The sequence below is a fragment of the Archangium lipolyticum genome, from assembly GCF_024623785.1.
GTDB lineage: Bacteria > Myxococcota > Myxococcia > Myxococcales > Myxococcaceae > Archangium > Archangium lipolyticum.
The window spans coordinates 403,700-865,072 of the sequence record NZ_JANKBZ010000001.1; the positions used below are offsets into that span (position 1 = coordinate 403,700).

General features: G+C 68.4%; 359 protein-coding genes, 5 pseudogenes and 2 riboswitches (1 of these 366 running past the window's edge). Of the genes and pseudogenes, 151 read left to right on the top strand and 213 right to left on the bottom strand.

The features are described from left to right. Positions 1 to 15: 15 nt before the first annotated feature. From NR810_RS01355 to NR810_RS01370, 4 genes are all read left to right on the top strand, one after another. Entirely contained in the window at positions 16 to 1,704 is a 1,689-nt protein-coding gene (locus NR810_RS01355; protein WP_257446540.1) for a polysaccharide deacetylase family protein, read from the top strand. Positions 1,705 to 1,962: 258 nt separating this feature from the next. Next, complete coding sequence (locus NR810_RS01360) at positions 1,963 to 3,534, top strand: ELWxxDGT repeat protein (protein ID WP_257446543.1); 1,572 nt, start codon at positions 1,963 to 1,965, stop codon at positions 3,532 to 3,534. Positions 3,535 to 3,678: 144 nt separating this feature from the next. Further along, a complete protein-coding gene (locus tag NR810_RS01365; protein WP_257446546.1) occupies positions 3,679 to 7,518 on the top strand; it encodes a CARDB domain-containing protein in 3,840 nt (1,279 codons plus the stop codon). Between the two features lie 157 nt (positions 7,519 to 7,675). Beyond that, positions 7,676 to 7,981 carry a hypothetical protein gene (locus NR810_RS01370; protein WP_257446548.1) on the top strand — a complete coding sequence of 102 codons (306 nt, stop codon included), beginning with the start codon at positions 7,676 to 7,678 and terminating at the stop codon, positions 7,979 to 7,981. 43 nt (positions 7,982 to 8,024) lie between these two features. Here the strand turns inward: NR810_RS01370 and NR810_RS01375 are convergent, their stop codons facing one another. Next, the gene (locus NR810_RS01375) at positions 8,025 to 9,014 is read right to left on the bottom strand and encodes a cation diffusion facilitator family transporter (RefSeq protein ID WP_257446551.1); all 990 of its coding nucleotides are present in this window, start codon (positions 9,012 to 9,014) and stop codon (positions 8,025 to 8,027) included. 114 nt (positions 9,015 to 9,128) lie between these two features. On the opposite strand from NR810_RS01375, the gene NR810_RS01380 reads away from it, so the two are divergent. The 4 genes from NR810_RS01380 (at position 9,129) to NR810_RS01395 (ending at position 14,245) form a co-directional block, all read left to right on the top strand. Then, positions 9,129 to 10,712: a sigma 54-interacting transcriptional regulator gene (locus NR810_RS01380; RefSeq protein ID WP_257447740.1), complete on the top strand. Its 1,584-nt coding sequence runs from the start codon at positions 9,129 to 9,131 to the stop codon at positions 10,710 to 10,712. A gap of 4 nt (positions 10,713 to 10,716) precedes the next feature. Then, positions 10,717 to 11,655, top strand: coding sequence for an alpha/beta fold hydrolase (locus NR810_RS01385; RefSeq protein WP_257446553.1), 939 nt, complete (start codon positions 10,717 to 10,719; stop codon positions 11,653 to 11,655). Positions 11,656 to 11,850: 195 nt separating this feature from the next. After that, on the top strand, positions 11,851 to 13,692 hold the full coding sequence (gene typA, locus NR810_RS01390; protein ID WP_257446555.1) for a translational GTPase TypA: 1,842 nt from the start codon (positions 11,851 to 11,853) through the stop codon (positions 13,690 to 13,692). Positions 13,693 to 13,840: 148 nt separating this feature from the next. Next, positions 13,841 to 14,245 (top strand): DUF2721 domain-containing protein, encoded by a 405-nt coding sequence (locus tag NR810_RS01395; protein WP_257446557.1) that lies wholly within the window; start codon positions 13,841 to 13,843, stop codon positions 14,243 to 14,245. A gap of 18 nt (positions 14,246 to 14,263) precedes the next feature. Here the strand turns inward: NR810_RS01395 and NR810_RS01400 are convergent, their stop codons facing one another. After that, entirely contained in the window at positions 14,264 to 15,691 is a 1,428-nt protein-coding gene (locus NR810_RS01400) for a hypothetical protein (protein ID WP_257446559.1), read from the bottom strand. Between the two features lie 231 nt (positions 15,692 to 15,922). Between NR810_RS01400 and NR810_RS01405 the strand changes: the two genes are divergently transcribed. After that, positions 15,923 to 17,197, top strand: coding sequence for a hypothetical protein (locus NR810_RS01405; protein WP_257446560.1), 1,275 nt, complete (start codon positions 15,923 to 15,925; stop codon positions 17,195 to 17,197). Between the two features lie 19 nt (positions 17,198 to 17,216). Here the strand turns inward: NR810_RS01405 and NR810_RS01410 are convergent, their stop codons facing one another. Next, positions 17,217 to 17,642 carry a MarR family winged helix-turn-helix transcriptional regulator gene (locus tag NR810_RS01410; RefSeq protein WP_257446562.1) on the bottom strand — a complete coding sequence of 142 codons (426 nt, stop codon included), beginning with the start codon at positions 17,640 to 17,642 and terminating at the stop codon, positions 17,217 to 17,219. Positions 17,643 to 17,792: 150 nt separating this feature from the next. On the opposite strand from NR810_RS01410, the gene NR810_RS01415 reads away from it, so the two are divergent. Genes NR810_RS01415 through NR810_RS01425 form a run of 3 tightly spaced genes read left to right on the top strand, consistent with a single transcriptional unit; the run spans position 17,793 to position 23,517 of the window. Next, positions 17,793 to 19,184, top strand: coding sequence for a TolC family protein (locus NR810_RS01415; RefSeq protein WP_257446565.1), 1,392 nt, complete (start codon positions 17,793 to 17,795; stop codon positions 19,182 to 19,184). Positions 19,185 to 19,213: 29 nt separating this feature from the next. Further along, positions 19,214 to 20,335 (top strand): efflux RND transporter periplasmic adaptor subunit, encoded by a 1,122-nt coding sequence (locus NR810_RS01420; protein ID WP_257447741.1) that lies wholly within the window; start codon positions 19,214 to 19,216, stop codon positions 20,333 to 20,335. A gap of 32 nt (positions 20,336 to 20,367) precedes the next feature. Then, positions 20,368 to 23,517: an efflux RND transporter permease subunit gene (locus NR810_RS01425; RefSeq protein WP_257446566.1), complete on the top strand. Its 3,150-nt coding sequence runs from the start codon at positions 20,368 to 20,370 to the stop codon at positions 23,515 to 23,517. A gap of 22 nt (positions 23,518 to 23,539) precedes the next feature. Here the strand turns inward: NR810_RS01425 and NR810_RS01430 are convergent, their stop codons facing one another. From NR810_RS01430 to NR810_RS01440, 3 genes are read right to left on the bottom strand one after another with little or no spacing between them, the layout of a single operon-like run. After that, on the bottom strand, positions 23,540 to 25,087 hold the full coding sequence (locus NR810_RS01430) for an FAD-dependent oxidoreductase (RefSeq protein ID WP_306817761.1): 1,548 nt from the start codon (positions 25,085 to 25,087) through the stop codon (positions 23,540 to 23,542). Between the two features lie 11 nt (positions 25,088 to 25,098). Next, positions 25,099 to 26,553 (bottom strand): FAD-dependent oxidoreductase, encoded by a 1,455-nt coding sequence (locus tag NR810_RS01435; RefSeq protein WP_257446568.1) that lies wholly within the window; start codon positions 26,551 to 26,553, stop codon positions 25,099 to 25,101. A gap of 9 nt (positions 26,554 to 26,562) precedes the next feature. Continuing rightward, positions 26,563 to 27,855, bottom strand: a complete 1,293-nt coding sequence (locus NR810_RS01440) for an ABC1 kinase family protein (protein WP_257446571.1) — start codon at positions 27,853 to 27,855, stop codon at positions 26,563 to 26,565. Positions 27,856 to 27,928: 73 nt separating this feature from the next. Here NR810_RS01440 and NR810_RS01445 point away from each other — a divergent pair, with 73 nt between their 5' ends. Further along, the gene (locus NR810_RS01445) at positions 27,929 to 29,119 is read left to right on the top strand and encodes a metallophosphoesterase (RefSeq protein ID WP_257446574.1); all 1,191 of its coding nucleotides are present in this window, start codon (positions 27,929 to 27,931) and stop codon (positions 29,117 to 29,119) included. A gap of 6 nt (positions 29,120 to 29,125) precedes the next feature. On the opposite strand, the gene NR810_RS01450 is transcribed toward NR810_RS01445, so the two are convergent. Both NR810_RS01450 and NR810_RS01455 read right to left on the bottom strand, forming a co-directional pair. Next, complete coding sequence (locus NR810_RS01450) at positions 29,126 to 30,265, bottom strand: B-box zinc finger protein (RefSeq protein WP_257446577.1); 1,140 nt, start codon at positions 30,263 to 30,265, stop codon at positions 29,126 to 29,128. Continuing rightward, positions 30,262 to 31,194, bottom strand: coding sequence for a glutathione S-transferase family protein (locus tag NR810_RS01455; RefSeq protein ID WP_257446588.1), 933 nt, complete (start codon positions 31,192 to 31,194; stop codon positions 30,262 to 30,264). Before NR810_RS01455 ends, NR810_RS01450 begins: the two co-directional genes overlap by 4 nt. 254 nt (positions 31,195 to 31,448) lie before the next feature. On the opposite strand from NR810_RS01455, the gene NR810_RS01460 reads away from it, so the two are divergent. Beyond that, positions 31,449 to 34,625, top strand: a complete 3,177-nt coding sequence (locus NR810_RS01460) for a PAS domain S-box protein (protein WP_257446590.1) — start codon at positions 31,449 to 31,451, stop codon at positions 34,623 to 34,625. A gap of 43 nt (positions 34,626 to 34,668) precedes the next feature. On the opposite strand, the gene cglE is transcribed toward NR810_RS01460, so the two are convergent. From cglE to NR810_RS01500, 8 genes are all read right to left on the bottom strand, one after another. Then, positions 34,669 to 35,265 carry an adventurous gliding motility protein CglE gene (gene cglE / locus NR810_RS01465; RefSeq protein ID WP_257446607.1) on the bottom strand — a complete coding sequence of 199 codons (597 nt, stop codon included), beginning with the start codon at positions 35,263 to 35,265 and terminating at the stop codon, positions 34,669 to 34,671. Between the two features lie 83 nt (positions 35,266 to 35,348). Then, the gene (locus tag NR810_RS01470) at positions 35,349 to 37,241 is read right to left on the bottom strand and encodes an AgmX/PglI C-terminal domain-containing protein (protein WP_257446622.1); all 1,893 of its coding nucleotides are present in this window, start codon (positions 37,239 to 37,241) and stop codon (positions 35,349 to 35,351) included. Between the two features lie 45 nt (positions 37,242 to 37,286). Then, the gene (locus tag NR810_RS01475; RefSeq protein WP_257446624.1) at positions 37,287 to 37,571 is read right to left on the bottom strand and encodes a hypothetical protein; all 285 of its coding nucleotides are present in this window, start codon (positions 37,569 to 37,571) and stop codon (positions 37,287 to 37,289) included. A 181-nt stretch (positions 37,572 to 37,752) separates the two neighbouring features. Then, the gene (locus NR810_RS01480; protein WP_257446626.1) at positions 37,753 to 39,174 is read right to left on the bottom strand and encodes a tetratricopeptide repeat protein; all 1,422 of its coding nucleotides are present in this window, start codon (positions 39,172 to 39,174) and stop codon (positions 37,753 to 37,755) included. 44 nt (positions 39,175 to 39,218) lie between these two features. Beyond that, on the bottom strand, positions 39,219 to 42,908 hold the full coding sequence (locus tag NR810_RS01485; protein WP_257446627.1) for a tetratricopeptide repeat protein: 3,690 nt from the start codon (positions 42,906 to 42,908) through the stop codon (positions 39,219 to 39,221). 279 nt (positions 42,909 to 43,187) lie between these two features. Further along, positions 43,188 to 44,723, bottom strand: coding sequence for a tetratricopeptide repeat protein (locus NR810_RS01490; RefSeq protein WP_257446631.1), 1,536 nt, complete (start codon positions 44,721 to 44,723; stop codon positions 43,188 to 43,190). 9 nt (positions 44,724 to 44,732) lie between these two features. Continuing rightward, positions 44,733 to 45,833: an outer membrane beta-barrel domain-containing protein gene (locus NR810_RS01495; RefSeq protein ID WP_257446633.1), complete on the bottom strand. Its 1,101-nt coding sequence runs from the start codon at positions 45,831 to 45,833 to the stop codon at positions 44,733 to 44,735. A 12-nt stretch (positions 45,834 to 45,845) separates the two neighbouring features. Next, complete coding sequence (locus NR810_RS01500) at positions 45,846 to 46,661, bottom strand: outer membrane beta-barrel domain-containing protein (RefSeq protein WP_257446637.1); 816 nt, start codon at positions 46,659 to 46,661, stop codon at positions 45,846 to 45,848. A 265-nt stretch (positions 46,662 to 46,926) separates the two neighbouring features. Between NR810_RS01500 and NR810_RS01505 the strand changes: the two genes are divergently transcribed. Then, positions 46,927 to 47,139, top strand: a complete 213-nt coding sequence (locus NR810_RS01505) for a hypothetical protein (RefSeq protein ID WP_407653754.1) — start codon at positions 46,927 to 46,929, stop codon at positions 47,137 to 47,139. 67 nt (positions 47,140 to 47,206) lie between these two features. On the opposite strand, the gene NR810_RS01510 is transcribed toward NR810_RS01505, so the two are convergent. Together NR810_RS01510 and NR810_RS01515 are read right to left on the bottom strand one after the other, a co-directional pair. Continuing rightward, complete coding sequence (locus NR810_RS01510; RefSeq protein WP_257446640.1) at positions 47,207 to 48,136, bottom strand: NADP-dependent oxidoreductase; 930 nt, start codon at positions 48,134 to 48,136, stop codon at positions 47,207 to 47,209. Next, positions 48,133 to 48,612: an ester cyclase gene (locus NR810_RS01515; RefSeq protein WP_257446642.1), complete on the bottom strand. Its 480-nt coding sequence runs from the start codon at positions 48,610 to 48,612 to the stop codon at positions 48,133 to 48,135. Before NR810_RS01515 ends, NR810_RS01510 begins: the two co-directional genes overlap by 4 nt. Positions 48,613 to 48,705: 93 nt before the next feature. Between NR810_RS01515 and NR810_RS01520 the strand changes: the two genes are divergently transcribed. Next, a complete protein-coding gene (locus NR810_RS01520; protein WP_257446644.1) occupies positions 48,706 to 49,698 on the top strand; it encodes a LysR family transcriptional regulator in 993 nt (330 codons plus the stop codon). 230 nt (positions 49,699 to 49,928) lie between these two features. Next, positions 49,929 to 50,129 (top strand): annotated as a pseudogene (locus NR810_RS53005) (IS701 family transposase); the annotation flags it as partial. A gap of 73 nt (positions 50,130 to 50,202) precedes the next feature. Here NR810_RS53005 and NR810_RS01525 read toward each other — a convergent pair. After that, complete coding sequence (locus NR810_RS01525) at positions 50,203 to 50,700, bottom strand: hypothetical protein (RefSeq protein WP_257446647.1); 498 nt, start codon at positions 50,698 to 50,700, stop codon at positions 50,203 to 50,205. Between the two features lie 517 nt (positions 50,701 to 51,217). On the opposite strand from NR810_RS01525, the gene NR810_RS01530 reads away from it, so the two are divergent. Continuing rightward, positions 51,218 to 51,442: a hypothetical protein gene (locus NR810_RS01530; RefSeq protein WP_257446648.1), complete on the top strand. Its 225-nt coding sequence runs from the start codon at positions 51,218 to 51,220 to the stop codon at positions 51,440 to 51,442. Here NR810_RS01530 and NR810_RS01535 read toward each other — a convergent pair. The 4 genes and pseudogenes from NR810_RS01535 to NR810_RS01550 form a co-directional block, all read right to left on the bottom strand. Continuing rightward, positions 51,439 to 52,233, bottom strand: coding sequence for a hypothetical protein (locus tag NR810_RS01535; RefSeq protein WP_257446650.1), 795 nt, complete (start codon positions 52,231 to 52,233; stop codon positions 51,439 to 51,441). The genes NR810_RS01530 and NR810_RS01535 overlap by 4 nt on opposite strands. Positions 52,234 to 52,603: 370 nt before the next feature. Further along, positions 52,604 to 53,082, bottom strand: a pseudogene (locus NR810_RS01540) (IS66 family transposase); the annotation flags it as partial. Positions 53,083 to 53,731: 649 nt separating this feature from the next. Further along, positions 53,732 to 54,475 (bottom strand): hypothetical protein, encoded by a 744-nt coding sequence (locus NR810_RS01545; RefSeq protein WP_257446652.1) that lies wholly within the window; start codon positions 54,473 to 54,475, stop codon positions 53,732 to 53,734. Between the two features lie 59 nt (positions 54,476 to 54,534). After that, positions 54,535 to 54,819 (bottom strand): hypothetical protein, encoded by a 285-nt coding sequence (locus NR810_RS01550; protein WP_257446654.1) that lies wholly within the window; start codon positions 54,817 to 54,819, stop codon positions 54,535 to 54,537. Positions 54,820 to 55,047: 228 nt separating this feature from the next. On the opposite strand from NR810_RS01550, the gene NR810_RS01555 reads away from it, so the two are divergent. Next, positions 55,048 to 55,311, top strand: coding sequence for a M20/M25/M40 family metallo-hydrolase (locus NR810_RS01555; RefSeq protein WP_257446656.1), 264 nt, complete (start codon positions 55,048 to 55,050; stop codon positions 55,309 to 55,311). A gap of 161 nt (positions 55,312 to 55,472) precedes the next feature. On the opposite strand, the pseudogene NR810_RS53010 reads toward NR810_RS01555, so the two are convergent. Both NR810_RS53010 and NR810_RS01560 read right to left on the bottom strand, forming a co-directional pair. Continuing rightward, positions 55,473 to 55,658: pseudogene (locus NR810_RS53010) on the bottom strand (transposase); the annotation flags it as partial. 213 nt (positions 55,659 to 55,871) lie between these two features. Then, a complete protein-coding gene (locus tag NR810_RS01560; protein WP_257446658.1) occupies positions 55,872 to 56,744 on the bottom strand; it encodes an SDR family oxidoreductase in 873 nt (290 codons plus the stop codon). 124 nt (positions 56,745 to 56,868) lie between these two features. On the opposite strand from NR810_RS01560, the gene NR810_RS01565 reads away from it, so the two are divergent. Together NR810_RS01565 and NR810_RS01575 are read left to right on the top strand one after the other, a co-directional pair. Continuing rightward, complete coding sequence (locus NR810_RS01565; RefSeq protein ID WP_257446661.1) at positions 56,869 to 57,591, top strand: TetR/AcrR family transcriptional regulator; 723 nt, start codon at positions 56,869 to 56,871, stop codon at positions 57,589 to 57,591. A gap of 445 nt (positions 57,592 to 58,036) precedes the next feature. After that, the gene (locus tag NR810_RS01575) at positions 58,037 to 59,209 is read left to right on the top strand and encodes a M23 family metallopeptidase (protein WP_257446668.1); all 1,173 of its coding nucleotides are present in this window, start codon (positions 58,037 to 58,039) and stop codon (positions 59,207 to 59,209) included. A 47-nt stretch (positions 59,210 to 59,256) separates the two neighbouring features. Here the strand turns inward: NR810_RS01575 and NR810_RS01580 are convergent, their stop codons facing one another. Both NR810_RS01580 and NR810_RS01585 read right to left on the bottom strand, forming a co-directional pair. Further along, on the bottom strand, positions 59,257 to 60,156 hold the full coding sequence (locus NR810_RS01580) for a hypothetical protein (RefSeq protein WP_257446670.1): 900 nt from the start codon (positions 60,154 to 60,156) through the stop codon (positions 59,257 to 59,259). Positions 60,157 to 60,253: 97 nt separating this feature from the next. After that, entirely contained in the window at positions 60,254 to 61,036 is a 783-nt protein-coding gene (locus NR810_RS01585; RefSeq protein WP_257446672.1) for a Uma2 family endonuclease, read from the bottom strand. Between the two features lie 257 nt (positions 61,037 to 61,293). Here NR810_RS01585 and NR810_RS01590 point away from each other — a divergent pair, with 257 nt between their 5' ends. Next, a complete protein-coding gene (locus NR810_RS01590; RefSeq protein ID WP_257446673.1) occupies positions 61,294 to 62,616 on the top strand; it encodes an Ig-like domain-containing protein in 1,323 nt (440 codons plus the stop codon). Positions 62,617 to 62,661: 45 nt separating this feature from the next. Here NR810_RS01590 and NR810_RS01595 read toward each other — a convergent pair whose 3' ends face one another. Next, positions 62,662 to 63,654, bottom strand: a complete 993-nt coding sequence (locus tag NR810_RS01595) for an extracellular catalytic domain type 1 short-chain-length polyhydroxyalkanoate depolymerase (protein ID WP_257446675.1) — start codon at positions 63,652 to 63,654, stop codon at positions 62,662 to 62,664. 203 nt (positions 63,655 to 63,857) lie between these two features. On the opposite strand from NR810_RS01595, the gene NR810_RS01600 reads away from it, so the two are divergent. Continuing rightward, positions 63,858 to 64,691, top strand: a complete 834-nt coding sequence (locus tag NR810_RS01600) for an alpha/beta fold hydrolase (protein WP_257446677.1) — start codon at positions 63,858 to 63,860, stop codon at positions 64,689 to 64,691. A 28-nt stretch (positions 64,692 to 64,719) separates the two neighbouring features. Here NR810_RS01600 and NR810_RS01605 read toward each other — a convergent pair whose 3' ends face one another. Both NR810_RS01605 and NR810_RS01610 read right to left on the bottom strand, forming a co-directional pair. Continuing rightward, positions 64,720 to 65,214 carry a YciI family protein gene (locus tag NR810_RS01605; protein WP_257446679.1) on the bottom strand — a complete coding sequence of 165 codons (495 nt, stop codon included), beginning with the start codon at positions 65,212 to 65,214 and terminating at the stop codon, positions 64,720 to 64,722. A 63-nt stretch (positions 65,215 to 65,277) separates the two neighbouring features. Beyond that, positions 65,278 to 66,165 carry a LysR family transcriptional regulator gene (locus tag NR810_RS01610; RefSeq protein ID WP_257446681.1) on the bottom strand — a complete coding sequence of 296 codons (888 nt, stop codon included), beginning with the start codon at positions 66,163 to 66,165 and terminating at the stop codon, positions 65,278 to 65,280. Between the two features lie 123 nt (positions 66,166 to 66,288). On the opposite strand from NR810_RS01610, the gene NR810_RS01615 reads away from it, so the two are divergent. Beyond that, on the top strand, positions 66,289 to 67,338 hold the full coding sequence (locus tag NR810_RS01615; protein ID WP_257446683.1) for an SDR family oxidoreductase: 1,050 nt from the start codon (positions 66,289 to 66,291) through the stop codon (positions 67,336 to 67,338). Positions 67,339 to 67,388: 50 nt separating this feature from the next. Here the strand turns inward: NR810_RS01615 and NR810_RS01620 are convergent, their stop codons facing one another. Further along, entirely contained in the window at positions 67,389 to 75,452 is an 8,064-nt protein-coding gene (locus NR810_RS01620) for an Ig-like domain-containing protein (protein WP_257446686.1), read from the bottom strand. A 331-nt stretch (positions 75,453 to 75,783) separates the two neighbouring features. Between NR810_RS01620 and NR810_RS01625 the strand changes: the two genes are divergently transcribed. Both NR810_RS01625 and NR810_RS01630 read left to right on the top strand, forming a co-directional pair. Further along, positions 75,784 to 76,344, top strand: a complete 561-nt coding sequence (locus NR810_RS01625) for an EF-hand domain-containing protein (RefSeq protein ID WP_257446689.1) — start codon at positions 75,784 to 75,786, stop codon at positions 76,342 to 76,344. Between the two features lie 90 nt (positions 76,345 to 76,434). Then, a complete protein-coding gene (locus NR810_RS01630; protein WP_257446693.1) occupies positions 76,435 to 79,428 on the top strand; it encodes a polyprenyl synthetase family protein in 2,994 nt (997 codons plus the stop codon). Here the strand turns inward: NR810_RS01630 and NR810_RS01635 are convergent. Further along, positions 79,400 to 79,975, bottom strand: coding sequence for a transporter (locus NR810_RS01635; protein ID WP_257446696.1), 576 nt, complete (start codon positions 79,973 to 79,975; stop codon positions 79,400 to 79,402). The two genes, NR810_RS01630 and NR810_RS01635, sit on opposite strands and share 29 nt — an antisense overlap. A gap of 347 nt (positions 79,976 to 80,322) precedes the next feature. On the opposite strand from NR810_RS01635, the gene NR810_RS01640 reads away from it, so the two are divergent. Continuing rightward, entirely contained in the window at positions 80,323 to 81,207 is an 885-nt protein-coding gene (locus NR810_RS01640) for an alpha/beta hydrolase (RefSeq protein ID WP_257446699.1), read from the top strand. Between the two features lie 194 nt (positions 81,208 to 81,401). Next, a complete protein-coding gene (locus NR810_RS01645) occupies positions 81,402 to 82,253 on the top strand; it encodes an IclR family transcriptional regulator (RefSeq protein WP_257446701.1) in 852 nt (283 codons plus the stop codon). Positions 82,254 to 82,296: 43 nt separating this feature from the next. On the opposite strand, the gene NR810_RS01650 is transcribed toward NR810_RS01645, so the two are convergent. Continuing rightward, positions 82,297 to 83,235: a hemerythrin domain-containing protein gene (locus tag NR810_RS01650; RefSeq protein ID WP_257446703.1), complete on the bottom strand. Its 939-nt coding sequence runs from the start codon at positions 83,233 to 83,235 to the stop codon at positions 82,297 to 82,299. Between the two features lie 189 nt (positions 83,236 to 83,424). On the opposite strand from NR810_RS01650, the gene NR810_RS01655 reads away from it, so the two are divergent. Next, the gene (locus NR810_RS01655; protein ID WP_257446705.1) at positions 83,425 to 84,639 is read left to right on the top strand and encodes an SAM-dependent methyltransferase; all 1,215 of its coding nucleotides are present in this window, start codon (positions 83,425 to 83,427) and stop codon (positions 84,637 to 84,639) included. Between the two features lie 259 nt (positions 84,640 to 84,898). Continuing rightward, positions 84,899 to 85,747, top strand: a complete 849-nt coding sequence (locus NR810_RS01660) for a hypothetical protein (RefSeq protein WP_257446707.1) — start codon at positions 84,899 to 84,901, stop codon at positions 85,745 to 85,747. 286 nt (positions 85,748 to 86,033) lie between these two features. Here NR810_RS01660 and NR810_RS01665 read toward each other — a convergent pair whose 3' ends face one another. Then, positions 86,034 to 86,264, bottom strand: a complete 231-nt coding sequence (locus NR810_RS01665) for a hypothetical protein (RefSeq protein WP_257446709.1) — start codon at positions 86,262 to 86,264, stop codon at positions 86,034 to 86,036. A 271-nt stretch (positions 86,265 to 86,535) separates the two neighbouring features. Between NR810_RS01665 and NR810_RS01670 the strand changes: the two genes are divergently transcribed. Next, positions 86,536 to 86,808 carry a hypothetical protein gene (locus NR810_RS01670; protein WP_257446711.1) on the top strand — a complete coding sequence of 91 codons (273 nt, stop codon included), beginning with the start codon at positions 86,536 to 86,538 and terminating at the stop codon, positions 86,806 to 86,808. Between the two features lie 45 nt (positions 86,809 to 86,853). On the opposite strand, the gene NR810_RS01675 is transcribed toward NR810_RS01670, so the two are convergent. Then, the gene (locus NR810_RS01675; protein ID WP_257446713.1) at positions 86,854 to 87,063 is read right to left on the bottom strand and encodes a hypothetical protein; all 210 of its coding nucleotides are present in this window, start codon (positions 87,061 to 87,063) and stop codon (positions 86,854 to 86,856) included. A gap of 431 nt (positions 87,064 to 87,494) precedes the next feature. Between NR810_RS01675 and NR810_RS01680 the strand changes: the two genes are divergently transcribed. Both NR810_RS01680 and NR810_RS01685 read left to right on the top strand, forming a co-directional pair. After that, positions 87,495 to 88,337 (top strand): phosphatase PAP2 family protein, encoded by an 843-nt coding sequence (locus tag NR810_RS01680; protein WP_257446715.1) that lies wholly within the window; start codon positions 87,495 to 87,497, stop codon positions 88,335 to 88,337. A gap of 30 nt (positions 88,338 to 88,367) precedes the next feature. Then, the gene (locus NR810_RS01685) at positions 88,368 to 88,760 is read left to right on the top strand and encodes a VOC family protein (RefSeq protein WP_257446717.1); all 393 of its coding nucleotides are present in this window, start codon (positions 88,368 to 88,370) and stop codon (positions 88,758 to 88,760) included. 32 nt (positions 88,761 to 88,792) lie between these two features. Here the strand turns inward: NR810_RS01685 and NR810_RS01690 are convergent, their stop codons facing one another. Next, positions 88,793 to 89,755 carry an alpha/beta hydrolase gene (locus NR810_RS01690; RefSeq protein ID WP_257446719.1) on the bottom strand — a complete coding sequence of 321 codons (963 nt, stop codon included), beginning with the start codon at positions 89,753 to 89,755 and terminating at the stop codon, positions 88,793 to 88,795. 162 nt (positions 89,756 to 89,917) lie between these two features. Here NR810_RS01690 and NR810_RS01695 point away from each other — a divergent pair, with 162 nt between their 5' ends. Beyond that, positions 89,918 to 93,367 carry a GMC family oxidoreductase N-terminal domain-containing protein gene (locus NR810_RS01695; RefSeq protein WP_257446721.1) on the top strand — a complete coding sequence of 1,150 codons (3,450 nt, stop codon included), beginning with the start codon at positions 89,918 to 89,920 and terminating at the stop codon, positions 93,365 to 93,367. 48 nt (positions 93,368 to 93,415) lie between these two features. On the opposite strand, the gene NR810_RS51990 is transcribed toward NR810_RS01695, so the two are convergent. Next, positions 93,416 to 93,814: a cytochrome P450 gene (locus NR810_RS51990; RefSeq protein WP_326522482.1), complete on the bottom strand. Its 399-nt coding sequence runs from the start codon at positions 93,812 to 93,814 to the stop codon at positions 93,416 to 93,418. A 39-nt stretch (positions 93,815 to 93,853) separates the two neighbouring features. Here NR810_RS51990 and NR810_RS01705 point away from each other — a divergent pair, with 39 nt between their 5' ends. The 5 genes from NR810_RS01705 to NR810_RS01725 all read left to right on the top strand — a co-directional run bounded on the left by NR810_RS01705 (position 93,854) and on the right by NR810_RS01725 (position 98,141). Further along, positions 93,854 to 94,486, top strand: coding sequence for a TetR/AcrR family transcriptional regulator (locus tag NR810_RS01705; protein WP_257446725.1), 633 nt, complete (start codon positions 93,854 to 93,856; stop codon positions 94,484 to 94,486). A 56-nt stretch (positions 94,487 to 94,542) separates the two neighbouring features. Continuing rightward, positions 94,543 to 96,000, top strand: a complete 1,458-nt coding sequence (locus tag NR810_RS01710) for a M48 family metallopeptidase (RefSeq protein ID WP_257446727.1) — start codon at positions 94,543 to 94,545, stop codon at positions 95,998 to 96,000. A 32-nt stretch (positions 96,001 to 96,032) separates the two neighbouring features. Beyond that, on the top strand, positions 96,033 to 96,701 hold the full coding sequence (locus tag NR810_RS01715) for a hypothetical protein (RefSeq protein WP_257446730.1): 669 nt from the start codon (positions 96,033 to 96,035) through the stop codon (positions 96,699 to 96,701). Positions 96,702 to 96,882: 181 nt separating this feature from the next. Beyond that, on the top strand, positions 96,883 to 97,740 hold the full coding sequence (locus tag NR810_RS01720; RefSeq protein WP_257446733.1) for a hypothetical protein: 858 nt from the start codon (positions 96,883 to 96,885) through the stop codon (positions 97,738 to 97,740). A gap of 149 nt (positions 97,741 to 97,889) precedes the next feature. Beyond that, positions 97,890 to 98,141 (top strand): hypothetical protein, encoded by a 252-nt coding sequence (locus NR810_RS01725; protein ID WP_257446734.1) that lies wholly within the window; start codon positions 97,890 to 97,892, stop codon positions 98,139 to 98,141. 58 nt (positions 98,142 to 98,199) lie between these two features. On the opposite strand, the gene NR810_RS01730 is transcribed toward NR810_RS01725, so the two are convergent. Beyond that, positions 98,200 to 98,832, bottom strand: a complete 633-nt coding sequence (locus tag NR810_RS01730; protein WP_257446735.1) for a TetR/AcrR family transcriptional regulator — start codon at positions 98,830 to 98,832, stop codon at positions 98,200 to 98,202. 66 nt (positions 98,833 to 98,898) lie between these two features. On the opposite strand from NR810_RS01730, the gene NR810_RS01735 reads away from it, so the two are divergent. Continuing rightward, positions 98,899 to 99,639 (top strand): SDR family NAD(P)-dependent oxidoreductase, encoded by a 741-nt coding sequence (locus NR810_RS01735; RefSeq protein ID WP_257446736.1) that lies wholly within the window; start codon positions 98,899 to 98,901, stop codon positions 99,637 to 99,639. 150 nt (positions 99,640 to 99,789) lie between these two features. On the opposite strand, the gene rplC is transcribed toward NR810_RS01735, so the two are convergent. From rplC to NR810_RS01765, 6 genes are all read right to left on the bottom strand, one after another. Continuing rightward, entirely contained in the window at positions 99,790 to 100,473 is a 684-nt protein-coding gene (rplC, locus tag NR810_RS01740; protein WP_257446737.1) for a 50S ribosomal protein L3, read from the bottom strand. A 143-nt stretch (positions 100,474 to 100,616) separates the two neighbouring features. Next, the gene (locus NR810_RS01745) at positions 100,617 to 101,390 is read right to left on the bottom strand and encodes a hypothetical protein (RefSeq protein WP_257446739.1); all 774 of its coding nucleotides are present in this window, start codon (positions 101,388 to 101,390) and stop codon (positions 100,617 to 100,619) included. 33 nt (positions 101,391 to 101,423) lie between these two features. Then, positions 101,424 to 101,825 (bottom strand): hypothetical protein, encoded by a 402-nt coding sequence (locus tag NR810_RS01750; protein ID WP_257446742.1) that lies wholly within the window; start codon positions 101,823 to 101,825, stop codon positions 101,424 to 101,426. A 145-nt stretch (positions 101,826 to 101,970) separates the two neighbouring features. Further along, on the bottom strand, positions 101,971 to 103,047 hold the full coding sequence (locus NR810_RS01755; RefSeq protein WP_257446744.1) for a HupE/UreJ family protein: 1,077 nt from the start codon (positions 103,045 to 103,047) through the stop codon (positions 101,971 to 101,973). 34 nt (positions 103,048 to 103,081) lie between these two features. Continuing rightward, positions 103,082 to 103,642: a hypothetical protein gene (locus NR810_RS01760; RefSeq protein WP_257446747.1), complete on the bottom strand. Its 561-nt coding sequence runs from the start codon at positions 103,640 to 103,642 to the stop codon at positions 103,082 to 103,084. Next, a complete protein-coding gene (locus NR810_RS01765; protein ID WP_257446749.1) occupies positions 103,639 to 103,794 on the bottom strand; it encodes a lmo0937 family membrane protein in 156 nt (51 codons plus the stop codon). Before NR810_RS01765 ends, NR810_RS01760 begins: the two co-directional genes overlap by 4 nt. 286 nt (positions 103,795 to 104,080) lie before the next feature. Here NR810_RS01765 and NR810_RS01770 point away from each other — a divergent pair, with 286 nt between their 5' ends. The 8 genes from NR810_RS01770 (at position 104,081) to NR810_RS01805 (ending at position 115,496) form a co-directional block, all read left to right on the top strand. After that, positions 104,081 to 104,794: a lytic transglycosylase domain-containing protein gene (locus NR810_RS01770; RefSeq protein ID WP_257446752.1), complete on the top strand. Its 714-nt coding sequence runs from the start codon at positions 104,081 to 104,083 to the stop codon at positions 104,792 to 104,794. A 243-nt stretch (positions 104,795 to 105,037) separates the two neighbouring features. After that, a complete protein-coding gene (locus tag NR810_RS01775; RefSeq protein WP_306817765.1) occupies positions 105,038 to 105,319 on the top strand; it encodes an STAS domain-containing protein in 282 nt (93 codons plus the stop codon). A 191-nt stretch (positions 105,320 to 105,510) separates the two neighbouring features. After that, positions 105,511 to 107,421: a sensor histidine kinase gene (locus tag NR810_RS01780; protein ID WP_257446758.1), complete on the top strand. Its 1,911-nt coding sequence runs from the start codon at positions 105,511 to 105,513 to the stop codon at positions 107,419 to 107,421. A 90-nt stretch (positions 107,422 to 107,511) separates the two neighbouring features. Further along, positions 107,512 to 108,492, top strand: a complete 981-nt coding sequence (locus tag NR810_RS01785; RefSeq protein ID WP_257446761.1) for an AAA family ATPase — start codon at positions 107,512 to 107,514, stop codon at positions 108,490 to 108,492. A 74-nt stretch (positions 108,493 to 108,566) separates the two neighbouring features. Then, the gene (locus tag NR810_RS01790) at positions 108,567 to 109,451 is read left to right on the top strand and encodes a DUF58 domain-containing protein (RefSeq protein ID WP_257447743.1); all 885 of its coding nucleotides are present in this window, start codon (positions 108,567 to 108,569) and stop codon (positions 109,449 to 109,451) included. Continuing rightward, positions 109,448 to 111,481 (top strand): transglutaminase TgpA family protein, encoded by a 2,034-nt coding sequence (locus NR810_RS01795; protein ID WP_257446764.1) that lies wholly within the window; start codon positions 109,448 to 109,450, stop codon positions 111,479 to 111,481. The genes NR810_RS01790 and NR810_RS01795 overlap by 4 nt, the downstream gene beginning before the upstream one ends. Before the next feature lie 482 nt (positions 111,482 to 111,963). Further along, positions 111,964 to 112,854 (top strand): RNA polymerase factor sigma-32, encoded by an 891-nt coding sequence (locus tag NR810_RS01800; RefSeq protein ID WP_204219158.1) that lies wholly within the window; start codon positions 111,964 to 111,966, stop codon positions 112,852 to 112,854. A 176-nt stretch (positions 112,855 to 113,030) separates the two neighbouring features. Next, positions 113,031 to 115,496: an OPT family oligopeptide transporter gene (locus NR810_RS01805; protein ID WP_257446773.1), complete on the top strand. Its 2,466-nt coding sequence runs from the start codon at positions 113,031 to 113,033 to the stop codon at positions 115,494 to 115,496. A 161-nt stretch (positions 115,497 to 115,657) separates the two neighbouring features. On the opposite strand, the gene NR810_RS01810 is transcribed toward NR810_RS01805, so the two are convergent. After that, positions 115,658 to 115,945 (bottom strand): hypothetical protein, encoded by a 288-nt coding sequence (locus tag NR810_RS01810; RefSeq protein ID WP_257446776.1) that lies wholly within the window; start codon positions 115,943 to 115,945, stop codon positions 115,658 to 115,660. 167 nt (positions 115,946 to 116,112) lie between these two features. Between NR810_RS01810 and NR810_RS01815 the strand changes: the two genes are divergently transcribed. From NR810_RS01815 to NR810_RS01830, 4 genes are all read left to right on the top strand, one after another. Beyond that, positions 116,113 to 117,870, top strand: a complete 1,758-nt coding sequence (locus NR810_RS01815) for a HEAT repeat domain-containing protein (RefSeq protein WP_257446778.1) — start codon at positions 116,113 to 116,115, stop codon at positions 117,868 to 117,870. 7 nt (positions 117,871 to 117,877) lie between these two features. Next, positions 117,878 to 119,191 (top strand): HD-GYP domain-containing protein, encoded by a 1,314-nt coding sequence (locus NR810_RS01820; protein WP_306817818.1) that lies wholly within the window; start codon positions 117,878 to 117,880, stop codon positions 119,189 to 119,191. Between the two features lie 103 nt (positions 119,192 to 119,294). Beyond that, complete coding sequence (locus NR810_RS01825) at positions 119,295 to 119,915, top strand: TetR/AcrR family transcriptional regulator (protein WP_257446783.1); 621 nt, start codon at positions 119,295 to 119,297, stop codon at positions 119,913 to 119,915. 29 nt (positions 119,916 to 119,944) lie between these two features. Continuing rightward, on the top strand, positions 119,945 to 121,333 hold the full coding sequence (locus NR810_RS01830) for a hypothetical protein (RefSeq protein WP_257446786.1): 1,389 nt from the start codon (positions 119,945 to 119,947) through the stop codon (positions 121,331 to 121,333). A gap of 17 nt (positions 121,334 to 121,350) precedes the next feature. Here the strand turns inward: NR810_RS01830 and sugE are convergent, their stop codons facing one another. The 9 genes from sugE to NR810_RS01875 all read right to left on the bottom strand — a co-directional run bounded on the left by sugE (position 121,351) and on the right by NR810_RS01875 (position 131,871). After that, positions 121,351 to 121,677: a quaternary ammonium compound efflux SMR transporter SugE gene (sugE, locus tag NR810_RS01835; RefSeq protein WP_257446789.1), complete on the bottom strand. Its 327-nt coding sequence runs from the start codon at positions 121,675 to 121,677 to the stop codon at positions 121,351 to 121,353. A 16-nt stretch (positions 121,678 to 121,693) separates the two neighbouring features. Next, positions 121,694 to 121,754: riboswitch (guanidine-III (ykkC-III) riboswitch) on the bottom strand. A gap of 140 nt (positions 121,755 to 121,894) precedes the next feature. Next, positions 121,895 to 122,869, bottom strand: coding sequence for an RluA family pseudouridine synthase (locus NR810_RS01840; protein ID WP_257446792.1), 975 nt, complete (start codon positions 122,867 to 122,869; stop codon positions 121,895 to 121,897). Next, a complete protein-coding gene (locus NR810_RS01845; protein WP_203405347.1) occupies positions 122,863 to 123,126 on the bottom strand; it encodes a hypothetical protein in 264 nt (87 codons plus the stop codon). Before NR810_RS01845 ends, NR810_RS01840 begins: the two co-directional genes overlap by 7 nt. 79 nt (positions 123,127 to 123,205) lie before the next feature. Next, complete coding sequence (locus tag NR810_RS01850; RefSeq protein WP_257446801.1) at positions 123,206 to 124,444, bottom strand: helix-turn-helix domain-containing protein; 1,239 nt, start codon at positions 124,442 to 124,444, stop codon at positions 123,206 to 123,208. Then, positions 124,444 to 125,337, bottom strand: coding sequence for a P-loop NTPase (locus NR810_RS01855; protein WP_257447744.1), 894 nt, complete (start codon positions 125,335 to 125,337; stop codon positions 124,444 to 124,446). Before NR810_RS01855 ends, NR810_RS01850 begins: the two co-directional genes overlap by 1 nt. A 182-nt stretch (positions 125,338 to 125,519) precedes the next feature. Further along, a complete protein-coding gene (locus NR810_RS01860) occupies positions 125,520 to 127,283 on the bottom strand; it encodes a hypothetical protein (RefSeq protein ID WP_257446804.1) in 1,764 nt (587 codons plus the stop codon). A 137-nt stretch (positions 127,284 to 127,420) separates the two neighbouring features. Continuing rightward, positions 127,421 to 128,020, bottom strand: coding sequence for an HNH endonuclease (locus tag NR810_RS01865; RefSeq protein ID WP_257446807.1), 600 nt, complete (start codon positions 128,018 to 128,020; stop codon positions 127,421 to 127,423). Next, complete coding sequence (gene selA, locus NR810_RS01870; RefSeq protein WP_257446811.1) at positions 128,014 to 129,411, bottom strand: L-seryl-tRNA(Sec) selenium transferase; 1,398 nt, start codon at positions 129,409 to 129,411, stop codon at positions 128,014 to 128,016. The genes NR810_RS01865 and selA overlap by 7 nt, the downstream gene beginning before the upstream one ends. A 69-nt stretch (positions 129,412 to 129,480) precedes the next feature. Then, positions 129,481 to 131,871, bottom strand: coding sequence for a transglycosylase SLT domain-containing protein (locus tag NR810_RS01875; protein ID WP_257446813.1), 2,391 nt, complete (start codon positions 131,869 to 131,871; stop codon positions 129,481 to 129,483). A gap of 102 nt (positions 131,872 to 131,973) precedes the next feature. Here NR810_RS01875 and NR810_RS01880 point away from each other — a divergent pair, with 102 nt between their 5' ends. The 5 genes from NR810_RS01880 to NR810_RS01900 all read left to right on the top strand — a co-directional run bounded on the left by NR810_RS01880 (position 131,974) and on the right by NR810_RS01900 (position 140,327). Continuing rightward, positions 131,974 to 134,220 carry a sensor histidine kinase gene (locus NR810_RS01880; protein WP_257446816.1) on the top strand — a complete coding sequence of 749 codons (2,247 nt, stop codon included), beginning with the start codon at positions 131,974 to 131,976 and terminating at the stop codon, positions 134,218 to 134,220. Between the two features lie 105 nt (positions 134,221 to 134,325). After that, a complete protein-coding gene (locus NR810_RS01885; protein ID WP_257446819.1) occupies positions 134,326 to 136,155 on the top strand; it encodes a DUF1549 domain-containing protein in 1,830 nt (609 codons plus the stop codon). After that, positions 136,155 to 137,168, top strand: a complete 1,014-nt coding sequence (locus tag NR810_RS01890; protein WP_257446822.1) for a hypothetical protein — start codon at positions 136,155 to 136,157, stop codon at positions 137,166 to 137,168. Before NR810_RS01885 ends, NR810_RS01890 begins: the two co-directional genes overlap by 1 nt. Positions 137,169 to 137,180: 12 nt before the next feature. After that, positions 137,181 to 138,761: a DUF1501 domain-containing protein gene (locus tag NR810_RS01895; RefSeq protein ID WP_257446825.1), complete on the top strand. Its 1,581-nt coding sequence runs from the start codon at positions 137,181 to 137,183 to the stop codon at positions 138,759 to 138,761. Positions 138,762 to 139,844: 1,083 nt separating this feature from the next. Next, entirely contained in the window at positions 139,845 to 140,327 is a 483-nt protein-coding gene (locus tag NR810_RS01900) for an anthrone oxygenase family protein (RefSeq protein ID WP_257446829.1), read from the top strand. Here the strand turns inward: NR810_RS01900 and sitI6 are convergent. Both sitI6 and sitA6 read right to left on the bottom strand, forming a co-directional pair. Next, a complete protein-coding gene (gene sitI6, locus NR810_RS01905; RefSeq protein ID WP_257446831.1) occupies positions 140,305 to 141,066 on the bottom strand; it encodes a SitI6 family double-CXXCG motif immunity protein in 762 nt (253 codons plus the stop codon). The genes NR810_RS01900 and sitI6 overlap by 23 nt on opposite strands. A gap of 25 nt (positions 141,067 to 141,091) precedes the next feature. Continuing rightward, positions 141,092 to 141,796 carry a SitA6 family polymorphic toxin lipoprotein gene (gene sitA6 / locus NR810_RS01910; RefSeq protein ID WP_456062026.1) on the bottom strand — a complete coding sequence of 235 codons (705 nt, stop codon included), beginning with the start codon at positions 141,794 to 141,796 and terminating at the stop codon, positions 141,092 to 141,094. Between the two features lie 105 nt (positions 141,797 to 141,901). On the opposite strand from sitA6, the gene NR810_RS01915 reads away from it, so the two are divergent. Next, positions 141,902 to 142,612 carry a zf-TFIIB domain-containing protein gene (locus NR810_RS01915; protein ID WP_257446837.1) on the top strand — a complete coding sequence of 237 codons (711 nt, stop codon included), beginning with the start codon at positions 141,902 to 141,904 and terminating at the stop codon, positions 142,610 to 142,612. A 28-nt stretch (positions 142,613 to 142,640) separates the two neighbouring features. Next, a complete protein-coding gene (locus tag NR810_RS01920) occupies positions 142,641 to 143,402 on the top strand; it encodes an AAA family ATPase (protein ID WP_257446839.1) in 762 nt (253 codons plus the stop codon). A gap of 9 nt (positions 143,403 to 143,411) precedes the next feature. Here NR810_RS01920 and NR810_RS01925 read toward each other — a convergent pair whose 3' ends face one another. Continuing rightward, entirely contained in the window at positions 143,412 to 144,317 is a 906-nt protein-coding gene (locus NR810_RS01925) for a hypothetical protein (RefSeq protein ID WP_257446842.1), read from the bottom strand. A gap of 66 nt (positions 144,318 to 144,383) precedes the next feature. Between NR810_RS01925 and NR810_RS01930 the strand changes: the two genes are divergently transcribed. Continuing rightward, positions 144,384 to 145,028: a hypothetical protein gene (locus NR810_RS01930; protein WP_257446845.1), complete on the top strand. Its 645-nt coding sequence runs from the start codon at positions 144,384 to 144,386 to the stop codon at positions 145,026 to 145,028. Next, the gene (gene lnt / locus NR810_RS01935; protein ID WP_257446848.1) at positions 145,025 to 146,656 is read left to right on the top strand and encodes an apolipoprotein N-acyltransferase; all 1,632 of its coding nucleotides are present in this window, start codon (positions 145,025 to 145,027) and stop codon (positions 146,654 to 146,656) included. The genes NR810_RS01930 and lnt overlap by 4 nt, the downstream gene beginning before the upstream one ends. A 69-nt stretch (positions 146,657 to 146,725) precedes the next feature. On the opposite strand, the gene NR810_RS01940 is transcribed toward lnt, so the two are convergent. Both NR810_RS01940 and NR810_RS01945 read right to left on the bottom strand, forming a co-directional pair. After that, a complete protein-coding gene (locus NR810_RS01940; protein ID WP_257446849.1) occupies positions 146,726 to 147,964 on the bottom strand; it encodes a hypothetical protein in 1,239 nt (412 codons plus the stop codon). Between the two features lie 97 nt (positions 147,965 to 148,061). Next, the gene (locus NR810_RS01945) at positions 148,062 to 150,023 is read right to left on the bottom strand and encodes an ABC-F family ATP-binding cassette domain-containing protein (protein ID WP_257446852.1); all 1,962 of its coding nucleotides are present in this window, start codon (positions 150,021 to 150,023) and stop codon (positions 148,062 to 148,064) included. A gap of 208 nt (positions 150,024 to 150,231) precedes the next feature. On the opposite strand from NR810_RS01945, the gene NR810_RS01950 reads away from it, so the two are divergent. Together NR810_RS01950 and NR810_RS01955 are read left to right on the top strand one after the other, a co-directional pair. Then, positions 150,232 to 151,902: a serine/threonine protein kinase gene (locus NR810_RS01950; protein ID WP_257446856.1), complete on the top strand. Its 1,671-nt coding sequence runs from the start codon at positions 150,232 to 150,234 to the stop codon at positions 151,900 to 151,902. A 105-nt stretch (positions 151,903 to 152,007) separates the two neighbouring features. After that, entirely contained in the window at positions 152,008 to 152,499 is a 492-nt protein-coding gene (locus tag NR810_RS01955) for a GAF domain-containing protein (RefSeq protein ID WP_257446858.1), read from the top strand. Positions 152,500 to 152,588: 89 nt separating this feature from the next. Here the strand turns inward: NR810_RS01955 and cmk are convergent, their stop codons facing one another. The 3 genes from cmk to NR810_RS01970 are packed head-to-tail and all read right to left on the bottom strand — an operon-like array spanning position 152,589 to position 155,366. Beyond that, the gene (gene cmk, locus NR810_RS01960) at positions 152,589 to 153,278 is read right to left on the bottom strand and encodes a (d)CMP kinase (RefSeq protein ID WP_257446861.1); all 690 of its coding nucleotides are present in this window, start codon (positions 153,276 to 153,278) and stop codon (positions 152,589 to 152,591) included. Continuing rightward, positions 153,275 to 154,369, bottom strand: a complete 1,095-nt coding sequence (gene hisC / locus NR810_RS01965) for a histidinol-phosphate transaminase (protein ID WP_257446864.1) — start codon at positions 154,367 to 154,369, stop codon at positions 153,275 to 153,277. The genes cmk and hisC overlap by 4 nt, the downstream gene beginning before the upstream one ends. Positions 154,370 to 154,397: 28 nt before the next feature. Continuing rightward, on the bottom strand, positions 154,398 to 155,366 hold the full coding sequence (locus NR810_RS01970; protein WP_257446867.1) for an acetyl-CoA carboxylase carboxyltransferase subunit alpha: 969 nt from the start codon (positions 155,364 to 155,366) through the stop codon (positions 154,398 to 154,400). Between the two features lie 97 nt (positions 155,367 to 155,463). On the opposite strand from NR810_RS01970, the gene NR810_RS01975 reads away from it, so the two are divergent. Together NR810_RS01975 and NR810_RS01980 are read left to right on the top strand one after the other, a co-directional pair. Continuing rightward, a complete protein-coding gene (locus tag NR810_RS01975; protein ID WP_257446869.1) occupies positions 155,464 to 156,153 on the top strand; it encodes a tetratricopeptide repeat protein in 690 nt (229 codons plus the stop codon). Between the two features lie 74 nt (positions 156,154 to 156,227). Further along, positions 156,228 to 156,689 carry a hypothetical protein gene (locus tag NR810_RS01980; RefSeq protein ID WP_257446872.1) on the top strand — a complete coding sequence of 154 codons (462 nt, stop codon included), beginning with the start codon at positions 156,228 to 156,230 and terminating at the stop codon, positions 156,687 to 156,689. A 106-nt stretch (positions 156,690 to 156,795) separates the two neighbouring features. Here NR810_RS01980 and NR810_RS01985 read toward each other — a convergent pair whose 3' ends face one another. From NR810_RS01985 to NR810_RS02010, 6 genes are all read right to left on the bottom strand, one after another. After that, positions 156,796 to 158,820, bottom strand: a complete 2,025-nt coding sequence (locus NR810_RS01985; RefSeq protein ID WP_257446874.1) for an ArsA family ATPase — start codon at positions 158,818 to 158,820, stop codon at positions 156,796 to 156,798. A 354-nt stretch (positions 158,821 to 159,174) separates the two neighbouring features. Further along, complete coding sequence (nla6, locus tag NR810_RS01990; protein ID WP_257446877.1) at positions 159,175 to 160,611, bottom strand: enhancer binding protein Nla6; 1,437 nt, start codon at positions 160,609 to 160,611, stop codon at positions 159,175 to 159,177. A 67-nt stretch (positions 160,612 to 160,678) separates the two neighbouring features. Continuing rightward, entirely contained in the window at positions 160,679 to 161,359 is a 681-nt protein-coding gene (locus NR810_RS01995) for a histidine kinase dimerization/phospho-acceptor domain-containing protein (RefSeq protein ID WP_257446880.1), read from the bottom strand. 240 nt (positions 161,360 to 161,599) lie between these two features. After that, positions 161,600 to 162,061, bottom strand: coding sequence for a deoxycytidylate deaminase (locus tag NR810_RS02000; protein WP_257446883.1), 462 nt, complete (start codon positions 162,059 to 162,061; stop codon positions 161,600 to 161,602). 63 nt (positions 162,062 to 162,124) lie between these two features. Beyond that, a complete protein-coding gene (locus NR810_RS02005) occupies positions 162,125 to 163,021 on the bottom strand; it encodes a S1 family peptidase (protein ID WP_257446885.1) in 897 nt (298 codons plus the stop codon). Positions 163,022 to 163,152: 131 nt separating this feature from the next. After that, positions 163,153 to 165,432 (bottom strand): PrkA family serine protein kinase, encoded by a 2,280-nt coding sequence (locus tag NR810_RS02010; protein WP_257446888.1) that lies wholly within the window; start codon positions 165,430 to 165,432, stop codon positions 163,153 to 163,155. A gap of 238 nt (positions 165,433 to 165,670) precedes the next feature. Here NR810_RS02010 and NR810_RS02015 point away from each other — a divergent pair, with 238 nt between their 5' ends. Next, on the top strand, positions 165,671 to 168,259 hold the full coding sequence (locus NR810_RS02015) for a hypothetical protein (protein WP_257446891.1): 2,589 nt from the start codon (positions 165,671 to 165,673) through the stop codon (positions 168,257 to 168,259). A gap of 79 nt (positions 168,260 to 168,338) precedes the next feature. Next, on the top strand, positions 168,339 to 169,856 hold the full coding sequence (locus NR810_RS02020; protein ID WP_257446893.1) for an Hsp70 family protein: 1,518 nt from the start codon (positions 168,339 to 168,341) through the stop codon (positions 169,854 to 169,856). 53 nt (positions 169,857 to 169,909) lie between these two features. Here the strand turns inward: NR810_RS02020 and NR810_RS02025 are convergent, their stop codons facing one another. From NR810_RS02025 to NR810_RS02040, 4 genes are all read right to left on the bottom strand, one after another. Beyond that, entirely contained in the window at positions 169,910 to 170,299 is a 390-nt protein-coding gene (locus NR810_RS02025; RefSeq protein ID WP_257446895.1) for an endonuclease domain-containing protein, read from the bottom strand. A 92-nt stretch (positions 170,300 to 170,391) separates the two neighbouring features. After that, positions 170,392 to 171,669: an ATP-dependent Clp protease ATP-binding subunit ClpX gene (gene clpX, locus NR810_RS02030; RefSeq protein WP_043395463.1), complete on the bottom strand. Its 1,278-nt coding sequence runs from the start codon at positions 171,667 to 171,669 to the stop codon at positions 170,392 to 170,394. Positions 171,670 to 171,870: 201 nt separating this feature from the next. After that, positions 171,871 to 172,503 carry a hypothetical protein gene (locus NR810_RS02035; protein ID WP_257446899.1) on the bottom strand — a complete coding sequence of 211 codons (633 nt, stop codon included), beginning with the start codon at positions 172,501 to 172,503 and terminating at the stop codon, positions 171,871 to 171,873. A 68-nt stretch (positions 172,504 to 172,571) separates the two neighbouring features. Next, positions 172,572 to 173,516: an AgmX/PglI C-terminal domain-containing protein gene (locus NR810_RS02040; RefSeq protein WP_257446900.1), complete on the bottom strand. Its 945-nt coding sequence runs from the start codon at positions 173,514 to 173,516 to the stop codon at positions 172,572 to 172,574. Positions 173,517 to 173,581: 65 nt separating this feature from the next. Here NR810_RS02040 and NR810_RS02045 point away from each other — a divergent pair, with 65 nt between their 5' ends. Further along, the gene (locus tag NR810_RS02045) at positions 173,582 to 174,442 is read left to right on the top strand and encodes a tRNA pseudouridine synthase A (protein ID WP_257446901.1); all 861 of its coding nucleotides are present in this window, start codon (positions 173,582 to 173,584) and stop codon (positions 174,440 to 174,442) included. Here the strand turns inward: NR810_RS02045 and NR810_RS02050 are convergent. From NR810_RS02050 to NR810_RS02075, 6 genes are all read right to left on the bottom strand, one after another. Continuing rightward, entirely contained in the window at positions 174,439 to 174,603 is a 165-nt protein-coding gene (locus tag NR810_RS02050; protein WP_073562486.1) for a ribbon-helix-helix domain-containing protein, read from the bottom strand. The two genes, NR810_RS02045 and NR810_RS02050, sit on opposite strands and share 4 nt — an antisense overlap. A gap of 119 nt (positions 174,604 to 174,722) precedes the next feature. Then, positions 174,723 to 175,226 (bottom strand): hypothetical protein, encoded by a 504-nt coding sequence (locus tag NR810_RS02055; protein ID WP_257446904.1) that lies wholly within the window; start codon positions 175,224 to 175,226, stop codon positions 174,723 to 174,725. Between the two features lie 84 nt (positions 175,227 to 175,310). Beyond that, on the bottom strand, positions 175,311 to 176,195 hold the full coding sequence (larE, locus tag NR810_RS02060) for an ATP-dependent sacrificial sulfur transferase LarE (RefSeq protein WP_257446907.1): 885 nt from the start codon (positions 176,193 to 176,195) through the stop codon (positions 175,311 to 175,313). Between the two features lie 107 nt (positions 176,196 to 176,302). Further along, positions 176,303 to 177,043: an adenylyl-sulfate kinase gene (cysC, locus tag NR810_RS02065; protein ID WP_257446909.1), complete on the bottom strand. Its 741-nt coding sequence runs from the start codon at positions 177,041 to 177,043 to the stop codon at positions 176,303 to 176,305. 166 nt (positions 177,044 to 177,209) lie between these two features. Further along, on the bottom strand, positions 177,210 to 177,659 hold the full coding sequence (locus tag NR810_RS02070) for a Mov34/MPN/PAD-1 family protein (protein ID WP_407653751.1): 450 nt from the start codon (positions 177,657 to 177,659) through the stop codon (positions 177,210 to 177,212). 20 nt (positions 177,660 to 177,679) lie between these two features. Then, the gene (locus NR810_RS02075; RefSeq protein WP_257446914.1) at positions 177,680 to 177,952 is read right to left on the bottom strand and encodes a ubiquitin-like small modifier protein 1; all 273 of its coding nucleotides are present in this window, start codon (positions 177,950 to 177,952) and stop codon (positions 177,680 to 177,682) included. A 158-nt stretch (positions 177,953 to 178,110) separates the two neighbouring features. Between NR810_RS02075 and NR810_RS02080 the strand changes: the two genes are divergently transcribed. The 3 genes from NR810_RS02080 (at position 178,111) to NR810_RS02090 (ending at position 180,656) form a co-directional block, all read left to right on the top strand. Further along, entirely contained in the window at positions 178,111 to 178,518 is a 408-nt protein-coding gene (locus NR810_RS02080) for a hypothetical protein (RefSeq protein ID WP_257446917.1), read from the top strand. 102 nt (positions 178,519 to 178,620) lie between these two features. Next, positions 178,621 to 179,901 (top strand): sensor histidine kinase, encoded by a 1,281-nt coding sequence (locus NR810_RS02085; RefSeq protein WP_257446920.1) that lies wholly within the window; start codon positions 178,621 to 178,623, stop codon positions 179,899 to 179,901. Then, the gene (locus NR810_RS02090; RefSeq protein ID WP_257446922.1) at positions 179,898 to 180,656 is read left to right on the top strand and encodes a response regulator; all 759 of its coding nucleotides are present in this window, start codon (positions 179,898 to 179,900) and stop codon (positions 180,654 to 180,656) included. Before NR810_RS02085 ends, NR810_RS02090 begins: the two co-directional genes overlap by 4 nt. 15 nt (positions 180,657 to 180,671) lie before the next feature. Here NR810_RS02090 and NR810_RS02095 read toward each other — a convergent pair whose 3' ends face one another. Further along, on the bottom strand, positions 180,672 to 181,637 hold the full coding sequence (locus NR810_RS02095; protein ID WP_257446925.1) for a hypothetical protein: 966 nt from the start codon (positions 181,635 to 181,637) through the stop codon (positions 180,672 to 180,674). 47 nt (positions 181,638 to 181,684) lie between these two features. Next, positions 181,685 to 182,827, bottom strand: coding sequence for an AI-2E family transporter (locus NR810_RS02100; protein WP_257446928.1), 1,143 nt, complete (start codon positions 182,825 to 182,827; stop codon positions 181,685 to 181,687). 102 nt (positions 182,828 to 182,929) lie between these two features. Between NR810_RS02100 and NR810_RS02105 the strand changes: the two genes are divergently transcribed. Continuing rightward, complete coding sequence (locus NR810_RS02105) at positions 182,930 to 183,424, top strand: hypothetical protein (RefSeq protein ID WP_257446930.1); 495 nt, start codon at positions 182,930 to 182,932, stop codon at positions 183,422 to 183,424. A 39-nt stretch (positions 183,425 to 183,463) separates the two neighbouring features. Here NR810_RS02105 and NR810_RS02110 read toward each other — a convergent pair whose 3' ends face one another. Genes NR810_RS02110 through NR810_RS02120 form a run of 3 tightly spaced genes read right to left on the bottom strand, consistent with a single transcriptional unit; the run spans position 183,464 to position 185,599 of the window. Further along, a complete protein-coding gene (locus NR810_RS02110; RefSeq protein WP_257446933.1) occupies positions 183,464 to 183,577 on the bottom strand; it encodes an aminopeptidase in 114 nt (37 codons plus the stop codon). A 40-nt stretch (positions 183,578 to 183,617) separates the two neighbouring features. Continuing rightward, positions 183,618 to 184,952, bottom strand: coding sequence for a DmpA family aminopeptidase (locus NR810_RS02115; protein WP_257446935.1), 1,335 nt, complete (start codon positions 184,950 to 184,952; stop codon positions 183,618 to 183,620). A gap of 11 nt (positions 184,953 to 184,963) precedes the next feature. Beyond that, the gene (locus NR810_RS02120; RefSeq protein ID WP_257446938.1) at positions 184,964 to 185,599 is read right to left on the bottom strand and encodes a TetR/AcrR family transcriptional regulator; all 636 of its coding nucleotides are present in this window, start codon (positions 185,597 to 185,599) and stop codon (positions 184,964 to 184,966) included. A gap of 142 nt (positions 185,600 to 185,741) precedes the next feature. On the opposite strand from NR810_RS02120, the gene NR810_RS02125 reads away from it, so the two are divergent. Further along, a complete protein-coding gene (locus tag NR810_RS02125; RefSeq protein ID WP_257446940.1) occupies positions 185,742 to 187,175 on the top strand; it encodes a carotenoid oxygenase family protein in 1,434 nt (477 codons plus the stop codon). Between the two features lie 212 nt (positions 187,176 to 187,387). Further along, complete coding sequence (locus NR810_RS02130; RefSeq protein WP_257446942.1) at positions 187,388 to 188,767, top strand: type VI secretion system contractile sheath domain-containing protein; 1,380 nt, start codon at positions 187,388 to 187,390, stop codon at positions 188,765 to 188,767. 18 nt (positions 188,768 to 188,785) lie between these two features. On the opposite strand, the gene NR810_RS02135 is transcribed toward NR810_RS02130, so the two are convergent. After that, entirely contained in the window at positions 188,786 to 189,502 is a 717-nt protein-coding gene (locus NR810_RS02135; protein WP_257446944.1) for a hypothetical protein, read from the bottom strand. Between the two features lie 207 nt (positions 189,503 to 189,709). On the opposite strand from NR810_RS02135, the gene NR810_RS02140 reads away from it, so the two are divergent. After that, complete coding sequence (locus NR810_RS02140; RefSeq protein ID WP_257446947.1) at positions 189,710 to 190,975, top strand: SH3 domain-containing protein; 1,266 nt, start codon at positions 189,710 to 189,712, stop codon at positions 190,973 to 190,975. A 177-nt stretch (positions 190,976 to 191,152) separates the two neighbouring features. Here the strand turns inward: NR810_RS02140 and NR810_RS02145 are convergent, their stop codons facing one another. Continuing rightward, positions 191,153 to 194,665: a serine/threonine-protein kinase gene (locus NR810_RS02145; protein ID WP_257446950.1), complete on the bottom strand. Its 3,513-nt coding sequence runs from the start codon at positions 194,663 to 194,665 to the stop codon at positions 191,153 to 191,155. A 168-nt stretch (positions 194,666 to 194,833) separates the two neighbouring features. Between NR810_RS02145 and NR810_RS02150 the strand changes: the two genes are divergently transcribed. From NR810_RS02150 to NR810_RS02160, 3 genes are read left to right on the top strand one after another with little or no spacing between them, the layout of a single operon-like run. Then, complete coding sequence (locus NR810_RS02150) at positions 194,834 to 196,765, top strand: hypothetical protein (RefSeq protein ID WP_257446953.1); 1,932 nt, start codon at positions 194,834 to 194,836, stop codon at positions 196,763 to 196,765. 28 nt (positions 196,766 to 196,793) lie between these two features. Further along, positions 196,794 to 197,018, top strand: a complete 225-nt coding sequence (locus NR810_RS02155; protein WP_257446956.1) for a hypothetical protein — start codon at positions 196,794 to 196,796, stop codon at positions 197,016 to 197,018. After that, a complete protein-coding gene (locus NR810_RS02160) occupies positions 197,019 to 199,271 on the top strand; it encodes a coiled-coil domain-containing protein (protein ID WP_257446959.1) in 2,253 nt (750 codons plus the stop codon). Between the two features lies 1 nt (position 199,272). Here NR810_RS02160 and NR810_RS02165 read toward each other — a convergent pair whose 3' ends face one another. From NR810_RS02165 to NR810_RS02245, 17 genes are all read right to left on the bottom strand, one after another. Then, positions 199,273 to 199,809, bottom strand: a complete 537-nt coding sequence (locus NR810_RS02165; protein ID WP_257446961.1) for a hypothetical protein — start codon at positions 199,807 to 199,809, stop codon at positions 199,273 to 199,275. Further along, positions 199,806 to 203,645, bottom strand: coding sequence for a type VI secretion protein IcmF/TssM N-terminal domain-containing protein (locus NR810_RS02170; protein WP_257446964.1), 3,840 nt, complete (start codon positions 203,643 to 203,645; stop codon positions 199,806 to 199,808). The genes NR810_RS02165 and NR810_RS02170 overlap by 4 nt, the downstream gene beginning before the upstream one ends. A gap of 3 nt (positions 203,646 to 203,648) precedes the next feature. After that, on the bottom strand, positions 203,649 to 203,960 hold the full coding sequence (locus tag NR810_RS02175) for a hypothetical protein (protein ID WP_257446967.1): 312 nt from the start codon (positions 203,958 to 203,960) through the stop codon (positions 203,649 to 203,651). Then, on the bottom strand, positions 203,957 to 204,595 hold the full coding sequence (locus tag NR810_RS02180; RefSeq protein ID WP_257446969.1) for a DotU family type IV/VI secretion system protein: 639 nt from the start codon (positions 204,593 to 204,595) through the stop codon (positions 203,957 to 203,959). The genes NR810_RS02175 and NR810_RS02180 overlap by 4 nt, the downstream gene beginning before the upstream one ends. After that, a complete protein-coding gene (locus tag NR810_RS02185) occupies positions 204,592 to 206,241 on the bottom strand; it encodes a type VI secretion system baseplate subunit TssF (protein WP_257446978.1) in 1,650 nt (549 codons plus the stop codon). The genes NR810_RS02180 and NR810_RS02185 overlap by 4 nt, the downstream gene beginning before the upstream one ends. A 7-nt stretch (positions 206,242 to 206,248) precedes the next feature. Continuing rightward, a complete protein-coding gene (locus NR810_RS02190; protein WP_257446980.1) occupies positions 206,249 to 206,851 on the bottom strand; it encodes a hypothetical protein in 603 nt (200 codons plus the stop codon). Positions 206,852 to 206,894: 43 nt separating this feature from the next. Continuing rightward, the gene (locus NR810_RS02195) at positions 206,895 to 208,550 is read right to left on the bottom strand and encodes a hypothetical protein (protein ID WP_257446982.1); all 1,656 of its coding nucleotides are present in this window, start codon (positions 208,548 to 208,550) and stop codon (positions 206,895 to 206,897) included. Beyond that, positions 208,547 to 208,939 carry a GPW/gp25 family protein gene (locus NR810_RS02200; protein WP_257446985.1) on the bottom strand — a complete coding sequence of 131 codons (393 nt, stop codon included), beginning with the start codon at positions 208,937 to 208,939 and terminating at the stop codon, positions 208,547 to 208,549. The genes NR810_RS02195 and NR810_RS02200 overlap by 4 nt, the downstream gene beginning before the upstream one ends. A gap of 1 nt (position 208,940) precedes the next feature. Then, positions 208,941 to 210,194, bottom strand: coding sequence for a type VI secretion system baseplate subunit TssK (gene tssK, locus NR810_RS02205; protein ID WP_257446989.1), 1,254 nt, complete (start codon positions 210,192 to 210,194; stop codon positions 208,941 to 208,943). 24 nt (positions 210,195 to 210,218) lie between these two features. Beyond that, a complete protein-coding gene (locus NR810_RS02210) occupies positions 210,219 to 210,794 on the bottom strand; it encodes a hypothetical protein (protein WP_257446994.1) in 576 nt (191 codons plus the stop codon). Positions 210,795 to 210,845: 51 nt separating this feature from the next. Beyond that, positions 210,846 to 212,339 carry a type VI secretion system contractile sheath large subunit gene (gene tssC / locus NR810_RS02215; protein WP_257446996.1) on the bottom strand — a complete coding sequence of 498 codons (1,494 nt, stop codon included), beginning with the start codon at positions 212,337 to 212,339 and terminating at the stop codon, positions 210,846 to 210,848. A gap of 42 nt (positions 212,340 to 212,381) precedes the next feature. After that, positions 212,382 to 212,957: a type VI secretion system contractile sheath small subunit gene (tssB, locus tag NR810_RS02220; RefSeq protein ID WP_257446999.1), complete on the bottom strand. Its 576-nt coding sequence runs from the start codon at positions 212,955 to 212,957 to the stop codon at positions 212,382 to 212,384. A gap of 140 nt (positions 212,958 to 213,097) precedes the next feature. Then, complete coding sequence (locus tag NR810_RS02225; RefSeq protein WP_257447002.1) at positions 213,098 to 213,967, bottom strand: hypothetical protein; 870 nt, start codon at positions 213,965 to 213,967, stop codon at positions 213,098 to 213,100. Positions 213,968 to 213,973: 6 nt separating this feature from the next. Then, entirely contained in the window at positions 213,974 to 214,993 is a 1,020-nt protein-coding gene (locus NR810_RS02230; protein ID WP_257447005.1) for a type VI secretion system protein IglI family protein, read from the bottom strand. Then, complete coding sequence (locus tag NR810_RS02235) at positions 214,986 to 215,372, bottom strand: DUF4280 domain-containing protein (protein WP_257447008.1); 387 nt, start codon at positions 215,370 to 215,372, stop codon at positions 214,986 to 214,988. The genes NR810_RS02230 and NR810_RS02235 overlap by 8 nt, the downstream gene beginning before the upstream one ends. A gap of 39 nt (positions 215,373 to 215,411) precedes the next feature. Continuing rightward, positions 215,412 to 217,091, bottom strand: coding sequence for a class I adenylate-forming enzyme family protein (locus NR810_RS02240; RefSeq protein WP_257447010.1), 1,680 nt, complete (start codon positions 217,089 to 217,091; stop codon positions 215,412 to 215,414). Between the two features lie 4 nt (positions 217,092 to 217,095). Further along, positions 217,096 to 221,997, bottom strand: a complete 4,902-nt coding sequence (locus NR810_RS02245) for a choice-of-anchor D domain-containing protein (protein WP_257447012.1) — start codon at positions 221,995 to 221,997, stop codon at positions 217,096 to 217,098. A 557-nt stretch (positions 221,998 to 222,554) separates the two neighbouring features. On the opposite strand from NR810_RS02245, the gene NR810_RS02250 reads away from it, so the two are divergent. Together NR810_RS02250 and NR810_RS02255 are read left to right on the top strand one after the other, a co-directional pair. Continuing rightward, complete coding sequence (locus NR810_RS02250; RefSeq protein WP_257447014.1) at positions 222,555 to 224,609, top strand: Ig-like domain-containing protein; 2,055 nt, start codon at positions 222,555 to 222,557, stop codon at positions 224,607 to 224,609. Between the two features lie 180 nt (positions 224,610 to 224,789). Next, a complete protein-coding gene (locus NR810_RS02255; protein ID WP_257447016.1) occupies positions 224,790 to 226,262 on the top strand; it encodes an OmpA family protein in 1,473 nt (490 codons plus the stop codon). Between the two features lie 70 nt (positions 226,263 to 226,332). Here the strand turns inward: NR810_RS02255 and NR810_RS02260 are convergent, their stop codons facing one another. After that, the gene (locus tag NR810_RS02260; RefSeq protein ID WP_257447019.1) at positions 226,333 to 227,331 is read right to left on the bottom strand and encodes a hypothetical protein; all 999 of its coding nucleotides are present in this window, start codon (positions 227,329 to 227,331) and stop codon (positions 226,333 to 226,335) included. Between the two features lie 371 nt (positions 227,332 to 227,702). On the opposite strand from NR810_RS02260, the gene NR810_RS02265 reads away from it, so the two are divergent. Continuing rightward, positions 227,703 to 230,798 carry an RCC1 domain-containing protein gene (locus NR810_RS02265; RefSeq protein WP_257447022.1) on the top strand — a complete coding sequence of 1,032 codons (3,096 nt, stop codon included), beginning with the start codon at positions 227,703 to 227,705 and terminating at the stop codon, positions 230,796 to 230,798. A gap of 190 nt (positions 230,799 to 230,988) precedes the next feature. Here NR810_RS02265 and NR810_RS02270 read toward each other — a convergent pair whose 3' ends face one another. From NR810_RS02270 to NR810_RS02290, 5 genes are all read right to left on the bottom strand, one after another. Beyond that, positions 230,989 to 233,187: a D-alanine--D-alanine ligase family protein gene (locus NR810_RS02270; RefSeq protein WP_257447025.1), complete on the bottom strand. Its 2,199-nt coding sequence runs from the start codon at positions 233,185 to 233,187 to the stop codon at positions 230,989 to 230,991. Next, on the bottom strand, positions 233,172 to 233,759 hold the full coding sequence (locus NR810_RS02275) for an RDD family protein (protein WP_257447745.1): 588 nt from the start codon (positions 233,757 to 233,759) through the stop codon (positions 233,172 to 233,174). Before NR810_RS02275 ends, NR810_RS02270 begins: the two co-directional genes overlap by 16 nt. Positions 233,760 to 233,800: 41 nt before the next feature. Next, on the bottom strand, positions 233,801 to 234,349 hold the full coding sequence (locus NR810_RS02280; RefSeq protein WP_257447028.1) for a hypothetical protein: 549 nt from the start codon (positions 234,347 to 234,349) through the stop codon (positions 233,801 to 233,803). Between the two features lie 81 nt (positions 234,350 to 234,430). Continuing rightward, positions 234,431 to 235,402: a porphobilinogen synthase gene (gene hemB, locus NR810_RS02285; protein ID WP_257447031.1), complete on the bottom strand. Its 972-nt coding sequence runs from the start codon at positions 235,400 to 235,402 to the stop codon at positions 234,431 to 234,433. 58 nt (positions 235,403 to 235,460) lie between these two features. Continuing rightward, complete coding sequence (locus NR810_RS02290; protein ID WP_257447034.1) at positions 235,461 to 235,670, bottom strand: hypothetical protein; 210 nt, start codon at positions 235,668 to 235,670, stop codon at positions 235,461 to 235,463. Between the two features lie 240 nt (positions 235,671 to 235,910). On the opposite strand from NR810_RS02290, the gene NR810_RS02295 reads away from it, so the two are divergent. The 3 genes from NR810_RS02295 to NR810_RS02305 are packed head-to-tail and all read left to right on the top strand — an operon-like array spanning position 235,911 to position 238,770. Next, positions 235,911 to 236,822, top strand: coding sequence for an ABC transporter ATP-binding protein (locus NR810_RS02295; RefSeq protein WP_257447037.1), 912 nt, complete (start codon positions 235,911 to 235,913; stop codon positions 236,820 to 236,822). Next, positions 236,819 to 237,655: a hypothetical protein gene (locus NR810_RS02300; protein WP_257447040.1), complete on the top strand. Its 837-nt coding sequence runs from the start codon at positions 236,819 to 236,821 to the stop codon at positions 237,653 to 237,655. The genes NR810_RS02295 and NR810_RS02300 overlap by 4 nt, the downstream gene beginning before the upstream one ends. Continuing rightward, positions 237,655 to 238,770, top strand: a complete 1,116-nt coding sequence (locus NR810_RS02305; RefSeq protein WP_257447042.1) for a hypothetical protein — start codon at positions 237,655 to 237,657, stop codon at positions 238,768 to 238,770. The genes NR810_RS02300 and NR810_RS02305 overlap by 1 nt, the downstream gene beginning before the upstream one ends. Here NR810_RS02305 and NR810_RS02310 read toward each other — a convergent pair. The 3 genes from NR810_RS02310 to NR810_RS02320 all read right to left on the bottom strand — a co-directional run bounded on the left by NR810_RS02310 (position 238,751) and on the right by NR810_RS02320 (position 241,818). Further along, on the bottom strand, positions 238,751 to 239,548 hold the full coding sequence (locus NR810_RS02310; protein ID WP_257447046.1) for a tRNA1(Val) (adenine(37)-N6)-methyltransferase: 798 nt from the start codon (positions 239,546 to 239,548) through the stop codon (positions 238,751 to 238,753). The genes NR810_RS02305 and NR810_RS02310 overlap by 20 nt on opposite strands. 8 nt (positions 239,549 to 239,556) lie before the next feature. After that, positions 239,557 to 240,702 carry a DUF1015 family protein gene (locus NR810_RS02315; RefSeq protein ID WP_257447746.1) on the bottom strand — a complete coding sequence of 382 codons (1,146 nt, stop codon included), beginning with the start codon at positions 240,700 to 240,702 and terminating at the stop codon, positions 239,557 to 239,559. A 66-nt stretch (positions 240,703 to 240,768) separates the two neighbouring features. Then, positions 240,769 to 241,818 (bottom strand): hypothetical protein, encoded by a 1,050-nt coding sequence (locus NR810_RS02320; RefSeq protein WP_257447051.1) that lies wholly within the window; start codon positions 241,816 to 241,818, stop codon positions 240,769 to 240,771. Between the two features lie 177 nt (positions 241,819 to 241,995). Here NR810_RS02320 and NR810_RS02325 point away from each other — a divergent pair, with 177 nt between their 5' ends. Further along, complete coding sequence (locus NR810_RS02325) at positions 241,996 to 242,316, top strand: polyhydroxyalkanoic acid system family protein (protein ID WP_257447054.1); 321 nt, start codon at positions 241,996 to 241,998, stop codon at positions 242,314 to 242,316. Here the strand turns inward: NR810_RS02325 and NR810_RS02330 are convergent, their stop codons facing one another. Genes NR810_RS02330 through NR810_RS02355 form a run of 6 tightly spaced genes read right to left on the bottom strand, consistent with a single transcriptional unit; the run spans position 242,317 to position 249,568 of the window. Next, entirely contained in the window at positions 242,317 to 244,047 is a 1,731-nt protein-coding gene (locus tag NR810_RS02330) for a protein-glutamate O-methyltransferase (protein ID WP_257447058.1), read from the bottom strand. After that, positions 244,041 to 245,051 carry a chemotaxis protein CheB gene (locus NR810_RS02335; RefSeq protein ID WP_257447061.1) on the bottom strand — a complete coding sequence of 337 codons (1,011 nt, stop codon included), beginning with the start codon at positions 245,049 to 245,051 and terminating at the stop codon, positions 244,041 to 244,043. Before NR810_RS02335 ends, NR810_RS02330 begins: the two co-directional genes overlap by 7 nt. Positions 245,052 to 245,070: 19 nt before the next feature. Next, positions 245,071 to 247,389, bottom strand: a complete 2,319-nt coding sequence (locus NR810_RS02340) for a hybrid sensor histidine kinase/response regulator (protein ID WP_257447064.1) — start codon at positions 247,387 to 247,389, stop codon at positions 245,071 to 245,073. 57 nt (positions 247,390 to 247,446) lie between these two features. After that, positions 247,447 to 248,670 carry a methyl-accepting chemotaxis protein gene (locus NR810_RS02345; RefSeq protein WP_257447067.1) on the bottom strand — a complete coding sequence of 408 codons (1,224 nt, stop codon included), beginning with the start codon at positions 248,668 to 248,670 and terminating at the stop codon, positions 247,447 to 247,449. Positions 248,671 to 248,675: 5 nt separating this feature from the next. After that, on the bottom strand, positions 248,676 to 249,056 hold the full coding sequence (locus NR810_RS02350) for a Frizzy aggregation protein FrzB (protein ID WP_257447069.1): 381 nt from the start codon (positions 249,054 to 249,056) through the stop codon (positions 248,676 to 248,678). Next, a complete protein-coding gene (locus tag NR810_RS02355) occupies positions 249,053 to 249,568 on the bottom strand; it encodes a chemotaxis protein CheW (protein ID WP_257447072.1) in 516 nt (171 codons plus the stop codon). The genes NR810_RS02350 and NR810_RS02355 overlap by 4 nt, the downstream gene beginning before the upstream one ends. Positions 249,569 to 249,676: 108 nt before the next feature. On the opposite strand from NR810_RS02355, the pseudogene NR810_RS02360 reads away from it, so the two are divergent. Together NR810_RS02360 and NR810_RS02370 are read left to right on the top strand one after the other, a co-directional pair. Beyond that, a pseudogene (locus NR810_RS02360) lies at positions 249,677 to 250,231 on the top strand (response regulator); the annotation flags it as partial. 474 nt (positions 250,232 to 250,705) lie between these two features. Then, a pseudogene (locus tag NR810_RS02370) lies at positions 250,706 to 251,236 on the top strand (response regulator); the annotation flags it as partial. A 39-nt stretch (positions 251,237 to 251,275) separates the two neighbouring features. Here NR810_RS02370 and NR810_RS02375 read toward each other — a convergent pair. Continuing rightward, positions 251,276 to 252,583, bottom strand: a complete 1,308-nt coding sequence (locus NR810_RS02375; protein WP_257447075.1) for a radical SAM protein — start codon at positions 252,581 to 252,583, stop codon at positions 251,276 to 251,278. A gap of 161 nt (positions 252,584 to 252,744) precedes the next feature. On the opposite strand from NR810_RS02375, the gene ald reads away from it, so the two are divergent. From ald to NR810_RS02395, 4 genes are all read left to right on the top strand, one after another. Next, the gene (ald, locus tag NR810_RS02380; RefSeq protein ID WP_257447077.1) at positions 252,745 to 253,875 is read left to right on the top strand and encodes an alanine dehydrogenase; all 1,131 of its coding nucleotides are present in this window, start codon (positions 252,745 to 252,747) and stop codon (positions 253,873 to 253,875) included. Between the two features lie 205 nt (positions 253,876 to 254,080). Then, positions 254,081 to 254,740 carry a sigma-70 family RNA polymerase sigma factor gene (locus NR810_RS02385; protein WP_257447080.1) on the top strand — a complete coding sequence of 220 codons (660 nt, stop codon included), beginning with the start codon at positions 254,081 to 254,083 and terminating at the stop codon, positions 254,738 to 254,740. A gap of 66 nt (positions 254,741 to 254,806) precedes the next feature. Further along, a complete protein-coding gene (locus NR810_RS02390) occupies positions 254,807 to 255,634 on the top strand; it encodes an anti-sigma factor family protein (protein WP_257447083.1) in 828 nt (275 codons plus the stop codon). A 179-nt stretch (positions 255,635 to 255,813) separates the two neighbouring features. Further along, on the top strand, positions 255,814 to 257,529 hold the full coding sequence (locus NR810_RS02395; RefSeq protein WP_257447086.1) for a response regulator: 1,716 nt from the start codon (positions 255,814 to 255,816) through the stop codon (positions 257,527 to 257,529). A 73-nt stretch (positions 257,530 to 257,602) separates the two neighbouring features. On the opposite strand, the gene NR810_RS02400 is transcribed toward NR810_RS02395, so the two are convergent. From NR810_RS02400 to NR810_RS02430, 7 genes are all read right to left on the bottom strand, one after another. Then, positions 257,603 to 258,748 carry a hypothetical protein gene (locus tag NR810_RS02400; protein ID WP_257447088.1) on the bottom strand — a complete coding sequence of 382 codons (1,146 nt, stop codon included), beginning with the start codon at positions 258,746 to 258,748 and terminating at the stop codon, positions 257,603 to 257,605. Then, positions 258,745 to 259,515, bottom strand: coding sequence for a type III pantothenate kinase (locus NR810_RS02405; protein WP_204219266.1), 771 nt, complete (start codon positions 259,513 to 259,515; stop codon positions 258,745 to 258,747). Before NR810_RS02405 ends, NR810_RS02400 begins: the two co-directional genes overlap by 4 nt. 15 nt (positions 259,516 to 259,530) lie before the next feature. Further along, positions 259,531 to 260,535: a biotin--[acetyl-CoA-carboxylase] ligase gene (locus NR810_RS02410; RefSeq protein ID WP_257447094.1), complete on the bottom strand. Its 1,005-nt coding sequence runs from the start codon at positions 260,533 to 260,535 to the stop codon at positions 259,531 to 259,533. Positions 260,536 to 260,650: 115 nt separating this feature from the next. After that, positions 260,651 to 261,967 carry a homoserine dehydrogenase gene (locus tag NR810_RS02415; RefSeq protein ID WP_257447097.1) on the bottom strand — a complete coding sequence of 439 codons (1,317 nt, stop codon included), beginning with the start codon at positions 261,965 to 261,967 and terminating at the stop codon, positions 260,651 to 260,653. A gap of 17 nt (positions 261,968 to 261,984) precedes the next feature. Then, positions 261,985 to 262,584 (bottom strand): hypothetical protein, encoded by a 600-nt coding sequence (locus tag NR810_RS02420; RefSeq protein WP_257447100.1) that lies wholly within the window; start codon positions 262,582 to 262,584, stop codon positions 261,985 to 261,987. A 3-nt stretch (positions 262,585 to 262,587) separates the two neighbouring features. Next, a complete protein-coding gene (locus NR810_RS02425; protein WP_257447103.1) occupies positions 262,588 to 263,499 on the bottom strand; it encodes a HEAT repeat domain-containing protein in 912 nt (303 codons plus the stop codon). 64 nt (positions 263,500 to 263,563) lie between these two features. Beyond that, the gene (locus tag NR810_RS02430; protein WP_257447105.1) at positions 263,564 to 265,777 is read right to left on the bottom strand and encodes an HTH domain-containing protein; all 2,214 of its coding nucleotides are present in this window, start codon (positions 265,775 to 265,777) and stop codon (positions 263,564 to 263,566) included. 102 nt (positions 265,778 to 265,879) lie between these two features. On the opposite strand from NR810_RS02430, the gene NR810_RS02435 reads away from it, so the two are divergent. Then, positions 265,880 to 268,066 (top strand): PQQ-binding-like beta-propeller repeat protein, encoded by a 2,187-nt coding sequence (locus tag NR810_RS02435; RefSeq protein WP_257447108.1) that lies wholly within the window; start codon positions 265,880 to 265,882, stop codon positions 268,064 to 268,066. 141 nt (positions 268,067 to 268,207) lie between these two features. On the opposite strand, the gene NR810_RS02440 is transcribed toward NR810_RS02435, so the two are convergent. Then, positions 268,208 to 269,470 carry a metallophosphoesterase family protein gene (locus NR810_RS02440; protein ID WP_257447111.1) on the bottom strand — a complete coding sequence of 421 codons (1,263 nt, stop codon included), beginning with the start codon at positions 269,468 to 269,470 and terminating at the stop codon, positions 268,208 to 268,210. A 36-nt stretch (positions 269,471 to 269,506) separates the two neighbouring features. Then, entirely contained in the window at positions 269,507 to 270,412 is a 906-nt protein-coding gene (locus NR810_RS02445) for a hypothetical protein (protein ID WP_257447114.1), read from the bottom strand. Positions 270,413 to 270,468: 56 nt separating this feature from the next. Here NR810_RS02445 and NR810_RS02450 point away from each other — a divergent pair, with 56 nt between their 5' ends. Further along, on the top strand, positions 270,469 to 271,503 hold the full coding sequence (locus NR810_RS02450; protein WP_257447117.1) for an alpha/beta fold hydrolase: 1,035 nt from the start codon (positions 270,469 to 270,471) through the stop codon (positions 271,501 to 271,503). 134 nt (positions 271,504 to 271,637) lie between these two features. Further along, on the top strand, positions 271,638 to 274,037 hold the full coding sequence (locus NR810_RS02455) for a hypothetical protein (protein WP_257447119.1): 2,400 nt from the start codon (positions 271,638 to 271,640) through the stop codon (positions 274,035 to 274,037). 32 nt (positions 274,038 to 274,069) lie between these two features. Here NR810_RS02455 and udk read toward each other — a convergent pair whose 3' ends face one another. Beyond that, positions 274,070 to 274,708: a uridine kinase gene (gene udk, locus NR810_RS02460; protein ID WP_257447132.1), complete on the bottom strand. Its 639-nt coding sequence runs from the start codon at positions 274,706 to 274,708 to the stop codon at positions 274,070 to 274,072. Between the two features lie 374 nt (positions 274,709 to 275,082). On the opposite strand from udk, the gene NR810_RS02465 reads away from it, so the two are divergent. Further along, complete coding sequence (locus tag NR810_RS02465; protein ID WP_257447135.1) at positions 275,083 to 275,985, top strand: hypothetical protein; 903 nt, start codon at positions 275,083 to 275,085, stop codon at positions 275,983 to 275,985. A 3-nt stretch (positions 275,986 to 275,988) separates the two neighbouring features. Here the strand turns inward: NR810_RS02465 and NR810_RS02470 are convergent, their stop codons facing one another. Beyond that, on the bottom strand, positions 275,989 to 277,635 hold the full coding sequence (locus NR810_RS02470) for a DUF692 domain-containing protein (RefSeq protein ID WP_257447137.1): 1,647 nt from the start codon (positions 277,633 to 277,635) through the stop codon (positions 275,989 to 275,991). A 95-nt stretch (positions 277,636 to 277,730) separates the two neighbouring features. Here NR810_RS02470 and NR810_RS02475 point away from each other — a divergent pair, with 95 nt between their 5' ends. Both NR810_RS02475 and NR810_RS02480 read left to right on the top strand, forming a co-directional pair. Then, positions 277,731 to 278,960 (top strand): dipeptidase, encoded by a 1,230-nt coding sequence (locus NR810_RS02475; RefSeq protein WP_257447139.1) that lies wholly within the window; start codon positions 277,731 to 277,733, stop codon positions 278,958 to 278,960. A gap of 119 nt (positions 278,961 to 279,079) precedes the next feature. Continuing rightward, complete coding sequence (locus tag NR810_RS02480) at positions 279,080 to 279,526, top strand: hypothetical protein (protein ID WP_257447141.1); 447 nt, start codon at positions 279,080 to 279,082, stop codon at positions 279,524 to 279,526. Positions 279,527 to 279,542: 16 nt separating this feature from the next. On the opposite strand, the gene NR810_RS02485 is transcribed toward NR810_RS02480, so the two are convergent. The 7 genes from NR810_RS02485 to mtgA form a co-directional block, all read right to left on the bottom strand. Continuing rightward, positions 279,543 to 281,771, bottom strand: coding sequence for a hypothetical protein (locus NR810_RS02485; protein WP_257447143.1), 2,229 nt, complete (start codon positions 281,769 to 281,771; stop codon positions 279,543 to 279,545). Between the two features lie 7 nt (positions 281,772 to 281,778). Continuing rightward, positions 281,779 to 286,497, bottom strand: a complete 4,719-nt coding sequence (locus NR810_RS02490) for an alpha-2-macroglobulin family protein (protein WP_257447145.1) — start codon at positions 286,495 to 286,497, stop codon at positions 281,779 to 281,781. After that, on the bottom strand, positions 286,494 to 288,101 hold the full coding sequence (locus NR810_RS02495) for a hypothetical protein (RefSeq protein ID WP_257447147.1): 1,608 nt from the start codon (positions 288,099 to 288,101) through the stop codon (positions 286,494 to 286,496). The genes NR810_RS02490 and NR810_RS02495 overlap by 4 nt, the downstream gene beginning before the upstream one ends. Continuing rightward, complete coding sequence (locus NR810_RS02500; protein WP_257447149.1) at positions 288,098 to 288,676, bottom strand: DUF1175 domain-containing protein; 579 nt, start codon at positions 288,674 to 288,676, stop codon at positions 288,098 to 288,100. The genes NR810_RS02495 and NR810_RS02500 overlap by 4 nt, the downstream gene beginning before the upstream one ends. A gap of 15 nt (positions 288,677 to 288,691) precedes the next feature. Then, positions 288,692 to 289,603 carry a DUF2135 domain-containing protein gene (locus NR810_RS02505; protein WP_257447151.1) on the bottom strand — a complete coding sequence of 304 codons (912 nt, stop codon included), beginning with the start codon at positions 289,601 to 289,603 and terminating at the stop codon, positions 288,692 to 288,694. 86 nt (positions 289,604 to 289,689) lie between these two features. Beyond that, positions 289,690 to 290,100 (bottom strand): SET domain-containing protein, encoded by a 411-nt coding sequence (locus NR810_RS02510; RefSeq protein ID WP_257447153.1) that lies wholly within the window; start codon positions 290,098 to 290,100, stop codon positions 289,690 to 289,692. A gap of 121 nt (positions 290,101 to 290,221) precedes the next feature. Then, entirely contained in the window at positions 290,222 to 291,121 is a 900-nt protein-coding gene (mtgA, locus tag NR810_RS02515; protein WP_407653752.1) for a monofunctional biosynthetic peptidoglycan transglycosylase, read from the bottom strand. Between the two features lie 166 nt (positions 291,122 to 291,287). Here mtgA and NR810_RS02520 point away from each other — a divergent pair, with 166 nt between their 5' ends. Next, a complete protein-coding gene (locus NR810_RS02520) occupies positions 291,288 to 291,668 on the top strand; it encodes a hypothetical protein (protein ID WP_257447155.1) in 381 nt (126 codons plus the stop codon). Between the two features lie 602 nt (positions 291,669 to 292,270). Here the strand turns inward: NR810_RS02520 and NR810_RS02530 are convergent. Continuing rightward, complete coding sequence (locus NR810_RS02530; protein ID WP_306817768.1) at positions 292,271 to 293,218, bottom strand: DUF2381 family protein; 948 nt, start codon at positions 293,216 to 293,218, stop codon at positions 292,271 to 292,273. 570 nt (positions 293,219 to 293,788) lie between these two features. Here NR810_RS02530 and NR810_RS02535 point away from each other — a divergent pair. Then, on the top strand, positions 293,789 to 294,577 hold the full coding sequence (locus tag NR810_RS02535; RefSeq protein WP_257447160.1) for a DUSAM domain-containing protein: 789 nt from the start codon (positions 293,789 to 293,791) through the stop codon (positions 294,575 to 294,577). A gap of 30 nt (positions 294,578 to 294,607) precedes the next feature. On the opposite strand, the gene NR810_RS02540 is transcribed toward NR810_RS02535, so the two are convergent. Continuing rightward, positions 294,608 to 296,560 (bottom strand): lysyl oxidase family protein, encoded by a 1,953-nt coding sequence (locus NR810_RS02540; RefSeq protein WP_257447163.1) that lies wholly within the window; start codon positions 296,558 to 296,560, stop codon positions 294,608 to 294,610. A gap of 146 nt (positions 296,561 to 296,706) precedes the next feature. Between NR810_RS02540 and NR810_RS02545 the strand changes: the two genes are divergently transcribed. Continuing rightward, positions 296,707 to 298,254: a GspE/PulE family protein gene (locus tag NR810_RS02545; protein ID WP_257447165.1), complete on the top strand. Its 1,548-nt coding sequence runs from the start codon at positions 296,707 to 296,709 to the stop codon at positions 298,252 to 298,254. 21 nt (positions 298,255 to 298,275) lie between these two features. Here the strand turns inward: NR810_RS02545 and NR810_RS02550 are convergent, their stop codons facing one another. Continuing rightward, positions 298,276 to 298,569, bottom strand: a complete 294-nt coding sequence (locus tag NR810_RS02550) for a hypothetical protein (RefSeq protein ID WP_257447167.1) — start codon at positions 298,567 to 298,569, stop codon at positions 298,276 to 298,278. Positions 298,570 to 298,726: 157 nt separating this feature from the next. On the opposite strand from NR810_RS02550, the gene msrA reads away from it, so the two are divergent. Continuing rightward, positions 298,727 to 299,386: a peptide-methionine (S)-S-oxide reductase MsrA gene (msrA, locus tag NR810_RS02555; RefSeq protein WP_257447170.1), complete on the top strand. Its 660-nt coding sequence runs from the start codon at positions 298,727 to 298,729 to the stop codon at positions 299,384 to 299,386. Here the strand turns inward: msrA and NR810_RS02560 are convergent. Genes NR810_RS02560 through NR810_RS02585 form a run of 6 tightly spaced genes read right to left on the bottom strand, consistent with a single transcriptional unit; the run spans position 299,383 to position 305,950 of the window. Then, positions 299,383 to 300,612 (bottom strand): ABC transporter permease, encoded by a 1,230-nt coding sequence (locus NR810_RS02560; RefSeq protein WP_257447753.1) that lies wholly within the window; start codon positions 300,610 to 300,612, stop codon positions 299,383 to 299,385. The genes msrA and NR810_RS02560 overlap by 4 nt on opposite strands. A gap of 32 nt (positions 300,613 to 300,644) precedes the next feature. Continuing rightward, positions 300,645 to 301,877, bottom strand: coding sequence for an ABC transporter permease (locus NR810_RS02565; RefSeq protein ID WP_257447173.1), 1,233 nt, complete (start codon positions 301,875 to 301,877; stop codon positions 300,645 to 300,647). Further along, the gene (locus tag NR810_RS02570; protein ID WP_326522483.1) at positions 301,874 to 302,638 is read right to left on the bottom strand and encodes an ABC transporter ATP-binding protein; all 765 of its coding nucleotides are present in this window, start codon (positions 302,636 to 302,638) and stop codon (positions 301,874 to 301,876) included. The genes NR810_RS02565 and NR810_RS02570 overlap by 4 nt, the downstream gene beginning before the upstream one ends. Then, the gene (locus NR810_RS02575) at positions 302,635 to 303,891 is read right to left on the bottom strand and encodes an efflux RND transporter periplasmic adaptor subunit (RefSeq protein ID WP_257447176.1); all 1,257 of its coding nucleotides are present in this window, start codon (positions 303,889 to 303,891) and stop codon (positions 302,635 to 302,637) included. The genes NR810_RS02570 and NR810_RS02575 overlap by 4 nt, the downstream gene beginning before the upstream one ends. Further along, positions 303,888 to 305,210 carry a TolC family protein gene (locus NR810_RS02580; protein WP_257447178.1) on the bottom strand — a complete coding sequence of 441 codons (1,323 nt, stop codon included), beginning with the start codon at positions 305,208 to 305,210 and terminating at the stop codon, positions 303,888 to 303,890. Before NR810_RS02580 ends, NR810_RS02575 begins: the two co-directional genes overlap by 4 nt. Further along, entirely contained in the window at positions 305,207 to 305,950 is a 744-nt protein-coding gene (locus NR810_RS02585; protein WP_257447181.1) for a YIP1 family protein, read from the bottom strand. Before NR810_RS02585 ends, NR810_RS02580 begins: the two co-directional genes overlap by 4 nt. Positions 305,951 to 306,159: 209 nt before the next feature. Between NR810_RS02585 and NR810_RS02590 the strand changes: the two genes are divergently transcribed. From NR810_RS02590 to NR810_RS02600, 3 genes are read left to right on the top strand one after another with little or no spacing between them, the layout of a single operon-like run. Beyond that, positions 306,160 to 308,703, top strand: coding sequence for an AAA family ATPase (locus NR810_RS02590; RefSeq protein ID WP_257447183.1), 2,544 nt, complete (start codon positions 306,160 to 306,162; stop codon positions 308,701 to 308,703). A 12-nt stretch (positions 308,704 to 308,715) separates the two neighbouring features. Continuing rightward, the gene (locus NR810_RS02595) at positions 308,716 to 309,567 is read left to right on the top strand and encodes a Rossmann-like and DUF2520 domain-containing protein (RefSeq protein WP_257447185.1); all 852 of its coding nucleotides are present in this window, start codon (positions 308,716 to 308,718) and stop codon (positions 309,565 to 309,567) included. Continuing rightward, positions 309,564 to 310,772 (top strand): nucleotidyl cyclase domain-containing protein, encoded by a 1,209-nt coding sequence (locus NR810_RS02600; RefSeq protein ID WP_257447188.1) that lies wholly within the window; start codon positions 309,564 to 309,566, stop codon positions 310,770 to 310,772. The genes NR810_RS02595 and NR810_RS02600 overlap by 4 nt, the downstream gene beginning before the upstream one ends. 35 nt (positions 310,773 to 310,807) lie before the next feature. Here the strand turns inward: NR810_RS02600 and NR810_RS02605 are convergent, their stop codons facing one another. From NR810_RS02605 to NR810_RS02615, 3 genes are all read right to left on the bottom strand, one after another. Next, on the bottom strand, positions 310,808 to 311,371 hold the full coding sequence (locus NR810_RS02605) for a hypothetical protein (protein WP_257447191.1): 564 nt from the start codon (positions 311,369 to 311,371) through the stop codon (positions 310,808 to 310,810). Positions 311,372 to 311,375: 4 nt separating this feature from the next. Continuing rightward, the gene (locus NR810_RS02610; RefSeq protein ID WP_257447193.1) at positions 311,376 to 311,870 is read right to left on the bottom strand and encodes a hypothetical protein; all 495 of its coding nucleotides are present in this window, start codon (positions 311,868 to 311,870) and stop codon (positions 311,376 to 311,378) included. A 147-nt stretch (positions 311,871 to 312,017) separates the two neighbouring features. Further along, complete coding sequence (locus NR810_RS02615) at positions 312,018 to 313,313, bottom strand: hypothetical protein (RefSeq protein WP_257447197.1); 1,296 nt, start codon at positions 313,311 to 313,313, stop codon at positions 312,018 to 312,020. Positions 313,314 to 313,421: 108 nt separating this feature from the next. On the opposite strand from NR810_RS02615, the gene NR810_RS02620 reads away from it, so the two are divergent. Next, a complete protein-coding gene (locus NR810_RS02620; RefSeq protein WP_257447200.1) occupies positions 313,422 to 316,361 on the top strand; it encodes a TolB family protein in 2,940 nt (979 codons plus the stop codon). Between the two features lie 219 nt (positions 316,362 to 316,580). Further along, complete coding sequence (locus tag NR810_RS02625; protein ID WP_257447202.1) at positions 316,581 to 317,807, top strand: sensor histidine kinase; 1,227 nt, start codon at positions 316,581 to 316,583, stop codon at positions 317,805 to 317,807. Between the two features lie 6 nt (positions 317,808 to 317,813). On the opposite strand, the gene NR810_RS02630 is transcribed toward NR810_RS02625, so the two are convergent. From NR810_RS02630 to NR810_RS02660, 7 genes are all read right to left on the bottom strand, one after another. Then, the gene (locus NR810_RS02630) at positions 317,814 to 318,476 is read right to left on the bottom strand and encodes a hypothetical protein (RefSeq protein WP_257447204.1); all 663 of its coding nucleotides are present in this window, start codon (positions 318,474 to 318,476) and stop codon (positions 317,814 to 317,816) included. Next, entirely contained in the window at positions 318,470 to 319,564 is a 1,095-nt protein-coding gene (locus NR810_RS02635) for a COG1470 family protein (RefSeq protein WP_257447207.1), read from the bottom strand. Before NR810_RS02635 ends, NR810_RS02630 begins: the two co-directional genes overlap by 7 nt. Next, a complete protein-coding gene (locus NR810_RS02640) occupies positions 319,551 to 321,494 on the bottom strand; it encodes a hypothetical protein (protein ID WP_257447209.1) in 1,944 nt (647 codons plus the stop codon). The genes NR810_RS02635 and NR810_RS02640 overlap by 14 nt, the downstream gene beginning before the upstream one ends. Positions 321,495 to 321,498: 4 nt before the next feature. Then, positions 321,499 to 322,461 (bottom strand): FecR domain-containing protein, encoded by a 963-nt coding sequence (locus NR810_RS02645; protein ID WP_257447212.1) that lies wholly within the window; start codon positions 322,459 to 322,461, stop codon positions 321,499 to 321,501. Positions 322,462 to 322,526: 65 nt separating this feature from the next. Continuing rightward, positions 322,527 to 324,368: an ATP-binding protein gene (locus tag NR810_RS02650; RefSeq protein ID WP_257447757.1), complete on the bottom strand. Its 1,842-nt coding sequence runs from the start codon at positions 324,366 to 324,368 to the stop codon at positions 322,527 to 322,529. Between the two features lie 167 nt (positions 324,369 to 324,535). Then, positions 324,536 to 325,513 carry a hypothetical protein gene (locus tag NR810_RS02655; protein ID WP_257447214.1) on the bottom strand — a complete coding sequence of 326 codons (978 nt, stop codon included), beginning with the start codon at positions 325,511 to 325,513 and terminating at the stop codon, positions 324,536 to 324,538. 29 nt (positions 325,514 to 325,542) lie between these two features. Further along, positions 325,543 to 326,064, bottom strand: a complete 522-nt coding sequence (locus tag NR810_RS02660; protein ID WP_257447217.1) for a hypothetical protein — start codon at positions 326,062 to 326,064, stop codon at positions 325,543 to 325,545. Positions 326,065 to 326,547: 483 nt separating this feature from the next. Between NR810_RS02660 and NR810_RS02665 the strand changes: the two genes are divergently transcribed. Further along, on the top strand, positions 326,548 to 329,583 hold the full coding sequence (locus NR810_RS02665; protein WP_257447219.1) for a cyclic nucleotide-binding domain-containing protein: 3,036 nt from the start codon (positions 326,548 to 326,550) through the stop codon (positions 329,581 to 329,583). Here NR810_RS02665 and NR810_RS02670 read toward each other — a convergent pair. Then, positions 329,513 to 330,454, bottom strand: a complete 942-nt coding sequence (locus tag NR810_RS02670; protein WP_257447222.1) for a hypothetical protein — start codon at positions 330,452 to 330,454, stop codon at positions 329,513 to 329,515. The two genes, NR810_RS02665 and NR810_RS02670, sit on opposite strands and share 71 nt — an antisense overlap. A 202-nt stretch (positions 330,455 to 330,656) precedes the next feature. On the opposite strand from NR810_RS02670, the gene NR810_RS02675 reads away from it, so the two are divergent. After that, a complete protein-coding gene (locus NR810_RS02675) occupies positions 330,657 to 332,267 on the top strand; it encodes a bifunctional metallophosphatase/5'-nucleotidase (protein ID WP_257447225.1) in 1,611 nt (536 codons plus the stop codon). A 109-nt stretch (positions 332,268 to 332,376) separates the two neighbouring features. On the opposite strand, the gene NR810_RS02680 is transcribed toward NR810_RS02675, so the two are convergent. After that, positions 332,377 to 333,147 (bottom strand): SIR2 family NAD-dependent protein deacylase, encoded by a 771-nt coding sequence (locus tag NR810_RS02680; protein WP_257447228.1) that lies wholly within the window; start codon positions 333,145 to 333,147, stop codon positions 332,377 to 332,379. A 65-nt stretch (positions 333,148 to 333,212) separates the two neighbouring features. On the opposite strand from NR810_RS02680, the gene NR810_RS02685 reads away from it, so the two are divergent. Further along, entirely contained in the window at positions 333,213 to 333,713 is a 501-nt protein-coding gene (locus tag NR810_RS02685; RefSeq protein ID WP_257447231.1) for a PIN domain-containing protein, read from the top strand. Between the two features lie 15 nt (positions 333,714 to 333,728). Here the strand turns inward: NR810_RS02685 and NR810_RS02690 are convergent, their stop codons facing one another. From NR810_RS02690 to gcvA, 4 genes are all read right to left on the bottom strand, one after another. After that, on the bottom strand, positions 333,729 to 334,064 hold the full coding sequence (locus NR810_RS02690; RefSeq protein ID WP_257447759.1) for a Carotenogenesis protein CarS: 336 nt from the start codon (positions 334,062 to 334,064) through the stop codon (positions 333,729 to 333,731). Beyond that, entirely contained in the window at positions 334,064 to 334,723 is a 660-nt protein-coding gene (locus NR810_RS02695; RefSeq protein WP_257447234.1) for a DUF1109 domain-containing protein, read from the bottom strand. Before NR810_RS02695 ends, NR810_RS02690 begins: the two co-directional genes overlap by 1 nt. Continuing rightward, positions 334,723 to 335,262, bottom strand: coding sequence for an RNA polymerase sigma factor (locus NR810_RS02700; protein WP_257447761.1), 540 nt, complete (start codon positions 335,260 to 335,262; stop codon positions 334,723 to 334,725). Before NR810_RS02700 ends, NR810_RS02695 begins: the two co-directional genes overlap by 1 nt. 104 nt (positions 335,263 to 335,366) lie before the next feature. Continuing rightward, entirely contained in the window at positions 335,367 to 336,257 is an 891-nt protein-coding gene (gene gcvA, locus NR810_RS02705; RefSeq protein ID WP_257447237.1) for a transcriptional regulator GcvA, read from the bottom strand. Between the two features lie 111 nt (positions 336,258 to 336,368). Between gcvA and NR810_RS02710 the strand changes: the two genes are divergently transcribed. Then, positions 336,369 to 337,586 carry an MFS transporter gene (locus tag NR810_RS02710; RefSeq protein WP_257447239.1) on the top strand — a complete coding sequence of 406 codons (1,218 nt, stop codon included), beginning with the start codon at positions 336,369 to 336,371 and terminating at the stop codon, positions 337,584 to 337,586. A gap of 79 nt (positions 337,587 to 337,665) precedes the next feature. Further along, on the top strand, positions 337,666 to 338,601 hold the full coding sequence (locus tag NR810_RS02715; protein WP_257447242.1) for an alpha/beta fold hydrolase: 936 nt from the start codon (positions 337,666 to 337,668) through the stop codon (positions 338,599 to 338,601). Here the strand turns inward: NR810_RS02715 and NR810_RS02720 are convergent. The 7 genes from NR810_RS02720 to NR810_RS02750 form a co-directional block, all read right to left on the bottom strand. After that, entirely contained in the window at positions 338,558 to 342,646 is a 4,089-nt protein-coding gene (locus NR810_RS02720; protein ID WP_257447245.1) for a protein kinase domain-containing protein, read from the bottom strand. The genes NR810_RS02715 and NR810_RS02720 overlap by 44 nt on opposite strands. A 78-nt stretch (positions 342,647 to 342,724) precedes the next feature. Next, on the bottom strand, positions 342,725 to 345,529 hold the full coding sequence (locus tag NR810_RS02725) for a cation-translocating P-type ATPase (protein WP_257447247.1): 2,805 nt from the start codon (positions 345,527 to 345,529) through the stop codon (positions 342,725 to 342,727). 123 nt (positions 345,530 to 345,652) lie between these two features. Beyond that, the gene (nadD, locus tag NR810_RS02730) at positions 345,653 to 346,237 is read right to left on the bottom strand and encodes a nicotinate (nicotinamide) nucleotide adenylyltransferase (RefSeq protein ID WP_257447249.1); all 585 of its coding nucleotides are present in this window, start codon (positions 346,235 to 346,237) and stop codon (positions 345,653 to 345,655) included. Further along, on the bottom strand, positions 346,234 to 346,917 hold the full coding sequence (locus NR810_RS02735; RefSeq protein WP_257447251.1) for a hypothetical protein: 684 nt from the start codon (positions 346,915 to 346,917) through the stop codon (positions 346,234 to 346,236). Before NR810_RS02735 ends, nadD begins: the two co-directional genes overlap by 4 nt. Further along, entirely contained in the window at positions 346,914 to 348,107 is a 1,194-nt protein-coding gene (locus NR810_RS02740; protein ID WP_257447254.1) for an exo-beta-N-acetylmuramidase NamZ family protein, read from the bottom strand. The genes NR810_RS02735 and NR810_RS02740 overlap by 4 nt, the downstream gene beginning before the upstream one ends. A gap of 14 nt (positions 348,108 to 348,121) precedes the next feature. Beyond that, positions 348,122 to 349,342, bottom strand: coding sequence for an adenylate/guanylate cyclase domain-containing protein (locus NR810_RS02745; RefSeq protein WP_257447257.1), 1,221 nt, complete (start codon positions 349,340 to 349,342; stop codon positions 348,122 to 348,124). A 60-nt stretch (positions 349,343 to 349,402) separates the two neighbouring features. Continuing rightward, positions 349,403 to 350,101, bottom strand: coding sequence for a tetratricopeptide repeat protein (locus tag NR810_RS02750; RefSeq protein WP_257447260.1), 699 nt, complete (start codon positions 350,099 to 350,101; stop codon positions 349,403 to 349,405). A 78-nt stretch (positions 350,102 to 350,179) separates the two neighbouring features. On the opposite strand from NR810_RS02750, the gene NR810_RS02755 reads away from it, so the two are divergent. Together NR810_RS02755 and NR810_RS02760 are read left to right on the top strand one after the other, a co-directional pair. Then, on the top strand, positions 350,180 to 352,582 hold the full coding sequence (locus NR810_RS02755) for an endonuclease MutS2 (protein WP_257447263.1): 2,403 nt from the start codon (positions 350,180 to 350,182) through the stop codon (positions 352,580 to 352,582). Between the two features lie 31 nt (positions 352,583 to 352,613). Then, positions 352,614 to 353,849 (top strand): MFS transporter, encoded by a 1,236-nt coding sequence (locus NR810_RS02760; RefSeq protein ID WP_257447266.1) that lies wholly within the window; start codon positions 352,614 to 352,616, stop codon positions 353,847 to 353,849. A gap of 47 nt (positions 353,850 to 353,896) precedes the next feature. Here NR810_RS02760 and NR810_RS02765 read toward each other — a convergent pair whose 3' ends face one another. The 3 genes from NR810_RS02765 to NR810_RS02775 are packed head-to-tail and all read right to left on the bottom strand — an operon-like array spanning position 353,897 to position 358,643. Beyond that, positions 353,897 to 357,031 (bottom strand): efflux RND transporter permease subunit, encoded by a 3,135-nt coding sequence (locus NR810_RS02765; protein ID WP_257447269.1) that lies wholly within the window; start codon positions 357,029 to 357,031, stop codon positions 353,897 to 353,899. After that, on the bottom strand, positions 357,028 to 358,134 hold the full coding sequence (locus tag NR810_RS02770) for an efflux RND transporter periplasmic adaptor subunit (RefSeq protein WP_257447271.1): 1,107 nt from the start codon (positions 358,132 to 358,134) through the stop codon (positions 357,028 to 357,030). Before NR810_RS02770 ends, NR810_RS02765 begins: the two co-directional genes overlap by 4 nt. A 38-nt stretch (positions 358,135 to 358,172) precedes the next feature. Then, positions 358,173 to 358,643: a MarR family winged helix-turn-helix transcriptional regulator gene (locus NR810_RS02775; protein ID WP_257447274.1), complete on the bottom strand. Its 471-nt coding sequence runs from the start codon at positions 358,641 to 358,643 to the stop codon at positions 358,173 to 358,175. Positions 358,644 to 358,997: 354 nt separating this feature from the next. Between NR810_RS02775 and NR810_RS02780 the strand changes: the two genes are divergently transcribed. The 3 genes from NR810_RS02780 to NR810_RS02790 are packed head-to-tail and all read left to right on the top strand — an operon-like array spanning position 358,998 to position 362,597. Next, complete coding sequence (locus tag NR810_RS02780; protein WP_257447276.1) at positions 358,998 to 360,359, top strand: hypothetical protein; 1,362 nt, start codon at positions 358,998 to 359,000, stop codon at positions 360,357 to 360,359. After that, complete coding sequence (locus tag NR810_RS02785) at positions 360,349 to 361,038, top strand: hypothetical protein (protein WP_257447278.1); 690 nt, start codon at positions 360,349 to 360,351, stop codon at positions 361,036 to 361,038. The genes NR810_RS02780 and NR810_RS02785 overlap by 11 nt, the downstream gene beginning before the upstream one ends. An 11-nt stretch (positions 361,039 to 361,049) precedes the next feature. Then, positions 361,050 to 362,597 carry a hypothetical protein gene (locus tag NR810_RS02790; RefSeq protein WP_257447281.1) on the top strand — a complete coding sequence of 516 codons (1,548 nt, stop codon included), beginning with the start codon at positions 361,050 to 361,052 and terminating at the stop codon, positions 362,595 to 362,597. 96 nt (positions 362,598 to 362,693) lie between these two features. Here the strand turns inward: NR810_RS02790 and NR810_RS02795 are convergent, their stop codons facing one another. The 7 genes from NR810_RS02795 to NR810_RS02825 all read right to left on the bottom strand — a co-directional run bounded on the left by NR810_RS02795 (position 362,694) and on the right by NR810_RS02825 (position 374,651). Then, the gene (locus tag NR810_RS02795; RefSeq protein ID WP_257447283.1) at positions 362,694 to 364,007 is read right to left on the bottom strand and encodes a lytic polysaccharide monooxygenase; all 1,314 of its coding nucleotides are present in this window, start codon (positions 364,005 to 364,007) and stop codon (positions 362,694 to 362,696) included. A gap of 20 nt (positions 364,008 to 364,027) precedes the next feature. Next, complete coding sequence (locus NR810_RS02800; RefSeq protein WP_257447285.1) at positions 364,028 to 367,030, bottom strand: glycoside hydrolase family 9 protein; 3,003 nt, start codon at positions 367,028 to 367,030, stop codon at positions 364,028 to 364,030. A 133-nt stretch (positions 367,031 to 367,163) separates the two neighbouring features. Then, positions 367,164 to 369,812: a glycoside hydrolase family 48 protein gene (locus NR810_RS02805; RefSeq protein ID WP_257447763.1), complete on the bottom strand. Its 2,649-nt coding sequence runs from the start codon at positions 369,810 to 369,812 to the stop codon at positions 367,164 to 367,166. Between the two features lie 622 nt (positions 369,813 to 370,434). Then, positions 370,435 to 371,520 carry an ABC transporter ATP-binding protein gene (locus NR810_RS02810; protein WP_257447287.1) on the bottom strand — a complete coding sequence of 362 codons (1,086 nt, stop codon included), beginning with the start codon at positions 371,518 to 371,520 and terminating at the stop codon, positions 370,435 to 370,437. A gap of 10 nt (positions 371,521 to 371,530) precedes the next feature. Then, on the bottom strand, positions 371,531 to 372,376 hold the full coding sequence (locus NR810_RS02815; protein WP_257447290.1) for a carbohydrate ABC transporter permease: 846 nt from the start codon (positions 372,374 to 372,376) through the stop codon (positions 371,531 to 371,533). Beyond that, complete coding sequence (locus NR810_RS02820; protein ID WP_257447292.1) at positions 372,376 to 373,323, bottom strand: carbohydrate ABC transporter permease; 948 nt, start codon at positions 373,321 to 373,323, stop codon at positions 372,376 to 372,378. Before NR810_RS02820 ends, NR810_RS02815 begins: the two co-directional genes overlap by 1 nt. A gap of 86 nt (positions 373,324 to 373,409) precedes the next feature. Continuing rightward, complete coding sequence (locus NR810_RS02825; RefSeq protein WP_257447294.1) at positions 373,410 to 374,651, bottom strand: ABC transporter substrate-binding protein; 1,242 nt, start codon at positions 374,649 to 374,651, stop codon at positions 373,410 to 373,412. A gap of 225 nt (positions 374,652 to 374,876) precedes the next feature. Here NR810_RS02825 and NR810_RS02830 point away from each other — a divergent pair, with 225 nt between their 5' ends. The 3 genes from NR810_RS02830 to NR810_RS02840 all read left to right on the top strand — a co-directional run bounded on the left by NR810_RS02830 (position 374,877) and on the right by NR810_RS02840 (position 378,412). Further along, positions 374,877 to 376,214: a GH1 family beta-glucosidase gene (locus NR810_RS02830; RefSeq protein ID WP_257447297.1), complete on the top strand. Its 1,338-nt coding sequence runs from the start codon at positions 374,877 to 374,879 to the stop codon at positions 376,212 to 376,214. 17 nt (positions 376,215 to 376,231) lie between these two features. Then, positions 376,232 to 377,347, top strand: coding sequence for a LacI family DNA-binding transcriptional regulator (locus tag NR810_RS02835; RefSeq protein ID WP_257447300.1), 1,116 nt, complete (start codon positions 376,232 to 376,234; stop codon positions 377,345 to 377,347). Positions 377,348 to 377,425: 78 nt separating this feature from the next. Further along, positions 377,426 to 378,412, top strand: coding sequence for a lytic polysaccharide monooxygenase (locus NR810_RS02840; protein WP_257447303.1), 987 nt, complete (start codon positions 377,426 to 377,428; stop codon positions 378,410 to 378,412). Between the two features lie 15 nt (positions 378,413 to 378,427). Here NR810_RS02840 and NR810_RS02845 read toward each other — a convergent pair whose 3' ends face one another. Beyond that, the gene (locus NR810_RS02845; RefSeq protein WP_257447305.1) at positions 378,428 to 380,605 is read right to left on the bottom strand and encodes an RCC1 domain-containing protein; all 2,178 of its coding nucleotides are present in this window, start codon (positions 380,603 to 380,605) and stop codon (positions 378,428 to 378,430) included. Positions 380,606 to 380,912: 307 nt separating this feature from the next. Between NR810_RS02845 and NR810_RS02850 the strand changes: the two genes are divergently transcribed. After that, a complete protein-coding gene (locus NR810_RS02850) occupies positions 380,913 to 381,332 on the top strand; it encodes a TPM domain-containing protein (RefSeq protein WP_257447307.1) in 420 nt (139 codons plus the stop codon). 9 nt (positions 381,333 to 381,341) lie between these two features. After that, a complete protein-coding gene (locus tag NR810_RS02855) occupies positions 381,342 to 382,250 on the top strand; it encodes a helix-turn-helix transcriptional regulator (RefSeq protein WP_257447309.1) in 909 nt (302 codons plus the stop codon). Positions 382,251 to 382,280: 30 nt separating this feature from the next. On the opposite strand, the gene NR810_RS02860 is transcribed toward NR810_RS02855, so the two are convergent. The 3 genes from NR810_RS02860 to NR810_RS02870 form a co-directional block, all read right to left on the bottom strand. Further along, complete coding sequence (locus NR810_RS02860) at positions 382,281 to 383,939, bottom strand: M14 family metallopeptidase (protein WP_257447312.1); 1,659 nt, start codon at positions 383,937 to 383,939, stop codon at positions 382,281 to 382,283. Between the two features lie 125 nt (positions 383,940 to 384,064). Then, entirely contained in the window at positions 384,065 to 384,778 is a 714-nt protein-coding gene (locus NR810_RS02865) for a hypothetical protein (protein ID WP_257447314.1), read from the bottom strand. A 32-nt stretch (positions 384,779 to 384,810) separates the two neighbouring features. After that, positions 384,811 to 385,965 (bottom strand): Kelch repeat-containing protein, encoded by a 1,155-nt coding sequence (locus NR810_RS02870; protein ID WP_257447317.1) that lies wholly within the window; start codon positions 385,963 to 385,965, stop codon positions 384,811 to 384,813. A 147-nt stretch (positions 385,966 to 386,112) separates the two neighbouring features. Here NR810_RS02870 and NR810_RS02875 point away from each other — a divergent pair, with 147 nt between their 5' ends. Both NR810_RS02875 and NR810_RS02880 read left to right on the top strand, forming a co-directional pair. Beyond that, the gene (locus NR810_RS02875) at positions 386,113 to 387,135 is read left to right on the top strand and encodes a hypothetical protein (protein WP_257447319.1); all 1,023 of its coding nucleotides are present in this window, start codon (positions 386,113 to 386,115) and stop codon (positions 387,133 to 387,135) included. 31 nt (positions 387,136 to 387,166) lie between these two features. Continuing rightward, complete coding sequence (locus NR810_RS02880; RefSeq protein ID WP_257447321.1) at positions 387,167 to 388,612, top strand: RluA family pseudouridine synthase; 1,446 nt, start codon at positions 387,167 to 387,169, stop codon at positions 388,610 to 388,612. A gap of 52 nt (positions 388,613 to 388,664) precedes the next feature. Here the strand turns inward: NR810_RS02880 and rnr are convergent, their stop codons facing one another. Continuing rightward, on the bottom strand, positions 388,665 to 392,057 hold the full coding sequence (gene rnr / locus NR810_RS02885) for a ribonuclease R (protein WP_257447324.1): 3,393 nt from the start codon (positions 392,055 to 392,057) through the stop codon (positions 388,665 to 388,667). A 117-nt stretch (positions 392,058 to 392,174) separates the two neighbouring features. Beyond that, the gene (locus NR810_RS02890; protein ID WP_257447326.1) at positions 392,175 to 393,506 is read right to left on the bottom strand and encodes a protease inhibitor I42 family protein; all 1,332 of its coding nucleotides are present in this window, start codon (positions 393,504 to 393,506) and stop codon (positions 392,175 to 392,177) included. A gap of 237 nt (positions 393,507 to 393,743) precedes the next feature. Here NR810_RS02890 and NR810_RS02895 point away from each other — a divergent pair, with 237 nt between their 5' ends. From NR810_RS02895 to NR810_RS02905, 3 genes are all read left to right on the top strand, one after another. Further along, entirely contained in the window at positions 393,744 to 394,970 is a 1,227-nt protein-coding gene (locus NR810_RS02895; RefSeq protein ID WP_257447329.1) for a molybdopterin molybdotransferase MoeA, read from the top strand. 66 nt (positions 394,971 to 395,036) lie between these two features. Further along, on the top strand, positions 395,037 to 395,711 hold the full coding sequence (gene ribA, locus NR810_RS02900; protein ID WP_257447332.1) for a GTP cyclohydrolase II: 675 nt from the start codon (positions 395,037 to 395,039) through the stop codon (positions 395,709 to 395,711). Then, positions 395,704 to 396,579, top strand: coding sequence for an MBL fold metallo-hydrolase (locus NR810_RS02905; protein ID WP_306817773.1), 876 nt, complete (start codon positions 395,704 to 395,706; stop codon positions 396,577 to 396,579). The genes ribA and NR810_RS02905 overlap by 8 nt, the downstream gene beginning before the upstream one ends. A 24-nt stretch (positions 396,580 to 396,603) precedes the next feature. On the opposite strand, the gene lipB is transcribed toward NR810_RS02905, so the two are convergent. From lipB to lipA, 4 genes are all read right to left on the bottom strand, one after another. Continuing rightward, the gene (gene lipB / locus NR810_RS02910) at positions 396,604 to 397,689 is read right to left on the bottom strand and encodes a lipoyl(octanoyl) transferase LipB (RefSeq protein ID WP_257447335.1); all 1,086 of its coding nucleotides are present in this window, start codon (positions 397,687 to 397,689) and stop codon (positions 396,604 to 396,606) included. Beyond that, positions 397,686 to 399,110 (bottom strand): ClpX C4-type zinc finger protein, encoded by a 1,425-nt coding sequence (locus NR810_RS02915; protein WP_257447352.1) that lies wholly within the window; start codon positions 399,108 to 399,110, stop codon positions 397,686 to 397,688. Before NR810_RS02915 ends, lipB begins: the two co-directional genes overlap by 4 nt. An 87-nt stretch (positions 399,111 to 399,197) precedes the next feature. Further along, positions 399,198 to 400,454, bottom strand: coding sequence for a dihydrolipoamide acetyltransferase family protein (locus tag NR810_RS02920; protein ID WP_257447355.1), 1,257 nt, complete (start codon positions 400,452 to 400,454; stop codon positions 399,198 to 399,200). 36 nt (positions 400,455 to 400,490) lie between these two features. Further along, positions 400,491 to 401,426, bottom strand: coding sequence for a lipoyl synthase (gene lipA, locus NR810_RS02925; RefSeq protein WP_257447358.1), 936 nt, complete (start codon positions 401,424 to 401,426; stop codon positions 400,491 to 400,493). A 249-nt stretch (positions 401,427 to 401,675) separates the two neighbouring features. Between lipA and NR810_RS02930 the strand changes: the two genes are divergently transcribed. Next, positions 401,676 to 402,464 (top strand): DUF72 domain-containing protein, encoded by a 789-nt coding sequence (locus tag NR810_RS02930; RefSeq protein WP_257447361.1) that lies wholly within the window; start codon positions 401,676 to 401,678, stop codon positions 402,462 to 402,464. A gap of 76 nt (positions 402,465 to 402,540) precedes the next feature. Here the strand turns inward: NR810_RS02930 and lpdA are convergent, their stop codons facing one another. After that, positions 402,541 to 403,938: a dihydrolipoyl dehydrogenase gene (gene lpdA, locus NR810_RS02935; protein ID WP_257447365.1), complete on the bottom strand. Its 1,398-nt coding sequence runs from the start codon at positions 403,936 to 403,938 to the stop codon at positions 402,541 to 402,543. Between the two features lie 75 nt (positions 403,939 to 404,013). On the opposite strand from lpdA, the gene NR810_RS02940 reads away from it, so the two are divergent. The 3 genes from NR810_RS02940 to NR810_RS02950 are packed head-to-tail and all read left to right on the top strand — an operon-like array spanning position 404,014 to position 407,935. After that, entirely contained in the window at positions 404,014 to 405,165 is a 1,152-nt protein-coding gene (locus NR810_RS02940; protein ID WP_257447368.1) for a hypothetical protein, read from the top strand. Between the two features lie 45 nt (positions 405,166 to 405,210). Beyond that, positions 405,211 to 406,020, top strand: a complete 810-nt coding sequence (locus tag NR810_RS02945) for a cupredoxin domain-containing protein (RefSeq protein WP_257447371.1) — start codon at positions 405,211 to 405,213, stop codon at positions 406,018 to 406,020. 19 nt (positions 406,021 to 406,039) lie between these two features. Next, the gene (locus tag NR810_RS02950) at positions 406,040 to 407,935 is read left to right on the top strand and encodes a ribonuclease R family protein (RefSeq protein ID WP_257447374.1); all 1,896 of its coding nucleotides are present in this window, start codon (positions 406,040 to 406,042) and stop codon (positions 407,933 to 407,935) included. A gap of 2 nt (positions 407,936 to 407,937) precedes the next feature. Here the strand turns inward: NR810_RS02950 and NR810_RS02955 are convergent, their stop codons facing one another. From NR810_RS02955 to hisG, 10 genes are read right to left on the bottom strand one after another with little or no spacing between them, the layout of a single operon-like run. Further along, positions 407,938 to 409,470 (bottom strand): Ca2+-dependent phosphoinositide-specific phospholipase C, encoded by a 1,533-nt coding sequence (locus NR810_RS02955; RefSeq protein ID WP_257447378.1) that lies wholly within the window; start codon positions 409,468 to 409,470, stop codon positions 407,938 to 407,940. Between the two features lie 24 nt (positions 409,471 to 409,494). After that, entirely contained in the window at positions 409,495 to 410,109 is a 615-nt protein-coding gene (gene hisIE, locus NR810_RS02960; protein ID WP_257447768.1) for a bifunctional phosphoribosyl-AMP cyclohydrolase/phosphoribosyl-ATP diphosphatase HisIE, read from the bottom strand. Next, positions 410,109 to 410,885, bottom strand: coding sequence for a histidinol-phosphatase (hisN, locus tag NR810_RS02965; RefSeq protein WP_257447380.1), 777 nt, complete (start codon positions 410,883 to 410,885; stop codon positions 410,109 to 410,111). The genes hisIE and hisN overlap by 1 nt, the downstream gene beginning before the upstream one ends. After that, positions 410,886 to 411,644 (bottom strand): imidazole glycerol phosphate synthase subunit HisF, encoded by a 759-nt coding sequence (hisF, locus tag NR810_RS02970; RefSeq protein WP_257447382.1) that lies wholly within the window; start codon positions 411,642 to 411,644, stop codon positions 410,886 to 410,888. It lies immediately after the preceding gene. A 1-nt stretch (position 411,645) separates the two neighbouring features. Further along, complete coding sequence (locus NR810_RS02975; protein ID WP_257447385.1) at positions 411,646 to 412,182, bottom strand: imidazoleglycerol-phosphate dehydratase; 537 nt, start codon at positions 412,180 to 412,182, stop codon at positions 411,646 to 411,648. Further along, entirely contained in the window at positions 412,179 to 412,892 is a 714-nt protein-coding gene (locus NR810_RS02980; RefSeq protein WP_257447388.1) for a 1-(5-phosphoribosyl)-5-[(5-phosphoribosylamino)methylideneamino]imidazole-4-carboxamide isomerase, read from the bottom strand. Before NR810_RS02980 ends, NR810_RS02975 begins: the two co-directional genes overlap by 4 nt. Then, positions 412,889 to 413,482 (bottom strand): imidazole glycerol phosphate synthase subunit HisH, encoded by a 594-nt coding sequence (hisH, locus tag NR810_RS02985; protein ID WP_257447390.1) that lies wholly within the window; start codon positions 413,480 to 413,482, stop codon positions 412,889 to 412,891. Before hisH ends, NR810_RS02980 begins: the two co-directional genes overlap by 4 nt. Further along, positions 413,479 to 414,519, bottom strand: coding sequence for a pyridoxal phosphate-dependent aminotransferase (locus tag NR810_RS02990; RefSeq protein WP_257447393.1), 1,041 nt, complete (start codon positions 414,517 to 414,519; stop codon positions 413,479 to 413,481). The genes hisH and NR810_RS02990 overlap by 4 nt, the downstream gene beginning before the upstream one ends. Beyond that, positions 414,516 to 415,817: a histidinol dehydrogenase gene (gene hisD, locus NR810_RS02995; RefSeq protein ID WP_257447396.1), complete on the bottom strand. Its 1,302-nt coding sequence runs from the start codon at positions 415,815 to 415,817 to the stop codon at positions 414,516 to 414,518. The genes NR810_RS02990 and hisD overlap by 4 nt, the downstream gene beginning before the upstream one ends. Beyond that, positions 415,814 to 416,668 carry an ATP phosphoribosyltransferase gene (hisG, locus tag NR810_RS03000; RefSeq protein ID WP_257447399.1) on the bottom strand — a complete coding sequence of 285 codons (855 nt, stop codon included), beginning with the start codon at positions 416,666 to 416,668 and terminating at the stop codon, positions 415,814 to 415,816. The genes hisD and hisG overlap by 4 nt, the downstream gene beginning before the upstream one ends. Positions 416,669 to 417,036: 368 nt before the next feature. On the opposite strand from hisG, the gene NR810_RS03005 reads away from it, so the two are divergent. Together NR810_RS03005 and moaA are read left to right on the top strand one after the other, a co-directional pair. After that, positions 417,037 to 418,380, top strand: a complete 1,344-nt coding sequence (locus NR810_RS03005; RefSeq protein ID WP_257447402.1) for an HD-GYP domain-containing protein — start codon at positions 417,037 to 417,039, stop codon at positions 418,378 to 418,380. Positions 418,381 to 418,485: 105 nt separating this feature from the next. Then, positions 418,486 to 419,487, top strand: coding sequence for a GTP 3',8-cyclase MoaA (gene moaA, locus NR810_RS03010; RefSeq protein ID WP_257447405.1), 1,002 nt, complete (start codon positions 418,486 to 418,488; stop codon positions 419,485 to 419,487). Positions 419,488 to 419,550: 63 nt separating this feature from the next. Here moaA and NR810_RS03015 read toward each other — a convergent pair whose 3' ends face one another. Beyond that, positions 419,551 to 419,931 carry a DUF4870 domain-containing protein gene (locus NR810_RS03015; RefSeq protein WP_257447408.1) on the bottom strand — a complete coding sequence of 127 codons (381 nt, stop codon included), beginning with the start codon at positions 419,929 to 419,931 and terminating at the stop codon, positions 419,551 to 419,553. Positions 419,932 to 420,067: 136 nt separating this feature from the next. Next, on the bottom strand, positions 420,068 to 421,951 hold the full coding sequence (gene thiC / locus NR810_RS03020; protein WP_326522484.1) for a phosphomethylpyrimidine synthase ThiC: 1,884 nt from the start codon (positions 421,949 to 421,951) through the stop codon (positions 420,068 to 420,070). A 32-nt stretch (positions 421,952 to 421,983) separates the two neighbouring features. After that, a riboswitch (TPP riboswitch) is annotated at positions 421,984 to 422,091 on the bottom strand. Positions 422,092 to 422,355: 264 nt separating this feature from the next. On the opposite strand from thiC, the gene NR810_RS03025 reads away from it, so the two are divergent. The 4 genes from NR810_RS03025 to NR810_RS03040 all read left to right on the top strand — a co-directional run bounded on the left by NR810_RS03025 (position 422,356) and on the right by NR810_RS03040 (position 426,236). Beyond that, positions 422,356 to 422,769 (top strand): CBS domain-containing protein, encoded by a 414-nt coding sequence (locus NR810_RS03025; protein WP_306817775.1) that lies wholly within the window; start codon positions 422,356 to 422,358, stop codon positions 422,767 to 422,769. Positions 422,770 to 422,790: 21 nt separating this feature from the next. Further along, positions 422,791 to 424,131, top strand: a complete 1,341-nt coding sequence (locus NR810_RS03030) for a universal stress protein (protein ID WP_257447413.1) — start codon at positions 422,791 to 422,793, stop codon at positions 424,129 to 424,131. A gap of 78 nt (positions 424,132 to 424,209) precedes the next feature. Then, a complete protein-coding gene (locus tag NR810_RS03035; RefSeq protein WP_257447416.1) occupies positions 424,210 to 424,737 on the top strand; it encodes a hypothetical protein in 528 nt (175 codons plus the stop codon). A gap of 77 nt (positions 424,738 to 424,814) precedes the next feature. Then, positions 424,815 to 426,236 carry a sigma-54-dependent transcriptional regulator gene (locus NR810_RS03040; RefSeq protein ID WP_257447419.1) on the top strand — a complete coding sequence of 474 codons (1,422 nt, stop codon included), beginning with the start codon at positions 424,815 to 424,817 and terminating at the stop codon, positions 426,234 to 426,236. 8 nt (positions 426,237 to 426,244) lie between these two features. Here the strand turns inward: NR810_RS03040 and NR810_RS03045 are convergent, their stop codons facing one another. From NR810_RS03045 to NR810_RS03055, 3 genes are read right to left on the bottom strand one after another with little or no spacing between them, the layout of a single operon-like run. Beyond that, complete coding sequence (locus tag NR810_RS03045; RefSeq protein WP_257447420.1) at positions 426,245 to 427,351, bottom strand: sensor histidine kinase; 1,107 nt, start codon at positions 427,349 to 427,351, stop codon at positions 426,245 to 426,247. Continuing rightward, positions 427,348 to 428,064, bottom strand: coding sequence for a response regulator (locus NR810_RS03050; RefSeq protein ID WP_257447423.1), 717 nt, complete (start codon positions 428,062 to 428,064; stop codon positions 427,348 to 427,350). The genes NR810_RS03045 and NR810_RS03050 overlap by 4 nt, the downstream gene beginning before the upstream one ends. Before the next feature lie 8 nt (positions 428,065 to 428,072). Further along, positions 428,073 to 429,227 carry a protoglobin domain-containing protein gene (locus NR810_RS03055; RefSeq protein WP_257447426.1) on the bottom strand — a complete coding sequence of 385 codons (1,155 nt, stop codon included), beginning with the start codon at positions 429,225 to 429,227 and terminating at the stop codon, positions 428,073 to 428,075. Positions 429,228 to 429,516: 289 nt separating this feature from the next. Between NR810_RS03055 and NR810_RS03060 the strand changes: the two genes are divergently transcribed. The 3 genes from NR810_RS03060 to NR810_RS03070 all read left to right on the top strand — a co-directional run bounded on the left by NR810_RS03060 (position 429,517) and on the right by NR810_RS03070 (position 431,204). Continuing rightward, complete coding sequence (locus tag NR810_RS03060) at positions 429,517 to 430,032, top strand: OmpA family protein (protein WP_257447429.1); 516 nt, start codon at positions 429,517 to 429,519, stop codon at positions 430,030 to 430,032. Between the two features lie 157 nt (positions 430,033 to 430,189). Further along, positions 430,190 to 430,879: a TVP38/TMEM64 family protein gene (locus NR810_RS03065; RefSeq protein WP_257447432.1), complete on the top strand. Its 690-nt coding sequence runs from the start codon at positions 430,190 to 430,192 to the stop codon at positions 430,877 to 430,879. A 157-nt stretch (positions 430,880 to 431,036) separates the two neighbouring features. Then, positions 431,037 to 431,204: a hypothetical protein gene (locus NR810_RS03070; RefSeq protein ID WP_257447450.1), complete on the top strand. Its 168-nt coding sequence runs from the start codon at positions 431,037 to 431,039 to the stop codon at positions 431,202 to 431,204. Between the two features lie 70 nt (positions 431,205 to 431,274). On the opposite strand, the gene NR810_RS03075 is transcribed toward NR810_RS03070, so the two are convergent. Further along, positions 431,275 to 432,483: a hypothetical protein gene (locus NR810_RS03075; RefSeq protein WP_257447453.1), complete on the bottom strand. Its 1,209-nt coding sequence runs from the start codon at positions 432,481 to 432,483 to the stop codon at positions 431,275 to 431,277. 133 nt (positions 432,484 to 432,616) lie between these two features. On the opposite strand from NR810_RS03075, the gene NR810_RS03080 reads away from it, so the two are divergent. Next, complete coding sequence (locus tag NR810_RS03080; RefSeq protein ID WP_257447455.1) at positions 432,617 to 435,772, top strand: lantibiotic dehydratase; 3,156 nt, start codon at positions 432,617 to 432,619, stop codon at positions 435,770 to 435,772. A gap of 26 nt (positions 435,773 to 435,798) precedes the next feature. Here NR810_RS03080 and NR810_RS03085 read toward each other — a convergent pair whose 3' ends face one another. The 5 genes from NR810_RS03085 to NR810_RS03105 form a co-directional block, all read right to left on the bottom strand. Next, the gene (locus tag NR810_RS03085; RefSeq protein WP_257447458.1) at positions 435,799 to 437,892 is read right to left on the bottom strand and encodes a WD40 repeat domain-containing protein; all 2,094 of its coding nucleotides are present in this window, start codon (positions 437,890 to 437,892) and stop codon (positions 435,799 to 435,801) included. Then, entirely contained in the window at positions 437,889 to 439,064 is a 1,176-nt protein-coding gene (locus NR810_RS03090) for a hypothetical protein (RefSeq protein ID WP_257447461.1), read from the bottom strand. The genes NR810_RS03085 and NR810_RS03090 overlap by 4 nt, the downstream gene beginning before the upstream one ends. A gap of 28 nt (positions 439,065 to 439,092) precedes the next feature. Next, entirely contained in the window at positions 439,093 to 440,304 is a 1,212-nt protein-coding gene (locus NR810_RS03095; protein ID WP_257447464.1) for a cupin domain-containing protein, read from the bottom strand. Positions 440,305 to 441,926: 1,622 nt separating this feature from the next. Continuing rightward, positions 441,927 to 442,529: a DUF6445 family protein gene (locus NR810_RS03100; RefSeq protein WP_257447467.1), complete on the bottom strand. Its 603-nt coding sequence runs from the start codon at positions 442,527 to 442,529 to the stop codon at positions 441,927 to 441,929. A gap of 223 nt (positions 442,530 to 442,752) precedes the next feature. After that, positions 442,753 to 443,445: a ubiquinone biosynthesis protein COQ4 gene (locus NR810_RS03105; protein WP_257447469.1), complete on the bottom strand. Its 693-nt coding sequence runs from the start codon at positions 443,443 to 443,445 to the stop codon at positions 442,753 to 442,755. A gap of 95 nt (positions 443,446 to 443,540) precedes the next feature. Between NR810_RS03105 and NR810_RS03110 the strand changes: the two genes are divergently transcribed. From NR810_RS03110 to NR810_RS03120, 3 genes are all read left to right on the top strand, one after another. Next, a complete protein-coding gene (locus tag NR810_RS03110; protein ID WP_257447472.1) occupies positions 443,541 to 444,125 on the top strand; it encodes a TetR/AcrR family transcriptional regulator in 585 nt (194 codons plus the stop codon). A 27-nt stretch (positions 444,126 to 444,152) separates the two neighbouring features. Further along, positions 444,153 to 445,133, top strand: a complete 981-nt coding sequence (locus tag NR810_RS03115; RefSeq protein ID WP_257447475.1) for an alpha/beta hydrolase — start codon at positions 444,153 to 444,155, stop codon at positions 445,131 to 445,133. A 72-nt stretch (positions 445,134 to 445,205) separates the two neighbouring features. Continuing rightward, on the top strand, positions 445,206 to 446,030 hold the full coding sequence (locus tag NR810_RS03120; protein WP_257447478.1) for an SDR family oxidoreductase: 825 nt from the start codon (positions 445,206 to 445,208) through the stop codon (positions 446,028 to 446,030). Here NR810_RS03120 and NR810_RS03125 read toward each other — a convergent pair. After that, positions 446,015 to 448,000, bottom strand: coding sequence for a glycoside hydrolase family 3 protein (locus NR810_RS03125; protein WP_257447480.1), 1,986 nt, complete (start codon positions 447,998 to 448,000; stop codon positions 446,015 to 446,017). The two genes, NR810_RS03120 and NR810_RS03125, sit on opposite strands and share 16 nt — an antisense overlap. Before the next feature lie 209 nt (positions 448,001 to 448,209). Here NR810_RS03125 and NR810_RS03130 point away from each other — a divergent pair, with 209 nt between their 5' ends. Genes NR810_RS03130 through NR810_RS03140 form a run of 3 tightly spaced genes read left to right on the top strand, consistent with a single transcriptional unit; the run spans position 448,210 to position 450,829 of the window. Then, complete coding sequence (locus NR810_RS03130) at positions 448,210 to 449,145, top strand: ATP-grasp domain-containing protein (RefSeq protein WP_257447482.1); 936 nt, start codon at positions 448,210 to 448,212, stop codon at positions 449,143 to 449,145. After that, positions 449,142 to 450,176: an LLM class flavin-dependent oxidoreductase gene (locus NR810_RS03135; RefSeq protein WP_257447484.1), complete on the top strand. Its 1,035-nt coding sequence runs from the start codon at positions 449,142 to 449,144 to the stop codon at positions 450,174 to 450,176. Before NR810_RS03130 ends, NR810_RS03135 begins: the two co-directional genes overlap by 4 nt. 50 nt (positions 450,177 to 450,226) lie before the next feature. Continuing rightward, complete coding sequence (locus tag NR810_RS03140) at positions 450,227 to 450,829, top strand: malonic semialdehyde reductase (RefSeq protein ID WP_257447773.1); 603 nt, start codon at positions 450,227 to 450,229, stop codon at positions 450,827 to 450,829. A gap of 9 nt (positions 450,830 to 450,838) precedes the next feature. Here NR810_RS03140 and map read toward each other — a convergent pair whose 3' ends face one another. Then, the gene (gene map / locus NR810_RS03145; RefSeq protein WP_257447487.1) at positions 450,839 to 451,825 is read right to left on the bottom strand and encodes a type I methionyl aminopeptidase; all 987 of its coding nucleotides are present in this window, start codon (positions 451,823 to 451,825) and stop codon (positions 450,839 to 450,841) included. Between the two features lie 163 nt (positions 451,826 to 451,988). Here map and NR810_RS03150 point away from each other — a divergent pair, with 163 nt between their 5' ends. Then, on the top strand, positions 451,989 to 452,720 hold the full coding sequence (locus tag NR810_RS03150) for a class I SAM-dependent methyltransferase (protein WP_257447490.1): 732 nt from the start codon (positions 451,989 to 451,991) through the stop codon (positions 452,718 to 452,720). A gap of 17 nt (positions 452,721 to 452,737) precedes the next feature. Here the strand turns inward: NR810_RS03150 and NR810_RS03155 are convergent, their stop codons facing one another. Continuing rightward, positions 452,738 to 453,289, bottom strand: a complete 552-nt coding sequence (locus NR810_RS03155; protein WP_257447493.1) for a glutathione peroxidase — start codon at positions 453,287 to 453,289, stop codon at positions 452,738 to 452,740. 111 nt (positions 453,290 to 453,400) lie between these two features. Here NR810_RS03155 and NR810_RS03160 point away from each other — a divergent pair, with 111 nt between their 5' ends. From NR810_RS03160 to NR810_RS03175, 4 genes are all read left to right on the top strand, one after another. Next, entirely contained in the window at positions 453,401 to 453,982 is a 582-nt protein-coding gene (locus NR810_RS03160; protein ID WP_257447496.1) for a GNAT family N-acetyltransferase, read from the top strand. 225 nt (positions 453,983 to 454,207) lie between these two features. Beyond that, positions 454,208 to 455,140 carry a hypothetical protein gene (locus NR810_RS03165; RefSeq protein ID WP_257447498.1) on the top strand — a complete coding sequence of 311 codons (933 nt, stop codon included), beginning with the start codon at positions 454,208 to 454,210 and terminating at the stop codon, positions 455,138 to 455,140. A gap of 208 nt (positions 455,141 to 455,348) precedes the next feature. Then, on the top strand, positions 455,349 to 456,419 hold the full coding sequence (locus NR810_RS52570) for an SMP-30/gluconolactonase/LRE family protein (RefSeq protein WP_257447501.1): 1,071 nt from the start codon (positions 455,349 to 455,351) through the stop codon (positions 456,417 to 456,419). Positions 456,420 to 456,632: 213 nt separating this feature from the next. Next, positions 456,633 to 461,373, top strand: partial view of a trifunctional serine/threonine-protein kinase/ATP-binding protein/sensor histidine kinase gene (locus NR810_RS03175; RefSeq protein WP_257447504.1) — the 5' portion only. The gene runs 536 nt beyond the window's last position; the window shows 4,741 of its 5,277 coding nt (coding positions 1–4,741); its start codon is at positions 456,633 to 456,635; its stop codon lies beyond the right edge, outside the window.

Consider the following 461,373-nt stretch of genomic DNA (forward strand, 5'->3'; position numbering starts at 1 on the left):
ACAGAGGGGAAACCCATGGGCAGATCAAATGTCGTGAAGGATTTCATGCGGAGTCTGGCGGTACTGGGCCTGGCGCTGGTGGCGGTTCCCACCCAGGCCGCGACTCCCTTCCAGGAAGGAATGGTGAGCATCACGCTGGATGACGGGTGGCCCTCGCAGTACACGGCGGCGCGCCCGGTGCTGAACCAGCACGGCATCCGCGCCACCTACTTCCTCGTCACCGAGGGCATCCGCAACGGGTGGACGGGCTTCATGACGGTGCCCCAGGTCCAGACCGTCATCGCCGAGGGCAACGAGATCGGCTCCCACACGATGACCCACTCGGATCTCACCACCCTGACCCCGGCGCAGGTGCAGTCCGAGCTGAGCGGCTCGCAAGCGTGGCTGAAGTCGCAGTTCGGTCTGGCGTCGGTGCCGGCCTTCTCCACCCCCTACGGGGCGTACAACGACAGCGTGCTGGCCTCCGTCAAGCAGTACTACGGCAGCCACCGCACGGTGAACGGTGGTCAGAACTTCCGGGACACCAACATCCTCCAGCTCCGGGCCTATGACGTGAATACCAGCGTCACCCTGGACGACGTGCGCACGTGGCTCGACAGGGCCGCCGCCGACAAGAGCTGGGTCATCCTCACCTTCCACCAGTTCGTGGCCGGCACGCCCACCCAGCCGACGGAGATCAACATCACCCAGTTCTCCCAGATCCTCGACTACATCCAGGCCAAGAACCTGCGCACCGTCTCCATCTCCGAGGGCGTGGCGCTCACCGAGGGGCGCACGGAAGATCCCGTGGGTGACACGCCCGTCTATGACGACGGCATGGGCAATGGCTTCACGGACTGGAGCTGGGCCACGCACAACCTCGATGAGCGCACCGTGGTGCACAACGGGCTGGCGTCCATGTCCGTCCAGCTCGGTGGCTGGAATGCCCTCTACTTCCACCACACCTCGGGACTCGATGCGACCCAGTATCAGGCCATCGAGCTGTGGGTGAACGGTGGCACCAGCGGCGGCCAGGGCGTGCGGCTGGCGTTCTATGACGGCTCCCAGTACATCGGCTCGGCGCGGCTCGACACGGTGCTGGGTCACCCCATCCTGGCGGGCACCTGGCAGCGCGTCGTCATCCCGCTCGCCTCCGTGGGACTGGGCTCCGGCACCGTGCGCGACATCTACATCCAGGACGATACCGGCGGCAGCCAGGGCACCCTCTACCTCGACGACATCCGGCTGCTCCGCTCCAGCACCCCGCCCCCGCAGAACCCGCCCTTCGCCCTCTACGAGGATGTGCTCGGCGCCGGGTTCCGGGATTGGAGCTGGGCGGTGCACGACCTGGATCAGCGCTCCATCGTCCACTCGGGCACGTCGTCCATCTCCGTCGAGCTGGACCAGTGGTCGGCCCTCTTCTTCCACGGCGACAGCCCCATCGACCTGAGCCGGTACAAGTCCATCGAGCTGTGGGTGCACGGCGGCACCTCCGGCGGGCAGATCGCGCGGCTGGTGTTCAACGGCGACTCCGGCCTGCTCGGGGAGATCCGCCTGGACGAGGCGCTGGGCCAGGCCATCCAGCCGGGCACCTGGCAGCGGATCTCCGTCCCGTTCAGCGTGCTGGGCGTGAGCTCGGGCTCGCTCCGGGAGATCTACATCCAGGATCAGTCGGGCGCGGACCAGGGGACCCTCTACCTCGACGACATCCGGCTGCTCCCTTGAAGTGACAAGTCCTCCCGCCTGAGATTGGCCCCCCAGCGGCCGAGCATGGGCCCCGGCATCACCGCCGGGGCCCGTTGCGCTCCAGCCTGTCCAGGAGGACACATTGTATTCCTGCGTGAAGTCTTCACCCGTCAACGACGAGTGAATCCCCCCACTACGACGGGAATGTGAGCAGGAATTTCTCGCTGGCGGACACTGGACGGATTCAATCCCTCTCCTCACCCTCATGTCTCAACTCCAGGCATGCGAGGTAGAGGAATGGGTTCATGGCGAGGCGTGGTACTGCTCTGCTCGCTGGTGGTGGGCTGCGGTGGAGCCGAGACCGGTACGGGTGGAAGCGGTGACAGCGGCCAGGAGAACGAGCTTCCCCCCGAGAGCGCTCCCTCTGGGGGAGACGGAGAGCGGACCGGGGCGCCTCCCGCTCCCACTCCACCGCCGGCACCCGCCACGCCCCCGGGCGCTCCAACACTGGGAACGGCCCACCTCGTCAAGGACCTCTTCCCGCCCTCGAGCGCTTCTCCCTGGACCGGATTCGGTCCGGGGCTCCTGGTGGATTTCCAGGGCCGGCTCTTCTTCGGGGCCTTCTTCGAGGACGGGCGGACCGGCTTGTGGACGAGCGATGGGACCGCGGCGGGCACCGTGCAGGTGAAGGACTTCCCCGCGTTCCAGGACACCGGCGTGAAGGAGCTGACGCCCCTGGGCCAGCAGCTCTTCTTCGCTTCGGGTGACACGGCCCATGGCCAGGAGTTGTGGGTCAGCGACGGCACCCCGGGCGGCACGCGACAGGTGAAGGACATCGCGCCGGGCGCGGCGAGCGCGTCTCCCTATGCGCTCACGCCCCTGAATGGCTCCCTGCTCTTCTTCTGCTTCCGTGCCGATCCCGCGACGTCGTCCGGACGCACCGAGCTGTGGAAGAGCGATGGCACCGAGGCCGGCACGGTGCTCGTGCGCGACATGGGGAACGACTCGTCCCTGAGCTTCTCGCGGGTGCGCGTGGGCAACACGCTCTTCTTCTCCTTCACGGACCCGGCCCATGGCACCGAGCTGTGGAAGACGGATGGCACCGGCGCCGGCACGGTGCTCGTCAAGGACATCCAACCCGGCACCGCCCACTCCTACCCGACTCAACCCCAGGCCCTGGGCACGTCGGTCTTCTTCCTCACCTCGACGCCCTCCCAGGGCCGCGAGCTGTGGCGCACGGATGGCACCGAGGCCGGCACGACGCGCGTCCGGGAGATCGCCGCCGACCCGCAGGGCCCCACCGCCACCCTCCTGCCGGGAAGCACGGACAACCAGCTGTTCCTCGCGCTCGCCGACCCGTCGGATCAGCTCATGCGCCTGTACTCGCTGGAGCTGGACGGCGCCGGCGCCGTCCAGGAGCGGCTCGTCACGACCCTGCCCAATACCTATGCCCAGCAGCCCGACGCGCTTCCCTACATCACCACCGCCACCCGCGCGGGCGGCAAGCTCTTCTTCGGCCAGGCCCTCTCCTCGCCAGGCCCCAGTCCCCGGGACGTGCAACTCTGGGTGACGGATGGAACGGCCGCGGGCACCCGGATGCTGTCCCGGCCCCTGAGCAGGTCGGATGAATTCACCACCGGGCTCTACGCCCTGGATGACCGCATCCTCTACAGCAACACGAGCGACGCGGAGGGCCTGGAGCCCTGGGTGACGGATGGGACGGCCGCGGGCACGCGCCTGGTGCAGGACATCGCCTCCAGTTCCTCCTCGTACCCCCACGGCTTCACCCGCGTGGGCTCCTCCGTCTTCTTCGTCGCCACGGACAGCCTCCATGGCAGCGAGCTCTGGCGGCTCCCTCTGGAGGACTGACCCCGTCGATCCGCGCCCCGAGCTGGATTCACCCGGGGCGCAAAATTCCGGCAATTCTCCTTGCTCTCTCAAATGGGTGTCGGCAATCCTGTGAAAGCTCGAATTCACCAGGATTCATCGAGCGACCATTTGAGGGGGTCATTCATGAGAAGAGCGGCAAGAGCCAGCGCCGTCATCGGAGCGCTGGCGTTGATGGCCACGGCATGCGGAAAGCCGGGGGCGCAGCAGGACGAGGCCCGGGGAGTCGCGGGCCAGGCCCTGGAGTCGGGTCCGGACTTCGTGGTGACGGTGGTGAGCGGCCCGGCCAGTGCGAGGCTGGGGCAGCCCATCATCGCTTCGGTGACGGTGTGCAACCAGGGCACCCAGCCCGATAGCACGGAGGTGGAACTGTACCTGTCCTCCGACGCGGTCATCACCCCGCCGGTGCCCCCCGCTCCGTCCGACGACATGCCCCTGGGGCGCGTGGTCACCGACTACCTCCAGCCGGGCCAATGCCAGACGCTGTCACAGGAGGTCCATGCCATGGCGCCCTCGCATGGCGCCTGGTACCTGGGCGCCGTGGCCGATCCGGACAACCAGCGTCCCGAGACCCTCGAGGACAACAACAACCGGGTGGGCAACCGCATCGGCATCGGTGACGAGGCGGACTTCGTGGTGAAGGCGGTGAACGGCCCGGCCAGTGCGAGGTCGGGGCAGTCCTTCACCGCTTCGGTGACGGTGTGCAACCAGGGCACCAGGCCCGACAGCACGGACGTGGAGCTGTACCTGTCCTCCGACACGGTCATCACCCCCCAGGAGACCCCCCCTCCGTCCGGCGACCTGCCCCTGGGGCGCGTGTCCACCGGCTACCTCCATCCGGAGCAGTGCCAGACGCTGTCGCTGCCGGGCCCTATCTCGACTCCGTCGAACGGCGTCTGGTACCTGGGCGCCGTGGCCGACCCGGACAGCCAGCGCACCGAGCTCTTCGAGGACAACAACACCGGGGTGAGCGGCCGCATCGGCATCGGTGACGCGGCGGACTTCGTGGTGACGGCGGTCAAGGGTCCCGCGAGCACACGGACGTGGGAGCCCTTCACCACTTCGGTGACCGTGTGCAACCAGGGCACCCAGACCGATTACACGGAGGTGGAGCTGTACCTGTCCTCCGACGCGGTCATCACCCCGCCGGTGCCCCCCACTCCGTCCGACGACCAGCCCCTGGGGCGCGTGTCCACCGGCGACCTCTACCCGGGTCAGTGCCAGACGCTGTCGCTGGAGACCTCGACTTCTTCTGATGGCACCTGGTACCTGGGCGCCGTGGCCGACCCGGACAGCCAGCGCACCGAGCTCTTCGAGGACAACAACACCCGGGCGGGTGACCGCATCGGCATGGGTGACAAGCCGGACTTCGTGGTGACGGCGGTCACAGCCCCCCCGAGCGCACGGCGGTGGGACTCCTTCACTGCATCGGTGACGGTGTGCAACCAGGGCACCCGGATCGATTACACGGAGGTGGAGCTGTACCTGTCCTCCGACGACATCCTCTCCCCGCGGACCCCCTCCTCTCCTCCCGGCGACAGGTTCGTGGGCGGCGAGTACACCGGCGACCTCTTCCCGGGGCAGTGCCGGGTGCTGTCCATTCCCGTGTCGGCCTCGTTGCCAACGGATGGCACGTACTACCTGGGCGCGGTGGTGGACCCGATGAACAACCGTCCCGAGTTCATCGAGGACAACAACACCCGGGTGGGTAGCCGCATCGGCATTGGTGACAAGCCGGACTTCGTGGTGTCCGCGATCACCGCCCCCCCGAGCACCCAGCCGTGGGGCTCCTTCACCACCTCGGTGACGGTGTGCAACCAGGGCACGCAGGAGGCCAGCACGGAGGTGGAGCTGTACCTGTCCTCCGACGCCAGCCTCTCCCCGCGCACGCCCCACTCCCCTCCGGGCGACATGCCCGTGGGCGGCGATTACACCGACTACCTCGTTCCGGGGCAATGCCAGACACTGTCCATCCCCATCCAGACCTCGGTGCCAACGGACGGCGTGTACTACCTGGGCGCGGTGGTGGACCCGATGAACAACCGTCTCGAGCTCATCGAGGACAACAACATCCGGGTGGGCAGCCGCATCGGCTTTGGAAACAAGCCGGACTTCGTGGTGTCCGAGGTGACAGGCCCCACGAGCACCCGGAGGTGGGACTCCTTCACCGCCTCGGTGACGGTGTGCAACCAGGGCACGCAGGAGTCCAGCACGGAGGTGGAGCTGTACCTGTCCTCCGACGACATCCTCACCCCGCGCACGCCCTACTCTCCTCCCGTCGACAGGTTCGTGGGCGGCGAGTCCACCCAATACCTCTTCCCGGGGCAATGCCAGGTGCTGTCCATTCCCGTGTCGGCCTCGTTGCCAACGGATGGCACGTACTACCTGGGAGCGGTGGTGGACCCGATGGACAACCGTCCCGAGTTCTTCGAGGACAACAACACCCGGGTGGGCGGCCGCATCGGCCTCGGTGAGAGGCCGGACTTCGTGGTGTCCGAGGTGACGGGTCCCGCGAGCTCGCTGCCGTGGGATTCCTTCACCGCCTCGGTGACGGTGTGCAACCAGGGCACGCAGGAGTCCAGCACGGAGGTGGAGCTGTACCTGTCCTCCGACGACATCCTCACCCCGCGCACGCCCTACTCCCCTCCCGTCGACATGCCCGTGGGCGGTGATCACACCGATTACCTCGCCCCGGGAGAGTGCCAGACGCTGTTCATCCCCGTGTCGCCCTGGGTGCCGATGGAAGGCCCGTACTACCTGGGCGCGGTGGTGGACCCGATGAACAACCGTCCCGAGTTCATCGAGGACAACAACACCCGGGTGGGCAGCCGCATCGGCATCGGCGAGAGGCCTGACTTCGTGGTGTCCGAGGTGACGGGCCCCACGAGCGCGCTCCAGGGGGACTCCATCGACATCTCGGTGACGGTGTGCAACCAGGGCACGTATGAGTCCAGCACGGAGGTGGAGCTGTACCTGTCCCCGGACGACGTCATCACCCCGCGCACGCCCTACTGGCCTTCTGGCGACAGGCCCGTGGGCGGCATGCCCACCGACAACCTCTACCCAGGGCAATGCCAGACGCTGACCATCCCCATCCAGGCCTCGGTGCCGATGGATGGCGCGTACTACCTGGGCGCGGCGGTGGACCCGATGAACAACCGTCCCGAGTTCATCGAGGACAACAACACCCGGGTGGACAGCCGCATCGGCATCGGCGAGAGGCCTGACTTCGTGGTGTCCACGGTGAAGGGCCCCGCGAGCGCGCGGAATGGCAACTCCATCAACGTCTCCGTGACGGTGTGCAACCAGGGCACGTATGAGTCCAGCACGGAGGTGGAGCTGTACCTGTCCTCCGATGCGATCATCAACCCGCGCACGCCCTACTCCCCGATCGGCGACAGGCCCGTGGGCGGCACGTGGACCCAGTCCATCGCGCCGGGCCAATGCCAGACGCTGTCCATTCCCGCCCAGGCCTCGGTGCCAATGGATGGCGCGTACTACCTGGGCGCGGCGGTGGACCCGATGAACAACCGCCTCGAGTTCATCGAGGACAACAACATCCGGGTGGGCAGCCGCATCGGCATCGGCGAGAGGCCGGACTTCGTGGTGTCCACGGTGGCGGCGCCCACGCGCCTCCGGCTGAGCCAGCAGTTCACGGCCTCGGTGAAGGTGTGCAACCAGGGCACGCAGGGGGCCAGCACGGTGGTGGAGCTGTACCTGTCCCCCGATGCGGTCATTACCCCGCGCACGCCCTACGGTCCCTCCCCGGAGCAACCCCTGGGGACCGTCCCGAGCGCCTTCCTCAACCCGGGCCAATGCCAGACGCTGTCGCTGGGGGTCCAGGCCTCGGCCCCCTACACGGGAGCCTGGTACCTGGGCGCCGCGGCCGATCCGGACGACTCCCGGACCGAGTTCTTCGAGGACAACAACACCCGGGCCAGCGCGGTCATCTCCATCACGCCGTGAGCCTGTGATGAAGGGAGGGGCCCTCGGCCGGGGGCCCCTCCACCCCTCCCCCAGGGGTGCCATCTCCAGGGATGTCGGAGGTTGTACCTGAAGCAGGGGGACGGCGCGCCACGTGGTGTTGTTCAGCACGTGGCCAGCCATGTTAAGAGAGCCGGACATGAAGTCCGCCGAAGTGATCATCTTCGAAGGAGCGGATCCACGGGAGTTCTCGCGCGTGGATGCCGTCGCCAGGGAACCCGCCCTGGAGGGACTGGCCGACTACCCCGGCTTCGAGAGCATGTCCGTCTTCGAGGATCCCTCGCTCGGCACGATCCACCTCTTCATGGCGTTCGCGACGGAGCGTGATCGTTTGGGTGCCAACCAGGCGCTCGAGCAGCTCTCGCGCGTCCTGGCCCTCGCCACGGGAGCGAAGAAGGTGCGCCGGGTCGTCTGCAACGTCTTCAGGGCTCGCAAGCGCGTCTGATGAGCTCGCATCGCGAGGAGACGCGGATTCCTGAGAGACGGCTTCAGTGAACCTCGCCCAGATGGGCGAAGGACTCACTCTCGATCTGGATGGTGATGTGATCGATCCCGAACCGCTCGAAGAGCGCGTGCTTCACCGCGGTGAGGATCTCATCGTTGTTGCACACCATCGGATCCGCCACCACCAGGTGCGCCGAGAGCGCGTAGATGCCACTGGCGATGGTCCACGCATGCAGGTCGTGCACGTCGCGCACCCCCTGCACCTTGAGCAGCAGCTCCTTCACCACCGACATGTCCACGTGCGCGGGCACCGCCTCGAGCAGCACGTCCACCGCGTCGCGCACCAGCCGCAATGAGCCCACCACGATCACCACCGAGATGAGCACGGAGATGAGCGGGTCCACCACGTACCAGCCCGTCAGCCACATCACCCCGGCGCCCACCAGCACGCCCACGCTGGAGAGCGCATCACCCAGCACGTGCAGGAAGGCCCCGCGCACGTTCATCGAGTGCGTGTTGTGCAGGAAGGCCAGCGCCCCCAGGTTGGACAACAGGCCGATCAGCGCCACCACCGCCATGGGCCCCAGCCGCACCTCGGCCGGCGAGCGGAAGCGCTCCCAGGCCTCCACCAGGATGACGACGGTGATCCCCAACAGCAGCACGCCGTTGAGCAGCGCGCTGAGGATCTCCATCCGGTAGTACCCGTACGTCTTCTTCTGATCCGCCGGCTTGCTCGAGAACCACAGCGCCAGCAGGCTCAGCCCCAGCGCGCTGATGTCCGTGAACATATGGCCCGCATCGGACATGAGGGCCAGGGAGTTGGTGATGTAGCCGCCCACCGCCTCGGCCACCGCGATGGTGCCCGTCAGCGCCAGGGCGAAGAGCAGCCGGTTGCGATCCTTCCTCCGCTCCTCCGTCCTGGAAGGCGGCAGACGTTTCGCGGGTTTGCCATGTCCATGCCCCCCGTGCGCTTCGTCGTGCGCGTGGTCATGGTCATGGTCATGCCCGCCATGGGTGTGAGGAGAGGTAGTCACGAGCGGGTGGTGTGCGAACACTCCTCCACGGAGAAACGCCGAGCAGCTAGAGTCCAGATACCTCAGTATGTTTCAAGGTTCACCCCCCCGTTGAACATCCCCAGGGCCCGGCAGATGGACATGGAGAGGCACCAGAACCTGCACACCATCATCATGCTGCGAGAAGTCATTCGCAAGTGGTGGCGTGCGGAGTTGCACCTCGTGGACCGCAACGGGGTGGTGCTGGAATGGCAGAAGGGCGGAGATATTCCCCCGACCCCCAACGCGTGCTGCCGGCTCTCGCTCACCTCGCGGGAGGGCCTGCGGCGCTGCAACCAGTCGGTGCGCCAGCTCCACGAGCAGTTCCGGGCGAACCGGCGCCTGCGCCGCGCGCTCGTCCACGCGTGCCACCTCCAGTTCAGCCTGGTGGGCGCGCCCCTCTACATCCATGACGAGTACCAGGGTTTCCTGTTCGTGGAGGGCTTCTTGCGCGAGCCGCCCACGGGGAGGGACCTGGAGCTGCTCAAGGCGCGCGTGCGCGAGCTGCAGCCGGGAGCACCGGACGTGGAGCGCGCGGTGGAGCGCCTGCCCGTGCTGGGCGACGCCAACCTGGAGAAGCTCTCGGACCTGCTCGAGTACGGCGCCAGCGAGATCGCCGCCTACGAGGCCGAGCGCGCCCGCAAGGAGGATCGCTCCATCCAGGCGCTCTCGCAGGGCACCGGCGAGAACTACCGCTTCGAGGACATCATCGGCCGCTCCGGCGCGATGCAGGAGATCTTCAAGCTGCTCGAGAAGGTGTCCAACTCGGAGGCCACCGTCCTCATCAACGGCGAGTCGGGCACGGGCAAGGAGCTGGTGGCGCGCGCCATCCACTACAACGGCCCCCGGCGGCAGGGCCCCTTCGTGGTGCAGAACTGCTCGGCCTTCAACGACAACCTCCTTGAAAGCGCCCTCTTCGGCCACATGCGCGGCGCCTTCACCGGCGCCATGCGCGACAAGAAGGGCCTCTTCGAGGTCGCCGACGGCGGCACCTTCTTCCTCGACGAGGTGGGTGACATGTCCCCCGCGCTCCAGGTGAAGCTGCTGCGCGTGCTTCAGGAGGGCACCTTCCTGCCCGTGGGTGGCACCCACTCGCGGGAGGTGGACGTGCGCGTCATCGCCGCCACGCACAAGGATCTGGGCGAGATGGTCAAGCGCGGCGAGTTCCGCGAGGACCTCTACTACCGCATCAACGTCATCCGGGTGCACCTGCCCCCACTGCGCGAGCGCCGGGACGATCTGCCCCTGCTGGTGGACCACTTCCTGCGCAAGCACCACCGTGAGGGCCAGCGCGCCCGGGGCCTGTCCTCCGACGCCATGGCCCTGCTCGGCACCTACGCATGGCCGGGCAACGTGCGCGAGCTGGAGAACGAAATCGAACGGTTGCTGGTGCTCGGCGGCGACCTGGAGTTGCTGCCAGCCGAGCTCATCTCCAGCCGCATCCGCGACGCGGTGACACCCGGAGGCTCGTCCTTCCTCACCGCCCGTGCCACGGGCAGGCTGCACGAGGCGGTGGAGACGCTGGAGCGCGAGATGATCCACCAGGGACTGTTGCGCACCGGGAACAACAAGAGCCGCCTGGCACGCGAGCTTGGCATCAGCCGTTCCAACCTTATCTTGAAGATCGCCAAGTACGGCCTCGACAAGGGTCTCCCGCCCGATGCCGAGGCAGACGCCTGAGCCCATGAGCCATTACTTCCGGCAGGACTACCTCACCGTGCCCGATGGGGCCTCGCTGTACTACCGGGTGCAGGGCGAGGGCGAGCCGGGAATGGTGCTGTGCGACGGCCTGGGGTGTGATGGCTTCGTCTGGAAGTACCTGGCGCCCTACCTGGAGCAGCGCTACCGCGTCCTGCGCTGGCACTACCGGGGCCACGGCCGCTCGGGCCTGCCCCGCCAGCGCGAGCGCATCGGCATGCTCTACACCTGTGATGATCTCAACCGGGTGATGGATGCCGCGGGCATCGACCAGGCCGTCCTCTTCGCCCACTCCATGGGCGTGCAGGTGGCGCTCGAGTTCCACCGGCGCTACGCCGAGCGCGTGCGCGGGCTCGTCCTCCTCTGCGGCAGCTACGGCACCCCGCTGGACACCTTCCACGACGGCAACTGGCTCAAGCGGCTCTTCCCCCTCATCCGCCTCACCGTGGAGAGCTTCCCCCAGCCCGTGGCCCGGATGACCCGCGCCCTGCTCAGCACCGAGCTGGCCATGCAGGTGGCCCTCTCCGTGGAGCTCAACCGATCCCTGCTCGCCAGGAGCGACCTCGTCCCCTACTTCACCCACCTGGCCAACATGGACCCGGTGGTCTTCGTCCGCACCCTGGAGTCCGCCTCCCACCACAGCGCGTGGGATCACCTGCCCCACGTGGACGTGCCCACCCTCATCATCGCGGGTGAGCGGGACAAGTTCACCCCGGCCTGGCTCTCGCGCCGGATGGCCGCCCACATCCCCGACGCCGAGTTCATGATGGTGCCCCAGGGCACCCACGCCGCTCCCCTGGAGCACAAGGAGCTGGTGGAGCTCCGGGTGGAGCGCTTCCTGCGCGAGCACCTGCCCGCGGCCCCTCCGGCTCCGCTCGGAACGGAAAAGCCGGGCCTGGATGTCGCCTCTCTGCCTACCCGGTAGGCGGAGAAGTCAGGGGTGAGCGCCCCTGTCCGCGCGCCTTTCTTCCAGCCACGTTGCAGGTGGAAGACCCACGGCATATAAGCGCCCGCCCTCCGCGTTCCTGTGGGGTTCACACAGGGTCCCCTACGCGGGGCCTGGGCGCCTTCGCCCTTCACGATTTCCTCCGCCGGGAGTGCGCTCCGGCCCGCCTCGCTCATGATTGCCCGAGAGAACATCCGCAACGTCGCCATCGTCGCCCACGTCGACCACGGCAAGACCACCCTCGTCGACCACATGCTCCGCCAGGCGGGCATCTTCCGCAGCAACGAAGCCGTCACCGAACGGGTGATGGACTCCAACGACCTCGAGCGCGAGAAGGGCATCACCATTCTCGCGAAGAACACGGCCGTCACCTACAAGGGAAAGCAGATCAACATCATCGACACCCCGGGTCACGCGGACTTCGGTGGTGAGGTGGAGCGTGGTCTGCGCCTGGTGGATGGCGTCATCCTCCTGGTGGACGCGGCCGAGGGTCCCCTGCCCCAGACGCGCTTCGTGCTCAGCAAGGCGCTGGGCATGGGCCTGAAGACGGTGCTCGTCATCAACAAGATCGACCGCCAGGACGCCCGCCCCAAGGAGATCCTGGATCAGGTCTACTCGCTCTACATCGACCTGGGAGCGGACGATCAGCAGCTCGAGTTCCCGGTCCTCTACACGATCGCCCGCCAGGGCCAGAGCTCGCCCTCGCTGGAGCAGCCGGGCAAGAGCCTGGAGCCGCTGTTCGAGGCGATCCTCTCGCACATCTCGCCCCCGCCGGCGCCGACCCAGGAGCCGCTGCAGCTGCTGGTGGCCAACCTGGACTACGACGACTACGTGGGCCGCCTCGCGGTGGGCCGCGTGCAGGCCGGCCGCCTGACGCCGAACATGTCCGTGGCGGTGATGCGGGACGGCGGCAAGGTGGAGCAGGGCAAGATCGTCAAGCTGTACGGCTTCCAGGGCCTGAAGCGGACGGAGATCCAGGACGCGGGTCCGGGAGAGATCGTCTCCATCGCGGGCATCGAGGCCATCTCCATCGGTGACACCATCGCCGACGTGGAGAAGCCGGTGGCCCTGCCGCGCATCACCGTGGACGAGCCCACGATGATGATGATCTTCAAGGTGAACGACGGGCCGCTGGCGGGCAAGGAAGGCAAGTACGTCACCAGCCGCAACCTGCGCGAGCGCCTGTACCGCGAGGCCTACCGTAACGTGTCCATCCGAGTGGAGGACACGGAGACGCCGGACGCGTTCCGCGTGGTGGGCCGTGGCGAGCTCCAGCTGGCGGTCATCATCGAGACGATGCGCCGCGAGGGCTACGAGCTGACGGCGTCGAACCCGGAGCCGGTGACGAAGACGATCGACGGCCAGGTGCACGAGCCGATGGAGCTGATCTTCTGCGACGTGCCCGAGGGCAGCGTGGGAGCGGTGACGGAGCGGCTGGGGCCCCGCAAGGGCCGCATGACGGACATGGCGCAGCTGGGCGGTGGGCGTACGCGCCTGCAGTTCCGGATTCCGGCGCGTGGCCTCATCGGGTTCCGCTCGGAGTTCCTCACCATCACGCGCGGTGAGGGCATCATGAGCAGCCAGTTCGACGGGTACGAGCCGTGGTTCGGCTACATCCCGAAGCGGGCCAACGGGGCGATCGTGTCCGACCGCCTGGGCGAGACGGTGCCCTACGCACTGTTCAGCATCCAGGAGCGTGGGCAGCTCTTCGTGGGAGCGGGCGTGACGGTGTACGAGGGGATGATCATCGGCGAGCACGCGCACCCCTCGGAGCTGAACGTGAACGCCTGCCGCGAGAAGAAGCTGACGAACATCCGCGCGGCGGGCCGTGACGAGAACGTCATCCTGACGCCGCCGCGCGAGATGGGGCTGGAGAAGGCGCTGGAGTGGATCGCGGACGACGAGCTGGTGGAGGTGACGCCGAAGTCGGTGCGCATGCGCAAGAAGGCGCTGAGCTCGGGCGAGCGTTACCGTGCGGATCGTGACCGCAAGCGCGAGGAGCGCGGCGAGGCATGAACCACCCCTCTCCCACCGGGAGAGGGCCGGGGTGAGGGTACCGGGCCCACTCGGGTTCCGGTCTCCCTCTCCCTCTGGGAGAGGGCCGGGGTGAGGGTCTACGGGCCCCTACCCGCGGCCCTCTTGGCGTTTCAGGACAGGAGAAGAGATGGAACTGACGCTCACCACGCCCGGGCTGCTCTTTCCAACGGTGTCGTTGCTCCTGCTCGCCTTCACCAACCGGTTCCTGGCGATCGCGGCGCTGATCCGGAACATGTACGCGCAATACAAAGCGAATCCGGATCCACTGCTGCTGCCGCAGATCGAGAACCTGAAGATCCGGGTGCGGCTCATCCGAGACATGCAGTTCCTGGGGGTCTCCAGCCTTTTCCTCTGCGTGGTGTGCATGCTCCTGCTCTTCGCGGGGATGCAGCGAGCAGGAGAGTATGTCTTCGGCGGCAGCCTGCTGCTGATGCTCGCTTCACTGGCCCTCTCCATCTGGGAGATCCAGATCTCCATCCGGGCGCTACAGATCCAGTTGGGGGACTTGCAGGAGGAGAAGCGGAGGAAGTGAGGCGAGAGCCCATCGCTCTCAGCGCGCGGAGCCCCCATACCGCCGCAGGTTCTCCCGCCACAGCTCGGAGGTCCACCCATCGCGCTCCATGCGCTCGCGGCGCGCCAGGGGAATCTCCTCCCAACGAAGCCGCTGCTCCTGCTCGGGCAGGGGCCCGAAGAGCGTGCCGTTCTCCGTCGAGGCGACGTCCCGAGCGCGCTCGAGCCGCGCGCCCTGCATGCCGAAGCCCACTCCCAGCTTCACCTCCCCGTCCTCGCCCAGCTTCCGCCCGAAGCTCACGCCGCCTCCGAACGTGCCCTCCTTCTGGTTGAACTCGGAGTAAGCGCCGAAGCCGCCGCCCGCCGGCAGCTCCATGCGCACGCTGCCCTCCGAATCCGCGCTGATCCCCACCGACATCGGGTCCTTCTTCCCCAGCGACCCCGGCGCGTGCTCCAGCCCCACCGACCACTTGGGCTCGCCCGACTCCGAGAACTCGGTGCCCACCTTGACGACGCCCCTGGTCACCTCCGCGCCGCCCTTCGGGGCCCACTTCATCTGGCCATCCTGGGTCAGGGTCATCTCCGCGCCGGCCTTGAAACCCACGCCCGCGAGCTCGGCCTTGAGCTCCACCTCGGCCTTGAACCAGAAGGAGCCCGGCCGCATCCGTCCAGTGAGATCCGCCATGCGCCTGGAGACGGCCTCGTAGGCGACGTTGCGCATGTCGTTCCCGGGCACACGGCTCCAGCTCTCCCGGAAGCGCTCGGAGTCCGGGTGGGGATGGACCAGGCCGTCACCGACCTTGAAGTGCTCCACGGGCTCACCGAGCGAACGAATCTCGAGCAGACTCTTCGCCCGCATGACCTGCTCGGCGTACCGCTTCACGTACGCTTCATGAGCGTCGTGATGGGTCCTCTTGGCCATCCGGTTCGACTCATGGACGAGCTCTCGAACGCACGCGGGCAGCCGCGCCTCGTTCCTGTAGATGGCGGGAACACCCGGCGGCTCGAGCGGAGCCGGGGGCGCCTTCCTTCCAGGCTCGCTCGTGATGTAGCCCTTGCGCTCGGCCTGGCCCAGGAACTCCTTCCGCGCCTCCGGGCTCATGCGCTCCACGTACTTCGCGAGCAGCCCGTCCTTGTCCATCCGCTCCAGCATCCGGGCGTAGTCACCCGCGGGCAGCTTCTCCAGCTGCGCGTGCACCCCGCGCACGTCCGCGTCCGTGATGGCCCAGTCCTTCCAGTCCGTGTGCAGGCGGGTCCGGATGTCCGCGTACGCCGCCGTCGGCCCTTCCGCCCGGGGACGCGGCTGTTCCACCGGTCCTCGATACGTCTCGACCTGATTGCCCTGGACCGCACCGGCCGGGGTCTTCTGCGTCCCCGATACCCGGGATGAAGCACCCTCGGACTCCGGGTGTGGGACCGTCAGGTCCGTGGCCAGCGGGTGGGACTCGCGCCGCGATACCGAGCTCATTCTTCCTCCTCCGAGAGACATGCAGGCGCGAGCCCTGTGCAATGCCGGCTCCACCGCCTCTTCCCTCGGAGCGCACGGTGACCGCGCCCGCGTGCCCATCCTTCGAAGGGGATACCTGTCTCACCGGGTGGACAGACCCCCTACCCCGGATTCCGCGCGCCCAGAGCGCCAGGTGGACCCCCGGCATCTACCTCCCGGGTGTCGCACTCTGTTAGAACGTAAGGGGCCCCCATGGACGACACCTGGATCAACTGCCCCCACTGCGGACTCAAGCACCGGCCGAGGGCCCAGGGCCTCTGCCCCCGCTGTGGCCGGACCTCGAGCGCCTCCCGCGCGTCCGCCACGTCCATCCCGGCCATTCCCGTGGCCCCGAGCATTCCCGTGGCCCGGGTCGCTCCGGCCAGTCCGTCCGTGTCCATGCCCCGCGCGCCGGCCCTGGAGCACGTGCCCACGGTGGAGCACATCCCACCGATTCCGCTGGAGCACCACCCCCTCCGGGAGCACCTCCCCGCGCTGGAGCGCGCCCCGGCCCAGGAGCGCGCCCAGCCCCAGGCCGATTCATCCGGAACGGGCGTGCTCCAGCTCGGCGGCGGCATCCTGCTGCTCAACGCGGTGCTCCACCTGTTCGAGTTCCTCTTCCTGCCCTCGGTGTCGACGGATGCGTCGCTCCGGGCGGCCCAGCTCGCGGGGACGCTCATCGGCGTGGGACTCGATCTGCTGCTCGGCGTCAGCTTCCTCCGGGGAAAGGACCAGCTGCGCACCCTGGCGCTGATCCGGCTGGTGGTGGGCATGTTCCTGTTCGGAGGCATGAGCCTCTACCAGGCCCAGTACCTCTTCACGCTCGTCGTGGTCGCCTTCTCCTGCGGCGTCCTGGTGCTCGTCTGGGGCAAACCCTCCGCCCTCCTCGCCGGTGTCGGCCTCACCGCCGTGCTGCTCGGCGTGGTCGTCGAGCTCTTCGGCTTCCACCGGCTCGCCGAGACCCAGCCCCTGGCCGATCGGGCCAGGATCGCCCTGCGACCGGATCTCGAGGGACGCCGGTTCGGTGAGGACATGTCGATCGTCGGCGACCGCCACGCCTACAAGCTGCGCGTCCCCTCCGACGGCTGGTACCGCCGCAAGGCGGAGGTGGCCCGCGTCTCGGACTCCCACATCGACCTGTGGCTGACCCAGCCGGATGGAAATGCCCACCTCTCGGTGGCCGTGCGCGACTGGAGCGACGCGAACGCGACGGACCTGCGCGAGGCCCGGGATCAGGCGCTCGAGGAGCTCAAGCGCCAGTACCCCGGCTTCCAGGTGAGTGAGACCTCGGACAACGGCACCCGGATCGAGGATCCCAGCATCGCCACCCTCAACGGCGGCGCGACCCGGAGCGGCCAGCCCTTCCTCTTCGAGGTGTCGCTCCACAAGGTGGGCAACACGCTCCTGCGGGTCACCGCCTTCGCCCCGAACGGCAGCTTCGAGACGCTCCACCTCCACGGAGCCACCCTGGGGCTGCGGGCCAACTAGCGCCCGCTCCCTCGCCAGGTCAGTTCGAGGAGTTGCTCGCCTCGACGGGGCAGTGCCCCTGCGTCAGCGCCACCTGGAGCTTCTCCAGCAGGCGCTTGAGCTCCTGCATCTCCGCGGACGTGAGGTGCTGGCTCGCCTCCTCATCCAGCCAATGCCCCGCCTCTCGCAGCACCGAGATGTCCGCATGGCTGGCCTCGGTCACCTCCAGGCGGACGCAGCGGCGATCCTCCCCCGCGCAGCGCTTGACCAGCCCCTCCTCTTCCAACCGATCCACCATCCGGCTCACCGCCGGTGCATCCATCAACAACCGCTCGGCCAGCGCCGCCTGGGTGCGCACCCCCTCCTGGATGACCTTCAGGGCCACCAGTTGCTGGAAGGGCCGACGTGTCCGCCCACTCACCCGGCGAGAAATCAGCCGGTGGATGGTGCGTCGCACGGATGCCATTTGCTCCGCGAGCGTCATTTGTCGTAACAATGCTTGTTGTTGACAACAATTGTCAACAGCATCATTACACCGAATAAATCCGTGCGCTGACCGTTCAGGGGGGCAATCGATCAGCACACTTGAGGCTCAAAGTTTCTGGTTCACACCTGTATGCTCCTCAGACCCACATACCTCCTCGCGGTGCTCCTCGCGGCCCCGGCCCTGGCACAACAGCAGGAGCCGCTCGTGCCGCCGCCGCCCCTGTTCCAGCCGCAGGTGGATGATCCGATGCTCGTCCCCGCCCCTCCCGCCGCCAAGCTGGTGGGGACCTGGGAGGAGGCGCTCGGGTTGGTGCGCGAGCGCTCCACGGACCTGCGCACCGCCCAGGCCAACGTCGAGCGCGCCGAGGGCCGCTGGCGCCAAGCGCTGTCGCTGCTGTTGCCCAACGCCCGCGTGTCGGCGGGGGTCGCCATCGACGTGCTCAACCCCAACAACCCCGTGGGGCTCACGGGCGCGCCGGTCATCACGCCGCCCGGAACCGAGCGCCAACCCACCGTGCCGCTCGGCAGCGGAACGGTGTCCTTGACGCAGTCGGTGGTGGACTTCAGCGCCTGGCGCGGGCTGGCGTCGGCCGACAAGGCCGAGGACAGCGCCCGGGCTAACCTCCAGGACGTGCAGCGCCGCCTCACCCTGGGGCTGGCGCGCACCCTGGTGGCCACCGTGGCCGCCGAGCGCACCGCGGAGATCAACCGCGTGGGCCTGCGCCGGGCCATCGAGCGCGCCGCGCTCACCCAGCGCTCCTTCGAGCTGGGCGCGGGCACCCAGCTGGACGTGGTGCGCGTGCGCCAGGACGTGGAGGTGGCGCGGCAGGCGCTCATCTCCGGTGACGAGCAGCTGCGCCGCGCCCGGGAGGCGCTCGGCCTGTCCCTGGGCTTCCCCCAGGAGGTGGGCGTGAGCACGTCCTTCAACCTCCAGGGGCTGGTGGAGCAGACCCGCGCCACCTGCGCGCCGCTGAAGGCCCTGAGCGAGCGGCCCGACCTGGAGGCCGCGCGCACCAACCTGGAGTCGACGCGCGAGAGCAGGCGCCAGGCTTCCGCCGGGTACCTCCCCTCGCTCGGCCTCACCAGCGGCCTGAATGCGCTCACCACGGATCCCGGCCCCGGACGGGTGGCCACCTGGAGCATCGCCGCCGTGCTGTCGGTGCCCATCTGGGAAGGCGGTCTGCGGGGCGGGCTGGTGCGTGAGCGCGCGGGCCTCGAGCAGCAGGCGGCCGAGTCGCTCGAGCGCACCCGGCGCGAGGTGGACGTGGAGGTGGCGCGCGCCCGGCGGAACGTGGAGGTGGCCGAGTCGCTGGTGAAGACGGCGACCGAGTCCCGGGAGCTGGCCGCGAAGACGGACCAGCTCACCCGCCGTGCTTATGAGGTAGGCCGCGGCAGCAGCCTGGAGCTGGTGCAAAGCGGTGCGGCCCTGCGACAGGCGGAGCTGTCGCTGGCCCTGCGTGAATTCGAACTCGTCCAGGCGCGCCTGGACGCATTCTTGACGGAGGCCCGGTGCGACTGGTGAGAAGGGTACGCCCCCTGAAGGCGATCGTGATGGGAGTGTGGGGTGCCGCGCTGGTGGTGGGCGCCTCGGGTTGTGGCAACAAGCCGGCGGCCAAGGCGCCGCCCCCCGCGCGTGAGATCGAGGTGGTACAGCTCGCGCCCAGCGAGGTGCGGGATACCGGCGAGTACCTGGGCACGCTGATGTCGCGCCAGAGCGTCAACGTGCTGCCCCAGGTGGCCGGCTACGTGCGCCGCATCCACGTGCGCCCGGGCCAGAAGGTGGAGGCAGGTGCGCCCCTCATCGACGTGGATGCGCGCGAGGAGACGGCGGCGCTCGAGACGGCCCGCGCCCAGCGCACCTCCTCCGAGGTGAACCTGGAGCAGGCCCGCCGCACGCGCGCCCGCATCGAGTCCCTCTACAAGGAAGGGCTGGCGAGCGCCCAGGAGCTGGAGCAGGCCCGGGCCCAGGTGGACGCGCTGGAGGCCAACACGCGCGCCGCCGCCGCCACGGAGGCCCAGCGCGAGGTGCAGCTCGGGTTCAACACCGTGCGCGCTCCCTTCGCCGGCACGGTGGGCGACGTGCTGGTGCGCGTGGGCGACTTCGTGAGCGCCACCACGCCGCTGACCAGCGTGGCCCAGGCGGACGTGCTCGAGGTGAGCGTGGCGGTGCCGTCCGAGCGGGCCCGCTCGCTGCGGCCCGAGACGCCGCTCGAGGTGCTCGACTCGAACGGGAAGGTGCTGCTCACCAGCACCGTCTTCTTCGTCGCGCCCCAGGCGGATCCCCGCACCCAGCTGGTGGAGGTGAAGGCCGCCTTCCGCAACACCGTGGGCCTGCGTCCCAGCGAGCTGGTGCGCGCGCGCCTCGTCTACTCCACGCGCAACGCCCTGCAGCTGCCGGCGCTCGCGGTGGTGCGCCAGAGCGGCCAGCCGTTCGCCCTGGTGGTGACGGACAAGGGAGGCCAGAAGGTGGTGGAGCGCCGCCCCATCAAGCTCGGAGCGCTCGGGGAGCTGGCCTACGTGGTGGAGAGTGGATTGAAGGAGGGCGAGCAGGTGGCCGTCACCTCGTTGCAGGCGCTGCGTGATGGGGCGCCTGTGAAGGTGAAGGGCACGGTCGCCCAGGCCGGAACGCAAGCAGCGACCGCTGGCGGTGGAGCCGCCGGGGGCAGCCGGTAGGCAACAGCAGAGAGAATGAGGGCGCCAACGCCGTGTTCGTCGACTTTTTCATCCGCAGGCCCGTCTTCGCCGCCGTCTGCTCCATCCTGCTGACGCTGGTGGGGCTGATCGCCATTCCCACCCTCCCCATTGCCCAGTACCCGGATCTCGCCCCACCCCAGGTGACCGTCACCAGCACCTACGTGGGCGCGAGCGCCGAGGTGGTGGAGAGCGCCGTCACCATCCCGCTGGAGCAGGAGATCAACGGCGTGGAGGGCATGCGGTACATCACCTCCACCAGCAGCAACGACGGCACGAGCCAGATCACCGTCACCTTCGAGCCCACGCGTGACATCGAAGTGGCCGCCGTGGACGTGCAGAACCGCGTGAGCCGTGCCGCCGCGCGCCTGCCCGCCCAGGTGAACCAGACGGGCATCGTCGTCAACAAGGCCTCCAGCCAGATGTTGCTGACGATCGGCCTGTCCAGCCCCGACAACCGCTACGACGCGCAGTTCCTCAGCAACTACGCGGACGTGAACCTCAAGGACGCCGTCAAGCGCGTGCGCGGCGTGGGCGACGTGCGCATCTTCGGCGAGCGCAAGTTCTCCATGCGCCTGTGGCTCAACCCCACCGCGCTCGCCAGCCGCGGCCTCACCCCCCAGGACGTGGTGCGGGTGCTCCAGGAGCAGAACCTCCAGGTGGCCGCGGGCCAGGTGGGCCAGCCTCCCTCCAGCACCGAGCAGCCCTACCAGATCGCCGTGCGGGCGCGCGGACGGCTCGTCGAGCCCGAGGAGTTCGGGGAGATCGTCCTGATGCGCAACACGGACGGGAAGCTCGTGCGCGTGAAGGACGTGGGCCGCGTGGAGCTCGGCGCGGAGAGCTACGGAACGCTCCTGCGCTTCAATGGGAAGACGGGCGTGGGCATGGCCATCATGCAGCTGCCCACCGCCAACGCGCTGGACGTGCGTGACGGCGTCCTCAAGGAGATGGACCGGCTGGCCCAGCAATTCCCTCCGGGGCTCGAGTACGCGCTGGGCAACGACACCACGCTCGCGGTGCGCGCCTCCGTCAACGAGGTGGTGCGGACGCTCATCGAGGCCATCGCGCTGGTCATCCTCGTCATCTTCCTGTTCCTGCACGGCTGGCGCAGCGTGCTCATCACCGCCATCACCCTGCCCGTCTCGCTGGTGGGAACCTTCGCGTTCGTCTACCTGATGGGCTTCTCCATCAACACGCTCACCCTGTTCGGCCTGACCCTGGCCACGGGCCTCGTGGTGGACGACGCCATCGTGGTCATCGAGAACATCGAACGGTTGATGGCCGAGCGGGGCCTGTCGGCCTTCGAGGCGGCGCGAGAGGGCATGAAGGAAGTGTCGGGCGCGGTGGTGGCCATCTCCATCGTGCTGGTGGCGGTGTTCATCCCCGTGGCGCTCTTCCCTGGCACCACGGGCTCCATCTACCGCCAGTTCGCGCTGACCATCGCCGCGTCGGTGGGCCTGTCCACCTTCTGCGCCCTCACCCTCACGCCGGCCCTGAGCGCGCGGCTGCTCAAGCACCACCACGGGGAGAAGTGGGTCTTCTTCCGCATGATGGACCGGGCGCTCGACTGGACGAAGGACACCTATGGCCGGGGGCTGCGCCGCGTGCTGAAGCACCCCTGGATCATCTTCGCGGTGTTCCTCCTGTGCCTGGCCGGCACGGTGCTGCTCTTCCGTGCGGCGCCCACCGGCTTCATCCCCGACGAGGACCAGGGCTACCTCATCATCTCCGTGCAGGGCCCCGAGGGCATGTCGCTCACGCAGACGGAGAAGGTGCTGGCCCAGGTGGAGAAGGTGCTGAAGGCCCAGCCGGAGATCGTGACGATGTTCGCCATCGGCGGGTTCTCCTTCCAGGGAACCGGGCCCAACTACGCCACCATCTTCACCCCGCTCAAGCCCTGGGAGGAGCGGCGCCAGCCGGGGCAGTCCGTGGCCGCGCTGGTGGAGCGGCTGCGAGGACCCCTGGCCGGCATTGGTGGCGCACGCGTGATGCCGCTGCAGCCCCCCGCCATCCGCGGCGTGGGCAGCGTGGGCGGCTTCCAGTTCATCGTCGAGGACGTGGCGGGTGGCCGCTCCCTGGATGAGCTGGCCTCGGCCGTCCAGGAGGTGGTGGCGAACGCCAACCAGGAGAGCCAGCTGCGCGGCGTCTACACCTCTTTCAACGCGGACACGCCCCTGCTGGACGTCGAGGTGGATCGCCAGAAGGCCAAGGCGCTCGGTGTGCCCATCGAGCAGGTGTTCGGCACGATGCAGCTCTACATGGGCAGCCAGTACGTCAACGACTTCAACTACGCGAACCGCACCTACCGCGTCTATGTGCAGGCCGAGCAGCAGTTCCGCGACAGCCCGCAGGACATCGGCGCCTTCTACGTGCGCACCGAGGGCGGGTCGATGATCCCCCTGGAGTCGCTGGTGAAGGTCAATCCCACCTCCTCCGCCCAGGTCATCCGCCACTACAACCTCTTCCGCGCCGCGGAGATCAACGGACAGGCCGCTCCGGGCGTCTCCTCGGGTCAGGCGCTGGCGGCCATGGAACAGCTGGCCGCGCAGGCGCTCCCCCAGGGCATGAGCTCGGAATGGACGGGCATCAGCCTCGAGCAGAAGGAGAGCGGCGGTCAGACGATGATCATCTTCGCGCTGGGCCTGCTGTTCGTCTTCCTGGTGCTCGCGGCCCAGTACGAGAGCTTCAGCCTGCCCTTCGTCATCATCCTCTCGGTGCCGCTGGCCGTCATGGGCGCCCTGGCGCTTCAGTTGGCGCGTGGCTTCGCCAATGACGTCTTCTGCCAGGTCGGACTGGTGATGCTGGTGGGTCTGGCCAGCAAGAACGCCATCCTCATCGTGGAGTTCGCCGAGCAGCTGCGCGAGGGTGGCAAGAACACCGTGGATGCGGTGGTGACGGCCGCCGAGGTGCGCCTGCGGCCCATCCTCATGACCTCCATCGCCTTCCTGCTGGGCGTGGTGCCGCTGATGACGGCGTCTGGCGCCGGCGCCGCCGCGCGCAACTCGCTGGGGACGGCCGTCTTCGGAGGAATGCTGGTGTCCACCGTGGTCAACTTCCTCTTCATCCCCGGCCTGTACGTGCTGATGCAGCGGCTGCGGGGTGAGGCGAAGCGGACGCACGCGGAGCACGGGGAGCAGCCCATCGCCCCCGCCCCCGCGCCGTGAGCCCCAGGCCCCTCTCCCCGGCTCACACGCCGGGGAGGGGCAGGCCGGCCAGCAGCCCGGTCCTGGGCACGGACCAGATCTCCTCGCCCTGAGTGCCCCAACCCGCCAGCAGGTGGTTGGCCGCCATGAAGCCCGAGGTGGTGGCCCGCTCCATCAGCGCGGTGGGAATGGGCAGGCGGACGAAGTCTCCAGCGAGCGCCACCCGTGGCGATGCCGTCTCCACCGTGGGACGCTCCTGGAAGGAGCCCGGCGCGAACGCGGGGCAATCCTGGCGCAGCAGGAATCGCTCCTCGAGAACGCGTGCGCCGGCGAGCTCCGGATAGAGCTGATGCAGGGCCCCGAGGAGCTCGCGCCTCACCTCCTCCTCGTCGGCTCCCGGTGGCAGGCCATAGGCATGGAGCTCGACCACCGAGCCCCCGGTCCGCGCCGCCCAGCGCCGACTCTCGCCCTCGAAGAGATGGTAGAGCGAGATGTTGTCGATCATCCCCATCCCCGTGGTGCCCACGAAGGGATGACGGCCCGGCACCGTCGGCCGATCCATCCACAACCGCCAGACCGCGAACGGCGAGGTCAGCGCGAGCGCCCTCACCTTCGCGCGCCACTTCTTGTCGAGCAGCTCCGGTGAGTCCGCGACGATCCGCTGGAGCGCGGGCACGGGAGTGGCGAGCACCACCGCGTCCGCCTCGACGGGCTCGCCTCCTTCCACCCGGAGCCGGAACCCGCCGTCCACGCACGGGGTCACCGCGGTGACCGAACGGCCGAGTTGGAACCGGACGTGCCGCTCCTCCAGGTAACGCCTCAGCGGGAGCCAGAGCGCCGAGGCGAACGACTCGTCGAGCACGTCGAAGACGAGGCCCTCCGGATTCCCCATGAAGTAGAAGTGGAACATCATCAGCAGCTCGGCCGCCGACATCTCCTCCTCCGGGTTGAAGAAGGAGTGGGAGAAGACATCGAAGAGCATGCGCCGGGCGTGCGGCGGGAAACGGAGCGAGTCCAGGTACTCGCGCGCATTGCGGTGATCGAACGTGGCGTACGTCCGCTCCATGTCGAACGCCAGCATCGCCAGGCCGGACCGGACATCGATGTGGCGCAGCTCCGTCAGCTTCAACGAGGAGGTGCGGCGGACGAGACCGATGAGATTGAAGGGCGGGAGCGCGGGGAGGTTGGAGAAAGACTCCACGCTGCCCCCAGGACCGAGGATGGGGTAGTCCTCCAACCTGCGCAGACGCTCCAGCCGGGGATCCACCCGGCGCAGCAGCGCCCGCAGGTTGTAGTACTGGCGGAAGAAGGCGTGGAAGCCGCGCTCCATGTCGAAGGGCTCGCCGTCCGACAGGCGATCCCTCCAGCCCCCTACCCGGCCCCCGAGGAAGGGCTCGCGCTCGATGACGGTGACGTGGACGCCGCGCTCGGCCAGGACGGTGGCGGCCGCCATGCCCGCCAACCCGCCGCCCACGATCGCCGCACGGCGGCCTTCTGGCGCACGCGGGAGCCGGGCCCGGGAAGAGGAAGCAAGCCGCTCGGGAGAGAGGCGCCCGATGGACAGCTTCGGCAGTTCGAGCGGAAGGCGCATGGGAGCTCCGGTCAGGGTGGGAGGGGCCGAAGGAGCAACACGCGGGAGAGCCCCTCCAACCATCGGACGACGGCGAGCGGACCGAAGCCCGCGAGCGTGAGGGCATCCCTGTAGACCCGGGGCCGCTTCCACGCGATGTGCTGGAGGAAGCGCACGAAATCGGGCCCGGGCATCTGGTCTTTGAGCAGTGACGCGTAGACGTCATTGCCCATCTCGTGGAGCGCGGCGAAGGCGGTATCCAGGAGCCGGTTCACCTCGTCGCGGCGCTCCGGCTCGCGCGGAGGCACGGCCATGAAGAGCGCCAGCGCCCCGGTCACCGAGTGCAGCGGCGTGTCGTGGACGATCGACCCCAATGGGAAACGGTCGCTCGCGAGCGCGGCGGCGATGGCCCTCGACCCGGGGAGGAACGAGCGCATCATCGCGCCGAAGCCGCAGTAGGTGAGCGGCGAATGGCGCGCGGCCGCATCGCCCACCAGCACCACGCGGCGCCCCGGGGCACTCGGAGGCGGCACCAGCCGCGACCAGCCCGGGATGTAGCCGAACGTCGGCCGGAGGAGACGCGGCGCTCCCCGCTTGTACCCTCCGAGCCGCTCGAAGAACCGCCCGTAGAGCTGGAGCAGCGCATGCTGCCGGATCTTCCGTGCCCGCGCGTAATAGAACAGGTAGACCGTCGCCTCGCCCGGGCGCCCGGGAAACCCCTCCCAGATGTGCTGGCGCCCCTCCTCCACGCCCTCGGTCGTCACCAGGATGTCGCCCACCCGGGGATCCAGCTCGTCGGGAGCGGTGCCTTCCTTCAGTCCGGCGAGCACGCCTCCCACGGTGGGACAGAGGAGATCCGCGGTCGCATGGGGACTGGAGATGCCCCGCGCATCGAGCACCACGCGGGCGGTCACCTCGGCTCGTCCGCCTCCGGTCCGCTCGAACAGCAGGCGCACCGCCTCGGAACCCTCGCCCATGCCCACCAGGGAATGCCCATCGTGGAAGGCGACGCCGCGCCGCTCGGCACGGCGGCGGATCTCCGAGAGGAGCCGGCCGGCATCGACGGCGTGGTCGAGCACGCCCTGGACCGGATACTCACCACCACCATGCCAGCGGCAGACGCCCCGCTCGTAGCGGGCGACGATGAGCGACTCCACCTCCTCTGGCCGGAAGAGGCCGCTCGCCGTCAGGGGCGCGAGCTCGGGACGGCTGATGTTCCACTCGCGATGAGCCACCGCCGCCCGGGCCCGCTCGAACACCCCGACCTTCAGGCCCAGGCTGGCCAGCACGGGCGCGAACAGCAGCGACAGGCCGCCGCCCACGAGCACCACGTCGAAGTCCGGGCGGGTGCCCCTTCCGGGTGCGCGCACGAAGCGCGCCTCGACAGGCGGCCGGACGCGCTCCGCATCGAGCCGCTCCAGACGTTCGAGCAACTCGGGCCCTCCCGCCTCGCGAACCCGGGCCTTGATCTCCTCGAGTTCCAGCACGGTCCCTCCTCAGCCACGCTCGAGCACCCGCAGGTAGACGGACCGGAAATCGCCTCGGGCGCCCAGGGCTCGCAGGTTCTGCGCGCAGCCGCCCACCGCGCGCCCGAGCATCACCGCCTCCGCTGGCGGACGGACGCGCAGGAAGTCACCGGCCCGGCGCAGGCCCAGCGCCCGCATGTCCGGCACCGAGGTGTCCCGCGCGTAGTCGTAGACATTCGTGCGCAGGGGCCGGGTGGCGATCTCCAGGATCTCCGAGAGCAGACTCCGGGCGGTGGCCTCGTCGGTGTCCACCTCGAAGCCCGCGGCGCGGACGCCGGCCAGAGGGTCGTAGGGCAACCCGAGCACCTCGGACCGCATGAAGGCACGAATGGCCTCGACGAACTCGGGGCGGAACGTCTTCACGCACCCGAAGTCGAGCAGGGCCAGCCGGCCCTCCTCGGTGACGAGGAAGTTGCCAGGGTGCGGATCCGCGTGGAGCAGCGCCGCGGAGAAGAAGGGGCCGTGCACGGCGCGGATGAGCAGCTCGCTCACCCGCCAACGTGCGCTCGCGTCAGGCGCGGAGTCGATGAACTGCTGGAGCGTCCTGCCGCGCACCCGGGTCAGACAAAGCACATGACCTGACGAACGTTCCGGTACCGGCAGGGGAACGACCAGCTCCGGTTCGGACGAGAGGACCTCCGCGAAACGGCGGGCCCGCTCCGCCTCGAGCAGGTAATCCGTCTCCCGCACCACTTCGCTCCGGAGCTCATCCACGTAGCGGCGGCCATCGAGCAGCTTCGTGGTCAGACCCGCCGCGCGGGCCAGGGTGGAGAGGTTGTCGAAGTCGGACTCGACCGCTTCGGCGATGCCGGGATACTGGACCTTGACCACCACCTCGCGGCCATCTTCCAGGCGGGCGGCATGAACCTGCCCGAGCGAGGCGGCGGCCAGGGGCTCACGCGAGAACTCGGCGAACAGCCGCTCGGGCGGAGCGCCCAGCTCCGCCTCGATGATCTCCGCGATCTCCTCCACTGGGATGGGCGGTGCCTCGCTCTGCAGGCGGGCGATGATCTGCCGCAGCTCTGGAGGGAGTGCATCCACGTCCATCGAGAGCGCCTGGCCGAGCTTCATCGCGGCGCCCTTCATCTCACCCAGCACGTGGGCGAAATGACCGAGGGTGGAGCGGTCAATCGCCTCCGTCTCCGCGCCCGCCAGCTTGCGGACGGCTCGCCAGGCCAGTCCCGCCGAGCCCCGAGCGGAGAGCGCGGCCACCTTGCCGATTCGGGCCAGGCGGCCACGGGGCGGGTTCCGGGACTTGGACATGGAGCTCAAGATAGGAGCGCGCGATCGACGCGGCCAGCGAGGCACGACCGAGCGAGCGTGATATCCCTGGGCCATGCCGTTCCGCTTGTTCTCCTTCTCGCTCTTCATCGCGCTCGGCGCCTTGCTGGGACACCTGTACCTGTACCGGAGACTGGTGCGAGGCCTGCTGCGTGGACGCGTGGCCCGGCTCCTGGCGATGGCCTTCCTCTTCCTGATGACGCTCCTGCTGATGCTCCGGCGGACGCTGCAGCGCGAGCTGCCCGTGGAGCTCGCCGATGGGGTCGCGGTGGTGTCGTACACCTGGATGGGCCTGGCGCTCCTGCTGGTGATCTCACTCCTCGTCGCGGACCTCGCCCGGGGGCTCCTCGCGCTGGGACAACGGCTCCGCGCGCCCGCCACCGCGCACGTCTCCCCTGCCCCGTCCGTGGACGAAGGACGGAGGCTCTTCCTCGCGCAGGCGATGACCGGGAGCGCCGCCATCGCCGGTGGCTCCGTGGCCGCCTACGGCCGCTGGCGCGCCTTCGCGCCACCGGTGGTGACCGAGCTCGCGGTGAAGATTCCCAAGCTGCCACGGGCGCTGGAGGGCCTCAGCATCGTCCAGCTCACGGACATCCACGTGGGCCCCTTCATCCGGCGCGAGTTCATGGACGAGCTGGTCCACCGCGCCAATGCGCTCCGGCCGGACCTCATCGCCGTCACGGGGGACCTCGTGGACGGGGACGTGCCCACGCTCGGCGGGTCCGTGGCGGCGCTCGGGAACCTGAAGGCGCGCTTCGGCAGCTTCTTCGTCACCGGCAACCACGACTACTACTCGGGCGACGAGGAGTGGACGGCGTTCCTCCAGACGCTCGGCCTCCAGGTGCTGCGCAACCGCCACGTGCGCATCGGCGACGCGGGCGGCTCGCTGGACCTGGTGGGCGTGGATGATTGGAGCGGAGGAAAGCGGCGCGGCAGGAAGGGCTACGACCTCGACCAGGCGCTCGCGGGGCGGGACCCGGACCGGGCCGCGGTGCTGCTCGCGCACCAGCCCGCGAACTTCAAGGTGGCGGCGGAGCGGGGCGTGGACCTCCAGATCTCCGGCCACACCCACGGCGGGCAGATCTTCCCCATGACCCTCCTCATCGGACTGGGCTGGGAGCACTCCGCCGGGCTCTACCGGCACGGCGACTCACACATCTACGTGAGCCGCGGCTGCGGCTTCTGGGGCCCGCCCATGCGCGTGGGCAGCCCGCCGGAGATCGTCAAGCTCGTGCTGACGGCCTGACGCCCCTCAAGGCGCCCAGCGGAGGGCCGCCGCCGTGGCGGGCCCCACGCGCACTTCGTCCAGGGACTCGGGCAGCCGCCCCTGCCCTTCTCCCAGCGGGACCTCGCCCACCATGACCTCGGCGGCGGGCTGCGGGTAGAGGGGCTGACGCTCGGGCTCCACCAGCCCCTCGGGGACGCGCGCATGGCCCTGCTCGTCGTAGGCATCCGCCGCGCCGAGACAGTGGAAGAGCTCGTGGGCCACGGCCGTCAGCTCCAGGGTGAGCTCGGTGTCCTCCAGCACCCCGCGCACCAGACCCACCGAGCCACCCGCCTCGGCCATGCCCTCCACGAGGCGCTCGCCTCCCTCGCCCGCGGGCTCCAACACCACGTAGATGCGAGCATCCAGCCCGAGCGAGCCCAGACCGGCGGCCTCATCCACTGCGGCCAGGCCGCGGGACAGCGCCCAGGCATGACGGGCCCGCGCCACCAGCGACTCCCCGGGCGAGGACAGCTCCAGCCCGGCGGCGGACTGGGGCCCGGCCAGGACGAACCGGACTGGCGGATCCACGCCCACGCCGTGGCGGCGGGCCTCGCGCGCGAGCCACGTCTCCAGCTGACCGACCCCATCCCGCCAGGCCTGGTGCACCCCGGGCTTCACATCGCCTCGAGAGAGCAGCACCACCGCCACGCTCAAGGATCGATCCCACTCCAGGCGGGTCTCCCGGAGGCGGTTGCGAGAGGTGCCCCAGAACACCACGAGCACCAGGACGACGAGCAACACGGACACACGCAGCCACTTGGCCCGCGTCCGGCGCGCTCGGAGGGCGGCACACCGGGCACAGAGCGCCTCGCCCTCCGGGCTCCTGCACAGCACGCACACCAGCTCGCGGCAGTCCGCGCACGGTGACTCGGGAGCCAGGGACGGATGGGCGCTGCACACGGCGCTGCCATGGCCGGCCACCGCCACCGGCTCACAGCTCACCCCGTGCTTCCGGAGCGCCTCCACCAGCCGCTGTGCCTCGGCCGCCTCCAGGTCCCGAGGCAGGACGCGCTCCTCGGACAACAGCTGGCGAGCCGCCTCCAGGGGAACCTGGAAGGCGCGCGCCAGCACCATCGCGGCCCCTCGGGAGTCGGAGGCAACCACCCTGACACGGACTCCGCTCACCCCTGTCTCTGGAGCCGGAAGCCGATGCGGGGGAAGTGCACCACGACCTCGCCCGCGCGCGGATCCACCCGGCGGATCGCGATCTCATTCGGGCGCGACAACACGAGCTCGCCCTCCACGGGATCGACGCCGTAGTCCGTCGCCGCGACCGTGACGCGCTCGCCTCGCGCGATGCCATGCAGATCCAGGAACGCCTCTCCTTCCGTGGAGGAGGGCTTGCTCGCGGCCGCGAGCGCGATGGCCTCCCCGCTCTCCATCTTCTCGGACGTGCCATTCCCCAGGGCCTGGACACGCTCCATCCAGGCCAGCACGTGCCGGTACGGCTCGAGGATGCCCGCGACCGGGGGCACCCGCCGCACGAACCAGAGCGAGTGGTAGACGGAGAAATCCGCGATGCTCGTGGCCTTTCCGAGCAGCCAGGGCCGGCCATCCGCGAGCTGCGCCTCGAACTGCTCGAGGTACAGCCGCAGCGCTCCGGTGGATTCCGGAACCTGCATGATCGGCGCGTTGCCCCGGAAGGCGGCGCGGTCGGCCATGAACGCCTTGAGCTGCTCCGGCGTCATCCCGGAGAGGCTGTGCTGGAACGCCGCCGGCTGGAGGGTGTACGGGATCGCCGTCCAGAACAGGGTCGAATCCGCCCACTGCGCCACGATGCGTGCCATTCCGGCCGATTCAGCCGGATACAGGGTCGGCGTGGGCGCGAGCCGCTCCAGCACGTCCGCGATCAATGCCGAGTCACAGTAGATGTCCGCGCCGATCTGCAGCAGGGGCGTCTTGCGGTAACCGCCCGTCAGCGCGATCACGTCCGGCTTGGGCATGATCATCGGGATGTGGACCGAGGTCCATCGCAGGCCCTTGAAGCCGAAGATCGCCCGGATCTTCTCGGCGAAAGGGGAGCTTGGATAGTGATGGAAGATGAGCTGGGTCACGAGGGCTCCTGTTGGAATCGCGAGGCAGGAGATACCTCATCGAGGAGAGAAAGGCGCTCCCATTTCCCCTCCGCCATCCTCTGCCCCATCCTCCGACTGGGCCGGAGGCGCCTGGCGAGCAACCCGACGCCGAGCATGTCTGCTGGAACGCGGGCCCGGCGCTTGCGGATCCATTCGTGCACCTGAAGCTTCAGTCGAGGGTCCTCACGTGTCCGTCGGGATACTGGAACCACCGGATTCGAGAGGGGCAACCAATGATAGACGCGCAAACCGGTGCACACTCGGCCGAGGGCCTGATTGACGAGCTACTACAGAACCTTCACGGGGCCATCATCTGGGAGGCGCATGCCGCGACGGCCCGGCTCTCGTTCATCAGTGAGTCGGCCGCGGAGATGTTCGGTCATCCCGGCGAGCAGTGGGCGGCCGATGCGGATTTCCTGAAAAAGCACGTCCTCTCCGAGGACTGGGGCCGTTTCCTGGAGATGCTGTATCAGGTGGCCGCCGAAGGCGGCGTGCAGACGTGCGAGCACCGGATGCGCAGGTCGGATGGCTCGATCCTCTGGGTCCAGACCACCCTGCAGCGCAGCAGCCGCTCGAATGGTGCGCTTCTCCTCTCCGGGCTGACCGTCGACATCTCCAGGGTCAAGGAGCGGGAGGTCGCCCTCGGCGAAGCCGAAGCACATTTCCGGTTGCTCGTCGAAAACCTCCGCGACTACGGCGTGTTCATGCTGTCGCACGACGGGACCGTGGCGAGCTGGACCCCTGGTGCGCAACGACTCAAGGGTTATCGGGCCGATGAGGTCCTCGGTGCGCCGCTCTCGTATTTCTTCCCTCCCGAGGAGAACGCGAAAGGGACTCCCCAGCGGCTCCTGGACAAGGCCGAGTTGGAGCGTGAGGCTGAGTACGTGGGCTGGATGCTCCGGAAAGGCGGCACGCCCTTCTGGGCGAGCTTGACCCTGAGCGCCATCACCGACGAGCGAGGACGCCTTCGAGGCTTCTCGAACGTGGCGAAGGATCTGACCCAGAGCAAGATGACCGAGCAGGCGCTGAAAGAGAGCGAGGAGCACTTCCGGCTGCTCGTCGAGAGTCAGGACTACGGCGTGTTCATGGTGTCTCCCACGGGAGCCGTCGAGACATGGAACCGCGGCGCCCAACGGCTCGAAGGCTATCGAGCCCACGAAGTCATCGGGTCCCCGGTATCCGTGCTCTTTCCTCCCGACGTGACCGGGAACGGCCTGCCCGAGCGTCTCCTCATGGAGGCCGCGCGGGTAGGCCGTGCCGAATACGAGGGCTGGCTCGTCCGCAAGGGCGGAGAGCTCTTCTGGGGGCTCCTCACGGTCAGCGCGGTGGAGGATGAAAGTGGCCACCTCCGGGGCTTCTCCATGCTCGCGAGGGATGTCACCCAGCGAAAGCGCACGGAGCAGGAGCTTCGACGGAGCGAGGAGTACTTCCGGCTGCTCGTGGGGAGCGTTCAGGATTACGGCGTGTTCATGCTGTCCACGCAGGGAACCATCGAGACCTGGAATCAAGGTGCGCAGCGGCTCAAGGGTTACCGCGCCCAGGAGATCATCGGCTCGCCCATCTCACGCTTCTTCCCTCCCGAGGAGCTCGAGAAGCGCACGCCGGAGCGGCTCGTCGAGCAGGCGCTCTTGAATGGCAGTGCGACCTACGAGGGGTGGATGGTGCGAAAGGGCGGTGCCCGCTTCTGGGCGCTCGCCACCCTCAGCGCGGTGGAAGACGCGGAGGGCAACCTCCAGGGCATCTCCAATGTCGCCAGGGATCTGACCGAGCGCAAGAGGGCCGAGGACACGCTGCGCGAGAGCGAGGAACGGCTCCGGCTGCTGCTCGACAGCCTTCAGGACTACGGTGTCTTCATGCTGTCCCCGGACGGGCATATCGCGAGCTGGAACCCAGGGGCGGAACGGATGAAGAGGTACAAGGCGGAGGAGATCATCGGAGCGCATGTGTCCCGTTTCTTCCGCCCCGAGGAGTTGCAGAAGGGGCTCCCCCAGAGCCTGCTGCGGCGTGCGGAGGCGGAGGGGCGCGCCGAATTCGAGGGTTGGATGGTCCGCAAGGGTGGGAGCACCTTCTGGGCCAGCCTCATCCTCAGCGCGGTGAGGGATCGCGAGGGCCACCTGCACGGCATCTCCAACGTGGCCAGGGACCTGACGGAGCGCATGCGGACCGAGCGGGCCATGTCCTTCTTGTCCGAGGTTGGCACGGTGCTGGCCGGGTCTCTCGACTACCACACCACCTTGAACACGGTGGCCCGGCTGGCGACGCACTCCCTGGCCCAGGCCTGCGTCGTCGAGATGCTCGAGGACACCCTCCTCCACCCCGTCGCGGTCGCGCATGTCGACCCGGCCCATGAGCTGCTCGTCCAGAAAGCGATGCGGAGCATCCCCAACGAACCGCAGAAGGGGCATGGAGTCGCGCGCGTCGTGCAGACCGGGCAATCGGAGTTGCTACCGGACCTCTCCGACGTAGGCTGGATCACGGAAGCCCTCGGGCTCGGAGATTCCACGCTCCTGAGGGACCTCGGAGCGCAGTCGTATCTGTGTGTTCCACTGACGGCGCGTGGCAAGACGTTTGGCGCGATGGTCCTCGTGGCCGGTCCTGGCAGGCGCTACGACTCGGAGGATCTCCGCCTGGCGGAAGAGCTCGCCAGCCGCGCCGCGCTCGCCATCGACAACGCGCGGTTGTACGAGCAGTCCCAGAAAGCCATCCGCATGCGGGAGGAAGTCCTGGCGGTCGTGTCGCATGATCTCCGCAACCCCCTGACCATCATCCGGACGGGGGCCGCGCAGCTCTTCTCCGAGGCACGCGGGGCCGAGCCGCGAGGGAAGGCTCCCCGGATCATCGAGAGAATCGGGCGCGCGGCCGATCGGATGATCCACATGATCCGGGATCTGCTCGATTTCTCCAGCATCGAGGCGGGGCAGCTCCGGATCGAGGCCGCGGCGCACATCGCCAACGAGCTCGTGACGGAGAGCGTCGAGATGCTGCAATCCATCGCGGCCGATAAAGGGGTTCGACTCGATAAGGAGCTCGAACCGTCGAACCTGAAGGTCCAGTGCGATCACGACCGCATCATGCAGGTCTTGTCGAACCTGGTCGGTAACGCGATCAAGTTCACGGGAGAGGGAGGCTCCGTCATGGTGCGGACCCGAGACGAAGGGGCTCGGGTCGTCTTCAGCGTCAGCGACACGGGCCCCGGCATCGCGGAAAAGGACCGGGCTCATATCTTCGACCGTTACTGGCAGGCGACCAGGAGGGCCCGAGATAGCTTCGGGCTCGGCCTCGCCATCACCAAGGCGATCATCGAGTCCCATGGCGGGACGATCTGGATCGAGAGCACGGAAGGTCAGGGCACCACGTTCTTCTTCACACTGCCGGTCGACAGGCAAGAGGTGCGCTCGCGCTCAACGTGACGGATCGCGTCACGTTCATCGCCCTCGAGCCCTGACCGTCAGCTCAGAAGGTGTACTTCACGCGGGGGAAGAGGGCGAACGTCGAGATGTTGGGCCCGATGATGTAGCGGGCCATGAAGTCCGCCCCCACCGAGAAATGGTCCATCGGCGTCGCGTACTCGATGCCGATGCCCAGTCCCGCGTTCGGGGCCGTCATCGGCAGTCCCGGGTCCCCGCCGCCCACCGGCGCGGGATCCATCCGCGTGAGGCCCGCGGCCACCTTCGGCATCAGGTAGAGGCGCTCGGCCAGCGGCACCATGTACGCGGCCGTCACGTCGCCGAACGCCACCGTGAAGTTGTCGGACATGCTGCACACGTCCGAGCCCGGCAGGTACCCGGCGAAGCAGTTCGCCGCCGACGCGCCCAGCCCGAAGTGCAACCCCAGCGACACCTTGTCCGTCAGGTCATACCCCACGCCGAGCTGCAGATACGTCTGCGCGTTCGAATAGATGTTCTCGCCACCCAGCGTGAAGAACGCCCCGATGTCGGCCTCGGTGAAGAAGCCGCGGCGGACCTCGAGCGGGACACCCTCGGGCGGCGTGGCCGCGAGGACAGGGGTGGGCAGCAGCGCGAGCACGGCGACCAGCAGAGGCTTCCTCATGGAGACGACCCTCTAAAAAAACCCTCTCCCCGGGAGGGGAGAGGGGTTCCACACGTTGAGAACTTCCTTGGAGACGCGAGCGACTACTCGTTACCCGCCGGCGAGAAGAGCCAGGGGTACGTCACCGCCACCACGCCACCGCCCTTGGGCTCGGGGAACTTCCAGCGGCGGATGCGCGAGAGCATGCAGTTCTCCGCCGTGGAGTTGTTCAGCGTGGTCTCCGTCACGTTCGCCTCCGACACACCACCCGCCGGATCGATCGTGAAGGCCACCGCCACCTTGCCCGCGAGGCTCGGGTTCTTGTTCAGCTCGGTCTCGTAGCAGTACTTGATCTCGTTCTGGTGGCTCCGGATGATCTTGGCGATCACGTCCTTGTCGAGACCGCCGATGACGGTGGTCTTTCCAGGGACGATCTTGGTGATCGTCTTGCCGCGGCCCGTCAGGTCGATGCCGCCGCCGTCACCCGCGCCACGGCCGTTGCCCTTGGTGCCCAGGCCACCCAGGCCCAGCGCGGTACCGCCGCCGCCCGTGCCCTGGCCACGCGAGCCGAGCCCGCCCACGCCCTGCGCGTCACCCATGCCCGCGCCGCTCTTGAGGCCACCCAGGGCGTTGTTGATGCCCGTGCCCAGACCGCCCGGACCGAAGACTTCCGACGCCCCACCCTTCAGACCCTTGAAGGCGCCGAGGAGGCCCACCTTGCCCACGACCTGGCGATCCTTCTCACGCTTCGTCTTGTCGACGATGGGCGTGCCCGGCTTGGAGGGATCGGCCTCGGCCTTCTTGGCCTCCTCCTTGCCGAACTTGCCCTCCTCGCCCTTGGCCTTGGCGCCCTCCTCCGCGCCCTTCATCTGGAAGCGCTTCACGTCGACGGGCTTGGAGGGCTTGACCAGGAGCTTCGCCACCCGCTGCTGGCTCTGGAAGATGTCGTCGTCGGACGGCTTCTCGGAGCGGGGCGTGAGCAGGATGGCCGCCAGCACCGCGCCGGCCGCCACCAGGGTGATGCCGGCGATCTTGAACCAGGTGAAGTCCGCCTCTTCCAGCGTGTTCACCGCCACGGCCGGCGACGGCTTCACGTAGCGCACCACGAAGGTGAGCGTGCCGAGCGACACCTCCGCCCGATCGTGCAGGCCGAGCGTGTACGCGTGCTCCCCGCCCGATGCCGTCAGCTTCCCTTCCGCGCGCAGGCTGTCCTTCGTCCGCACGTCCCCGTTGCGGGTGACGATGACACCCGCTCTCTGGGGAACATGCAGCTCGTACAGCTCGCCACGAGCCACCGCCAGCACGTGACGCGCTCCCACCTCGGAGTCGAACACGTGGAAGAAGTTCTTCTTCCCCTCGCCGATGGTGACCGGCACGGCGTCCCGGAAGTGCTGCACCGCCAGGATCTGATCGCCCCAGAGCAGACAGACCTGGAGCACCTTCTCGTCCTTGGTGGGCTGCGCCTCGGCGGGCAGCGGCTCCTGCATGTGCGCCGCGACCCTGGAGCGTACCTGCCTCACCTGCTGCGGGATGACCCGGGCCCTCGAACCCGGGGCCGCCCGGTTGCGCAGACCCGGAGGCACCACGGGCTGGCGAGCCTCCGGTGCCCTCGGCACCAGCACAGAGCCCTGCAACGCCGCCCCGTTCACCTCCGCACCCGCGGGCGGTGGAGGCAACCCCTCGTCTCCGAAGAGCACCTCCACACGCGAGCCACCCACCATCAGCACGTCACCCGACGCGAGCGTCCTCGGACCCACCACCCGCTGGCCGCCCACCTGCGTGCCACTCTCGCTGCCCAGATCGATGGCCGTCACCGAACCGGTGGCCTCCACCTTCAACATCACGTGAAGGTTCGAGACCCTCGGATCCGGGATCTTCACCGCCGCCTGCGCACCCGACCCCACGATGACGCTCTCGGACTCGGACACCGCCTCCTGCACGGTCCCGTCCGGCCCGGTGATACGCAGCGTCAATCCGTTCTTCTTCCCCGCCGCCATAGTGGCTTCCTCCTCCTCCCTTCCGTCCCGTCCCATGCCCGCCCGCTAGAGGTTGTCGACCGACTTCTGCAGCTCGGGGTTGAAGTTGTCCCGGACCCGGATGAGGCTCTGGAAGTCTGTCTTCTTGCGGTTGAGGACGTAGGAGCCCTCCGGTTTGGTGAGCTCGCCCTCCACCGCCATGTCCGTGAAGTCGATGTTCGTCTTCTTCCGGACGACGACCTTGTCCTCTTCCTGGATGACCTTCACCTGGGTCTGAGAGCCCTGCTCCTCGGCAACCGCCGTCCCCGCCCACAACGCCACCACCGCCACTGCCGCCGCCAGTCGTCTCATGTCAGGCCTCCTCGTCGTCGGATGGGACAGCGGGTCCCAGGTGAGGTTCCCCTCAGCTCCCTTGCACGCCCTGCACCAACGTGCTGGTTGGTGGAATCCCGCGAAATCTCAAAGGCACGCACCCGCCGCCGCCATCGAGGACCCCAAAGAGTGGAAAAATTTTCCCACTGGGGTCGGTAGGTTATTCGGTCTTCGGAGCCTCGGCCGGAGGCTCGGCCGCCGGGCTGCCTTCAGCCGCGGAGGGCTCGGTGTCCTGAGCAGGCGTTGGGTTTTGAGCAGGCGTTGCATCCTCAGCGGGCACGCCCTCCTGCTGTGCCGCCTGATCCGACACCTTGTCCAGCAGCGAACCACTGCCGCCGACGGCCTCCGGGTTCGGGGCCTTCTCCTCGGGAGTGGCCGCGGGCTGCGGCTGACCGCTCTTGCGCATGGCCGCGATGCCCTGGAGCTTCGCGTCGATCATCTGCTTGTCCTGCGCGCTCGTGGTGCCCAGGTCCTTGCAGCGCGAGAGGAAGCCCTCGGCCTTGTCCCATCCGGTCTTCTCGACGGCATAGGCCCAGCCCGCGCCGCACAGGGCCTCGGGTTGCTCCGCGCGCAGCGCGAGCACCTTCTCGAAGGCCTCGCCCGCCTTGAGCCCCTTCTGCGGCTCCCTGCCCTTCTGACCGTCCAGCGAGTAGGCGTAATACAGCCACGCCTCGTGCGAGCCGGGCTCGAGCTCGACGGCCTTGGAGAAGGAGCGCTCGGCGCCGGCGTAGTCGCGCCAGGCGAGCGCCAGGGCACCGATGTTGAGGTGGCCAGGAGCGAAGCGCTCGTCGAGCGACACCGCCTTCTGGAACTGGGCGAGCGCGCGGGCCCGATCTTCCATCTTCAGGTAGATCATCCCGAGGTTGTTGTAGATGCCCGGGTCCTTCTCATCGAGCTTGCGCGCGTTGGCGAGCACCAGCTCGGCGAGCCGGTACTTCCCCTGGTCGTAATAGACGAGCGCGAGGTTCTTGTACGCCTCGGCATCATCCGGGTGGCGTGCGAGCACGCGGCGGGCGGTGGCCTCGGCCTGCTCGTGCTTGCCCGCGAGCCGGTAGGCCACGGTGAGGTTGTTGAGCAGCGAGGCGTCGTGCTCGCGGCCCGGCGTCTTCAATCCGCCCTCGTAGAGCGTGATGGCCTCGGCGTACTTCTCCTGGAGCCGGTAGAGCCGGCCCAGGTTGAGCAGCGTGGGCACGTGCCCCGGCTCGAGGAAGCGCACCTTCTCGTAGGCGGCCTGCGCGTCCGCGAGCCGGCCCTGGCGCTCGGCGATGAAGCCCAGGTTGAACTGGGCATTGAGGCTCTGCGGCGCGAGCTCCAGCACCTCGCGGAAGCCCTCCTCGGCCCGGGCGTAGTCCCCCGCGTCGAAGGCGGCGACGGCCTCCGCGAAGCGCTCCCGTGCCTTCCTGTCCTTCCCATTGGGAGCCACGGGAGCGGGGCTGGGGGCGGCGGCGGGGCCCTGGGCGGCTGGAGCTGGAGCCGGAGCCGGTGCGGAGGTGGCCACCGGCGCGGGCTTCACCTGCGAGGTCGTCGCGCACGCGGCGGTGAGGGCCAGCGTGGCTGCGGCGAGGGTGCGGCGGAACGCCATGAACGTCCTCCCTGCGGAATCCCTTGGATGCATCTGAGTCACCTTCACGGCCGCACCTCCCCCGAAGCGGAGGACGGCATGAGCGAGGCCTCGGTCGAGGGCTGCTCGGGAGCCGCCGGAGCGGCGGGGGCCGGAGTGGCGGGCTGAGGAGTGGCACCGGCCTGACTGGTGTCCGGGAGGCCCGGCTCCTTGGCCACGTCGGCGGTGACGAAGAACTCGCTGCCGCGGAAGGGCACCTGGCGCACCTGCGCGTAGGCCCCCGGGTGGTAGCGGTTGACCTGCTCCTGCGCGGCCAGCGTCCACTCGTTGTAGAGCGCCAGCTCATAGGCCTTGCCCAGCGCCTTCTCGAGCGCCTCGTTGGCCTTGTCCTCCAGCGGGAGCGCGAGGTTCTCCAGCTCGCCGCGGTACATGGCGAGCTGCTCCTCGTCGAGCCCCGACGGATCCGGCGACTCGAGGATGTTGCGCGCGAAGTCCGAGTAGGCGAGGCCGACGCGGGTGAGCGCGGCGATGCCCCACTCTCCCGAGCCGGTGGCCAGCACGTCCGTGTAGGCCTTCTCCACCTTCTGGATGGACTGCTGCTTGGCGGCCAGGTCACGCCGGATGGTGGCGACGTTCTTGAACTTGATGCCCACGTAGCGCTGCCAGTCGCCCTCCACCGCGAGGAAGCGCGCGTGGCCGTAGGCGTTGAGGAGCTCCGGCCGCTGCTTCTCCTCCGGAGACAGCCGGGCCCAGCCGCGGACGAGCTCGTCCTGCACGCGCTCGATGTTGCGCGCGTCCTTCACCTTCCGGTAGGCGAGCAGCTGCTGGTAGCGCGCCAGGTACACCTGGCCGGCCGCGGTGCGCGAGTCCTTCCCATACGCCTCGGTGAAGGATTCGAAGGCACGGGCCGCCTCGGCCCACTTGCCGTCCTTCTCGTGGACGAGCGCGATGTTGTAGGCGATCTGCGGCACGTCCGGCCGGTCCTTGAAGCGCGTCAGGTACGCGCGGTAGGCGGTGATGGCCTTGTCGGACTCGCCCACGCCCTCCCACCAGAGGCCGGCGTTGAAGAGGGCATCGGCCACCCACTTCTCGGCCTCGGCGAGCAGCTGGCGGCGCTCGGCGTCCTTGCCGGCCCGGGCCTCGTCCGTGCCCTGCGCGTCGTTGGACCTGGACTCCTTCGCCTTCGCGTCCTTGCTGTCCTTGCCCTTCTTGGAGGAGGCCCTGGCCTGCTTGTCCTTGCCCTGGGACGCCTGGGGCGCGAACGCGCGGGTGGCGGTGTCATAGGTGTCCACGAAGGCGGCGTACATGGCGGCGGCCTTGCGGAACTCGGCGAGCTTCTCGTAGAGGCGCGCGAGCGTGTAGCGGACCTTGGGCTCGAAGATGCTGCCGGAGTAGTCCGAGAGGACGCGCTCGCCGGCCTGCACGCCTCGGTCGATCTGCCCGGCTTCCTGGAAGATGACCATGGCGGAGGTGAGCGCCCGGTCCGCGTTGTCGGACCTGGGGAACTCCTTCACGTAGTCGAGGAACAGCTCGGCGGCCTTAGCCGGGTTCTTCTCCTTCTGATAGACGACCTCGTGGATCCACTTGTACTGCGAGCCCTCGACGACGCGGGCCACGCGCGCGGCGAACTCGGGGCTGGGCTTGAGCAGCTTCTCGTTGGCGAGGAACTGCCGTGACAGCTTGTTGAGCTCCAGCCACTCCTCGCGCGACTCGAGCACGTACATGGTGAGGTCGGCCGCGTCACGCGAGCGCCGCTCGGCGGGGAACTTGTTGATGATTTCCCCGAAGCGCCGGGCCGCGTCCACGTAGTGGTGCCGGTCGTAGACGATGAGGGCCGCCTGGTAGCGCAGGTCGATCTCGTCCGGGTTGTCCGGGTAGAGCTTGTTGTAGGTGTCGCAAGCGGCCACCAGGCGCTCCTCGAAGCGCGTGAGCGGCTCCTCGGCCTGATCCGTGCCCTTCTTGGTGAGGCGGCCCTTCTTCTCCACCTGGCCCTTGGACTTGTTCTCGTCGACCTTCTGGCCGTCCTTGAGCTCCGTCTTGGCGAGCTGGCCGCGCTCGATCTTCACGAGCTTGTCGTAGGCCATGATGGCCGCGAAGGACGCGTTCTTGCGGTACTGCTCGTTGGACACCTCGCGGGCCGAGTCCCGGTCGGGGACCTGGAAGGCGACGACGGCGTCGTACTGGACGGCGGCGGCCTCCCACTCCTCCAGGGCCCAGAGGATCTCCGCGTAGAAGAACCGCATGTTGAAGGCGTAGTCGGAGATGAACTCGGGATCGTTGCTGGAGGCGAAGGTATCGACGTACTGCTTGTAGATGTCGCGGGCGAGCCGGTACGTCTCCACCTGGCGCGTCTTCTGCGCCTCCTGGTGGTAGTCCGTCACCATCACGCGCATGGCCTCCTCGGTGACGCCGAAGGCATTGCGCAGCACCGGCTTGTTGCCGGCGTTGGCCTGCCACCACTCGCCGCCGGGCCGGTACAGCTCCACCATGCGCTTCATCTCCGCGCGCACCTGGTCGCGCTTGCGCAGGCCCTCGAAGGACTTGACGATGGACTGCTGGTACTCCGGCGCACCGGGGCCCATCGGCTTGTCCTGGATGAGCGTGCGGTACGTCTCGATGGCGCTGTCGTACAGGCCCACGTCCATGAGCTGCACGGCCATCTTGGAGATCAGCCGCTCCTGCCGCTTCTCGGGAGCCTTCTGCTTGAAGTAGGCGATGCCGTCCTGGGCCCGGTCCAGCTTGACGTAGAAGACGATGACGTCGTTGAGCGACTCGGTCTTGAGGTCACCCAGCTCCTCGCCGCGCTCGCCGGCGTAGTCCACCACTTCGTGCAGCTTCGCGAGGCCCTCGTCATAGGCGCCCGCGTTGTAGTCGCACCACGCCAGCTTGTAGACGGCGTAGGCATACACCTTGGGAACCTTCGACTCGCGCGCCTTCTCGTAATACTCGCGCGCCTCCTTCAGCTTGTTGTTGTCGAAGTAGTGGTTGCCCAGCTGGACGTAGGTGTCCGGGACGAACTGCGACTGGGGGTACTCCTGGATGAGCTGGTGGTAGCGCTTCACCGCGTCGTCGCGCCGGCCGAGCTCCTGCAGGTTGTAGCCCAGGTAGAAGAGGATCTCGTCGCGCTGCGGCCACTCCGCGTAGCCGCTCAGCAGCTCCTCGTAGATGCGCATCGTCTCGGCGCGGTAGCGCTCGCTGTCGCGGTGATCCTCCTTGGGAGGCTCCTGCTTCTCGCCCCGGGCGGTGGCCGCGTCATGGGCCTTCTCCGCGGCCAGGTAGCGGTTCATCTCCTGCTGGTAGAGGTACTTGGACTTCTCCCAGTAGAGCTCGGCCAGGCGGTAGAGCATGTCCGCCCTGCGGTGCGAGCCTTCCTGGAGCTTGGGAATGAGGCGCTTGAAGCCCTCGATGGCCTCGTCGCGCTTGCGGTCCGCCAGCCCGTCCTTCTTCTCGTCGGCGATGCGGGGCGCATTGGCCATCGACGAGGGACCCATGCGAGCGGGGCCCATGCGCGCCGGACCCTCGCGCTCCTTCTCAGCGGACGAGGGGCGCTTGGCCTCCTTCGCATCCGTGGATGCCTTCGCGTCCTTGGATGCCTTGACCTCCCTGGCCTCCGGACGCGGGGGGTCCTGGCGCTTGGAATCACGCTGCACCGCAGCCTTGGAGGGCTTCCGGGTCGGCTGTGCCGCCTCCCCTGCCCCGCCCGCGGTGAGCGCCACTCCCACCGCCAGCGCACCGAAACGAAGGACCGCCTTCATGCGAGCTCCTGAGGTGGGCTCGAGGGAATGGAGGGCGCCCGGCGACCGGCTCTCACCGTCCGCGTCCCGCCCCATCGCCTCCCTGACCACCCACCGAAAGGGACGGTTGAAAGTAGACGCGCACCATTGGAATGAGAAGTGCTCCACCCCCGGGGATCCACGCGATATCGCTCGGGTTGGCACACCGATGTTCAGACACTGAACACGCACGAAGGGGCGGCACCCGGCGCGTGATGCGCGGGCCCGCCCCTCGTGTCCTCCACCTGACGTGTCTGGCTTCTACTTGCCCTGGAGCTTCGCCGGGCAGCCACGCTTGAGCGTGTATTGGTAGTAGCCGATCTCGTCGCGCCAGAACTCGCCCTGGAACTTCCAATAGTTCCAGGCCGCCCCCGGCATCTTCGGCCGGTAGATGGACTGGCTCTTGAGCAGGGCCTTCTGATCCACTCCGGCCAGCAGCAGGTCCTTCTCGTCGAGCGCCGTCTGCACGCGGATGATCTCCGCCTGATCCGCGAAGGTGCGCAGGTTCTGCGCGGCCTCTTGGAGGCGGCTCTTGGCGAACCTGCCGCCGATCTGCATCAGCGTGCCGCGCACCTGCTCGAGCGAGGACACCGTCTCCGGCACCAGACCCGTGCCGCGCCAGGCGCCCAGCTCGTTGGCCATGCGCTTCTCCGCGTCCACCTGGGCGATCATCCGCATCACGTCCTGGATGCGCTCGTTGTCGCGAATCCAGAGGTAGATGGGGCCCGGCAGCCGCCGGTTCTCCGCCGCCACCAGGTTGTAGGCGCTCAGGAGATCCAGCTGCTCCCCGGAGAACGGCTCGAGCTGCTTCGCCATCGGCTCATACAGCTTGTCGTAGGCCGCCAGCGTGGTCTTCACCTCGTCGAAGAGGCAGCTGTAATAATAGACAGTCGCCTTGAGGATCCACGACTCGGGCTGGAAGGCGCCCTCGAACTGGGGAGCGTGCAGCGCCTGGAGGCTGCCGAGCGCACCACCGAAGTCCTCGCCCTGGAAGCGGGCGAAGCCGTTCTCGAAGAGGGCCTGATCCCAGAACCGGCCGTAGCGCGGCACCGCCTCGTAGGAGGCGATGGCCGGCGGGTACTCATGGCGTCCGTAGTGCAGACGCCCCATGCCCAGCAGCGCGAGCTGCTTCACCTCGTCATGGGCGATCTGTGGACCCTTCGCGTCCAGGGCACTCTGGAAGGCGGCCAGGGCGGCCTTGTCCAGCGTGTCCGCCTCGGCGGGACGGCCCGGGAAGTGGGGATCCGCCAACACCACGCCCAGCAGGTAGCGGGCGCGGGCGTAGACCCGGCTATCGGACGGCACGGCCTCGAGCAGGGCGCGCGCCTCCTCGAAGCGGCCGCGGCGCTGGCTGATGGTGCCCACCATGTAGTTGACGCGGGCGAGCACCTCCTTGGGCAGCTTCACCCACCGGTCCCGCACCTCGGGCGTGTAGGCCTTGTCGAGGATGTTGGGCACGAGGTTCTGCTCGTTCAGCTTCTGCTGCACGTCCACCAGCCCCTCCAGCGCCTGGAGGTAGTTGGGGTGGCTGGGGCCGGTGTTGACGATCTGCGCGTAGGTGACGAGCGCGCTGACGGGCATGTCCTTGCGGGCGAAGGTCTGCGCCAGGTAGTACTCGGACTTGGCGCGCACCTCTTCGTCCGCCGCCTTGGCGGACAGCTCGAAGAAGCGCGGCGCGGCGGCGTCCAGCTGGCCCGCGTTGAAGGCCGCGAGCGCCTGGTTGTAGGCGTTCACGTCCTGCGCGGAGGCGGCCAGCGGCGCGAGGACCAGGAAGGTAGCGAGCAGGAGTCGTTTCATGGCGCGGGCTCAGAAGAGGTAGGAGAAGCCGGCGTAGAAGCTGACGTTGTTGAGCACGTCCGAGGAGGGATTGCCGACCAGGTCCTTCCCCAGGACGATGTCCTCGCGGTAGTTCTTGCGCGTCTTCGGATCCACTCCGTCGAACTTCTGGAACTGGCAGCTGCCGCTCAGCCCCAGCTCCGAGAAGGGGCGGCCCGTGCCCCGGCCGTCCTCCAGCTTCTGGAAGTCCTGAAGGTCGCACCCGTCCACGCGATCCACGCGGGCCGTGTAGACGAGATCGCGCACCTCCAGCCGCACGGCCATGGAGTCGCCGAACTGCACGCGGAAGCCGCCGCCCACCGAGCCGAGGAACTTCGTGCCCGTGTCACCGAAGCGCGCCGGGACGGTGAACTGCTGGCCGTCCACCTCGTTGGTGACGTCGGGCCGGATCAGCACGCGCGAGGAGCCGATGCCCGCTCCGCCACTGAGCACCAGGCTGAACTGCAGCAGGTGGTTGTCGTAGAAGGCGAACTTGCCGTAGAGCGGCGTCACCTCCACGCCCGCCTGCGCGCCCCATACCAGCAGCAGCGCCGAGGCCGCCTGCGCCTGCTCGCGCACCTTGTCGATGAGCTCCAGGTTGAAGAGGCTCTCGTTCGAGTACCAGTTGTACTGGGTGGAGAGCTGAAGGCCGAAGTTCTCCTGCAGGTGGTACGTGTAATGGAGCGCGCTGCCGGCGTGCTGGGTGAACCGGCCGTTCACCTGCGCCACCACCGGGTAGAGCGCGAACTCGTGCCGGCCCTCGTCCGCGAAGCGCTTCTTCTGCACCACGTGGACGGCCACGTTCGGGTTGTGCAGCGGCGCACCGTTCACCAGCCGCTGCTGGTTCGGATCGGCGATCGGCTGCAGCTCGGGCCCCGCGGCCAGCGGCGCGTCCGGCACGGGCGCGGGCGCCTGGGACTCCACGGGCGCCGGCTCGGGAGCGGGAGGCGCGGGCTGCTCGGGCTCGGGCTGCTTCGGCTCCGGCTTCACGGGAATGGGCGCCGTCTCCGAGGGCGCCGACGGAATCTCCTGGGCCAGGGCTGGCGCGGCGGCCGCCGCCAGGAGCAACGCGAGGAACGAGGTGGATCGCATGAGACGTCAGCCTCAGAAGATGAAGGTGTAGCCGAGGTCGAACTGCACCAGGTGCGTCAGGCCCGGATCGCGCGCGGGCTCGCCACTCTCCCGCCCCGCCTCCCAGTCCTCGCGCACCACGTTCACGCGGTACTGGTCCGTGTAGACCCAGTCGCGCAGCTCGAAGCGGATGGCGTGCCCACTGGCCACGAAGAAGCGGAAGCCCACCGCTCCGGACACCACCGGCGCCATGCGCGTTTCGGTGCGCCAGTAGTTCTCCTTCGCGGTGGAGGCGTCGAGCGGGTCCGTCCGGTTGTCGCAGATGCCCAGCTCGCGGTTCTGCACGTTGGTGCACTGGATCACCGACTGGCGCCGCAGCGAGGCCAGCCCGCCTCCGCCCCAGAGGTACGCCTGGAAGTGCGCCGTCTCGTCGGCCAGCAGCGACAGCTTGCCGTAGATGGGTGCCCAGCGGGCCCCCACCACGCCGTGGAGATTCATCTGCCACATGTCCTCGAGCTCGTCCGTGATCTTCTTGTCCTCACGGTTGAGGAAGCTCTCGGAGATGGAGCGCGCCAGGCCCGTGTGGCGGCTGAGCGCGTAGCCAGCGCGCGCCTCCAGGCCGAACGTGTTGAAGAGGTTGTAGGCCACGCCAACGTTGAGGTTGTAGTGCGCCGTGAGGTACTCGCGCACCGGCAGCCCCACCGAGATGGACACCTCCAGGTGCTCCTCTGGAGAGAAGAGCCGGTGGCGCACCGCGGCCGGGTCCAACACCTGCTGTTGCGCCTGGGCGGACATCGCCGTCAGCAGCAACGCCAAGGAAGCGGAGAGTGGAAGCGTGCGTGCATTCATAGCCGTGTGGGGCCACGATGTGTGCACGCGATTTCCCACGCACAAGGGAGCGGACCTCACCTGTGGCGCGCAGTTCGCATCTCCGGGGCCCGAGGCGCCCACCAGCCAACGTTTCCGCCGTCAAAACCCGGGGAGCGAGCGAGGGGGCGCGGATCACTCCCCACGGCTCGTCGGATGGACAACACTCCGCCGCGGGTGCGATCTCCCAGGAAAAGGGGCTGCCCCCCTCGCGGGAGACAGCCCCTGACAGCTGGCGGAGCAACCCCTGAACGCACATCGGGTCGTCGAGCTGGGGCTGGGGCTCGCGCTGGACAAGGACACCGTCACCGTGGAGCAACTCCAGCAGGCGGTGGCCCGGGTCTCGAGCGAGCCGGAGTTCCGGACGAAGGTGCGGGCCATGCAGCAGGATGTTCGCGGTTCGGGGGGCTACCACCGCGCCGCCGAGGCCATCCTCGAGTTCCGGGCCCGCCAGGGTTGAACGAAGCGCGGAACGCGTCTCGCTGTACACCAGGCGGGGCTCAACGGGGGAGTTGCGCTCCGTGCCCTCAGTCTGGCTTCAGGATGATCTTTCCGTGCGCTCGGCCCGAGGCCTGATGGCGAAGCGCGAGCTCCAGCTCCTCGAGCGGGTGTTTCCGGTCCACGAGGACTTGGAGCGAGCCGGCGTCGCAGAGTCCGGAGAGCAGGCCGAGGCGCGTGGCATCGGTCTTGTGGCTCATTCGTGAGGCCGACACCGCGTGCGCCTTCGCCAGCGCCTCATCCGGCGGTGTGGTGATGCTGACGAGAACGCCGCCTGCGCGGAGGACCGGGAAGGAGCGCTGCTGCGTCTCCCCGCCGACCGTGTCGAGCACGACGTCGACGCCGGACAGTGTCGTGGAGAAGTCCTCCGTCCGGTAGTCGAGCACCTCGTCCGCGCCTAGCCGCCGCACGAGCTCCACCTGGGGGCCCGACGCCGTGGCGATAGTCCGGGCGCCCGCGAGCCTCGCGAGCTGCACCGCGAAGCTGCCGACGCCGCCCGCGCCCGCGTGGATCAGCACGGTCTGACCGCGCGTCAGGCGGGCGGTCTCGAACAGGGCCTGCCAGGCAGTACCGGCCGCAGTGGGCAGCCCGGCCGCTTCATTCAACGACAGGTGGGCCGGAGCGGCGGCCACATGCGTCGCGGGAACGACGGCGTATCGGGCGAAGGCGCCCCCGCGCACGGGATCCGGACGCGCGATGACCCGGTCTCCCTTGCGCCAGCGCGCTGCGAGCGGGCCAGCGCCCTCGACGGTACCGGCCAAATCGATGCCGAGCGTGTAGGGGAAGGAGAGGGGAAAGACCTCGCGCCGCTTGCCCCCCAGGAGCAGGAGATCGAGCGGGTTGAGGCTGGCCGCCTCGACGCGGATCAGCACTTCGTCGGGTCCGAACTCCGGCGTGGGGATGTCCTCGATGACCACATTCCCGAGGTCGCCATGACCATGAATACGAGCGGCCTTCATGACACGGCCTCCGAGGGGTTGGTGGAGTGGGCGGGCCAGGCTCCGACCTGGTGGAGCATCCCGAACCAGTCCTCGAGGTGCCAGGTGTGGGTGATCCGACCGTTCTCGAGGTGGTGGAACTCGTGGATGGGGACGTGGATGGCCTTCCCGGTGGGCGCGATGCCGAACCACTCCCCCTGGTGCGTGCCGGTGATGAGGGCGCGCACGCCGGCCCGGCCAGGCGCTCCAATGATTTCCTGGATGGAGATCTGGAGATCGGGAAACGCCGCGATGAAGCCCCGGATGATGGGTTTGAGCCCCTCGGGTCCCGGGCCCTGATCGGGTGCCAACGGAATGTCCTTCCAGTTCGTAGACAGCGCTTCATCGAGAAGATCCGGATTCTGCTCGTTGAACGCGCGGTAGAATATCTCGATGGAGCGCTGCTCGGTGGCTGTCAGCCCTGTCACCTGGGACGGCGCCGTGTCTTTCTCTCTCATGCGTGTCTTCGCCTCGTGGTTGGGTTTGGGACGCTCCCGACGAGGACAAGATAGGTGGGCTGGGATCATTATTGAAATCGATTGATAATATGTGTGATCATCCACGGCATGGATTTGCACGGCATCGATCTCAATCTGCTCGTCGCCCTCGACGCGCTCATGGCCGAGCGCAGCGTCACCCGGGCCGGGACGCGGATCGGAAGGACGCAGCCGGCGATGAGCGCCGCCCTGGCACGGCTGCGCGCGCTCCTGCGCGACGAGCTCTTCGTGCGGGCTCCGAGTGGGCTCCAGCCGACGCCCCGAGCGCTCGAGCTGGCCGAGCCGCTCTCGCGCGCTCTGGCGCAAATCCAGCGCACGCTGGAGTTCACCCAGGTGTTCGAGCCGGCCTCCTCGACAGGGACGTTCACGATTGCCTTGCAGGAGCATCCTGCCTTCGTCCTGCTCCCGCGCTTGGTCCTGGCCCTGCGCACAGTGGCGCCCCACATCACGTTGCACGTGCGCGGCTTCACGGCACGGGACGACGCGATCGGCATGTTGGATGCGGGTGAAGCGGACGTTGCCGTCGGGGTGCCTCCGGCATCGACCGACCGGATCCTCACGCGTCCCTTGTTCGAGGAGCGCTTCGTCTGCGTGCTGCGCAAGGAGCATCCGGCGGGCCGCAAACCGCTCGACCTCGAGGGCTTCCTCGCGCTGTCACACCTGCTGGTGTCACCCGAGAACGATCGCTTCGGCCACGTGGACGAGGAGCTCGCGAAGCGTAGCCTGAAGCGCCGGCTCGGGCTGACGCTCCCTCAGATGTACGCGGCGCCGAAGCTGGTGGCCTCTTCGGACATGATCGCGACCCTGATGGAGGGGGTGATCGAGGCCTCGGGGATGGCGCACGCGCTTCGCGTCTTGCCGCCGCCGGTGGAGTTGGCGCCCGCGGTCTTCGTCCTGTCCTGGCACCGGCGCAACGATGCGCATCCCGCGCAGCGCTGGTTCCGCGACTGCATCGCGGCCCAAGTCCCGGAGAGGGTGTCGAAGAACTCGAGCGACGCGACCCAGCACAACACGCGGCGGGAAGGAGAAAAGCGGAAGAGGCGCTGAGTTCGAGTTTCGCAGTTTTGAGCGACCAGAAGGAGCGAGCAGCGGATGAGCAGGTGGGCTGAGGGGCCCTCGCTCCCGGTGGCGCCTTCCAGCTTGCCTGAAGATGGCACAGGGGAGCGAAGCTGGAGAGCGCGTAGGCAGGACATTAGAAGTCATGCAGGAGAAGCTGACGGGAGAGGTGGGTTGCTGAACGGGTCAGACAACGCCTTGGCCCGACAGGGAGGCCCGCCATGATGCTGCCCGACATGTTCCTGCAACTGGTACTGCAAATGGGCACCAGCATGACGACGCCCACGCGCTGCTCGTTGGTGACGGTGGTGAAGGGTGTGCCCTTGCTGGCGCCGGGCCTCATGCCGCTCACTCTTGATGACACCCTGGCTCGCAAGCGCGGGTTGAAGGTATTCGGCGCCGGTATGCACCATGAGCCTCTTGGGCCGCCAAGCCATGGGAGATACCCTCCTCTGGCTCCAACGCCTCCGTCTTCACCTAACTTCCTGAAGCCCATTAGTCGAGCGTCATGGGCACCTCGAAGGGCCGTCCGTCGCCTACTCCATCGGGCCATCCAACGCCCTTCCCCTCCAGGATCTCCTCGTCGTCCCCCTTGCTCACGCGCCGCGCACGATGCCGGGCCCGCTCTGCCGCTCCGGCAACCTGGCCCGTGTCCGCCTCCACCGGCACACCGGCCTCGCGCTCCTCTGCTTGCGCGTCAGTGCCCTCCGGGTCCGTAACGACCTCCCCGGTCGTCGTTGCGGACGCCGCCTGGGCTTGGCCCGCCATCTCGTGTGGCCTGGGACTCGCACGCTGCACCCGCCACCGATGACGAGCACCGCCAGCCAGCATCCCCCCCATGGGATAGCCCGTCGCGCACGCCGCCTGCAGCGCGAGGAGCAACAGCACCACCACGCGCGACGGCCGCCACGGCCGGCCCAGCGCGCTCCGCCTGCCGTCGAGCTGCGTACCGCCGCCCTCCCCCACCCCAGGACTTCGGTTCTGCTCCGCCATGCCGTTGGTCTCCCCCAGGTGTAACAGGGCTCCTGTCCTTCCTATACGTCCATCGTGGGCCAGCAGGTGACGCTCACGTCGACGAACGCCTCCGCGTCGGCTCGCGCATCGACCTGCTCATCGCGCGACGTTCGCGGAAGAACCCGGTGCGGTTGACACCGTGACGCGAGCAGGGAACCCGCATGACTCAACCATGGCGTATAGGCGGGATAGAGACCATGTGGAGGGTGAGGGCTGGAGCGGAGGAGCCGAGAGGTGCTCCACAATCGCTCGCACCCCTCCCGCCTCCTTCACGTACGCCAGCACTCGCCGCCTGCCGCCACACCTCACGCTGGCGAACACGTCGAAGTCGAACGTCCTCCTGAGCAACTCGGCCCAGTCTCCTCGCGGCGTCTTCTCCTTCATCGGCTCCTTGCTGCCCGCTGCCTGGGGCGCCACTCTCGCCTCCTCCGCTCCGGCTTGGGGGACCAGAACTGGCCGCAGTTGCGCGCCTGGAGCAAAGACGCCGTGGAACCTCGTGAGGTTTGCCCGAGGCGGAGGTAACACGCTCGTCTTCACCCTGGAGAATCCCGGCGCCTCGCGCGGCCCCCGCGAGGGCAGCAGCGGCCTGCCCACGGTGGAGCGCCGGCTCGCCCTGGCCTACGCGGGCGGCGCCCGCCTCACCCTGAGCAGCGAGAACGCCCGCACCCGCGTCACCGTCACCCTGCCCCGCGCGAGTCCTCCCATGGGGCGCGTGATCTAAGGCATCGGCTGGTTGCCAGCGCCTTGGCGCTCCCCGCCTCGCCTCAGTCCAAGGCCCACGAAGCACACGACGCAGCCCAGCAGCAGAGGCAAGAGCGCCATGAGGCACCCGTCCCAGAGGGCCTCCACCGCGATACGTTGGTAGAACGTGTCGGCGTCGAGGAATGCGGGGGAGTAGAGGGGCACCAGGAGAAGAACGAGCACGGCATGGACCGTCACGAGGGGAATCACCCACCACCCGCTCCCACTCCGGCTCAGGAAGAAGAGCAGCGACGCCAGGAGCAGCGTGAGGAAGCCCACCTCGGTGAAGAAGTACAGCGGGACCTGCTCGCTCGCGAAGGAGACCGGCCGGTCCGCGAGGAAGGACGGGTGGACATCCGCATCCGTCAAGGGACGCCCGAGTTCCTTCTCCAAGGGCGCCCTGTCGAGGCGGTGCTCGGAACAGGCGGAGCTCCAGTTGGCGGAGATCAGGCGATACGGCCTTCCTGCCCAGGTCACCGTCCCCACACTTTCAGGGCCCTCGGTTCCAGGCAGCAGGTAGTAGCCCGTGCGGAAGATGACGGTCTCCGCATCCATCCACACGAGCGCCGCACCCGGACTCCCATCCCTCAGCCAGGAGGACAGGAGCGCGGCGACCTCCGGTGCGGTAGGAGCCCGGAGGGGATGGTAGGCATCGTACGCCGTCCTCTCCCCCTCCCATCTCAGGGGCACGAACGCGGCGACGAACAGGAGGGCGAAGGGGAGCGACAGCAGGAGGGCCCGGTGCGGCCGGAGTCGTCGTTTCAGGAGCATGAGCGGTAAGCAGATGAGTCGACCACCAGTACGAGGTGTTTGACATCTTCTCGGGGCCGGTGGGCCTCGCGCATCAGTTACCTACCCTCCACTCGCGTGGAATGCTTCGAGGATTTGTGCTGCTGACATCGTCGGAGTCACCTTCACCTCGCCATTCATGCTCTCGTCGCAGAAAAGGAGGGACACGTGAGAGGGCACGAGGGAGCGGCATCACTGGACGAACCCTGAAATCTCCCGAAGAGGGACACCTTCAAATGTGATGGAGCCCCTCGTCTTGTGCGTATAGGCGGGAGAGAGACGATGTGGAGGGTGAGGGCTGGAGCGGAGGAGCCGAGGAGTGCCGCTGACGGGGGCCGCCGGAGCACTCGCTCTGGGTGCCGAAGGACGTCTTCCTGTACATGATGGCGTGCCGGATGCAGCGCTCGCCGAAGTTGCTGGTGGGCTCCAGGCCCGGCACATCGACAAACGTCCAGAGACACTTCTCCCACTGGAGGATTTCCCGGGCCATGCCGGCCGTCCTCTTCTCCGCCCGCCGCGCCGCCTCGCGCAGCAGTTGGCCGACTGTACGTTCCACCCCGCGCATGCGCTTTTCGAATTGCTCGCGTGACAGGGTGCCGTCGCGCACGCGGTGGTACCATTTGAAGAAGCGGTTGCGCTCGCGCATGAGCTCCCGGCCTATGCGCCCGCCCCGGCCGCCCTGTCGATGAAGCCCTGGAAGTCGCGGGTGAGGTGTGCCTGGCACAGCTGCCGCAGCCCCGCGTCCACCCACTCGTAGGCGCTCCACCTGTCGGTGGTGAGGAAGCCTGAGAAGTCCTCGCCGAGCAGATGGCGGGCCACCTTGCCGCCGCGGAACACTTGCGTCTGTATCCACTCCCGGGAGAGGGATGCGAAGTCCAGCGTGTCGGGCTCTCCGTCCAGGAGCACCGCGCGCATCCGCTGCGTCGCGGGCTCGTCCCTGGTGGCCAGGAGCAACTCGCGCAGGCGCTTCAGGGCCGGCCGGGTGAGCGACTCGGGGAAGCGTGGCATGAGGAACGCCTGGCCCTTCAGCCCCACCTCCTCGACCAGCGGAGTCACCTCCCGGAGTGACACCTGGCTCACCTTCGGTCCCCTGGCCTGTTCCTGGTTCAGCACGTGCATCCGCGCGGTCGTGTAGGACTCGCCCGTCTTCTCCTGACGTGCGCGGACGCGCTTCTTCAAATTCTTCTTGAGGGTCATCGCCCACCTCTCGCGGCGCGAGAAGCCCCATGCGCTCGTCGCCCGCTCGAGAAGCGAGTGCGATGCGGACCCGCTGTCCGAGGAGAGGACTCCCCTTTGCCCTCCTGGCGCGCCAGGCATGGGCTGGCGAACGAGGGTTGCGCGTGGACCGACGCGCTCATCGTCAAAGCTATGGGTCCGGTTTCCAGGGTGCCAACGGAAGTGCGTGAGACAGCACCCGAGCCCAGAAGGCAGCCGGTGGAGCGACCCACGCGGCAAAGGCTTACTTGCCGGAGGGCATCACCTACGGAGGCCCCTCCTTGACGAGTCCAGGTACGCTCTCGTCCACCAGCGCGCCCTCGGAGAGCCGGAGCGTGTCGATGTTGAAGTAGTAACCCCACAGCATGCCGCTCACGCGGACCTCCTGTCCCTTCTGCAGTTTCTCCAGCCGGGCCTGGTGAATGGGGTCGAAGTCCACCTCCAACTGGAAGCGCAGGTCGCCCACGGGTAGCAACTGGAGACGACCGATACTGGGATACACCGTGTCCACGGTTCCCTTCCAGGACACCCAGTGCCCCTCGTACTTCTCCCGCCACAGCTGCTTGCGTTGCTCGAGGGTCCGGTCGGGAGTGTCGCGCATGTCCAGGACCACCTTCGCCGGCTCGATGGCCTCGAGCGGACGCTGCCCGGGAGGGAGTGGGTTGGCGCTGTACCGTGGCGCATCCATCCGGATGGAGTACACCGTCTCGTGGAGCACCACCCCGACTCCCACGAAACCGACGCACGTCAGCCCCACGATGCCCAGGGCGATCTTGGTCCCACGGGACCACGGCGGCACGAGCCACACGGCCAGACGCCAGAGCTGCCGCGAGAGGAACAGCACGAGGCCGATGATGAAGGTCACCCCGCCGCTGGCGGCCTTCGTCACCGCGGAGGGGGCGGGCGGTGGAGGACGTGCGACCCCACCCGGGCCCAGGTCACAGTGGTCGCAGTAGATGGTGCCTTCGACCAGGGGCGCGTTGCAGTTGGTGCATCGGCTCTTGTGCATGGGCAATCTCTCTACCGCAAGGTGCCTTTCGCGCGAAGACCTGCGAGAAGGCTCACCGATCACCGCGTGCCCTCGGTCAATCGAGGAGCATCTCGGCCGTCGCGAGAAAGGGGCGCCGGATCGCCGTGGACGAGCACGGCCCGTCCAGGCTCCGCCGCCGCAACGCGTCGCTCGGCGAATCGCAGCGCCTGGCTGAACACCTTCTCCGAGCAGGGCCGGTCGAGCTCCACCCACAGCCGACTCATCAGTTCGTGCAGCTCGCGCGCCTTCGCTTCCACTGCCGTCCGCGTGGGCTCCACCAGGGGTGGTATCTCCCACGCCCGCTCGAGCATGGCGGACGTCACGCCTGGCTGCCTGGCTCGGCCAGCGCCACGCCCTGACGCATCCGTCCGACTTCGAGCGTGGCACCGATGCCGGAGCGCTCCACCGCACACCGGCATCGTCGTTTCCGGTGACTTCCGCTGGGGGCTCGGTTCCAATCCGCCGCCATGAGAGTCCCTGGCCGCCCCCGGCAACGAGTCCCGCCCCTGCCTGGTGCTCACACGCTGGAGTTCCGCTTTCCGGGCAGTGGGATGGAGGGCATCGCCTGCCGGCTGGACTCGCCGGGGCTCCAGGCACTGAAGGAGGCGATTCAGGCGGTGCGCGGCGTGGCGCCCACGCCGTTCTCGCTCACCGGCTCGCTGCCGCTCGTGAGGGACTTGCAGCGCCAGGGCTGCGACGTGCAGATCACGGGCTTCGGCGACATGACCTACTACCACGCGCCCAACGAGCAGGCCCGGCTGGAGGACTTCCGGCAGGGCTTCACCATCCTCCGCGAGCTGCTCGTGCGGCTGTGAGGCACAGTCGGTCCGCGCCGCATCGTTCCAGCCGGCGGACCGGAAGGACCTGTCGATGTCGATGTCGGTGGAGCTGACGGAGCCGGGCTCGGGCCGTCGTCACTGAGTCCGAGGAGGGGCCACTGACGACGGGCGAGCCGGGTCGGGTCGACCAGAACTGGCCGCAGTTGCGCGCCTGGAGCAAAGATGCCGTGGAACCTCGTGAGGTGTGCCCGAGGCGGAGGTACCAGGGACGCTACACGCCGTAACAGTTCCAACCCGGCGGAACGTTTCGGGCCGCGCTGCACCTCGTCGCCGTGACAGGTAGAACGCGCCGGCGAACAGCGCCGCAATCGCAAGGCAGCCACCAGCGGAGGTCAGGTTTCCGCCATGAATGTCCGAGCATAGGAAGAATTCTTCGACCTGCTGCGAGCCTACGCGCGGCTCTACGCCGATGCCCCTCGGGCTTCCACCTTCGAGGAGCCCTGCGGCCCCGCCTCCTCCCCGGCGGGAGGTACCAGAGATGGAGCGGCAGAACGAACCGATGTGGGCAAGGCGTTAGCCGGTATCAGCGCGACCTGCTAAGCCGCTCGGCTCAGCTTCTCGGCAATCACCTCGCGCATGCTCGTCGGTGCACGCCCGAGCAACTTCCGCAGCGTGGGCTCGACGGCCGCGAACTCGCCGTTGCGGCTCGCGCGGTAGAGGCCAAGCGAGATGGCGACCACGGGCGCGGGCATTCCGGACGCCGTGAGCTTCGCGCGCATCTCCTCTTCCGATACAATGCTTCGACGAATCGGACGTCCGAGGACGCTCGACGCGATGTCGCACAGCTCTCCGAAGTCGAGCGCCTGCCCGGCCGTGAGCGACGGCGTCGGCCCGTCGTACTGACCCTCGTTCGCCAGAATGACCGCGGCCGCCTCCGCCAGGTCTGAGTGCGTGGTCCAGGAGACCTTTCCGTCCGCGGGCGCCTCAAGGACTCCCGCCTTCAGGCCCCGCTCCAGCAGGAACATCCCACTCGCGGCGTAGAAACCGTTGCGAAGCGCGGTCCACGCCAGGCCGGACTCGCCCAGCATCTGCTCCGTCGCCGCATGGTCGAGCATCGGCGGAAACGCCGACGAACGACTCGCGGCCATGTGGCTCGTGTAGACGATGCGCCGCGCGCCGGCAGAACGTGCGGCGTCGATGGCGGAGCGATGTTGGGCGAGGGGATCGCCGCCATGCGCGGCCGCATTCGACGAGACGATCAGGACCTGGGACGCGCCCTCGAAGGCGTGCGCGAGGCTCTTCGGCTCCGTGAAGTCGCCTCTGCGCACTCGGACGCCGCGTGCCGCCAGATCCTCGGCATTCTGCACATCCCGGACACTGACGGCGACCCGGTCCACCGGGACGCGGGTGACGAGTTTCTCCACGATGAGACGGCCGAGCTGCCCTGTCGCTCCGGTCACGACGATCATTGAACGCCCCTTGGGTTAACACTGGTAACGCCATCGCGTTACCATCGATAACATAGCTAGCATTAACGCCGTTATCAAGTCTTCGTTATCGCCGTTACTGACAGGGCGTGCTATCTCCATCCCCATGGAGGACCGCGAGAAGTTCGCCGCCGAAGATGCCGAGGGCCCTGATGTGCGAGCGCGCATCATCGAGGCCGCCGCGGAGCTCATCTCCTCCGGAGGTCCCGATGCCGCGACCACGCGGGCCGTGGCCGCCGCCGCCGGTGTGCAGGCGCCGACCATCTACCGGCTCTTCGGCGACAAGCGCGGCCTCCTCTCGGCCGTCACCGAGCACGTGTTGAAGAGCTACGTGTCGAAGAAGGCCGCGCTCACGCCGCACCCCGACCCGCTTCAGGACTTTCGCGATGGCTGGGACATGCACGTCGCGTTCGGCCTCAGCCATCCCGGGCTGTTCGCGATCATGAGCAGCGATCCTCATCCGGCTCGGCAGCCTGCTGCCGTCGGCGACGGGGAAGATGTGCTGCGACGGCGCATCCGGAACATCGCGCTCGCGGGCCGGCTGCGGGTCAGTGAGGAGCGGGCGCTCGGCCTCGTCACTGCGATGGGCACCGGGGTCGTGCTCACACTCCTGCGCCAGCCCGAAGGGCAACGCGACCTCGGACTCGCCGATGCCGCGCGCGAGGCGGTTGTGGCCGCGATCACGAGCGAGGCGGCGATACCCGCGAACGCAGATGTCCACGCGGTGGCCGCGGCGCTGCGCGCCTCCCTTGACCGGATCACGGTGCTCACCCAGGGCGAGCGCTTGCTGCTGAGCGAGCTGCTCGATCGCATCGCAGACGCCAGGTGACGGGTTCCCGGCCAACCTCCAGCAGGCGTAGCGCCCGATGACGCACCACCCTCAGCAACTGCTCCACCTCACCTTGCGTGGGCGGCGGCAACGCCTCGAAGCGCACGCCGCCCTCCCGCGGCACGAAGACGCCGTCCAGCACCAGCGAGTGGAAGTGCGGAGTCACCTGCAAGGCGGAGCCGAAGCTCCTGCAGGTCTTCGAACCGCGCCTCTCCCCACGCAACATCGCCCTCGTCGCGTCGAGGGCGGACTGACCCTGGGACAAAACTCGGCGGATGCAATGCGTCGGGCGTTTGACCGTCACGTCAATGCGGCTTGAGATTTCCTGTTCGGCGCGCAGAACGTCCGCATCCGCGGCCCAGGCTCCGCTACATTACGCGCAATCCTGACAACCGATGACTGGAAGATGCCGACCCATCTACTCTACCGCTGTGGGCTGACTTCAATGCTGCTGGCAGCCTCGACCTCTATAAGCGCCGAGGCCGCGACATTCGCGGAGCCGGCAGATGGTTGCCGGATGGCCGGGCCGTCCGCGGCTGCTCGTCCAGCCGTCACGAGTAACGCCCCCGTCTTTCCCCCGCCCCAACTCCAGATCCGCACACCGTTCGAACCGACGGCGTTTCCCAGCGCAGGCCACAATTACCTGATCTACGAAGTGCATCTGCAGAACTTCTCGGATGCCGCGATGAAGATAAGCGGAATTGAAGTCCTCGCCGTGGATGCTCCGGGTGCAAAGCCGATCGCGGCATTCGAGGCGCAGCAACTGCAGTCGCTGTTGATGCCGTTCGGCAGCGAAGCCGCGTCCGGCGAAGGAGACGACGGCGTCCGGCTCGCAGGCGGTCGGGCTGCCGTCGCATTTATCTGCCTGGCGTTCGAGAAGGGCTCGCAGGTTCCGCGCAGGCTGCGTCACCGTGTTGTCCTCGAGAATGCCGTTCTCGAGAGCACGGACGTCGAGGTTGCGCATACGCCGCTGCGAGTACTGGCACCGCCTGTCTCGGGGGCGGGCTGGATCGCCGCGAACGGGCCGAGCAATACCTCCCACCACCGGCTGGGACTGTTCACGACAGACGGTGCTGCCCGGATTTCCCGCCGTTACTCCATCGACTGGAAGCGGGTCAAAGACGACGCCTCGTTCGCCGGCGATGCGCGCGACGTCCGCTCCTACCATGCCTATGCCCAAGACGTCCTGGCGGTGGCCGAAGGCACGGTCGTCAGCACCGTGGATGGTATGCCGGACAATGTGCCTCGTACCTCGGCGGGGTTCAGTACGGCCGTGCCTGTCACGATGGAGTCGGCCCCAGGAAATCGTGTCGTCCTGGACCTGGGCGGCGGACAGTTCGCGTATTACGCCCATCTGCAGGCGGGCAGCATTGCCGTGAAGAAAGGCGAGCGCGTGCGACGGGGCCAACTATTGGGCCGTATCGGAAACTCCGGTGACTCCCGCGAGCCACACTTGCATTTTCAGCTGGCGAACGCGCCGCACATCCTGGGGGCAGAAGGCCTACCTTACGTCATTGACCGGTACCAGCTCAGGACGGAAAGCGGCACAGAAGAGCGCACGCGCGAGCTTCCGATTCGCGATATGCGGGTCGACTTCAAGGAAGCCAGAACGAGATAGCGATACCGAGCGGACTACTCCAACCTGTTGGCGGGGCAGGCTCATGCTCAATGGATGCTGAGGACCTGTTGGCACGCCTGGGGCAACAGCCGCGAGGACCTTCCCGCGATGCACGAGATGACAGTCGGCATCCCGCGCACCACCGCACCCGCGAAGTACGCTTCCCGCCGTTCACTCGAGTCGAGCATGCGCAGGTACGTGCACTCCGTCCTGGCGCCGTCGATGGCGCAGGGAAGGCGCGACTCCAGGTAGCTCGCCCGGGGGACGTCCTTGAACGTCAGCATGCCCTCCCGCACGGAGTCCCGCAGGCGGGAGGCATCGGAGAGCCGGGTCCAATCGAGCCGTGAGCCGTCGCCGCACTCGATCCGGCCGCTGCCATTCTCCGCCGTGAGGTTGCACCCGTCGGGCGCGACGAGCTCCCGGCCCGCCAGCGCGGCATCCGATTGCGCCACGGCCACCCCCTCCTCGGGGAGGGCCCTCCAGGGTTGCGCCGCGAGCTGCTCCAGCACCCGCCCACAGCGGGACTGCGGCTCCGGCGTGCCGCGGGCCGTGCAGAGGACCCGCCGCGCCCCCTTTCCCTTCACCGGCACGACGGCGAACACCGATGCCTCCTGCGCCTCGGGCCCCTTCGCACGCATGCGCAGGAGGCGCACCTTGCGGCCCGCCAGCGTGGCCTTCACCTCCTTGAACGTCACTCCCCCCTCGGCCTGTCTCTGGAAGGTGCGGCGGCTGCGCTGCCACAGCCTCTGGGCGGAGACGCCCGCGTGGTCCGAGAGGATGGCACTGAAGTCACCGCACTTGTAGCTCCACCCCTCACCGCCGAACGGCTCCGCCGTACAGCCCGCCAGAAGAGACTGCGGGCCCGCGTGGGCGGACAGCGGGCACACCGCCGCACAGAGCAGAAGGGCCAGGCCCGGCAGGAGACAGATGGAAGGGGCGCGAATCAACGGTGCTCAGCTTATCAGGACATTGCCGCACAAGAGAACGCTGGCTCGGCTCCAGGTTGAGGGCCCCCGGTGGGTGGTCTCGCAGGTTGATGGAGTTTCACGTGGCGGACCTGGTGCTCCCTCGCAGCCGCTCCAACTCGGCCTGGAGCTCCGCCAGGCGCCGCTCCGCCTCCTCGCGTCCCCGCTCCGCCTCCTGCCTCCGCCGCGCCTCCTCTTCGCGCAGCCGCTGCTCCTGCTCCAGCAGCTCATGGGACTCCAGCAGCCGCGCGTTGCCCACCCACAGCCGCAGCTTCCCCCCCGCCAACTCGAACTCCAGTCCCAGCACTTCCGATCGGTAGCGGCCCTCTTCCAGGGGAACGCGCTCGTACCGCCTCGCCTCGGCAGAGGGCAGCCGGTACGCCTCCAGCCGCTCCCGCGCCCGGTCGTAGATGAAGTACTCGGGAATGCCCAGCCGGGCATAGCGCTCCACGTTGTACTCGGCGTCCTTCTTGCGATCGCCGCCCACGTGGACCTCCATCACCCACTCCAACCCCTTGCCCTCGTAGCTCACCACCCACTTGTTGCGCGGGTGCGTCTCCACATCCCGCACCACCAGCAGGTCCGGCGCGAAGCGTCTCTCCCCCGGGTAGTACACCGGCAGTTCCGTGCCCAGGTACACCTGCCGCCGCTGCCGGGAGAAGAAGCCTCGGAGCACATCCAGCGTCTCCAGCTTCGCCTGGGAGTGCAGGTCCCCCTCCGGCATCGCCATCTCGTCCCAGGTCACCTCGCCAGGAAGTGACTCCACCACCTGCCCCTGCTCCTCCACACTCATCCGCTCCCACTCTTCTTGCGTGGGCGCCCGGGGGAAGCCTCCTCCACGCTCCTGTGTGCGCTGTGCCATTGCCCAGAGCCTGGGATGAGCCAGCGCGCACGTCAATCGCCCCCGCCCCGCCGCCTGAGCAAATGTCGGGCCGCTCACTCCGCCCCCTCGCTCCGCGTGCAAGGCGCCCGCGACCGTCTCCGGCTTCGTCCTCACCGTCTCCTTCCGCGAACACCCCGGCCCGAGGGGGACGTCAGAGGCACGGCCTCCAGCCCAGGGGAGACTGTTTGTGCCCTACGATACGCGGACTTCCCATCTACGGAATCGAGAGGTTCCCCATGCGTATCACGCCGGCTCCCTTCCTCGTGGTCCTGATGCTCTGCGCGTCCGCCTGCGGTGGTGACGGAGGTAATAGCGGTGGCGGCGACAACCCCGACCCGGTCAAGGCCAGGAACCTGATGGTGTGGTCCATCGACGTCACCATCGACGCGCCCTATATCCCCGCGCTCGCGGTGGGCCGAACCCTGGACCTGTCGGCCGCTGCGTTGGACAGCACCTCCACCGAGATTCCGGGCTCCGCCTCGGAAATCCGCTGGTCCACCTCCGACCCCACCCTCGCGGCCATCACCCACACCAGCGGAAGGAGCACCCAGGTGACGGCGTTGGCACCGGGGCGTGTGACCGTGACCGCTACCTTCAGCGGCACCCACCGGGAAGTTCCGTTGGTGGTCGCAAAGGGATACACGCTGACGGAGTTCAGTTCGCCGCGGCCTTGGGAGCGCGTGCTGGTGACGAACCTGAACGAGCACGGGCACGTGGTGGGGAGCCTTGATGGGCACCCGTTCACCGGGCGTGCCTTCCTCTGGAAGGACGGGGCGGTGATCGAGCTGGGCATTCCCGAGAGCGTGGCGTGGGACGTGAATGACAACGGCCAGGTGGTGGGCTCCTTCAATTCCAAGCCAAACACGATCCCCAACCTCATCCACCCGTTCTCGTGGCGGGACGGACAGATGACCGATCTGGCGCCAGGCCTCGAGGAACACACACACGCGGTCGCGATCAACAATCAGGGCGAGGTAGCCGGCTACACCAACGCCTTGTGGATGACTGGCGGGGAGCCGGCGCGTGCGATGCTCTGGCGCAACGGCCAGCTGAGCGAATTGGGTACATTCACGGGACGCGCGGCCTACGCCCTGGACATCAATCCCCAGGGAGACGTCGTGGGTTTCTACACCCCGGCCTCCGGGATTGACGTGCCATTCCTGCTCCACGAGGGGCAACTCTCGAGTCTGTCCGTGAAGATGGGCTCGGGCCAGGCGGTGGCCGTGAGCGAGGAAGGCACGATCGTGGGGAACAACGACGACGGCGCCTTCGTGTGGAAGGCCGGGACCATGACGTACCTCCCTCCGAACTTCGATCTGGCCATGCGGGTTTCCGACGTGAACCGGCACGGCCAGGTAGTAGGCCATGCGGAGGCGCGGCCCGGCAGGCCGCTGTCCCCTCCTCGCGCCTTTCTATGGCTGGACGGCACCGCGATGGATCTCTCGGGGCTGGTGGTTCAGCGGGGAGCGCCCCTCCGCCATGCCCGGGCCATCAATGATCGCGGCCAGATTGCCGTGGAGACCGAGCGGGGGGGCGCCCTGCTGACCCCGGTCCCCTAAGAGTGGCCTCACGCGCTCGCCTGACGTCTGGACCTCGAATCCAGATCAACGCGAGTGCTGTTTCAGGAAGTCCCACATGATGGAGGTGGCATCGGGACCGGAGGGGTCCGAGAACAGGTAGGAGGGATCTCCACCGGGCCAGGCGTGATCCATGCCCTGGAGCTCGTACTTCTGGACCAGCAGACGGCCGGCGTATTCGTAATCCTTGACGGTGTAACCGCGACCGCCGGGCACGCTGCCATACCAGACGCGAGTGGGCGCGTAGGGCACGCTGTCGTTATTGGCACCGTCATCACCGTAATCGTTGGTCTGCAGGAACTGCCGCACCACCTGCTCGCCGTTGATCGGGTTGACGACGGTATCCTCGGTGCCGTGGAGGACGAGCACGGGCACCTGCCAGCGAGGCCTGCCCGAGCACTCCCAGGCGTCACGGCCCCGGTCATCGGGGTGGTAGATGCTACCGAAGACCATGGCATAGACGCTGCCGGAGGCGGTGGTCGCCGCCTTGTACATCGCCCCGGCCCCCACCATGCCGGCGGCGAACACATCCGAATAGCAGGCGAGCAGGATGCTGGTCATGACCGCGCCCGCGGAGACTCCCCCGACATAGACGCGGTGGGTGTCCACCGCGTAATGACTCTTCACCCAGCCCACCATGCCCACGATGATGGAGGGCTCACCGAGGCCACGCTCCTGGTTGGTGGCGATCATGAAATTCCAACATTGTGTGCCATTGGTGATCGTCGCCTGGTTCGGGTAGAGCACCAGGAATTTCTCCGCGTCCGCTTTCTGATTCAGCCGCGAGAGGCCGGCGAATTGATCGGGATTCTGGAGGCAGCCGTGCAGCGCCACCACCAGCGGGAGCGCCTGTCCCGGCTGATAACCGGTCGGGACCCAGAGCTGGAAGCCTCGGGAGCCCCAGGCATTCACGTAGGTGCCATGAACCCACGAGCCGGCGTGGGCCGGGGCTCCAGACAGCGCGACAAGCACGAGCAACAACACACCGATGCGCGCGACAACGCCATCACTCCGATTCATGGTCCTCTCCCTGCCACCTGCTTCAGCGTGGGCACTTCATCCGCGTCCTCCCAGCATGCGGAGCGCCAGCTCGGGGACACATGACCGTCCTTGCTGAACGAACGTTCGCTCACGTAGACTCCATAACATCACCTGAAGGTCCTGATCAATTGTTCGGCTGAACGCGTGCTCGTTCAGGCGTTGGCCGGACTCGAGGTCCCACCATGCCCAGGCTCCAGCTCGATGGCCCATCCCTTCACTTCGAGGAGTCCGGCGCGGGCGCGCCAGTCCTGCTCCTCCACGGACTCGGCTCCTCGGGACAGGATTGGGAGCTCGTGGCGCCCCGGCTCGCCACCCACCGCCGCGTCATCGTTCCCGACATCCGGGGCCACGGGCGCAGCGACAAGCCGGAGGGGCCCTACGGGGTGCCGCTCTTCGCTCGGGATATCGCGGCCTTCTGCGACCGGCTGGGCCTGGCCCGCGTGGATGTCGTCGGCCTCTCGATGGGAGGGATGATCGGCTTCCAGCTCGCGGTGGATCGCCCGGGGCTCGTGCGCAGCCTGGTCGTCATCAACAGCGGGCCAGACATGGTTCCGCGGACGCCGCGCCGGAAGCTCTCGTTCGCGCTGCGGATGGCGGTCCTGAAGCTCCTCGGACCGAGGACCCTGGCCAGGGTCCTCGCGCCGAAGCTCTTTCCCAAGCCGGAGCAGGCGGAGCTACGGCGCCGGGTCGTGGAGTCGCTCGGGGCCAACGAGCCGGACGCCTATCTGCGCGCGACCCGTGGGCTCGTCGGCTGGACCGTCCAGGATCGTCTCAAGGACATCTCGTGTCCTGTCCTGGTCCTCGCCTCGGATCGTGACTACACACCGCTGTCCGTGAAGAAGGCGTATGTCGACATGCTCGGGAACGCCCGTCTCCAGGAGCTGAAGGACTCCGGCCACGCCGCGCCGCTCGACCAGCCCGAGCAGATCGTCGAGGCGATGAAGGGGTTCTACCGCGAGCTCGAGGAGGCAGCCCGCGACACGCGAGGCCTGGGCGGGCGCCAGGGGACTTCGTAGGCAACATCCGCCGCGTGCGGGCCGCGCGCTACGGCGTGCAGGACACGTTGGGGTCGGCGGGGATGTGGCCTTCGTACGTGAGGCCGGTGGGGCCGTACCAGGGCAGCACCTCGATGGTGAAGCGGCCAGACTTCACGGCCGGGTCCTGCTGGGAGAGGGCGAGCGCCTCCTCGCGGGTGGCCACGTCGAAGATGAAGATGCCGGCCAGGGCGTCCGCCGGTGCTTCGTCTCCCCAGCCGAAGGGGCCGGCGAGGACCAGCTTCCCGCACTTCGCCAGCCGCTCGATGTTGGCCATGTGCCCCTTGCCGTCCGCGATGGCCTCCGGCGTGCGCTCCTTCGTCCACGCCGGCCCGCGACGCAGGAGGCCCATGTAGTAGGTGCGCATGGAGAACTCCTTGGCCGGCGCCTTGGCGGCAGGAGCCGCCGCGGGAGCGGACTCGACCGCTGGAGAGGTTGCGCCCTGGGTGGTGGCACAGCCCGTGGCGACGGCGAGGAGGACGGGAACGGAGAGAAGGGTTCGCATGCGGGCTGCTTACTTAGCACGCGTGCCACGGGACTCTCCTCCCCGGCCCCTGTTTGCGTCGGCTCAGCGCACGCCCAGCATCACGGAGCGTGATTCCTCGAACTGCTCGGCGAGAAAGCCCATCAACGCGCGCACCCGCGGCACCTTCCGGGCCTCGCGCGAGGCCACGAGCCACACGTCCTCCAGGGGCAGCTCCACCTCCGGGAGGACGGGCCGCAGCTCCGGGTAGAGACTGGCCAGCGCACAAGGCAGCGCCGCCACTCCCTGGTGGGCGGCCACCGCGCCTGCTACGGCCAAGGCCGCGTTGCTGCGAAAGACGAAGCGCCCGGCGCCCCGCTCTTCCAACCAGCGGAGCTGCTGCATGCGCGAGAGCGCCGCGTCGAAGCCCACGACCGCATGCCCCGCCAGGTCTTCCGGTTCGCGCAGGGGCGCGGCGCGCTCCAGGTAGCGAGAGCTGGCATAGAGCCTCCAGGCCAACTGCCCCACCTTGCGCGCCACCAGCGAGTCTCCCTTGGGACGTACGGTGCGCACGCCCAGGTCCGCCTCCTGGCGCGCCAGGTCCACCAACCTCGTGTCGACGGACAGCTCCACGCGCACCCCCGGGTGTCGCTCCCGGAAGCGCGCCAGCCAGGGGTTGAGGAACGCCATGAACCCATCCCCGATGGTCAGACGCACCGGCCCCTCGAGCTGCCCCTCTTCGTGCTTCAACCCCCGCTCGGCGCTGTGGAGCTGCGACTCGATGGCCGCGGCGGTGCGCACCAGCGCGCGGCCCTCGGGTGTAAGCCGGACGCCCTCGGGGACGCGGGCGAGCAGCCGGGTGCCCAGGCGCCGCTCCAGCGCCGTCATCCGGCGACCCACGGTGGAGGTGACGACGCCCAGCGCGCGAGCGGCCGCGGACAGCGAGCCGGCTCGCTCCACGGTGAGGAGGTAGCGGAGGTCATCCCAGTTCATTCGGAGGCCCTTGCATGGATGCAACACCCATTTGCCCGTGTGGCGTGTAGCGCACCAGGGAGATACCCCTGGTGTCAACGAGGGAGCCCGCGCCGGGCACCCGCTCGCACGGAGGTTCCATCCATGAAGACGGCATTCGTTACCGGAAGCACCGGACTGCTCGGAAACAACCTGGTCCGCCTGCTCGCGTCACGCGGAGTGAAGGTGAAGGCACTGGTACGCTCGCCCGAAAGGGCCTGGAAGCTGCTGGCCGGCGTGCCGGTGGAGCTCGTCAAAGGCGACCTGGCGGACGTGGAGTCCTTCGCGTCCGCGATGCGGGGCGCGGACGTGCTCTTCCACACCGCTGCCTACTTCCGGGACAGCTACAAGGGAGGCAGCCACGAGGCGGGGCTGATGCGCATCAACGTGGAGGGGACGCGCGCACTGCTGGAGGCGGCGTATGGGCAAGGAGTACGGCGAGTGGTGCACACGAGCTCCATCGCCGTGCTGGCGCCTCGACAGGGCCACCGCCTTACCAACGAGACGATGGGACGTGACGCGGAGCAAGAGCCGGACGCCTACTACCGCTCGAAAATCCTCGCGGACCGGGAGGTGGACACCGCCCTGGAGCGCCACCCGGATCTGCACGCCTCGCTGGTGCTGCCGGGCTTCATGAACGGGCCGGGAGACGCGGGCCCCACGACGGCGGGACAGCTGGTGCTGGACTTCCTGCACGGCCGGCTGCCCGGCGTCATCAACACGCGCTTCTCCTACGTGGACGCGCGGGACGTGGCCACCGCGCTGGTGGTCGCCGCCGAGAAGGGACAGCGAGGCGAGCGATACCTGGCGGCAGGCAGGGACCTGCACGTGGGCGAGGCGCTCGAGGTGCTCTCGTCGGTGACGGGGCTCCCGGCACCTGAACGGCAGGTACCGGACGCGCTGCTGGGAACGCTGGCGCTGATGAACGAGGCCTGGGCACGGCTCACCGGACGCCCGGTGCTGGTGAGCTGGCAGGGCTTCCGCACGCTGCGCCGCGAGCGGACGAACATGGCCTTCGACTCGTCCAAGGCCGAGCGGACGCTGGGCCTCCGCTTCCGGCCGCTCGAAGAGACCTTCACGGATGCCGTGCAATGGTTCACCGCGAACGGGTACGTGGACCGGGCGCGCCTGCCTCGGCTCGTGGGGTCCGTCTGATATCTCCACGCCGGAGACTCGTCCAGCTCTCGCCGGTGGGGAGCCGGACCTCACCCCGTTCGACGCGCGCTTCCGCGCCGGTTGGGCTTCCAGAGCCACACCAGCGCCAGACCCCACCAGCCCCAGGCATTCGCACTCGTGCTCGTGCAGCCGTAGCCGGTGCCCGGGCTGGACGCATCAGGGGGGTTGGCATCAGGGGGGTTGCTGGAGCCGGCCGGCGGGTGGACGGTGAAGGAAACCTCGGACGAAGTGGCCAGGGTGTTGCCCTCTTCGTCCACCGCCACGGCCCGCATCGTGTGGGTACCCTCGCTCAGCGGTGTGGAGGGGGTGAAGCTCCAGGTCCCCGAGTCGCTCGCCCTCACCGTGGTGAGCACCTCTCCATCCACCAACACCCGCACCAGCGTGCCCGGTCCGGCCGTGCCCTCGAAGGTGGGGACGGTCGTCGCGCCCGTGGGGCTCGCCGCCGACGCGCTCACCGCCGGAGTCACCGGGCCCGTCGGGGCCTGGGTCTCCACGAAGAAGGAGATGACCGTGGACCAGGCGCTGGGATTGCCAGCGGCGTCCGTGGCTCTCGCCTTCACCTCGTGCGGACCCTCGGAGAGGGCTTCGGTCGTGAGACTCCACACGCCCGAGGCATTCGCGTGGGTGCTGAGTACCGTACCGGAGTCGAGCATCACCGACACCCGGCTGCCCGCCTCGGCCGTGCCCTCGAGGGTGGGTGTCCGGGTGCGCAGCCGCGCCCCGATCGTGGGCTCCATCACCACGGGGACCGCCGGTGCCTGGGTGTCCACGGTGAAGAAGCGCGCGTCGGAGGCCGGGCTGGTATTGCCCGCTCCATCCCTGGCGGTGGCCGTCACGGTATGCGAACCATCGGAGAGCCGGGTGGTGAAGGTGAAGCTCCATGCTCCCGTGGTGCTCGCGGACACCTGGCCCACCGCCATCCCGTCGACAGAGAGCGCCACGATGCTCGAGGGCTCGGCCGTGCCGGAGACCGAAGGGGTGCCCGTGTTGACGAGGGCGCCAACCCCGGGCGAGGTGATGACGGGAGCCTCCGGAGCCAGGGTGTCCACGGTGAAGGTGCGCGCGGCCGAGGGGCGGCTGGTATTGCCCGCCATGTCGGTGGCGGTGACCGTCAGCACTCGCGTGCCCTCCGCGAGCGCCTCGGTGGGGGTGTGGCTCCAGGTCCCCGAGGAACTGGCGGTGGTCGTGCCCACCGGCTGGCCGTCGATGAGGAGGGTGATGGAGCTGTTGGGCTCGGCCAGGCCGGAGAAGGTGGGCCAGGGGGTGTTGAACAGGGCCCCGCTGGTGGGTGCCGTCACCACCGGAGCGCTGGGCGGCACGGCGTCGACGACGAACGTGCGCGCGGCGGAGGCCTGGCTGACGTTGCCCGCCATGTCGGTGGCGGTGGCCGTCAGGGAGTGGGAACCCTCGGAAAGCGTCCCGCTGGAGATGAGACTCCACTTGCCCGTGGCGTCACAGGTGGCGGAGCCCGCCGCCGTGTCGTCGATGACGACCTCGATGAGGCTGAAGGGCTCGGCGGTGCCAGAGATGAGGGGCCGGGCGCCGACGCGGGCTCCGGAGAGTGGTGCGGTGATGAGGGGCGCCGCTGGCGGAGTTCCATCCACGGTGAAGGAGATGGGGGCCGAGTATGGACTGGCATTGCCGGCCTGGTCGGTGGCGATGACCTTCAAGGTGTGAGCTCCATCGGCCAGGCCCGTGGAGGGCACGAAGCTCCAGACGCCGGAGCTCGTCGCGATCACCATGCCGAGCGGCTTCTCATCGACCACGAGCCACACCTGGCTGGAAGCCTCGGCGAAGCCGGTGAAGGTGTACCTGGCGGTGATGGTGGCCCCCGAGACGGGCTGGGACACTGTCGGAGTGGGCGGAGGGCCATCCACGGTGAAGGTGCGTGCGGGTGAGGCCTGGCTGGTGTTGCCGGCACTGTCCGTGGCCTGGACCGTGAGGGAATAGGTGCGGTCCGCGAGGGGGCTGGACGGCGTGAAGCTCCAGGAGCCCGAGGTGCTGGCGGTCACCGTGCCCGAGAGTCTTCCATCGAGGAACACCGACACGGTGCTGGAATCCTCGGCGTAGCCGGTGAAGGTGGGCAGGGGGTCGTTCAGGAACGCGCCGTCGGCGGGGGCCGTCACCTCGGGCGATACCGGAGCCAGGGTGTCCACGGTGATGGCGCGAGTCGTCGAAGGCTGGCTGGAGTTCTCCGCCGGATCCACGGCGATCGCCGTCAGCCTGCGTCGCCCTTCGTACAGCGGCGCGGAGTTGGGGGTGAAGCTCCAGTTGCCCGAGCCGTCGACGAGGGTCTCTCCCAGCTGCCAGCCATCCGACAGGACGAGCACGCGGGTGGAGGGCTCGGCGGTGCCCGAAATCCTGGGAGTGGAGGTGTTGATCAAGGCCCCTTCAACGGGCGCGGTGATGACCGGAGGTTGCGGCGGAGTGGCATCCACGGTGAAGGACACGGTGGCCGGGCTCTGACTGACATTGCCAGCCTTGTCGGTGGCGGTGGCCGTCAACGTGCGAGTCCCCTCGGGCATACCGGTGCCAGGCGAGAAGCTCCACTCGCCGGAACTGGAGGCGGAGGCGGTTCCGAGCTTCACCCCATCCAGGAAGAGGGTCACGGTGCTGGAGGGCTCGGCCGTCCCGAGGATGGAGGCGGTGGGGCCCACCACCTTGCCCCCGGTGGGGGTCTGAATGACTGGCGTGGGCGGCGGCACGGTGTCCACGGTGAAGGTGCGCGCGGGTGAGGTCTGGCTGGTGTTGCCGGCGCCATCCGTGGCCTGGACCGTGAGGGAATAGGTGCGGTCCGCGAGGGGGCTGGACGGCGTGAAGCTCCAGGAGCCCGAGGTGCTGGCGGTCACCGTGCCCGAAAGTCTTCCATCGATGAACACCGACACGGTGCTGGAGGCCTCGGCGGAGCCGGTGAAGGTGGGAAGCGGGTCTTTCAGGAACGCGCCGCTGGCGGGTGCCGTCACCGTGGGAGCCGCGGGGGGCGTGGCATCCACGGTGAAGGAGATGGACTCGGAGGCCGGGCTGTCATTGCCAGCCGCATCCCTGGCGATCGCCACCAGGGTATGCGTGCCATTGCCCAGGCCCTGGGTACTCGTGAGGCTCCATGCGCCCAGGGCATCGGCCGTGGCCGAGCCAGCGGACGAGCCATCAATGAACACGGACACCAGACTCCTGGGCTCGGCGGTGCCGGAGAGGGTGGGCCTGCTGGTGTTGAGCAAAGCGCCGCTGGTGGGAGCCTTCACCAGGGGAGCCGTGGGGGCGACGGTATCCACCGTGAACGCGCGGGCCACCGAGGCCTGGCTGGTGTTCCCGGCCGCGTCCGTGGCGGTGGTGGTGAGCGAGTGCTCGCCATCACCCAGGGTGAGGGAGATGGCGAGGCTCCAGGAGCCCGAGGCGCTGGCCTTCGTGCTCCCGGCGGGTTTCCCATCGATGAAGAGGGACACGTTGCCGTGGGCCTCGGCGGACCCGGAGACCGTGGGCCTGCTGGTGTTGAGGGCGGCGCCGCTGGCGGGGCTCGTCACCACCGGCGCCGCGGGGGCCGCGGTATCCACCGAGAACGGGCACGAGGCCGAGGTGGGACTGGTGTTGCCCGCGGCATCCCTGGCACTGACCGTGAGGACGTAGGAGGCATCCGCCAGGGCCGTGGTGGGGGTGTAGCTCCAGGCCCCCGCCCCATGGGCGGTGACGATGGCCATCGGAGAGCCATTGAGGAATACCGTCACCGTGCTGTGGGGCTCGGCGGTGCCGGAGAAGGCAGGCGTGCCGTGGTTGAGGACCGTGCCGCAGACGGGGGTCTTCACCACCGGTGCGGCCGGGGCCAGCGAGTCCACGCTGAAGGAGATGGAGTTGGAGGCCGGACCGGCATTGCCGGCCGCATCCGTGATGTTGGCCACCAGCGTGTGCGAGCCCTGGTTCAGGGCCGTGGTGAGGGGACGACTCCAGATGCCCGAGCCGTTGGTGAGGGTCGAGCCCACGCTCGTGCCATCGATGAAGACGGTTACGGTGCTCGAGGGTTCGGCGATACCGGAGACGGTGGGCGTGGGGGTGTTGAGCAGGGCGCCGTTGACGGGAGCGGTCACCACGGCAGCGGCGGGCGCAGTGGTGTCCACGGTGAAGGTGCTCGAGGCCTGGGGACCGGTGTTGCTCGCCGCATCCGTGGCCTGGACGCCGAGGGTATGGGGACCCTCGCTCAGGTCAACCGGGAGGGAGAAGCTCCAGGTGCCCGAGCCATTGGCGGTGACGGTGCCCATCTGGACGCCGTCGAGGAATACGGTCACCGAGCTGAGCGCTTCAGCCGTGCCGGAGAGGGTCGGACGGGGGTAACGGGTGGAGGCGCCGTTGGCGGGAGCCGTGACCACCGGAGCGGCCGGTGCCACGGTGTCCAGGGTGAAGGAGACGGGGGCCGAGGCCGGACCGGTGTTTCCCGCGAGGTCGGTGGCCCTGGCCGTTGCCGTGTGGATGCCATCGGTCAGGCCGCTGGCGGGTACGAAGCTCCAGGCTCCGGAAGCATCGGCGGTGGCCGTGCCCAGGGGCGTGTTGTCGAGGTAGACGGCCACGGTGCTTCGGGCTTCGGCGGACCCCGAGAAGGTGGGCTTGTGGGTGTTGAGCAGGGCCCCGCTGGTGGGCGTGGCGAGCACCGGAGCGGCTGGCTCCAGGGTGTCCACGGTGAAGGAGCTCGTGGCCGAGACGGGACTGGTATTGCCAGACAGGTCGCTCGCCGTGGCTGTCGCCGTGTGGCTCCCTTCGCCCAGACTCGTGGTGGGCGTGAAGCTCCAGGTCCCCGAGCTGGTGGTGATGGCGGTGCCGGCGAGCTGCCCATCGATCGACACCGCCACGGTGCTGCTGGCCTCGGCGGTTCCGGAGAAGAGAGGGCGTGCGGTGTTGAGCCGGGCCCCCGTGGCGGGCACGGTCATCACCGGGGCGGCGGGCGGCGTCACGTCGGGCTGGACGTAGACCACCTTGCCGCCGGAGATGGCATGGGTGGTGACGGTGAGCAGGTAATAGCCCCCGGGCAGCGCCGGCAGGTCCACGGTGGCCGAGGTGCTCGAGAAGCTCAGCGCGGGCAGTGTGAGTGGCCCTGCCCCTTCCAGGGGGCGCAGCTCCACCATGGGGAAGTTGGTCGGGGAGCTCTGGTGGTTGCCACTGCTGGCTTCGGACACGCCCGTGAGTCGCGTGCCGCCGAGGATGAAGGTTCCAGCGCTGAGAGGCGTCGTGGTGAGGGTGGGACGCGACGTGTCGGGGGCTCCCGAGCCATCGTAGAGCTCGGCGCTGGAGAGCGGGCCGCTGGCGCCCTGGCCACCGGCCACCAGCACCTTGCCGCCAGGCAGCAACACGGCCACGTGAGATGCGCGGGCTCCAGTCATGGAGGCGGCGGTGCGCCAGGCTCTCGAGGTCGGGTCGTACAGCTCGGCGCTGGAGAGCGGGCCCGTGGCGTTCCGGCCACCCGTGACGAGCACCTGGCCTCCCACCAGCAGCGTGGAGGAGTGCTCGAAGCGGGCTCCCGCCAGGTTGCCCGTCGTGCTCCAGGTGCTCGTGTTCGGGTCGTAGAGCTCGGCGCTGGAGAGGGGGGCGCTGGCATTCTGGCCACCCGAGACGAGGACCTGGCCATTGGGGAGCAGGACAGCGGAGTGCGCGGCACGGGCGCCCAGCAGCGTGCCCACCGTGCTCCAGGATTTCGAAACCGGGTCGTACAGCTCGGCGTTGGCGAGCGGGGTACCGCCCGCGGTGTAGCCGCCGGCCACCAGCACCCTGCCGTTGAACAGCGGCGTGGCCGTGTGTGTATGGCGGGCGGCCGACAGGTTGGCGCCGGCGCTCCAGGAGCCCGAGACCGGGTCATACAGCTCGGTGCTGACCAGGGGGGTGGCGGAGCTGTCCCGGCCACCGGCCACCAGCACCTTGCCGTTGGAAAGCAACGTGGCCGTGTGGAGGGAGCGGGCCGTGGCCAGTGGTGCGGTGGCGCTCCAGGTGTTCGTGGCCGGGTCGTACAGTTCGGCGCTGGTCAGGGGGGCATTGTCGGCACCCGTTCCACCGGTGACGAGCACCTTGCCATTGGGCAGCAGTGTCGCGGTGTGATGGGAGCGGGCCATGGCCAGCGAGGCGGTGGTGCTCCAGCTGCCCGTGGCCGGATCATGCAACTGCGCGCCGCTGAGCGGGCCAGTGGCGTCCCGGCCCCCTGTGACGAGCGCCTTGCCATTGGGAAGCAGCGTGGCGGTGGCCCCGGAACGTGGCGAGGCCAGCGGGCTGGTAGAGGGCCACGTGCCCGTGGGCGGGTCGATCACCTCCGCGCTGGAGAGGCCACTGTAGCTGACGCCCCCCACCACCAGCACCCTGCCGTTGGGCAGCAGCGTGGCCGTGGAGGAGTTGCGGCCTGGGGACGACAGGGAGCCCGCGGAGCTCCAGGTCCCGCTGGTCGGGTTGTACAGCTCCATGCTCGTGCTGGAGAGGGTTCCAGCACCGCCCATCACCAGCACCCTGCCATTGGGCAGCAGCACCGCCGTGTGACCGGAGCGGCCCTGGGACAGGGAGCCCGTGGAGTTCCAGCTGTAGCTGGCCGGGTCGTACACCTCCACGCTGGAGAGCTCGACACCGTTCTGCCCTCCCGCCACCAGCACCTTGCCGTTGGGCAGCAGCGTCGCCGTGTGGAGCCGACGGGCCGCGGAGAGTGAGGCCCCCCGGCTCCAGGTCTCGGTGGCCGGGTCATACTCCTCCGCGGTGGCGGTCAGGGTGTTGTAGTTGGAGTTGTAGCCGCCCACCACCAGCACCTTGCCGCTCGGCAGCAGCGTCGCCGTGTGATTCGAGCGGCTCAGATACAGGGGGCCCACGCTCTTCCAGGTATTGGTGGCCGGGTCATACAGCTCCGCGCCAGCGAGCGTGTAGGTGTTTATTCCCCCCACCACCAGCACCTTGCCGCTCGGCAGCAGCGTCGCCGTGTGGCTGTGGCGAGACGTGGCCATCGAGCTGGTGGAGCTCCAGGTTCCGCTGGCCGGGTCGTACACCTTGCCGACGTCGCGGTAGGAGGATTGATACCCACCCACCACCAGGACCTTGCCGTTGGGCAGCAGCGTCGCCGTATGGGCGTCGCGGCCCGTATCCAGCGAGCCGGAGGAGCTCCAGGTCCCGTTGGCCGGGTCATACACCTCCGTGCTGGAGAGGGCTTTGGTGCCATAGCCGCCGGCCACCAGCACCTTGCCGTTGGGCAGCAGCGTCGTCGTGTGCCGGTAGCGGCCCGTGGCCAGCGAGCCGGTGGAGCTCCAGCCCATCGTGAGCGCGGCCGGGCCGCTGAGGCCCTCGAGTCCCAGGGACACCTCCACCCGCAGGCGGGGGCCCGCCAGGGCATGGCACGGCAGACCACCGCACGCATACGAGGACCCTGGCTCCAACCCCCACACCCGTGCCTCTCCCTGGCGCACGTGCCCCGCCGCGTCCGCCACCAGCGGGTAATGCATCCGCAGCACCGGTGTCCCTCGGGCGTCGAGGAACTCCAGATGGCCGTCCGCGTCCCTGACCGTCGTGATTCCCGGGGGCACGGTCACCTCGTAGAGAGCCTTCCAGGCCCCCTGCCCTCCCTCCAGCACCTGGTACTCATCGGCCCGGACCACTCCCTGTGTTCCATCCCATCCCCGGGCCTGGCTTCCCACCATCGCCCAGCCATGCCGTGCGCCAGAGGAGGTGGAGCTCGCGCCGAAGCGGGACACCGGGGCCTCGCTTGCGTCCCGGGCCCGGAGGCGGAAGACATGGCCGCGGGTGGCCAGTTCCACCGTGCCGGCCTCGGTGGACGGCAGTTTCACCCGCAGGGCCCGCTCCCCCCATGGCACGGGTGAGGACGGAACGTCTGGCGCATCCGTCGGTTCCGGGAAGTAGGCCCTGAGCAGCTCCAGCGCGCTGTCTTCCGTGGGTGAGGCGCGCCACTCCGCCACGGCCGCCTCTCGCGAGTCGCTGGCCACCACCCAGTCCTGGCGCCTTCCCAGATTGACGGCGGCGGTGTCCTCCGGACCCGGGCGCGAGTCGCAGCTCAGCACCATGCACAGCAGCGGCACCAGCCACCGCGCCGAGAACGAAACAGGCCGTACGCTCCCCGAGACATTCCAGCTCATCTTGCTTTCCGTCCCTCTTGCGGTGACACGACACCCCATCGCGCGAGCCGCTTCCTCGCGCGGATTGCCACACGCCGGAGTGCATTAACTTTGTCTGAAATGCGAAAGTCAATGAAGCTCGGGTTTCCTGCCCTACCGGTCCTGTCGGGCGCCCCAGGAGACAAAGAGCCAGGCAGCCACGAGGCTCGGGTGGCGTTTTTCTGGAAGCAATGAGCGGATAACCGGAAGCCAGCGCCTGCGTCCCATGATATTCACACGGGAGGGGCGCAAGAGTCGTCACTCAATGCTGCTCAACCGGCTGCCTCACCGAGCAGCCAGGAGAGGAACGAACATGGCTACTGACAACCCTATCTTGGAACGGAAGCTCAAGGCATTCTTCAGCCTCCTGGATTCGGACAAGAACGGCGTGCTCAAGTGGAACGACATCCTTCGCCCCGCCGAGAGAGCGCGCCAGGAGCTCGGATGGACGAAGGAAGACACGCGCTTTGTCAAGCTCGTGCAGGAGCTGCGGGCAGGCTGGGACCGGGTCCTCCAAGTCCAAGACCTCGATCACAACGGAAGCATCTCGTATGATGAGTACGTCCGCTTCGTCTTCAGAATGGGCCTTGAGTGGACCGCCAACGGCGCACTCCCTGCGTGGGCAGTCGAGCTCTCCAACAACTTCCAGCGCGCCCTCGATCTGAACAGCGATGGTACGTATACAGCGAATGAGTATGCGATCTATCTCCGCGCGATCGGCTCGGATGCCGACGCCAAGAGCGCCTTCGCGAAGCTCGACCTCAATAAGAACGGCAAGCTCACGTATGACGAAGTCCTGGTGCTGGCGAAGCAGTATGCGACCAGCACCGATCCGTCAGCCCCTGGCAACTATCTGCTGACCGGGAAGTACTAGGTAGCCCTGTCAACCCATCTTCGGACAGAGTGACACCAACGAGCTCCTGGCCCTCTGCGTGGCTGGGTTTCAAAGACGAGGACACCGCCCATGCTGATGCCCAGGTGGCTCGATGCCGCGGGGTTCGTAGACCCAGAGCTCCGGCGCTGCTTCATCGCGGCTGGCCGCCGCCTGGGCGCGGAGTCCTCGCCGCAATTGGCTGATTTCGGACGCTGGGCCGGCCTCATTCCTGCCGCGCTGCGCCCGTATGAGGTCGCCATTGCATCGATGATACGGTCCGCCGATCTCCGCGCCGACTGCGGTGACCCCAAAGAGCGTCTGCGCCGCATCGATGAATACGAAGAGTCGGTGCTGACGGCGATCGCCGCGGGCCACAGCGACGAACCGGTGCTCCACGCGGTGGCGCACACGTTCAACGCCTTCGGCCTGCGCACCTGCTATCTCAAGGAGCTGTTCGGAGCAATGCGGCGCGACGCCGTGTTCACGCCCTTCACCACCCATGACGAGCTGCGGAGGTGGGCGGAGGCTTCGACGGGGGCGGGCTTCATGGTGTTCGGGCCGATGTTCGGCTCTTCCGGCACGCTCGCGGAGATCGAGCCCAAGGTGCGAGCGATGGGCGCGGCGATGCAGCTCGCCGACAACCTCCACGACCTCGCGGAGGACCTGCAGAACGGGCGGATGTACCTGCCGCTGGAGGATCTGGAGCGCTTCGGCGTGACGCAGGACGACTTGTTTCAGGGCCGCTGGTCCCCCGCGGTGGCCGAGCTTGTGGCATTCGAGGTCGCCCGTGTGCGGGGGGTGGGCCAGATGGTCGCCGAGCTGCAGCGCTGGACCCCTCCCTCGCTGCATCTGTTCCTGCGTACGGTGGCCCGGGGCATGGAGATGATCCTCGACGAGGTGATGGCGGCTGGCCCGCTGCTCCTGCGCCGCAGCCCGCCGATGCGCCGGTACCGCTGGTTCACCGCGACCTTCCCAGAGGGTGTCCCCGGCGACGTGGCGCGGGGCGAGGTGCAGTCACCCAGCGCGAGGGGATTGAACGGCAGCACCGGCCCCAAGCCGCCCGCGACGCAGCCCGCCCCGGCCGCCATCGCAGCAGAGCTCCAGCACTGGGTGAAGAGTGACGGCACCTGGTTGGGGCTGCTCTGCCGGGATGCCCTGTTCCCCCCAGGCAATCTGTTACGGCCGGTGCTGTGCCTGGAGTCGGCCCTTGCGACCGGCGGGAACCGCGCGGAGGTTCTGCCGTTCGCCGCGGGCCTCGAGTGCCTGCACGCCGCCAGCCTCGTCCACGACCAGCTCCTCGACAAGAGCCCGACGCGCCGCAGCCAGGCGGCGCTCCGGCATCGCTCCGGATTCGAGGACCTGTTGCTGGTGGGCGGCGCGCTCTTTGGAAATGGGTTCCTGGCCATGCTCGGCGCCTGGGAGGACGGCGTCCCGCCGGAGCGGATGTTGCCGGCGCTGCGTACCGGGTGTCGCGCGGTCGAGGCGGCGTGCCGGGCCGCGCTGCTGGAGTCCACGCTGCGCGGCGACCTGTCTGCCGATCCGGAGCTGTGCCTGGAGGTGATCCGCGGCAAGACCGCGGCGTCCATGCAGGCGGCCTGCGCGGCCGGCGGGCTCCTCGCCGGGGCGCCGCCGGCGCAAGTGCAGGCGCTCGGCCGTTACGGCGAGGCGCTGGGCATGGCGCTGCAGCTCCGCGACGAGGTGCTGGCACTGACCAGCGATCCGCACCCGATGGGAAACGGACTCACCAGCGACATCGAAAACCGGCAGCCGCCTTTGCCGGTGCTCCTGGCCCATGCCCTGGCGGGGGACACGGACCGGAGCCGGCTGGCGGAGACCTTTTCCAGCTCCGAGGCTTCGCTGACGGCTCACCGCGAGCTGGGCGCGCGATTGGCCCGGACCGGGGTGCTCGAGGAGGCGGCTCGCCGCGCGCGCGCGCACGCGATTCGCGCCCGCGAGGCCCTGGCCGAGCTGCCGCCGTCGGAGAGTCGGGATCGGCTCGCGGCTCTGGTCACCCGGGTCATGGAGGGCCAGGCCGCGCCGGACGGCATGCCCGCTCGGTTGCGAGATTCCGAAACAGGTTCCCCTGAACGCCTTGCCAAGGAGGGCCCTGCGGCGCCGAGCCTGCTGGCCGCGATCGAGGCGGAGCTGCACAGGTGGGTGAAGCGCGATGGCGACCGGCTTTCGGAGATGTGCTGCGACGCGCTGTTCCCCGCGGGCAAGCTGCTGCGGCCGGTGCTGTGCCTGGCGTCCGCGCTCGTGGTGGGCGGAGCGGTCCGGGAAGTGCTGCCATTCGCGGCTGGAATCGAGTGCATCCACGTCGCCAGCTTGATCCACGACGACCTCCTGGACCAAGACGAGATGCGCCGCGGCCGGGAGTCGCTCCCGCACCGCTACGGCATCGAGGACGCGATGCTGGCGGGCAACGGGCTGCTCGCCAAGGGCGCCCTGGCGATGATCGGCGCGTGGGAGGACGGAGCTGGGGCGGAGCGCCTGCTGGCGGCGCTGCGCGTGGTGGCGCATGCAATGAAGGAGGCGTGCCGGGCCGCGATGCTGGAGTTGATGCTGCGCAATGACCTGTCGATCGACCTGGCGCTGTCTTTGGAGGTGATCCGCGGCAAGACCGCGGTGCTGATGCGGGCGGCGTGCGAGAGCGGCGGCATCCTCGCCGGGGCCGCGTCCGCGCAGGTGCAAGCACTCGGTCGCTACGGGGAAGCTCTGGGCATGGCCTTCCAGATTCGCGATGACCTGCTGCCGTACACCAGCGACACCCGCACCATCGGGAAAGCCATCACCAGCGACGCCAACAACCGGTATCCCACGCTGCCGATTCTGCTGGCGCAGTCCCTCGCGGGTGACTCGGACCGGCGCCGGCTGCGGGAGCTGTTCTCCAGTACCGAGGATGTGCTGGCGATTCACCGCGAGATGAGCGAGCTGCTGTTCCGGACCGGAGCGATCGCGGAAGCGACGCGCCGGGCGCGCGAGTACGCGGCGTGCGCCCACGCGGCCTTGAGCGAGCTGCCGCCGTCCGAGAGCCGGGACCAGCTCGCGGAGCTGGTCACCACGGTTGTTGACCGCAACCGCTGACCCCGCCCGCCACCTGATCGACAAGCTGTGGCCGGAAGACCCAGCGGTTCTGCCCGATATTGAGCGGGCCTCGATCCGGGTCGTACTCACCGACGGGAATGGTCACGTACAGGGTACCCGCGAGGGCCGTGGGGTGGTCCGACTGCTCGTTGAAGCCGTACCCGATGGTCGGCGCGTAGATCGGGTCGGAAATGCCCGTCATGCCGACCTGCTGGCCACCCGTCGCGGCGCTCGTGATGTTCACGTTCGCGGCGGCGAAGATGACATCGATGGGCGCCAGGCCGATGTTGCCGTACTTGAGCAGGTAGGTCCCGCGCATCACCATCGTGGTCTGCGAGGCGATCTGCTGGTCCGACGTGGCCGAGTAGCGCAAGTAGGCGTTGAGCATCAGGGTCTTCGAAGGCAGGTAGATACCAGCCTCGTAGTCCCGCGCATCCGTTTGTGCGAGCGCCCTCTGCGGCAGCAGGAAGAAGAGGGCCAGCACGCAAGAGATCATGAGTGGCATCACGTGACCGCCCTGCTCGAGCCTGGGGGAGTCGTTCATCATGGTTCGGGTATTTCCTTCCTGTGTCCGCGGGTAGCGGGAACTCCAGATGCGCATGAATCATTATCCGAGCTCATGGCGCATTGGAACGACGCAGCCCGACAACCAATGACATGCGAATATTGCCAGGACGCTGGTGTCGCGGCTCCTTCCGTGAGCCGCGCCTTCGGCCGCCGTGGTCCCATTTCGCATAGCGAAATGGGATGTGAATCATGGTCTTGTTTCGCATGGCGAAACGGGTCGTGTTTCAACACCGCTCTGGCTGCCATGACTTGATTTTCCGTCTTTCATCGGTAGTGTATCTGATTGCCTGGGAATGCGGTCTGCCCCCCCAGGCAAAGGGAGAAGGCATGAAAGCGACGGCAGGTTCCAGGATCCTCGTTGCGCTGCTCTTGTCCATGGCGTGGAGTTCCTCCGCACTGGCCCAGAGTCTGACCAGCTTCACGGCGACGTACAGGGGCGGGAGTGGCTCCATCTGTGGCACGACGTACAGCATCATCGGCAGGGAGCCTTTGTCCTCACAGAGCAGATACCCGGTGTTCATCTACACGGTGGGCACCACGGAGGGGTACGATCACGCCTCGGCGATGGCCGCCGTCGAGGAGATGGCGAGCCGTGGCTATGTCGCGGCCACCGTCGAGTATGACAACGCCACCTTTGGCACCTGCTCCACGCTCGAGAGCCGCGCCAGGTGCATCTTCGATTCGACCCGTTCGACCAGCGCCATCAACACGGTCTGTTCGCGCGCCAAGGCGGATTGCTCCAAGGGCGTCGTGGTGGCCGGCTTCAGCCAGGGGTCCATCATGGCCATCCTGGCCAAGAACCATGACAGCCGGGTGCAGGCCGCCTATGGGCTGGGAGCGGGCGTCGCGTACTCCATCTACGATCTTCGCTCCTGCGTCGCCAACGGCAACCGCGCGCTGCCGAGCGACCGTCTCCGGGTCGTGAATGGGGAGAACGACGCGTTCATGGGCTCGACCGAGCTCACCGTGCGCAGCCAGATCCAGGAGATGACGGGGCTGTCGTGCCCGTTGGCGACCTCCTGCTTCCGTAGCAACAACAGTGGCTGGTACATCGTGGAGAATTCCGAGGCCTCGGATGGTATTGCCGACCACTGCTACATGCGGCAGGGAAGCTGCGTCGGCCTCACCCTGGACCAGAAGTGGCGCGCCGGCACCTACGGCTGGTCATTGAGGACCAACCTGAACTGGCTGACGCAGTTCACCCAACCGTAGCCACGAGGGCGGCGTGGGTTCCTCGGTGTTCGCGCGCCTGGAGGAGCCCACGAGGCTCTGGCCGGACTTCGGATTTCGCCAGGCGAAACAGGGTTTCGCCCACTATGCGAAACCAGGCTCCGCCCACGTTGACCCGAAGTGTTTGGGCCTCCTATCGTCCTGATTCCCGTAAATACCAGGACACCAGGACGGCTATGCTCCGTTTCTCCGATCTTCCCGTTCCCCTGAAGGATTCCGCGGCTCCCGACGTGGGGCTCCTGCACGATCCAGACGAGGAAGAGGCCAAGGACCGCCAGTTCGTGACGGCACTGGCGCGCGGGCTCGAGGTGCTCCGTGCGTTCACGCCTCACACCCCGCTGCTCGGGAACCGGGAGCTCGCGGCCAGCACCGGCCTGCCCAAGCCGACCATCTCCCGGCTCACCCATACCCTCACCCGGCTCGGCTATCTCAAATACTCGGAGCGCTTGGGAAAGTATCAGCTCGGCACGGGGGTGCTGTCGCTGGGCTACGCGGCGCTCTCCAGTATGAACGCCCGACAGATGGCCAGGCCCCTGATGCAGGAGATGGCCGACCAGGTCAACGCCATGGTCTCCCTGGGCACTCGGGACCGGCTCAGCATGGTGTACGTCGAGCACTGCCGCTCCAGCTCAGCGGTGACCGTGCGCCTCGACGTCGGCTCACGCATCCCGTTGGCGACCACGGCCATGGGGCGGGCGCTGCTCGCCGCCCTGCCCGAGTTGGAACAACAGGTCATGATGGAGCGCATCGCCAGACAGGATCCGGACCAGTGGCCGCGCCTCCGCGCCGGCATCGAGCAGGCCCTCGAGGAGTACCGGACCCATGGGTTCACGCTCTCCGTTGGCGAGTGGACTTCGGACGTGAATGCCGTGGGCGTCGCTCTCATCCCGCCCGATGGCGGTCACATTCTGGCGTTCAACTGCGGAGGCCCATCGTCCCAGCTGTCTCGCGAGCGGCTCATGAGTGAGATCGGTCCCCGTCTGGTGGACCTCGTCCGCGACGTCAAGGCGGGTCTGCTGCGCCGCTGAGAGGCGCAGCCAGACCAACCGCCCGGAGCAGGTCGGGTGTCCGCTACGCTCTCGGAGAGGACTTCCCGGCGGAATTCCCCCGCCCGCTCGTGGAGCGCTTACGCGCGGTCTTCCCGGCGGCGACGCTCGTCTGGCGACTCACGATTTCCTGCGGCCTTCGTGCCTGGGACGCCTTTGCGCGGTGGACGCTCGAGCCATTCCGGCGTGACTCTCCGTTCCCCATCCTGGTGGCGGCGTCACTCACCGCCTGCTCGGCCATGCGCCGGGCACTCCGAGTCGCGCCGCGCGCCACGTCCTGGGTCTCCTCGAGCACATCGCTGGACACCTTCAGTGCTCGGCCCGGGGCCTCGAACGTCCAACGTTGCGCCTCCGCCCCCACCTCCTTCGCACGCCCGCGTCCTCCTTGGACGAGTTGCCGCACCCACGCAAGGCTCCGCTCCACCAGCTCGGTGACCAGGTCCCGGCTCCGGTCGAATACCGCCACCAGCGGCATCACCAGGTTGCCAGGAGGCTCATCCGGGAGCATCGGGTGCGGGTGCGTCGGCACCGTTCTCTTCGCGAGTGCGAGCGCGTCCGCCATGGCGTTGAGCTCCTCCCGTGCGAACGTCCGGTGCAGGCTGGCGAACAGCCCTTTCTCCTCCTCCTCGATGTGGTGCAGCACGTTCTGCACCAGCACGGTGAACCGGGCATCGAACCGCGGGTCGTCCGGGACCATTCTCTGGAGCGCGGCGAGCTCCCATTTCGCGACTCGATGCTCCTCGAGGGCCTCGTCGATTCGCTCGGTCCACCCCGAGTCGTGGGCCTTCACGGAGGGATAGAAGACCTGCTCCTCGATGGCGGCGTGGATGGAGAGCTCCAGGATGATTCGCCTGGAGAGCTCCTGCTTCTTTCCGAGGTCCCCCCCGTGTTTGAGAGCTTCGTAGCGCTTGAACAGCTTCCGGATGGTCTCGTGGTCGTGCTTGAGAAGAGAGATGGCGTCCATGACCTATCGGTAAGCACCATGACGCGGTGCGCCAGGGCGGTTTACTCGGACGAGTGCTGTCCTCCCTGGCGAGCGCTCGCTGGCTGTCCTTGGCTATTGCCTGGGCAGAGGCAAGACTGGCCCAGATCAGCAGACGGGATACGCAGCCTCGATTCAGGTGCTCGTTCGTGGTGAGTGAAGTGGAATAGGATGAACCTTCAAGATCGGCTGAAAGCGCTCACCGACCTGCTCAGGCCATGGTCCGAGCTCTGGTCACGTTCCATCCTCCAGAATTGGCCGGAGTCCGGAGCCGCTTATCTCGAATCCTGGCTGCCCTACGCTGAATCACTCGACGAAGAGGGCGAAAGGAGGCTGGATGATGGGGAGCTTCCAGGTGAGCCTCCCCGGTCGCTGCATTCGCTCGTGCTCTCTCTTCGCGAACTGACAGCACTGCCCTGGCATGAAGGCATTCAACGTCTGACGACCGCGGACGCGCAGGGACTCAATGCCAAGAAGGCCCATGAGATCGAGAGGGTCCTCGCCCTGCTCGGGCCGAGAACAAAGACGATCCGTCAGGCGGTCGACATCGGTGGCGGCATGGGACATCTCGCTCGTCTCTGTGTCAGGACGTTCGATTGGACCTTCCACAGCATCGATCGTGATGCCGCTTTGCAGGAGAAAGGCCGAGACTGGCTGCGAAGGGCCCGGACCCTGCCGCGGGAGAAGCTGTGTTTCATCCACTCCTCCGTCGAAGACAGGCCGCAGAGCGAGATTGATCCACTCTTTTCCGGTCAGGATCGGGTCTCGATTGGTCTACACACCTGCGGGCCGCTCGCGCTGACGCAGATTCGCAAGAGCCAGAAGGCAGGACTCCTCCTGAACTTTGGTTGCTGCTACGACCAGATGGATGCCGCACGGGACTACCCTGTCTCCCGCTTCGGGAAGGCGCATGCACTTCCCATCACCCGACGTGCCCTGTTCCTGGCGACGCGCGGACGGCACCACAAGACCGAGGCTGAGTTCGCGCTGATGAAGCGCGTCAACGCGCAACGGTTCGCGCTCGATCTCCTGCTGAGGCGGAAGTTTCCCGCTCTCGGTTTCGTGCGGGCGGGGGATGCACCCAAGGCGCTCTATGCCGGGAGTTTCGCCGCCTATGCGCGTGATCGCCTGGAGCGCCTGCAACTCGATGTCGGGATGACGGAAGCCGAGCTGAATTCCTTTGAATTGTCCGCTCGCTCCGAGACGCGGCGCATCTTCCTCTGTCATCTGCTGAGGGATCGCTTCGCGAGGGCCCTGGAGCTCGTGATTCTGCTCGATCGCGCGCTACTCCTCGAGGAGATGGGCTTTCAGGTCGAGCTCCTGCAGGTCTTCGAACCGCGCCTCTCCCCGCGCAACATCGCCCTCATCGCATCGAGGGCAGACTGACCCTGGGTCTTTCACAGTCCCAGAGGATGAGCAACGAGGTCCTCGAGATGACCGTCTCGGGTCGGCTCACGAGCATCCTCGGGCTCACCCTCGCGCAGAGGCACCCCGAATGGCTCCACGCCAATACGCTGGAGCAGGCTGCGGGCTTGCATCCTCGGGTCCCGGCTCGGCCTCCGCGCGAAGGAGGCGCCGTCACATCCGCCAACTCCTCCCTCCATCTGAAAAGGACACCCGACGACAACCCAACCCTGGAGAAGTCATGTTTCACCGAGTCTGGTTGGCAGGCGTGCTCATGGTCACGCCTGTGCTGCAAACGAGCCTCGCTGCCGAGGTCACCACGTGGCGGGAACTCGAGTCCAAGCACGGCGGAGGACCGGGCCTGCGCGCCTGTGTGGCCCAGGCGAAGGAGGATCGCCCAGAGGTCTGGACCTGCATGGGCGGTGAGCTGACGACCGCGCAGGTTGGCGCGGACGGCAAGGCGCAGGTCTCATCGCGCATGATCGCCGAGGACATCCAGGACACGACCCGCGCACAGGAGGGTGGCGCCGACGACTCCTCGACGAGCGCTCCGGAGGGCATGGCGCCGCTGGCAGCCGATGACTACGACTCCTGGTGTGAGAACGGCAGCGTCTGCGCGCGCAAGATTGGCAACCACACCGCGGAAGTGAAAGGCAACGGCGCATACGGCGATGCGCGCGGGGTGATTGGCGCCCTGGACTTCGTCGTCCGCCAGAGCTTCAACGGTCCATACCCAAGGTGGCGCGGCCTGCTGATCTGGGACTACGGGCCCACGATCACCCCCAACTCTTTCTACAACGCCTGCCGGATCAACGTCGTTGGCCCCGACCGGCACTGCGGCATCAACACCATGTATTTCGGGACCATCAGCTCGGCGCGCCAGCGGACCTGGTGGCCTTCCAGCACGAGGTACGACCAGCACACCACGAGGCTGCGCGGCAGCACCAACTACCACGACGACAACTACGGGAGCTTCCACGCCTCCGGCTATCCCCAGACGTTCTTCTTGCCCACCATTCACACCGGGCGGTGGAACAACTGCGGGAGCAGTACCGGTTGCAGATACTACCAGGTTCCGTGGGTCCCCTGAGGGAATGGCCAGGGGCAGGCTCACCTGCCCCGGCACGGGCGGGTCTTGAACGTGGTGCGGGTCCCCAACCCGGTGGCCGCCAAGCTTGTCGCCACCCTGCCCAACCCAGCCGCCACCGACCCGAGCTCGGTGCCCTACATCACCACCTTCACGGTCGCCGGTGGCAAGCTCTTCTTCGCCATGGCCATCAGCACCTCACGCCCGGCCCGTGGTGCTCGATGGCGCGGTCCAACCGCAGGGAGGTGCCTGGCTTTTGCCCAACCGCCCGGAGACCGTCAGCGGGGGCTCACCTCCACCGGTGCAGCACGAGCGCGTAGTCGGGCTGCTCGCGCTCCAGCTGCTTTCGTTTCTGGACCATCCGACGGTAGGCCGGCAGCCGCGTCGCCCGGGAGACGAGGAGCTCGAGTCCGCCGAGCAGCAGCACCCACCCGACCCACTTGAATCCTTTCGGGAGCCACGGCAACACCAGCAGGGCGACAATCAGGCCCATTCCGCCGAAGGACAGGAGCGCCTCCACGGCGAATTGGATCCGCCGCTCGGTGGGGGTGAGCCGGGCCTCGATGCGTTGCTCTTCGTGATCGCCCTGGGCATTCCCGGGGGCGGCGCCGGCCTACCGCCTGCCCGGGCCCACGCTCCAGCGCGTCCGTGGAGGGCGCGAGCCCGCGCAGCCGGAGATCGCGAGCAGGGCCAGAGCCCAGGAGGATAACGCGATGTTGACAGCGATTCCCCCCCCTCACTACCGTCGACTCTTCAACCCGTAATCGAAGCTTGGCGAGGATTCCATGCGCATGAAGAGCATGTTGGGCGGGCTGTTGGCGGCAGGGCTGTTGTCCGTGGGCTGTGGCGGCACGATGCCGGAGGAGCAGCCGGAGCAGAGCGTCAATCAGACCGAGCAGGAGCTCGCCCCGAGCTGCCCCGCTGGCTACACGTTGAACTACTACTGGGACTGTGGCCAGGTTTGCGGCGCCGGGTGGGGCAACTTCCTGCGCTACTACTGCACCAACGGATCGGACTACTACGAGGTGGGAACCGGCAGTGTGCGCTGTGGAGCGTGTTACTGAGGCTCCACTCGCTCTGTCTCTCGGCGCCGCCCTCGGAGTCCTTCCCTACGTATCCCTGGGTGGGCGCATAGACGAGGTTCGGCGCCGTCCCCGACAGAGTGCCGTGCTGTACGTGGACGTCCCGCTCCCGCCGGCCACGAGCACCTTGCCCGAGGGCAGCGAGGACCAGCCGGGATCCACCACCACCGGGCCGGACAGGCCCACCAGGTCCACCGCCATCTCCACGGACAGCGTCCGGCCCAGCGCGTAGCGCACGGGCGCACCGGCAGTTCGCGCGCGTACACCAGCTCCAGGTACTCGCCCACGGCGCGCGCCGCCACCACGCCTGGGGGCAGCGTCACCTCGTAGCGCACCCGATGCTCGCGCTGGCCCTCGGGCAGGACGATGAACTCCTCCACGCGCCCCGCCAGCCATTCGTGGGGCACACCTCTTTCCGACACTGGATGGGCTGAGCGGGCCGGCTCGAGCCCCTCATGCCTCGGAAGGGAATGGCCGGCGGGGAGGTGGGTCTGTTGGCTGATTGAAGATTGGCATCATCTTGATGGGATTCGTTTTAAGTATTTGCCGTATGGGAGGTGGAGGGGTGGCCTCGGTGAATAAGTTGGGGCACTTGGGGACGGAGATGTGGGGGGCCGACCTTGCTCAGGATGAGATTGGGAAAGTGGGTCGAGTCGCAGGATTGGACCATGTACGGCATGGTCTTTTCCGTATTTCTCATATGGCGAATTGGCGCGATTGGGGGCTGGAGCAGAGGGTGTTGGATCCTGCTAGCCGTCTGTCTGGTGGGAGTGCGCAAGGACCAGAGTGACATCGACTGGACGCGGTTCTTCACCATCGGGATTCCGCTCCTGGGCGTGTTCTACTACTTCTACAAAGCCGGAAATGCCTTGTGGTGGGAGTTGGCGAACTGGATGTTCCAGAACAACAAACATCCCTTGCATTTGGATGAGCTCATGCAGGCGATTCCGCTGAATGCCGGCGCCTGGGCCAGGACGTTCAGCTGCGAGGCTCTGGATGAGTTCATGGCGTGGGTCTACAGCCACAGCTTCGTGGTGTCCCTGTGGATCTGCATCGTGCGGAGCTTCTGGACGAAGAGCGTCAAGAAGATGCTGTCCTACGCGCTGTCCGGTCACCTGCTGCAGTTCCCCCTGATATTTCCTTTCTACAATCTGATTCTCCTGCGCGAGGTCTGGTATGTGAAGAGTCAGCCGGATCTGCTTCAGCGCCAGTTCGCGGATGAAAACGCGCTGCTCGTCAACGTGATGAACTGCTTCCCGAGCATGCATACGTCCATCGCGTTCGCGATGCTGCTGCTGGCCCTACGGGAGAAGGACGGGATCTTCAAGACGACGATGGTCGCCTACTGCGTCTCCATCATCTTCTCCACGTTGTATCTACAGATTCACTGGGTCGTGGATGTGCTGGCCGGCATGGCTTTCGGTTTCGGCTCCGTCAAACTGGCGGACAGGTTGATTCATGTCGTGTCGGCCCGGCTCGTTCCGGCGAAGCTCAAGGCCACCTGCGCATGAGAAGGCGGGAAGGCCTTTGGAGAGGTGACCATGGCGAACGTGGGCTCGATCAACTTCCACTGCATCATCCCGGACGATGCGAATCAGTCGGGACAGAAGTTCTACGCGGCGCTATTTCCGACCTGGCGGTTTCGCTACCAGCCGCCGAACCAATTCTGGGAGATCACCGGCCCGGACGGCCGGACACCGCAGACCGCGTATCTGGCGATCATGACCGGCCCGGGGACACCGCGCACTCCGGTGCAGTACTACACCGTCCCTTCTATTGACCACTCGCTGGCGCGCGCCATCGAGCTCGGCGGCAAGGTCGTAACCGGAAAGACCCCAGTCCCCGGTGTCGGCTTCTTCGCCGAACTCACCGATCCGCTCGGCAATGCCTTCGGCCTATGGGAAGACAGCACGAAGGACGGAGCGGCACGCTGAGCGACGGCAGGGCGGCGTCCCCCGGATCCCGCTCAGCGGGCCAGAAGTCGTGCGAGCCAGGCCTCGCGCGCGGCGATGCAGGCCTGGGCGAGTTGTGATTGGGGTGCGATGTCGTAGAACCCGTGGAAGGCGCCGCCCCAGACGTGAAGCTCGCAGGTGCCACCCGCGGCCCAGATGGCGCTGGCGTAGGCTACGGCCTCGTCACGAAACACTTCGGCGGCACCGACGTCGATGAACGTGGGTGGCAGGCCGCTCAGGTCCGTGGCGCGAGCGGGTGCGGCGTAGGGAGACACGTTGGCGGAGCCCCGCCGGTTGCCGAGCACCGCCGTCCAGGCGGTCAGGTTGCTGGTGCGGTCCCAAATGCCGGTGCCCTGGTACTGGTAGGAGGAGACCGTCTCGTTGCGGTCATCGATCATCGGGCACTGGAGCAACTGTCCGGCCAGCTTCGGTCCCTTGCGGTCGCGCGCCAGCAGCGTGGAGCCCGCCGCGAGCCCGCCGCCTCCGCTGCCGCCGAAGATGACCAGACGGTCGGGGTCGAACATCAATTCCCTGGCATGCTTCGCCATCCATTCGAGGCCGGCATAGCAGTCCTCGACGGGGGTCGGGTCGGGGTGCTCGGGAGCCAGACGGTATTCAACCGTGACGCCCACCGAGTCGTGCTTCATGGCCCAGTCCACCAGCGGGTAGACCGCCGCGAACCGGTTGCACATGACCATGCCGCCCCCGTGGATGTTGTAGATACCGGGGCCGGGCGCGTGGTGATCCTTGCGTGAGATCACCGACACGACGATGTCGACACCTTGGTAGCCGGGGATGGTGTAGTCGACGCATTTGACGGGCAAGTCGCCGATGAGCTCCTCGATGGTCGGCATCTTCAACGCCCGGAAATGCTCCAAGCGGTCGGGAGTCATGTTGACCGGCACATACCCCTCCAGGGCCGGTAGGAGCGCGGCGAGCTCCGGGTCGAAGGTCGGATGCGCGATCTTGCTTTTCATGACGGCTCCTTATGCCGATTTTCTCGAGCGCCAGGGGGCGATGGCTGACAGCTCCGTGCGACTGCGGGCGGATGGTCCTGGACTTCACACCGACCATAGCGTGACTGCATGCCAGTGCCATTCCATCTCCGGGGGTATCCGGGTGTCGACCCTCTCGATGGGTTGTCGGCAGCACCCCGCTACCTGCTCGCGATGGCCGTGACGGCTGTGGTGTCCGCCGGGCTGGTGGGGTTCATCACCCCCGTATTCCACCTCATCGAGTTCAGCAGCCCGTGGGGTATCGCCGCCGAGGTGGCGGGTTTCACCCTGCTCGCCGCTCCGCTCCTGGTGACCTTCCGGAAGTCGAGCTCGCTCTTCCTCTACGCGCTCGTCCTGCTCCCGCTGTACGCGCTGGACCTGTATCTGGAAGACCACTTCCGGGCCCATGGCCTGCGCGCCGTGTGGATGTATACCCCGGGGACCTTCATCTCCCGGATCGAGCCCCCGGCCCTCCGCTTTCTCTTCACCCTGTCCGTCGATGCCCTCCTCATCGGGCCGGTCTGCCTCTGGATCAGCCGGCTCCTCGCCTCGGCGTTTCGCCCCAAGGTGCCGGCGAATGCGCGCCAGGAGGTTCCCCCCGGTCAGTCCCTCTTCCCCGAGTCCTGGATCGAAGGAGCAGTGCCGAGGCCTGCCCGTGACGCCGGGTTCTGGATCCTTCGCCTCCTCGGGTTGGCCTATCTCGGCTACCTGGCGTTGCTGCTGCTGGGAGGGCTCGGTGCGGCGGCCTGGCCCCCCTCGGTGGGCATGCTCTTCGAGATGACCTATGCCAATGCCTATCTCGCCACCAACACCGTGGCGAAGATTGGCCTGATGACAGGTCTCGCCTTCACCGGGGCGTACAACCCCCGGCTCCGCCAGACGGCCACGCTCGCCTTGCTCCTCGGGCATGCGGTCTCCGTGGTGGCCTCTCTTGTCTTCTACGCGGTAGACCCGCCGGGGACGCCCTACCGGGACTTCCTCCTGACCTCGTCGCTGGTGGACGGAGGGATGATCCTCCTCTTCCTGTGGATCCTCTGGCGCACCAGGAAGGACTCCGCCCAGGGCGAGAGCGAAACGCTCCTCTCTTCATTCTCCCTGCCCTTGACGCTGTGGCGGTACGTGCTGCTCGGACTCGCCGCCTACTCAAGCGCGGTCATCGTCGTCTCGCTCATCGGACGCTTCGGCCAGTTGCCCCTGCGTGGGTGGGACGCACTCTTTTCCTTTCCAGATCCAACGCTAGGCAACTCGCTCACCCTCTACAGCACGCTGGCCTTCCTGTGCCTGTCGATGGCCCGCCAGCAGTATCTGCGTGACGCCCTCACCGGGCTCCTCTGCTTCTCGCTCGGCCTCGCCATCCTCCTCGGCGTGCTGCTCCTGGCGGTGGGGAGCGCGACGGTCGCTCTTCCGGGAGAAGAGAGGCCCCTCTCCATCACCCGCTATCTCATGTTGCACGTCCTGGAATTCGTGGGGGTGGTGGCCGCGCTCTCCACCCTGCGGAGCCTCTATTACAACGTGGAGTACACGATCACCTCCTTCCGGGCGCCCAGCGCGCAGGCCATCCTCGGCATCCACGACGCACTGTTCCCTCCTCGCGAGCGCTCGGACGTGGTCCAGGCCGTCGATCGGTACGCCGCCAACATCCGCGGGCGCAGGCGCGGCCTGCTGAACTTCCCCTTCTGGCTCCTCGAGGTGCTCCTCCCTCCCGTGTTCGGACTGCACCCCGGATTCTCGATCATGTCTCCCGAGGAGCAGCGCTACTTCCTGCGGAAGTACCTCATCCGGCACGAGCACGAGAGGCAGCGCTCCTTCGTGCCGGAGCTGGCGGGCCTGGCCTATCAGCTGGCCGTCGCGGCACACTCGGTCGTGCTGTTCGCCGTCTATGCGAGCCGCGCGAGACAGGGGAGGATTGGCTATGTCCCCCCTGGGGGGCGGCTGCGATTGCAGGGGGACTCGCCCTCGTCCGCGCCTCCCTCGCAGGGGATGGCGCTGCTGCCCACGGACGAGCGGGATCTCGCCAACTTCCGCCCCAGCGCGCCCGCGCGGCGGGTGCCCGCGCCTCGCGTCATCACCCCTGGCGAGGACAAGCCCCTGCCCGAAGAGGTGGACTACCTCGTGGTAGGCTCGGGGCCTGGGGGCGCGGTGGCGGCCTACCGTCTGGCGCGTGAGGAAAAGACAGCGACCATCGCCGTGCTCGAGCGGGGAGACCGCTATGCCCCCCTCCAGGACTTCAGCGAGTACGAGCTCGACATGGTGGCGAAGCTCTACAAGGAAGGCGGCATCCAGCAGACGAAACGCGCGGACATGATCGTCCTCCAGGGCGAGTGTGTCGGGGGTGGCAGCGTCATCAACAACGCCGTCTGCTACCGGATGCCCGATCACATCCACGAGCTCTGGCAGCGGGAGTACGGGCTCGACCTCGGGTCGCTGCCGGCGGAGTACGACCGGATCGCGGGCGAGCTCGGAATCGGTCCGCTCCCGGCTGACGGCATCAACCAGGTGGTCCGAGCCGTCTTCGAGCAGGCGGTGGAGTCCTTCAACGCCACGCCGGGCGTGAGCAAGCTGGAGCCCGTGCGCGTGGTCGACGTCAATGCCCCGGCCGCGGTGGGAGATGGCCTGTGGAACCTGGGGAACAAGTACCTCGGCAAGCGCTCGATGCTGGAGACCTTCATTCCCTGGTCGGAGGCGCGAGGGGTGGCCTTCCTGCCGAAGTGCACCGCCATCAGCTTCACCAGGTCCGGGCAGCGCGCCGGGTCCGTGCTGGTCCGAACCGTGGGCGGCATGCTCCATCGCATCCGGATCCGGAAGGCGCTCGTGGTGGCGGGTGGAGTCATCGCCAGCAGCCACTTCCTCATGCGCAGCGGAGTGGAGCGGCCGGTAGGCCAGCGGATGAGCTGCAACTTCGCATTGCCCGCCACCCTCGAGCTGGACCGGGTGGTGGATGCGTTCGACGGGGAGCAGATCACCCTGGGGACGAAGGACTCGCAGAACCGCGCCCTCTTCGAGACCTACTTCAATCCCCCCGGGGCGTTCGCCCTGACGCTCCCGTTCTACTTCGACCGCCACCGCGCGGTGATGGAGCGCTACCGCCACCTCGTCAATTTCGGAGCCCTCGTCGGGTCGGAGTCGAACGGCGTGCTCGAGCGCCAGCCCTCTCTCATCAACGGCCAGTCCTTCACCTGGAAGTTGGGCCCGAAGGACGAGGAGCACATCCGCTATGCCCTGGGGATGCTGCTGGAGCTCGGCAGGGGCGCGGGGGCCCGTCGCATCGCCCTGCCTACCCGGCCGGGCGTGGAGTTCGAGCCCACCGAGGAGAACATCCGGGAATTCAACCGGCGGCTCTCCACCTACCGGCTGCGCATGCAGGACCTCCTCGTCAACACGGCACACCCCCAGGGCGGCAATCTCATGGCGGGGCGGCAATCCCTCCACCGGGACGAGCGGGTGGTGGACGAGGACTTCCGCGTCGTCGGGCTCGACAACGTCTACGTCGTGGATGCTTCCGTGTTCCCCACGAGCATCACGGTCAACCCGCAGTGGACGATCATGGCCATGAGCTCCCTGGCGGCCTCCCGGATCCTCCAGGCCCACGCCTGACGAGCAGGGTCTCGCGCCACGTGCCCTCCTCGTGAGGGTCTCAGCCTCTCAGGCCGGGGGCGAGGGTTGCAGATCATGAGACGGGGAGCCCCGGTGCAGGTCGAATCGATCCGGATCCGGGAACTTCCGCTCGTCTCGATTGGCGGAGGAGAGCAGCGGGAACACCATCGCCCCTCGCGGCACGGTCACTCCCGAGAGGGTGATGTCGCTGGCCGCGATCCGGGATTCGCGAGAACTTCTGGCGCCATCAGGTTGATAGGATTCGTCATTGTCTTCTCCTTGTCTGGGTCCACACCTTGATGAGGGCTGCGCGGCCTCTCCACGGACCTGGCATCCCCCCTGCCCCCCAGCCCCCTCAGCGGCCCCTCCACTCTCGTCGAAGACAGGTTCAAAAATCCGTCCGCCCTCGTAAACGATTGAAAAGCGCAAAGAGAGTGTGTTACCCACCCGCCCGCCTGAACGAACGTTCGTTCAGCAAGGCCGGTCATGCGCACCCTTCCTCGATCACATCTGCAGGCTCAGAAGGCGACCCTTCCGGCAACGGTGCCCAACGGCACACGGCGGCGAATACTGGAGACGGCCCTGCGGCTCTTCGCGAGCGAGGGGTTTCACGGCACGTCGATCCGGGATGTCGCGAAGGAGCTGGAGCTCCAACCGAGCGCGCTCTACTCGCACTTCCCCTCCAAGGAGCACATCCTCGCGGAGCTCGTCCAGATTGGCCACGAGGCGCACCACGAAGCACTCCGCGGGGCGCTGCTGAACGCGGGCACCGAACCGGCGGAGCAGGTGCGAGCGCTCGTCCGGGTCCACACCCGCCTGCATGCGACCCACCCGCAGTTGGCGGTCGTGGTGAACGAGGAGATCCACGCCCTGCCACCCGAGCTCGCCGCACCGGCGATGGCACTGCGAAACCAATCCGCCGCCTTCTTGCGCGAGGTCATCGAGCGCGGCGTGGCGATGGGGCGGTTCTCTCCTCCCCACACGGTTGCCACCGCGGCGGCGATCTCCGCGATGGGCGTGCGTCTCCCGTATTGGTACGAGCCGGCGGGCACGCTCGATATCGAGACCCTCGCGGATATTCACACCGAGCTGGCGCTCCGAATGTTGGGAGGGCGCTGAAACGGGTCCTCGAGACCTCGCGGCCCTGGAGAGCGCATGGGCCGCCACCGCCATCCATGAACGACCACGCCATCCAACGCAAAGTCCTCGCTTTCTTGCTGCTGCTCCCTCTTGGCTTGATGCCCTACTCCGCGCTGCAGTGGTTCCGGGTGATGGAGAGCGAGCAGGACCTGGTGAGGCTGCCACAGCGGCTGGCGCAGCTGCGCAACCCGCCCGATACCGGTGAGAGCGGCCGTGCGGCGGAGATGAAGCGGATGAGGACGGAGTCGCGTGCCAGCCAGCTCGAGGAGAAGCTGCGCTTTCTCGAGGCTCAGCGGGGCAGCCTGATGCTGCGCCGCGCATTGTCGACCGCCGTGCTGCTTGGTGAGCTCGGCGCCTTCGTGATGGGCCTGGTCCTCGTGCTGAAGATCCGCGTCGACAGCCGCCGCGCGCATCGCTCGTTCGATTACCTGCTGAGTCATCTGGGAGCGAGCTTCGATGCGGTGTCGCGGATGCTGCTGTGGCACATCGGTCTGATGTTGACGGCGCTGGCCGCCACCGCGCTGTACGAGGCGGTATGGTCATATACCCACTGGTCCACCCACGGTTTCGTGGCGGTGGTGTTCACCTTGCCGTGGTGGGGCGCGAGCTGGGCTACCACCTGGCTATTCTTCCGCGCCCGCCGCGAGCTTGCGCCCCTGGAATCCTCGAGCGTGGACGTGCTCGGCCGGGTGCAGGCGCGCGACGACGCGCCAGGGCTGTGGAAGTGGGTCGACGGCATCGCCAGCAAGCTCGACGTGCCGCGGCCGGACCATATCGTGGTCGGCCTGGTCAATGGCTTCTTCGTCACCAGCACGCCGGTGCGGGTCGAGCCGCAGCAGCTCATGCTGAATGGCCGCACGCTGTATATCCCACTGACCTTCGCCAGTGTGCTGAGCCAGGCCGAGACAGCCGCGATCATCGGCCACGAGCTCGGGCATTTCTCGCACCAAGACACCGACCATGGCGCACAGCTGTCGCCGCTGTACCAGCGCATGCGGCAGAAGATCGCCGTGCTGCTGCAGCAGGACGAGGAGCATCCGAGCTGGTTCAACCGTCCCGCCATCTGGGCCTCGGTGTACTACCTCGACCAGTTCGACCGCGCCTATCACCACTGGAGCCGCCAGCAGGAACTCGCCGCGGATCAGGTCGGCGCGCGCGTCGGGGGCCCCGCCGTGTGTGCCTCGGCGCTGATCCGGGTGACCGCGGTGTCCGAGGTGATTGATCAACTGCTGGCCGATCCGCGGCTGCGGGGGAGCAACCTGATCCAGGCCCTGCTGGAACGGCTTCGGCGGACCGAGCTGACACTGACCCAGGAGACGCTGGAACACACCATCGCCCACCCGGTCGATACCCATCCCCCGACCCGTACGCGGCTCGAGGCCCTCGTCGAATCGCTCGACCCGGACCTGCTGCGGCAAGCCACTCGCAAGCCCGGTGAGGCGGAGACCTCATGGTTCACGCGAATGCTGGCCAGCCGCACACAGGCCGCCTGAAACCCTCTCATTCTTCCCCAAGGAAGCTTCCCATGTCCAAATCCCGATCCCCCGACGCCATCCAGAACCTGGCGCAGTCGCTCAGCGAAGACTTCGCCCATCACAGCAAGGCCGAGCGGGCCGAGGCGATCCGTGAGCTCAAGCAGATCATCGCCAACGCGCCCGAGCGCAGCGAGTTCCGCGATACCAAGAAGTTCTTCTACCGCGGCCCGGTGTTCGGCGTGGCGCCGCTGGCGCTGGCGATCTACATGATGAAGACGCAGGCGTCGCCGAGTTGGGGCATGATCGCCTTCCTGCTGGCGCTGGCGCTGTTCGGTGTGGTGCTCGCCTACCAGCATCGCAATGATGGCGCCACGCCACACATGGTGCTGACCCGCACCGAGCTGCAGGTGACCAATCTGTCCGCGCCGCTGCCGCTGGTCGAGGTCAACGGCCTGGAGATCGCCGAGCTGTCGCAGACCTGGATCAACTTCCATGTCGGCGAGAACACTTCCCTGCCCACCGCGACCCGATTGCGCGGCCTGCTGGTGTCGCAGGCGGTGGTGTTCCCCAAGGGCAAGAAGCGCCGCATCGCGGTGAGCATGGCCGGCATCAAGGTCAACGGCGAGAAGCTCGACTGGGATGAGACCCTGGCACTGATCGAGCGACATCTGCAGGCCGCCCACGCGACCGCTGAGCTTCAGGCGCTCCAGGCTGGCTGAGCCCGTTGCTCCCTCAGGCCACATTGGCCTTCTGCGGGAACTTCGACTGGTTGAATCCGGCTGCTGACTCCTCAGCCAGACTCGACCTCGCAAGCGCGCCCGTTCGTCCTTTTCCCATCGCGGGCACTCTCTATCTGTGGGGGTCGAGGCCCTTTACGAGCGAGGGACGGAGAGGAAAGCCATGAGCTGCACCACCCAACAGTCCGAAGTCACCGCCCTGCGGAACCGTCGCAATGAGCAGCTGAAGCTGCTGGAGAGTCTCCCCCACAACGCGGGATACGAGGCCGCGAGCGCGGAACTCGACCGCATCGAGGCCGACCTCGCGGAGGCCGAGGCGGCCCTCAAACTGTGCCAGGACCAGGAGGCACAGGCCGCCAACCCCGTCCCCAAGCCGGTCTCGGCCAAGGTCGACAAGATCCAGTGCCACGACGTCAGCAAGGAGGTCGGCCACGACGAGCCGTACCTGCTCATCGCCACGTTCGACATGACCGACGCCGTCAACCTGGGAGTCGTCGGCGTGACGTTCCCGGACATCAACGTGCTGAAGATCGGTCCGTGGATCGGCGTCGATGCGGGCGAGACGCACTACACCTCCCACCTCTCGTCGGCCAACCGCCCGAACTTCTGGGATCTCGACAGCGGCCCCCGCCCGATCGCCCACCCTCAGGACGTCATCTTTCTCGTGGCGATGTGCGAGAACGACGGATCGAGCCCTGACGCCATCCGCGGTAGGGTGCGCACGGACCTGCTCGCCGCCCGCGCCCCCAACACCAACAGGTCCTACAGCGCCTACGTCACGGCGATGATCAGCAACATGACGGGAAGCATCGAGACGAACCGCCTCCTGGGCCTCGATCCGCTCAATCCCAACGAGGACGACCTCGTCGAGACGGTCAAGCACCTGGCCCTCACCGCCGCTGACATCGACCGGCTCAACAAAGACCTCCTGCCGGTCGTCAAGACGCTGCGGTTCACGCAGCGCCGCGGCGATGGCAACGTGACGAACGACTACACGGTCACGTTCTCTTTCACGGTCTGAAGGTCGGCCAACAGTCCGTTCCGCAATCTCAAACACTGAGAACGCTGGGCACGGAGCTTTGCAGTGACATCGCGAGTTTCAGGGAAGCCTTGACCGGCACTTCCGTACGCTGTTGCATTCGCACATCACCAGCGAAAAGGAGTGTCATCATGTTTCTTCGTGGGCTCGCGATGGTCGCCGTCGTTTCTGTCTTCGGGATGGGCTGTGGTGGAGCGGAAGTGACGGAGGAAGGCTCGGAGCTCGGTCAGGACTCCGCCGAGCTCATCCAGAGCTGTGAGTATCTCCAGGGCCGCGTCTGTCGTCCGGAAGCGGAGTTGGGCTGCCAGTGGGCCAATGGCACCTTTGGCGAGTGCTTCTGCCAGAACATCCCCTCCAACAAGTGGGTCTGCCTGTCCCAGTAAGGCTCGTGACCGGCCGCCTCTTGGGAGGGCCGCTGACGACGGGCGAGCCGGGTCGGGTCTACCGGCTCGCTTCCGTCAGTGATTGCCACGCCTTCATGGCGAGCCGGGCCGTGGCCCGCAGATCCTCGCGGGTCGCTCCGTCACGGGCCTGGATGGACATCGCCTGCTGGACGCCCACGTAGAACCGGGCGATGGGCAGTGGATCCACGTTTCGTGGAAGCTCTCCTTCGGCCATGGCGCGCTCGATGCGCTCGCGGACGCGCTGAAGCACATGGGCGCGTTTCTCCACGATGAGCGCCTTCAGTCCGGCATGGCCCTCGTCCCCCGGGGAGGCGAGCGTCACCATGCATCCCAGGGGTTTTCCGGACCTGGTCAGGACATCGGCGGACCTGAGCAGCCAATCCTCGATCGCGCCATGCGCGGTCGGAGCCTCGGAGAACCCGCCCCAGACGAGGGGACCATGGGTCTCTTCGTACTGTTCCAGGGCCGCCTCATAGAGGGCTTCCTTGCCGCCGAACGCCGCATAGAGGCTGGGCGAGTTGATCCCCATGGCCGCGCACAGCTCCGCGATGGACGTCGCGGTGTAGCCCTTGCTCCAGAACAGCTCCATCGCGGCGCACAGCGCCGCCTCCCGGTCGAACTCTCTTGGGCGGCCGCGCTTGGGCACCCGCTTTTCTGTAGTGGTCGGCACAAAAACCCCTTGACGCTCCTATCTCCATCGAGGATTTTGTGTCGACCATCACAGAAAGGGAACAGCATGTCGAAGCTTGCTGGCAAGAAGGCGCTCGTCACCGGGGCCAGTCGTGGAATCGGTGCGGCGATCGCGCGAAGGCTCGCGGCGGAGGGCGCGGATATCGCCTTCACCTATCAGCGCTCGGCCGAAGCAGCCCAAGCGCTTGCAGGGGAGATCGAGGCGCTCGGGAGGAAGGTCATCGCCCTGCGGGCCGACAGCGCCGATCCCGCGGCCGTGCAGCATTCCGTCTCGGCGACGGTCGAACAGCTTGGCGGTCTGGACATCCTCGTCAACAACGCGGGCATCGCCCGGAGAGGTCCGCTCGAGGAGATGGCGCTCGAGGACATCGACGCGCTTCTGAACGTCAACATCCGGGCGGTCGTGCTGGCCACGCGGGCGGCCATCCCGCACCTGCCTCGTGGCGGTCGCATCGTCAACATCGGCAGCAATCTCGCCGAGCGCGTGGCCTATGGTGGCGTCACGGTGTACTCCATGACCAAGTCGGCGTTGGTTTCGCTGACCAAGGGCCTGGCTCGGGATCTGGGGCCACGGGGGATTGCCGTGACCCTGGTCAACCCCGGCTCGACCGACACCGACATGAACCCGGCGCACGGACCGAGAGCCGAGAAGCAGCTCGGACTCAGCGCCGTGGGGCACTATGGCAAGTCGGAGGACATCGCGGCCGCGGTCGCATTCCTCGTCGGGCCGGACGCCACTCATGTCACGGGGACCAGCCTCACGGTGGATGGGGGACAGAACGCCTGAACCCGCGGAAACACGAACGCCCCGCCCGGTGGGTAGACCGGAGCGGGGCGTCGGAATGGGGGCCCTGTGGCGGTGCCTGGAGGCTCGGTAGGACGAGTGACCCGGCCCTCCCCCTGGGCGAGGGAGGGAGCACACACGGGGCCTACGGCATTACTTCGCGGCGGCGGTGCGGGCGGCCTTGTGCTGATCGCGCAGGGCGACCTTGATGCTCGGGCGCACCACGATGATGCCGTCGTTGTGGCCGGGGATGGAGCCCTTGATGAGCAGCAGGCCCTTCTCCACGTCCACGTCCACCACGGTCAGGTTCTGGGTGGTGACCTGCTCCACGCCGTAGTGACCGGGCAGCTTCTTGTTGGGGTACACGCGGCCGGGCGTCTTACGCTGACCGATGGCGCCCGGGTGACGGCGGTACTCGTGGGTACCACGCGTGGCCGTCTGCGAGCCCTTGAAGCTCCAGCGCTTCATGACGCCCTGGAAGCCACGGCCCTTGGTGATGCCCGTCACGTCGACCAGCTGGCCCTTCGCGAACAGGTCCGCCTTCACGGCGTCGCCCACGTTGTAGCCCGCGGCCTCCTCCGCGCTCACCCGGAACTCCTTCAGGTGACGGCGCAGCGGGGCATTGCCCTTCTTGAAGAAGCCCAGCTGCGGCTTGTTCAGGCTCTTCTCGCGGATCTCCCCGAAGCCCAGCGTCACCGCCGAGTACTGATCCTTCTCCGGAGTCCGCTTGCCCACGACCTGGCAGGTGTTGACGTCGACCACCGTCACGGGAACGAGGTTACCCTCCTCGTTGAACACCTGGGTCATTCCGATCTTCTTGCCAATGAGACCCTTCACGTCGTCCTCACAACTCGCGCCAATTGCGCGAAAACGTCAATGATTTCAGCAGTTTGCGTCCGACTTCAGTCCCCGGACGCCAGGAAGCGGCGCAATGTAGCAGCTTGCCCCCCACCGTCAAGCACGGCGGGAGGGTGGGCGCTTCACTCCGCGCGATCCAACCGCGGGTAGAACGGTGCGAGCTGCGCGTCCTGGATGCGCTGCGCGTACACGTCCTCGCCGAGCAGGAACAACGCCTGGTCGAGATAATCCTCCGCGGCCTTCACCTCGGTGTCCTTCTCGGCGATCGCCTGGTCGATCTCCGCCATCGCCTGCTCGAACGCCTCCTTGCGGGCGTTCATCTCGTCTTCCATCTCGAGCATGCGCTTGTGTGCCAGGATGCCGGCGGCGCCGGGCTGACCGGGCTTGGGAGTGAGCGCCTGGGAGACCTCCCGGTCCAGCTCCTCCACCTCGCGGGCCAGCCGCATCTGTTGGATGCGGTTCTTCTTGAGGTTGTCGCGGGAGACGCCCAGCTTCACCGGATCCTGGGTGGTGAGCTCCAGGTCGGCGTGCTTCTTCTCCAGCTTCCTGAGCGCGTCCTGGGCATAGCGCAGGTCCGCGCGCCGGGTGGACAACGTCTTGCGCAGGGTCTTCGTCTGCGCCTCGACGGCGTCCACCGCCTTCTTCCATTTCTTGACGATCTCGTACTGGACGGCGCGGTCCGCCTCGTACTGGGCGAGGTAGTCCTGCCAGGCCGCGTCCTCGTCGTTCATCTGCTGCTCGAGCGCGGCCAGTTCGTCGCGCCGGGCCACCACCGCCGACTCCGCGCGGTAGACGCGGTCCATGGTGCGGGGGCAGTTGGGCTTGCCCGCGAGGCGATCCCTCGCGAGATCGCCCAGTTGGAAGATCAGATCGTTGTAGCTCTCCGCCTTGGCCATGCCCCCTGTTTTATGCCCAAGGCGAGCAGGCTGTCAGCTATCGGCCGGTGCGGCGGCGACCGAAGAGGCGCTGGCCTCTGCGGCGGCCTGGGCGGCCCCCTCGGCCAGGGCGAAGAGCTCCCGGGCACGATCCTGTTCCTCGGTGCGGTTGAGCTCGCAGACCCAGGCGCTGGACAGGTCCGCGTGTTGGCGGGCCAGTTCAGCGGTGGACTCATAGCGGGCCGCCGAGGCACGGGCGAAGGAGCCTTCCCTGCGCAGCTCCATCACCGTGTCGTCGTCGAGGGTAATCTCCTCGGGCGGCACCGGCAGCGGCCCCCGGCCGAGCGCCGCCAGACGTGCCAGCAACCGCGAGGCGTGTGCCCTGCAGAAAGCCGCCAGAACCATCAGCCGCGCCCGCCCGCGGCTATCTCCGAGCCTTTCGGCGAGCATCGTCATGCGACGCGCCGAAACCACCTCGGACTCCCATGCAGCTGCTAACGCCGCAGCCAAGCGGGTATGCCTTGCGCCCATCGGCCCTCCCCAGATCCTGCCCCCTATCCCGCGACGAAAGTAGGGACGGTTCCGCTGGGATTCAACCGATCTACCCCAGAGCGCGCTCCATCAACCAATAACCGCCGGTCGCGAGGATGAGGAGCGACAGACCGCGCACCGTCTGGAGGTGTACCGCGGGACGACGTTGCACCAGCCGCACCAGCGGCAGCAGCACGGCGATGACCGCCGCCTGGCCCAGCTCCACCCCCAGGTTGAAGCCGAACAGACCCGTCATCACCGAGTCGCCCAGGCCGTAGCCGCTCAGCACGTTGGCGAAGCCGAAGCCGTGCACCAGCCCGAAGAGGAACGTGAGGAGGGCCCGGTGGCGGTGCTCGCGCAGCAGCAGGTTCTCCAGCGCCACCCAGACGATGGACGCGGCGATGGCCGCCTCCACCCAGCGCGTGCGCGCATCGTCCAGGAGGATGAAGCCCAGCGCGGTGGCCCCCAGGGTGAGCGAGTGGGCCACGGTGAAGGCCGTCACCAGCAGCAGCACCCGCCGGAAGCTCCCTCCCACCAGCAGCAGCGCCAGCAGGAAGGTCAGGTGATCGATTCCCTCGAAGATGTGCGTGACGCCCAACACCACCCACTCGAGCAGCCCCGAGGGGCCCTCCCCCCGCGCTGGCTGTCCCGGTTCGGACACCACGAGTGTGGGCTGCTGGGCGTCCGCGAAGCGCTGCCCCTGCTCGCCCTGCATGAAGGAGCCGAGCACCACCCGGTAGTTGGAAGGCAGCAGGGACAGCAGGGAGAAGCGCTGGCGGAGCTGGCCGGCCGGACAGGAGAAGGTGGCGCCGAGCTCCACGAAGGACGCCCGCACCATGGCGGAGGCACCGGTGCGGGTACAGGGCCGGCCTCCAGCCGTCAGGGGAATGGCATCCCAGATGCCCACCGCCAGCGCCTGGGTGCGCGCGTCCAGATCCGCCTGGGAGAGCGCTCCGTCCCCGTCCGCGTCCACGGGAATGAGGAGGCCGAGCGTCTCCGCGGTGAGCGTGAGCCGCTCACGCACCTCGGGCCCGCCCGCCTCCGGACGCCAGAGCTGCGCATAGAGGATGTCCGCATCGTGAGCGCCCGCGCTCCCCGCCACCAGCAGGAGGGCGAGCGGAGCCACCAGTCGGGCCGTCCGCCACATGTCCGGGAGACTGCCCCCGGTCGACCGCCGCCGTCTACTCTTCGATCAATTGTAGGTGGATCTGCTGCCGGCCGCTCAAGCCCCCGTGCCGGGTCCCGCAGCGCGGGCAGTGGAGCGGGCCCTCCCAGTCCCAGAGGGCCTTCACCTCGTCTCCACAGCACAACAGGGGGATGACGCGCAGGTCATCCGTGTCCTGGGGCATGGGCCCCGGCAGCGCCTCCGGCTCCACGCTGACGAAGGTGGGTCGGGGGTTGAGCGACAGGGTGCGCGACACGTAGGCCAGCTGCTCGTAGCGCACGTGGTTGGCCCACGCGCGTGCCAGCGCCTCCACATGGTTCTGCTGCGCGGGGGTGAGCCACTCATCTCCTGGCGCCCGGTGGCCGCAGTACAGGCACCACCACTCCGGCACGTCATCGAAGCTCTCGTGCGCGTTCTCGAAAGGAAAGAGCGAGGCCAGCCGCCGCTGGAGGATGCTCGCGTCGTGCCGGCAGGGACGCGTCTTGAAGTCCCTGTGGCACTGCGGACACTCGCGCCGCACGAAGCCGCTCGCGTCCCGCGGCAGCTCCAGATGGATGATCGCGGGTGCCTTGCTCATGCCAACGCCCCTCGCCCCCGACGCGCCACCGCGAGGATGAGGGTCACCATCGAGAAGATCAGCAACAGGTGCACCCACCGGCCTTCCGTCGAACCGCTGATCAATCCCAGCACCCACAGCACGAACAGGATCGCACTCATCGTCCAGTACACGCCGCCCGCTCCTCTCCCTGGGTAGAGCCCCCGGGGACCGGGCGCAAAGCTGGGGTGTCAGACGCGACACGGCAAGCCCTCCGATCGCCTCCGGATCCCTCCTTTCGACAGCCTCACAGTGAGCAGACGTCTACCCATGTCTGTCTTTTTTTCCGGCTGGCCCATGCCCTCCCACCGCGGCCGGCTCGTGATTCCAGGGGTTTGCCTTCATGGCACGGTGACTGCTTCGGCGGACGTCGGCCACACGGGGCGCGCGGCTCGCTCGGCGGGCGCGGGGAGGGCGTGAATGAGAGGGTGGACGGTGGCGATGGTGGCGGTGGGGATGCTGGTGGGGACGGGCGCGCGAGCTTTCCAGCCCTACATCCCGGGGGAGAACAGTCCCGAGATGGCGGAGCTGAAGATGAAGCTGGCCGAGCGGGAGGCCCACCTGGCGCGGTTGGAGGAGGAGGCGGCCCTCTACGCGGAGGCCGAGGCGCTGGGCGTGGTGGCGGCGGTGCAGGCCTCGCGCCTCCCGGAGCGGCAGCAGCGCCGGCTGGCGATGGCGATCGTCCGCGAGGCCAGGCGCAACGGGGTGGACCCCATGCTGGTGGTGGCGGTCATCCGCTGTGAGAGCTCCTTCAACAACTACGCGGTGTCCCACGTGGGCGCGATGGGACTGATGCAGGTGATGCCGGACACGGGCACCTATCTGGCGGATCGGGCGGGCTTCAAGCTGCAGCGCCACACCAATCTGTTCGATTCGGAACTGAACGTGGAGCTGGGGACGGCCTATCTGGCGGATCTCATCCAGCGCTTCGGCTCTCCGGAGCGGGCGCTGGTGGCGTACAATGCCGGGCCGGGGCTGGCGAAGAAGATCCTCGCCAAGCGGGACGTGCGTGATCGCTTCATGCAGGGCTATCCCGCCAAGGTGATGCGCGAGTTCCGCCGCCTGAAAGCCCAGCAGGCACGCGAGCTCACCCGGCTGGAAGAACAGAAGAAAACATCCGGTGGACCGGGTTGATGGCTGGCCAACAAATTGCGAGCCCGGTGCCAGACAATCACGCCGTTTTTTCAGGGGTGTGACTGCCTTTCTAGAAAATTCGGCTGCACTCTACGTCGCCGGTTGTTGTGCGCCGGGGTGGGTGGTTCCACTCCGGACCGGGCGTACCCGACATGCCCGGCTCCAATGGACGCATGCGGCTTCTAGGAGAGAGACGAAACCATGGTGGGGCTGGAAATTCATCGAGAAGAGCATGCTGGTCGGTTGACCCTGCGGCTCATGGGCACTCTGGATGGCCGCACCGCGATGCAACTGCGCAGCTCCCTCGAGGAGCTGGGAGCGCGGGAAGTCGTGGTCGACTTCACGCACCTGCGGGAGTTCAGGGACTCGGCGGTGGGTGTGCTCACCCACGGGCTGAGCGAGCGCAAGGTCCAGTTCCGGGGTCTTGCCGGACATCACGAGCGGATGTTCCGCTACTTCGGGCTGACCACCGGCAACGTCGCGCCTCCGCGCGCGTACTACACGCCGGAAGAAGTGCTCGCCTGAGTCATCGGGCGAGGGAAAAGCAGATCAGCTGGCGCGGAGTTCCTCCGTGGGATAGCGGCCTCCCACTCAAGGGAGGGACGCCAGCGTGCGCCCCAGGGAGCAAGAATAGGGAGTGATTCGAGGAGACACCTTTGACTCCCTCGTCGCCCCCAGATCCTCCCATAGCTCCCCTGGGGCCATCCGCCTTTGACTTGGACGGTCCGTATCCTGTCGGACTGGACATCGGGCTGTATGAGCAGCTGCCAGAGTCCATTGGCATCTACACCCGGGACGGGAGGTTCGTGTACCTCAATCCCGCGGCGGGGCAGTTGCTTCGCAGGCCCTCGAAGGAGCTGCTCGGCCGGAGATTCTGGGAGGAATTTCCCAGCGTGGTGGGCACCCCGTTCCACCAGGCCTTCCACCGGGTGGCCCGGACAGGCCAGAGCGAGCAGTTCGACACCCATTACACCTTCGCCGATTGGGATCGCTGGTTCACCCACCGCCTCTACGCGAGCGGCGAGCTCATCTACGGCGTCTCGGTCGACATCACCGGGCGCAAGCGCGACGAGGCCCGGCGGCTTCAGCTCGCGCGGGAGGTGGAGGCCGCCAGGGCCGAGACGGAAGCCGAACGCCGCCGCCTCCAGCAGCTCTTCACCGAGGCCCCGGCCGGCATTGCCCTGCTCCAGGGCCCGGAGCACGTCTACATCCTCTCCAATCCCCTCAACTCCGAGCTGATCGGCAACAGGCCGGTGCTGGGCAAGCCCGTCCGGGAGGTCCTCCCCAAGGCGGAGGAGCAGGGCTTCATCACCATCCTGGATCGCGTCTACACCACGGGCGAGACCTATGTCGCCCAGGAGGGGTTGACGCTGCTGCCACAGCCGGACGGCTCCCTGAGGACGTTGTATCTCACCCTCATCGTCCAACCGACGCACGACGCCACCGGAGCGATCGATGGCACCGCGGTCTTCATCTTCGATGTGACGGACCAGGTGCTGGCGCACAAGAACCTGGAGGTGCTGGCGGAGCAGTTGCGCCACGGCGAGGAGCGGCTCCGCACCCTGGTGGAGGCCAGCTCCAGCATCCTCTGGTCGGTCGATGCGCACGGAAGAATCGTGGAGGACTCGCCCTCGTGGCGGGCCTACACGGGCCAGACGCGCGAGCAGTGGCTCAGCCCCGGAGGCTGGTTGGAGGCCGTCCATCCCGAGGACCGCCCCAGGACGGCCGAGGTCTGGAACAGGGCCGTCACCCAGAAGACCGACTACGAAGTCGAGTTCCGGCTGTACCGCCACCAGGACCGCACCTGGCGCTACGTCCTGTCGCGGGCCGTCCTCCTCCGCCATCCGGATGGCAGCCCCCGGGAGTGGTTCGGTGCCATCACCGACATCCACCACCGCAAGCAGGGCGAGCTCCAGCTCCAGCAATCCATCCGCATGCGCGATGAGTTCCTCTCCGTGGCCAGCCACGAGCTGCGCACGCCACTGACCCCGCTCAACCTCCTGCTCCACGGCCTCCAACGGGCGGCCAGCTCCCAGCCCGACACGCCCTTCACCCGGCTCGTCCACCACAACGCCGAGACCGGGCGACGACAGATCCAACGGCTGGTGCGGCTGGTGGAGGACCTGCTCGACGTGTCCCGGATCGTCGAGGGCCGGCTCCAGCCGAGGCTCGAGGAGGTGGATCTGGTGAGCATCGCCCGGGAGGCGGTGGGCCGGATCGAGCCCCAGGCGGCGGCGGCGGGCTGCGCCCTGGAGGTACACGCCCCCGGGCCGGTGGTGGGCCAATGGGACCGGCTGCGCCTGGAGCAGGTGCTGGTGAACCTCGTGGAGAACGCGCTCAAGTACGGCCCCGGCAAGCCCGTGCGCGTGCGCGTCGAGGCCCACGAGGACCGGGCGGTGCTCAGCGTGAGGGACGAGGGCATCGGCATCCCCCCCGAGCACCAGGCCCGCGTCTTCGAGCGCTTCGAGCGGGCCGTGTCGGATCGTCACTACGGAGGACTGGGGCTCGGGCTCTACATCAGCTGCCAGATCGTCCGGGCCCATGGGGGGAACATCCGCGTGGACAGCACCCCCGGGGTGGAGACCACGTTCACGGTGGAGCTCCCGCTCGCCCCCCGAGCAGGCTGAGATCCACCACGAGTGAATCCCCGTTTATCGTACAAGCACGAGACCCGGGGGGTTCTGGTGCGGCACGGCTGGGGTAGAGTGCGGCCCCAGATGAACTCCCCTGCCCGAGCCGTCAGTCCCCTCCCCTCGCCCACGACCGCGCGAGCCACCCTGGAGCGCGTGGCCGCGAATCTCTCCCTGGCGGTGCAGGGAAAGGACAAGGAGGTCCGCCTCGCCGTCACCTGCGTGGCCGCGGGCGGACACCTCCTGCTGGAGGACGTCCCCGGGGTGGGCAAGACGACGCTGGTGGAAGCCATCGCGCGCTCGTTCGCCCTCTCCTTCTCCCGCGTCCAGTTCACCGCGGACCTAATGCCCGCCGACATCCTCGGTGCCCAGGTCTTTCACGCCCAGAGCGCCACCTTCAACTTCCGCCCGGGCCCGATCTTCCGCCAGCTGGTGCTGGCCGATGAGCTCAACCGCGCCCCGCCACGCACCCAGTCCGCGCTGCTGGAGGCCATGGCCCAGGGCCAGGTGTCCCTCGACGGCGCCACCCATGTGCTGCCCCGCCCCTTCACCGTGGTGGCCACGCAGAACCCGGTGGACTTCTCCGGCACCTACCCGCTGCCGGACTCGCAGCTGGACCGCTTCCTCATGCGCCTGTCGCTGGGCCATCCCGCTCCCGAGGTGGAGGCCCGCCTCCTCACCACGCGCGACACCAGCTCGCCCGTGGAGGCGCTCCAGGCCGTCACCTCCCCCGAGGAGCTGGCCGAGCTGCGCATGCAGGTGGCCGCGCAGCGCCTGGACGACACGGTGGCCGAGTACGTGGTGCGGCTGGCCCAGGCCACGCGCTCGCACGGAGACATCGAGCGCGGCGCGTCCACCCGCGCGGTGCTCGCGCTGGGCATGGCCGCCCGCGCCCATGCCCTCTGGGAGGCACGGGACTTCGTGACGCCCGGGGACGTGCGGGCGGTGATGGGGCCGTGTCTGGCCCACCGGCTCCTGCTGCGCAGCGCCAACCAGGGCGCCTACACCCGCGACGAGGCGACGCACCTCCTCGAGGAGGTCTCCCGGAAGGTCCCGGCGCCCCGGTGAGCACCCCACCCCGCTCGTGGTGGCGCCGCCTGCGCGCCGCGCTCCGCCCCCCGCGCACCCTCAAGGTGACGCGCATGGGACGCACCTACCTCGTGGTGACGTTCGGCGTGGGCCTGGGCGCGCTCAACACCGGCAACAACCTCCTCTACCTGGTGCTGGGGTTGTTGCTGAGCGTCATCATCCTCTCCGGCGTGCTGTCCGAGCGCTGTCTGAAGGATCTGTCGGTGCGGCGCATCGGCACGGAGGGCGCCTTCGCGGGCGAGCCCTTCGCCTTCCGCTGGGGCATCACCCGCAAGCGGGGGCATGCCTTCGCCCTCACCCTGTCCGAGGTGGACTCGCCCCTCACCGGAGAGGGCGGCGTGGGGTACCTGCCCGCGGGCGCGGAGCACGTGGTGCGGGCCGATCTCACCGCGCCCCGGCGAGGCCCGGTGAAGCTGTCGGGCGTGCGCGTCACCACCACCTGGCCGCTGGGCCTCTTCGCCAAGACGCGCGTCTTCGCGTTGGAGGGCACCCTGCTCGTCTACCCGCGGCGAGGCTTCGCCTGTGAGGATCCACTGGACGCGGCCGTGGGGCACGTGGGCGAGGCCAACAACCCGCGCCGGATGGACGGCACCGGGGACATGGCGGGCCTGAAGGAGCTGGGCGAGCACGAGGACGCCCGGCGCGTGCACTGGATGAAGAGCGCCTCGGCGGGGAAGCTCCTGAAGGTGGAGCGCGAGCGCGAGGAGCGGCGCACCTTCATCCTCGACGTGAAGACGGGGCTGGCGGGGGACGTGCTGGAGCGGCGCTGCGAGGAGGTGGCGGCGCAGGCGCACCGGCTGCTCGAGGCCGGCCACGAGGTGGGGCTGGAGCTGCCAGGCACCCGGCTGCGTCCGGGCGCGGGTAGCGGCCAGGAGCGAGGCATCCTCCGGGCGCTGGCCTGGCTGGGCTTCGAGGAGCAACGGGAGGAGGCGGCATGACACGGCCGAACCGGCTGCGGCTCATCCTGCGAGACCTGGGCACGGGGGCCGCCTTCGCCTCCATGGCCGTATCCGGCCAGCTGCCCATCTGGGCCCTGGGGCTCTTCGCGGTGGCGCTGGTGGTGGCGCTGACGGGACGGCGTCCCTTCTCTCGCCTGCCCCGGCTGACGGCGGTGTTGCTGGTGCCGTTGGCGGGCGCGCTCTACCTGGCGGTGGCCTCGGGACGGATGGACCTGGTGGTGGCGGCCTGCTCCTTCGCGGGCCTGGTGGCCGGCCAGCGGCTGTTGTCGGAGACGAGCCCCTCCACGGACGGTCAGGTACTGCTGGCCGGACTGCTGATGGTGGCGGGCGGCGCGGCGCTCTCCGGCGAGCTGTTCTTCGCCGTGTGCCTCATGGCCTTCGCGGTGCTGGCGAGCCTGTCGCTGGGGCTGGCGGTGGTGGAGGCGGCGGTACCCGTGGGCGAGCCGGTGCCGGTGCGCGAGGTGATGCGCCCGCTCGCGAAGGGCACCCTCTTCGCGCTGCTGGGCGCGGTGGCCTTCTTCATCCTCTTTCCGCGCCTCAACTGGAACGTGGGGGCCCGCCGGGCGTCGCCGGGGCTGGGCACGGCCACCAGCGGATTCTCCGACACGGTGCGCCTGGGCGGCTCGGGGACGCTCAAGAGCAACCCCCGCGTGGTGCTGCGCGCGACGCTGGCGCCGGATCCGGGCACCGAGCAGCTCGGCGCCTACTGGCTGGGCCGCACCTACGACACCTTCGATGGCCAGGAGTGGTCGACGATCGGCGCGCCCAAGAAGCGCAGCCGCACGCGCGTGACGCTGCGACCGGGTGCCGACAAGCAGGTGTACCAGAAGGTCGAGCTGCTGCCCGCCTACGGCAGCCGCACGCTGATCGCCCTGGAGACGCCCTCGAAGCTGGGCAACGCGCTGGTGCACACGTCCACGGGCACCCGGCGCACCCAATTGCAGGAGCTGGGCGGGGACGAGCTGCGCTTCGTGGTGGAGGGGCTGGGCTACTCCTACGAGGTGTACAGCGTGCCGCCCGGGACGGACACGGATCCGGGCAAGCTGGAGCAGCTGGAGCATGATCAGCTCCTGGCCCTGCCGGACAACCTGGATCCGCGCGTCACGGAGCTGGCCAGGCAGGTGCTCGGCGACGAGAAGGATCCGCTGACGGCGGCCAACAAGCTGTCGAGCTGGTTGCAGCGCGAGTACACGTACACGCTGGAGCTGGGCGGGGACGTGACGGATCCGCTGACGGAGTTCCTCTTCGCGCGCAAGGCGGGCCACTGCGAGCACTTCGCCACGGCGCTCACGCTGCTGCTGCGCAGCCAGGGGTTCCAGGCGCGGCTGGCCACGGGCTTCTTCGGCGGGGAGCGGATCGGAGACGAGTACATCCTGCGCGCGGGAGACGCCCACGCGTGGACGCACGTGCTGGTGCCCGGGAGAGGCTTCGTCACGGTGGACGCGACCCCCCCGGCGTTCCGCGCCAACCAGTCGCTGGAGCTGCTGGAGTCGCTCGTGTCGATCTACGAGGCCATCGAGTCGGCGTGGCGCTCGTCGGTGGTCGACTACTCGTTCCGCGACCAGATGAACTTCGTGAGGGATCTGACGCGTCCGCCGCGAGCGCCGGGAGACAAGAAGCGGCTCGATCTGCCTCCGATGCGCGCCTGGGTGACGGCGGTGCTGGTGGGAGTGGCCGTGTACCAGGCGTGGAGGTACCTGTCGCGGCGCAAGCCGCGGACGAAGGCGCTCGAGGCGACACGCTTCGTGGACGCGGTGGAGCGGCAGCTGGCGGCGGTGGGAGTGAAGCCGCGAGACGGAGAGACGCTCGAGGACGTCTCGGCGAGACTGACCCGGGAGGCGCACCCGCTGGCGCCGGCGGTGTCACCGCTGACGAGGCGCTACCTGGAGGCGCGTTTCGGGCAGAGGGCCCTCCAACCCGGAGAGTCCGCGCAGCTGTTGAAAGGCTTGAAACTGGCCATCGCGGCCCTGCCGCCGGAAGAGAAGCACCAGCAGAAGGCCCGGGCCTGAATCCCGCCCTTCCCTCCCTCTCCCTCTGGGAGAGGGTCGGGGTGAGGGTATAGGGACCCCGAATCCATCCCCTGCGCGCGTCCCACGGAGCCCCTGCTCCCCCGCCCGGTCTCCGAGTGGGCGGAACCGCGCACTGGGCTGAGGATGCGCAACCTCTTTATTACCGGTTGGGACGAAGGGGGAACGACCTCCCTTCGCATCCACGTCCCGGTGGGAAAGCCGGGAACGAAACCAGGAGGCCATTTGAGGACAGAGGAGCAGCAATTTCAGCCTCAGTCGCCCGGTCCAGCCGATCCATCCCTGTAACTCCTACGGACTTCCGTCCACCGTTGTGCGGTCGCATCGGCCAAGTATGCGTTGCGACTGGTGAAATCCCGCGTGGAGCCCTGGCACACCCGTTGCTCTAGGCACCCTCCATCAAGTTGTCACGCGGACCCAAACCTCTTCTCACCGGCCCCCTCGGGGCCCTCTCGGGAGAAACCATGCAGCTCTCTACTGAGCAGTCGTCCAACTCGGGCTCGCTCGCGATGTACCTCTCGGAGATCAACCAGTACGCGCTGCTCACGGTGGAGGAGGAGCAGGCCCTGGCGCGCCGCTTCATCAAGGGCGATCTGGCCGCGGGCCACCGGCTGGTGACGAGCAACCTGCGCTTCGTGGTGAAGGTGGCGTACGAGTACCGCTCCTACGGCATCAAGATGTCCGACCTCATCCAGGAGGGGAACATCGGCCTGATGAAGGCGGTGCAGAAGTTCGATCCGGACAAGGGCATCCGGCTGATCTCCTACGCGGTGTGGTGGATCCGCGCGTACATCCAGAACTACATCCTGAAGAGCTGGTCGCTGGTGAAGCTCGGGACGACGCAGGCGCAGCGCAAGCTGTTCTTCAGCCTGGCGCGGACGCGGCGCGAGCTGGAGAAGTTCGGGGCGGGCGACGGTGCGGTGGTGAACGTGGATGAGATCGCCAAGCGGCTGCACGTGAAGCCCGGCGAGGTGCGCGAGATGGAGCAGCGCATGGGCGGGCGCGACCTGTCGCTGGACGCGCCGATGGGCGAGGACGGTGGCAACAGCCACGTGGACTTCGTGGTGAGCGCGAGCGCGCCGCAGGATGACGAGTTCGCGGACAAGGAGGAGGCGGGCCTGATCAACGCGCGGGTGCGCACGGCGCTGATGCGGCTGGATCCGCGCGAGCGCTTCATCATCGAGCAGCGCGTGATGAACGAGCGCCCGATGACGCTCAAGGAGCTGGGCGAGCACTTCGGCTTCTCGCGTGAGCGCGCCCGCCAGCTGGAGATCCGCGCGAAGGACAAGCTCAAGGCCGAGCTGGCCGCGCTGATGGCCGAGGTGGATCCGGACACCACCGCGTCCATGCAGTAGGCCGGACGAAGAGTCTCCTGGGGAGAGGTATGGGGGAAGTAGGCGAGGCGCCGCCACTCCGATGAGGGGTGGCGGCGTTTCGTCTTTCCTGGGCCGTACACCGCGTGACGGGCGCCGCTCCACGGGCTGGCGCCATCTGCTACAAGGGCCGCTTTCCCGCTGTGAGGAGAGCCCCCGTGTCACACGGCCCACCGATCTCCGAGGACCGCGTCCCCGTCGCCCAGGCCTCCGCTCCCGCCGTCCACCAGCCCTACATCCCGGCCACCGAGTCCCGTCCGGAGCTGACGGCACGCGGGCTGGTGCTGGGCTCGGTGCTGGGCATCGTCTTCGGAGCGTCGTCGGTGTACCTGGCGGTGAAGGTGGGGCTGACGGTGTCCGCCTCCATTCCGATTGCGGTGCTGTCCATCGCCTTCTTCCGGGCGCTGGGCAACTCCAGCGTGCTGGAGAACACCATCGTCCAGACGGTGGGCTCGGCCGGCGAGTCGCTCGCCTTCGGAATAGCGGCGGCCATCCCAGCGCTGCTGCTGCTGGGCTACGACATCGACCTGATGCACTGCTTCCTGGTGGCGTCACTCGGCGGAGTGCTGGGCGTGCTGATGATGATTCCCCTGCGCGAGGGCCTCATCGTCCAGGAGCACGGCAAGCTCTCCTACCCCGAGGGCACGGCGGCGGCGGACGTGCTGGTGGCCGGTGAGGAGGGCGGGACGAACGCGCGCACGGTCATCCTGGGCTTCGCGGTGGGAAGCCTCTACAAGTTCGCCTACGCGGGCCTGCACCTCTTCAAGGAGGTGGTGGGCGTGGCGCTGAACTGGGTGGAGACCACGGCGGCCGGGGTGGCGCGGCGGGCGGGGTACGCGGGCGGCTCTGTGTCCATGGAGGTGAGCCCGGAGCTGCTCGGCGTGGGCTACATCATCGGCCCGCAGGTGGCATCCATCACCTTCGCGGGCGGAGTGCTCAGCTACCTCATCCTCATCCCGCTCATCACGTTCTTCGGCAGTGGCCTCGAGCAGCCGCTGCTCCAGCCGGACGGCACGCTCATCCGGGACATGGATCCGGACACGATCCGGGACGCGTACGTGCTGTACATCGGCGCGGGCGCGGTGGCCACGGGAGGGCTCATCAGCCTCATCCGCTCGCTGCCCACCATCGTCAGTGCCTTCCGGCGGGGGCTGGACAGCCTCCTGGCCTCGCGCCGCAAGCAGGCGGCCCCGGTGCTGCTGCGCACCGAGCAGGATCTGCCCATCACCGTGGTGCTGGTGGGCAGCCTGCTGATGGTGCTGGCGATCTGGCTGGCGCCGCCGCTGCACGTCAACCTCGTCTCCGCGCTGCTCATCGTCGTGTTCGGCTTCTTCTTCGTGACGGTGAGCGCGCGCATCACCGGGGAGATCGGCTCGTCGTCCAATCCCATCTCCGGCATGGTGGTGGCCACGCTGCTCATCACCTGCCTCGTGTACCTGATGCTGGGGTGGACGAGCTCCGAGGACCGCTTCATGGCGCTCACCACGGCGGCCATCGTGGGGATCGCAGCCTCCAACGGAGGCACCACGGCGCAGGACCTGAAGACGGCCTTCCTGGTGGGTGGGACACCGAGGCGGCAGCAGATCGCCCTCTTCGTGGGAGTGCTCACCAGCGCGCTGCTCATCGGGCTGGTGCTGGTGGTGCTCAACCGAGGCGCCACCGCCATCATCCCCGAGTCGCACGGCGGCCAGAAGGTGAGCGTGCTGAGCGACGAGACGAAGCCGCAGTGGACCTATTCCTGGGCGGTCTCGGAGGAGGCGCTGGCGGCGCGGGGGGTGAAGCTCGCGGAGCTGAAGGGCCCGATGTGGAAGCAGGGCCTGGAGGTGGTCCAGGAAGGAGGCACCACCGAGCTGCGGGCCTGGAACGACCTGCCGCTGGAGCGCGTAGGGGCCACGGAGGTGCGCCTGAGCTCCGGGCAGACGGTGAAGGTGGCCGACCTGGGCGCGGTGAGCCGGGGGCCCCAGCGTACCTGGCGCGTGGGCTACGTCCGGGGCGCGGACACCGCGGTGCCCACCGGCACGTACCTGGCGGACGACGCGAGCGTCATCCATTACGTGGTGGATCCGGGCATCGGTGGACGCGTCACCAGCTACGAGGGCCAGCAGCTCACGCGCTACCCCGCGCCCAAGGCACAGCTCTTCGCGCTCATCATCGATGGAATCCTGACCCGCAAGCTGCCGTGGGACCTGGTGCTGGTGGGCGTGTTCATCGCACTGATGCTGGAGCTGTGCGGAGTGTCCTCGCTGCCCTTCGCGGTGGGCGTGTACCTGCCCATCTCCAGCAGCGCGCCCATCTTCGTGGGCGGCATGGTGCGCTACATGGTGGACAAGGTGCGCGGGGGCTCGGCCGCGGAGTCCGAGTTCTCCCCTGGCACCCTGCTCTCCTCGGGCTACATCGCCGGAGGAGCCATCGCGGGCGTGCTCATCGCCTTCCTGGAGATCGCCAGCGATGGGACGTGGACCCGGGCCATCAGCATCCCCGATCTGCTCGGGGACACGGCCTTCTCCCGCCTGCTGCGGGAGTCCGATCTGTGGGGCGTGGGCTTCTTCGCCCTCATCACCCTCGTGCTGCTCCTCACCGGGCTCAAGGGTGAGAGCGCCGCGCAGCCCCGGCCCGGCAAGTAGCTCGAGGAAAGCCCGCGCACTCCCGCCAGGGACTGGTGGCGGAGGCACGATCGCTCCTGCGGAGATGAACGACCCTGGCGCCGTGGTCCGTTGGGTCAGCGCCCCATGCGGCGGGGAGGCCGGCCCCTACCCCGCCGCCGTCCGTCACGAGCCCGCGGTCACTACCGGGCGTTGCCCTCGGCGCACACGTACTCGGTGCGGATGGGGGCCACGATGCCCAGGGTGACGACGCGGACGAACACTCCCCACCACGGCCAGTACACGTCCACCCGCGAGAAGCCCGAGCTGCACTCAGGCGCGCTCGCCTCGGTCGAGGTGAGACCCCACACCAGGCTCACACCACTGTCCTGGTTGTTGGGTCCCGACGGGGTGGCTCCGCTCCGCACACTCATGCGGTAGCAGCCGGTCAGGGAGCACATCAGCACTGCGGACACGACGAGGCGCTTCATCAAGAAGTGTCTCCTGGCGGATACAGCGCCCCGGCTCCTAGCATACCCCCCGCCCCCCGCCATTTCCGGGGAGGGGCCCCCCTCGGAGGTCCACAAGAGAGGCAAGACGGGAAGAATCGGGGTACACTGAACTCCGATTCACCCCCCTGCCGCGCATCAAGGACTCCATGGCCCAGACAGCCAGCAACGCCTCCCAGGAACCCGCGATGGACCCGGCCACGCGGGAGAAGGTCGAGGCAGCGCGCAACTTCACCTTCCATCTGCTCAAGGGCATCAAGCAGATCGGCATGTACCGGCACAACGAGGCGCGCTTCCCCGAGTTCCTCGCCCGGGCCCAGGAGGCACTCGCCGAGTACACGGACAGGTATGGCCCGCTGTCACTCAAGGTGGAGCAGCAGAACTTCATGCTGCACGGCGAGCCGATCTTCTCCGAGGACACGCCGCTGCCCTACAAGTTCTTCCGGGACGGCATCCGCCAGCTCATCTTCCGGCCGGGCCTCACCGTGCAGGAGCTGGTGTCGTTCACCCTCATCGCCCTGTCCGAGCCGGAGCGCGGCGCCGAGGACGTGATGGCCCAGCTGTGGAGGGCGGCCCTGGAGCACCTCGAGTACGTGATGGTCGAGGGCTTCAAGATGGACGAGGTCTCCGACCAGGAGGTGGAGGTCGAGGTCGACAAGGTGGTGGGCTACCTGTACGGGCGTCTCAAGACGAACTCGGACGACTACCTGCGCTTCGCCCGCGTGAACGCGGACGACCTGGACTCCAAGCTGGATGGCGTGGAGCAGATGCGCGGCCTGGTGGTGGCCGGCAACTACGCCTCGGACGAGCTGAAGGCCCGGCTGCAGAAGGAGATCTCCGAGGAGGAGGGCTCCCGGCTCTTCCCCAAGCTGGTGAGCGCCATCTTCCAGGTGATCGAAGGCGGCGTGGACGACACGGCGCTGCTGGAGGATGTCTTCGTCCAGCTGCTGGATGCCATGCTCATCCAGGACGACTACGCCATCATCAACCAGCTGGTCCTGAAGATGCGGGCCATGGCGCAGCGGGACACGGGGGGCAGCATCGGCAAGCTGCTCGAGTACTTCGTCCTGAAGATGGGTGAGGAGCAGCGGGTGATGCGCCTGGCGGAGATGCTCAAGACGACACGCCCGCGCAATCCGGTGGACATCACCCGGTACATCCAGGTGTTGGATCCCTCCACCGTCTTCAGTCTGCTCAACGCGCTGGAGACGATCGAAGTCCCCGAGAACCGCGTGCTGGTGTGCGACGTGCTGGCGAACTTCGCCAAGGAGAACCCGCAGCCGTTCGTGCAGCGGCTGGAGGCGGATCGGCCGCAGACCGTGCGCGACATGGTCTACATCCTGGAGAAGAGCGACCACCCGGACCGGGTGAAGATGTTCGGCCTGGTGCTGCTCAACAAGAACCTCGCGGTGAAGCTGGAGGTGATGAACATCATCGCCCGCGGCCGCACCCCCGAGGCGCGCAAGCTCATCCTCGAGGCGATCAACGATCCCATCGCCCAGGTGCGCATGCTGGCGGTGCGCTTGCTGCCCGAGTTCGACCGCGACAAGGCCTACGTGGACCTGACGCGGCTGATGAAGGATCCGAACTTCGAGAAGAAGAGCACCGAGGAGCGCACGGCCTTCTACAACGCCCTGGGCTCCACGGCGCTGCCGGGCGCCATCTCGCTGATGTTGCAGATGCTGGCGGTGAAGCCGACGCTGCTCAACAAGAAGAAGGTGATGGAGGACAAGCTGCTGGCCGTGGCGGGCCTGGCGGGGGCGTGCTCCATCCAGTCCTACAAGGCCCTGCAGGGCGTGGTGGAGGACAAGACCCAGCCGGTCGAGATCCTCACCGCGGCGCGCAAGGCCATGTACCAGACGAAGAAGATCCTGTTCGGCGAGACAGCCGCCACCGAGGAGGCGTGAAGCCATGCTGGAGAGCAACCTGAAGGTCACCCAGGGCGCGGCGGAGAACCTCAACGAGTTCGGCCGCGGCTACTCGGAGAAGCTGCAGACGCTGGCGCGCGGGCTCGTGTCGGGCCTCTACATGCTGATCCGCTCGGTGAAGATGTACGACCCGGAGAACGCGGTCTTCGAGAAGCCGCTGCTGCAGCTCCAGGACATCGTCAATCAGATCATCTCCAAGGAAGGCCGGCTGGAGCTGGTGGGCGTCAAGGAGTCCTTCTACCTCAACAACATGCTGGTGAAGGTGGACCTCAACGCCATCGACAACCTGCGCTTCCTGCTGGGGGAGATGCGGGCCAAGGACGTGGGGGGCATCTCGCTGAACAAGCCCGTCTCGGTGCCGGACCTGAAGAACTTCATCTGGATCTTCAGCAAGGAGCAGTCGGGCGTCACCGAGGAGGACGGGCTGGCGGGCCGCAAGCTGCTCAACATGAAGGTCGCCAAGTTCTCCAAGCTCAAGGAGAAGCTGACCCGGGACGACCTGCAGAACCCGGACGACCAGAAGGTGGACCGCAAGAAGTACGCGCTGACGGTCTACGCGCGCGCGGTGTTCTTCATCACCAAGTACCTGGAGTCGGTGCGGGAGGGCAAACCGCTCAACACCAGCAAGGCGCTGCGGCTGGTGCAGGACTTCGTGGACATCTCCTTCGAGCAGAAGACTCACTTCCTGGGGATGACCACGATGAAGCGGGAGTCGGATTATCTCGTGTACCACCAGGTGAACGTGTGCCTGATGAGCATCGTGTTCGGGCAGGAGCTGGGGCTGACCAAGGCCCAGCTCCGGGACCTGGGCTACATCGCGCTCTTCCACGACGCGGGCATGATCACCATCCCCGACGAGCTGGCCACCAAGCGCGGGGCGCTCAGCGCCGAGGAGAAGACACTCATCCAGAAGGCCCCGCTCATCTCCATCCGCAACATCCTGATGGAGAAGGGCTTCTCGCGCTCGACGCTGCTGCGCGTGGTGACGACGTTCGAGCACAAGGCGGACTTCGGCACGGCGGTGCGCGACGGGCGCGGCACCATCCAGATGATCATCCCGAAGACGAACCTCGGGGTGTACGCGAAGATCATCGCCATCTGTGACGCGTACGACGCGCTGACGTCCAAGCGCCCCTACCGCGACGCCTACGGCCCCGAAGTGGCGCTGATGCTGATGTGGACGGAGATGCGCCACAAGTTCGACCCGGAGCTGCTCCAGGTCTTCATGCGCGTCATGGCCATCCAGCCCGTGAAGGTCCTCAGCCGCAGGCAGCAGTCCATGACCCTCGGCGGTATCTAGAGCCGCCCCGGTTCGAGGAGCGATAAAGCTCCTCACCGGGGAAGATTATTAAGTTATTCCAAGGGGTTGCATCAGCTCGGCTTGCGGAATATCCATCCCGGTCATGGGAAGGATACCCGGCGCGCGCAACCGCGATCATGACGAGGCCCGTTCGCGGCTGCTGCAGCGCGTCACCCAACAAATGCTCGCGGCGGGAGGCACGCACCCGAGCATGAGGACGCTCGCGGAGGGCGCCGGGGTGGATCCGGGCACGCTGCGGCACTACTTCGGTGATCGCCGGGGCGTGATGCAGGCCGCCTTCGAGCATCTGTTGCAATTCGGGCGGGAGCGTCAGGTCTGGGCCAGGGGCCTGGCGGAGCTGCCCGCGCGAGAGGCCTTCAAGCAGCTGCTCGAGCAGGTCGCCGCCGCGTGGACGGGGGCGCTGGGCGGCATGCACGCCGCGGGCTTCTCCGAGGGCATGGCCGACTCGGAGCTCGGGCAGATCTACGTCTCCGCGATCCTCGAGCCCACGCTCCACTCCGTCGAGGAGCTGCTGCTCATCTTCCACGCGCGCGGCGAGCTGTCGGTGCCGGATGCACGCGTCGCGGCGCTCGCGCTGATGTCGCCGGTGCTGCTGGCGCTCTTCCACCAGCACCAGTTGCAGGGCCGCCGCTGCCGTCCCCTCGCCCTGCCCTCCTTCGTCGAGCAGCACCTCGATGGATTCATGAAGGGTTACTCGAAGTAAGCCAACGCCGTCCCAGCCTGGAGTGTCGAATGACTGCATCGCGGTCGTGGTCGACTTTTGTCTTGATGTGCCTCGTCGTGGGGTGCCAGAGCGAGAAGGTGGTCCCCACCCTGCCCGAGAAGGTGGTGGGCCACTGCGTCTACAAGAACAAGTTCAGCCAGATGGAGGAGTGCCGCGACTACGTCGGTGAGTGGAGCGAGAAGGACGCGACGGAGGACTGCGAGGACCAGGGCTCGACGGCCCAGCTGGGCTCGGGATGCGACACGGAGGAGCGGCTGGGCTTCTGCTTCCTGGGTGGCGAGGACGACAAGTGGACGCGCATCACCTTCCCCGGCGTGAACGCGGAGAAGTGCGGCTCCATGCAGCGCGGGTGTGAGCTCTTCGGCGGCGGCGTGTTCGAGCCAGCCCCCGTCTGTGGTGGCAAGGTGGTGGACACCGGCGGAGGCACGGGACTGCCGACGTTCCGCCAGCCGGTGCTCACGTGTGTCGATCCCAAGCCCGGTGAGCCGGCGGGAATGTCGCCCGGTGGGAAGGTCTGCACGTGGGAGATGATCTCCGGCGCCACCGAGCCCGGCCGCAGCTTCCAGGACTACGCGAGCTGCGACCGCGTGCGCACGCAGCGCCCGTATTACCCGGCGTCTCCCGCGGAGAACGCGACGCGGGAGGATCCTCGCATGAACGATCCGGCGTACGTCTCGGAGGTGAACTGGGTGAAGTCGCAGATCGAATCGACGGCCTGCGTCTGCTGCCACTCGACGCGTGCACCCCAGGGCCCGTCGAACTGGTACGTCGAGTCCCCCGGCAACTTCATCAACTCGTTCCACCCGAGGGGCCTGGCCATGGGCGCCGGGTGGATCAACACCATCGGCTTCGGCGCGTACCGCCCCGAGCACAACAACGGCTTCTCGCGCGCCTCGCCCGAGCGCCCGAATGACTCCATCTTCGTCACGACGGATGCCGCGCGCATCGCCCGCTTCTTCGAGGCCGAGCTCGCCCACCGTGGCTACAAGCGCGAGGACTTCGCCGGCCAGGTGTACGGCGCGGGACCGCTGGATGATCAGCGCCTCTACCGTCCCACCTCCTGTGAGAACGGCGAGGGCGTCGGCGCCGATGGGACAGTCACCTGGAGGGGCGGCAAGGCCCGCTATGTGTACGTGCTCGAGGCGGACGCCACGTCGCCGACGGTGCCGCCGAACCTGGATCTGCCCGAGGGCACGCTCTGGCGCATCGACGTGCCCGAGGACGGCACTCCCATCGCGAGCGGCACGGTGCGCTACGGCGCGGTGCCCGCGGGCATGTCACAGCGCTTCCCCGCCTCCGGCCAGCCCACGGCGCTGACGAGCGGCAAGGCGTATTACCTGTACGTGCTCGAGGACATCATCGTCCCGGTCACCCGCTGCGTCTTCACCGCGCCGTGACGCGCGCCACGAGCCCGTCAGTGTTCCCCGCCCGAAGTGAGCTTCAGGCCGATGATGGCCGTCAGCAGCATCGCGAGGAAGAAGAGGCGCGCCGGGGTGGCGGGCTCGTGGAACAGGAAGATGCCCAGCACGGCCGCGCCCAGGGCACCAATGCCCACCCACACGGCGTAGGCCGTGCCAATGGGCAGGCTCCGGGCCGCGAGTGCCAGCAGTCCCATGCTGGCGGTGAGCGCGATGAGGGTCAGGATGCTGGGGACGAGGCGGGTGAAGCCCTCGGTGTACTTGAGCCCGATGGCCCAGCAGATTTCCAACAACCCGGCGACGACGAGCATGACCCATGCCATGACGCACACTCCTTCTCGAGCGTCGTCTTGTCTTGACCGGGTACGGCGCACCTCGTCCGGGCACGACGGCGCTCCCCACGAGCCCGTCGGACAGGGGAAGGGATAACCTCACTCCTTGGATCTGTCCAGGAGTCGTGTTGCGCATGCACCCTCTCCCTCTGGGAGAGGGCGGGGGGTGAGGGTCTTTCCACGGTGGGCAACCCGGGGGCGTATACCCTCACCCTGGCCCTCTCCCAGAGGGAGAGGGGACATCGCGCAGGAGCTTCAGCGCGGCCTCGAAGTCCGCGGGCAGCGGGGCCTCCACGTGCAGCACCTTCCCCGTTCGCGGGTGCGGGAAGGCCAGCTTCCACGCGTGCAGCGCCTGCCGGCCCAGCACCTCCTGCGCCTCCACCGCCCTGCCCTTCGCCTTGCGGCCCGCGCCGTACAGCGCGTCACACAGCAGCGGATGGCCCGCCTCGGACAGGTGCGCGCGGATCTGATGCGTGCGGCCGGTCAGCAGGTCCACCTCCACCAACGCCGCGCCCTCGAACGACTCGAGCACGCGGTAGACCGTAATCGCGGGCTTGCCCTCCTTCACCTTGCCGGTGAAGCGTTGGCGGTTCACCGGGTGCCGGCCGTAGAGCGTCTCGATGCGCGCCTCGGCGGCCTTGGGCACCCCGTGCACCAGCGCCAGGTACGTCTTCTCCACCGCGCGCGTCTTGAAGGCCTTCTGCAGCGCCACCAGCGCCTTCTCGTGCTTGGCCACCACCAGGCAGCCCGTGGTGTCCTTGTCCAGCCGGTGGACGATGCCCGGGCGCAGCTCACCACCCACCCCGGCCAGATCCTTCACCCGGTGCAGCAGCGCGTTGACCAGCGTCCCCGAGGCGTGGCCCGCTCCCGGGTGCACCACCATCCCCGCCGCCTTGTCCACCACGACGAGATCCCGATCCTCGTGGAGCACCGTGACAGGCAGCTCCTCGGCCACCGGGATGGCCGGCACCGGAGCGGGAACCAGCAGGGAGAGCAGCTCGCCACCTTTCAGGCGCAGGGAGGCTTTCGCGGGCTTGCCGTCGACCTGTGCATGACCGGCCTCGATGAGGCCCTGGATGCGCGAGCGCGTGAGATCCGTGAAGGCGCGCGAAAGGAACTGATCCAGCCGCTCACCCCGGGCTTCGGGCGGGGCTCGGTGCTCTCGCGCGTCCGGGGCTACCAAATCTTCGACTTCACGTGCGCCTTGGAGCGCAGGACGATGTCGTTGATGGCCCGCTCGAAGAAATTCATCCTCTGGAAGATCTCGGGGCTGACGCGGCTCTTGTAGAGCTCACGGCCCTCGTCGAGCTCCTCCTTGAGGACCTCGAAGAGGTTGTCCTGCTCGATGCCCTTGATGATCTTCTGCTCGTTGTAGAGCGAGATATCCGAGGCGATCGCGCGGGCCAGCCGCATGGCCTTGATCTTTTCTTCTTCAGTCATCCTGGACCTTTCTAAGCAGCACCCCCCAGGGTGTCAACTTCGCTGATGGGTGACGAGCACCCTGGGGATGCCCGGTCGCTCAGCGGCGGTTTTTCTCACCGGATGCGACGAGCGTCATGTAGCTCCTCGACACCCGGAGCGGATCCAGGCCCAGCTCGCGAGCGATGCTCATCAGCATGCCGCGCAGATAGACGGAGGCGGGCAGGCTGTCGTAGCGGTCCGCCTCGATGCTCTCCACGTGACGGGTCGAGATGCGCGTCCGGTCCGCGAGCATCTGCAAGGAGATGTTGCGGCCCTCGCGCACGCGGCGCAGCAGTTCCCCGTTGAACTCGGCATCCGAGGGGATGTCGACGACGGTCTTGAGCCGGGTGCGCGAGTCGCGCGCTTTGACCGCCACCTGGGCCAGCGCCGACTCGGCGGTGGCGATGGCCGCGGCCTGCGACAGCACGGGGGCGTCACCGAGCTGCTGGCCAGGGGGCGGACGAATGACTCCCCTCGCCCTCTCTGGCGCGGGCTGGACGGGCGTGGGCTGGGCACCCGCCTCCGCACGCGTGGCGATGGGAGGCCGGAGCCCTCCATTGCGCGGCGGCAGCGGGGGCGGAACCACCGAACCCGGGCGCGCCGGACGGGAATGGATGGCCGGCCGGGGACCCTGAGGGGCGACAGCGGCCGGCCTGGAGGCCGCGGGCTGCTCCGGAGCGGGAGGCACGGGCTCGGCCGGAGCCGGCGGCATCACGCTGGCCTCCTGGGCCACAGGAGGCGTGCCGACGCTCGGAGGGGCCACGTGGACCTCGGGCGCGGGCGGCTCCGGAGCGGGCTCCTTGCCGGTGGAGGGGCTCTCCTCGGCCACCGCCTCCAGCTCGATGACCGGCTCCTCTTCCACCGGCTCGGCCACGACTGCTTGCGCCCCGGTGGCCCCGGTGGGCTTGACGCCCGGCGGCTCGGCCGGGGCGGCCACCGCGGCGGGCGGCTCCCCTGCCCCGTTCGCGGGCTTCCGCTCTTCACTGGACCCGGCCGCGCGCTTCAGTGACTCCGCGCGCAAGCGGGCCAGCTCCTCGTCGGACCGCGTCACGCCGATCTTCCGGTCGTACTCGAGGCGGCGATCCAGCTCGGAGAGGACCTCCAGGGCCTGGCTGAGGCGCTGGCGCAGCGACTCCAGCTGATCCGGATCCACCAGGGAGTACACCGCGATGGAGTCGGGCGAGTACGTCTCCATCGCGCGCGCGTACGCGTCGAGGATCTGATCCTCCGAGGCGGTGACGGGCACCTCCAGGAGCTCGTAGTAGGACTGCTGCTCGAAGTGCTTCATGGCGGACATCACCCCGTCACCCCGTCGAGCGCCAGCAGGCGGTCGGCGATGCTCTGGATACCCATGGCGGCAGGAGACTCGGGCTTGTCGAGCACGATGGGCCGGCGCCTGCGCACCGCGCGCCAGGCCTCGTCGTCGTAGCGGATGGCCCCGAGGTCATCCATCTCCAGGCCAAAGAACTTCTTCCAGGCGGATACCACCGCGGTGCCCACGTTCAAGTCTCCATCGGTACGGGCCTGGTTGAGCACCAGCTTCACGCGGAAGGCGGCCAGCTCCTTCTCGAGCCTGTCGGCGAGCGTGGGGCTGTGCTGGCGCACGTGCTGGATGATCTGGAAGGGCGTGCGCGCGGCGCCCTCGCGGGTGGACAGGGCCTTCTCCACCAGGCGCTCGATGCCGTACTCCGACTCCACCTGCTGGAGCCGCCGGTAGAAGGCGGCCTTGACGAAGCGGTAGGCGTTCTCCACCGAGGTGGGCTCGGGCAGCAGCACCAGCACGCCGTGGTCGGCGATGATGAAGAAGTCGAGCGTGTTGAAGCTGGAGCCCGCGCCCAGGTCGATGATGAGGTAGTCCACCGTCTGGGTCTGCAGGCCGCGCAGCAGCCGCTGCTTCTGGGCGTATTTGATGTTGGCCGCGTCCAGCACGTCCAGCGCGCCGGCGATCAGCGACAGGTTGGGCACGCCCGTGGGGACGATGACGTCCTCCAGCCGCGCCTTGGGGCGCAGCATGAAGTCCGACAACGTGGCCGTGGGCTGACCGACGCCCAGACAGGTGTGGAGGTTGGCGCCACCCAGGTCCGCGTCCACCAGCAGGACCCGCTGGCCCCTCGAGGCCAGCGCGACGCCGAGGTTGGCGGAGACGAGTGACTTGCCGATACCGCCCTTGCCGCCTCCCACCGCGATGATGCGGTGGGGACGGGTCCGAGCACCGAGCCCCGGGGAATCGGGCTCCGGGCGCGCGGCCCCACCCGCGGGTTGGGCGGGCGAGGACGAACGAGCGGGTTGCGACGCGGAGGAGGGACTGAGGGAACTCAAGGCACCCGTATCAAAACCCGTCCCGCGCCCCGCGTCGACTCCCTGGCCGTTCGTTATTGGATGACCACCCGGCAGGTGCAGGCCGAGGTCCCATCACACGCGCTGCCAAACCCATTGCGGCACGACAGGCCCGAACAGCAAGGGTTGGTCGGCGAGCACGCCTGGCCGCTCGACGAGCAGGTGGCACCGGGCTGGCAGGAGCCCACCGTGCTCCCCAGGGGGACGTCGCAGCGCAGGCCCGAGCAGCAGTCCGCGGTGGTGGTGCACAGACCGTTCTGAGGCTGACACACGGCGGGTGCGGCGCAAGTATTGTTCGAGCAGATGCCCGAGCAGCACTGGGTACCGCCGGAGCACGCCGCCCCGTTGGCCGAGCAGGTACCACCCGAGGAGCCGCCGTCCGGGGTACCGCCCGTCCCCCCGTCCGTCGTGCCGCCATCCGCAGCAGGGGGCGGCTGGGTGGGGGGCACCTGGCAGGCGCGGGTCAGCTCGGAGGTGCGCAGGCACTGGGTCCCCGGGCAGCAGGTGGTGCCGCCGTCCGAGTCGCAGCGCGTCCCCACCGGGGAGCACGTCCCCCCGGCGCCGCCGTCCGCACCCGTCCCCGAGGAAGGCGCCTGACACTTCAGGTTGCCGCTCGAGTCCGGCAGGCACAGCGAGCCGGAGCAGCACTGATCGCTGAACTGGCAGGTGTTGCCCGGGTTGATGCAGCAGGAGGGGTTCTGGCTGTCATAGCCGTTGGGGCACACGCTGGCGCCACCGAAGCAGCGCGGCACACCGGACGAGTCCACCTTGCACACGTCCGTCTTGCCATCGCAACAGTTCTGCGGGGCGCTGATCTTGATGACACCGCCGTCCGGCAGCTTGCCCGTTCCGCAGATGTTGCCCGTGGGCTGGCACGCATTGCCGTTGTCGCAGCGGCCCTCGTTGCAGGTGACGTTGGAGATCGTCCCGCTGCCGCAGCAGATGGCGTCACCGGTGCAGAAGTTGCCCGTCAGCTTGCAGCCACCCACCGGCTGACACACCTCGGCGCCGTAACCGAGATCCACGCAGGTGCGCGAGCAGCAGTTGCTGCCGCTGCCGCACGGATTGCCATCCTGGAGGCACCCGCCACCACCACCGCCGGAGATGGTCTCGCAGCGGCCGACGCCCCCGGGCTCCGCGGAGCAGGAGTTGCCGCAGCACTCGGCGTCCTGGGTGCAGATGTCACCATTGGCCTTGCAGACCCACGAGCGGGCACAGACGCCGTTCTGGCAGTTCTTCGAGCAGCACTGGTCCTCGGTGGCTTCCGTGCAGGACTGGCCGAGCACCTTGCACGTGTTGGACGTATCCGCCAGCACGGCGCACGTGCCGCCCGTGCACGTCTTCGTGCAGCACTGCTCGTCGGTGACACACGCGCCGCCCTCGTCGAGGCACAGCGTGGAGGAGCACTTGCCGTTGAGGCACGAGTTGCTGCAGCACTCCCCGCCCGTGGCGCACATCTCTCCGGCGCTGCGGCACAGGTTGTTGGCCTCGGGACACCTGCCGTCCTCGCCGCACACGCCCGTACAGCACGCCGCGCCCTGGTCGCGATCACACATGGCTCCGGCCGACACGCAGTAGGAGCCCGAACCGCCGTCCAGGTCCACCCCGCTGGTACCACCATCCGGCAGGTTTCCGGACACGCCGCCGTCCGGTTCGGGCGGGAGGACGACGCCCGAATCCTCCTCGGGGACTCCAGCGTCGTCGCCGGGGTTGTTCTGCGTCCCCCCGCAATCACAGCCCACGATACTGATGGTCACTGCCAGGGCCCCCAGCAGCAACCAACGGTTTCCTCGCATCACGAGTGACTCCCTCTGGTGACGGCCGGCCCCGGCCCCCCTGGGTACGAGGGGTCCGACCACGTGCGAGGGAGACCCGTGGAAGGACTCACCGGCCACGGGCTACGGATTGGCTGGGAAACGACAGACGGGAGGGACCGTCAGTCGTCGAGCAGCTCCACGTTCCAGTACGAGGCATCGGCCAGGTTCAGGAACGGCAGCCACTCACGGTAGGTGACGCGGCGCGAGGCACCCCGGAAGAGGGGCGTCCAGCGGGGCCGCATGGGCACCTTGAGGAGCTTCATGTGCGCCTGCTCCGGCGTGCGGCCGCCCTTCTTCAGGTTGCAGGGCACGCACGAGCACACCACGTTCTCCCAGCTCGTCTTGCCACCCTGGGAGCGGGGCACCACGTGATCCAGGTTCAGCTCCGAGCGCGGCAGCGTCCGGGCGCAGTACTGGCAGGTGTCGTGGTCGCGCGCGTAGATGTTGAGGCGGGAGAAGCGGACCCGGCCGCGCGGCAGGTACTCGTAGGCGGAGAGCACCACCACGCGGGGTACGCGGATGCGCCGGTTGATGGTGTTGATGCTGTCGTGCGGGGCACTGGCGCTCAGCTCGGCCCAGTCCTTGAACTCATAGAGGCGGTACTGCGTGTCGATGGCCTTCGCGACGCCCAGATAGAGCAACGAGAGGGCCCGCTTCACCGAGGTGACATGGACCGGTTGGTAGTTCCGGTTCAGGACGAGAACGGCGCTGTTCAACATGGCTGCCTTCCCTGTGAGGCCGCTCCAACGGCTTCAGCGACCGGCCCGAGGTCCTCCTCCGCCAGGCACCGAACGTCGAGGACCACCTCTCCGTCCGAAATCCGCCCGATCACCGGAACGTCCGCCTCCCGGAGGTATTCCAGGAAGCCCGCCGGCTCCCCAACGGTGAGGATGCATGCGAAGGAAGGCAACCGGGCCAGGGGCATCGCTCCCCCGCCTACCTGCCCCGACGTAGGAGCCACGCGGGCCTTGGCTCCCTTCCCCGCCAGCAGCGCGAGCAGCCGCTCGGCGCGGGCGCGCAGCTCCTCCGGGGACTGGGTGAGCAACCGGTACGTAGGCACCGCCTCCGGCCGCCCGTCCCGGTACAGCTCCAGCGTGGCCTCCAGGGCCGCCACCGTCATCTTGTCGATGCGCAGGGCCCGGGTCAGTGGATGCTTCTTCACGCGGGCGAGCAGCGCGGCGCGGCCCACGATGATGCCGGCCTGTGGCCCACCGAGGAGCTTGTCGCCGGAGAAGGCCACCACGTCCGCCCCGGCGGCCACGGTGGCCGGCACGGTGGGCTCGCCGGTGAGACCCTCGCCCGTGAGCGGCAGCAGCGCCCCCGAGCCGAGGTCCACGAACACGGGCACCCCGCGCGCGTGGCCCAGCGCCGACAGCTCCTTCGTCTCCACCTCCTCGGTAAAGCCCACCAGCGCGAAGTTGGAGCGGTGCACCTTCATCAACACGCCGGTGTCCGGCGTGAGGGCCGACTCGTAGTCCGAGCGCCGGGTGCGGTTGGTGGTGCCCACCTCGACGAGGCGCGCCCCGGACTGCTTCATCACGTCCGGCACCCGGAAGCCGCCGCCGATCTCCACCAGCTCCCCACGCGAGACAATGGCCTCGCGGCCCGCGGCCAGCGTGGCCAGCACCAGCAGCGCCGCGCCCGCGCAGTTGTTCACCACGAGGGCATCCTCGGCGCCCGTCAGCCCGGTGAGCAGCTCGATGACGGGGGCGTAGCGGCTGCCCCGCTCGCCCTCGTCCAGGTCGTACTCGAGGTTGGAGTAGCCGCGCGACACCTCGGCCACGCGGGCCACGGCCTCGGGAGCCAGGGGGGAGCGGCCCAGGTTGGTGTGCAGCACCACCCCGGTGGCGTTGAGCACGCGCCGCAGGTTGGGCGTGGCCAGGGCGCGCAGCGCGTCCTCCACATCCGAGTCCTGGAAGGGACGGGCCTCGCCGCGCAGGAGCCGCTCGCGGACCCGCTCCACCGCCAGCCGCAGCGCCGCCACGGCCCGGGCGCGCGGAATACCCGCCAACCGCTCCTCCAGGGAGGGACGGCGCAGGAGCTGCTCGATGGAGGGGAGCGCGCGCAGCAGCGCGTTCTTCCCCCCGTCGTTGGTCGAGGGTGCACCCACGACCGGAAGTGTAAGGGACCGGGGACGCTCGCGCCAGCCAACCCGCCTGCCCTTCACCTCGAGTTCACATCACCTGCTGGCCTGCACGGCGGGTGCCTTGGCCGGCCGCCCGTAGAGCAGCTGGTAGGTGTTGTAGGAGCGCAACACCCGCTTGATGTAGCCGCGCGTCTCCGCGATGGGCACCTCTTCCACCCACGCGTCCAGCGGCATGCCCGGGCGGTCCGAGCGCCACCGGTCGATGGCCAGCGGGCCGGCGTTGTAGCCGCCCACCGCGAACGGGGTGTGTCCGGAGAAGCGCTTCACCAGCGAGCCCAGGTAGTGCGCGCCCAGCTTGATGTTGATGTCCGGCTCCAGCAGGGACTGGTTCGTCACCTTCTTGAGCTTGAGCTGGCGCGCCACCGCCTGCGCCGTGGAGGGCATGAGCTGGGTGAGGCCCAGCGCGCCCGCCCACGAGAGCGCCTTCGGATCCAACGCGCTCTCCTCGCGCATCAGCGCCTGGAGCAGATCCGGCTCCACGCCGGCCGCGGAGGTGTGCTTCTCGATCAGCTCGCGGAAGGCGTTGGGATAGGCCACCTCCCACACCGGCCGGGTCTCCGGGGTGATGCGGCCGCTCAGGTCGCGGCGCAGCGCCACGCGGGCCACCGCATGCGCGGCGCGCTCGTCGCCGGCCCGCGCCAGCATGAGGACGAGCAGCCGGACGTTCTCCGGCGGCAGGTTGGAGCGGTTGACGGCGAGCAGCTCCGAGGACACGGCCTCGGGGAAGCCCAGGCGCATCAGCTCCACGGCGGCGGTGAAGTGCGGATCCTTCTCCATCGTCCCCGCGTGCAGCGGCCAGGGCTCGCGGCGCTCCTGTTTGGTGAAGTCGAGCTGAGGCTCCACGCGCTTCATCCGCGCCGGCTCCAGCGAGCCCAGCATCGTGCGCGCCATCAGCCCGTAATAGGTGGCCGGGTGCTCCACCGCGAGCTGCTCGAAGAGGTCCGCGGCGCCCTTGGCATCACCCCTGTCCTGAAGGGTGCGCGCCCGCCAGTACCGCGCGCGCTCGAAGTCGTACGTCTCGTCCGCGTCGGCGAAGCGCTTCTCGATCTCCACGAGGCTGGCGAGCCCGCCGTCCTCCGCCTTCAGCGTGCGGGAGATCCAATAGTTCTTGAAGAGCGCCTCGCCGAGGAAGTCGCCCTGGGGATAGAGCTTCGACAGCTCCGCGAGCCGCTGCGCGGCCTGCTCCAGGCGGCCCGTCTTCACGTACAGGTCCGCGGCGTAGAAGAGCGCGTCGTCGGCGAAGGAGTGCTCCGGGAACTCCCGGGCCAGCCGCTCGTACGTCTCCGTGCCCCTCACCTGGTCCACGATGGAGCGCGAGGAGCCGAGCACGTAGAGGGCGCGCGGCAGCAGATCGCGATCCTTGCACTGCTCCACCACCGGAGTGAGGGCGGCGATGGCGCGGGTGTGCTGACGCTCCTTGCGCTGGCCCTTGCCGTAGGCGAAGTGGGCCCGGCAGGCGAGCGCATCGGGCAGCTTGAGCTTGGGCAGCAGGGGCTCGAGCACGTCGAGTCCCTGGCGGTTGCGGTTGAGCTCGATGAGCTGCTCACCGCGCACCACCTTCATCTCGAGGGGAGCCTGCTGGCCCTTCAGGCGCTTCTCCGCCTGCTTCGCCAGGGGCGTGAGGGGGTGAGAGGCCCACAGGCGCCAGAGGAACTCGCGCTCGCGGGTCTTGTCCTTCTTCTCCGCGGCGATGTCGGCGCTGGCCAGGAGGGCCTCGGCGCCGACGTTGCGGCCCCACGAGGGAGAGGCGCGGCTGGACAGGGGCGCGAGAGCGGCGAGCGCGGCCTCGGTGTCCTTGGCCTTGCGCAGGACGCGGCCGAGCGCCAGGCGGGCATCGGCGTACAGCCGGGAGCTGTCGGGCACCTGGGCGAGCAGCACGGCCGCGTCGCTGAAGCGGCCGAGCGACTCGAGGGCCACGCCGGCATGGGTGAGGCAGCGGTCGCGCAGCGCGGGGTAGTCCCCGGCGAGGGAGGTCATCTCCTCGGCGGCGCGCTTGTCGTCCCCGGCGCGCACGGCGCTCAGGGCGCGCAGGTAGCGCACGGGGAGCGAGTTGCCCTCCTTCTCGAGCAGCTCCCGGGCGCGGGTGTAGAAGCCCTTGTCGAAGGCCTCCTTGGCCTCCTTGCGCTTGCCCTCGGCGAAGTACGGGGACAGGTCATCCAGCCCGTAGGCACGGCCCTTGAAGATACGGGGCGGCGTGGGGGCGGCCGGGGGCGGGTCCGGGAACGCGGGGTTGAGCACCTCCACGTACCCGGGGGGCACCAGGACCTTCTCCGAGTCCGGAGGCGGAGAGAGCTGGGCCTCGGACGGAGCATTCTGCGTCTGGGCCTGGGGAGCCGCGGAGGGCTCCTCGGACGGGGGCGCCTGGGTGAAGGCCAGCGAAGTGGCGGCGGCGGCGGCGGCGAGCAGGGGGACGAAGGCTTTCATACGGGAAGGGCCCTCAGGTGATGGGCCTGGGCAGCCCCGGAGACAACTGGAAGCAGGGAAAAAATTTCCGCGGTCGAACGAAGGTTAGACTGGCCACCACACATGGACATCCGGACACAGAGCGCGCTCCTCGCATCCATCATCGGGCTGGCGCTCGGCGTTTCCATGTTGTTGAGGGCGGGACGTCCACGAGTGCTCACGCTCTACTCCGTCTTCGCGCTGACGGTGGGCGGGTACTACCTGTCCAGCTTCTTTCACAGTCTCTTCGGGGGCGCTGAGTACCCATGGGTGTCGAGGGTGGCCGTCGGTGCCACCATTCTACTGGCTTCCCTGGTTCCTGGCGCGGCAGTGGCCTTCTTCCTCGAATTCTTGGGGGTGAGCAAGGGCACGCATCTGCTCGGCAGGCGGCTCGCTGTCCTCTCCGCCGTCTTCGGCCTGGGCGTGGCAGTGTCGCCTCTCGCACAGAAGGACTGGGCGCGGGTGGCCATGGGCGCCTGGGTGTTCGGTGCCCTGCTGGGCTCGGTTTCGTTGCTGCTCCGACGAGTCCGCACCACCGAGTCGCGAATCGAGAAGCTGCGGCTGACGTACCTGGCCATCGGGGCCGGGGCCGCCATCCTGTTCTCCGCGTTGGACCTGTTGGGGCGCTTCGGCCTGCCCTTCCCCGCCCTGGGGCCGGTCTTCACCACGCTCTACCTGTTCTTCCTGGCCCAGACGCTGCTGCGGCTGCGGCTGATGGATCTGCACGAGCTGCTGGGGAAGATCGCCTCGCAGACGGTGCTGGCCACCATCCTGGCCGCGGTCTTCACGGTGCTGACGGTGTGGGTGGACGAGAACAACACCTCGCTCTTCCTCTTCAACACGGTGGTGGCGGCGTTCGTGGTGCTCATCCTGCTGGAGCCGCTGCGGGTGAAGGTGGAGGAGCAGGTGGTGGCCATCTTCTTCCGCGAGCGCTTCGAGCTGCTGCGGGTGCTGGGCAACGCGCGGGCGAGGATGGCGGGCGTCATCGAGATCTCCGAGCTGGCGCGCATGGTGATGGACGCGCTGCACGAGTCGGGGCGCATCACGCACGCGTCCCTGTTCCTGCTGGCGGAAGATAGGCCGGGCTACCGGCTGCTGGATGCACGGGGCCCGGTACCGGTGAGCTTCCTGGACACGGGCGCGGCGCGCGGCGTGCTGTTCGCGGTGGCCTCGGGACAGAAGGCGGTGCTGCTGGAGAACCTGGAGCGGCGCATCGCGGTGCTGCGGCAGCAGGCGACGGAGGGCAAGCGCTTCCGGGACGAGCTCAAGCGGCTCAACGACACGCGCGCGGCGCTCCTTCAGATGAAGGCCGGCATCACCGTGCCGCTGCTGGGCAACGACCGGGTCATCGGCTTCCTCAACCTGTGGGACGAGCGCGTGCCGGAGGCGTACGCCTCGGACGAGATCGCCCTCATCCTGGAGGTGGCCGAGCGGCTGGCGACGGCGCTGGAGAACTCGAAGCTGTACGAGAAGATCCGCGAGCGCGACCGCCTGGCGGCGCTGGGCGAGATGGCGGCGGGCCTGGCACATGAGATCCGCAACCCGCTGGGCGCCATCAAGGGCGCGGCGCAGTGCCTGGATCCGAAGCGGCTGCCGGGCGAGGAAGGCGAGTTCCTGGAGGTCATCGTCGAGGAGGTGAACCGCCTCAACGGGGTGGTGTCGGCGTTCCTCGACTACGCGCGGCCCCTGAAGCAGACCTTCGGACCGACGGACCTGAACGAGGTGGTGACGCGGACGGTGCGGCTCATCCAGAACGAGATGCCCCAGGGCATCGGGTTGAAGGTGGAGCAGGAGGAGTCGCTGCCCCGGGTGGAGGCGGACGCGGAGCAGTTGAAGCAGGTGCTGATCAACCTGGTGCAGAACGCGATGCAGGCGATGGCCGACACCGGGGGCACCATCACGGTGAAGACGATGAGGCCGGAGCGCTTCAGCGACTTCCGCCCCTCGGGTGACTCCTTCGTGGAGGTGCACGTGTCGGACACCGGCCCGGGCATCCCCTCGGAAGAGCATCAGCACATCTTCGTGCCCTTCTACACGACGAAGCAGAAGGGTACGGGGCTGGGGCTGGCCATCTGCCAGCGCATCGTGAAGAACCACGGCGGGACGCTGTCGGTGCAGAGCAAGCCGGGCGATGGCGCGACGTTCATCATCCGCCTGCCCATCCCTCCGGCCGAGCCGCTCCAGGTGCCGGAGCCGGCCATCGTGGACGGAACGCCCTTCCCCACCACGAGGCCCGCCGAGGCCCAGCCCTCGGAGGGCGCCACGGCGGAAGGCGGACCGTCGAAGCCCGAGCGCAAACCGAAGCGCGAGAAGAAGCGCCGCGCGAGCTGAGAGCGCTTCCTGGCTCGAACCTTCAAATGCCTCTTTAAGTGAAAAATCGCGACCATACCGATTAAGTCCTTTTCCCTGAAACAGTTCACCAGTAGTCTTCGGTGAATGCACTGGCATTTGCCCTCGAAGAGCGCGGCCATGCTGACGGTGATGCTCGCGAGCTCCGGACTCGTCGGGATCGACGCGCACGCCCAGCAATGCACTCCTGAGACTCCCCAGACGGTGGAGCCTCCCAACGACCGGATGAGCGACACGCGGCTGCTACGGCGCCTCGTGCTCGGGCTCACCGGGACCACGCCCACCGTCGAGCAGTACGAAGCGATGGCGGCCGCGGCCACGCCGGAAGCACGAGAAGCGATCCTGCGCTCGACGCTCGATGACGCGCTCGCCTCGCCGAAGTTCTACGAGCGGATGCTGCGCTTCGGACACGAGTGGATCGCGGTGGGCGCGTACACCACCGGCGCTGCCGGCGACGCGTACCAGGGCGACATGTCCGGCCACCTCTTCAAGTGCGCCGCGAACACCCTGCACCCGGGCGCGTACTACCACGTGAACGAGTCGAAGGATCCGGACAAGCAGTGCAACGACCAGGATGCGGACGGCAATCCCGCCGTGCCCGTGGTGAACACGGTCGAACCCTGGTGGGCACCGGGAACGAGGGTCGAGGTGCTCGGCAAGGCCGGCTCCAACGTCACCCAGGTCCTCGACGCCAAGGGGCAGCCGCTCGACTGCGGCATCGCGAGCGGCGGCTACTACGATCCCATGCTACCCGGCGGGTGTGGCTGCGGACCGAACCTGGTGTGGTGCTCACCACTCGCCGGCCTGGGGAGCGCGAGCACCCACGACCTCAACGTTCAACGGCGCCATCCGTACGAGGAACCCGCGCGCCTGTTCGCGCACCTCGCGTGGCACGACCGGCCGCTGTCGGATCTCGTCATCGGCAACTACTCGGTGGGAACCAACTGGCTGCGCGCGCTGTACGTGCGCCTCGGCCGGCAGATGGGCAGCAACGCGTTGGACGCGAACACGACGTGGTGGCGCCCGGACGCGGACGGCGCACCGAGAGACCCGCTGCACCCGACACCGAATGATCCGCAGGCGTGGCGCGAGTTCGTGGTCGAGGATCTGGAGCCCTTCCACCTCGCGCTCACCAACAACCGGGCGCGCTCCGGCAGTCTCGATCGCACGTACCGCTTCGATCCCCGCACCACGACCGAAGCACCCAAGGGCCTTCCCACGGCCGGGGTGCTCACCATGATCGGCGCGATGTCCTCGTTCCCGCGCGAGCGCGTCCGGGCCGCGCGCTTCCTGGAGATCTTCGCCTGTCAGAGCTTCACGCCTCCTCCCGCGGACGTGCACTTCCCTCCGTACGACACCGATCCCGCGAAGGGCGGAACGTGCCTGCACTGCCACAAGACGCTCGATCCCGCGGCCATCTCGTTCAAGCGGTGGGATTTCAATCCGGCCTCGAGCTACTACGTCCCGTGGCCCTTCATCCCCGGCATGGGCCGTCACCGCGTCACGAAGCAGTGGCTGTCCGGGCAGTATCCGTACGGCGGCAACTCGCCGGGCAACCGGTGGAGGAACGCGTTCCTCCCCAACACCGTGATGACCCCGGTCACCCCCGAGCAGATCACGGCCAATCCGGAAGCGGTGCTGCTCGACACGATGCCCGAGTCGTACACGCTGCTCGGTCAGCCCGGTGACGGCACGATGGGTCCGCTCGGGTTCGGAAAGCTCCTCGTCCGCTCCGGCGAGTTCGATCGCTGCGCCTCGCGCAAGCTCTACTCGATGTTCATCGGCCGTGAGCTGGACCCGGCCTCCGAGAAGCACTTCATCGACAAGCTCGCCCGGGAGTTCGTCGCACGCGACCGCAAGCTCCGGCCCTTCATCCGCTATCTCTTCGAGCAGCCCGAGCTGCGGAGGGGACTGTAATGAGAACACCGCGTTCGATGTTGGGAGCCGCCGCGCTGACCGCGCTCGTGCTCACCGCCGGAGCCTGCACCGAGACGAATCCGGGCGAGAACTGCCCTCCCTCGGGCAAGAACGAGGAGATCCGGCTCGGGCTCGCGCCCGCGTGCGAAGGGTGCCACCTCACCGGCAACAAGCCGTTCTTCGCCTCGCTCACCGCGTTCGAGAACGGGCTCGTGTACGACGAGCGGTACGTGAAGCGCGGAGATCCCGACAACAGCCTGTTGATCCAGCTGCTCGAGGGAACCGCCTCGGGAAGCTACCCCCAGATGCCACCGGGTCAGCACTACGACGAGCTCGTCGCCAGCGGCAGCGTCAAGCTGACCATCGAGCAGGTGAAGGCCTGGATTCGCGAGCTGCCCCCTCCTCCCGAGCGGCTGGAGGCTCCGAATCCGGAGGCGTTCAGCGTCCGCCGGCTCTCCGCCGAGGAGATGGTGGTGAGCTTGATGGATCAGCTCGGGCTGACGCTCGAGGACTTCGTCAGCACCAGTGATCCCAACTGGCGCAACAGGGAGTACGTGGTCAATGGCGGCAAGCTCTTCGTGTGGCCCGGAGACTGGGCGCCCGGCATCTCGCGCCAGTACGTCTCCGACTCGCGCAGCGTCGAGCGGTTCGATGCGCTCGGAGGCGGCAACTCGCTCGTGTACCGCAAGAAGGACGTGACCTTCGGTCCCTCCGCCGCGCAGACGCTGGTCCAGATGTCGCAAGCCTGGTGTGCGCGCGCGGTGGACAAGAAGGGCAACACGGCGGTGCTGCGCTACGCGACGCTCGCCGACACCTCCGCGAAGAACCCGGACGCGGTGCAGAAGAACCTGCGCACGCTCTACCTGCGCATGCTCGGACAGCCTCCTTCGGAAGCGGAAGCGAAGGAGCTGTACGAACGGGTCTATCTCCCGCTCGAAGCGCAGAGCACGCGCATCGCCTGGATCGGCGTCTGTGCGTCCCTCATCCGTCACCCGCTGTGGATCACCTACTGAGCCGAGGACACCATGCCGAACACCTCTCGTCGCACACTGCTCAAGTGGGCCCTCGGAGCCGGACAGCTCGCGCTCCTCGAACGCGCGGGGCTCCTCGGTTCGAGCACCGCTCGCGCCGCGGACATCGACGTCCCCTCACGGCTCGCGGTGCTCTACATCCCGGGTGGCTACCGGCCGGCGTATTACTTCACCCCGATGGACGACGCGGACATTCCGCTCTGCGTGCCAGCGCCTTCCGACTACAGCCAGGAGCCCGTCTTCTTCGACGCGAGCAAGCTGGTGAACCTCGCGCCCCCGAACGGGCCCTACAAGCCGCTCCGGACCTGGCAGTCGTGGAATCCCCTCAACCCCGCCGAGCGCGGCGGCTTCAGCCCGCTCATGTACGGCTACTCGCACTTCGCGCTGCACGAGCAGCTGAGCGTGCTGCACGGCATCGACCAGGGCACCAACGACCACGCGAGTGCGTTCATCGCCTCGATGTGCGGCGTCGCCGGCGCGGACTACCGGGCGCCCGCCGTCCACTCGGTAATCGCCAACCACCTGTTCGAGAAGTACCGCGAGAGCAGACCGCTGCCGTTCGTGGTCGTCACCGGTGAGCGCGGTACGCCACTCGGGATGGGGCTGCCCTCGCACGCCTCGCCCGTCCGCGTACCGTCGATCGAAGCGCTCAAGCCCCAACTCTCCGCGAAGCCCTCGGACAATCCCTGGTGGACGGGGCTCGATGCGCGCACCGCGGGGCCCGAGCTGGACGCGCACGGTCAGCCCACCGGCGGCACCTTGAAGACGACCACGGTGGAGCGCTTCTCGCTCTCGCGCGCCCAGCAGCTGATGGAACGCTCGACGTCGAAGGTGGACAACTACCTCGAGGGCCTGCATGGCTCGCTGTCGTCGGTCTCGCGCGTGCTCGCGACGGATGTCGTGTCCGTCCTGGAGAGCACCAAGGGCATCGACACGCTGAAGACGAACCGTCCCGCGTACCTGTCGAGCTATCTCTCGAACCAGTCGTTCACGTACACGTTCGGCCTGGCGAACTTCCACCTCACCGGGCTCGACCCGCGGATGGATCTCGCGCTGCGCCTGCTCAAGTCGGACCTCTGCACCTCGGTGCACGTCTCGCTACAGCTCGACTTCGACACGCACAGCGCCTCCGGCCATGGCTACAGCTGCGCGCACGGCCGCGGACTGATGGACTGCGTCGCGCGCTTCCTGGGAGAGCTCAAGGCCGCACCCGCTCCCGGCAAGCCGGGCAAGACGCTGCTCGATGACACGCTCGTGCTGGTGATGAGCGAGTTCGGCCGCAGCTGGGCCTCGCGCGGAAAGGACGGCACCTACTCCCTGCCGGATGATCACCACCCGTACACCTCGGTCTTCTTCGCGGGCGGCAACGTGGCGGCGAACCGGCAGGTGGGCTCGTACACCTCGCGCGGGCTCGGCGTTCCGGTGGACATCATCGAGGAGAACGGCCAGCCCTCGAAGCGCGTGCCCAGAGCCGCGGATGCCGTGACCACCGCGCTGCGGATCATGGGCATGGACACGCACGAGTTCTTCATCCCCGGTGGTTACGGAGAGGTCCTCGGGATCCGGAGGGCGTAGGACGTGTCTTGGTCAGCCTGAACGGCGGCCATGCACCCCACGGCGTTCGCGCCCTTTCGTGACGCCCTCGGAGCCGAGACCTATGAGGCTCCGAGCCCGCGCCAGTGCGAGCTCAACCTGTTCCCGTGCCGCCGGATGCGGCGGTCGAGGTCGAGCCCGTCGCTCAAAATCAGCGATGAGCGCTGCTGTTTTTCTCATCCCCGCTGGAGACGCACTGGCGGCCTGGGCTGCCCAGCCACATACCAACAGGCGGCAGTCCATCGTGGAGTAACCCAGTCTCTCCATCCGCCGTAGGTAAGGCGAGAACCTCTTCCACGGACCGGCACGAGTCTCCATGAGAAGGGTCTTGGTGATCCGCCTCTGCACTTCTCGTCTCCCGACGGCGGTACGCATCTCCTTCACAAACCGCTTCTCGAGCTGCTTGAAGGCCTGGATCTTCTCAGAAACGGGTGCATCCCGAAGCGAGAGGTAGAGGCGATCCCACTCTTGCGACAGGCGCCCCAGCCGCTCCTCGTCTTCCTTTTTCAGATGCCTGGGCATGGCAGCCGCACCCCGTTCCATGTGTAGAGCGCCTGTGGCCAGAAACCATGGGACGTGCAGTATTCCAAGCAGGATGCACAGCGGCTTTCACCCTCGATGCGGCCCGGCAGACGTTCACCACCCGCGTCCACGCACTTCTCGTAGTAGTCCACGCACCGATCCTTGGTGGACTTGTCCGTCGCGCGGATCTCATTCGTGAGGGGGACTTTTCCCGTACCGGGAGGTACGACAGGTCCTGGATCTGGAGTCCTGGGTGTCCTGGGCGTCGTCCCCAACTGCTCGCATGCGGCCTCCACTCCGTTCTTGCACATGCAATCCAGCGTGCTCGCGCACCCCGGTCCGGGACCAGGCCCCACGGCTTGACGCAACTGCCGCTGGCCGCCAGCACAGCCCGCGAGACAGATGCACGTCAGTGTCGGCCACAGAGAGGAGCGCATGCCACCATCGAAGCACCTCCTCCCCGCTCAGGAGCAACGCGCCTTCAATCCAAGCGTCACCCTTCTCACGTCCAGTGCATGGCGGGAGTCGTAGTACCGTGGAGTGATGTTCCGAGGTCCACTCTACGCATTGACCTTTTTCTCGGCGCTCGGCAGCGGCCTCATGGCCGGGCTGTTCTTCGCGTTCTCCACGTTCGTGATGAAGGCCCTCGCCCGCCTCCCGCCAGCGCAGGGAATCGCCGCGATGCAGTCCATCAACGCCACGATCATCAGGCCCTCCTTCCTGGCGGTGTTCCTCGGCACGGCGGTGGCCTCGCTCGTCCTTGGAGTGTCCGCGCTGCTCTCCTGGGAGCGGCCCGGCGCGCGCTACCTGCTGCTCGGCGGCGCACTCTATCTGCTCGGTGTCATCGGCGTGACGGGCGTGTTCAACGTCCCGCGCAATGACGCGCTCGCGGCCGTCGATCCGGCCCAGGCGAACGCCGCCAGCCTGTGGGCGAGCTACGTGTCGGAATGGACGGCGTGGAACCATGTGCGCACGGCCGCGGCGCTCGGGGCCACGGCCTCGTTCATCCTCGCGCTCCTGGGGTAGGTGCCGTCCCCGGAGCGCCCGTGCCCAGCTCCTTGAAGACGACCCCATCCAGCTCCAGGCGGAGCACCGCGTCCACCAGCCGCTCGCTGGCGATGATGAGCGTCGAGGCGTCGGCCAACCGGAAGACGTCCACGTGCTCCGGTAGCGATGTCGCGTCGAGCCAATACAGCTCCGGGACGCTGTAACCCCTGACGGCGCCACAGGTGGAACATGGAGGTTCCCCGGGAGGTAGGCAGTCCGGATGAAATCGCCCGTGGATTTCGAGCTGGAGGTCTCGCAGCTCAGGTGCGTGCCTGGTACGGAACCTCACCTGGGTAGGACAGCCAAGAAGGCCGCGTACCCCCGCGCTCTGCAATCGCTCGAGCGCCTCGTGACGTATGCAGAAGAACCAGGGATTTTGGATGAAAAGCTGCCCGAAGTAGCCCAACCCTGTTCCTTGCAGCGGGCCAAACGCCGCTCCCGGTTTCAATTCGGCCCCCGGAGGTGCCAACGGGCGCACCAGCTCACGCCGCCGGACGAACTCCTCGCGCGGGACGGGCCAGGAATCGGACAGCTTCTTCAGCTCCTCGGGAGGCAGGCCCGACAGATCCACGCTCGGATATTGGGCCATCGTATGCCCTTCTGGTTGCAGATCGCAGACAGGACAGGGCTCCACGCCGGGCAGTCTCCATTTGCGCGAAGCATTCAGGTTGCCCGTGTAGCGCGGTGATGGGTCGCCCCTGAGCTGATAGAATTTCATGCGTTTGTGCCTCCTGTCATGAAGTTCAAGGGGTGAGGAGCGGAGGCACCGGAGCGTAGTACGGTCTGATCGGACCGGCGATGTCGAAGCGCAGGGCCAGATCAAAGGCCTTGCGAATCAGCGCCTCCCGCGGCACTGGACCTGGGTTGGCCTCGATGAACTGCCGCCACGCCTCGTTCCACAGTCCGCCATTCGCGCCGCGATGAATGCGCAGGTGCACTTGTTCCGGGATGAGCATCGTCCACTCGTGGATGTTGATGCCACGCTCCGTGAACCATTGCCTGAACTGCTGCGCCTGGGGAAAGAGGTGGTGTTTGATCAGCTTGCCTTCGATCCGGGGGAACGCTGGGAGGAATCCCTGGCGGTAGCGGAAGTGGAAGGTCATGCGGGGCCGGGCGTCCTCCCGAAGCCCCGCGCGTCTCCAATTGCGCTGAGTCCCCGGGCTGCGAAAAGGCGGGCGAGAGAACCGCGCCAGTTCCGCCACATGCGCCAAGGGCACGTGCGCGAGCGCCTGTGGGTCCACGTCCGCGCAGTCGAAGAAAGCGCACTCGCCCTCGTCACAGGCCAGTACGACGCACTGGTCAGCGCTCACATCGTCGCAGGAGGTGGTGTTGTCAACCGCTGTCACCTCCCATGCACGCAAGGCAGGTGAGGAGGTGGCGCACGCAGCCTGCAGCAGTGCGACGAGCAACAGCGACAGCAGGCCTCGGGGCCGGAGGACTCGGGTCATGAGGGCCCGAAGTCTCAGGTGGAGCAAGCACAATTTCCAAGGACCAGACTCGTGCAGCATGAGCAGGTGCACGGACTGGAGTAGAATGCCGCCCCCGGAACGCCCATGCTCCCCTGCCCCTTCTGCGCCAAGCCCATGCACCCCACCCTCACGGGAGGACTCCTGCGCGAACACTGTGGCGCGTGCGGAGCCGTCTGGTTCGAGGGCGGCACCCTGGCCAAGGTGCTGGGTACCCCGACGGCCGAGGCGCTGGTGGAGCAGGCGCGCGGCAAGCCGGGTCAATGCAAGGGCTGTCAGGGGACGTTGGAGTACGTCCCGAGCTGCCCGGCCTGTGGGACGAGCGCGCCGAGCTGCCCTCGTTGTGGCACGTCACCGCTGGCGATGACGACGGTGACCGTGGCCAAGGAGGCGGAGGTCGCGGTGGACGTGTGCACCCGCTGCCAGGGGGTGGCGCTGGACCCCGGCGAGCTGGAGGTGCTTCAGCAGGCGGCGGAGGCGGAGCGCGAGACCTGGCTCGAGGAGATGCACGAGGGCCCCAAGGTCCTGGAGACCACGGCCTCCACCTGCGCCGGCTGTGGACGCCCGCTGAAGCCGCAGCACGCCTTCACGTGGGAAGAGCGGACATGGTGCGGAAGCTGCGCGCCCGCCGGAGCGAGCCCGGTGGAGATCCGGCTCACACCTCGCACCCCGAACGGCGGGCTCGACGCGGATCTCTCCGACCTGTACCAGTCGGGCCGCACGGGCATGGCCCTGGAGGTGGTGGGCGACGCCGTGAGCTCCGCCTTCTCCTGGCTCTTCTCGAAGCTGTTGCGTTGAGGCGCATGACAGGCAGGGTGTGAAGCACATGGCACGCACGAAGAAGGCAGCGGGTGGGCTCACGGGCGGGATGGACTCCTTCTTGCGCTCCGTGACGATCAGGCGCGAGTCCGTGCCGGACCTCGGAAAGTATCCCTTCAACATCCCGTCGGTCCGCGGCCTGGAGACGCTGGACTTCCACCCCCAGGTCACGTTCTTCGTGGGCGAGAACGGCAGCGGAAAGTCCACCCTGGTGGAAGGGATCGCGGTGGCCGCGGGCTTCAACGCGGAGGGCGGGAGCCGCAACTTCAACTTCGCCACGAGGCGCTCGGAGTCCGACCTCCACAAGTACCTACGGCTCGCCCGAGGAACCCGCAGGCCGAAGACCGGCTACTTCCTGCGCGCGGAGAGCTTCTTCAACGTCGCGACGGAGATCGAGAACAACCCCGATGCCATGGCGGGTCACGGTCTCGTCCGCCACCATGAGCTCTCCCACGGCGAGGCCTTCATGGCGCTGATCCAGAAGCGCTTCTGGGCCAACGGGCTGTACATCCTCGACGAGCCGGAGGCCGCGCTCTCACCGCAGCGCCAGCTCGCCCTGCTCCGCTCCATCCACGATCTGGTGCACGAGGACTGCCAGTTCGTGATCTCGACGCACTCGCCGCTGCTGATGGCCTACCCGAACGCTCGCATCTACCACCTGTCGGAGAAGGGCATCTCCGAGGTGGCCTACGAGCAGACAGAACACTACGCCCTCACGCGAGACTTCCTCCTGAACCGCGAGGCCTACCTGCGCCGGCTGCTCGACTGAGCCAAGGGCTCACAGCAGGAACATCGCTCCCATGAACGCGGGAATGCCCACGTAGTAGAGCACCGCGCACGTCACCTCCACGAACCGCCGCACACCCCGCGCGTGCCTCGGAGAGATCCACACCGCCACGAAGGCCACCAACTCGAACAGCACGCGCAGGAGGCTCGCGTACACCACGAGGCACCCGGTGTAGTGGGCCCAGTAGGTACCGAAGCTCTGCAGGTACGGTCCGAGCCCGTACATCTGGTACTGCCCGAATGGCCCGCCGTAGGTGATGTACTGGTTCGCCCGGAACATGATGACGGTGGGCACCAGCGGGAACAGGACGAACTTGATCAGCCAGTGGTACCAGCGTCGGCTCGCGAGCACCGACCGGGCGTGCGCGAAGACGACGTGCGGATGCCGCGCCGCCGCGGAAACCTCGGGTTTCTCCCGGCCAATCGCCTCCAACACCGGCAGTGGATCCGCCACCTGCGGCGAGTACTGGAAGTCACGCCCTGACTTCATCCGCAGCGAGAACCCCGCCCCCGGCGGCAGCCACCACACCCGGACGACGTCCACCGAGGCGAGGGGTATCTCGAACCGCTCGTCCCGGCGCTCCAGCACGAGCTGCCCCGGCTCGACGGAGAAGGTGGCGGTGGTGAGCAGGCGGAGGAGCCGGGTGAGTCCGAACAGGACGAGCGCGAGCAGGGCGCACCAGCCCGCCCGCGCGGGCGGTACGGGGTTCTGCGACCCCGTGAAGGTGAAGGCCATGACCAGCACGGAGGCGTAGAGGACGGTGAGCGCGGTCAACACCTGGAGCGCGGAGCCGAGGAGCCGCAGCGCCAGCGGCCAGGCGTGGACCTGGAAGCGCGGGGCCGAGGCCTGGCCGTTGACGGGGGGCTCCGCGGGAGCATCGGCGTGCATGGTGGTCATGGGGGGACGGATTGCCCGGACAACAGGGGGCCCGTAGCATACGAGGCCCAGAGAACAGGGGCGAGAATGGCTTCGCAGCCTCCCAACCAAGAGCGGCACGTCGACCGTGACGGCGTGACGCGCATCCAGCGCAAGCGCACGGGCGGCAACGGCACCTGGCTCGTCTGGGTGGCGCTCGGCGTCACCGTCTTGTGCCTGCTCCTGAGCGCATGGCTGGTGTCCTCGCCGGACCCCGTGCCGGACAGTCAGGAGCCCGCGCCAGTGAGGGTCGCGCGGGCCACTCCCCCCTCCTCCCCTCCTCCTGCTCCGAAGCTGGCATCATCGGCTCCGAGGCCCGCGCCCCAGCAAGCCGCTCCAGCCGCACCCGAGCCCGAGGCCCCCGCGGAGCAGCTGCCCGAGCCCCAGCAGGCTCCCGCCGAGGGCATCCACCTGTACCGCCCGGGCACCAGTCCTCTCATGCAGGGCATCATCGTCCCCGAGGACTTCCCGCTGCCCGAGGGCTACGTGCGCCACTACCAGGCCACGGACAACGGCGAGCGCGTGCAGCCCATCCTCATGTTCCATCCGGACTACAAGCCGACCGATTCGAACGGGCAGCCCGTCGAGCTGCCCTCGAACCGCGTCGTCCCGCCCGAGCTGGCGCCCCCGGGAATGCCCATCGAGATCCTCGAGCTTCCCGCCGGACCCGAAGGAGTGGAGCCCATCCCATGAGCGCGAGCGCGGTCCGCTCGCGGCACCTGGCGGCCCTGCTGCTCGGTGTCGCGGGCTCCACCGGCCTCATGTGGCTGTTCGGAAGCCTGGAGGCACGGTGGGTGGCGCTCGGCTGGCTCGCGTTCGTTCCCTGGTTGTGGGTGCTGGATCGAGCCGGCTCCCGGCGTGAGGCCGTGCTCGCGGGCGCGGCGCTCTCCCTGTCCTTCACCGCCGCCATCTTCGGCTGGTTCCCCGGGGCGCTCCAGAGCTACTCCGGGGCGCCCCTGGCACTGTGCTGGCTCGCCCTGCTGGTGCTGGCACCCTTCATGGAGCTCCAGTTCATCACCTTCGCGCTGGCACGCCACCACCTGCGCAAGGCGCCCCAGGAGGGCCCGCTGGCCTTCTGGCGCGTCGCGCTCACGGGCGCGCTCGTGTACGTGGGCACCGAGTGGCTGAGCCCCAAGCTCTTCGCGGAGACGCTCGGCCAGGGCCTCTACGCCTCCGAATCCCTGCGGCAGGGCGCCGACATCGCTGGAGCGCACGGGCTCACGCTCCTCCTCCTCCTTGGCAACGAGTGCGTGCTCGCGGCGGGCCGAGCACTCGTGGCCCACGGTCCACGAGCCGGTTTCCGGCGTGCGATGGCACCCCTGGCCGGATTGGCGGTGCTCGTGCTGGGCGGATTCGGGTACGGGCAGTTCCGCTACCGGCAGGTGGCCGGGCACGAGGCCCAGGAGCCGGAGCTCGTGGTGGGCGTCGTGCAGGCGAACATCACGAAGTACGAGAAGCTCGCGGCGGAGATGGGTATGTACGACGTGGTCCGGATGGTCCTGGACACGCACTACCAGCTCTCGGACGAGCTGCTCCAGAACCGGAAGCTGGACCTGCTCGTCTGGCCCGAGACGGTGTACCCGACGACCTTCGGCACGCCGAAGAGCGAGGTGGGCGCCGAGTTCGACGCGGAGCTCTCCGCGTTCGTCACGCAGCGCCGGGTGCCGCTCCTCTTCGGCACGTATGATCTGGAACAGCAGCGCGAGTACAACGCCGCCATGCTCCTGGGTCCCGGGCGCGATGGAACGCTGGCGCGCTCGGCGTACCGCAAGACGATGCTCTTCCCGCTGACGGAGTGGGTGCCCGAGGCGATCGACTCGCCGTGGCTGCGCGAGCGGTTGCCCTGGACGGGCTACTGGAAGCGCGGCCCCGGTCCCCAGACCCTGAAACTCCCGCTGCGCGAGGGCCGGTCACTCACCCTCGCGCCGCTCATCTGCTACGAGTCCATCTTCCCCAGCTACGTCGCCGAGGAGGCCCGGCGCGGCGCCGAGCTGATCCTGACGCTGTCCAACGACTCGTGGTTCTCGGGGACACCCGCGCCGAAGCTGCACCTGATGCACGCGGCGTTTCGCAGCATCGAGACGCGGCTGCCACAGGTGCGCGTCACCAACTCGGGTATCTCCGCCCTCATCAGCCCCACGGGCGAGGTGCTCACCGAGGTGCCGGACGACCACCGCGCGAGCCTGGCCGTGACGGTGCCTCCCGCTCCGCGCCTGTCCACATTGATGGTGGCCTGGGGAGACTGGCTGGGACCCACCGCCCTGCTGTTGAGCGCGGTGCTCCTGCTCGCGCCCTCGCGGCTGGCACGGCGGGGCGCGTAGCCCCTGCCCTCTGATTCACGCCAACCCCCGGCGCAAAACAGCGGCCGGGGGTCGGCGGAGGGCACTGCGTTACCGAACGGCGACGCCGACGGAGAAGCTGTCGGTGAGGCTACCGTTGGAGGCTCGCGCGGTCAGCTTGCACACCGACCTGGTTGTCGGCGCGGTCCAGGAGTAACGCACGGAGCAGGAGCTACTCCCCGAGCAGTCGGTCCAGAGCGGCGACACGGTGCCGCAGTCGGACTCCAAGCTGTTCGTGAAGGTCCCGAAGCGCGTGCCGTAATCCACATCGAACTGAATGGAGTACGACATCCCCATCTGCGCGTCGGGCAGGTTGGCGTTGTAGCCGTAACGGGAGACCATCTGGCCCGGCATGCCTGAACCATAGGCGGTGATGCTGTAGATGGTGGGCCGGCCGACGTACTCGCCATTTACCTGGACACTGCCCTCTCCCGGACCACCATCCACTGGCGCCGAGTAGACCGTCACCTCCAACGACTCGGTGGCGAGCTGTCCCCGGGAGGAGACCCTCACGTAGAGCTTGCAGACACCCGGAGCGCTGCTGGACCAGCTGGTGGTGGCGGCGTAGGGGTTGCTGAAGGTGCCCATCGAGCAGCTGCTCGTCCACGAGTAGGACAGCGGATCTCCATCCAGATCCACCGCATCCACCTCGAGCTGGGTGGAGGTACCGACGGTGAGGTCCGACCTGGAGGCCGTCACCGAGCGGATGAGAGGCCCGATGTCACCCTGGGGCTCCTGCGGCATGATGTCATAGATGCGCAGGGTCACCGCCGTCGAGCTACCCGCCACGACCATGATGGACGCGGTGCCGGTGGCCACCAGGGTGCCTCGGGGCGTCGGGCCGCCGTCCGAGGGGCCTCCATCCACCGAGGGGCCCGCGTCCACGTAACCGCCGTCCGCGTAGCCGCCGTCCGCGTAGCCGCCGTCCGCGTAGCCGCCGTCCGCGTAGCCGCCGTCTGGCGGCGTGCTCGAGCCCGCGTCCACGGAACCGCCGTCCGGATAGCTGTAGGAGTAGGAGTAGCCCTCGGCCGTCAGGGTCTGCGCCCCCGCGGGCAGCAACATGCGCCCGGAGAAGACGCCGGCGCTCGAGTTGTAGTCCAGCGTCACGGAGACATTGGCTGGCTGCGCGGTGATGACCATCCGGTCGATGCTGTACGCGGACAGCCCGCGCACCACCACCTGCGCCTCACCCTCGTTGGACTGGAGCTGCTCCCCCTCGGGCGGCTGACACGCCGCCAGCGCGAGGGCCATGACCAGCACGCCCACCGCGCTCTCGAATCTCTTCAACATGTGAGTTCCCCTCTGCCCGGTGCCATGACGAGCGCACACGGGGAGGAGAATTATACCGTAAAAATGCAATACAGGACAACCAGGAACTGCATGACGCTCAAAGCGAGGCGGAGGCCGCGGCCAGCTTCTCCTGCGCCGCCTCCCACTGGGCATAGAGCTGCTCCAGCTGCTCCTTGCCCTCCCGGTGCGTGTCCATCAGCGGCTTGGCCTTCGCGAAGTCGTTGTAGAGCGCCGGGTCCGCCAGCTGGGCCTCGCGCTCCTTCTGCGCCGTCTCCAGCTTGGAGATCGCCTCCTCGATCTTCGCGATCTCCTTCTTGATGGGGCCCTCCACGGCGCTGCGCTTCTGCCGCGCCTCGGCCTCCATCCGCTTGCGGTCCTTCTCGGTCAGGCCCGCCGTGGACGTCTTCTCCGTCTGCTTCTCGCCCAGCCCCGCGGCCTCCTCCGCCAGCCGCTTCTGCTCCTGGTGGTAGAGGTAGTCGTCCAGGTTGCCCGGGTGCGTCTCCACCTTGCCCCCCACCACGTCCCAGACGTGCGAGGACAGCCCGTTCACGAAGCTCCGGTTGTGCGAGACGAAGAGCAGCGTGCCCCCGTACCCCTTGAGCGCCTCGATCAGCATCTCCGTCGAGTCCAGGTCCAGGTGGTTCGTCGGCTCGTCCATCAGCAGCAGGTTGGAGGGCACCAGCAGCAGCTTCGCCAGCGCCACGCGCGCCCGCTCTCCTCCGCTCAGCACGCCGATGGGCTTGTCCACGTCGTCCCCCGAGAACAGGAACGACCCGAGCACCCCGCGCACGAAGCTCTCCGGCTTGTCCGCCGCCAGCGGGCGCACTTCCTCGATGATGGTGTTGCGCTTGTCCAGCTTGTCCGCGTGGTGCTGGGCGTAATACCCCATCACCACGTTGTGCCCGAGCTTCACCGTGCCGCCGTCCGGCACCAGCTCGCCCGCGATGATCTTCAGGAGCGTCGTCTTGCCCGCGCCGTTCGCGCCCACCACGGCGATGCGCTGCCCGCGCTCCACCCGCGCCTCCAGGCCCGAGTACACCACGTTCTCCCCGTAGCGCTTCTGGATGCCCTCCAGCAGCACCACGTCGCGGCCCGAGCGCTCCACCTCCGGGAAGCGGAAGTGCACCGTGGAGCGCTCCTCGAGCACCTGCACGTCCTCCATCTTCTCCAGCATCTTCGCGCGGCTCTGCGCCTGCCGCGCCTTGGTGGCCTTGGCGCCGAAGCGGTCGATGAAGGCCTGGAGCTCCGCCTTGCGCGCCTCCACGCGCTCGGCCTGGGCCTTGAGCTGCACCATCTCCTCGGCCCGCTGCCGCTTGTACATGTCGTAGTTGCCGACGTACGAGCGCAGCCCTTCCATCTCCAGCGAGAGGATCCGCCCCACCTGCCGGTTGAGGAAGTCCCGGTCGTGCGAGATGAGGACCAGCGCCTTGTTCGAGCGCTTCAGGAAGCCGTCGAACCACGCCAGCGTCGGCACGTCCAGGTGGTTGGTGGGCTCGTCCATCAGCAGCAGATCCGGATCCTGCAGCAGCAGGCCCGCCAGCGCCGCGCGCATCCGCCAACCGCCGCTCAGCGCGCCCGTGGGCTTGGCCAGATCCGCCTCCCGGAAGCCCAGGCCCTTGAGGATGCGCTCGGCGTGGTGCCGGCCGTAGTGGTCCTCGAAGTGGTCCAGCTCCGTGTGCAGGTCCGCCAGCGTCTGGGCCAGCTCCAGCTGCTCCTCCTCGCTGGCCGCGTTGCCGAGCGCCGCCTCGGTGTCCCGCAGGCGCGCCTCCAGCGCGTCGCGGCCGGGCACGGTGCTCATCACCGCGTCCACCACCGAGCCCTCCGGCAGGCCCGCCAGCTCCTGGGGCAGGTAGCCGATGCGCGCCTTGCGCCTGTAGGTGATGGTGCCCGAGTCCGGGTGCTGGGCCCCGGCGAGGATCTTCATCAACGAGCTCTTGCCCGTGCCGTTGGCTCCCACCAGGCCCACGCGATCCTTGGGGCCGATGGTGAAGCTTTCGTTGTCGAAGAGAACCTTCTTCCCGTAGGAGAGGCAGATGTCCTGGGCGATGGCGAGGCTCATGGCGGGTTCGGGGGTGTAACAGCCCGGCGCCCTCTCGGGAACGGCCGATGTGCCTGCCCGCTCCCCCTCCTCCCCGGGAATCCGCGTCTCCCCGTCAGTCCCCCTGCCCGGCGCCGTGCGCCTTGCCTATACTCCGGCTCCGATGGCCTCCCCCTGCCCGCACTGCGGTAGCACCAACGGTTCCGATCATCTCTGCAGCGCCCCCCAGATGGCGCTCATCGGCCAGGTGCTCGACGGTCGTTACAAGATCGACGACGTGCTCGGCCAGGGCGGCATGGGCATGGTCTTCCGCGCCACCCAGACGTCCGTCCAGCGTCCGGTGGCGGTCAAGACGCTCAACCCCTCGCTGGCCGCCGCGCCCCAGTTCTTCGAGCGCTTCCGCCGCGAGGCGGAGATCGCCAGCCGTCTGCGCCACCCCAACGTCATCACCATCTACGACTTCGGGCGCGCCCAGGACGGCACCTGCTACTACGTCATGGAGCTGCTCGAGGGCGAGAGCCTGCGCGAGCTCGTCAAGCGCGACGGCCCCTTGTCCCTGCGCCGCGCGGTGGACGTCATCGAGCAGGCCTGCCGCGGCCTCGCCCACGCCCACGAGCAGGGCGCCGTCCACCGCGACATCAAGCCGCACAACATCATGATCCAGCAGCTCGACGGGCGGGACTTCGTCAAGGTGCTGGACTTCGGCCTGGTGAAGGCGCTCGAGCAGGACGACGAGCAGCAGCTCACCTCCACCGGCCAGGTGCTCGGCACCCCGCAGTACATGCCTCCCGAGCAGGCCGGCGGTGAGAACGTGGACCACCGCTCCGACCTCTACTCCATGGGCGGCGTCTTCTATTACTGCCTCACGGGCACCTCGCCCTATGGCGCCAACACGGTGCGCAAGGCGCTCACCTCCGCCCTCACGCAGCCCACGCCCACCGTGGCCGCCAAGCGCCAGGGCGCGCCCGTGTCCCAGGCGATCGAGGAGTTCTTCCAGAAGGCCCTCGCCCGCGAGAAGGAGGACCGCTTCCAGAGCGCCCAGGAGTTCATCGAGGCCATGCTGGACGCGGTGGCGGACCTGTCCCCCGAGGAGCTCGACGCGCTCCCCACCGGCTCCGCCCCCGACGCGGGCGGCGGCAGCAGGCCCAGTCAGCGCAGCGTGTCGAAGCCCGGCCGTTCGTCCCCGAGCGGGGCGCGCTCCCGGCCTCCGGGCGCGGCCCGGGGGACCTCCCAGCAGTCGGCGGTCCGAGGCTCGCAGCCCTCCGCCGCGAGGGGCTCGCAGGCCGCGGCCCGGGGCTCCCAGTCCTCCGTTGCCGCTGGCCCTCGTGGAAATGGGAGCGGTGGGTCCCCCGCGGCTGCTCGCCAGCGGACCCCTCGTCCCCCCGAGGCGCCCCCTCCCCAGCAGCCCCATCCGGCTGGGGAAGTGACGGAGCCCGGCACCTCCTCCGGGCTCGGGAAGGTGGCGCTCGTGGCGGTGCCCCTGCTGCTCATCGCCGCCGGTGGCGCGTTCGTCGTGCTGCGGCCCGCGACCCCCGTCGAGGCTCCGCCTCCCACCGCCGAGGTGAAGAAGCCCTCGGCCCCCGCCGTGGACAGCATGATCCTCGTCCAGCTCCGCTCGACCCCCGCTGGCGCCGCCGTCTTCGTCGGGGACGTGCAGATCGGCACCACCCCGCTGGATCGCCAGCTGCGCCGCGACGAGGTCCATGAGCTCACCTTCCGTCTGGCCGAGCACCAGGACGCCAGGCGCAAGCTGGACTTCAATGGTGTGATGTCGGACTCGCAGGAAGTCAGCGTGTCGCTGGAGCCCGTAAAGACCGCTCCCGCCGAGCCCCGGCCCTCACGCTCCGTGAAGCCGGCCAAGGAGAAGGACAGGGACGACTCGGTCCCCATCTTCGAGTAGCTGGTGTCCTCCCAACAGGCATCGCGGCCCGGCCACGTTCAGGTTAAACATGCGCCGCACGCTGGCGCGACCTCGCGCCGGCCCCTGTTTCGAGGACCGCACATCATGGCTGAAGTCACCCTGGATCTGCGTGGCATGCCCAAGGCCGAGGCCTATGCCGAGCTCACCAAGCACGTCGAAGCCGTGCTGGAGGGCATCAACGACGACGTGGCCGCCATGGCCACCATGAGCTGCCTCCTCCACCACGCCTTCGGCCACCTGTGGACCGGTTTCTACCGCGTCGTCGAGCCCGGCAAGCTCCTGCGTGTCGGCCCCTACCAGGGCACCCTCGGATGCCTGGAGATCCGCTTCGGCAAGGGTGTCTGCGGCACCTCCGCCTCCAAGGGCGAGACCGTCGTCGTCGAGGACGTCCACGCGTTTCCCGGTCACATTACCTGTGACGGTCGATCGGCCTCGGAGATCGTCGTTCCTGTGTTCGGGCCCAATCGTGAGTTGATTGCCGTGCTCGACATCGACTCCGAGCACAAGGCCACCTTCGACGACGTGGACCGCCGCGCCCTGGAACAGTTGATGGCCTGGTTCTCGCGGCGGCGGTAGTGGACTCACTGTGAGGGGGCCGAGGGTGGAAACCCGGTTGGGTTCTAGACCCTCACCCCGTCCCTCTCCCAGAGGGAGAGGGGTTGTTGTTACCGCTTGGACATCCGGGACAGGATCTCCTGCTCCAGGCGCTGCACCACCTCGGACAGGGGCAGGACGCTCGAGTCCAGCCGGATCGCGTCCTCCGCCGGCTTCAGCGGCGCCACCGCTCGCGATGCATCGTCCTGGTCTCGCTTGATCTGATCCGCCAGCACGTCTTCCAGCGAGCGCTCCACTCCCTTCTGGAACAGTTCCTCGTAGCGGCGCCTCGCCCGGATCTCCGGGTTCGCCTCCAGGAAGAACTTCGCGTCCGCGTCCGGGAACACCACCGTCCCGATGTCGCGGCCCTCCAGGATCGCCCCCTTCGCCGTCTCCAGCGCCAGCCGCCGCTGCAGTGACAGCAGCCCCGCTCGCACCACCGGCCGGCTCGACACCTGCGACGCCGCCATCGAGTTCTCCGGCGTCCGGATCTCCACCGACACGTCCTCGCCGTCCAGGAACACGTGGTTGTCCTCCCCCACCACCTGGAAGGACACGTGCACCCGGCCCAGCAGCTCGCCCAGCTTCGCGTCGTCGTCGAACGCGAGCCCTTCCCGCCGCGCCTTCAGCGCCACGCAGCGGTAGATGGCGCCCGTGTCCACCAGCGCGAATTCCAGCCGCCTCGCCAGCACCTTCGACACCGTCGACTTGCCCGCACCCGCCGGTCCGTCGATCGCCACGATGAAGGGACGCACACTCATGAGGCGAGCACCTCCCGCAGCGCCGCCACGCAGCGCGCGTTCTCCTCGCGCGTCCCCACCGAGATGCGCAGGGACGTGGGATAGCCATTGCCCGCCACCGGCCGCACGATGACGCCCTTGCGCAGCAGGCTCTCGTAGAGCGCCACCGCCGGCCGCCCGAAGTCCGCCAGCACGAAGTTCGCCCGGCTCTTCGTCAGGCGAGCCCCCAGCTTCGGCAGCTCCGTCTCGTAGAAACTCAGCCCCTCGCCGTTGAGCTCGCGCGTGCGCCGCACGTGCTCCACGTCGTCCAGCGCCGCCAGCCCCGCCATCTGCGCCGGAATCGTCAGGTTGAACGGCATCCGCGTGCGCTGCAGGTACCCCGCCAGCTTCGCGTCCATCACCCCGTACCCCAGCCGGATGCCCGCCAACCCGTAGATCTTGCTGAACGTGCGCAACGCCACCACGTTCGGGTGCTCGCGGAAGTACTCCACCGCGCTGAAGTACTCCGGCCAGTCCACGAACTCGAAGTAGGCCTCGTCGTGGACCACCAGCACGTGCTCCGGCACCTTCGCCAGGAACGCCTCCCACTCCGCGCGGCCGAACGTCGTGCCCGTGGGGTTGTCCGGGTTGGCCACGAAGATCAGCCGCGTGCGCGGGTTGATCGCCCTCGCCATGGCCTCCAGATCGTACCGGCGCCCCTCGCGCATGGGCACCTCGGCGAAGGGCCGCCCGTGCGCCTGCGTGGAGATGCGGTAGGCCGGGAACGAGCCCCCGCTCAGCAGCACCTCCTCGTCGGGCGTGGTGAAGGTGCGGATGAGCAGCTCGATCAGCTCGTTCGAGCCGCTGCCCAGCACCACCTCCTCCGGCTTCACGCCCAGGTGCGTGGCCAGCCGCCGCACGAGCGTGTGGCTGCTCGCGTCCGGATAGAGGTGCACCTTGCGCGCGGCCTCCTGCATGGCCTCGATGGCCCTGGGCGAGGGCCCCAACGGGTTCTCGTTGGAGGCCAGCTTGATGACACCCTTGAGACCGTACTCCCGCTCCGTCTCTTCGATGGGTTTGCCCGGAACGTAGGGCTTGAGCGTCTCGATGTACGGAGGGACGAGCGGTCTCATGTCAGGTGTGTCCTCGTGAACAGAACGGCTAGCGCCCGGAGAACACGCCGAGCGCGCGGAACTTCTGGTAGCGGTCCTGGACCAGCTCGTCCCCCGTCAGCTCGGTCAGCTCGCCCAGGTGCTTGCGCAGCGCCTTGCCCAGGTTCTCCGCGGCCCTGGAGTAGTCACGGTGCGCGCCGCCGGCCGGCTCGGGGATGACCTCGTCGATGACGTTCATCTCCTTGAGGTCCTTCGCCGTCAGCTTCAGCGCGTCCGCCGCCTTCTCCGCCTTGGAGGCGTCGCGGTAGAGGATGGACGAGCACGCCTCGGGGGAGATCACCGAGTAGATGCTGTTCTCCAGCATCAGCACGCGGTTGCCCACGCCGATGGCCAGCGCGCCGCCAGAGCCTCCCTCGCCGATGACCGTGGAGACGATCGGCACCTTCAGCCGGCTCATCACCTCCAGGTTGTACGCGATGGCCTCGGCCTGCCCGCGCTCCTCCGCCCCGATGCCCGGGTACGCTCCCGGCGTGTCCACGAAGGTCAGGATGGGCTTCTCGAAGCGCTCGGCCAGCTCCATCAGCCGCAGCGCCTTGCGGTAGCCCTCCGGGCGCGGCATGCCGAAGTTGCGCGCCATGTTCTCCTTCGTGTTCCGCCCCTTCTGGTGGCCGATCAACATCACCGTCCTGCCATCGAAGCGCGCGAAGCCACCCACGATCGACGGGTCTTCCCCGAACAGGCGGTCTCCCGCCATCTCGAAGAAGTCCGAGAACAGGTGCTGCACGTAGTCCAGGAAATACGGCCGGGAGCTGTGGCGCGACAGCTGCACCACCTGCCAGCGCGAGAGATCACTGAAGATCTCCGTCTGCAGTTTCTTGGCCTTCTTCTCCAGCTTGGAGATTTCCGAGGTGAAATCCACCGAGCCGCTCGCCGAGAGGGCCTTGAGCTCGTCAATCTTCTTCTCCAGCTCGATGAGCGGGCGCTCGAAATCGAGTGGATAGTTGATGCCGTTCGCCATGGCGCCGGACCCCTATCACCTGCCCCCGGGGCTTTACAACGCGCAACCCGTTACGCGGTGCGTAGAATCCCCTCTCCCTTACATCCGTCGGAGACCCATGCACCGCCTGCTGCTCCTGCTCGCCCTCGCCCTGGCCACCCCCTCCTCCGCCCAGTCGGCCCGCTCCCTCAACACCGAGGGTTTCCGCCTCTACCAGGCCGGCAAGTACCCCGAAGCCCTCGAGAAGTTCCAGGCCGCCGCCCAGGCCGACCCCAAGCTCGCCCTCGCCCACTACAACGTGGCCGCCACCCTCGGCGTGCTCCGCAAGCAGGGGCAGGTCTGCCAGTACGAGGCCTACCGGGACACCATCCTCGAGCGCCTCAACACCGCCGTCCGGTTGGATCCCCGCCGCCTCACCCGCGCCAAGGAGGACGCCGACCTGGACCCCATCCGCGACACCGTGGGCTGGCAACGCCTCCTGGGCCGCTCTCCCGAAAGGCTCGCCGATGTCCCCGAAATCCTCCGCCGGGTCACCTGGTACTCCCCCGGCGAGGGCGTCTACGGCTCCACCCGGAAGCTCACCTTCTCCGCCGGTCAGCGCGTCGTCCTGTGGCGCCGCGTCATCGAGGACGAAGCCAATCCCACCCGCACCGAGGAGGTGGGTGGAACGTACACCCTGAAGGGCCGCACCCTCACCCTGTCCTTCCCGGGCAAGAAGCCGATCTCGGGCAAGATGACCCCCCGCGGCGTCCTCGAGCTCGAGGAGCTCGGCAGGTTCCTCGACTCCCCCTCCGAGTGCGAGGCATAGGACGGACCCACCCCCCCGGGGCTTGGCGGCTGGGTTCCCCCTGCCCAACCTCCCCCTCACGGAGGTGGCGGGGCATGGTGCGGCTCAGGGGTCCGCAGTGGGGATTGGTGGCCTTGGTGGCGGGGACTCCGTTCTTCCTCGCCTTCCTGTTGGCAGCTGCCTCACCAGGGCTCGTCGAGCCCGTGCTCGGCACCGTGCTCGGCGGCGCCAGCTGGCTGCTCGCCGCTCTCCTCGGGCTGCTGGGGGGGGTCCTGTTCGCCGGTTTTCTGGCCTCCCTCGGTCAGGTGCCCGGCTTCGCCACCTCGCGGCTCCGGCAGACGCTCGGATTGACCTGCGCCGCGCTCGTCTCCGTGGCGCTGTGCATCGTCCCCGCCATCTGCCTGCTGCTCGCCGGTCCCGTCCTGGCCGTCCGATTCGAGCGCGGCGAGATGATTCCTCGGGAGGAACGACTCCGCTCGCCTCTGGACCTCGCTCAGCGGCTCCGCCAGCAGGTGCCTCGGGTCATACCGGGCATGCCTCGGATGGGGTGGCGGTGAGGCTCGGGTAGGAAACCTGGAAGACCCTCACCCTGGCCCTCTCCCAGAGGGAGAGGGGATTGACGCGGGTTCAGCCTGGGATTCGACGTACCCTCGTTATGACGGGTCAGGCCGCCTTCGTCTTCGCCGTGGCACTCAGCGCGTACCAGGCCGTCCGGAACGCCTTCAGCTCCCTCAGGCCCGCCGGGTGACGACCCAACGCGGGGGCCACCGTCACCGGCAGCCCGATCTTCTTCTCGATCACCTTCGCCGCGTTCAGCTCGTTCTTCCGCCGGTTCTCGCACCGCGCGCAGTCCGCCTTCGGACCCACCCGGTTCACCAGCACCCGCTCCACCTGAAGCTTCCGCTCCTTCAGGTACTCCACCAGCCGCTCCGAACGCGCCCCCGCCAGCTCCTCACCCCGCGTCACCACCACGAAGCGTGACTCGTTCGGCGACGCCAGTGCCGCCTCGAACCGGGCGATGTGCTTGAGGAACGCCGCCATGTCGTCCGCCAGCTCGCCCAGGCCCTTGGACTTGTACTTGGACAGCACCCCGTGCAGCGCCGTGAACCAGCCCTTGGCCGTCTCCGCCAGCTCCACCACCCTCATGGAGCTCACCATCGGCGCTCCGTCCACCACGATGCGCTTGAACCGCTCCTGCACCAGCGCGTCCGTCAGGCACGACATCGCCGCCAGCTCGTCGATCCCCGGCGGCGCCGCGTCCAGCAGGTTGCGGAACAACAGCAGATCCGTCGGCACCTCGTTGCCCGTCTTCGGCGCGCCCTCGAAGGCCTTCTCCGCCTTCTCCTTCCAGCGCTTGCGCAGGTTGCTGAACCACCCCGCCATGTCCAGCTCGCGCGCGTACAGGCCCTTCGTGCCCTTGACCTGCGTCTCCACGTCCGTCAGCCGGCTCTGCAGCACGTCCGACAGCGAGTGCGCCGGATCCGTCGAGATGAGGAGCACCGGCCCCTCCTTCTCCGTCAGCGTCACCGCCGCGGCCGCCGCGCACGAGCTCTTCCCCACCCCGCCCTGGCCCACGAAGAAGATGAGCCGCGTCGGAGGCAGCGGCGGCGCCGCGATGGGCGGCATCGACGGCGCGCGCACCAGCGCCGGCGGACCCTCGGCCGCCGCGAACTCCAGCGCCTTCGTCTCCTTGCCGCTCGCCCACTCCTGGGCGAATACCTTCATCGCCTCCAGGCCGCGCGGCGCCACCTCGCGCTTGCCCACCAGGTGCACCGGCACGTTCTTGTCCAGCGCCTGGTACTTGCGCACGTGCGGCGCTTGTAGGCCTCGGCGGCCCAGACAGGCGGGACAGCCTTCCTTGTCCTCCACCTGGTTCACCACCACCTCGACCACCGGAATTCCACGCTCGCGCAGCTGCGCGAAGTACATGCGCGTCTGCGCCTCGGGCACCGGCTCCGCCAGCGCCACCAGGTGGAACGCCGTGCGCGCCGGATCCTTCAGCTGCGCCAGCAGCTTCTCCGCCCGGCCCGAGAACTCCTCCAGGAACAGCTGCTCCTCCGAGGGCGCCGCCGCCGCCTTCTTCCCCTTGCCACTCGCCGCCCGCTCCGCTCCCGCCTTCACCAGGCCCAGGAACTTGCGCAGCCCCACCGCCATGTCGAACAGCCGCAGCGTGTGGCTCGTGGGCGCCGTGTCCAGCACCACGCGATCGAACTCACCGCTCTCGGCCAGCTCCACCACGTGCAGCAGGCCCAGCAGCTCCTCCAACCCCGGAGTGGCCTGGCTGTACAGCTTGCCCAGATCCTCCTCCGACAGGTGCGTGCCCTTCACCGCCGCCTTCTGCAGCGCGGGCTGATACTTCGCCAGGAAGGGCTTGAGCAGCGCCGCGGGCTCCAGCTCCATCGCCCACAAGCCCCCCTCGCCCTTGCCCTTGGCCGCCTTGGCCTTGCCCTTCGGCTCTGGCTTGGACTCCTTGGGGGCCTCGCCCGTCTCCGCTTCCAGCTTCGTGGGCTTCGCCGACAGCTTCTTGTTCAGCAGATCCGTCAGCGATCCCACCGGATCCAACGAGACGAGCAGCACCTTCTCCTTGGGCGCATCGTCCGCGAGCCGCAGGGCGTAGGCCGCCGCGAGCGTGGTCTTTCCCACCCCGCCTTTTCCGCCGAAGAAGTGAAGAACTCGCGCATCGCTCATGAAAACGTGGCCTTCCTTGACGCCCCCCGGCGGGGCCGCTCTTCGTCCGTTCCTGGACAGCCGCGGAGAGGACATACCGGAGGTGCCCCTGAGTAGGGAGCCATGCCACCGAGTGTCCCGTGGGTGTGTAATGGAAAGGATCGCCCGCAGTGACCCTGTGAGTCAAGCAAAGAGGGGCTATCCCACCCCGTGCCTCGCGCGCTGCGTCATGCCCTTCGCTCATGAAGGACATACGCCCGACGCCCGATCTCCCAGCGTGCGGACGAGCGCAGCGCACGGCTCGTGAGCCGACCAGGCGAGTCGGCTCCGTGCCCTCTTCCCTGGAAGTAGGTGGGACGCGGTGGGAAGCGCCGCTCAGCGGATCTCGGGGTTGCTGCCCAGCGAGGGTCCACCGTGGCCGGACAGACCGCCCGCCTCCGCTCCCTTGCCCGGCTGCTGGCGGGCCTCGGCGGCATAGCGGTTGAGCTTGTTGTAGAGCGTCTTCTCGCTCACCCCGAGGATCTCCGCCGTCCGGGCCTTGTTGTTCCCGTTCCGCTGCAGGCTCCCGAGGATGTACTCGCGCTCCACCGCGTCGAGCGACAGCCCGTAGGGCAGGCGGAAGGTGTGGCGCTCGGGGCTCTTGCCCGCCATGTCGGGGGGCAGGTGCTCGCGCATGATGAGCTCGCCGTCGCAGAGGATCACCGCGCGCTCCACCGAGTTGCGCAGCTCGCGGATGTTGCCCGGCCACTCGTGGTTCTTGAGGATCTCCATCGCGTCCGGGTGCACGCCCGTCACGCGCTTGGCCGAGTCCCCGCGGAACTTCTCCACGAAGTACTGCACCAGGATGGGCACGTCCTCCCGCCGCTCGCGCAGGGGCGGCAGTTGGATCTGGAAGACGTTGAGGCGGAAGTAGAGATCCTCGCGGAAGCGCTTGGCCTCGATCTCCTTGCGCAGATCCCGGTTGGTGGCGCACAGCACGCGCACGTCCACCTCGATCTCCACCTTGCCGCCCAGGCGCCGCAACCGGCCCTCCTCGAGCACGCGCAGCAGCTTGGCCTGCAGCTCGATGGGGATCTCCCCGAGCTCGTCCAGGAAGAGCGTGCCGCCGTGGGCCAGCTCGAACACGCCGGGCCGCCGCTGATCCGCGCCGGTGAAGGCGCCCTTCTCGTGCCCGAAGATCTCCGATTCGATCAGCGTGGCCGGAATGGAGGCGCAGTTGATGGCGATGAAGGGCTTGTCGCGCCGCTGCGACAGGTTGTGGACGGCGCGCGCCACCACTTCCTTGCCCGTACCGGACTCGCCGGTGATGGCCACGCTCGCCTTGGAGGGGGCCACCTTCTCGATGAGCTCGAACACCTTGCGCATCGCGGCCGACTGGCCGATGAAGTCCGAGGAGCCCAGCTGCTTGAGACGCCGGCGCAGGCCCTGCACCTCGCGCATTGTCTCCTTCTTCTCCAGCGCCCGGTCGATGCAGACCTTCAACCGCGCGGTGTCGAGCGGCTTGACGATGAAGTCATAGGCGCCCTCGCGGATGGCCTCCACCGCGGCGTCGATGGTGCCGTGGCCGGTGAGGAGCACCACCGGACAGTCCGGCAGCTCGTCCCTCAGCGCCCTCAACAGCCCCAAGCCATCCGTCTCCGGCATGGCCAGATCCGACAGGACCACGTCCGGCCGGAACTCGCCCGCCTTGCGGAGGGCGTCGTGCGCGTCGAACGCGGTCTCCACCTTGTGGCCCCAGGCGGTCAACATCTCCGCCAGTGCCTCGCACGTATCGCGCTCGTCGTCCACGGCCAGAATTCGCGCGCTGCCCACGTGAGGACCTCCAGACATCAAGAACAAGCCAGATGGGAAAAGGGTTTCAGAAGCTCGAGTGCCGCTCTCAGGCGAGCGGGAAGATCAGCCGGCACACGCCCGCGCGAAGCTGCAGCTCCACGCCGAGCTGTCCACAGCGCAGCTCCAGGGCCGCCACCGCCTCCGGCGTGTTCTCCTCGGGACTCGCCGAGGCATCCACCACCTCGAGCACCGCCCGGGACTCCTCGGCCCGTACCGACACCAACACCTCGGCGCCCTGCTCCGAGCGCCCGTAGGCCCTCATCAGGGCCTGCACCACCAGGAAGCCCAGCTCGCCCGTGTCCGACAGCCTCGCCCGCACCGCGGCGGCGATCGTGGGACGCACCTGGAGACGGCGCTTGCGGCTCTCGTGCGCCAGCACCTCCAGCGCACGCGTCACCGTCTCGGACAGATCCGCGTCGCCGGGTACGCCCGGACGGTTCACGATGAACTCCGCGAAGCGCCGGAGGATTGCGTCCACGCGCTGGATCTGATCGCGCATGGACTTGAGGTTCTTCTCCTGCGAGGGGGGCACCTGGCCCGTCTCGACCTTCAACTTCTCGGACAGCACTTCCAGATGGATGGACAGTGCGTTCAAGGGGTTGCGCACATCATGCAGGAGGCTGTCCATCAGCGTGGGAACCGCGCCGTAGCGAGCGGCATCCACCACCGGGTCAGCCCCTTCACGTATCGAGGGCACACTGCTGCTGGCAGCCGTGGAGGTGATCACGAATTCTCCCTAAGAGGTTGACCGGCGCCCTTCACTCCCGCCGCCCTGTCGCTGCGAGGATTTAGGGAGCCACCCAAGTACCGTCAACCCTGGGCCGGTAATTCTTGCCGGATGGGAGTAATTCCCACAGGATTCGTCGGGCAGACATCCAAACAGATGTCCTGCACAAAACGTTTCACTTGTACTGCAGAATGAGTGCACACGACGTCTCGTGAACCGTCGGACACTGTGTGGTGGAGATCAGCGCTCGGCCGGCTGCTCCGCCGGGCCGGGACCCACCAGTTCGATCTCGAGCCGGGCCGCGTACTCGAAGATGCGCGGATCACGATAGAACTCACCGTAGACGATCCTGCGCACGCCCGAGTTCGCGATCAGCTTGAAGCACGGCCAGCAGGGGCTCGCGGTGGTGTAGAGCGTCGTGGGCTTGTCGCGCTCGCTGTCGATGCGCACGCCGTTCTTGGCCGCCTGGATGATGGCGTTGGCCTCGGCGTGGACGGTGGCCACGCAGTGCCCGTTCTCCATCATGTGGCCCACGTCATCGCAGTGGGGCAGGCCCCGGATGGCGCCGTTGTAGCCGGTGGAGAGGATGGTCCTGTCGCGCACCAGGAGCGCCCCCACGTGCTTCCTGTCGCAGGTGGCACGGCTGGCCACCTGGCGAGCGATGTCCATGAAGTACTGATCCCAGGTGTTCCGGTTGCTCATGCGTGCCTCCCCTCCTCCGGCATGTACCGTGGAGGGGGGCACCAGGCGAATTTCCGGCTGGGGCTAGCGGCTGGCGGTCTGCGAGCCGTCCGGACCCGTCTCGGGCCTGGATGCTCCGGCGGTGCCGAGCAGCCGGGCGAAGCCGTGCTGCTGGAGGAACTGGCGCACCTTGGAGGTGGGAGCGGCGAAGGTCTCGCCGGGCATGGGCACGTCGAAGCTGTAGTTCTGCTGAGCCACCTCGAAGCCCACCTTCGCGGTGCGATAACCCTCGACGATGGCGAGCAGCTTGCCGGACTCCAGGCTGAAGATGCCGCCACCGGAGGCGCCATAGCCGATGGGCGCGTCCGTCTTCAGCATGCGCGGCTTCTTGCCATCCTTGTCCCACTCCACCTGGGACACCATGCCGCCGGAGAGCGACAGGGCCCGGCCGTAGGGCGAGGCGGCCACCACCACGTCATCCCCGAGCTCCACCTCCGCGTCCGTGGCGAGCAGCGCGGGCGTCAGCGCCAGGCCGGGCACCTTCACCAGCGCCAGGTCCATGTCCGGCACCGAGCCCGAGGCCACCACCTGCGCCCCGTACTCGGTGGAGTCGGCGCGGTCATCCACGATGACGACGAGGCGTGGCTCCTTCAGGTCCCCCATCTCCACCGCGTGCGCGTTGGTGATGACGAAGCTGACGGTGCCCTCGGCGGTCTTCTCGCTGCCGATGACCACGCCCGAGGCGGTGCGCCGCGCCTTGCCGTCCTCCTGGATGGCGAGGCGCACGTTGTGCGGGAGGATGCGCTTCACCTGCTCCCTGCGCGTGAGCCGGGGAGCCTGGGCACCCACCGTCTGCATCACGACCGGCGTCGAGCCCCCACCACCGATGCCCGAGGTATCGGAGACGGCATGCGGATTCGGCGCGGCGGCGCAGGACAGCATGGCGAAGAGGGCAGGCAGGCCCAGGGCGAAACGAGTCATCGACGCTCCGAAGCAAGGAGAGGACGGGGAACAAAAACCCTTCATCTCTAATGAGTTCCCATCTTCCCCTTGCAACGCGTTTTCGGAAAGCATCGCCCCCAGCGAGCGCCCGTCTGCCCGGCCGCTCTTGCTCAGCCGTAGCGCTTCTTCATGAGGAAGAGGATGGCGTCCTTGGCGCAGTGCTCGCAGTAGCCGTAGCGCTCGTGCATCGCCTTCAGGGTGCTCTCCACCTGGGACTGCTCGCGCGGGGACAGCGTGCCGCGCTCCTCGGAGAGGTACTTGAGGATGTTCTCCTTGTTGCGGCGCAGCACCCGCTTGCGCTCCTCGAAGTAGTGGTCGCGCAGGCGGCGGAACATGTCCGGGAAGATGCGCGGGTAGTCCATCTCCGCGTCCGGATTGTCCAGCTTGTGCGCGCCGATCTGCGAGATGAGCCCGCGGCGGAACTCTCCGGGATCCTCGCCCCGCGGCATGATGATGCCCTCCATCTCCGCCATGCGCTGCTCGTCGGGGCGCTCCATGGAGCCGGTGATCCGGTTGCGGATCTTCTCGCCCTTCACCCAGTGGCTCACGTTGTAGACGTAGCGCTCCACCAGCTCGCGGTACTGGCCCTCGGAGACGAGCCCCATGGACTCACGCACCTCCTCGTCCACCCGGTCGAGGTACTCGGCCTCCACCGCGCGCACGAACTCCTCGTGGTCGTGGTAGCCGTCCACCACCTCCTGCAGGAGGAACTCGTAGACGCTCTTGTCCTTGCAGATGGCCTCGAGCTCCTCGATCACCGCCAGCGCGTTGAGGCACTTGTAGTCGGGGTGCTGCGCGGCGTTGAAGAGCGCCGTCTTGATCTCCCGGGCACTCGCGCCGCTGCGGCCCTCGTAGTTCGGGTAGGCGTCGGACTCTTCATAGAGGTCCGTGCGCAGCTTCCGCAGCTCCTTGCCGTGGGACATGCTGAGCCGGTCCGGCGCCACGCCCTCCTCGTAGAGGTGCATCTTCTCCACCGGCGTCACCTGATCGACGAGCTCCTTCACCTCGGGCGCGTAGCGGTCCGGGATGGGCTTCTTGAGACGCGTGAGCACGGCCCACATGGCGGCCACCTCGGTGGCATGCGGGGCCACGTGCTTGCCCACGGTGGTGGGGGTGATCTGCGCGTCGTAGATCTGCTGCTCCAGCTTGAAGCGGCGCAGGTACGGCACGCGCACCAGCTCGATGCGGCCCTTGAAGGAGGCGAAGTCCGGCAGCTCCTTGAAGGCGCCCAGGTGCTTCTCGTTGGAGGACGCGATGAGGACCTCGTCCAGCTGGAGGACGAAGTGCTCGAGCGGCACCTGCGACGTCTCGCTGAAGCCCAGCAGGTACTTGAAGGCCTCCAGCGGGCGCTTGAGCAGATCCGAGTACTCGATGATGCCGCGGTTGGCGTGCACCAGCGGGCCATGGGGCTCGAAGAGGGCCACGTTGTGGAGCGCGGGCGGCACGTTGAGCAGCTGCGCGCGGTCCGCCGTCACCTGCTGGTACATGGCGTCCACGCTCATCTGCGGCTCCACCGTCACCGTGCCCACCTGGTAGCGGCGCGAGATGTAGAAGCGCTCGACGCGCACGTGGCGCAGCACCTGGAGGTAGTCGCCCTTGTAGTTGGCCAGCAGCGCCGTGTAGATGCTGCGGCACTTGTGGCAGAGCTCTCCGTGCAGCAGGTAGTCGGAGAGGACGAAGTCGTTGTCGCTCACCTGCCCGTCCCCGTTGGACACGCCCTTCTTCTTCAGCGCGCCCTCGAGCAGACGCTGGCGCTCGGTGGGCGGGACGACGAAGAGCGGGTGGTCGCGCAGCTCGCAGGGGATGCGCACGTCGATGGACTCGGCGTCCAGATGCGCATAGGTGGACAGGTCGCTGCCCGTGGCTCCCGGGGCCGCCGGCGTCGCCGCGCGCTCTCCACCGAAACCGATGGAGCCCTTGACGAGCTTCTCCGAGGGGAAGATCCAGCTGATGCGGTAGAGGGCACCCTCGGGCTGGCGCGAGTAGGCCTCCATGCCAGCCTTGAGCGCGTTGACGAGCGTCGACTTCGCGCTGCCGTTGGGGCCGTGCAGCATGATGAGCTTGTTGATGCGGCCAGCGCGCGTGAAGTTGCCCAGCAACCGGTAGATGGCGTTCTGGATCTCCTCCTGACCGGCGACGCGGCCGTCCCGGTCACTGGAGGGGACGTCGAAGACCTTGAAGCGGCGGATCTTCCCGGTGGGATGGGGAACCGTCTCGGTGCCGTAGTGGTCCATCACGTCGCGCAGGTACTGGGCCGCGTTGCGCGACTGCCCCCGTGGATCGCCCATGAAGAGCGTCAGGTACTCCTCGAAGGAGAGGATGGAGCGATTCTTGACGAAGTCGTCGGACACCTGGGCGCCGACTTCCTGCAGGTATCGCTTGGCTTCCACGGGATGACTCCTCTGTGCTGTAGTTCAGGAACCCACTAACCACGCCGGCGGGTGGCCGCCATCATGCGCGGGGACCCCCGGAACTTTCCCCTCGGGGAGCGGGATGTCCAGGGCTCTTCTTTCCGTTGTGTTGTTGGCAGTGCTCTCCGCCTGCCCGCCTACCTCGACGACGCCGTGCGACACGGACGCCGACTGTTCCGGTGGCCGATGCCGCTATGGCGGCTGTGGTCCGGTGTGTTTGGATGACTCCGAATGCGGTGGTGGCCAGGTGTGCGCCGGAGGGACCTGCGCCCCCCGCCCCGAGTGCACGGTCTCCGCCGACTGCGCCGAGGGCTTCGCCTGCACGGAGGGCCGCTGCCAGTGCGGCTCGGACGCGGCCTGTGCCACCAACCAGTCCTGCCGCGAGGGCCGGTGTGTGACGCGATCCGCGTGTACCTCGGCGAACGACTGCCCGGCCGGTCAGCGCTGCGAGCCGACCCAGGGCATCTGTCAGGTGCCCTGCACCCAGGCCACGGACTGCGCGCCCGGCGTGGATCCGCGCGTGGCCTCGCTGCTCTACCTCTGCCGACAGGGTGACTGCCTGCGGCAGTGCTTGAACGACCAGCTGTGTGGCGCGGGCTTCATCTGCGAGGCGGGAACGTGCGCCAGGGCCGGCTGCGCCACGAAGGCCGATTGCCCCTCGGGCCAGTACTGCACCAGCGCCACCGCGGGCCGCTGCACTGAATTCCAGCCGTGTGACTCCAACGCCCAGTGTGGCCCCAACACCGAGTGCCGGGCCTTCGCCTCGAGCGCCTGCCCTCCGGGCTTCGACTGCACGACGAAGATCTGCCAGGAGCTGCCGCGCTGCCTCGTGGACACGGACTGCTCGGCCACGGCGTACTGCCGGGACTCGCACTGCCAGCCCTCCACCGCGTGCACGGAGGGCGGCACCTGTGCCCCGGGCCTCACCTGCGTGGCGAGCCGGTGCGTGCCGGGCGGTTGCCGCGGCCACGCGGACTGTGCGCCGAACGAGGCCTGCACGGATGGCGCCTGCCGCCCCGCGCCCCCGGCGGGCAACATCGTCTCCATCGCCCTCACCCCCAAGGCGGCCACGCTCGTGGTGGGGGACACCGTTCGGCTCGGGCTGGTGGCCTACACGCTGGACGGCGCCAGCTTCCCCCTGGCACAGGGCTCCTTCTCGGCGGTGGACGCGGGCGGCGCTCCCAGTAGTGCGGTGACGGTCTCCCCCGAGGGGCTGGTGACGGCCGTGTCCGCCGGGACGGTGCGCGTGCAGGCGAAGCCCCCGGGCGCGGCGGTGTCGGCCCAGGAGGCCACGCTCACCGTGCTTCCCACGCTGGCCAGCGGCCGGCGCGTCACCGTGGTGGAAGCCGCCACCCGGCGCCCGCTCGCGGGCGTGGAGGTGCTCGGCTGTGACGCGCCTCCCGCCTCGGGCCCCTGCCCCGCTCCCGTCACGGTGACGACGGACTCGCAAGGCGTGGCCCTCTTCCCCGGCTTCGCCGGAGCCACCGCCAGCTTCTCCGCCGCCTCGGGCGAGCCGCGAGCGGATGGACTCCCCCGGTACGACCGCGTCTCCGTGGCCTCCACCCCCGCGCGCGATGTGCTGCTGCCGCTCGGGGACAACCCCGTCCACGGCGCCGCCGGCTTCAACGCGGGCATCAGCTTCAACGAGGTCCACTCCTCCGGCGAGCTCTCGGTCGGCTTCTCCGTGCTCTCCGTGGGAGATCCCACGACGGTGGATCTCTCCAACCTCTTCGGGGAGTCCTTCCTCGTCTCCGTCCCCGGCCTCCCCCAGCGCCTCCCCGTCCCCAGCGGCCTCGTGGCCTACGCGTCCCTCGGGCTCGCGGGGAACACGGAGATCAAGCCGCGCTCGTACGGCCTCGGACAGGCGGGACGCCGCACCGCGGTGGCCTTCGCCGGCAAGCTGCCCCTCGCCCAGGCCACGAGCCTCCGCCCCACGGACCTGCTCGCCTACAGCGGCGCGATGGACTTCGCCCTCCAGTCCTTCACCTCCATCACCCACCTGCCCTACGCGCCGGACGCGACGGACCTCGATGGGGATGGCCTGTGCTCGAACACCCAGAGCTGCCAGGGCAGCGAGGACCTCCCGGACTACAACCGCTTCACCGGCATCACCCACCGCCCCCGCCGCGAGCAGCTCCGCCGCACGGAGGTGGTGCTCCCCAACCTGCCCTCCGGCTTCGATACGGCCGTGATCGCCGCGGTGGAGCTGTCCCCCGAGTCGGGCCTGGTGCCGATGGGGCTCGCCTCGCGCACGGGTGGAACCGCACAGCCGGATGGGAGCCGGCCCCTCCAGCCGGTGCTGCTGCGCAGTGGCGCGCCTTACGGCGGGGCCGAGGGAGCCTCACCCGGAGTGTGGGCCTTCGCCACCTCCGCGACCTCGGGAGCCTCCGTCAGCGGCCGTGTCGTCCGCGGGCCCACCCTCCCCACCCGCGTCTCCATGCCCGAGTTCCTGCCCCTGCCCACCGCCTCCTACACCCCGGCGAGCCGCACCTTCACGCCCTCGGTGGCGAGTTGGAGCGCCCTGGCCGGGAAGGGAGTGGGGCTCGTCCGGGTGACGCTCACCGGGCCCAGGGGGCGGCACGTGGTGTACCTCGCGTTGGAGGCGAGCGGAGGGGCGCTCCGGATACCGGACTCGCCCACGGGGGCGGACACCGACCCGGCGGGTCAGACCGGGGTGGGCCTGGAAGTGGCGGCGCTGCGGCTGTCCGAGGGGCGCTCGGCCGGGGACCTGCTGGACGCGCCCGGGGTGAACCTGTTGCAGCTTCCCCTGGCGCTGGATGGCTACTCTCGCTCGCGACCCCCGTGAAGTTGAACTAACCTGCCGGGTTCATGGCCGAGGCGAGCCCCAGCCGCCTCGAGCCCCCCTTCTTCGGAGTCCACGCGCGATGCACAAGGATCCCATCATCGGCATCGACCTCGGCACGACCAACTCGTGTGCCGCGATCGTCGAGGACGGTGGGAACGTGAAGCTCATCCCCTACAAGGGGGGCGAGTACACCATCCCCTCGATCTTCGCGATCGACGACAAGGGCAACGAGCTGATCGGCTACGAGGCCAAGCGCCAGTGGCAGCTCAATCCGAAGAACACCATCTACGGCTCCAAGCGCCTGGTCGGCCGGCCCTTCAAGAGCGACGTCGTCGAGGCGATGAAGAAGGTCGTGGCGTACTCGGTGCGCCCCGGCAAGAAGAGCGACGTCGTCCTGGACGTGGGCAAGAAGGAGTTCTCGCTCCAGGAGATCAGCGCCAAGATCCTCAACAAGATCCGCGACGTCGCCGCCAACTACCTGAAGACGCCCATCAAGCGCGCCGTGGTGACGGTGCCGGCGTACTTCAACGACCGGCAGCGCCAGACGGTGAAGGAGGCGGGCAAGCTCATCGACCTGGAAGTGGTGCGCATCATCAACGAGCCCACCGCGGCCTCGTTGGCCTATGGCGCTGGCAAGGGCATCAACAAGAAGGTGCTCGTCTACGACCTGGGCGGCGGCACCTTCGACGTCTCCATCATCGCCATCCGCGACCGCGTCTTCGAGGTGAAGGCCACTGGCGGTGACATCTTCCTGGGCGGCATCGACTTCGACAACGCCATCATCCACCACGTCCTCAAGGACTTCGCGTCGAAGACGGGCATCGACCTGGCCACGGATCCCGTGGCCATGCAACGCATCAAGGATCTCGCCGAGCGCACGAAGATCGATCTGTCGGCGCGCGATGACGTGCAGTTCAACATCCCCTTCATCACGATGACCTCGCAGGGCCAGCCCCTGAACATCGAGATGAAGTTCACGCGCAAGCTGCTGGAACAGCTGACGAACCACCTGGTGGATCGGACGCTGCAGATGGTGGCGCGGGTGCTGGTGGACTCGGGGCTGAGCACCAAGGACATCGACGAGGTGCTGCTGGTGGGCGGGCAGACGCGCATGCCCGTCGTGCAGGACCGGCTGACGAAGTTCTTCGGCAAGACGCCGAGCAAGGGTGTGCACCCGGACGAGGCGGTGGCGGTCGGCGCGGCGCTGTACGCCAAGTCGCTCGAGGACAACTCGAGCCTGCGGCTGCAACTGCTGGACGTGATTCCGATGGCGATCGGCCTGGAGCGCGCGGGCGGAGGGTTCCACACGGTGTTCCCGCGCAACGCGCCGATTCCCAATGCCAAGCAGCTGGTGGCGACGACGAGCATCGACAACCAGACCGAGCTGGCCATGCGCATCTTCCAGGGCGACCACGAGCAGGTGGTGAAGAACGATCTGCTGGGCGAGTTCACGTTCTCGGGGATCCGCCCGGCCCGGGCGGGTACGGTGCAGGTGGAGATCACCTTCGACGTGAACGTGGAAGGCATCCTCACCATGCGCGCGAGGGATCCCGCCACCGGCCGGGAGATGAAGACCACGGTCCGGGTATCGGGCTGAGAGCGTCACAATGACCGCTGCCCGTGGATGTCCCCTCTCCCTCTGGGAGAGGGCTAGGGTGAGGGTCTACCCTCCTCCTCCATGAGCACCGTGTAGATGCGCACCAACACGGCCTCGGTCTCGAAGAGCAGGTCCCTGTTCCCGAAGCGCAGCACCCTCACGCCCTGCTCCGCGAGAAACCGCGAGCGCGCGGCATCGCGCGAGACGTTGGCGGGTAGCGCGTGCTGGTCGCCGTCGAGCTCGATGCCCAGGGAGCGCTCCGAGCAGAAGAAGTCGAGGATGTAGGGACCGAACTGATGCTGCCGCCGGAACTTGAATCCGGCCAACTGCCGGGCGCGCAGCAGCTTCCAGAGGATTGCCTCGGCATCCGTGGAGGAGCGGCGCAGATCGCGGCATCGCTCCAGTAGACCCACGATGACGGTATCACCTCGATAGTCAGGCACTGCCTTGTACCCCCCTCTCCACGAAGGCCAGCGGCTCGGGACAGTAGACCCTCACCCCAGCCCTCTCCCAGAGGGAGAGGGGGCATACACGGTCAGGCTGACTTCTTCTCCTTCTCCATCACCAGTTGGGGCGGCTCGTGCTTGGTCACCACCGTCTCGGTGATCTTGCACTCCTTCACGCCGTCCCGGTACGGCACGTCGTACATGATGTCGAGCATGGCGTCCTCGAGGATCGCCCTCAGGCCGCGCGCTCCCGAGTTGCGACGCATGGCCTCCTTGGCGATCGCCTTCAAGGCCTCCTTCGTGAAGGTCAGCTTCACCTTCTCCATCTCGAACAGCTTCTGGTACTGCTTGATCAGCGCGTTCTTCGGCTGCGTGAGGATCGTGATCAGATCCTCTTCCTTCAGGTCGTTCAGCGTCGCCACCACCGGCAGGCGGCCGATGAACTCGGGAATCATCCCGAACTTCATCAGGTCCTCCGGCTCCACCATGGCGAGCAGCTCGCCCACGCTCCGCTCTTCCCTGTGGGTGATCTTCGCCCCGAACCCCAGGCCCTTCTCGCCCACACGGCGCTTGATCACTCCGTCGATGCCGTGGAACGCACCGCCGCAGATGAACAGGATGTTCGTCGTATCAACCTGCACGTACTCCTGCTGGTTGTACTTCTTCCCGCCCCTGGGCGTGACGTTGGCCCGCGTGCCCTCGATGATCTTCAAGAGCGCCTGCTGCACGCCCTCGCCGCCCACGTCTCGCGTGGCGCTCGGCGTGTCACCCTTGCGCGCGATCTTGTCGATCTCGTCGATGTAGACGATGCCTCGCGCCGCCTTCTCCACGTCGTAGTCCGCGTTGTGGAGCAGGTTCTGGATGATGTTCTCCACGTCCTCGCCCACGTAACCGGCCTCGGTCAGGCTGGTCGCGTCCGCGATGGTGAACGGGACGTTGAGGAAGCGCGCCAGCGACTGCGCCAGCAGCGTCTTGCCGCTTCCCGTGGGGCCCACGAGCAGGATGTTGCTCTTGCTCAGCTCCACGTCCTCCGAGCCCGAGGGCTTCATCCCCGGACGCGGCCGTGCCGTAGGCTTCTTCTGGTAGATCCGTTTGTAGTGGTTGTAGACCGCGACCGAGAGGACCTTCTTCGCCTGGTCCTGACCGATCACGTAGTCATCGAGGAACGCCTTGATCTCCATCGGCGTCGGCAAGCTCACCTGCGGCTTGCCTTCCTCGCGCTCATTCTCGTCCGCGATGATGTCGTTGCACAGTTTGATGCACTCGTCGCAGATGTAGACCGTGGGGCCCGCGATGAGCTTGCGGACCTCACGCTGCGACTTGCCGCAGAACGAGCAGGACAGGTTGACGTGGTGCTCCTTCTTCACTGCCGCCTCCAGGTTCACCGACCCCGGTTCCCCGGAGCCTACTAGCCGACACCACCACACCCAAGCCGTTTGGCTGCCCACGTCTCGAACAGCCGTCCGCCAAAATATAGGCTCCGGCTGCACGCGCAGGAAGCCCATCTCGGATATGTCGCCCGGCGGGCTGTGTACCGCCGGACGGGGTCAGCGTTCAGTAACACCCGTTCAGGCGTCATTCACGCCCGAAGCGATCTCCTCCAGATCCTCGGCCAGGGCGCTCGCCCGCTCAGCGATGGCGTGGGGCACCCGGCGGCACCCGGATACCTCGGCGGCCAGCTTCCGGGCCATCTGCGCCAGCTTCCTCACCTGGAAGCTCTCCGGGGGGGGCTCGGGGGGCGGCTTCGGGAAGCGCTCCACGAACTCCTTCTTCAGCTCGTTGGGCGGCTTCTCCGCGTTCCAGATACTGTCTCGCAGTGAACGGTACTCCTGGGGAGACAGCTGGCCACGCTCCTCCGCGTCCGCCAGGACCTCGATGACCTCGAAGGGGGGCGCCTTCTGGGGGAAGTCCGGCTGGGACACCTCCTCGGCGGGCTCGTTGCGAGCCAGGAAGCTGAAGGAGCGCGTGAGCTTCAGGGCCGTCTGCTTCTTGATGTGCAGCTCCTTGAGGCAGTAGGCCTCGAAGGAGGCGTAACCCCAGGGCTCCCAGAGGTTCTCGTCCCTCACCTGCACGAGCAGCTTGCCCAGCTCGGCCCAGGTGGACTTGAAGCGCTTGGCCGCCACCAGCACGGTGTGGCGGAAGGTGCCCGGGGGCACGGACGCGGCCTTCTTCTCGATGTCGGCTTCAGCTGCGGTCAGCATGCTCCCCGTATCCATCAGGAAAACCGGGGGGGCAAAAAAGCGGCCCGCTGCCTCCTGGCCGCGTCCTCCTACTTTTTACCGATGGTGAACGCGAGGTTCACCGTGGCCCGCTCGCCCGGGTAGGGCTTGAAGGGCCACTTCTTCAGCTCGCCGAAGAGGCAGTCGAAGAGCGGGCCCTTCTTGAGCTGCGGGTGGTCCACCCACAGCTGCGCCACGTGGCCGTCGTTGCCGATGGTGAACTCGAGCGGAACCTTGGCGGAGAAGCCCGGACGGCGCTCGGCCTCCTCCTTGAAGCACTTGAAGAGCGACGACTGGTACTGCTTCACCACCCGGTTGATGGAGGCCATGTCGTAGTTGACCTCGGTCGACAGGCCGTCCGCGTCCGTGGTGACCCTGCCCGTCGGGCGCCCACCCGGGGAGCGGCCCGGCTTCGACACCTGCGAGGCCGACGCCACCTTCTCCGGCTTGCCGGGCTTCTCCGCCGTCGTGTCGGAGGGCTTGCCCTCGGGGGGCTTGTTGGCCACCGGTGGCCGCTTCGGCTCGCCCGGGTACTCGAACAGCTCCTCGGGCACGGAGCGCTTCGCCAGGGTGATGACGGGCGGATCCACCTTGATCTCCAGCTCGCGATCGACACCCGGCAGGTACACGGATGCGTAGCGCGAGATGTGCCACGCCCCCAGGCCCAGTCCGCCGAGCACCAGCGCCGCCACGCTCCCCACCATGATCCGCTGGCTCCTGCGCCGGGCGTGCGCGGCCCTCGCCTCCGCCTCCACCTTCAGCTTCACCGCCGCCTTCGACACGTGCAGCTGGAAGGCGTCCAGCTCCTCGAGCTTGCGGAAGCCGCTCGGGCCCGAGGCGGAAACCTCCGTCTTCCCCGTCAGCTCCCCCGTATACAGCTTCTCCACCACCTGGTGGCCGGACAGGGGGCCAAGGACGAGGTCGCCCTGACGATAAAGCCATTGGGAATCGAGCTGTGCCCGCTCGAGGTCATGCAGATCTTGTGCGGCCGACATGGGCCGGGAAGTATCCCAGGCCCCACGGGCCTCCACAACGCCCCTCACACCACACCCCACGCTCCGTGAAGAGAACCCCCGCCGCCCTGTGGATCTGGTACCGAGGTACCCCCTTCATTGGCTTCCAGCGCCAGCCGGACGGCCTCACCGTCCAGGAGGCCCTCGAGGACGCCCTCCGCAAGGCCGGTGTCCCCTACCCCGTCATGCCCGCCGGCCGCACCGATCGCGGCGTCCATGCGCGCATGCAGGTGGTCAGCGTCCGCCTGCCTCCCTGCTACACCTCGGAGATGCTGGCCGAAAGGCTCCCGCCTCATGCTCCGCCGGATCTCGGGCTGTGCGTCGCCCGGCGCCCCCCCGAGGGCTTCCACGCCCAGTGGAGCGCCGCCGGCAAGGAGTACCGCTACCGCATCCAGCTCGGAGGCCGGGCCTCGGAGGCCTGGCAGCCGTTCGTCATGGAGCCCTCGACCGAGCCTCGATTGGAGGGGCTGGCCCTCGCTCCCGAGCGGCTGGCGGAGCAGCTCGGCGCCGCGGTGGGCTGCCGCGACTTCTACGCCTTCCACGAGCACTCGAGTCTGCGCAAGCCGCGCACCCTCACGTCCGCCACCCTGCACGAGCTGGGCAATGGCCTCTTCGAGGCCCGCCTGCGCGGTGATGGCTTCGGCCGCTACCAGGTGCGCTACCTCGTGGGCTCCGCGCTCCTCACCGCCGCGGGCGCCCTCTCCGAGGAGCTCTACCGCTCCGCCCTCGACTCGAGCACCACCATCCCGGGCCTCAAGGCCCCCGCCAAGGGGCTCGTCCTCTGGGAGGTGCACTACCCCGCCAAGGTGGATCCGTTCCCCGCCGAGGAGCGGGCCCTCCCCCCGGGTCTCCCCCTGGGGCCTCCCTTCTCCTTCCCCGCGGAAGCCGGATCCTCCGAGGCCGCCTAGTCGACCAGCCGATCCTCGTACTTCGTCAGCAGATCCGAGATCGCCTCCCGGAGGTACTCGCTCTGGCGGATCCTCGTCGACCGCGACAGCTCCTTGAGCGCATCGAGCTTCTCGCGGTTGAGACGGAACACCACCGAGGTGAGGCGAGGATTCATGTCCATGTGCGTTGTCTCCTACAGGTGCGCACAAGGTCTCACAGACGCATCGGATCGCAAGAAATCCACTCCACCTCTTGGATCACCTGGGATCAGGATTGGATCACCCGGGGATCGGATCCGGATCAGAGACTCCAGCGCAAACCGCTCGACACCTCTATGTCGAATCTCAGCCCGGATCCAAATCCCAGCTGCGCTCCTGCTCCTCCGTAGACCGAGAGGGTCTCGGTCAGCGTGCGCCTCACACCCAGGCCTACTCGCGGCCCCACCCAGAACCGCGGCCTCGCGTGCACGATCGCTCCGAGCTCCGTGTAGGTCTGCCACTCCTCCAGGGTGAAGACGCTCCGGAAGCCTCCGTGCGCCGCCAGGCTGAAGCCCGGCGTGCCAGCTCCCACTCGCGCCAGGAGGAAGAGCTCGTTGTCCTCGTAGCCTACGGGGAGGCTGCCACCGAGCTCCACGTGTCCCGAGAGGCCTCGTCTCAGTTGGTCCGAGCCGAAGCTCTCCGTGTACGTCAGGACCGGACCCAGTAGGAGCGCGGGGGTTCGGTGATGGGAGGTGGGCGTGGTGACCCGGGTCTGGCCCAGCGCGGGGAGCGCCGTCAGCAGGAGCAGCAGGGGGAGTTGGTTCATGGGAACGAGGTACCCTCACCCCGACCCTCTCCCGGAGGGAGAGGGAGGATCACCTCAGGATCACCCTGGAGGATCAGGATTGGATCAGCTGACCACTGGCAGGGGGTGCGTGTCCGCCCCGGGCCGCTGGATTCCCGCCGCCTCGTTCATCCGCCCCGAACGGAATGGCTCCAGATCCAACGCCACGAACTTGAAGCCCAGCGCCTTCAGCGCCACGTCCACCTCCCGCCTCACCTCCGCCGACAGGAAGCGCTCGTACTCCTCCGCCGACAGCTCGATTCGCGCGATCTCCTGGTGGTAACGCACCCGGAACTGCCGGAATCCCCTCTTGCGCAGCTCCGACTCCGCCCCGGCGATCTGGAACAGCCGCTCCCTCGTCACCGACGTCCCGTACGGAATCCGCGACGCCAGGCACGCCATCTGCGGCTTGTCCCACGTCGGCAGCCCCAACACCTGGCTCCACGCCCGGATCTCCTCCTTCGTCAGCCCCGCCAACGCCAACGGCGAGCGCACCTCGTGCTCCTTCGCCGCCTTGTGCCCCGGCCGGTGATCCTTGAAGTCGTCCGCGTTGAAGCCGTCCAGCACCACCGCCAGCCCCAGCTCCTTGCGCTTCGCCTCGCAGAGGTCGTACAGCTCCGTCTTGCAGAAGTAGCAGCGGTTCGTCGGGTTGGCCGCGTACTGAGGGTTGGACAGCTCGTCGCTCGACACCACCACGTGCCGCGCCCCCAGCTTCGCCGCCAGCTCCCGCGCCTCCCGCTCCTCCTCGGGCGCCACCGACGCCGACAGCGCCGTCAGCGCCAGCGCCTTCTCCCCCAGCTCCTCCACCGCGATCTTCAGCACGAACGTCGAGTCCACCCCTCCCGAGAACGCCACCAGCGCCGAACCGTGCGCGCGCAACGCCGCGCGCATCGTGTCCAGCTTGGGACGGGAGGAGTCACACAGGGCCTGGATCCGCTCGGGGGTCAGCATGGGGGGCACCTCTATAAACGAAGAACCCCCGGGCTGCCCGTGCAACCTGGGGGTCCTCGAACTTGTCGACGTTCTCCCCTCCCCCGAAAGGAAGGGGGGGAGCCCGCCTAGCGAGCCTTGCGCTTGGGAGCGGCCGCCTTCTTGGCCGCCGGCTTGGCCACCCGCGCCGCACGGGCCGCCGGACGCGCCTTGGCGCCCTTGCCCGCCGCCTTCGTCGCCGCCACCACCGGCGTCTTCGTCGGCGCGCGCGACACCTGCTTCTTCGTCGGCGGCTGCGCCTTCATCTTCTTGCCGGTGATGATCTTCAGCTCGTCCACCGTCACGTACCCGAGGTCCAGCAGCGACTGGAAGATCTTCATCGCCCCGTCCTCGACGCTCTCCACGTTCGAGTGGATCACCACCTCGGCCGACGCCGGCGGCTCGTACGGCTCGGTGATGCCGATGAAGTTGGGGATCTCCCCACTCAGCGCCTTCTTGTAGCGGCCCGTGGAGTCCCGCTCGATCAGCTTCTCGGTCGGGCAGTCCACGTACACCTCGATGTACCGGCCGATCGCACGGCGGTTCTCCTCGCGCCCCGCCTTGTACGGGCTCACGCACGGAACCAGCACCGCCACGTTGTTGCGCGTGAGCAGTCCGGCCACGTACCCCAGCCGGCGGACGGTCGTGATCCGCTCGTCCTTGCTGTCTCCAATGCCCTGCCACAGAGCATCCCCGACCTCGTTCTCGTCGAGAATCTCCACATTGCGATCAACCTGCCGGAGCCGGGCCGCGATGTATTCAGCCATCGTACTCTTGCCGGTCCCGGACATGCCGGTCAGCCAAACGGTAAAACCAGTCGTCTGCGCCATACGGGTCCCAAACTCCCTGCGCCTACAGGGGGGCAATACCTCCGTGCCCCCCAAAGAGCGCGGCAGATCAAAAGTCGCGGGCGTTATAGACGAAACCCACACCCTTTGACAATTCGCACCCACCTTTCCGCAGGTAGGGGGGTCAGGCGGCCAAGTGCCCGCCTTCTCAAGGGATTCCGTCAGGTTGGCGACCCAACAAGTCCAGTGAAACCCGACGATCCTGGAACCCTCCGCACTCCCACCAGAAAATTGCCGCGTCCCTGGCACACCCCGCGCGCACGGCGATGACGAGGTACGTCACCCCGGGGATCAGCGGCTGTCCGTCCGGTGCCGCCTGGCGTCGATCCTCGTCGGAGAAATACGCACCTCTATCCACATGTGAGTGGAACACGCAGGCCACGTGCTCGCTGCGGGCCTCGGCCTCCAGGAGGACGCCGAGCCACTCGCGGGGGTCGAACGCGTAGGCGGTCCGGGAGGTGTGGAGCGCGTCGCACGCGTTGCGCAGGGGGCGGACGCGCCAGGGCCCACCCTCCCCCGCTCGCAACAACACCCCACAGCCCTCCCGCGGATAGGCGGCCTCCAGGTGCCGGATGACCTCCGACAGATCTTCCGGCAACGCGGGCTCCATCGGTGGCACTACCCTCCCGCGATGGCCGGGATGAGGGTGATGCGATCTCCCTCCGCCACGGGCGTGGACAGCTCGCCCAGGAACCGGATGTCTTCATCGTTGAGAAACACGTTCACGTAGCGCCGCACCGCGCCCTTGTCGTCGAGCACCCGCGAGCCGATGCCCGGGTGCGCCTTCTCCAGGTTGTGCAGCACCTCGCCCACCGTGGCGCCCGCGACGCGGACCTCGCCCTTGTTGCCCGTGAAGCTCCGCAGCGACGTGGGAATGCGAACCGTGGCCATGTCCCGGCGACCCTCGCCGAGCCTCCGCACGCCGTCAACCCGCTCGGCATGGCGAAAAGCTGCCCGCCCCGGAACCGAACGAATATCTTCCGGCCCCGCTCCGTCCCCCACTCACAGACGCGCACCCGTTACGGAGCCCACTCCTTCCCAGAGGACCCATGAGACACGCGCTCGCATTCCTCACCCTCGCCCTGCTCGTCACCGGCTGCCCCAAGAAGACCGGGGAGCACCCCGACGGGGCGGTGGACAACCCCTCCTACCGCGATGGCGGACAGCCCGCCGGTGACGCAGGCGAACTCTCCTCGGCCGGGGCCGCCCTCTCCGGCGCGACCCCCACCGAGGGCGCCCAGGCCCAGGGCGGTGAACGGGCCACGGTGGAGGCCTGCGTGGACCGCTGGCTCCAGGCGAACAAGATGGATCGCTACGGCCACCCCGAGGGCACCATGTACGCGGGCGGCACTCCGCTCTTCAACGAGGCCACCGGCGAGACGACGGACCGCCTCGAGTACGTCTTCGCGCGCCAGCCCGAGGCCCGCAAGGCCTGCGCCGGCAAGGGCGCGCAGTAGTCCCCTCCTCCTGGGCTGCCCCCTTCGAACCAGGGGGGCAGGCGTCTTCCGGAGTGAGAGGATTCCCGAAAACCCGGCAGGTCCCTTAAGCTTGCCGGTCTGATGGAACCCGCGCTCGTCCTCGAGGAAGACAAAGCCGACTCCCACCGGCGCGCCCGCGTGCGCGCGGTCCTGGAGCGGCGCAAGCTGACGGACAGCGTCTCCGCCGAGCAGGCCACGGCCTCCTGGGAGCAGGATCGCTTCGTGGCCCGGGCCCGCGCCCTCTTCTACGCGCGGCTCATGTTCCTCACCCTGGGCCTGCTCATCCTCGCGGTGCCCACCTGGTCCTTCTACTTCGGCCTCCAGAGCACCTTCGCCTTCGTGGGCTACTTCGCGATGCTGCTCTACAGCGTCGCGAACTTCCTGGTCATCGACCACCCCAGGGCCGGCCGCTGGGTGACGTACATCACCCTGTGCCTCGACCTGGTCATCATGGTGGTGCTCATCGCCAAGCCCCAGGTCGGCGGCGGTCTCCAGAGCCCGCTGCTCGCCACGCAGCTGCTCTTCACCGCCCTCTTCGCCATCCTCTATCCCAAGCCGCTGGCGATCCTCCCGCCCATGCTGGCGCTGCCCATCACCACGCGCCTGGATCTGCTCCTCAACCGCGACGTCACCGCCGTCGAGGTGCTCACCCTCCTGTGGTACTCGGGCCTCAACTTCATCATCGTCTACGTGCTCGTGTACCTGAACGAGCGCGAGGCGGCCGCCCACCGCGAGGTGGTCGAGCTCCAGGGCGATCTCAAGGAGCTGGCCGTGGTGGAGGAGCGCAGCCGGCTGGCGCGTGAAATCCACGACGGCCTGGGCGCCTCGCTCTCCTCGATGATCATCCAGACCGAGTACATCCTCGGCATGGCCCGCGAGGACTCCCTGCGCTCGGAGATCCAGGAGCTCAAGACCACCGCCGAGGAGTCCATCGAGGAGCTGCGCCGCAACCTGCAGATGATGCGCGAGGACTTCGAGCTGACACAGGGGCTCGAGGACTACGTGAAGAGCTTCAGCCAGCGCACCCAGCTGGACATCCGCTTCGAGCGCGGGGGCCTCGCGCGCAAGCTGTCGCCGGATGCGCAGCTCGCCCTGTTCCGCATCCTCCAGGAGTGCCTCTCCAACGCCGTCAAGCACGCCCAGCCGAAGCGGGTGGACGTGAAGCTCGACTACGCCATGGACCAGGTGCACCTCTCCGTCCGCGACGACGGCAAGGGATTCGATCCGGGGCGCACGCCCCGCGGTCACTACGGCCTGCTCAACATGCGCGAGCGGGCCATGAAGCTCGGCGGCAACCTCATCGTGGACTCGGCACCGGGGACTGGTACCCGGGTGTCCTTCTCCCTCCCCTCCTCTCCATGACCGAAGAAGCGATCGTGACCTCCCCTCCCATCCGCGTCTTCGTCGTCGAGGACCAGACACGGATCCTCAAGAACCAGCTCCGCCTGCTCGAGAGCCATCGGGACATCGAGATCGTCGGCACCGCGCTGTCCGGCGAAGCCGCGCTCGAGGATGTGGCCCGCGTCAACCCGGAGGTCCTCCTGTTGGACCTGGGCCTGCCGCGCATGAGCGGCATCGACGTCACCCGCCACGTCAAGGCGCAGTGGCCCCACGTGGAGATCCTCATCTTCACCATCTTCGACGAGGAGGACAAAGTCCTCGAGGCAGTGAAGGCCGGAGCCTCGGGCTACCTGCTCAAGGGCACGCCCGCGGACAAGATCATCGAGGCCATCAAGGAGGTGCGCGCCGGAGGCACCGTCATCCAGCCCAACCTCGCGCGCCGGCTGCTGCGCCACTTCCGCGTGGAGCCCGACGCGGGCCCCGTCCCCACCGCGCCCGCCGCCCCGGCTCCCGCCGCCACCACCACGCCCGAGACGCCGCCCGCCCCCACCTCCGACGGCCCCGGCGAGCCCCTGCTCAAGCCGCTGTCGGACCGCGAGACGGAGATCCTCCAGCTCATCGCCAAGGGCGTGTCCAACAGCGAGGCGGCCAAGCTGCTCGACCTGTCCAAGGCCACCATCCGCACCCACCTGGAGCACATCTACCGCAAGCTCGAGGTCACCAACCGCGTGGAGGCCGTCACGGAGGGCATCCGCAAGGGCCTCATCTCCGTGTGACGCGCCGGGGCCTCCTCACCAGGAGGCCGTGACGCCCGCGAGGATGCTGGAATAGGTGTCCTGGGCCAGGCCTCCCTCGGCCCAGCCGCGCCGCGTGCCCGCCCCCGAGAAGCGGTCCACGTAGTGCTCCAGCCGGAAGCGCGCGGAATAGCCGAGCGGGCCCCAGAGATCGCCCGCCACGCCCAGCTCCGCCGCCCAGCCGATGCTCGACACCGACTCGCCGTAGTCGCGCACCTCCGCGAGCCGCGAGCCGTCCTCGTCCTCGCGCAACGCCTGCCCGGGGTCTGGCCGGAGGAAGAGCTGGCCCGCGCCCTGGATGCGCACCGCGCGCATCAGCGGCACCGACACATCCACCCCCACCGCCGGGTAGAAGCGGTGCACCACCGGCAGCGGGCTCTCCACCGACTCCTCCGCGTCGAACTCCCGGGCGAGCGCCCCCAACCGGATGCCCCCGTAGCCCCACAGCGGCGTTCCCGTCGTCCCCAGGTCGAAGAAATAGCGGTACGCGAGCATGGCCCCGTAGACCGTGTCCGTCGCGAACACCTCGCGCTCGGGCGTGGAGCCCACGGGCGTCGACACCTGCACCACCGTCTTCGCGAAGCTCCGCTGGTACGCCAGCGTGAGCCCCACGCCGCGCAGCAGCGATGGCCAGTGCGCCAGGGGGAACACCTCCGCCTCCGCGGAGATCCCCACGTAGGGTACCGTCGAGTTGAAGTCCACGGTGTCGTCGCCGATCCGCTGCTCCGGAGGCCGCGCGTCGTACACGGCGCACGACGACACGCCCGGCCGCGCGCAGTACCCGCGCCACGTCCCCGCCGCGCCGAGGAACACCCTGAGCCTCGGGGGCAACCGGGCTCCGGGTGCTTCTTCCCGGGAAGCGGCGGCGGGAGTGGGCTCCTCGGGACGCGGCGCTTCCTCCTGGGCGAGCGCGACTGTCGAGGTGAGCACCGCGAGACACATCCAGCGTCCGGAGGCCTTCATGGATGCCGGGCAGCCTCACCCACCGTGTGGGCGATTGTCCATGGTCATCAACCCTCGATCACCGTGGGCCCGGACGCCGTCATCGCCTGGGGCGCGACCACGGGCGCCACCACGGACGGGGGCTCGGACACCACCACCGGCTGCGACACCGGCGGCACCCTCAGGAAGTCGCGCCGGTAGATGCGCACCATGGCCATGAAGAGCGACGCGATGAGCGGCCCCACCAGCAGCCCCATCATCCCGAACACCGCCAGCCCGCCGAACATGGACAGGAAGACGAGCAGCGGGTGCAGCGCCATGCGCGAGCCGCACAGCTTCGGCCGGAGCACGTTGTCGATGCTGCTCACCACGAAGGCGCCCCAGGCCAGCAGGAAGACGCCCTCGTTCACCCGGCCCAGCAGCACCAGCACCGCGCCGATGGGACCCCAGACGAGCGCCGTACCCCCCACCGGCACCATCGCCACCAGCACCATGGCCGCGCCCCACACCCCCGCGTGCGGCACCTTCGCCAGCATCAGCCCCACCACCCCCAGCGCCCCCTGCACCAGCGCGGTGATGGTGTTGCCATAGATGATGGCGTGCGCCACGTCGGTGAACTCCTGCGCGAACGCCTGGGTGTAGCGCTTGTCGAGCGGGATGAGCTGCGTGGCCTCGGCCCACAGGCGGCGGCCGTCCAGGAAGAAGTAGTACATGGCCACCGTCATCAGGAACAGGTCGATGATGAGCGCCGTGCCGGCCCCCAGCAGCTCACTGAGCACCGAGGCCCCGCTGGCCATCGCCCCCGCCAGCGCCTGCTCCGTCTGCGGGGTCGCCGGCACGTAGCGGCGCAGCCCTCGCGGCAGGTTCAGGTTCGCGGCCACCTGCCGCAAATCCATCCGGTCCAGCACATCCTGCGTGTGCTCCATCAACCCCAGCACCTCGCGAGCCACCAGCCACCCCACCACCGCCAGCGGCGCGAGGATGAGCAGGAAGATCGCCACGGTGGAGAGACCCGCGCACAACGAGGGGTAGTTCCTCAACCGGGTGCGGAACAGGGTGTCCTGAAGGGGCAGGAACAGCACCACGAGGAAGCCGCCCAGCAGCACCGGCATCAGGAACGGAAGAAGAATTCTCGAGAAGAGAATCAACGCCAGGCCGAACAACCCGGCGAAGATAAGATTGGACCACCGCTTGGTGTCGAAACCCGTCACGCCCCCACCCCTCACCCACGCAACCCGCCCCGGACGCGACAGAACGTAGGAACGTCGTTTCACCGCGGGAAGCCCGATTCACCCCCCCGAGGTAGTCGATCCATGACTTCTGGACGCTTCTGGTTCCCCACCTTTGTCCTCTCGTTCACCGGAGCCGTGCTGCTGGCCTCCTCCGGATGTGGTGGTACGTCGCGGGGTTGCCTTCAATGTCCTCCCATGGAGGGGCGCTATGCCCTGGAGCTCTCACCGGGGACGCTTCCCTCGAGCTGCAACGGAGTGACGGTGGAGCTGCCCGAGGGGCCGCTGGAGGTGGCGCGTCAGGGCGGCGACATCACCGCCACGCTGGACGGCGTGACGCTCCGCGGCACGCTCTACGATACGTACGACTTCGGCCTGGTGGGAGGTGGCGCCGAACCGACGGACGGAGGCACGGGCGGGCCCGAATCGTCGAGCCTCACCGGCCGCTACATCCCGGCGGTGGGTGATGGGGGGGTGCCCAGACTGGAGGGCGACTGGCAGGGGAACTTCGCGAGCAGCTCGGCCGGGGGACCCCGGCGGTGCTCGGTGACCCGCTCCTTCACGGCGACCCGCCAGTAGGCAGGCGGGCGTGGAGCGGGTCCGGCGAGACGGGGCGGACTACTTCTTCTCGCCCTCGGCGGCCTTGGCGGCGGCCTTGCGCTTCTCCTGGCGCTTCCACTTCTGGCGGATCTTGTGCTGAACGCGACGGTGCTTGCTCTTGCTGCGGGCCATGTAGGTGTCTCCTGGATGGAGGTAGGAACGAAAAGGGGGCCTAACTACCAGAACTTCCCCCGGATGAGGAGTCCTCGATGTCGTCCGGGGCCGGACGTGTAGGGAACGGGATGCCCTCCGCCCCTCGGACCTCGGTGGGCAACACCGCGCCGGCGCGGACCTCTCCCTCCTTGTCCACATCCGCCGGCTTCTCGCGGGCCACGGGGGCGCTCGTCTGCTGGGGGCGCTTCTTCACCGAGGCGAAGATGGGCCGGCAGGCCTGCACGAAGCGCCGCACCTCGTCCAGCGGCAGCGCCGGGACGAAGTTGTCGTTCACCCCCCTCATGGAGGTGGCCATGCACATGGAGTTGAGGATGGCCTCCTCGGTGGCCTCCATCACCGCCTCGTAGAGAGGATCCAAGCGCTGATCCAGGAGGATCTTCAGCTTGTAGACCATCTTCTGGGTGCGCCGGGGGATGATGTTGGCGGTGGAGAAGCCCACGACGATCTCCCCCGAGCCGTGCGCCGCGTAGCTGCCCACCCGGCCGATGCCCAGCGCCACACGCTTGCACAGGCGGTTGATCTGATGACTGAGCAACGGGGCGTCCGTGGCCACCACGGCGATGATGGAGCCGTACGTCTGCCCGCGCCGGGGCGTGTCCTTGAACTTCTCGGCGAGCACCTCGCCCACGGGCAGGCCGCCCACGCGCAGGTTGTGCATCTTGCCGAAGTTGGACATCACCAGCACGCCCAGGGTGTAGCCGCCGAGGGCTTCGGGCAGCTTGCGCGAGGCGGTGCCGATGCCGCCCTTGAAGTCGCACGTCACCATGCCGGTGCCGCCGCCCACGTTGCCCTCGGGGACCGGACCCTCCGAGGCGTTGCGGATGGCCTCGAAGACGTGCTCGGCGCGCACGTGCCGGCCGGCGATGTCGTTGAGGTAGCTGTCGTCGCACTCGCCGACGATGGGGATGATGACGTCGTGCTCGTCACCGATGCCCGGGTAGCGCTCCACCATGTGGCGGGCCATGCCATCGGCCACCGCGCCCACGGACATGGTGTTGGTGAGGAGGATGGGCGTCTCCACCAGGCCCCACTCCATGAGCTGCGTCATGCCGGAGACCTCTCCGGCTCCGTTGAGCACGAAGCCGCCCCCGTTCATGCGCTCCATGAAGATGTTGCCCCGGTTGGGGAGGATGGCGGTGACGCCCGTGCGCACGGGCCCGTGACCGGGCCGCAGCGGCCCCTCGCCCCGGATGATGGTGCTGTGCCCGACGAGCACCCCCTCCACGTCGGTGATGGCGTTGTGCCGGCCGGTCTTGAAGCGGCCCAGCGGGATGCCCAGCTCCCGGGCTCGCACGCGCTTCTCGGTGGACTCCGTCTCGGGTGGGTTGGCCATGGGCATGCAACCTAGCGCACCAGCCCATGCAACAACACACCCACGGTCTGCTCGGCCAGCGCCTCGGCCTTGTCCCTCGTGGTGACGCCCGAGCGATCCAGCAGTTTGTCCACCAGCAACGACGCCAGCCCGTGCACCATCGACCAGCACGACAGCGCGAACAGCTGGTTGTCTCCCTCGCGCACCATGCCCGCCCGCTGCGCCTCGGAGAGCGCGCCCACCAGCAGCCCGAAGGAATCCACGTCCCCGTCGGCCGAGCTCAGCTCCGGCGGATGGGTGAAGTGCGGCCCGAACATCACCCGGAAGTGCGCGGGGTGCTCCATGGCGAAGAGGACATAGGCCACGCCGCAGGCGAGAAGCCGCCCCTCGGGTGTCGACTCGCGGCCCATGCGCTCCTTCATCCGCGCCGTCATGGCGCGAAAGCCCTCCTCGGCCACGGCCACCAGCAGCGCCTCCTTGTCCGGGAAGTGCCGGTACGGCGCCGCGTGCGTCACCCCCGCCCGCCGGGCCACTTCCCGGAGGGACAGGGCACCGAAGCCCTCCTCGGAGATGAGGGCCAGCGAGGCATCCAACAGGGCCCGTCTCAAGTCGCCATGGTGGTAGCGCGGCTTGTCCGCCGTCTTCTTCCGGGTGCCTCGGGTGGCCATGCCCTCCTCCTCTCTCAACGGGCGTCATCACGCAAGACGCAGTCACCGTCTACCACCACATGTTGACACCGGAAACTTCAATCTTTACAACGTCAATCAGGAACGGTGGCCACGCGGGGGCCCGAGTCGGAGGACACACGAGATGACGAGCACGGCGACGAAGCTTTCCCCTCCCGGGCAGCCGGGCTGGCGCGGGGCGTTCCGCGACTTCACGAAGGACCACGGCTTCCAGCCGCTCCGGGTGGAGGGGAAGCTGCCGGAGGATCTGCGGGGCACGCTGATGCGGGTGGGCCCGGTGAACTTCGGCGTGGGGGAAGAGCGCTACAAGCACTGGTTCGACGGGGACGGAGGAATCCTCGCGGTGCGCTTCGATGGGAGGGGCGCTCGAGGGGCGGCGCGGCGGATCGACACCCCGAGCATCCGGGCCGAGCGTGAGGCGGGAAGGATCATCAGCAGCGGCTACGGCACGGCGATCCCGCTGTGGAGGAGGCTGACGCGAGGCGCGAAGAAGAGGAACGCGGCGAACACGTCGGTGATGGCGTGGAACGGGCGGGTCTTCGCGCTGTACGAGGGGGACGTGCCCACGGAGCTGTCCCCCGAGGATCTGCACACCCTGGGCGAGACGAACCTGGACGTCATCGAGGGCACCTTCTCCGCGCACCCGCACCGGGTGCCAGGGCGTCAGACGACGTACAACTTCGGCATGAGGTACGGCCGCGTCACCCTGCTGGATCTGTACGAGCTGCCAGACGGAGGGGCCGCGCGGCACCTGGGCCAGGTGCCCCTGCCCGGGCCGACGATGATCCACGACTACATCGCCACCGAGCGGCACCTGATCTTCTTCGTGACGCCGCTGCGGCTGAAGATCTTCCGGATGCTGCTGGGACTGGGAGCCTACTCGGAGAACCTGGAGTGGCTGCCGGAGTTGGGGACACAGGTGCTGGTCGTCCCCATCGATGACCTGGCGAACCCGGTGCGCATCGAGACGGAGCCGTTCTACACGTGGCACTTCGCCAACGCGTACGAGCGGGACGGGAGCCTGGTGGTGGACTACGTGCGCTATCCGGACTTCAGCACCAACGCGTGGCTGCGCGAGATGTCACACGGAGTGCCGTCGACGAACGCACAGGGCCGGCTGAACCGGGCGACGGTGGACCTGAAGGCACGCACGTTCCGCACGGAGGAGCGCTCGGCGCTGTCCTCCGAGTTCCCCCGGGTGGCACCGAGGGTACAGACGCGGGAGCACCGCTACATCTACCTGGGAGTGCACTCGGGGCCGGGGGCGCAGAGGGGGCTGCTCAACGCCGTGGCGAAGGTGGACATGGCGACGGGGCGGGAGGAGTGCTTCGAGCTGGGAGACGAGCAGTACCCCACGGAGCCGGTGTTCGTGCCGAGAGAGGGAGGCACGGAGGAGGACGACGGTTACGTGCTGGCGCAGGTGTACGACGCGCCGAGTGACCAGACGCACGTGGTGGTGCTGGACGCGAGGAACCCGGGAGCGGAGCCACTGGCGAGGGCGTGGTTCGATCACGCCTTCCCGGTCACCCTCCACGGTGGCTTCATGCCGATGAAGTAACAAGCACAACCACAACAACAACCCCTCTCCAACAACCCCTCTCCCTCTGGGAGAGGGACGGGGTGAGGGTATCTGGCCCCCCGGGTTGCCCCGAGAGCCCCCTACTCCGAGCAAGCGAACGACCTGGGGGGCCCCTGGGTGCGACAGCGTGAACCCTGTACGCTTGGCGAGAGCCCATCCACATGGACACAACCCATCCGCCAGGAGCGCGAGTGCGTTGGCTCGTCGCCGGGGCCTTCGACGCCTCGCCGTCGGGCCGCCGGTTCCCCCTCACCGAGGAGACCTTCTCCGAGCACCTCGGGCGCGCCGCGAGCGGGCTGTCGGTCACCGTCCCGGATCGCCTCGGCACGGGGGACGCGAACGCCTATGAAGTCTCCTTCGACGGGCTGAGCGCCTTCCAGCTCGGCGCGGTCATCGAGGCCGTCCCCGATCTGCGAGCCCTGCGCAACGCCTACGACGCCCTGTCTGGAGCGAAAGCCCTGGACGCGCAGGACGCCACCCGCCTCCAGTCCATCCTGGGCGAGGGGCGCCTGGCCGCGGCGGTGGCCAACGCCCTGCGCGGTGCGAGCTCACCCCAGGGAGCCCGCCGAGCAGCGCTCGCCGTCATCGAGGAGGCGCTCTTCGCCACGGCGCGAGACATCCTGAAGCATCCACGGGTGGCACGACTGGAGTCCGCCTGGCGAGGGCTGCACTGGTTGTGGACGCACTGCCCCGCTTCCGCGGGCATGGACATCGAGGTGCTCGACATCGAGCCCCACCAGCTCGTGGAGGCGCTCTCGCGAAGCCTCGACATCCCGCCCATCCAGCGCCCCGATGCCTGCATCATCCTCGATGCGAGCGATGACGTGAGCACCCTGCGCCAGCTCGCGGCCCTGGGAGAGGAGGCCTGGGTGCCGATGGTGGCGGCGGTGAAGGACGAGCTCCCGCCGGAAGCGTGGACGCGGCTGCGAGCCGACGAGACGTCGCGTTGGCTGTGCGCGGCCGTCAACCCCGTGGTGATGATGGCCGAGCAGCAAGGAGAGGTGCACCGCGAGTGCTTCACCAGTCCCGCGCTCGCGGTGGCGGCCCTGATGTCGGCCAGCTTCCGGGACACACGGACCTTCGCCCGCCTCGTGGGGCCGGGCAGCGCGACGCGAGCCCCCGCGGTGTGGCGACCCCAGGGGGGAGCGACGGTGGCGACCGAGGTGGGCCTCTCGCTGCGAGAACAGGAGCGGCTGGCGGCGAGGGGACTGGCGGGCGTGAGTGGCTGGTGGGATTCGAATTCCGTGCTGCTGGCGGCGGCGCCCACCGTGTACGGCGGCCGCGATGCCACGCTGCTCCCGGCGCAACTGCTCACCGGCCGGGTGGTCCGCCTCGCGCAGGAGCTGGCGGAGAGGATCCCCGCGGGCGCGAGCCAGGACGCGGTGTCCACCTTGTTCTCCCGGGCGGCCGTGCTGTTCCTCTCGGCCGGCTCGGGACGGACCTGCCAGCTCCAGGGGCGGCTGGTGCCGACCGGGAACGGAACGCGAAGCGTGCACGTGTACGCCTCGTTGAAGCCCGAGCTCGCGGGCACCCAGGTGCAGCTCGAGTTCACCCTGCCGCTGCGCGGGTGAGGGCCGGTGCGGGAGAGGTCACCCGGCCCAGGGCAGGTCGGTCTTCTCGGCGAGATCCCTCTGGCGGGTCCATCCGAGCAGCCCGGTGGAGGACTTCACGAGGTACCAGGGCTCCTTGTCCTTGGGACCGATAGAGGCGGCGAGCACCAGGATCTTCGAGCTTTGAGCCAGGTTGGCGACCGGAGCGCTGTCGGTCCGACTACGCACGATGGGGAAGGACTGCTTCACGGAGGTCTCGACCCCCACGTAGTAGAGCTCCTGGGGGACGAGGGTGAGCTTCCACGCCTTGCGATCCAGGGCGTACTTCTCGCGGCGGTTCCAGAAGCCCATCCAGGAATCGGAGAGGACGATTGCGTTGCCACGTACCTCGGAGAGGGCGCGGACGCGGCCCAGCTCCCTCAACGCCTTGCCATCGAAGCCGTAGATGGTGCTGCTGGCGTCGCTGTCGGTGAGGCCCGTGTGAACGGAGACCTCCTTCCACTTGTCGCCGCCATCGATGTCGATGACGGTCACGCCGTGCACCTCGGTGTCGTCGGCCTTGCCGCGGAGGGTGGCGGCGCCGACCTTGAGGACGAACTGGCTGTCGCCCTCCTTCCATTGGATGGAGATGGCCTCCGGCTTGCCATCACCATCCAGGTCGGCCGACGTGGACTTCACCGGCTCATCGGCATGGACAAGGGGCGCGGCAAACAACAGGAACGTCGTCACGGCCAGGGCAGGCACTTGGGTTCTCAAGAAGAGACCTCGCGATGGACCGGACACACGGCGATTCCGGGCCGGATGAAAAGGGCGCCCATACTCTCATTGCAGTTTCCGCGACACACGCACCTTTTCCTGGAGGGAAGGAGCATGCAGGAGAGCCTTGACACGATTGGAGTAGAGAGTTCTTCTTTTGTAAGTTCTGCACAGTGCCGCGATGCATGACCGAAATGGGAGTCGAATTTGACTAGGCGCCGCAATCCGTTCAATCCACTTTCGGATTTCATTGGGCTTGGGAACTCCTTCAGGATTCCCTCCAGTCTCGGCATCATCAACGACCTGCACAAGACCCTGGCCGTAAGCTCCTTCAGGATTCCCTCCAGTCTCGGCATCATCAACGACCTGCACAAGACCCTGGCCGTAAGCTCCTTCCGGAACCTCTCAGGTCTCAGCTTCATCAACGACCTGCAAAAAGCTCTGGCTGGAAATTCATTCCGGAATCTCTCAGGTCTCAGCTTCATCAACGACCTGCAAAAAAATCTAGCCGGAAATGTCTTTCAGAACGTCTCTGGTCTCGGCATCATCAACGACCTGCAACGTGCTTCGTTGCCTTCTCACGTCAGGCTGCTACCAGTCATTGAGCACAGTATTGCATCTACGCTGCACAGTGCTTTTCAGCCCTCAGCATTTTCAGAGCAGTTCCGACTGCTGTTCTCGGCTGCCAAATCACTGGCTGAAACTCATTCTCTCAGCACACTCGGATCAACTATCGCAGCGGTAGGATTGGCTGGCAAGTTCGATCTATCGACTATCGGTGCAGCAGTAGCAGCAGCCGAGCTAGTAGTGGCCAAAGCTGATGAACCGGATGAGTTGGAACAAATCCGGGAAGAGTCGATTTTGGTCGATACTGTTGCTGATGTCCAGACACTCTCGCAGCAAGCAGGGGAAACTTCAGAAGCTGAGTTTCAGCAGAAGCTTATTACAGCAATCGAAACCGTTCTCTCAAAGACCGAAAGCCGGCTCTCTGCCGCAAGGTCATCCCCAGAGCGCATATCGCTTGTGAATTGGATCGGTCTTATGTTGGCCGTTCTCTCTTTTTTGAGTTCGTCTCTTCAAAACTATCAAAACTATCTGGCGTATGATTTTTCCAAAAAATCGGTCGCCAGCAGCGATCAACCATCAACCCCCCAACGACCTGAAACCGAACAGCCGAACGAGACTCAACTGGAAGAGTTAAAACGAATGAATGCTGCGATAGAGAAAATGGCGGATCAACTGCTCGCAATTGAGAAAGAGCAGGTCAGCCTCTATCTCGTTGAGCGGCAAACACGCCTCTTGTCAGGCACTTCCACCAAGGCCGACAAATTGGCGGAATTGTATCCGAACCAAATTGTCACGGTAGTCGAGCGGAAGCATAAGTGGCTCAAGGTACAGTACTACGACCACCTGCTCGAAGAGATTCGGGAGGGATGGGTAATGAAGAAGTATTTGCGCAGGTTGGAGAAATAACAGTCCAGTCAACCGAAGGTAAAAATTGAGTTGGAGCAATGCTCCCTCTTTCAGGGTAGGCACTGTCCTCTTCAAGAAGGGACCTCGCGATGGCCCGGGCCCTGCGGACACACGGCGAGTCCGAGCCGGATGAAAAGAGCGGGCACCTTCGTAGCACGGACTCCGCGACACACGCGGCTAGTTGCCGGCCCGGGCCAGCTCGGCCTCGGTGCGCACCAGATCAACGGCCGCACCGAGCCGTTGGAAGATCTCCCTGGCGAGAGAGAGGTGGACCTTGCGCTCTGGAACTGCCGGGGCCAGATGCCGCCCCAGCTCGAGCCGAGCCCTTCCTTCCTCGTAGGGCATCGCTAGTTCCACGGCGCGCTCGGCGCAGCGCCGCCAGGTACGCAGCGCCACCTCGGTCCGCCCCGAGAGCCAGGCCTCCTGCCCGTCACAGAGCAGGGAGAACGGCTGGGCGAACGCGAAGGCCCGGGTGTAGGCCCGCAGGAGCTTGCAGGAATCCCTCGCCGCCCGCACCAACTCCCCTGTTCCATCGGCCTGGCCACCCGTCACCCGCTCCCACTCCGACAGGTAGACCTCGGCGACCACGCGTACCCCGCCGAGGAGGAGGCAGTTCACCGGCTTCGTGCCCTTGATCAGCGCCAGACTCCTGGCCGCCAGCGCGAGCGCGCGCTCCCGCTGCCCGCCATGCAGCAGCGCCAGGGCCATCGAGCCGTAGAGCAGAATTTTCTCCGTGGCGCTCGCATGGGACTCGAACCAGGGCAGCACCTGCTCCAGCTCGCGGAGGACTTCCGCGGTACGGCCCAGACGAACGAGACAGCGCGCCCGCAACATCGGTCCCCAATACAAGGTCTGCACGGCATTGCGCTTCCGTGCGGAGAGCTCGAGCTCGTGCGAGATCTCGACACCTCGACGGAAACCGCCCTGATAGTAGAGCGCGTTCAAGAGCATGCTGCAGCCCTGCTCGAACTGGCGGAAATCCCCGGCGGTGCTGGCGAGCCCCCGGGCCTGTTCCGCCCAGTCCTCCGCCTCCCGCCAGCGCGCTTGACTGATGCCACAGACCACACGACGCACCAGCACGTAGATCAAGCTGTCCGTACTTCCCACTCGACTGGCCGTGCTCACGGCCCGCTCGCACCAGTCGTCCACCATCGACCGCGGGAAAGGGAGGGCGTTCAGGATCGTCGCCAGGATGATGTAGGCACGCGCCAGGTCCGGCGAAGGTCCCGCGGGCTCCAGCAGGTTGACCAGCCGGAGTGTCGACCAGAGCGCGCGTAGGGCATCCGGCCGGAAGAAGTAGATCTCGCTGAGTCTCGTCGTCAGGTGCCCGGCCTCGATACGCGACTCGCGGCGCTCGGGCGACTTCTCCTCGAAGGACTCGGGCGTGGCCGCCTGCGCGAGCCGCACGAGCAGCTCACGTGCGAGGCTCAGTCTCCAGGCCAGGATGCTCCCGGGCAGCGGCCAACCCAGGTTCGCCAGGGCCTGCCCGGTATGCGTGACGCAGGAGGCCATGTCGCCGATGAGATAGGAGGCCTCCGCCAGCCGCCCCTCCAGGTGGCCGATGTGGCGTGCCCGCTCGGCGCTCGCCCGGGCGATCTCCAGGGCTCGCTGGAAGTAAGGGAGGGCCGCATGGCAGGCATAGACGGACATGGCCTGCTCTCCGGCCCGCTCCGCATAATGTGCCTCCCGCTCCGTGTCACCCGCCTGGCCCCAGTGGTGGGCGAGCGCCGCCAGCCACTCGGACGCGTGGGGGTGCGCGGCCTCGATGGAGAGGGCAGCCCGGCGGTGCTGCTCCCGCGCCTTCTCGCCCGGCAGGCTGGCCAGCATGCCCTCGCGCAGCTTGTCGTGGGCGAACCGCCACCGCCCATCCGCGAAGTCCAGCACCGCGGCGCTCGCGCAGTCCTCCAACCACCGCTCCAGGTCCACCTCGAGCGCGCTGGCCTTCAACACTTCCAGGTCCAGGTGGCGGCCCACCACCGCAGCGAGCCGCAACAGCTCGCGCGCTGAAGCCGGCACCTTGTCCAGCCGCCGCTGGATGATCTGCCGCACGCCTCCGGCGAAGACCCGCTCAGGCAGTGGCGCGGCACCGATCCGATCCAATTGCCCAGCCTCCTCCGCCAGCGCGCGCACCACCTCCACCAGGAAGAAGGGATTGCCCTCCGTCTCCCGCCGCAGCAGCTCCAGCACCTGGGGCACGCGGCCCGCCTCGCCGATCATCGACTCGCTCAAGCGCGCCATCTCCTCCTCCCCGAGCCGTGGCACGCTCAGCACCCGCATGGCCGGCAGTTCCTGGGGGAGCCCGGGACTCTCGTCATCGCGGTACGTGGCCACCACCAGCAGCGGCAGCGCTCCCGCACGCGCGGACAGCCGCGCCAGCAGCCGCTTGGACTCGGCCCGCCCCCACTGCTGGTCCTCGAGAATCAACAAGGTCGGCTGGCCGATCCGCTCGAAGAGCGCCTCCACCACGCTCATCAGACGCTCCTGGGCGATGTCACCGGAGACCTCCGGCGCTTTCGGCACCGGCCGCAGCAACAGCGCCTCCATGTTCGGCACCAGGGGCTCGAGCACACTGGCCTCGAAGTCGCTCGGCTCGGTCAGCAGCGCCAGCCAGGGCAGCACCGGCCGGAAATCCTCATACGGGCTGCCTCCGCTGCTGACGGCCTGGCCACTCAGCACCACGGCCCCACGCACCAGTGCCAGCGTGCGCAGCTCCTCCACCAGCCGCGACTTGCCCACCCCGCTCTCCCCGCCCACCAGCCACGCCTCGCCGTGGCCGACCAACGCTCGCGCCAGCGCCTGCTCCAGCAGTTGCCGCTCGCGCGTCCTGCCCACGAAGCGTGCCGCTCGCAGGTAGCTCTCACGCGTGGCCGAGGTCTCGAGCTGCACCCGCTGGCCGACCATCTCCCACAGATCCCTCAGCACCTCCTCTGCGCGCTGGTAGCGCTCGCGCCGGTCCACCGCCACCAGCCGTTGGAGTATCGCCGCCAGGCGCGGCTCCGAGGCCCTGTCCCCCGCCAGCATGCGCTGCGCCATCACCCCCACGCTGTACAGGTCCGAGGCCTCCGAGACCGGCTCGCCCTGGAAGATCTCGGGCGCCACGTACCCCGGCGTGCCCGCCGCGCCCCCGCGCGGCGCACCTCCTCGCTCGTGCGCCATGGCCAGACCGAAGTCCAGCACCTTCACCTGCCCGTCCACCACCAGCACGTTGGCTGGTTTCAGGTCCCGGTGGATGAAGCCCCGGCGGTGCATGTACGCGAGCGCCCGCAGCAACTGCACCAGCAGGTCGATCCGCACCAGCGCGGGCTGGTCCCGCCCCGCCTCCATCAACGTCTTCGCCCCCACCAGCAGTTCCATGGTGAGGAAGGGCCGCAACTCCTCGTCGAACCCGTAGTCCAGCACGTGGATGACGTGGGGGTGGCGCAGGGAAGTGAGCGCCTCGAACTCAGCGGCCAGATCCCGAGCCAGCTCACGCGAGATGGTGGCCGTGGTCTCATCTTCGGAGGTCCCCTGCTCCAGGTCCGCCAGGGAGCGATGCAGCCGTTTGAGGGCAACGCACCCGCCCAGCCGATCCAGGGCACGGTACACGGTGCCCATGCCTCCGCGGCCGACGACGTCCAGGAGCTGGTAGCGGCGGCCCACCAGTGAGCCCCGCGCGCTGCCTCCCGTGACCACCACCCTCTCGGTCCCCACGTGCCGCATACGTCTCCCACGTCAGGCTCCCGGCCTCTGGCCAGGAGTCTTCTCATCCGGGATGCATTGTCGCGATACGGTCACCCATTCTACCGGACCGCTGCTCCCTGGCTCGCTCATTCCCGGGGTGCTGGGGCGGACCGGGCGGAGATATGAGAGGATGGCCCGGTGACGACGGCATTCCATGAGGAGCTGAAGCTCGAGCTGACGCTCACCATTGGCGGCAAGTCCTTCTCCATTCCGGGCGGACAGGTGAAGCACGTGTCCGCGCGCCTGGCCAACCACGGCTTCACGGCCTCGGTCTCCTTCTGGACCGCGCTGGAGAAGAAGGACGCGCCGCTCTTCACCGCCTTCCAGAAACCGGACCTGGTCCAGGTGCGGCTGGCCGTGAGCGCGGTGGACCCCGAGCTCGGCTCGCCGCCCGCGCCAATCGTGTTGCAGGGGCTCGCCCGGAGCCGCCGCCTCGTGGCGGAGACGCACGGGGGCCTCAAGGGCACCGAGCGCGTCTTCCGCAACTACACCCTCGAATTCGCCGACGCCGCCCAGGTGCTCTGGCGCCAGCACCGCCCCGTCGAGCTGCACACCGACATCTCGATGGCGGAGATCATCGACGCGCACAAGGCCAGTCTCCAGATCAACCAGGACTGGGCGGTGCTTCGGCAGAAGATGCCGATGCTGTGCCTCGCGCTGGGCGCGGATGCCCCGGGGGTCAGCTTCTACGACTTCATCCTCTGGTACGTGGACGCGAACAACGGCATCTGGGGCTACGACAACCAGAAGAACGAATACCTGCTGGCCGACAGCAAGCCCTCGTCGGGCACGGTGGCCCCGCTGGACCGGCTCCGGGTGGCGGACGTGCGGGCGCAGCTGCCGCCGACGATCCGCCACGGCACGCGCGTGCTCAACGCCCTGGCCAACGGGCCCACCACCACGCCGATCGAACAAAAACAAGCCATCGCGGGCGTGTCCCACGACGTGATGCTGCGCACGCCCATCACCGCACAGGCCGAGCAACGGCAGAAGCTGGAGAAGACCCGCCTGCAGGTGCGTCAGCGGCAGCTCCAGGTGTCCTTCAACCGGTTCCCCTCGGTGGACGTGTTCCCCGGTGCGCAGCTGCGCCTGGAGGGCCCGCACTGGCCCTCCTCATTCACGGGGCGCGATGAGGACCATCGGGTGCTCGAGCTGAACCTGGAGGCCCACGCCGAGCGCGACAGCCAGCACGACGAGCAGCAGAACACGGTCGCCAGCTACCAGGTGCTCCTGTCGGCCCGGCTGGAGCCCTCCTCCGAGCCGCTGGCCACCCTGCCGCCCTACCGCACTCCGCGCTACCCCATCCACGTCGAGGGCCTGGTGCACAGCCCGGGTGGAGAAGCCCCGGACAGGCGCTACCTCATCGTGGACGACGAGAAGACGTCCCTCTCCTACTTCCGGATGACGGTGCCGCTGTGGAACCAGACGGTGAGCGTGCCCGCCGAGCCCATCCACTTCCCGGGGCACTTCTTCTTTCCGCCGTACAAGAACACGCGGGTGCTGGTGGAGCTGCACTTCGACCGGGCCGATCTGATCCGCTTCCTCGACTGGAAGGAGGGCGTGCGGACGCCGCAGGACGGCCAGGGCGATCAGATATTGCTGGGCTGGAACAAGACGAGCCAGACAGCCTTCACCCATGACTTCCAGGAGGACAATCCGGTGTGGCGCATGCACCGCACCTCCGGGGGAGACACGCAGATCATCCGCATGGGGGAAGGGCATCTCTTCATCCAGGTGAAGGAGACACCAGCGGGCGGTCCACCCACTCCCACCTACGATGTCTCTCCGCAGGTGCAGGCGGCCAAGGCGGACCTGTCGGCGTCCGTGGGAGGAGCCATCGGGGAGACCTCGGCGGCCTACCAGGGCGCGATGACCGCGGTACGTGCGAAGATGAAGAGCGCCCAGGCGGAGGTGAAGGGGGCGCTGGGCGGGGCCAGGGCGGAGGTAGGGGCCAAGGTGGCGGAGGCCAAGAGTGGAATGCAGGGGGCGATGTCGCGGCTCTCCGAGGGAGTGGGCAAGCTCTCGGGCACGGCCGAGTCGGCCAAGGCAGCGCTCCAGAAGCTGAAGTGAGCAACGAACCGGGGGACGGAGCAGACCCATGCAGGAACTGCGCGGCAAGCTGGCGGAGCTTCGCGGAGAACTGGAGTCCTTCAGCACGGGCGTGGTGGCCCGGGTGAAGCCGATTCGGGACGAGGTCGAGACGCTGGCGGGGAAGATCGAATCGGCCCTGGCGGCCCTGCGCCCCGAGGTGGAGAAGGTGGGCGGGGAGCTGTCGCAGAAGATCGATTCGCTGGACGCCGAGCTGGCGAAGATGGAGCCCTGAGTGAAGGCGCTGTGGACGCGATTCGACAAGGCCGCGGAAGAGGTGCTCGCCCTGCGGCAGAAGCTCGACACCTCCGCGGGCCGGGTCCGGAGCAGCGTGACGGAGATGGAGCCGGCGGTCTCCTCTCGTTGCCAGGCCCTCGAGGGCCAGGTGAAGGGCAAGGAGCAGTCCTTCGCGCAGCAGCTCGACGGGCTGGGCAAGCAGGTGGGGGAGCGCTGTGAGTCGCTCGTCTCCGAGCTGGGCTCGGCGCTCGAGAAGCGCAAGGACGCACTGCAGGAGAAGCTGAAGGAGCGCGAGAAGCAGTTGCAGGACGAGCACGAGAAGCTCCGCGCGCAGGCCGAGCAGGAGGTGAAGAAGGTCACCGCCCAGCACGAGGCCACCCTGAAGCAGCGCGAGGGGGAGCTCCAGAAGCTCCGCGCGCAGGCGGGGAAGAAGGCCTCCTCGGAGCTCGCGTCGCGCGAGAAGCAGCTCCAGGAGGAGATCCAGAAGGCCCGTGGCCTGGTGGAGCAGGAGAAGAAGAAGCTCGAGGAGCGCGAGAAGCAGCTGAAGGAGCAGTACCAGAAGCTGCGCGACCAGGCGGAGCAGGAGCTCGGGAAAGCCACCGCGGAGCTCGAGGCGCGCGAGAAGCAGCTCAAGGAGGAGCTCCAGAAGCTCCAGGGCAAGGCGGAGAAGGAGCTCCAGGGCGCGGCCACGAAGCTCACGGCCGTGACGGACATGCTGCTCGCCCCGATGGTGCAGGTCCGGGAGACGATCGTTCAGGAGACGCAGCAGCTGACGAAGGCGCTCGACGCCGTCATCGTCCCGCCGACCAACGCCCTGCAACAGGTCCACGACACCGTGAAGTCGACGAGTGACTCCGCGAAAGCCGAGGTGCAGCGGCTGGTGGGGCAGATCCGCGCGGGGCTGGAGCCGATCCGCACCCAGGTGAAGAGCGCCACCGAGGCGGCCAACCAGCTGCTCGAGACGGTGGAGAGCACCGTCGGCCAGGCGCTGACGACCGGGCGGGAGCAGCTCAACCAGATGCTCGACCTGATCGAGAAGACGCTGGGCGAGCAGGTGCAGCAGCTGGCCGACGGCATCCAGGCGGTGGAGCATCTGCTCGATCAGGTGCAGCAACAGATCGACACGGTCGTCAACCAGGGGACCGTGTCCATCGATGCGCTGATGAAGACGGCGATCGCCACCTTCGCGTCCATCGAATCGCCCGTGAAGCAGACGATCGACGCCACGCTGTCCGTGCTCGATGGCCTGATGGACACACTGGCGGAGATCGAGAAGCAGATCCAGGCGGTCTTCACGGCCCTGCCCGAGAAGCTCGAGCAGCTCCAGACGCTCTACAAGACGCTGGTCGGCACGCTGGAGTCCCTGCTGGCCAAGGCCGTGCAGTTGCTGGAGGCCATTCCCGCCTCGGACCTGCCCAAGCCGCTGGTGGACCCGGCCATGCAGGCCATCACCAAGGTGGTGAACCAGATCTCCACCCAGCTCGGCACCATCACCAGCCAGATCGGCGAGCAGATCACCTCATTGCAGCAACAGCTCGTCACCCAGGTGGAGCAGATCCAGACCCAGGCCGTGCAGCAGGTGGAGACGCTGAAGCAGCAGTTGGTGCAGCAGATCGACACCCTGAAGCAGTCGGTGCAGGCCACCATCGACCAGGCCGTGCAGCAGGTGGAGCAGTTGGTGGCGCAGATCGCGACGCAGATCGCGACCGCTCGCGATCAGATCGTGAAGCAGGTGGAGGCGCTCCAGAAGCAGGTGTCCGAGCGCGTGGAGACGCTCAAGGAGGACGTGAAGACGCGGCTCCAGACGTTCCAGCAGAGCCTCGAGGACGGGGTGAAGAGCGCGACCGACGAGGTGGCGAAGCTGGGCAAGACGATCGAGGACAAGGTGGCCGCCGCCCAGACGGAGCTACAGACCCGGCTCGACACGGCCCGCACCGCGGTGGAGCAGGCGCTCACGGAGGCGGACAAGGCCCGGCAGCGCATCGAGGACGAGCTCACCGCGCGGATGGATCCGGTGCTCACCGGCTTCTCGAAACAGGCCGGGGAGGTCATGAGCGCGGCGGAGAAGCAGATCGACGGGATGGCGGGCCGGGTGGACGCGACCCGGGAGCAGCTGTTCGCGCCCCTGGACAAGATCGGCACGTCGGTCGATCAGACCACCCTCTTCGAGCAGCCGCTGAAGCAGGCGCGCGAGTGGGTGGACAAGATGATGGAAGGGGCCGACGCCCAGGTGCGCGCGCTGGCGGCCTGAGCTACTTGCCGCCGCCGCCGAACTTCGGCAGCTCCGGCATCTTCTCCGGGAGCTTGGGCATCTCCATGCCCCCGCCCTTCTTGGACTCTTCCGGTGCCGCGGGCTGTTGTTGTTCCGCCGGGATGGCCGGAGGAATCGAGTCGCTCAGGATGCGGCTCACCGTCAGCTCGACATCCACCGCGGTGGGCGCCGGGGGGCTGAGCAGCAACTGCCAGTTGCCGTCCGGGGCGGTGAAGAGGAAGGAGACGGCCAACGCTCCACCCTCCTTCGGCGTCTTCACCTGGAAGCGCTGGATGGTGCCTGGGTAGATGACGGCCGTCTGCAGCACGGTGTTGTCCGGGGCCCCCACCTTCTCGGCCACCTCGGAATACGCCTCGTTGGCGTACTGCTTGGGATCCACCTCGCGGACGAGCATGTACATCGGCCGGCCCAGGTTGGTCCCCGGAGGGGATTTGACGTTGAGGTTGATGGTGCTCGGCGCACAGGCGCCGAGCAGCAGCGCGGACAGGGTCGTCAGTCGATACAAGCGTGCGCTCATCGCGGCACCTCACGGAAGGGAACCCAGGGATCTCCCTTGAGCCCGAAGCTGATGTCCAACCCCTTCTTGCTCACGCCGTTGCCCTGAAGGGCGAGACTCCACTGCCGGCGCTGATCGGTGGTGATGGCGGCCTCCTCGAAGAGGCGGAAGCAGCTCCAGGCGGAGCGGTTCCAGGGAAGCGACAGGTACTGGGGAACGTCGCGAGCGGGCGAGCGCAGCTCCAACACGATGGAGGACACCTGCTGATCCCACCAGTTCAGGGGGAACTCCTGCCAGGTGGGACTCTGGTTGAAGCCGTACGCGGCCGTCTTTCCGCACTTGAGGGAGGACATGGTGACGAAGACGCCCGGCATCGGTGGCGCGGGCAGCGGCTGGGGCTGCACCTTCAACATGAGCGGCCGGGGCCGGCCCTCGTCGTCCCACAGCAGCTTCGACAACCGGGCCAGCCGACTGAGGGTGACCAGCATCTCGTCCGGCAGCGTCAGCTTCTCGCGCAGCGGACCGCGCAGCGACCACTGGGTGCCCCGCTCCGAACACACGCGGGAGAACGTCTGGTCCACGAAGTGCCAGAAGGCGCCGTCCTTGCGACGCACCACCTCCAGCTCGCCCGGATCCACGTCCTCCTTGGAGTCGGGGTTGAAGGGGTAGCGCTCCAACATGGGCCGCAGCATGCGCCCGGACGCCTCTTCCCACTGCCGCGACAGGGTGTTCTCCAGCTCCTGCTTGCCCAGGCGCTGCACCGCGAGGAAGGGTGCGAGGAAGGGATCCCGCAGATTGCCGGTGATGCCCTGCTGATCCAGCCACTCCTGCGCCTTGCGGAGGTAGGACCCCTCCTCTTCGAGCAGCATGGTCAGGGCCACCCGCTCCAGCGGGGTGAGCATGTCCGCGAGCTCGGTGGGGCCACCATCGCCCTGAGCCGGCGCGTCCTCCTCCTCCTCCGCGGCCTTCTTGTCCTTGGCCGGAGCCTCCGCCGCCTTGTCCTTGCCGTCCTTGTCCGTGTTGGCCTTCTTTCTGGACACGGCATCCAGCTCGTCGTGCATCTGCGCCACGAGCGCGTGGTACGGAGCGAGCGCGGCGTAGTAGCCGCTCTTGTCCGCGGTCATGAGCTGGACGATGGGCCTGAAGGGCGCCACGGCGTTGCGCAGCGGCTCGTAGTAGGGCCCCTCCAGGGGGTCGAGGTTGGCCTGGGTGGCCACCTTGCGCAGCATGTCGACCTGGTCCGAGGAGGGCTGGGTGAGCCGGGACAATTCATCGAGCAGGTTGATGCGCGCGGCCCTGAACCTGTAGTCGGCGATCCTGCGGAAGAGGCCCTCGCGGTAGCCACGGGAGAACACGGCCACGCGCTTCTGGATGAACTCCTCGCGCCTGGCGGCCTCCTCCGTGGGGAGCTGGGCGTTCTTCAGGCGCTGGGTGAAGTCGTCCACCAGCGGCTTGAGCTCGGCGTCGAAGGGGGTCCGGCTATCCACCAGCTCGCCCTCACGGGTGGCGGTCTGCGGGCCGACGGTCAACCTGCCGCTCTTCTCGTAGGAGTCGAGCAGCGACTGGAGCAGGTCGCGCGACAGCTGGGCCGGGCGGAACTCGAAGGACTGCTGCAGCAGCTCGATGCGGTACGGGCCCTTGTTGTTGCCCGTCAGCCAGAGACCATCCCGGGTGAGCAGCTCGGACGGGGTCATCTTCTCCACCGCCAGGAAGCCCGCGTAGGCCTCCTCCTCCATGTTCAGCACGGCGGCGAGCGAGTCCCGGTTCGCCCTCAACCACTCGAGCACCTGGACGGTGGTCTCGATGCCCTGGAAGTGGCGCGTGTTGACCTGCACCGAGGAGGCGTCGATCAGACTGAGCACGGTGGGCAGCGAGGCGTAGACGTCGAGGTCGGCCAGCTGCGCCTTCAGCCGCTCGCGCTCCTCGCGGCGCATGTCGAGCAGGGCCAGCCCCTTCGGCCCGGCCTCGAGGGTCTGCCGGAGGAACAGGAAATGATCCACCCAGGGCTTGAGCTGGCTCTCGAACGTCAGCCGATCCTCGTAGGGCCAGCAGGACCAGTCATCCGCCGCGGTCCCGGCGACCTGCACGGCGCCCCGGCGGCAGGGCGGATTGCGCTCCCACGGCTCGTCACTGGCGAGGACGTAGGTGGCGACCAGCGGCTCGCGCAGCTCGAGGGCGGAGATCCAGGTGCGGTTCTCGGTTCCGGCGGCGGGCTCCACCCCGGCGGAGCTGGCCTCCCTGTCGCGCCACCGCCGCCAGTGATGGGGCTGGATGGTGGAGCTCACGAAGGTGCCGAGGGCGTCCCGGTTCGAGGCGTGGAGGGTGGCCAGCAGGTAGACCTCCTGCTCGGGGCGGCAGTCCTGGGGCTGCTTGCGGCAGCGCTCGAGCGCGGGCCGGAGATGGCTCTCCCGGATGCCCTGGGCCAGGCGCTGGCGCAGATCCAACATCTCGTCGGGGAAGCTGGAGCTCAGGGGCGGCCACCAGCGCTCGGCCCGCTTGAGGTTCAGCAGCGCGTCCGCCGCTTGATTCACCTGCTCCTCGACGACCTCTCCCCTCCCCTCCAACCCCTGCTCGCGCTGCTCCGCGACGGTGTCCTCGAAGCGCTGTACCTCCTCCTGCGCCTCGTCCAACAACATGTAGAAGTGGGCGTACGCGGCCAGCACGGGCAGACAGCACACCGCGGCGAGGATCGCGGCGCGCCGCTGGTGGGTGCGCAGGTAGAGCTGGCGCAGCGACTGGTTGTTGCCCTCCTCGAGGACCATCGAGAGCGCGCCACTGGCACGCGCCTCGGGCGTGAGGGAGGAGAGGTACACCTGGGTGAGCCGGGGCTTGTAGGAGAGGGTGTCGCCCTCCAACAGCGCGGAGACGAAACGGCCGAGCGCCGAGAACGAGCGCCCACCCTGCGAATAGAAGCGCTCCAGGCGCTCGAAGGCGTCCACCGGGAGCGCGGTGAGCCCGAGGGCGAGGTACTGCTCCTGCCCTTCCAGCAGCGAGGCCAGACGGCCCTCCTCGCCCTGCTTGGGGATGTCGAAGGAGAGCGGCACGCCGTGCTGCTTCAGCAACCGGGCGAAGTCCTCGAAGCCCTCCAGGCCGTCCATGTGCGTCAGGCACAGGCGGGTCTCCATGGGAGCACCGCGGGCCTCGGACATGATGTTGAGCTTGCCGCGCAGCAGCTGGGCCATGCGCCGCTGCTCATCGGGCGGGGTGTCGGAGAGCCAGCGGATGTCCAGGACGATGACGGCCAGTCCCTTCTGCCGGTGGTTGAAGCTCTTGCGCCACAGCTGACGCAGGGCGCTCCGGGCGCCGAGCGATTCATCCTCCAGCAGCGGGGCCGACACCTCCTGCACCACGCAGTCCGGCCCCAGGTACATCTGCAGCAGCGAGTCCGCCGTGTAGCTGGGGAGGAACTGGCGGGCCTGACGCTGCCAGTCCACGTCCAGGCCGATGAGCTGCGTCTTGCCACCGCCGGCGGGCCCGAGCACCACCACGTTGGGCAGATCCACCACCGCTGCGCGGTTGGCGAAAGGCAACCCGTTGAGGAAGGACCGGCGCACCTGTAGCAGCCGGTTGGAGGCCATGGGGGGAGGACCGCTGTCCACCTGGGCCGGAGAGCGGCGGCGGCGCCACCACTGCACCAGCTTCACCACGCCGTACACGGCGAGCGCCACGGCGAGGATGACCAGCAACCAGAACAGGTACGGGCTGATCATCGCCCAGATCTTCTTGAGCGTCGTGGCGCTCGAGTTGACCGACTGGGCCCCCGCGTTGAGCGACTGCGTCCCCGCGCTCAGCGCCTTCGTCGGATCGACCGACGCCTGCGACAACTCCAAGACCATGTTCAGCAACTGCGAACCCACGGCTTACCCCCCACCGCGGGCCGCGCCCGCCCCGGAACGGCTGGAGCGCGCGGCCAATTGGAGTGCCTCCAGCACGTCTTCCAGCCCATCCAGGGACTGCAAGAGCTTCTCGTGCTGGGCCTCATGCTCCTTGGGAGCCAGTCGCGTGCCCCCGGCCTCCGGGAAGAGCGCCGCGACGCCCGCGCGCACCTCGTCCAGCAGGGGCTCCACGCCCGCGCGCAGAGTTCCCAGCTCGGACTGGATGGCCTGCTCCAGGCGCACCAGCTGCGTCCGGGGCCCCTGGAGCTCCATGATCCTCTGCGCTTCGGCTCTCATCTCGACAGCCACCACAGTAGCACCGGTACAGCCACCACCACGAATCCAGACACCGCGTAGTAACGCACGGGGAAGGCGTGGACGAGCGGGGCCTGGGCCACGGCAGGCGGGGGAGCGGGCACTGCCTCGGGCTTGGGTATACGAGCGGCCAGGCGCTCCTTGTACTCGCGCAGCCGGGCCGTGTTGCCCGCGTAGCGGCCCTCGAAGCCGGCGGTGAGGCAGAAGTGCAACATCTCGAAGACGAGCGGCGAGGCGCCCTTCTGCACCAGCTTCTCGTCGATCAGCTCGTAGAAGCGATCTCCGCCCGAGTCGATGCCATAGAGCTTGTACTGCAGCAGCGGCCAGTCGGCCTGCTCCATGTCCGCGAGCCGTCGCAGCACCAGCTCATCCACGAGGTAGACGAAGGGGCGCAGCGCCTCGTCGATCTCCTCTTCACGGTAGGCCCCGCCCAGGGTGCGCTGCAGACCGTTCACCTCGGCCAGGAGCTGCTGCTGGAGCAGCGCCAGACCCTGCAGGCCCACCCGCACCTGCGTGCGCTCCCCGCCCTCGCCGGGCTCCGGGGGCAATGACTGATCCAACAGCGCGCGCACCTGGCGATGCGCCCGGAGGATGCTCTGCCAATGCTCGAGTTTCATGAGGATACCTTCAACGGAAACGAACCCGCCCCGGCGATGGAGGGCCGCAGCACCACCGAGGCCTCGCCGTTCCACGCCTCCAGCAGCTGCTGCACCTGTTCGAGGAAGCAGGTCACCAGGGGCTCGGCGCCGGCATCGAAGGGCTCCAGCAGCAGCTCGTAGATGTGCTGCAGACCCGAGCCGCGCAGCGCACCGTCGGGAGCCACCGTGGCCTTGAGCTCCCGCATCCAGGGGATGACGCGGCGGAAGGGCTCCTCGGCGGGAGTGCCGAGGTAGCTCAACAGCGCGGCCAGCTCATTGCGCTCGAGGGTGGACTTGACCTTCCAGGCGAGCAGCCGGGTCAGCCCCGCCACGTCGTTGCGCAGCGAGCTCTCGCGGTGCGACTCGAGCCGGCCCACCAGCTGCCAGCCCAGACCCTCCACGTGCCGGCCCGGGGTGGAGACGTTCAACCGGCCGATGGCCTCGGAGACGAACTGCGGCTGATACCAGAGGGCCTCCACCAGCAGTTTCTGCGGCTCGGTGAAGGCCTGGGGCATGCGCACCAGCAGGCTGTGGCGCGTGCGCATCTCCTCGTCGAGCGACTCGTCCAGCTCGTAGCTGGGCCCCTCACCCGGGAGGAAGGCCGGGCGCATGGGGGTGCGCCCCGTCTTGCCCAGCACGAACACGCCGGTGACCGAGTGCAGTTGCAGCTCGCGCCCGGCGGTCATGCCGCGGATGGGGTACTCGGAACGGGTGCCATCGGAGACGATGGGCTGGGCGGGCTCGGCCTTGAGGTTCTCCACCGGCACGACGAAGGGGTGGAGGAAATCCGGGTGGGTCGAGCGGCCCACGGTCCAGGACTTGTCCAGGTCCAGGCACAGGCTGAAACGGGTCCACTCCTTGCGGTGCGAGGGCACCGACAGGTGGAGGAAGAGCCCCTGCTCGGGCATCTGGAAGAAAGAGCGCACGCGCTGCAGCGGGTGCTCGTAGGCGCCCGCGTCATCCAGGTCGCTGGGGGCGGTGCCGAAGGAGAACTCACACGGCATCCCCTGTGAGGTCTCACTGGCCGGGGCGTCGTACACCACGCCCACCTGCGTGAGGTGCTTGCGCAGCGCGTGGAAGACGGCCAGCGAGGGGCGGTACTCGTCCAGGTGGCGCACGTGCAGGCTGAAGAGGCCCACCGGATCGCGGCGCGGGAAGCTGGACTCGAAGCGGAGGATGAGCCGGTAGCGGCCGTCCTGCAGGCGCACCACCTCGGTGCCCGCCATGGAGATGGGGAGGATGCGCAGGTGGCGCCGGGTGCGGAAGGTACCGGGCACGCCGTGGCTGGGCGAGAGCCGCAGCTCGGTGTTCCTGGGGAGCACCAGCGTCTCGGTCATCTTCTCGGCGGGCAGGGCCTGCACCAGGCCTACCGCGGGCAGCGGCTGAAGCAGGAAGTCGAAGAAGGAGGAGAACAGGCGCAGCCAGGTGGAGCGCAGGTTGTGCTGCGTGGCCAGGCGCGTCTGCATCGAGAAGAAGGCCATGGACTCGATGAGGCGCCGCACATGCGGGTCCTCCCGGTCCAGCGGCACGGTGGGATGCGACGTCAGGAAACGCTGCCGGAAGCGTTCGAGCGCATCCAGCTCGTTGAGGTAGTCCAGGTAGATCCGCTCCGACGAGTCGCTCACCGCACCCTCATCCCAACTTCACGAGCGACCCGGCGACGGTGGTCATCGCGCCCTTGAGGTCGGCCATGCCCGAGGACTCGAGGCCGAGCTTGCCCTGGGCGGCGACCTTGATCATGGGGGCGGCCAGCTCCGCCTGGGCCTTGCCGGCCATCTTCAGGTTGACGCCCTCGACCTTGTTGTCACCACCCGAGGCCGCGAGGCTCGTCTGCATGCCCTTCATGTCGAGAGCGGAGGTCGCCTCGATGGCCACGTTGGCGCTCGAGGACAACTTGGCGTCCTGGGTGGCGCTCTGGGTGAGCTTGGCGCTGGAGGTGAAGGTCATGTCCTTGGTGCTCTCGAGCTTGAGGATGTCCTGGCTGGTCCAGCTCGAGGCCTTCTGCGATTTGAGGGTGAGCGTCCCGGTGGCGTCCACGGTGAAATCCTTGCACGTGATCGTGACGCTGTCCTGCTTCTGGACGTAGGTGCTCGTCTCCTCGGAGCCCTTGACGGTGATGGTGATGCTGGTGCCGTCCATCACCACGGTCTGGGTGATCTGATCATCGGCGTTCTCCACCTTTACGGTGACGCCTTTCTCCTTGTCCAGCTCAACGGTGCAGACGAGCTTGCCCATGGTTCCTCGCCTCCTCAGTGGGGGGCCGGAGCCCCCCTTGGCTTCACGACTGCTCTTCCTTGACCTGGATGAGCAGCGTGCCCTCGTCTAGCTGGATTTTCTGCGTGTCTTTGGCGTTCGTGCGCTGCATCAGGAACACGGGCTTGTCGTCCGTGTAGAAGTGCTTGAGCGCGGTCCCGTTCTCGGGCGTCTTCCCCACCAGCAGCTGCACGCCCTGCCCGTCCTGCGGCATGCGCGCGCCGGTGCGCCAGTCCAGGAAGCGTTTGATCCACGCCTTCTGGAAGTCGAGCCCCACCAGCACCCGCTCACCCTTGTAGGCAGGGAAGTAGAAGTGGCCGGGGAGCAGGTTGGGGTTGAAGGGAGCGGGGATGATCTGATCGGCGAAGAGAGGGATCTTCACCTTGTACCCGTCCAGCGAGGTCTTCGAGTCCGTGTAGGCCTGCCACGTCTCGTCCTTCTCCGCGCCCTGCTCGCTGACGATGAAGCCCTCCACGTAACGCGGATAGACCGGAGGCTGCCAGGCGGGCAGGTCCACGTGGGACTCGTCCTTGGGCTCCAGCCGGGTGCTCATGCGGAAGGAGAACATGGCATCCGGATCGTTGTACACCTCCTCCTCGCCCTGCTTCTCCAACACCTCGCCGGAGAGGTGCATGTCGCGGATGCGGAGGACCTGGTCCTTGGCCACGCCCGCGGCGCCCCAGGCGTCGTTGGCGGGCAGCTTCACCAGCTCCCCCGGGGTGAGCGCCTTCTCGGGGAAGGAGCGCCAGACGAGCTCCATCTCCGGGCCCCGCGCCTTCAGCCGGGCCGTCTCCAGGTCCACCCGGGCCTGCACCTCGTCCGAGATGGGGGTGCACAGCAGCACGTCCTGGCGGATGCCGGTGACGGCCTGCTTCTGCGTGATGGGCTGGGTGACGGGGCTCTCGGCCGTGGCGTTGAGCACGGTCACGTCATGGCGGATGACCTCGGGCAGGAGGATCTCCAGCCCGGCGAGGTTGTCCTCGTGCAGGTTCACCGGTGTGCCCGAGGTGTCCTTGGCGCCCGCGAACTTGTAGCCCTGCTTCGCGTAGTCGTAGGTGAACACGCCCATGCGACCGTGCACGTACCACAGCACCCAGTCGTAGAAGCTGGCCCCCATGCCCGGATCCAACCCCACGAAGAGGATGGCGTGCGAGGTGCCCAGACCGGCATCCCAGTCATAGGTGAGGCCGATCTTGTCGCCCTTGTGCGCGTCCAGCACGTCCTTGACCGTCTTGGAGGTGTAGAGGGCACAGGGATGGTGCTGCCGCCACAGCAGCCGCGCGGCATCCTGGAAGCGGATGCCATAGCGGCGATGGAGGATGACATTGCTCCCGCTGGAGGTGGAGACGAACTCCTCGACGAGCGTCTTCTCGGAGACGAGCCCCTTGACCGTCAGCGCGGTATGGGCCGGCTTCGACGAGGTCTCCCCGAGGACGCCCTTCACCTCGAGCGACACCTCGACCAGATCCGGCTTGAGGAAGTCCGCCAGCAGCGCGTCCTTCTCCTTGCCACCCCGGCCCTGGGTGTCCGTCAGGAGGAACTCCACCTCGCCTTCCAGACCCCAGCTCCACAGGTCCAGCGCGAAGCGCTTGATGCTGCCGGCGATGATCTCGTGCGACTTGCCAGCGATGGTGAGGGTGAGCGACACGGCCAGCCGCTCATCGAAGGTGCGCTCCATCATCCCTCCTCATCCTCTTCCACCCGCACCTGACCGCTCACGGTGTGGAAGAGGAGACGCAGCGAGCGAGGTGTTCCATTGAGCACGCCGGTCAGGATGAAGTGCAGCCACAGCCCCGAGTCCCGGCCTCGCAGCTCCAGCTCCGCGTCCTGCAGGCGCGGCTCGAACTGGCGGATCGAATTGAGCAGCTCGCCACTGAGGGTGTTCATCAGCTCCCGGGTGCCGAACTGCGCGGTGTAGCGCCCCACTCCGAAGCCCTGGACGAAGTAGCCGAACCCCTCCTTGGTGTTGAGGACGGCCTCCAGGTTCTGCCGCACCTGTGCCAGCTCGCCCTGCGTGTCCGGGCGCTGCCAGGCACTGGTGAACTTGTCGAGGAAGGAGGGGCGCGTCATCTCAAGCCCTTCGCCAGAAGAGGAACACCTGGGTGCCCTGCAGCGCGGGGGTGACGTAGAAGGCCATGCCGTTGTCGCGCAGGGCGTACTGCCACTCCTCGCCCAGCGACAGCTTGTACCAGGAGATCTCCGGGCCGAAGGCGTGGGGGAAGGCGGGGTGCGGCACGTGCTGGAAGGGAATGCCCCGGAGCGCCAGCCGGCGCACCGCGGGCAGGCGCGAGGGACTCGCCACCTTCACGCCCTCCAGGGAAGGCGGCTGGCTGGGATCCTCGCTGCGCACCAGCAGGTACAGCTCGCTCTCCACGCCCGCCTCCAGCGTGGGCAGGGGCGAGAGGATGAACTGCCCGTCCCGGCACTCGAAGGTCTTGTAGGTGAGCCGCGTGTCCTCGGGACGGAAGGCCCGGTTGAGCAGCTCCATCCACCCCCACATCCCCGCGCCCGGATCATCGTGGAGGTAGGTGGGCATCGCGCCCGCGGGCTCCAGCTCCAGGTAGCAGCACACCTCGAAGTAGAACTGGCGGAGGGCGTCGAAGAAGGAATACGGGTGGGGACTGATGCCGTTGCGCATGTCGGTGCGCAGGGCCTGAAGGCGGCGCACCTCGAGCAGGGTGCGGCGGGCGCTGGCGAGCCGCTCACTGCGCTGGTAGCTGTCCAGCAGCAAGGTGCGGAACTGGCCGTGGGCCTTCTCCAGCAACGAGTCCAGCTCGGCGAGCAACCCGTTGAGGAAGGGATTGGGGCCTACCAACAGCAGCGGCGGCACCTTCCGGGTGGAGGGCCGCCAGGTGCCATCGAGGTTCTTGGAGAAGGCCACCAGCTCCAGGGAGGAGAGGGCCCGGTCCACGGACTGCTCGCTGGAGAGCTGCAACCGGCGAAGCACGCGCTGCACGTTGGGCGGCTCGTCCGCGTACAGCGGGACGCCCTCGGTGCCGCGGGTGTCCTCCAGCAGGTGCAGGAAGACGGAGACCTCCGCGCGGCCGGTGGCTTCCAGGGAGAAGGACGGCAGGGCGGCATTGCCCGGCACGTCCACCAGGAAACCGCCCGGCAGGACGGCGGTCAGGGATGAGATGGAAAGACTGCCCTCGGCCAGCAGCGCCTCGCTCCAGGCGAGTGAGGCGATACCGACCTGAGGCAATCCGGACAGCTCGGCATGCAGCCGCGCCTCCGCCGAGAGAGCTTCGTCCTGGGCGCGAAAATGCTCGGGAAGGAGCGTCTGGCCAACCTGCCAGCGGACCCGCGCGAGCTTGGAGCGCTGCATGTCATTGATCCTGACGTGGAGTTGCTAGGCCGCCGCGTTGATGCCCCAGATCTTCGAGACGTTCTTGTTGACGCCCGTGGCCATGTGGACCGTCTGCTCCTCGGTCTGCGGCTTGACGCCGAGCTGGAGGGCGTAGACCTTGGGAGACTGCACCTCGGTGGACGGGTCGTCCGCCACCGACAGGTTCAGGTCGTTGCCGTTCTTCTCGAGGATGCCCTTGAGCTCCGGCTCGGTCCAGTTGGACTTGAAGTACTTCTTCTCCACCGGATCGTACTCGTAGAGGACGTAGGCGAACGTGACGTTCATGTCGGTCCAGCTGGTGAGCAGCTTGGCCGTCAGGTCCGTCTTGTTCTTCACGGAGATCTGCATGGACAGGTACATGGCATCCGTGGTGCCCGTCTCCCACAGGTAGTGGTTGATCACGCCCACGACGCCGGCGAGGTTCTGCCCCGGCTGCTCCGGATCCTTGATGCTGGTCTGATCGGCCGCCAGGACCACATCACCCAGCTCCAGCTTGGTGACGAAGCCCACCGGGGTCTGCACGTCCTTCTTGAAGTTGAACCCCTGGTAGATGTCCAGGGAACGAGCGAACTGAGGCATGGTGCCCTCCTTCTCTTGATTGGATGGGGACTGCGTACGGCGGACGCCCGGCTATCCCAGGCGGGACTCCAACATCAACTCCACATTCAGCCCTTCGAACTGGATGTGCGGCAGAACGGCCACCTTGCAGTCGTACCAGCCGATCTCTCCAGGACGCGATTCTACCTGGACGCTGACGGCCTTGAAGGGGAAACGCCGCAGCGTCACGTCGTCCGGGTTGGTCACGGTGGTGACGTATCCCGACAACCAGGACTCGAGCTGCCGCTGGACGTAGCCGGCATCGGCGGTGCTGCCGATGTTGTCGCGCATGATGCTCTTCACGTAGTGCGCGAGCCGGGTGATGGAGAAGGTGTAGGCCAGGTTGGTGACGAGCTGCGAGTTCTCCGAGTCCTTGGGGTCCTTGAACTTCCTGGCCTGCTTGATGGACTGGGTGCTGAAGAAGGCCGCCTCACCGGTGGACTTGCGGTACACCAGCGGGATGAAGCCGTTGCGGGCGAACTCGTACTCGCGATAGTCCGGGATGGCGATCTCCACCGGAGCCTGGATCATCTTCTGCCCGCGCAGGGTGAAGGTGTCCACCGGCAGGCCGGTGACGAGGCCGCCGCTCTTGGGGCCGCGGATGGACTGGCACCAGCCGGACAGCTCGAAGGACTTCACCAGGTTGCGGCCCATCAGGAACGCCGAGTTACCCCACAGGTACTTCTTGGAGTCGCCGTGGGCGTCCTCCTTGAAGTTGAGCACGTCGCAGGGGTTCTTCTCCGGATCCCACGGCAGGCGCACCACGTAGCGCGGCAGCGTCAGGCCGATGTAGGCCGCCTCTTCCTTGTCGCGCAGCTCGTGCCACTTGCTGTAGCGCGGGTGGCTCAGCACGCCATCCAGGTTCTTGAGCGACTCGAGCTGCTCGACGGTCTCGCAGTCGAAGAACTTGGGGCTGGCGGCGGCGATGAACGGGCAGTGGGCGGCGTTGGCCACCGTGGCCATGCGCTCCAGCCAGGTGAGGTCCGCGCGCGAGGCGGAGAAGTCGTACAGACCCAGCATGACGCCGTAGGGACGGCCGCCGAACTGGTCGTACTCCTTGATGTACATCTTGTCGAAGAGGGCGCTGGAGAAGATGCTGCTCGAGTTCTTCTCGAAGTCCTCGGCCAGCTCCTCCTTGCCCACATCCAGGAGGTCGATGGTGATGTCGGCCTGGAAGTTGGTGTTGTTGACGAGGTCCTCGAGGCCGCGCCAGGCCGCCTCCATCTGCTGGAACTTCTCGTGGTGGAGGATCTCGTTCAGCTGCGACTCGATGAGCTCATCGATGCGCGCGACGGCCTTGAGCACTTCGCCCTTGTCGAAGCGGACCTGCCCCACGTCGTCCTGGATGGGCTCGACGTTGTAGAGCAGCGCCGCCAGGGAGGACATGAAGCGCTCGTCACCCGGGACCTGCACCTCGTTGGAGGAAACAGGAACCAGGCCGGTGCCGATCATCGGCTGGGCGCTGGTGGGCATCTCGAGCCCGCGGACCTTGAACAGCTCACTGAGGTAATTTTTTTCGGCGGCCATGGGAAGGTGGTTCCTCGGCGTGGAGAAGGGTGCGTGGAGGGATCAGGCCTTGGCGGCCGCGGCGTTCGCGGCGGCGAGCGCGGGCTGCTCGGACTGAGGAATCGCCTTGGGCAGGCGCATGGACACGTAGCTCTTGAGCTGATCGCTCTCCAGGAGCTTCTGCAGCTGCTCCTTGTTGGAGAACAGCTCGTAGAGCGTGCGCCGCAGCTCCTTGCGGTTGTCGATGTCCGCCTGCATCTCCAGCAGCAACTTGCGCAGGAGCATCAGCGCCTTGAGCTTGGGCACGTGGTGGACGATCTCGTCCGGGTGGAAGGACTTCATCCGATCGATGGGCAGCTCGACCTGCATCCGCCCCTCACCATCGGCGCTGACCTTGTCGGCCACATCGAACGAGAGGGACATGCCCATGTCCTTCATCAGATCGTTGATGTTGGAACCCGTGACGGAGCGCATCCTGCGCTCATCCAGGTCCACCTGCCGATCCGTGGAGCTGCCGAGCGAGAAATCACCGAGCACCACGACACGGAAGGGGAGCTTCACATCCTCCTGCTGGCCGTTGATCTTGGTGCGATAGACGAGAGTGATACGAGACTTCGGCAGCTTGTCCTGAATGGGCACGGCATCTCCTTCACGAAACGGTCTGCGTCATTTGAGAACCCATGCCCCACCCCCGCTACCGCAGGACACAGACCGCTGTGTTCTGGCTCAGGAGTTTAGGGAGAAGGACTTGCATGGGTCAAGGAGGCCCCCCGCTCGCATCAAGACGCGGCGCGAGCCCGGGAACTCGAGGTGTCACCCGAAAAGAGAAGGACCTGTCGGGTCTCTACGGGAGCTCCGTGTAGAGGGTCGTAGCCGAGATGGCTCTGTCGCTCGAGGCGCAAGAACCCTTCCTGATCGCGCAGCACGAGGATGACGGTGAGCATCAACACCGTCTCGGCGAGCAGCGGCAGCAGATCCGTTTCGAAGCGACGGAGGGCCTCCACGGCCCACGGTACGCCGCTGCTGGAAATCGGCTCGTTGCAGAAGATGCGAACCTCCATGCCCCCCGCGGGGATGGAAGCGAAACCGCCCATGGAGCCGCCCTCCCCGAGCGCGCTGGCACCCAGCCGCACCTCGGACGCGGGCACCCGCTGGTGGCGCACCTCGCGGCGAACAGAGATCTCCGCGTCGGGGAAGACCTTGCTGAAAAGCCAGTGCAGGGTGCTCTGGCAGGTGGGGCGCAGCAGCCGCAGCCGGTCCTTCGCCGCCTCGGGCCAACCGGGCAGCAGCGCTCCCTCGCGCTCCGGATACAGCCCGGCGAAGCACTCCCACAGCAGCAGGTGATCGAAGAACCCGATGAAGCGCTCGAGCCGATCATGATCGAGCTGATCCATCGTCTGCATCATGAAGGATGGCAGCGGCGATTGTGCGCTGAGCAGCCCCACGTTCACCGTGATGATGACACGCTTGCGCGGCTGATGGATGAACTGGATGTCGTGCACCAGGTGGGATTGGTGCACGGTGGTCCGGTGGCTGCGGTACTCGATTTCCGCGTCGCCGTAGCCGGAAGTGGCCAGCACATCCAACAGCGCGGGCACGTCGAAGCTCCGGATGCGCTCGCGGATGCGCCGCTCGAGCGGGCCGTCCATGCCCTGCTACTCCCCTTCCCCATCCGGATTCGCGCTCTGCGCGAGGAAGGTCTGCAAATCCACCCGGTAGAGCTGGTCGAGCGCACGGAAGGACAGCGTCTCGGTGCTCTGCAGCAGCGGCTCCACCTGCTCGGCATTCGTGCTCAACCCGGCGAAGAACCTGGAGAAGAGCGCCGGCAGGTACACGCGCGGATCGAAATGCTCCACCACGTTGAGCACGTCCGCCGCCACCACGCTGGCGCGCAGGAAATCCTGGCGCTCGACGAGCGTGTCGAACGCGGCCAGCTTGCTCATCAACTGGGCCAACGCGGGAGAGACCGGCATGGAGGGACCGGCCGGCGTGGGAGCGGAGCGCATGGACTCTGCTGGCCGCGACGGCGCCTGGGCTTCCTCCTCCTCGGGCTCTTCCTCGGGCTCCGGCTCGGGCTCGTCCGGTGGAGCCGGGGTGGGCAGCGACGCCAGGTGGCCCTCGAGCCACTGGGAGAGACGGCGGAATGGAGCCTCGCACCCATTCCGGGGCATCACCCGGCCGAACGCGGAGAAGATCTCCTCGCTGAGCGCGAGCGCCTGCTCCAGGGGCTCTCGGTTGCTGGGGAGGCTCCAGCGCTGCCACGTCTGGTCCTTGAGGCGCTCGTGGTGCTCGAGGTGTTTGTTGAGCACCTTGAGGAACCAGCGCAGGCCTCCGTCGGCGAAGACGTCCTTGCGCTCGCGCGGACCGAAGGTCGGCCAGTTGAGCAACAAGGTCTTGGAGAGCGAGTGGAACACCACCGGCATCGACTCCAGGCCGCCCTCGATGAAGAGACCCAGAAGATAAGGGCCTACCAGCCGCACGTCGTAGATGCCCTGGCGCAGCAGAGCCTCGGCCGCCCGCGCCGCATCCAGGTAGTCGCTGCGGGACACCAGGGCGTTGACCTTCTCGAGCCGCTCATCCGAGCTCTCCAGGTCCGACGCCTCGCCGTACAGCGGCTTGTCCAGGAGGTGGATCTCGAGAGGAGGAAGAGGCTGCTGCTTGGCGGGTTCAGCCATTTTGCACCGTGAACTGCCCGGGGGAGACGACCTGGATGACGCCGCCCCAGTTGCACATCAGTTTGCAGTTGCTATCCACCGCCGGCATGTTGCCGATCATCACCTTGGGGCAACCCGGCACCCATGGAGCCGCCGTGGCCGGAATGCACGGCATGGGCGTGAGGACCCCCATGGCCGCCGCCGTCGCCGCGGCCACCATGGGGTTGGCCATCGACATGCACATGCCGAAGGGCAGGATGTTCAGCATCGGCTTGTTGTCCATGATGTTGGCCGCCGGCGTCGTGGCCATCACCTTGTTCGCGGGCAGAACCATCAGCGAGGACGGGGCCGCACCAAAGCTGCATTGGAGCATGGCCCCCGTGACGACCTGGACTCCCATGGCACACCCCTTCGTCGGACCGCGTGGGCCGCGCCATCGTCACACACCCGGCCCTCCCTTTTCCAGCAGATGGCCGCGCAGCGCGGTGAGCGCCTGGAAGAGAGGATCCGAGCTCTTCCTGTGGAGCGCTCCCGTCAGGAACTGCATGTGGCACCAGGCCTCGTCTACCTGCCCGTCCACCTTGCGAGGATAGAGGGGGATGAACTCGGTGCGGTCGGGCAGGTGCTCGACCCCGAGCTGGAGCTCGATGCAGCGGCGGAGCTCCTGCATCCAGACGCCCGCTTGTGGAGCCTGGGCTCCAGTGAAGACGAGCAAGACGTGGCGGTAGTGGCCGGCCACACCACCCGTGGGGGCAGGCACTACGGCGGCGCCACGCACGAAGGACAGGTCCTGCACGACCGCTGCAACCTCGGCGGCCGGGTAGACGCGCCCTTCCCTCCTCGCCGTGCGGGGCCCTCCGTAGTGGTACAGGCCATAGGAGCGCGTGAGGACCACATAAGCGGGCGGCCGCTCCTTGTCCGGCAACAGGGTGAAGACGCCCAGGTCTCCCGGCGCCTCCTGGCCGCTCATGTTCACGTCACGCAGCGCCCAGGCTCGGCCCGGAGCGGGAGGCGTCTCCGTGTGCAGATCCCTCACCCGTCGGGGTGAGCCGAGCACCGCGCCTCCGGCGGCCGCATCCACGAGCACGTTGGAGGACGGCACCGCGGCCAGCCCGCACTGCTTCACCCAGGCGCGCCAGGCCACCCAGTCGATGGGCTCCTCGGGGTTGCGGAACCAGTGGGCCACGTTCTTCAGCGGCGTGCGGGCGCGCAACAGCGCGTCCCGCAGGGCCGGGGTGACGCCGAGCGCGCGCACCGGGTGCTCGACGAGCAGCGCGGGGTTGGCCTCGAGGTCCGACAGCTCGAGGTGGAGGTACGTGGCCCCGCGCAGCAGCGTGGTGAAGAGGAAGGCCGGCAGGTGCTGCAGGGGGTGGTAACCGGGCGCGGCCAGGTGCTCTCCGGGACCGAGGCCAAAGGTGAGCAATCCATCCACCAGCGCCCCACGCCAGGCATCCTCCGCGGTGAGCAGCGCCGGAGTCCCCGACGGCTCCACCAGTGGCGAGAAGAGCAACCCCACCGGCTCGCCCGGCTTGTAGGTATGCGAGGTGAAGGCTGGGGAGGCCTGGCCCTTGCTCTGCAACAGTTGCTTCTCGAAGCCCTCCAACAGCAGCGCCTGGTGCGGCTCGGCGGCGATGTGGTCCGGTGCGAGCGCTTCCAGGCGGCGCGCGATGAAGCGCCGGCCCTGGGGCAGCAGGAAGCTGATGCACGCCCCCAGGCCCAGGGCGGCCACGAGTGAGATGAGCAGCTCGCTCCCAACGGGATAGAGCAGGCACACCTTGGCCCCGGCCTTGACGCCCTGCCGGGCCCACTCGGTGGCCCGCCGCGAAGCCTGCTCGTGCAGTTGCTTGTAGCCCAGTACCTGCCAACCGCTCCGCCGGTCGTAGCTGCGCAGGGCCACGCGGTCCGTGTTGCCATGGCGGACGACGAGATCGTGGAAGAAATCGTAGTGCTGGCCCGCGCGGCTCTTGAGGGGAGCGCCACGGCCCACATGGACCACGGCCAGGGCATTGGCGAACCCTTCTGGATCCTGCCAACTCTCGTACTGCCAGACCGGCACCCCTGAATCGGCGGGGGTGCCAGTCTCAAGCAGCTCGAGGATCTTCCTGACGTCGAAGACCATCCGACTACTCACGCCTCCGCCGCCGCGAGCCCAAGCGCACCAGCGTCACCAGCGCCACCAACGCGGCAACCCCTGTCTGGTTACCGCCCAGAGCGCACCCTCCCCCACCACTCCACTGCTGCTTGCGGCCATAGCCCGCCACCGGAATGATCGCATCGGCCACGGTGTCTCCCTGCAGCGAAATCCGCACCTCGTTCTCCACTAGGCCCGCTTCCGTGGGGGCGAAGCCCACCGTGAAGGTGGCGACACCGCTCGGCGGGAGGGGGACCTCCAGCGCTTTCGCCTCCAGCACGAAGGGCGGACCTTCGCCCTTTAGCGCCACCAACACCTTTTGCGGATGAGCGGACAGGTTGGTGATGGTGACCTCCTTGCTCGGCATTGGCTTACCTACCTCCACCTTGCCGAAGTCCAGGCTCTCTGGCTCGACGCCGAGGATGCGCTTCACCGCTCGGCCCTTGAGTTGGAGATTCGCCTCCCCCAGCCACGCTGGCTTCTTGGTGCCAAAGTTCAAGGTGATATCCGACGTGGTCTCCGACTGGGGTTTGTAACCCACCGTCACGGAGTAGCGCTCGCGAGCACTGAGCTTCCTGTTTTCCAGACTGGACCAGACATAATCGAAGGACTCGCCGGTGCTTCGCAACACCACTGGATTGCCGAGCTCGATCTCATCATCGCTCAGGTTGTTGATGGTGAAAGTCAGTGGGCGCGCTTCGCCCCCAGCACGAACCGCACCAAAGTCCAGCGAAGAAGGCGTGATGGAGAGCACAGCGGGGATGCCCGAACCCTGCAGTTCTACCTCGATCGGATGCAGAGCCTGGTCAGTGAAGGTGATCCTCAGCTTGCCCTTCACCTCGCCTTCGACCTGAGGCTTGATGCGCACGCCTACGTCCAGCTTATTGATGCCCGTAGCCGTACCACCATCTTGTCCTTCGGATTTGCCCTGCAGGTCGCGCGGCAGGGTGAGAGCAGGATCCCGCTCGAACGGTCCCTCCGTGGTGATCGACCTGATGCTGACAACTTCCTTGCGATTGTTGGTGATGGTCAGGGTGCGCCAGTTCGAATTGCTGTTGACGAGCTGGTTCCCAAAACTCAGTGGGCTCGGTTCGGCATGGATCTGATGACGGACTCCCGTGCCTCTCAGACCAATGGGCACGTTGGGCGCGTCCACGTTGTTGGTACTCACCATTAGATTGGCCAGGAATGTCCGTTCCTCAGATGGCTTGAACGTCACAGACACCAACAGAGAGGCCCCGCGAGCAAGGGTCACGGCCGAATCGGGCTTCGCCAGGGCAAAGGAGGCCATGTCCGGCCCACCCAATGTAATGGAGTTCACGGTGAGCGGACCGCTGCCCGTATTGGTGATTTTGAGGGTGGCTTCCGAGGGGCTGCCTACCAGCACGTCCCCAAAGCTCAGATTGGTAGGATCCAGCTTCAAACCTGGCACGGTGCCCTCGCCCCAAAGGTGAGCCTCCGCGTGCCCACCATCCGCCGTTCGGGCGTTTGAGTAGATGATGGCCCGGGCCTCGCGCGCGCCCACTTGCCGAGGCTTGAACTCGATCGGTACGGTGAGCGTCGAGCCAGCATCTACCGCCTGCTGGAAGGTCATTTCGGTCTTGAAGTCCAGTGCCATTCCCGCATCACTTCCCTCCACATCCGTGAAAGCGATGTTCGCGACGTACAGGGTCTTCTCACCCACGTTGTTGATGCCGATGTTCTGGACTGTGGCCGTACCCACGTTGGACTGACCAAACGGAACTTGATCGGGCACCAGGACCACGGCCGCGGCGACTCCAGTACCCGATAGAGGCAGTGGCAGCATGGGTGACGAGAAGGAATCACTTTCGATCACGGTGGAAGTGAAGAAAGTACCGCGCTGACGGGGTTTGAAGGTAACCGTGAGCGGCCACTCTTGTGGAGAACCCGTGTCAGGAGCCGGACCCAACGTCAGCGTGCCTCCGTCCGCGGGCAGTCCCGAAACAGAGAACGAGCTATCCTCGGGTTGTCTCACTCTGCGGATCGTCAGAGAAGCCTTCCCTGTGTTGCTGATGCGCACTTGCGCCTGTGCAGTAGCGGTACCATCCACATCCACAGGAGGGTCGACGAAGGCCAGGAAGCTGGGCTCCACTTTGATCTGACCAGCGACGCCCGTGCCCGTCATGGGCGGATTAACCCACGTGGTCGCGGAACTGCTGTTGATGAAGAGAGTGCCCGTCGCCGGGCCCAATTCCTTCGGAGTGAAGGTCACCTTCACGACCTCCGCTTGACCTGGATTGAGCGTCAGACCGCCATCCAGACCGGCATCAACATTGAATACCGAAGGCTCCACGACCTTGAAGACGCTGTCGTCAGAGGAGAAGAGTTGATAGACAAACAGTGGAGCCTGACCTTGATTCTTGATAGTCAACGCTTGGACACCACTGGTCTCACCGACACGTTGATTATTGAATTTGAAATCCGCAGGCGAGATACCCAATTTCGCAACAGTGCCGTAGCCAGAGAGCCCCACGTTCAACTCTGGAACTTCGCCGCCGGGATCGGTGATGATGATTCCTCCATCCGCAGCCCCCTCTTGCGACGGATTGAAAACCACATCAAACGTGTAGGGCGTGTGCCTGCTTATTGCGACAGGCGGCCGCCTGCCATTGGGATAGCGCAAACTGAACGGTCCTCTGACGGACGGCTCGCTCAACATCACCGTGGCATTGCCTGAATTGAAGACGGTAACGGACTTCGCCGAGCTCGATGTTCCTACCGGGATGTCTCCAAACGTGAGACTCTTGGGGTCGACCGACAATTGCGAGTAGGCGCCAAACCCTTGCAGCGGAAGAGTCATCCCACCGTCCGCACTGTTCAACGCGTTCGTCTGGATGGAGAAGGTGCCATTGTATATCATCTCCTTCACCTCCGGCGTAAAGGACAACACGAAGTCGTAGTGCTGGTCACGCTCAATGGTCCATGAGGCCGCCCCCTGATAGAAAAACCACCCGCTGGATGTTCCCCCGTCGGGAATCGGAGAAACATGGACAACCTTGGGCGATTGGAAAGTAAGAGGAAGCCCGCCGGTATTGGCGAGCCTCACCATCACCTGGGAGGTAGTGTTCACTCGCACGCCCTCGAAGTTAATATTTGTGAGGGGCGTCCCGGCATCATCCAGCGCCAACCTGAATTCGCCCCTGACAACAGCGCCTCTCCCCTTGAGTCCCACTGAGGAGTTCGGGCTGAATTCGGGATCGGCATTGCTGTTCCAGGTCAAAGCCCCGGTGAACGAATCTACGCTCGTGGGATTGAAGGCCACATCAATGCGTTTGGTTTCCCTGGAACCAAGCACAAACTGAGTGGGTGTTCCGGCAGGAGTGGAGAATGGCGCACTCGGCTTGGACAGGCCCGAGAACCTGATGGGCGCCGTGCCACGGTTGATGAAACTGACCGTAGCCGTCCCACCGTCCCCATCTATTCTCACGGGACCAAAGTCGATAAGACCATTGCTCGGTTCCATCCTGAACGCGGCTACCCCTTCGCCGGAAACTTTCTCCACACGACCGAGGCTCACGCCCCCGTCGTCTCTGAACTCGAGTGGAACCTCTTGTAGCCCCACATTGTCGGGGTTGAACGTCACCGTCAAATCCCGAGTTCCACCGTCCATGGTCATGTTGAACAAACCATACGGTGCAATGGTAAAGGACGTGCCGGGGATGGCTTGGGGGACAACGACGGGGAGAGTGCCGTCACCGGAGACGCTCAACTGCACCGTATCGGACACTGGCGTGTCTCCCACGATACGCTTTCCAAAGGCCAGCAAGGGCTTGCTCACCACCAACCGGGGATCCACGCCGGTACCCTCAAGGTCAACTGTGACGTCGGGCCTTCCGTCTGTGGCGCTGGTCCTCAGGGTGAGAGAGCCCGTTGCTGGCCCCGCGGCTGTAGGATTGAACACCACCTTCAAATCTGCGCCTTCGCCCGCATTCAAGGTGAAAGGGTTGGGGCCCGGAAGGGGGGACAATGCGAAGGGCCCCACGAGAGGAGGGATTGAGACAATCAAGGAAGCGTTGCCAGCGTTTTGTACCCGCACGGTCTTGGGCTGGCTGGCGATCCGCGCACGCTGCTCGCCGAATTTGAGACGCAGCGGCTCCGGCACACTATCAGTTCCATCGGTGTCCACATCATTGATATACTGCACCCCAAAGCCTTTGAGTTCAACGATAGTATCCCCGCCACTCCCGGCATTCGTGGCGTCGCTGTCGATGGTGAGGAAGCGGCTGACTGCCCCGAGGGCACTAGGCTTGAACGTCAATTCGATATCGTAAGAGCTATGCGGATCGATCACGAATCCCTGACCCGCGTCTCTACTCGGCGTAACGATGGTGAAGGGCGTGCTGCTGCTGAGACTGAGGCCAGAGACGTTGAGGGGCCCGTCCGAGTCGTTGTGCACCGTCAGCGTCCGGGTGGGAGCACTCGTCAGGTTTTGCTTCTGTTTGCCAAAATCAAGCTCAGGCGCAACCCGGATGCTGCCTCTTCGTTTCGCGAGGGACAGGGAGAGCTCGACATGGGAGACACAATAGTAATTTGTGCTGGGCTTGAGCGTGAGCCTGTTGATGCCCGCGTCTCCAGCTCCGTATCTGTAGCCACTGCCACCGTCGAGAGGTGCGGAGACAACCGGATCGCAGGCCCCCCCCCCATCAAAACAAGCGCCACAGACTCCACCCAACCTACCGCAACTGCGGTTCACCGCAGCGAAAGAGCCGAGCGAAACGCCACCATCACTCGATGAACCACCATTCAATTCGACCGTGATGTTTGTCGACGCATCCAAAGCACTCACACTGGCGCCATACACCTTCGCCCGGACCCCCACCACCATGGAATCGGATGGGACAAGGTCATCGAAGCTCTTCGTCCAACCGCTCACCCCAGCATCCCCCGGACAGGCATAGGAACTACCACCATCGGGAAGGCCGTTACACTCCAGGCAGCTGCTACCGGTGGTGCCGGGAGGAGCACTATTCCCGTCCCATGTCAGGAGGTGCTCCACGGTCGAGGCGTCCGGGGTCGAGGCGTCGAGCGCCGTGAAGCTCTTCCCCAGCGAGTCCGCTGATGCCGCCCCCCTCGGCTCATTGCGCCCACAGGCGACCAGGACGCCAAGCCACAGCAAGATCAGGATCTTCGAACGGAGCACTTGCGCCTCACCTCTTCAAGAGCGGTAGTATCCCACTCGGATGTAAGCTTACCGTCAACTGCCACCAGGAGCACAAGAGCGGCCACACCGCGGGTGTGCTCGCACTGAAGCCCTCGTTGGCGTAAATATCTGGAATCACGGGGACTAAAGTATTGGCGGTAAGCTGACCCCTGAACCAAACTCGCTCCCCCTCGGAGGGAGCGCAGCTCGCGCGCCGCCACAGCCTCCACCCATGTCCCCCTCCTCATACCAATCCGTCCTATCATCCAGTCCAAAGGAGTTCAGCGTTCATGAGTCTCAAAAAGACATCCCTCTGTTTCTCAACCCTGCTGGTGCTCAGCGGGTGCGACACCGAACCCGAATTCAAGGCGGTCACTGTAAAGTGTGACCCCGTGCCGGCCACCAGGCCCTCGCAGTGCACGGCCAGCGCCACGGACCAGGACGGCAATCCGTTCACTGTCTCCGGCTACACCTGGACATCGAGCGACGAGTCCGTGGCGAAGGTGGACTCGACGGGCAAGGTCACCACCTTCACCCCGGGAACCGCGACCATCAGCGCGAGCGCCACCGCCGACGGAATCACCCACCAAGGGCAGGCCACACTCACGGTCACCGAGCCCCAGCCCACCCTCCACACCGCCCCCATCACCACGAATGAGACCTGGCGCGAGACGGAAAACCCACATGTGGTGACCGGCTCCATTCAGGTCGGCGGAGCCAGTACCCCCACGCTCACCTTGGAGCCGGGGGTGCAGATCCGCTTCAACCAGGACTCCGAACTCCGCTTCACGCAAGGAGCACTGCGAGCGATGGGGACTCAGGAGGCACCGATCCACATGGTGGCGAACCAGAGCGTGTCCACCAAGGGCTATTGGCGCGGCGTGGCGTTCACCACGGCGGGGAGTTCCTCGGAGCTCAACCATGTCACGCTGAGCGACTGCGGGCGTGACACGGGAGAGGGCGCCTGCATCGCCATGAAGAACCAAGCGGCGCCGGTACTTCGCAACGTAACGGTACGCAATAGCAGCATCGTCGGAGTGAGGGCGGCCGATGATGGCAGCGGTTTCGGGGCCGGGTCGACCCTGCTCAGCGTCTCGGACAGTGGGAGCTACGCCGTAGCCATCGGAGCCAACCAAGCTGGCACGCTGCCGACTGGCGGCAGTTTCACGGGCAATTCCAACAACACAGTCGAGCTCCGGGGCAATGTCTCGCGTACGCAGACCTGGCCGAACCTGGGTATCCCCTACGTCGTGAATGATATTGTCAATGTCCAGGGTGTCACCAGCCCCACACTCACCATCGCTGCAGGGTCGGTGCTGCACTTCGGGCCCGCCTTCGGGTTGTACGTCGGCGACACAGCTCCGGGAAGCCTGGTACTGGATGGCACCGCGACCTCCCCCGTCCTCCTCACTGCGGACGCGGCCACTCCCGACCGCGGACATTGGGAGGGCGTGCACCTGTGGAGCCAGACGTCCAACACCACCCGCCTGTCCTACACCACGATCGAGTACGCCGGCTTCAGCAGTCGAATCGGTGCCGGTATGGGCAACCTGAACGTGTACGGGGACAACGCCGGTGGCGGCGCGCGCCCTGTCATCAACAACGTCATCTTGCGGAAGAGCGGCGAGTATGGTGCCGATCTGAAGAATGGCGGAGCGTTCGGTCCGGGCTCCACCGCACTGTCCGTGATCGACGACAACGGCGTCGCCATGCGCATGGACGCCAACTCCGTCGGCACACTCCCCACAGGCACCGCCATCAGGGGCAACCAGGAGAACGGGTTGCTGATCGCCTCGGGAAACGTGCTCACCACCCAGACGTGGCCCAACCTCGGGGCTGACGCCTACTATACGTTCAGCAACTCCGCATCCATCAATGTGGGTTCCGAGTCCAACCCGACGCTGACCCTGGACCCCGGCGCGACGCTACTGTTCCCTCGCAACAGTGAGCTCAAGGTCGGTGGGAATGGCCAACCCGGTAAGCTGATCGCGGTAGGAACCGTGGCTTCGCCGATCCGATTCCGTTGGATCAGCTACGGTTCCACCTCGCGCTGGCGCGGGCTGCACTTCTGGCAGGCCAGTGGGAGCAAGCTCGACCATGTGATCGTCACCGAAGCTGGAAGTCTGGGCACCAACGGCTTCGGTATGGGCAACGTGAACGTGCACCAGGAGATTGGCGGATTCATCACCAACAGCACGTTCAGCGATTCGTCCGGCTGCGGCATCTCTCGGAGCAATGGCAGCTATACCGGCAGCACCGCAGTGACGACGAACTTCACCCTGTTCGAGTACAACAACACCTTCGCCAACAATGTCGGCGGAAGTCAGTGCACCATCAGCAACTGACGGCGCCGCGCTGAAGGCGCCGCTCCTCGACCCCTACCGCCATACCGGGCGGCAGGGGTTTGGTGGAACGCCCTCACCGCAGTAGGATTAACGCCAAGCAGTTCGTTCCAGGGAGAGGCCCATCCTGCGCTCCCGGGGCCACCTCTCGCCTCGCTTCCCCGGAACAGTCAAAGAGAACACATGCACCTACATTCATCCATCCGGGGAGCAGTGGCCGCGACGCTGCTGGTGTGCCCACTCGCGTCAGCCCAGACCACCGAGCAGTTGCCGGGCTTCGAGCTGGAGCGGCTGGAGACGAACGTGGGGCGCGGCACGCTGCTGGTCGGCAACGGCGAGCTGATGGTTCCCGGGGGCCTGAGCATCAGCCTGATAGGGCACTATCAGCGCCTGCCCCTGCGGCTGAATGATGGGGAGCAGGACCTGGACGTGGTGCGCGACAGGGCGACCGCACTGCTTGCCGCCAGCTACGGCGTCCAGCCGTGGCTCGAGCTGAGCGCCCAGGTGCCGTTCGTGCTCTGGCAGCACGGGGACGACCCCACCCTGGCGGGCCTGAGCGAGCTGGCCATCCAGGGCGTGGGTACCCCCGTGCTCCAGGCCCGACTGGGGCTGCTGTCCCAGCGCAAAGGGTATCCCGTGAACCTGTCGGCCGACCTGGGCGCGGGGCTGCCACTGGGTACCAAGCAGGCCCTGGCGGGAGATGCGGGACCGCGCTTTCACGCGCGGATGGTGGTCGGGACGACCGTGGGCTGGCTGCAACCCTCGCTCGAGGCGGGCGTGCTGTTCCGCCCGCCCATTCTCATGGAGGCCGTCGGACTGGAGGACAAACGAGCGACGAGCGCCGAGGTGCGCCTTGGCGCCGCGCTGTCCACGACGGGTACGGGTCTTCGCGGAGAGTTGGGCACGCGGGCTACGCTCTCTCCCCAACTGTCGATGGATGTGCTCGGCGGGGTGCGCTTCCCCCTGCTGATCGGGCTGGATGCCTTCGTCCTGGGTGGCCCCAGCTTCGGTACAGCCCTGGGGACGCCTCGCTTCCGCGTGCTCGCTGGCGTCGCCTTCCGCAGCGAACCTCCTCCCAGGATCACTGACCTGGATCCAATCAAAGATGCAACTCTCCAGCTCGACCTGGACAAATCCTCGCCCCCACAACGAGAGGATCGAATCCGGCCGGTCGGTACCTGGGAGCTCAACGCCCTCAGCCGTGGCGATCCACAGGAGACCTCGAACGAGGATCCTCGGGAGCCGTTGCGACCCTATCAGCCCAGCCCTCGGGAGCGGATCGTGTTGCGAGGAGAAATTCATTTCGCCCAGGGCAGTTGGGAGCTGCCGAACGAGGTGGCACTGCTGGACCAGGTTGTCCTGCGGTTTTCGGAACAGACCAGGAAGAGCACCATCATCATCGAGGGACATGCGGACCGTGAGAGCACCGACATGTCCAACATGACCATGTCTCTGCACCGCGCCCAGGCGGTGTGGCGCTATCTGAAAAACCAGGGTATCCATTGGACGCAGGTGCAAATCCGTGGCTTCAGCTCGGACTGGCCAGTGAGCCCCAGACCCGCCACCGAGCAGGAGCGCCAGCTCAACCGCCGAGTCGAGGTGCTCGTCGTCACGGAGACCGCGGCGCCAATCACCACCCAGGCGCCGGCCCCATAACACGCTCCCCTGCTCTCGCTCCCGGGCCGGGGACCGCGGCGTGTCGCCGCGTGAAAGCCCGGGACAATCTTCAGCTCCGGGGCGGAACGACGCCAATCCGGACGAGGAACCGGGCCTTCCGCTCCAGTTCCCGCTGCAGATCATGCAAGTGCCGGGTGCTGTCGCGCACGGGCACACTGGCGGGCGTGCTCACCGGGGGCGTAGGCATGAGAGGCGGAGGATTCATGATCGCCCGCTGTTCCGGCACTGGCCGCAGAGCCTCCCGCTCTGTCGGCACGCTCCGGGCCTTCCCGACCAGCGCCTGCCGTACCGGGAGCGGTGGCACGCGCTCATCGACCGCACGGCCGTAGAGCCACGCACCGCACCGCCAAAGCACGTCGTAACGCTGGTTCAACAGCGTCCAGAACCGATCGCGGATCTCGACAACCTTGACGAGGGACGACGCTGCCCTGTCGCTCTCGACCCCTTGCTGCCCGAGCATCACGCGCAGCTTCCCGACGAGATGCTCCGCCTCGACGAGATCAGGCGCAGCCACCGGTGAGCGACCGGCAATCCGCGTCTCATTCCTTCGCAACAACGCGACGAGCGCCAAGCAATCGTCCAGGGCATCGTACTGCCCGCGGAGCCAGACCTCGTCCACGTCGGCATCTGGAAGGAGGCGAGCCTCTGCGAGGGCGTCGGCGGCCTTGCGCAGCTTGCGGCGCAGGTGTTGCGCCCGCTCGAACAGCTTCCCGAACGAGGCGGCCTCGAGCTCGCGGTCAACCTGCAGCGCGGCGAAGGCCAACCCCTGGACAAGTCGCGGGAGCATCGAGAGCTCCACGACGTTCACGTTGGGCAGTCTGCCAACGACCACCGTCCCGCTGCCCAGCACGTTCTCCACACCCTGCATTACGCTCTGGTAGGTGAGCGCGATGTCGGCGCAGCACTCCTCTATGAATCCTGGCTCGATGGCCTTCGCATCGGCAAGGAACGCGTCATAGGCGGCCTGAGAGCCTATGCTTTCGAGTTCGGCGGCGTCCGCCGATGGGGTCTCCGATGCCTCCGCCCTGCTGACGTCGTCCTCTGCCATGCGGGCAGATTATCGAGCGCTCTCCAGTGCTGCAATGCACCGCCTCCCCCGAGGAACTCAGAGAGCCAGGCCAGGTGGAATTCACCCGTCAGTTCTCCGTGGCCAGAGTGAGGATGGAGAAAAAGGACGGCCAGTGTAAGCAGCCTCACCCACGTCAAATTGGACGATGAGGCTCACACAGCTCCAGTAGGTCACACGAAGCTCGGCCGCTGTCCTGGCGCTCAAGAACAACCCATTGGCGGACTGACGGAAGGAGCGCCGACCCCAGCCGGGTACAAGACCGCAACTCGCACTGGGACCCGCCCCCTTCGATGCAGAGGCGCACCCAGCGGAGTGCAAGCGTTTCTAGTGCCCCAGGGAGGGGACAAATCATGAAGTGGAAGCATGGGGGGAGTGTCTGGGCCGCGCTGATGTGCGCCCTGATGGCCGTGGCCTGTGGACAGCCCGAGGTGGGGCTGCGTGGCACGGAAGAGCAGTCCATGCCGGAGCTGAGCGCCACCTCGGCGGCGCTGACGGCAACGGCCAGCTACGACTCGACCTTGAAAGTGCCTCGATGCATCGGGGTGGCTTCGGGCTGTGACTCGGGCAGCCTCGTCAACGGCCGTGGACCGATGGGGCCTGAGCTCAACGCGCCCAACACCCTAGGCGGCACTTGCGCCGACGGTACCGCTGGCGCCTACCACAACGACGAGTCGCTGGAGCGGGTGAAGGTCTACACCACCGATGGCACCGACCTGGCGCCCGGCAAGCAGGTGACCATCGAAGTCGATGTGTGGGCATGGTCAGGGTACACGTCGGACGCGCTGGACCTGTATTACGCGGCGGACGCGAGCAACCCGAACTGGAACTTCATCACCACCCTGGTGCCGACCGGGGCCGGTGCGCAGACACTGCGAGTGAATTACATGCTGCCGACGGGCGGCAGCACCCAGGCCGTGCGCGCGGCCTTCCGATATACGGGCTCGGCGGGCACCTGCACGAGTAGTTCCTATGATGACCGGGACGATCTGGCCTTCGCGGTGGCCAGTGTACCCCAGCGGCAGCCCTCGATCCTGGCTGCTGGATACTTCCACAACCTGAAGGTGAACCTGGATGGGACTGTCTGGGCCTGGGGCAACAACGCCAACGGCCAGCTCGGGAACGGGACGACCATCCAGAGCACCAAGCCAGTGCGGGTGCTGGGGCTCGACAACGTGGAATCCATCGCCGCAGGTGATCACCATAACCTGGCGCTCAAGAAGGACGGCACCGTGTGGGCCTGGGGCAACAACACCAACGGCCAGCTCGGCGACGGCACCACCACGAACAGAACCACACCGGTGCAGGTCGCGGGGCTCACGAACGTGGTGGCCCTCTCCGCGAAGAACGTGCATTCACTGGCGCTGAAGCAGGATGGAACCGTGTGGGCCTGGGGCAACAACACCAACGGCCAGCTCGGCGATGGTACCACCACCCCGAGCACCACGCCGGTGCAGGTCGCAGGGCTCTCGGGCGTGGTGGACGTTGCAGCGGGTTGGAGGTTCTCGCTGGCATTGAAGCAAGATGGGACCGTGTGGGCCTGGGGCGACAACTCCTATGGCCAGCTCGGTAATGGCACCAACACCCCGAGCACCACGCCGGTGCAGGTCGCGGGGCTCTCGGGAGTCACGGTCCTCGTTGCCAGCCACTTCCACTCACTGGCACTGAAGCAGGATGGGACCGTATGGGCCTGGGGCTACAACTACGCTGGCCAGCTCGGCGATGGTACCGTCACGACAAGAGCCACGCCGGTGCCGGTGTCCGGCTTGTCTGGCGTCACGAGTATCGGCGCGAAAATCACTCATTCGCTAGCGGTGAGGAACGATGGAACCGTGTGGGCCTGGGGCGACAATTACCAGGGCCAGCTCGGCGATGGTACCACCACCGGACGCACCACGCCGGTGCAGGTCGCGGGGCTCTCGGGCGCGGTGTCCGTCCAAGCTGGTTGCAGCCACTCCCTGGCACTCAAGCAGGACGGCTCCATCTGGGCCTGGGGCGACAACTCCTACGGCCAGCTCGGCGATGGCACCAACACCATGCGATCCTCTCCGGTGATGGTGCCCCCCGAGATCGAGATTCGCAAGGTGGCGGCCGGGTATTCCCACAGTCTGAAGCTGAACTGGGACGGAACCATCTGGGCATGGGGACTCAATGATTCTGGGCAGCTCGGAAACAGCACGACCATCCAGAGCACCAAGCCGGTGAGAGTGCTGGGGCTCGACAACGTGGAGTCCATCGCTGCGGGTGATCACCATAACCTGGCGCTCAAGAAGGACGGCACCGTGTGGGCCTGGGGCTACAACTCGCACGGTCAGCTCGGCGACGGCACCACTACGAACAGAACCACGCCCGTGCAGGTCGTGGGGCTCACGAACGTGGTGGCCCTCTCCGCGAAGAACATGCATTCGCTGGCCGTGAAGAAGGATGGAACCGTGTGGGCCTGGGGCAACAACGACAACGGTCAGCTCGGCGACAGCACCACTACGAACAGAACCACGCCCGTGCAGGTCGCGGGGCTCTCTGGCGTAATGAGCGTTGCAGCGGGTTGGTGGTCCTCGCTGGCGCTGAAGCAGAACGGGACCGTCTGGGCCTGGGGCGATAACTCCTACGGCCAGCTCGGCGATGGCACCACCACGGATAGAACCACGCCGGTACAGCTCGTGGGACTGTCGAGAGCCGCCGCCATCGCGTCCGGCCACTACCATGCGCTGGCGCTGAAGCAGGACAGGACCGTGTGGGCCTGGGGCCACAACCCCAATAGCCAGCTCGGCGACGGCACCACCATGGATAGAACCACGCCGGTGCCGGTGTCCGGCTTGTCTGACGTCACGAGCATCGAAGCAGACCTCACCCATTCACTGGCGCTGAAGCAGGATGGAACCGTGTGGGCCTGGGGCCACAACTCCAATGGCCAGATCGGCGACGGCACCACCATCGGACGCACCACGCCGGTGCAGGTCGCGGGGCTCTCGGGTGCGGTGTCCGTCCAGGCTGGCGGCCTACATTCCCTCGCTCTCAAGCAGGACGGCAGTGTATGGACCTGGGGCTTCAACTATTACGGCCAGCTCGGTGATGGCGCTCGCACTGATCGCAGCTCCCCGGTAATGGTGCCCTCCACGATCGAGATCGAGCCGCTCACCTACAGCACCTCCAATACCAACAGCGCCCAGCAGAACACCGCCAACCGGACCGTCACCCTGAATGCAGGGGACCTCCTGCAGGTGGGCACCTGCAACCTGATGGGGGCATCGGCCACGGGCGACACCTACCTTAGCCTGGTTGGCACTGACGGCACCCAGGTGGCTTACAACGATGACAACTGCAATGGAGTGGCCTCCTTCATCCAGTACATCGCCCCCACCACGGGGACCTACGAGCTGCGCGCGGGCTGCTTCTCCAGCAACAGCTGCAGCGGCACCGTGGTCTTCAAGGTGACTCCGGGTAGCTGAGCCCCAGGGCAGTCCGGGATTCCGCCTCCGGGTCATCCGGCGGAACGCCTCGATCCCTGCCTCCCTCCCGGGACGGCAGGGATTTTCATTCGCGGACCGCGCTGAAACGAACAGGCCCAGCACGCAGGGCGAGTTGCCCACCGCCGTGCCGGGCCGTGTCGGAGGTCTCCCCCGGGACTTCAGTCAGGTCTCAGGCCTTCATCTCCATGCGAGGAGGCGCTTCACCGGAGGACGAGGAGGAACCCGAGCCACTCACGGCAACAGCCCCCACCTTCTCCTCGGCCAGCGTGGCCTTGTCGATCGCGGCCTTCTCCATCGACAGCTTCATCAGAGCGCTCTCGTCGGCGGCGCGACGGGCCTCGCGCTCCTTGTAGCGGCGGATCGCCGGGGCCATGATCTCCCCAATGAGCCCCCGGTAGTCCATGCCCGCCCCCTGCGCGATCAGCACCAGGTCGCTCCACCCCGGCGTCAGGCCCGGCAGCGGGTTGCACTCGATGAAGTAGATACGGCCCTTGTCGTCCATGCGGAAGTCGATGCGCGCCACGTCCCGGCACCCCAGTGCCATGAACGAGCCTCGCGCCGCCGCCCGCAGCTTCTCCAACAGCGCCGGCTCGATCTTCGCTGGCGCATCGTACCGGATGCGATCGTTCCAATCCAGCTTGTGCTGGAAGCTGTAGATGGGCGTCCGGTCCTCCTTGTCCAGGAAGACGATCTCCATCGGCGGCAGCACGCGCGGACGCCGCTCGCCCAAGAGGCCCACCGTGAACTCGCGCCCGCCGATGTACTCCTCGATCAGCGCCGGCTGCTGGTACTTGGTGACGATCTCCTTCACCACATCCCGCAGCTCCGCCTCGTTGTGGCACACGCTCTTGCTCACCACGCCCTTCGAGGAGCCCTCGGCCACCGGCTTCACGATCAGCGGGAAGCTGGTGAACTGCTTGTCCAGCCGCTCCTTGCCCGTGTGCATGAGCTGGAAGTTCGGCGTGTGGATTCCCGCCTGGCGGACGATCTTCTTCGCCAGCGCCTTGTCCAACGCGATGGAGAGCGTGGCTGGATCGCTTCCCGTGTACGGGATGTCCAGCAGCTCCAGCATCGCCGGCACCTGGCTCTCGCGGTTGCGGCCCTTGAAGCCCTCCGCGATGTTGAACACGATGTCCAACGGCGTGCTCGCCAGCACGCTCGGAAGCTCCGCCGTGGCCTCCAGATCCACCACCTCGTGGCCCCACGAGGCAATCGCCTCACGGATGGCCTGCAGCGTGGTCGGCGAGTCGTACTCGGCCTCGCTGTCCTCCAACGCCGAGCCGTCCGCCGCCACCGGCTTCACGCGCTTCACGTTGTAGGTGAAGCCCACGCGCAGCGGTCCCGACTTGCGCGCCGGCTTGCCCTGGCGCTTGCCATCCTTGATCTTGTAGCGCCGCGCCGCGCTCTGGATGATGGCGCTCACCACCCCGTCCAGGTGGATGCCCTCCAGCGCCGCCGCCGCGTAGATGCCCGCTCCCTGCTCCAGGCTGGGCAGCGCGTTGAGCTCCAGGAAGTACGGCACGCCCGCGTCGCTCAGCCGGAAGTCGATCCGCCCCAGGTCCCTGCAGTCGAGCACCTGGAAGATCTTCTTCGACATGTTGCGCATCTCCTCGGCCACCTTCGGAGAAAGTCTGGCCGGGGCGCGCACCTTCACCGCGCTGTCCTTCTTCGTCTTCAGCTCGTAATCGTAGATGGCGTACTTGCGTCCGGCGATGGCCGCCGGATCGATGTCGTACTCGGTCGGGCTGAGCACGCCGTCATGATCGTTCTGCACCGCCGCCAGGTACGGGACGGTGATGTCCGTGCCGCTGATGAACTCCTCCACCAGCACGCCCGCCGGGTAGCGCGCCAGCGCCTGCGTCACCTTCTCGCGCGCCTGCTCCACCGTCTCGGCCACCGAGTCCTGCGTGATGCCCTTGGACGAGCCCTCGAAGTTGGGCTTGATGATGACCGGGAAGCGCAGGTCCTCGACCTTGAGCTCGTTGAGCTTCTCCACGAACTGCCAGCCCGGCGTGCGGATGCCGTGCTTGGACAGCACCAGCTTGGTGAGCTGCTTGTCCAACGTCACCGCCAGCGCGTAGGCGTCCGAGCCCGTGTAGGCGAACCCGAGCTCCTCGAAGAGCGCCGGATAGAAGGCCTCGCGGAAGCGGCCACGGCGGCCCTCGGCTATGTTGAAGATGAGATCCGGGCTGTACGCCTCGAGCCGGGCGACGGTGCGCGAGGCGGGTCCACTCACCTCGAAGCGCTCCAGCCGGTGGCCGAGCCGCTCGATGGCCGCCGCCAGCGTGTTCACCGTCTCCTGCGTGTCGAACTCCGCCTCGTCTTCCGAGTCGGACAGCTTGAGGTTGTAGGTCAGCGCGATGCGCAAGGCTTTCCCCTTCTGGACTTCTCGATAGTGCGGCGACGGCGAACCCGCGCCGCGGACAAGAATCTTCCCGGGACGCGAGCGGCCGTCACGGGCGTGCGTGCTGCAACGGTTGCTCCGGCGACGACCTTCCCATCCACCACCTGCGTCTGCGCCCAGGTATCGCCGAGCCGCCAGCCGAGCGGATCCCTCACCACGCGCAGGGCCTCCACTCCACCGATGACCACCAGCCCGGCCATGCACGCCACCGCTCCCAGCGGCGGCGGCATCATCCCCAGCAGCACGATGAGCGCCAGCGGCGCGTTGCGCAGGGTGCTGTCCCGGTGGCGTGCCGCGGAGCGCGTGGGCAGGTGCATCACCTTCACACCGAAGATGCGTTTCCCCACGCTCTGCCCCTGGAGCATTCCATCGGCCAGCAGCAGGAAGAGCAGCGCCACCACGCCACCGGCGGCGCCACATACCACGTAGAGACCCCACGCCACCGCCACGTCCACGATGCGCGCGCCCAGCCGCATCCACAGCGAGGCCTTGGGATAGGGCGAGCCCAGCTCCTCGCCGTTGGGCACCACGCGCAGGCCAGGACGGCGGGGAGAGGAGAAGACGGGTTGGGGAGAGCTCACTCTTCGGGCTCCAGGATGAGGCCCCGCTCGGGGCGCTCCGGCTCGTCCAGGCCCGCCAGCTGCGCGAGCCGCTCGTGGGCGCTCACCATGCCCGGCGGCCGTTGGTAGGAGTACGAGGAGGACGCGGCCGCGTTGCCCGTGAAGTCCGGCGATGACACCAGCTGGGACGTGGGCGAGCCCGTCTCGGACATCTGCCGCAGCCGGCCTCTGGCGCCCTCGAGGTCATGCGTGGCCGGTTCTCCCTCGCGGGTGAAGAACACGAAGGCCATGGCCGGACGCTTGGAGGACTCGCGCATGGCGAACTGCACACCGTCCAGGGTCCAACCCTTGGAGCTCCATTCATTCACGGTGCGTTCGAGCGTCCCCTCGTCGACGGTGGACAGCTCGACGACCTTGTACTGGAGCGGGCCCGCGACACGCGCGGTGGCCCCGGGCACCGAGGCACGGGCGGCACCCGGGCGCTTGCCAGCGCGCAGGGGGCGCTGGGTCGCGGTCCGGGGTGCCGCCGGTCTAGGTGGGGGCCGCTTCTTCTTCTTGGTGGCCATGGCCGATTCTCGAAGGTGGATCTTTGCCCCCGATCGGGGGGGTGAGCGCAAGCCCCCCCTGGGGGATCGCCCTCCGAACCGTCAACCGAGCAGCTTCGCGGCTTCGAGCGAGTGGTAGGTGATGATGAGGTCCGAGCCCGCGCGCTTGATGGAGGTGAGAATCTCCAGCATCAGGCGATCTCCGTCGACCCACCCGTTCTGGGCGGCGGCCTTCACCATGGAGTACTCGGCGGACACGTTGTAGGCCACCACCGGCACGTCGACGCGCTCGCGCACCCGGTGGATGACGTCCAGGTAGGACAGCGCGGGCTTCACCATGATCATGTCCGCGCCCTCCTCCATGTCCAGGTCCACCTCCTTGAGGGCCTCGCGCACGTTGCCCGGATCCATCTGGTGGGTGCGGCGATCGCCGAACTGGGGCGTGCTCTGGGCCGCCTCGCGGAAGGGCCCGTAGAAGCCCGAGGCGTACTTGGCCGCATAGGAGAGGATGGGCACCTCGGTGAGCTTCACCTCGTCCAGCGCCGAGCGGATGGCGGCCACGCGCCCGTCCATCATGTCCGAGGGGGCGATGATGTCCGCGCCGGCCTGGGCGCACGTCACCGCCATCTGCGCCAGCAGCGGCAGCGTGGCGTCATTGGCGACATGGCCGCCCTCGATGACACCGCAGTGGCCATGGTCGGTGTACTCGCACAGACACACGTCCACGATGACGAGCATGTCCGGGATGGCGTTCTTGATCTCCCGGACGGCGCGCTGGACGATGCCCTCGCGCGCGTACGCCTGCGAGCCCCGGGCATCCTTGTGATCCGGGATGCCGAACAGGAGCACCGCGGGCACTCCGAGCGCCTTGGCCTGCTTCGCCTCGGCGACGGCGTGCTCCAGCGAGAGGTTGAAGACGCCCGGCATGGAGGAGATGGGACGGCGGATGTCCCGGCCCTCCACGACGAACAGCGGATAGATGAAGTCCGAGGGGGCGAGCGTGGTCTCTCGCACCATCTCACGAAGGACCGCCGAACGGCGCAGGCGGCGCGGGCGATGAATCGGATATGCCATGGGCCGACGGTATAAACCGACGGCGGCGCCCTGGAAGCATTTCGATGTCCGAGACTGCCTAGACAGTAGCCTGGCGCCAGCCCTCGTTCTGCCAGCCGCGCTCACGGGACAGGCGAGCGGCCCGGCGCTCGGCGAGGTCCGCCTCGTGGAGAGCACGGGCATAGCGCGTCCGGGACGCCTCGGAACCGTCCCTCAGCCCCCGCTCCGCATCCGCCAACTCCTGGCGCGCCGCTCGCAGCTCCTGCTCCATCAGATCAATCGTCAACATGTATCAGTGCCTCCTCCGCCAGGGGGTTGTGCACACCCCAGGCCACACCTGCCCTCCCCCCAAAAGGGCGAAACCTGGGCGCGCGATGGCCCGGAAGTCACTGAAACCCTGAAAAAAGGTGCGAAGGTTTCTTCCCGGGTGCGCAGCGGACCACGCGACTCGGCCAGACGTGGGCTCGTCGGGTCGCCCGCGTGGCGTGCGAGGCAATGGACACACCGGCTCCGTCGTAGAGTTGCCATCGTGCCAGCCATCGAAGTCATCGGACTCCGCAAGACCTACCGGCGTGCCTTCGGGCGCCGGGGTCATGAGGCCCTGCGGGGTGTGGACCTGTCCGTGCCGGAAGGCAGTGCGTTCGGGCTGATCGGCCCCAACGGCGCGGGAAAGACGACGTTCATCAAGAGCATCCTCGGCATCGTCCAGCCCTCGGAGGGGACGGTGCGGGTGCTCGGCGGTTCGCCCGAGGATCCGCGCATCCGGGCCCGCATCGGCTACCTGCCCGAGCGCCTGCACCTGCCGGGCTCGTGGGCGGCACCGGCCTTCCTCGCCACCGTGGCGCGGCTCAAGGAGCTGAAGCCGGACCCGGCCGCGAACCTGCGGCTGCTGGAGCGCGTGGGACTGGCGGACGCGCTGGGCCGGAAGATTGGCGGCTACTCCAAGGGCATGCGCCAGCGGCTGGGGCTCGCGGCGGCGCTGCTGGGCAACCCCGCCCTGCTCATCCTCGACGAGCCCACCGACGGCATCGATCCCATGGGCCGCGTGGAGGTGCGGCGCATCCTCCAGGAGGAGGTGCAGCGCGGCACCACCCTCTTCCTCAACTCGCACCTGCTGGCGGAGACCGAGCGCGTCTGCGATCGGGTGGCCATCCTCGCCGAGGGCAAGGTGCTGCGCGAGGGGCGGTTGGACGAGCTGTCGCGCGGCGGAGCACGGTGGGCGGTGCGCTTCGCGCCGGGAGCGGACGCGGGCGCGCTGGCCTCGGCGGGCTTTACGGCGGCGGGCACCGAGGGGCAGTACCACGTGGAGACCTCGGACGTGGCGGGGCTGAACGCGGCGCTGGACAAGGCGCGAGCGGCCGGGGCGCTCCTGGTGGAGCTCAAGCGGGACGGGCAGGACCTGGAGGCCGTGCTGGCCTCGGCCATGGGGGTGGCGGCATGAGGAGCGTGCTGGGAATCGCGGGCTACGTGTTGCGCGAAGCGGCTTCTCGCAAGTTCATCCTGGCCTTCCTGTTGGGCGTCACGGGCGTGCTGGTGATGCTCTCGTTGAGCCTGCGCATCGAGGTGGTGGACGGAGCCCTGGCGGCCTCGCGGCTGTTCGGCGAGATGCTGGACAACGACATCGTCGCGGTGGACGTGGCGCTGCGGCCCGTGTTCATGGCGGCGGCGGCCATCGTCTTCTACGGGGGCATCCTGTTCGGCATCGTCTCATGCTCGGACTTCGCGCCGAGCCTGCTGTCGCCGGGCCGTATCGAGCACCTGCTCGCCCTGCCCTTGCGGCGCTGGCACATCCTGGCTGGCACGTTCCTCGGGGTGATGACGCTGGCGATGAGCGGCGCGCTGTACGGCTCGGTGGGGCTGGTGCTCATCTTCGGGGTGAAGACGGGGTACTGGACGGTGGGGCCGGTGGTCGCGGCGCTGCTGGCCTGCGTGAGTTTCGCGTCGGTGTACGCGGTGATGCTGACGACGGCCACGCTGGTGCGCAGCGCGGCGCTATGCGCGGGGCTCGGCGGCATCACCCTGGTGGCGGGCATCCTCGCCGGCTACCGGACGAACATCGCCCCCTTCCTCGAGGAGGGGCTGAGCCGGGAGTCCTTCAAGGCGGTGACGCTGATGCTGCCCCGGCTGTCGTCGCTGGCCCAGGCGAGCATGGACCTGGCGGCCTCGGCGCCGCTGAGGGTGCAGTCGCTGCCGATGTTGCTGGGCGGCGTGCTGGTGTTCGGCCTGGGTGTGCTGGCCCTGGGCTTCTGGTGGTTCGAGGGGAGGGATTACTGATGCAGCGGCGTCGTGGACTGTGGCTGGTGTTCGCGGTGGTGCTGTTCGGCCTCGCCGCGTGGCTGATGCTGTCCGGGCAGGGCGAGGAGGAGGCCCCTCGCCCTCAGAAGGTGGCATTCCCGAACCGGCTGCGGAAGGAGGAGCGCGAGCGCATGGAGCGCCGGCGGACGTACGTAATGCCGACGCCCGTGGACGCGGGGACGGAGGAGAAGAAGCCGGTGCAGCCGAGCGATCCCGTGCTGGCCGCGCTGCCCCGGGGCAAGGGGAAGACGGCGATGGTCATCGAGGCCAACGCCCTCCGTCACTCACCCATCGGAGAGCTGCTGCTGGAGTGCATGATGCGCCGGGGCGGCAATGACCTGGAGCGCTTCAAGGAAGAGACGGGCGTGGACCCGTTGAAGGACCTGGACCGGCTGGTCATCACGGATGACGGGGTGATCGTCTCGGGGAACTTCGGGGACAAGCGCCTGAAGGACATGCTGTCCGGGCGCGGCGCCACGAACTACGACTACGGCGACGAGGCGCGCATCTTCGAGCCCAACTTCGAGCGGGACCTGCCGGATGGCGGAGTGGCGCGGCGGAACGGGCCTCAGGTGGCGATGTGGAACGACCAGATGCTCGTGTTCGGCAGATCGCCGGACGGGGTGAAGCAGGTCATCGACCGGGTGGAGGGGCGCGGGCCGAACGAGCCGCCCGTCATCTCCGAGGGCAGCACGTACGGGGAGATGTACGGCGTGGTGTCCGTGGAGCAGCTCAAGAAGATGTTCCCGCCGGACCAGCATGAGCTGGCGATGAAGCTGGCCGAGGTGGCGGAGAACGTGGAGCTGCACATGGACGCGCGCTCGGACTTCGCCATGACGGCCCAGGTGCGGGGCGCGGACGAGGCCAAGGTGACGGACCTGGGCAAGTCGCTCGGCGGGGCGCTGTCCCTGGCGCGCATGAAGGCGCAGGCCGAGGGCGAGACCGAGCTGGCGCAGCTCCTGGACTTCGCGAAGGTGAAGCCGGACGGCGACTCGTTCAAGCTGGAGCTCGCGGTGCCGCTCGAGGTCATCAAGCAGCAGCTCGCGTTCTGCCGCGAGGAGCCGCCCGCTCCCCCTACTCCACCATCGCGCTGACCTCGCGGGAGAAGGCCTGCTCGTCATCGGCGTGGATGACGAGCGGGGGCATCACGGTCAGCCCCGTGGGCGCCCTCTTCACCGCGTGCATCAACACCAGCTTCGCGGGCCTCCCCGCGCGTGAATGCACCATGCGCGCGGTCCTCGGCTCCAGCTTCTCCGCGCGCAACACGGCCATCAGCTCGGACAACCGCGAGGCCGGATACACCACACAGAAGCTCCCCCGGCACCGCAGCAGATACGCCGCCGCTCGCGCGACGTCCCGGAGCTCGCACGAGATCTCGTGCCGCGCCAGGGCCTTCTCCATGTCCGTGCTGATCCTCCCCTGCTCCCGTCCCCGGTAGGGCGGATTGCACAGCACGTGGGAGAAGCTCGCCTTCGCGAACAGCCGGTCCACGCAGCGGATGTCCCCCCGGACCAGCGACACCTCCCGCTCGCAGCGGTTGAGGTGCACGTTGCGCTCGGCGAGCGAATACAGGCGCGGTTGCAGCTCCAGCCCGGTGATGCTCTCGCAGCCCAACCGCCGCGTCAGGATGAGCGGGATGATCCCACACCCCGTCCCCAGGTCCATCAACCGCCCCCGCACCGCCCCGGCCTCGTACACGGCGAAGTGCGCGAGCAGCACGGGATCCAACGTGAAGCGATAACCCCGGCGCCGTTGGAACACCCTCACCTCTCCGCCACAGACTGAATCGAGCGTCTCTCCGGGACCGGGCCGGAACTCGAGCGGCGTGCGCTGGGGCCACTCCAGCGCTGCTTCTGTCAGCAGGATGCCCACCCCAGTCCCTAGGCCTCCGGGTCGAGGAACAGCAGTCCCGCCGGCGGCGCGGGCTCCACGCGCAACGTCTTGGGCGGCAACGTCTGCGCCGCCTCCATCACCGCGCGCACCTCCCACAGCGGTGGCGGGTTGAGCGCGAAGCCCGCCTGGAACATCCCCCCGTGGACGCCTCGCACCAGCGACTCCACCCCCTGCACCGCGAACACCTGCGGATGTCCCGGCTCCTCGGGGTCCTTGATGCCCAGCACCGTTCGCAGCACCAGCGCGTTCAGCAACGCCAGATCCAGGCTCCGGAGCGTCGGGCTGCGCGGCGCTCCCTTCAGGTGCGCCAGATCCAACCCCTGCCGGAAGCGCAGGATCTTCCCCCGCCCCTCGGGCAGCACCAGCAACACCGCGTGGTGTCCTCGCACCAGCGTGGCCAGCCGCTCGTTCGCCGCGGCGATGCCCCGAGGCGTCGTGAGCGGCTCGTCCAGGTCATACACGCGCGCGTACGCCGTCACGAGCGCCAGGAACGTGTCCTCGTCGAAGGTGTCCAGCCCCTGGATGGCACGGTGCACCGGCTCGAAGTGCAGCCCTGGATCCGACAGCGGCACCACGGCCGCCAGGCTCGGCCTGCGCTCGTCCAGCTCGGCCAGGGGGCGCAGGGGCGCCTCGTCGAGCACCGCCTGGATGCGCCGGGCCACCGGCGAGGGCTCGATGCGCCTCAGCGCCACCGGGGAGTCCTCGAACGTCCCCTGCCAGACGGAGATGCTGCGCTCGGCCGCCTCCGCCAGGAGACCTCGGAGCACCCCATGGTCGTCCGCCGCCAGGGTGACCGTCGGCTCCACCTGCGCGGAGCGGGGCCGGTACGGCTCCACCTCCAGCGGCTCGGCCGCGTCCGGCGCGAGCGCGCACAAGAGGAAGCGCACCGGTGGTCCTCCAAGCCGCCCCGCCGAGCTGTACACCTCGGCCAGGTACAGCGCCGGGCGAGCGTCGCGTAGCACGGAGCCCGCGGCCCTCAACCGCCCCAGCTCCGCCGTCGGGTCCACCCGATCCAGCAACGGCCGGATGAACGAGGACCGGGGCGGCGCATTGAAGGGACAGCCATCGTCATCGGCCGACAGGTGCGACTCGAGAGACGGAAGCAGTGCGGAAAAGGGGAGGACACGCGCCATATCCACGAAAATGGACACGCGCTCACCCCGCCGCCATGGAAGGCCCTCGAATGCCCGGCAGGCGGGCTACCACCAATCGTTGCGGTAGGCCTTCGAAGGGGCCGTGCTCCCCACCATCGCCGGGGGACGCTCGGCCGCCTCCTCCCAGAGCAGGCTCACCGTGGTGATGGCGGCCGCCGAGCCGAGCAGGCCCAGCACGTAGGGCGTGGACTGATCGAACCCACCCAGCACCAGCGCGGACAGCACCAGCACCACCGCGCCCACGCCGGCGCCGAAGGCATTGGCCCGGAGTATCTGGGAGGTGGTCGGGTTGTATTTCATCGTGGCCAGCGCGAGCGCCGTCGCGCCGATTCCGGGTGCCATCAAGAGCGTGTCCGTCCAGGTCTTCCCGGCGATCTTCGAGCCGGAGAAATGGACGACGGCCATCAGCAGCGCGGCGTAGGCGAGGCCCCACGCGCCGCCCGAGGCCACCAGCAGGCCATGGTTGTAGGGCATCTGGCCACCGCCGACCGTCGCGGTGATCCACGCGGCCAGCTCCGCGCCGATGAAGGCGGACCAGGTCAGCACGCCCGTGTCGCGAGAGAACAGGTCCATGAAGCCGGCGAGGAACATGCCGCCGATGACGGAGTTGCCGATGCCAAAGTAGCCCAGCGGCCTGTCGACCCAGTTGTTGAACTGCCACCAGGCCGACGAGCCGAAGCCGAGCCCCGCGCCGATGAGCGTGCCCGCCAGCATGGCCTCTCGGGAGCTGCGCTCGAAGCTGAAGCCGCTGGCGAACCCCTGGGTGAAGAAGCCCCCCATGGCGCCCATGAGGGAGTGGTGCAGGATGAAGGTGAGGCTGCCCGGCCCGGAGAGGAACGCGCCGTAGCGGACCTGGCCATCGAGCATCACGCCGTCGTTGGACGAGGCGGGAGAAGAAGCCGGGGACCGCGGCATGGCGTCGGGGGGCAGCTGCCCCTCCTGGGTGAACGGAGCCTGGGGCTCGGTGCGCGGCCAGGCCGTGTCCGGCTGCTGCACGGGCACATCGGAGCCGTACGACGATTGCGCACGGGCGGCACCCGGCGCGAAGAGAAGGACGATGACGGTGAGGGATAGCCAGCGGGTCAGCGAGGACACTCGAGACACTCCTTGTCCAGACACGGCGGCATCAAACATCAACCCGCGTCCGTTTCACGGGGAATCTCATTTGTTGACTTCCTCGCTCCTGGCGGCGAGACCCGGGTTCCCTTCCCGCCCGGGCCTCATTAGACCCCTGGGCGGAAACATTCACGCAACGAACCCCAGGAGCGCCACATGGGCACGATGAAGTTCGAGGTCCCCCACTCCCTTCCCAAGGACGAGGTCAAGAAGCGCGTCGAGCAGCTTCTCAAGTACTGGGTCGACAAGTACGGCGTGAAGGCGGACTGGCAGGGTGACGGCGCGAAGATCATCGGCAAGGTGATGGGCATCAACCTCGATGCCAACTTCACCATCACCGACGGCGCCATCCAGGGCGAGGGCACCGACCCCGGCATGCTCCTGCGTGGCCAGGCCAAGTCCTACCTGCAGAAGAAGTTCAGCACCGTGCTCGACCCGAGCAAGAGCATCGACGACGTGGGCAAGGGCCTCGCGTAGTTACGCGTGTCCCGGCCCTTCCTCCAGCGCGGCGAGCGCATAGCGCGCCGCGCGGGAGATGGCGTCCGCCGAGTCCGGCAGCTCCGGATAGTGGCCGGCCAGCGGACGCTGGGGGAAGCGCAGCTGCGCGATGGCGTTGCGGTAGCTGCGCCGCGCCGCCTCGTGATCCTTCAGCCGCTCGTGCACCTGCGCCATCAGGTAGTGCCCGATGGCCAGCGAGGGCTCCAGGAAGAGCGCCTTGCCCAGCTCCGAGCGGGCCTCGGTGAGCTCTCCGGCCTGTAGCGCCGCCAGTCCGCCGAACACCCGCGCCTCCACGCACAGCGGCTCGCGGTTGATGGCCTGCGCGAAGGCCTCGCGCGCGTCCACGATGCGGCCCGTCAGCGAATAGAGGTTGCCCACCGTGAGCAGCGCGTCCAGGTGGCCCGGCTCGTCGATCAGGAGCTGCTCCACCGTGGACACCGCGGACACGAAGTCCCCGCGCTCCATCATCCGCACGGCCGCGTTCAGCCGCTCACCCGGTGACAGCATCAGTGACCATGCCGGCATTTCGCTCGTGCGCGTGCGCGGCGGCTCGGCGCCCACCGCGGACGTCTCCATCGTCCTGCGCGGCATCCCGGCGCCCACCGCGGACGTCTCCATCGTCCTGCGCGGCGGCTCGGAGGCGATGGCCGCGGGGCCCGGCTCGGGAGCCTTCGCCACGGGCATGTCCAGCGTCCTGCGCTGCGCCGCGCTTCCCGTGGACGCATCGAGCGTCTTCTGCAGGGCCCGCGTGGGCGTCAGGTTCGACATCGACTCCCGAGGCCGTGCGGAGCCCGCGGACCCGGGCTCGGACGGACGCTCCCGCACCGCCGGCAGCGAGCCGATGGTCATCGCCTTCGGGCCCGTCCCGGGAGCGCGCGGCTCCAGCGGCTTCTCGGGCCGCCGGTAGACGAACGCCCCATCCACCTCCACCATCTCGAAACGGTCGTAGACCTTGAAGAGGCTCTCCGAGTAGCCCAGCAACAGCAGGGCCCCGGGCCGCAGCGCCGTGAGGAAGCGATCCATCAGCGCGCGGATGGTGGGCAGGTCGAAGTAGATGATGACGTTGCGGCAGAGGATGAGATCCAACGACTCCGGCTTGACCTTCTCGAAGACGGGCACGGCGAGGTTCTGCCCGTCGAAGCGGACGTAGTCCTTCAGCGAGGAGACGACCTCGTAGCCTTCATCCACCGGCCGGAAGAAGCGCTGCTTGCGCTCGCTCTGCATGCCGGCGAGGCGGCGCGACGAGAAGCGCCCCTGCTTCGCGGCCTCCACGGCGGCGAGGTTCAGGTCGGTGGCCCACAGGTCCACCTCGATGGGCAGCGCGCCCAGCTCGGCCAGCACCATGGCCAGGCTGTAGGGCTCCTCGCCGGTGGCGCACCCCGCGGACCAGATGGACACCCGGCGGGTTTCCCGCCGCGCCCGCCACAGCGCGTCCGGGAGGATGCGGCCCTCGAGCGCCTTGAACTGCTTGGGATCCCGGAAGAACTCCGTGTGGCCCACCGTGACGAGCGGCAGCAGCGCGCGCAGCTCGTCCTCCACGGTCTTCAGGCGCCGCACGTACTCCTCGGCGTCCTGGATGCCCACCACGGGCATGCGCGTGGACAGCGCCAACCGGAGGCTGTGATAGCCATCCGGAGTGATCTTCAACCCCGCCCGCTCCAGCAGGAGGGCGGCCAGTTGCTGCAGGGCCCTGGAGGTCACCGTCAGCATGTTCCCACCCACTGGACGAGCATCGGGGCGATGCGATCGAGCGGCAGCACCTCTTCGGCCGCGCCGAGCCGCACGGCCTCCTTCGGCATTCCGTAGACCACGCAGGTCGCCTTGTTCTGCGCGATGGTGCGACCGCCCCGCTCGCGGATTTCCTTCAATCCCCGGGCACCGTCCCGGCCCATGCCGGTGAGGATGACGCCCAGGGTGCGCGTCCCGAAGGCCTCCGCCGCCGACGTGAGCAGCACGTCGCACGAGGGCCGGAAGCCGCGCACGGGCGGGCTCGGCTCCAACGACAGCACCCCCTTGGGCCGCACCATCAGGTGCGAACCGGAGCGCGCGATGTAGACGGTGCCGGGCACCATCTCCTCGCCATCATTGGCCTCCACCACGCGCAGCGGCGACTCGGAGCCGAGCCACTGCGCCAGCCCCTCGGTGAAGCCCTGGCTGATGTGCTGGCAGATGCACACGGGCGCGGGGAAGTCCTTCGGCAACATCTTCAACACCACGGAGAGCGCCTTGGGCCCGCCGAGCGACGAGGCGATGGCCACCAGCGGATAGGGAGCCTCGGTGGGCGGAGGCCGCACGTCACGGGCCTTCTGGACGTGCACCGGGCGCGACACGCGCACCTCGGCGAGCAGCATCAGCTTGCGGCCCACCGTCTGCCAGAAGTCGATGCCGGGCTCGGCGGGCCGCTCCACCACTTCCACGGCCCCCAGGGCGAGCGCCTGGAAGGCGTCCGCGCCGGAGAGCACGCCCGGGTGGAGCGCGACTACCGGCACCGGCCGCTCCGCCATCACCCGCCCGATCGCCTTGAGCGCCTCGGGGCCGGACAGGTCGATCAGGGCCACGTCCGGATGCAGGCGCTGCACGTGCTCCAGGGCTTCGGAGAACTCGCAGACGGCGCCGGCGGGGGCGAGCACCACCCCGTCGAACAACCCCCGCGAGGCTCCCCGAAGAACCTCTCCCACGAGCAACACGCGATATGCGGACGCGCCGGCCTCCAAGCAACCCCCTTCCGGTCCCTCAGGTCAGACGATCGATGGTCTGAGCCAGACTCTCCACGCCCAGCTCGCCCTTGACCAGGTACGCATCCGCGCCCGCCTCGGCGCCGCGCCGTCTGTCCTCCGGCGACGCGAGCGAGGAGAGGATGATGACCGGGATACGGGCCAGCCCCGCGGTCGTCTTGAGCCGCCGCGTGAACGAGAAGCCGTCCAGCCTTGGCATCTGCACGTCCGTGAGGATGAGATCGTACGCCTGGGACTGGGCCCGGAGGTAGCCCTCCTCGCCGTCCTGGGCCTCGTCCACGGAGTGACCCAGGGCCTTGACGAGCGCGGACTCGGTGGCCCGCGCGATGGGCGAGTCGTCCACCAGCAGCACCCGGAGGCGCTTGGCGGACTGGGACTGGGTGACGGGCCGCGCCATGCGGCGCACCTCCGTCATGATGTCCGGCACGTGCAGGAGCACGGCGATGCGGCCGTCCTCCAGCGCGGCGGTGCCGGCGATGAACGAGGCTCCCTTGAGGAACTCGCCACCGCAGGGCTTCACCGCCACCTCGCGCTCGTCCACGAAGCCGTCCACCACCAGCGCGGCGAAGTCATCGCCGTGACGCACCACCACGGCGGGCGGCTTGTCGAAGCGGTTGCCTCCGTTGACGCCCAGCAGCGGCCCCAGGCCCACCAGCGCGGTGGGCTTGCCCCGGTGCTTCACCGCCAGGGTGCCGAAGACCTCCATCCGGTCCTCCGGCTTCACGCGCATCACCGCCACCACGTCGGCGGCGGGCATGCCGTAGACGTCATCGCCCAGGCGCACCAGCAGCACCTTCATCAACGCCAGCGACTGCGGCAGGCGCAGGGTGATGGAGGAGCCCCGGCCCTGGCGGCTGACGATGCCCACCGAGCCACCCAGCGACTCCACCTTCTTCTTCACGACGTCCATGCCCACGCCGCGGCCGGAGATGTCGGTGATCTCCTCGCGGGTGGAGAAGCCGGCGCGGAAGACGAGCTCGATGGCCTCGCGCTCGGAGATGGCGGCGGCCTGCTGCTCCGTCAACAGGCGCTTGCGCACGGCCACCTCCCGCAGCTTCTGCGGGTCCATGCCGCGGCCGTCGTCGGATACCTCGATGCTGAGCATGTCGCCGTCGGCACGCACGCGGATGCTCAACCGGCCCGCGGCGGGCTTGCCGAGCATGCGGCGCTCGTCGGGCGACTCCAGACCATGGTCCACGCCGTTGCGCAGCAGGTGCACCAGGGCGTCGCGCACGTCGCCGAGCATGGAGCGATCCACGCCGAGGTCGGCGTTCTCGATGACGAGATCCACCTCCTTGGCCTGGGCGCGCGCGATGTCGCGCACGGCACGCGGGAAGGCATCGAACACGGTGGACAGCGGCACGAGGCGCGCCTCGGCCACGTGGTCCGCCATCATGGCCAGGTTGCCATGAAGCGTCTCGATGCCGTCCCCGTTGCGGCGCACGAAGCGGAACGCGTCGTCGCGCAGCATGTGCAGGTCGCTCTCGATGCGCTCGAGATCGTTGCGCAGCACGTTGGGAACGTGGACCTGCTCGGCCAGCCGCAGGAAGCGGTCGCCCAGGCGCGAGAAGCGCTGGAGCAGGGCCTCGACCTCGGAGGCGCGCAGACGGCCGCGCGCGCTCTCCACCAGCAGGTCACCGGCGAGCAGGCCGAGCGAGTCGAGCACCTCGACGTTCACCCGGATGCTGCGATCGGCGAGGGCCTTGGTGGTGTGCCCCTCCTCGTGCGCGTGCTCGGGCTTGTGGCCGCGAGGAGGCGCGGAGGGAGGTGCCGCCGGCGCGGGCGGCGGGGCTGGAGGCGGCGCGTAGATGGGCTCCGACAGATCCGGAGCCGCCTCCACCACCTCTACAACCTCGTGCACCACGGGCGCCGGAGGCACCGCGGGCACGGCGGTCTGCGAGGCCGACTTGACGCCACCGATGGGCGGAATCGGATGGCCGGAGGCGGCGGAGAGCGCCTCGACCATCTCCTGTGAGGCCGGGGTGCCCGACTGGGCCCCCTCGGAATCCTCCAGGAGGTCGGAGATGGTGTCGCAGGCGCGCAGCAGCAGGTCCGTCGCCACCTCGGTGGCGGCCCGCCCGTCGCGCTCGGCGCGCAACACGTCCTCGGCCGCGTGCGCGAGCTGGCCGATGGCGGCCAGACCCAGCATGCGGGCCTCGCCCTTCATCGTGTGCAGCTCGCGCGCGACCTCGTCCGCCGCCTGATCCGCGGTGGGCTTCTCGAGATCGAGTACGCCCAGCTGGATCTTCTGGAGACGGTCGGCGCTGACCTCCTGGAACTTCGTCAGGAGGGATCTCTTGAGGGACTCGGTGTCCATGCCAGGAGAGCATCAGGACGGAGCGGAAATCCGCCCCGCCTCGCCCCTCCCCCCTTATCAGTCGGCCTTGAAGCGCTTGATGAGCTCCGCCAGCCGTCCGGCGAGCTGCGTCAGCTCGGCGGCGGCACCCGTGGCCTGCTTTGAAGCCTGGGTGGTCTGGCGCGTCACGTCCTCGATCTCCGCCATGGAGGCCACCACCTGCTCGGTGGCGGTGCGCTGCTGCTGGGTGGCGAGGTTGATGACGCGAGCCGCGTCACTCGTCTCCTGCACGCCGGCGAGGATGCCCTCGACGGCCTGCGCCGCCACCGCGCCCAGCTTCTCACCCGACTCCGTGGCCTCCTTGGAAGCCTCCGCGGCGGTGCCGGCGGCGGCCGTGGCCTCGCGGATCTCGGTGATCAGGTTCTTGATCTCCTTGGTGGACTCCATGACGTTCTCCGCCAGGCGGCGCATCTCGGCCGCCACGATGGAGAAGCCCTTGCCCGCCTCACCGGCGCGGCTGCCCTCGAGGGCGGCGTTGAGCGCGAGCAGGTCCGAGCGGTCGGCGATCTCGTCGATCACCTCGACCACCGTGCCGATGCGCTCCACGCGCTTGGACAGCTTGGTGATGGAGTCGGCCACCGCGACGCCGTCGCTGCGGATCTGCTGCATGGCCTGGATGAACTCGCCGATGGCGCCCCGGCCCGCGCGAGCGGCACCCAGGGTCTCCTCGGCCACGCGCGCCACGCTGCCGGCGTTCTCGGCGATCTGCGCCGAGGCGTGCTTGAGCTCTTCCATCGTGGCCGTGGTCTCGTGGATGGCCGCGGCCTGCTCGGTGGAGCTCGTCTCGTGCTGCGTGGAGGCGGCGAGCACCTGGTTGGCGGACGAGGACAGGCGCAGGGCCGCCTCGTTGATCTCCCGCACGAAGGTGCGCAGCGTCTCGATCACCTTGCCGAAACCCTCGAGGAGGGGCCCGAGCTGGGCGTCCTCGGTGGAGGTGTTCCACTGGGCCAGGTCACCCTCGCGCACCAGGGTGATGAGGGCGTCGATGGCCTGATCGATCTCCTGGGCGGCCACCTGCTTGCGGCGCTCGGAGGAGGCGAAGCGCTCGAGGAGCTGGTTGAAGAGGTTGGCCAGGTCGGCGGCATCCTCCTCCATGGCATTCTTGGCAACGCGCGCGTCGAGGTTGCCCGCCAACACCGCGATCACGGTGTCGGTGAGGGGCTTGAGGGAGCCGGCCTTCTTGCTACGAGGGGCGGCGCCCTCCGTCGCGACCACTTCGTTCTTCGTGTCAGCAGGGGACATTGCCGTCAGTGCCTTCCTTGATCATTCAAGGTTTCAACAAGATCGATGAGCATCACGGGGCGGTCCTTCTCGTCGAGGAACACGCCCACCGTATAGGGAGCGGCGAAGACCACGGAGGGCAGCCGCCGCAGGGCCACGATGGGGACGGGGCGTACGCCCCGGATGGTGTCCACCTTCAGGTGGCCCTCCCCCTCGGGAGTGTCGAAGACGAGCGCGCGATTGCCGCGCTTGAGAGGACCGAGCCCCTCGAGCTCCAGATCATCCGGATGGGAGCGGTCGATGCGCAGGACCTGCGAGGCGTCGGTCCCGTAGACGATGTCGCCGACCTCGAAGAAGAGGACGTCGACCTCGTTGAGCTCGGCCGACGGATCGTCGTAGCCGATCATCGCACCACCGCCCGCTGCCGGGCGCTCTGCAGCAACTTGGCGAAGTTGAGGAAGGCCACCGCGTCCTGATGCGAGGCGCCCTCGGCCACACCAAGCAGGTGCTCGGCAGCCGCATCCCCACCCAGGGGAGGAGGAAGGATGTCGGCCACGGCGACCCGGCGCAGGCCGAGCACCGCGTCCGCCACCACCCCCACGCGGTAGTTGCCGCTGGTGCCGATGAAGAGCCGGGTCCTGGGTCCGACGCGGGACTCCCCCTTGCCAAGGAAGCGAAGCAGATCCATCACGGGGAGTACCTCGCCGCGATGGCCGGTAACACCCAGGAGGAAGGAGGGTGTCCGGGGAAGAGGGGTCAGGAGCCCGGTACGAATGACCTCGAGGACATTCTCGCTGGGAACTCCGAGGCGGAGTTCGCCCGCGCGGAAGCAGAAGAATTCCTGCTCCGGCCGGGCCTGGCCTGCGATGGCGCGGTCGGGCGCCTTCCGGAGCGCACGCTGGAGGGGAGTGGTGGTCAAGGCGCCAAAGTATCCGGAGGCTAGCGAAGAGGGTCAAGGGTGGACCGAATCACATGGTCCGGGCAGTCTCAACGGTGTAGGGTGACTGCCGTATTAGTGAGGAGGCAGATGTCTCGCGTACTGGTCATCGATGATAGCCCGATGCTGGTGGAACTCACGGTCCGGGCTCTTGGCTCGGCTGGCTACCAGGCCACCGGGGCGACGGACCTGGCGAGCCTCGATCAGAAGCTCACCGAGGGACCGTTCGCGCTCATCCTCATGGACGTGAACATGCCGGAGATGTTCGGCGACGACGTCGTCGAGTACCTCCGGACCCAGAAAAAGGTCACCTCCAAGCTCGTGCTCTACTCGGACATCTCCGAGGAGGAGCTGGCCGCCAAGACCCGGAACTCGGGCGCGGATGGTTACATCCTCAAGGGCGGCGGTCTGGAGGCGGTGATCGCCGGCATCATGCGGATCCTCGGAGCCCCCACGGTGGGTGCGGCCACCCCCGCACGTCCCGTCGCGGCTCCCGCCCACCCGGCTGCCCGGCCGGCGGCGACCGCTGGGGCTCCCCGCCCGCCAGCAGTGGCGCCCGCGACTCGCGCGCCGGGCACCCCCACCGCTCCCCGGCCCGCCGTTCCTGGAGCGCCTCAGACTCCTGGCGCCGCTCCGCCGCGTGTCGCTTCCCCAACACAAGGCCAGGCGGTTCCCGGCGCGCGTGCGCCCGTCGCGGGACAGGTGGGCCAGCCCCGTCCGGTGGGGCAACCTCCCGCCGCGGGAGCCCACCCTGCTCCCGGCGCGGCTGCTCATCCGACGACGGCGGCTCCTCGTGCGCCCGTCGCGGGACAGGTGGGCCAGCCCCGTCCGCTGGCGCAGACTCCCGGCGCGGCTGCTCATCCGACCGCGGCGGCTCCTCGTGCGCCCGTCGCGGGACAGGTGGGCCAGCCCCGTCCGCTGGCGCAGACTCCCGGCGCGGCCGCTCATCCGACCGCGACGGCTCCTCGCGCTCCCGCGCCCGCGGGCACGTCGCAGGCCGCTCCTCCAGCAGCGCAGACACCGGCGAGGCCCGTGACTCCGGCGGCGGCGCATCCCACGGCGCCAGCGGCGCACCCGGCTCCGGCACATGCGGCCCCCACCGCGGCGACGCATGCGGCTCCTCCCGCCGCGCGCAGCCCGGCTCCCTCGACGCCTCCGGCATCTCCGCCGGCCGCGCCCGCGCAGGCTCCGGCGGCGCCCTCCCCCGCCGCGCCCGCCGCGACGGGTGGCTTCCCCTCGGCGGCGAAGATGGCGGCGGCCGCTGGACGCAAGCCCCGCATCCTCATCGTCGACGACAGCGAGATGACGGCGCGCATCATCGAAGCGGACCTGGTGACCAAGGGCTTCGAGGTGCACATCGCCGACTCCGCCGACAAGGCGACGAAGATCATCCTCAAGAAGCAGACGCGTCCGGATCTGGTCCTGCTGGACGTGCGCATGCCCAACGTGAACGGCGAGCAGTTCTGCCGGTTCATCAAGAGCAACAGCCTCTTCAAGGGCATCAAGGTGCTGCTGTGCTCCGGTGAGAACGTGGAGGAGCTGCAGCGCATCTGCCGCGAGGCCGGCGCCGACGGCTATGTGCCGAAGGACGCCGTGCTGGGCAACCTGGTGGCGAAGGAGCTCAACCCCACCGTCACGAGCAACGAGTAGCGCCGCACCCGACAGCGAGCCGGGCGGGCCCGAAAGGGCTCAGCCCCGGCTTCCCGCCGCGTTCTGCCGCTCGTCGAGCCCGCGCGCGAAGTTCCCGATGACCAGGCCGGGCCGGGCCGCCTTGAGCCGGCGCAGCAGCTCGCGGATGCCGACGGGCTCTCCACCCGCGCCCCGGTCTCGCGCCACCTCCAGGTACTGGATGGGATCGATGCACAGCGAGCGCGTCTGCACCTGGTCCACCTTGTACTTCTTCACCAGCCGCTCCAGCGCCTTCACCTCGCCCTCGCGATCCGTGACGCCCGGGAAGAGCAGCAGGTTGAGCGCGAGGTACGCGCCGCGCTCGCGCGCCAGGGCGATGGACGCCTCCACGTCCTCCCAGCCGTACTTCACCGGCTTGTAGTAGGCCTCGTAGAGCTCCTTCGTCGCCGAGTTGAGCGACACGCGGATGGCGTCCAGCCCCGCGTCGAAGAGCGCCTCGAGTCCCTTGGTGAGGCTCGCGTTGGTGTTGATGTTGATGGAGCCGCGCGAGGTGCGCTCGCGCATGTAGCGGATGGCCTCGGCGATGAACTTCCACCGGGTGAGCGGCTCGCCCTCGCAGCCCTGGCCGAAGCTGACCATGGTGCGCCCCGGAGCGTTCTCCAGGTGGTACAGGCCGATCTTCCCCATCTCCTCGCCGGAGGGCCCGTCGTTCATGCGCTCGTGCGAGGCGGGAGGTCCGTCCGCCGGCTGATCCGAGATGCACCCCACGCAGCGCGCGTTGCACATCACCGAGGCGGGGATGGCGCCCTCGTCGCGCACGTAGAAGATGTTCTGCGAGGTGAAGCACCGGTACAGCAGCGCGCATGTGGTGAGCTGCTTGAGGACGCGGTTGTCGGGGAAGCGCGCCAGGTGCGCGTCCACGATCTTCTTCAGCTCCGGGGTGGAGTAGTTCTCGGGGTCCCAGTGCGAGCGCTTGTCGGTGTGGATGGCCCAGGCCACGGGACCGTCCTCGCCCCAGGCCGCGGCGGTATAGGCCCACTGGGGAAGCACCGGACCCTCCGCCTTCACCTCTCCAGGGAGGAAGGTGCGGGTGTAGCCCGGGGGTAGCAACGCGCCCACCGCGCTGGGCACGAAGGTCTTCCCGTTCATCTTCATCTCGCGCACCAGCTCCAGCTCACCCGTCTCGGGGTGGATGCCCACGGGCAGACGGCCCGGCAGGTGGACGAGCCGGCCAGCGGACGGCAAGGGGATGGGCTTGTCCTGCGGGGGAACGAGCTCTTCCCCACTGCGTAGGGTAGCCAACAGATAGGGGTGCTCCATCACCCGCCCCTTGGGGTCCGCGAACAAGAGCTTCGGTGCCAAAGTCATGACCTCGTTAACTATCACTGGCGGGCGGTCCTTTCGACGCGGCGCGCATTCACGAGCCGTACGGCTCCTTGCCCGAGCGCGTCTTGACCTCACTCGAAGCCCCTGCCTAGGGTCCGCCCGCTTTTGCGTCCCTTATTGCGGACATTTCGGAGGCATCTCAAGTGATCGTCGGAGTTCCCAAGGAGATCAAGACCCGCGAGTACCGTGTCGGCATGGTTCCGGCGGGCGTCCGTGCTCTCACCAGCGCGGGCCACACGGTTCTGGTCGAGACGAACGCCGGCGTCGGCTCCGGCATCCCCGACTCGGAATATCAGCGCGTCGGTGCGCAGATCGTCCAGACCGCGGACGAGGTGTGGAAGCGCGCGGAGATGATCGTCAAGGTGAAGGAGCCCATCGCGCCCGAGTACGAGCGCATCCAGGAAGGGCAGATCATCTATACGTACTTCCACCTGGCCGGCGTGGACCCCGAGCTCACGCGCACGCTGGTGAAGAAGAAGGCCGCGGCCGTGGCCTACGAGACGATCCAGCTGGACGACGGCTCGCTGCCGCTGCTCAAGCCGATGTCCGAGGTGGCCGGCAAGATGGCCATCCAGGTCGGCGCCGCGTGCCTGGAGAAGGCGCACGGTGGCAAGGGCATCCTGCTGGGCGGCGTGCCCGGTGTGCGCCGCGGCCGCGTGGCCATCCTCGGCGGTGGCGTGGTCGGCACCTGCGCGGCGAAGGTCGCCGTGGGCATGGGCGCCGAGGTCACCCTGCTCGACATCAACCTCGAGCGCCTCACCTACCTGGATGACGTGTTCCTCGGCCGCGTGGCCACGCTGGCCTCCGACACCGAGAGCATCGCCAAGAGCGTGCGCGAGGCGGACCTCGTGGTCGGCGGCGTGCTCATCCCCGGTGGCAAGGCGCCCAAGCTCGTCTCCGAGGCCCTCATCGCCGAGATGAGCCCCGGCTCCGTGGTGGTGGACGTGGCGGTGGATCAGGGCGGCTGCATCGAGACGTGCGTGCCCACCACCCACGACAACCCCACCTTCGTGAAGCACGGCGTGGTGCACTACTGCGTGGCCAACATGCCCGGCGCGGTGCCCCAGACGTCCACCTTCGCCCTCACCAACACCACCCGGCCCTACGCCCGGAAGATCGCCGACCTGGGCCTCGTCGAGGCCATCAAGTCCGACAAGGCGCTGGCCCGCGGCCTCAACACCTACAACGGCCACGTCACCTACGAGGCCGTCGCCAAGGACCTCGGCTACAACTACGTGTCCATCACCGACGCCATCGGCGCCAAGGGCCGGTAGTCAACGCTGCGACACCCCCGGCGGAGGGGTTGCCCTTCAAAATCCAGGAATAATTCCCTCCGCCAGCTGTCTCCCACCCGCCGGGGCAGCCGTGCAAACGGCGCCGGTGGGCTTTGTGTTGTTGCCCAGTCTGTTCCCGTGCATACATTGCCGGGTAGGTAACGACTCAATCGCCTGTAATTTCGGGCCTCTGGAAGGCGGGAGCATGCTGGACTTCAGGCAGAACAACCGGACGAAAGCGGAATTCGAGGAACTGGCGCTGGCCCACCTCGACCCCCTGTACTCCGCGGCCCTGAGGCTGACGAAGAACGAGCGGGACGCCGAGGACCTGGTGCAGGACACCTGCATGAGGGCCTACCGCTTTTTCGACAAGTTCGAGCGCGGCACCAACATCAAGGCCTGGCTCTTCAAGATCCTCACCAACACCTTCATCAACCGCTACCGGCGCAAGGTGAAGGAGCGCAGCGTGGTGGAGGGCGTGGAGCGCGAGGCGGTGCACGAGCGCTTCGTGAGCCGGGACGCGACGGACTTCGCGGCCAACCCCGAGCAGTATTTCTTCGATCGCCTCCTGTCGGATGACGTGCTGCGCGCCATCGACGCGCTGCCCATCGACTTCCGGCTGGTGGTCATCCTCGCGGACCTGCAGGAGTTCTCCTACAAGGAGATCGCCGAGATCCTCGAGTGCCCCGTGGGCACGGTGATGAGCCGGCTGTTCCGCGGACGCAAGCTGCTGCAGAAGACGCTGCGCGAGTACGCCGAGGGCAGTGGCGTGCTGCGTCAGGAAAGTGGCGAGGCCGAGGGCGTGGCCGCCAACGCAACGCCCACGAGCCTCGATGATTATCGTCGCAGGAAGAAGGTGGGGTAGGTCGAGGTTGTTGGGCCCGGTAATATTTCTTCACGGGTCCACGACCCCCGCCCACCCTGAGCGCTCATGACCTGCCAGGAACTCGATTCAATCCTCTACCCGTACCTCGACGGTGAGTTTCAAGCCGAAGAGCGGCTGGAAGTGGAAGCGCACCTCACCGGATGTGCCGAGTGCGCGCGGCGAGTGCACGAAGAGGCGCGGACGCTGCAGTCGCTGCGCCGGGCCGCGCGGCAGGCCATGGAGAAGCCCCGGGCCCCCGACGCCCTGCGCGCCCGCATCCACGGCGGCATCCGCCAGCAGCAGCGTCAGGTGCAGCAGGCCCGGTGGCTGCGCATGAGCGCCGCGGCCCTGGTGCTGCTGACGGCTGGCGGTACGTGGATGACCCTGCGGCCCGAGCGGGATGTGCGCTTCATGGAGGACGCCGCGCGGCGGCACGCCAAGAAGCTGCCGGCGGAGATCTCCGGTGACTCGCACGAGCACGTGGAGGCGTGGTTCGACGGGAAGCTGGATCACCGTGTCTCGGTGCCGCGGCTGCCCAACGCGAAGCTGGCGGGCGCGCGCATCTCCAACGTGACGGATCGCCCCGCCGCCTATATCAGCTACGAGCGCAACACGGAGAAGGAGGGCTCTCCGGCCAGGCGCATCGGCCTGTTCGTCTTCGACGACACGCACCGCGAGGTGCAGGCCCCTCCCCTGCCCTCCGTGCAGGTGGGCTCGAGCCTTGGCTACAACGTGGCCGTGTGGCGCGAGGGCGAGGTCGTCTACGAGCTGGTGACGGACCTCGACGAGACGGACATCCGCCGCATGCTCGCCGAGCAGGGTGCTACAGGTGGCAAGCCCTCGCGCCCGGTGTCGCCGGACGTGGCCGCCATGCCCGTGTCGCTGCAGCCCTGAGCGCTCGCGCGCGAGGGCTGCCTGCCCGCTCAGCAGACTGGACTGCCTGGAAATCCGACTGGACCGAAGATTGACGGTCCCGGTAGGCACCGATAGCCTCCCCGAGCGACTTTTCCAGAGCCGCCGTCCCACGCAGCGACGCGGGGCGCGCACGCCCTCTCCGGTCTGGCAGCCCTTACATGTCCAAGAACATCCTCATCGTCGAAAGTGACACCGCCCTCTCCGCGAACCTGCGTCAGGCCCTGGAGGCCCGCGGCTTCGCGGTGCAGGAGACCACCGACGGCAAGGGCAGCGTGGAGCAGATCCGCCGCGACCGGCCGGAGCTGGTGGTGCTCGCGGTGGATCTGTCGGCGGGCCAGAATGGCTACCTCATCTGCGGCAAGCTGAAGAAGGACGACGATCTCAAGACGATCCCCATCGTCATCATCGGCAACCCGGACGGTTTCGCGCAGCACCGCAAGCTCAAGGCGCACGCGGACGACTACGTCGCCAAGCCGGTCAACCCCGACGAGCTGGTGGAGCGCGTGGGCACGCTGATCGGCTTCCCCGAGCTGCCCGCGGGTGAGGTCGTCGATGACGGTCTCGCCTTCGGCGGCCTGGACGGGCTGGGCGAGGAGCCGGTGCAGGGCGAGGAGCTCGCCATCGAGGGTGAGCCGCTGGAGAGCCACGGCGACGAGCTGGCGCTGCTCGACAACGACAACCCCTTCGGGGATCCGCCCGTGACGGGCAGCCTCGAGGAGCCGGTGGAGGCTCCGCCGGAGCTGGGCTCGCCCGAGGACGACTTCTCCGGTCTGGACAGCCTGGACGGTGATTCCGACAACGCCCTGGATGATCTCAGCGCGGACAATGATCGGACGGTGGTGGGCTACATGCCCCCGGCGCCCACTCCGGCTCCGACGCCCGCCCCGGCACCGGTGGCGCGCCCCTCCCTGACGACTCCGGCCGTGACGCGGCCGGCGGCGACTCCGGCACCTGCTCCGGCTCCGGTGGTGGCTCCCACGCCGGTCCGTCCCGCGATCGCCGTTCCCGCCACGCCCCGGGTCACGAGCACGCCAGCGGCCCCGGCCATGTCCGCGGCGGACGCGGCCGAGCTGCGCAACCTGCGTGCCCGCGTGGTCGAGCTGGAGAGCGCCCTGGAGGACTCGCGCCACCAGGCCAGCACCGCGGAGTCCCGGGTGCAGGAGCTCGAGTCCGAGCTGGAGACCAAGATCACCGAGCTGGAGACGGCGAAGGCGTCCGTCGGCAAGAACGACTCCGCCACCCTGGCGCTGCGTGAGGCCTCCAACCGGAAGGATCGGGAGATCCTCCGGCTGAAGTCGGAGCTGAACCAGAAGGAGCAGGAGATCGTCGAGCAGCAGGATCGGCTGCTGGCGCTGGAGCAGCAGGCCAACGGGGCCTCGGACGAGATCGCCCGCCGGGACGCGGAGCTGAAGACGCTGAAGACGAAGGCGGATCAGCTGATGGCGGAGAGGCGCCGGGTGGAGCAGCAGCTGACGGCGGCCAAGGAGGAGGCGCGAGGCGCCACGGCCCGGGCGACGGCGATGCAGGCGGAGGTGGAGCAGTACCAGGCGCAGGCGGGCGAGGTGGAGGAGCTGAGGGCACGCGCGGATCAGCTGGACGCGGAGCTGGCGGCGGCGCGGAGCGAGGCGGACAGCCTGAGAGCGGAGCTGGACGCGGTGAAGGAGCAGTCGGGCCAGGAGGCGGACGAGCTGCGCAAGCGCATCGCGGAGATGGAGGAGTCGGTGGCGCGCAACGAGGATCGGGTGGCGCGGCTCTACGCGCGCATCAAGTCCGACGAGAAACTGCGCGAGAAGACGAAGAAGGCGTTGGCGATCGCCACGCAGCTCCTGGAGGAGCAGCCGGCGCTCGAGGACGACGAAGAAGCAGTGGCCTGAAAGGCCCCGCGAGTCGAACCCGCGTCAAGCCCCCTCTCCCTCTGGGAGAGGGCTGGGGTGAGGGTCTACCGCCCTACTTGTCGTCGGACTTCTTGGGCTCTTCCTTCTTGGCCAGCATCTTCTTGGCCATGCCCTGGAGGCCCGAGGGGACGTTCTTGTCCCGGCTGAGCTCCTTGAGGTCGTTGTCACGCAGGGTGTTGAGGAACTTCATGCCCACGGAGAGCGGCAGCCGGGGGTTCTTCAGCAGCGTGATCTTGATCTTGTAGTTCTTCGTCCACTCGCGGTGGTTGTAGATGATGCGCAGCACTTCCTCGTTGATGGCCTTGTTGCCGGCGCAGCTGAGGACCTCGCCGTCGGTGATGCGGGGGCTGCGGATGACGGCGGTGCAGACGAGCTTGTTGCTGTCGCGGATGAGCAGGCCGCGAGCTTCCTTGTTGCCCAGGGTCGCGAGCTTGATCTTCTGGGCGATGCTCATCTTCATGATGCGCTGGGTGAGGCTGAGCTTCTTGGCCTCGGGCATGGGAGCGGCGGCCTCGTCCTTCTCCTGGGCCACGTCCTCCTGGAACTCCTTGAGGATCTCCTCGGCGGTGGGGCCGGGATCCGGGGGAGCGGCGACGGCCTGGGGCCCGAGGATGCGGACGCGGGCGGCCTGCATCTGAGGCACGTCGGTGATCGTCATGCCGCTGCGCACGGCGAAGTCGCAGACGTTGTCGATGAGCGCGGGGCTGGCGTTGGGGTTGGTGCAGAGGTTGCGGATGATGTTCTCGTGGCGCAGGACGCGCAGCTGGTTCTGCCCGATGAGCTCGGCGAGCTTCGGGCCGCAGTCACGAGACACCTCGGCCACGGCCTCGTCGGGCGTGGCGGAGTTGAGGACGAGCATCTCCGCGAGGGCGTCCCGGGAGCGCAGCAGCGTGAGGAACCAGCCCAGCACGGGGGCGGGGACGTTCTCGTCGCGCAGACCGGCGGAGAAGCGATCCGGGAGGGCGGCGGCCGTCTTGGCGGCGGTCTCGCGAACGCCGGCGTCCGGGTCGAACGTGAGCATGAAGAGGGCGCCGAGCATGTCCGCGGGCGCCAGCGGCACCATGGCCTTGGCGGCCATCATCCGCAGGGGCGGAGGCGCGGCCGGGTCCACATGCTTGCGCATGTTGGGCGGGAGGAAGTCGGCGGTGAGGGGACAGCCGCCAGCGGCCGTGGGAGAGGTCTGGGGTGCGGTGCTCATGCGGCGTGATTCCTTCCGTAGATGATGCGGAGCCCCTCGAGCGTGAGGAACTCGTCGACTTCGTGAATGAGCTTGGACTCGCTGGCCACCAGGGGCGCCAGGCCGCCGGTGGCCACCACCCGCACCTCGAAGCCGAGCTCCGCCTGCATGCGGGTGCAGATGCCATCCACCATGCCCACGTAGCCGTAGAAGAGACCGGACTGGATGGAGTGCACGGTGTTGCGGCCCACCACGTGCGGAGGCCGGGCGAGCTCCACCCGGGGCAGCTTGGAGGCGTTCTGGAAGAGCGCCTCCATGGAGATGTTGATGCCGGGACAGATGGCACCGCCGAGGTACTCGCCCCTGGGTGTCACCGCGTCGAGGGTGGTGGCGGTGCCGAAGTCCACGACGATGAGGCCGCGGTGGTGCTTGTCGTAGGCGGCCACCGCGTTGACGATGCGGTCGGCGCCCACCTCGCGGGGGTTGTCATAGAGGATGGGCATGCCCGTCTTCACGCCGGGCCCGACGAACATGGGGCGCGTCTTGAAGTAGCGCTCGCTCATCCGCTCCAGGTTGAACTGCAGCGGCGGCACCACGCTGGATACCGCCACCGCCTTCACCCCGTCCGGGTCGATGCCACTGGACTGGAAGAGCTGGCGCAGCAGGATTCCGTACTCGTCCGAGGTGCGGCGGGCGCTCGTCTCCAGGCGCCAGTGGTCCAGGAGGCGCTTGCCTTCGTACACCCCGAGGACCGTGTTGGTGTTGCCAACGTCGATGGCGAGAAGCATGGCTCGCCACTCAGTCTAGCGGGGCCGAAGCTGCTCCACATCCCCGGCGAGTACACGCTCCAGCGAGCCCTCCGCCGTCCGCACCAGGAGTGCACCCGAGGCGTCGATGTCTTCAGCCACACCGCGCAATTCCGACCGGTCGGTACGCACCAGCACCTCCTGACGCAGCGTGGAGGACAGCTCCTTCCAGCGCTGGCGCACCGGGTCGAAACCCACCTCGTGGTGCAGATCCAACCACTCCTCCAGGCGGCCCCAGAGGGAGGCGGTGAAGAGGGCGCGGTTGACACGCCGGCCCAGTGCCTGGGAGAGCGAGGTGGCGGTGGTGGCCACCTCGGGCGGGAAGTCCTCGGCGCCCGCGTTGAGGTTCACCCCGATGCCGAGCACCACGAAGTGCACCCGCTCGGGCTCCGCGGACAGCTCGGTGAGGATGCCCGCCACCTTGCGGCCGCCAATCTGCACATCGTTGGGCCACTTGATGAGGGCCTCGGCGTCCGTCTCGCGCAGCGCCTCGGCCAGGGCCACGGCGGCCACCAGGGTGAGCTCGGGGGCCCGCTGGGGTGGCAGCTCCGGCCGGAGGATGGCGGAGAAGTACAGGTTCAGTCCCTTGGGCGACACCCAGACGCGGCCCCGGCGGCCCCTGCCGGCCGTCTGCTGCTCGGTGATGACCACCTCGCCATGCTCCGCCCCGTCCGCGGCCAGCCGGAAGGCGGCCTCGTTGGTGGAGGGCAGCGACTCGTGGAAGTGGATGCTCTGCCCGAGGTGGTGCGTGGACAACAGCGGCGACAGCTCCAGCGGCGTGAGCCGATCCGGCACGTCCACCAGCCGGTAGCCCCGCGCGGGCACGGCGTCGATGCGGTAGCCCTTGCCGCGCAGCGCCTGCACGTGCTTCCACACGGCGGTGCGCGACAGCCCCAGCTTGGAGGAGAGCGCCTCCCCCGAGGTGTACTCGTCACGCCCGTCCGCGAGGAAGCCGAGGATGAGCTCCTCCTGCGTCTGCTCGGCGTTCTCGGCGACTCCCATTCGAAGGCCCTCCCGGAAAAAGGGCCATCAGGGTAGGGACAGGCGGCCCGGCTTTCAACAGGCCCTCCGGTCGGAGAGGGCCCTCGCCTGGACGCCCGCCCGGTCTCCTATCGGCCTACAGCAATACCCCGGGCCCCTCCTCGATGCGGATGAGCTGGGTGGGCGCACGTGTGCTGCTCAGCGAGTCGATCCACCGCACCGCGGCGATCACATCCGCCTCGCGCGTGTCGTGGGTGAAGACGACGATGGTGGCGTGGGTGTCCTGGGGACGCGGGGGGCGCTGGAGCACCGAATTGATGCTCACCCCCTTCTCACCCAGCACGCTGGCGATGCGGCCCAGCACACCCGGCTCGTCGCTGACGGAGAAGCGCAGGTACATGGGCCCGCGGCGCTCGCCGGAGGGCAGCAGGGGCACCTCCTGCACGTGCGGCGCACACGGCAGCGGCAGACGTCCGGAGACACCCGCCAGGAGGTTGCGGCAGGTGTCGATGATGTCCGACACCACCGCGCTGCCCGTGGGCATGTCCCCGGCACCGCGGCCCGAGTAGAGCGAGGCCCCGAGCGCCACGGACTGGAGCAGCACCGCGTTGAAGGCACTGCGCACGTCCGCCAGGGGGCTCGCGGCGGGGATGAAGGCCGGGTGCACGCGCACGTCCATGCCGTCGGGAGCGCGGCGCGCCCGGGCGAGCAGCTTGAGGACATAGCCCGCCTCGCGTCCGTAGGAGATGTCCACGGGGGTGAGGCTGGTGATGCCCTCCACGAGGATGGACTCGGGGGACACGCGCGCGGAGAAGGCCAGCGAGGCCAGCAGGCACAGCTTCTGCGCCGCGTCCATGCCGCTCACGTCGAACGTGGGATCGGCCTCCGCGTAGCCGAGCTCCTGCGCGCGCTTGAGCGCGTCCCCGTACGCGGCACCCTCGTCCGCCATGGCCGAGAGGATGAAGTTGGTGGTGCCGTTGACGATGCCGGTGAGCGACTCCACCCGATCCGACGCGAGCGCCTCGCGCAGCGTGCGGATGATGGGGATGCCACCACAGACGGCGCCCTCGAAGTGCACGTCCACCCCGCGCGCCAGCGCCTGCGAGAAGAGCGCCTCGCCATGCGAGGACAGCAGCGCCTTGTTCGCCGTCACCACGTGGCGGCCCGAGGCGATGGCCTGCTCGAGGTACTCGCGCGAGGGATCCAGTCCACCCATCAGCTCCACCACCACCGAGACCTCGGGATCATTCAGGATCGTCTTGATGTCCTGGGTGATGAGCGAGGCGGGCACGTCCTCGGGCCGCGACTTGCCCGGGGTGCGCACCAGCACGTGGCGCACGCGGACGCGCGCCCCCAGACGCCGCTCGATGTCCTTCGCGTGGTTGGCGAGGATCCGGTACGTCCCCAGTCCCACGTTGCCCAGTCCCAGCAGGGCGATGCCGATCTCCTTCATGTCCCTCTCCCCTGTTCTCAGTTCCCCGAGTCTCGCAGCTTATAGGATGCCAGCTCCAACCACGTCTGCGGCAGGCGCTCCCCGTTGGCCTTCTCGGCGGACACCTCCACGCGCACCAGTCCCACGCCCTCCGCGAAGGTGAACGCGTTCACCAGCGTGGTGCTCGCATCCACCCGGTTGCGCGCCTCCACCCGCACGCAGTGGTTGAACGAACCGGCCGGCGACTCACAGGGCACTCCCGCCTGGAGGATGCGGTAGCGCTCGGTGGAGGACACGGACACCACGTTGGTCCACTGGGTGCCCTCGGAGAGCGGCCCGCGCAGCAGGTAGCGCTTTTGATCGCGCACGCCAAAGCCGTCCACGGTGAGCTGCCCACCCTGGCTGTCGTGGAAGTACCCGTCCTCCTCCTTGAGCACCTCCACGTCCACGGTCCGGTCCGTCCGGCCGTTGATCCGGTACGTCCAGCGGTTGCCCACCGCCAGCGGGTAGTACGCGGACAGGGACTCGGAGGGACGGGCCTCCCCGGACTCGGGCACCTGCTGCCGGCTCGCGCATGCGCCAGCACCCACCAGCGCGGCCCCGAGCCCCAACCGTACGACGACAGACGAGAGCTTCATGTGTCAGTGTTCCGCGCGGTCCGTGCCGCGCGCCTCCGGAGTGGCGAGCTTGTGTGCTGCGTAGAGCGTGTCCAGCGCCTGCTGCGCCGCGGCCTGGACGTCCGGCTGGTCGTGCCCCTGGGCCACCGTGAAGAGGTACGCCTCCGCCTCCGTGCCGCCGATCTCCCCGATGGCGAAGACCACCTCCTGCACGAAGCCGATCTCCCGATCCTTCACCAGCTCGATGAGCGCGGGAACGGCCGCGCGCGCCTTCATCTCCACCAGCGCCCCGATGGCCTGGCGCACCGTCTGCGCGTCCTCTTCCTGCAACTGGCGGATGAGCAGCGGCGCCGCCGCGGGGTTGCGCCGGTCCGCGAGCACGCGCAGGGCGAACTCGCGCACCCGCTCGTCCTGGGACTGCAGATCAATCAGCAGCGCCGCGTCGTCCCGGTCCGCCGCCACCATCTGCAGCGAAGCGGCCTCGGCCACCTGGGCCAGGGCCCGCCGGAGTGCCTCGCGCAGGGCCTTGCGCCGGGCCTCCGGCTGCTTGCCCTCCACCCGCACCTCACCGATGCCCACCACCTGGTAGCGCTGAACGGACTCCGGCCCGCGCCGCTCCAGCGACAGCGAGGCCCCCACCTCGGCGAAGGTGTACGTGCCACCATCCTTGAGCGACTCGCGCGTGAAGGGCAGCTCGAGCGAAAACGACCACGCCCCCTTCGCGCGCTTGCCCTCCTCGAGCAGCTCGAAGCGGCGGCTGTCGCGCAGCATGCCGGTGAAGAGCTCCTGGATGTCCGACGCGCTCCAGGCGAGCAGTCCGTTGTCCACCACCGTCGCGCCCTTGAGCGTGACGTGCTCCACCGGAAGGCGTGACTCCCGGGAACGGCAGGCGCCGAGCGACAGGGCCACCAGGACGATGAGCAGGCCGGGCTTCATACCGGCCTACCCTAACCCACTCCCCACGCTCGCGCTCCCCTCACTCGAAGGGAGCCCGTGAACGTCAGGCCGTTCCGCCCTCCGGCGAGCCGCTCCCCGAGGGAGGAGGCTCATCGGAGGGCGCCGGCTCCGTCGAGGGCGCACGGGCCCCCTCGGCGACCGACTCCGCCTTCTCGGCGGCTACCCGGGCGTACTCCTCCGCGGCGGTGCGCTGGGCCTCGGCCGGCGCGGCGCTCTCGACGCTCGGGAAGGGCGTCTGCCACTCGGCGGCGGTCCTCATGCCCTCACCCGGGGTCGACGTGGCCTCGGACACGGAGGGCTCGGCTCCAACCCCGGCGGCGGTGGCGGCGGCCTCTGGAGAGGCCTCGGCGACGGCTCCGGCGATGACGGCCCCCTCGGCAGAGATCACCCCCGCGGCGGCGGCGGCTCCCTCGGCGGCGACGACGGCCTCACCCGGCGTTCCCGGGGTCGTCCCCGGTGCCCCCGGAGCGGCCTCGGCGCCCTCGGGTCCACGGCCACCCCGGCCGCGACGGCCCCGGCGGCGGCGGCGGCGGCGCTTGCGCTCACCCGCGGCCGCGCCCTCGCCCGGAGTGGCCCCCTCGGCGGGCTGGCCACCCACGAAGGCGTTCGCCGCCTCCAGATCCTCGTCCTCGCCCTCCTCGTCCTCACCCTCCTCGCCCTGCTCCTCCTCGGAGAGGCCCGTGGGGGCCGCGGCCTCGGTGGGCGCGACGGCGGGCGACGCGGGCTTCTCCGCGCCCTCGGCACGGGCCTGCTCACGGGCCATCCGCTCGCGGCGGCGCTCCTCGCGGCGTTCCTCACGCTCGCGCTGACGCTCCTCGCGGCGCTGCTCGCGACGCTTCTGGCCCTCCTCGTCGGCCTCGGCGGGCGCGGCGGCGGCGCGGGTCTCCGTCTCCTCGCCTCCCTCGTCCTCCTCGCGGGCCTGCTTCTCGCGCTGGCGCTCCTCGCGGCGCTTCTGGGCCTCGTCGGCCTCCAGCTTCGCCACCTCGAAGAAGCGCTCGTCCAGGTCGTACAGCTCCACCGTGGTGACGGTCACCGCGGCCTTGGCCTCGAGGAACTTCTCGCCGAGCGCGTCACCGCACCACAGCATCACCAGCGAGCCACTCGCCTGGGCCTCGGTGCGGGCGTCGCCGCGCACGTCCCCGGCGCACGCCAGCAGACCCACCTGGGCCGAGTAGTGGCCAAGGTCCTTGCGCAGCTCCTGCACCGCCTTGCGGTCCAGCGAAGGCGTGCCCTTGAGCATGCGGATGGCGAAGCGCAGGTCCACGCTGCCCTCGCGCTTGCGGGCGGTGAGCAGCGGGCCCTCCTTGGAGCGCTTGGCCACCTTCAGCTCGCGGAAGCCCAGCGCGTGCATCATCTTCACGACGGACTTCTCGAAGGTGCCCACGTCCAGCTCGCCGAGGCGCTTGCGCACCGCGCGAGCCACGGCCTTGCGCGCGTCCTTGAGCGCCGTGCGTGCCGTCGTCAGCAGCGCGGCATCGGCCTGGGCCTCGGGGCTGGCGGCGGCGGCCGCACCGGCCCTGGGCAGCACCGGGCGCCCGTCCTCGAGCGGAATCCCCAGCGCGGCGGCGAAGGCGGCCTGCAGCTCCAGCGGCGGCGCCTCGCTCGGCGCACCGGCGCGCTCCAGCGTCACCTCTCCGTTCGTGAGGGCGAACTGGGGCCGGCGGCCCGCGTCGATCCGGCGCTGGTTGTCCTCCAGCAGCGCGGTGAGCAGCCCCTCCACCGTGGTGTCCTCGGCGGCCAGCTCCTTGGTCTTGATCTGCTCCAGGAGCTGCTCCGGGCGCAGCGACTGCTCGCCCTCACTGAGGATTTCGAACACCACCTCCGGCATGGGCGGGAAGCGGCGGCGGCGGCCACCCCGACCCTCCTCCTCGTCCTCCCGGCGGCGCTGCTTGCGCTCACTGCCCCGGCCCGCGACCCGCACGTTGTCCGTGCGCGGCTCCGGGTGGCGCTCGGTCGGCCGCAAGGGCGGCAGACTGTCCTCTGGATGCGCCTCCATCACCCCCGTCTGGGCCAGCGCCTCGACATCCTCCGGCAGCGCCCAGTCGGCGAGCGCGAAGGTATCCTTGGCGGTGACCACCACCTTGCGATCGCGCGTCCGGCGGGCCATCGCCGCGAGCCGCGACAGCATCGTCAGCTCGGGCGTCTTACCCACGTGGGACAGCAGATTCTGGGCGATCGACTTCTCGGTGATCTCGAGGAAGGTGAGGGGACGTCCTTCGCTCTCCAGCACACGGAGGGCGGCCTCATAAAAAGTCATCGGCGATTCCCCAATAAAATCCAACGGTTACAAAAATGTAGGTCCGTATAGGCGGCGGATGCTAGCCATCGCTATTCTGGCTTGTCAACGAATGGGGAAGGGATGATCCGCTTTCGCATCGGACATCGGTGGAAGCGCGAACCCGCGGACCCGCCGCACGATTCCGTCGCGCTCGAGCTTGACGGGGTGAATCTGCTGCCGGGCGCGGTCGAGGAATCGCTCGCGGAGACGGTCCCGGCGCTGGTGGAGGCCGTGGCCGCGCTGTACGCGGGAGGCCGGAGGCTCGCGCAGGTGTCGCTGGCGGAGGCGCACCTGGAGCTGGTGCTGCGACGTTCAGGAGCGGACATCGAGCTACAGGTGGCGAGCCTGTCGCGGCCGGCCCGGCTGCTGCGGCCGCCGTTGCGGGTGGACGCGGAGGAGCTGGCCGAGGCGGCCCGGGAGTGCGGCCAGGACTTCCTGGGGGAGCTCCGGCGGGTGGCCCCCCGGAGGCTGACCAAGGCCCACGAGCAGGGGCTGGAGCGGGCGCTGGGGCAGCTGGAGGGGGCGTTCCACCCCCCGGAGGAGCTGAAGCCCCAGCCCTTCACCCGGCGTGTGGCCCCCCCTACCCTGCCCGGCTTCGGCTTCGCGCTGGACGACCCGGATGACGTGCTGCGGCGCTCGGCGAGGGAGAAGGGCCCGGCGCTGGCCTCGCTGCTGTGCCCGGGAGAGGTGTGGCTGACGCTGCCGGAGCGCCCGGTGGCGTGGCGGGCACTGGGGCCGCCCTTCCTCACCGCGTTGGAGCTGGCGCGGCAGGCGGCGGACCTGGCCCGGGCGGTGGAGCTGGGCGAGCCGCGCTTCGCCTTCGAGCCCGCGGGCCTCCGGCCGGAGCTGACGTTGGACCTGAAGACGGGACAGGCCCGGCTGGGAGGAGCCACCTTCGCGTTGTCGGGAGAGGCCCTGGTGGCGGCGATGTACCACCTGGGGCAGGCCCTGGCGGTGGCGCTGTCCGAGCGGGAGCGGGCCCTGTCGAGCAACCCGTACCTGGTGGAGCTGAGGGATCGCTGCCAGGAGGGACTCTCGCACCTGCGCGGAGCGGTGCAGCCTCCCGAGGAGAGCGGTGCGGCGCTGGCGCGGACGGTGACGTCTCCGGGGGCCACCCGCCCACTGAAGGTGCCGGGGCGCCTGCGCCGCCTGCGCTTCCAGAACCTGTGGGAGCAACGCAAGCTGTCGGACGCGGACCAGGGGCGGCTGATGCTGGGGCGCCAGGGGCTGGTGTACTCGTCGCCGCGGATGGCATGCGCCTTCGATCGCAAGGGAGGCAAGCAGCTGTGGCGGCGGGCGGCGACCCATGGCGTGGCGGCCTCGACGGACGGCTACAGCCTCGGGGCGAGCGCCGTGCGCATCTGCGGCTTCCAGGGAAAGGGAATCGGCGCGCGCTGGCTGCACGACCACGACGGCATGCGCATCGGCCCGGTACTGCTGCGGCAGGACGGGCTGCTGCTCACGCTGTCGGATGATCGGGTCGCCCTGGCCTACAACGAGATGACGGGCCGGGAGATGTGGCGCCTGGCGCCTCCGCGCACGCGGCGCAGCCACCTGGGAATCCAGGCCCACCGCGCGCTGCTGGCGACGGACTCGGGGTACCTGTACGGGTTGGATCTGGCGGATGGACAGGTGCGCTTCCGGGTGAGCGCGTCCCTGCCCTTCCTGGGCCCGCCGGTGCCCTGGGGCCGGCGCTTCGTGGCCATGCTGGGACAGGGCTCGCACTTCGCCCTGCTGCTGGCGGACGCGCATACCGGCGAGGCGGCCTGGACGTACGAGATGTCGCTCTCCCTGCCCTCGGCGCCGCTGCCGAGCGGAAAGCGGCTGTACGTGGCCGGAGAGCTCGAGGGCGAAGGCGTGCTGCTGTGCCTCGACGCGACGGGGCAGACGCGGTGGCAGCGGGCACTGCACATGGGACCAGGGCCGTTCGCGCTGGCGCGGCTGCCGGGCGGAGTGCTGGTGACGTCGGCGCTGGGCGCGGCGGCACGGCTGACCGAGGAGGGAGAAGTGGAGTGGCGCCTGGGCGCGGCGGGCGAGCAGCTCTCCCGGGCGCTGCCGCCCGTACTCTCACGAGGCGTCGTGCTGGTGGCGGGCGAGCGCGTACGCGCGGTGGATCCGGACAGCGGCAACGTGCTCGCGGAGGTGCGGGCCGGAGCGGGGCTGATGGCGCTGCAGGCCGACGCCCAGCTCAACCTCTACTTCCTGGACGAGCTCGGGACGATCTCCGCGTACAAGCTCGTGTCGCACTTCGCGGTGGTGGAGAATTGAACCCGGTACGAGGGGATGGAAACCTCGAGCGGAAGGGCCGCGCGTTGAGCCTCCGCGCGCCCTCTCCTCCCCACTCCTTCACCCCCGGGAGAGGACCATGAACGGCGGATATGCCTGGCGAGGCAAGAACTCCCCAACGGTTCAATCGCTGTGTGCCCGCGCGGGACCCAGTCCCCGCCCCGTGAGGGCACTCGGGGCCACCGAGAGCTGCTCCATGCTGTACTTCGGCAACGCGCGGAACAGCAGCCAGTCCCCGCTCTCCAGAGGCCCCTTCACCAGCTGCCCGGTGTCGCGCAGCTGCCGGCCGATGGGACTGGAGGTGTCTCCAAGCGCGAGTTGGAAACCCACCTGCTCCAGCCGTCCGTCGTCCAGCTTCGCCCGGCCTTCCACGTACACGCTGTCCTCGCGGAGGAAGACCCGTGAGGCCCCCTCCACCCGGCCGTAGGAGTTGTCCGCGAGGATGAGCTCGAAGTCCTCCTCGCGGAGCACCGAGGGGCAATCCCCGCTCGGGGTGTGGCCCACCACCAGCCGATGGATGCCCGAGCGCGCCAGCGTCTCGATGAGGGCCCGTGAGGGCAGGCCGGGATGGTTGACCTCATCGGCCATGCGCCCGTACACCACGCTGGCGGTATTGATCCGCTTTCCCGGCGTGGGCGCCTGGTAGGCGATGACCGGCTCCCAGGCAGGAGTACCGCCCGGCTCGAAGCGCCCCTCGGCGAAAGCCTGGAGCTGCTCGCGGTACCAGCCGTTGAGGGCCTCTCCCCAGGCGTCCACGCCCTCCACCCGGCCTCGCGCCGGCACCACGCCCAGACTGTCCTCGTGCACACCACCGTGAACGAAGAGCGTGTTGCCGATGCGGTGCACCAGCTGACAGGCGGTGAGGTAGTCGCGCAGCAGCCCCCCGGGACCGAGATCCTCGAGGAAGCTGTCCACCACGTCCTCTTCACTTACCGGCCCGCCGGAGCGCTCCAGCTCTTCCTGGCGGAACTCGAAGGCCCCGCGTGCTCCCATGGTGTTCTCGAAGATCCACCGCAGGAGCACGGGCCGTGGGGCCTCGCGCATCTCCGCGGGGGTCCGCGCCAGGGGATGACCCCTCAGCTCGCGCACCAGGCGCAGCTTGTTGATGTCCCGGTTGCCCGCCAGCAGCACCACCTGTGACGGCTGCTGGCGCCAGGCCTCCAGGAGCGTCCGCACCACCCGGCGCCCATCCGGACCCCGGTCGATGGCATCCCCGCCGAAGACGAACGTCGAGCCCGGCCGCACCACCAACCGCTCCCCTTCGAGCGACACGTGGGGGTTGTCCTGGCAGAAGCTGGTCAGCTTCTCCCAGATCCCCTCCACGTCCGTGAGGTACGCGACCGGGTGGTCGGACCTGCTCGTTCCCCGTGGGGTCTTCGTCGTCATGCGCCAAGGGTAACGGCAGGTCCGCCCTCCCGCGGACTACTTCTTCTCGGCCTTCGAGGGATCGATCTCCTCCTCGGAGCGCTCGGTCACCTCGGCCCCCTCCCACTTCTCGCCCGCGCCCAGCCGCCAGTCGGTGGGCACGTCCAGCTTCCACACGTAGGTGGCCGCCGCATCCCCGCCCGACGTCGAACGCGAGCTCACGTTGAAGGTGATCTCCATCTTCTTCACCTCGTTGGGGATGAGATCGATGTCGTAGTGGCCCAGCACCATCTGCGGGGGGAACTCGGCGATGAAGCGCTCGGGGAAGTCCACCTTCATCGAGGGATCATCCGCGTTCATCTCGCCAATCAGCTTCCCCCGCTCGTCCGTGAGCTTCCACTGGGTCTTGAAGGAGGCGCTGGTCACCATCTTCTTCATCTTGCCGTCCTGGCGCTCCTCACGCTGGGCGCCCCAGAGCGCCAGCTGCAGGCGCACCTGCGGCTTGCCGAGCACCTGCACCACGTCCGAGGAGACCACGTCCAGGCGCATCCCCTTGTCCGTGGCCGTCCACTGCGGCTTGTAGTTGCCCTCGCGCATCTGGTCGAAGACCTTGCGCGTGTACTCATAGAAGGCCTTCTTGTCCTGGGCCCGCTCGTCCTTGTCGCCACGCTTCTCCAGCTCGCCCAGGTACGCGTCGAACTCCTTGCTCAGCTTGTAGCGGTTCTGGTGCGCGGAGATCTGCTCGAAGTACGTCTTGAAGAAGGGGGAGATCTCCTGCCGGTAGGACGCCTCATCGGGGTTGGTGCGGATCCAGCCCACGCGCTCCAGGTAGTCCTTCTGGATGCGGGTGAAGTCCGCCTCGCGTTGAGCCTCGGTCGCACGGGCACTGGCGCTGCGGTACGTCACCACGGCGGCGATCAGCACGCCGGCGATGAGCACGATGAGTCCGAAATAACGCTTCACGCGGAGCTACTCCTCTCTCGGGAATGACGGCCGTAGTGATATGAGACCTCCCTCGCGTGTACCAGACCACCGGCAGCTACTCGTTACCGGTTGCACTTCCTCTAGAGGAGGGCGGCCTGCTGGGCGGGGCCCAGATCGCCTGGTCCGCCTACGGAGAGCGCTCGGACGACAATGTTGCCGTGCTGCTGCACGACCTCTCCCACTCGCACCGGGCGCTGGGGCCGGTCGAGGACTCGGCCTACCAGCCCTCGGGCTGGGGCACGGAGCTCGTGGGCGAGGGCCGGCCGCTGGACACCTCCGCGATGCACGTGGTGGTGCCCAACCTGCTCGGTAGCCCCTTCGGTTCGACCTCGCCGGTGACGGTGGACACCCGCGTGGGCAGGGCCTACGGCGCGGCGATGCCGACGATGACGGTGACGGACATGGCGCGCGCCGTGGCCGCGACGCTGCGCGGGATGAAGGTGGAGCGCGCGCGGACGCTGGTGGGCGTGGGGCTCGGCGGGCTGGTGGCCCTGCAACTGGCGGCGCTCTTCCCGGAGCTGATGGCGTCGGTGGTGGTGCTGGGCGCCGCGAGGACCCTGCCGGAGACGCTGCGCGAGCGGCTCGGCTTCACGCGCCACCTGTTGCGCGCGGATCCGGACTTCCGCGAGGGCCAGTACGCACCGGGCGAGGGCCCGAGGAAGACGCTGCGCAAGCTGCGCCTGGAGTACCTGCGGCTGGTGAATGGAACCCGGGCGCTCGCCGCGGCGTACTCGGAGCCGGCCGCCGCCGAGCGGGTCCTGGAGGCCGACGCGGACGCCTTCGCGGAGACGTTCGACGCGAACACCTGGGCGCTGTTGTGCACGGCCTACGTGGGAGGAGACGTCTCGGACAGCCTGGCGAAGGTGCGAGCGCCCGTCCTGCTGGTCGCCGCGGCGCAGGACGCGCTGGCTCCGCCGTCGCGCGTCCGGGACACGTACCACCTGCTCACCGCCGCCGGCATCCGGGCGCACTACCACGAGCTGCCCGAGCCGTGCGATCACGCGAGCCTGCTCACCCAGGCCAGACGCCTGCAGGGCCCGATGAGGGACTTCCTGCGCCGCCGGAGCTGAACCCTCTCCCCTGTCCGACGCCGGACGCGCCCTGTCCCGTCCGTGCGCGGCCGGATGCAGGCCCACCCCTCGGGGCGGATTGCGCGCGTGGCGGGCGAACATGAGGTTGCGCCCCACTCGGCAGGAGGGCGTACATGGAGCAACACAGGGGAAGAGCCGCGTGGCTGGTCCGTTGGGGCGCGGCATTGCTCGGGACGCTGGCGTTCGCGTGTGGGCCGATGCCGGAGGAAGCAGAAGCACCGGACGTGGGGGAGCTGCTCACCACGGAGGCCGGGCTCTCCGGTGTCTCCAGCCCCTTCGACGTGACCCGGCCCGCCCTGGAGGCGCAGGCCTCGGGATTCATGGGGCTCTCCGTGGCCTTCGATGGAGACGTGTACCTGGTCGTCTGGGAGGACTCGCGCACCGGAGATGTCTTCGGCGCGCGCGTGAAGCCCAATGGCCGCGTTCTCGATCCGGCGGGCATCCCGCTCAACCTCGGAACCGGCCTGGATGGTGGCCGGCCTCGCGTGGCCCATGACGGCACCCGGTTCGTGGTCGTCTGGGTGAGTGGGGACGGCCTCATGGGCACCCACGTGGAGGGCGACGGCGACGTGCGCGATTCCTTCGTCATCAGCTACAGCGACGAGATCGGCGGGCCCCCCGGCATCGCCTGCACGAAGAAGCTGTGCCTCGTGGCCTACACCGTCTCCGGGGATGACGAGAACGTCGTCGCCGCCGCGCGCATCGACTCCAAGGGCAAGGTGCTCGGCCGGAGCTCGCTCTCCCCCGGGTACAACGATGCGTTCGATCCCGCCGTGGCCTGGGACGGCAGACAGTTCCTGGTCGTCTGGAGCGATGAGCGGGACGGCGACGAGGGGAACATCTACGGCAACCGCGTGCGCAAGGACGGCACGGTGTTGGACGACAGAGGCGTGACCCTCATCGCGGCCGCAGGTGAACAGGCCCTCCCCGATGTGATCTGGACCGGGAGGAACTTCCTCGTCGTCTGGGAGGACGATCGCGGCGAGACGCGGGACATCTACGGCGCCCGGCTGCGGAGCGACCTGAAGGCGATCGAGACCACGGGCTTTCCCATCACCGACCATCCCGGGGCGCAGACCGCCCCGCGCCTGGCTCACGGCGACGGTGAATCGCTCGTCGTCTGGGGCGACAACCTCGAGGAGGTGCTCCGCGCCCGTGGCGCTCGCGTCTCGGATGCTGGCGAGGTGTTGGATCCAACGGGCTTCACCCTTCCCTCCTTCGAGGGCTTCCCTCGGGCGAGCGAACCGGCGGTGGCCTCGAACGGCCGCCACTACTTCGTCACGTACAGCGCCCAGGCCGAGGGCGCCGATCCCTACGACCCGAACAACCACATCCTCGGCACCCGGGTGAGGCACGACACGACGGTTCTGGACTCGCCGCCCCTCCTGTTCACGCGCTCGGCCACGGCGCAGAAGGAGGCCGCCTCCGCGTATGGCGCCGGTCACTACCTGGTCGTCTGGCGGGAGGCACGTGCCAACGAGCCCGTGCGCCTGCTGGCCACGCGCGTGCGCACCGATGGCCGCGCCCTCGGCCCGCCCATCGTGCTGCCCGCCAGGCCCGATTCGCGCAACACGTCGGTGGCCTTCGACGGAGCGTCCTTCCTGGTGGTCTGGGACGAGGACGGCACGGACGACCGCCGGGACGTTCGCGGCGCACGGGTGAGCAGCGCCGGCGTGCTGCTGGACGCCGTCAGCCTGCCCATCGCCGTGCTGGAGGACTCGGAGATCACTCCCGCCGTGGCCTCCTCCGGGGATGGCTTCCTCGTGGTCTGGGAGGACGGGCGGAGCAGCGGCGTGTTCGGCGATGTCTCCGACCTCTACGGCACCCGCGTCAGCTCCGCGGGCGTGGTGTTGGATCCCGGCGGCTTCCTCATCGCGGGCACCCTCCTCACCGAGCAGACGCCCTCGGTCATCCACGCCGGGGGCCACTACCTCGTCACCTGGGTGCACTTCGACTTCACGAAGCTCGAGACGGAGACGAGCATCCGCGGCGCGCGCGTGTCGGAGAGCGGCACGGTGCTCGACTCGCCGGGCTTCCTCATCGGCCCGGGCCCGTCCTTCGACGCGCCGCCCGCCCTCTCCTTCGACGGGACGAACGTGCTGGTGGCCTGGGCGGAGGGTCCGTTCATGGCCGGCACGCGGATCTCCGCGGCCCGCGTGAGCGGCGGCGGTGCCGTCCTGGACGCCGTGCCCCTCACCGTCGCCGAGGGTGAAACGCCCCGGACGCGGCCCACCGCCGCCTTCGATGGCTCGAACCATTGGCTGGTGTGGGAGGAGAAGGGGCAGTCCATTCCCGAGAACGAGCCCGTGGACCTGTACAGCGCGCGCATCCGGCCCGACGGCACGGTGCGAGACCCCGGAGGCCGGCCCATCGCCCGGCACGACGCGCCCGAGTACGAGCCCGTCGCCGTCTCCAACGGCGCCGGACGCACGGCGGTGTTCTACACGGAGTTCGTGACGGAAGAGGACGTGATGAACACCCGCATCCAGGGGCGGCGGCTCACGGGCCCCTGAGGCCCGCGGCCGCGATCACCCCTTCCCGTCCGTCACCGGGGCGGGGGGGGATGCAGCAGCCGGCCGCGCAGCGCTCCCACGATCATCCCGATGCCGATGTCGTTGTTGCCGCCCTGGGGGACGATGATGTCGGCGTGGTGCTTGGAGGGCTCGACGAAGCCCTTGTGCATGGGGCGCACGTGGCGCAGGTACTGGCCCACCACGCGGTCGAAGTCGTACCCGCGCTCGTGGATGTCGCGCTCCAGGCGCCGGATGATGCGCAGGTCGTCGTCGGTGTCCACGTAGATGCGCACGTTCATCTCGTCGCGCAGCGCCTTCATGTGGAGCACGAGGATGCCCTCGATGAGGATCATGTCCCCGGGGTCCACGCGCACCGTTTGATTCTTCTGACGCGTGGACGCGACGAAGTCGTAGACGGGCTTCTGGATGGGCCGGCCCGCCTTGAGCTCGCGCAGATGCTCCACCATCAGGTCCGTGTCGAAGGCGTCCGGGTGGTCGAAGTTGACCTCCCGGCGCTCGGCGAGCGTCATGTCTTCCAGGTCCCGGTAGTACGAGTCCTGGTCGATGAAGGCCACGCGGCAGTCGGCGAGTGCGTCGCGGACCTTCCGGGCGACCGTCGTCTTGCCGGAAGCGGTACCACCGGCGATGCCAACGACGAGGGGTGACGACATGGGCGCGAACTACCCTAGAGGGAGGGGCGGGCGCAAGGCTCCGTCGAAAACCCGACAGAACGGGTGCTCTCTCCTCCAAGGGTCTGGTGCTCGACGGGCTTCCCTCCTCCATCCGGTAGTTCACGATTCCACTGTCAGTCTCAGAACTCGAACCGACCCGGGTGGATGAGTCAGGTTTCTCGGTTCCAGTGGCAAAGTTAAACTTCACTCGGAGCAAAGCTTCTTCGACTGCCCGCCATCGAGGCTCCCCGGTCCGTGCCCCCCACAGGCGCGCCCGGCCTTCACCTCTCTCGTTGGGGGCAGACATGAATACCGGCTCTGTCGAGGTTTCTCGTCGTCTCGAGGCTGGATCTGGAAAGGGGACCTGGGGGTGGGTGCTCCCGAGCACCGCGCTCCTGCTGGCGGCGGTGAGCGCCTGTGGTCCGGCGGAAGGGTCGCTCGAGCCCCTGGCCTCGCGGGAACAGGCCCAGGAGATGGACACCAACAATGGCCTGTCGCTCAACGGGCTTTCACTCAACGGCCTGTCGCTCAACGGGCTCTCGCTCAACGGCCTGTCCCTGGAGGGCCTGTCCTCCCCCGAGTTCGATTCCTGGTTCCGGACGAACCCGGAGCTCAACGACCTGGTGATGAAGTACGTCGTCCTCTGCGCCGTGCCGGCCGGGGTGCGGCGCACCTACACGAATACCCATACGGGCGAGATCTATGTCTGGACGGGGAAGCTGGGACTCGCGCCGGACTGGAGCAACGGCTCGCCCGTCACCGTCACCGAGCAGCGGATCGTCTCCGCGTGCCTGGCGGCCCACGCCAACAAGTACGGAATCAACATCCCCATCTCCGTGCAGGGGCTGAGCGCCACGGGCGTGCCCATCCCCGTCTCCACCGCGGAGCTGCTGCTGTTCTCGGAGAAGGAGGCCTGCTTCTTCGGCAACCTCTTCACCCAGGAGTCCATCTACGTCGGCAATGACGGGCGCCCGCTCAACGACCGGGAGAGCACCGCGCGCGCCTGCGCCCTCTCCACCCGGAGCAACCTGGTGAGCCAGGAGTGCCCCCCGATGGTCCGCGTGGAGGCGGACTGCTCGAGGTTCTGCACCCTGGATGCCTCGCGGAGGTTCTACGTGTCGTGCACCTACGGCGGCATCACCTGGCCGACCATCACGACGCGGATGCTCCGCAGGGACATCTACACCTGCGGAGACGGCGTCTGTCAGCGCACCGAGTCGTGTGGAACGGGCGAGTCGTATGACAACTGCGGCAGGGATTGCGGCCCCTGCCCCTGAGCCTCACCCGCGCCGCAGCAGGCCGCGAGCGAGCCCCTCCGCCAGCAGCGCGGAGGGCACGGCCTCCACCGGCTGGGGAGCCCGCGCGAGCGAGCGCAACACCTCCAGCAACGACGGGGGCACCGTCAACACCTCGGGTCCCCTCCCCCTGCGCCGCACGACGAAGCTCCACGGGCCCGGAGCCGGACGCCGGGCCACCTGCGCGAGCGCCTCCAGGCCGCTCACGTCCAGCACCTCGCACGCCCAGGCCCTCCCCGTGAGGTGACGGCGCAGGGACTTCGCGGCGAAGACGAGCTCGGTGAGATCCGCGGGGAAGGTGCCCACGCGCACGTCCTCGGCCAGCCCCACCTGCCCCGGAGCGGGCGCGGCGAGGGGGCGCATCATGAAGACGTTGGGCAGGAAGGTCTCGAAGGAGACCGCCGCCGCCACGCCCTCGTCCGGGTGCTCGCGTAGGCGGCGCCGCGTCCAGGCCGCGAAGGCGTGCCCCGGCGAGCGGCCCAGGCCCTCGAAGAGCTCGCGGAACTCCCGGGAGGCGGTGAAGGCGCGCAGATCGTCCCGCGTGCCCGCGAGCAGCAACCGGGAGATGGGCCAGTCGCGATCGAGCGTCTCGGCCACCACCGCGAGCCGGAAGTCCGTCTCCGCGCGAGCCCCCTCCGTGTCCCCTCCGGTCTCCGGCTTCGCGCCATAGCCGGTCTCGTAGAGGGACCAGGGCTGGCTCTCCCCCGTGAAGGCCGGCGCGGGCTCCGTCACCGGGGTGAGCGCGAGCGGAGGCCGGGGCGCCGAGGGCACCAGCTTTCGCAGGCGGCGCAGCGTGAGGAGGGCCACCTCGAGCGGGTGCCCGTCTCCCTCGAAGGTGACGGCGCGCAGCGAGGGGCAGCGCGGCAGCAGCGACTCCAGCAGGCCGAAGAGCTCCTCGCGCACGGGCTGGGTGTGGTCGTCCACGTAGTAGCCCCGCCCGCCCCGGCGGGTGATGACGCCACCGGCGATGTGGATCTCGATGACCTTGTCGAGCGGGAAGCCGTCGAGTCCCGCCTCCAGGGGCAGTCGAGCGGCGAGCTGGTAGCTGAGCAGGTGCCCCAGATCGAGCAGCATCGGCAGACCGGTGCGCGCGTGCACGCGGGCCATGAAGTCGAGCACGTGCAGCTCACCGCGCTTCGCGAAGGCGGCGGGGTTCTCCAGCGCGAGCGGGACGGACAGGTGGGACTGGACGTGGAGCGCGTGCGCCACGGAGTCGCGGACACCGGCCTCGGTGAAGGGCGGCGTGAAGTAGAGGTAGCCCGGGAACGGCTGTCCTCCCGAGTGCCACCAGCCGATGTCGTTGCCCACCCAGGCGCTGCCCACGGCGCGCGCGTGCGCGTCCAGGTCCGCGAGCACCTTGCCGGGCTCCAGCTCGGGGCCGTAGAGGTTGAGGTGCACGGGGTGGAAGAGCACCGGCACGTCCTGGCGGCGCTCCCACATCTGGGGGAAGAGCGAGGCCTGCGCCCGCGTCTCGTCGAGCGACAGGGGGGCGCTGTACTCCACGAAGTCGAAGAGGCCGGGCGACTCGGCGAGCAACCGGTAGGGATGCGGCTGATCCGCCGCGTCGAGGTTGCTGCTGAGGCCCAACCCCCGCCAGGGGAGCTGCCAGGCTGCCGCGTCAGGAAGGCTCATGGGGCATCAACCCTACAGCCTGCACGGGCCATTCTCAGTGCCCGAATGCGGCAATCTTCCCGGCCCTCCGGCATGCTCGCGGCCGGGGTGACGAGATGACCGCACGTGGTACGTGGAGCTGTCTGCTGGCGTTGATGGGAAGCCTGGGATGCGCCGGCATCCAGCAGGTACCGGAAGCACCACCCCCCGAGGTGCCACCCCAGGTGATCAGGGCCGATCTCCACGTGCACGTGACCATGCGCGAAGCACTCCGGCCCTTCTTCCAGGGAGAGCCGGGAGATGGAGTGCTGGCGGGCTCGCACGCGGAGCGCCTCGTCAACCAGGTGGATCCGGCGGCGCTGCGGCGGGCGGGAGTGCGGTTGATCCTCGCGACGGTCTGGCCGCCTCCGGCCACCCGTCCCGGCCGGAGCGCGCTGGGCGAGGCGCTCCACCAGCTCGAGGAGCTGGAGGCCTTCGCCCGGAGGAGCCCGGACTTCGTGCTGGCGCACAGCGCCGAGGAGGCACGGCGGGAGCTCGCGCGCGGGCAGCTGGTGCTGGTTCCCGCCATCGAGGGCGGTGAGGGCATCCGGCGCGTGGAGGACGTGGATCTGCTTCACGCGGCGGGAGCGAGGTCCATCACCCTCGTGCATTTCTTCGACAACCCGCTGGCGGACGCCGCGGATGACCAGTTCGGCCCGCTGGTGGGAGGCCTCACCAATGGGCGGGAGGGCGGTCTCACGCCGCTCGGAGTGGAAGCGGTCCGGAGGATGATCCAGCTCGGCATCCTCATCGACGTGGCCCACGCCAGCGACAAGGCGATCGAGGACGTGCTCGCCATCACCGAGCCCGCGGGCGTGCCGATCCTCTACTCACACACCGGAGCGGGATGGGCCGAGACGCGCTGCCTGAGCACGCCGCTCGCCCAGCGGATCGGCCGGAGCGGAGGACTGATCGGAATCGGACTCTTCCGCTCTCCATTCCAGGAGGTCCCCCTCACCGAGCGCTGGGAGGGCTTCCAGCCGGGGACCTGTGATGACGACGTCGCGCACTGGCTCCACTACGTCCGGCACACGAGCCCCGAGGCCGTCATGCTCGGCAGCGACTTCAGCAGCGTCATCCTCCGCGCCAGCCCGGGAGGCGCCTGCGCGCGCGGCATGCGCCACGCGGGAGATCTGCCCGCGCTGTTCGCCGCGCTGGAGGCCCGTGGCATCACGCGCGACAACCTCGACAGCTCGGGAGAACGGGTGCTGCGTCTGCTCGAAGCAGTCGAGGTCCGCTCAGACCCCGGGGTCCGTCAGTCGGCCCGGAAACTTTCTCCGCCACGGGACGACCTCTTCCCCGATTGAGGAAAAGACCCATGACACGGTGTGGCATATGATCGCCGGGTCCCTCCCCACCCCGGTGTACATCGCCAGCCGGGAAGCGCTGCTTGCTTCCAGGGATCGGCTGCCCTAACTGGCCCGCCATGCTCGCTCACTCGGTCGTGAATGGAACCAGGACCTGGACCACCCCGAACGGGGAGCAGCAGCTCTGGACACCCGCGCCTCACGTCATCGTGACGAAGTTCCAGGGCGCGATGTACGACGCCCACCTCGCCCACCTCGCCATGGTGACCATCGAGGGGCTGGTCGCCTCCCAACCCAAGATGGACATCTTCCACGACTGGGAGGGCATGGAGCTCTACGCGACCGAGGCGCGCACGCTGATGACGGATCGCGCCGTGCCGCTCGCGCCCCGGATCAACTCGCTCGGCGTGCTGTTCGGCTCGAAGGTGGTCCGGATGGGCGTGTCGATGGCCAGCCTCAAGCTGGGCGGCATCTCCCTGTACAAGAGCCGCGAGGACTTCGAGCAGGCCGTGCGCCAGGCCGTGGAGTCCAAGCCCGGCACGTTCAAGCCGAAACCACGGGAGTGAGCGCCCAAGAGGAGCGCTACCCGCCCTCCCCACCACGGCCATAGGCCTGGTCGAGGATGCGCTCGGCGCCGAGGCCACTCGACTTCGCCGCCTCCACGTCGAGCCCCTCTCCGTGCCCCTCGCCCCGCCCCTCGAACGAGACCTGCCCGTCCTCGAAGACGGCGGTGCGTGGGCAGGAGGGCAGCTTCAGCGCGGAGCGCAACACCTCGCAGGGTTGGGACTCGGCGGCATCGAACACCGCGCCGTCCTCGCGCTTCGTGCGCACGTAGTGCACGCGGCCGTCCGCGAAGCGTACGGATGTCACCCCACGCCCCAACAGGGACTCCACCCGCGAGCGCGGGCGAGACTCGCGCCACGGCTCCTGTCCTCCTCGGGAGAACAGCAGCCACTCGCGCCAGCGGAGCGGAGCTGCCTGGAGCGCCCGCTCCTCCTCGGGCCGCACGCGCACGGTTCCGAGGAAGGCCTGGCAGTGCGTCGTATCGCAGACCGGACGGCCCGGGTGCCTGCTGCCCGCGTGCCGCTCGTTGTGCGCCGCCACGCGCGCGAGCGCCACCCTCGCCTCACCCTGGAGTGATGCGTCCTCCGCCGCCACGACTCCCGCCGTGTATTGCAGGCGCGTGGTGCGGAAGACGAAGTCCGAGCCCCGCCGCGCCTTGAGGGCATTCGGGCCGATGGGGACTCCGGCGGGCGGCGTGTAGGGCGGCGGACGGGACTCCGTGAAGATGCCGGCGTAGTCGCGGCCGGCCGGCGCGTCGGGGAAGCGCACCCGCCAGGGGCTCCCCAGGCACACCGCCGCACCCTTCGACACGAGCGGCGCCAACTTCGTGAAGCCCTCGAGGATGGTTCGCGGGGTGCCTCCTTCCAGGGAGAAGCCGGCTCCCTGGCACCGCGCCTCGAGGCTCTCCGGCGGCACCAGCCCCAGCACCTGCACCCGCGCGGCCTCCAGCCCGCTCCGCTTCTTCCGGACCTTCGCCAGCACCGCGGGCACCTCGTCCGCGAAGGCGCGCGGCATCCTCCCCGGCCTCACCACCACCGCCACCAGATCCTCGTCCACCGCGACGATCCACCCGAGCCTCGGCCGGCTGTCCGCGTCCCGCACCGTACCCGTCTTCGTCGCCATGCCCGCGTAGTCCTTCGACGCCGGCAGCTCCGACAGCGTCCCGCGCGCGACGTTGTCGGCCAGCACCGCCATCAGGTCGGGCCTCGCCTCGGCCAGCAGCCGGTACGCCTGGGCCAGGCCCCAGGGCGAGAGGCGCAGCGTGGCGCGCAGCCCGATGGCGTCCGCCATGTCCAGGGGCTGGCTGGACAGGCCCACCGCGGTCAGCACCGCGCCCCAGGAACCGAAGCCCTTCGGCGCGCTCCCCTGCTCCTCCCAGTCCAGGAAGTACCCGTTGCACGAGCGCAACAGCGCCGTCCTCACGTCCACCTTCCCGGGCAACCGCTCGCCACAGGCCCACTCCGCGACTTCTCTTCGCACGGAGAGCACCGGTGGTGGCACGACGCTCCCCGCCACCACGAAGGGCTTCAACGTCGAGCCGTACGGCATGGCCCGCTGGATGTCGCCCTCGGCGAACAGCACCTCGCCCGAGTGGCGGCTGAGCACCACCGTCGCGCTGGCCGCCGCCTCCACCGACACGCCCACCAGTTCGTCCACGGACAGCGGCACCGCCCAGCGCGCCCCGTCCTGGCACTGCCTCAACCGGCGCGTGAGGGCCTTCGGAAAGCCCGCGTCCTCGTTCAGCACGCGCGCCAGCGCCCGGCGGGCCCGCGGCGTATCCACATCCGGATTGCGCGCCAGCTCCACCGAGGCGTTCGCCAGCGACTGGTAGGGCGCATCCCTCCACTCGGCCAGCTCGCCGCTCACCGCGAGCGAGAATGCCTCGTGGAACAGCCGGTCCTCCGCCGAGGCCGGACACGCCCACCACAGCAACTGGTGCGCCAGCTCGTGCCGGAGCGCCACGAGCAGCCGCGCATCCAACACCCCGGGCGAGCCCTGCCGCAGCTCCACCACGCCTGGCCGGCCCTGCCCGTTGCGCGAGGGCAGCATCGCCTCGCCGCGTTGCAGGGAGATGTTTCCCGGTGCCCGGCCAGGCACACCACCGGCCTCGGCCACGTAGCGCGCCTCCAGCGCCTTCCACGCGGCCTCGGCCTCGGAGCGCAGCTGCGACTCCGGCGTCACGTCTCCCCTGGTGAGGAAGACGGGGGTGGCCGCCAGCATGGCGACCGTCACGGCGGCCCACCCCATCACGGCCTCACCACTCGCTCTGGCCGACGTCGCCCGAGGTGCGCTGGGACGGCGCCACCTTCAGCACGTCCGCGCCCGTGCGGCCCCGGATGCTCGTCACGTACATGTCCTCGATGAAGGCCGGCGGCGCGGAGAAGGTGCCCGCGAACTGCGCCCGCATCACGTAGCCCACCGTGCGCGGACTGTCGCTCCACCACGTGGGCTCCTCGAAGAAGAACGTGGCGCGCTCGGGGCTCAGCGAGCGCCGCTTGAGGGCCTCGGGAGCCAGCGGCAGCGAGTGCGGCGGACCGCGGAACTCCTTGTCCTCCACCAGCGGCACGAAGCCCGCCGGCACCGCGTCCTCCAGCACGTAGTACGCCGAGCGCGCCCGGTTCTCCCCGCGCGCGTCCAACGTCAGCTCCACGTACACCTCCTCGCCCTGGCTGATACTGTCGCCCGCGTTGAGCCGCACCCGGCCGCCCTCGCGCAGCACGTAGTAGGCGCGTTGCAGGCTCATGCCCTGCTCCACGGGCTTCACGTCCGCCAGCGGCGTGGCCGCGACGGCCCGCAGCGTCGCCACGCCATCGAAGCCGCCCACGTCCACCGCGCGGGTCCCCGGCTCCAGCGTGGCCACCAGGCCCATGCCTCGCGGCGAGAAGCGCACCTGGCCCTTCGCGCCCTTCACCTCCGGCGGCGCCAGCTTGCGGAACTCCTTCGCGTCGCGCTCGATGAGCCACATCGAGTGCAGCAGCGCCGTGCTCCGATCGAAGGTGGACAGCCCCGGCTCGGTCAGCGCCTCCAACAACCGCCGGCGCGCCTTGCTCACGTCCATCTTCCCGAAGGACGCCGCGTGACCCAGGATGGCGGTGAGGCCCACCCGGCGCAGCGGATAGCGCCACATCGCCTCGCTCGGCGCGGGCATGTTGGCCAGCGTGACGAAGCCCTCGTTGCTCTGCGCCACCAGCTCGTCGATGCGGCCCTTGAGCGCGGCCTCCTTCATCACCCCGGCCCTCTCCGCGGCCAGCACCGACAGCGCCAGCGGGTACAGGTCCCCGGGCGAGGCCCGCTCCACCAACGCGCGCACCCGGGCCGCCTGCCGCTCGCCGTCCAGCCGCGCCAGCACATAGGCCCGCGTGGCATCCCACTCGAAGGGCATCTCCCCCTGGGCCTCCAGCCAGCGCATGCTCTCGGTGATGCGCGGATCGTTGCGGTCCACCAGCCCCGCCTCCACCGCGTACGCCAGCCCGTCCAGGGCGATCAGCGTCATGGGCACGTCCGCCGCGCTGTAGCCGCTGAACCAGGTGAAGCCGCCGCCCTTCACGGACATCTCCAGGATGCGGGCCGTGCCCTGCACCGCGCGGCTGCGCGCCTCGGCCAGCAGGCCCTGGCTGTCCGTGTCGAGCGACTCCAGCGAGCCCGACTTCTTCAGCGTCTGGTACAGCGCCACGTTGGGCACCGTGGTGGACACGAGCTGCTCCAGGCACCCGTACGGGTACGTCAGCAGCTCGCGCACGTTGGAGAGCGCCGCGTCCACCAGCGACGGCTGCAGCACCAGCTCCACGTCGGAGAGGGCCGCGCTCGGGGCCGCGGGCAGGGACAGCTCGCCGCCGCCCCACTGCGACACCTTCACCGGATCCGCCAGCACCGCCGGCCGCACCGCCACCGTGCGCCTGTCCCGCAGCGGCTCCTTGCCCCCCAGCACCTCCACCGCCAGCTCGGCCGGGCCGGAGCGCTGGGCCTTCAGCGTGATGGGCAGCACCTGCTCGCCGCCCTGCCCCAGCTCCACCTTCTGCTTCGCCTCGGCGGACTCGAGCACCCCCGCCGCCGCGAGCCGCACGTCCAGCACCTGGCTTCCCTTGGCCGCCGCACCGGCCGACAGGCGCACCGACGCGAGCGCCTCGTCTCCCTGGCGGAGGAACTGCGGCAGCGCCGCGTACAGGTTGAGCCCGCCGCGCGTGGCGAACTCGGCCGTGGACTCGCCGAAGCGGCCCGAGGTGTCCGCCGCCACGCCCGTCACCACCCAGAGCGTCTGGTTGGCCGGCAGCTTGAAGCGCACCGTGGCCCGGCCGTCCCGGTCCGTCACCACATTGGGGCTCCAGTACGCGGTGTCGCGCTCCAGATCCTTCGCCTGCCGCGTGGGCGGCTTGATGGAGGCGAAGGCATGATCCGGCAGCCCCGCCATCTTCCGCGCGAGCACCTCGCCATAGCCGTAGCCCTGGAACTCGGAGGAGAAGAAGGTGGCCACGTTGTCGCGGCCCGGCGGGTAGAAGAAGTCCAGCACCTTGGGGCGGAACTCGTTCTGGATGGCGTAGACGGCCTTGTCCACCACGCCCACCGAGAGCTGCGCCACCACGCCCTGGCCCTCGTGGTTCGTCACCCGGACGTCGATGACCTGCTCGGTGAGCGGCGTGGCCTCGGCGCGCCGCGGCTGAAGCGTCACGGTGAGGGTGCGCTCGGCGGGGATGATGCGGAAGCCCACCATGCGCTCCTCCCAGCGGCCCGCGGCCGTCGGGTACGCCACCGACGCATACACCGCGCTGCCGAAGCGCTTCTCCACCTCGAAGGAGTGCACCAGCGTGCGGCCCTTCAGCTCCACCAGCTGCGTGCCGTACACCCCCGCGCCCGAGAGCGTCACCCACACCGGGCCCGCATCCGCGCCACCCGGGCCCCAGCTGTCCGGGAGCAGCGCCACGAGCTGCGCCGAATCCCCCGGCGTCAGCGTGCCGGAGAGCGACGCCAGCGTCAGGTTGGGCACCCGGGCCACCGGCTCGTCGGCGTCGCCGATGACGAGCGTCTGGTCCTCGCCCGTCCAGGCCTGTCCGCCCTTGTCCTTCACCGTGACACGGGCCAGCACCGCGCCCGCGTCCGAGGTGGGCACCTTCTCGCGGTGCACGCCATCGGCGCCCGTGGTGAAGCTCCGCTTGCCCAGGCTCTTCTCCGTGCCATCGGCCTTGCGGAGCACGAACTCCACCTCACCCGGCGTGGCGCCGTAGGGCTTGCCGCCCAGCGTGGTGGCGCGGATGTTCAACGTCGCCTCGGAGCCCTTCTTCACCACCGCCGCCGAGTAGCGCGTGGTCCCCAGCACCTCCACCTTGGACAGGAAGAAGGCGGCGCTCGCGTTGGCGAACGTCTCCTGGTCATCCCGCGCGCGCACGGTGAGCGTGTAGCGGTACGGCAGGCGATCCTCGCCCGGCTTGAGCGCGGGCACCGGAATCTCGATCTCCGCCTCGCCATTGGCGTCGAAGGTCGCGGCGCTCGCCCAGGGATCCTCCTCCACTCCGCGCTGGGCCACCGTGGAGAACAGGCGCTCGGGGACGCTCAGCCTGCCCTCCGTGGTGGAGGCCGAGCCGTACGTCACCGCGCTCCCCTGCCCGCCCATCCCCGCGTCATCCACCCAGGCCGGAGCGTCCAGCAGCGTGCGGTAGAGGAACACCTCGTACTTCGCGCCCGCGGGCACTCCACCCGCGTACCGGCGCGCCCGCACCGTGGCCCGCACCGTCTCGCCCGGCACCACCGTCTCCTTCTCCGGTTGCAGCTCCAGGTAGAAGGTGGGCTTCACGTAGTCCTGCACGCGCGCCTCGCCCTGGTGCGGCCGCGAGTCCAACTCGGCCATCACGCGCAGCACGCCGGTGCCCAGGTCCTCCGGCACCGACATGGTGCCATTGAAGCTGCCGAACTCGTCCACCCGCGCGCGCGTCTGCACCTCGCGGCCCTCGGCCGAGACGAGCTTCACCGCCACCTCGCGCCGCCGCGGCGTGAAGAGGCGCGCGAGGAAGCTGTCCGGCTGGCGTACCACGCCGCGGAACCTCACCTCGTCGCCCGGCTTGTAGATGGGCCTGTCGCTGTAGATGAACACGTCGGGCGCCACCGCCAGCGACGAGTAGAAGTCCGTGTCCACGATGGCGGTGTCCCCGCCCACCGTGGCCGTGGCGATGATGCGCGGCTCCTGGACGGCCAGCGTCACCTCGCCCTTGTCATCCGTGGTGCCGGCCGGCCCCTTCCCCGAGGGCAGATACACCTGCACCTGCGCGCCCGAACGAGGCTTCTGATCCCTCCCCGCCACGCGCACCAGCACCTGCCCATCCGTCTGCTTGAGCTGCACGGTCAGGTCGGTGACGACGAGCACCACCTGCCCCTCCACGCGGCCCTGGACGAGCTGGAGGATGTACATGCCGGCGGGCAGCGGCGGGAGCGTCACGCGGCGCTCCTCGTAGCCGCTCGAGTAATAGGAGGTGTCGAAGCCCGGGACGCTGAACTCGCGATCGGAGCCACCGAGATCCAGGTTCAGCCACTGGCTGCGCACCACGGAGAAGCCGACGGGCACGCCCACGAGCTTCTCGGGGCCCTCGGACACGCGGGCCAGCGGGCGGCCCGGAGGCGGGGGCGGACGCGAGGGCAATCCCGGCGCCACGGCCTTGCGGAAGTCCTCGTTGAGGGCGAACAGCAGGAACGAGCCCGGCGAGTGCGCGGCGTTGAGGCCGCGGCTGAGCGCGTTGCCGGGGTTCGCCAGGGTGGGGGGCTGCTGATAGGCGCGCCGGATCTCTCCCTGCGCGCGGATGAAGAAGTCGACGTCCGAGGGCTTGAGGACCCGCAGCTCGACGGGCCCCTTGGTCTCGAAGGCCACGTCCACGGCCACGGGCTCGTCGCTGCCGTAGGCACGGGGAACGGTGATGTAGAGCGGCTTGGCCGCCGCCACGCTGGCGGACACCAGCGCGGCCAGTACCGCGATGCGAGCGGAGAACCTCATGACCCGAACCCTCCCGGAACCAGCTTGTTGCCATCCACCGTGCCGCGCAGGCCGATGTACGGCAGCGTCTCCAATTCACGCCGCGCGGACTCGATCTCCGGCGGGGCCGCCTTCGGCCGCGGCTTCTGCGAATCCGTCTGGAGCTGCGACCAATAACCATCCGTCATCAGCGTCCCGAGCAGCCGTCCGGTGTGGACGCCGAAGGACACCGAGCCCTGCGCGCGCAGCCCCTGCACCACCGGCGCGGCCGCGTTGAGCATGTTGGGGCCCTGGCCCTCGCAGGCCCGGCGCACCCGCGCGAGCACGTCCGGCGTCGAGGCCAGCACGTGGTGGCCGCACAGCGTCGCGGTCTCCATCTTGTTGGGCCCGGAGAAGAGCTGCGCGAGCGCCTCGGCGTCCTCGGGCTGGCCCCACAGCAGGGCCACCTCGGAGGGCAGGTTCGCATCACCCCGGGGCGTCCACATCATCGCCACCTGACGCGTGCGCAGCGCCCCCACGCCACCCTTGCCGGACCAGAAGGCCTTGAGGGTGTTCGTATCCAACTTCTCGGGCAGCTTGAGCTGGAGCGCGAGCAGCACCGGTGTCTCCTCGGGGACGAGCTTCAGCAGCGACTCGGAGAACGGCGCGCTGTCCAACCGGGGCTCATCCGCGACGGGCCCGGAGATGCCACGGCCCACCAGCCGGTTGCCCTCGACGGCGAACTGCAGCCGGATGCCGTTGGCCACACCCACCACGTGCGTGAGCAGCTGCACCTCGCGGCCGAGCGACTCGGGAGCGAAGCCCAGCTCCATGTCCACGTCCTGCGGCGCCTCGAGACGCAGGTGCGGCTCGCACAGGCCCTGGAGCACCACCGCCGGGTGCCGGGCGAACACCATCCGGTTGTCCGTGCGCGCGACCCACAACCCCTGCTCGGCCACGAGCCAGCGCTCCAACCGGAAGCCCTCCGAGGGCACCTCACCCTCTTCACCCGGGCACGCGTCGGCCGTCATCTCGGCCCGGCGGACCACGTTGTGCATCGACTCGAAGGCGGCCACGGCGGCGTTGCCGGGCTCGGGGACGATGATGGCGGGAGTGCCCGCGCGGGTCTCACCGGAGAACCACACCACGCGGAACGGCGCGGCCAGCAGCTGCCCGGCCATGACGTCGAACACGGCGCCCTTGAAGGAGGCGCCCAGATCCTCGCCCCGGGTGTCGAGGAACGCGGCCCAGCCGCCCACGAAGCCCTTGCCGAGCGGCTTCTGGAGCTCGTCCTTCAGCCACGCGTTGCCGGTGAGCGCCTCGCGCACCTTGCCCGGCGAGTAGACGTCCACCCAGAAGGCGGGGGCGACGGGCTCGGAGGGCACCTCCATCTTCACCGGCTTGTCGGGCGCGGGAGGCAGCGCCTGGAGGACGGAGCCCGTGGAGGAGCCCGTCCCGCTGGACGCGGTGGGGCCGCTGGCGCCGGGGCCCGTCGAGGGACCGGAGCGACGGCCGATGACATAGGCACCTGCGGCCACCGCGACGAGCGCGGCGACGCCCACGCCCACGAGGACGGCCCGGGGAGGTCCGCCCCGGGGAGGCGGTGCCGGGGGCGGAGCGCCCGGCGGAGACGAGGGAGGGTTCATCGCATCCACTCCTTGAAGCGGAAGAAGCCGAGGAAGGCGGTGTTCTGGGGTACCGGGCGCCACTCCAGGGGCGCCTCGGTGACGAGCGACTGGAGGATGCCGGTGCGAACCGGAGCCCCCTTGTCGCCCGGGTGGTAGACGACGCGCGTGGGGGCATGCGCCTTGTCCTCCGGGCGCACCACGAGCATCAGGTGGAAGAGGGGGCCCGAGTCCCGCTCCTGCCGGAAGGCGACGAGGTCTCCGGTGCGCAGCGACTCGCGCGTGGCCTCGTCGCGGCCGAGCGGCGCGAAGCTGTGCGTGAGGAGCGTCTCGGCGTCGGCGAAGTCACCGGGCTGGCCCTTGTCGTCGCGCCACAGGGGCGAGTCGAGCCGCCTGGGGTGGAGGCGCCGGTACGCGGCGCGGAAGGCGAAGCGCACCAGGCCGGCGCAGTCGCGCTGGGCGGGGTTCCACTGGGGATCCATCCGGCGCACCTGCGCGAGCACCACGTGGGCCACCTCGCGCCGCAGCAGCGCGTCGAGGGACTCGGGCGCGGGCGAGGCCGCCTGGAGCGACAGGAGCAGGAGCAGCACGGGCATGGCGTCGGGGAAGCCTCAGTACTCCGAGTCCACGCCGCCGCTGGTGAGCGTCTTGACGGCCTCGTCCAGGTTGCGAGGCCACTCGGGGGCCTTGGGGGCCGGGTCCTGCGAGGGCACGTAGATCTCCGCCTTGCCATCGCCGAGCACGTTCACCCAGGCGAGCACGCGCGTGGTGCCGGGCGTGGCCAGGGGGATGCGCACCATGCGCCGCATCTCCTGGGGCGTGCCGCCGTAGAGGACGACGTTGAGGGTGGCCACGGTGTGGGCCTTGTCACCGCTGGGCCAGTAGTTGGTGGCGATGAGGTAGAGGCCCTTGGGGGGAGCGCGGTGGACGTAGAGATAGGGCCCGTAGGCGGGGTCGTCGAAGTCGCCGCCCTGCTCGTTGAGGAAGAAGGTGCCGCCGCTGGGGCTCTCGGTGTTGGCCCAGTAGACGTGGGCCATCTTCTTCAGGTCGAGCACCTGGCCCGAGCCGTCCGGGGCCTGGGAGAGGCTCTGCTGGGTGGGCTCGTAGATGTGGAGATCGGTGTAGACGCCCTCGGTGTCACTGGTGAGGACGGCCTTGAGGGGGACGGGAGGAATCTGCGCGTAGCTGGTGGCCTGGGCGCGGGCGGTGCCGGCCTGGTTGGTGGCCAGGACGGTGACGACGTTCTTGCCGCTGGCGGCGGGGAACTTGCGCTTGAAGCGCCCGCTGAAGGTGCGCATCAGGTAGCGGTCGCCGTTGATGGAGATGACCACCGGGTCGATGGTGGTGTCGCTGACGGTGCCCTCGACGAGCAGCATCCGGTCCACCGTCCAGCCGCCGGAAGGCGCGGTGAGGCGCACGGTGGGCAGCGTCTTGCCCTGGCCGATGGGAACACCCTGCTGACGGGAAGGGGCGGTGGGCGCCGGGGCCTGCGTGAGCAGCACGGCCAGGAGTACGGGGAGCATCGAGGGCTCGTCCTGTCGGAAAGTGGATGGACGATCCCGAGCCTGCGGCAGATGGCCGGCGCTTTCAAGCCACTCCGCCGCTTACTTCACGCCGGCTCGAACCACGTATGGCCGTAGTCGTAGCAGAGCTCCTCGCCGGGCTGGATGTCCCTCAAGGCGACCGCGGCGCCCGTCTCTGGCACCGGTCCATCGACGAGCTCGACGTTCGGCGTGTCCGAGTGGTTGTAGAGCGCCAGCAGACCCCATGCGTACGCCTTCTCGCGGCCGGGCTCCTGGCCCCAGGTGAACACGTGGTGCAGCGCCTGGCAGTCCCGGTGGTCCATCTGCTTGAGATCCGTGGCCGGGAAGCGGCTGATCGGCGCCCACTCGATGATGGTCCCCTTGGGGAGGAATCGCCGTGCGAAGACTCCCCTCCCCTTGCCGGGGATACGTCGCCATTCGACGTTGGGGTGGAACTGGTTGGCCGCGATGAGGGTGTCTATCTCGGGGTTGTTCATGGAAGGACGGCTGCCGGGTTGCGAATGCCCAGATAGTAGGAACGACCTCGGAACGCCACCATCCCCTCCCCGCGCTCCACGCGTTCAGAGCGGAACACGTCCGCCAACCCCTCGGGTCGCGTCAGGCGCCTTCCACTTCCTCCTCGGACGCGTCTGGCTTCTTGCCACTGAGGATCTGCTCGATCTCCGCGTGCGCCACCCGCGCCTGCCCGGCGTCGAGCCGCTTCACCGCCTCCATCTGCTCGATGATCCAGTGCGCCCGCTTCTCGAGCGCCTTCGAGCCCGAGGAGGGTGAGCGCTTGCGTGGCGCCGGGAGCATCGCCGCCAGGATCGCTCCCTGCGCCGGCGTCAGCTGCGAGGCCGGGATGCCGAAGTGCTCCCGCGCACCCGCCTCGATGCCGTAGACCCCGTTCCCCCACTCCACCACGTTCAGGTACAGCGAGAGGATGCGGTTCTTCGGCAGCGACGTCTCCAGCCGGTGCGCCAGGATCAGCTCCTTGCCCTTGCGCAGCAGGCTGCGGTCCGTCGACAGCCAGAGGTTCTTGGCCAGCTGCTGGGTGATCGTCGAGGCCCCTCGCCCCAGCTTCCCCTTGCGCATGGCGTCTTCCAGCGCGTTCTCCAGCTCCTTCGTGTCCACGCCCTCGTGCAGGTAGAAGCTCGCGTCCTCCGAGAGCAACACCGCGTCGATGGCGTGCTTCGACACGTTCGACAGCCCCACCCAGGACTGAGTCCGCCGCACCTTGCGGCCGGCCTCCTTCGCCTCCTGCGCGCGCTGCTCCATGAGCGCCGTCGTCTTCGGGTTCTGCTTCAGCAGCGGGGCCGCGTCCGGCAGGCGCGTGTACTCGTAGGACACGAACACCACGAGCCCCAGGAAGCCCACCATCAGCAGCGTGCGCACCAGCCCGCCGCCTCCGCGCTTGCTCGCCTTCCCGACCTGCTTCGCCTTGCCCGTGGTGGCCAGCTTCGTCTTGCCCGTGTTCGCTGGCTTCACCTTGCTCGTACCGCTCTGACTCAGTTTCATCGTGCGGCTGCCCATGTGGGTGATCCATCTACATCGAAGATCCCCTGGAGGAAATTTCGTCTCCCGGGGTGCCACTCCCCGGGCGATCACGACGGGGCTCGCCCCCTCGCCACTCTCCTACCCGATGTGAACCCCACGCCCGATTCCTTCCCTGAAGGAGGGGTCCATGTCCATTCGACTGATGTCCTGGGGTGTCCTCGCCGCGGGTGCCATCTTCCTCGGTTCAGCCTGCACTCCCACCGCCGATGCGCAGGAGTCGTCCAGCGACCTGCGGAAGGAGGGCGCCTTCTGCGGAGGCTTCGCCGCCATCCCCTGTGCCGAGGGCTACGTCTGTGTCGACGACCCCTCGGATGATTGCGATCCCAACCAAGGGGGCGCCGACTGCGGCGGCATCTGCCAGAAGGCGCCGAAGAAGGAATGCGATGACCCGAGCCGGACCTACGTCTCGAGGGATCCGGAGCGGTGCGCGGCCATCCGGTTCGTCTGCGACCCCGGTCTGGCTCCGTTCTTCGATGACTGCGGCTGTGGTTGTGAGCCCGCTCCGTAGTCCGGCGGGCGCACGAAGCTACATCCGCAACTACACGGGGCACGCACCCGAGGTGAACCGACTACCGGGGTTGCTCAGGCGGGGTGTCCTGGTGGGGTTGGTTCAACGGAAAGAGTCCACGACGAACACGCCAGAGGACGAGAATTCGAGCACCGCCATTCCCGGTTTCGATTCGGGCAGTTTCTTTAGCTGGCCATGCGCGAGCCTTGCCACCGCGCAAATCGGGATCGTGTCGCCGTGTGGCGGCCTCGCTTCGTAATATCGGACGACGACCTGCGGGCCACCTGTCCAGACTCGTCCGTATAGCCGTGTAGGTGCTTCAAGTGGTCCGAGAGGTTCGTTCAACATGCTCTCGACAGGCCCGTCATACAGGGTGATTGGGCTGGTGTCGGTCTGGTTCACATCAAGTTCAACGAAAGCCGAGTCCCCAGGACGCAGCCGAAGAATTCGCATCGCCGTAAGGGCCTCCTCCGGACACTTCTCCGGTCCAGGGCTGCCATCCGGACGCAAGGGCACTCCCGCCGTTGGGCAACCCGTGGCCGCGAGAAACAGGAGGAGAGAGGGGCGAATCAGTGCTCTAGCCGAACGCATGAGCAACCCTCTTACTTTTTGAAGAGACTACGATCCAGCGTCACATGCGCCGCCAGCATTCCGTCGTGGCGAAAAATTCCCAGGGCAAGCTTGCTGGGGCCCTGTGGCGAGTCAAAAGCGCTCTTATCCGCGACAACGGCGACAAATCCTGTTTCGCCAGGGGGAATCACCTTTTTGTTCGTTCGTAGGGCAAACGGCCTTCCTTCACCGACGAACAATGGAGGCTGGGACCCCGGTGGTAGCACAAACAGGCGAGCGTCCATCAATCTCCAAGGAGTGGATGGGTCTTTGTTTGTCACACGAAACAGAACCGCCACTTTTTCCTTACCATCGGTAAGAACGCTAGCTTGAATGTTCGAATCCTCATTCTTGAAGATCCAGGCTTTACGGATCACAAATGGTGTGAACCTCACCGCGCCTTGCGTAAGGAGCGCCGCGAGGGTGTGGTTTTCAGACGACCCCGTAAAGCTCTCAACCGTGAGTTGATCCCAAAGCTCACGCTCCCTTTCTTTGGATTCCTCTAGCTGCTTACGAAGCGCATCTGGAGCGTCCGGTTCCAAGAACACGTTTACCTGTTGGTCGGGCCACTCTCCCTCCTTCCAGCTTGACCCTGAAATGGTAAAGGGTACTTCCGTCCCATCCGCGAGCCGGACCACCAAGAGAAATCGGTCCTCGGGCTCAAGGGTTTGAAGCGGTTCAATGAGCACTCGCTTCCCGGCACACGTCACCGGCTCAAAACGACCTTCCCACCCCAGCATTTTCGTTCCTGCCTCGGTGCAGGGTTGCTGAAACCGGAGAACGGTCGTCACGTCACGAGTCACGAATAGCTGTTCGGCCCTCTCCTGCGGGTCGTTCCGAACGTAGACACTCCGGACTGAGGGGAATCGCTCCCTCGCCATTGCCACAGACGCTATGACGACGAGAAACAGAGCAGACCGGGGAGGTAAGAAATTCCGCATACAAGGGGCCAACCTATCCGATAACCCGAACGAACATCCAGCCCTCCGAGCCTTTGCCCGTCATAGCGACCTAAAAGCCCGCCGCTCTAGGCTGGAGAGCATGAACAACGTGACTTCCTGCTTCTTCGCCAGCGTGGCCCTCCTGTGGGGCATGCTCGTGTCCGGTTGCTCAACTGGTAGGGCGCATTACGCCTACTCCGGTGGAACGCACTACACTTACACGTCGAACCGTCCCGTAGTCCTGGCGCAAGCGGCAACAATGGACTGCCGACCTGGCGACTCCACCATGACGTGCTGCATCAAGAAGCATCCACAGGACCCGGTAGGCGCTTGTGGGGCCACGCAATCCGAGGTTGATCAGGTGCTCAGGGCTGCGCGCGCCGATGCTGACGATGACGACTACTCCAACAACGATTCCTTGCCCGAATGGAAGCAGGATTGCATTCGGAACTACAACAGGTGCCAAGATCGTAAATGGACGGGCAATTGCCACGACTGCATGCGCTTGTGTGAAGGGCAGCAAAAATGGCCTTCTGGCAAGTGCCACGGGAAATAGGTAGAGGCGCGTACATGGCTGAAGAGACGGACTTGGATGATGTATGGGTGCTGAGTCGCAACGTTCTTCAGAACGGAGCCCCGTTGGAACTCAACGACGAGATGCGCGCCCTTCTTTTGAGGACCGCTCAGCAGGTGGCCATCAGCCAGCAGGACGCGGAAGATGCTCTGCGCAGTCTGCCCACCGCAACGACGCTGCTAGGAGAGATCCACCAGCGCATTGGGGAAGGGTCCCGGCGACTCAACAGGGCCCGAGACCGGGTGGAAGAACTTCAAGAAAAAGGGGACCTGAACGGGGCACAACAGCTCATTCGTGACGTGCTCTCGGTGGAGGTTGTCCCCTTCTACCGGGAGCAGGCCAAAATCCTGCTAGACGAATTGACGGGACTTGCCGAGGTGCTCGCAACCGGGCGGATCAATCCGGACCTACACGACCGGCAGCAACTCGCGGCGCTCTCCCTCCGAGTTCAGCAGGGTCACGCCCTGGAACTCACCGACGACTTGCGCGCCCTTCTTCGCCGGACCGCCCCCACGGCAGCCATCAGCGAGACCGAGACGGAAGAGACCCTAAAGAGCCCGGAAGGCGCCGAGGCCCTGATGGGGATGGTCCTCTCTCGCTTCCGGGAGAGTGAGCGCCGATTCTTGAATTCGATGTACCGGATGACGAGGCTCCGGGACTCGGGAGACCTTGAAGGTGCGCGCCAGCAGATGCGTGACGTGCTGGCCGTGGAGATCGTGCCGCAATACCGCCGGATGGCCGAGGAACAGCTAAGGGGCCTCGACAGCCCGCCCCCGGAGTCGTGACCGGCTCGAGGAGAGGGGACGTCCACGCGCTTACGGGAGGACCTCCACCGAGGTGGCCGAGAGCTTCACCTTCACGTCGACGGAGTCTGGCCACACGTCCAGTTCGTCGACGATGCCGCTCTTGTTCACGCCCACGCGCAATGTGTACGTGCCATCCGGGATGTCCGTGATGTCCAGCCATTGGCACGGATAGTCCGCGGAGTACACGTCCGCCCAGCCCGGCGAGATGCCCTGTGACTCGTCCTCACGAATGGCCTGCGGTGTCGCGTCCCCACAGGAGGGCGTCAGGTCCACCAGGAAGAAGCCCTGCTTGCGGCCCACCGCCACCACCTCGCTCCTCGCATCGAGCAGCTCGTAGCTGGCGAACCCGCTGAGGTGATGGTGCTGGTGGCACGCGTCGAACTCGTAGAGGTCCGGCCGCTGCTCGGGGGATGGAATATGCACCGCCCCCGAGCCCAGGTTCTGGATGGAGACGCCGAAGCGCAGCAGGCGCCGGTTCCCGGGGGCCCCCACGCACCGCTCCGTCACCTCGCACGACTGCTCCGAGAAGCTTCGCGGTTCCACGTACAGCGTGCGCGCGAGGACGTCCGCGTCCACCGTCACGTCCGGTTTGCCCTCGCTCGACAGCCCGCAGGACCTGGGCTCCTTCAGGAAGGGCGCGGACGGCCCGGACGGCACCCTGCCTCCGCCGAAGGCCACCACCCTCCCCGGCTGCGTCGCCTGCGTCGGCGCCAGCTGGTCCTGCGGTGGAGCCAGGCCCGCGAGGAGATCGGCGTATCCGTCCCCGTTGAGATCCCCGGCGCCCACCACCGCGTAGCGCACGTACCCGGGGAAGCCCGGTCCCAGCGAGTCGCTCCTCGGCCAGGCCCATGCCGGGCGCAGCTCGGCGGAGAGCGCCTTCTGGGGGAAGAACGCGTACAGGCGCCCCATCGAGCCCAACAGGAACTCCGTCCGCTGGCCATCCCCGTCCAGGTCTCCCGCGAACATGGCCGCGCCGCCGAAGCCCGGAAACACCGCGTCCCCGAGGAGGTTCCAGATCGGCGCCGGCGAGACACCGCCCTCCGGCTGGAACAGGTGCACCTGCACGCGGCCCGCTCCGCTGAGGAGGACCTCGGGGTGTCCGTCTCCATCCTGATCCGGGAAGAACGCCGTCACGTCCTCGGGGGCATTCCAGACGCGTGAAGCCGACACGCCGCCCTCGCAGACTCCAGGCGCGTCCGGCCCGCATCCGGGGAAGAGCTCCGAGCCTTCCGCGGTCACGCGCAGCAGCTCCCCCCGCCCATCGCCATTGAGATCACCCGCCGGGATGACCCGCGCGGCGAGCTCCTGGAAGACCCGCACCTGGGTGAAGGGCTCCTGGGCACCGGGAGTGGCGCGAAGGATGTACGTCACCCTCCCCGCGCCCTGGGTCACGACGAGGTCATCGAGCCCATCGCCATCCAGGTCGGAGAGGAAGCCAGACACATGGATGCCGAGGAACGGCACGCGGAACAGGGGCTCCTGGAGCACCGCGCGGAGCTCCTCGCCTCCCGCGAAGACGAGTGTCCCCGCGGACTGCGCCCGGACGAGGATGTCGGCGAAGCGATCTCCATTCACGTCGCCGATGGACACCACGCCGCCACGCCCGTTCGCGAACGGGTTGGGGTTGCGCCAGTCCAGCTCGGCGACGACGGGCTCGGAGGAGAAGGACGCCCCCTCGCCAGCGTAGAGGACCAGGTGGCCCTTGCCGGTCATCCCCGTGCACGGGGGCGCGGCGACCACCAGGTCCCACGTCCCATCCCCGTTCACGTCCCCGAGCGCGATGGAGTGACCGAAGCAGGACTGCCGGAGCGGCCCGGGCACCTCGATCGTCCAGAGTGGCTTTTCGGACAGGACGGGGGCCTCGCCCGGTGAAGGGTCCGGTGGCGGTTCGGGCTCCTGGGGACGGCAACCCCCCCACATCGCCACCAGCGTGAGCGAGATGAGCACCCGGCGCATTCTCATGATCGACCCCCCTCGGAGCACGGACTCGTATCGGACCCGACGCTACGTCCGCTCATGCTCCTACGACCCGTGGGAGAGACGACACGAGGCGCCCGTGGAAGGCGCCGCATATCGGACACGAGGCGCGTGCGTGCTATGCCCATGTCATGGCACAGGGGCCACAAACCTTTTCAGAGCTCTCGCAGTACACCCTCGATCGCCACTCCATCCGGTTGCTGCCAGAGCCGTTCTGCCGCCGCCACACGGTGGTGGTGCTGGGCAGGTTCGACGCGAAGACGCCCGACGCCCCCGTCACCGTCGGCATGTTGGATCCCGACAACAAGACCCTGCGGCTGCGGCTCGCCGACATCCTCCAGCGGCCCATCCAGCCGGTGAAGCTCAACCGCTACGAGATCGACAAGGCGCTGGCGACCGGCTTCGGCACCGGGGCCCAGGCGAAGGCGGACATCGTCATCCGCGCGCGCCCCCCATCTCCGCATCCCCCCACGCCCGTCGAGCTCGTGGACGACATCCTCGCGGGCGCCCTCGAGCGCAAGGCGTCGGACATCCACATCGAGAGCTACCTCGATGACGTGGACCTGCGCTACCGCAGTGATGGCATCCTGCACCAGGCCTACACGGACATGGATCCCCAGACCGTGCAGGAGGTGGTGAGCCGCATCAAGGTGCTCGCCGGGATGGACATCACCGAGCGCCGCCGGCCCCAGGACGGTCGCATCCGCGCCGTCATCACCCGGGGCGAGGAGGAGCGGGTCCTCGACTTCCGCGTGAGTGTGGTGCCCAGCCCCGGTGGCGAGGACGTGGTCATCCGCGTGCTCGACTCGAGCGTGGGGCTCGTGCCCGTCAACAAGCTGGGCATGAACCCGGCCATGGAGACGCTCTTCCTCCAACTCCTCTCCAACCCCGAGGGCCTCATCCTCGTCACCGGTCCCACGGGCAGCGGCAAGACGACCACGCTCTACGGGGCGCTCGCGCAGCTCAACGATGGGCGCAAGAAGATCATCACCGCCGAGGATCCCATCGAGTACTACGTCCCCAAGGTGAACCAGAAGCAGGTCAGCCCGCAGATGAACCACGCGGCGCTGCTGCGAGCCCTGCTGCGGCAGGATCCGAACGTGATGCTCGTGGGGGAGATCCGCGACCTGGAGACGGGCAGCATGGCGCTCAACGCCGCGGCCACCGGCCACGTCGTCCTCGGCACGCTCCACACCGCCGACGCCGTGGGCGCCGTGGGACGGCTGCGAGGCCTGGAGCTGGACGACTCGGACATCGCGGACTCGCTGCTCGCGGTGCTGGCGCAGCGGCTCGTGCGCCGCATCTGCCCGAGCTGCGTGGCGCCCGCCGAGCCCACCCGGAAGCAGAAGGAGGTGCTGGGCTCGCTGCTGGACGGCCTCCAGCCCCAGACCGGTCTCGGCTGCGAGGAGTGCCGCCACACCGGCTACCGCGGGCGCACCGGCATCTACGAGCTGCTGGTGGTGGACGCGCCGATGCAGGATCTGATCGCCACTGGAGCCCACGGAGCCCAGCTCCGCCGTCACGCGCGTGAGCACGGCTTCCGCACCCTGGTCGAGGACGCGCTGGACAAGATCGCCGCCGGACAGACCACGCTCGCGGAGCTGGTGCGCGTGGTGCCCTACCGGCAGATCCTCACCCTCCGCGAGGAGCGACAGCAGGGCCGGGGTGTCGAGGACTGAGCGGTGTCCGCCCCGGGCCGCTCACCGGAGCAGGAGCACCAGCGCGGCCACCCCCAGCGCGAGGAGCACCAGCAGCACCCCGAGCGCCCGCGAGGGAAAGGCGGAGACGTTCAGGGAGGCGCGCACGGGCTTCCGGGGAAGGGGCTCGGGCGCCTCGTACGGTTCCTTCGAAATGCTCAACCGGAGCTGGACCGATGCGGACAGACCGCGCCCCAGGTCCTCGGGCCGCACCGGCTCTCCGTTGATGATGAGACGGGGACGCCCGGGGGAGGCCGGTTCGGAAGTCTCGGTGGGCGGGGCGGGCGAAGCCGTCATCTGCCTCCCACTCTAACCCGCGGGAGGGAACAAGCTACTTGCCTGGAGCCGGAGCGGGGGTGGGAGCGTCGCCCGGCGTACTCCCCTTCTCCGGCCATTGCCCACGGGAGGCATCACAATCCCGGCGCGCTCCCCTGCCCGGCGTTAATCTCGGGGCATGTGGCGGATCCTCAACCCCAACAAGCTGAAGATGCCCTCCGCGGAGGAGGCCCTGCCGGGCCGTTCCACGCGGATGCAGGTTCCCAAGAAGCACTTCGTCAACGGCGCGCCGTTGGAGCCCCCCTTCCCCGAGGGCCTGGAGCAGGCCGTGTTCGGGCTGGGCTGTTTCTGGGGCGCCGAGCGCAAGTTCTGGCAGACGCCCGGGGTGTACTCGACCTCGGTCGGCTATGCCGGAGGCCACACTCCCAACCCCACCTATGAAGAGGTGTGCTCGGGCCGCACGGGGCACACCGAGGTGGTGCTGGTGGTGTACGACCCGAAGAAGGTCTCCTTCGAGACGCTCCTGAAGGTCTTCTGGGAGAGCCACGATCCGACGCAGGGCATGCGCCAGGGCAACGACGTGGGGACCCAGTACCGCTCGGCCATCTACTGGTACACGGACGCGCAGAGGAAGGCGGTCGAGGCCTCGCGCGAGGCCTACCAGAAGGTGCTCGGCGCGGCGGGCTACGACACCATCACCACGGAAGTGCGCCAGGCGCCCGAGTACTACTACGCCGAGGACTACCACCAGCAGTACCTGGCGAAGAACCCGAACGGGTACTGCGGTCTGGGCGGCACGGGGGTGAGCTGCCCCGTGGGCGTGGCCGCCGCGCCCTAATCCGCGCGCATGGCCTCCACAGGATCCAACCTCGCGGCACGCGCCGCGGGGTAGATGCCGAACACCAGGCCCACGCCCGAGCTCATCACCAGCGAGAGCATCACCGCCCAGCCGGGCACCACGGTGTTGAAGCCCAGCACCCAGCGCGAGAGGAAGGCCAGTCCGAAGCCCAGCCCCACGCCGATGGAGCCACCCAGCAGCGACAGCATCACCGCCTCGGTGGCGAACTGCCCGAGGATGCGCCACTTGCGCGCCCCCAGCGCCTTGCGGATGCCGATCTCCTTCGTCCGCTCCGTCACCGACACCAGCATGATGTTGAGGATGCCGATGCCGCCCACCACGAGCGACAGCAGGCACACCCCGAAGCTGGCGATCGTGATCACCTGGGACAGACTGTTGAAGGTCTCGGTCATCGACTCGTTGGTGCGCACCTCGAAGTCGTTGGGCTCCAGCGGCGCCACGTCGCGGCGGCGGCGCAGCAGGTTCGTCACCTCGTCCTGCGCCTTCTGGAGCAGATCGGGCTCCAGCGCCTGCACGGACAGGCCCACCGAGCGCACCTTGCCGTAGAGCTGCTCGTACGCGCGCATGGGCATGATGATCAGGTTGTCCATGCTCTGCATGCCCAGGAAGCTGCCGCGCCGCTGCAGCACACCCACCACGGTGAAGGGCCGGCCCTTGATGCGGATCTCCTGGCCTATCGGCTCCATGGCCGGGAAGAGCGCGTCCACCACGTCCACGCCCACCACCGCCACCTGCCGCCCATCCACCGCGTCCACCTCGCCGAAGAAGCGCCCCTTGGCGATGGTGATGCCGCTGGTGTCGATGTAACTGGGCGTGGCGCCCGTGATGCGCACCGACGGGCGCGTCTCCGTGGTGGAGGTGGACACCTTCTGCCCACCCTCGGTGTCCGCCGCGGACACCGTGCCCACCGAGGGGCAGGACTCCTGGATGGCCCGGAGATCCTCCAGCGTCAGGTCCTTGCGCTTGGCGTACTTCTGCCAGTTCACCCGGCCGAAGCCCGAGGGCCACTTGCTCACCTGGAAGGTGTTGGCGCCCAGCTGGGACAGATCGTTGTTCACCTTGAGGCGCAAGCCCTCGATGAGCGCCATCATGGTGATGACCGTCGTCACGCCGATGACGATGCCCAGCAGCGTCAGCAGCGAGCGCAACGGGTTGCCCAGAAAGGTGCCCAGGGCCAGGCGCAGGTTGTCGGCCACCGCCAGCAGGTTGGCCTCGAAGCGTCGGAACATGGGTGTGCTCACTCGTAGCGAAGCGCTTCCACGGGGTCCAGGTTGGCGGCTCGCGCCGCCGGCCAGATGCCGAACAGCAGCCCCACCAGCGCGGCGAAGCCCACTCCGCCGAAGACGGTCATCAACTGCACGTCCGCCGCCAGCGGGGAGATCAGGGACACCACCTTCGCCGTCCCCAATCCCACCACCGTCCCCAACAGTCCGCCCACCGCGGACACCGCGGAGGCTTCCATGAGGAACTGCAGCACGATGGTGCGCTTGCGCGCCCCGAGCGCCCGCCGGATGCCGATCTCCCGTGTCCGCTCGCGCACCGACACCAGCATGATGTTCATGATGCCGATGCCACCCACCAGCAGGGTGATGAGACCCACTCCCATCGCCACGCCGTAGAGCGCCCCGGTGAGCTGCTGATACGTCTGGGCCAGCATCTCCGGGCGGTTGATGGAGAAGTCGTCCGGGGTCCCCGGCGGAGTGTTCCGCACGCGGCGCAGGATACCCACGAGCTGGTCCTCCGCCTTGTGCATGTCCTCCGAGTTCTCGATGGACATGGCGATGTTGAAGCCCCGGCTCTTGCCGAACGTATTGAAGAACGTCTTGAAGGGCACGAACACCACCAGATCCTGATCCTCGTCCAGCAGCTTGCCCTTGCGCGCCAGCGTGCCCACCACCAGGAAGGAACGGCCCTCGACGCGGATGGAGCGGCCAATGGGATTCAACCCCGGGAACAGCCCCTCGGCCACCGAGGCGCCGAGGACCGCCACCGGCCGCGTGACGGCGTCGTCCGCTTCGGTGAGGAAGCGCCCGGCCGTCACTTCGTAGCTGGCGACGGTGAGGTACTCGTGCGTCACTCCGGAAAGGTCCACCGCCGAGAGCTGCTCGCCTCCGAAGCTCACGTCCGCGTTGCGGCCCACCACGGGCGAGATGCCGGAGAGGTAGGTCGACTGCGTGCGGATCTGCTCCAGCTGCGGCAGGGTGAAGTTCTTCCGGTTGCGGTACCGCCACCAGTCCCCCGTCATGACCCAGGGGTACTTGGAGACGTAGAGGGTGTTGGAGCCCAGGGAGGCCAGCTGCTTCTCGAAGGAGCTGTTGAGTCCCTGGATGATGCCGACGATGGCCAGCAGCGTGGCCACGCCGATGCCAATGCCCACCGTGGTGAGCACCGTGCGCATCCGGTTGGCCCCGAGCGAGTAGAGCGCGATGCGCGCCCCCTCGAGCACATCCACTCGCGCCGTGCCCTTCATGCGCCCCCCGCGGCCTGGGCCGGCGGCGCGTGCGTGTCACCGTGGGCCACCTCGCGCCCCACGCCGTCCGCGACGATCTGCCCGTCACTGAGCCGGATGGCCCGCGGGCAGCGCGCCGCCAGCTTCGGCTCGTGCGTGACGAGCACCAGCGTGTTGCCCGCGCGGTGCAGCTCCTCGAAGAGCCGGACGATCTCCTCGCCCGTGGCCGAGTCCAGGTTGCCCGTGGGCTCGTCCGCCAGGAGCATGGAGGGCTCGGCCACCAGCGCCCGGGCGATGGCCACGCGCTGGCGCTGACCACCCGACAGCTCGTTGGGCCTGTGGTGCATGCGGTGATCCAGGTGCACCTTGGCCAGCGCGGCCTTGGCCCGCTCGCGCCGCTCCTTGGCCCGGATGCCCCGGTACACCAGCGGCAGCTCCACGTTGGCGAGCGCCGTCTCGCGGGGCAGCAGCTGGAACGTCTGGAAGATGAAGCCGATCTCCACGTTGCGCACGATGGCCAGCTCATCGTCCGTCATGCGCGACACGTCCTTGTTGTTGAGCAGGTACCGGCCGCTGCTGGGCGTATCCAGGCAGCCCAGCACGTTCATCAGCGTGCTCTTGCCCGAGCCGGACTGGCCGATGATGGCCACCCACTCGCCGCGCGAGATGCCGAAGGAGACGCCTCGCAGCGCGCGCACCTCCTCGCCGCCCACGTGGAAGACCCGGGTGACGTCCTGCACATCGATGAGCCAGGGGCTCCTGGCGCCGTTGGCCTCGCTCACGACTTCTTCCCACCCGGACCGCCCTGCTGCGGCTCGCGGATCGCATCGCCGTGCTTGAGTTCCTTGGACAGCGTGCGGTACGGGCCCTCCACCACCCGGTCCTCCGGCTGGATGCCCTCGAGGATCTCCAGGTCCGTGTCGGAGGCGATGCCCGTGCGCACCCGGCGCAGCTGCACCTTGTTGTCCGCGTCCACCACGAAGACGACCTTGGCCAGCGTCTCCGCGCGGCGGGCCACCGCCAGGCCCCCGCCCTCCACCGCCGGCTTGTAGTCCGGCAGGCTCTTCTCCGGACGCACCGTCACCGACTGGATGGGGACGAGCACCGTGTCGTCATGCGTCTCGGCGGAGATGCGCACCTCGGCGCTCATGCCCGGCAGCACCCGAGGCGGCCTCGAGCTGAGCGCCACCGTCACCGGGAAGGTCGTCACCTCCGCCTCCGTGCCCGGGTTCTTGATGAGCGCCTTCTGGGCGATCTCCACCACCGAGCCCTGGTAGGACTCGCCCTCCAGCGCGTCCACGGAGATCTCCGCGGGCTGGCCGGGCTTGAGGTGCACCACCTCGTGCTCGCCCACCTCGAACTTCACCTCCATGATGTTGAGCGCGGCGATCGTCATCACCACGTCCTCGGAGAGGTCCGAGCCACGCACCCGCTCGCCCACCTCGCGCGACAGCTCGATGACGTTGCCGTCGATGGGCGACAGCATCGTCGTCTTGGAGAGGTTCGTCTGGGCCTCGTCATACACGGCGGAGGACTGGGCCAGGCGCTGCTGGGCCGCCCCCACCCGCCCCAAGGCCGAGTCCCGGGCCGCCTTGGCCTGCTCCACCTCGGCCGCCGAAGCCAGGCCCTTCTTTCCCAGCTCCTCCACGCGGGCGAGCTCCGCCGAGGTGCGGTCCGCCTCCACCTGGGCCACCTGCAGCTCCGAGCGCGCCGCGTTCTGGGCCGCCAGCGCCTGCTTCACCGACGCCTCGTACCGCTTCCGGTCGATGCGGCCGAGCACCTGGCCCTTCGTCACCCGATCCCCTTCCTTCACCAGCAGCTCCATCAGGTCGCCGGAGAGGCTGGAGGAGATCTTCACCGTGGTGGCCGCCTGCACCTTGCCAGCACCGGTGATGGTGCGGGTAACGGAGCCCTTGCGGGCCTTCGTCACCTGTACCTCCACCATGGGAGGGGGCCGGTCCTTGAGCCCACCAGCGGTGATGGCCGCCCCACCGAGGAACAGTCCGCCTGCGATCGCCGCCTTCCACCACTTCATTTCGCTTCTCCCGGGGCCAGAGTGCCCATGGCCCGCATCAATCCGAAGCGGGCGATTTCGACGTTGATCCGATTCTCCAACAGGGTCAGCTCGGCCTGCGTGAGCTTGAGCTGCGCGTCGCGCACCTCCAACGTCGAGCTGACGCCCGCGTTGAAGCGCTCCTCGGCGAGCGTGAGGGCGTCGGCGGCCGCCTTGCGGTTGGCCTCGGCCAGCTCCGTGGAGGTGATCTGCGCCTGCAGCGTCACGTGTGCCTGGCGCACCGCGCCCTCCAGCTCGCGCTCGTTCTGCTGCAGATTCAGCTCCGCCACCCGGCTCTGGTACTCAGCCCGGCGCGTCTGCGCCTGTGTGGAGAAGCCGTTGAAGAGATCCCACGACAAGGAGATGCCCCCGGACGCGGAGTTCTGCCGCCGCAGCGAGGAGAAGACGACCCCCGGGGTCGAACCACTGCGCGAGAAGCGGCCCTGGAGGGAGACGCGCGGCAGGTAGCCGGCATTGGCGATGCTCTCCTGCAGCTCCGCCGCGCGCAGCCGCTGGCGCAGCGCCGCCAGCAGGGGCCGGCGGGTCCTCGCCTCCTGCAGCACCTGCTCCAGCGAGGGCGCCGGCGCCGGAAGCTGGCCGAGCACGCCCGGATCCACCGCCTCCACGGCCTCCGCGCCCGGCATGGCCAGCCACGTCGCCAGCCGCGCTTGATCCGTGGCGAGCTGCGACTGCCGCGCCACCACGGCGAGGCGGTCATTGCCCAGGTTCACCTGCGCGGACAGCTCCTCGGCCTTGCCCACCCGGCCCGCCTGGAAGAGCGCCCGGGCGCGCTCGAGCTGCTCCTCGCTGCGCCGCACGTTGGCCTCCAGCACCTGGATGGTCGCCTGGGTGCGGAAGAGCGTGTAGAAGCGCTGGATGCCCTCCAGCTCGGAGGTGTCCTGCTGCTCGAGCGCCTCGCCCCGCTGCGCTTCCAACTGCGCCCCGCTCTGGGACAGCCGCGCCCAGACGGCCCGGTCATAGACGAGCTGGGAGAGGGTGAGGCCGAGATTGAAGCCGGTGGCCGTATTCGCGGTGGTCTCGCCCTCGGTCTGCTCGAAGACACCGGGCGCGACTTCCGTGACGTTATAGGCGAGCCGGGGGCCGGCATAGCTCGCGTTCGCCTCCACCCCGAACCCCAGCTGGGGCAGCAGCGACGAGCGCGCGATGCGCACGTCCTGCTCGGCGGAGGAGACCTGCAACAGGGCGGTCAGCGCCTGGACGTTCTCCCGGCTCCGGGCCCGGGCATCCTCCAGCGTCACGGGAGTGGCGGCGAGCACCGCGGCGAGCACGAGCGCGCTCATCGGCCACCTCCCGGACCACCCCGGCCACCCGGACCGCCAGGCCCTCCGGCCATCATCGCGGGCAGACCAATGGAGAACACCCCCACGTACAGCAGGTAGAGCCCCAGGCACAGCAGCAGCGCCCGGCCCTTGCGCATCCCCGTGGCCGAGGAGAAGCCCAGCCCCATCAGGCCCACGCTCCACAGGTTGAAGAAGTCCACCGCCCCCAGCACCTTCTTCATCTTGGGGGACAGCCCGTCCAACACCGCCAGGCTCGCGGGCACCAGCTCCGGCACGCGCTCCAGGGAGAGGGAGTGCTGCGCCAGCGCGCACACGGTGAAGATGAGGTGGTAGAGCGCGATGGGCAGCATCGCCAGCGCCGCCACCGACATGAGGCCGCCGAAGGGCGCCGACCTGTCGAACAGCCACGCCCACACCCACAACACCGCCGCCAGCAGCAGCGTCATCAGCGGCATCACGAAGACGCCCTTGGCGATCCCCGCCACCAGCGTCTTGCGCGTCGCGGTCTGGATCTCCTCGGAGATCTCCGTCTCCGTCAGCCGGTCGAGCTTGCCGGTCATCTGCAGTTCCTGCACCACCGCGGGACCGGCATTCCAGCGGAGGGAGAAGGCGGTCCCGGAGGCGGACACACAGACGACGAGGATCAGCAGGGGCCACAGCCAGCGGCGGGCCTCCACTGCGGCGCCTGTCGCATCGAGCGGATCCAGGAGCACACGGGCGGGTTGAACGATGGAGATCATAAGGTGCGTTGTCGGGGCAACGAGATGTACGCCCAGACAGGCCCGCCATTGCAAGCAGGCTGACAGTTGCCGCCCAACAGGGGAGCAAGCAGGCGGATTCCTGAGATTCCGTCACCTTGCGAGGAGGTGATGTAGCGACCTGTAGCGGAAATTTTGCCGCGAAGATCCAGAGGGTGTATGTGCTCGCCTGCTCGCCCGCCGGAGTACGAATGGTCGACAGCACGGATCTCGCTCAGGTTCTCCACGAAGCCAATGACATCGCTCAGAGCGTGGCACAGAAGCCTACCTCGGCCCACGTGTTGCTGGCCCTCTTCACGGTGGAGAACCGGGCGCAGCTCCTGCTGAAGGAGAAGGGCGTCGACGAGGACAGCCTGCTGGAGACGATGACGTCCCAGCCCACCGAGCAGGATGGGCTCGTGCGGGAGCTGTTCATGCGGGCCCGGGAGATCGCCCAGAACAGCGGGGCGCGCGAGGCGGACTGCCTCCACCTGCTCGTGGCCTTCACCCGGGTGCGCTGCGCCGCCAGCGAGCTGCTGACGCGCGCCGGCCTGCACCTCATCAACCTGGGCAACACCGCCCTCTCCTACTGTCTCAGCGGGAGCACGCCGCGGCGGTTCCAGCCGGGCCGCACCACCACGATGGCGGCCATGCCCCGGCCAACCCGTCCCCTGGGTGCCCCGCCCTCGGCTCCGCCCGCCTCCGCGCTCGCGGTGAGCATGCCGCGCCCCACGCTCGCGCCGCCCCGGGCTCCGTCCCGGCCCGCGCTGTCCCCGCGCGACCTCATCGACGAGGTGAACGAGGACGTGCTGGAGACCGCCGCCCCCACGCCGGTGCCCCCGGTGCCGACACGCACGCCTCCGCCGGTCCCCGCCTCCCTGGCCCCGGCAGCTCCCGCGCCCGCCCTGCCCTCCCCCAGCCCCACGCCCCGCCCGGCCGCTCCGGCCCGGGCCGCCACGCCGCTGGTGCTCGATGAGAAGCGCTTCCCCCTGCTCACCTCGCTCGGCCGCAACCTGAGCCGGCTCGGCCAGGAGGGGAAGTTGGATCCCGTGGTGGGCCGCGCCAAGGAGATCGAGGAGGTCATCGACATCCTCGGCAAGCGGCGCACCAACAACCCCTGCCTGCTGGGCGAGGCGGGCGTGGGCAAGACGGCCGTGGTGGAGGGCGTAGCCCAGCGCATGCTGGAGCTGCGCGGCACCCTGTCCGAGAAGATCCTCATCGAGCTGGACATGGCCTCGGTGGTGGCCGGCACGCAGCTGCGCGGCTCCTTCTCCGAGAAGCTCAACGCCCTCAAGGACGAGGTGCGGCGCGCCGATGGCCGCGTGGTGGTGTTCATCGATGAGATCCACACGCTGGTGGGCGCGGGCTCCACCGGCGAGGGGCCGCAGGACGCCGCCAACGAGCTGAAGACGGCCATGGCGCGCGGCGAGTTCCCCTGCATCGGCGCCACCACGCACGAGGAGTACCGCAAGTTCATCTCGCAGGATCCCGCGCTGGAGCGGCGCTTCACCCCGGTGGTGGTGCACGAGCCCTCGGTGCCCGAGACGGTGGAGATCCTCCAGGGCATCATCGGCCGGTACGAGGACCACCACGGGCTGCGCTACGCCCCGGAGGCGCTGGAGGCCGCCGCGTCGCTGGCGTCGCGCTACGTGACGGACCGCTTCATGCCGGACAAGGCCATCTCCGTGGTGGACCTGGCCGGCTCGCGCAGCCGCCGCGAGGGCAAGGAGCTGGTGGAGGCCTCGGACGTGGCGCGCGTGGTGGCGAAGATCGCCGGCCTGCCCGAGGAGCGCCTGTTGATGACGGACTCGGCGCGGCTGCTGAGGCTGGAGGCGGACCTGGGTGAGCGCGTCATCGGCCACGAGGAAGCCATCTCGCGCATCGCCCGCGTCATCCGCCGCAACTACGCGGGCTTCGCCTCGCGCCGGCCCATGGGCTCCTTCCTCTTCCTGGGCCCCACCGGCGTGGGCAAGACGGAGATGGCCCGCGCCCTGGCCGAGGTGCTCTTCGGCAGCAAGGACTCGCTGGTGCGCCTGGACATGAGCGAGATGGCCGAGAGCCACGGTGTCTCGCGTCTCATCGGCTCGCCCGCGGGTTACGTCGGCTACGGCGATGGGGGCCAGCTCACCGAGCCCGTGCGCCGCCGGCCCTCGTCCGTGGTGGTGCTGGATGAAATCGAGAAGGCCCACCGCGAGGTACAGCTGCTCCTGCTCCAGGTGCTCGAGGAGGGCCGCCTGACGGACGGCAAGGGCCGGCACATCGACTTCTCCAACACCGTCATCGTCCTGACGACGAACCTGGGCGCGGACGCCTTCCAGCGCGCGAGCCGCACCCTCGGCTTCGGCACTCCGGAGCAGAAGGGCCCGGCCACCTCGGACATGGACGCCGCCAGCACCGCCGCGCGCCAGGCGCTGCCCCCCGAGCTGTGGAACCGCATCGACGAGCGCCTGCCCTTCCGGCCGCTATCCGAGACGGAGGTGGCGCGGATCGCCCACCTGCTGCTGGCGGAGAGCAGCCGGCGGCTCGCCACGGAGAAGGGCATCGAGTACGTGGCCGAGCAGGAGGTGGTGAGCCACCTGATGAAGGCGGGCGGGTTCGACCCGAAGCTGGGTGCGCGGCCGATGCGACAGGTGGTGCAGCGGTTGGTGGAGGCCCCCCTCGCCGAGCGGATCCTCGCGGGCGAGTTCATGGCGGGCGACCGGGTCCGGGTGGCAGTGCAGGATGGGGAGTTGCAGTTCCTTCGCGAGAGCCGCTGAGCCGTGAGCCCCGTGCGCCCCAGTCGCCCTCGGGTGGTGGTGGTGGGCATGGGCCGGTTGGGAGGAGCACTGGCCCTCGCGCTCGCCGCGAAGCGCTGGCCCGTGCGCGTGCTGGCGCGCTCCGAGGACAGCCGGCGCCGCGCCTCGGAGCTGGGGCTGAAGCTGGCCTCCGAGAGTGATGTGGCCCAGGCCCGCGTGTGCCTGCTGTGCGTGCCGGACAAGGCCGTGCCCCCGGTGGCCGAGGAGTTGAAGCCCCGGCTCTCGCGTGGAGCGGCCCTGGTGCACTGCGCGGGCGCGCTCTCGTTGGAGGCCCTGGGCGCTCCGCGCGGACGGGTCCTGGGTTCGTTCCATCCGCTGGTGGCGGTGTCGGATCCACATGACTCGCTGGCGGGGAACTCGGTGGCCCTCAGCACCCGCTCCCGCTGGCTGCGCGAGGTGCTGGAGCGGATGGCCAAGGACACGGGACTTCGCGCCCTGCGGGTGCCGGAGAAGCACCGCGCCGCCTATCACGCCGGGGCCGTGCTGAGCGCGGGGGGCGTGGTGGCCGCGCTCTCCGCGGCGGTGGAGGCGTTCCGCGTCGCGGGCATCTCCGAGGAGGATGCACTCGCCGCGCTGCTTCCGCTGACTCGCTCGGCGTTGCGCGGGGTGGAAGCGCGTGGACTGGCGGCGGGGTACACCGGCCCGATTGCCCGAGGGGATTCAGGCGTGGTGGCGGCGCACCTCGCGGCGCTTCCCCCCGAGGCGTCCGACGTCTATCGGCCGCTGTCACGGCGCGGGTTGCAGCTCGTGGAGCATCGACTCACTCCCGAGGCCCGCGCCGCTCTCGAGAAGCTGCTCGAATCCGGGGGCTCGGGTAACCGATGACCACGTACAACATCTCCCTGGCGGACCTCCGGCAGGACGTCGCCGGGGTCATCCCAGCCGAGCTCGTTCTGGGCTGGAACGGGCAGGACAAGACCTCCACGCGGCACGACCAGCTCCTGGCCCCCTTCCGGACACGGGGCACGATCGTCTCCACGGATTCGGCGGGCCTGTCCCAGCTGACCCAGCGTTACACCCTGGCTCAGGTGATGAAGCTCATCTCCGAGCCCAAGGAAGTGATTCATTCCTACGGCACGGCGATCGGCGGTGAGGCCATCGGCATCTGGGCGGCCGACAACTCGCAGATGTTCTTCCCCGAGGCGATCGCGCCGTCCCGGGTCGTCGCGCAGATGCTCGCGGTGCAGGCCAGGGTCAAGGCCCTTCAGGTCCAGATCGGCATCGGCATCCACAGCTGCGAGTGCTTCAAGGTCGGCGGCGGGCTCTTCGGCGAAGGGGCTGACTTCATCGAGGCCATCGCCGAGGACGAGACCTCGGGAGGGGAGATCGTCCTGTCGAAGGCCATTCACGAGCACCTCTCGGGCCCGGTGCGCGACGCGGCCCGGGTGCGCGGAGATCTCGAGAAGAAGGGCGCGCTGTGGTCGCTCGCGGACTACCCGGGCTCCCTGGAGGCCGTTGAAGGCAACAATCCCCACTACCCGACGCCCTTCGACGCCGCGTTCTTCCAGCGGCTGCGCTCGGCGTCCCTGGCGGAGCTCGGGAAGGAGGAGTTTCCCGAGTATCGGAAGACCCGCACCGTGGTGTTCGTGAAGGTCGACCACAGGCCTCACGCGTTCCTGCTGGACTCGTTCACCGACATGTCCCTCATCAACCTCGCGATCCGTCGCATCGCGTCGTCCCATGGGGCGGACGTCGTGAAGTCCAACGGCACCCTGGCCATCGTCCTCTTCCCCGAGGGCCATGGAGCCGTCGCCTTCTCGCGCGACCTCATCGAGGAGAATCGAGCCCTTGGTTTCAATGCGCATGTCGGGCTGACCCATGGCGAGGTCTACCTCTTCCCTCTCGCCAACGGTGAGCGTGAGATCGCCGGCAACCCCGTCAATATCGCCTCCAAGCTCGCGGAGGACTCGGGTCTGGACGGTGTCCTCGTCGAGGACTCCGTCGCGCTCGGAGATGCCGCTCGGAACGGCGAGCCCTTCCGTCTGACCCTCTCGAAGGTCGAGCTGACCGGACGCCGCTTCCCTGTCTGAAACGATCCTTCTCCCGGAACACGAAAGGAGTCCCCTCAAGGCACTCTTTCCGGTTTGCTGGAAAAGAGCGCATGAAAAAGCGTCGTATCTGGAGGCTCTTTCCACTCCACGAATAACGGCACGGGGATATCGGCAATCTCTCGTGGAAGCGCGCTGACTCCAAATGTCGTTTCGAGCTTTCTGGAGATGACACGCGCAGGAGATTGCATCTCGGCTGGAAGTGGATCGAACCAAATCCGATGGACGGTTCGCGTTCCTTCAAAATCCTCGAATTCCAGACCGTAGACGGTGCAAACGGGCGCAAGGATGCTGACGCAACCGACGACAGCGAAACGTTTTGGCACATCCTTCCCTGAATAAGCGATACAGCGGAAGCTGGCGTTGACCGTCGCGGTAGCGTCTCCGATGGTGAATTCGGGCAACTCGCTCTCGAGCTCTTTCAGGAACGACCACCACCGGTCGATCTTCTTCAGCTCTTGCTCCCATCGCTCTCGAAGTCTCTCGATCTCGGGGCTTGCCTCACCCTCGAGATAGTGCTCGTTGCTAGAGGGCCAGTAATTCCGGGCAACTGAAAGCAACTGCTCAGAAGATGGAGCCATGGCATCAGGGAGGAGTGACCACGACAGGTTTGGCTTTTACGTCACAAACTCTCGTGGCGTGTGAGCCCGAAATGGTATTGCTCAAAACAAGATCATACTCTGTCTTGAAGAGCTCACATGCAATCCCCAGCGGGGTTTCCTTGGTGGTGAGGCGAAGGATGTTGCTCGCCGCCAGGTTGGCGCACTTCGCGGCGACGCTCTGGGCGCGCTCAACAGGAATGAATCCCTGCTTGTCATTTTCAATGGGCATCTCGACACCGAACTTGCAAAAGAACAGCTCGTTCGTGATCGTTTTCCTGATACCCACGTGAACGCATGCGGCCCTCCAACCTCCCGCGCCCTTGCCTCGCTTTGGAACCACGTCGACGAACTGGAAGTGTCGCGGTTCGAGGCCCCCTTCAACCGTGGCGCATCCCGACAGAAGCAGGAGCAACAGCGGAAGAGCATGAAGGCTCGTGAATTGCCTGGAACGAAGCAGTGCATCGAGTAGCGCCGGCAAGGCCCATCCTCCAAGAAAGCGTCTCCGTGGCTTGTCCCAGAACGCGAAAGAGGCCAGCCGGGTTCTCCCGGTTGGCCCCTTCCAGGGGTCCTCGGTGTTGGACCCCATACCCTCACCCCGGCCCTCTCCCAGAGGGAGAGGGTGATCTCAGCTCAGGATGATTCGCGGTCCGTTCAGCGCCTGACGCACCACCGCCACCGCCTGCTCCGACGCCGCCTCCGCCTCCGTCAGCCGGCGCAAACACACGTCGCCCTTCGTCTCCACCGCCTTCTTCAGATCCGTCAGCAGCACCGTCGCCGCCTTCAGCATCTCCTCGTTCTGCGGGTTCGGCGGCGCTCCCTTCCCCGACTTCTCCTCCATGTACTTCGTGAACCGCCTCACCGCGTCCACCGTCTTGTTCGGATCGAAGTTCGCCAGCAGCGGCTTGATGCGATCCGAGTTCACCTTGATCAGCCTCAGCGCCCCCACCTTCCCGAATCCAGGGTGCAGCAGGCTCAGGTCCGACTGCTCGAACGTCCCCAGCAGCCCCTCCTCCGGCGCCTGCACCGTGTGCGGCACCACGTCCACGAACAGCGCCAGCGGCGGCGCCCCCTGCGTGAACGCTCCAATCTCCTCCTCGTCCACCGGCGGGAAGTTCTGCGGCGAGCCGATGAACAGCAGCGGCAGCACGATCTCTCCCCAGAACTCCTCCGGCGCCGCTCCCGTCCCGCCCACCGTCGCGAACATGTGGCCCATCAGCTCCGCGATCCGCGGCGCCCGGTCCATCTGCTCCGCCAACGCATGGCTCGGATCCAACCGCTGCAGCGACTGCACGATCTGCCCCTCGAACTGCTGGCGCGCCTCCGGCGGCAGCTGCGTCCGGCCCAGCGCGTCACGGATGTCCCGCGCCAGCGCGTCCGGCTTCGTCTCGAAGGCCGTCTTCGCCTTCGCCGAGTCCAACACCACGAACTGTAGGAACCCCGGATCGAACAGCCGCTGATAGTCCGCGGGCCCCATCTTCGGCCCCGACGCCCCCAGCGACTGCGTCGCCCCCGGCGCGAACTTCACCTGCGCCAGCGACTTGCGGATGTCCGCCGCCAGATCCTCCAGCTTCGCCAGCTTCCCCTGCGACAGCGCGTCCATCACCGCCCCGAACGGGGACAGCATGATGATCGCGTCCGGGAAGCCCAGCGTCGCCCCCTCCGGGGAGTCCCGGTTCGGGAACCAGAAGGCGCCGTGCTCGGTGGCCATGCGCTCGGCGAAGGCACCGGCCAGGCCCAGGGCCAGCCCCTGGTGGTTCGGGTTGTTCACCTGGAAGGCTCCGCCGAGCAGCTTGATGGCGGACGCCTCCACCTCCGACCAGGGGACCTTGAGGAGATCCACCGGCTTGCCCTCGACCTGCTGGAGGGCGGCGGCGACCTGCGCCTGGGCGGATTGGACATGCGGAGGGGCGGGATGAGCCATTTCGGGTTCCTGTTCCGGGTACGAGACCGTGACTTGAACGGTCGACCCCCTTACCCCGAAAACCAAGTTCATCGCCACGATTTGTGACCGCACCTAGGATGGGGGCGCATGCCGCGCCGCCTACCCACCCTCCTCCTGTTCATTCTCACCCTGTCCGGGTGTGCATTCGTCACACCCCGCTTCCCCCAGAACGTCCAGACGAGCTTCGTCCGGGAGGACATGCGCAAGCTCACCACGAGCTCCCTCGTGCTCTACTACCCGGCCGACCTGCGGCCGGCCGCCTTGCGCATCGCGGCACGCGTGGAGGACTGCGTCGAGCGTCTCCGCACCCTCACCCAAAGCCCCCGCAAGCGCGACCGGGTGCTCGTCTACCTGACGAGCGCCGACTTCAACAACGCGTACGTGATGCCGGACTACTCCAGCGTCCCCCAGCAGATGGTGCTCCCCTCGCACATGTCGCTGGAGCTCTTCAACCTGCTGGGCTTCGGCCCCGCCGAGCTCGGCGAGGTCGGCTGCCACGAGTCCGTCCACTACGTGCAGATGCAGCAGACGGATGGTCTGTGGTGGCTCGTCAACACCCTCACCGGCGGCCTCTTCCAGCCCAACACCTTCACCGAATCCTGGTTCCTCGAGGGCCTCGCCACCTTCTACGAGGGACGTCTGGGCCGCTCCTGGGGTCGTCCGCACAGCCCCGTGTGGCAGGGCTTCTTCGAGGCCGCCTCCCAGGCGCGCGGCGGCGACTTCCACCCCGGCTTCCTCTCCCCCGAGCACCGCCAGATGGACCCCTTCGGCGGCAACTACCTCATGGGCAGCGAGTTCGTCGCCTGGCTCGCGGCCACGTACGGCGAGGACAAGCTGTGGCAACTGGTGGAGTCCCAGGGTGAGTCCGTCTTCTCCCCCCTGGGCGTGACGCTGCGCTTCAAGGGCGTCTACGGCCGCACCATCGGCTCGCTCTTCGAGGAGTTCTCCCAGTCGCTCGCCCGGAACCAGCAGCGCCGTGAGCGCCCCTCCACCCAGCAGGTGCTCGCCCCGGAGGTGGGCTACTTCACCCGGCTCGCGGCCTCGCCCTCCGACGGCGCCATCGCCACCCTCGAGGTGGCGCGCGAGCAGGCCGTTCGCCTCGTCATCCGCGAGCGCGATGGCTCCGTGCGCGTCAGCCGCTACATCACCCAGTTCCTCCCCGGCCGCCGGTGGATCGCCACCAGCCCCACCGTCATGAGCGGCCTGTCCTTCACCGCCGACGGCAGCTCCCTCTTCCTCCTCGCCTCGGATCTCGACCGCGTGGGCAACTACCTCGCGCGCGTGTGGCAGGTGGACGCCCGCACCGGCGACGTGGTGAAGACCTGGGAGGACATCGAGGGCATGGGCGGAAGCGTCACCCCGGATGGCAAGGCCTACGTCTATGTCCAGGTCGTGCAGGACACCGCCAACCTCTACCGGTTGGATCTCTCCACCAACGCGCGCACGCCGCTCACCCGCTTCGAGGGGCGTCAGTCACTCGGCCCCGCCTCGGTCTCCCCGGACGGGCGCATCGTCTTCCCCCGCATGACGGACAACGGGTGGAACCTCGCGCTGCTCGAGCCCGATGGCACCGTCCGCGCCCTCACCGACGACACTCACGTCAACTACGCCCCCCGCTGGCTGGACCCCAACCGCGTCGTCTTCGTCCGCGAGCACGAGGGCCGCTGGCAGGCCCACGTCCTCGACCTCTCCGGCGGCGAGCCCACCCGCATCACCGACGCCCCGCACCTGGTCATGGACGTGGCCCCACTCGGGAACTCGGACGTCGTCTTCCTCAACCGCGACGCCTTCGACTTCTCACTGGATCGCGCCCCCATCTCCCCGGTGGCCTCCTCCTCCGAGGCCCTCGCCCAGGCGCCCTCCCCGGCCCCCGCTCCCCCCGAGTCCCTCCCGGCGGCGCTGGCACCCTTCCTCGGGCACGAGCTGAACATCCTCTCCGACGAGCCGTACTCGCCCCTGGAGCACTTCTTCTACCCGGAGCTGCATGCCCCGTTCGCCTACGCGCTGCCCGAGCAGGACGATGACGGGAACACCAACGTCGTCGGCTACGGCGGCGTGGCCCTGGCGGGACAGGATCGGCTGGGCTTCCACCAGTACGCCCTGCTCGTGCAGATCGACTCGAAGCTGCGCGACCCCAGCGTCTCCTTCAGCTACGCCAACGCCCTGCCCGCTCCCTGGTACGTGCAGCTCAACGTGGCGCGCACCGTGGTGGAGGGGCGGAGGGATCTGCAGGCCTCCGTCTTCATGTCCCGCGAGTTCTGGACCACCCCCGTCTCCTTCGGTGTGCTGGCCCTGCGCCGGGACTGGTACGCCACCTCCAGGCGGTCCGCGGTGCGCACCTCGCTCCTCGGACCCGAGGCCTCCGTCTCGTACTTCGCTGGCGAGGGCACCTCCTATGGGGGCACGCAGCGGGGTCTGGGCATCTCGCTGGCTGGCGGCCTGTACCCCGTCTCCTTCGACGAGGCCAGCGCCCCCTTCGGCGACGTGCGCGCCGCGGTGGACCTCTTCGTCCCGGGGCTGCCCCTGTTGAAGCGCGACAACCTCCAGCTCACCGCCATCGGCCGCTACCTCCCGAGCGCCCCCGAGGGACTCCTCCAGGTGGGCGGCCTCCAGCTCGGCAATCCCCTCTTCCAACTGCGCCAGGGCCCGGAGGACTCGCGCAGCGTGCCGCTCCGCTTCCAGCCGGGGACCTCCTTCTCCGAGTACCTGCGCGGCTACGAGGACTTCGCCCTCAGCGCCCGCAGCGTCGTCATCGCCAACGCGCGCTACCGCTACCGGCTGATCGTCGACTACGGCTGGTCCACCTTCTTCTGGCTGGGGCCCTCCTTCTTCATCAGACAGGTGGAGCTGGAGGCCTTCGGGAGCTGGGCCCGCACGGACCTGCGGGCCAACCACCGCGCCGCCGGTGGCGCCGTCTTCCTCCACACCACTTTCGGACAGTCCGCCGGCCTCTCCCTCTTCTACCAGTACGCCCGGCGCTTCGATGACGGGCTCGGGGACCTGCACCTCGTGGGCTTCTCGTTGTAGGCCCCACCTTCCGGGGTCATCCCGCGTCCACCAGCCAACGTCTTCCGGCATTCCGGGGCCTGCGGTGAAGGTGGGATTGAGCCTGCTCCCTTGCGTCCCCGACGAGTCGACCGCAGTTTCCCCCACCCTCTGAGAAGGTGCTCAGCGAGCGGGGTGCGATCGCACCTCACCTGAAGGAAGAGCACCTACAGAGGGCCACTCACGCAGAGGTCACCGCGGATGAGAACGAGTGCCAGCCCCGCTCCGGAGTCCGTCCTGATAGTGGATGACGAGCCCTCCCTGCGCACCATCCTGGCGTTCATCGTCCAGCGCGTGGGTGCCGTCCCCGTCCTGGCGCATGACGCCGCCACGGCGCGCCAGCTCGCCGCGAAGCACTCCTTCGCGTGCGCGCTGATCGACAAGAACCTGCCGGGCGAGAACGGCCTGGAATTCCTCAAGTGGCTGCGCTCCGTGCAGCCCGGGTGCAACGCCCTCATCGTCACCGCCTACGGCAACGTGGACAGCGCCATCGAGGCCCTGCGGCTGGGCGCCTTCGACTACCTGCTCAAGCCCTTCGAGGTGGACGCGCTGGAGCACCGCCTCAAGCTGGCGCTGGACCAGTGGCGGATGCGGCAGGAGCACGAGCGCATGCAGGCCATGCTGGTGCAGGCCGATCGCCTGGCCTCGCTGGGCCTGCTGGCCGCTGGCGTGGTGCACGAGGTGAACACGCCCCTGGCCTACATCCTCTCCAACCTGGACTGGCTCGACGAGGAGCTGCCCTCCCTGCGCGAGGGGCTGAAGCGTCAGGGCCGCCAGGGGACGGGACCGGAGCTGAGCTCGCTGGCCGATCGCCTGACGGCGGTGCAGTCCACCCTGCGCGACATCCGCGAGGGCGCCGAGCGCGTGCGCCACATCGCCCGCGACGTGAAGGCCTTCGCCCGGCGCGAGGACGACGAGAGCGTGCTGGTGGACCTGCGCGAGGTGCTCGAGGCGGCGCTGAAGATGGCCCTGGTGCACATCCGCTACCGGGCCCGCGTGGTGCGCGACTACCAGGACGTCCCGCTGGTCAAGGGCAACGAGGCCCGTCTGGCGCAGGTCTTCCTCAACCTGGTGGTCAACGCCGCCCAGGCCATTCCCGAGGACGGGAGCAACCATGAGATCCGCGTCCGGCTGTGGACGGGCCCCAATGGCGAGGCGTGCGCCGAGGTGACGGACACCGGAACGGGCATCGCCGCCGAGCACATGCCGCACCTCTTCGAGCCCTTCTTCACCACCAAGCGCTCGGGCGAGGGCACGGGGCTGGGCCTCTTCATCTGCAAGTCCATCGTCGAGTCGTTCGACGGCTCCATCACCGTGGAGAGCCGCGAGGGCAAGGGCACCACGTTCCGCCTCGGTCTGCCTCCGCACGTGAGGGCCGCCCGCGTCGCGCTGCCCTCGGAGCGGGCGAGCACCGCCGTGGCGTCCTGAGCCAGCTCAGTCCCGCAGCCGGAAGAGCCGCACCGGCCCGGTGCCGGTTCCCGCCGTGAAGCAGGCGGCCTCGTCACCGGCGGGGCCGAACGCCACGCCGTCGAAGAGGCGCGTGGCGCCCACGCCCAGTCCGGAGCCCTCCAGGCCCGCGCATCCGGTGGGATGTTGCGCCGCGGAGCACCCCTCCATCCCCGTGAACTCGGAGCGTTGGGCCGGCCGTGCCTGGGACGTGCGCAACACCACCGCGCCCTGCGTGCCGTTGTCGAAGCCCACGAAGAGCGAGCGCGAGGTGGCCACCAGGAGCGAGAGGGCGGTGTTCGCCGGGTTGTCGAACTGGGTGAGCAGCGGATCCCCCGTGGAGTTGGCGGCCACGAGCGACCAGTCCCCCGGATCGCAGTCCTTCGAGGAGCCCGTCCCCGCCGGATCGCACGCGAAGAGCTGGGGCCCCACCGTGGTGTTGCGCGCGAAGTAGAGCCGCCCCTGGAACACGGCGAGCTGGGGCACGGCCTTGTCCGAGGGCTCGAGGTTCGCGGTCTTCGTCGTCGTCCTGCTGGTGCGCGAGCTCCAGTCCGTGCTCGAGGGGGTGCAGGGGCTCCAGTCCGCGGGCGCCGAGCCGTAGGGCCTGGGGGTCGGCGTCGTCGAGCGGATGCAGCCTCCGTTGTTCACCACGTAGAGCCGATCATTACCGTGGTTTCGACCGCCGGAGCCTGCACTTGGGTTCCTTCCGTCTCCTCACGGCCACGGGCCCACGCACGGAAGACACACGAGCCCTCCGTCCTTCCAAGGAAACCCGCGCGGAAGAACCGGCTCTCCTTCCCGGGAATGTCCAAGGATATCGGCACCGGCCCGGACACGAGCACCACCTTCCCATCGCACCCGGACACCCACCCGCCGACCCTCACATCGAGCACCGAGGTGTCTCCCGAGTTCCTCACCTCCAACTGGAGCTCGAACTGCTGCCCCTCGGGGACCACCGGCGCCGAAGACGTGAGCACGGCGGTGAGCTCCGGACGATCTCGTATCAGGAACGGCCCCGCCTCCTCGGGGAGCACCGGCAGCTCCATCCCGGTCATCTCCTCGCGGCCCCGGGCCTCCACCGTGAAGCGCAGGAGCCCGGACGAGGCGGCGTCGAGCTCCCAGACGAAGGACGCGCTCGTGCCCGGGTCGACGTTGGCGGGCTCGGGCGCGGAGAGGACTTCCACCCTCCCGTCGCCCGCCATGTTCAGCACCGGGGTGAGGGCGTGCACGGCCGTGCCCCCCACGTTCTCCACCGTCAGCGTCAGCCGCGCCCTCTGTTTCACCCACACGCTGTCCTGATCCAACGTGGCCCAGGCCCGGAGCAATGCCAGCGGCCGCGCCGAGGACAGGTATGCGCGCGGCAACTCCACTCGCCGGCCCAGGGGGCCCTTCACCGAGAGCGTGTACCAGCCGGGCGCGAGGCCCCCGGGCACCCGCGCCCGCAGCGTGTTGGCTTCCTCCAGGGTGACGTCCTCGAGGGCCACCTCGTCGAGGAAGGCCTCGAAGCGCGCATCCTCCGACACCGGCTCCCGGCCACCGATGTGCTGGGTGACGAGCGACAGGAAGTTCTCGCCTTCGATGACCACGGGCACGGCCGAGGTGTTCAGTCCCCAGACCGGCACCATGCGCAGGGGACGCGGGTCGTACCTGGAAGCCGGCTCGCTCGTACACGAGGCCCCGAGCACCCAGAGGGCGAGGAGCACGAGGACCCGGGGGAAGCCACGGTCAGAAGAGCGCAAGGCGATACCCCAGGTGCAAGGAGCCGCCCCGCAGCGCGCCGCGCAGCACATGCAGGGACGGATCGTCGAACCAGCAGAAACGCGCCTCGAGGAAGGGTTGTCCCCGGCCGAGCGGGATTCCAGCCCCCACCATCGCCTGTGCCCCGAACACCCACGTGCCCTCCTCCAACACGGGTCCGGCTCCCGTCGACGCACGGCTGTGCACCCGGACCACCGACGGGCCCCCCGCCACCCAGCCCTGGAGCCCATTCGTGCCCAGGGTACGCAGGCCCACCGCCACGGTGACATCGAACAGCTCGTTGCGCCCGAGGAAGCCGGGCACCCGCTCCCCACCCGTTCGTGAGAACCACCGATAGCCCGTGTCGAGCATCAGCCCCAGCACCGGCCACCGGAGCACCGGCCACACCTCCACCCGGAGCCCCGCGGAGGGCGCGAGCACGTCCGCGAAGTTCGTCACCCCGCCCGCGTGCGGCGCCACCAGCAGGATGGGGCGGCGGCGCAGCAGCGGGAGCGTTCCCCGGCCATGCACCTCGCCCACCCGCACCTCCAGCTCGGCCTGGCCATCCTCGTATACCGCGGGCGGCACGTACCGCAGCTCGTACGTGCCCGGCCCCCGCGGCTCCAGCGTGCCCGCCTGTCCACCCGACAGGGAGGTCTCGGGCCGCGGCTCGCGCACCGGATTGCCGAAGCGATCCTCCACGGTGATGTGCCAGGCCGCCATCGACTCGCCATCCGCGACGAGGAACTCCTTCCATGGCTCCACCGTCACCCGCGCGGGCGCGGCGGCCCGCAGCGACACGCTCCGGCTCAGCACCGGCGTGGAGCCGCCGTCCGCGAGCAGCCGCAACTCCAGCCGCTCCCGCGCACCGAACCCGGGCGCGATGCCGAGCACTCCCGCGTACTCTCCCGGCTGGCGCTCGGTGAGTACCACCGCGCCCCCCGCCTCCGACTCGAGCCGCAGCCCGGCCCGCGCCGGGTTGCCGGCGGCGTCACGGGCGGAGACCTCCACCGCCACCCGGGCCTCCTCCGAGGCCACGAGCTGCTCCCGGTCCAGCCTCATCTCGAAACGCCAGGCCGGTCCGGGCACCGCCGGCACGCGCACGCGCACGGACCTCCTCGGGTTCCTGGAAACCGAGCCCTTCCACTCCAGCGCCCCCACCCGCCCCGGCGGCACGGTCCACCGCACGACGGACACGCCCGGCTCCAGCTCGACCGGCGCGCTCACGGTGCCACGAGAGACAGAGAAGGAGAACGCCCCCGGACGCACCGGGCCACCCGCCGGCCTCACGTCATAGAGGCGGATGCTCACCGTCTCCTCCCGGTCGGCCAGCACCTCCCGGCGGTTCGCGACGGCATGGAGGTGCGACTGGGGCGGCAAGCCGAGATCGATCCGCCTGTTCCCGAAGAAGGCCTCGCCCACCCCGGGCGGCACGGCCACGGGGATGCGTGCCAGCCCCGACGCGTCCGCCAGGATCGGCCCGAACGTCTGCTCCCCCACCCGGAGCGTCACCGGCGCACGGGCCCGCGTGCGCACCTCGGCCTGGCCCTGGCCCCAGAGCGGAAACAGCAACCACCCCTCGAGCGTGGAGCCGCCGGGTGCCCGGGCCGTCGCCGCGAGGACGACCTCCTCGGGGAGGCTGCTCGGAGGGGGCACGTAGGTGGCTCGGAAGACGCCCGGCCCCACCCGCGTCAAGGTCCCCACCTCGCCAGCGCTGGCGAACAGCTCCAGGCCGGTGGCGGACGGCTCCACCTCGATGCGCACCTCCGCCTCGCGATCCGTGCCGAGCAGCAGATGTCCCGGAGCACACAGGATGCGGATGGCTCCTCCCGTGGTCCTCCGGACGGCATTGGCTCCGGCCGCGGGGGACGGCCACACGCCGGCACACCACCCCATGAGCAGCAGCAGGAGCGGCACCCGATAGGAATACATGACGTCAGGGCACCTTTCCCCAACGGAACTTCACTGACTCCGGGCGTGGAGGTCCGGCGCGCGCGGGGGCTCGGCAGGAGAGCAGCGTCTCGCGGCTCGCTCCGCCGGGATCCCTCGCCAGGATCCTCACCTGGGAACGGCCCTCGCGGCGCGGCACGTCCGCCCGGAAGGAGCCGTCGCCGGAGACCTCCGCGGGCTCGCCCTCCACCAGCACCTCCGTCCCCACGGGCACCTTCCCCAGGAGGGACAGGCACAGGGTCTCACTGGCGGAAGCCTTCGCCGCGACCTTCAGCAGCACCTCCAGAGGGATGGGCTCCGGGGAGAGCGGCTTCGCGCCGTTGATCACCACCGACCGCTGCCCGGCGCCAACCGCGACGGTGCTCCCCTCGGACGACAGGTTCACCAGGCCTCCCCGGGTGGTAACCGTCACCACCGTCCCCCGGCGGAGCATGGTGAAGCGTGCTTCCCGCGCCTCGGCCACCGTGCCGTTCTCCGCCTGCACGCGCAGCACCCGGTTCTCCTGGCCGTGGTAGTCCACGTCGATCCGACCCCGCTGCAACTGGAGGGCATGGCTGGTGCGGGACATCTCGCCCATGCGCACCTCGGAGCGCTCCTGGAGGGTCAGCAGCGAGGCCTCGTCTCCCATCCGCAGATCCGCCCGGGCCCCGGGGCCGGTGCGCACGGAGTCATCGGGCTCGAGCGCGTCTCCCACGCGCAGTTCCACCCACTTCTCGCCGAGGGTCCTCTCCACCACGCCCACCACGCCTGCGACCTTGGCGCGCACGTCCGGGACCACGACCGGGGCGGGCCGGGAATCCGGGGGCTTAGCCATGGCGGCGCCCGGCACGGGCCGGGGAGGAGCCGCGCCGAAGCGCTCGAAGACGAACCATGCCCCCAGGGCGAGGAGCGCCACCAGGCTCAGCCCCAACACCAGGGCCCGGCCGAGCGAATCACGTGACGGGCTCACGACCCGTCTCCCTCCCAGCTCTCGCATCCCACGCCCTCCACCGAGGTGCTCCTCTCCCGAGTGACTCACGCGAGGTGCGCCTCCGCGCTGGCCGCGGGAAGGATGACGGTGACGGTGGTTCCCTGCCCTTCGGCGCTCTCCAGCCGGATGCGGCCATGGTGGGCCTCGATGATGCGGTGGGCCACCGACAGCCCCAGCCCCACGCGCCCCGGCTCGTCCTTGGTGGTGAAGAACGGGTCGAAGATGCGCTCGCGCAACGACTCGGGGATGCCCTTGCCGGTGTCCTTCACCGACAGGCACACCGCATCCCCCTCCACCGTCGCGAGCCCCACCGACAAGGCGCCTCCCGCCGGCATGGCGGTGAGGGCATTGCGCAGCAGGTTGGTCACCACCTTCTGGAGCTGATCCGCATGTCCCAGCACCCGCGGCACTCCCGCGGCGATGTCGCAATTCAGCGACACACCACGCGACTGGAGATCCTCTCGCACCTCGTGAAGCGCGGCACGCAGCGGCTGGACCGGATCCAACGGACGGCCCGTACCCGCGCGCTCCTGCTCCGTCATCTGGCGCAGCTCCCGGATGATGTTCGCCATGCGGCGGGCCTGTTCGAGCGCCATCCTCAGGCTCTGGCCCACGTTCGACTGGGCGGGAATCTCCTCGCACGACAGCGACAGCAGACCGAGAATGCCGGTGAGCGGGTTGTTGAGCTCGTGGGCGATGCCAGCACTGAGCGAGCCGAGCGCCGCGAGCCTCCGGGTGCGGGTGATCTGATCCTGCGCCTCGCGAAGCTCCCGGGTGCGCTCGTCCACGCGCCGCTGCAGCTCCTCGCTCCACCGCCGCAGCTCGGCGTCGCGCCGTTGCAGCTCGCCGGCCATGTGGTTGAAGGAACGGGCGAGCAGACCGAGCTCGTCACGGCCTTCCTCGGAGACACGCTGCTCGTACCGGCCGGCGGCGAGCGCGGCCACGCCCTCGGAGAGCCGGGCGACGGGCTGGCTCACGCCCCGGGAGAGCACGAGCCCGAGCACCCCGGTGATGGCCAACGCCACCAGGGCCCAGAAGAAGGTGGAGCGCCGGACGTACTCGGCGGGAGCGAAGGCCTCGCTGGCCTTGCGCCCCACCACCGCGCCCCAGCCGAGGTCCGGCACGGGAGCGAAGGCGGCGAGGTACTCGACACCATCCACGCCGCGCACGGTGCGCACCACGGACGCGCCCCGGGAGAGCCCCTCGGCCACCAACCCGCGCTCCTCCTCACTGAGGCCGGGGTGCTCGGAGGTGGAGGCCACGGGCAGGCCCTGGTGGTCCACGATGAAGGCCCGTCCCCCTTCCCGGGCCAGCTCCTCCACGCGGCTGCCCAGCTCCGCGAGCGACAGCTCGGCCAGGAGGAGACGGGAGGCCTTCTCGCCCGCGCGCACCGCGAGCGCCACGCGGCCACCGGAGGCCTCGGGGGTGCGGTAGGGAGGGCCGATGGCGGCGCCGGTGGACAGGGCGGCCTGCACGGGCGCCTGGCGCGAGAAGAGGGCCAGCGAGTCATCGGTGACGCGCTGGCGGCCACCGCCCTCCTCGGAGCTGAAGACGGCGGGAGCGATGGCGCGGCCCTGATCGTCCACCAGCACGAGCAGGTTGAGCATCCCGAGCTGACGCAGGGGGATGCTCAGCACGGCGGAAGCGTCCTTGGGCCCGAGCCGCTCGAGGGGAAGGTACTCGGCGGCGAGGCGGAGGTTGTCCACGCCCAGGAGGACGAGCTTCTGACAGGAGCGGGCCAGATCCGTGGCGGCTTGCGTCTGGAGACCACCCACCAGGTGGTGCAATTCATCGCGGTTGGCGCGGAAGGAGAGCCCTCCGAGTAGCAACACGGGCACCACGCCCACCAGGGCGAGCACGAGCATCAATCGAGAAGCGAAGCGCACGGGCAAGGCGGTTCCCCTGTCCAGCAGACGCCGAGGATTGCAGCACAGGGGGCCGACTCGTATCCGACCCGAGAGCAATCCGGCATCAAACCGTGAACGGGTCCCGCCATCCTCCGTTCGAAACCGGGAAGAGTCGGCCGGGCGCTTTCCACTTCAGGACGTCTGACTCAGTACACGACGAGCGGGTGCGGGGCGTAGTAGCTGACGATGGTGAGCACCGGTAGCTTGGGGGCCGCCTCGTCGTCCTCGTTGCCGCCCGAGGTGATCCGCATCCCGTCGAAGCGCGCGAGCACCACGAAGTCCTTGCCCGGCGCGAAGAAGGGATCCGCCTGCGCCAGGCGGCCGAGCGCCTCGCGGCCCGTCTCGTCGGCGACGTTGTCGAAGCGCTGCACCGTGGTCGAGCTCTGCTGCCGCTCGCTGGTGGCGAGCTGCCCGCCCAGGTTGGCGCGGCCCAGCATCCCCGCGTCGCCACCGACCGAGCCGGAGCGGACCGACACCGAGTCCTTCCGGGTCGAGTAGCCCACCGGCTGCTCACTGGCCATCGACGTCAGCCCCTGCTCCACGAGCCACACCGTGGGCTTGTCCCCCTCGCTGCGCACGTCCGCCACCTGGGCGCGCAGCAGCAGGTAGCGGCCCTTGTACACCTCGGGCTGCGCGATGGCGGCCGTCAGCCCGAAGATGGGCACCTTGCGCGCGTGCAGCAGCCGCAGGTCTCCCTCCACGCTGCCTCCGCGCTGCGCCACCACCTGGGCCAGCAGCTGCGCCGCATCCGGACGGGTCCGCAGCTCCTCGGACCACGCGTTGCCCAGCACCGCGCCCAGCAGCGTGAAGTGCGTGCCCTCCACGCAGGACTTCAGCGCCGTCCACGCATCGTCGCGCGAGGTGGGCAGCAGCCTGCGCGCCGCCGCCTCGCACTGCGACGGAGTCGTGAAGCGCGTCGCAAACGCCTTGGGCGCCACCAGCGGCGCGGGCTCCGTCCGGGACGCGGGCGCTTGCCGCCCCTGCGCCGCGAACGACTCGGGCACCGCTGTCTCCTCCACCGTGTGCGTGTGCCTCGTCGAGCCACACCCCACCACGGCCAGCGTGCACAGCAGGGCCGCGCTCGAGCGCGCGGCCACCTTCGAGAGCTTCTGGAAGGTAGACATGGTTCCTCGTTCCATCCCGCCGGCCGCCCTCACGGCGACCCCGCGGCCTTCTCCGGCTGCTGGGACACGTGGGACAGGGAGGCCACCGTCGCCCTCATGGTGACGTCCTGCAGCAGCTCGGACAGTTGGTGGTAGCAGTGCCTCGCGGCCGGCGCGAAGCGGCCCTTCGCGTCGATGATGGGCAGCTTCCCATCCAGGCCACAGAAGTCCTCCGCGGTGTCGGCGTACTTGCGCTCGCACTGCGCCACGAGGTTCTTGTCCGTCGCGCTACCCGAGGGCGGCTTCGCGGCCTGCGCGCACAGCATGGGGCCGATGTCCTTGAGCGTGCGGACGTTGCTGGCCGCCTGCGCTTGCGAATTGGTGGAGTCCGAGGCCGTCACCTCGGATTCGAAGACACATTCACGGCCCGCCCGCAGGGTCTCCACCGTGCAGGCCCAGGCCGTTGGCGACTCGTCCGCCCTGGGAGGTGCGGCGAGCGCATCGGGCGACAGCTTCGCGCCAGGGGCGTCGGGAGTCGAACAAAGCAGGGCAAGGATTACAGCGGTGATCATGGTGCCCCCAGAGTAGGACCAACTCGTCTCGTACTCAAACCCGACCCCGGGGCGACAGGCAACCGGGAGTTCGCCTCGTGCATGGTGGCAATCACTGACTGGCTTCCATTCGTTGCGCCGAGACATCTGGACCGGGTGTCTCGGGGTCCGGCGTCCCCGGGCCAGGGCCGGAGGGCGGCGTGCTCCGGAGGGGGTGGCCCATGCGATTCTCCGTGCGAACGCGTGTCCTCACGCGGCTCAGTCGAGGGCCCACTGCCAGTGAAGCGCTCCGGGACACGCTGCGGCAGTCGTATGCCTCGCGACGATCCGGACCATTTCGACACCCACCCGGGCGAGCTCGTGCGCATCCGTTCGTGGATTCTCGGCGGTGCGGCGAATGACTGACCCCGGCTCCATGTCAAGCCCGCCCGCCCGCTCACCAGGACTCCGGGCGTATGCTTCGTTCTGGAAATTCCGGTTTTGGACAGTTAAACTGGGCGGCCCGTGGCTGTCCGAGACTCACAGTCCTGGGGCCATCGACTTTGGCCCGCGGCGACGTTCCAGTTCGCTCTCATCGCCAGCGTGACGCAGCTGAAGACGGCTGCGAACGCGCTCGTCCTGTCACGCTTCGAGTCGCACACGATGCCCTACCTGTACCTGGTGGGCGCGTTGCTCGTGGCGGCGCTGACGGTGCTCCCGCGCAGGGAGCCGCACGCGCGCAGTGAGTCCCTCAGCCTCCTCACCGGGGCGGGAGCGCTGACGGTGCTGGTGCTGGCCGCGGGCGTGTCCGTGGGCCAGAGGGTTCCGGCGCTGGTGCTGTACCTCTTCGTGGACGCCTTCACGACGTTCATCTCCCTGCGCTTCTGGGGGCGGATGGCGTCGGCCTTCGACGCGCGCGAGGCGCGGCGGGCCTTCACCGTGCTCAACGGCATCGGCATGGCGGGAGGCATGCTGGGTGGACTGCTGGTGCAGGGACTGGCCGAGCGGCTCGGCACCGCCGTCGTCGTGGCGGGCGGGGCGCTGTCGCTCTGCGCCGCGGCGGTGGCCATCCACTACCACCAGAGCGAGGCCCCCCAGCCTCGCGGCCGCCACCTCGCCCCGTCCGCCGCCGCCTGGGAGTACCTGGCCACCAGCAGCTATGCCCGCGTGCTGGCGGCGCTCGGGGTGGGCTTCGCGCTGCTGTCCTCCTTCGTGGACTACCTCTTCCGCCTGCGCGTGGCGCGCACCCTCAGCGAGGACGGACTGGCGGCGCTCTTCGGCTCGCTGCAGCTGTGGATCGGCTTGGTGTGCGTCATCTTCCAGCTCCTGCTGGCTGAGCGGCTGCTCAAGCGGCTGGGGCTGATGCGCTACCTGGCGCTGCTGCCGGGAGTCATGGCGCCGCTGGCGGTGGCCTCGCTGGTGACGAAGGAGCTGTGGCCGGTCCACCTGCTGCGGCTGCTGGAGAACGCGGTGAACTACTCGCTGCTGCCGGTGGGCGTGCAGCTGCTGTACGCGGCGGTGCCGGACACCGAGCGCGAGGCGCTGCGCGGCGCGGTGGACGGGCTGCTGCGCAAGGGCGGCACGGTGCTCGCGGGCGTGCTGCTCATCGGCGCGGGCCGCTCGGCCGACGGCCACACCATGGCGCTGGCGGTGGTGGGCCTGTGCGGCCTGCTCGGCGTGCTGCTGCTGCGCCTGCGGCCGGCCTACGTGGAGGCGCTGGGTGAGCAGGTGGGCGCCCAGGACGAGGAGGTGCTGGGCCGGGAGGATCGCCGGCTGCTGGTGGAGGCGCTGGGCGCGAGCGCCCCGGAGCGCGTGCTGCACGCGATGGAGCTCATGGTGCAGGAGGGGCTGCCGCTGAGGCCGCACCTGCCCGTGCTGCTGCGCCACACGAACGAGCGGGTGCAGGAGCGCGCCGTCACCCTGGCGCTGGAGCTGGAGGCCACGGAGACGACGCCGCTGCTGGAGGAGCTGGTCACCCAGGGCCCCCGCCGTGCCCGGGACAGCGCGGTCTGGGCGCTGGCGAAGCTGGCGCCGGAGCGGGCCGAGGTGCTGCTGCCGCCGCTGCTGCAGAGCCCGGACGTGGGGCTGCGCTGCGCGGCCATTGGCGCCCTGCTGAGCACCCGGTGGCGCGCGGCGGCGCTGGTGTCGCTGGGCGCGCTGGCGGCGCGTGGCTCACAGGCCCCGGTGGCGGATCGCCGCGAGGTGGCCCGGCTCTTCGGCCGGCTGGGAGACCAGAGCTACACGCCCATGCTGACGACGTTCCTGGGCGATCTGGACAGCTCGGTGCGGCGGGTGGCGATACGCTCCGTGGGCGAGGGCGGCTACGTGAAGCTGGCGCCCCGGCTGCTGACGTACCTCACCTGGCGCGAGGAGCGGCGCGAGGCGCGTGAGGCCCTGGCCGCCCTGGGCGACGAGGTGACGCCGCTGCTGGAGTCCACGCTCAACGATCTGTCCGCGCCGCTGGCCATGCGGCTTCAGGTGCCGCGCGTGCTGCGGCGCATCGGGACGCCGGCGGCGCTGCACGCCCTGCTCTTCTCCAACGTGCGCGACGACGCCCGGCTGCACTTCCGCATCGGCGCGGAGCTGTCCCGCCTGCGCGACGAGCACCCCGAGCACCCGGTGGACGAGGATCGCGTGCGCGAGGCGCTCGTGCGGCGCCGCGACGTGTACCGCGCCATGGCGGAGCCCTTCCGGGACCTGCGCGCGGAGCTGGGGGACCACTCGCTGCTCACGCGCGTGGTGGGAGACCGGCTGGATCAGGCGCTGGAGCTGTCCTTCTTCCTGCTGGGGCTGCTGCACCCGCCCCAGGTGATGCGGCGCGTGCACCAGCACGTGGCGGGACAGGACGCGCGGCGGCGGGCGTACGCGCTGGAGCTGCTGGAGACGCTCACCCACGAAGAGGACCGGGCCCTGGTGCGGGAGCAGGTGGAGTCACACCACCGGGATCTTCCCCCGGGCGCGACGGGCCAGTTGGAGGCGCACCTCGCGTGGCTGTGCCGCAGCGAGGATGTGATGCTGCGCGCGTGCGCGCGCTACGTGGCGGGCCGGATCGGCATGGACGTGCCGCCCGCCGAAGAGGGAGACATGAGCCAGGCGACGGTGCAGAAGCTGTTCCTCCTCGAGGAGGTGCACGTCTTCTCGCAGAGCGACGTGGACGACGTGGCGGCGGTGGCGGCCATCGCCCGCGAGGCCCGCTTCCGCGCGGGCGAGCGCGTCTACAGTGAAGGAGACCCGGGTGACGCGCTCTACGTCATCATCGAGGGCTCGGTGGACGCGCTCAGCAACGGCGAGCACGTGCTGCGGATGAAGGCCAAGGAGACGTTCGGCGACCTGAGCCTGCTGGATGGCGCGCCCCGCCCCAACGACATCATCGCGGTGGAGGACACGCGGGTGCTGGTCATCGACCGGCGCGACTTCCTCGACCTGCTGGCGGACCGTCCGGAGCTGCTGACGGGCTTCTTCCGCGCGGTGAGCCAGCAGATGCGCGCCTTCATCCAGTCGGCCGAGACGCGCCAGGCGGGCGAGCCGGAGCCAGAGCGGAAGCGGCCCCTGGCGGGTTAGCCTCGAGCAGGTGGGTGGCGGCCACGGGGAAGACGGGCCGCAGGAAGCACCGCACCAGGGGAATCATCGAGAAGGCCCGCCCCACCGCGAGCCCGGCGAGCATCCAGGGCTGCCGCTCCACGCTGGCGGCCGGGGAGAACAGGGGGCGGGTGAGGGTCGTCCACAGCGAGTCGTACATCTTGAACGGTGTCCACCCCAGGAGGGGGATGCGCGACACCAGCCACCTCCAGCCCCGCAGGAACCAGGGCTCTGGCGGCGCCGCCTCGGCCCAGGCCCGGGCGCTCTTGCCGGCGGTGTAGACCACGAACCACCAGGCGCCCCAGAGGGACAGCAGCGCCGGGAAGAGCAGGTTCCCTCCTGGGATGATCTTCTTGACGACCCAGAGCAGCGGCACCCCGAGGGAGAACACCACCAACGCCTGCCACCGGAGCCTGAGCTTCTTGCCAAACCACCGGGTGTTGATCCAGACGCGCGGGACGAGCGGCTCGTCCTCCGGCACCTGACCCACCCTGAGGCTCAGCTCGCGGGTGAGCTCCGAGTGGTAGTCGCGCGAGAGGGCGATGACGATCCACTGGGCGATCTGCAGCGAGGAGTAGATCGCCGCCCAGTACACGAGCTGCCTGTCCCACGCGTCGGGCCTGACGGACTCCAGGGCCTTCTCACCCGAGGAGCCCGAGCACGACACCGCCAGCGCCAGGGCGGCGGCCGCCTGGGTGGTACACACCTTCAGGTACCGCCACCGGACCTGCCCGTCGGCCAGGAGGACCCGCACCAGGTGGAACGGCAGGCAGAGGCCATGGACGAACTGGCCCAGACGGTTCGTTGGGGTTGAAATCTTCCCGGGCTGAAAGTGTCCGGCGCCTCGACGCACGTCCTCCCATGCCCGCCAGACCGGCTGCTCGGGAGTGGAGACCGGTTTGGAACCAGGAGGCGGGAGGTCCTTCTGACGGCTCAGCACGCGGCGGACGCTAGCATGGGGTGGTACCGGAGTGCCCACCCCACCCCTTTTTGACGACCCCCGGGGGTAGGTGTGCTATTCGCGCGGACGTATCGCCAACAATCCAGGTGCCCTCATGCATCGAGAGTCTGTTTCCAAGCCGGTGTCGGGTGGGATGAGCCCGTGGCGCCGTGCTTCCGGTGTGGTGGCGTTCGCCCTCCTCGGCGCGCTCACCGGCTGCGAGAAGAATTCCACCCAGGAGAACAAGCCCGCCGAGACGGCCCAGCCGTCGCAGCAGGCTCCCGCGACACCGCCGGCCGCGAAGCCGGTCACGGTGACGCTCCTCGTCACCGGCAGCCCCAACGGCCAGCTCCTGCCGCGTACCGAGGGCGAGAAGACGACCCCCGGCGCCGCGGAGCTGCTCGGCTGGTGGGAGGCCAAGGAGAAGCACTGTCCCGGGCAGGTGAAGGAGGACGGCACGGCGGCCTGTCAGGACGCCTCCACGCTGGCGCTGGCCATCGGCGACTCGTGGAACGGCCCGGCCCTCTCCACCTTCTTCTACGGGGAGCCCACCTCGGCGGTGATGGGGCGCATGGGCTTCGCCGCCTCCGCGCTGGGCAACCACGAGCTGGACTACGGGCGCGAGCAGTTCCAGAAGAACCAGCAGCTGGGTGGCTTCCCCTTCCTGGCGGCCAACCTGAAGGTGAAGGACGCGGCGCTGGCCAAGGGCTGGGAGCTGCCGGCGTTCAAGGTGTTCGATCGCCAGGGCCTGAAGGTGGGCGTGGTGGGCCTGACGTCGCCCAAGACGGTGAGCACGGCGATGGCCGGGCGCGCCGAGGGGCTGGAGACGATCCCCGACGAGCAGGCGCTGGCGAGCGCGGTACCCGAGGCGCTGAAGGCCGGTGCGGACACGGTGGTGGTGCTGGCGGACGAGTGCCCCAGCGATCTGCAGGCGGTGGTGGGCAAGCACCCCGAGTGGAAGGTGTCGCTGGTGGCCGGTGGCCGCTGCGCGCAGCCGGTGGACACGAAGGAGGGCAACACCACCTACGTGTCGCTGGGACTGGGCTTCGACAAGTACCTGCGGGCCGCCTACACCTTCGATGCCTCCAAGGCCGAGGGTGAGCAGGTCACCGGCGTGGAGACGAAGGTGGTGGAGGTGACGGGTGGCGAGGGTGCTCCGGCGCCGAACGCCGAGCTCGCCGCGATGATCGCCGACTACAAGAGCCGGCTGGACACGGCGCTGGGCGAGGAGATCGGCTTCGCGAAGAAGGGCTTCGACAAGGGCTCCAAGCAGCTGGCGAGCTGGGTGACGGGCGCCATCCAGGCTCAGCTGAAGACGGACGGTGTGGTGCTCAACCGCAAGGGCCTGCGCGAGGGCCTGCCGGCGGGCAAGGTGACGAAGGGCAGCGTGTACTCGGTGCTGCCGTTCGAGAACTCGATGATGGTGGTGAAGGTGAAGGGGGACGAGCTGGTGAAGCAGCTGTCCAACCCGGAGGCGGTGTTCTCGGGCTTCACGGTGGCCGGCAAGGGCAAGTTCAAGGACGCCAAGGGCAAGCCGGTGGATCCGAAGAAGGAGTACACGATCGCGACGATCGAGTACCTCTACTTCGGGGGAGACGGCTTCGGGTTCGAGCAGCTGGATCCGAACCCGGGCGAGACGGGCATGTCGTGGCAGACGCCGGTGATCGACTGGACGAAGGAGCAGGCCACCACGGAGGCCAAGCCGCTCGACAAGGTGGTCAAGTAACCCGGGTAACCAGGTCACACGGTTCCCCGTAACACCGGGGCCCGGTGTCCCCCCTTCCCTCTCCCTCCGGGAGAGGGCCAGGGTGAGGGTACCGGGCCCCTCGTCTTTTCTACCCGTGCGTCCACCGGTCGCGAGCGGCCCACAGGGCCTCGAAAGCGGCCACGGCGCCCATCTCCAGGCGCACGTCGACGACATCCGACAACTGGGTGCGCCCGGGGTTGATCTCCACGGTGGGGAGCCCGCGCGCGGCGGCCTCCAGCACGGGCCCGTTGATGTACGGGAACAAGCTCGAGGTCCCGATCGAGAACACCACGTCGAAGCCCCGGGAGAGCTCCCGCTCCATCAGGGACACCTTCGAGGGAGGCAGCAGCTCCTCGAAGAGCACGACCTCGGGGCGCAGCAAGGAACCGCACTGGGGACACGACGGGCACGGCGCCAGCTGGGAGTAATCCGCGACGCGCTCGCTGAAGGAGCACCGAGTACAACGCAGGTCGTGGATGTCGCCGTGGATGTCGATGACGTTCCTCGAGCCCGCGGCCTTGTGGAACCCATCGACGTTCTGCGTGAGCACCCAGCAGTGCTCGAAGCAGCCCTCGAGGAGGGCGAGGATCTCATGGGCGCGGTTGAAGGTGGCGCCGCGGCAGGCCTGTTCGATCCGGTGGATGTGGTGCCAGGTCAGCTCGGGCCGGATCCGGAACATGCTCCCCGAGAGCGCGACCTCGATGGGAACCCCTTCCTCGGTGTGCTCGTCATTGTAGAGCCCACCGATGCCCCGGTACGTGGGGATGCCCGACTCCGCGGAGATGCCGGCGCCCGTGACGAACAGCACACGCCGGGCCCGGGACAGGTGCGCGATGACGCGCTCGAGCGCTGTTTGCATGAGGGGAGCGTCGCAGTGCTGGCAAGCCCCTCGCAAGCCCGAACCGGAGGAGGGTGAACCATGAGATGATCGACACTGCCATCCACGCTCCCGGCATGTCCCAACCCCTCGCGCCTCCAGCTCTCGTCCGTCCGCTGTCCCTGGTCCTCGACACCAACGTGGCCCTGGACATCCTGGTGTTCGACGACCCCTTCTCCCGGCCTCTCGTGGACGCACTGGAGGCGGGCCAGGCCATCGCGTGGGCGGATGAGGACACCCTGGGGGAGCTGGAGTACGTCCTCGCCTACCCCTCCTTCGCGCTGGACGAGGCGGCCCGGCGGAAGGCCTCCGAGCGCTACCGGAGCATCCTGCGCATGGCGCCCGAGGACACGGGCGCGCCCCCTGCCCTGCCCCGCTGCCGGGACCGGGCCGACCAGAAGTTCCTCGTGCTCGCCGCGCGCGTCGGGGCCCACTGGCTGGTGAGCAAGGACAAGCGGGTGCTCGCGCTCGCCGGACGGCATGACGTGCCGTTCGACATCCTCACGTCCCGGAGGGCCTCGGAGCGGCTGCGGCTGACGGAGCGCTGAGCGGCGTCCGCCGTGTCAGGGCATCCGCTCCGGGTCTCGCCGCTCGGCGGCCCGCACCGACTGCCGGAGCTCGGAGATGCGGCGCCGCGCCCACTCCGGTGCGAGCTCGAGCTCCTCCGCGAAGAAGAGATCCTCCCCGACGCCCTCGACACGGATCTGGATGAGCGGATCCTCCGGGTATTGGACCGCCGGGTCGTCGAACACGAGCGACACCACGACGCCGGTGCGGCCGAGGAACAGCCGGCTGAGGGTGCCATCCGACGAGGCGCTGACGATCTTCACCGTCTCGCCGATCCGCACGGGAGCGCCTTCCACGTCCTCGTAAACGATGAGAGAGGGATCCTGGATCATCATGGAGCGAAAGACCGGGGGAGGACGGACCGGGAGACCGCGAGCGTCGCGACGGCGACGATCGCCCACGCGGACAGGTGATAGCCCACGACGTGCCGCCAGCCCTGGGAGCACGCGAGCTCTCCCACGAAGGCCCCCGTCACTCCGACGGACAGGCCCGCCAGCAGGGCACGCAACGGGCGGAAGGCGGCGCTGCGCAGGAAGACCACGGCCACCACCAGCGGGATGAGCCCCACGCCGACGTGACTGGCCGTGCAGACCCAGCCCGGGAGGGTGGGCTCGGCATGGACCGTGCCTCGCGCGAAGACGAGCGCGGCGGCGCTGGCCAGGGCCATCCCCACGCCCACCATCCGCAGGCGGTGCCCGCGCGGCGAGAGCGAGCCCCAGGCACACACCGCGCTGGTGAACCACAGCAACGCGAGCAGGGGCGCGCGGCCGAGCAGGAGGGAAACGGACGTCGCGCCCAGGACGAGCATCACCCCGGCCACCGCCGCCGTCATGGCCGCCGAGGCCGCGAACACCCACGCGGCCTCCGTGCGCCAGCTCCGCACCGGTGCGCTCCGGGCCAGCTCTCCGCGAGCCGCGGCCAGGGCCCGTTCGACCGCGGCGCCGCTCGTCCGTGGCTCCTGCTTGAGCAACATGTCGATGGGCGATTCCATCAGGCCTCCCCCAGCTCACCCAGCAGCAGCCGGAGCTTCTCGTATCCACGGTGGGCCCGGACGCGGGCCGCGCCCACGCGGATGCCTCGCAGCTCGGCGATCTCCTCGAAGGACCAGCCCTCCACCTTGCTGAGGATGACCGCCTCGCGCTGGTCCGGTGGCAACTGCTGCAGCGCGTCCTCGATGCGCTTGCGCATTCCCGGATCTCCCACGCCAGGCGCGACCGACGAGGGCGTGGCGTCACGCTCCTGGGAGAAGGCCTCGCTGTGCTGGCGGCGTCGCAGGGCATCGCGCGCGGCGTTCGCCGCGATGGTCAGCAGCCAGGGCGCGAAGCGGGTGCCGGGCTCGAACCTCCCCCTGGCGCGGATGACCGACAGGAAGGTCGTCTGCAGCAGGTCCTCCGCCAGGGGACCATCCCGCACCATTCGCGTCAGGAAGCCCTGCACCCGTCCGGAATGCCGGGCGAAGAGGACCTCGAACGCGTCGTGTTCACCGTTGCGGAATCGTTCCATGAGCTCTTCGTCCGTCTGACTCCCCATCCTCGAGCTCACGTACGTTCCACCCCGAAAAACGTTTCCGCCTCCGGTACCGTAGGTAGCACGGCCCGCAAGGTGGCGAAAAGATTGGGAAAAATGTCTTCCCGCTACCGCGCCGCGCCGAATTGCCGCAGCAGCCACGTCCGGAAGGCCCCCACCTTGGGCTGCCGGTTGCCGCGCGCCGTGGTGAGCAGGAAGTAGCCCCGGCCGTCCACGGCCTCACCCGAGAAGGGCCGCACCAGCCGTCCACTCTGGAGCTCGCGCTGCACGAGGGTGCTGCGCGCGATGGCGATCCCCTGCCCCGCCTCGGCCGCCGAGAGCACCGCCGCCAGCTCGCTGAAGCGGGGGCCTCGCGCCGGATCCACGCCCGTGGCGCTCACGGCCTTCAGCCAGCTCGCCCAGTCGGGCGTGTCGGCGAAGTGCAGCAGGGAGTGCCTCGACAGGTCCGTCACGCTCCGCAGCGGGCGGCCCCCGTGCAGCAGCGAGGGGGCACAGACGGGGAACAGTCTCTCCTCCCCCAGCGCGTCCACCACCACGCCCGGCCAGGGGCCCTCGCCGAAGCGGATGCTCACGTCCGCCTCGCCCCGGCCAAGCTCCACCTCGTCACGCGAGCTGTCCACCCGGAGCTCGATCCACGGGTGGGCCTCGCAGAAGCCGCCGAGCCGGGGCGCCAACCATCGGATGGAGAAGGCGCGAGGCACGCCCACCAGCAGCGTGGCCGCCGTGGGCTTCGCGTTGACGCGGTCCACCGCCCAGGAGAGGTCCGCGAAGATGCGCGTGGCGCGCTCGGCCAGCTCCCGGCCCCGCTCGGTGAGCTCCAGGCCGCGCCCGACGCGGTGGAACAGCTTGTTGCCCAGGTGCTCCTCCAGGAGGTGCACCTGCCGGCTCACCGCGCCGTGGGTGACGCCCAGCTCGCGCGCGGCGCGGCCCATGTGGCCGTGGCGCGCGGCGGCCTCGAAGGCACGCAGGGCATTGAGGGGAGGCAGGGGCGCGGACATGCGGGGCTCCGGGAAACCGGTGAGAAAAACTCACCACACCCGGGCACCTTAATCGATTGTCGGAACAGGTGCCGGAGCGCATCTTCGCCCGCGACTTCGAGGAGGAACTTCATGGCGGCGACGATGCGGGTGGCCCTGCCCCGGGAGCTGTGGCGGGAGCAGGCCTGGCGGCGGTGGGTGCTGGCGGCGTTCTTCGCGCGACTGCCCGGGACGATGATGACCTTCGCGCTGCTGCTGGCGGGCCGTGAGGCCACCGGCTCCTTCACCTTCGGCGCGTGGATGGCGAGCGCCTGCTCCGTGGGAGCGGCCCTCGCGGCGCCGTGGCGCGGGCGGATGCTCGATCGCGAGCCCCTGCTGGTGGGACTGCGACGGGGGCTGCACTGGCAGGCACTGCTCACCGCGGGGCTCGCGGTGGCGGCCCTGCTGCACGCGCCGGCGCCGGTGCTGCTGGCCGCGTCCCTGTTGCTGGGCGTGATGCCCTCCGGGGTACAGGGAGGAGTCCGCGCCCTGCTGGCCTCGGTGGCTCCGTCCTCGCGGCTGGAGGCGGCCTTCGCGCTCGACGCGGTGCTCGTGGAGGTGCAGTGGGTGATGGGGCCGCTGCTGGTGGGAGTGGCGACGGCCAGCGGCGCGCCCCTGCTCGCGCTGGGAATGATGGGGGCGAGCGCGCTCGTCGCGAGCGCACTGAGCCTGGGACTCCCCGAGCGGAAGCCGGAACCCGCGCCAGAGGCCGTGCGCGAAGGACCGGGGGTGTGGCGCACGCCCGGCACGCTGGCCGTGTTCGGCATGGTGGTGGTGCTGGGCACGAGCTGGGGCGCGCTGGAGGCGGGAGTGCCGCCACGGCTCGAGGAGGTGGGCGCGGGCGCCGCGCTGTGGGGCATGCTGGCCGCGATCCTGTCCGCCGCCAGCGTCGCGGGGGGACTCGGCTACACCCTGCTCCCCGGTGTGAAGGGACGCGCGGAGGGCGTATGGCGCGCGAAGCTGCTGTTGGGAGCGTGGGGCCTGCTGCTGCTCCCGCTCGGCTGGATGGCCTCGGTGAACGGGCTGACCGTGTGGCTCGTCATGGCGGGCTTGTTCCTCGCGCCGGTGACGGGAACGTTGACCTTCCTCCTCCAGGGGGCGCTCCCTCCCGCGCGACAGGCCGAGGGCTTCTCCTTCTATAGCGCGTGCTGGTCACTCGGCGTCGCCGGGGGCAGCGCGCTGACGGGGGTGCTGCTCGATGTCGGGGACGCGCGCCCGGTGCTGACCACGGCGGCCCTGCTCCCGCTCGTGGCCGTGCTCCTCATGGCGAGCGCCGGACCGGGCCGTTTCCGCTCCGTGACACGTGAGTAGACGACTTCCCAGAAATCCTTTGCATCCGGTTTTCACCCGGGTTTGACTTGCCGCGTCACACCCAATCCGGGGGGAGTTCATGGAAACGCTTCGCAAGGAAGAGACGCGGAAGGAAGCACGCGCGCGGCACCACGAGCTGAAGGGACGGACGCTTCACGCCAACGGGCTGAAATTCTCCGCCCTGGAGATGGGAGAGGGACCGGAGGTCGTCTTCTGCCTCCACGGCTTTCCCGACCACGCGCGCTCCTTCCGTGAGCAGCTGCCGGCGCTGGCCGGGGTCGGCTACCGGGTCATCGTCCCCACGCTCCGGGGCTACGAGCCCTCGGCGCAGCCGAAGGATGGCGACTACCACCTCGTGCGCCTGGCGGAGGATCTGCTGGGGTGGATGGACGGCCTGGGCGTGCGCAAGGCGCACCTCATCGGTCACGACTGGGGCGCGATCATCGGCTACATCGTCACGGCGATGGCGCCGGAGCGCTTCCACTCGTTCTCCGCGCTGGCGGTGGCGCCGGTGAAGAACATGCTCGCGATCTTCGCGCGCAGACCCGAGCAGCTGCGCAACTCCTGGTACACGTTCTTCTTCCAGCTGCGCGGCGTGTCGGACGTGGCGGTGAAGTGGAACGACTTCGAGCTCATCGAGAAGCTCTGGCGCGACTGGTCCCCGGGCTGGAAGTGGCCCGAGGAGGAGATGGCGGCGCTCAAGAAGACCTTCCGGCAGCCGGGCGTCCCACGGGCGGCGCTCGGTTATTACCGCGCCCTCTTCGCGCTGTGGTCCCCCACCAACTGGCGGACCCACAAGCTGCTCCAGTCCATCGTGAGGGTGCCCACGCTGGCGCTCACCGGCGCGAAGGACGGCTGCGTGGACACGCGCCTGTTCGACGACATCCGGAAGGAGGACTTCCCCTCGGGCCTGCGCGTCGAGCGCATCCAGGGCGCGGGGCACTTCCTGCACCAGGAGAAGCCGGCCGAGATCAACCAGCTCCTCGTGGAGTGGCTCGGTCGGCACCGGGGCTGAGCAGCTCCCGCGCCTCCTGGAGATCAACCGAGTCCTCACCCTCGAACCAGGCGAGGATCCGCTCCAGGAGCCTCCGGGACGCATCCGTCCGCCCCGCGTCCCGCAGCAGGCGGCACAGGCCCACCGTCGCGCGCAGCTCGTAGATGAGGGCCCCCTGCTCGCGAGCGACGGCGATGGCGCGGAGGAACTCATACCGCGCCTCGCGCTCCCGCCCGCCGGCACGCAACAGCTCCCCCAGTACGCGGCGCAGCTCGACCTCGGAACCGTACTCTCCCGTCGTCCACATCAGGACCAGCGCCTCGCGGACCACCGCCAGGCCCTCGCGGTACCGCCCCAGCGTCAGATACACCTTGGCGAGCATCTCGAGGCAATAGGTCCGCCCGCCCCGGACTCCCTGCGTCTGCCACCGCGCGAGCTCCTGCCGCAGGAGCTCCAGTCCCCGCTGGCCTTGTCCCAGCTCGGCCAGGGCCCAACCCCGGAGGCACCTCCCCCACGGAGGCCAGAGCGACTGACGTCGCTCGCTGGAGATGGCGAGGAGCTCCTCCGTCCACCTCGAGACTTCCGCGGCTTCCCGGCGGATCTGACAGGCCATGGCCGCATAGGTCAGCGTCAGGACCAGCAGCATGGGAGAGCCGGTGCGCCGGGCCAATGCCAGCGATTCCCGCTCGAGCTCCCGCGCCCGCGCCAGCCGGCCCGACACCGAATGGGTGAACGAAGCAAGAACGAAGGTCTCCGACAGGAACGTCTCCTTCCTGGGGGGCCCGGAGGTGGGGCGTGTGAGAGCCATCGCGCGCTCGCTGTACTCCAGCGCGGCGCCTGCGCGTCCCCAGTAGGTACAATCGATGGCCATCATCCAGTAGCCCGCCACGGACAGCTCCGGTCTCCGCTGCCGCTCTCCCTGGCGCACCAACAGGCCAGCCAGCTCGTGGCACATCGAGAGCTCCGCTCGTGCCTCGTGATAGGAGAAGAGGCTCCAACAGGCCATCGTCAGGGGAGGCGGGATCTCTCCCATGCGGCGTAGCAACTCCCAGACCCGGGCATATGTCCGCGCCGCCTCCGGCGAGTCGAAGCCCCACAACAGGGACTGGCAGAAGCCCAGGGTGGCCAACACCTGGAGCTCCTCGACGGGCGCCCAGCGCAACGCGGGAGCCCCGCGCGGAGGCTCCAGCGCCCGGGTGAGATGCGCTACCGCCTCCGGGATGGCCATGCGCAGCATGGCGAGCATTCCAGCCCCGCGCCAGAAGAGGGCGGCCAGCGACTCCTCCCCACCCTCCGAATAGTGGTGTGCGAGCAGCTCGGGCCTGGCCTCCATCATGCCGGGGACTTTCACCTCCAGCACCCACGCGATGCGCCGGTGGTGCTGCCTCCGCTCGCTCCGAGGCAGGGATTGGTACGCCGCCTCCTGGAAGAGCGCGTGCCGGAACTGGTAGCCGGGCTCGCCCCGGTCATCCACCTGCTCCTGGAGCAATCCCGCCGCCACCAACTCCGCGAGCTCACGCCGCAGGCCCGTGTCCTCCCGGCCCGCCACGGCCGTGAGCAGGGCCAGCGAGAAGTCCCGCCCCACCACCGCGCCAAGCTGGGCCAGGGCCTTCTGGCGCGAGGGCAGCAGATCCAACCGGGCCAGCAGCAGCTCGTTCAGGGTCACCGGGATGGACGCCACCACGCCCCCCTCCAGCACCCCACGCGTCATCTCCTCGATGAACAGCGGGATGCCATCCGTCTTCTCCACCAGCTCCCGGACCGTCTCCTCCGGCAGGGGCGCACCGCGAGCCGCCTCCTTCACCAGGGACTCCGCGAGCCCGGCCGGCAGGCGCTCCAGGGTGAGCGAGTGGAACCAGGGCCGCGAGGGCCAGGAGGGCTGGAACTCGGGGCGGGCGGAAAGGACGACGAGAACGCGTGCTCCCTCGATGCGCTCGAGCAGGAGCCCAAGCAACTCGAGCCAGGAGGAGTCGGCCCAGTGCAGATCCTCGACGGCGACGAGCACGGGCCGCTGCCGCGCCTCGCGCAGGAGCAGCTCCACCAGGGCCTCGTACGTCATCTCCTGCCGCCGCTCGGGCGTGAGCCGGGACACCGGGGAGCCCTCGGGCAGGGGCAGTGAGAGGAGCAGGCCCAGCAGCTGTGCGGACTCCCGGGGGGACTCCATCGTATCCAGCCGTGACTCCAACTCGCGCAGGTACCGCTCGGGCGAGACCTCCGGGGAGAACCGGAAGAGGCCCTGGAGCACCTCGGCCATCGGAAGGAGGGCGCTGGCGCCGAACCGGGAGCCGCATTGGAACCGCAGCCGGGTGGCCATCTCCGGAGGCACACGCTCGTGCAACTCCTGAAGGAGCCGGGACTTGCCGATGCCCGCCTCTCCCCGGAGCAGGACGAACGCGCCCCGCCCGTTCCGGGCCCCCTCCCAGTGCTCCAGGAGCCACCGCAGCTCCCCTTCCCTCCCCACCAGGGGCGTGAGGCCACCGGCCATGAGCGTCCTGTCGAAGCGGACCTGCCCCTCCCGCTCGCGCAGCACGCGATGCACCTCCATGCGGACCGGCCCCGCGAGCCCCGGCAGCTCCCGGAGGCCGAGTGCCTCCGTCTCGAAGGCACCGCACACCTGCTTCCAGGTCGTCCCGGTGGCGAGCACCTCGCCGGGCCCGGCCTGTCTCGCGAGCCGGGACACCACCCGCGAGGCCTCTCCCTGGAGAGCGCGTGCGTCCAGCATCATCCAGTCCGTATGGAGGCCCACCCTCGCCCCCAGCCCGGAGATCAGCAGGTGCGGCAACCTCCGGCGGAGCAGCTCCGGCATGTCCCGGGCCAGCCGCAGCGCCGCGCGGACAGCGCGCTCCGCGTCGTCCTCCCGCACCTGGAGCTGGCCGAAGCAGGCGACCACCTCTCCGCCCATGGCCAGGGTGACGGTGCCGCCGTGCCGCTGGATGACGTCCGCACACTCCCGCTGGAAGGCCGTCTCCAGTTCCTCCACGTCCTCGGCGCCGAGCCGCGCCGAGAGCCCGGAGAGCTCCGGCAGCAGACAGGAGAGCAGCACCAGCAACCGGCGCTGCTGGAGCACGGGCCGCGGCGGCCCGGCTCCGGGCCCGGCGAGGCGCACACGCAACTCGAGGATCACCTCCCGCAGCTCCCGGGCCGAGGGAAGGCGCCGGGCCGGCTCCTTGGCCAGCAGGGACACCACGAGCGACTCCACCTCCCGAGGCACGTCTGGCTGGCGCGCGCGCACCGAGGGCATGGGCTCGCGGGAAGTCACCCGCTCGCGCAGCTCCGGCCACGGGGCATCCGGAAAGGGCAGCTCGCCGGTGAGCACCTCGTACAGCATCACCCCGGCCGCCCAGAGGTCGGTCCGCGCATCCTGCGTCCCTCCCCTCCACTGTTCCGGCGCCATGTAGCCCGGAGTCCCAGCCCTGGGCAGGTGCGGCGAGCCCGTGCCATTGCCGGCAATCAGGTGCGACAGGCCGAAGTCCAGCAGCTTCACCCCACCTTGTCGGGTGAGGAAGACATTGCCGGGTTTGAGATCCCGGTGGACGATGCCGCGCTCGTGGGCGTGCGCCAGGCCCGCGGCGATGCCGTCCATGATCTCCAGCGCGCGCCGCACCTCCAGCCGTCGTTCCCGCTTCAGCACCGCCGCGAGCGACTCTCCCTCCAGGCATTCCATGACCAGGAAGGGCACACGGGGCTCTCCGCGCGTGGCACTCCCCTCGGACACGTCGAAGATGCGGATGATGTTCTCGTGGTCCAGCCGGGCGATGGCGCGCGCCTCGCGCAGTGCCGCTTCGTCGAACCCCGTGCGAACCAGGAGGAACTTGAGCGCCACCTCGCGCTGCAGCATCTCGTCCCGGGCCCGGAAGACCTGACCCATTCCCCCGCCCCCCAACCATTCCAGGACATGGTACCGGCGACCCTCCGGGCCTCCGAGCCATCCCCCGGGCACCGGGAGCCGAGGCATCGGCTCGATCCGCAACTCGCGCAGGAAGGAATCCTCGAGGTCCGAGGAGCTCCCACGCTCGTCCGTGGACAGGCTCCGGTTCTCGCCCTCCTGCGTGATGTCCCTGCTCATCCCAACCCCTCGAGGTACCGCCACGGAGTCTCCCCAGTGGCCGTCCTCCAGAATGTAGGGGTCCGGAAGAACCGGGACTCAGCCCACCGTCGCACGCCGAGGCACGTGCCGAGGGAGCTGCTTGCCGGCCTCCTGCTCCCGCCGCGCTCGCTGCGCACGCCGCGAGCGCCACCACTTCTCCACGCTGATGACGGGGAGGACCATGGCCCCCACCAGCGCGCACAGGCCCAGCGCCTCGAGCGACAGCGGCGCGGTGCCGAACACGCGCTGCATGAAGGGCAGGAAGATGAACCCGAGCTGCAGCAGCGCCAGCGTTCCGATACCGAGATAGACGAAGGGGTTGCTGAAGACACCGATGCGGAAGAACGAGTCACGCAGGGAGCGGCAGTTCAGCAGGTAGAACATCTGGAACATGATGACCGTGGTGACGGCCATGGTCTGCGCCTCGCGCAGGGCCATGTCGTGGCCCAGGCGTGCCGCCTCGGTGTTGTACTCCCAGAGGAAGAGCCCGGTGGCGCCAGCGCACATCAGCACCGCCACCACCACCGTTCGTATCACCACGAAGCGGCTGAGCACGGGTGAGTCCGGCCGGCGCGGAGAGCGATTCATCACATCGGGCTCCCGGGCCTCGAAGGCCAGCGGCAGCGCGAGCGCCACCGTGGCCACCAGGTTGATCCACAGCAACTGGCTGGGGAGCATGGCCAGCAGGGCCTCGGATTGACCGTTGATGTTCAGGATGGGGAAGAAGGCCACGCCGACGATGAGGATGAGGGCCAGCCCCAGGTTGGTGGGCAGCACGAAGGCGAGCGACTTGATGAGGTTGTCGTAGACGCGCCTCCCCTCCTCCACCGCGGCGGCGATGGAGGCGAAGTTGTCATCGGTGAGGATGATGTCCGCGGCCTCCTTGGACACGGCGGTGCCGGTGATGCCCATGGCCACGCCGATGTTGGCCTGCTTGAGCGCGGGCGCGTCGTTGACGCCATCCCCCGTCATGGCCACCACGTGGCCCTCCTTCTGGAGGGCGCGCACCAGGCGCAGCTTGTGTTCGGGCGCCACGCGGGCGAACACGTTGGAGGACGTGGCCGCTTCACGCAGCCGCGCCTCGTCCATCTCCGCCAGCTCCGCCCCCGTCACCGCCCGGCCTCCCTCGAGGATGCCGAGCTGCGCGCCGATGGCCTCCGCCGTCTTCGCGTGGTCGCCGGTGATCATCTTCACGGAGATGCCGGCCGTGTGGCAGGCCTTCACCGCCTGGATGGCCTCCTCGCGCGGCGGGTCGATCATCCCCTGGAGCCCCAGGAGCTGGAAGCCGCCGGCCGCGTCCTCGAGCCGCACGCCCCGCTGCGAGTCAGGAACGGATTTGCTCGCCACGGCCAGCACGCGCATGCCCCGCGAGGCCAGGCGCTCCACCTCCGCGAGGACCCTCCTGGCGTCGAGCCCCTCGTGCGAGTCGCAGCGGCGCAGCACCACCTCGGGGGCGCCCTTGAGGAAGAGGGAGCGGCCGCCCCGCTCGTCCTCGTTGAGGGTGGCCATGAACTGGTTCTCGGACTCGAAGGGGATGGCATCCACGCGGGAGCGGCCGGAGCGCAGCTCCTCCACGCGCAGCCCGGCCTTCTCCGCGGCGACGATGAGGGCGCCCTCGGTGGGATCTCCCGTCAGCTCCCAGGTGCCATCCTTGGAACGGACCGAGGCGTCATTGCAGAGCGCGCCGGCCACGAGCAGCTCGCGGGCATCCTCGGGCAGGGAGCCCAGGGGCTGGTCATCCCGGCGCACCTCGCCCTGGGGCGCGTACCCCACGCCGGAGATGGAGTAGGAGCCAGCGGGCGTCCACAGGGCCTGGACGGTCATCTCGTTGCGGGTGAGCGTGCCCGTCTTGTCGGAGCAGATGACGGTGGTGCTGCCCAGCGTCTCCACGGCCGGCAGCTTGCGGATGATGGCGCGGCGCGCGGCCATGTATTGCACGCCGATGGCCAGGGCGATGGTGACGATGGCGGGCAGGCCCTCGGGGATGGCGGCCACCGCCAACGTGAGGGCGGCCAGGAGCGACTCGGCCACCGCGTAGCCGCGCAGCAGGCCCACGCCCAGCAGCACGGCGGAGATGATGAGGATGGCGATCGTCAGGTAGCGCCCGATGGAGGCCAGGGCCTTCGTCAGGGGCGTCTGCAGATCCACCGCCTCGTGCAACAGCTGGGAGATGCGGCCGAGCTCGGTGGCGGCGCCCGTGGCCACCACCACCGCCGTGCCCGTGCCGTAGGTGACGTGCGTGCCGCCGTAGGCCATGCTCGCCCGGTCGCCGATGCCCGCGCTCGCGTCGACGGGCGCCGCCTTCTTCTCCGAGGGGACGGACTCGCCCGTGAGCGCCGCCTCCTCCACCTGGAGGTTGCGCCCGGCGAGGAGCCGCACGTCCGCCGGCACCTTGTCCCCCGAGGCGAGCAGCACCACGTCCCCCGGGACGAGCTCCGCGGCGGGCACCGTCACCTTCTGGCCCGAGCGCAGGACGGTGGCGTTCTCCGGCACCATCTGCGTGAGGGCCTCGATGGCCTTGCCCGCGCGGAATTCCTGCACGAAGCCGATGAGGGTGTTGAGCACCACCACCGCGAGGACGATGATGCCGTCCGTCACCTTGCCCAGGGCGATGGCCAGCCCCGCCGACGCGAGCAGCACCCAGATGAGGGGGTTGTTCACCTGGCGCCAGAGCAGCTTCAGGGGGCTCTCACCGGAGACCCGCTGCAACACATTGGGGCCATGGCGTTCGAGCCGGGCGCGGGCCTCGCTCTCGGAGAGGCCGTCGGGGCCGCCTTGAACGGCTTTCAGCACCGCGTCGGGGGGCAACGCGTGCCAGGGCTGGGGGGACGAAGTCACCGCGGGAGGTTCGTGTGCATCCATGTGGCGCTCCTCGCGGGGTAATGTGTGGACCCCGGCAATCCTCGGCCAAAAGAAAATAGGGCCGCGACACTTCGAGAAAGACGAAGTGGAAGCGTCAGGGGGACGAGCGAGGAGCCGCCCGGCTCACAGGCCGTAGAGGTGGTGCTCGCGGGCGTAGGCGAGCACCGCGCTCGGCACCAGGTCCGAGGGCAGCTCGCCCCGGGACAGCCGCTCGCGGATCTCCGTGGAGGAGACCTCGGCCAGCGGCGGGCCCACGACGTCGAGCGGCGGCTGGATGACGGTGTCGACGCCCGGGTAGCCCGCGCGGTGGAGCACCAGCACGCGCGCCATCCGCCGGATGCGGTCGACGTCCTTCCAGTGCGGCAGATCCTTCAGGATGTCCGAGCCGATGACGAGCGTGTAGCGGTGCTCCGGGTGGCGCGCCTGGAGGAAGGCCAGCGTGTCCACCGTACGCCCGTCCTTGCCCACCTCGCTCTCCACCCGCGAGCTCTTCATCCAGCCCGAGGTGTCCCGGCACAGCAGCTCGCACATGCGCAGGCGGTGCTCGAACTCCTCGGACACCTTGCCGAAGGGATGGCGGAAGGTGGGCATGAGCCACACCTCGTCCACGCCCTGGGTGGCGCGCACGTAGTGGGCCGCCATCAGGTGGCCGACGTGAGGCGGGTTGAACGAGCCTCCGAGGATCGCGACCTGCACGGGGTGCCTCACTTGATGGTCAGCTTGGAGCGGCGATCCAATAGCAGCATCTGCGGTTGGAGGATCACCGACCCATCCAGCCGGAAGGCGGAGAAGCGCAGGTTGCGATCCTCTCGCTCCAGCAGGGCGCACGTCTGCTCCGCGGCCCCGGCCAGGCGGCCCGGGGTGAGGAAGTAGCGCGGGCCGATCTGCACCAGCTTCGGCTCGGAGTCCTTGCCGTGGATGAAGACGAGCGCGTTGACCAGGTCGTCCCGGGACAGGTCGTTCTTGTCATGGACGAGGCAGCAGAGCGTGTCGCCCACCATGTCCAGCATCTTCCGGGGGATGGACGGGTCCCTGTACTGGAGGGAGTCGCGCTCCGGGGTGCGCAGGAAGTGCTCGCGGACGAGCAGCGGGTCCTCCTCCAGCTCCTTCAGCGCCTCGTCCCCCAGGGACAGCGAGCGCGGGCGGGGCTTCTGCTCGGTGACGGCCAGCCAGCGGGCCACGTCCTGGATGAAGTCCGCCCCGGAGTACTCGCGGCCCCCACGGCTGCGCTCGCGCCGGTCGAGGATCCACTCGTCCAGGTCGGTGTAGCGTCCCCCCAGGAAGATGAAGCGCTGTGCGCCCTTGGCCCGCAGCAGCTCATAGGCCGCGTCGAAGGCGGCCAGATCGCCATGGCTGTCGGACAGGATTCCGATGACGTCTTGGCTCACGACCCCTGAGCGTACAGCAGATGACGCTCCCTCCGCTTGGCGAAGTCCCGGGCCTGGGTCTCGAAGCCTTCCAGTAGACGGTCCAGCGGCCAACCAGCCTCGATCCCCTTGCGGACCTGATCCGTCCCACAGAGCAGGTCGAAGGCGGGCACGTCGTCCACGAACTCGTAGGCGTCTTCACGCCAGGCGAACTTCCCGCCCTGCCCCAGCTCGTAGAGGGCCTGGAAGATGGCGAGGCCCGTGCGCAGGGGCAGGAAGGCCTGGCGGTCCGTGACGTGGATGAAGGCACCGCTGCAGGACTCGCCCTTGTACTTGTCGAAGGTGGGAGTGAAGCCCACGGCGCGGAAGGAGACGCCGGGGAGCTTCTCGCGCTCCAGCCGGGCGAGCAGCGCGTCCGTGTCCACCCAGGGTGCGCCGAACTGCTCGAAGGGGCGGCAGGTGCCGCGGCCCTCGGAGACGTTGGTGCCCTCGCCCTGGCACATGCCCGGGTAGACGAGCGCGGTGTCCGGGGTGGGCATGTTCGGCGAGGGCGGGATGAAGGGCAGCCCGGTATCGGACCAGAAATACTCGCGGCGCCAACCTTCCATGGGCACCACCGTCAGCTCGCACCCGAAGCCCTGCTCGTCATTGAAGAGGCGGGCCAGCTCGCCGGCCGTCATGCCGTGCCGGTTGGGAAGGGAGTACAGCCCCACGAAGGAGCGGTAGCGCTCGCCCACGAGGTTGCCCTCGATGGTGACGCCGTTGAGCGGGTTGGGCCGGTCCAGCACGTAGAAGGGCACCTTCGCCTTGCCGGCGGCCTTCATGGCCAGGGCCATGGTGTAGACGTAGGTGTAGTAGCGGCTGCCCACGTCCTGGATGTCGAAGACGAGCGCGTCCAGGCCCTCCAGCCACTCGGGGCGGGGCGAGAGGGACTCGAAGGTGGAGCCGTAGAGGCTGTACACGGGGACGCCGGTGCGCCTGTCTCGCACATCGTCCACGGCGACCATGTACTGGGCCTCGCCGCGGATGCCGTGCTCGGGGCCGAAGAGGGCTCCCAGCTTCACCCCCGGCGCGCTGGCCAGCAGGTCCGCCAGGTGGCGGAACCGCGAGTCCACGCTGGTGGGGTTGACGATGGCGCCCACCCGCTTGCCCTTCAGCGGCGCGAAACCCTGCTCCACCCAGACATCCAGTCCCGTCTTCACCCGTCTCACGTCATCCCCCAATGTCAGCGGCCGAGCCGCTCCAACGCCTTCTCCGCCTTCTTGCGCGAGTTGCACCCCAGGCCCCACAGGGCGTCCGGCTCATCGCCCGGGCCGCCATTCTTCGCCAGGGCCACCAGCGCGCCGCGCGCGGACTCCAACCGGAGCTCGCCCAGCGTGGTCGCGACCTCGGAGCGCACGCGGCACTCCGGGTGCTTCAACATGCCGGTGAGCCGCGCCCCGGCCTCTTCGTTCCCGGCCTTCACCGCGGCGCGGTAGTGATCCACCGCCTTGCCGGGTGCCTCCAGCGCCTCGTCGAGCTGCCCGAGGAGCAGGTTCTTCTCCCCCGGGAGCTTCTCCTCGGCGATGAGCTTGCGGGCCTTCTCCGCCAGCTCGAGCTTCTCCTGCGTGGCGGAGGCCTCGGCCACGTCCTTGATGGCGGCCTCGGCGGGGCTGTCGCGCAGCACGACGAAGCCGATGCCCAGCAGCAGCAGCACCAGCGCGCCTCCGCCCACCGCCAGGGCCCGGGGAGAGAGCGACAGGCGCCGCCCGGACTTCACCGCCATGATGACGGTGGCCGCGCGGCTGCCCAGGGCGGCGGCGAGATCCGGACCCGGCGTGAGCAGGGAGCCGGGGACGCGCGAGAGCGCCAGGTTGCCGAAGGGCGGCTGCTCGTTCTCCAGCGAGGGCTCCTCGGTCGGCAGGTGCACCACGGAGGGCGTCTCCACGCGGTAGGGCGCCCGGGGCACGCGGAAGACGCGGATCTTCCCGGGGATGCCCTTGAGCTCGAAGGAGCCCACCTCCAGGGAGGGCACCTCGGCCTTGTTCATGGCCAGGTACACGGCCTCGGTGAAGAACACCTCGCCGGCCTCGGCGATGGACTCCACGCGCGAGGCGATGTTGACGGGCTCACCGAAGACGTCGTTGGACTCCAGCCGCACCTCTCCCACGTTGATGGCCACGCGCACGTCGAGCCGCTCCGCGTCCGGGACGCCGCGGTTGTACTGCCAGAGCCGGTCCTGGATGGCCATGCCACTGAGGACGGCCTGGGTGGGCGACTCGAAGGTGACGAGGAAGGCATCCCCGATGGACTTGATGATGCGCCCGCCGAACGCCTTGAACACGGGGGTGAGGAGCTCATTGTGCGTCCGCAGCAGACGCTGATTCTCCTCGAGGGTCTGCCGGCTGGTCCGCTCGGTGAACCCTTGGATGTCGGTGAAAACGATGGCGAGGTTGGCGGTCTTCAAGGCGGGCGCAGTGTATGCAGTGGCGCTTTCCGCGCAATCAGACAAGGACAGAAAGGTTCCCTATCGTCGCGAGGGCCTCAAGGGACGCATCTTCTTCGAGGGAGCGGGCGGTTCCAGGCTCGCCCGCAGCTTCGCCGCCTGTTGGGTCCTGCCGGTACGCTCGTAGAGGTCCGCCAGCCGGCGGATGACCAGGGCGTTGCCCGGCTGCTCGTTCTTGAGTTGTAACAATTCCTTCTCGGCGTCCGTTGTCCTCCCCTGCTCCTCCAGGGCCCGGATGAGTTGGAGGCGCACCTGCACCCACTCGGGGCGGGAGCGGGCGAGGTAGCGGTAGTGGAGCTCGGCCTTCAGCCAATCACCCAGGGAGGCCCAGAGACCGGCGAGCCGGAAGCGGGCGTCCTCGTAGGAGGTTCTGTAGAACACGGCCAGCTCATAGGCACGAGCCGCGCGCAGGGGCTGGCCGCGCTCTTCCCACAACAACCCCCGGAGGTAGTGGACCCGGGGATTCTCGGGGGCCCTGGCGGAGGCTACATCCAGGTGGGTCTCCACCAGGTCCAGGTCCCCTCCGAGCTTCAACAGAAGGCGCGCCGCCTCGAGCCGGGGGAGGGCCTCGGCGGGCCAGGCGCGCACCACGGCCTCCACGGTCGCCAGGGCCCCCGCGTCATCCCCCGCGGCCTCTTGTGACAGGGCCGTTGTCAGGTCCCCGGTGGCGGGGACGTCCATGGCCGCCGCGAGCGTGCCCGCTACCAGTAGCCAGAGCATGTCAGGCAGATAGCAGAGCGGCGCCGGCCATCACAATCGTACTTCCTCTTGACGGCCGACCGGCCGCGCATGAAACCCATGACCGTGCAGATCGCCCAGAGAACGCTCGAGGACCTTGGCTTCGCGGATGTGCTCCGCGCCCTAGCCCATCGCTGTAGGACCGAACCCGGGAGGGAGCGTGCGCTCGCCCGGCCGTTCCTCGACACCGAGGAAGAAGTGGCGGAAGCCCTGGAGCTCGTCGCCGAGGCGCGGCGGCTGGCCCAGGAGCAGTTCTCCCTGCCGCTGGGTGGGGTGACGGACCTGCGGGGCGCGTTGGAGCTCGCCTCCAAGGGGGGCCTGCTGGAGCCCCGGCAGCTCATCGCGTCGGCGCAGCTGCTGTTCGCCTTCGTGCGCACCCGCGAGGCGCTGGAGGAGCGCCAGCACGTGGTGCCCCGGCTGGCGGCCATCTCCCGGCGGCTGCCGATGCTGGAGCAGCTGGCGGTGCGCATCGACCGGAGCTTCGAGGCGGACGGGGAGATCTCCGACCGGGCGAGCCCGGCGCTGCGCGAGGCGAGGGATCGGGTGCGGGGGCTGCACCGGCGCATCAAGGGCTGGCTGGAGGAGAAGCTCCACGACGAGAGCTTCCTGCCGAAGCTGCGGGAGAACTACTACACCATCCGCAACGGCCGGTACGTGGTGCCCGTCGTCTCCAGCTTCCGGGGAGAGGTGCCGGGCATCGTCCACAACGCGAGCCAGACGGGGCAGACGCTGTTCGTGGAGCCCGAGGGGCTGGTGGGGATGGGCAACGACCTGGCCATCGCCCAGTCGGTGGTGACGGAGGAGGAGCGGCGGATCCTCCAGGAGCTGACGAACCAGCTCGGGCGGGAAGCGGACAAGGTGCTCGAGGGCATCGCCGCGGTGGCGGAGCTGGACGAGGTGGAGGCGGCGGCGGTGCTGTCGGGAGACCTGCGGGCGCACGCGCCCGAGTTCGTCGGGGTGGAGAGCCTGACGCTGCTGCGCCTGAGACACCCGCGGCTGTTGTTGAGGGACACCGAGGTGGTGCCCAACGACGTGGAGATGAAGGGCGACGCGCGGGCGCTGGTGGTGTCGGGTCCGAACGCGGGCGGCAAAACGGTGACGCTGACGGCGGTGGGCCTGTGCTCGCTGATGCTGCGGGCGGGCCTGCCGATTCCGGCGGGCGAGGGCTCGCGGATGCCGCTGTACCGCTCGGTGCACTCCACGGTGGGTGACGCGCAGGACCTGTCGCAGGGCCTGTCCACGTTCAGCGCGCACGTGGTGATGCTGCGGGACATCGCGCTGTCGGTGGGGAAGAACTCGCTGGTGCTCATCGACGAGATCGCCGCGGACACGGATCCGCGCGAGGGAGCGGCGATCGCCATCGCGGTGCTGGAGGAGCTGCTGGAGAAGGGAGCGGTGGTGCTGGTGACCACGCACCTGGAGGAGCTCAAGGCGCTGGCGCACCTGGATCCGCGCTTCCTGAACGCGCGGGTGGGCTTCGATGCGAAGAAGATGGCGCCCACGTACAAGCTGCAGCTGGGAGCGGCGGGTGCGTCGTCGGCCATCGAGGTGGCGTCGAGGATGGGGCTGCCGGAGCACATCTGCACGCGCGCGAGGGACCTGGCGATGAACGCGGGTGGCGCGCTGGCGAAGGCGCTGGCGGCGGCGGAGGAGGATCGGAGGAGGCTGCAGGACGACCTGGAGCGGGCGAAGGTAGCGGCGGAGGAGGCCGAGCGGCTGCGCGCGCAGTTGGAGGAGCAGAAGCAGCAGTTCGAGCGGGAGCGCAAGGCGAGGCTGATGCGCTTCAACGAGGAGGTGGCGGCGGCGAGCGACCAGGCGGCGGCGGAGGTGCAGGAGCTGCTGAAGGTGCTGAGGGCGCAGTCGAACGAGAAGGCGGCGTCGGAGGCGCGCGCACAGTTGCTGCAGCGGGCGGAGGAAGCGAACCAGCGGGCGAAGGCGGCGAGGGCGGAGCTGTTCCAGGTGGAGGCCCCTGCCCCGGCGGAGCTGCGGGTGGGAGCGCTGGTGCGGCACTCCGGGCTGAACAAGGACGTGGAGATCCTGGAGCTGCACGGAGACCAGGCGCTGGTGGCGGCGGGCATCATGAAGATGCGCGTGCCGGTATCGGAGCTGTCGGGCTCGCGGACGGCGAAGCCGAAGGACACGAAGTTCCCGGAGCGCAACAAGCAGGCGCAGCAGATCCAGCGGGCGAAGCAGGCGGCGCCGGAGGCGGTGGAGGCGACGAACTACCGCTGCGACGTGCGAGGCATGCGAGCCGAGGACGCGCTGGGCGAGGTGGAGTCGTTCCTGGACCGGGGGATGCGCAGTGGCGAGGAGTCGGCGCTGATCATCCACGGACACGGCACGGGAGCGCTGCGGCAGGCCATCCGGGACTACCTGGCGGCGTCGCCGTACATCCGGATGTTCCGTCCGGGTGAGAACCACGAGGGCGGCGACGGCGTGACGGTGGTCGCCCTGAGGGCCTGAGCCAACTGTCGAACCAACCCAGGAGCACACGGTGGGTGCACTGCAACTGCTGCGCGGCCACCGTGAGTTCCGGTCCCTGTGGCTCGCGCGGGTCATCTCCTTCGCGGGTGATTCGCTCAGCCTGGTCGCGCTCATGCTCCATGTGGCGGAGACGACCGGCCAGGCCCTCGCCGTCTCGCTGCTGCTGCTCACCGGCGACTTCGCCCCATCGCTGTTGAGCCCGCTCACCGGAGCGATCAGCGACCGGTTCGACCTCAAGCGGGTGATGATCACCTGCGAGCTGATCCAAGGGGCACTCCTGCTCCTCATCGCGCTCGCGTTGCCGCCGTTGCCTCTGTTGCTGGTCCTGGTGGGCGCGCGAGCGGTGGCCGGACAGATCTTCCAACCCGCGTCCCGAGCGGCGGTGCCGGCGTTGGTGGCCGGTGACGAGTTGGAGACCGCGAACTCCACCCTGGGATTCGGGACGAACGGAGCCGAGGCCCTCGGCCCGCTTCTGGCGGCGGCGCTGTTGCCGGTGGTGGGAATCCGAGGCGTGCTCCTGGTGGACGCGGCCTCGTTCCTCGTTTCGGCGGCGCTCCTGGCCTCCGTGCCATCACTGCCCTCCGCGCTCGCCGGGGAGAAGGACCCGCCATCCCTCCTGCGTCAGGCGAGGCTGGGCCTGGGCTACATCCTGTCGGCGCCGGCGGTGCGGGTCATCGCGCTGGGCTTCTGCGGCGTCGTGGTGTTCAACGGAGTCGACGACGTGGCGCTGGTGCTCCTGGCCAAGGAGACACTGAGAGCCGGGGACTCGGCGGTGGGGCTTCTGCTGGGCGCCGTGGGAATGGGGCTGCTGCTCGGCTACATCCTGCTGGCGCGTTACGGAGCCCGCGGGTCGATGGTGGCGCTGCTGCTGCTGGGGTTCGCGGTGAGCAGCATTGGCAATCTGCTGACCGGGTTGACGTGGGCGGTCTCCGCGGCGTTCGCGATGCAGGGCATGCGAGGAGTGGGGCTCGCGGCGATGGACGTCGCGAGCAACACCCTGCTCCAGCGATTGGTGCCACCCGAGATGCTGGGCCGGGTCTTTGGAAACCTCTACGGAGCGATCGGAGTGGCCGCCGCGCTGTCCTACATCGGAGGAGGACTCTTGCTCGATGCCACCTCGGCGCCGGTGACGTTACTGATTGCGGGAGCTGGGGGCACGGTGGCCACGCTCGCCACGGCACTCACACTTCCGGGGGCGCTGAGAAAAACCACCCCCCCCTCTCCCTCTGGGAGAGGGACGGGGTGAGGGTATCATTGCTTCGCTGATGCGCCGACCCTCCCAGACCCACGCCACTAGCCGACGTTGGAGGCCGGCCGGGGCTCCTGCTCGGCTACGGGAGAGACAACGGGGCTCGGCGCCACCTTGCGAGCCCGGCGCCGGTCCACCCAGCCCGCGAGCGACACATAGCCCACGGGGATGACCAGCAGCGTCAGCAGCGTGGACACCGTCATGCCGCCGATGACGGCCCGGGCCATGGGGGCCCACATCTCCGCGCCGTCTCCCAGTTCGAAGGCCAGCGGCACCATGCCCAGCACCGTGGTGAGCGTCGTCATCAGGATGGGGCGCAGGCGGCTGCGGCCCGCCTCCACCGCCGCGAGCACCAGATCCTGCCCCTCGAGGCGGCGGGTCTTCAGCACGTCGATGAGGACGATGCCGTTGTTCACCACCACGCCCGCCAGCAGGATGATGCCAATGAGGGCCGTCACCTGCAGCGTGGTCCGGCTGATGACCAGCGCCAGCACGACGCCGGAGATCGCCAGGGGCACGGAGAACAGGATGACGAAGGGCTCCAGCAACGACTCGAACTGGCTGGCCATCACCATGTAGACGAGCAGCACCGCCACCACGAAGGCCAGGCCCAGCGCCATGAAGGAGTCCTGCAGGTCCTCCGCGGTGCCCGCCACCATCGTGGTGATGCCGGGCTCCTCGCCCATCGCGGTGAGGGTCTCGTTCACCTTCTGGATGAGCGTGCCGAGCGCGACCCCGTTGGCCGACAGGTTGATGGTGGCCAGCCGCCGCTGGTTCTCACGCGAGATGGCCGTGGGCCCCAGCGACTGGTGGATGGACGCGACCGTCTCCAGCGGCACCGTCACGCCCAGGGGCGTCGACACCGGCAGTGCCCGCAGCCGCCGCACGTCCTCGCGCACCTCCTTCGGAGCCCGGACGAAGACGCGGTACTCGTCGCCTCCCTCGCGGAACATGGTGGCCGTCGTCCCCAGGAAGTACGTGGAGACGGTGGAGGCCACCTCCGCCGGAGCCAGCCCCAGCAGGCGGATCTGATCCCGGTCCAGGTCCACCTTCAGCTCCGGCTGGCCCTGCTCCATGGAGAAGGTCACGTTCGACGCCCCGGGCACCACCTCCAGCCGGCTCTTCAACCGCGCACCGTAGTCCCGCACCTTCATCAGATCGTCGCCGAACACCTTCACCACCACATCACCGCCCGCCCCCATCATCCCCTGTTGCTGGGGCAGCACCTCCAGGCCCGCCAACCCCTTGAAGCGCTCGACCAGCACGTTCTCGATCTGCTGCTGGCTGCGCTCGCGCTCGGCCCGTGGCGGCAGACGCACCTGCACGTTGCCCGTGTACGAGTTCTGCCCGAAGAGCGCCGCGAAGCCCTCTCCGCCGCCGAACTGGGAGACGACCACCTCCGCCTCGGGCACCTCGGCGTGGACGATGGCCTCCACCTGCTTGAACAGCGAGTCCGTGGTCCACAGCGACGTGCCGGGGCTCGCCTTCACCGAGAAGCGCAGCTCGCCATTGTCCGTCTTGGGCATGAAGTCCACGCCCAGCAGCGGCGTCATCGCCATGGTGGCGATGAAGATGAGCAGCGTGCCGGCCATCACCTTGCCCCGGTTGCGCATCGCCTTGCCCACCAGCACCGCGTAGCGCTCGGAGAGCGGATCCAACCACGTGGTGAACCGTCCCACCCACCGCTCCAGCCGGTTCTGCCCCGCGCCGAGCGCCATCAGGCTGGCCATCAGCGGCACCAGCGTGAGCGCCACCACCAGCGAGGCGAGCAGCGAGATGCAGATGGTGAGGCTCATGTCCCGGAAGAGCTGGCCCGCCAGCCCGGGCACGAAGAGGATGGGCGCGAACACCGCCACCGTCGTCAGCGTCGAGGCGGCGATGGGCATGGCCATCTCCCGCGTCCCGTCGATGGCGGCTTCCTTCGGCCCCTTGCCCTGGCCCAGGTGGGTGAAGACGTTCTCCAGCACCACGATGGAGTTGTCCACCAGCATGCCCACCGCCAGCGCCAGGCCCGCCATGGAGATGATGTTCATCGTCACCCCCTGGAAGTCCATCACCGCGAAAGTGGCCAGCAGCGACAGCGGGATGCTCACCAGCACGATGCTGCTCGTGCGCCAGCTGCGCAGGAACGCCAGCAGCACGGCCGCCGTCAGGAAGATGGCCAGCAGGGCGCTGTCAGAGAGGTTGGAGAGCGCGCGGGTGATCGGCAGCCCCTGATCGAACACCCGCACCAGGGAGACGCCCTCGGGCAGCCGCTTCTGGAGCTGCTCCATCTCCTTCATGACCCGCCGCGCTACCTGCACCGTATTGGCATCCGACTGCTTGCGCACGGCCATCATCACCGCATGCCGGCCGTCCGCCCGCACCACCGCCGTCTCCTCCTCGAACGTGTCCACCACCTCCGCCACGTCGCGCAGGTACACCCGCTCCCCGCCCTTCTGCCCCACCACCACGTCCCGCACCTGCTCCACGGTGCGGAACTCGGCGTTGGTGGAGATGCTCAGCTCCTGCCTCCCCTGATCCAGCCGCCCGCCCGGGATCATCACGTTGGCGCCCCGGAGCGCCGACACCACCTGCTGCGCCGAGATGCCGTAGGACTCCAGCCACGCGGGATCGAGCCGCACTTGAATCTCCCGCTTGGTGCCGCCAATCACCTCGGCGGAGGCCACGCCCGCGATGCGCGCCAGGTAGGGCTCCACCATGTCCTCGGCCAGCTTGCGCACCGTGTGCGGCGTGCCCGGCGCGTTCACCGTGAGGAACACCACCGGCTGCAGCGCCGGATCGAACGCGAACGTCAGCGGCCGCTCGACGTCATCCGGCAACCGGTCCTGGGCGAAGATCTCCAGGTTCTTTCGGACGTCCTGCTCGGCCGTCTGCATGTCCGTGCCCCAGGCGAACTTCACCATCACGATGGAGTTGCCCTGGTTGCTGGTGGAGTTGATGTCCTCCACGTTCTCCACGGAGGCCATGGCCTCCTCGATGGGGCGTGTGACGAGCTGCTCCATCGAGTCCGGGCCGGCCCCCGGGTACTGGGTGATGATGGCCACCAGCGGGAACTCGATGTTCGGCAACATGTCCAGCTTCAGCCGGCTGAAGGTGAACAGCCCGAGGATGGTGAGGCACAGGAACACCATCACCCCGGTGACGGGGCGACGGACCGACAGTTCGGTGAGGTTCACTTCCCCGTCTCCTTCTTCTCGGCCAGCGTGATGGGGTTGCCGTCGCGCAGCAGGTGCGCCCCGTGCACGATGAGCTCCTCTCCGCCGGCCAGGCCCTCGCGGATCTCCAGCCGGTCCTCCTGCCGCGCGCCCACGCGCACCTGGCGGCGCTGGGCCTTGCTTCCCTGACGGACGAAGGCGGTGGCCAGGCCCGTGCGCTCGGTCTCACCCTCCAGCAGCACCGCCTCGGCGGGGACGAGCACCACGCCCTCGCGGCGGCTCAGCTCGATGGAGGCGCGCACGGCGGAGCCGGCGACGAGCTGGCCCTCCTTGTTGTCCAGGTGGACCTCCACCAGCCCCGTGCGCGTCATCCGATCCACCACCGGACCCTTGAGGGACACCTTGCCCTCCACTACCTGCCCGGAGCGGGCCAGAGGGGACACGCGCACGGGCATGCCCTCGCTCACCCGGAGGAAGTCGCGCTCCGGCACGCGCAGCACCACCTTGAGCCGCTCGGACTTCACCACCGTGACGACGGGAGAGCCCGCTCCCGCCAGGTCCCCCTCTCGCAGGTGGACGACGGCGACGACCCCCGAGATGGGGCTGCGGATGGTGGTGCGGTTGCGCTGGGCGGAGGCCTGGGCCACCGCGGCGCTGGCCTGACGCACCTGTGCCTCCGCGCCTCGGAACTGAGCCTCGAGCGACTCGAGCTGGGCCCGCGTCACCGAGCCCGACTCCACCAGCGACCGCGTGCGCTCCAGGTTGTCCAGGATGGCATCGCGGTTGGCCCTGGAAGCCTCCAGCGCCGCCTGCGCCTGGTTGAGCCCCTCCGACTGCAAGTCTCCGTGCAGCGTGGCCAGCAGGTCTCCCTGCTTCACCCGGACGCCCTCCTTCACGGCCAGGTCGAGGATGCGCTCGGGCACCACGGGAGAGACGCGCACCTCCTCCATGCCCTGCAGCTCGCCCACCAGCTCCACCGACTCCACCACGCTGCCCTTCTCCACCGGGGCGGTGCTCACGGTGCGCTCGGCCAGCTCCGTCCCCTGGCTCTGGGCGGCGGGCTTCGAGCACGCCGCCAGCGCCAGGAGCACCACGCAGGCGCTCTTCCTCAGGTTGCTCCTCATTCCATCCTCCAGGTGCATCGGGCGTCGTCCCGCGGGGGTCACGGGTCCAAGGGTTGAACAGGGGCGGCGAGCCTTCTCACCAGCTTCTCGAAGACGCGCAGCAGGGCCGTGCGCTCCTTGCCGTCCAGCAGGGAAAGGAAGGCGCGGAGGCTCTCCAGGGCCTGGGTGTGCACGCGGTCGGCGGTCTCCTTCCCCCGAGGCGTCAGGCTCACATGGACGACGCGCCGGTCGGACGAGTCCCGTGCACGCTGGGCGTAGCCCTCGCGCTCGAGCCGGTCGACGATGCCGGTGATGGTCTTCTCGGTGACGCCCACCCTCCGGGCCAGCTCTCCCATGGAGAGGGGACCGTCACGGCCGAGCCACGCCACGCTGTGGAGCTGCGGCGGCGTGAGTCCCAGGGACTCCACGAGCAGGGCGAGCGGATCCCTCAGCGAGTTGCGCCGGCCCAGAGCCGTCAGCAACTCCATCAGCTGATACGCCGTGTCGTCCAACCCCGAGATATTCCGCATTGGCGAATATCATCTAGCAGGGTCGTTTGTCCCCACACAACCCTCCCACACCGTGGACCTTCCTGACACCAGCGCCCCCAATGTGGGTATCGACCCAGGTAATCCAAGACGACAGCAAGAATCGCGCCCCAATGTCAGACAGTAGATTTCAAGAAACCAAGACGTGCGCAATCTGGAAGTTCGGCACGTGACGGATTGACTGACTTATTGCAGAATCAGTTCCGGGTTTTTCACCTAACCGGGGTTGGAGTGTTTCCACTCCACCCCGGATGTTCACCACTCACGAGGAGCGCTGTGCTTCGACGACTCTTACTAGGGGCCGCTCTCTGCCTGTTGGGGCTATCGGGGGAGGCTTTGGCCAAACCTCCGGCGGGCGGCGTGTTCTGCAACACCTATCCATCCGCACCCGCGTGCACCGGGCAGCAACCGGCCTGCACCTACTGTCACGTCGCGCCGCCACAGCGGAACGACTTCGGCGCCGCGGTGGCATCCGAGCTGGCACCCGGTGCGCCACGCCCGCTGTCAGACAATGATTTCGCGGCCGCGCTGCCCACGGCACTGAGGGCCGTGGAGGCATTGGACTCCGACGGCGATGGCGTGACGAACCTCGTGGAGTTCCAGAAAGGAACCCTGCCGGCCGATCCCCGGAGCGTGCCGGCGGAGACGGGCGGCTGCTCGGGTGGCACCAACGCCCAGTACGACGTGTGCCGCTACGACGCGCGCTTCGCGTACAAGCGCGTGCTGCTCGACTTCTGCGGACTGTCACCCACCTATGCGCAGCTCAAGGCCTTCGCCGCGCTGAGCGCGGACGAGCAGCGCGCGAAGCTCGACGCCGAGCTGGACCGGTGCACCCAGAGCGAGTTCTGGCGTGGAAAGAACGGGCAGCTGTGGAAGCTGGCGCACCCGAAGATCCGCCCGGTGGGCTCGCTCAAGTCCGGCGAGGACAAGGGAGCCATTCCCCTCGCCGACTACTATGACGACTACGCGCTCTACGCCTACGCGCAGCTGGACGACCACGACGCGCGCGATGTGATGACGGCGAAGTACTATGTGCGCCGGGAGACCAATCCCACGCGCTACACGAAGGAGACGTCGCTGCCGTCGCAGTACGTCGACGAGGCGCACCGCGCGGGCAACATCACCTCCTCCTGGAGCCTCATCTACTTCGTGATGTTCACCGCGCTCCCACGCAACGCGGCCTCGCAGGCGTACCGCGGGTACCTGGGCTACGACATCGCCAAGCAGGAGGGCCTCTTCAGCATCCCGGACGAGCCCCGCGACTACGATGCCAAGGGCGTGACGGCGCCGGCCTGCGCGGCCTGCCACGCGACGCTCGACCCGCTGAGCTACCCCTTCCGCAACTATCAGGGCCTGTCCCTCACGGCCTTCAACACGTCGGCGCGCTACATCCCCAACCGCCTGGAGACGTACTTCCCTGACGTCGCTCCGAACATCACCCAGACGCCCGAGGCCGGCTACCTCTTCGGCCAGCCGGTGAAGGATCTGGTGGAGTGGGCCCAGGTGGGCGCCAACAGCGACGCCTTCGCCATCGCCGCCGTCACCGACTACTGGAAGCTGCTCGTGGGCCACCCCCCGACACCCGAGGAGAACGCCGAGTTCGTCGCCACCTGGCGTCGCTTCAAGGGCACACACAACTACAGCGTGCAGCGCATGCTCCACGATCTGATCCGCACGGAGGCCTACGGTGCGCCCTGATTCCCTTCGCGTATTGCTCCTGTCCGCCGCCTGCGCGCTCGCCGCCTGCAAGCCCTCTCCCTCGGGTGGAGAAGACGCTGGCACGCCACCGCCCGTCGATGCCGGGCAGCCCGACGCCGGCCCGGGCCCCCAGGGGGACGTTGCGCGCTCCAAGCGCAACAACCTGCGCTTCAAGGGGCCGGAGCGGCTGACGCTCGACTTCGCGGTGGCGCTGTCGCTGCCGCCCGAGCAGGTGTGCAACGAGCTGGGCCTGTATCCCTGCACCACCTCCGTGCACACCGTGGCACTGGGTGGCGTGGATCCCTACGGCCTTGGCTTCTACGAGCCCCTGCCCTACACCGGTGCGACCACGCCCATCGCCGTGGACCGCGTGGCGCTGGCGGCCTGCGTCCGGCGCGTCACGCTCGACGTCACCACGCCCGCGGAGGCCGTCGTCTTCGGGGGCATCGAGCTCGATTCCCAGGGGCGCTTGTCGAACCGGGAGGGCGCGCCGGTGAGGAACGCCATCACCGCGCTCTATCAGCGAGCCCAGCTACGTGATCCCTCGGAGGCCGAGGTGGACACGCTGTTGAAGCTGGCCGCCGACATCGAGGGCTCGAGCAGCCAGACCCCTGGCCGCGACTGGATGAAGGCAGCCTGTTTCGTCGTCCTGTCCTCCGCCGAGTCCGTCTTCTTCTAAAGGTAACCACCATGTCACTCCGCAAGAATGGACGGCTTTCACGCCGGGAGATGTTGAAGGCACTGTCGCTGTGCGCGGCGGGCTCCGCGACGATGGGATCCCTGCTGACGAGCTGCCGCGACTCACTGGACACCCCCGAGGCGCTCGAGCGGCGCGGGGGCGTGCGCCGCGACAAGCTCGACACCAAACCCCGCTTCCTCATCGTGATTGGCGCCGCGGGAGGTGCCTCCATCGTCGACAGCTTCCTGGCGGTGCGCGCCTCGGAGGCGGGCGCCAACGCCGCGAAGCTCAACACCTTCGCCGACGCGCAGGTGCAGAGCGTGGAGAACTCCCCGTTCCGCGCCGTGAAGGTGAGCAGTCCCCGGCTGGGCAACATCCCCATGCCGGTGAACACGGATCAGCTGCCCTTCGTGCGCAAGCACAAGGACTCGATGCTGGTGGCCACCACGGTGGGCACCTCGGTGAACCACGTCATCGCGCAGAAGCGGGCCCTCACCGGCAACGCGGCCTGGCGTGGCCGCACGCTGCAGGAGTGCGTGGCCCTGCAGTACGGTGCGGGCTTCCCCATCCCCAACGTGAACATGGCGATGAGCGGCTACTCCGAGCGTGGCACCGACGACTCCCTGCCCGCGTACTGCTTCGGTGAGGTGGTGACCAACGCCTCGCTCTGGCCGCTGGGCCTCGATGGCAGCAAGGGCATCAAGGACGCGCCCCCACGGGACGTGTTGGAGATGGCCCGGCGCGCGCGCAACACGCTCGATGGCCGGTCCGTCTTCGGGCAGACCTTCGAGAACGCCACGGCGCTCCAGCGGTGGAACGAGCAGCGCATCGTGGGACAGCCGGCGTTGGAGACGCAGGATCTGATCAACCGCCTCAACATCCTGCCCGACCAGCCGCCGACGATGCCGCTCTCGGAGTACGGCCTGTCGAGCTCCCCCGATGGGGAGCGGCTGCGCGCGGCCTTCCCGGACTACATGACCGATCCCATCGAGGCACAGGCCGCGCTGGCGTTCCTGCTCCTCAAGAACCGGGTGTCGGTGACGGTGACGCTGGGTCCGACGTTCAACGTGGCGTTGGGCAGGAACCGGATCAACAACCCGCCGCTGGCCTTCGACTTCAGCCACACCGAGCACCGCGCGGCCCAGGCCTTCATGTGGGCGCGGGTGATGGGTGTGGTGGACAAGCTCATCGACCTGCTCGGGACGGAGCCCTTCGACGAGGCGACCGGCGAGAGCATGTGGGACCGTACGTTGATCTACGTGGCGACCGAGTTCGGGCGCACGCGCACGCGGCCCAACGACGCCACGGAGTTCAGCTCGGGGCATGACCTCAACAACGGCTTCCTGATGCTCTCGCCGATGCTCAAGGGCAACAGGGTGCTGGGAGGAATCGACCCGAGCACCGCGCTGACCTACGGTTTCGACCCGCGCACCGGCGAGCCACAGCCCGGCAACGTGGAGTCCAACGAGCCCCACATCTTCTCGGGCATCCTGACGGCCATGGGCGTGGATACCTCCGGAAGCGGGCTCCCCGACGCGAGCGCCTTCGTGCGCACCTGAGCCGGAGCCTTCCGGGACCCGGGGATGTACCGGGTCCCGGAGAACCGCGTCATCGGGGTGGGTACGCCTCGGCGCACCCACCCCGGAACGTGACCCTTACGGGGTGGTGCAGAGGGTCCCGTTGAGGGTGAAGGCGGACGGAACCGGCAGGTGGTGGGCCGCCGGTGCGTTCGCGTTGAACCCGAACGTGACCGAGCCGTTCGGCGGGATGGTGCCGGTCCACGCCTCGTTCTCGGCGGTCACCGTGGTGCCCTGCTGGGAGACCTTCGCGCTCCAGCCGTTGGTGACCGTCTGGCCGCCGGTGTAGTCCCACAGCAGCTTCCAGCCGGAGATGGTGCTGGTCCCGGTGTTGGTGATCGTCACGTTGCCGGTGAAGCCGCCGTGCCACTTGTTGGGCTCGCTGTACTCGACCTTGCAGTCGCCGGCGGGCGGGGTCTCGCTCGTGGTGAACGTGACCGCCGCCGAGGCGTTGGAGCGGTTGCCCGCGGCGTCACGGGCGACCACGTAGTAGGTGTACGTCGTCGAGGGCGTGAGGCCCGTGAGACGAGTGGTGTTGCCCGCGAGCGAGGCCACCAGCTCGGCGCCGCTGCTGGTCTGCCGGTACACCTCGTAGCCGGTCACTCCCACGTTGTCCCTCGAGGCGGACCAGGCCAGCTGGGCGGTCGTGCCCGTCACGCCGCTGACGGCCGGCGTGCCGGGCGTGGTGGGCGCCTCGGCGTCCGGCTGCTGGCTCCCACCGTCGAAGACCACGTCGGAGCAGTTGTAGAAGGCCTCCGGGCTGTCCGAGCGCTGCCAGATCGAATAGATGATGTGGCGGCCGCTCTTGTTGGCCGGCAACTGCGCGGTCCACGTGTACTCGGGGCCCTCCGGACCGGTGCCGTTGATGGGCGGGTTGGTGACCGTGTCGAAGGGGACCGGCTCCAGGTCGGACCACTTCAGGGGCTGGCTCGGATCCCACCCGTCCTTGGTCACGTACTGGTACCAGGTGCCAGGGTGCGGCGCCCAGGCGTTGTACCGGATGGTGATGGAGGAACCGGCCTGCAGGGAGGTCGTGGGCCACTCATCGTGCGCCATGTTGTAGGCGTCGAAGAGCGCAGTGGGTCCGCACAGCTTGCCATCCGGGATGATCTCCCGGTGCCGGCCGGCGGCGTTGCTGATCAGGTTCCCGAACCAGTTCCAGAGCGGATTCTTGCCGCCCTCGGCCACGGCGGCCACGCAGGCGGGGTTGGTGGGATGCAGGTCACCGCCCTGCCCTCCGGCCTTGCCATCCACGTAGCAGGCATAGGTCCGGGTCGCGGGGTAGGTCATTCCGCCGTGGGCGAACGCCGCGTCGAGTGGCGCGAGCATCGCACCGAGAGTGGTCACACCCAGGACAGCAGCGCGGAAGGCAGGATCGTTTTGCTTTCTCATGGCTTTGTCTCCTTTGGGGTTCACGGCTCGTCGCCCCAGACCAGGATGCCGCTGCGGAACGCGGTCACCTTGCTCCAGGGGGTGAACGAGGTCTTGGTGGGATCGAACGAGTAGTCATTCGTCTCGTCGAAGTTGGACCAGTTGCTCTTGTTGAAGCGGATCTGGATTTCGCCCGTGTCGCGGCCGGCGGCGATCGAGCCAGCTCCAGCGGTGAAGCCGATCTCGACGTAATGCGTGGCGCCCGCCTTCGGCGCGGACAGGGCCACCACGGTGGAGGTGATGTTGGCGCAGCCCAGGTTGGCGTAGTCACACGCGACCTGGATCGACTCCCCGGAGTCCGGCGTGAAGTAGTAGCGGACCTTCAACTCGCTGGCGGGAACGCTGGCCGTTCCTCCATTGGCGATCTTGAGGTGCGGTCTGATCTGGTTGTTGGCCGGCGAGTTGGCATCGGCGTCGCGGTACAGGATCGAGAGGCTGGACGCGGGCGCCTGCTGCGTGGTCGCGGAGGACTCCGCGGATGCGAGGGACTCGTTGCCGGACGTGTCGACCGCCGTGAGCTTGAAATAGTAGGTGGTCGAGGCGGTCAGTCCGGTGCTGGCGTAGGAGGCCGTGGTGACACCGCTGGCGATCCGGTTGGAGGCGGAGGGCGTGAAGCCGCTGGTCGTGGAACGATAGACATTGTAGCCCTTCAGATCGGCCTCGGTGCTGGCGGTCCAGGTCAGGTTGATCTGGCTGGAGCTGGCCGAGGTGGCCTTCAGGCCCGCGGGAGCGGCCGGCGGCGTGCTGTCCGGGGCGGAGGTGGTCGCGGAGGCCTGCGTGGACGCGGAGGACTCGTTGCCGGAGGTGTCGACGGCGGCGAGCTTGTAATAGTAGGTGGTCGAGGCGCTCAAACCCGAGTCGGCGTAGGTGTTTCCAGTCACGCCGGTGGCGATCCGGTTGGAGGCGGAGGGCGTGAAGCCGCTGGTCGTGGAGCGATAGACATTGTAGCCCGCCAGATCCGCCTCGGTGTTCGCGCTCCAGCGGAGGTCGATCCGCGTCGGATTGGCCGCGGAGGCCAGCAACCCGACGGGCTGCGCGGGAGGAATCGTGTCGTTCGACACGGGACCGGGCTCGGAACCGAAGACCCGGACACCATTGTCATACACCGGGATGTAGGGAGTCCTGGCCACGGTGGAGGTGATGTTCTTGTAGGACGGGTCGTTGGCCGGATTCCAGGGGATGCCCGCCGGAGTGGCGATGCGGAACTGGGCCTCCTTGCGGTACGCGGACTGTCCACCGGGGTAGACGGGCGTGCCGGTGAAATCGACCGTGACGTAGTAGATGTTTCCGGACCACTGCTTGAGCGGCAGGACCTTGGCGCCCTGGCTGTAGTTCATGGTGACAGCCAGCTGCGAGGGCGAAGCTCCGGCCGCGATGACCTCGGAGAGGTCGACGAAGTACCGGAGGGTGAGCTTGTCGGCCACACGGGCGGGCCAACCCGAGATGTTATGAACGAATGACCGGATCTCCGTGAAGTTGGAGCCGGACACGTTGATGCCAGCCTCCACGTAGAACTCGTCCGTGTTGGGCACCTCCCGCTGGGGGAAGGTGGGATCGGGCGTACCGCCGTAGAGGAGGTACATCTTCGCCAGCGCGCCGGTGAAGCCGGCGTTGTAGTCCGTGGCGACCTCGTTCGAGACGTAGTTGGTCCGGTCGTCCACGTAGGCATCCGACGCATCCGGACCGCCGACCAGGGCGCCATACAGGATGTGCCGGCTCTCGGCGGGGCTGGAGAGGGAGTCGGCCCAGGCGCCATGCGCGGTGCGGTGGTGCGGGTTGCGGGGAGGATTCACCCCGAAGCCCACCACGTAGCTCGAGTTCCGGGGGTTCTCCCCGAGCATGTAGCGGATCTGCCGGGAGGCGAAGTCGCGGTAGCGCGTGGACCGGGAGGGATCGCTGTCGGCGATGTCGTCCGAGTACACGAACGCCAGGAACGAGGCGTTCGCCGTGTAGCGGAGACTGCCCCACTGATCCAACCAGGCCAGTCCGCCAGGGGTATAGCGGACCCGCTCGTTGTTGAAGCCCGTGGTCCAGAAATCCAGGTTCCTCTCCATGGAGGCCTTGTAGATGTCCTTCCCGGTCAGGCGGGCGAGCAGGAGCTGGGCACCGAAACGCTTGTCATCCCAGTTCTGCGTCCACTTGTAGGGCCAATAGGGCGTCTGTCCCTCGCTGCCCCAGTTGGCGGTGTAGCCCTCGGCCTTGGTCAGGTAGCTGCTCTCGTTGGTGGCCAGATAGAGCCAGGTGGCGGCCCAGCTCAGCTCGTCCCAGTAGCCGCTCCAGGAGTTGTAGTAGGACTTCGCGTCCGTGATGCAGTCCGAGTACTTGCCCCTGTAGGTGTCCGCGAAGGAGAAGAGCTGCCGGGCATGCGTCAGCAGGGTGGCCGAGTAGGCCGGATCGGACGCCCTGAACACGATGGCGGAGGCGGCCATGGCGGCGGCCGTCTCACCCGCGAGATCGGAGCCCGGACAGGAGGCATCGACCTTGAAGGCGGGCCGGGCCATCTGCATCACCTCGGCCGCTCCCCACCAGGCGTGATCGGGACCGCCGGCCCCCACCTGGCCATACAGCTCGTTCGGAGCGGTATGCGCCTTGATGAAGTAGTCATTGACCCAGCGGAGGTTGTCCAGGATGGCACCCATCTGCCCGCTCTGCTGGTACGCATCCCCATATTCATAGACGGACCAGGCCAGCAGGGTCGCACTGGAGGCCATGGGGAGGCCGAACTTGACGTGATCGCCGGCGTCGTACCAACCGCCCGTCAGATCCTTGCCCACGTCGGCACCGTCCTGCATGCCGGAGTTTCCGCGCCAGCTCACCCTGTTGTTGGCGGGCAACGGGCCGGACCGCTGGGCCTCGTAGAACCAGATGGATTTCTGCAGGGCCTCCGCGTAGTTGAACGTCTCCGCGTGCACGGCCAGCGGGCTCACGACAGAAGAGAAGCCCATCAGGAGTGCGGCGGGAGTCGCCAGTAAATGCTTTCGCATCTTGGGGTAGCTCCTTCTCATGGCTGTTGGGTGGAAAAGGAAACGGCGCGGTGGCGAGCCGCCCTACCCCGCCGCCGCGCATGAATGAGAAACGCCGCCCGAGGGTGCGAACCCCCCTCGGGCGGCGTTCAACTCACTTGACGATGATGGAGCAGTTCTGGCCTTCCACGCTCACACCGCTGGGCACCGGCTTCGCCCCGCTGTAGTTCGCCACGAAGCCGAACTCGATGCTGCTGCTGGAGGGGATCGTCGAGTTGCCCTGCGGCGTCACCACCACCGAGCGGCCCGACTTCGTGAAGACCCCGTTCCAGTAGTTGGCCAGCGTGAAGTCGTTGGTGGCCGTCCAGCTGACCTTCCAGTTCGAGATCGGCTGCGTGCCCAGGTTCTGCAGGATGCCGCGGCCGACGTGACCGGAGCCCCAGTCGTTGCTGGTATCCACGGTCAGCGAGCAGGTGGCGGGAGGCGGGATGTCATTGTCGATCTCCGTCGCGTGGACCGACACCGCCGTGTAACCGCTCGCGGACAGCCGGAACTGCCCGGTCCCGTTGGTCATGTCCGCATCCTCGCCCGCCGCGATGGTGACGGTCTGACCCACGCTCCAGTTGGACGGGGTGAAGGTCAGCGTGGACGGAGAGGACAGGAAGAGATCCGCATCACCGGAGGCCTTGGTGATGGAGACCGTGACGTTGCTCGCCGGGGCCGCGGACAGGCTCACCTGGAAGCTCGCGGAGCCACCCTCGGACACGCTGAGGTCGCTCGACGAGGCCACGATGGACGCCGACGTGGAGCCACCCTCCAGCAGCCGGGCGTAGTCCGCCATGGCCATGGCGATGTCCGCCTGGGCCCAGAAGCGGTGGTAGGTGAACTCGGGCACCGGGCCGCCCGCCAGGTAGGCCTGCACCTTCGGCCAGTCCGGATCCTGCTGGTACTTCGGACGCAGGCTGATGAACGTCGAGTTCGAGTTGATCGCCGCGCCCTGGGCGTTCGTCCCGGACCAGCCCGGCGGGACGTAGACGCCGTCGCCCGTCGTCGGGTTGTAGGCATCGTCGAAGCGCTTGTAGTCCTCACGCTTCTCGGGGACGGCCACGCCCTTCGGCGTCTGGTAGTTCGCCCACATCCGGTCGAGCAGTTCCTTGGCCAGGGTCTTGGCGGCCACGTTGCCGCTCTTGGCGGCGTAGAACACCAGCGTGCGCGCGTAGGCGGCGGCGACACCCACGTCGGTGGTGTAGTCCACCACCGTCACGTGCAGGTTGCTGTTGGTGCCCGGGTTGGTGGGATTCCAGGTGTCCGGCTCGCCCGACCACTGCAGGGTGCTCGGAATCTGGTACTTGCCATCCGCGGTGAGCTTCGTGTGCTGCGAGGCCCAGGCCACCCACTTGTCGAGCACCTTCTTGGCCTTGGCATCACCCGTGACGTAGTAGTACTCCGCCACGCGCTGCACGGACCAGGCCTGGAAGCCGAACCACTGGTTGCTCGGCGGATCGTGGTACACGGGCTGCCAGTCGTAATACATGCCGTAGAAGGTCGACGTGCTGGTCGGCTGCCCGTAGCGCCCGTTCCAGCTGTTGGTGGCACCACCCGCGATGCCGCCCTCGGCCGACTGCAGCCACGTGTAGAACTCGATCTGGCGCTGCAAGCTCGTCGCCCAGTCGGCCGCTCCGGTCGCGGACTGGGGCCGCAGGAACGACGTGTTGCTCAGGACGTAGGCCGCCATCGGGTTCTGGTACCCGAAGTGGTTGTGGCTCGAGCCGATGCGCCAGGCCCAGCCAGCGCTCGAGTCCACCGCACCACCCCACGAGTAGTACCAGGACAGCAGGTAGTGCATGCTGTTCTTGCCGCTGCCCGCGGGACACGCGGTCTCGCCGATGCACTGGCCGATGCGCTTGAAGTACTTGTCGAACATCGCGTAGCGCAGGTAGTCACCCATCTTGGCCGCCTTCTTGACGACCTCGGCCACCTCCGCCTCCTTGCCCTGCTCCCTCGCCCAGATGTGGGCCCAGTAGGCCGCCTGCACGGCGCGCGCATCCGCGTCCGGCGCGTTGGTGTAGCGCCACTGGCGGGAGTAGCTGGCGTCTCCCGTGAAGAGGCTCATGAAGCCCTGGCCCGACTTGCCCCAGGCGAAGTTGTCACAAGAGGGGTGCGGCACCGTCTCCCACACCGACTCCTGCGAGCCGCGCTGGAAGGTGTTGATGTACGACGGAGAGGTCGTCCCATCTCCGCAGCGGCCGTACCCGTACCAGTTGTCGACATCCAACAACCAGTGCATGCCGTAGATGTTGCTGTTGCCGTACGTCGACTGCAGCTCACCCGCGATCGGATCATTGCCGACCGCCACATCCGAGCGCAGGGGGGACGGATACTGGCTCGGCAGATCCCACTCCCCGGCATACGTGGCCGGCTTGTTCGCCTGGTAGAACTGGTTGGTGGGCTGATCCGCCTGGGACGGGATGATGTACTTCTCCATGTTGGCCCAGGCGGCGTTGAAGGGCGCCCAGTCGCCCGTCACATGGCCATACTCCGCCTCCAGCCACAGCCAGTAGCTGTAGGCCTCCGAGGTGGTCTCGTGCCCATGGTCCGGAGCCTCGACCATCAGCGTCTCCACGGAGTGATAGGGCACGCCCTTGGAGCTGAAGTACCCGTTCGCCGGATCCTTGATCTTGTTGTATTGCTCGAGGAATCGTTGCGTATAGGTAGATTCCCCAGCCAGGGCCTTGGCCAGCGTGGTGCGCGCGGGTTTGGCGTTGGCGGCAATGGCCTGTGCGGGCGCGGCAACCGCCACCATCAAGCAAAGGGCTTTCGTCACTGCGGATTTGACGGAACGTGAGGCGAAAGACATCACTTCCTCCTTGGGGGGTAGGACAGAACGACACACGACAAGCTGAACGGCGACAGCCCTTCACTCGCTACGGAACGCGCTCCCCTTGTATGAGAAAACTTCAGGACTTCCCGATGTCACGACAAGACAAATACCGGGAGCTGCCAGGCCCTTGAAACGATGTCGGGAAACTCGAGACCTGTTCTGGAGGCATTCACGGCGCGCCGGAATCACGGAAGCGAACACGGGCTGCTGGCGCGCCTCGTGTCTATCTGCTTGTTCTGATACCCCAACATTTCCAGGAACGCAAACGAAAACAGCTTTTCCTGGTTGATGTACATATATGGGAAAAGTGAAGGCCTCACAGCCGCGAGCCAAACTCAAACTCCCATGAGCTGAGACAGCTCATCGAATGAGCTGGCACAGCGCACCGGAAGAGACCGGCGGCGATCCTGACAGGAATTGTTTCGGGGACTTCGAGCCGCTTCGGCGAAGGAGGCGGAGGCGCCATCGACCTCGCACGCGGCCATCACCGGAGCGCCGGGCCTGTCCTGGCCCAGGCCGCTCCTGGTGGCGATACGTAGGACCGCTAGGCCAACCGCACGCCGCTGTCCGGAGAGAACAGCGAGACGCGCCGGCCGTCGATGCGGATGGGCAGCGGCGCATTGCGCTCCACCTTCTCTCCGCTGGACAGGCGGGCGGTGATCTCATTGCCGCCGAGCGCCATCCGCACGAACATGTCGGGGCCGGTCGGCTCCGACATCAGCGGCACGGCCTGGATGGTGCCGGCCCCGCCCTTCTCGGCCGTCAGGACGTGCTCGGGCCGGAGACCGAGCACGATGGGGCGGCCTTCCGTCAGCTCCGAAGGACCGTCCAGCCCGGGCAGGGGGATGACCGCGTCGCGGCAGGCGAGCGCCAGGCCGTCCCCGCTCCGCGTCAGGCGGCCGTCGAGGAAGTTCATGGTGGGCGCGCCGACGAAGGACGCGACGAAGCGGTTGGCGGGCCGCTCGTAGATGACCTCGGGCTTGTCGCATTGCTGCACCCGCCCCTGATCGAGCACGACGATGCGCGTCGCCATCGTCATCGCCTCGATCTGGTCATGCGTGACGTAGACCATGGTGCGGCCCACCCGCTCATGCAGCTTCTTGAGCTCGACGCGCATGTCGGCGCGCAGCTTGGCGTCGAGGTTGCTGAGCGGCTCATCGAACAGGAAGACCGATGGCTCGCGCACCAACGCGCGCCCGATGGCCACGCGCTGCTGCTGGCCGCCGGACAGGTTCGCCGGACGGCGATCCAGCAGGTGCTCGATGCGCAGCAGCCGCGCCGCGGCATCCACCTTGCGCTCGATCTCCGCATCGGGAACCTTGCGCATCTTGAGGCCGAACCCGATGTTCTTGCGCACCGTCATGTTCGGATAGAGCGCATAGGACTGGAACACCATCGCGATGTCGCGCTCGTCCGGCTCGAGCTGGGTCACGTCCCGGCCGCCCATCCAGATGCGGCCGCTCGTCACCGGCTCGAGGCCCGCGATCATGTTGAGCAGCGTGGACTTGCCGCAACCCGACGGTCCCAGCAACACCAGGAACTCACCGTCTTCGATCTGCAGATCGAGCTTGTCGATGATGACGAGCGAGCCATAGGTCTTGCGAACGGATTCGAGTTTGACGCCATGCATTGGTAGGTCCTCAGCCCTTGACGGCGCCGGCCGCGACACCGCGGACGAAGAGGCGGCCGGAGAAGAGATAGACGAGCACGGTCGGCAGCGCCGTCAGCATGGTCGCGGCCATGTTGAGGTTGTATTCCTGCTCGCCGAACTGCGAGCCGACCAGGTTGTTCAGCGCCACGGTCACCGGTTGGCTCTCCGGGCTGCTGAAGGTCAGGCCCAGCAGGAAGTCGTTCCAGATGTAGGTGAACTGCAGGATCATCGCGACGGCGAAGACCGGAAGCGACAGCGGCAGCATCACGTACCAGAAGATGGAGTAGAAGCCGGCCCCGTCGATCCGCGCGGCCTTGAGCAGATCCTTCGGCACCGACTGGAAGAAATTGCGGAACAACAGCGTGACGAAGGGCAGACCCCAGACCAGATGGACCAGCACCAGCCCGGGCACCGAGCCGAACAGGCCGAGCTCGCGCATCAGGATGATCATCGGGTAGAGCGTCACCTGCGGCGGAATGAAGAGGCCGATGAGCAACGCTCCGAACAGGAAATTGGCATAGGGGACGCGCCACAGGCTGAGCGCGTAGCCCGTCAGCGAGCCCAGCGCCACGGACAGGAAGAGCGACGGAATGACGATCAGGAAGGAATTGGCGAACTGTCCCGACAGGCCATCACAGGAAGCACCGATACAGGCGCTGCCCCAGGCCTTGCCCCAGGCGGCCAGCGTCGGGGCATGGGGTAGCGCGAACAGGCTCCCGTCGCGGATCTCGTCCATCGGCTTGAGCGAGGTCGAGACCATGAAGAAGAGCGGCGCCAGCATCGCCAGCGCGGCGGAGGTCAGCAGCAGGTAGAGGATGAATCGCTGGTAGCGCATCACGCCTCCTTCCGCGGTGCCCGCAGCTCGGCATAGAGGTAGGGGGCGATCACCGCCGCGATGGTGCAGAGCATCATGAAGGCACCGGCGGCGCCCAATCCCAGCTCCTGGCGGTTGAGGATGTGATCGACGACGAAGCGCGCCGGCAGGTCGGAGGAGAAGCCGGGACCGCCGCCGGTCAGTGCCACGACGAGGTCGAAGGACTTGAGGACCAGCGCCGACAGCAGGACGAACACGGAGAAGAACACCGGCCTGAGCATCGGGGTGATGATGTCGGTGTAGACGCGCCAGGTGGGGATGCCGTCCACCCGCGTCGCCTTCCAGATGTTGGGATCGATGCCGCGCAGGCCGGCGAGGAAGAGCGCCATGCACAGCCCGACCTGCTGCCAGACCCCCGCGATGGCCAGCGTGTAGATGGCCCGGTCCGGCCGGACGATCCAGTTGAAGACGAACTCCGTCCAGCCCAGATCCCGCACCGCGTCCTGGATGCCGAGCGTCGGGTTGAGCAGCCACTGCCAGATGGTGCCGGTGACGATGAAGGACATCGACAGCGGCAGCATGAACACGGTGCGGAAGAAGCTCTCCCCGCGGGTCGCCCGGTCGAGCAGGAGGGCGAGCGCATAGCCGATCAGCGTGCAGCCCAGGATGAACAGCGTGCCATGGATGGCCAGGTTCTCCATGGACGTCCACCAACGCTCATTGGTGAACAGACGCTTGTACTGGTCCAACCCGACGAATTTGTAGACAGGCAGCAGCCGCGAACGCGTCATGGAGATGACGACCGTCCAGCCGACGAAGGCGTAGAAGCAGACAACCGTGATGATCGCCGCCGGAGCGAGCGCGATCTTCGCCGCCGTGCTGGCGGACAACCAACGGCGCTTTCCAGCGGGCGGTGCCACCGCGCGCGGCAGGGTCACCGCGGACGGCGGCTGTTGTGCGTTCATCATGAAGGGGTCCTGGTGCCGTGAATGCCGGGGAGGAGGAGGAAACGCGGCTGGGGGGAGCGTGTGAGCCTCCCCCCCGTGACACGGCCTTACTTCGTGTCGGCAATCGCCTTCATGAAGTGCGCGCGCCCCTGCTCGGGCGTCATCGACCGGTTGTTCCAGAAGTGCGAGATGGCATCATCGATGGCGCCGGACACCGAGCTGGGCAGGCCGAACAGGCCGGAGCTCGCGAGCTGGGCCTTCGGGTCCTTGAGCGTCTCGATCGCCAGCTTCGCGCAGACGTCGAAGGACGGGTCGTTCACGTCGGTGCGGACGGGGATGGAGCCCTTGCGCTTGTTGAAGGCGATCTGGACCGCCGGGTCCATGATGACGTTGGCCATCAGCTTCTGGGCATCGAGGCTCGCCTTGTCCTTCACCTTGGCGAAGGCGAACGCGTCGACGGTCATGATGTAGCCCTTGTCCTTGGCCGGGGCGAGCGCGCAGCCGACGCTCGTTCCAGGCTCGATCCCCGCCGCCACCAGCTCACCCTTGGCCCAATCGCCCATGAAGTAGAAGGCCGCCGTGCCCTTCATCATCATGTTGGCCGCGAGGTTCCACTTACGGCCCGGGCTGCCCTCGTCGACGAACTCGCGCAGCGCCGCGACCGTCTTGAAGACCTCGAGCATGGTGTCGGACTTCATCGCGGCCTCGTCCAGCTGGCTGTAGACCTTGAGGTAGTGGTCGCGGCCACCAACCCCCAGCAGGACGGAGTTGAAGAGGATCCGCTCCTGCCACGGCTCGCCACCGAGCGCGATCGGGGTAACTCCCGCGGCCTTGAGCGTCTTGGCGGCCGTGATGAACTCCGGCCACGTCTTGGGCACCTCGACCTTGGCCTTCTTGAGGACGGCGGTGTTGTAGAACATCCAGTTCTCACCGTGGATGTTCACCGGCGCGGCGATGTACTTGCCCTCGTACTTGGAGGCCTTGGCGATCAGGGGCGGCAGCACGGCGTCCCACTTGCCAGCGGTGGCCGCGTCGTTGACGTCTCCGACCATCCCCTGCTCCGCCAGCTCGTCGAGCTGTTTGCCAATCGAGAACATGAAGGCGGTGGGCGGCTTGCCGCCGATCATGCGATTGACGACGGCGGCGCGCGCATTGGAGCCACCGGCCACCGGCGTGTCCTTCCAGGTGCCGCCCTTGGCGGCATAGGCAGAGCGCACCTTGTCCAGCGCGGCCGACTCACCGCCAGACGTCCACCAGTGCAACACTTCCGCCGTCTGGGCCTGGGCCACCGAGGACACACCGATCAGCAAGGCCACCACCACATCCGCCGAACTCTTGAGCGCTCTCATTACGATCCTCCCCGTTGATCGATGACTAAAAATCGTAACGTTACGATTCGCTGATTGGTCCCACAGACCCGGGCCGCAGTCAATGGCGTTCATGCGTCGGAGACGCTGAAATAATAGGTCGAAAATGTAGAATGACAACGTTACGATTGCCTGAGAAAGACAGCGACGCGGTGCGACAAGGAAATGCCGCGGTGCGGCAAGACATGTTGAGGAGGAGCTCCGGAAATGACGATTCGTTTTCCCGAAGGCTTTCTGTGGGGGGTCTCGACTTCCAGCTACCAGATCGAAGGAGGCGCCCCGGACGACGGGCGGGGACGGAGTATCTGGGACACCTACTGCGCGAACCCCGGCAAGGTCGCCAACGGTGACACCGGAGAGGTGGCCTGCGACCACTATCACCGCTACGCCGAGGACCTCGACCTGATGCGCGACCTGGGCGCGAAGGTCTACCGCTTCTCCATCATGTGGCCGCGGGTGATTCCAGAGGGCGTCGGTGCCATCAATACCAAGGGACTCGATTTCTACGACCGCATTGTCGACAGCCTGCTCGAGCGCGGTATGCGCGCCTGGCCGTGCCTGTATCACTGGGATTTGCCGCAGGCGCTGCAGGACCGGGGTGGCTGGACGAATCGAGACATCGCCAGTTGGTTCGCGGAGTACGCGGCCCTCATGGCCCGGCGGCTCGGCGACCGTGTCGAGAACTGGGTGACCTTCAACGAGCCGAGCGTCTCGGCCTGGGTCGGTCATGAGGAGGGGCGCCATGCACCAGGGCTGACCGATCCACGCGCCGCCGTTCGCGCCGCGCACCATCTCAACCTGGCGCATGGGCGGGCCGTCGCGGTGCTACGGGACCTGGCACCCCGCACCGGCGTCGGTGTGGTGCTCCCGATCCACAAGGCCCGGCCACTGCCGCAGTTCAAGGAGCGCGATGGCCACCTGCCGGCACTCTTCGAGGACAAGTGGAACGGCGCCTTCCTCGATCCCATCTATCACGGCCGCTACCCCGCCTCGGTCGCGGAGCGGTTCGCCGAGCACGTGCGCGACGGAGACCTCGCGGAGATCCACCGGCCGATCGATTTCCTGGGCGTCAACCACTACTTCCCGAGCTACGTCAGAACCGCGACGCAGGGCGCCTGGCCGTTCGAGCACTCGGATCCGCCGTTCTTCTTCCGCCGGACCGAGATGAACTGGGCCATCGACGGCCATGCCTTCTATGAGGCGCTCATGATCGTCAAGGCTCGCTGTGGCAACCCGCCCGTCTACGTGACCGAGAACGGCGGTGCATTCGTCGACGTGGTCGGGCCGGATGGCCGGGTTGACGATCAAGACCGCATCGCTTATTACCGCGACTATCTCGCTGGAGTGCAGCGCGCGATTTCGGAGGGGGCGGACGTCCGTGGATTCATGCCCTGGTCTCTGCTCGACAACTTCGAATGGGCGCGCGGCTACAGCAAGCGCTTCGGTCTCGTTCATGTGGACTACCAGACACAGAAGCGGACGCCGAAGGCTTCCTTCGACTTCATGCGGAAAGTGATTGCCACCAACGCTTTGCCAGGCGTCTGAACCCAGGCCGGAATGACGTGAGCACCAAACGACGTAAGCGCCAGGAAGGCGAAGGGCTCAACGGGAAGCCTGCGGCTCCCGCGAACCTCAGGACGTTGGCGGCACATCTGGGACTGTCCATCAGCACCGTTTCGCGCGCGCTGAAGGACGGTCCCGAGGTGAGGCCGGAGACGATCGAGCGGGTGAAGGAGGCCGCCGCCAAATTCGGCTACATGCCGAACATCAGCGGCATCCACCTTCGGACCGGCCGGACCTTGAAGGTGTGCTCCATCCTCTACGCGCCCGAGGTGGGTGACTACGGAGAGCCGGGCTTCCTGGCGCAGGTCGAGAGCCTGTCCAATGGCATCGAGACCTCGGGCTACAACCTGATCGTCCTGGCGCAGACCGCCCAGCAGGCGCCGCTGGATCCGATCCGCAGGGTGTACGCGCAACGGCTCGCCGACGCCGTCGTCTTCTCCCGCACCACCCCCATGGACGAACGGGCCAGGTTCTGCCTGGAGAAGGGGTTTCCGTTCGTGAGTTTCGGGCGGACCGAGCTGCAGACACCGCACGCCTTCGTCGACCATGACGACGAGAGCGCTGTCTTCGACGCGGTCGTGCGCCTGGCCCGCGACGGGCATCGGCGGATCCTGATGCTCAACCCGTCCGGGGGGTTCACCTACGCCGGCATGAGGTTGCGCGGCTATCAACGGGCCCTGGTCGAAGCGGGACTGCCCAGGGACGAGTCCCTGGTGTTCCACGGCGACCTGTCGGTCCGGGCCACCCGCGAGACCACGAAACAGTTCCTGCAGCGGGATCGCTCGATCACCGCGATCGTCTGTGGAAACCAGATGTCCATCATGGGCGTGCTGGAGGCGTTGATCGAAAGCGGGATGAACGCCGCCAGGGACGGGGTGAGCGTCGTCGGCTTCGGCGGCATGCCGTTCCTCACGCTCTCCGAACAGCGCATCATCTACTACTACCAGCCGCAGCGGCGCGTCGGTGCCGTACTGGCCAGGCATTTGATCGCGCTCTTGAACGGCGAGCCCGCGGCGAACCTGCAGACGGTTCTGCCCTATGTGCGGATCGAGGATCTGCGGCTGTTCCGCACACAGGAAGAATTCGATCCCGCCCGAATACTACCGCCGACTTGAGGGTGGCGGATTCCGGCGCGTCTTCCGATGACCCGAATTCTTCCTCCGTGGGCTCAGTACGGGCCGGAGGAAGAAAGAATGTCCCCATCGACCCGGAAGACCCTCGCGACGTGTCTCGCAGTGCCGTCCCTGTTGTCCGCCGGCATGGCCCTGGCGCATGGCTCCATGGAGGTGCCCATCAGCCGCGTCTACAACTGCTACAAGGAAGGGCCGGAGAACCCCCAGTCCGCCGCGTGCAAGGCCGCCATCCAGGCCCATGGCACGCAGGCCTTCTATGATTGGAACGGAGTGAGGCAGGGGAACGCCAATGGGCAACACCGTGCGCTCATCCCGGACGGGAAGCTGTGCAGCGCGGCCAACGAGAGCCACAAGGCCCTCGACCTGGCCCGGACGGATTGGAAGGCGACGCAGATCGCCCCCAATGCCAGCGGCAACTTCGAGTTCGTCTTCCATGCGACCGCGGTCCACGCCACCAATTACTTCCAGCTCTATGTGACCCGGCCGGGCTACAACCCCGCGCTGCCGCTGAAGTGGTCGGACCTGGAGGCGACTCCTTTCTGCACGGTGAGGAGCGCCACGGCCGTGAACAACCGCTACCGGCTGACCTGCCCCTTCCCTCAAGGGCGGACGGGTTCCCACGTCATCTATGCCATCTGGCAGCGCTCGGACAGCCCCGAGGCGTTCTACGCCTGCGTGGACGTCAAGCTCGGCACCGCGGCCGCCGCCCTGGCCTCCTCGTGGAAGGAGCTCGGCCAGGTGCAGGCCCGGACGGACCTGCCCGCCGGCAGCACGGTGACCTTCCGCCTGTTCGACAGCGCCGGCAGGGACGCGGAGACCCATCCCCTCGTGTTGGATCGCGCGGCCCCGGCGGCGGACTGGCTCGTCCGGCTCGCCGAGCGGGTGAACGCGAGCTCCACCCACGTCAGGCTCGGGGCGCTTCAGCCCTCCGGGGAGATCGCTCCCATCGGGAACCGCCAGGGCAACAGCGTCTACGGCCTGGATTCTGGATACACCTTCCAGATTGACATCCAGAAGCCAGCGGCCGACGAGGCGTCCTCCAAGTAGGAGTGTACGCCTCCTCTACCCCCCGCTCCCTGGCTCGGTAGCCGTAGGCAGCAGCGCCGGGGCGGGGGTGTGGTGAATGGGGCTCACGCCATCACCCAACTGCCCGTAGAAGTTGTGGCCCCAGGAGATCAGGGTGCCATTCGCACGCAGCGCCATCGAATGGAGGTCGCCCCCCGAGATGGCCACCACACCCCCGAGCTCCGGTACCCGCACCGGCGTGGTGCGATCCGTCAGCGTCCCATCGCCGAGCTGGCCGTAGGCGTTGCTGCCCCAGGCCCAGACCGTCCCGTCTCGGCGCAGCGCCAGGGAGTGGAACACTCCGCCATCAATGGCCACCACGCCCATGAGTCCCCGCACCCGTTCCGGCGTGAGGGAGTCGTGAGGCCAGGTCCACACCGTGCCATCCTCGCGTAGCGCCAGCGACGCGATTTTGTTGGCCGAGACGGACACCACTCCCCTGAGTCGCGGCACCTGCACCGGCGTGAGCTCGGGGATGATCGTCCCGTCCGTCATCCTGGCGGGCTCGCAGAACCAGACCCACACCGTGCCGTCCTTGAGCACCGCCACCGACCAGTAGTTCCCCGCCGCGATGCCCGTCACGTCCGAGAGGCCCTTCACCTGCATGGGCGTGAGCCCCACCCCGTAGCCCCAGGCCCATACCGTGCCGTCCTCGCGCAGCAGCAGCGAGTGGGAATCACCGGCCAGGAGGACCTTGCCGCCCGTGAGCTCCGGCACCTGTACCGGCGAGGGACTGTCGCTCGTCGTTCCATTCCCGAGCTGCCCGTAGAGATTGTTCCCCCAACCCCACACCGTGCCATCCCCTCGCAGCGCCAGGGAGTGCATCGTACCGGCGGAGACGCCCACCACGTCCGTGAGACCCGGCACCTGCCCCGGCACAGCCTGGGGCTGATTGAACTGGGTCAGCGGCCCACGGCCGAGCTGTCCGAAGATGTTCACCCCCCAGGTCCACACCGTGCCATCCCCTCGCAGCGCCATGGAGTGCAGTGAGCGCGCGGAGAAGTCCACCACGTCCGTGAGGTTCACCACCGGCACCGGCTCGAGCCGGCGATCCGAGCCCGTGCCGAGCATGCCCCGGGTGTTGTCACCCCAGCCCCACACGGAGCCCTCCGCTTGCACCGCCAGGCTATGGACCTCACCCGCCGCGATGGACCGCACCTCCGGTAGACCCTCCACTCGCACGGGCAGGCTCTGGTCCACGTTCGTTCCATCCCCCAGCTGGCCGTAGGCGTTGTCGCCGAAGGCCCACACCGAGCCATCCGCGCGCAACACCAGGGAGTGGAAGGTGGCGCCCGAGATGGCCACTACGTCCGTGAAACCCGTGGCCTGAACGGGCGAGGGCTGGATCGTCACCACGGGATCGATCCCGAGGTTGCCGGCGCCGCCGTAGCCCCAGGCCCACACGGTGCCGTCCTCGCGCAACGCCAGCGAGTACCAACCCCCCGCCGAGATGGCCACCACGCCCGTGAGCCCCGGCACCTGCGCCGGAACGGGCCGAGACACCTTCGTCCCGTCCCCGAGCTGGCCTCCGTAGTTTCCACCCCAGGCCCACACGGTGCCGTCCTCGCGCAGCGCCAGCGAGTGCGACTGTCCGGCCGAGGTGGCCACCACGCCCGTGAGGCCCGGCACCTGCCCTGGCACCCGCCATGTGCCGCCGCTCGAGGACCCGAGCTGGCCCTCTTCATTGTTCCCCCAACCCCACACGGTGCCGTCCGCGCGCACCACCAGGACATGGGACCATCCCGATGAAATGGACTTCACGTCCGTGAGACCCGGCACCTGCCCTGGCAAGGGGCGGCCCTGGGCGGAGCCATCCCCGAGCGCGCCCGTGTTGTTGGAGCCCCAGGTCCACACCGTGCCGTCCTGCCCCAGGGCCACGGAGTAGCCCTGGCCCACCGCGACGGACACCACGCCCCCGAGTCCGGGCACCGGCTCCTTCCGTGGCGCATCCAGGTACGTGCCGTTTCCGAGCTCCCCCTCGGTGTTCATGCCCCAGGCCCACACCGTGCCATCCTCGAGAACCCTCAGCGTATGGGATTGCCCCGTGGCGATCCCGCTCCGCGCGTCCACCTCGCGGGGCCGCAGCGGCAGGCCCCAGGCGATCTCCGTCGTCAGCACCATCCCGAGCAGCGCGGACAGCAGCACTCCGCGCACGCTTCTTGTCTCTCGAAGCATCGTTCCTCCACGAGCTAGCGATGGGCGCCCAAGCAGAGCGCGTGCCACCTGCCTGCCTGCTCTCGCTCCCTCGGAACACCCGTGAGCACGAGCCCGTGTTCGCGTGGACGGATGACGTTTTATGTCCAATGACTGACGTGATTGGTCCTCCCACCGGACTCCCCCCGGTGGGCCTCTCACGAAGTGGTCCGAAGAGCGCTCGCCCTCAGCCAGCAGCTGGAGGGATGGGTGTACGCAGAGCCGTAGCCGCGCGACCGTCTGCTATCCTCCGGGCATGGACTGGCCGTGGAAGCGTGCGAGACGGGTATTGAACAAGGAGGAGGAGGCTCGGCTCATCGAGGCCATCCGCCGGGCCGAGCAGGGCCATCGCGGAGAGGTGCTCGTGCACGTGGAGCGGCACTGCAAGGGAGGCAGCGCGCTGGCGCGGGCCATGGGGCTCTTCGAGAAGCTCGGGATGCGGGGCACGGCCACCGACACCGCGGTGATCCTCTATGTGGCGTTGGAGGATCGCAAGACGGCGGTGTACGCGGGCCGGGGGGTGCACGGGGCGGCCATGCCGGGCTTCTGGGAGACGGTGGTGGACGCGGTGGAGGAAGGCTTCCGCAAGGGCGAGCCCGTGACCGGGCTCGTGACGGCGGTGGAGCGCATCGGGGGGCTGTTGCTCACCGCGGTTCCGGGCAGGGACACGGCGGGCAACGAACTGCCAGACCGGGTGAACCAGGGCTGAGGTCCCCGCATGCGTCGCACCCCTCAGAACCCTCCTCCCCATCTCCTCACCCTGGACGCGATGGGCGCTGGGGGCCTGCCCTTGCGTGTCGTTCGCATTCCAGGGCACCAGCCCGTGATTCCGCCCGGGCCACTCGTCTCGACCTTCTTCATGGTCTTCGTGCTGACGGCGGGAAGGGGGCGAGCCCGTCTCCTGGAGCCGCTCGATGTCCAGGCGGGGGACATCCACCTCGTCCCCGCGGGCATGGAGCACCAGCCCCTCGAGCTGGGCGACCTCGAGGGGTGGATCGTGGGCTTCGATCCGCTGCTGCTCCGCTCGCTCGGACCGGAGTGGTTGCCAGAACCGCCTCGAAACCGTGGAGCGGCGAAGCCCACTCCAGCGCGAAGCCTCTTCGTCCGGGGACTGCTCCGGCTGCGGCCCGGGCAAGCGCGGTGGCAGCGAATCGCGCACCGGGTGGCCGAGCTGGAGGCCGAGCTGCGAGAAGCCCGTTGGGGCGCGGAGAACGCGACGTATGCATGGTTCGTCCTGCTGGTCACGGAGCTCCTGCGCGAGTTGCAGGAGCACGCGCCTCTCGCGCCGTCCATGAGCGGCGGGCTCGTGCACGATGCGCTCGCCTTCATCGAGGCGCACTGCTTGCAGCCCCTCTCGCTCCAGGACGTCGCGGCGGCGGTGGGGTGCACGCCCTCGCACCTGGCCAATGCCATCCGCCGGGAGACGGGGCTGACGGTGGGTGACTGGCTGCGCGAGCACCGCATGGCCGAGGCCCGGCGGCGCCTGCTGGACACGGAAGCCAGTATGGAGAGCATCGCGAGCCAGGTGGGTTACGCCGACGTCACCCATTTCATCCGCACCTTCCGGCGCGTCCACGGAATGACCCCCCGGGCCTGGCGCGAGCAGCGCCGCAGCACCGGAAGCTGACAAGGCTCCCGGCTCCGAGGCGGGGACGAACTACCGCACGTCCAGGAAGATGGCGGTGGGGACGCCCCAGTTTCCGCTGGCGTCCTGGCTCTCCACGAAGATCGTGTGCCGGCCCGGTGCCAGGCCAGAGGTGAAGACCGTGGCCTGCACCGACTCGGCCGTGCTGTTGAAGCTTCCGTCCACCGCGCTCAGTGCGAACGTGGGCGTCCCCGACACCCAGGACGGCGCATCGATGGAGTAGCGCGCGGCGGCGATGGCCTGCGAGCCTTCCGTACCCCCGTTCGTGCCGTAGCGGGTGTCATCCGCCCGAGCTGTGAGCGTCACCGGGGTCCCCTGCATCACGCTGCTCGCCGACAGCGCGAGGTTGATGGAGTCCGGGCCCGCCGCCACCTGATACGGCCGCCGCGCCGCCTTGAAGGCGTAGGAGAGGGCCGGCATGTTCTTGGGGACGATGGTGTTCTCGAAGGTGGTGCAGCTCTCGAAGAAGGCACTTCCCATCTCGAAGGTGAACGCCGCGACGCCGAGCCGCCCGTAGGCGAAGGCGTCCGTGGAGCCCGAGGCCGAATACAGGCACGAGCTCACCTGGCACGCCTGATAGCCATTGAAGTAGTTGAACTTGCGCCCCAGGGTGCGCAACTGGGTCGCGTTCGGCGCCGCCGCCGTGGTGGCCGACCAGGGATAGAGCACATAACCGCCGTAGCTGTGGAGGCTGAGCATCAGGCCCGTGGCGTCCGCGGGGGCGGGATCCGTGGAGGCGGGCCCGCGCTGATCCGGGAAGAGGGAGAGGATGTAGTTCTCCAGCGTCTTCGTCTCCGGCTCGGAGGCCGCCGAGCGCCCCCGGTAGGTGTCATTGCACGCGCTGCTGCTCGCGCCCGCGCCACCCCAGTCGAAGCTGCTGTTGCGGTTGAGATCCACTCCGTACGTCGTCGTGGAGCAGGAGCCCTCGCTGGTGTTGGTGTTCTTGCGCTTGGACAAACCCGTCTCCGCGACGCGGCGGCCGTCCGGGTTGGACTGCACCACGACGTGCAGCTCGGAGTAGTCGAGCAGCCAGGTGACATCCGGGTCCGTGCCGTAACGGCTCACGAGTTGCTCGGCGAAGCGCGTGGCCAGCTCCGCCGTCGTGTACTCGCGGGCGTGGATGCCGCCCATCAGGAAGAACCGCGCCTTGGAGCCCGAGCGCGCCTTGTTCGTCAGCACCAGCACCCGCAGGTCATCTCCCGGCTTGCCTCCCGCCGTCACCTTGTCCCAGGTGTCGCCGATGTCATTCCACGAGGCGAGGTTCGGGTAGGTGATGGGCAGCTGCGCCATCGCGGCGTAGGTCTCGTCCACCGTGCGGTAGCACGAGTAGCCGGGAATCCCGCCGGCCAGGGACACCCGCCCCTCGCGTGGCTCGTTCAGGAGCCGCGTCTGTTCCTCGAGGATCTCCACGCGGCGACCCTCTTTCACCAGCGCGTCGTACTCCTCGGGCGAGAGTACCGCCTCCACGGTCTTCTTCTCATGATCCACCGCCGCACTGAGGTCCAGCGTCTCGGCGAGTCGATCCAGGTCTACCCGGGACTTGAACGACACCCGGGCCAGGAGGACGGACGGACGGGACGGCCCCTCCTCGGGGGCTGCTGCCCGGGCAACGACAGGTGAGAGGGCGAGCGCTGCTGCGGCTGCGAGAACTCCAGTGACGGACGACGGCATGGGGGTTCCTCCACGGCAGGGGAGGAACGCACCTTATTCCTGGAATGCTGGATATACAATTTTCACGGCCACTTCAATTCGCGAGAGTGAGCCGCCAGGCGGACGTCAACCCGGGCGTGCCGCATTCATGGCTCGGGTGGGAGATCGAATTCCTTCTTCGCTCCCGTTGTCTGAAGACCCTTCGGCGTGAGTTTGAAGACTTCCGCCTTGAAGTGGAAGTTCTCCGGGCCGGAATCGCGCCTCAGCGCCAGGAAACCCACGTCCCGCTCGCCCAGGGCACCGAAGAGCGAATGGGTGAAGTCCGTTGCCCAGGTCTTGATCGGACCGCGGGTGATCTTGCCTTTCGCATCGACCGGAAAGATATAGAAGAAGCGAAGCCTCGAGGCGGAGCCGGAGACCGAGCCGAGCCCATTGGCGAGGACGAGATAGCGCTCCCCTCCCCTCTTGAGCTCGAACGCCTCGTGTCCTTCCTCGAGCCAACCCCCGAACGGATCCTCGTGTGTCACCACGCGAAAGACTTTCGTCCCAATGGTGAAAGACTCTCGCTGTTCGTCCGTGCCTCGATGGCGGACCTCATAGCGATAGGAATGAGGTCCCGCCTTGACCACCAGGGCCCGGAGCTCATCGGGAGAGTCGTACTGGAGGGATTGGCCCGCCGTGGACAGACAGGTCACGGTCAAGCCCTTCCTGTCCATCAGCGCTTCCGTGGCCTTGCGTACCGCGGATTCCCACGCCGAGAGCTGTGAGCAATCCGCCGGGTAGTCGAAGCGGCTGCCCGACACGAGGTTGTCTGAAGTCGATTGCGCGGTGGCGGTGGTGTACAGGAGGCCCGTACACATCGACACCAATGCGACAAGGGAGCCGGTCATTTTCATGGCGTATAGCGCTCGGTATACCAGATGAGGCCCTGGCGGCTCACACCGCCCGTCACCAGCACATCCCCCGTCTCCAGCAGTGTGGCGGAGTGGAGGTGCCTGGGATGAAGCATGTCGCCCACCAGCGTCCAGGTGTTCGTCGCCGGGTCATACAACTCGGAGGTGGGCACGTAGTCACCGGATGAATCGCCCCTCCCCCCCGTCACCAGCACCTGTCCCGAGTACAGCAGCGTCGCGGTGTGACCCCGGCGCGGCCGGTTCATCGGAGGAGCGGAGAACCACCGGTCGTTGTACGGATCGTACACGTCCACCGAGCTCAAGGCCTTCCCGTTCGCGTCCATGCCGCCCGCCACCAGCACATAGCCGGAGTAGAGCCGCGTGGCGGTATGGTTGGCACGGATCGTCGGTAGGGATTGCACCTGCCGCCACGTGTTCGTGGACGGGCTGTACAGGTCCACCTTCCGGGTGAACGGCAGCCCGCCCGTCACCAGCACCTCGCCCGAGTAGAGCCGTGTCGCGGAGTGATCCGCCCGGTAGGAGGGCATGGGGCCCGTGAGGCTCCACGTGCCCGTGGAGGGGTCGTACAGCTCCGCTCCAACCGGCTGACCTCCGAAGGGCGTGTAACCACCCGCCGCCAGCACCTGGCCCGAATCGAGCAGCGTGGAGGAGTGGGAGACGCGAGGCACCACCATGGGGCCCGTGAGGTTCCATGTGCCGGTGGCCGGGTCGTACAGCTCGGCGATGCTGGAGGGGACCGGCTCGACGGAACCATGACCTCCCGACACCAGCACCTGGCCCGAGCCGAGCCGGATCGCGGTGAAGATCTCGTGCGGTGCGTTCATCGAGCCCGTGCGAGTCCATGTATTCGTGTAGGGATTGTACAGCTCCGCGCTCTGGAGGTAGCGGTAGTAGTCCGCGCCACCCGCCACCAGCACCGCACCCGAGTCGAGCAGCACCGCCGAGTGCCGCATGCGCATGGCCAGCGCGGAGGCCTCCTGGGTCCAATGCGTCCCGTCCGTGGCGAGCGCCTTCGCGTCGGAAGACCGGACCACCCCGTCAGCCGGAAGGAACGGCGCCTCCGCGCCACCACACGCACCCGCGACAGTGGCGGCCCCCGCCACCAACAACGACAGACGAATCCTCTTGAGCATGGAATCCCTTGACCTGGTTGTGTGCCGCCCGGGCCCGACCTCCGGGGACATGCGGCACAGTACAAAGGGGGGCTGACAACGGTTCATCCGGGTGGGCTACTCTTCCGGCGCCTCGCTGACCCTGAAAGGTCGCACATGATGCAAGTCATGAAGACACTTCTTTCGACTCCGCTGCACCTGGTGGTGCTCGGGGGCTTGTCGCTGTTCGGCGCTCCGGCCGCGGCACAGTCCGGCCCCTTCTCTCCGTTCGCGCCCTTCGAACTGCGGGTGAATTTCCAGCCCGCCAGCGCGCCCGTGCCCGCGGGCTTCGTCGTGGACTCGGGCCAGGTGTTCGGCAGCCGGGGCAACGGCTACACCTACGGGTGGAGCGCTGACAACACGGCCAACACCCGCGACCGCAATGATCCCAACACCCCGTCCCAGGCGTATGACACCCTGATCCGGACGCAGAACGGTGGCAACTTCACCTGGGAGCTCGCCGTCCCCAATGGCTATTACCAGGTCCGTCTGGTGGCGGGTGACCCGGGCTACACCGACAGCGATTACCGCTTCAATGTGGAGTATTACGGCGACGTGCTGAAGGGCACGCCCACCGAGGGTCAGCGCTTCTTCGAATCGGTGACCACGCTCGACGTGAACGACGGCCGGCTGACCATTCGCAACGACAGCTTCGCCGTCAACAACAAGCTGGCCTTCGTGGAGGTGAAGCGGAAGTTCGGCGTCGACGTCAACTTCCAGCCGGCCTCGTCCTCGCCCATCGAGATCTACGGATTCGTCTCGGACAACGGCCTCGCCTATGGGAACCGGGGCAACGGCTTCACCTACGGATGGAACGTGGACAACACGGCCAACATGGTGGACGTGAGCTACGACATCGACATCCTCGGGCAGCGGCACGCGCGCATGCAGCAGGGTGGCGACTACGTCTGGGAGATCGCCGTGCCCAACGGCGTCTACTCGGTGAGCCTGATGGCGGGGGACCCGTCCACGAAGGTGGGTGCGTACCGCATCCAGGTGGAGGACTCGGTGATCCTCAGCGGTATTCCGACGGGCTATGGCTTCACGCACGGCAGTGGCATGGTGGCGGTGACGGACGGCCGCCTCACCGTGCGCAGCGCACCGGGTGCCGCCAACAACAAGCTCAACACCATCCGGATCCTCCAGCAGTAGCCTTTCCGTGCCCGGAGCTTGAGGGGCGTCCTTGCAAGCTGTCTTGACGTATTTCGATCCCCAGCCCGCTCCAGCCGAGCTGCCGGTGCGGCTCTCGAGCCCGTTCGCGCACGGCCCGCCGCATGCCCTGGCGCGCCGTGCCGCCGAGGAGTTGCGGTTGCACCTGCGCCGCGGCGATCTCGGCGGTGGGCTCGAGCTCCGCGAGCTTGAGGCGCCGGGAGGCGGCAAGATGTTCGGTGTGCTGGTCGTCGCGGCGCCGGATGGCCGCATCGGCTACCTCCGCGCGTTCTCGGGCATGCTCGCCGGCCACTGGCAGGTCGACGGCTTCGCGCCTCCGCTCTTCGATCAAGCCATGCGCGACACCTTCTGGCCCGCTGGCCAGGCCGAGCTGTCAGCGCTCGGCGACCGTCATGCCGCGCTGCGCGAGGGTGCCGACCCCGTCGCGCTGCGTGCGAGCCTCGTCGAGCTCGAGCACCTGCGTGCCGGGCTTTCGAGGCAGCTCTGGCAGCAGCTCTCCTACACCTACGTCATCCCCAATGCCCGGGGCGAGGAGCGGCCCCTGGGCGCACTGTTCGCGCCCGCGCCTCCGCCGGGCGGAGCGGGCGACTGCGCCGCGCCGAAGCTCCTCGCTCACGCCTACCGTCACCACCTGAGACCGTTGGCTCTCGCCGAGTTCTGGTGGGGGGCGCCACCGCTCACGGGAGAGCGACACGCGGGTGAGTATTACCCGGCATGTCGTGGCAAGTGTGGCCGGGTCCTGCCGTACATGCTCGAGGGACTGTCCGTCGAGGCGTCGCCGCTCCTCGAAGAGGCCGCTGGTGTGGTGGAGGACCCTCGGGTCGTGCACGAGGATCCCTGGGTGCTCGTCGTCGACAAGCCTCGCGGCCTCCTGTCGGTCCCTGGCCGCCACTCTCCGGGACGAGACTCGGTACTCGTCCGTCTCCGGCGAAAGTTCCCGGAGGAGTCCGGGCTGCACATCGTGCACCCCCTCGACTTCGAGGCTTCCGGGCTGATGCTCGTGGCCAGGGCGCCGGAGATCCACGCGGCGCTCCAGCGGCAGTTCGCGCGGAGCGAGGCCCACGCGCGCTACGTCGCCTGGCTCGACGGCCACGTCACCGGCGACCAGGGAGTCGTCGAGCTGCCCCTTCGGAGCGATGCCGATGATCGGCCCCGCCACATCGTGGATCCGCTCCACGGCAAGCGCGCCATCACCGAATGGTGCGTCACACAGCGCAGCGGTACTCGAACCCGGGTGGCGCTCATCCCCCGCACCGCGCGAACGCACCAGCTTCGGGTCCACGCCGCGCATCCGCTCGGCCTTGGCGCTCCGATCGTCGGCGACCTCCTTTACGGTGGTGACGGCACGCGCCTGATGCTCCACGCCGAAGCCGTGACGTTCATCCATCCGCGCACGGGCGAGCGCATCGACATCGAAAGCCTTGCTCCAGACTGGCCATACCCCGTGACCCGGAGCTGATCCACGCGGCGGCCGGAGGGGCTGGGGTGGAGGTCCAACCCAGCCCCCTGCCCTACCGCTTCTTCGCCTTGCGAGCGGAAGCGGTCTTCTTCGCGCCACCCTTCGTCTTGGCCCCACCCGGGGAGCGAGCCTTCGACGCGGACTTCTTGGCGGCGGCCTTCTTCACGGCCGGAGCCTTCCTGGTGGCCGGTGCCTTTTTCTTCGCCGCGGGAGCCTTCTTCTTCGCGGCCGGGGCCTTCTTGACGGCCGGAGCCTTCTTCGCGGCGGCCTTCTTCTTCACGGCCGCCTTGCGAGCCGGAGCCGCCTTGCGAGCCCCCGCGGCGGGACGCTTCGCACGCGCCGGCTTCTCCTCGGCCGCCGCGGCCTTCTTGCGCCGCTTGGGAGGCACGGCCCGAGGCGCCTCGCTCTCCTCGCCCCCTTCGCGCGCGTCCAGCGCGGCCAGGGCGCGGATGCGATCGAAGCCCGCGGGTGCCTTCGGGGTGAGCCGCTCCACGATCTCCACGGACTCGGTCTGCCGCTCCACGGTGGGAGGCGCCACTGCGGCGGTCTCCACCCGCTCCACCGGAGCCTCCTCCACGGCGGCGGCCTCGCCGGCCCGCTTCCGCAGCGACTCCGCTTCGGCCATCGAGCGCTCGCCGGCCTCGACACCCCGCTGGGGACGGCCCCACCGCTCCTCGCGGGCCCGCTCGCGCCCGGCACGGGCGGCCTTCTTCCGCTCCTCACGGGCCTGCTGCTTCTGGGCCTCCTGCTCCTCCCGCGCCACGTCCTGGATGGAGCCCACGCTCCTGCCGGCGATCTCCAGGGCCTCGAATTCGATCCGCCGCAGGGACAGGTTCACGTTGACCAGGCGCACCCGGGCCTTCTGTCCCACGCGCACGCGGAAGCCACCCGGCAGCGTGAAGGTGTGCAGCGTCTTGTCGAAGCGCGTCCCGAACCCGAGCGAGTCCGCTCGGACGAGCCCCTCGACGTGCACCTCGTCGAGCTCCACGAAGAAGCCGAACTCGACGAGGCCCGCGACAGTGGCGGCGAACTCCTCGCCCAGGCGGTCCTTCATCATCAGGGCCGCGTAGAACGAGACGACCTCGCGCTCCACCTGCATGGCGGCGCGCTCGCGCTCGGAGCTCTGGGAGGCCATGTCCTCCAGCCGCTGCTCCTCGCGCTCCAGCTGCGCGGGAGCGCGCTCCTGTCCCCCACGCTCCCAATGCGCCTTGAGCAGCCGGTGGACGAGCAGGTCCGGGTAGCGGCGGATGGGCGAGGTGAAGTGGAGGTAGAACTCGGCGGCCAGTCCGTAGTGGCCGACGTCCGAGGCCGTATAGACGGCCTGCATCATGGAGCGCAGCAGCAGCTGGTTGAGGGCGCGCTCCTCGGGGTGGCCCTGGAGCTGGGCCATGAAGGCATTGAGCGCCTTCGGGGTGATGTCCTCGGCCACCATGCGGAAACCGTAGGCCTGGGCCAGCTGGGCGAAGACGGCCAGCTTCTCCTCGTCGGGCTCACCGTGGTAGCGGTACACGCTGGGCAGGCCCTGGTCGGCGAAGAACTTCGCCACCGCCTCGTTGGCGGCGAGCATGCACTCCTCGATGAGCCGGTGGCTGTCCTTGCGCTCGCGGCGCTCCATGCGGGCGGGCAGGCCATCCTCGCCCATCACCACCTTGTGCTCGGGCAGGTTGAAGTCGATGGCGCCGCGCTCCTTGCGCATCTGCATCAGCACGCGGGCCAGCGCCATGAGCTGCTCGAAGTGGGGCTTGAAGGCGTTGCGGTGCGGGACGTCCTTGCCGTCCAGCACGTCCTGCACCTCGTTGTAGGTGCATCGGGCGTGGCTGCGCATGACGCCCGGGTAGATCTCGCTCGAGACGAGCTTCCCACGCGTGTCGAGCACCATGTCCGCCACCATGCACAGCCGGTCCTCGTCGGGGCGCAGCGAGCAGATGCCGTTGCTGAGCCGCTCGGGGAGCATGGGCAGCACGCGGTCCGGCAGGTAGACGGAGGTGGCGCGGCGCAGGGCCTCGGCGTCGAGCGCGGTGCCCTCGCGCACGTAGTGCGTCACGTCGGCGATGGCCACCACGAGCCGCCACCCCTGCGGGTGTGGCTCGGTGTAGACGGCGTCGTCGAAGTCACGCGCGTCCTCGCCATCGATGGTGACGAGCGCCATCTGCCGCAAGTCGCGGCGGCCCTCGGCGCGGGCCTCCTCCTCGGTGACCACCGGGCGGATGCGGTCCGCCTCGTCCATGACCTCGGCGGGGAACTCGTCGGAGAAGCCCTGCGAGTAGGCGATGGAGAGCACCTCGGCGCTCGGATCTCCGGGTTTGCCGACGGAGCCCGAGACCTCGCCATAGAGGCCCTCGCCCGGCTCCAGCAGCTCCGCGCCAATGCCCAGTCGCACCCTCACCACGTCCCCGTCACGCGCCATCTGGGTGGGCGGGACGCGGATGGGGCCCTGCGTCTGGAGGTTCTTGTCGTAGGGGATCACCAGGGCGTTGCGCCGGCCGCGCTCCACATAGGTGCCGATGGCGAGCTGCCGCGTCCGGTCGAGCACGCGAACGAGGCGGCCCTCCATGCGCCCGGGCCGACCCCAGGACTCCACGACCACCCGGTCGTTGTCGAGCGCCCGCGCTGCCTCCTGGGGCGGAAGGAAGATGTTGTCTCCCTCGCCCGAGCTGGGGTGGACGAAACCGTAACCATCGCGGTGCACGTGGAGGATCCCCTCCACCGTGTAGGTCTCCTGCCCCTCTTCCGCTCCACGCTCGCGCCGGCCACCCCGGCCTCGCGGCTCGAAGCGCTCCTCACGGGCGAAGCGTCCTCCGCGTCCGGCGCGGCGATCCTGCTCGAAGCGGCCGCGGTTGTCGGGCCGGCCCTGATCCTTTCCGAAACGGCCCGCCTGTCCGGGGCGGCCCCCACCGGGCTTGTCCTGCCGGGCGAACCGGTTCCGGGGCTCGGCGGCCCCGCGCTCCTCGACACGGCCGCGCGGCCCGGGTGCGCCACGATCCTCGAAGCGCGCCTGGGGCTGCTCCCTGCGGCCCTCGCGAACGAACCGGCCCCGAGGCTCGGGACGGCCCCCCGGCGAGAAGCGGCCCCGGGGAGCGAAGCGCTCATCGACTCCGGGCCGGGCCTCCTCACGCGGCGGAGAACCGGGCCGGCGCTCCTCTCGAGCTCCCTGACGCCAGGCTCCTGGAGGACGGCCCTCGCGCCGCGCCTCCTGCTCGCGCCGGACGAAGGGAGGCCGTGCGCCTCCGTTCCCGTCACCACTGGGGGCTGGCCGCTCGCCCCGCAGGCGGAATCGCTTGCCCTCCTTGAGCAGCTCCCCGCTGCGCACCATGTCCCGCAGGGTGCGCTTGAGCTGGGTCTGCTGCCCGGGGTGCAGTCCGGTGAGTCGCAGGAGCTCCTTGACCCCGAGGGGGTGCTTGGAGTCGGACAGGTGTCGCTTCACGTCTTGAAGAATGTCGGTCACGAGCGGTCCCAGAGCAGGGAGCCAACGGGCCCTGAAAAAAGTAAGCCCGGCAGGTCCCACTGGGGACCCCCGGGCGAAAGACTTCGATGCGAAGTGCCTTGGAGCGTAGAGGGTCTCTCAGGGCTTGACGTTCACGGTGAGCTTGAAGGAGCGCTCCACCTGACCAGGGTTGAAGGCCTTGGCGAGGAAGAACTCGACCTCGGACGTACCGGGGTTGCGCGGGGTGAAGAAGAACTCCCGGGTCGCCGAACCGTCGGAGCCCGGCTCGAAGTTGGCCTCCCGCAGGCCCACGCGCTTGGCCGCCGTGGGCTCGATGGCCCAGGTGAAGCCCGGCTGCTCCTGGAGACGCACGGTGATGGCGTGGTTGAGCTTCGCCTCGATGCTGGTGGGCTGCTCGCCCTCCACCTGGACGATCTCCATGCCCTCGCGGGAGATGGGCCGGAGCTCGGAGGGACGCGGCTCCACGTTCTCCACCTCGATGCGGCCACCCCAGCCGGAGGTCTTGTCCACCACACCGGTGACGACGAGCGTCTGGCCCAGGTGCTTGCGCAGCCCCTTGGAGCCCTTGCCCTCGAGGATGTAGGACACCTGCTGCCGGGTGCCCCCGTTGGACACCACGAGGACGAACTCCTCGCCCGTCATCTCCAGGTTGCCGCGCAGCGAGGCGAAGCCCTTCATCCCCGCGCCCATGCCGGCCGACACCACCTGGGACACCTCGCCGGGAGACAGGTAGCGCAGCCGGGTCTCCACCTCCACCGGCGCGACCACGGGCTCCTCGACCTCGGGCTTCTTCGCGGAGAACTTCCGCACGTCCACCGTGCCGCCGTAGTTGGTGGTCTTCTTGATGAGACCACTGACGGACACCTTGTGATCCATGTAGGCCGGCAGCACTTCCTGATCCGGCCCCTGGAGGATGAAGGTCAGCTCGCGCTTGTCGCGGCCCACCACCATGAGGGCGGGCAGGCCGTCGACCACGGTCAGGCGCCCCTTGAGGCTGCCCTCGCCCACCACGCCCCGGCCCTGGCCGGCGGTGAGCAACTGCTCCATGTCGCGCTTGTTGAGCGGCTCGCCCGGAGGAGGCAGCTTGGTGGCGCGGGGACGCGGCTTCTCGGCCGGGGGCACCACGGGGGCCTCCGCCTTGGCGGACTCCTTGCCCCGGGTGGCCTCCTTCACCTTCCCCGCGACCTTCGTGGCGACCTTCGAGGCCGCCTCGGCGACCTCCTTCACCTTGGTGGCGGCCTTCGCGGCGACCTTCTTCGCGGCGGGCGCCTCCTTCTTCGCCGCCGCGCCCTTCTTCGCCACCTTCGCGCCCTCCGCCGCCTTCGTCACCAGTTTCGCGGCGGCCTTCGCCACGCTCTTGGACGCGGTCTTGAGGACACCCGGTTTCGTCGACTTGACCTTCTTCTCAGCGGGAGTCGCCTTCTTGGCCCCGGACCTGGGCTTGGCCATCGACGCTGTCTCCTTGGATTTCCCGTGTCTTCTCAACGGGTTGGCGCGCCAGCACCCGACCGGACGCAGGCCTCGCGATCACCGGAACTTGTAACGATGATCAGCAGGAGTGTCAAACAAAGTCTTGAATTTCCTAGGGACTTTGATGCCAAAAGCAGCCTGTCGCTACACACCTGTTTCGCCCTCCCCCGGTAAAGCCGAACATCCCTGGGAGATCACCCCAACGGAGCCCGACCCATGAAGGAAGATGACGCGTTGCTGCCCGTGGAGGAAGCACGTGCTCGCACGCTCGCTCTGGTGTCCCCTCTGCCCCAGGAGTGGGTGCGGATGGAAGAGGCCCTCGGGCGCGCCCTCGCGGTGGACGTCCGCGCGCAACGTACCCTGCCCCCCTGGGACAACTCGGCCATGGATGGCTTCGCGGTGCGCAGCGCCGATCTGACGGCGCCCCCGCCCATCCGCCTCCAGGTGCGGGAGACGATTTACGCGGGCCAGATGCCCCGTGAAGAGGTCCGGCCGGGCACCTGCGCGCGGATCATGACGGGGGCCCCGATGCCGGCGGGCGCGGACGCGGTGGTGATGCGCGAGCGCACCCGGCTGGCGCCTGGAGGAGAGACGGTGGAGATCCTCGAGGCGGTGGGGCCGGGCAACTTCGTGCGGCCCCGGGGCGAGGACGCGCGGGAGGGCGAGGTGCTGCTGGCGCGGGGCACGCCGCTGGGGATTCCGGAGCTGGGGCTGCTGGTGGGCCAGGGAATGCTGACGGTGCCGGTACCGCGCCGCCCGCGGGTGGCCATCCTCTCCACGGGCGACGAGTTGTGCCGGGCGGACGCTCCCGCCGAGGGCCGCATCGTGGACGCCAACGCCCCGGCGCTCTCCCTGGCCGTCCTCCGGGCTGGCGGGGTGCCCTCGGTGCTCGGCATCGCCCGGGACACCCTGGAGGACGTGTACCAGCACCTCGCGGCGGCCGAGGGGTACGATCTGGTGCTGACGAGCGCGGGCATGTCCGTGGGCGAGCACGACTTCGTGCGCGAGGCCCTGGCGAAGCTGGGTGTGGAGCGGGACTTCTGGCGCGTGGCCATCAAGCCGGGCAAGCCGCTCGCCGTGGGCCGCAAGGGGAGCACCGCCTACGTCGGGCTGCCGGGCAACCCCACCTCCTCCCTCGTCACCTTCGAGCTGTTCGTCCGCCCCGCCCTGCGCCGCATGCTGGGGCACTCGGACGTGGAGCCGCCGAGGGTGGGGGGCCGGCTCGCCGGAGCGCTCCAGAAGCCACCGGGGCTGGCCCACTACGTCCGCGTGACGGCCGCCTGGCAGGAGGGTGAGCTCTGGGCCCGGCCCCTGTCCACCCAGACGTCGGGCGTGCTGCGCTCCGCGGCATCGGCAACACACCTGCTCCACTTCCCACGAGAAGCGAGTAGGCTCGCTAATGGTGACAACGTGGAACTGCTCCCTCTTTCCTGGGGGGCATGAAGAACGAACCCCGACGGTTCGCATCCAACTTGTGCCTCCAAATGTTGTGCGAGAGAAGGGATCATCATGTCCGATTCGCGTACACCCCAGGTTCTCCCTACCCGCAAGAATGCTTCCCTCCTGGAGAGGTTCTCGGAGGCGGATGTCCCCACCGGACGGGGAGTGCTGCGGACGGTCGTCTTCCGGGAGAAGCGCAACGGGCGGGAGCACGTGGCGCTGGTGGTGGGTGAGGTGGAGGGGATGGAGGGCGTACCCGTCCGGGTTCACTCCGAGTGTTTGACCAGCGAGGTGTTCGGCAGCCTGAAGTGCGACTGCCGGGAGCAGCTGGACCGGGCGCTGGACTTCGTCACCCAGAACGGGTGCGGCGTGGTGCTCTACCTGCGGCAGGAGGGCCGGGGCATCGGCCTGGGCAACAAGATCAAGGCCTACGCGCTGCAGGCCCAGGGGCTGGACACCTACGAGGCCAACCGCAAGCTGGGCTTCCCGGATGACCTGCGCAGCTACGACATCGCCGCCGAGATGCTGCGCCTGCTCGGGGTGCGATCGGTGGACCTCATCACCAACAACCCCCTGAAAATTGCAGGCCTGGTGGAAGAGGGGATTCCAGTTCGTCGACGCATTCCCTCGCGTACGGAGCACAATCCGCATAACGTCGACTATCTGAAGACGAAGCGTGAGCGGACGGGGCACCTGATTGAGCTCTTCGCCGAGGACGACGACACGGAAGCGAAGGTTGGCTGAGGACGAACAAGGGGAGAAGCACGCCCAGGCGCGGGTGCCCTTCCATGTCCGTTTCTGGGGAGTGCGCGGTTCGATCCCTGCACCGGGACCGAAGACGCAGCGCTATGGGGGCAATACGCCCTGCGTCGAGATGCGATGCGGGGAAGAGCTGCTCATCTTCGACCTGGGGACGGGCGTACGCGTGCTGGGAGAGGAGCTGTGCGCATCGGGGACTCCGGTGCGCGCGTCGATCTTCCTGTCGCACTACCACTACGATCACCTGCAGGGGCTGCCGTTCTTCACCCCCATCTTCAACCCGATCCACAGCTTCACGGTGTACGGAGCGCCCCGGAAGGGGCAGTCGGTGAAGGAGGTGCTGGCCGGGCAGATGGTGCACCCCTACTTCCCGGTGACGGCGGAGCAGGTCTTCAAGGCCCAGCTGACGTACCGGGACGTGGAGTCCAAGCAGGTGCTGGAGGTGGGCCCCGCGAGGATCCGCACGCTGGACATGAACCACCCGGGAGGCAGCCTGGGCTACCGGGTGGAGTGCGACGGCAGATCCGTGGTGTACGCGACGGACGTGGAGCACGGGAGCGCGAAGGACCCGGAGCTGGTGGAGTTCGCGCGCGACGCGGACTTGCTCATCATCGACGCGATGTACACGGAGGATGAGTACCGGGGCCGCAAGGGCGCGGCGAAGCTGGGCTGGGGCCACTCGACGTGGGAGTCGGCGGTGGAGACGGCCAACGCGGCGAAAGCGAAGCAGCTGGTGCTCTTCCACCACGAGACCACGCGCGACGACGACGCGATGGATCGGTTCGTCGAGGAGGTGCGCAAGCACCGTCCCGACGTGATCGCCGCCGTGGAGTCGGAGATCCTGGAGCCGTAATCCCCTACCCCGCCAGCCGGGCGCTCAACCCCCGAGCACCCGGCTGGTGCGAAGTACGCCCTCGCGCAGCCCGCGGAATGGCAGCCGGGCGAGCGCGGTCGGTACGTCCACCCACTCGTGCGCATCGTGCTCGTCGCCGAGGTGGACCTCGAAGTCGTCGGAGCACCGGGCGGCGAAACCGTTCTCCTCCACGAGTCTCGGAGGCACCACGCTGCCCACGGCGAAGGCGTGGCGGTACTCCAGCTCCACCACCTCGGTGCGCAGTCCCGTCTCCTCGAACAGCTCGCGGGCGGCGGCCTCCCGGGGCTGCTCTCCTGGCTCCAGGCGGCCAGTGACGATCTGCCAGAAGCCACCGCGCTCGGGGCGGCGGCGGAGCAGCAGCACGCGCGCCTCCGGCCCCTTGCCACGCATCAACGTGACGCACACGGTGCGCGTGAGGGGCTTGGGCTCGGCCAGCTGGAGCTCGAAGACGTCGGCGAAGTGCCGGGCCACCTTGTCCTCGACCTCGGCCAGGGACACGGGGCGGCCGAGCTCCTTGCGCATCGAGGTGACTCCGGCCTCGCGGATGCCGCACGGGACGATGAGGTCGAAGTGCGGCAGGTGCGTGTTGACGTTGAGCGCGAAGCCGTGGCTGGTGAGCCAACGGGAGAGGTGGACACCGATGGCGCAGATCTTCCGGACGTCGGGGGCGTCCTCCTGGCCCAGCCACACACCGGGCCACTTGGGGATGGTGCCGGAGGAGAGGCCGTACTCGGAGAGGGTGCGGATGATGCACTGCTCGACGTCACGCACGTAGCGGCGCACGTCGTGGCGGTGCTCGGGCAGGAGGAAGATGGGGTAGCCGACGAGCTGCCCGGGCCCATGGTACGTGACGTCTCCACCGCGATCGGTCTCGAAGATCTCCACGCCCTCGGCGGAGAGACGCGCGTCGCTGGCGAGGATGTTGGCGCGCTTCGCGCCGCGGCCCAGGGTGAGGACGGGTGGGTGCTCGAGCAGGAGCAGGGAGTCCCCGCACAGCCCCTGGCGCCGGGCCTCGCCGAAGAGCTTCATCAGCTGGAGGCCGTCCTCGTATTCGACCCGGCCGAACCGGTACACCGTCAGCGTGTTCACGACTTCCCCTTCCGCCGGCCGCGACGGACCGGAGTCGCCTTCGCCTTCCCCTTCGCCTTCTTCACCTCCAAGCGCCAGGTGCCGGGAGGCACCCGGGCCAGGAGCGCTTGCAACTCATGCCCGGAGCGGGGTGAGCGGGCCGCCTCGGTGGCGAGCACGGTGAGCACCTCGTCGGAGAGGCGGAGGTCCTCGCGCGAGGCGAGCCGGCACCGGGCGATCTCGATCAGCTCCTCGACGGTCGGCGTTTCGAGCGGAATGAGGCTCTGCACCTGTTCCAACAGGACGAGGGGCAGCGCGCCCTGAACGGCCGCGGAGAGCGCGGCGGTGGAGGGCACGGGCAGACGCCCGGAGTCCGAGAGCAGCACGAGCCCCGGAGCCACTGGAGCGCCCCGAGCGGTCATCAAGACGGTACGCTCGGAGTGGCGGGCCAGGAAGGCGCCCAGGGAAGACTGCTCGGCGGACGGGAGCCGGTCCACGTCCTCCACGAGGAGCACGGCATCCATCGGCGCCCGGTCCAGGGAATCGGGAGTCACGAGCACTCCCCTCCCCTGCTCCGCGAGAGCCCGCATCCAGGTGGTCTTTCCGGAGCCCTCGGGCCCGAGCAGCAGCACGCGGCGCACACCCGCCTCCAGGCCGCGCTCGAGACCCTCACGGGCCGCATCCTGACCCACCAGCTCGAACGAAACAGGCCGGGAGGCAACCCGCGCCCGACCCCGCGCGGCCGACGCCACCGGGGCGACGCCACCGAGCAGCGCATTGGACTCACCGATGCAGGCCGAGCAGATGAACGCTCCGGCGGGACCCGCGACGAGGGGACCCACCTCCGCACGAGGCCGGCAGCAGAAGGAGCACCAGGCATCGAGGGAGGGATCCGCGCGAGTCGGACCCCGCTCGATGAAAGCCCCCTCTCCCTCTGGGAGAGGGTTGGGGTGAGGGTCTGCGGGAACCACAGGAGCCACGGGAACCACAGGAGCCACGACCGCGGGCGGCTCGACCGGTCCCGGCACCTCCACGCCGAGCACGGCGGAGCGTACGGCCTCCACGGCGGCGCCCACCGGATTGAACCGGCGGTCCACGGCCAGCTCGGCCTGACGCAGGGCCTCGGCGAGCGAGCTCGAGGTGTCCTCCTCGATCACCCACGTATCCGGCGTGGGCTCATCATCCAGCTCGGAAGCGGAAGACGGTGGCACGACCTCGTCGGCCCGGGCCCCCGCCTCCAACTGGCGGATCTCCTCTTCCAGCTCGGAGAGGGAGGGGTCCAACTTGAGGGCGTAGCGTAGCAACTGCGCGGCCCGGTCCCCGCTGCCCGAGCGCCGGTACAGCGCGGCGGCGCGTCGGAGCAGCTCGATGGCGCGGGGCTTGTTCCCCCCGAGCTCCGCGGCCTGGGCGGCGCGGATGACGTCGCGAACGTTCTCGGCCATGGGACAGCGTAACCTCCTCGGAGGCCGGGAGCGCGGTTGCGCGAGCGCTCCCGGCGAGGCACGCGCCCCCGGCAGGCAGCCCGGCCGTCAGGCCATGGCCAGGAACAGCATGTCCGGATGCTCCAGGTACTTGATGACCTCGTAGACGAAGTCCGCGGCGACCTGGCCGTCGATGACGCGATGGTCGGCGGAGATGGAGACGTTCATCATCTCGCGCACGACGATCTGATCGTTCTTGTCCACCACGGGGCGCTTGCGCATGCGGTGGATGCCCATGATGGCCACCTCGGGGTGGTTGATGATGGGCGTGGCGAAGATGCCGCCCGTCTGGCCGAGCGAGGTGATGGTGAAGGTGCCACCGGTGAGCTCGTCCATCTTCAGCTTGCGCTCACGCGCGGCGGTGCTGAGGCGGACGATCTCCTCGGCCAGCTCGCGCAGGGTGAGCCGATCCGCGTGCTTGATGACGGGGACGGTGAGACCCTCGGGGGTGGCCACGGCGATGCCGATGTTGAACTCGCCCCGGACGACGAGCTCCTGGGCGGCCTCGTCCATGTTGGCGTTGACCTGGGGGTACTTCTTCATCGCGGCGATGACGGCCTTCACGATGAAGGGCAGGAAGGACAGCTTGGCCTTCTCGCCGGCGGCGGCCAGGGTGTCGTTGAGGCGCTTGCGGAGGGCCACCAGCTCGGTGGAATCCACCTCCTCGACGAAGCCGAAGTGCGGCGCGGTGAACTTCGAGCGCACCATCTTCTCGGCGATCTTCTTGCGCAGGCCGCGCAGGGGAATGCGCTCGTCGCCACGGCCCGACACCACCGAGGGCGCGGCCGGACGGGCCTGGGCGGCCGGAGCGGCCACCTCGTTGCGCGCGGAGCGGCCACCCTCGAGGGCCGCCACCACGTCCGCCTTCATCACGCGGCCCTGGGGACCGGAGCCGGGGATCTCCGCGAGGTTCAGCCCGTGCTCGGCGGCCATGCGGCGGGTGAGCGGCGTGGCCAGCACCTTGGAGGCGGCCTGGGGACCCGTGGCTTGGGCAGCGGGAGCCGCGGCCGGAGCGCCATGGGCGGCGGGGGCACCATGACCCGAGGCCTGGACCGGAACGGCGCCCTCGATCTCCATCGTGACGAGGGGCTGGTGGACCTTGGCGATCTCGCCTTCCTTGCCGTGCGTCTGCACGACACGACCGGCCTTGGGGCTGGGCACGGTCACGGTGGCCTTGTCGGTCATCACCTCGGCGAGCGTCTGGTCCTCCTTGACCAGGTCGCCCGGCTTGACGTGCCACTTGACCAGCTCGCCCTCCTGAACACCTTCGCCCAGGTCGGGCAGCTTGAACTCGAAGATCGCCATTCGCGGATCCGTATCGGGTGTGGGGTGAAAAAGGCGTCAGGTGCCGCTGGCGAGCCCCAGGCGCTCGCGCTCCATGAGGCCCTTCATGAAGAACTCGGCGGCGCGGTAGCTGGAGCGAACCAGCGGCCCGGAGGCGACGTAGAGGAAGCCGTAGGACTCGGCGAGCTTCTTGTAGTCCTCGAACTGCTGAGGCGTGACGAAGCGCTCCACGCGCAGGTGGTACTGGGACGGCTGCAGGTACTGGCCGAGCGTGAGCACGTCCACGCCCACCGCGCGCAGGTCCTTGAAGGTCTGATCCAGCTCCGCGTCCGTCTCGCCCAGACCGACCATGACGGAGGTCTTGGTGTAGAGCCGCTCGGGCCGCTGCTTGAGGTACTCGAGCACCTTGAGGGACTGACGGTAGGTGGCGCGCCGGTCACGCACGGTGGGGGTGAGGCGCTCCACGGTTTCCACGTTGTGGGCCACCACGTGCGGGCGGGCCTCGGCCACGGTGGCCAGGTCGCGCTCCACGCCCTTGAAGTCGGGGATGAGCACCTCGACGATCGTCCGGGGCGAGTGCTGGCGCAGCTCGCGGATGGCCGAGGCGAAGTGGCTGGCGCCTCCATCCGGCCGGTCATCCCGGTTCACGGAGGTGACCACGATGTACTCGAGGTCCATCTCCTTGACGGCCTGGGCCAGGTGGATGGGCTCCATCGGATCCAACGGAGGAGGCGCTCCCACCTTCACGTGGCAGAAGCGGCACGCGCGGGTGCACACCTCGCCCATGAGCATCACCGTGGCGGTGCCACCGCCCCAGCACTCGGCGATGTTGGGGCAGCGGGCCTCCTCGCACACCGTGGCCAGCTTCGTGCGGCGGACGATGGATTTCACCCGCTCGTACCCCTCCCCGTGGGGGAGGCGCACCTTCAGCCACTCGGGCTTCCGGGTGGACTCGGATACCTGCGGCAGGGGGAAACGATCGGGAGTTGCCATGGGTCGCGGGCCTTCTACGGTTGGGGCGAAAGCAGGGTCAAGCGGGAAGCCTTGACGCGAGGCGTCAGCTTCCTCGCACCACGATACTCCTCCCGTTCTAACGTCTCCGCCCTCGGAGGGCAGCGCCAGCGCGAGCAGAGGAGCGGGAACCCTTCCCAGGGGGTGTAAGCGGATCTTGCCCGAAGGATGAGCAACCCCTGGGGCCAGGGGTCGGCTCCCTGGAGAGGCCGGAGTGCCCATCCTTGGGGCATGAGGGCCATCCACCTGGGGACGAGTGGCTACGTCTACAAGCACTGGAAGGGACTCTTCTACCCACCCAAGCTGCCAGCCAGCCGCTGGCTCCCCTACTTCGCCCAGGTATTCGCGACGGTGGAGCTGAACGCCCCCTTCTACCGGTTGCCCACGGCGGACGCGGTGGACGGGTGGCGGGAGCAGACCCCCGCGGGCTTCCGCTTCGCCTGCAAGGGCAGCCGCTACCTGACACACATGAAGCGGCTGACGGACGTGGGCGAGGGCCTGGAGCGCTACTTCAGCGTCATCCTCCGCCTGGGCCCGAAGCTGGGTCCGGTGCTGTGGCAGCTCCCGCCGCACATGAAGAAACCGGATCCGGAGCGGGTGGATCGCTTCCTTTCCGCCCTGCCCCGCGACGTCCAGTACGTCTTCGAGTTCCGCGACGCGGCCTGGTACCACGAGGAGGTGCTGGAGGTGCTCGATCGCTGGGGGGTAGCGGTGTGCGAGCACGACCTGGTGCCAGTCCCCCCACCGCGCTTCACGGGAGACTTCCGCTACCTGCGCTTCCACGGGTCGGGCTCACGCTATGCCGGGCGCTATGGCCGGGAAGCACTCTGGCCGGTGGCCTGCGAGCTGGACACGTGGAGACGCAAGGGGCGAACGGCCTGGGTCTACTTCAACAACGATCTGCACGGGCACGCGCTGCTGGACGCGTTCGATCTGGCGGAGCTGCTGGGGCGGGTGCCAGTCCACCCGCCGCCGGACATGCGAAGGCCGTCCGAGACAGAAGAGTCCCGAACGGCCTGAACTCCCCCCTCCCCCTCTCCCTCTGGGAGAGGGACGGGGTGAGGGTATCTGAACCCACCGGATGACCGGCCGTGGCTCAGATGTGGATCGGGTGACCCAGGGTGGCCTCGGCGCCCTCCTTCATGATCTCGGAGAGGGTCGGGTGGGCGTGCATGGTGTGCGCGAGCTCCTCGGTGGTGATCTCCAGGCGCATGGCGACGCAGGCCTCGGCGAGGAGCTCGGTGGCGTGGGGGCCCACGAGGTGGACACCGAGCACCTCGTCATACTTCTTGTCGGAGATGACCTTGATCATGCCGATGGCCTCGTTGGAGATGGAGGCCTTGGTGACGGCGGAGAACGGGAAGATGGCGCTCTTCACGTCGTAGCCGCGCTCCTTGGCCTTCTTCTCGGTGAGGCCGACGGAGGCCACCTCGGGGTAGCAGTAGGTGGCGGAGGGGGTGAGGTCGTAGTTGATGGGAGCGGGGTTCTTGCCGGCGATGTGCTCGACGGCGAGGACGCACTCGGCGCTGGCCACGTGGGCGAGCATCGGCGTGGGGATCACGTCACCGATCGCGTACACGTTCGGCTCGGTGGTGCGCATCATGGTGTCGGTCTTGATGAAACCGCGGTCGGGCTTGATGGAGGTGAACTGAAGCCCGATGTCCTCGGTGACGGGAGCGCGGCCCACGGCGGACAGGACGAGCTCGGCCTCGATGGTGCGGGTCTCGCTGCCGACGGTCATGGTCAGCTTCACGCCGTTGGCGGTGTTCTCGACCTTCTCCACCTTGGCACCGGTGTGGAGATCGATCTTCCGGCGCTTGAAGTGCCGCTCCAGCTCCTTGGAGGCGTCGATGTCCTCGATGGGGAGCAGGTTGGGCATGTACTCCACGATGGAGACCTGGGTGCCCATGTGGTTGAAGACGGAGGCGAACTCGCAGCCCACGGCGCCGGCGCCGATGACGATCAGGCTCTTGGGAATGCGGTCGATCTCCAGGATGGAGTCGCTGTTGAGGACGCGCTTGTGGTCCACGACGATGTTGGGCAGCGACTTGGGCACCGAGCCGGTGGCGATGATGATGTTCTTGGTGTCCAGCGTCTGCTTGCCACCGGCCTCGAGGGCGACCTCGACCTTGCCCTTGCCGGCGATGCGGCCGTGACCCTTGAACACGGTCACCTTGTTCTTCTTCATCAGGAAGTCGATGCCGTTGGCACCCTTGGTGACCACCTTCTGCTTGTGCTCCTGGACCTTGGCCCAGTTGACCACCGGAGCCGGCACCTCGATACCGAAGTCCGCGGCCTCACGGATGTGATGGAGCAGCGCGGCGGACCAGAGGAGGGACTTGGTGGGGATGCAGCCGCGGTGGAGGCACGTGCCACCCAGGCGCTTGTCCTTCTCGATGAGAGCCGTCTTCAGCCCGAGCTGCGCGGCTCGGATGGCACCGACGTACCCGCCAGGGCCCGAACCGATGATGACCACGTCGAAAGTCTCAGCCACGAACGCCTCCGGAGTGGATGTACCCGCGCGGCGCTGATAACCACCCATCCCGGCCGGAATCAAGGAGTTTGCACCGTGCGACGCTTTCCGCTCCGAACGCTGCTGCTGATGGCGCTGGCCCTGGCGGCCTTCGCGCGCCTCTACTACCTCACCCATGTAAACGGGCGTCAGGCCGAGAGCCCCACCCCCGCCCCAGCGAAAGCGGACGAGCGGGCCATCGACGTGACGCCTCGTGGCCCCGAGGCAGGCCCCACCCCGGGCGCCCAGGCCTGCCGCACCCTGGATCGCTCCCTGGAGGGCGCGGTGCGAGCGCCCTCGGACCCGGCCGCCCTCGCCACGGCGCGGCAACAGCTCGACGCCTGCGCCCAGCCTCCCGCACGCGCTTGTGAGCTGGGAGCGGCCCTGGATGCTCGCTCCCCGCTCGACGCGGGGACGACGCCCCTGCGGGACTTGCTGGCGGCCCTGTGCCAACGCTGCCCAGCCGGAACCAATCCCTGTGCGGGTTCCGTCACACGGGCAGTGCTGGGGCTGAACGCCGGGATTGCGACCCATGCGGCCACCATGCGCTGGAACCTGGAGCACGCCGGGCCGGGGACCCCGACCGCCTGCGCCGAGGTGACTCGCTCCCTGCTGGCACCGGCGGCCGTGGCCAGGGACATGCTGACGGCCGCGCAGAAGGAGCTGCTCGGGCAGCTGGCGCCCACCTGCTCGCGGGCGGAGCAGTTCCCCGCGAACGTGCTGCACGCGGCCGTGGTGCAGGGCCACGTGCCCGCGCTGGGGCAGCTCGTCCAGGCGAATCCGTCTGGGGAGAGCGCCGTGCTGAAGCCCTCCCGGACCACAGGCCCCCAGGGCGGAGAGAAGGCCTTCGATGGACAGGAGGCCACGAGCGCGGAGCTCACGGCGGCCCCTCAGGCGCCGCGATGGGAGAAGGACGGTGCGCTGAGCGCGGTGTTCGATCCACCCGTTCGCCAGTTGACGGCCCTGCGTGTGCGAGCCAGTGGCGCGGGGACCCTGCGCGCCGTCGTCCGCACCGAGGGAGACCTGGGGCTGAGCGATCCGGACACGAACATGAGCTTCGTCCTTCCAGTGGCCTGCCGCTTCCATGGCACCGGACAGTGGGAGACCTGCGCGCTGCCAGTGCCACTGCTGGACGTGGAGGCGCTCAGCGTGTTCCCCGACAAGGGCAAGCTCGCGCTGAGCGAGGTGGAGGCACGCGGAACGCGCTGAACAGGGAGCAACGGAACGGCCGGGTGGACATCGAAGCGGCCACCCATGCGAATCCACCTGCTCGCACTGACCCTGATGGCCACCCCGGCCCTGGCTGAAAGCCCGTTGACGGCGCTCGTCGCCGAATATGAAACGGGGCCGGCGTACATCTTCCAGAACGACGGGCGCTACGGTCCGACCGGCACCCAGTACGACGCCGACGAGCTCAACCAGAAGGCCAATCTGTATCGGACCCAACGGATCGCGCTCGAGGCGCGGCTGGGAGAGCGCCACGGCATCATCCTGCTGTACGCGCCGTTCGACATCACCACGCGCGCGACGCTGTCCAGGGACATCGACTTCCGAGGGACGGTGTTCCCGGCGGGCACGGCGGTGGACAGCCGCTACCTGTTCGACGGGTACCGGGCCAGCTACCTCTTCCGGCTCATCAACGGCGAGCGCTTCTCCTGGGACATCGGGGCGAGCGTGCAGATCCGCAACGCGCTGGTGGACCTGAGCGCGGTGGACGGCTCGCGCTACGTGAAGGAGAGCGACATCGGCGTGGTGGGCGCGCTGAAGACGCGGCTGCGCTACGAGCTGCCCTCGCGGGTCTGGGCGGGACTCGAGGCCGACGCACTGTCCACCTTCGGACTGCTGGGCAACACCACGGGCGGCATCTACGACGTGGCGCTGACGTTGGGCATTCCATTGAACACGAAGGGTGACGTGAGCGCCTACGCGCGGCTGCGGCTGCTCGGGGGTGGCGCGGACGTGAAGCGCCGGGACATCTACAACTGGGGCAACTTCGGCTTCGCGGTCGTGGGCGTGCAGGCCGACCTGGTGTCGCTGGTCGAGCGCGGCCTCTCCAAGCAGTGAGGTAGCATACGGGCGCTCCATGGATACGCCCGCTCCCTCGCGCACCGTCACCGGCCGCATCGACGTCCACCCTCGCGGCTATGGCTTCCTCGTCGTGCACCCCTCCGGCGCCGACGAGGTGCTCTCCGCCTTCATCCCACCGCCCGAGCTCAACCCCTATCTCGCCGACGACATCGTCTCCGCGACCGTGACGGCCTCGGCCGACGGGCGCTGGACCGCGAGCGGGCTGTCCCTCCTCAACCGCCCGCGCCAGGAGGTCTACGGCGAGGTGGTGACGCGCAAGGGCGCGGCACACCTGCGCATCGATCGCGACGTGGCCAATGGTGACTGGCCGCTGGAGGCCGCTGGCGTCGAGGTGCAGCACGAGGACGCCCTGGTGGCTCGCATCGCCGATGGCAAGGCCTGGCTCCTGCGCAAGCTGGAGCCGGGTGCGGACCGCTCGCTGGAGCGCATCATCGTGCGCCACGGGCTGCGCCGCGACTTCGACCCGGAAGCACTGGCCGAGGTGCAGCGCGTCCTCTCCACCCCCCATGCACTCGGAGCCCGGAGGGATCTGCGCCAGGTGCCCACCGTCACGGTGGACTCGCCCTCGACGCGCGTCATCGACGACGCCATCTCCGTGCTGCCCGCGGGTGGAGATGGGGCGCTGCGTCTGTTCGTCTCCATCGCGGACGCCGCGGAGCTCGTCCCCGAGGGCTCGGCGCTGGACCGCGCGGCGCGCGAACGGGCCACCAGCGTGTACCTCGCCGGCGCCATGCTGCCGATGCTCCCCGAGGAGCTGTCGACGAACTGGCTCAGCCTGGTACCCGGCGAGGAGCGGCTGTGCCTCACGGTGGAGTTGCGCATCGACCCGGAGGGGCACGTCACCGCCATGGACGTGTACGAGAGCCTCATCCGCTCCTGGGCGAAGCTCAACTACGCCGAGGTCGCGGACTACCTCGACAAGGACGAGGTGTCCGAGCCGATGGCGGCGGTGCGCGAGGCGATGCCGTGGTTCCGCGCGGCGGCGGCGCGGCTGGCGGTGGCTCGGGCGGGGCGCGGTGGCATCGAGATGGCGCGCGAGGAGGCACGCTTCACCTTCGACGAGGAGACGGGCGAGGTCTCCGGCATCGAGGCCGTGCGGCCCACGACGGCGCACACCCTGGTCGAGCGCTTCATGGTGGCCGCCAACGAGGCCATCGCGGGATGGCTCATCGACCGGGGCGTCCCCGCCCTCCTCCGCGTCCAGGACGAGCCGGATCCGCAGCGCGTGGCCGATCTGTCCGCCTTCGCCCAACACTCGGGCTTCGCGGCGGGCTTCGGCCGCAGACTCACCCCGCTGGCGCTCGCCGCGTTCGACCGGCAGATCGCCGGCTGCGCCGCGGAGGCCGCGCTGCGCTCGGTGCTGCGACGCTCGCTGGGCCCCTCGCGCTACACCGTGGTGCCCGCCATGCACTTCGGGCTCGCGGCGCGCGCCTACTCGCACTTCACCTCGCCCATCCGGCGGTACGCGGACCTCTCCGTCCACCGCGCCCTCAAACAGTACCTGCGGGGCCGGCGCGACTTCGTGCACGAGGACCCCGCCGTCGAGCAGCTCGCGGTGCACCTCAACGAGCGCTCCCGGACCGCCCACCGCGCCGAGAAGGATCGCCACCGCGTGCTGGAGGCCCGGATCATGGCCGCGTACGTGGGCCGGGAGCTCATGGGCCGCATCACCCGGGTGAAGCCCTTCGGCCTGCTCGTCCAGCTCGACGGCATGCTGGTGGAGGGCTACCTCCCGGCGGACACGCTGCCCGAGGGGCCCTATCAGCCCGATCCCCGGGAGACATCACTCGTGGGACCCGCGCGCACCTTCACCATCGGCATGCCGCTGAAGGTGCGCGTGGCCGCGACCGACGAACAGCACGGCCGCATCGAGCTCGCGCTCGCCGGGTGAGGTCAGAACACCCCGTCGAAGAGCCGCCAGCTGCTCACGCCACCGCCCACCGCCGCCTTGGAGGGGAAGGAGGCCTGGCGGTACTGGGTCGAGTTCCGCTTCACGTCGCCGAAGAGGAGCTTCACCCGGCCGCTGTCATGCGAGCTGGCCGCCAGGCCCTGGTGGCCCAGCAGACCGGAGAAGCACCTGCTGCCAATCAGCTTCCACGCCGAGGCGTTCTGCGAGGCGTACCCCCACGCGCACGTCTGCGACCCGTCGTACTGCACCGTGAGGCGGAGGAAGGTGATGCTCTCCTGGTCGACGGTGTCCGCCGGAACGATGTCCACCTCGGCCGAGGACGTGGAGCCGCCCGTGCTCGTGCGGTACTGGAGGCGCGGCTTGTTTTCGTCCGCCGGGCGGCATACCGCGAAGTAGCGCGCATTGGACGCCGTGCTCTCGCGGGCCATCAGGCACCCCTTGGCCCACACCTCCACATGGCTGTTGGGCGTGTTCACCGCCGCCGTCCAGGTGGTCGTCGTCACCGCGCCGTTGTACTCGGAGGCGAACAGGAAGCTGTCGCTGCTGCCCCAGATGTCTCCGGAGTCCACCTCGGCGCCGATGACATTCACGGCCTCCTGGTAGCCGCCGCACGGCCAGGAGCCGAAGCACCCGAAGGGCCACCCCAGGGTGTTGTGCGTCACCGCCCACCCGTCCTGGTGGTAGCTCACCTTGTCCGTGGCGATGTGATTGGCCATCGCCAACACCGCCCGGCTCCACGACGCCGAGTCGTTCACGCCCCACACCCGGCTGACGAAGCCCGCCTGGTGCACGCTGGAGGCCAGGGAGGAGTTGCCGTTCTGGATGTTGAAGACCACGGCATGGCTCCTCGTGCCAATCGCCGAGGTGCTCGAGAGGTCGGGCGCGACGAAGGCCACGCGGCTGGTGGCCGTGGAGCCGTTGGACACGTAGGTGTTGAGCTTGCTGGTGGACGAGGACACGTCCCCGCCGGTGAGGGCGATGATGAACCTGCCCCTGAGCGCCGTGGTGGAGGGCCAGCCACAGGCGCCCGTCACCGCCGCCTGCAGGCTCGTGGCACCCGGGCAGGCCGCCATCACATCCGAGGGCTTGAAGAGCCAGGACGCGGGCAGGTGTGCGGTGATGCGGTTGTCCAGGTCCTGCGGCATGCGGCCGGACTCGAAGCCGTCCTTGAGATCCACCCAGACCGTCACCACCTCATGGCCGGGGTTGGCGAGGTGGAAGGCGCGCAGCTCGTCCAGGCAGTCGGAGAGCCGGTGGCACGTGGTTCCAGGGTCGACGACGTCCGCATGGTAGACGAACCAGTTGCCCGTCACCTTGGACCAGTTGCTCTTGCCATTGTGGATGTCGAACTCGAGCGAGCGGACGCGGTGGTACACGAGCTGATCGAGCAGGGCCTCGTGGCGCTGGTAGGAGTTGTGCGACGACTTCTGCCGCACCTCGTTGTACGCGGGCTGGGCCAGCGCGGGCACTCCGACTACCGCCAACACCCCGCAAACGATCTTCAGCCAGGCCTTCATGGGCTCTCTCCTGAGACGTGGAGACTATCCCTTCGAGGGACGGGCCCGGCGCGCGAGCACGTCCTTCACGTCCTCCAGCGTCACGCCCAACGGACGTACCGCCACGAGCAGGTGGTAGAGCACGTCCGCGGCCTCTTCCACGGCGCGTGCCTTGTCCCCGTCCGCGCACGCCGTCACCAGCTCCGCCGCCTCCTCGCCGATCTTCTTCAGCCGCAGGTTCCGGTCGTCCAGAAGCCGCCGCGTGTAGCTCGGCTTCTCTCCCGGCTCCGGGACCTTCGCCGCCCGCTGGGCAATGGTCTTGTCCAGTTCCACGAGCGCGTCCACCGGCCCGATGTCGAAGCAGGTCTCCGCGCCCGTGTGGCACGCCGGACCGGCCTTCTCCACCCGCGCCAGCACCGCGTCTCCGTCACAGTCCGCCGTCAGCGACACCACGCGCTGCACGTTCCCGCTCGTGCCGCCCTTGTGCCACAGCCCGCGCGTGCGCGAGCGGTAATACATCTCGCCCGTCTCCAGCGTCTTCTCCAACGCCTCGCGGTCCGCGAACGCCACCATCAGCAGGTCGCCCGTGCTCGCGTCCTGCGTCACCACCGTCACCAGCCCGTTGCCCTTGGCGAAATCCAGCTTCGACAGATCCAACATCATGCCCTCTTCGTCGCGCCCAACATCTCGCGCACCTGGCGCGCGAGCGCCGCGTTCGTCGCAATGGCGTTGCCACCGAACGAGGTCCTCGTCCCCGTCCAGTCCGTGAAAACGCCTCCCGCCTCCTCGATGATGGGCTGAAGCGCGGCCGCGTCCCAGGGCGACAGCTCCTCGTCGATCATCACCTCCGCCCGCCCCGTGGCCAGCAGCAGGTAGCCGTAGCAGTCACCCCACGTCCGCGCCAGGTAGGCCTTCGCCGTCACCTCGCGCCACTTCACCCCGCGATCCGGATACACCCGGAAACGCTCGTCCGTGGCCAGTACCAGCGACCTGGACAGCTCCGCCTGCTCCGACACCCGCGCCCGCTTCCCGTTCCACCAGCACCCCTGCCCCGGCGCCGCCACCAGCATGTCTCCCACGGGCGGGAAGTACGCCGCGCCCGCGAGCACGCGCTCGCCCTCCGTGAGCGCCACCAGCGTGCCCCACAACGGCACGCCATGGATGAACGACTTCGTGCCGTCGATCGGATCCAGGATCCACCGGCGCTTCGCCCCGGGCCGCGTCTCGCCGAACTCCTCCCCGAGGATGCCATCCTCGGGGAAGCGGGACTCGATCCACTCGCGCGCCGTCGTCTCCGCGGTCCGGTCCGCCACCGTCACCGGCGTGCCGTCCCCCTTCATGTCCACCTTGACGCCCTTGCGGAAGAAGTCGAGCGCCACGTCTCCCGACCTGCGCGCTACTTCCTCCACCGCCTGCATCAACGACTGCGCGTCCATTCAGAGGCTCCTGATGCCGAGGCCGCTCTCGCGGAGCAGCGATTTGATCGCCCCGACCGTGGTGACGCCATCGTGGAGGATGCCCGCCACCAGCGCCGCGTCCGCCCTGCCCTCCTTCAACGCGGCCCGGACATGCTCCGCGTTGCCCGCACCACCCGAGGCGATGACCGGGACGTCCACCTGTTCGGCGATCGCCCGCGTCAGCTCCAGGTCATACCCCGAACGGGCTCCGTCCCTGTCAATGCTGGTGAGCAGGATTTCACCTGCTCCACGTTTCACGCACTCGCGCGCCCAGGTCACCGCGTCCAGGTCCGTGGCCCGCTTGCCACCATGGGTGTACACGCGCCACTTGTCCCCATCGCGCTTGGCGTCGATGCTGGCCACCACGCACTGGGCTCCGAAGCGCTCGGCGCACTCGGTGAGCACCTCGGGCCGGGCCACCGCCGCCGAGTTGATGCTCACCTTGTCCGCGCCCGCCCGCAGCGCCCGGCCCACGTCGTCCGCCGTGCGCACACCGCCGCCCACCGTCAGCGGGATGAACAGCCGCTCCGCCGTGCGCTGCACCAGGTCCCACAGCGTCGCGCGCTCCTCGTTGCTCGCGGAGATGTCGAGGAAGGTCACCTCGTCGGCGCCCGCCTCCTCGTAGCGCATGGCCAGCTCGACCGGGTCTCCCACGTCCCGCAGGCCCTCGAACTGGACGCCCTTCACCACGCGCCCACCCTTCACATCCAGACAGACGATCAGTCGCCGCGTGAGCATCTCACTTCACCTCCAGGGCGACCGCGCCCTTCGTGCTGAAGACCACTCCCGAGTCCACCATCGCGTCCCGCAGCGCCATGCCGAGCGCCTTGAAGGCCGCCTCCGTCACGTGGTGGCTGTCCTTGCCGCGCAGGATGCGCAGGTGCAGCGTCACCCGCGCGTGCTCGCAGAACGAGCGCATCACGTGCTCGTACAGCTTGCTGCGCAGCGGACCCCGGTAATAGAAGCGCCCGCCCACGTCGATGCAGGCCTGCACGAGCGCGTCGTCCATGGGAATGGTGCGCTCGCCATAGCGAGCCGCGGTGGCCGGAATCACCTTCTGCACCGCCGCGCCCAGGGTGATGGCCACGTCCTCCATGAGGTGGTGCCGGAGGTCGCCCCGCGCGTGCAGCGTCAGGTCCAGGCCCGCGTAGCGCGCGAAGGTGGACAGCATGTGATCGAAGAAGGGCAGGCCCGTGTCCACCTTGGCGGTGCCCTTGCCCAGGGCGATCTCCACCGTGACCTTGGTCTCCTTCGTCTCCCGAACGATGGTCGTCATGCGAACTCCCGCGCCACTTCGGCCGCGTCCAGCTTGCCCGTGTACAGCGCCATGCCAATGACCGCGCCGAAGGCCCCCACCCGCCCGAGGGCCCGCAGATCCTCCAGCGTCGTCACACCGCCCGAGGCCAGTAGCGGGTGACGGCTCGAGCGGGCCACCTCCTCCATCAGCGGCAGGTCCACGCCCTCCATCTGCCCCTCCTTGTGCACCGCCGTCACCAGCAGGCCACCCAGGGGCAGGGGCTCCAGGGTGCGCAGCACCTGGGCGATGTCCCGGGAGCTGCCCGCCGTCCAGCCGCGCGTCACCACCTCCCGGCCCTTCACGTCCGCGGCCACCACGACCCGGCCCGGGAAGCGCTCGGCCAGCTCGCGCAACCACTCCGCGTCCTCGATGGCCTTCGTGCCCACCACCACGTAGGAGGCACCCAGTGCGAGCAGCGCCTCCGCCTTGGACGTGCTCCGCACGCCGCCGCCCACCGAGAAGGCCAGTCCCTGCTCGTGGCCCAGCAGCGCCCCGATGGGGCCCTCGTTGGAGCCCTTACCCAGCGCGGCGTCCAGATCCACCACGTGGAAGCTCTTGAAGCCGTACGAGCGCCAGCGCTTCAGCGCGTCCAGCGGATCCTTCACCCGCACCCGCTCGTCGGCGTACGAGCCGCCCACCAGTTGCACGCAGGCGCCCTCGCGCAGGTCGATGGCAGGAATGGCGATCACTTGCGCACCTCCTCGAGGAAGGCCTGAAGGAAACGCACGCCCGCCGCCGAGCTCTTCTCCGGGTGGAACTGCAGACCGAGCACCTTCCCGCGCCGCACCGACGCCGGGAAGCGGTCCTCCTCGTGCGTCGTCCAGCCCACCACCACGCCGGGCTCCTCGGCGCGGCAGACGTAGCTGTGCGCGTAGTAGACGGTGTCCAGCTTCGCGCTCCGCAGCGCGGTGTCCTCCTCCACCGAGTTCCACCCGATGTGAGGCACGTGCCGGGCGCGCAGCTTCGTCACCCGGCCGCGGAAGAGGCCCAGTCCCTGGCCCCCGCCCTCGTCGCTCGTGTCGAACATCAGCTGCATGCCCAGACAGATGCCGAGGCACGGCAGGCCGTCCAGCACCGCGCGCCGCATCTGCTCGCGTCCCGGAGCCAGCCGGGCCGCCGCCGCGCCGAAGGCACCCACTCCCGGCAGCACCAGCACGTCCGTGTCCAGCGCCCGCAGCGGATCCTCCCGCACGCGCACCTCCACGTCCGGTGCCGTGGCCAGGGCCTTGGCCAGCGAGTGCAGGTTGCCTGCTCCATAGTCGAAAAGCGTCACTCTCACCGCAGAGCCTCCCGCAGCGCTCCGAGCGCCGCCTCCATCATGGTCCACGGGCCGCATCCGATCCGGAGCGCGTCCCCGATTCCCGTCAGTCCCTGGAACGCCCGCACGTTCACGTCCCGCTGCCGCATCCGCTCCGCCACCGCGGGCGCGCCAGCCACCGGCACCAGCACGAAGTTGCCTCCGGACGGCAGGGGCTTCAGCCCCAGCTTCCCGAGCTCCGTCTCCAGCCGCTCCCGGATGGCCAGGGACTCCGCCGCCCGAGCCTTCATCCACTCCACGTCCTGCGTCAGCGCCACGACGGCCAGCCGCTCGGACAAGCCCGTGACCTTGTACGGGCCCCGGGCCTTCTCCACCTCGGTCACCAGCGTGGGGTTGCCCACCGCGTAGCCCACCCGCATGCCCGCCAGGCCGAACGCCTTGGACAGGGTGCGAGTCACCAGCACGTTGGGCCGCGTGCGTGCCAGGTCCAGGAAGCTCTCCCGGGCGAACTCGGCGTAGGCCTCGTCGATCAGCACGACGCCGGGCGCGTTGTCCACCAGGCGCTCCATCGAGGCCCGGGGGATGACCGTGCCCGTGGGGTTGTTGGGCGTGCAGACGTAGATGAGCTTCGCCCGGGTGGCCAGCAGGCCGTCCACGTCGATGTCGTAGTCCGGCCGCAGCGGCACCGGCACGGCCCGCAGGGCGTTCACCTTCGAGAGGTAGGGCACCATCACGAAGGTGGGCTCCTGGAAGGCCAGGGGATCCCCCGGCTCCAGGAAGGCCCGGAGGGTGCTGTCGATGACGTCATCCGAGCCGCACCCGGTGGTGACCTGCGAGGGCTCCATGCCCGTGTACGAGGCCACGGCCTGCCGGAGGTCCGGCGCATAGCCCGTGGGGTAGCGGCTGGCCAGGGAGGCCGTCGCCTCGCGCAGGGCGCGCTCGGCGGCCGGGGGCATGCCGAACAGGTTGGTGTTGTCGCTCAGGTCCACGCCGCACTTCACCTTGGAGGGCGAGTACAGGCGGATGTCCGCGAAGGACGCGCGCGAGGGCAGGCTCATGACTTCCTCCAGCCGCGGGCGGCATCCGCGTGGGCGAAGAGGCCCTCACTGTCGGCCAGCAGGCCCACGTCGTCGGCGAGCCGCGCCGCCGCGTCGCGCGTGACACGCTGGTACGTGGTCCACCGGTAGAAATCGAGCACGCTCAGCCCCGAGTACGCACGGGCCAGGCCGGCCGTGGGCAGCACGTGGTTGGCGCCCGTCATGTAGTCGCCGTACGCCACCGAGGCGAACTGGCCCACGAACACCGTGCCCGCGTTGCGCGCCTTGGGCAGGTCCGCCAGCGGCGACGTGGTGGCGATGAGCAGGTGCTCGGGAGCGAAGTCCGCCACGAAGGGCCAGGCCTCCTCCAGCGAGTCCACGCTCAGCACCGCGCCCCGGTCGCTCAGGGCGCGCGTGACGATCTCCTGACGCTTCGCCCGCGCCGCCGCCCGTCCCACCGCCGCGGCCACCGCCTCCGCGAACACATCGCCCACCGCCACCGTCACGCAGCAGGCGTCCGGATCGTGCTCGGCCTGGGCCAGCATCTCCCGCGCCACCGCCTCGGGGTCCGCCGAGCTGTCCGCGACCACGAGGATCTCACTCGGCCCCGCCGGCGCGTCGATGGCGACCGCGTCCACCACCTGCAGCTTGGCCGCGGCCACGTAGGCATTGCCGGGGCCGACGATGCGGTCCACCCGAGGCACGCTCTCGGTGCCATAGGCCATGGCCGCCACCGCCCCCGCTCCACCGAGGGCGAAGACGCGGTCCGCGCCCGCCAGCGCCGCCGCCGCCAGCACCCCCGCCGAGGGCCTGCCATCCGGGCCCGGCGGCGAGCAGACGATGACCTCGCCCACCCCGGCCACCTTCGCCGGCACCACGCCCATCAGCACGCTGCTCGGGTACACGGCGCGGCCACCCGGCGCGTACACGCCCACGCGCCCGAGTGGATCCGGCCGGCGTCCGACGATGATGCCCGGCTCCGTCTCCACCTCGGTGGCCTGGGGCTTCTGCGCCGCGTGGGCCTGGGTGATGTTGCGCGCCGCGCGGGCCAGTGCGTCCCGCAGCTTCGGCTCCAGCGAGGCCAGTGCCGCCTCGCACACCGAGCGCGGCACCTCCAGCGACTTCAGCTCCGCGCGATCGAACTCGCGCGCCATGTCGCGCAGGGCCTTGTCTCCGTCCCGGCGCACGCGGGAGAGGATGTCCGCGGTGCGCTGGGCGACCTGGGCGTCCGACCCGCCCGTGCGGTCCAGCAGACGACGGCGCGCCTCGGGGGCCAGTTCCTTCAGACGCCCCCGATACTTGAGGGTGGGGGCGTTCACGGCATCAGCCTCTCGATGCGGGTGACGAGGATGCCCTCGCAGCCAAGCGTCTTCAGGGCGGCGATGGTGCGGTAGATGCTCTTGGAGGGCACCACGGCGTGCACGGCCACGAAGTCACCGCCCTGCACATCCACCACGGTGGGGCCATTGAGGCCCGGCAGCACCTCGCGCACGTTGGGCAGCACGCGGCGCGGCACGTTGGCCATGAGGTAGCGCTTGCCCCGGGCCGCCAGCACCGAGCCCAGCGCCTGCCGCAGCTCCTCCAGCTGCGCCGCCGCCTCGGGCACGTGTCCCTTGCGAGCGATCAGCCGCGCGCTGGACTGGACCACCGTCGCCACCTCGCGCAGGCCGTTCATCTTCAGCGTGGAGCCCGTGGACGTCAGGTCCACGATGATGTCCGCGATGCCCAGGTGCGGAGCGATCTCCGTGGCGCCCGAGACCGGCACCACCATCACCTTCTGGCCGCGCTTCGTGAAGAACTCCTGCGTCAGCCGCGTGAAGGACGAGGCCACGCGCACCCCGTCCTGGATGTCCTCGAGCTTCTGGATGCCGCTCTCCTCGCGGGCGGCCACCACCAACCGGCACCTGCCGAACTCCAGGTCCATCAACAGCTCCAGCTCGCGGCCGGACTCACAGACCAGGTCCCATCCGGTGACGCCCGCGTCCGCCGCTCCATCCGCGACGAACTCGGGAATGTCCTGGGCACGCACGAAGATGGCCTCGAACTCTCCGCCGAGCGACGCGGTGAGGGCGCGCTCCCCTCGGACGCGCACCTCCAGACCGGCGTCGTTGAACAACTCGCGGACCTCTTCGGACAGACGGCCTTTGTTGGGCAGGGCGATTTTCAGCATCTGAGGACTCGGTAGGTGGCGGACGGGCGCGGAAACGAAAAAAGCCCGTCCTGGGTGGGACGGGCTTCCGTTCACTGCTGCGGTGCTTCGGGGGGCGTCTCTCTACGCGTTCACCCGGGCATGCGCATGGCGAGCGGTCCCGTCGGGGGGCCGATGATGATGCGCATGGCGATGATGGATGGACGAGGAACGCACGCACCTACTAGGTAACGGAAAGACCCCCGTGCCGTCAACCCGACCGTTTCCCCCTTCGCTGAGCCGCCGGGGGGCCTTCTCGACCCACGGGGTACCCGTCCAAGCAGCCGTCGACCCTGAAAAACCTCGTTGGGTTGGCCTTCTGGAGCCCGATCCTCCTAGAATCGTTCGCCGTGGAAGCCATTCCTCCCGTACCTCCCCGGATCCTCATCGTCGACGACGACGATTCCGTGCGCGACGTCATCTCCGTCCTCCTCAGGGAGGAGGGATACAACTGCGTGGTGGCCAGTGGCGCCGAAATGGCCCTGGACATCGCCGGTCAGGAAGAGACGCCGCTGGTCATCAGCGACATGAAGATGCCGGGCAAGGATGGCCTGTGGCTGCTGGAGCAGCTGCGCGAGCGCTATCCGGACACCTCGGTCATCATGCTCACCGGCTACGGTGACACCGAGTCCGCCGTGGATTGTCTGCGGCGCGGCGCGGTGGACTACCTGCTCAAGCCGCCCAAGCTGACGGACCTCATCCGCGCCATCGAGCGTGCGCTCGCCAAGCGCCGCATCGAGCTGGCCCGCAAGCGCTACCAGAAGAAGCTGGAGCGCAAGGTGAGGGATCGCACGACCGAGCTGCGCAACGCGCTGCGCGACATCGCCAACACCTACCAGTCCACCCTGCTGGCCCTGGTGGCGGCCCTGGACGCCCGCGAGCACGAGACGTCGGACCACTCGCAGCGCGTGGTGCGCTACACCAGCGCCATCGCCGAGCGCATGGGCATCAAGGGTCCGGAGATGGAGGAGATCGGCCGCGGCGCCCTCCTCCACGACATCGGGAAGATCGGCGTGCCCGACGCCGTGCTGCTCAAGCCGGGCAAGCTCACGCCGGAAGAGTGGCAGGAGATGCGCAAGCACCCGGACATCGGCTTCCAGATGATCCAGAACATCCCCTTCCTGGCCACGCCGGCGCAGATCGTGCTGTCGCACCAGGAGCGCTGGGATGGTCAGGGCTACCCGCGTAACCTCCGGGGCCAGGAGATCCACATCGGCGCGCGCATCTTCGCCGTGGCGGACACCCTGGACGCGATGACGAGCGACCGGCCCTACCGCAAGGGCACCACGTTCGCCAACGCCATCGCGGAGATCACCCGCTGCGCCGGCACCCAGTTCGATCGCGAGGTCGTGCGTGCCTTCCTGGATATCGGTGAGCAGGCGCTCATCAAGATCAAGGAGGACATGCACAACCGGAAGCTGACACTGGTGCAGGCGGAGGCGCAGGCCCAGGAGGCCGAGGCCACCCTCGCCCGGCTCAGCGATGACCTGGACGACATGGACCAGACCATCCCGGGACCTGGCGGCCCTCCCTCGAGCTCTGGCTCCAGCGCCACTCCACGCGCCACGCCCGCTCCCGCCGCCCCCGTTCCCAGCCCGGCGGTGGGTGCCACGACGGCCACCGCCTCCCGGCCGGAGCAGCCCGTGGTCCTCTCGGTCCTCGCCGGGGGACGCCAGGGCAACTCGCGGGACTGAAGGCAAGGTCTGGTTGACCAGACCTCAACCCAGCCCGGATCGAACGGAGAGCGGTGACTTCGGGCATGCTCGGCGTAGGCTGGGCGGTTAATAGTCGAGCCCTCCATGACGCCAGCCGCCGCTCCCACAAGGGACCCCCTGACCCCTCCCCTGCTAGACGCCCAGGGGAGAACGATGACCTACCTGCGGCTGTCCGTGACGGACCGGTGTAACTTCCGTTGCACGTACTGCTCGCCCGCGAGCTGGGGGGGCAAGAAGGATCTGCTGACGCCCGAGGAGTTCGAGCGCATCGTCTCCGTCTTCGCCCGGATGGGCATCCGGCGGGTGCGGCTCACCGGAGGCGAGCCCCTGATCCGCCCGGACATCGTCGAGGTCTCCCGGCGCATCGCCGCGGTGCCGGGCGTGCAGCGGGTGGCCATCACCACCAACGCCAGCCACCTGGAGCGCCTGGCCGCTCCCCTGCGCGAGGCGGGCGTCACCCAGCTCAACATCAGCCTGGACACCCTGTCCGAGGCCACCTTCCGGCGCATCTCCAAGCAGGGCGAGCTCGCCACCATCCTGCGGGGCATCGACGCGGCCGTGGCGGCGGGCTACGCCTCCCTCAAGATGAACGTCGTCGTCATGCGCGGGGTGAACGACACCGAGGTGCCGGAGCTCATCGCGTATGCCCACGCCCGAGGCATGGTGCCGCGCTTCATCGAGCTGATGCCCTTCGGACAGGGCACCCCGGTGCCCACCGCGGAGCTGGTGGAAGGGCTGCGGGCCACCGGGCTTCCCCTCGAGCCCGAGGACGAGCAGGACAGCGCCACCGCGGGTCCGGCCCGCTACTGGCGCGCGCCCGGGGGGCTCGTGGGCTTCATCTCTCCCCTCACCCAGAACTTCTGTGGCGGTTGCAACCGCGTGCGCGTGGCCTCCAATGGAGACCTGCGCAGCTGCCTCGGCGGACGCGCCCAGGCGCCGCTGCACACGCTCATCCGCGGCGGGGCCACGGACGCGGAGCTGGCCCTGGCCATCCGCGGCGCCCTCGGCGAGAAGCCCGAAGGCCATCGCTTCACCGAGCCCGGCGCTGGCGCCTCCCTGCTGTCGATGATGGGCATCGGAGGCTGAGCGAGGACCGGGCCCCTGGTGGAGCCCCGCCTCGCCCGCGGCGCTACGACTTCCCCGGTGGGATTACTTCACCAGCCGGATGGTGGCCGGGTAGCGGTACATCTCGCCGTTGTTGGCCTTGATGCCGGCGAGCACGGTCAGCACCAGGGCGGCCAATCCCACCAGCGGCAGCAGGACGAAGCCAACCAGGCAGAACATCGTGAACGCGGACACCCAGATGGCCACCGTGGCGGTGATCTGGAAGTTGAGCGCCTCCTTCGCGTGCTGCTCCACCCAGGGCGACTCCTTGCCCTTGGTGAGCATGACGATGAGCGGTCCGAGGAAGGGGAACCCCACCACGGATGCCACCAGCGCGCTCAGGTGCGCGATCATGCCCCATGTCTTCTCGTCCGCCGTGGGCGCCGGCGAACCGGTGATGAAACCGGCCTGATGCTGCGTTTCCATTTCGAGTTCCCCTCTGGGTCGTCAACGGGCGCGGTCCCCCCACGCCCACTCTCCCCCATTCTCCGCCAGACCCGGGTCGAATGTCACGTATCCAGCAGATGTATGGAGGGAGGGGAACTCGCGAAGAGGGGAGACCTCAGCGGTAGAGCTGCCCGCCGGCCTTCTTGAACTCCTCGCTCTTCTCGGCCATGCCGGACTCCAGCGCCTTCTGCTCGGAAACCCCGGTCTTCTCCGCGTAGTCGCGCACGTCCTGGGTGATCTTCATCGAGCAGAACTGCGGGCCGCACATGGAGCAGAAGTGGGCCACCTTGGCGCCCTCGGCGGGCAGGGTCTCGTCATGGAAGGCGCGGGCGCGCTCGGGATCCAACGAGAGGTTGAACTGGTCCTCCCAGCGGAACTCGAAGCGGGCCTTGGACAGGGCGTTGTCGCGCAGCTGCGCGCCCGGGTGCCCCTTGGCGAGGTCCGCGGCGTGGGCGGCGATCTTGTAGGTGATGACGCCTTCCTTCACGTCGTCCCGGTTGGGCAGCCCCAGGTGCTCCTTGGGGGTGACGTAGCAGAGCATCGCCGTGCCGAACCAGCCGATCATCGCCGCGCCGATGCCGCTGGTGAAGTGGTCGTACCCCGGCGCGATGTCCGTGGTGAGGGGCCCCAGTGTGTAGAAGGGCGCCTCGTGGCACACCGCGAGCTGCTTCGTCATGTTCTCCTGGATGAGGTGCATGGGCACGTGGCCCGGGCCCTCGATCATCACCTGCACGTCGTGCTTCCAGGCGATCTTCGTCAGCTCGCCCAGCGCCTCCAGCTCGCCGAACTGCGCCGCGTCGTTGGCGTCCGCGATGGAGCCCGGCCGCAGCCCGTCTCCCAGGCTGAAGCTGACGTCGTACGCCTTGAGGATCTCGCAGATCTCCTCGAAGTGCGTGTAGAGGAAGTTCTCCTGGTGGTGGGCCAGGCACCACTTGGCCAGGATGGAGCCACCCCGGCTCACGATGCCCGTCATGCGCTTCGCGGTGAGCGGGATGTAGCGCAGCAGCACGCCCGCGTGGATGGTGAAGTAGTCCACCCCCTGCTCGCACTGCTCGATGAGGGTGTCGCGGTAGATCTCCCAGGTGAGCTCCTCGGCCTTGCCCCCCACCTTCTCCAGCGCCTGGTAGATGGGCACCGTGCCGATGGGCACCGGGGCGTTGCGGAGGATCCACTCGCGCGTCTCGTGGATGTTGCGGCCGGTGGACAGATCCATCACCGTGTCCGCGCCCCAGCGGATGGACCACACCATCTTCTCCACCTCCTCCTCGATGGAGGAGGTGACGGCCGAGTTGCCGATGTTGGCGTTGATCTTCACCAGGAAGTTGCGGCCGATGATCATCGGCTCCAGCTCCGGGTGGTTGATGTTGGCCGGGATGATGGCGCGGCCCCGCGCCACCTCGTCACGTACGAACTCGGGGGTGATCTCCCTGGGAATCGCGGCGCCCCAGGAGTGGCCCGGGTGCTGCTGGGACAGAGCGGCGACGGCGGCCTCGCGCTTGAGGTTCTCGCGCAGCGCCACGAACTCCATCTCGGGGGTGATGATCCCCCTGCGGGCGTAGTGCAACTGGGTGACATTCGCCCCCGGCTTCGCCACCAGCGGCTTGCGACGGTGGGTGAAGCGCAGCCCGGACAGGCGCGGGTCCGCCTCGCGGGTACGGCCATACTCGGAGGTGACACCGGACAGCTCCTCCACGTCCCCACGGCGGCGAATCCACTCGGCGCGCACGGCGGGCAGCCCCGCCCGGAGATCCAGGGACGCCTCGGGGTCCGTGTACGGGCCGCTCGAGTCGTAGACGAGGATGGACGGGTTGGGCGTCTCCTTCGCTTCCGGACCGTGGCCATGACGGGTGGGCGTCTGGCTGATCTCCCGCATGGGGACACGCAGGTCCGGGTGCAGCACGCCGGGCACGTACACCTTGCGCGAGGCCGGCAGGGGCCCCCGGGTGATGCCCTCCAGGACCTTGCCATCCACCTTGAGACTCTTCGAGGCTCCGCTCACGTCACTTCTCCTCACGGAAGGACGGGCAAGGCGTGGAGCGCCCGCCGCTTCCCTCCGCCGGTACGAACCGGTTCAGGTTCCAAGGGTTGGCCGCTCCACGGCCGTCTCAGCCCCTCTCGGGGGCACCCCTAGCGACAAGGCGCCGGTGTAGCGCAGGCGGGGAGCGGGCTTCAACCGTCTGGATGCCCCCCTGTCCACCAGGTGGCGGACTGACGGGCGCGCGCAGCATCTGCGGCCGGAGCCCCGGGGGACGTAAAGGTTGCACTGGACGCGCCGGGTTCGAGCAGCCAACGTGGCGGGCTTCCTGGGCCCCGCGCCCTGGAACCAGACCTGCAATAGCTTCTTTCAGGACCCACGACTCAATCAGGACCGGAGCCACGTATATGCAGACCGTCGGAGAGCTGATGACCCGCAATCTGGTCACTCTCACGGAGACCCAGAACCTCGCCCTGGCGGAGGACTTGCTCCGCCTGCACCGCATCCGTCACCTGCCCGTGGTGCGCAACGGGAAGCTCATCGGGCTCGTCACCCACCGGGATCTCCTGAGGGCCGCGGCGCAGCGCGGCGGAGCGGACCCAGCCAAGCAGCCGCTCTGGGCCTCGGACGTGATGGTGCGCGACGTGAAGACCGTCCAGGCGGACACGTCCACCCGTGAAGCGGTGAAGCTGATGCTGGACAACAAGTACGGCTGCCTGCCCGTGGTGGGTGCGGACGGCCAGCTCATCGGCATCATCACCGAGGCGGACATGGTCCGTTTCGCCCAGCACCTCATCGAGGACATGGACCGCCGGAGCCTCGCGGCCGAATACGAAGCCTGATCCAAACCACGGGGGAGCACCATGTCGATCGTCTTCGGAACGGATTTCTCGGAGCGGGCGATGACAGCGGCACGGGCGGCGGCGGCTTTCGCCCGCCGGAGCGGCGAGGTGCTCCACCTGGTCCACGTCACCGAGTATGGCAGTGCGGGGCGCACCTCCGCGACCGACGAGGCCCTGCGCCGCGAGGTGTCCGCCCGCCTGGAGGCCCAGGCGGCCGAGCTGCGCGCAGGAGACACACGGGTGGAGTCGCACCTGCAGGAGGGGGCCCCGGACGAGGTCCTCGTCGAGCACGCGGCCGCCGTCCATGCCTCGCTCCTCATCGTGTCCCACCATGGTCAGCGGGCCCCCCGCTGGCGCATCGGCAACGTGGCGGAGCGGGTCGTGCAGACGGCCCGCTGCCCGGTGCTGGTCGTCCGCTCGTCGAGCGCGCTGGAGTCCTGGTCACGGGGCGAGCGCAGCCTGCGTGTCCTGCTCGGCCTGGACTTCACCCCTCCCTCGGAGGCGGCGGTGGCCTGGGTGCGCAAGCTGCGCATGCTCGGCAGCTGTGAGGTGGTGGCCGCCCACCACTACTGGGGCGCGGACGCGCACGTGCGCTACGGCGTCCCCCTGTCCACCGAATCCGAGGTGACACCCGAAGTGGAGGAGGCGCTGCGGCGTGACCTGACGGCCCGCCTGGGGGACATGCCTGGCACCGGAGCGGTCTGGGTGCACCTGGATCCCGGCCTGGGCCGGCCCTCGGACTCGCTGGTGGCGTTGGCGCGCAAGGAGGAGGCGGATCTCATCGTGGTGGGGACCCACCAGCGGACCGGGGCCAGCAAGTGGTGGTACGGCTCGGTGTCGCAGCGCATCATCCACGAGGCGCCCGTCTCCGTGCTCTGCGTGCCCGCCAGCTCGGCCACCCCGCTCACCATCCCCGAGGTGCGCCGGATCCTGGCCCCCACGGATCTCTCCGAGGTGGGTGTCAGCGCCATCCGGCACGCCTACTCGGTGGTTCCGGCCGGAGGCACCGTCTACCTGCTGCACGTGTTGGAGCCCGTGGGAGGCGTTCCCCCGCTCTATGCGCAGTACCTGTCGCCCCAGGCGCCCCCGATCCGCACACCCGAGCAGGAGCGCCTCGCCGAGGAGCTGCGCGGGCTCGTCCCTCCCGAGGCAGCCGCCCGGGGTATCTCCACGCGCGTGGAGGTGGTCCACGGCCGCAAGGTGTCCGAGGCCATCAGCCAGGCGGCCGAGCGGTTCAACTGTGATGTCATCTGCCTGGCCACTCATGGGCGCTCGGGGCTGTCCAAGGCACTGCTCGGCTCGGTGGCTCAGGAAGTCATCCAGAACAGCGCCCGGCCGGTGTTGCTCGTCCGTCCCACATGAGCAGGCAGGCGTCCGGCCTTCCGCGCGGCACGCACATTGAAAGTCCCCCCCGTGGGTTGAGACACGCGGAGGTGCGATGTGACCTACGTTGCCATCACCGAGTTCGAGACGCGGCTCCAATGGCGGAGCGACTGTGGTGCCCAGCTCTTTGGAGAGCAGACCCCCTCCATTCCCCTGGGTGGGCAAAACTCCGACCTGGAAGGGCAATGGAATCCCGAGGCGCTGCTGGTGGGCGCCGTGGAGGGGCGTACCCTGGTGGCCTTCCTGGAGCAGGTGCGCGCCCAGCGGGTGGAGGTGCTCTTCTACCAGAGCACCGCGATGGCCCGCCGGGTGGATGGGCCGGATGGACTGCCCCACTACACGGATCTGATCGTCCGTCCCCACGTGGCCGTCCGCGACGAGACGGACGCCGCGGCCGTGCGCCGGATCTTCGACGCGCTCCCGGAGCGCTGTTTCCCCAGCTCCATGCTGCGGCTCACCCCGCGCATCGAGCCCATCATCGACATCTGGGATGAACAGCACGCCGCCGCGCTGGAGGAGGAACACCGCCACGGACGGGCCTGGCACTTCATGGAAGGAGGACGGGCGGCCGGCTATGAGCCTTGACGCGCCATGCGGGACGTGGTTGCTCACCGTGTCCGGAATCCATCCCATCCGGGCCGCTGCTTGCTACGGTTCATCCCATGTCCGCCCAACGCATCCTGGTCGTCGATGATGAGGACAATGCCCGCCGTGCCATCGCCACCATCCTCGGCGAGGAGGGTTACGAGGTCGCCGAGGCTTCCAATGGCGAAGAGGCCCTGTCCCGGCTGGCTGATTTCTCACCGGCCGCCGTCCTCACGGACGTGCGCATGCCGAAGATGGACGGGCTCACCTTCCTGAAGAAGGCACGCGAGCAGGGCTCGGACGCCACGTTCATCGTGATGACCGCCTTCGCCAGCGTGGAGACGGCGGTGGAGGCCATGCGCGCCGGCGCGGAGAACTACCTCATCAAACCGCTGGACGCCAACGCCCTGCTGGTGGTGCTGGGCAAGGCGTTGGAGAAGCGGGCCCTGACGCGCGAGGCGGAGACGCTGCGCGAGCAGGTGCGCCAGCGGACGCGCTTCCACAACATCATCGGCGAGTCGCCGCTGTTGCAGGCCGTCTATGACGTGGTCCGCCGGGCGGCGACCACCCGGGCCACGGTGCTCATCCTGGGCGAGTCCGGTACGGGCAAGGAGCTGATAGCCCAGGCCATCCACCAGGAGTCCCAGCGGCGCGACAAGCCCTTCATCAAGGTGCACTGCGCCGCGCTCTCCGAGAACCTGCTGGAGAGCGAGATCTTCGGCCACGAGAAGGGCGCCTTCACCGGCGCGATGGCCCGCAAGGAGGGCCGCTTCGAGCTGGCCGACGGGGGCACCCTCTTCCTGGATGAAATCGGGGAGATCTCCCCCTCGGTGCAGGTGAAGCTGCTGCGCGTGCTGCAGCAGCGCGAGTTCGAGCGTGTGGGCGGCACGCAGACGCTGAAGGTGGACGTGCGCATCGTCGCGGCCACGCACCGGGACCTGACGGCCGAGGTGAAGGCGGGCAAGTTCCGCGAGGACTTGTACTACCGGCTGAACGTGGTGGCGGTGACGTTGCCGCCGCTGCGCGAGCGCAAGAGCGACATCCCCGCGCTGGTGAATCACTTCCTGGAGAAGTACAGCGACTCGTACGGCAAGGACGTGCGGGGACTGGCGCCGGGCACGCTGCAGGCGCTGCTGTCGTACGACTGGCCGGGCAACATCCGCGAGCTGGAGAACGCCATCGAGCGCGCGGTGGTGCTGGCCGGGGGCTCGGAGCTGACGACGGACGATCTGCCGCCCGTGCTGCGCGGCCCGCGGCCCACCGGCTCGTCCCCCTCGTCGCTGATTCCAGGCGCCACACTGGCGCAGATCGAGCGCGAGGCCATCCTCCGCACCATGGAGATGGTGGGAGGCTCCACCACGCGCGCCGCGGAGATCCTCGGCATCAGCGTGCGCAAGGTGCAGTACCGGCTGAAGGAGTACAGCGCCGAGGCCAGCGGCAAGCCCCTGCCGAGCACCGAGGAGGAGCAGAACCCGGAGGCGGAGGCCACCTCCGAGTAACGCCCCCTTCAGGGCGCCAGGGGCAGGCGCAGGATGAACCGTGCCCCACCCTCGGGCGAGCTGCCCACCTCCAACGTGCCGCCGTGCTGCGTCACGATGGCATGGACGATGGACAGCCCCAGCCCCGAGCCCTGGGCCTTCGTGGTGAAGAAGGGCTCGAAGAGCCGGTCGCGGATCTCCGGCGCGATGCCCGGGCCCGTGTCGTCCACGGTGATCCACGCCACGGAGCCCTCGCGGCCCGCGGAGACACGCACGAGCCCGCCGGCCGGCGTGGCCTCCAGCGCGTTGATGGTCAGGTTGATGAGCACCTGGCGCAGCCGCTCCTCCTCGCCCGAGATGGGGGGAACCGACACCCCCCCGTCTCCGTCCAGCTCCAGCCTCACCCGGCGCGCATCCGCCTGACTGCCCAGCAGATCCACCACGCGGCGCAGCAGCGTCTTCACCTCCACCGGCTGCGGGCGGAACTCGCGCGGCCGCGCGAACTGCAGGAAGTCCTCGAGGATGTGATCCAACCGGCGGATCTCATCCCGCACCAGCAGCAGTGGCTCCAGCAGGTTGGGCTGCAGCTCCGCGGAGAGCCGCCGCACCCGCCGCTCCAGCACCGAGAGCTGCAGGGCCGCCGCGTTGAGCGGGTTGCGGATCTCGTGCGAGAGCCCCGCCGTCATGGTGCCCACCGCGGCGAGCTTCTCCGTCACCTGGGCCCTGCGCGCCAGCTCGCGCTTCTCCGCCTGGAGGCGCACCTGACGCATGGCCTGCTCCAACGTGAGGAGCAGCTCGTTGGGCGCGCAGGGCTTCATCAGGTAGGCGCAGGCGCCCGCGCGCACCGCCGCCACGGCCGTCTCCAGCGTGGCGAAGCCGGTGAGCAGCACCACCTCGGACTCGGGCACCTTCTCCTTCAGCTCGCGGGCGAGCGCGGTCCCCTCCCCGTCTGGCAGCCGCAGATCCACCAGCGCCACGTCGAAGCCATCCCGGATCCGCTCACGGGCCTCGCGGCAACTGGAGGCACCCTGCACCAGGTAGCCCGCGTCACCGAGCAACTCCTGGAGGTTGTCGAGAAAGGCCGCGTTGTCGTCGACGACGAGCACGCGGGGGCTATGGGTGAGAGAGACGCTCATGATGGCCGCGGTCGGCGCTCGGCGTGGATGCGCTCCAGCGTCTCCAGCAACGCCGCCGTATCGAAGGGTTTGGAGAAGATGCCCCTGTGCTCGGGCAAGGTCGACGCCACGTCCGGAAAAGCCGTCATCACGAACACCGGCAGCTCGGGGAAGCGCGCCCGCAGCCGGCGCAGCGCCTCGCCGTCCGGGCCACCCGGCATGCGCAGATCCACCAGCGCGGCGAAGGGCCGCACCGAGGCGAGCTGCTCGGCGTCCAGCACCGAGCGCGCGGTGACGCACGAGAAGCCGCGGGAGCGCAGCACCTCGGTGAGGTTGTCGCTGAGGGCCAGGTCATCCTCGACGAGCGCCACCAGCCCATCCCGGCGCGCCTGGGACAGCAGCCCCACGAGCATGGGAATGGGCACGGGCTTGGGCAGCACCGCCAGCAGCCCCTCGCGCCGGGCCGTCTCCAGGTCGTCTTCCCCGGGGTGGGCGGTGATGACCACGGCGGCGAGCCCCGGATCCACCTGGCGGATGTGGTGCACCGCCGCGGCCCCGCTCATGCCAGGCATCTTCATGTCCGTGAGGAGGACGTCGAAGTGGTTGGAGCGCGCCAGCTCCAACGCCCGGGCCCCATCCGTCACCACCGTGGCCTCGTCACCGCCATCCCGGAGGATCTCCGCCAAGTTCTCCGCGAAGGCCTCGTTGTCGTCGAGCAGCAGGTAGTTCCTCATGCCGTCACCTACGGGGAAGAGGTGGAGAGGGGTAGCCTCAGGACGAAACACGCGCCACGGCCCTCACGCGGCGCGTAGGCGATGGAGCCGCCATGGCGCTCGAGGATGCGCTTGACGAGCGGCAGGCCCAGGCCGATGCCACGGGCCTTGGTGGTCATCAGCGGCTCGAACATGCGGCGCCGGATGGACTCGCTGACGCCCGGCCCCGAGTCCTCCAGGCGCAGCTCCACCGCGTCCACGCCCTTCTCCGCCGTCAGCGTCACCGAGCCCGTCTCACCCACGGCATGCACGGCGTTCTCCAGCAGGTTGACGAAGACCTGGCGCATCTGCCCGGGGTCTCCCTGCAGCGTGGGGAGCTCGGGGAGTCCCTCGGCGTGAATGGAGACGCCCGCGGGGACCTGCACCGAGGTGAGCGCGTCCTTCCACACCTCGTCGAGCCGCAGGGGCTCGCGCTTGAGGGGGCGGTCACGGATCATGTCCAGCAGATCCGTGACGATGCGGTTGGCCAGAGCCACCTGCTCGCCAATGCGCGCCAGGTGCTTGGCGGCGCGCTCGTCGGTGGCCAGGGGCCGGCCCTTGAGGATGAAGAGCGACGTCTCGATGACGCCCAGCGGGTTGCGCAGCTCGTGCCCGATGGAGCCCACGAGCTGGCCGAAGGTGGACAGCCGCTCGCTGCGCGCCTGCTGGGCGAGCAGATCCTCCCGGTAGGTGTGCAGCATGATGGCCACCTCGAGATCGAGGATCTTCCCCAGGGCCGAGCGCGCCGCCCGGATCGCCTCGGGCTGGCCGACGTAGTGCTCGTCGATGACGCGGTTGAACTCCTCCCGCAGGACGTTCATCGCGCCGAACATGTAGTGCTGGGGCAGCGCGATGCGCACATGCATGCGGCCGATGCGGCAGCGCAACAGGTAGTAGTCCTCGTCCCAGGGCCCGCGCAGCAGTTGCTCCATCCACGCCTGCAACGTGACCTTGAGGTGGCCCACCTGGCTCTCGCCCGCCAGGGCGTTGCGCGCGCCCTCGTGCTCCAGGATGCGCGCGTAGAAGACGTGCGCGATGTCACGGAAGTGGTGCCGGGCCACCTCGTGGAGGGCTCGGAGCGCCTGCTCGTCCTGCGGCCCGAAGCCCACGTACCGTTTCAATTCTTCGAACAAGGTCTCCGCCATGTGCAGATGGACTTTTTAGCGCGCTCGGACGCTGAGAACAGCGGGTTTCCCTGCCCTCCTGCCCGGAACCCGACCTGGGAGGAAGGCGAAGGACCACCCCGGCGAGCGGCCTTCGGGGGGGCAAGAAGCACGCCACCAGGAGTGCCCAAGGAGGAAAGTCCGCCAGAAGCGCAAGCCTTGCGGCACGGCGGACGGGGGCGCAGCCTTTGCGCACGCGAAGCTGGACGCGCCCGGTTCTCCGCGTGCAGCCTGGACCCTCGTGGTTCCACGTTCCACACAGGAGACGTCCATGAAGGTGAAGGCGCTGTGCATCTCCCTGGCGCTGCTCGGGGTCCCCGCGGTCTCGTTCGCCCAGAGCCCGTTCGATCAGATCAAGAAGGCGGCGGGTGACGCGGGCAAGGGCGCCGTCGAGAAGCGCGTCAACACGAAGCTGACGGAGGAGGCCCGCAAGAACCAGTGCAGCTTCAAATCGGGCACGGACGTGCTCGAGCCCGGCTGTGACAAGAAGCTCAAGAACCTGGCCAATGCCCTCATCGAGGCGAAGAAGCAGCTCGATTCGGCTGGCGTGAAGAACTTCAAGTTCGAGGTCTCCGGGCACACCGATTCGAGCGGCGACGCGGCCAAGAACAAGGAGCTCAGCGCCAGGCGCGCCGAGGTCATCGTCAAGGAGCTGGCCGCCCGGGGCGTGTCCCGCGCGGAGATCATCTCCGTGGGCCGTGGCTCGGAGCAGCCGCTGGTGAAGCCGGACAACACGCCGGCCAAGAAGGCGAAGAACCGGCGCTACGAGATCCAGGTCCGGCTCTGAGCCAGCCCCCGGCGGCCAGGGAGCCGGACGGAGCGCTGGACGATACGAGGGGCCGCCAGGGATTCGCCTGGCGGCTCGTTCATGGAGCCAGCTCCCGGACGGGGATGTCCGGAACGCGAACAGGCCGCATCCTTACCGGGATGCATCCGGACAGGCGATGAACCCGAACACCAGGCCGATGGACCAGACTCGCGGGCTTCCGGCCATATGGGGCCGGGCGATTCTGCTGGGGCTGCTCCTCGCCAGCCTCGCCCTCCTCGCCACCTCGGACGTATTCCAGGCCCTCCTGCGCCAGCTCCTCGACGAGGCCGCGCCCATCATCTCCAGACATCCCTTCTGGGGCGCGGTGCTCTTCATCCTCCTGTCCGCGCTGTCGGCCATGCTGGCCTTCTTCTCCAGCGCGCTGCTGCTACCGGTGGCCCTCCACGTCTGGGGGAAGACAGCCTGCGCGCTTCTGCTCTGGATGGGCTGGATGCTCGGAGGCATCACCGCCTATGGCATCGCCCGCTTCTGGGGCCGGCCGGTCATCCGCAGGCTCACCTCCTCCAGCCTGCTCAACCGCTACGAGGATCGCCTCTCCCGGCACACGCCCTTCGGCCTGGTGCTCCTCTTCCAGCTCTCGGTCCCCTCGGAGATTCCCGGCTATGTGCTCGGCCTGGCGCGCTACGGGCTGCGCCGCTACCTGCTCGTCCTCGCCCTCGCGGAGCTACCGTACGCGGTGGGCACCGTCTACCTGGGCGCCAGCTTCCTCGAGCAACGCCCCCTGGTGCTGCTGGGCCTGGGCGTGTTCGGCATCCTCTTCGGCGCGTGGGCGCTCCACGTGTTGCGCAAGCGCCTCGGTCCATAGCTCTCGGACGTCGCACGCGCGCGCCGGGCTCACGACCCGCCCTCCGAAGCATTGAGTGATTGACACTTGGCGGCTTTTCCCTAGACTTCGGGATTGGTTGTCAGCCGACCAATCGAGGGAGGGGAGCCAATGACAACCAGCCCCCCAGGAGAATGACATGTCCGACACCAAGAAGACCAACAAGCCCCTGCCGAAGCTGCGCCCCATCCTGACCGAGGAGGAGCTGGCCCAGGTGATGGGTGCGAAGGGCTCCACCGTGGCGATGGCTCCGCCCGAGCAGTCCCAGTCTACCAGCGACACCGGCGCCAGCGGCTGCCCGGGCTAAGCGCAAGCCAACTGGGCTTCTGGCGCGCGGGTCTTCCAGGTCCGCGCGCTTTCTTTTTACGGCGGAAGCTTTACAGGAACGCGGAAAACACCAGATGGTGACGCAGCGACTCGCACTGCGCGAGCAACTGCGGGACAGCGTCTCCCACGGCCTCTTCTCCGTACACGCGCCCGAGCGCACGCACGGCCTGTTCGGGGCCATCCCCCATGAACAGACGTCTGGCGAGAAACGCGCTCACTTCATCCACTTTCAACTCGTCCTTCGGATACGTCGAGAAGCCTTCGAGCCAATCCGCAACCACGTCCTGGGGCGACACCTCCGGAAAATGGGCGGCAACCGTTTTCAATACAGCCTCACGCCCGGGTTTGATGTGCGCCAGCGTCCACAGGAGCCTGGCCATCGAGTCCTTCGCGGCTCGTTGTTCTCCGAGAATCAACCGGTCACGGAACCGCCCCCTGAACGACTGCAGGAAGGCCTGGATGACCTCTCCGAACCGTGCCTCGGCCAATTCAGCCGCATGGGCGAGTTGAGCGGCGAACCGATTGCTCGAGCTCGCGAGATTCTCGAGCACCCGATAAACGGTCTCCACGTCGGCCATCCGGACGAGCGCGAACGCCATGCGGAGGTACAGCGTCTCCGATGTCTCCGAAAGGATCGTCAAGGTCTGGAGCTGGCGCTCGCGGAGCGGCTCTCTGTAGAACGGATCCACCGCCACACCTGGAGGACAGTATTCGTACGCGGGGCCCGCTCTCAGAGCCGCGTTTGTCCTCGCGACAAGAACCACCGACAGGTCATCCAACGAATAGAGTGAATGGATGTCCTCTGGCGCCTGGGTCGTCAGCGAACCCGGGGTGAGGTTCCGGATCTCGGAGAAGGTGAGGTCACCCCAGAGAAGATGAGAATTGAAATAGGTCTCGGATCGTTCGAATGAATAACGCGCCTCCAGGCAACGCCCTCTCAGTACGCCGTACACATCATGGGCATTTGGACGATGGATGGTCGTGACCAGATCGCGCCAGAAGTACAGCCCAAGGTAGAAACGCCCGGATTCGAAGACGATGAGGGGCGTCTGGTCGAGTCCCGCCTTGAAATCGCCCTGGGGTGGAAGACTGTCGAGACCTTGCAGCCAGGTCACGTAGTCCTCCAAGCTGAAGTCGTGCACCCACCTGCTTGACCGCCGCAGGGTCTCCACGACGATGTCGGTGAAGCACTGTTCGTTGTAGTTCCGTGCGTGCCATGCTCGCTGGATCTGTTCGCCCAATTCCTTGAACACCCGCATGCATCACCTCACACGGCCATCCATGGCTCTTGTCGTGAGCACCTGGTGCGGCTCGCGAACTGATTGACCACGGCGATGGATGAACTACAACGCGACCGCCATCGCCACAAGGTAATCCTGGAACCTACTTCCCTTGTCCGCCCCCATGCAGATCCTCGTTCCCCTGGGACACTTCGTCGTTCGGACGCCACTGCTCGGGTTCGAGGAGCTCGCGGCCAGGGCAGAGGGTGTCGATGAGGCGTCGCACAAGCCCGTGTATCGCAAGCGGCTCGACGACCTGTTGTCTGTTCCCATGGTGCGAGAAGCCCTGCGCTTGGGTTCGCCAGCACTCAGCAGGGACCTGGATGTCTGGCGGAGTGCACCCGACAGCGGCCACGGACTGAAGGTGGAGCGGGCCCTGGTGAAGTACGTGTCGCGAATGATTGGAAAGCCCACGCCTCTCGGGCTGATGGGTGGATACACTCTCGGCCAGGTGGGCGGAGAAACCAGGCTCGAGCTCGAAGCCCCCGGTGCCTATCTCCGCCAGAGCCGCCTGAGCTACGAATACCTTCATCAGCTAGCGGATGCGCTCTCCAGGACTTCCGAGCTCGCCCCAGAGCTCCTCCTCTTCCCAAACACCAGCCTCTACACCATCGCCGGTTACATTCGATACGTGAGGACGACGACGAGCAATGGCTCGCGCCGGTATGAATGGGTGGCACTGGAAGAAAATGAGTACCTCCAGCGGGCGCTCCTCCGTGCCGGAAGTGGGGCAACACGACAGGAGGTAGCGGAAGCCATCGCGGGAGAAGAAGTGGCTCCATCGGAGGCCCTGGAGTTCGTCCGAGAGCTGGTCGCGCTCCAGTTCCTCGTGCCCACCCTGGCACCACCCCTGACGGCGCTGAATGGGCTCGAGCGGCTGGCGGAGTCCCTTGCTCGCACCTCTTCGGGGAAGACCCTGGCCCGGCGGCTTCATTCGGTCAGGGAGGCGCTGACTGAAATGGACCGGGTTGGCGTGAGTCGCGAATCCGAGGGCCATGGCAGGGTGATGAGCCTGCTCGAACCACTCCCCGTACCAGTAGACCCACGCCGTCTCGTCCAGGTCGATCTGTTGAAGCCGGGCAGTCAGGTACGGCTTGGCACCGAGGTGGTCGAGGAGTTGAAGAGGGGAATCACCCTCCTCCATCGCATCGGTGCCTTTCCGCTCCCGATGCCTCTGGAGCACTTTCGAAATGCCTTTGTTCAGCGATTCGGAGCGCGCGAGGTCTCACTGCTCGAGGCGCTCGATCCGGAGTTCGGCATCACCTTCGATCCCATGGGTGGACCGGATGACCTCGTGGGCACCCCAAGAGAGGATCGAACCTCGGAATGGCATCGAGCCTCGGAGGCACGGGAAGATTACTGGCTCGGCAGGATCACCGACGCCCTGCGGCAAGGCCTGACCGAGCTGGAGCTCACGGATACGGAGGTTCGAGCCATTCCGTCGTCCGCTCCTCCCCCACTTCCTTCCCTGATGACCGTCGTCGCCACCGTGGCTGCCCGTTCCGAGGAGGAGCTCGCGGCAGGACACTTCCGGATCCGGTTGGATCATGTCAACGCAGGGGTGCGGCTTCTCTCACGAGCCGCCCACCTCTTCCCAGAGCTGAAAGAAGAGCTCCGAGACGCACTGTCCCGCGAGGAGCTCGCGTCCGCCGGTGCGGTCCATGCCGAGATCGTGCACCTTCCGGGAGGCGCGGTCGGAGACATCGTCGCGAGGGAAGCACTCCACGAGAGGGAAATCGTCTTTCTTGGCCAACCGAGCGTCCCTCCCGAGCACCAGATTCCCGCTTCGGATCTCAGGGTCTCGGTGGTTGGAAAGCGGATCGTCCTTCGCTCCGCCCGGTTGGGACGCGAAGTGATTCCAAGGCTCTCCAATTCCCACGATTATTTCGGTTGGAACCTGGCGGTGTATCGGTTCCTCGCGACCTTGCAACACCAGGACTCGACACCCGCCCTGGTATTCAGCCTCGGGAGGATGAGACGTGCCCGCTTCGTTCCCCGAATCGTCTCGGGGCGGCTGGTTCTCTCCGTCGCCCGGTGGATGGTCTGGCGGGAAGACCTGGCCCGAGCAGCCGGCGATGGAGCTGGGAACTCCTCGGAAATCGAAAGACTGAGGACCACACTCCGACTCCCCAGATTCGTCTATCTGGAGGAGAGCGAAGGCCCTCTCTTGATGGATCTGGACAATCCCCTGTCCTCCGAAATCCTGCTACGGGCGATCAACAAAGAACCCAGCACGACCCTGACGGAAGTATTCCCCGGTCCCGAGGAGCTGAGCGTCAGGGACGGCGAGGGGCGCCACTTCAATCATGAGCTGTACGTCCCCTTCATGACCGCGGCCGCCACTCCGCCCCGGCAACGGGCTCCGGTACAGCCGGGCCCATCATGGACGGCGTCCCGGTCGCATCTCCCTGGTTCGGACTGGCTCTACATCAAGCTCTACACCGCGCCGATGTTGTTGGATCCAGTGCTGAGCCACCTGGCTCCCATGATCGCGCGGGGCCGGGATTCCGGGGTCATCGACCAGTGGTTCTTCATCCGTTACGCGGACCCCGAATGGCATCTTCGCGTCCGTTTCCACGGGAGTCCTTCGCGAATCCGCTCGGAGCTGCTCCCGCTCCTCGACGAAGCAGCCAGAAGCATGCAGGCATCGGGTCAGCTCTGGAAGCTCCAATACGACACGTACGAGCAAGAACTCGAACGTTACGGTGGCCCGGAGGGGATGGCCTGGGCGGAGAAGCTCTTCCATCGCGACAGCGAGTTCGCGATTGCCACGTGCGCATTGAGCGAGGATGGCGGCGAGAACTCCCAGAGATGGTGGGCCGCCCTTCGCGCAACGCACGCGCTCCTCGTGGATCTGGGATTCGACCTGGAGGAGCGATGGGAGCTCGCGAAGGGACTGAAGGACGAAGCCCTGTCCCGGATGAGCCATGAGCTGGCCCGGGAGGTGCTCTCCCAGCGGTACCGCCAACTTCGCACCACCGTGCAGCAGGTGCTCGAATCCGAGGACGCGGGCGGACGGTTCGACATGGCCATCCTGGAGCACCTGAACACGCGCTCCCAGCGGCTTCGCCCTCACGTGGAATCAGCCCGGCGAGAGGCCGCCACACAGGGCTGGAGCATCCGCGGACTGGCGGGCAGTTGCGTTCACATGCAGCTCAACCGGCTGCTGACGCGAGACGTGCAGGCCCGGGAAGCGTGCATCTACGACTTCCTGACCAGGTACTACGGTTCCGCGCTCGCCCGGAAGCCCGGGGAGCGGCAGGCTTGATTCGAGCCTGCCGTCCTCCCCTCCCCTCAGCGGTTCTGGATGAGAAACTGCTCCTCGTTCCAGGTGAGCCCATAGCGAAGCAGCGCCTCGGCGAGTCCCGTCTCTATTGGCGGTGGATGAGCGAGGTCGTCGACCTTGATCAGGCGGATCGTCTTGTCCGCCCCCGCCGAGGCCAGGGCCGACCCACCGGGCGAGAATGATACGGCGGTCGGCATTCCCTGATGGCCAGCGATCCTACCCATCAGCGCACCGGAGGGAAGGCTCCAGACCTTCACCAGCAGGTCCATTCCGCCCGAGGCCATGAACCTCCCATCCTGTGACATACCAAGGGACAGAGCGCCGACAGCCCCCTCATCCAGCGCCTTCACCCTGCGGCCATCCGTGGCATCCCAGACACGAATGGGTTGGTTGATGCCCGCTGTCACCAGGTGGTTGTCAGAGGGGGTAAAGGCGACCGCTCGGACCAGCCCCCCCGTGTCGAGCTGGAGAAGCTGCTGACGGCGATTCAACTCCCAGAGCCGCACGGTGTTGTCCGCGCCACCAGAGGCGAGGCGATTCCCCGCTGGCTCGAAGGCCAGGGACCAGATCTTTCCCGTGTGACCGCTGAGCTGACCGAGGACGGAGCCAGAGGGCAGCGACCAGAGGAGGATGTCGCGATCTCCGCCTGCCGCGAGGGACTTGCCATCCGGAGCAATGGCCAGGGCCCGAACGGACCCGGTCACGCCGGACAGGGCGAGCAACTGCTGGCCAGAGCCTGCATCCAGGACTCGCACCGTCCCATCCAGTCCGCCCACCGCGATGAGCTTGCGATCCGGGCTCACCGCGAGGGATGAAATCCCCGTTCCGAACGAACGTGGTTCCTGGGTGTTCCCTTCTGGGAGGCTCCACAGGCGGAATCCATCCTCCCCACCCGAGACGAGCTGCTGGTCACCGGAAAACACCAAGGCTTCCACCCAGACCTCGTGTCCCCGAAGGATCATTTCAGCGGGAGTCCCGGGCCGGGACCAGACGTGCAACGAGCCATCCCGTCCGCCAGAAGCGAAGGTGCGGCCGTCTGGAGACAAAGCGACCGTCATCGCGAACGAGCGATGTGCATCCAGCCGCTCGAGGAGATCTCCACTGCGGGCATCGAAGAGCTGGATGCGCCCATCCCACCCCGCCTGGACGAGGAGCCGGAACTGGGGATCGATGGCGGTGGCCGAGACGCCACTCTGGATTCGCAGGACATCGAGGAGCTGTCCGGACCGGGTGCTCCAGAAGCGGACCGTGCGGTCGGCAGCCGCGGTCATGATCCGCTGCCCATCAGCGGAGAAGGCACCCGACTCCACCTTCTCTTCATGTGCGATGAGGCGGTGGAGCTCCGTGCGCGTCCCCAGGTTCCAGACCCGGGCAGTCCGGTCCATGCTCGTCGAGAGCAGGAGCCTTTCATCTGCGGCGAAGGCAACGGAGATCGCGTACTCGTCGTGCTCGAACCGCATCTGCTCGACCCCGGCGCCGACGTCCCAGACCCGGACCGTCTTGTCCACGCCGCAGGAGGCCAACATCTTCCCGCCAGGAGAGAAAGCCAGGCCGCGCACCACATCCGAATGGCCTTGGAGCAAGGCCACCTGCCTGCCTCGAGACAGGTCCCAGACCCGAATCTCTCCCGGCCGGCCCGCGGAGGCCAGCAGCCGGCCGTCCGGGGAAAAGGCGACGGCGTGGACCTCGGCTGAATGGCCCTCGAGCTTCGCCAGCAGCTCACCGCTGCTCACATCCCAGAGGTGGACGATGGAATCAATTCCCGCCGAAGCAAGCACCCGGCCATCCGGGGAGAACGTGGCGGTGAGAACGGAGCCCTCGAATGTCTTCGTCCACAACCGGGTGGAGGCACGGCTCCTCGCCCAGGCCTGCCCCCACTGCGCCGCCGGCGAGTCCGTCTGCATGCGGGCGGCCGCGAAGTAACCCGCCGCCAGGCCCCATTGCCGCGATTCAACCGCCGCGTCCCCCTTGGCGAGGTAGATCCGCGCGCGCAGGCTCCGCTCGGCCGTGCCCTCCTGGGGGATTTCACCGGGTGGCCGGAGAATCGAGCAGGAAGCCAGCAGCAGCGCCAGACCCACCCACCCCAGCGATCGAACCCTCATGTCAGGGCCTCGGTGAACGACCCGGGAACGAAGTGGAAGAAGATGGAGATCGAGCGTTTCCCAGGAGCGAGGGCATTGCGCCAGTGGGCGATCTCCCGTCCCTTGTAGATGACCGCATCCCCGATCGCGAGCCGCACCCCGAGGCGATCCTCCCCGGTGGGGGAGAGCCAGAGCGGCCAGGAGCACTTCCCCTCGGGCCGGGGAAGGAAGTCCACCAGGAGGGAGATCGTGAACTCGCACTGAGGGCGGTCCACATGCCGCTTGAGCACCGCGCCTGGCATGTACTCCGCGATGTAGCAGTACGAGGGCTTCACCGGGCATCCCACCAGGGCGGCCACGAAAGGCGGGAGCTGACGGTGCAGGAACGAGGTCACGGTCTCTCCATGGAGGACGTGCCGCAACGGCACTTGACCGTCACCCGCCTTGAGGAACCCCTGGGCGCGCAACTCCCGGAAGTACGTGGAGAGCGCGAAGCAGAAGGAGCGGGAGAAGAGACCTTCGACGATGGCATACCCGTGCTCGCGAAAGGACCGGCGCTCGTCCGGGCTGGGGCCGGTGGGCAACTCCCGTGAATCGGACCGGGGCAGCAGAAGACCTGCCGCCTCGAGCTCCGCGACCAGCGCGGGCGGATACCGGCCCTGACGAGCCTCGGGAGAACCGGACAACCGGCCGAGGAGCTCGCGGTGGCGTGCGTCCAGATGCACCGGGACCAGCACCCCCGTCCTGCGTTCCGGAACCCAGGCCAGCGAATGCTCGGAGGAGAGCCGCTTCCCGAGCTCGGGGTCCTGTTCGGAGTCGAGAACTTCCTCGCGCCCTCCGAACCGGGCCGCCGGGTTCAATTGGAGAGCGCCCGCGGGAGCGGCCCGGCGAGGCGCACGGGCGGGCCCACGCTTGGGAAGGTGCATCAGTTGGACACTCCGCGACACCTCTCGTGGAGGAACGAAGATGCCAAGCCGTCGAAGCGCCCGCTCGTGCTCGTCGGTGAGCTCGACATGCTTCTCACCGGTCCGGCCCAGCAGGCGTTCGAGCACCTCGAACAGCTCGCCATGATGCGCCCGCGAGATGACATCCCCTCGCAGGCCACGACCCCTGACTGGCGCTGAAATGGCGTAGGCGGGCCCCTGCTCGTCGATCGGCGTGATGCGCAGATTCGGATTCAGGACGAGGTCCATCGATCGTTTCTCGCTTGTTGGAGGACTCTCAACGCTCCTGGAGGAGGGGCGCCAGAATCGGATGAGCTCGCAATTGAGCGAAATGCTTCAGCAATTCCTGGCGTTGGCTGTCGATGTCCTCCGGGGAGAACGTCTCGCCGAGAGCGCCAAGAACCATCTTGTCGTCCATCCCCAGGATCATCAGACGAACGATTTCCCCATTCAGCTCGTCGAACTCGACGCCCATCATCAGGCTCTCTCCCAGCTCGGAGACCCACTCCGCGGCCTTCTGGCGCGGGTCGGCATCGGGAAACCGTTGACGGATCATCTCGAAGATCGCGCTTCGCTCGGGAAGGACGAGGAGCAGCGCGAGGAAGAAGCGATGACTCGCATCGGTGATGCTGCTCCGCAGACTGACGATGGCGCGGTCGCGCCGCTGCTGCGCGAAAACGGCGCCAAAAGTCGAGGTCACCTCGCCATGCCGCCGGCTCGCCAGGGAGAGCATCTCGTCCCAGAAGGGGCGCTCGGGGGCGATCTCCGCGAGTTGCTGCAGCACGAGGAAGGTCTCATGTAGCCCGGCGCCCTCGAGGAGGTCGCGGGTCCACCGCTGGTGTTCGGCGGGCCGGGTCCTGGCCAGGAATTTCAGATACTGGAGCCGGCGGACCATCAGCGGATCGCGAACGAATGGGTACACCGCGATGGAGGGCCGATGGTGATCGAGCTGTGGCCCTTCGGAGCCGGAGCCCACCGTGCGCACCACGATCGAGATGGAGGGGAAGTCGAGGTGGAACAGCGAATGGATCAACCCCCTCCCCGTGATTCTCCTGATGTCGCCGCGGCGCAGCAACTCCACTTGTTGTAGGGCGTGCGTACCCACGAGGAAATGCGGGTTGATGGTGTGGGTGGGCGTGAACTGGTAACGCGCGTGGACGCTCGAGCCCTCGAGGACGGAGAAGGCCCCGAAGAATCCGTGCTCATGGATCGAGGTCGTGCCCACGACCCAGTGCAGGAGCTGGATGAGCAACCGCCCGTTATTGAAGACGACGAGCGTGGGCTCCCCGAACGCGGAGGAGAGATCGCCTTGGGGTGGAAGGCTCGCCGCCGACATCAGCCAACTGGCCACCTGGTCGACGTCCACGTGTTCGTGGCATTGCGCGGCCCGCAGGAACTGTTCGGCTATCTCGGGAAGGGCATGCTCATCATGGCTGGCACCAGCCCACGCCTCGTCAATCCGTTGTCCCAGCTTCTCGAAGAATTGCATGTTCTACACTCCTCACTGGATATCCAGCGGAGACGAAACGGGTTGCAATGTCCCTTCGGCGTTGAGGGTCGTGCTGCTCACGATGGGATACCGTCTGGAGAAGAGCGCCTCGTCACCCGCGAAGAGCAGCCTGGGCTCGAGGTGGCTCGGCATTCCGTGCTCACGTACGCCGTCCTCCGTGAGCCAGATGAGAAACGCCTCGGCACGCTGATCCGTCAGGAGGGGAAGCCAGCCGGCCGAGGACAGCGTTCCGATTCTTCCCTCCGGCCACCGTTGGAGAAAAGCACTCTCGAGCTCGGCTCGTGCGAAGGCGCCCCGGTCAGCCTCCTCGGTCATCGCCAGCCAGACCGGCACCTTGCCGTCCTGCTCGATGAATCCAGGGACCTTCTCCACGAATCCCACCAGCTCATGGTCCGCCGCGGCGGGCTGGTCACCCCGAAGGTAGGTCATTCCACACGGAGAATTGATCTCCAAGACAGCGCCACCCTCGGAGAGAGGAGCACCCACCTCACGCAGGATCACATCGATCCCCGCGCTCGGCTCCCCGAACCGCTCCAACAACCGCTCCAAGGCTTCACGATCCGCGGGATGCAGCGATTCCAGCGGAGCCTTTTCCATCTGCTCACCCGCGGCGGCCGAAACGCGCAGCCGGGCCCCGGGCTCCGGAATCACACGCGAGAGATCCGCCATGGACCGGATGCCATATCCCCAGAGCTGTTGCAGCAGGCGCTGCTGCTGAATCAGCAGCCGGTTTGCCCGCCGGTGAAGCTCGGGTTGATCTCGCTGGAGCAATTCGTCGACCGTGCTCACGCCATCCCCTGTGATCACTCGAGGGTCGGCTCGAAACACGCGAAACAGCTTGCCCCCGATGAAGTGGAGCCGGAGCTCCACTCCCTCCAACATCCGTTCGACCAGCAGGAAGTCGGAACGGAAGAATTGTTCCGCCGCGACCGCCAGATCGGCCGGATTCTGGATCCCCAGGATGACGGACTCGGAGTTCCCCCCGGTGACGGCCTTCAACGCCACCGGATACCCAAGAGCCTCCGCCCGCTCGAGGAGATCCTCCTTGTTCAAGGACAGGAAGCCGGGAGCCACGGGAATTCCCGCCGTCTTGAGCAGATCCCGCCCAAAAGCCTTGTTCGTTCCCGCCAGCGTCAGGATGCCCGAGACACTCTGATCCTGGTTCATGGTGATCAGCCGGCAATGACGCCCGATCCCCAGATAGAGGGACTGGAAGCGGCCGAGCATCACGGGCAGTGAGACCCAGCGCCGGAAATCCGCGAGGCGGCGATACAGCCCGTACCCCACGTTGTAGACGTAGCTGTCGTGCGCGATGGGCAGCAGTCTGCGCTGCACGCGCTCGGTGTCATCGGGGTTCAGCGAGAGCACCCTGGAGAGCAGGGCCGGCGAAAAGAACGGGAATACGCCCGCATACACATGGGTGATGCCGTCCCCCTCCGGTTCGAGCGTCAATGGCTCTCCCAGGTTGGGCTCCACGATGAGCCGGTGCCATTGCGCGGTCACGGCTTCGACTTCGGCCTCCGAAGCCGACAACCATGCATGCATGAGGTCCGTGCCCGAAGTGAAGGACACCCCTTGATGAACGACGATTCTCGAAACCCTCATTTCCGCTGGGCTTCGTTGAAGAAGAAGATCTGTGTGAGACGCGCGTTCTCGTTGTGCTCGCCGAACGTATTCGCCTGGGAATGAAAGAACTGGCCCCGGAACAGCACCAGCCTGTTGTACTTCATCGGGAGGAAGAAGGACTGCGTCCACCGATCACGGTGCATCCCTTCCTGGCCCACGAAGTACTCCCAGACGGTCTTGCCTTCGAGAAGCCAGTAGATATCGAGGACTTCCTCACGGGTCGGCCACTTCTCCAACCCGGTTTCATTGTGCCGCCAGAAGCAGGTCCCCCCCTCGCACTGCTCCGGGGGATTCAAGTAGAGGATGCCCCCCCAGTCGCAGTGGTCGACATGGATGTCCATCGAGTGCTGCTCGTTGGCGGCTCTAAGAGCGAAGCGCCCCGTCCCTTCTGGAGCCGCGGGGACGAGGGGTACCCCCAGCAACCTGGAGATCTGATCGATCTCGGCCGTCGTGGCCCTGAAGTCGGAGTACAGCCCGGTCGAGTTCAGGTTCCGGTACTGGGCACCAAGCGCCTCGCGCCGCTTGCTATCGACGTCGGGGCAGAAGTCGTCCACGACCAAGAAGGAGATTTCCGCCATGGGGGTGTGATCTGGGGGATTGGAGCTTGCGTCAGCGACAGTCTGTTGGTTTTCAGACTATAGCAGGGATGTCGCGGAGCTGGTGCCCCAACCGCCGGGCGTGCCGAGCCGGGGGCCTCCTGCTCACGAATGGGTGGGCCCTTTCGGTCTCATCGCAAACCGCCAGAATCACTGAAGAAATCTGCCTCTTTCGACCCGACGGCGAGCTGCTCCGAGCACCCCGTCAGTTCATCCGCTCCGCGGGGGCACACAGCCGCGCGCTCAGCGTGGCCACGGGGGTCTCCCAGTGGTGCTCGAACCAGAAGCCGAGGAACTGCGAGGACGCGCGGCCACGGAGGTACGCGGCCCGCAGCCGCCGCATGTACTCGGACAGCCCGACGCCGGGCTGCCGCTCCTTGATTTGTCCGAACGTGCCGAACAGCAGGATGAGCTTCGCGGTGTGGATACCCAGGTTGCCCAGGACGTACGCCTGCAGTTCCATCTCTCCCACCACATCCGTGGCGTAGCCCGTCAGCACGTGCAACAGGTCATGCGTCTCGCGGTAGCGCTTGCCGATGAAGTCGATGTGGTTCTTGATCTCGAACGTCGTCTCGAAGGGCGAGATCTTGTTGTCGCGGAAGTAGCGCGCGAACTCATGGCCGAGCGAGCCCTCGGGCAGGCGCTCGAGCGCTGTCAGATCCAGTGCCTTGCCCTGCAAGGAGGGACGCTCGGACAGCAGGCGGCGCCCCTCCTCGCTGCGCTGGAGCTGCTGGGCGAGCGACTCGTAGACGTTGAGATCCAGGCAGGTGTTGAGCAGCGGGCCACAGATGGGATTTCCCGGGTCCTGCTTGAGCACCTGCAAGCACTGGAGCGCCACGCGCAGGCGGGTGAACAGAGGAGCGTTGTCGGGCAGGGACAGGGTATTGGGATCGATCATGGGGTTCCTCCAAGCGTGCCGCCTGCGGCGCATGTACACCGTTGTGTACTTCCTGGACATAACCCAGCCATCGCCGTAAGTAAACAGCCGTGTACATGTCCGGCCCGACCGAGCCCAAGAAAACGACGCGCCAGCGCGATGCCGAGCGCACGCGCACCGCGATCCTCAACGCCGCGCAGACGCTGTTCTCGACACGAGGCTTCACCAACACCGGCGTGCGAGAGGTGGCGGAGCTCGCCGGGGTGAATTCCGCGCTCGTTGGCCGCTACTTCGGCTCGAAGGAGGGGCTGTTCCGGGCGACGTTGGAGCGGGTGATCGACATCACCCCGATACTGCGTGAAGACCGGCGGCACTGCTTCGGGGTGGACATGGTGGCGGCCCTCTTCGACACGCAGGACGCATCGGGCCCGCTGGCGATGATGATCCTCTCGGCGGCCGACCCCGTGGCGCACGCGGCGAGCGTCGAGTTCCTCCAGACGAAGGTGATCGCACCGTTGGCCAGGTGGCTGGGACCCCCGGACGGCGAGGGGCGAGCGGTGCGGCTCAACATCCTTTGGAGCGGCTTCCTCACCAGTTGGAAGCTGCTGCCCATCCAGCCGCTCACCGGGGCGCGCCTGGCCTCCACCCGCCGCTGGCTGGAGACCGCGACCCAGGCGATCGTCGACGAAGGCTCGGCCTGAGATCCACCACCGCATGGGAGCAGAGACATGAAGCGAGCCGAGAATCCGTTTCACCCTGACCTGCAACGCGCCGCGCGCCTCATCCCGAACTTCACGATGACCCGGCCGCTGCTCGCCGTGATGCAGTTCCTCACCCGCCTCCAATCAACACCCCGCGTCCCCGAGGATGTGGCCGTGGAGGACGTGCGGGTGCCCGGGCCCGCGGGGGCGCCACCGGTGCGCGTGCGGACCTATCGGTCCCGGACGGTCCAGGGACCGACGCCGGCGCTCCTGTGGATTCACGGGGGCGGATACATCATGGGCCGGCCGGAGCAGGACGATTTTCTGTGCGTCGGCTTCGCGCGCGAGCTGGGCATCCACGTCACCTCCGTGGACTACCGGCTGGCACCCGAGCACCCCTTCCCGGCACCGCTGGAGGACTGCTACGCGGCGCTGCGGTGGCTCTTCGCCCAGGCGGGGACGCTCGGTGTCCTCCCCGAGCGCATCGCCATCGGCGGGGCGAGCGCTGGCGGAGGGCTCACGGCGGCGCTGGCCCAGCTGGCGCACGACCGCGGGGAGGTTCGGCCCGCCTTCCAGCTGCTCGTCTACCCGATGCTGGACGATCGCACGGCGACGCGCACGGACATCGACGGCACGCGCCTGCGCGTCTGGAACCAGGGCAGCAACGTGTTCGGCTGGAGGTCCTACCTGGGATGCGAGCCGGGTGGCGCGAAGGTGCCGGCGCATGCGGTGCCCGCGCGGCGAGAGGACCTCTCGGGACTGCCTCCGGCCTGGTTGGGCGTGGGCACCTGCGACCTCTTCCTCGACGAGGATATCGCGTACGCCAGGCGCCTGGAGGCCTCCGGCGTGCCATGCGAGCTCTTCAGGGTGCCCGGCGCCTTCCACGGCTTCGATCTCATCACCCGCGACAGCGGGGTGGCGCGCGAGTTCCGCGGGGTCTACACGGCCGCGCTCCGCCGAGCCCTGTTCCCGGCGCACGGCGTCGCGGAGCACGCGAAGGCGGGCTGAGGGATGAAGCACCCGTCCCCGGACGCTGTTTCAGCAAGTACGAGTGCAATCACGCCAAGGGAGACCCGCACCATGACCGCACCACACAAGGACATCATCGTCATCACCGGCCTCGGTGGCATGGGCCTCGCCACCGCCCGCCGCCTCGGCTCCGGCCGCCAGCTCGTCCTCGCCGACTACGCCCAGGACCTCCTCGACCGCGTCGCCGACACCCTCCGCGGCGAAGGCCACACCGTCGACGCCCTCCGCGTCGACGTCTCCGACCAACAGTCCGTCGAACGGCTCGCCCAGCACGCAGGTGCCCTCGGCTCGCTCCGCGCCGTCGTGCACACCGCCGGCGTCTCTCCCGTGCAGGCCAGCCCCGAACGGGTCGTGCGGGTGGACGTCCTCGGCACCGCCTACGTCCTCGACGCCTTCCTCCCCTTGGTGACGCGCGGCAGTGTCGCGGTGTGCATCGCCTCGATGGCCGGCGCGATGGTCCCCCTCCCCCCCGAGGCCGAACGCGCCCTCGCCACCACCCCCACGAGCGAGCTCGCGGGGCTCCCCATGCTCGACCCCAAGAACCTCGATTCCAGCGCCGCCTACAGCGTGGCGAAGCGCGCGAACCAGTTGCGCGTCCAGGCGGCGTCGATTCCGTGGGGGCGGCGGGGCGGCCGGGTGGTCAGCATCAGCCCGGGCATCATCTCCACCCCGATGGGGCAGGCGGAGTTGCAGGGCCCCCACGGAGAGGCCATTCGCGGCATGATTCAAGCGTCCGGCGCGGGGCGCATCGGAACTCCGGACGACATCGCCAGCGCCGTCGAGTTCCTGCTCAGCCCCCAGGCGTCGTTCATCACCGGCAGCGACCTCCTCGTCGACGGCGGCGCCGTCGCCGCGGCGCGCTACGCCCGGTCTTGACGCATCCCTTCCAACACACCGTGTTGGACCAGCTGGTAGCTCAGCCCGAAGAACAGGGGGTACAGCGGATGGGCCGTGTCGTGCGGCATGTCCGACCGTTGTGCCTCCACTTCCGCCATCGAGGAGGGCAGTTCGAAGGGCAGCTTGCCTCGTGGCGCGGCCTTGCCCGTCAAGACGTCGAACAGCGCGGAATCGCTCACGCCGAAGTTGCCGAGGAGGGCGCCGACCTTGTCCTTCACGTTCGTCAGGATCGCCGGGCGATCCAGGTAGACCGTGACGATGGTCGGCACCCTGGCGCTCACGCTCTTGATGGCCTCATAGTCGGCGTTGCCATCCTCGAAGGCGAGGTTTCCTTCGTGCTGCCGGAGCCCGAACACGTACTGGGGATGAAGCGTCTCGAACGGAGCCACCGTCCGCAGGATCGCGACGTCCGCTTCCTCGGGGGTACGGACGACCGTCAACCCATACCTGGCGGCGACCGCGCCATCGATACCATGGAGGTAGACCTTCCGGATGTTGGCACCCAGGGGAAGGATCTTGTCCTTGTTCTCCAGTAGGACGAGTGAGCGCCGCTGGGCCTCCGTCGCCTCGTCCTGGAAGGTGGCGTTTCCCACCACCTCGCCCGCTCGCTCCACGTCGACGTACGGGTTCTCGAACAGACCTTGTTGGAACTTCTGCAGCAGGATCCGATACACCGACTCGTCCAGGCGAGCCTCTGTCACCTTGCCGGCGTTGACCGCGGCCACGAGCGCCTCGGATTCATCGACGCCACCGAATTGGTCCAATCCCGCGTTCACGGCCTTGGCGAAGCGATCCACCTTGGACAGTGTCTCCACGCCCCAGGGAGTTCCAAACCCCACGAAGGAGGGAGTCTGCCCGGGAGGCGCGCCGTTCAGACACGCTTCGTCACAGTCGTTGGTGATGGCCCAGTCCGAGAGGATGACTCCCTCGAAACCATACTGGCCTCGCAACATGTCCGTCAGGAGCTGCGTGTTGAAGCCCGCGCCAACCTGCTCCAGGGGCCGGCCGTTCAAGGTGACTCCCTCGAGGATGGAGTAGGTGGGCATCACCCCTCCGGTCTTCGCGGCGAACGCACCCTCGAAAGGCCTGACGTGGTACTCGAAGTTGTTGCCCGGGAACACCGCGTATTTCCCGTAGGCATTGTGGCTGTCGAAGCCATCCTTCGCGGCGCCGTAGCCCACCCAATGCTTCACGACGGCCACCACGCTGTTCTCGCCAATCCCATTCCCACCGTTCTGGAAACCCTCGATGTAGGCCTGCACGAGCTTCCTGGCGAGCTCGGCGTCCTCACCGAAGGTGCCATGGATGCGCGACCAGCGCGGCTCGGTGGCGAGATCGGCTTGTGGAGAGAGCGCTTCCTGGATACCGACCGCACGGTACTCCTGCCGTGCGATGTCCCCGAAGCGCCTGATCAGGGCCTCGTCACCGATGGCCGCCAACCCCAGCGCCTCTGGCCACTGGGAGAAGCTCCCCGCGGCGACACTAGCGCCCAATGTGAATTGAAAATGATTGCGAGGATCCGTGCTGAGGGTGGCCGGAATGCCCAGGCGTGTCGCTTCCGCGATTTCCTGCAACGCATTGTTCTCCTCGGCGAGGAACCGTGCATCGCCATCCAACCGCGTGATGAAGCTGTTGACGCCCTGCTCGGCGATCATGCGGGTGGCAAGCGCCCTGTCATAACGGGTGACTCCTTCCGTCGTCAGGGTGGGAGCCGTTCCGTGCATCATGACGCCCGCTTTTTCCCGCAGCGTCATCCGGCCGATGAGGTCTCTTGCCCGCTCCTCGGGAGTCCGCCGCCAGTCCTCGTAGGGGTCGACCTGACCATTCCCGTTCAGGTCCTTGAAGCGCAGACCGTCCTTGACGATGAAGCCCACTCCCCTGCCCCCAAGCTCCACCCGAGGCGTGGCCGGAGCATCCTCCCTGCCCTTGTGATGCGACGACGATCCCATGCCCGATACCTCCCAGCTCGAGTCGGGTCCTCGCACGAGCCGGAGCGGGCGGCAACCCGGCTCCCCTCATGGCGCGCGGAACCGCGGGGCCGCCGCCTTGTCGTCCGAATGCGTTGCCAATGAACGACGATTCCGTTATAGCGGACGCGCGTCCGCGATAGCAAACCGCCGCAAGATGGCTCCGCCCCCTCGTCGCAGGTAATCCCCCCATGAGCACGCAGCCCCAGCTCGCCGTCTTCTACGAGCACCCCGAGTGGTTCAAACCCCTGTTCGCCACCCTCGAGCGGCGCGGCATCTCCTACGTACCGCTGCGCCTCGACGAGCACTTCTTCAACCTGGAGGACCGCACGCCGCCCGCGCCGGTCATCTTCAGCCGCGTGGCGATGAGCTCCTTCCTGCGCCAGGATGAGCACGGCATCTTCTACGCCCAGTCCCTGTACTCGCATTGGGAGCAGTGCGGCGCCCGCATCATCAATGGCAACCCGGCCCTCGCGGTGGACACGTCCAAGGCCCGCCAGCTGTCGCTCATCAACTCACTGGGCTACGCGACCCCGGCCACGCGCGTGGTGCATCGCCGGGCCGACCTGCCCCGTGCAGCCCAGGGTCTGCGCTTTCCCATCGTGGTCAAGGTCAACATCGGCGGCTCGGGCGCCGGCGTCGTGCGCTACGACAGCATGGAGCAGCTCGTCCAGGCCGTTGCCGACGGCACCACGCCCACCAGCATCGACAGCGTCACGCTCGTCCAGGAGTACATCCCCACCCGCGGCAGCCGCATCGTGCGCGCGGAGACCCTGGCTGGACGCTTCCTCTACGCCATCTCCCTGACCACCGACGGCGGCTCGTTCGATCTGTGCCCCGCCGATGCGTGCATGGTGGGCAAGCCCAGGATCACCATCGAGCAGACCACGCTGGACGCCGACACCATCCGCGCCGTGGAGACCATCTCGCGCGCGGCGAACATGGAGCTGTGCGGCATCGAGTTCATGATCGACGACCGCGACGGCACGCGCCGCTTCTACGACATCAACGGGTTGTCCAACTTCGTGGCCAGGCCGCTCGAGGTGCTGGGGTGGGATCCGCACGAGCAGCTGGCGGACTATCTCCTCGAGGTCATCGGCGCCCGGCGGCGTGGGGAGGCGGCATGAGGTACGGCTTCTGGGCCCCTGTCTTCGGCGGCTGGCTGCGCAACGTGCGCGATGAGCAGATGGAGGCGAGCTGGGAGTACATGAGCCGGTTGTGCCGCCGGGCCGAGGAGATCGGCTACGACCTGACGCTCCTCGCCGAGCTCCACCTCAACGACATCAAGGGCGTGCGCGAGCCGGCCATGGACGCCTGGTCCACCGCCGCGGCGCTCGCCGCCGTCACGCGCAAGCTCGAGCTGATGGTCGCGGTGCGCCCCAACTTCCACCATCCCGCCCTGTTCGCCAAGCAGGCCGCCAACATCGACCGCATCTCCGGAGGCCGGCTGGCGCTCAACGTGGTGTCCTCCTGGTGGGCGGATGAAGCCCGGCAGTACGGCTTGCAGTTCGATCAGCACGATGACCGCTACGCGCGGACCACCGAGTGGCTGCGCGTGGTGGACGGCCTGTGGTCCCACACCCCGTTCAGCTTCGAGGGGCAGCGCTACCGGCTCACGGATGCCATCTGCGAGCCCAAGCCCCTGGCCTCGCCCCGCCCCACCGTCTACGCGGGTGGGGAATCCGAGGCCGCCAAGCAGATGATCGCCCGCCAGTGCGACGCCTACGTCATGCACGGTGACGAACCGGAGGTGATCTCCGCGAAGATCGCCGACATGCGCGCGCGCCGCGAGCGGGAGGGCCTGCCCCCCATGCGCTTTGGCATGGCCGCCTACGCCATCGTGCGCGACAGCCAGGAGGAAGCCGACGCCGAGGTCGAGCGCATCACCACGCTCGATCCGCAGGCCCCGGGTTTCGCGAACTTCGAGCAGTGGCTGTCCGGCACGCAGCTGGAGCGGGAGCTGAAGATCAAGGAGTACTCGGTGTCCAACCGGGGCCTGCGGCCAGGGCTGGTGGGCACGCCCGCGCGCGTGCGCGAGCGGATCGCCGAGTTCGAGGCCGCTGGGGTGGACCTGCTGCTGCTCCAGATGAGCCCCCAGCTCGAGGAGATGGAGCGCTTCGCTTCCGCCATCATCGAGCCCAGGCGCGTCAGGTCCTGACAGGATGCGCGGGCTTGCGTGGGGCACGCCGCTCCGGTACCCACGGCGGCATGCACCCACGCAACACCCCCCTGGACGCCGACATTCTCGACACGCTCTTCCTCGAGGCACGCACCTCCTACAGCTGGACGGCGCGCCCCGTGGAGGACTCGCTGTTGCGTCAGCTCTGGTCGCTGGCCCGGCTGCCGCCCACCTCGGCCAACTCCAACCCCGCGCGCCTGGTCTTCGTGAAGAGCCCCGAAGCCAAGGAGCGGCTCAAGCCCGCCCTGTCCGCTGGCAACGTGGAGAAGACGATGACGGCCCCCGTGACGGTCATCGTCGCCTACGACACCCGCTTCCACGAGCAGTTGCCCCGGCTCTTCCCCGCGAAGGACATGAAGTCGGTCTTCGAGAAGATGCCGCCCGAGGCCCGCGAGAAGCAGGCCTTCATGAACAGCTCCCTCCAGGGCGCCTACCTCATCCTCGCCGCCCGCGCACTCGGGCTGGACTGCGGCCCCATGGGGGGCTTCGACAACGCCAGGGTGGACGCGGCCTTCTTCGCGGGCACCTCCTGGAAGAGCAACTTCCTGCTCAACCTCGGCTACGGGGACCCGGCCAGTGTGCGCCCGCGGGGCCCCCGCCTGGACTTCGAGGAGGCGTGCCGGATCGAGTGAGCAGGGAAGCTACTCCTCCAGACGGGTGAGGATGTCCGCGCCATCGCGCGTCACGTGGATGGTGTGCTCGAACTGCGCCGAGCGCCTGCCATCCGCGGTGACCACCGTCCAGTCGTCATCCCAGTCCTGGTGCTGGATGGAGCCCATCGTGAGCATGGGCTCGACGGTGAAGAACATGCCCTCCTCGATGATGTCCGTCGCGTGGGGATCGAAGTAATGGCAGACCTGCGGCTCGAGGTGGAACACCTCGCCGATGCCGTGCCCGCAGTAGGAGCGCACCACGCCGTAGCCGTAGCGGTTGGCGTGAGCCTCGATGGCCCGGCCGATGACGTTGATGGGCAGGCCCGGACGTATCGCCTCGATGCCCAACATCATGCACTCGCGGGTCACCCGGAGCAGCTGCTCGGAGGCCGCGTCGATCTTCCCCACGGGGAAGGTCGCCGAGCAGTCGCCGTGCATCCCCTCGAGATAGATGGTGATGTCGAGGTTGACGATGTCCCCATCCTCCAGGGGCCTGCTGTCCGGGATGCCGTGGAGGATGACCTCGTTGACCGAGGTGCAGAGGGACTTCGGGAACCCGTGGTAGTTCAGCGTGCTGGGGTAGCCACCGCGGCGGATGTATTCCTCGTGCGCGAGGGCGTCGATCGCGTCCGTCGTGACGCCCGGGCGCAAGGCGGCCCCCGTCACCCGCAGGACCTCGGCGGCGGCGCGGCAGGCCCGCCGCATCCGCTCCAGCCGGGTCGAGGGATCTCCCTTCACCCCGGGGCCGGGACGGCCTGTCTCCGAGTAGTCGGGCCGCGGGATGTGGGGAGGCACCGGACGGCGGGGGCTCACCACGCCCGGCTTCACACGCCGGGAGGCGGGCACGGGAGCGCGTGCCTGGCTGTCCTCTCCCCGGTGGCACTTCTTGTACTTGGTCCCGCTCCCGCACCAGCAGGGGTCGTTGGGACCAGGCAACTTCGCGGGGGGCAGGATGGGCGTGTTGGGCGTGCTCATGGGTGTTTCTATACCAACCTCCCCTCTTTCTTGGGCTTGCGCGGATCGGCGGGACCGGAATTTCCGCCGATCCAGCCTGAATCCCCGCTCTCCCCTTCATCGGGGTCCGGACGCATCCTCCAATCCAATCGCCCGCCTCCCGCGGGCCTCCCGAGGACACGTCATGACTCACGAACACCACGCCCCCTCCGTCCACCACATCGTGCCGGGCTTTGGCGCCGACCGCGCCGTCCACTACGACACCCAAGCGTCCGTCACCCTCGCCGGCACCCAGGCGATGTACGAGCTCGGCGTCAGCGCGCTGACCGCCCAGCTCGACGGCCAGGACACGGCGTCGCTGCTCTACGTGGGACTGGGCACGGGCGCGGAGTTGATGCCCTACACCCGCTTCGACGTGCCGGGCTGGCGCTTCACGGGCGTGGATCCCTCCGACGCCATGCTCGCCGTCGCCCGCAAGCGCCTGGAGGCCGAGGGGATGCTCTCGCGCACGCACCTGCACGTGGGCGAGCTGCACACCCTGCCCCCCGGCCCCCCGTTCGACGGCGCGCAGATGATGGGGGTCCTGCACCATGTGGAGGGCGAGGAGGCCCGCCTCGAGCTGCTGCGCGAGGTGACCCGGCGGCTCAAGCCCGGAGCGCCCCTCGTCCTGGGCTGCCGCGTCGGCAAGGACCCCGAGCTGACGAACGTGGAGCTACGGCGGTGGCGGGCGTATGGAATCTCCCCGGACGAGCTGGAGCGTCGACGCCAGCGCTTCGCGGAGATACGGCCCATCGAGTCCGATGCCGCCCTGTTCGCGATGTTCGCCCGGACCGGACTGGTGGCGCCGCGTCCGATCTTCCTCTCGCTCCAGTTCAAGGTCTTCCTCGCGCGCTTCGAGCCCGGAGCCGCGGGCTGAGATCCGCAGGAGGTGACTCAGGCGGCGAGCGCCTTGTCGATGGCGGAGAGCACCATGGGATCGTCCGGCGACACGTCCGGCGCGAAGCGCGCGACCACCTCGCCGTTCTTGCCGATCAGGAACTTCTCGAAGTTCCAGAGCACACCGGGCTCGGGGTTCGGCGTCATGCCATAGCCCCGCAGCCGCTCGCGGAAGTTCTCACCAGGCCGCGAGGCCGCCTTGGGGAACCTCTGGGTGAGCTCGCGGTACAGCGGATGGATGTCCGGTCCGGTCACCGTGATCTTCGAGAACATCGGAAAGTCCACCCCGAAGGTGGACCGGCAGAACTGCTGGATCTCCTCGTTCGTCCCCGGCTCCTGGCCGGCGAAATCGTTGGCCGGGAAGCCCAGCACCACCAGGCCCTTGTCGCGGCGTTCGGCGTAGAGCTTCTCCAGGGCTTCATACTGCGGCGTCAGTCCGCACTTGGAGGCCACATTGACCACCAGCAGGACCTTGCCGGCGTAATCGCCAAGTCTGGCGTCATCGCCCGTGATGGTCTTCAGGGGCACTTCTTGAATGGCGGTCGGCATGCGGTTTCCTCCCTCAGCGCTGTTTTTTCTCGAGGACTGGCAGCGGTATCCGATACTGCCGGTCCGGGATCAAGCCCTGCCAGAGCAACTGTCCCGAGCTCCCGAGACGACATGCATCTTCCCACGTTGGAAACGAAGAGGCTGCTGATCCGCCCGTTGCGGATGGATGACCTGGACGAGTGCCATCGGCTCTACGTCGACATCGACTGGGCGGACAAGGCGGTGAGCGAAGAGGAGAACCTGAAGCGGCGTCGCGAATGGTTGGAGTGGACCGTTCGCAACTACGAGCAATTGGCGCTGTTGTACCAGCCACCCTATGGAGACCGGGCGGTCGTGCTCAAGGAGAGCGGCCGCTTCGTGGGTCTGGTGGGACTGGTGCCGTTGTTGGCGCCCTTTGGCCAACTGCCCTCGTTGGGTGGAGTGGAAGGCTCGCGTTTCTCCGCGGAGGTAGGGCTCTTCTGGGCAACGACACCGCATCTGCAGCGGCGGGGATACGCGACGGAAGCCGCTCGCGCGCTGGTGGAGCATGGCTTCGCCAACCTGAAGCTGGGCCGTCTCCTGGCGATGACCCAGCGTGGCAATACCGCCTCGATCGAAGTGATGCGCCGGCTGGGGATGCGAATCGAGGAGAATCCGTTCCCCGAGCCGTCCTGGTTCGAGGTCACCGGCATCCTGGAAGTCAGGCCGGAGTAGCCTGGTGACTCCGATCACCAGGTGGTGAATGCCGTCACCATGCCGTGCGATGCGGGGGACAGGCGTGCTCGTCCCAAGTGACTGATTCTCCGGGAGGAGGAGTGCCCGGGCCTGCGCGTGCAGTGGGGGCAAGGGTTGGCATGCGTCCTGCTCCTGGCCCTCGCATACCGCGCAATCGCGGCCCTGGCGTGTTCCACACGCCCCACGCCCGAAAGCAGCCACGCCATGTCCATCCCCTCCGTCTGCCACCGTCCCGTCATCGCCCCCCACATCGAGCCTGTGTCCTCGCCAGCCCAGCGGGTGGAGAGCACCCCGGCGTCGCGGCCTGGGAATGACCTGCGGCAGAAACTCATGACTGACTCCTTCGAGCAGGGCCCGGGCAAGCCGGGCGCGGTCTCGGGTCTCTTCGAGATGTCCTCGAATCAGGTGTCGCAGGCGCTTGGCGATCTCATGCAGCTGCTGAAGGGACTGGAGGGACAGGTGGACCTCGGGTCCGGAGTGGATGGCGTCTCGGTGGGCGGAGCGGCCGACACCCAGCCCCTGGGTCCTGGCTCCGACGCGGGTCCCGGGTTCGGCGCGCCATCCGCTGGGGCCACCGACCCGGTGAATCCGAGCGAGCCGTGGCTGGCCAAGAACAACGTCGGCTCGCCCTACAACAGCAACATGCGGCTCATCGAGCCGAGCCAGAAGAGCCAGTACAAATACACGAACACGTTCACCAACAACACGAACCAGCCGCAGACCATCACCCTCTGGAACAAGACGGGCCAGAACGGCAACCCGAACGACGGACAGAACTTCGACAAGAGCACGCCGAAGACGTTCACGCTGCAGCCCGGCGAGTCGCGGATCGTGGCATTCGACAGCAACAGCAGTGTGGCGTGGTGCGCATCGAAGGACGGCACGGCGAATCCGGGCGCGAACTCCGGTCAGACCTGGGGCGAGGCGACGTTCGCGAACGGCGCCACGGGCTGGAGCGGCTACGACACCAGCCAGATCAGCCCCGCGGGCCACAATGGCAGGATGTCCATCACGAACGAGGCCACGGGCCACACCGTGACGGAGGCCAACGCCTGGCAGACTCCCTCGGATGACCCCGCGGGCCGCGATGTGGGTGTCCCCGCCGGCCCGCTGAACCTGGTCACGACCTTCAGCTGAGCGGAACATTCTTTTTCTGGGACGGCGGGTCTGACAAGCTCCCCTGCCAAGACGCAAACGCCGTGCATGCATCTGGGGTGGTGCAGCGGACCCCTGCTGCTCCTTGTTGGCATGACAGAAGGAGATCCGGGTGAGAGACATGCCGACACCTGACGGGGATGCGACACGGGCACCCGCCGCCCCCCGCCGCTTCTTCACCAGGAGGGGCGTGCGCATCGCCGCACGCAGCCTCCTCGCTCTTCTGGTGTTCACTGCCGCGTTCGCTCTCTACTGGAGGCTCTGGCCCGCCGGGAGAGGTGTAGGCAGGGAGTGCGAGCTCACAAGCGGCGTTCACGCCGTGTGTGGGCTCAACAAGCCAGAGGACCTGATGCGCCTCGGGGACAGTGACTGGGTCGTAACCGGCAACATGGGCAACGATGACTGGGCCGGGGGCGGCTTTCATGCCGTCCGGATTGGCGACGAAGCTTTCCGCGCCATCACACCCGATCTCGCGCGCCCGGTCGCACCGACCTACTCCGACTGTCCCGGTGCACCTGATCCGAAGCTCTTCTCCGCGCACGGGATTGCGCTCCGTGCCCGCGCCAATGGCGAGCACACGCTCTACGCGGTCAACCACGGCGGTCGCGAGTCGATCGAGGTGTTCGACGTCCGGGTTTCCGCCAAGGGGCCAGAGCTGACCTGGACCGGCTGCGTCATGCTGCCCGCGGAGCATGAAGCCAACTCCGTCGCACCCCTCCCGGACGGCGGCATCGTCGTCACCATTCCGCACCTTCCGTCCGCGTCACAAGGTGCGGTGTTGCGGTGGGTGCCTGGCGGCGGTTGGAGCGAAGTTCCGGGTACCCGCTTCCAGGGAGACAACGGCATCCTGGTGTCGCCGGACGGCACGCGCCTGTACGTGAACGAGTACAACAACAGCAGGGTGCACGAGGTCCCCCTCGGTGGAGCCGGCACGCCCCCCCGGTCCGTCGACCTTGGCTTCCATCCGGACAACATCCGGTTCGCGCCCGACGGCTCCATCCTCGCGACAGGGCACCCGAATTCCCTCGCCGTCGTTGGCCTGTGTGGATTCGTACTGAAGTGCGGCATTGGGACGGAAGTGGCCCGCATCGATCCGGCCACCTTCCAGGCGACCACGCTCTTCGAGCGAAACGCGAACGAGACCTTCAGTGCGGGCACGAGCGCCATCGTCGTCGGTGACGAGCTCTGGATCGGCTCCTTTGTCTCTCGCGCGCTCCTGATCGTGCCGCTAAGCGAGCTGAGGCAGCCGCTCGGGTTGTAGCCCCGTCGCTCCGGCGGCGCCGAGGCACCGGGCCCCCGTAGTGACTGAGGAGCGCTCAACCTCTTGCCTGCTCCAACCCTGATTGAGGGAGCTTGACACTCGCGCCCCGCGGAATGGACGGGGATCTCCTCGTCTTCTCGTCCGTGAGAAGATCGCGACGTCGCGCGACGGTATGTTCGTGGACTGCGCGCATCCGGGGGTTGACTGGAGATGGTGTCGAGAATTTCTCAGTACAAGGTCCTCGGGGTGCTCCACCAGGGGGAGATGCACACGCTGTATCGGGCCTTGCGGCAGGCCGACGGACGTCCGGTGGTCATCAAGGTCCCTGTCACGGCGCGCATGGACTCGCGAGAGGTGGTGCGGTTGGAGCGCGAGTTCATGCTGACCCGAAGGTGTCAGAGCTCGCCTCATGTCGTGGATGCCATCGAGTTCTTGCAACTGCCGGGCATCGCCGCACTGGTCCTGGAGGACTTTCAGGGACGCGCGCTCGATCGGATGATCTCCGGCCCGCTCGAAATCCGCGCGTTCCTGAGGCTCGCGATCGCGATGGCGTCCGCCCTCGCCGATATCCACCGCCACGAGATCGTTCACCTCGATATCAAGCCGGCCAACATCATCGTGAACGACGCGATGGGAGAGGTGAAGGTCACCGACTTCGGAATCGCGTCGACCCTCCCGCTCGAGCACCGGTCCTTCCGCCCGGCGAGCACCGTGGAGGGCACGTTCGCGTACCTGTCGCCCGAGCAGACAGGACGGATGAACCGTTCGGTCGATCACCGCTCGGACTTGTACTCGCTCGGCATCACGTTCTACGAGATGCTGGTGGGAGAGCTCCCGTTCTCGGCGGAGGACGTGCTCGGGTGGTTTCACTGCCACCTGGCGGTGGTTCCCCGGCAGGTGTGTGAGGTGAACCCGAGCGTGCCGGTGGCCCTCTCGCGCATCGTGGCCAGGCTGATGGCCAAGGCCCCCGAGGATCGATACCAAAGCGCGGAGGGCCTGAAGGCGGACCTGGAGCAGTGCGCCGCTCGGTGGGATTCGGGCGCGGAGCTCTCTCCCTTCCCGCTCGGCACCGCGGATGCGTTGGATTGGTTTCGCATCCCCGAGAAGCTCTACGGCCGGGCGGACGACGTGTCGGCGCTCCTCGACGCGTTCGAGCGCGGCGTCAAGGAGGGAAGATGCTCGCTGGCGCTCGTCTCGGGGTACTCGGGCGTCGGCAAGTCGTCTCTGGTGAACGAGGTCTTCAGGCCGTTGGTGCGCGAGCGTGGCTTGTTCGCGTCCGGCAAGTTCGATCAGCTCAATACCGGGGGCCCATACTCCATCCTGATGTCCGCCCTCCGGCAATGCACCCAGCAGATCCTGGCCGAGGGTGAAGCGGAGACCTCCGTGTGGAAGGAGCGCATTCAGCGAGCGCTCGGTCCGAACGGCCAGCTCGTGGTCGACCTGCTCCCCCAGCTCGAGCTCATCATCGGAAGACAGGACGCGGTGGAGGAGCTGGGACCGGCCGAGTCGTTGAATCGGCTCCACGAGGTCTTCGCCCATTTCTTCGGCGCACTCAGTCAGGACAATCGTCCGCTCGTCCTCTTCCTCGATGACCTCCAGTGGGTGGATCCGGCAACGCTCGCCCTCCTCCAGCACGTCATCCCCCACCCGGACGCGGGCTGCCTCTTCGTGATTGGCTCCTACCGCGACAACGAGGTGACGCCCTCCCATCCGCTGATGGTGGCGCTCGACTCGCTGCGCCGGGCGGAGGTCCCGATCACCGACATCGTGCTCTCGCCGCTCGGGCTCGAGCACATCCAGCACCTGCTCGCGGATACGCTGCACACCGACGAGGCGCGAGTGCTGCCGCTCGCGCGCCTGCTCGCCGACAGGACCGGAGGCAACCCGTTCTTCCTCACCCAGTTCCTCGGTACCCTCCACCGGGAGAAGCTCCTCCGGTTCGATGTGGCGACGCGCGAGTGGTGCTGGGATCTGGCGCAGCTCCAGGCCAAGGGCTTCACCGATAACGTCGTCGCCTTGATGGTCGCGAAGTTGAGGGAGCTCCCGTCCGCCACCCTGGACGCACTCAGGGTTGCCTCGTGCATCGGCAATACCTTCGATTCCGAGGACATCTCCGGGTTGGTGCAGAAGTCCACCCAGGAGCTCGAAGCGAATCTCTTCGACGCCGTCAAGGAGCGGCTGATTCTTCGCTCCGAGGATGCGTACAGGTTCCTGCATGATCGCGTCCAGCAGGCCGCCTATCTCCTCACCCCGGAGGAGCAGCGCATCCGGCTTCACCTGCGGATCGGACGGATGCTGCGCACTCGCCGGCCGTCCGCGGTGTTCGCGGTTGTCAACCATCTCAACCTCGCGGCGGCACTGATCGACGGCGGAGACGAGGTGATCGAGCTGGCGCGGCTCAACCTGGAGGCAGGCGAGAGCGCGATGCGGTCAGGTGCCCATGCGGCTGCGTTGAGCTATCTCGCCGCCGGTTGTGACTGCGTGGGTGAGAACGGGTGGGAGTCCCATTACGAGCTGACCTACGCGCTCTCCTTCCAACAGGCGCAGTGCCAGATCATCAGCGGGCAGCTCGGGGCCGCGGAGGCGAAGATCTCCACCCTTCTCGCGCACGCCCGGAGCCGGGCGGAGCAGGCCGACGTGCACCGCCTGAAGGTGGATCTCCATGCGACCCGAGGCGAGTTCCCCCAGGCCGTCGAGGCGGCGCTCTCGTGTGCGCGGCTGTTCGGGATCGAGCTGTCCCCACGGCCAACGCCCGAGGCGCTGAGGGCCACGGTGCAGGCCATGTGGGACGAGCTGGCTCAACACAAGCTCGAGTCGCTCGCGGACCTGCCACCGATGACGGACCCGGACCAGAAGGCCCTCCTGGCGCTCTTCGCGGCGGTCTTGCCTCCGGCGTACTTCATCAACCCGGATCTGCACGATCTGCTCGCATGCCAGATGGTGGGTGCCAGCCTCCGTCATGGAAACGCGGACGACTCCGTCATGGGCTACGTCGTCTTCGGGCAGGCGATCGGACATGTCCTCAGGATGTGGCGTGAGGCGGTTCGTCTCGGCGCGTTCGCGGTCGACCTGATGGACAGGCGGGGCATCGTCGGGAGCAGGGCGAAGGTGTGCCTCGTCATCGGAGGCTTCATCAACCACCGGATCCAACACCTCCGGGACGTGCTCCCACTGTTCCAGGGCAGCTGGTCCGCCGCACGCGAGGCCGGAGAGCACACCTTCGCCTCCTATTCCAGCATGAACATGGTGGTGTACCGGTTCATGATGGGTGACCACCTCGAGGATGTCATCGCGGAGGCGGAGACGTCCATGGACTTCACCCGTCGCACGAGAAATGACGCGGTGTGGGTGCCCATCGCGGATCTCCGCGAGGTGGCGGAGTGTCTGCGGCAAAGGACGGAGCCTCCACAGGATCCGCCGGACATGGGGGCCGGGCTGCGCACCGTCCCCTTCATCGCGTTCATGTTCCACAGGTACCGGCTGCTCTGCAGGCTCATCTACGGAGACATCCCGGGGGCCGTGGAGATGGCCTGGAAGAGCAGGGATTTCCTCGCCGCCTACACCGGCCAGGCTGGCGTTGCGGAATACCACTTCCACGCGGCCCTCGCGCTGGCCCGGCATTACGACGCGGTCACGCCCGAGGAGAAGCGGGAGTACCTCGGCCAGATCGAAGCCCACCTGGCGGTGCTCCAGGAGTGGGCGGAGACAGGCCCCGAGAACCATGGTCATGCGTACACGCTCATCTCCGCGGAGCTCGCGCGGATCCGGGGGAGCATCGAAGAGGCGATCCGGCTGTATGAAGAGTCCATCCGACAGGCGCGCCAGAATGGCTTCATCCAGAGCGAGGCGCTGGCGTACGAGGTCGCGTCGGAGTTCTATCTGGCCCGTGGAGTCGAGACCGTCGCCCAGGCGTACCTGCGCGAGGCCCGGCGCGCCTACCTGCAGTGGGGTGCGCACGGCAAGGTGAAGCAGCTCGATATGAAGCACCCGCACCTGGTCAGGTCCAGTGCGAGCACCACCAGCAGCACGGGCCCGGCCACGGACGAGGCGTTCGACCTGATGACCGTCGTGAAGGCGCAGCAGGCGATCTCCGGGGAGATCGTCCTCGAAGGCCTGTTGAAGACGCTGATGCGCATTCTCATCGAGAGCGCGGGGGCGGAGCGGGGTTGCCTCCTGCTGAGCCGTGACGACACCTTGTTCGTCGAGGCGTGGGCGGAGGTCGAGCGAGAGGAGATCAAGGTCGACGTCGCGCGGGGACCGCTCGAAGGGTCGGCTCACCTGCCCCTCTCCATCGTCAGCTACGTCAAGCGCTCGCTCGAGAGCCTCATCCTCGCGGACGCGGACGCCGACAGCAGGTTCGCCTCGGACGAGTACGTCGTGCGGGCGAAACCCCGGTCGATCCTGTGCATGCCGGTGAGGGGCCAGGCGAAGCTGGCGGGCGTCCTCTACCTCGAGAACAGGCTGGCCGCGGGCGTGTTCACGCCGAGCCGGCTCGCGGTCCTCGAGGTCCTGGCGTCGCAGGCCTCGATCTCGCTGGCCAACGCGAAGCTCTACGCGAGCGTGCAGCAGGCCGAGGAGGCGCTGCGACGCTCACACGATGAGCTCGAGCGGCGTGTCGAAGAGCGGGCGCGCGAGCTCCGGCGCGCGCAGGCTGAGCTGTTGGACACCGCGCGGCGCGCCGGAAAGGCGGAGATCGCCGCGGATGTGTTGCACAATGCCGGGAACATCCTCAACAGCGTGAACACTTCGGCGGGAATCGTGGCATCCAAGCTGCGGCAGTTCCCCGTGTCGAAGCTGGCCAGGGCCGCTGCGCTCCTTCAGGATCACCAGGGGGACCTCGGGGAGTTCCTGGTGAAGGATGAGGCTGGCAGACGGCTGCCCACGTATTTCGCCTTGCTGGCGCAGACGATGCGGGAGGAGCTGGATTTCACGCTGGGCGAGTTGGATTCGATGA

Bases quoted from the DNA above. Each gene is read 5' to 3' on its own strand.
- NR810_RS01355 (WP_257446540.1), top strand. From the start codon at position 16: ATGGGCAGATCAAATGTCGTGAAGGATTTCATGCGGAGTCTGGCGGTA.
- NR810_RS01360 (WP_257446543.1), top strand. From the start codon at position 1,963: ATGGGTTCATGGCGAGGCGTGGTACTGCTCTGCTCGCTGGTGGTGGGC.
- NR810_RS01365 (WP_257446546.1), top strand. From the start codon at position 3,679: ATGAGAAGAGCGGCAAGAGCCAGCGCCGTCATCGGAGCGCTGGCGTTG.
- NR810_RS01370 (WP_257446548.1), top strand. From the start codon at position 7,676: ATGAAGTCCGCCGAAGTGATCATCTTCGAAGGAGCGGATCCACGGGAG.
- NR810_RS01380 (WP_257447740.1), top strand. From the start codon at position 9,129: ATGGACATGGAGAGGCACCAGAACCTGCACACCATCATCATGCTGCGA.
- NR810_RS01385 (WP_257446553.1), top strand. From the start codon at position 10,717: ATGAGCCATTACTTCCGGCAGGACTACCTCACCGTGCCCGATGGGGCC.
- typA (WP_257446555.1), top strand. From the start codon at position 11,851: ATGATTGCCCGAGAGAACATCCGCAACGTCGCCATCGTCGCCCACGTC.
- NR810_RS01395 (WP_257446557.1), top strand. From the start codon at position 13,841: ATGGAACTGACGCTCACCACGCCCGGGCTGCTCTTTCCAACGGTGTCG.
- NR810_RS01400 (WP_257446559.1), bottom strand. From the start codon at position 15,691: ATGAGCTCGGTATCGCGGCGCGAGTCCCACCCGCTGGCCACGGACCTG.
- NR810_RS01405 (WP_257446560.1), top strand. From the start codon at position 15,923: ATGGACGACACCTGGATCAACTGCCCCCACTGCGGACTCAAGCACCGG.
- NR810_RS01410 (WP_257446562.1), bottom strand. From the start codon at position 17,642: ATGGCATCCGTGCGACGCACCATCCACCGGCTGATTTCTCGCCGGGTG.
- NR810_RS01415 (WP_257446565.1), top strand. From the start codon at position 17,793: ATGCTCCTCAGACCCACATACCTCCTCGCGGTGCTCCTCGCGGCCCCG.
- NR810_RS01420 (WP_257447741.1), top strand. From the start codon at position 19,214: ATGGGAGTGTGGGGTGCCGCGCTGGTGGTGGGCGCCTCGGGTTGTGGC.
- NR810_RS01430 (WP_306817761.1), bottom strand. From the start codon at position 25,087: ATGCGCCTTCCGCTCGAACTGCCGAAGCTGTCCATCGGGCGCCTCTCT.
- NR810_RS01440 (WP_257446571.1), bottom strand. From the start codon at position 27,855: ATGTCCAAGTCCCGGAACCCGCCCCGTGGCCGCCTGGCCCGAATCGGC.
- NR810_RS01445 (WP_257446574.1), top strand. From the start codon at position 27,929: ATGCCGTTCCGCTTGTTCTCCTTCTCGCTCTTCATCGCGCTCGGCGCC.
- NR810_RS01460 (WP_257446590.1), top strand. From the start codon at position 31,449: ATGATAGACGCGCAAACCGGTGCACACTCGGCCGAGGGCCTGATTGAC.
- cglE (WP_257446607.1), bottom strand. From the start codon at position 35,265: ATGAGGAAGCCTCTGCTGGTCGCCGTGCTCGCGCTGCTGCCCACCCCT.
- NR810_RS01470 (WP_257446622.1), bottom strand. From the start codon at position 37,241: ATGGCGGCGGGGAAGAAGAACGGATTGACGCTGCGTATCACCGGGCCG.
- NR810_RS01475 (WP_257446624.1), bottom strand. From the start codon at position 37,571: ATGAGACGACTGGCGGCGGCAGTGGCGGTGGTGGCGTTGTGGGCGGGG.
- NR810_RS01480 (WP_257446626.1), bottom strand. From the start codon at position 39,174: ATGGCGTTCCGCCGCACCCTCGCCGCAGCCACGCTGGCCCTCACCGCC.
- NR810_RS01485 (WP_257446627.1), bottom strand. From the start codon at position 42,908: ATGAAGGCGGTCCTTCGTTTCGGTGCGCTGGCGGTGGGAGTGGCGCTC.
- NR810_RS01490 (WP_257446631.1), bottom strand. From the start codon at position 44,723: ATGAAACGACTCCTGCTCGCTACCTTCCTGGTCCTCGCGCCGCTGGCC.
- NR810_RS01495 (WP_257446633.1), bottom strand. From the start codon at position 45,833: ATGCGATCCACCTCGTTCCTCGCGTTGCTCCTGGCGGCGGCCGCCGCG.
- NR810_RS01500 (WP_257446637.1), bottom strand. From the start codon at position 46,661: ATGAATGCACGCACGCTTCCACTCTCCGCTTCCTTGGCGTTGCTGCTG.
- NR810_RS01510 (WP_257446640.1), bottom strand. From the start codon at position 48,136: ATGAAGGCCGCTCGTATTCATGGTCATGGCGACCTCGGGAATGTGGTC.
- NR810_RS01515 (WP_257446642.1), bottom strand. From the start codon at position 48,612: ATGAGAGAGAAAGACACGGCGCCGTCCCAGGTGACAGGGCTGACAGCC.
- NR810_RS01525 (WP_257446647.1), bottom strand. From the start codon at position 50,700: ATGGCGGAGCAGAACCGAAGTCCTGGGGTGGGGGAGGGCGGCGGTACG.
- NR810_RS01535 (WP_257446650.1), bottom strand. From the start codon at position 52,233: ATGCTCCTGAAACGACGACTCCGGCCGCACCGGGCCCTCCTGCTGTCG.
- NR810_RS01545 (WP_257446652.1), bottom strand. From the start codon at position 54,475: ATGCACAAGAGCCGATGCACCAACTGCAACGCGCCCCTGGTCGAAGGC.
- NR810_RS01555 (WP_257446656.1), top strand. From the start codon at position 55,048: ATGGAGGGCATCGCCTGCCGGCTGGACTCGCCGGGGCTCCAGGCACTG.
- NR810_RS01560 (WP_257446658.1), bottom strand. From the start codon at position 56,744: ATGATCGTCGTGACCGGAGCGACAGGGCAGCTCGGCCGTCTCATCGTG.
- NR810_RS01565 (WP_257446661.1), top strand. From the start codon at position 56,869: ATGGAGGACCGCGAGAAGTTCGCCGCCGAAGATGCCGAGGGCCCTGAT.
- NR810_RS01575 (WP_257446668.1), top strand. From the start codon at position 58,037: ATGCTGCTGGCAGCCTCGACCTCTATAAGCGCCGAGGCCGCGACATTC.
- NR810_RS01585 (WP_257446672.1), bottom strand. From the start codon at position 61,036: ATGGCACAGCGCACACAGGAGCGTGGAGGAGGCTTCCCCCGGGCGCCC.
- NR810_RS01590 (WP_257446673.1), top strand. From the start codon at position 61,294: ATGCGTATCACGCCGGCTCCCTTCCTCGTGGTCCTGATGCTCTGCGCG.
- NR810_RS01595 (WP_257446675.1), bottom strand. From the start codon at position 63,654: ATGAATCGGAGTGATGGCGTTGTCGCGCGCATCGGTGTGTTGTTGCTC.
- NR810_RS01600 (WP_257446677.1), top strand. From the start codon at position 63,858: ATGCCCAGGCTCCAGCTCGATGGCCCATCCCTTCACTTCGAGGAGTCC.
- NR810_RS01605 (WP_257446679.1), bottom strand. From the start codon at position 65,214: ATGCGAACCCTTCTCTCCGTTCCCGTCCTCCTCGCCGTCGCCACGGGC.
- NR810_RS01610 (WP_257446681.1), bottom strand. From the start codon at position 66,165: ATGAACTGGGATGACCTCCGCTACCTCCTCACCGTGGAGCGAGCCGGC.
- NR810_RS01615 (WP_257446683.1), top strand. From the start codon at position 66,289: ATGAAGACGGCATTCGTTACCGGAAGCACCGGACTGCTCGGAAACAAC.
- NR810_RS01620 (WP_257446686.1), bottom strand. From the start codon at position 75,452: ATGAGCTGGAATGTCTCGGGGAGCGTACGGCCTGTTTCGTTCTCGGCG.
- NR810_RS01625 (WP_257446689.1), top strand. From the start codon at position 75,784: ATGGCTACTGACAACCCTATCTTGGAACGGAAGCTCAAGGCATTCTTC.
- NR810_RS01630 (WP_257446693.1), top strand. From the start codon at position 76,435: ATGCTGATGCCCAGGTGGCTCGATGCCGCGGGGTTCGTAGACCCAGAG.
- NR810_RS01635 (WP_257446696.1), bottom strand. From the start codon at position 79,975: ATGATGAACGACTCCCCCAGGCTCGAGCAGGGCGGTCACGTGATGCCA.
- NR810_RS01640 (WP_257446699.1), top strand. From the start codon at position 80,323: ATGAAAGCGACGGCAGGTTCCAGGATCCTCGTTGCGCTGCTCTTGTCC.
- NR810_RS01645 (WP_257446701.1), top strand. From the start codon at position 81,402: ATGCTCCGTTTCTCCGATCTTCCCGTTCCCCTGAAGGATTCCGCGGCT.
- NR810_RS01650 (WP_257446703.1), bottom strand. From the start codon at position 83,235: ATGGACGCCATCTCTCTTCTCAAGCACGACCACGAGACCATCCGGAAG.
- NR810_RS01655 (WP_257446705.1), top strand. From the start codon at position 83,425: ATGAACCTTCAAGATCGGCTGAAAGCGCTCACCGACCTGCTCAGGCCA.
- NR810_RS01660 (WP_257446707.1), top strand. From the start codon at position 84,899: ATGTTTCACCGAGTCTGGTTGGCAGGCGTGCTCATGGTCACGCCTGTG.
- NR810_RS01670 (WP_257446711.1), top strand. From the start codon at position 86,536: ATGAAGAGCATGTTGGGCGGGCTGTTGGCGGCAGGGCTGTTGTCCGTG.
- NR810_RS01680 (WP_257446715.1), top strand. From the start codon at position 87,495: ATGTACGGCATGGTCTTTTCCGTATTTCTCATATGGCGAATTGGCGCG.
- NR810_RS01685 (WP_257446717.1), top strand. From the start codon at position 88,368: ATGGCGAACGTGGGCTCGATCAACTTCCACTGCATCATCCCGGACGAT.
- NR810_RS01690 (WP_257446719.1), bottom strand. From the start codon at position 89,755: ATGAAAAGCAAGATCGCGCATCCGACCTTCGACCCGGAGCTCGCCGCG.
- NR810_RS01705 (WP_257446725.1), top strand. From the start codon at position 93,854: ATGCGCACCCTTCCTCGATCACATCTGCAGGCTCAGAAGGCGACCCTT.
- NR810_RS01710 (WP_257446727.1), top strand. From the start codon at position 94,543: ATGAACGACCACGCCATCCAACGCAAAGTCCTCGCTTTCTTGCTGCTG.
- NR810_RS01715 (WP_257446730.1), top strand. From the start codon at position 96,033: ATGTCCAAATCCCGATCCCCCGACGCCATCCAGAACCTGGCGCAGTCG.
- NR810_RS01720 (WP_257446733.1), top strand. From the start codon at position 96,883: ATGAGCTGCACCACCCAACAGTCCGAAGTCACCGCCCTGCGGAACCGT.
- NR810_RS01725 (WP_257446734.1), top strand. From the start codon at position 97,890: ATGTTTCTTCGTGGGCTCGCGATGGTCGCCGTCGTTTCTGTCTTCGGG.
- NR810_RS01735 (WP_257446736.1), top strand. From the start codon at position 98,899: ATGTCGAAGCTTGCTGGCAAGAAGGCGCTCGTCACCGGGGCCAGTCGT.
- NR810_RS01745 (WP_257446739.1), bottom strand. From the start codon at position 101,390: ATGGCCAAGGCGGAGAGCTACAACGATCTGATCTTCCAACTGGGCGAT.
- NR810_RS01750 (WP_257446742.1), bottom strand. From the start codon at position 101,825: ATGACGATGCTCGCCGAAAGGCTCGGAGATAGCCGCGGGCGGGCGCGG.
- NR810_RS01755 (WP_257446744.1), bottom strand. From the start codon at position 103,047: ATGTGGCGGACGGCCCGACTGGTGGCTCCGCTCGCCCTCCTGCTGGTG.
- NR810_RS01760 (WP_257446747.1), bottom strand. From the start codon at position 103,642: ATGAGCAAGGCACCCGCGATCATCCATCTGGAGCTGCCGCGGGACGCG.
- NR810_RS01770 (WP_257446752.1), top strand. From the start codon at position 104,081: ATGAGAGGGTGGACGGTGGCGATGGTGGCGGTGGGGATGCTGGTGGGG.
- NR810_RS01785 (WP_257446761.1), top strand. From the start codon at position 107,512: ATGAACTCCCCTGCCCGAGCCGTCAGTCCCCTCCCCTCGCCCACGACC.
- NR810_RS01790 (WP_257447743.1), top strand. From the start codon at position 108,567: ATGGGACGCACCTACCTCGTGGTGACGTTCGGCGTGGGCCTGGGCGCG.
- NR810_RS01795 (WP_257446764.1), top strand. From the start codon at position 109,448: ATGACACGGCCGAACCGGCTGCGGCTCATCCTGCGAGACCTGGGCACG.
- NR810_RS01800 (WP_204219158.1), top strand. From the start codon at position 111,964: ATGCAGCTCTCTACTGAGCAGTCGTCCAACTCGGGCTCGCTCGCGATG.
- NR810_RS01810 (WP_257446776.1), bottom strand. From the start codon at position 115,945: ATGAAGCGCCTCGTCGTGTCCGCAGTGCTGATGTGCTCCCTGACCGGC.
- NR810_RS01815 (WP_257446778.1), top strand. From the start codon at position 116,113: ATGGCCCAGACAGCCAGCAACGCCTCCCAGGAACCCGCGATGGACCCG.
- NR810_RS01825 (WP_257446783.1), top strand. From the start codon at position 119,295: ATGGGAAGGATACCCGGCGCGCGCAACCGCGATCATGACGAGGCCCGT.
- NR810_RS01830 (WP_257446786.1), top strand. From the start codon at position 119,945: ATGACTGCATCGCGGTCGTGGTCGACTTTTGTCTTGATGTGCCTCGTC.
- sugE (WP_257446789.1), bottom strand. From the start codon at position 121,677: ATGGCATGGGTCATGCTCGTCGTCGCCGGGTTGTTGGAAATCTGCTGG.
- NR810_RS01845 (WP_203405347.1), bottom strand. From the start codon at position 123,126: ATGACTGAAGAAGAAAAGATCAAGGCCATGCGGCTGGCCCGCGCGATC.
- NR810_RS01850 (WP_257446801.1), bottom strand. From the start codon at position 124,444: ATGTCCGCCATGAAGCACTTCGAGCAGCAGTCCTACTACGAGCTCCTG.
- NR810_RS01865 (WP_257446807.1), bottom strand. From the start codon at position 128,020: ATGTTGAACAGCGCCGTTCTCGTCCTGAACCGGAACTACCAACCGGTC.
- NR810_RS01875 (WP_257446813.1), bottom strand. From the start codon at position 131,871: ATGAAAGCCTTCGTCCCCCTGCTCGCCGCCGCCGCCGCCGCCACTTCG.
- NR810_RS01880 (WP_257446816.1), top strand. From the start codon at position 131,974: ATGGACATCCGGACACAGAGCGCGCTCCTCGCATCCATCATCGGGCTG.
- NR810_RS01885 (WP_257446819.1), top strand. From the start codon at position 134,326: ATGCACTGGCATTTGCCCTCGAAGAGCGCGGCCATGCTGACGGTGATG.
- NR810_RS01890 (WP_257446822.1), top strand. From the start codon at position 136,155: ATGAGAACACCGCGTTCGATGTTGGGAGCCGCCGCGCTGACCGCGCTC.
- NR810_RS01895 (WP_257446825.1), top strand. From the start codon at position 137,181: ATGCCGAACACCTCTCGTCGCACACTGCTCAAGTGGGCCCTCGGAGCC.
- NR810_RS01900 (WP_257446829.1), top strand. From the start codon at position 139,845: ATGTTCCGAGGTCCACTCTACGCATTGACCTTTTTCTCGGCGCTCGGC.
- sitI6 (WP_257446831.1), bottom strand. From the start codon at position 141,066: ATGAAATTCTATCAGCTCAGGGGCGACCCATCACCGCGCTACACGGGC.
- sitA6 (WP_456062026.1), bottom strand. From the start codon at position 141,796: ATGACCCGAGTCCTCCGGCCCCGAGGCCTGCTGTCGCTGTTGCTCGTC.
- NR810_RS01915 (WP_257446837.1), top strand. From the start codon at position 141,902: ATGCTCCCCTGCCCCTTCTGCGCCAAGCCCATGCACCCCACCCTCACG.
- NR810_RS01920 (WP_257446839.1), top strand. From the start codon at position 142,641: ATGGCACGCACGAAGAAGGCAGCGGGTGGGCTCACGGGCGGGATGGAC.
- NR810_RS01925 (WP_257446842.1), bottom strand. From the start codon at position 144,317: ATGACCACCATGCACGCCGATGCTCCCGCGGAGCCCCCCGTCAACGGC.
- NR810_RS01930 (WP_257446845.1), top strand. From the start codon at position 144,384: ATGGCTTCGCAGCCTCCCAACCAAGAGCGGCACGTCGACCGTGACGGC.
- lnt (WP_257446848.1), top strand. From the start codon at position 145,025: ATGAGCGCGAGCGCGGTCCGCTCGCGGCACCTGGCGGCCCTGCTGCTC.
- NR810_RS01940 (WP_257446849.1), bottom strand. From the start codon at position 147,964: ATGTTGAAGAGATTCGAGAGCGCGGTGGGCGTGCTGGTCATGGCCCTC.
- NR810_RS01945 (WP_257446852.1), bottom strand. From the start codon at position 150,023: ATGAGCCTCGCCATCGCCCAGGACATCTGCCTCTCCTACGGGAAGAAG.
- NR810_RS01950 (WP_257446856.1), top strand. From the start codon at position 150,232: ATGGCGCTCATCGGCCAGGTGCTCGACGGTCGTTACAAGATCGACGAC.
- NR810_RS01955 (WP_257446858.1), top strand. From the start codon at position 152,008: ATGGCTGAAGTCACCCTGGATCTGCGTGGCATGCCCAAGGCCGAGGCC.
- cmk (WP_257446861.1), bottom strand. From the start codon at position 153,278: ATGAGTGTGCGTCCCTTCATCGTGGCGATCGACGGACCGGCGGGTGCG.
- hisC (WP_257446864.1), bottom strand. From the start codon at position 154,369: ATGAGACCGCTCGTCCCTCCGTACATCGAGACGCTCAAGCCCTACGTT.
- NR810_RS01970 (WP_257446867.1), bottom strand. From the start codon at position 155,366: ATGGCGAACGGCATCAACTATCCACTCGATTTCGAGCGCCCGCTCATC.
- NR810_RS01975 (WP_257446869.1), top strand. From the start codon at position 155,464: ATGCACCGCCTGCTGCTCCTGCTCGCCCTCGCCCTGGCCACCCCCTCC.
- NR810_RS01980 (WP_257446872.1), top strand. From the start codon at position 156,228: ATGGTGCGGCTCAGGGGTCCGCAGTGGGGATTGGTGGCCTTGGTGGCG.
- NR810_RS01985 (WP_257446874.1), bottom strand. From the start codon at position 158,820: ATGAGCGATGCGCGAGTTCTTCACTTCTTCGGCGGAAAAGGCGGGGTG.
- NR810_RS02000 (WP_257446883.1), bottom strand. From the start codon at position 162,061: ATGAGCAACCGGAACACCTGGGATCAGTACTTCATGGACATCGCTCGC.
- NR810_RS02005 (WP_257446885.1), bottom strand. From the start codon at position 163,021: ATGACTCGTTTCGCCCTGGGCCTGCCTGCCCTCTTCGCCATGCTGTCC.
- NR810_RS02020 (WP_257446893.1), top strand. From the start codon at position 168,339: ATGCACAAGGATCCCATCATCGGCATCGACCTCGGCACGACCAACTCG.
- NR810_RS02035 (WP_257446899.1), bottom strand. From the start codon at position 172,503: ATGCTGACCGCAGCTGAAGCCGACATCGAGAAGAAGGCCGCGTCCGTG.
- NR810_RS02040 (WP_257446900.1), bottom strand. From the start codon at position 173,516: ATGTCGGCCGCACAAGATCTGCATGACCTCGAGCGGGCACAGCTCGAT.
- NR810_RS02050 (WP_073562486.1), bottom strand. From the start codon at position 174,603: ATGGACATGAATCCTCGCCTCACCTCGGTGGTGTTCCGTCTCAACCGC.
- NR810_RS02055 (WP_257446904.1), bottom strand. From the start codon at position 175,226: ATGAACCAACTCCCCCTGCTGCTCCTGCTGACGGCGCTCCCCGCGCTG.
- larE (WP_257446907.1), bottom strand. From the start codon at position 176,195: ATGCTGACCCCCGAGCGGATCCAGGCCCTGTGTGACTCCTCCCGTCCC.
- cysC (WP_257446909.1), bottom strand. From the start codon at position 177,043: ATGGCGCAGACGACTGGTTTTACCGTTTGGCTGACCGGCATGTCCGGG.
- NR810_RS02075 (WP_257446914.1), bottom strand. From the start codon at position 177,952: ATGGCCACGGTTCGCATTCCCACGTCGCTGCGGAGCTTCACGGGCAAC.
- NR810_RS02080 (WP_257446917.1), top strand. From the start codon at position 178,111: ATGAGACACGCGCTCGCATTCCTCACCCTCGCCCTGCTCGTCACCGGC.
- NR810_RS02085 (WP_257446920.1), top strand. From the start codon at position 178,621: ATGGAACCCGCGCTCGTCCTCGAGGAAGACAAAGCCGACTCCCACCGG.
- NR810_RS02090 (WP_257446922.1), top strand. From the start codon at position 179,898: ATGACCGAAGAAGCGATCGTGACCTCCCCTCCCATCCGCGTCTTCGTC.
- NR810_RS02095 (WP_257446925.1), bottom strand. From the start codon at position 181,637: ATGAAGGCCTCCGGACGCTGGATGTGTCTCGCGGTGCTCACCTCGACA.
- NR810_RS02105 (WP_257446930.1), top strand. From the start codon at position 182,930: ATGACTTCTGGACGCTTCTGGTTCCCCACCTTTGTCCTCTCGTTCACC.
- NR810_RS02110 (WP_257446933.1), bottom strand. From the start codon at position 183,577: ATGGCCCGCAGCAAGAGCAAGCACCGTCGCGTTCAGCACAAGATCCGC.
- NR810_RS02115 (WP_257446935.1), bottom strand. From the start codon at position 184,952: ATGGCCAACCCACCCGAGACGGAGTCCACCGAGAAGCGCGTGCGAGCC.
- NR810_RS02120 (WP_257446938.1), bottom strand. From the start codon at position 185,599: ATGGCCACCCGAGGCACCCGGAAGAAGACGGCGGACAAGCCGCGCTAC.
- NR810_RS02125 (WP_257446940.1), top strand. From the start codon at position 185,742: ATGACGAGCACGGCGACGAAGCTTTCCCCTCCCGGGCAGCCGGGCTGG.
- NR810_RS02155 (WP_257446956.1), top strand. From the start codon at position 196,794: ATGCAGGAACTGCGCGGCAAGCTGGCGGAGCTTCGCGGAGAACTGGAG.
- NR810_RS02165 (WP_257446961.1), bottom strand. From the start codon at position 199,809: ATGAGCGCACGCTTGTATCGACTGACGACCCTGTCCGCGCTGCTGCTC.
- NR810_RS02175 (WP_257446967.1), bottom strand. From the start codon at position 203,960: ATGAGAGCCGAAGCGCAGAGGATCATGGAGCTCCAGGGGCCCCGGACG.
- NR810_RS02180 (WP_257446969.1), bottom strand. From the start codon at position 204,595: ATGAAACTCGAGCATTGGCAGAGCATCCTCCGGGCGCATCGCCAGGTG.
- NR810_RS02190 (WP_257446980.1), bottom strand. From the start codon at position 206,851: ATGGGCAAGCTCGTCTGCACCGTTGAGCTGGACAAGGAGAAAGGCGTC.
- NR810_RS02195 (WP_257446982.1), bottom strand. From the start codon at position 208,550: ATGATGGAGCGCACCTTCGATGAGCGGCTGGCCGTGTCGCTCACCCTC.
- NR810_RS02200 (WP_257446985.1), bottom strand. From the start codon at position 208,939: ATGACGCGCCCCTCCTTCCTCGACAAGTTCACCAGTGCCTGGCAGCGC.
- tssK (WP_257446989.1), bottom strand. From the start codon at position 210,194: ATGCAGCGCTCCAAGCTCGCGCGGGTCCGCTGGCAGGTTGGCCAGACG.
- NR810_RS02210 (WP_257446994.1), bottom strand. From the start codon at position 210,794: ATGCCTCAGTTCGCTCGTTCCCTGGACATCTACCAGGGGTTCAACTTC.
- tssC (WP_257446996.1), bottom strand. From the start codon at position 212,339: ATGGCCGCCGAAAAAAATTACCTCAGTGAGCTGTTCAAGGTCCGCGGG.
- NR810_RS02225 (WP_257447002.1), bottom strand. From the start codon at position 213,967: ATGGACGGCCCGCTCGAGCGGCGCATCCGCGAGCGCATCCGGAGCTTC.
- NR810_RS02230 (WP_257447005.1), bottom strand. From the start codon at position 214,993: ATGGCTGAACCCGCCAAGCAGCAGCCTCTTCCTCCTCTCGAGATCCAC.
- NR810_RS02235 (WP_257447008.1), bottom strand. From the start codon at position 215,372: ATGGGAGTCCAGGTCGTCACGGGGGCCATGCTCCAATGCAGCTTTGGT.
- NR810_RS02240 (WP_257447010.1), bottom strand. From the start codon at position 217,091: ATGGTCTTCGACGTCAGGAAGATCCTCGAGCTGCTTGAGACTGGCACC.
- NR810_RS02250 (WP_257447014.1), top strand. From the start codon at position 222,555: ATGAGTCTCAAAAAGACATCCCTCTGTTTCTCAACCCTGCTGGTGCTC.
- NR810_RS02255 (WP_257447016.1), top strand. From the start codon at position 224,790: ATGCACCTACATTCATCCATCCGGGGAGCAGTGGCCGCGACGCTGCTG.
- NR810_RS02260 (WP_257447019.1), bottom strand. From the start codon at position 227,331: ATGGCAGAGGACGACGTCAGCAGGGCGGAGGCATCGGAGACCCCATCG.
- NR810_RS02265 (WP_257447022.1), top strand. From the start codon at position 227,703: ATGAAGTGGAAGCATGGGGGGAGTGTCTGGGCCGCGCTGATGTGCGCC.
- NR810_RS02280 (WP_257447028.1), bottom strand. From the start codon at position 234,349: ATGGCCACCAAGAAGAAGAAGCGGCCCCCACCTAGACCGGCGGCACCC.
- hemB (WP_257447031.1), bottom strand. From the start codon at position 235,402: ATGGCATATCCGATTCATCGCCCGCGCCGCCTGCGCCGTTCGGCGGTC.
- NR810_RS02290 (WP_257447034.1), bottom strand. From the start codon at position 235,670: ATGTTGACGATTGATCTGATGGAGCAGGAGCTGCGAGCGGCGCGCCAG.
- NR810_RS02300 (WP_257447040.1), top strand. From the start codon at position 236,819: ATGAGGAGCGTGCTGGGAATCGCGGGCTACGTGTTGCGCGAAGCGGCT.
- NR810_RS02305 (WP_257447042.1), top strand. From the start codon at position 237,655: ATGCAGCGGCGTCGTGGACTGTGGCTGGTGTTCGCGGTGGTGCTGTTC.
- NR810_RS02315 (WP_257447746.1), bottom strand. From the start codon at position 240,702: ATGGCGCGTGTCCTCCCCTTTTCCGCACTGCTTCCGTCTCTCGAGTCG.
- NR810_RS02325 (WP_257447054.1), top strand. From the start codon at position 241,996: ATGGGCACGATGAAGTTCGAGGTCCCCCACTCCCTTCCCAAGGACGAG.
- NR810_RS02330 (WP_257447058.1), bottom strand. From the start codon at position 244,047: ATGCTGACGGTGACCTCCAGGGCCCTGCAGCAACTGGCCGCCCTCCTG.
- NR810_RS02340 (WP_257447064.1), bottom strand. From the start codon at position 247,389: ATGGACACCGAGTCCCTCAAGAGATCCCTCCTGACGAAGTTCCAGGAG.
- NR810_RS02345 (WP_257447067.1), bottom strand. From the start codon at position 248,670: ATGTCCCCTGCTGACACGAAGAACGAAGTGGTCGCGACGGAGGGCGCC.
- NR810_RS02350 (WP_257447069.1), bottom strand. From the start codon at position 249,056: ATGATCGGCTACGACGATCCGTCGGCCGAGCTCAACGAGGTCGACGTC.
- NR810_RS02375 (WP_257447075.1), bottom strand. From the start codon at position 252,583: ATGACTTTGGCACCGAAGCTCTTGTTCGCGGACCCCAAGGGGCGGGTG.
- NR810_RS02385 (WP_257447080.1), top strand. From the start codon at position 254,081: ATGCTGGACTTCAGGCAGAACAACCGGACGAAAGCGGAATTCGAGGAA.
- NR810_RS02390 (WP_257447083.1), top strand. From the start codon at position 254,807: ATGACCTGCCAGGAACTCGATTCAATCCTCTACCCGTACCTCGACGGT.
- NR810_RS02395 (WP_257447086.1), top strand. From the start codon at position 255,814: ATGTCCAAGAACATCCTCATCGTCGAAAGTGACACCGCCCTCTCCGCG.
- NR810_RS02400 (WP_257447088.1), bottom strand. From the start codon at position 258,748: ATGAGCACCGCACCCCAGACCTCTCCCACGGCCGCTGGCGGCTGTCCC.
- NR810_RS02405 (WP_204219266.1), bottom strand. From the start codon at position 259,515: ATGCTTCTCGCCATCGACGTTGGCAACACCAACACGGTCCTCGGGGTG.
- NR810_RS02410 (WP_257447094.1), bottom strand. From the start codon at position 260,535: ATGGGAGTCGCCGAGAACGCCGAGCAGACGCAGGAGGAGCTCATCCTC.
- NR810_RS02415 (WP_257447097.1), bottom strand. From the start codon at position 261,967: ATGAAGGAGATCGGCATCGCCCTGCTGGGACTGGGCAACGTGGGACTG.
- NR810_RS02420 (WP_257447100.1), bottom strand. From the start codon at position 262,584: ATGAAGCTCTCGTCTGTCGTCGTACGGTTGGGGCTCGGGGCCGCGCTG.
- NR810_RS02425 (WP_257447103.1), bottom strand. From the start codon at position 263,499: ATGAAGCCCGGCCTGCTCATCGTCCTGGTGGCCCTGTCGCTCGGCGCC.
- NR810_RS02430 (WP_257447105.1), bottom strand. From the start codon at position 265,777: ATGACTTTTTATGAGGCCGCCCTCCGTGTGCTGGAGAGCGAAGGACGT.
- NR810_RS02435 (WP_257447108.1), top strand. From the start codon at position 265,880: ATGATCCGCTTTCGCATCGGACATCGGTGGAAGCGCGAACCCGCGGAC.
- NR810_RS02440 (WP_257447111.1), bottom strand. From the start codon at position 269,470: ATGACGACGAAGACCCCACGGGGAACGAGCAGGTCCGACCACCCGGTC.
- NR810_RS02455 (WP_257447119.1), top strand. From the start codon at position 271,638: ATGGAGCAACACAGGGGAAGAGCCGCGTGGCTGGTCCGTTGGGGCGCG.
- udk (WP_257447132.1), bottom strand. From the start codon at position 274,708: ATGTCGTCACCCCTCGTCGTTGGCATCGCCGGTGGTACCGCTTCCGGC.
- NR810_RS02470 (WP_257447137.1), bottom strand. From the start codon at position 277,635: ATGAGCCTTCCTGACGCGGCAGCCTGGCAGCTCCCCTGGCGGGGGTTG.
- NR810_RS02475 (WP_257447139.1), top strand. From the start codon at position 277,731: ATGACCGCACGTGGTACGTGGAGCTGTCTGCTGGCGTTGATGGGAAGC.
- NR810_RS02480 (WP_257447141.1), top strand. From the start codon at position 279,080: ATGCTCGCTCACTCGGTCGTGAATGGAACCAGGACCTGGACCACCCCG.
- NR810_RS02485 (WP_257447143.1), bottom strand. From the start codon at position 281,771: ATGGGGTGGGCCGCCGTGACGGTCGCCATGCTGGCGGCCACCCCCGTC.
- NR810_RS02490 (WP_257447145.1), bottom strand. From the start codon at position 286,497: ATGAGGTTCTCCGCTCGCATCGCGGTACTGGCCGCGCTGGTGTCCGCC.
- NR810_RS02495 (WP_257447147.1), bottom strand. From the start codon at position 288,101: ATGAACCCTCCCTCGTCTCCGCCGGGCGCTCCGCCCCCGGCACCGCCT.
- NR810_RS02500 (WP_257447149.1), bottom strand. From the start codon at position 288,676: ATGCCCGTGCTGCTCCTGCTCCTGTCGCTCCAGGCGGCCTCGCCCGCG.
- NR810_RS02505 (WP_257447151.1), bottom strand. From the start codon at position 289,603: ATGCTCCCCGTACTCCTGGCCGTGCTGCTCACGCAGGCCCCGGCGCCC.
- NR810_RS02510 (WP_257447153.1), bottom strand. From the start codon at position 290,100: ATGAACAACCCCGAGATAGACACCCTCATCGCGGCCAACCAGTTCCAC.
- mtgA (WP_407653752.1), bottom strand. From the start codon at position 291,121: ATGAAACTGAGTCAGAGCGGTACGAGCAAGGTGAAGCCAGCGAACACG.
- NR810_RS02520 (WP_257447155.1), top strand. From the start codon at position 291,288: ATGTCCATTCGACTGATGTCCTGGGGTGTCCTCGCCGCGGGTGCCATC.
- NR810_RS02530 (WP_306817768.1), bottom strand. From the start codon at position 293,218: ATGCGGAATTTCTTACCTCCCCGGTCTGCTCTGTTTCTCGTCGTCATA.
- NR810_RS02535 (WP_257447160.1), top strand. From the start codon at position 293,789: ATGGCTGAAGAGACGGACTTGGATGATGTATGGGTGCTGAGTCGCAAC.
- NR810_RS02540 (WP_257447163.1), bottom strand. From the start codon at position 296,560: ATGAGAATGCGCCGGGTGCTCATCTCGCTCACGCTGGTGGCGATGTGG.
- NR810_RS02545 (WP_257447165.1), top strand. From the start codon at position 296,707: ATGGCACAGGGGCCACAAACCTTTTCAGAGCTCTCGCAGTACACCCTC.
- NR810_RS02550 (WP_257447167.1), bottom strand. From the start codon at position 298,569: ATGACGGCTTCGCCCGCCCCGCCCACCGAGACTTCCGAACCGGCCTCC.
- msrA (WP_257447170.1), top strand. From the start codon at position 298,727: ATGTGGCGGATCCTCAACCCCAACAAGCTGAAGATGCCCTCCGCGGAG.
- NR810_RS02565 (WP_257447173.1), bottom strand. From the start codon at position 301,877: ATGAAGGGCACGGCGCGAGTGGATGTGCTCGAGGGGGCGCGCATCGCG.
- NR810_RS02575 (WP_257447176.1), bottom strand. From the start codon at position 303,891: ATGAAGTGGTGGAAGGCGGCGATCGCAGGCGGACTGTTCCTCGGTGGG.
- NR810_RS02580 (WP_257447178.1), bottom strand. From the start codon at position 305,210: ATGAGCGCGCTCGTGCTCGCCGCGGTGCTCGCCGCCACTCCCGTGACG.
- NR810_RS02585 (WP_257447181.1), bottom strand. From the start codon at position 305,950: ATGATCTCCATCGTTCAACCCGCCCGTGTGCTCCTGGATCCGCTCGAT.
- NR810_RS02590 (WP_257447183.1), top strand. From the start codon at position 306,160: ATGGTCGACAGCACGGATCTCGCTCAGGTTCTCCACGAAGCCAATGAC.
- NR810_RS02600 (WP_257447188.1), top strand. From the start codon at position 309,564: ATGACCACGTACAACATCTCCCTGGCGGACCTCCGGCAGGACGTCGCC.
- NR810_RS02605 (WP_257447191.1), bottom strand. From the start codon at position 311,371: ATGGCTCCATCTTCTGAGCAGTTGCTTTCAGTTGCCCGGAATTACTGG.
- NR810_RS02615 (WP_257447197.1), bottom strand. From the start codon at position 313,313: ATGGCTCATCCCGCCCCTCCGCATGTCCAATCCGCCCAGGCGCAGGTC.
- NR810_RS02620 (WP_257447200.1), top strand. From the start codon at position 313,422: ATGCCGCGCCGCCTACCCACCCTCCTCCTGTTCATTCTCACCCTGTCC.
- NR810_RS02625 (WP_257447202.1), top strand. From the start codon at position 316,581: ATGAGAACGAGTGCCAGCCCCGCTCCGGAGTCCGTCCTGATAGTGGAT.
- NR810_RS02640 (WP_257447209.1), bottom strand. From the start codon at position 321,494: ATGTATTCCTATCGGGTGCCGCTCCTGCTGCTGCTCATGGGGTGGTGT.
- NR810_RS02655 (WP_257447214.1), bottom strand. From the start codon at position 325,513: ATGTCTACCTTCCAGAAGCTCTCGAAGGTGGCCGCGCGCTCGAGCGCG.
- NR810_RS02660 (WP_257447217.1), bottom strand. From the start codon at position 326,064: ATGATCACCGCTGTAATCCTTGCCCTGCTTTGTTCGACTCCCGACGCC.
- NR810_RS02675 (WP_257447225.1), top strand. From the start codon at position 330,657: ATGCATCGAGAGTCTGTTTCCAAGCCGGTGTCGGGTGGGATGAGCCCG.
- NR810_RS02680 (WP_257447228.1), bottom strand. From the start codon at position 333,147: ATGCAAACAGCGCTCGAGCGCGTCATCGCGCACCTGTCCCGGGCCCGG.
- NR810_RS02685 (WP_257447231.1), top strand. From the start codon at position 333,213: ATGATCGACACTGCCATCCACGCTCCCGGCATGTCCCAACCCCTCGCG.
- NR810_RS02690 (WP_257447759.1), bottom strand. From the start codon at position 334,064: ATGATCCAGGATCCCTCTCTCATCGTTTACGAGGACGTGGAAGGCGCT.
- NR810_RS02695 (WP_257447234.1), bottom strand. From the start codon at position 334,723: ATGGAATCGCCCATCGACATGTTGCTCAAGCAGGAGCCACGGACGAGC.
- NR810_RS02700 (WP_257447761.1), bottom strand. From the start codon at position 335,262: ATGGGGAGTCAGACGGACGAAGAGCTCATGGAACGATTCCGCAACGGT.
- gcvA (WP_257447237.1), bottom strand. From the start codon at position 336,257: ATGTCCGCGCCCCTGCCTCCCCTCAATGCCCTGCGTGCCTTCGAGGCC.
- NR810_RS02710 (WP_257447239.1), top strand. From the start codon at position 336,369: ATGGCGGCGACGATGCGGGTGGCCCTGCCCCGGGAGCTGTGGCGGGAG.
- NR810_RS02715 (WP_257447242.1), top strand. From the start codon at position 337,666: ATGGAAACGCTTCGCAAGGAAGAGACGCGGAAGGAAGCACGCGCGCGG.
- NR810_RS02720 (WP_257447245.1), bottom strand. From the start codon at position 342,646: ATGAGCAGGGACATCACGCAGGAGGGCGAGAACCGGAGCCTGTCCACG.
- NR810_RS02725 (WP_257447247.1), bottom strand. From the start codon at position 345,529: ATGGATGCACACGAACCTCCCGCGGTGACTTCGTCCCCCCAGCCCTGG.
- NR810_RS02750 (WP_257447260.1), bottom strand. From the start codon at position 350,101: ATGCTCTGGCTACTGGTAGCGGGCACGCTCGCGGCGGCCATGGACGTC.
- NR810_RS02755 (WP_257447263.1), top strand. From the start codon at position 350,180: ATGACCGTGCAGATCGCCCAGAGAACGCTCGAGGACCTTGGCTTCGCG.
- NR810_RS02770 (WP_257447271.1), bottom strand. From the start codon at position 358,134: ATGAGGAGCAACCTGAGGAAGAGCGCCTGCGTGGTGCTCCTGGCGCTG.
- NR810_RS02775 (WP_257447274.1), bottom strand. From the start codon at position 358,643: ATGCGGAATATCTCGGGGTTGGACGACACGGCGTATCAGCTGATGGAG.
- NR810_RS02790 (WP_257447281.1), top strand. From the start codon at position 361,050: ATGTCACTCCGCAAGAATGGACGGCTTTCACGCCGGGAGATGTTGAAG.
- NR810_RS02795 (WP_257447283.1), bottom strand. From the start codon at position 364,007: ATGAGAAAGCAAAACGATCCTGCCTTCCGCGCTGCTGTCCTGGGTGTG.
- NR810_RS02800 (WP_257447285.1), bottom strand. From the start codon at position 367,030: ATGCGAAAGCATTTACTGGCGACTCCCGCCGCACTCCTGATGGGCTTC.
- NR810_RS02805 (WP_257447763.1), bottom strand. From the start codon at position 369,812: ATGGTGGCGGTTGCCGCGCCCGCACAGGCCATTGCCGCCAACGCCAAA.
- NR810_RS02810 (WP_257447287.1), bottom strand. From the start codon at position 371,520: ATGCATGGCGTCAAACTCGAATCCGTTCGCAAGACCTATGGCTCGCTC.
- NR810_RS02815 (WP_257447290.1), bottom strand. From the start codon at position 372,376: ATGCGCTACCAGCGATTCATCCTCTACCTGCTGCTGACCTCCGCCGCG.
- NR810_RS02820 (WP_257447292.1), bottom strand. From the start codon at position 373,323: ATGATGAACGCACAACAGCCGCCGTCCGCGGTGACCCTGCCGCGCGCG.
- NR810_RS02825 (WP_257447294.1), bottom strand. From the start codon at position 374,651: ATGAGAGCGCTCAAGAGTTCGGCGGATGTGGTGGTGGCCTTGCTGATC.
- NR810_RS02830 (WP_257447297.1), top strand. From the start codon at position 374,877: ATGACGATTCGTTTTCCCGAAGGCTTTCTGTGGGGGGTCTCGACTTCC.
- NR810_RS02840 (WP_257447303.1), top strand. From the start codon at position 377,426: ATGTCCCCATCGACCCGGAAGACCCTCGCGACGTGTCTCGCAGTGCCG.
- NR810_RS02845 (WP_257447305.1), bottom strand. From the start codon at position 380,605: ATGCTTCGAGAGACAAGAAGCGTGCGCGGAGTGCTGCTGTCCGCGCTG.
- NR810_RS02855 (WP_257447309.1), top strand. From the start codon at position 381,342: ATGCGTCGCACCCCTCAGAACCCTCCTCCCCATCTCCTCACCCTGGAC.
- NR810_RS02860 (WP_257447312.1), bottom strand. From the start codon at position 383,939: ATGCCGTCGTCCGTCACTGGAGTTCTCGCAGCCGCAGCAGCGCTCGCC.
- NR810_RS02865 (WP_257447314.1), bottom strand. From the start codon at position 384,778: ATGTGTACGGGCCTCCTGTACACCACCGCCACCGCGCAATCGACTTCA.
- NR810_RS02870 (WP_257447317.1), bottom strand. From the start codon at position 385,965: ATGCTCAAGAGGATTCGTCTGTCGTTGTTGGTGGCGGGGGCCGCCACT.
- NR810_RS02875 (WP_257447319.1), top strand. From the start codon at position 386,113: ATGAAGACACTTCTTTCGACTCCGCTGCACCTGGTGGTGCTCGGGGGC.
- NR810_RS02890 (WP_257447326.1), bottom strand. From the start codon at position 393,506: ATGGCCAAGCCCAGGTCCGGGGCCAAGAAGGCGACTCCCGCTGAGAAG.
- NR810_RS02895 (WP_257447329.1), top strand. From the start codon at position 393,744: ATGAAGGAAGATGACGCGTTGCTGCCCGTGGAGGAAGCACGTGCTCGC.
- ribA (WP_257447332.1), top strand. From the start codon at position 395,037: ATGTCCGATTCGCGTACACCCCAGGTTCTCCCTACCCGCAAGAATGCT.
- NR810_RS02915 (WP_257447352.1), bottom strand. From the start codon at position 399,110: ATGGCCGAGAACGTTCGCGACGTCATCCGCGCCGCCCAGGCCGCGGAG.
- NR810_RS02920 (WP_257447355.1), bottom strand. From the start codon at position 400,454: ATGGCGATCTTCGAGTTCAAGCTGCCCGACCTGGGCGAAGGTGTTCAG.
- lipA (WP_257447358.1), bottom strand. From the start codon at position 401,426: ATGGCAACTCCCGATCGTTTCCCCCTGCCGCAGGTATCCGAGTCCACC.
- NR810_RS02930 (WP_257447361.1), top strand. From the start codon at position 401,676: ATGAGGGCCATCCACCTGGGGACGAGTGGCTACGTCTACAAGCACTGG.
- NR810_RS02945 (WP_257447371.1), top strand. From the start codon at position 405,211: ATGCGAATCCACCTGCTCGCACTGACCCTGATGGCCACCCCGGCCCTG.
- NR810_RS02950 (WP_257447374.1), top strand. From the start codon at position 406,040: ATGGATACGCCCGCTCCCTCGCGCACCGTCACCGGCCGCATCGACGTC.
- NR810_RS02955 (WP_257447378.1), bottom strand. From the start codon at position 409,470: ATGAAGGCCTGGCTGAAGATCGTTTGCGGGGTGTTGGCGGTAGTCGGA.
- hisIE (WP_257447768.1), bottom strand. From the start codon at position 410,109: ATGTTGGATCTGTCGAAGCTGGATTTCGCCAAGGGCAACGGGCTGGTG.
- hisN (WP_257447380.1), bottom strand. From the start codon at position 410,885: ATGGACGCGCAGTCGTTGATGCAGGCGGTGGAGGAAGTAGCGCGCAGG.
- hisF (WP_257447382.1), bottom strand. From the start codon at position 411,644: ATGCTCACGCGGCGACTGATCGTCTGTCTGGATGTGAAGGGTGGGCGC.
- NR810_RS02975 (WP_257447385.1), bottom strand. From the start codon at position 412,182: ATGACGACCATCGTTCGGGAGACGAAGGAGACCAAGGTCACGGTGGAG.
- NR810_RS02990 (WP_257447393.1), bottom strand. From the start codon at position 414,519: ATGAGCCTGCCCTCGCGCGCGTCCTTCGCGGACATCCGCCTGTACTCG.
- hisG (WP_257447399.1), bottom strand. From the start codon at position 416,668: ATGCTGAAAATCGCCCTGCCCAACAAAGGCCGTCTGTCCGAAGAGGTC.
- moaA (WP_257447405.1), top strand. From the start codon at position 418,486: ATGACGCCAGCCGCCGCTCCCACAAGGGACCCCCTGACCCCTCCCCTG.
- NR810_RS03015 (WP_257447408.1), bottom strand. From the start codon at position 419,931: ATGGAAACGCAGCATCAGGCCGGTTTCATCACCGGTTCGCCGGCGCCC.
- NR810_RS03025 (WP_306817775.1), top strand. From the start codon at position 422,356: ATGACCCGCAATCTGGTCACTCTCACGGAGACCCAGAACCTCGCCCTG.
- NR810_RS03030 (WP_257447413.1), top strand. From the start codon at position 422,791: ATGTCGATCGTCTTCGGAACGGATTTCTCGGAGCGGGCGATGACAGCG.
- NR810_RS03040 (WP_257447419.1), top strand. From the start codon at position 424,815: ATGTCCGCCCAACGCATCCTGGTCGTCGATGATGAGGACAATGCCCGC.
- NR810_RS03045 (WP_257447420.1), bottom strand. From the start codon at position 427,351: ATGAGCGTCTCTCTCACCCATAGCCCCCGCGTGCTCGTCGTCGACGAC.
- NR810_RS03050 (WP_257447423.1), bottom strand. From the start codon at position 428,064: ATGAGGAACTACCTGCTGCTCGACGACAACGAGGCCTTCGCGGAGAAC.
- NR810_RS03055 (WP_257447426.1), bottom strand. From the start codon at position 429,227: ATGGCGGAGACCTTGTTCGAAGAATTGAAACGGTACGTGGGCTTCGGG.
- NR810_RS03060 (WP_257447429.1), top strand. From the start codon at position 429,517: ATGAAGGTGAAGGCGCTGTGCATCTCCCTGGCGCTGCTCGGGGTCCCC.
- NR810_RS03065 (WP_257447432.1), top strand. From the start codon at position 430,190: ATGAACCCGAACACCAGGCCGATGGACCAGACTCGCGGGCTTCCGGCC.
- NR810_RS03070 (WP_257447450.1), top strand. From the start codon at position 431,037: ATGTCCGACACCAAGAAGACCAACAAGCCCCTGCCGAAGCTGCGCCCC.
- NR810_RS03075 (WP_257447453.1), bottom strand. From the start codon at position 432,483: ATGCGGGTGTTCAAGGAATTGGGCGAACAGATCCAGCGAGCATGGCAC.
- NR810_RS03085 (WP_257447458.1), bottom strand. From the start codon at position 437,892: ATGAGGGTTCGATCGCTGGGGTGGGTGGGTCTGGCGCTGCTGCTGGCT.
- NR810_RS03090 (WP_257447461.1), bottom strand. From the start codon at position 439,064: ATGGACCTCGTCCTGAATCCGAATCTGCGCATCACGCCGATCGACGAG.
- NR810_RS03095 (WP_257447464.1), bottom strand. From the start codon at position 440,304: ATGCAATTCTTCGAGAAGCTGGGACAACGGATTGACGAGGCGTGGGCT.
- NR810_RS03100 (WP_257447467.1), bottom strand. From the start codon at position 442,529: ATGGCGGAAATCTCCTTCTTGGTCGTGGACGACTTCTGCCCCGACGTC.
- NR810_RS03105 (WP_257447469.1), bottom strand. From the start codon at position 443,445: ATGATCGATCCCAATACCCTGTCCCTGCCCGACAACGCTCCTCTGTTC.
- NR810_RS03110 (WP_257447472.1), top strand. From the start codon at position 443,541: ATGTCCGGCCCGACCGAGCCCAAGAAAACGACGCGCCAGCGCGATGCC.
- NR810_RS03115 (WP_257447475.1), top strand. From the start codon at position 444,153: ATGAAGCGAGCCGAGAATCCGTTTCACCCTGACCTGCAACGCGCCGCG.
- NR810_RS03120 (WP_257447478.1), top strand. From the start codon at position 445,206: ATGACCGCACCACACAAGGACATCATCGTCATCACCGGCCTCGGTGGC.
- NR810_RS03125 (WP_257447480.1), bottom strand. From the start codon at position 448,000: ATGGGATCGTCGTCGCATCACAAGGGCAGGGAGGATGCTCCGGCCACG.
- NR810_RS03130 (WP_257447482.1), top strand. From the start codon at position 448,210: ATGAGCACGCAGCCCCAGCTCGCCGTCTTCTACGAGCACCCCGAGTGG.
- NR810_RS03135 (WP_257447484.1), top strand. From the start codon at position 449,142: ATGAGGTACGGCTTCTGGGCCCCTGTCTTCGGCGGCTGGCTGCGCAAC.
- NR810_RS03140 (WP_257447773.1), top strand. From the start codon at position 450,227: ATGCACCCACGCAACACCCCCCTGGACGCCGACATTCTCGACACGCTC.
- map (WP_257447487.1), bottom strand. From the start codon at position 451,825: ATGAGCACGCCCAACACGCCCATCCTGCCCCCCGCGAAGTTGCCTGGT.
- NR810_RS03150 (WP_257447490.1), top strand. From the start codon at position 451,989: ATGACTCACGAACACCACGCCCCCTCCGTCCACCACATCGTGCCGGGC.
- NR810_RS03155 (WP_257447493.1), bottom strand. From the start codon at position 453,289: ATGCCGACCGCCATTCAAGAAGTGCCCCTGAAGACCATCACGGGCGAT.
- NR810_RS03160 (WP_257447496.1), top strand. From the start codon at position 453,401: ATGCATCTTCCCACGTTGGAAACGAAGAGGCTGCTGATCCGCCCGTTG.
- NR810_RS03165 (WP_257447498.1), top strand. From the start codon at position 454,208: ATGTCCATCCCCTCCGTCTGCCACCGTCCCGTCATCGCCCCCCACATC.